412 protein-coding genes, 2 tRNA genes, 5 pseudogenes, 2 riboswitches and 7 other annotated features (2 of these 428 cut by a window edge) are annotated in these 461373 nt (G+C 33.1%); of the genes and pseudogenes, 318 read left to right on the forward strand and 101 right to left on the reverse strand.

The genetic code is table 11. The features are described from left to right. The 9 genes from MY490_RS04620 to rplT form a co-directional block, all read left to right on the forward strand. Positions 1 to 721 carry the 3' portion of a glyceraldehyde-3-phosphate dehydrogenase gene (locus tag MY490_RS04620; protein WP_248268188.1) on the forward strand. It extends 299 nt beyond the left edge of the window, so 721 of the gene's 1020 nt are visible here — the last part of the coding sequence; its start codon lies off the left edge, out of view; its stop codon occupies positions 719 to 721. A 464-nt stretch (positions 722 to 1185) separates the two neighbouring features. Next, entirely contained in the window at positions 1186 to 1572 is a 387-nt protein-coding gene (speD, locus tag MY490_RS04625) for an adenosylmethionine decarboxylase (protein WP_088013420.1), read from the forward strand. 851 nt (positions 1573 to 2423) lie between these two features. After that, positions 2424 to 2894 (forward strand): transcriptional regulator NrdR, encoded by a 471-nt coding sequence (gene nrdR / locus MY490_RS04630; RefSeq protein WP_025568424.1) that lies wholly within the window; start codon positions 2424 to 2426, stop codon positions 2892 to 2894. Positions 2895 to 2930: 36 nt separating this feature from the next. Then, positions 2931 to 4361 carry a replication initiation and membrane attachment family protein gene (locus MY490_RS04635; protein ID WP_248268189.1) on the forward strand — a complete coding sequence of 477 codons (1431 nt, stop codon included), beginning with the start codon at positions 2931 to 2933 and terminating at the stop codon, positions 4359 to 4361. 14 nt (positions 4362 to 4375) lie between these two features. Next, positions 4376 to 5311 (forward strand): primosomal protein DnaI, encoded by a 936-nt coding sequence (gene dnaI / locus MY490_RS04640; RefSeq protein ID WP_248268190.1) that lies wholly within the window; start codon positions 4376 to 4378, stop codon positions 5309 to 5311. 111 nt (positions 5312 to 5422) lie between these two features. Then, entirely contained in the window at positions 5423 to 6256 is an 834-nt protein-coding gene (ytxC, locus tag MY490_RS04645) for a sporulation protein YtxC (RefSeq protein WP_248268191.1), read from the forward strand. Between the two features lie 132 nt (positions 6257 to 6388). Further along, positions 6389 to 6515, forward strand: a sequence feature (ribosomal protein L20 leader region). Between the two features lie 74 nt (positions 6516 to 6589). Continuing rightward, positions 6590 to 7093 carry a translation initiation factor IF-3 gene (gene infC / locus MY490_RS04650; RefSeq protein WP_069034593.1) on the forward strand — a complete coding sequence of 168 codons (504 nt, stop codon included), beginning with the start codon at positions 6590 to 6592 and terminating at the stop codon, positions 7091 to 7093. 23 nt (positions 7094 to 7116) lie between these two features. Next, on the forward strand, positions 7117 to 7317 hold the full coding sequence (gene rpmI / locus MY490_RS04655; protein ID WP_025568429.1) for a 50S ribosomal protein L35: 201 nt from the start codon (positions 7117 to 7119) through the stop codon (positions 7315 to 7317). A 42-nt stretch (positions 7318 to 7359) separates the two neighbouring features. After that, the gene (gene rplT / locus MY490_RS04660) at positions 7360 to 7716 is read left to right on the forward strand and encodes a 50S ribosomal protein L20 (RefSeq protein ID WP_025568430.1); all 357 of its coding nucleotides are present in this window, start codon (positions 7360 to 7362) and stop codon (positions 7714 to 7716) included. A 181-nt stretch (positions 7717 to 7897) separates the two neighbouring features. On the opposite strand, the gene MY490_RS04665 is transcribed toward rplT, so the two are convergent. Continuing rightward, positions 7898 to 8719 (reverse strand): MBL fold metallo-hydrolase, encoded by an 822-nt coding sequence (locus MY490_RS04665; RefSeq protein WP_248268192.1) that lies wholly within the window; start codon positions 8717 to 8719, stop codon positions 7898 to 7900. A gap of 124 nt (positions 8720 to 8843) precedes the next feature. After that, the gene (locus MY490_RS04670; RefSeq protein ID WP_248268193.1) at positions 8844 to 9914 is read right to left on the reverse strand and encodes a nitric oxide synthase oxygenase; all 1071 of its coding nucleotides are present in this window, start codon (positions 9912 to 9914) and stop codon (positions 8844 to 8846) included. Positions 9915 to 10116: 202 nt separating this feature from the next. On the opposite strand from MY490_RS04670, the gene MY490_RS04675 reads away from it, so the two are divergent. From MY490_RS04675 to MY490_RS22060, 3 genes are all read left to right on the forward strand, one after another. After that, positions 10117 to 11208, forward strand: coding sequence for a M42 family metallopeptidase (locus MY490_RS04675; RefSeq protein ID WP_419179332.1), 1092 nt, complete (start codon positions 10117 to 10119; stop codon positions 11206 to 11208). Between the two features lie 585 nt (positions 11209 to 11793). Next, complete coding sequence (locus MY490_RS04680; protein ID WP_248268194.1) at positions 11794 to 12996, forward strand: quaternary amine ABC transporter ATP-binding protein; 1203 nt, start codon at positions 11794 to 11796, stop codon at positions 12994 to 12996. A gap of 4 nt (positions 12997 to 13000) precedes the next feature. After that, positions 13001 to 14740: a glycine betaine ABC transporter substrate-binding protein gene (locus MY490_RS22060; RefSeq protein ID WP_282439839.1), complete on the forward strand. Its 1740-nt coding sequence runs from the start codon at positions 13001 to 13003 to the stop codon at positions 14738 to 14740. 69 nt (positions 14741 to 14809) lie between these two features. Here MY490_RS22060 and sspI read toward each other — a convergent pair whose 3' ends face one another. Continuing rightward, positions 14810 to 15019 carry a small acid-soluble spore protein SspI gene (gene sspI / locus MY490_RS04695; RefSeq protein ID WP_025568436.1) on the reverse strand — a complete coding sequence of 70 codons (210 nt, stop codon included), beginning with the start codon at positions 15017 to 15019 and terminating at the stop codon, positions 14810 to 14812. 102 nt (positions 15020 to 15121) lie between these two features. Between sspI and MY490_RS04700 the strand changes: the two genes are divergently transcribed. From MY490_RS04700 to MY490_RS04725, 6 genes are all read left to right on the forward strand, one after another. Beyond that, positions 15122 to 15871, forward strand: coding sequence for a TrmH family RNA methyltransferase (locus MY490_RS04700; protein ID WP_248268195.1), 750 nt, complete (start codon positions 15122 to 15124; stop codon positions 15869 to 15871). Between the two features lie 125 nt (positions 15872 to 15996). Further along, positions 15997 to 16241, forward strand: a binding site (T-box leader). A 56-nt stretch (positions 16242 to 16297) separates the two neighbouring features. Next, complete coding sequence (gene pheS, locus MY490_RS04705) at positions 16298 to 17332, forward strand: phenylalanine--tRNA ligase subunit alpha (protein ID WP_248268196.1); 1035 nt, start codon at positions 16298 to 16300, stop codon at positions 17330 to 17332. A gap of 19 nt (positions 17333 to 17351) precedes the next feature. Next, positions 17352 to 19766: a phenylalanine--tRNA ligase subunit beta gene (pheT, locus tag MY490_RS04710; protein ID WP_248268197.1), complete on the forward strand. Its 2415-nt coding sequence runs from the start codon at positions 17352 to 17354 to the stop codon at positions 19764 to 19766. A 612-nt stretch (positions 19767 to 20378) separates the two neighbouring features. Beyond that, a complete protein-coding gene (locus MY490_RS04715; RefSeq protein WP_248268198.1) occupies positions 20379 to 21698 on the forward strand; it encodes an exosporium glycoprotein BclB-related protein in 1320 nt (439 codons plus the stop codon). Between the two features lie 203 nt (positions 21699 to 21901). Next, entirely contained in the window at positions 21902 to 23470 is a 1569-nt protein-coding gene (locus MY490_RS22065; protein WP_282439840.1) for a collagen-like domain-containing protein, read from the forward strand. A 330-nt stretch (positions 23471 to 23800) separates the two neighbouring features. After that, on the forward strand, positions 23801 to 25177 hold the full coding sequence (locus MY490_RS04725; RefSeq protein WP_248268199.1) for a glycosyltransferase: 1377 nt from the start codon (positions 23801 to 23803) through the stop codon (positions 25175 to 25177). A gap of 22 nt (positions 25178 to 25199) precedes the next feature. Here MY490_RS04725 and MY490_RS04730 read toward each other — a convergent pair whose 3' ends face one another. Further along, the gene (locus MY490_RS04730; RefSeq protein WP_248268200.1) at positions 25200 to 26258 is read right to left on the reverse strand and encodes a tetratricopeptide repeat-containing glycosyltransferase; all 1059 of its coding nucleotides are present in this window, start codon (positions 26256 to 26258) and stop codon (positions 25200 to 25202) included. 152 nt (positions 26259 to 26410) lie between these two features. Continuing rightward, positions 26411 to 27496 carry a tetratricopeptide repeat-containing glycosyltransferase family 2 protein gene (locus MY490_RS04735; RefSeq protein WP_248268201.1) on the reverse strand — a complete coding sequence of 362 codons (1086 nt, stop codon included), beginning with the start codon at positions 27494 to 27496 and terminating at the stop codon, positions 26411 to 26413. A gap of 122 nt (positions 27497 to 27618) precedes the next feature. Beyond that, positions 27619 to 27840: a binding site (T-box leader), on the forward strand. A gap of 42 nt (positions 27841 to 27882) precedes the next feature. On the opposite strand from MY490_RS04735, the gene argS reads away from it, so the two are divergent. The 3 genes from argS to MY490_RS04750 all read left to right on the forward strand — a co-directional run bounded on the left by argS (position 27883) and on the right by MY490_RS04750 (position 31326). Further along, positions 27883 to 29571, forward strand: coding sequence for an arginine--tRNA ligase (gene argS, locus MY490_RS04740; protein ID WP_248268202.1), 1689 nt, complete (start codon positions 27883 to 27885; stop codon positions 29569 to 29571). 258 nt (positions 29572 to 29829) lie between these two features. Then, positions 29830 to 30426, forward strand: coding sequence for a nitroreductase family protein (locus MY490_RS04745; RefSeq protein WP_248268203.1), 597 nt, complete (start codon positions 29830 to 29832; stop codon positions 30424 to 30426). 162 nt (positions 30427 to 30588) lie between these two features. Further along, positions 30589 to 31326, forward strand: a complete 738-nt coding sequence (locus MY490_RS04750; protein WP_248268204.1) for a GDSL-type esterase/lipase family protein — start codon at positions 30589 to 30591, stop codon at positions 31324 to 31326. Positions 31327 to 31386: 60 nt separating this feature from the next. Here MY490_RS04750 and MY490_RS04755 read toward each other — a convergent pair whose 3' ends face one another. Next, entirely contained in the window at positions 31387 to 32943 is a 1557-nt protein-coding gene (locus tag MY490_RS04755; RefSeq protein ID WP_248268205.1) for an ABC-F family ATP-binding cassette domain-containing protein, read from the reverse strand. A gap of 310 nt (positions 32944 to 33253) precedes the next feature. Here MY490_RS04755 and MY490_RS04760 point away from each other — a divergent pair, with 310 nt between their 5' ends. Continuing rightward, the gene (locus MY490_RS04760) at positions 33254 to 33868 is read left to right on the forward strand and encodes a PH domain-containing protein (RefSeq protein WP_097978353.1); all 615 of its coding nucleotides are present in this window, start codon (positions 33254 to 33256) and stop codon (positions 33866 to 33868) included. A gap of 254 nt (positions 33869 to 34122) precedes the next feature. On the opposite strand, the gene MY490_RS04765 is transcribed toward MY490_RS04760, so the two are convergent. Both MY490_RS04765 and MY490_RS04770 read right to left on the reverse strand, forming a co-directional pair. Continuing rightward, complete coding sequence (locus tag MY490_RS04765; RefSeq protein ID WP_248268206.1) at positions 34123 to 34581, reverse strand: PH domain-containing protein; 459 nt, start codon at positions 34579 to 34581, stop codon at positions 34123 to 34125. Positions 34582 to 34596: 15 nt separating this feature from the next. Next, positions 34597 to 35037: a DinB family protein gene (locus tag MY490_RS04770; protein WP_248268207.1), complete on the reverse strand. Its 441-nt coding sequence runs from the start codon at positions 35035 to 35037 to the stop codon at positions 34597 to 34599. Between the two features lie 119 nt (positions 35038 to 35156). Here MY490_RS04770 and MY490_RS04775 point away from each other — a divergent pair, with 119 nt between their 5' ends. Continuing rightward, a complete protein-coding gene (locus MY490_RS04775) occupies positions 35157 to 35429 on the forward strand; it encodes a hypothetical protein (RefSeq protein WP_248268208.1) in 273 nt (90 codons plus the stop codon). Positions 35430 to 35467: 38 nt separating this feature from the next. Here MY490_RS04775 and rnhC read toward each other — a convergent pair whose 3' ends face one another. After that, positions 35468 to 36400 (reverse strand): ribonuclease HIII, encoded by a 933-nt coding sequence (gene rnhC / locus MY490_RS04780; RefSeq protein ID WP_248268209.1) that lies wholly within the window; start codon positions 36398 to 36400, stop codon positions 35468 to 35470. 98 nt (positions 36401 to 36498) lie between these two features. Between rnhC and zapA the strand changes: the two genes are divergently transcribed. The 6 genes from zapA (at position 36499) to MY490_RS04810 (ending at position 43019) form a co-directional block, all read left to right on the forward strand. Next, the gene (gene zapA / locus MY490_RS04785; RefSeq protein ID WP_432707037.1) at positions 36499 to 36789 is read left to right on the forward strand and encodes a cell division protein ZapA; all 291 of its coding nucleotides are present in this window, start codon (positions 36499 to 36501) and stop codon (positions 36787 to 36789) included. Further along, positions 36782 to 37309, forward strand: coding sequence for a CvpA family protein (locus MY490_RS04790; protein WP_248268211.1), 528 nt, complete (start codon positions 36782 to 36784; stop codon positions 37307 to 37309). Before zapA ends, MY490_RS04790 begins: the two co-directional genes overlap by 8 nt. A gap of 51 nt (positions 37310 to 37360) precedes the next feature. Then, positions 37361 to 39085: a DNA polymerase/3'-5' exonuclease PolX gene (gene polX, locus MY490_RS04795; RefSeq protein WP_248268212.1), complete on the forward strand. Its 1725-nt coding sequence runs from the start codon at positions 37361 to 37363 to the stop codon at positions 39083 to 39085. Between the two features lie 17 nt (positions 39086 to 39102). Continuing rightward, positions 39103 to 41457, forward strand: a complete 2355-nt coding sequence (locus MY490_RS04800; protein ID WP_248268213.1) for an endonuclease MutS2 — start codon at positions 39103 to 39105, stop codon at positions 41455 to 41457. A gap of 227 nt (positions 41458 to 41684) precedes the next feature. Continuing rightward, a complete protein-coding gene (locus tag MY490_RS04805; RefSeq protein WP_248268214.1) occupies positions 41685 to 42554 on the forward strand; it encodes an alpha/beta hydrolase in 870 nt (289 codons plus the stop codon). A 9-nt stretch (positions 42555 to 42563) separates the two neighbouring features. Beyond that, positions 42564 to 43019, forward strand: a complete 456-nt coding sequence (locus MY490_RS04810) for a GNAT family N-acetyltransferase (RefSeq protein ID WP_248268215.1) — start codon at positions 42564 to 42566, stop codon at positions 43017 to 43019. Between the two features lie 36 nt (positions 43020 to 43055). Here MY490_RS04810 and MY490_RS04815 read toward each other — a convergent pair whose 3' ends face one another. Continuing rightward, positions 43056 to 43496, reverse strand: a complete 441-nt coding sequence (locus MY490_RS04815; protein ID WP_248268216.1) for a hypothetical protein — start codon at positions 43494 to 43496, stop codon at positions 43056 to 43058. Positions 43497 to 43591: 95 nt separating this feature from the next. Here MY490_RS04815 and MY490_RS04820 point away from each other — a divergent pair, with 95 nt between their 5' ends. From MY490_RS04820 to MY490_RS04845, 6 genes are all read left to right on the forward strand, one after another. Further along, positions 43592 to 44107 carry a hypothetical protein gene (locus tag MY490_RS04820; protein ID WP_248268217.1) on the forward strand — a complete coding sequence of 172 codons (516 nt, stop codon included), beginning with the start codon at positions 43592 to 43594 and terminating at the stop codon, positions 44105 to 44107. Positions 44108 to 44219: 112 nt separating this feature from the next. Further along, a complete protein-coding gene (locus MY490_RS04825) occupies positions 44220 to 44576 on the forward strand; it encodes a hypothetical protein (RefSeq protein ID WP_248268218.1) in 357 nt (118 codons plus the stop codon). A gap of 2 nt (positions 44577 to 44578) precedes the next feature. Continuing rightward, positions 44579 to 45826: a glutathionylspermidine synthase family protein gene (locus MY490_RS04830; RefSeq protein ID WP_248268219.1), complete on the forward strand. Its 1248-nt coding sequence runs from the start codon at positions 44579 to 44581 to the stop codon at positions 45824 to 45826. Between the two features lie 19 nt (positions 45827 to 45845). Further along, positions 45846 to 46247: a DUF350 domain-containing protein gene (locus tag MY490_RS04835; RefSeq protein WP_069034569.1), complete on the forward strand. Its 402-nt coding sequence runs from the start codon at positions 45846 to 45848 to the stop codon at positions 46245 to 46247. 171 nt (positions 46248 to 46418) lie between these two features. After that, the gene (locus MY490_RS04840) at positions 46419 to 47303 is read left to right on the forward strand and encodes an ABC transporter ATP-binding protein (RefSeq protein WP_248268220.1); all 885 of its coding nucleotides are present in this window, start codon (positions 46419 to 46421) and stop codon (positions 47301 to 47303) included. Continuing rightward, the gene (locus tag MY490_RS04845; RefSeq protein ID WP_248268221.1) at positions 47304 to 48533 is read left to right on the forward strand and encodes an ABC transporter permease; all 1230 of its coding nucleotides are present in this window, start codon (positions 47304 to 47306) and stop codon (positions 48531 to 48533) included. 71 nt (positions 48534 to 48604) lie between these two features. Here MY490_RS04845 and MY490_RS04850 read toward each other — a convergent pair whose 3' ends face one another. After that, the gene (locus tag MY490_RS04850) at positions 48605 to 49423 is read right to left on the reverse strand and encodes an SGNH/GDSL hydrolase family protein (RefSeq protein ID WP_248268222.1); all 819 of its coding nucleotides are present in this window, start codon (positions 49421 to 49423) and stop codon (positions 48605 to 48607) included. A gap of 573 nt (positions 49424 to 49996) precedes the next feature. Further along, positions 49997 to 50881 carry a D-amino-acid transaminase gene (dat, locus tag MY490_RS04855; RefSeq protein WP_248268223.1) on the reverse strand — a complete coding sequence of 295 codons (885 nt, stop codon included), beginning with the start codon at positions 50879 to 50881 and terminating at the stop codon, positions 49997 to 49999. A gap of 153 nt (positions 50882 to 51034) precedes the next feature. Here dat and MY490_RS04860 point away from each other — a divergent pair, with 153 nt between their 5' ends. The 6 genes from MY490_RS04860 (at position 51035) to MY490_RS04885 (ending at position 57215) form a co-directional block, all read left to right on the forward strand. Further along, the gene (locus MY490_RS04860; RefSeq protein WP_248268224.1) at positions 51035 to 51844 is read left to right on the forward strand and encodes a sugar nucleotide-binding protein; all 810 of its coding nucleotides are present in this window, start codon (positions 51035 to 51037) and stop codon (positions 51842 to 51844) included. Positions 51845 to 51970: 126 nt separating this feature from the next. Next, positions 51971 to 53677: an AMP-binding protein gene (locus tag MY490_RS04865; RefSeq protein ID WP_248268225.1), complete on the forward strand. Its 1707-nt coding sequence runs from the start codon at positions 51971 to 51973 to the stop codon at positions 53675 to 53677. Between the two features lie 268 nt (positions 53678 to 53945). Then, entirely contained in the window at positions 53946 to 54533 is a 588-nt protein-coding gene (locus tag MY490_RS04870; RefSeq protein ID WP_056472373.1) for a fatty acid metabolism transcriptional regulator FadR, read from the forward strand. 37 nt (positions 54534 to 54570) lie between these two features. Continuing rightward, positions 54571 to 55341, forward strand: coding sequence for an enoyl-CoA hydratase (locus MY490_RS04875; RefSeq protein WP_248268226.1), 771 nt, complete (start codon positions 54571 to 54573; stop codon positions 55339 to 55341). Between the two features lie 56 nt (positions 55342 to 55397). Next, positions 55398 to 56171, forward strand: a complete 774-nt coding sequence (locus MY490_RS04880; RefSeq protein ID WP_069034559.1) for an electron transfer flavoprotein subunit beta/FixA family protein — start codon at positions 55398 to 55400, stop codon at positions 56169 to 56171. A gap of 66 nt (positions 56172 to 56237) precedes the next feature. Further along, positions 56238 to 57215, forward strand: a complete 978-nt coding sequence (locus tag MY490_RS04885; protein WP_248268227.1) for an electron transfer flavoprotein subunit alpha/FixB family protein — start codon at positions 56238 to 56240, stop codon at positions 57213 to 57215. 218 nt (positions 57216 to 57433) lie between these two features. On the opposite strand, the gene MY490_RS04890 is transcribed toward MY490_RS04885, so the two are convergent. From MY490_RS04890 to MY490_RS04900, 3 genes are all read right to left on the reverse strand, one after another. Continuing rightward, a complete protein-coding gene (locus MY490_RS04890; RefSeq protein WP_248268228.1) occupies positions 57434 to 57673 on the reverse strand; it encodes a hypothetical protein in 240 nt (79 codons plus the stop codon). Between the two features lie 274 nt (positions 57674 to 57947). Beyond that, a complete protein-coding gene (locus MY490_RS04895; protein WP_248268229.1) occupies positions 57948 to 58106 on the reverse strand; it encodes an FbpB family small basic protein in 159 nt (52 codons plus the stop codon). Positions 58107 to 58312: 206 nt separating this feature from the next. Next, positions 58313 to 58783, reverse strand: coding sequence for a GNAT family N-acetyltransferase (locus MY490_RS04900; protein WP_248268230.1), 471 nt, complete (start codon positions 58781 to 58783; stop codon positions 58313 to 58315). 170 nt (positions 58784 to 58953) lie between these two features. Between MY490_RS04900 and trxA the strand changes: the two genes are divergently transcribed. From trxA to MY490_RS04920, 4 genes are all read left to right on the forward strand, one after another. Continuing rightward, complete coding sequence (gene trxA, locus MY490_RS04905) at positions 58954 to 59271, forward strand: thioredoxin (protein ID WP_056472391.1); 318 nt, start codon at positions 58954 to 58956, stop codon at positions 59269 to 59271. Positions 59272 to 59507: 236 nt separating this feature from the next. Then, positions 59508 to 59945 (forward strand): MarR family winged helix-turn-helix transcriptional regulator, encoded by a 438-nt coding sequence (locus MY490_RS04910; protein WP_248268231.1) that lies wholly within the window; start codon positions 59508 to 59510, stop codon positions 59943 to 59945. A 144-nt stretch (positions 59946 to 60089) separates the two neighbouring features. Then, positions 60090 to 61649: an MDR family MFS transporter gene (locus MY490_RS04915; protein WP_248269324.1), complete on the forward strand. Its 1560-nt coding sequence runs from the start codon at positions 60090 to 60092 to the stop codon at positions 61647 to 61649. A gap of 93 nt (positions 61650 to 61742) precedes the next feature. Next, a protein-coding gene (locus MY490_RS04920; protein WP_248268232.1) for an IS3 family transposase occupies positions 61743 to 63094 on the forward strand; the annotation gives its coding sequence in 2 pieces (ribosomal slippage) (positions 61743 to 62190 and positions 62190 to 63094; 1353 coding nt in all). Positions 63095 to 63278: 184 nt separating this feature from the next. On the opposite strand, the gene MY490_RS04925 is transcribed toward MY490_RS04920, so the two are convergent. After that, positions 63279 to 63710: a PepSY domain-containing protein gene (locus tag MY490_RS04925; RefSeq protein ID WP_248268233.1), complete on the reverse strand. Its 432-nt coding sequence runs from the start codon at positions 63708 to 63710 to the stop codon at positions 63279 to 63281. A 146-nt stretch (positions 63711 to 63856) separates the two neighbouring features. On the opposite strand from MY490_RS04925, the gene uvrC reads away from it, so the two are divergent. Beyond that, a complete protein-coding gene (uvrC, locus tag MY490_RS04930; RefSeq protein ID WP_248268234.1) occupies positions 63857 to 65632 on the forward strand; it encodes an excinuclease ABC subunit UvrC in 1776 nt (591 codons plus the stop codon). Positions 65633 to 65706: 74 nt separating this feature from the next. Further along, positions 65707 to 65882, forward strand: a riboswitch (Lysine riboswitch). Positions 65883 to 65988: 106 nt separating this feature from the next. Next, the gene (locus tag MY490_RS04935) at positions 65989 to 67230 is read left to right on the forward strand and encodes an aspartate kinase (protein WP_248268235.1); all 1242 of its coding nucleotides are present in this window, start codon (positions 65989 to 65991) and stop codon (positions 67228 to 67230) included. A gap of 532 nt (positions 67231 to 67762) precedes the next feature. Here the strand turns inward: MY490_RS04935 and MY490_RS04940 are convergent. Further along, on the reverse strand, positions 67763 to 68209 hold the full coding sequence (locus tag MY490_RS04940) for a YslB family protein (RefSeq protein WP_248268236.1): 447 nt from the start codon (positions 68207 to 68209) through the stop codon (positions 67763 to 67765). A gap of 302 nt (positions 68210 to 68511) precedes the next feature. Here MY490_RS04940 and MY490_RS04945 point away from each other — a divergent pair, with 302 nt between their 5' ends. From MY490_RS04945 to MY490_RS04980, 8 genes are all read left to right on the forward strand, one after another. Then, positions 68512 to 69147, forward strand: coding sequence for a succinate dehydrogenase cytochrome b558 subunit (locus tag MY490_RS04945; protein WP_097978387.1), 636 nt, complete (start codon positions 68512 to 68514; stop codon positions 69145 to 69147). 12 nt (positions 69148 to 69159) lie between these two features. Further along, entirely contained in the window at positions 69160 to 70926 is a 1767-nt protein-coding gene (gene sdhA / locus MY490_RS04950) for a succinate dehydrogenase flavoprotein subunit (protein ID WP_248268237.1), read from the forward strand. A gap of 7 nt (positions 70927 to 70933) precedes the next feature. Continuing rightward, positions 70934 to 71695 carry a succinate dehydrogenase iron-sulfur subunit gene (gene sdhB, locus MY490_RS04955; RefSeq protein WP_098848600.1) on the forward strand — a complete coding sequence of 254 codons (762 nt, stop codon included), beginning with the start codon at positions 70934 to 70936 and terminating at the stop codon, positions 71693 to 71695. A 152-nt stretch (positions 71696 to 71847) separates the two neighbouring features. Further along, entirely contained in the window at positions 71848 to 72555 is a 708-nt protein-coding gene (locus tag MY490_RS04960) for a hypothetical protein (RefSeq protein WP_248268238.1), read from the forward strand. Positions 72556 to 72770: 215 nt separating this feature from the next. After that, the gene (locus MY490_RS04965) at positions 72771 to 73244 is read left to right on the forward strand and encodes an acyl-CoA thioesterase (protein ID WP_248268239.1); all 474 of its coding nucleotides are present in this window, start codon (positions 72771 to 72773) and stop codon (positions 73242 to 73244) included. A gap of 409 nt (positions 73245 to 73653) precedes the next feature. Next, positions 73654 to 75570, forward strand: coding sequence for a threonine--tRNA ligase (thrS, locus tag MY490_RS04970; RefSeq protein WP_248268240.1), 1917 nt, complete (start codon positions 73654 to 73656; stop codon positions 75568 to 75570). Between the two features lie 245 nt (positions 75571 to 75815). Then, positions 75816 to 77495 carry a DUF2339 domain-containing protein gene (locus MY490_RS04975; protein ID WP_248268241.1) on the forward strand — a complete coding sequence of 560 codons (1680 nt, stop codon included), beginning with the start codon at positions 75816 to 75818 and terminating at the stop codon, positions 77493 to 77495. 17 nt (positions 77496 to 77512) lie between these two features. Further along, entirely contained in the window at positions 77513 to 78019 is a 507-nt protein-coding gene (locus tag MY490_RS04980; protein WP_248268242.1) for a GNAT family N-acetyltransferase, read from the forward strand. Positions 78020 to 78522: 503 nt separating this feature from the next. Here the strand turns inward: MY490_RS04980 and hmpA are convergent. Next, a complete protein-coding gene (gene hmpA, locus MY490_RS04985; RefSeq protein ID WP_248268243.1) occupies positions 78523 to 79767 on the reverse strand; it encodes an NO-inducible flavohemoprotein in 1245 nt (414 codons plus the stop codon). Positions 79768 to 79953: 186 nt separating this feature from the next. Between hmpA and MY490_RS04990 the strand changes: the two genes are divergently transcribed. Continuing rightward, positions 79954 to 80397 (forward strand): RrF2 family transcriptional regulator, encoded by a 444-nt coding sequence (locus MY490_RS04990; RefSeq protein WP_248268244.1) that lies wholly within the window; start codon positions 79954 to 79956, stop codon positions 80395 to 80397. 96 nt (positions 80398 to 80493) lie between these two features. Here MY490_RS04990 and racE read toward each other — a convergent pair whose 3' ends face one another. Next, complete coding sequence (gene racE, locus MY490_RS04995; protein ID WP_248268245.1) at positions 80494 to 81285, reverse strand: glutamate racemase; 792 nt, start codon at positions 81283 to 81285, stop codon at positions 80494 to 80496. Positions 81286 to 81515: 230 nt separating this feature from the next. Continuing rightward, positions 81516 to 81625, forward strand: a riboswitch (TPP riboswitch). 88 nt (positions 81626 to 81713) lie between these two features. Here racE and MY490_RS05000 point away from each other — a divergent pair. From MY490_RS05000 to MY490_RS05020, 5 genes are read left to right on the forward strand one after another with little or no spacing between them, the layout of a single operon-like run. Next, complete coding sequence (locus MY490_RS05000; RefSeq protein ID WP_248268246.1) at positions 81714 to 82706, forward strand: ABC transporter substrate-binding protein; 993 nt, start codon at positions 81714 to 81716, stop codon at positions 82704 to 82706. A gap of 12 nt (positions 82707 to 82718) precedes the next feature. Continuing rightward, the gene (locus MY490_RS05005; protein ID WP_069035213.1) at positions 82719 to 83009 is read left to right on the forward strand and encodes a thiamine-binding protein; all 291 of its coding nucleotides are present in this window, start codon (positions 82719 to 82721) and stop codon (positions 83007 to 83009) included. Then, complete coding sequence (locus tag MY490_RS05010; RefSeq protein WP_248268247.1) at positions 83009 to 83776, forward strand: ABC transporter permease; 768 nt, start codon at positions 83009 to 83011, stop codon at positions 83774 to 83776. Before MY490_RS05005 ends, MY490_RS05010 begins: the two co-directional genes overlap by 1 nt. Beyond that, the gene (locus MY490_RS05015; RefSeq protein WP_248268248.1) at positions 83773 to 84504 is read left to right on the forward strand and encodes an ABC transporter ATP-binding protein; all 732 of its coding nucleotides are present in this window, start codon (positions 83773 to 83775) and stop codon (positions 84502 to 84504) included. Before MY490_RS05010 ends, MY490_RS05015 begins: the two co-directional genes overlap by 4 nt. Position 84505: 1 nt before the next feature. After that, positions 84506 to 85276, forward strand: a complete 771-nt coding sequence (locus MY490_RS05020) for a TatD family hydrolase (protein WP_248268249.1) — start codon at positions 84506 to 84508, stop codon at positions 85274 to 85276. Between the two features lie 292 nt (positions 85277 to 85568). Here the strand turns inward: MY490_RS05020 and MY490_RS05025 are convergent, their stop codons facing one another. Further along, on the reverse strand, positions 85569 to 85793 hold the full coding sequence (locus MY490_RS05025; RefSeq protein WP_056472461.1) for a helix-turn-helix domain-containing protein: 225 nt from the start codon (positions 85791 to 85793) through the stop codon (positions 85569 to 85571). Positions 85794 to 85993: 200 nt separating this feature from the next. Here MY490_RS05025 and MY490_RS05030 point away from each other — a divergent pair, with 200 nt between their 5' ends. The 16 genes from MY490_RS05030 to MY490_RS05105 all read left to right on the forward strand — a co-directional run bounded on the left by MY490_RS05030 (position 85994) and on the right by MY490_RS05105 (position 102073). After that, complete coding sequence (locus MY490_RS05030) at positions 85994 to 87037, forward strand: GerMN domain-containing protein (protein WP_248268250.1); 1044 nt, start codon at positions 85994 to 85996, stop codon at positions 87035 to 87037. Between the two features lie 187 nt (positions 87038 to 87224). Further along, the gene (gene rph / locus MY490_RS05035; protein WP_069035208.1) at positions 87225 to 87965 is read left to right on the forward strand and encodes a ribonuclease PH; all 741 of its coding nucleotides are present in this window, start codon (positions 87225 to 87227) and stop codon (positions 87963 to 87965) included. 24 nt (positions 87966 to 87989) lie between these two features. Further along, on the forward strand, positions 87990 to 88610 hold the full coding sequence (locus MY490_RS05040; RefSeq protein WP_248268251.1) for an XTP/dITP diphosphatase: 621 nt from the start codon (positions 87990 to 87992) through the stop codon (positions 88608 to 88610). Continuing rightward, a complete protein-coding gene (locus MY490_RS05045) occupies positions 88610 to 89113 on the forward strand; it encodes a metallophosphoesterase family protein (protein WP_248268252.1) in 504 nt (167 codons plus the stop codon). Before MY490_RS05040 ends, MY490_RS05045 begins: the two co-directional genes overlap by 1 nt. 233 nt (positions 89114 to 89346) lie before the next feature. Continuing rightward, positions 89347 to 89420, forward strand: a tRNA-Gly gene (locus MY490_RS05050). Between the two features lie 3 nt (positions 89421 to 89423). Beyond that, a tRNA-Arg gene (locus MY490_RS05055) sits at positions 89424 to 89497 on the forward strand. Positions 89498 to 89708: 211 nt separating this feature from the next. After that, the gene (locus tag MY490_RS05060; protein ID WP_248268253.1) at positions 89709 to 90266 is read left to right on the forward strand and encodes a DUF4240 domain-containing protein; all 558 of its coding nucleotides are present in this window, start codon (positions 89709 to 89711) and stop codon (positions 90264 to 90266) included. Positions 90267 to 90383: 117 nt separating this feature from the next. After that, positions 90384 to 91367: a hypothetical protein gene (locus tag MY490_RS05065; protein WP_248268254.1), complete on the forward strand. Its 984-nt coding sequence runs from the start codon at positions 90384 to 90386 to the stop codon at positions 91365 to 91367. A gap of 473 nt (positions 91368 to 91840) precedes the next feature. Next, on the forward strand, positions 91841 to 93121 hold the full coding sequence (tig, locus tag MY490_RS05070) for a trigger factor (protein ID WP_248268255.1): 1281 nt from the start codon (positions 91841 to 91843) through the stop codon (positions 93119 to 93121). Between the two features lie 354 nt (positions 93122 to 93475). Next, a complete protein-coding gene (clpX, locus tag MY490_RS05075) occupies positions 93476 to 94747 on the forward strand; it encodes an ATP-dependent protease ATP-binding subunit ClpX (RefSeq protein WP_248268256.1) in 1272 nt (423 codons plus the stop codon). Between the two features lie 188 nt (positions 94748 to 94935). After that, complete coding sequence (gene lonB / locus MY490_RS05080; protein ID WP_248268257.1) at positions 94936 to 96633, forward strand: ATP-dependent protease LonB; 1698 nt, start codon at positions 94936 to 94938, stop codon at positions 96631 to 96633. A 365-nt stretch (positions 96634 to 96998) separates the two neighbouring features. Further along, on the forward strand, positions 96999 to 97763 hold the full coding sequence (locus MY490_RS05085) for an electron transfer flavoprotein subunit beta/FixA family protein (RefSeq protein ID WP_248268258.1): 765 nt from the start codon (positions 96999 to 97001) through the stop codon (positions 97761 to 97763). Positions 97764 to 97785: 22 nt separating this feature from the next. After that, entirely contained in the window at positions 97786 to 98754 is a 969-nt protein-coding gene (locus MY490_RS05090; RefSeq protein ID WP_248268259.1) for an electron transfer flavoprotein subunit alpha/FixB family protein, read from the forward strand. A gap of 110 nt (positions 98755 to 98864) precedes the next feature. Further along, on the forward strand, positions 98865 to 99044 hold the full coding sequence (locus tag MY490_RS05095; protein ID WP_248268260.1) for a hypothetical protein: 180 nt from the start codon (positions 98865 to 98867) through the stop codon (positions 99042 to 99044). 19 nt (positions 99045 to 99063) lie between these two features. Then, positions 99064 to 100686: an ATP-binding protein gene (locus tag MY490_RS05100; protein WP_248268261.1), complete on the forward strand. Its 1623-nt coding sequence runs from the start codon at positions 99064 to 99066 to the stop codon at positions 100684 to 100686. Positions 100687 to 100855: 169 nt separating this feature from the next. Continuing rightward, positions 100856 to 102073 carry an acyl-CoA dehydrogenase family protein gene (locus MY490_RS05105; protein WP_248268262.1) on the forward strand — a complete coding sequence of 406 codons (1218 nt, stop codon included), beginning with the start codon at positions 100856 to 100858 and terminating at the stop codon, positions 102071 to 102073. Positions 102074 to 102173: 100 nt separating this feature from the next. Here MY490_RS05105 and MY490_RS05110 read toward each other — a convergent pair whose 3' ends face one another. Then, complete coding sequence (locus tag MY490_RS05110) at positions 102174 to 103094, reverse strand: LysR family transcriptional regulator (protein WP_248268263.1); 921 nt, start codon at positions 103092 to 103094, stop codon at positions 102174 to 102176. 193 nt (positions 103095 to 103287) lie between these two features. Between MY490_RS05110 and MY490_RS05115 the strand changes: the two genes are divergently transcribed. The 15 genes from MY490_RS05115 (at position 103288) to MY490_RS05185 (ending at position 120235) form a co-directional block, all read left to right on the forward strand. Beyond that, the gene (locus MY490_RS05115) at positions 103288 to 104337 is read left to right on the forward strand and encodes a zinc-dependent alcohol dehydrogenase family protein (protein WP_248268264.1); all 1050 of its coding nucleotides are present in this window, start codon (positions 103288 to 103290) and stop codon (positions 104335 to 104337) included. Positions 104338 to 104414: 77 nt separating this feature from the next. Further along, positions 104415 to 105869, forward strand: coding sequence for an aldehyde dehydrogenase family protein (locus MY490_RS05120; RefSeq protein ID WP_248268265.1), 1455 nt, complete (start codon positions 104415 to 104417; stop codon positions 105867 to 105869). A gap of 275 nt (positions 105870 to 106144) precedes the next feature. Beyond that, the gene (locus MY490_RS05125) at positions 106145 to 107353 is read left to right on the forward strand and encodes a CaiB/BaiF CoA transferase family protein (protein WP_248268266.1); all 1209 of its coding nucleotides are present in this window, start codon (positions 106145 to 106147) and stop codon (positions 107351 to 107353) included. A gap of 64 nt (positions 107354 to 107417) precedes the next feature. After that, positions 107418 to 108215 (forward strand): enoyl-CoA hydratase/isomerase family protein, encoded by a 798-nt coding sequence (locus MY490_RS05130; RefSeq protein WP_248268267.1) that lies wholly within the window; start codon positions 107418 to 107420, stop codon positions 108213 to 108215. Positions 108216 to 108392: 177 nt separating this feature from the next. Beyond that, a complete protein-coding gene (locus tag MY490_RS05135) occupies positions 108393 to 109925 on the forward strand; it encodes a long-chain-fatty-acid--CoA ligase (protein WP_248268268.1) in 1533 nt (510 codons plus the stop codon). A gap of 234 nt (positions 109926 to 110159) precedes the next feature. Next, positions 110160 to 111338, forward strand: coding sequence for a lipid-transfer protein (locus tag MY490_RS05140; protein ID WP_248268269.1), 1179 nt, complete (start codon positions 110160 to 110162; stop codon positions 111336 to 111338). Between the two features lie 66 nt (positions 111339 to 111404). After that, entirely contained in the window at positions 111405 to 112220 is an 816-nt protein-coding gene (locus MY490_RS05145; protein ID WP_129688034.1) for an SDR family NAD(P)-dependent oxidoreductase, read from the forward strand. A 64-nt stretch (positions 112221 to 112284) separates the two neighbouring features. Next, entirely contained in the window at positions 112285 to 112737 is a 453-nt protein-coding gene (locus MY490_RS05150) for a MaoC family dehydratase N-terminal domain-containing protein (RefSeq protein ID WP_129688035.1), read from the forward strand. Positions 112738 to 112767: 30 nt separating this feature from the next. After that, the gene (locus MY490_RS05155) at positions 112768 to 113175 is read left to right on the forward strand and encodes a MaoC/PaaZ C-terminal domain-containing protein (protein WP_248268270.1); all 408 of its coding nucleotides are present in this window, start codon (positions 112768 to 112770) and stop codon (positions 113173 to 113175) included. Positions 113176 to 113519: 344 nt separating this feature from the next. Then, on the forward strand, positions 113520 to 114860 hold the full coding sequence (locus MY490_RS05160) for a flavin monoamine oxidase family protein (RefSeq protein WP_248268271.1): 1341 nt from the start codon (positions 113520 to 113522) through the stop codon (positions 114858 to 114860). A 134-nt stretch (positions 114861 to 114994) separates the two neighbouring features. Beyond that, positions 114995 to 115930: a DMT family transporter gene (locus tag MY490_RS05165; protein ID WP_248268272.1), complete on the forward strand. Its 936-nt coding sequence runs from the start codon at positions 114995 to 114997 to the stop codon at positions 115928 to 115930. Between the two features lie 180 nt (positions 115931 to 116110). After that, on the forward strand, positions 116111 to 116425 hold the full coding sequence (locus MY490_RS05170; protein WP_248268273.1) for a hypothetical protein: 315 nt from the start codon (positions 116111 to 116113) through the stop codon (positions 116423 to 116425). 322 nt (positions 116426 to 116747) lie between these two features. Beyond that, on the forward strand, positions 116748 to 117596 hold the full coding sequence (locus MY490_RS05175) for a 3-hydroxyacyl-CoA dehydrogenase (protein ID WP_248268274.1): 849 nt from the start codon (positions 116748 to 116750) through the stop codon (positions 117594 to 117596). Between the two features lie 281 nt (positions 117597 to 117877). Continuing rightward, on the forward strand, positions 117878 to 119026 hold the full coding sequence (locus tag MY490_RS05180) for an acyl-CoA dehydrogenase family protein (protein WP_248268275.1): 1149 nt from the start codon (positions 117878 to 117880) through the stop codon (positions 119024 to 119026). Between the two features lie 15 nt (positions 119027 to 119041). Then, positions 119042 to 120235 carry a thiolase family protein gene (locus tag MY490_RS05185; RefSeq protein WP_248268276.1) on the forward strand — a complete coding sequence of 398 codons (1194 nt, stop codon included), beginning with the start codon at positions 119042 to 119044 and terminating at the stop codon, positions 120233 to 120235. Positions 120236 to 120411: 176 nt separating this feature from the next. On the opposite strand, the gene MY490_RS05190 is transcribed toward MY490_RS05185, so the two are convergent. Then, the gene (locus MY490_RS05190) at positions 120412 to 121329 is read right to left on the reverse strand and encodes a LysR family transcriptional regulator (RefSeq protein WP_248268277.1); all 918 of its coding nucleotides are present in this window, start codon (positions 121327 to 121329) and stop codon (positions 120412 to 120414) included. A gap of 369 nt (positions 121330 to 121698) precedes the next feature. Here MY490_RS05190 and MY490_RS05195 point away from each other — a divergent pair, with 369 nt between their 5' ends. The 7 genes from MY490_RS05195 to yihA all read left to right on the forward strand — a co-directional run bounded on the left by MY490_RS05195 (position 121699) and on the right by yihA (position 130576). After that, positions 121699 to 122487, forward strand: coding sequence for a citryl-CoA lyase (locus MY490_RS05195; protein ID WP_248268278.1), 789 nt, complete (start codon positions 121699 to 121701; stop codon positions 122485 to 122487). 161 nt (positions 122488 to 122648) lie between these two features. After that, a complete protein-coding gene (locus MY490_RS05200; RefSeq protein WP_248268279.1) occupies positions 122649 to 123392 on the forward strand; it encodes an SDR family NAD(P)-dependent oxidoreductase in 744 nt (247 codons plus the stop codon). A 295-nt stretch (positions 123393 to 123687) separates the two neighbouring features. Next, positions 123688 to 124503 (forward strand): SDR family NAD(P)-dependent oxidoreductase, encoded by an 816-nt coding sequence (locus MY490_RS05205; RefSeq protein ID WP_248268280.1) that lies wholly within the window; start codon positions 123688 to 123690, stop codon positions 124501 to 124503. A gap of 153 nt (positions 124504 to 124656) precedes the next feature. Then, positions 124657 to 125850, forward strand: coding sequence for an acyl-CoA dehydrogenase family protein (locus tag MY490_RS05210; RefSeq protein WP_248268281.1), 1194 nt, complete (start codon positions 124657 to 124659; stop codon positions 125848 to 125850). A 271-nt stretch (positions 125851 to 126121) separates the two neighbouring features. Further along, positions 126122 to 127231: an acyl-CoA dehydrogenase family protein gene (locus MY490_RS05215; protein ID WP_432707065.1), complete on the forward strand. Its 1110-nt coding sequence runs from the start codon at positions 126122 to 126124 to the stop codon at positions 127229 to 127231. Between the two features lie 439 nt (positions 127232 to 127670). Beyond that, the gene (lon, locus tag MY490_RS05220; RefSeq protein ID WP_248268283.1) at positions 127671 to 129995 is read left to right on the forward strand and encodes an endopeptidase La; all 2325 of its coding nucleotides are present in this window, start codon (positions 127671 to 127673) and stop codon (positions 129993 to 129995) included. Further along, positions 129992 to 130576: a ribosome biogenesis GTP-binding protein YihA/YsxC gene (gene yihA / locus MY490_RS05225; RefSeq protein WP_248268284.1), complete on the forward strand. Its 585-nt coding sequence runs from the start codon at positions 129992 to 129994 to the stop codon at positions 130574 to 130576. The genes lon and yihA overlap by 4 nt, the downstream gene beginning before the upstream one ends. 83 nt (positions 130577 to 130659) lie before the next feature. Here the strand turns inward: yihA and MY490_RS05230 are convergent, their stop codons facing one another. Further along, positions 130660 to 131781 (reverse strand): ion channel, encoded by a 1122-nt coding sequence (locus MY490_RS05230; protein ID WP_348983784.1) that lies wholly within the window; start codon positions 131779 to 131781, stop codon positions 130660 to 130662. Further along, a complete protein-coding gene (locus MY490_RS05235) occupies positions 131741 to 132223 on the reverse strand; it encodes a hypothetical protein (protein ID WP_098231854.1) in 483 nt (160 codons plus the stop codon). The genes MY490_RS05230 and MY490_RS05235 overlap by 41 nt, the downstream gene beginning before the upstream one ends. Positions 132224 to 132444: 221 nt before the next feature. On the opposite strand from MY490_RS05235, the gene hemA reads away from it, so the two are divergent. The 8 genes from hemA to ysxE all read left to right on the forward strand — a co-directional run bounded on the left by hemA (position 132445) and on the right by ysxE (position 142081). Further along, a complete protein-coding gene (hemA, locus tag MY490_RS05240) occupies positions 132445 to 133797 on the forward strand; it encodes a glutamyl-tRNA reductase (protein ID WP_248268285.1) in 1353 nt (450 codons plus the stop codon). Between the two features lie 10 nt (positions 133798 to 133807). Then, positions 133808 to 134641 carry a cytochrome c biogenesis protein CcsA gene (gene ccsA / locus MY490_RS05245; protein ID WP_069035196.1) on the forward strand — a complete coding sequence of 278 codons (834 nt, stop codon included), beginning with the start codon at positions 133808 to 133810 and terminating at the stop codon, positions 134639 to 134641. 12 nt (positions 134642 to 134653) lie between these two features. Then, entirely contained in the window at positions 134654 to 135586 is a 933-nt protein-coding gene (hemC, locus tag MY490_RS05250; RefSeq protein WP_248268286.1) for a hydroxymethylbilane synthase, read from the forward strand. Continuing rightward, positions 135579 to 136343, forward strand: coding sequence for a uroporphyrinogen-III synthase (locus MY490_RS05255; protein WP_248268287.1), 765 nt, complete (start codon positions 135579 to 135581; stop codon positions 136341 to 136343). The genes hemC and MY490_RS05255 overlap by 8 nt, the downstream gene beginning before the upstream one ends. 31 nt (positions 136344 to 136374) lie before the next feature. Continuing rightward, positions 136375 to 137361 carry a porphobilinogen synthase gene (gene hemB, locus MY490_RS05260; protein ID WP_248268288.1) on the forward strand — a complete coding sequence of 329 codons (987 nt, stop codon included), beginning with the start codon at positions 136375 to 136377 and terminating at the stop codon, positions 137359 to 137361. Positions 137362 to 137367: 6 nt separating this feature from the next. Then, positions 137368 to 138654, forward strand: coding sequence for a glutamate-1-semialdehyde 2,1-aminomutase (hemL, locus tag MY490_RS05265; RefSeq protein WP_248268289.1), 1287 nt, complete (start codon positions 137368 to 137370; stop codon positions 138652 to 138654). A 530-nt stretch (positions 138655 to 139184) separates the two neighbouring features. After that, positions 139185 to 140966 (forward strand): LysM peptidoglycan-binding domain-containing protein, encoded by a 1782-nt coding sequence (locus MY490_RS05270; RefSeq protein WP_248268290.1) that lies wholly within the window; start codon positions 139185 to 139187, stop codon positions 140964 to 140966. Positions 140967 to 141052: 86 nt separating this feature from the next. Beyond that, positions 141053 to 142081, forward strand: a complete 1029-nt coding sequence (gene ysxE / locus MY490_RS05275; protein WP_248268291.1) for a spore coat protein YsxE — start codon at positions 141053 to 141055, stop codon at positions 142079 to 142081. Between the two features lie 103 nt (positions 142082 to 142184). Here the strand turns inward: ysxE and MY490_RS05280 are convergent, their stop codons facing one another. Next, the gene (locus MY490_RS05280) at positions 142185 to 142949 is read right to left on the reverse strand and encodes a sporulation protein (protein WP_248268292.1); all 765 of its coding nucleotides are present in this window, start codon (positions 142947 to 142949) and stop codon (positions 142185 to 142187) included. A gap of 228 nt (positions 142950 to 143177) precedes the next feature. Continuing rightward, positions 143178 to 143420 (forward strand) — a binding site (T-box leader). Between the two features lie 55 nt (positions 143421 to 143475). Between MY490_RS05280 and MY490_RS05285 the strand changes: the two genes are divergently transcribed. The 13 genes from MY490_RS05285 to MY490_RS05345 all read left to right on the forward strand — a co-directional run bounded on the left by MY490_RS05285 (position 143476) and on the right by MY490_RS05345 (position 158659). Next, a complete protein-coding gene (locus MY490_RS05285) occupies positions 143476 to 146118 on the forward strand; it encodes a valine--tRNA ligase (protein ID WP_248268293.1) in 2643 nt (880 codons plus the stop codon). A 106-nt stretch (positions 146119 to 146224) separates the two neighbouring features. Beyond that, on the forward strand, positions 146225 to 147526 hold the full coding sequence (locus MY490_RS05290; protein ID WP_248268294.1) for a bifunctional folylpolyglutamate synthase/dihydrofolate synthase: 1302 nt from the start codon (positions 146225 to 146227) through the stop codon (positions 147524 to 147526). 24 nt (positions 147527 to 147550) lie between these two features. After that, positions 147551 to 149266 (forward strand): sensor domain-containing diguanylate cyclase, encoded by a 1716-nt coding sequence (locus MY490_RS05295; RefSeq protein ID WP_248268295.1) that lies wholly within the window; start codon positions 147551 to 147553, stop codon positions 149264 to 149266. Positions 149267 to 149433: 167 nt separating this feature from the next. Further along, complete coding sequence (locus MY490_RS05300; protein WP_248268296.1) at positions 149434 to 150402, forward strand: hypothetical protein; 969 nt, start codon at positions 149434 to 149436, stop codon at positions 150400 to 150402. Between the two features lie 939 nt (positions 150403 to 151341). Continuing rightward, the gene (locus MY490_RS05305) at positions 151342 to 151902 is read left to right on the forward strand and encodes a Maf family protein (RefSeq protein ID WP_248268297.1); all 561 of its coding nucleotides are present in this window, start codon (positions 151342 to 151344) and stop codon (positions 151900 to 151902) included. Positions 151903 to 151923: 21 nt separating this feature from the next. Beyond that, positions 151924 to 152610, forward strand: a complete 687-nt coding sequence (gene radC, locus MY490_RS05310) for a RadC family protein (RefSeq protein WP_248268298.1) — start codon at positions 151924 to 151926, stop codon at positions 152608 to 152610. A gap of 135 nt (positions 152611 to 152745) precedes the next feature. Then, the gene (locus MY490_RS05315; RefSeq protein ID WP_248268299.1) at positions 152746 to 153786 is read left to right on the forward strand and encodes a rod shape-determining protein; all 1041 of its coding nucleotides are present in this window, start codon (positions 152746 to 152748) and stop codon (positions 153784 to 153786) included. Between the two features lie 171 nt (positions 153787 to 153957). After that, entirely contained in the window at positions 153958 to 154812 is an 855-nt protein-coding gene (mreC, locus tag MY490_RS05320) for a rod shape-determining protein MreC (RefSeq protein ID WP_248268300.1), read from the forward strand. Positions 154813 to 154819: 7 nt separating this feature from the next. Further along, positions 154820 to 155338, forward strand: coding sequence for a rod shape-determining protein MreD (gene mreD / locus MY490_RS05325; RefSeq protein WP_098426875.1), 519 nt, complete (start codon positions 154820 to 154822; stop codon positions 155336 to 155338). A 47-nt stretch (positions 155339 to 155385) separates the two neighbouring features. Further along, positions 155386 to 156072, forward strand: coding sequence for a septum site-determining protein MinC (gene minC / locus MY490_RS05330; protein ID WP_088014420.1), 687 nt, complete (start codon positions 155386 to 155388; stop codon positions 156070 to 156072). Positions 156073 to 156074: 2 nt separating this feature from the next. Next, positions 156075 to 156869, forward strand: a complete 795-nt coding sequence (gene minD / locus MY490_RS05335; protein WP_097978915.1) for a septum site-determining protein MinD — start codon at positions 156075 to 156077, stop codon at positions 156867 to 156869. A gap of 166 nt (positions 156870 to 157035) precedes the next feature. Next, a complete protein-coding gene (locus tag MY490_RS05340) occupies positions 157036 to 157806 on the forward strand; it encodes a M23 family metallopeptidase (protein WP_248268301.1) in 771 nt (256 codons plus the stop codon). Further along, positions 157799 to 158659 (forward strand): site-2 protease family protein, encoded by an 861-nt coding sequence (locus tag MY490_RS05345; RefSeq protein ID WP_248268302.1) that lies wholly within the window; start codon positions 157799 to 157801, stop codon positions 158657 to 158659. The genes MY490_RS05340 and MY490_RS05345 overlap by 8 nt, the downstream gene beginning before the upstream one ends. A gap of 641 nt (positions 158660 to 159300) precedes the next feature. Here the strand turns inward: MY490_RS05345 and MY490_RS05350 are convergent. Continuing rightward, a complete protein-coding gene (locus MY490_RS05350; RefSeq protein WP_248268303.1) occupies positions 159301 to 159867 on the reverse strand; it encodes a glycosyltransferase family A protein in 567 nt (188 codons plus the stop codon). A 206-nt stretch (positions 159868 to 160073) separates the two neighbouring features. On the opposite strand from MY490_RS05350, the gene MY490_RS05355 reads away from it, so the two are divergent. The 6 genes from MY490_RS05355 to obgE all read left to right on the forward strand — a co-directional run bounded on the left by MY490_RS05355 (position 160074) and on the right by obgE (position 164742). Further along, complete coding sequence (locus tag MY490_RS05355; protein WP_248268304.1) at positions 160074 to 161531, forward strand: Rne/Rng family ribonuclease; 1458 nt, start codon at positions 160074 to 160076, stop codon at positions 161529 to 161531. 61 nt (positions 161532 to 161592) lie between these two features. After that, positions 161593 to 161670: a sequence feature (ribosomal protein L21 leader region), on the forward strand. 13 nt (positions 161671 to 161683) lie between these two features. Then, positions 161684 to 161992, forward strand: coding sequence for a 50S ribosomal protein L21 (gene rplU, locus MY490_RS05360; protein WP_025672164.1), 309 nt, complete (start codon positions 161684 to 161686; stop codon positions 161990 to 161992). Between the two features lie 9 nt (positions 161993 to 162001). Beyond that, positions 162002 to 162337 carry a ribosomal-processing cysteine protease Prp gene (locus MY490_RS05365; protein WP_056472574.1) on the forward strand — a complete coding sequence of 112 codons (336 nt, stop codon included), beginning with the start codon at positions 162002 to 162004 and terminating at the stop codon, positions 162335 to 162337. Between the two features lie 16 nt (positions 162338 to 162353). Then, positions 162354 to 162644, forward strand: coding sequence for a 50S ribosomal protein L27 (rpmA, locus tag MY490_RS05370; protein WP_025672162.1), 291 nt, complete (start codon positions 162354 to 162356; stop codon positions 162642 to 162644). A gap of 253 nt (positions 162645 to 162897) precedes the next feature. Beyond that, a complete protein-coding gene (locus MY490_RS05375; protein ID WP_129688073.1) occupies positions 162898 to 163440 on the forward strand; it encodes a Spo0B C-terminal domain-containing protein in 543 nt (180 codons plus the stop codon). Positions 163441 to 163455: 15 nt separating this feature from the next. Further along, the gene (obgE, locus tag MY490_RS05380) at positions 163456 to 164742 is read left to right on the forward strand and encodes a GTPase ObgE (RefSeq protein WP_248268305.1); all 1287 of its coding nucleotides are present in this window, start codon (positions 163456 to 163458) and stop codon (positions 164740 to 164742) included. Positions 164743 to 165200: 458 nt separating this feature from the next. Here the strand turns inward: obgE and MY490_RS05385 are convergent, their stop codons facing one another. Both MY490_RS05385 and MY490_RS05390 read right to left on the reverse strand, forming a co-directional pair. Continuing rightward, complete coding sequence (locus tag MY490_RS05385; RefSeq protein WP_248268306.1) at positions 165201 to 165737, reverse strand: transcription repressor NadR; 537 nt, start codon at positions 165735 to 165737, stop codon at positions 165201 to 165203. A 14-nt stretch (positions 165738 to 165751) separates the two neighbouring features. Then, complete coding sequence (locus MY490_RS05390; protein ID WP_432707038.1) at positions 165752 to 166906, reverse strand: IscS subfamily cysteine desulfurase; 1155 nt, start codon at positions 166904 to 166906, stop codon at positions 165752 to 165754. A 114-nt stretch (positions 166907 to 167020) separates the two neighbouring features. Between MY490_RS05390 and nadB the strand changes: the two genes are divergently transcribed. The 8 genes from nadB to MY490_RS05430 all read left to right on the forward strand — a co-directional run bounded on the left by nadB (position 167021) and on the right by MY490_RS05430 (position 176673). Next, a complete protein-coding gene (nadB, locus tag MY490_RS05395) occupies positions 167021 to 168502 on the forward strand; it encodes an L-aspartate oxidase (protein ID WP_248268308.1) in 1482 nt (493 codons plus the stop codon). Between the two features lie 12 nt (positions 168503 to 168514). Beyond that, complete coding sequence (nadC, locus tag MY490_RS05400; protein ID WP_248268309.1) at positions 168515 to 169342, forward strand: carboxylating nicotinate-nucleotide diphosphorylase; 828 nt, start codon at positions 168515 to 168517, stop codon at positions 169340 to 169342. Positions 169343 to 169381: 39 nt separating this feature from the next. After that, positions 169382 to 170476, forward strand: a complete 1095-nt coding sequence (gene nadA / locus MY490_RS05405; RefSeq protein ID WP_432707066.1) for a quinolinate synthase NadA — start codon at positions 169382 to 169384, stop codon at positions 170474 to 170476. A 212-nt stretch (positions 170477 to 170688) separates the two neighbouring features. Next, positions 170689 to 173136 carry a LysM peptidoglycan-binding domain-containing protein gene (locus tag MY490_RS05410; protein ID WP_248268311.1) on the forward strand — a complete coding sequence of 816 codons (2448 nt, stop codon included), beginning with the start codon at positions 170689 to 170691 and terminating at the stop codon, positions 173134 to 173136. Between the two features lie 244 nt (positions 173137 to 173380). Continuing rightward, entirely contained in the window at positions 173381 to 174154 is a 774-nt protein-coding gene (locus MY490_RS05415) for a YhcN/YlaJ family sporulation lipoprotein (RefSeq protein ID WP_248268312.1), read from the forward strand. 748 nt (positions 174155 to 174902) lie between these two features. Continuing rightward, positions 174903 to 175484: a TetR/AcrR family transcriptional regulator gene (locus tag MY490_RS05420; RefSeq protein ID WP_248268313.1), complete on the forward strand. Its 582-nt coding sequence runs from the start codon at positions 174903 to 174905 to the stop codon at positions 175482 to 175484. A 24-nt stretch (positions 175485 to 175508) separates the two neighbouring features. Beyond that, positions 175509 to 175970: a GNAT family N-acetyltransferase gene (locus tag MY490_RS05425; protein WP_248268314.1), complete on the forward strand. Its 462-nt coding sequence runs from the start codon at positions 175509 to 175511 to the stop codon at positions 175968 to 175970. Between the two features lie 193 nt (positions 175971 to 176163). Then, positions 176164 to 176673: a BofC C-terminal domain-containing protein gene (locus MY490_RS05430; RefSeq protein ID WP_248268315.1), complete on the forward strand. Its 510-nt coding sequence runs from the start codon at positions 176164 to 176166 to the stop codon at positions 176671 to 176673. Between the two features lie 58 nt (positions 176674 to 176731). Here MY490_RS05430 and MY490_RS05435 read toward each other — a convergent pair whose 3' ends face one another. Then, on the reverse strand, positions 176732 to 177337 hold the full coding sequence (locus MY490_RS05435; protein WP_248269326.1) for a GNAT family N-acetyltransferase: 606 nt from the start codon (positions 177335 to 177337) through the stop codon (positions 176732 to 176734). A 194-nt stretch (positions 177338 to 177531) separates the two neighbouring features. Here MY490_RS05435 and ruvA point away from each other — a divergent pair, with 194 nt between their 5' ends. The 6 genes from ruvA (at position 177532) to yajC (ending at position 181926) form a co-directional block, all read left to right on the forward strand. After that, positions 177532 to 178149 carry a Holliday junction branch migration protein RuvA gene (gene ruvA, locus MY490_RS05440; protein ID WP_056472609.1) on the forward strand — a complete coding sequence of 206 codons (618 nt, stop codon included), beginning with the start codon at positions 177532 to 177534 and terminating at the stop codon, positions 178147 to 178149. Between the two features lie 5 nt (positions 178150 to 178154). Continuing rightward, positions 178155 to 179156, forward strand: coding sequence for a Holliday junction branch migration DNA helicase RuvB (gene ruvB, locus MY490_RS05445; RefSeq protein WP_248268316.1), 1002 nt, complete (start codon positions 178155 to 178157; stop codon positions 179154 to 179156). Beyond that, positions 179153 to 179350, forward strand: coding sequence for a DUF2905 domain-containing protein (locus MY490_RS05450; protein WP_248268317.1), 198 nt, complete (start codon positions 179153 to 179155; stop codon positions 179348 to 179350). Before ruvB ends, MY490_RS05450 begins: the two co-directional genes overlap by 4 nt. A gap of 87 nt (positions 179351 to 179437) precedes the next feature. Further along, positions 179438 to 180466, forward strand: a complete 1029-nt coding sequence (gene queA / locus MY490_RS05455; RefSeq protein ID WP_248268318.1) for a tRNA preQ1(34) S-adenosylmethionine ribosyltransferase-isomerase QueA — start codon at positions 179438 to 179440, stop codon at positions 180464 to 180466. A 20-nt stretch (positions 180467 to 180486) separates the two neighbouring features. Next, a complete protein-coding gene (tgt, locus tag MY490_RS05460) occupies positions 180487 to 181626 on the forward strand; it encodes a tRNA guanosine(34) transglycosylase Tgt (protein ID WP_248268319.1) in 1140 nt (379 codons plus the stop codon). A gap of 27 nt (positions 181627 to 181653) precedes the next feature. After that, positions 181654 to 181926, forward strand: coding sequence for a preprotein translocase subunit YajC (gene yajC, locus MY490_RS05465; RefSeq protein ID WP_248268320.1), 273 nt, complete (start codon positions 181654 to 181656; stop codon positions 181924 to 181926). A gap of 126 nt (positions 181927 to 182052) precedes the next feature. On the opposite strand, the gene MY490_RS05470 is transcribed toward yajC, so the two are convergent. Then, positions 182053 to 182436, reverse strand: coding sequence for a TIGR04086 family membrane protein (locus MY490_RS05470; RefSeq protein WP_069035161.1), 384 nt, complete (start codon positions 182434 to 182436; stop codon positions 182053 to 182055). A 223-nt stretch (positions 182437 to 182659) separates the two neighbouring features. On the opposite strand from MY490_RS05470, the gene MY490_RS05475 reads away from it, so the two are divergent. After that, positions 182660 to 183310: a DUF421 domain-containing protein gene (locus tag MY490_RS05475; protein ID WP_248268321.1), complete on the forward strand. Its 651-nt coding sequence runs from the start codon at positions 182660 to 182662 to the stop codon at positions 183308 to 183310. A gap of 126 nt (positions 183311 to 183436) precedes the next feature. Here the strand turns inward: MY490_RS05475 and spoVB are convergent, their stop codons facing one another. Continuing rightward, positions 183437 to 184993 carry a stage V sporulation protein B gene (gene spoVB, locus MY490_RS05480; RefSeq protein WP_248268322.1) on the reverse strand — a complete coding sequence of 519 codons (1557 nt, stop codon included), beginning with the start codon at positions 184991 to 184993 and terminating at the stop codon, positions 183437 to 183439. Between the two features lie 156 nt (positions 184994 to 185149). Between spoVB and MY490_RS05485 the strand changes: the two genes are divergently transcribed. The 13 genes from MY490_RS05485 (at position 185150) to MY490_RS05545 (ending at position 200060) form a co-directional block, all read left to right on the forward strand. After that, entirely contained in the window at positions 185150 to 185428 is a 279-nt protein-coding gene (locus tag MY490_RS05485; RefSeq protein WP_098232594.1) for a post-transcriptional regulator, read from the forward strand. A 102-nt stretch (positions 185429 to 185530) separates the two neighbouring features. Then, entirely contained in the window at positions 185531 to 187768 is a 2238-nt protein-coding gene (gene secDF, locus MY490_RS05490) for a protein translocase subunit SecDF (RefSeq protein ID WP_248268323.1), read from the forward strand. 137 nt (positions 187769 to 187905) lie between these two features. Then, a complete protein-coding gene (locus MY490_RS05495) occupies positions 187906 to 188817 on the forward strand; it encodes a cation diffusion facilitator family transporter (RefSeq protein WP_248268324.1) in 912 nt (303 codons plus the stop codon). 39 nt (positions 188818 to 188856) lie between these two features. Then, positions 188857 to 191208, forward strand: a complete 2352-nt coding sequence (recJ, locus tag MY490_RS05500) for a single-stranded-DNA-specific exonuclease RecJ (RefSeq protein ID WP_248268325.1) — start codon at positions 188857 to 188859, stop codon at positions 191206 to 191208. After that, the gene (locus MY490_RS05505; RefSeq protein WP_248268326.1) at positions 191208 to 191720 is read left to right on the forward strand and encodes an adenine phosphoribosyltransferase; all 513 of its coding nucleotides are present in this window, start codon (positions 191208 to 191210) and stop codon (positions 191718 to 191720) included. Before recJ ends, MY490_RS05505 begins: the two co-directional genes overlap by 1 nt. A 162-nt stretch (positions 191721 to 191882) precedes the next feature. Continuing rightward, a complete protein-coding gene (locus MY490_RS05510; protein WP_248268327.1) occupies positions 191883 to 194078 on the forward strand; it encodes a RelA/SpoT family protein in 2196 nt (731 codons plus the stop codon). Positions 194079 to 194093: 15 nt separating this feature from the next. Continuing rightward, a complete protein-coding gene (dtd, locus tag MY490_RS05515; protein WP_248268328.1) occupies positions 194094 to 194534 on the forward strand; it encodes a D-aminoacyl-tRNA deacylase in 441 nt (146 codons plus the stop codon). Positions 194535 to 194666: 132 nt separating this feature from the next. Beyond that, the gene (locus MY490_RS05520) at positions 194667 to 194846 is read left to right on the forward strand and encodes a hypothetical protein (RefSeq protein ID WP_097978435.1); all 180 of its coding nucleotides are present in this window, start codon (positions 194667 to 194669) and stop codon (positions 194844 to 194846) included. Between the two features lie 348 nt (positions 194847 to 195194). Next, complete coding sequence (locus MY490_RS05525; protein ID WP_088013656.1) at positions 195195 to 195368, forward strand: hypothetical protein; 174 nt, start codon at positions 195195 to 195197, stop codon at positions 195366 to 195368. Positions 195369 to 195439: 71 nt separating this feature from the next. Further along, positions 195440 to 195667, forward strand: a binding site (T-box leader). A gap of 66 nt (positions 195668 to 195733) precedes the next feature. Further along, entirely contained in the window at positions 195734 to 196999 is a 1266-nt protein-coding gene (hisS, locus tag MY490_RS05530; protein WP_248268329.1) for a histidine--tRNA ligase, read from the forward strand. 19 nt (positions 197000 to 197018) lie between these two features. Beyond that, positions 197019 to 198788 carry an aspartate--tRNA ligase gene (aspS, locus tag MY490_RS05535; RefSeq protein WP_248268330.1) on the forward strand — a complete coding sequence of 590 codons (1770 nt, stop codon included), beginning with the start codon at positions 197019 to 197021 and terminating at the stop codon, positions 198786 to 198788. A 164-nt stretch (positions 198789 to 198952) separates the two neighbouring features. Further along, complete coding sequence (locus MY490_RS05540) at positions 198953 to 199720, forward strand: tRNA threonylcarbamoyladenosine dehydratase (RefSeq protein WP_248268331.1); 768 nt, start codon at positions 198953 to 198955, stop codon at positions 199718 to 199720. A gap of 91 nt (positions 199721 to 199811) precedes the next feature. After that, positions 199812 to 200060 (forward strand): hypothetical protein, encoded by a 249-nt coding sequence (locus MY490_RS05545; RefSeq protein WP_248268332.1) that lies wholly within the window; start codon positions 199812 to 199814, stop codon positions 200058 to 200060. Between the two features lie 66 nt (positions 200061 to 200126). Here the strand turns inward: MY490_RS05545 and MY490_RS05550 are convergent, their stop codons facing one another. Both MY490_RS05550 and MY490_RS05555 read right to left on the reverse strand, forming a co-directional pair. Next, positions 200127 to 200345: a hypothetical protein gene (locus MY490_RS05550; RefSeq protein WP_248268333.1), complete on the reverse strand. Its 219-nt coding sequence runs from the start codon at positions 200343 to 200345 to the stop codon at positions 200127 to 200129. A 99-nt stretch (positions 200346 to 200444) separates the two neighbouring features. Next, positions 200445 to 200876: an SANT/Myb-like DNA-binding domain-containing protein gene (locus tag MY490_RS05555; RefSeq protein WP_248268334.1), complete on the reverse strand. Its 432-nt coding sequence runs from the start codon at positions 200874 to 200876 to the stop codon at positions 200445 to 200447. 137 nt (positions 200877 to 201013) lie between these two features. Here MY490_RS05555 and MY490_RS05560 point away from each other — a divergent pair, with 137 nt between their 5' ends. After that, positions 201014 to 202303, forward strand: a complete 1290-nt coding sequence (locus tag MY490_RS05560) for a replication-associated recombination protein A (RefSeq protein WP_248268335.1) — start codon at positions 201014 to 201016, stop codon at positions 202301 to 202303. 44 nt (positions 202304 to 202347) lie between these two features. Here the strand turns inward: MY490_RS05560 and MY490_RS05565 are convergent, their stop codons facing one another. Together MY490_RS05565 and MY490_RS05570 are read right to left on the reverse strand one after the other, a co-directional pair. After that, on the reverse strand, positions 202348 to 202980 hold the full coding sequence (locus MY490_RS05565) for a DUF2306 domain-containing protein (protein ID WP_248268336.1): 633 nt from the start codon (positions 202978 to 202980) through the stop codon (positions 202348 to 202350). Positions 202981 to 203667: 687 nt separating this feature from the next. Continuing rightward, positions 203668 to 205428: a hypothetical protein gene (locus MY490_RS05570; RefSeq protein ID WP_248268337.1), complete on the reverse strand. Its 1761-nt coding sequence runs from the start codon at positions 205426 to 205428 to the stop codon at positions 203668 to 203670. A 308-nt stretch (positions 205429 to 205736) separates the two neighbouring features. Here MY490_RS05570 and MY490_RS05575 point away from each other — a divergent pair, with 308 nt between their 5' ends. From MY490_RS05575 to MY490_RS05710, 28 genes and pseudogenes are all read left to right on the forward strand, one after another. Next, a complete protein-coding gene (locus MY490_RS05575) occupies positions 205737 to 206069 on the forward strand; it encodes a DUF4257 domain-containing protein (protein WP_056472677.1) in 333 nt (110 codons plus the stop codon). 43 nt (positions 206070 to 206112) lie between these two features. Next, positions 206113 to 206325 (forward strand): hypothetical protein, encoded by a 213-nt coding sequence (locus MY490_RS05580; protein ID WP_056472680.1) that lies wholly within the window; start codon positions 206113 to 206115, stop codon positions 206323 to 206325. A 187-nt stretch (positions 206326 to 206512) separates the two neighbouring features. Then, positions 206513 to 206593, forward strand: a pseudogene (locus MY490_RS05585) (IS200/IS605 family transposase); the annotation flags it as partial. Positions 206594 to 206935: 342 nt separating this feature from the next. Further along, on the forward strand, positions 206936 to 207352 hold the full coding sequence (gene cymR, locus MY490_RS05590; protein WP_056472685.1) for a cysteine metabolism transcriptional regulator CymR: 417 nt from the start codon (positions 206936 to 206938) through the stop codon (positions 207350 to 207352). A 54-nt stretch (positions 207353 to 207406) separates the two neighbouring features. Further along, a complete protein-coding gene (locus MY490_RS05595; protein WP_248268338.1) occupies positions 207407 to 208552 on the forward strand; it encodes a cysteine desulfurase family protein in 1146 nt (381 codons plus the stop codon). Positions 208553 to 208580: 28 nt separating this feature from the next. Then, complete coding sequence (gene mnmA / locus MY490_RS05600) at positions 208581 to 209699, forward strand: tRNA 2-thiouridine(34) synthase MnmA (RefSeq protein WP_248268339.1); 1119 nt, start codon at positions 208581 to 208583, stop codon at positions 209697 to 209699. Between the two features lie 173 nt (positions 209700 to 209872). Then, the gene (locus tag MY490_RS05605) at positions 209873 to 210532 is read left to right on the forward strand and encodes a tetratricopeptide repeat protein (RefSeq protein WP_248268340.1); all 660 of its coding nucleotides are present in this window, start codon (positions 209873 to 209875) and stop codon (positions 210530 to 210532) included. A 37-nt stretch (positions 210533 to 210569) separates the two neighbouring features. Continuing rightward, the gene (gene recD2, locus MY490_RS05610) at positions 210570 to 212927 is read left to right on the forward strand and encodes an SF1B family DNA helicase RecD2 (RefSeq protein WP_248268341.1); all 2358 of its coding nucleotides are present in this window, start codon (positions 210570 to 210572) and stop codon (positions 212925 to 212927) included. 112 nt (positions 212928 to 213039) lie between these two features. Further along, positions 213040 to 213228: a hypothetical protein gene (locus MY490_RS05615; protein WP_248268342.1), complete on the forward strand. Its 189-nt coding sequence runs from the start codon at positions 213040 to 213042 to the stop codon at positions 213226 to 213228. Positions 213229 to 213241: 13 nt separating this feature from the next. Next, on the forward strand, positions 213242 to 213376 hold the full coding sequence (locus MY490_RS05620) for a DUF3918 family protein (protein ID WP_248268343.1): 135 nt from the start codon (positions 213242 to 213244) through the stop codon (positions 213374 to 213376). A gap of 557 nt (positions 213377 to 213933) precedes the next feature. Next, positions 213934 to 215001 carry an AI-2E family transporter gene (locus MY490_RS05625; protein ID WP_248268344.1) on the forward strand — a complete coding sequence of 356 codons (1068 nt, stop codon included), beginning with the start codon at positions 213934 to 213936 and terminating at the stop codon, positions 214999 to 215001. A 356-nt stretch (positions 215002 to 215357) separates the two neighbouring features. Next, the gene (gene alaS / locus MY490_RS05630) at positions 215358 to 218009 is read left to right on the forward strand and encodes an alanine--tRNA ligase (protein WP_248268345.1); all 2652 of its coding nucleotides are present in this window, start codon (positions 215358 to 215360) and stop codon (positions 218007 to 218009) included. A 113-nt stretch (positions 218010 to 218122) separates the two neighbouring features. Then, positions 218123 to 218389: an IreB family regulatory phosphoprotein gene (locus tag MY490_RS05635; RefSeq protein ID WP_056472706.1), complete on the forward strand. Its 267-nt coding sequence runs from the start codon at positions 218123 to 218125 to the stop codon at positions 218387 to 218389. Between the two features lie 3 nt (positions 218390 to 218392). Further along, positions 218393 to 218809: a Holliday junction resolvase RuvX gene (ruvX, locus tag MY490_RS05640; protein WP_248268346.1), complete on the forward strand. Its 417-nt coding sequence runs from the start codon at positions 218393 to 218395 to the stop codon at positions 218807 to 218809. A 114-nt stretch (positions 218810 to 218923) separates the two neighbouring features. Beyond that, entirely contained in the window at positions 218924 to 219214 is a 291-nt protein-coding gene (locus MY490_RS05645) for a DUF1292 domain-containing protein (protein WP_248268347.1), read from the forward strand. A gap of 180 nt (positions 219215 to 219394) precedes the next feature. Further along, positions 219395 to 220429, forward strand: a complete 1035-nt coding sequence (gene mltG / locus MY490_RS05650) for an endolytic transglycosylase MltG (protein ID WP_348983793.1) — start codon at positions 219395 to 219397, stop codon at positions 220427 to 220429. A gap of 357 nt (positions 220430 to 220786) precedes the next feature. After that, positions 220787 to 221446 (forward strand): O-methyltransferase, encoded by a 660-nt coding sequence (locus MY490_RS05655; protein ID WP_248268349.1) that lies wholly within the window; start codon positions 220787 to 220789, stop codon positions 221444 to 221446. Next, complete coding sequence (locus MY490_RS05660; protein ID WP_248268350.1) at positions 221439 to 222371, forward strand: peptidase U32 family protein; 933 nt, start codon at positions 221439 to 221441, stop codon at positions 222369 to 222371. Before MY490_RS05655 ends, MY490_RS05660 begins: the two co-directional genes overlap by 8 nt. Before the next feature lie 86 nt (positions 222372 to 222457). Beyond that, positions 222458 to 223735, forward strand: a complete 1278-nt coding sequence (locus tag MY490_RS05665; RefSeq protein ID WP_248268351.1) for a peptidase U32 family protein — start codon at positions 222458 to 222460, stop codon at positions 223733 to 223735. A gap of 20 nt (positions 223736 to 223755) precedes the next feature. Beyond that, a complete protein-coding gene (udk, locus tag MY490_RS05670; RefSeq protein WP_056472723.1) occupies positions 223756 to 224391 on the forward strand; it encodes a uridine kinase in 636 nt (211 codons plus the stop codon). A 211-nt stretch (positions 224392 to 224602) separates the two neighbouring features. Then, positions 224603 to 225079, forward strand: coding sequence for a transcription elongation factor GreA (gene greA / locus MY490_RS05675; RefSeq protein ID WP_097979017.1), 477 nt, complete (start codon positions 224603 to 224605; stop codon positions 225077 to 225079). Between the two features lie 73 nt (positions 225080 to 225152). Next, a complete protein-coding gene (locus tag MY490_RS05680) occupies positions 225153 to 226913 on the forward strand; it encodes a peptidoglycan D,D-transpeptidase FtsI family protein (RefSeq protein WP_248268352.1) in 1761 nt (586 codons plus the stop codon). A 67-nt stretch (positions 226914 to 226980) separates the two neighbouring features. Continuing rightward, entirely contained in the window at positions 226981 to 227577 is a 597-nt protein-coding gene (locus MY490_RS05685) for a YrrS family protein (protein WP_248268353.1), read from the forward strand. Positions 227578 to 227732: 155 nt separating this feature from the next. Beyond that, a complete protein-coding gene (mtnN, locus tag MY490_RS05690) occupies positions 227733 to 228425 on the forward strand; it encodes a 5'-methylthioadenosine/S-adenosylhomocysteine nucleosidase (protein WP_248268354.1) in 693 nt (230 codons plus the stop codon). A 173-nt stretch (positions 228426 to 228598) separates the two neighbouring features. After that, positions 228599 to 229318 carry an ABC transporter ATP-binding protein gene (locus MY490_RS05695; RefSeq protein ID WP_248268355.1) on the forward strand — a complete coding sequence of 240 codons (720 nt, stop codon included), beginning with the start codon at positions 228599 to 228601 and terminating at the stop codon, positions 229316 to 229318. Beyond that, entirely contained in the window at positions 229315 to 230331 is a 1017-nt protein-coding gene (locus tag MY490_RS05700) for an ABC transporter permease (protein ID WP_248268356.1), read from the forward strand. The genes MY490_RS05695 and MY490_RS05700 overlap by 4 nt, the downstream gene beginning before the upstream one ends. A gap of 3 nt (positions 230332 to 230334) precedes the next feature. Next, the gene (locus MY490_RS05705; RefSeq protein ID WP_248268357.1) at positions 230335 to 230979 is read left to right on the forward strand and encodes a TetR/AcrR family transcriptional regulator; all 645 of its coding nucleotides are present in this window, start codon (positions 230335 to 230337) and stop codon (positions 230977 to 230979) included. A 258-nt stretch (positions 230980 to 231237) separates the two neighbouring features. Further along, positions 231238 to 231471: a YrhC family protein gene (locus MY490_RS05710; RefSeq protein ID WP_248268358.1), complete on the forward strand. Its 234-nt coding sequence runs from the start codon at positions 231238 to 231240 to the stop codon at positions 231469 to 231471. Positions 231472 to 231543: 72 nt separating this feature from the next. On the opposite strand, the gene sigK is transcribed toward MY490_RS05710, so the two are convergent. Beyond that, complete coding sequence (sigK, locus tag MY490_RS05715) at positions 231544 to 232263, reverse strand: RNA polymerase sporulation sigma factor SigK (RefSeq protein WP_069035122.1); 720 nt, start codon at positions 232261 to 232263, stop codon at positions 231544 to 231546. A 259-nt stretch (positions 232264 to 232522) separates the two neighbouring features. Beyond that, positions 232523 to 232749: a binding site (T-box leader), on the forward strand. Between the two features lie 103 nt (positions 232750 to 232852). On the opposite strand from sigK, the gene MY490_RS05720 reads away from it, so the two are divergent. The 3 genes from MY490_RS05720 to MY490_RS05730 all read left to right on the forward strand — a co-directional run bounded on the left by MY490_RS05720 (position 232853) and on the right by MY490_RS05730 (position 236528). Beyond that, positions 232853 to 233938 carry a bifunctional 3-deoxy-7-phosphoheptulonate synthase/chorismate mutase gene (locus MY490_RS05720; protein ID WP_248268359.1) on the forward strand — a complete coding sequence of 362 codons (1086 nt, stop codon included), beginning with the start codon at positions 232853 to 232855 and terminating at the stop codon, positions 233936 to 233938. Positions 233939 to 233974: 36 nt separating this feature from the next. After that, positions 233975 to 235075, forward strand: coding sequence for a prephenate dehydrogenase (locus MY490_RS05725; protein WP_248268360.1), 1101 nt, complete (start codon positions 233975 to 233977; stop codon positions 235073 to 235075). Positions 235076 to 235295: 220 nt separating this feature from the next. After that, positions 235296 to 236528 carry an aminopeptidase gene (locus MY490_RS05730; RefSeq protein WP_248268361.1) on the forward strand — a complete coding sequence of 411 codons (1233 nt, stop codon included), beginning with the start codon at positions 235296 to 235298 and terminating at the stop codon, positions 236526 to 236528. Positions 236529 to 236594: 66 nt separating this feature from the next. Here MY490_RS05730 and MY490_RS05735 read toward each other — a convergent pair whose 3' ends face one another. After that, positions 236595 to 237140 (reverse strand): GNAT family N-acetyltransferase, encoded by a 546-nt coding sequence (locus tag MY490_RS05735; RefSeq protein WP_248268362.1) that lies wholly within the window; start codon positions 237138 to 237140, stop codon positions 236595 to 236597. Positions 237141 to 237298: 158 nt separating this feature from the next. Between MY490_RS05735 and MY490_RS05740 the strand changes: the two genes are divergently transcribed. Further along, the gene (locus MY490_RS05740) at positions 237299 to 237751 is read left to right on the forward strand and encodes an SRPBCC family protein (protein ID WP_248268363.1); all 453 of its coding nucleotides are present in this window, start codon (positions 237299 to 237301) and stop codon (positions 237749 to 237751) included. 62 nt (positions 237752 to 237813) lie between these two features. On the opposite strand, the gene crcB (MY490_RS05745) is transcribed toward MY490_RS05740, so the two are convergent. The 4 genes from crcB (MY490_RS05745) to MY490_RS05760 form a co-directional block, all read right to left on the reverse strand. After that, positions 237814 to 238173 (reverse strand): fluoride efflux transporter CrcB, encoded by a 360-nt coding sequence (gene crcB, locus MY490_RS05745; protein WP_248268364.1) that lies wholly within the window; start codon positions 238171 to 238173, stop codon positions 237814 to 237816. Next, positions 238170 to 238559 carry a fluoride efflux transporter CrcB gene (gene crcB, locus MY490_RS05750; RefSeq protein ID WP_248268365.1) on the reverse strand — a complete coding sequence of 130 codons (390 nt, stop codon included), beginning with the start codon at positions 238557 to 238559 and terminating at the stop codon, positions 238170 to 238172. Before crcB (MY490_RS05750) ends, crcB (MY490_RS05745) begins: the two co-directional genes overlap by 4 nt. 51 nt (positions 238560 to 238610) lie before the next feature. Beyond that, entirely contained in the window at positions 238611 to 239372 is a 762-nt protein-coding gene (locus tag MY490_RS05755) for a CPBP family intramembrane glutamic endopeptidase (RefSeq protein WP_248268366.1), read from the reverse strand. A gap of 799 nt (positions 239373 to 240171) precedes the next feature. Continuing rightward, positions 240172 to 240789: a GTP pyrophosphokinase gene (locus tag MY490_RS05760; RefSeq protein WP_248268367.1), complete on the reverse strand. Its 618-nt coding sequence runs from the start codon at positions 240787 to 240789 to the stop codon at positions 240172 to 240174. Between the two features lie 301 nt (positions 240790 to 241090). Between MY490_RS05760 and MY490_RS05765 the strand changes: the two genes are divergently transcribed. Beyond that, positions 241091 to 241870, forward strand: a complete 780-nt coding sequence (locus MY490_RS05765) for a phosphatidylserine decarboxylase (protein ID WP_248268368.1) — start codon at positions 241091 to 241093, stop codon at positions 241868 to 241870. Positions 241871 to 241998: 128 nt separating this feature from the next. Here MY490_RS05765 and MY490_RS05770 read toward each other — a convergent pair whose 3' ends face one another. Then, positions 241999 to 242139 (reverse strand): sporulation histidine kinase inhibitor Sda, encoded by a 141-nt coding sequence (locus MY490_RS05770; RefSeq protein ID WP_069035227.1) that lies wholly within the window; start codon positions 242137 to 242139, stop codon positions 241999 to 242001. A gap of 260 nt (positions 242140 to 242399) precedes the next feature. Between MY490_RS05770 and MY490_RS05775 the strand changes: the two genes are divergently transcribed. The 7 genes from MY490_RS05775 to MY490_RS05805 are packed head-to-tail and all read left to right on the forward strand — an operon-like array spanning position 242400 to position 246885. Then, the gene (locus MY490_RS05775) at positions 242400 to 242921 is read left to right on the forward strand and encodes a YqeG family HAD IIIA-type phosphatase (protein WP_069035111.1); all 522 of its coding nucleotides are present in this window, start codon (positions 242400 to 242402) and stop codon (positions 242919 to 242921) included. Beyond that, positions 242918 to 244027: a ribosome biogenesis GTPase YqeH gene (yqeH, locus tag MY490_RS05780; protein ID WP_248268369.1), complete on the forward strand. Its 1110-nt coding sequence runs from the start codon at positions 242918 to 242920 to the stop codon at positions 244025 to 244027. The genes MY490_RS05775 and yqeH overlap by 4 nt, the downstream gene beginning before the upstream one ends. Positions 244028 to 244050: 23 nt before the next feature. Then, positions 244051 to 244887, forward strand: coding sequence for a shikimate dehydrogenase (gene aroE, locus MY490_RS05785; protein ID WP_248268370.1), 837 nt, complete (start codon positions 244051 to 244053; stop codon positions 244885 to 244887). Next, positions 244881 to 245171, forward strand: coding sequence for a ribosome assembly RNA-binding protein YhbY (yhbY, locus tag MY490_RS05790; RefSeq protein ID WP_098846366.1), 291 nt, complete (start codon positions 244881 to 244883; stop codon positions 245169 to 245171). The genes aroE and yhbY overlap by 7 nt, the downstream gene beginning before the upstream one ends. A gap of 37 nt (positions 245172 to 245208) precedes the next feature. Then, positions 245209 to 245796 carry a bis(5'-nucleosyl)-tetraphosphatase (symmetrical) YqeK gene (yqeK, locus tag MY490_RS05795; protein ID WP_248268371.1) on the forward strand — a complete coding sequence of 196 codons (588 nt, stop codon included), beginning with the start codon at positions 245209 to 245211 and terminating at the stop codon, positions 245794 to 245796. Continuing rightward, positions 245789 to 246145: a ribosome silencing factor gene (rsfS, locus tag MY490_RS05800; protein WP_248268372.1), complete on the forward strand. Its 357-nt coding sequence runs from the start codon at positions 245789 to 245791 to the stop codon at positions 246143 to 246145. The genes yqeK and rsfS overlap by 8 nt, the downstream gene beginning before the upstream one ends. Further along, positions 246142 to 246885: a class I SAM-dependent DNA methyltransferase gene (locus MY490_RS05805; protein ID WP_248268373.1), complete on the forward strand. Its 744-nt coding sequence runs from the start codon at positions 246142 to 246144 to the stop codon at positions 246883 to 246885. Before rsfS ends, MY490_RS05805 begins: the two co-directional genes overlap by 4 nt. Positions 246886 to 247155: 270 nt before the next feature. Here MY490_RS05805 and comER read toward each other — a convergent pair whose 3' ends face one another. Continuing rightward, on the reverse strand, positions 247156 to 247971 hold the full coding sequence (comER, locus tag MY490_RS05810; protein WP_248268374.1) for a late competence protein ComER: 816 nt from the start codon (positions 247969 to 247971) through the stop codon (positions 247156 to 247158). Between the two features lie 90 nt (positions 247972 to 248061). Here comER and MY490_RS05815 point away from each other — a divergent pair, with 90 nt between their 5' ends. Together MY490_RS05815 and MY490_RS05820 are read left to right on the forward strand one after the other, a co-directional pair. Next, complete coding sequence (locus MY490_RS05815) at positions 248062 to 248679, forward strand: helix-hairpin-helix domain-containing protein (RefSeq protein ID WP_248268375.1); 618 nt, start codon at positions 248062 to 248064, stop codon at positions 248677 to 248679. A gap of 23 nt (positions 248680 to 248702) precedes the next feature. Beyond that, positions 248703 to 251030: a DNA internalization-related competence protein ComEC/Rec2 gene (locus MY490_RS05820; RefSeq protein ID WP_248268376.1), complete on the forward strand. Its 2328-nt coding sequence runs from the start codon at positions 248703 to 248705 to the stop codon at positions 251028 to 251030. A 39-nt stretch (positions 251031 to 251069) separates the two neighbouring features. Here the strand turns inward: MY490_RS05820 and MY490_RS05825 are convergent, their stop codons facing one another. After that, on the reverse strand, positions 251070 to 251204 hold the full coding sequence (locus MY490_RS05825) for a YqzM family protein (RefSeq protein WP_069035101.1): 135 nt from the start codon (positions 251202 to 251204) through the stop codon (positions 251070 to 251072). Between the two features lie 209 nt (positions 251205 to 251413). Here MY490_RS05825 and holA point away from each other — a divergent pair, with 209 nt between their 5' ends. Beyond that, positions 251414 to 252418, forward strand: a complete 1005-nt coding sequence (holA, locus tag MY490_RS05830; RefSeq protein WP_248268377.1) for a DNA polymerase III subunit delta — start codon at positions 251414 to 251416, stop codon at positions 252416 to 252418. A gap of 278 nt (positions 252419 to 252696) precedes the next feature. Here holA and rpsT read toward each other — a convergent pair whose 3' ends face one another. Then, a complete protein-coding gene (gene rpsT, locus MY490_RS05835; RefSeq protein WP_056472820.1) occupies positions 252697 to 252963 on the reverse strand; it encodes a 30S ribosomal protein S20 in 267 nt (88 codons plus the stop codon). Positions 252964 to 253182: 219 nt separating this feature from the next. Here rpsT and gpr point away from each other — a divergent pair, with 219 nt between their 5' ends. The 3 genes from gpr (at position 253183) to lepA (ending at position 256588) form a co-directional block, all read left to right on the forward strand. Further along, complete coding sequence (gpr, locus tag MY490_RS05840) at positions 253183 to 254283, forward strand: GPR endopeptidase (RefSeq protein ID WP_129688143.1); 1101 nt, start codon at positions 253183 to 253185, stop codon at positions 254281 to 254283. Between the two features lie 24 nt (positions 254284 to 254307). Beyond that, positions 254308 to 254658, forward strand: a complete 351-nt coding sequence (locus MY490_RS05845; protein WP_248268378.1) for a DUF3679 domain-containing protein — start codon at positions 254308 to 254310, stop codon at positions 254656 to 254658. Positions 254659 to 254767: 109 nt separating this feature from the next. After that, complete coding sequence (gene lepA, locus MY490_RS05850; protein ID WP_248268379.1) at positions 254768 to 256588, forward strand: translation elongation factor 4; 1821 nt, start codon at positions 254768 to 254770, stop codon at positions 256586 to 256588. A 414-nt stretch (positions 256589 to 257002) separates the two neighbouring features. Here lepA and MY490_RS05855 read toward each other — a convergent pair whose 3' ends face one another. Next, on the reverse strand, positions 257003 to 257515 hold the full coding sequence (locus MY490_RS05855) for a hypothetical protein (RefSeq protein WP_248268380.1): 513 nt from the start codon (positions 257513 to 257515) through the stop codon (positions 257003 to 257005). A 432-nt stretch (positions 257516 to 257947) separates the two neighbouring features. On the opposite strand from MY490_RS05855, the gene hemW reads away from it, so the two are divergent. The 9 genes from hemW (at position 257948) to MY490_RS05900 (ending at position 267751) form a co-directional block, all read left to right on the forward strand. Then, the gene (gene hemW, locus MY490_RS05860) at positions 257948 to 259084 is read left to right on the forward strand and encodes a radical SAM family heme chaperone HemW (protein WP_248268381.1); all 1137 of its coding nucleotides are present in this window, start codon (positions 257948 to 257950) and stop codon (positions 259082 to 259084) included. Between the two features lie 199 nt (positions 259085 to 259283). Next, positions 259284 to 260312 (forward strand): heat-inducible transcriptional repressor HrcA, encoded by a 1029-nt coding sequence (gene hrcA, locus MY490_RS05865; protein ID WP_248268382.1) that lies wholly within the window; start codon positions 259284 to 259286, stop codon positions 260310 to 260312. Positions 260313 to 260369: 57 nt separating this feature from the next. Further along, positions 260370 to 260942: a nucleotide exchange factor GrpE gene (grpE, locus tag MY490_RS05870; protein ID WP_248268383.1), complete on the forward strand. Its 573-nt coding sequence runs from the start codon at positions 260370 to 260372 to the stop codon at positions 260940 to 260942. A 92-nt stretch (positions 260943 to 261034) separates the two neighbouring features. Next, complete coding sequence (gene dnaK, locus MY490_RS05875; RefSeq protein WP_248268384.1) at positions 261035 to 262858, forward strand: molecular chaperone DnaK; 1824 nt, start codon at positions 261035 to 261037, stop codon at positions 262856 to 262858. A gap of 136 nt (positions 262859 to 262994) precedes the next feature. Then, positions 262995 to 264128 (forward strand): molecular chaperone DnaJ, encoded by a 1134-nt coding sequence (gene dnaJ, locus MY490_RS05880; protein ID WP_248268385.1) that lies wholly within the window; start codon positions 262995 to 262997, stop codon positions 264126 to 264128. Positions 264129 to 264272: 144 nt separating this feature from the next. Further along, positions 264273 to 265223 carry a 50S ribosomal protein L11 methyltransferase gene (prmA, locus tag MY490_RS05885; RefSeq protein ID WP_248268386.1) on the forward strand — a complete coding sequence of 317 codons (951 nt, stop codon included), beginning with the start codon at positions 264273 to 264275 and terminating at the stop codon, positions 265221 to 265223. Position 265224: 1 nt separating this feature from the next. Beyond that, on the forward strand, positions 265225 to 265977 hold the full coding sequence (locus tag MY490_RS05890; RefSeq protein ID WP_248268387.1) for a 16S rRNA (uracil(1498)-N(3))-methyltransferase: 753 nt from the start codon (positions 265225 to 265227) through the stop codon (positions 265975 to 265977). A 4-nt stretch (positions 265978 to 265981) separates the two neighbouring features. After that, positions 265982 to 267316: a tRNA (N(6)-L-threonylcarbamoyladenosine(37)-C(2))-methylthiotransferase MtaB gene (gene mtaB, locus MY490_RS05895; RefSeq protein WP_248268388.1), complete on the forward strand. Its 1335-nt coding sequence runs from the start codon at positions 265982 to 265984 to the stop codon at positions 267314 to 267316. Positions 267317 to 267556: 240 nt separating this feature from the next. Further along, the gene (locus MY490_RS05900; protein ID WP_248268389.1) at positions 267557 to 267751 is read left to right on the forward strand and encodes a hypothetical protein; all 195 of its coding nucleotides are present in this window, start codon (positions 267557 to 267559) and stop codon (positions 267749 to 267751) included. A 53-nt stretch (positions 267752 to 267804) separates the two neighbouring features. Here the strand turns inward: MY490_RS05900 and MY490_RS05905 are convergent, their stop codons facing one another. From MY490_RS05905 to nikC, 8 genes are all read right to left on the reverse strand, one after another. Continuing rightward, entirely contained in the window at positions 267805 to 268476 is a 672-nt protein-coding gene (locus MY490_RS05905; RefSeq protein ID WP_248268390.1) for a Rossmann-fold NAD(P)-binding domain-containing protein, read from the reverse strand. Between the two features lie 543 nt (positions 268477 to 269019). After that, entirely contained in the window at positions 269020 to 270339 is a 1320-nt protein-coding gene (locus tag MY490_RS05910; protein WP_248268391.1) for an SLC5/6 family protein, read from the reverse strand. A gap of 3 nt (positions 270340 to 270342) precedes the next feature. After that, positions 270343 to 271041: a response regulator transcription factor gene (locus tag MY490_RS05915; RefSeq protein ID WP_248268392.1), complete on the reverse strand. Its 699-nt coding sequence runs from the start codon at positions 271039 to 271041 to the stop codon at positions 270343 to 270345. After that, positions 271038 to 271799, reverse strand: a complete 762-nt coding sequence (locus MY490_RS05920; protein WP_248268393.1) for a sensor histidine kinase — start codon at positions 271797 to 271799, stop codon at positions 271038 to 271040. Before MY490_RS05920 ends, MY490_RS05915 begins: the two co-directional genes overlap by 4 nt. 310 nt (positions 271800 to 272109) lie before the next feature. Further along, a complete protein-coding gene (locus tag MY490_RS05925) occupies positions 272110 to 273096 on the reverse strand; it encodes an ABC transporter ATP-binding protein (protein ID WP_248268394.1) in 987 nt (328 codons plus the stop codon). Next, on the reverse strand, positions 273096 to 274124 hold the full coding sequence (locus MY490_RS05930) for an ABC transporter ATP-binding protein (RefSeq protein ID WP_248268395.1): 1029 nt from the start codon (positions 274122 to 274124) through the stop codon (positions 273096 to 273098). The genes MY490_RS05925 and MY490_RS05930 overlap by 1 nt, the downstream gene beginning before the upstream one ends. A gap of 12 nt (positions 274125 to 274136) precedes the next feature. Beyond that, entirely contained in the window at positions 274137 to 275057 is a 921-nt protein-coding gene (locus tag MY490_RS05935; protein ID WP_248268396.1) for an ABC transporter permease, read from the reverse strand. A 12-nt stretch (positions 275058 to 275069) separates the two neighbouring features. Further along, positions 275070 to 275972 carry a nickel transporter permease gene (gene nikC, locus MY490_RS05940; protein WP_248268397.1) on the reverse strand — a complete coding sequence of 301 codons (903 nt, stop codon included), beginning with the start codon at positions 275970 to 275972 and terminating at the stop codon, positions 275070 to 275072. A gap of 209 nt (positions 275973 to 276181) precedes the next feature. Between nikC and MY490_RS05945 the strand changes: the two genes are divergently transcribed. The 9 genes from MY490_RS05945 (at position 276182) to MY490_RS05985 (ending at position 289221) form a co-directional block, all read left to right on the forward strand. Then, a complete protein-coding gene (locus tag MY490_RS05945) occupies positions 276182 to 277738 on the forward strand; it encodes a glutathione ABC transporter substrate-binding protein (RefSeq protein WP_248268398.1) in 1557 nt (518 codons plus the stop codon). 75 nt (positions 277739 to 277813) lie between these two features. Beyond that, positions 277814 to 279292 carry an amidohydrolase family protein gene (locus tag MY490_RS05950; protein WP_248268399.1) on the forward strand — a complete coding sequence of 493 codons (1479 nt, stop codon included), beginning with the start codon at positions 277814 to 277816 and terminating at the stop codon, positions 279290 to 279292. A 31-nt stretch (positions 279293 to 279323) separates the two neighbouring features. After that, positions 279324 to 280811 (forward strand): amidohydrolase family protein, encoded by a 1488-nt coding sequence (locus MY490_RS05955; RefSeq protein ID WP_248268400.1) that lies wholly within the window; start codon positions 279324 to 279326, stop codon positions 280809 to 280811. A gap of 122 nt (positions 280812 to 280933) precedes the next feature. Next, positions 280934 to 282499, forward strand: coding sequence for a glutathione ABC transporter substrate-binding protein (locus MY490_RS05960; protein ID WP_248268401.1), 1566 nt, complete (start codon positions 280934 to 280936; stop codon positions 282497 to 282499). A 290-nt stretch (positions 282500 to 282789) separates the two neighbouring features. Then, complete coding sequence (locus MY490_RS05965; RefSeq protein ID WP_248268402.1) at positions 282790 to 284061, forward strand: amidohydrolase family protein; 1272 nt, start codon at positions 282790 to 282792, stop codon at positions 284059 to 284061. 23 nt (positions 284062 to 284084) lie between these two features. After that, complete coding sequence (locus tag MY490_RS05970; RefSeq protein ID WP_248268403.1) at positions 284085 to 285326, forward strand: amidohydrolase; 1242 nt, start codon at positions 284085 to 284087, stop codon at positions 285324 to 285326. Between the two features lie 33 nt (positions 285327 to 285359). Then, positions 285360 to 286604: an amidohydrolase gene (locus MY490_RS05975; RefSeq protein WP_248268404.1), complete on the forward strand. Its 1245-nt coding sequence runs from the start codon at positions 285360 to 285362 to the stop codon at positions 286602 to 286604. A 393-nt stretch (positions 286605 to 286997) separates the two neighbouring features. After that, positions 286998 to 287903 carry a DMT family transporter gene (locus MY490_RS05980; protein WP_248268405.1) on the forward strand — a complete coding sequence of 302 codons (906 nt, stop codon included), beginning with the start codon at positions 286998 to 287000 and terminating at the stop codon, positions 287901 to 287903. A gap of 22 nt (positions 287904 to 287925) precedes the next feature. Then, positions 287926 to 289221 carry a uracil/xanthine transporter gene (locus MY490_RS05985; protein ID WP_248268406.1) on the forward strand — a complete coding sequence of 432 codons (1296 nt, stop codon included), beginning with the start codon at positions 287926 to 287928 and terminating at the stop codon, positions 289219 to 289221. A gap of 156 nt (positions 289222 to 289377) precedes the next feature. Here the strand turns inward: MY490_RS05985 and MY490_RS05990 are convergent, their stop codons facing one another. Both MY490_RS05990 and MY490_RS05995 read right to left on the reverse strand, forming a co-directional pair. After that, complete coding sequence (locus MY490_RS05990) at positions 289378 to 290118, reverse strand: alpha/beta hydrolase (protein ID WP_248268407.1); 741 nt, start codon at positions 290116 to 290118, stop codon at positions 289378 to 289380. 124 nt (positions 290119 to 290242) lie between these two features. Continuing rightward, complete coding sequence (locus MY490_RS05995; protein ID WP_248268408.1) at positions 290243 to 291268, reverse strand: UvrB/UvrC motif-containing protein; 1026 nt, start codon at positions 291266 to 291268, stop codon at positions 290243 to 290245. Positions 291269 to 291515: 247 nt separating this feature from the next. On the opposite strand from MY490_RS05995, the gene MY490_RS06000 reads away from it, so the two are divergent. Continuing rightward, positions 291516 to 291854: a hypothetical protein gene (locus tag MY490_RS06000; protein WP_248268409.1), complete on the forward strand. Its 339-nt coding sequence runs from the start codon at positions 291516 to 291518 to the stop codon at positions 291852 to 291854. Positions 291855 to 292743: 889 nt separating this feature from the next. On the opposite strand, the gene MY490_RS06005 is transcribed toward MY490_RS06000, so the two are convergent. Next, complete coding sequence (locus MY490_RS06005; protein ID WP_248268410.1) at positions 292744 to 293091, reverse strand: DUF952 domain-containing protein; 348 nt, start codon at positions 293089 to 293091, stop codon at positions 292744 to 292746. A gap of 19 nt (positions 293092 to 293110) precedes the next feature. Further along, a complete protein-coding gene (locus MY490_RS06010; protein WP_248268411.1) occupies positions 293111 to 293854 on the reverse strand; it encodes a hypothetical protein in 744 nt (247 codons plus the stop codon). A 158-nt stretch (positions 293855 to 294012) separates the two neighbouring features. On the opposite strand from MY490_RS06010, the gene MY490_RS06015 reads away from it, so the two are divergent. From MY490_RS06015 to MY490_RS06025, 3 genes are read left to right on the forward strand one after another with little or no spacing between them, the layout of a single operon-like run. Beyond that, entirely contained in the window at positions 294013 to 295473 is a 1461-nt protein-coding gene (locus MY490_RS06015) for a spore germination protein (RefSeq protein ID WP_248268412.1), read from the forward strand. A 21-nt stretch (positions 295474 to 295494) separates the two neighbouring features. Next, a complete protein-coding gene (locus MY490_RS06020) occupies positions 295495 to 296592 on the forward strand; it encodes a GerAB/ArcD/ProY family transporter (RefSeq protein WP_248268413.1) in 1098 nt (365 codons plus the stop codon). Further along, complete coding sequence (locus MY490_RS06025; RefSeq protein ID WP_248268414.1) at positions 296589 to 297710, forward strand: Ger(x)C family spore germination protein; 1122 nt, start codon at positions 296589 to 296591, stop codon at positions 297708 to 297710. Before MY490_RS06020 ends, MY490_RS06025 begins: the two co-directional genes overlap by 4 nt. Before the next feature lie 44 nt (positions 297711 to 297754). Here MY490_RS06025 and MY490_RS06030 read toward each other — a convergent pair whose 3' ends face one another. Together MY490_RS06030 and MY490_RS06035 are read right to left on the reverse strand one after the other, a co-directional pair. Then, positions 297755 to 298939, reverse strand: coding sequence for an MFS transporter (locus MY490_RS06030; protein WP_248268415.1), 1185 nt, complete (start codon positions 298937 to 298939; stop codon positions 297755 to 297757). A 2-nt stretch (positions 298940 to 298941) separates the two neighbouring features. Then, complete coding sequence (locus MY490_RS06035) at positions 298942 to 299385, reverse strand: MarR family winged helix-turn-helix transcriptional regulator (protein WP_248268416.1); 444 nt, start codon at positions 299383 to 299385, stop codon at positions 298942 to 298944. Between the two features lie 173 nt (positions 299386 to 299558). Here MY490_RS06035 and MY490_RS06040 point away from each other — a divergent pair, with 173 nt between their 5' ends. The 4 genes from MY490_RS06040 to MY490_RS06055 all read left to right on the forward strand — a co-directional run bounded on the left by MY490_RS06040 (position 299559) and on the right by MY490_RS06055 (position 305079). Next, positions 299559 to 300437 carry a YitT family protein gene (locus MY490_RS06040; RefSeq protein WP_248268417.1) on the forward strand — a complete coding sequence of 293 codons (879 nt, stop codon included), beginning with the start codon at positions 299559 to 299561 and terminating at the stop codon, positions 300435 to 300437. Between the two features lie 174 nt (positions 300438 to 300611). Beyond that, complete coding sequence (locus tag MY490_RS06045; protein ID WP_248268418.1) at positions 300612 to 302270, forward strand: FAD-binding dehydrogenase; 1659 nt, start codon at positions 300612 to 300614, stop codon at positions 302268 to 302270. Positions 302271 to 302422: 152 nt separating this feature from the next. Then, positions 302423 to 303184, forward strand: a complete 762-nt coding sequence (locus MY490_RS06050; protein WP_248268419.1) for an SDR family oxidoreductase — start codon at positions 302423 to 302425, stop codon at positions 303182 to 303184. A 176-nt stretch (positions 303185 to 303360) separates the two neighbouring features. Next, positions 303361 to 305079 carry an alpha-keto acid decarboxylase family protein gene (locus tag MY490_RS06055; protein WP_248268420.1) on the forward strand — a complete coding sequence of 573 codons (1719 nt, stop codon included), beginning with the start codon at positions 303361 to 303363 and terminating at the stop codon, positions 305077 to 305079. A 320-nt stretch (positions 305080 to 305399) separates the two neighbouring features. Here the strand turns inward: MY490_RS06055 and MY490_RS06060 are convergent, their stop codons facing one another. The 4 genes from MY490_RS06060 to MY490_RS06075 form a co-directional block, all read right to left on the reverse strand. Then, a complete protein-coding gene (locus tag MY490_RS06060; protein WP_248268421.1) occupies positions 305400 to 307076 on the reverse strand; it encodes a M4 family metallopeptidase in 1677 nt (558 codons plus the stop codon). A 417-nt stretch (positions 307077 to 307493) separates the two neighbouring features. After that, positions 307494 to 308624, reverse strand: a complete 1131-nt coding sequence (locus MY490_RS06065) for a Ger(x)C family spore germination protein (protein ID WP_248268422.1) — start codon at positions 308622 to 308624, stop codon at positions 307494 to 307496. Further along, entirely contained in the window at positions 308621 to 309703 is a 1083-nt protein-coding gene (locus MY490_RS06070; protein WP_248268423.1) for a GerAB/ArcD/ProY family transporter, read from the reverse strand. The genes MY490_RS06065 and MY490_RS06070 overlap by 4 nt, the downstream gene beginning before the upstream one ends. Before the next feature lies 1 nt (position 309704). After that, on the reverse strand, positions 309705 to 311138 hold the full coding sequence (locus MY490_RS06075) for a spore germination protein (RefSeq protein WP_248268424.1): 1434 nt from the start codon (positions 311136 to 311138) through the stop codon (positions 309705 to 309707). Between the two features lie 305 nt (positions 311139 to 311443). On the opposite strand from MY490_RS06075, the gene MY490_RS06080 reads away from it, so the two are divergent. From MY490_RS06080 to MY490_RS06110, 7 genes are all read left to right on the forward strand, one after another. Next, on the forward strand, positions 311444 to 311626 hold the full coding sequence (locus MY490_RS06080) for a hypothetical protein (RefSeq protein ID WP_098426652.1): 183 nt from the start codon (positions 311444 to 311446) through the stop codon (positions 311624 to 311626). 267 nt (positions 311627 to 311893) lie between these two features. After that, positions 311894 to 316003 (forward strand): S8 family serine peptidase, encoded by a 4110-nt coding sequence (locus tag MY490_RS06085; protein ID WP_248268425.1) that lies wholly within the window; start codon positions 311894 to 311896, stop codon positions 316001 to 316003. Positions 316004 to 316282: 279 nt separating this feature from the next. Then, positions 316283 to 316513, forward strand: a complete 231-nt coding sequence (locus MY490_RS06090) for a hypothetical protein (protein WP_056472965.1) — start codon at positions 316283 to 316285, stop codon at positions 316511 to 316513. Between the two features lie 127 nt (positions 316514 to 316640). Continuing rightward, positions 316641 to 317147, forward strand: a complete 507-nt coding sequence (locus MY490_RS06095) for a protease inhibitor I9 family protein (protein ID WP_248268426.1) — start codon at positions 316641 to 316643, stop codon at positions 317145 to 317147. A gap of 200 nt (positions 317148 to 317347) precedes the next feature. Next, the gene (locus MY490_RS06100; RefSeq protein WP_248268427.1) at positions 317348 to 318814 is read left to right on the forward strand and encodes a helix-turn-helix transcriptional regulator; all 1467 of its coding nucleotides are present in this window, start codon (positions 317348 to 317350) and stop codon (positions 318812 to 318814) included. A 181-nt stretch (positions 318815 to 318995) separates the two neighbouring features. Further along, positions 318996 to 320459, forward strand: coding sequence for a flavin monoamine oxidase family protein (locus MY490_RS06105; protein ID WP_248268428.1), 1464 nt, complete (start codon positions 318996 to 318998; stop codon positions 320457 to 320459). A 288-nt stretch (positions 320460 to 320747) separates the two neighbouring features. Further along, positions 320748 to 321275: a DinB family protein gene (locus tag MY490_RS06110; protein ID WP_248268429.1), complete on the forward strand. Its 528-nt coding sequence runs from the start codon at positions 320748 to 320750 to the stop codon at positions 321273 to 321275. A 78-nt stretch (positions 321276 to 321353) separates the two neighbouring features. On the opposite strand, the gene MY490_RS06115 is transcribed toward MY490_RS06110, so the two are convergent. Beyond that, positions 321354 to 321737 carry a VOC family protein gene (locus tag MY490_RS06115; protein ID WP_248268430.1) on the reverse strand — a complete coding sequence of 128 codons (384 nt, stop codon included), beginning with the start codon at positions 321735 to 321737 and terminating at the stop codon, positions 321354 to 321356. Positions 321738 to 321979: 242 nt separating this feature from the next. On the opposite strand from MY490_RS06115, the gene hutU reads away from it, so the two are divergent. The 17 genes and pseudogenes from hutU to ftsZ form a co-directional block, all read left to right on the forward strand. Beyond that, complete coding sequence (gene hutU / locus MY490_RS06120; RefSeq protein ID WP_248268431.1) at positions 321980 to 323656, forward strand: urocanate hydratase; 1677 nt, start codon at positions 321980 to 321982, stop codon at positions 323654 to 323656. Next, positions 323656 to 324912, forward strand: a complete 1257-nt coding sequence (gene hutI / locus MY490_RS06125) for an imidazolonepropionase (protein ID WP_248268432.1) — start codon at positions 323656 to 323658, stop codon at positions 324910 to 324912. Before hutU ends, hutI begins: the two co-directional genes overlap by 1 nt. A 67-nt stretch (positions 324913 to 324979) precedes the next feature. Continuing rightward, positions 324980 to 326287, forward strand: a complete 1308-nt coding sequence (locus MY490_RS06130; RefSeq protein ID WP_248268433.1) for an MFS transporter — start codon at positions 324980 to 324982, stop codon at positions 326285 to 326287. Between the two features lie 389 nt (positions 326288 to 326676). Beyond that, positions 326677 to 330855 (forward strand): S8 family serine peptidase, encoded by a 4179-nt coding sequence (locus MY490_RS06135; RefSeq protein ID WP_248268434.1) that lies wholly within the window; start codon positions 326677 to 326679, stop codon positions 330853 to 330855. 192 nt (positions 330856 to 331047) lie between these two features. Further along, complete coding sequence (locus MY490_RS06140) at positions 331048 to 331374, forward strand: ArsR/SmtB family transcription factor (RefSeq protein ID WP_248268435.1); 327 nt, start codon at positions 331048 to 331050, stop codon at positions 331372 to 331374. Beyond that, positions 331367 to 331822 (forward strand): SRPBCC family protein, encoded by a 456-nt coding sequence (locus MY490_RS06145; RefSeq protein WP_248268436.1) that lies wholly within the window; start codon positions 331367 to 331369, stop codon positions 331820 to 331822. The genes MY490_RS06140 and MY490_RS06145 overlap by 8 nt, the downstream gene beginning before the upstream one ends. Positions 331823 to 332216: 394 nt before the next feature. Next, entirely contained in the window at positions 332217 to 332642 is a 426-nt protein-coding gene (locus MY490_RS06150) for a MarR family winged helix-turn-helix transcriptional regulator (protein WP_248268437.1), read from the forward strand. Then, the gene (locus MY490_RS06155) at positions 332626 to 332964 is read left to right on the forward strand and encodes a DUF3147 family protein (RefSeq protein WP_248268438.1); all 339 of its coding nucleotides are present in this window, start codon (positions 332626 to 332628) and stop codon (positions 332962 to 332964) included. The genes MY490_RS06150 and MY490_RS06155 overlap by 17 nt, the downstream gene beginning before the upstream one ends. A gap of 80 nt (positions 332965 to 333044) precedes the next feature. Beyond that, positions 333045 to 333428 (forward strand): YkvA family protein, encoded by a 384-nt coding sequence (locus tag MY490_RS06160; protein ID WP_248268439.1) that lies wholly within the window; start codon positions 333045 to 333047, stop codon positions 333426 to 333428. A 316-nt stretch (positions 333429 to 333744) separates the two neighbouring features. Then, positions 333745 to 334959: a hypothetical protein gene (locus MY490_RS06165; protein WP_248268440.1), complete on the forward strand. Its 1215-nt coding sequence runs from the start codon at positions 333745 to 333747 to the stop codon at positions 334957 to 334959. Positions 334960 to 335093: 134 nt separating this feature from the next. Continuing rightward, a complete protein-coding gene (locus tag MY490_RS06170) occupies positions 335094 to 339188 on the forward strand; it encodes a S8 family serine peptidase (RefSeq protein WP_248268441.1) in 4095 nt (1364 codons plus the stop codon). A 69-nt stretch (positions 339189 to 339257) separates the two neighbouring features. Further along, the gene (locus tag MY490_RS22070) at positions 339258 to 343376 is read left to right on the forward strand and encodes a S8 family serine peptidase (RefSeq protein ID WP_282439841.1); all 4119 of its coding nucleotides are present in this window, start codon (positions 339258 to 339260) and stop codon (positions 343374 to 343376) included. A gap of 172 nt (positions 343377 to 343548) precedes the next feature. Then, complete coding sequence (locus MY490_RS06190) at positions 343549 to 344016, forward strand: DUF3291 domain-containing protein (protein ID WP_248268442.1); 468 nt, start codon at positions 343549 to 343551, stop codon at positions 344014 to 344016. 141 nt (positions 344017 to 344157) lie between these two features. Next, positions 344158 to 345549, forward strand: coding sequence for an L-cystine transporter (locus MY490_RS06195; RefSeq protein WP_248268443.1), 1392 nt, complete (start codon positions 344158 to 344160; stop codon positions 345547 to 345549). Between the two features lie 456 nt (positions 345550 to 346005). Next, positions 346006 to 347241, forward strand: a complete 1236-nt coding sequence (pbp4b, locus tag MY490_RS06200) for a penicillin binding protein PBP4B (protein WP_248269328.1) — start codon at positions 346006 to 346008, stop codon at positions 347239 to 347241. Between the two features lie 631 nt (positions 347242 to 347872). Next, a complete protein-coding gene (locus MY490_RS06205) occupies positions 347873 to 348853 on the forward strand; it encodes a cation diffusion facilitator family transporter (RefSeq protein ID WP_248268444.1) in 981 nt (326 codons plus the stop codon). A gap of 934 nt (positions 348854 to 349787) precedes the next feature. Further along, a pseudogene (ftsZ, locus tag MY490_RS06210) lies at positions 349788 to 350852 on the forward strand (cell division protein FtsZ); the annotation flags it as partial. Positions 350853 to 351339: 487 nt separating this feature from the next. On the opposite strand, the gene MY490_RS06215 reads toward ftsZ, so the two are convergent. After that, positions 351340 to 351528 carry a hypothetical protein gene (locus tag MY490_RS06215; protein WP_248268445.1) on the reverse strand — a complete coding sequence of 63 codons (189 nt, stop codon included), beginning with the start codon at positions 351526 to 351528 and terminating at the stop codon, positions 351340 to 351342. A 361-nt stretch (positions 351529 to 351889) separates the two neighbouring features. On the opposite strand from MY490_RS06215, the gene MY490_RS06220 reads away from it, so the two are divergent. Next, positions 351890 to 352411: a sigma-70 family RNA polymerase sigma factor gene (locus MY490_RS06220; protein WP_248268446.1), complete on the forward strand. Its 522-nt coding sequence runs from the start codon at positions 351890 to 351892 to the stop codon at positions 352409 to 352411. Beyond that, positions 352404 to 353726, forward strand: coding sequence for a DUF4179 domain-containing protein (locus MY490_RS06225; protein WP_248268447.1), 1323 nt, complete (start codon positions 352404 to 352406; stop codon positions 353724 to 353726). The genes MY490_RS06220 and MY490_RS06225 overlap by 8 nt, the downstream gene beginning before the upstream one ends. Positions 353727 to 353812: 86 nt before the next feature. Here MY490_RS06225 and MY490_RS06230 read toward each other — a convergent pair whose 3' ends face one another. Continuing rightward, positions 353813 to 354751, reverse strand: coding sequence for a patatin-like phospholipase family protein (locus MY490_RS06230; protein ID WP_248268448.1), 939 nt, complete (start codon positions 354749 to 354751; stop codon positions 353813 to 353815). A gap of 293 nt (positions 354752 to 355044) precedes the next feature. Between MY490_RS06230 and MY490_RS06235 the strand changes: the two genes are divergently transcribed. The 4 genes from MY490_RS06235 (at position 355045) to MY490_RS06250 (ending at position 358505) form a co-directional block, all read left to right on the forward strand. Next, positions 355045 to 355245: an alpha/beta-type small acid-soluble spore protein gene (locus MY490_RS06235; protein WP_248268449.1), complete on the forward strand. Its 201-nt coding sequence runs from the start codon at positions 355045 to 355047 to the stop codon at positions 355243 to 355245. A 298-nt stretch (positions 355246 to 355543) separates the two neighbouring features. Next, complete coding sequence (locus MY490_RS06240) at positions 355544 to 355975, forward strand: AbrB/MazE/SpoVT family DNA-binding domain-containing protein (RefSeq protein WP_248268450.1); 432 nt, start codon at positions 355544 to 355546, stop codon at positions 355973 to 355975. A gap of 626 nt (positions 355976 to 356601) precedes the next feature. Beyond that, positions 356602 to 357558, forward strand: a complete 957-nt coding sequence (locus tag MY490_RS06245) for a hypothetical protein (RefSeq protein WP_248268451.1) — start codon at positions 356602 to 356604, stop codon at positions 357556 to 357558. A gap of 203 nt (positions 357559 to 357761) precedes the next feature. Continuing rightward, positions 357762 to 358505 carry an AlbA family DNA-binding domain-containing protein gene (locus MY490_RS06250; protein WP_248268452.1) on the forward strand — a complete coding sequence of 248 codons (744 nt, stop codon included), beginning with the start codon at positions 357762 to 357764 and terminating at the stop codon, positions 358503 to 358505. 105 nt (positions 358506 to 358610) lie between these two features. On the opposite strand, the gene MY490_RS06255 is transcribed toward MY490_RS06250, so the two are convergent. Next, positions 358611 to 358982, reverse strand: a complete 372-nt coding sequence (locus MY490_RS06255; protein ID WP_248268453.1) for a hypothetical protein — start codon at positions 358980 to 358982, stop codon at positions 358611 to 358613. 191 nt (positions 358983 to 359173) lie between these two features. On the opposite strand from MY490_RS06255, the gene MY490_RS06260 reads away from it, so the two are divergent. After that, positions 359174 to 359641 carry a matrixin family metalloprotease gene (locus tag MY490_RS06260; RefSeq protein WP_248268454.1) on the forward strand — a complete coding sequence of 156 codons (468 nt, stop codon included), beginning with the start codon at positions 359174 to 359176 and terminating at the stop codon, positions 359639 to 359641. 602 nt (positions 359642 to 360243) lie between these two features. Next, positions 360244 to 364005 (forward strand): S8 family serine peptidase, encoded by a 3762-nt coding sequence (locus MY490_RS06265; RefSeq protein ID WP_248268455.1) that lies wholly within the window; start codon positions 360244 to 360246, stop codon positions 364003 to 364005. Between the two features lie 132 nt (positions 364006 to 364137). Here the strand turns inward: MY490_RS06265 and MY490_RS06270 are convergent, their stop codons facing one another. Then, a complete protein-coding gene (locus MY490_RS06270) occupies positions 364138 to 364317 on the reverse strand; it encodes a hypothetical protein (protein WP_248268456.1) in 180 nt (59 codons plus the stop codon). Between the two features lie 300 nt (positions 364318 to 364617). Here MY490_RS06270 and MY490_RS06275 point away from each other — a divergent pair, with 300 nt between their 5' ends. Further along, a complete protein-coding gene (locus MY490_RS06275) occupies positions 364618 to 364797 on the forward strand; it encodes a hypothetical protein (protein WP_248268457.1) in 180 nt (59 codons plus the stop codon). A gap of 206 nt (positions 364798 to 365003) precedes the next feature. Here MY490_RS06275 and MY490_RS06280 read toward each other — a convergent pair whose 3' ends face one another. Continuing rightward, positions 365004 to 365912, reverse strand: a complete 909-nt coding sequence (locus tag MY490_RS06280) for a LysR family transcriptional regulator (protein WP_248268458.1) — start codon at positions 365910 to 365912, stop codon at positions 365004 to 365006. Positions 365913 to 366025: 113 nt separating this feature from the next. Between MY490_RS06280 and MY490_RS06285 the strand changes: the two genes are divergently transcribed. Both MY490_RS06285 and MY490_RS06290 read left to right on the forward strand, forming a co-directional pair. Continuing rightward, entirely contained in the window at positions 366026 to 366775 is a 750-nt protein-coding gene (locus MY490_RS06285; protein WP_248268459.1) for an SDR family NAD(P)-dependent oxidoreductase, read from the forward strand. 46 nt (positions 366776 to 366821) lie between these two features. After that, on the forward strand, positions 366822 to 367586 hold the full coding sequence (locus MY490_RS06290) for an SDR family NAD(P)-dependent oxidoreductase (protein WP_248268460.1): 765 nt from the start codon (positions 366822 to 366824) through the stop codon (positions 367584 to 367586). Positions 367587 to 367845: 259 nt separating this feature from the next. On the opposite strand, the gene MY490_RS06295 is transcribed toward MY490_RS06290, so the two are convergent. After that, a complete protein-coding gene (locus MY490_RS06295) occupies positions 367846 to 368388 on the reverse strand; it encodes a DUF1003 domain-containing protein (RefSeq protein ID WP_248268461.1) in 543 nt (180 codons plus the stop codon). A 340-nt stretch (positions 368389 to 368728) separates the two neighbouring features. Next, entirely contained in the window at positions 368729 to 369835 is a 1107-nt protein-coding gene (locus tag MY490_RS06300) for a zinc dependent phospholipase C family protein (RefSeq protein WP_248268462.1), read from the reverse strand. 270 nt (positions 369836 to 370105) lie between these two features. On the opposite strand from MY490_RS06300, the gene MY490_RS06305 reads away from it, so the two are divergent. Next, entirely contained in the window at positions 370106 to 370912 is an 807-nt protein-coding gene (locus MY490_RS06305; protein ID WP_248268463.1) for a protein phosphatase 2C domain-containing protein, read from the forward strand. A gap of 310 nt (positions 370913 to 371222) precedes the next feature. Here the strand turns inward: MY490_RS06305 and MY490_RS06310 are convergent, their stop codons facing one another. The 6 genes and pseudogenes from MY490_RS06310 to MY490_RS06335 form a co-directional block, all read right to left on the reverse strand. Then, a complete protein-coding gene (locus tag MY490_RS06310; RefSeq protein WP_248268464.1) occupies positions 371223 to 371657 on the reverse strand; it encodes a hypothetical protein in 435 nt (144 codons plus the stop codon). A gap of 605 nt (positions 371658 to 372262) precedes the next feature. Next, positions 372263 to 372673, reverse strand: coding sequence for a DUF4304 domain-containing protein (locus MY490_RS06315; protein WP_248268465.1), 411 nt, complete (start codon positions 372671 to 372673; stop codon positions 372263 to 372265). Between the two features lie 71 nt (positions 372674 to 372744). Further along, positions 372745 to 373203: a hypothetical protein gene (locus MY490_RS06320; RefSeq protein WP_248268466.1), complete on the reverse strand. Its 459-nt coding sequence runs from the start codon at positions 373201 to 373203 to the stop codon at positions 372745 to 372747. 458 nt (positions 373204 to 373661) lie between these two features. Then, positions 373662 to 374351 (reverse strand): annotated as a pseudogene (locus MY490_RS06325) (DUF2711 family protein). Between the two features lie 202 nt (positions 374352 to 374553). After that, positions 374554 to 374850: a hypothetical protein gene (locus tag MY490_RS06330; RefSeq protein ID WP_248268467.1), complete on the reverse strand. Its 297-nt coding sequence runs from the start codon at positions 374848 to 374850 to the stop codon at positions 374554 to 374556. 24 nt (positions 374851 to 374874) lie between these two features. Beyond that, entirely contained in the window at positions 374875 to 375258 is a 384-nt protein-coding gene (locus tag MY490_RS06335) for a DUF5655 domain-containing protein (protein WP_248268468.1), read from the reverse strand. Between the two features lie 540 nt (positions 375259 to 375798). On the opposite strand from MY490_RS06335, the gene MY490_RS06340 reads away from it, so the two are divergent. The 3 genes from MY490_RS06340 to MY490_RS06350 all read left to right on the forward strand — a co-directional run bounded on the left by MY490_RS06340 (position 375799) and on the right by MY490_RS06350 (position 378259). Continuing rightward, positions 375799 to 376284, forward strand: a complete 486-nt coding sequence (locus tag MY490_RS06340) for a hypothetical protein (RefSeq protein WP_248268469.1) — start codon at positions 375799 to 375801, stop codon at positions 376282 to 376284. Between the two features lie 155 nt (positions 376285 to 376439). Then, a complete protein-coding gene (locus tag MY490_RS06345) occupies positions 376440 to 376898 on the forward strand; it encodes a hypothetical protein (RefSeq protein ID WP_248268470.1) in 459 nt (152 codons plus the stop codon). Positions 376899 to 377362: 464 nt separating this feature from the next. Beyond that, a complete protein-coding gene (locus MY490_RS06350; RefSeq protein WP_248268471.1) occupies positions 377363 to 378259 on the forward strand; it encodes a LysR family transcriptional regulator in 897 nt (298 codons plus the stop codon). A 102-nt stretch (positions 378260 to 378361) separates the two neighbouring features. Here the strand turns inward: MY490_RS06350 and MY490_RS06355 are convergent, their stop codons facing one another. From MY490_RS06355 to MY490_RS06365, 3 genes are all read right to left on the reverse strand, one after another. Next, the gene (locus tag MY490_RS06355; RefSeq protein ID WP_088011347.1) at positions 378362 to 378580 is read right to left on the reverse strand and encodes a helix-turn-helix domain-containing protein; all 219 of its coding nucleotides are present in this window, start codon (positions 378578 to 378580) and stop codon (positions 378362 to 378364) included. Between the two features lie 10 nt (positions 378581 to 378590). Continuing rightward, entirely contained in the window at positions 378591 to 379076 is a 486-nt protein-coding gene (locus MY490_RS06360) for a DUF2975 domain-containing protein (RefSeq protein WP_248268472.1), read from the reverse strand. Positions 379077 to 379805: 729 nt separating this feature from the next. Then, entirely contained in the window at positions 379806 to 380990 is a 1185-nt protein-coding gene (locus MY490_RS06365) for a COG4705 family protein (RefSeq protein WP_248268473.1), read from the reverse strand. 393 nt (positions 380991 to 381383) lie between these two features. Here MY490_RS06365 and MY490_RS06370 point away from each other — a divergent pair, with 393 nt between their 5' ends. Next, complete coding sequence (locus MY490_RS06370; RefSeq protein WP_248268474.1) at positions 381384 to 382283, forward strand: LysR family transcriptional regulator; 900 nt, start codon at positions 381384 to 381386, stop codon at positions 382281 to 382283. Between the two features lie 82 nt (positions 382284 to 382365). Here MY490_RS06370 and MY490_RS06375 read toward each other — a convergent pair. Then, a pseudogene (locus MY490_RS06375) lies at positions 382366 to 383125 on the reverse strand (transposase); the annotation flags it as partial. A gap of 361 nt (positions 383126 to 383486) precedes the next feature. On the opposite strand from MY490_RS06375, the gene MY490_RS06380 reads away from it, so the two are divergent. From MY490_RS06380 to MY490_RS06405, 6 genes are all read left to right on the forward strand, one after another. Then, positions 383487 to 384152 carry an HAD family hydrolase gene (locus MY490_RS06380; RefSeq protein ID WP_248268475.1) on the forward strand — a complete coding sequence of 222 codons (666 nt, stop codon included), beginning with the start codon at positions 383487 to 383489 and terminating at the stop codon, positions 384150 to 384152. Between the two features lie 492 nt (positions 384153 to 384644). Continuing rightward, on the forward strand, positions 384645 to 384863 hold the full coding sequence (locus MY490_RS06385) for a hypothetical protein (protein WP_248268476.1): 219 nt from the start codon (positions 384645 to 384647) through the stop codon (positions 384861 to 384863). A gap of 160 nt (positions 384864 to 385023) precedes the next feature. Then, positions 385024 to 385341 carry a hypothetical protein gene (locus MY490_RS06390; protein WP_248268477.1) on the forward strand — a complete coding sequence of 106 codons (318 nt, stop codon included), beginning with the start codon at positions 385024 to 385026 and terminating at the stop codon, positions 385339 to 385341. Positions 385342 to 385708: 367 nt separating this feature from the next. Continuing rightward, entirely contained in the window at positions 385709 to 386062 is a 354-nt protein-coding gene (locus MY490_RS06395; RefSeq protein ID WP_248268478.1) for a 5-bromo-4-chloroindolyl phosphate hydrolysis family protein, read from the forward strand. Between the two features lie 139 nt (positions 386063 to 386201). Continuing rightward, the gene (locus MY490_RS06400; RefSeq protein ID WP_248268479.1) at positions 386202 to 386453 is read left to right on the forward strand and encodes a hypothetical protein; all 252 of its coding nucleotides are present in this window, start codon (positions 386202 to 386204) and stop codon (positions 386451 to 386453) included. Positions 386454 to 387134: 681 nt separating this feature from the next. After that, on the forward strand, positions 387135 to 388079 hold the full coding sequence (locus MY490_RS06405; protein WP_248268480.1) for a class I SAM-dependent methyltransferase: 945 nt from the start codon (positions 387135 to 387137) through the stop codon (positions 388077 to 388079). An 813-nt stretch (positions 388080 to 388892) separates the two neighbouring features. Here the strand turns inward: MY490_RS06405 and MY490_RS06410 are convergent. Next, a complete protein-coding gene (locus MY490_RS06410; RefSeq protein ID WP_248268481.1) occupies positions 388893 to 389423 on the reverse strand; it encodes a hypothetical protein in 531 nt (176 codons plus the stop codon). A 477-nt stretch (positions 389424 to 389900) separates the two neighbouring features. On the opposite strand from MY490_RS06410, the gene MY490_RS06415 reads away from it, so the two are divergent. The 3 genes from MY490_RS06415 to MY490_RS06425 all read left to right on the forward strand — a co-directional run bounded on the left by MY490_RS06415 (position 389901) and on the right by MY490_RS06425 (position 391861). Next, on the forward strand, positions 389901 to 390404 hold the full coding sequence (locus tag MY490_RS06415) for a hypothetical protein (protein ID WP_248268482.1): 504 nt from the start codon (positions 389901 to 389903) through the stop codon (positions 390402 to 390404). A gap of 182 nt (positions 390405 to 390586) precedes the next feature. Continuing rightward, entirely contained in the window at positions 390587 to 391024 is a 438-nt protein-coding gene (locus MY490_RS06420; protein ID WP_248268483.1) for a VOC family protein, read from the forward strand. Positions 391025 to 391282: 258 nt separating this feature from the next. Next, positions 391283 to 391861 carry a dihydrofolate reductase family protein gene (locus MY490_RS06425; protein ID WP_248268484.1) on the forward strand — a complete coding sequence of 193 codons (579 nt, stop codon included), beginning with the start codon at positions 391283 to 391285 and terminating at the stop codon, positions 391859 to 391861. Positions 391862 to 392050: 189 nt separating this feature from the next. Here MY490_RS06425 and MY490_RS06430 read toward each other — a convergent pair whose 3' ends face one another. Continuing rightward, positions 392051 to 392776, reverse strand: a complete 726-nt coding sequence (locus tag MY490_RS06430; RefSeq protein ID WP_248268485.1) for a YwaF family protein — start codon at positions 392774 to 392776, stop codon at positions 392051 to 392053. Positions 392777 to 393257: 481 nt separating this feature from the next. Here MY490_RS06430 and MY490_RS06435 point away from each other — a divergent pair, with 481 nt between their 5' ends. From MY490_RS06435 to MY490_RS06445, 3 genes are all read left to right on the forward strand, one after another. Continuing rightward, on the forward strand, positions 393258 to 393707 hold the full coding sequence (locus tag MY490_RS06435) for a hypothetical protein (protein ID WP_248268486.1): 450 nt from the start codon (positions 393258 to 393260) through the stop codon (positions 393705 to 393707). Between the two features lie 164 nt (positions 393708 to 393871). Next, positions 393872 to 394348, forward strand: coding sequence for a GNAT family N-acetyltransferase (locus tag MY490_RS06440; RefSeq protein WP_248268487.1), 477 nt, complete (start codon positions 393872 to 393874; stop codon positions 394346 to 394348). A gap of 630 nt (positions 394349 to 394978) precedes the next feature. Next, a complete protein-coding gene (locus MY490_RS06445; protein WP_248268488.1) occupies positions 394979 to 395143 on the forward strand; it encodes a hypothetical protein in 165 nt (54 codons plus the stop codon). A gap of 64 nt (positions 395144 to 395207) precedes the next feature. Here the strand turns inward: MY490_RS06445 and MY490_RS06450 are convergent, their stop codons facing one another. Beyond that, a complete protein-coding gene (locus MY490_RS06450; protein WP_248268489.1) occupies positions 395208 to 395567 on the reverse strand; it encodes a hypothetical protein in 360 nt (119 codons plus the stop codon). A 54-nt stretch (positions 395568 to 395621) separates the two neighbouring features. Further along, complete coding sequence (locus MY490_RS06455) at positions 395622 to 396914, reverse strand: hypothetical protein (protein WP_248268490.1); 1293 nt, start codon at positions 396912 to 396914, stop codon at positions 395622 to 395624. A 338-nt stretch (positions 396915 to 397252) separates the two neighbouring features. Here MY490_RS06455 and MY490_RS06460 point away from each other — a divergent pair, with 338 nt between their 5' ends. After that, positions 397253 to 397459 (forward strand): hypothetical protein, encoded by a 207-nt coding sequence (locus tag MY490_RS06460; RefSeq protein WP_248268491.1) that lies wholly within the window; start codon positions 397253 to 397255, stop codon positions 397457 to 397459. Between the two features lie 53 nt (positions 397460 to 397512). On the opposite strand, the gene MY490_RS06465 is transcribed toward MY490_RS06460, so the two are convergent. Next, entirely contained in the window at positions 397513 to 398520 is a 1008-nt protein-coding gene (locus MY490_RS06465; protein ID WP_248268492.1) for an LCP family protein, read from the reverse strand. A gap of 669 nt (positions 398521 to 399189) precedes the next feature. On the opposite strand from MY490_RS06465, the gene MY490_RS06470 reads away from it, so the two are divergent. Continuing rightward, a complete protein-coding gene (locus MY490_RS06470) occupies positions 399190 to 400011 on the forward strand; it encodes a hypothetical protein (RefSeq protein ID WP_248268493.1) in 822 nt (273 codons plus the stop codon). Positions 400012 to 400103: 92 nt separating this feature from the next. Continuing rightward, a complete protein-coding gene (locus MY490_RS06475) occupies positions 400104 to 400724 on the forward strand; it encodes a hypothetical protein (protein ID WP_248268494.1) in 621 nt (206 codons plus the stop codon). A gap of 148 nt (positions 400725 to 400872) precedes the next feature. Here the strand turns inward: MY490_RS06475 and MY490_RS06480 are convergent, their stop codons facing one another. After that, positions 400873 to 401136: a hypothetical protein gene (locus MY490_RS06480; protein ID WP_248268495.1), complete on the reverse strand. Its 264-nt coding sequence runs from the start codon at positions 401134 to 401136 to the stop codon at positions 400873 to 400875. Between the two features lie 424 nt (positions 401137 to 401560). Here MY490_RS06480 and MY490_RS06485 point away from each other — a divergent pair, with 424 nt between their 5' ends. The 5 genes from MY490_RS06485 (at position 401561) to MY490_RS06520 (ending at position 417653) form a co-directional block, all read left to right on the forward strand. Beyond that, positions 401561 to 402067 carry a hypothetical protein gene (locus MY490_RS06485; RefSeq protein WP_248268496.1) on the forward strand — a complete coding sequence of 169 codons (507 nt, stop codon included), beginning with the start codon at positions 401561 to 401563 and terminating at the stop codon, positions 402065 to 402067. 6 nt (positions 402068 to 402073) lie between these two features. Beyond that, complete coding sequence (locus MY490_RS06490; RefSeq protein WP_248268497.1) at positions 402074 to 402919, forward strand: hypothetical protein; 846 nt, start codon at positions 402074 to 402076, stop codon at positions 402917 to 402919. Between the two features lie 1288 nt (positions 402920 to 404207). Beyond that, entirely contained in the window at positions 404208 to 408311 is a 4104-nt protein-coding gene (locus MY490_RS22075; RefSeq protein WP_282439842.1) for a S8 family serine peptidase, read from the forward strand. A gap of 588 nt (positions 408312 to 408899) precedes the next feature. After that, a complete protein-coding gene (locus tag MY490_RS22080) occupies positions 408900 to 412940 on the forward strand; it encodes a S8 family serine peptidase (RefSeq protein WP_282439843.1) in 4041 nt (1346 codons plus the stop codon). A 615-nt stretch (positions 412941 to 413555) separates the two neighbouring features. Then, a complete protein-coding gene (locus MY490_RS06520) occupies positions 413556 to 417653 on the forward strand; it encodes a S8 family serine peptidase (RefSeq protein ID WP_248268498.1) in 4098 nt (1365 codons plus the stop codon). Positions 417654 to 417788: 135 nt separating this feature from the next. Here MY490_RS06520 and MY490_RS22290 read toward each other — a convergent pair whose 3' ends face one another. Then, entirely contained in the window at positions 417789 to 417962 is a 174-nt protein-coding gene (locus MY490_RS22290) for a hypothetical protein (protein WP_432707039.1), read from the reverse strand. A 578-nt stretch (positions 417963 to 418540) separates the two neighbouring features. On the opposite strand from MY490_RS22290, the gene MY490_RS22085 reads away from it, so the two are divergent. From MY490_RS22085 to MY490_RS22090, 3 genes are all read left to right on the forward strand, one after another. After that, a complete protein-coding gene (locus tag MY490_RS22085; protein ID WP_282439844.1) occupies positions 418541 to 418669 on the forward strand; it encodes a hypothetical protein in 129 nt (42 codons plus the stop codon). Positions 418670 to 418805: 136 nt separating this feature from the next. After that, positions 418806 to 419129 (forward strand): hypothetical protein, encoded by a 324-nt coding sequence (locus MY490_RS06525; RefSeq protein ID WP_248268499.1) that lies wholly within the window; start codon positions 418806 to 418808, stop codon positions 419127 to 419129. 464 nt (positions 419130 to 419593) lie between these two features. Beyond that, a complete protein-coding gene (locus MY490_RS22090) occupies positions 419594 to 419719 on the forward strand; it encodes a hypothetical protein (RefSeq protein ID WP_282439845.1) in 126 nt (41 codons plus the stop codon). 124 nt (positions 419720 to 419843) lie between these two features. On the opposite strand, the gene MY490_RS06530 is transcribed toward MY490_RS22090, so the two are convergent. Together MY490_RS06530 and MY490_RS06535 are read right to left on the reverse strand one after the other, a co-directional pair. Further along, entirely contained in the window at positions 419844 to 420110 is a 267-nt protein-coding gene (locus MY490_RS06530; protein ID WP_248268500.1) for a recombinase family protein, read from the reverse strand. Positions 420111 to 420244: 134 nt separating this feature from the next. Continuing rightward, positions 420245 to 420739 (reverse strand): annotated as a pseudogene (locus tag MY490_RS06535) (hypothetical protein); the annotation flags it as partial. Between the two features lie 254 nt (positions 420740 to 420993). Here MY490_RS06535 and MY490_RS06540 point away from each other — a divergent pair. The 14 genes from MY490_RS06540 to mreC (MY490_RS06600) all read left to right on the forward strand — a co-directional run bounded on the left by MY490_RS06540 (position 420994) and on the right by mreC (MY490_RS06600) (position 434173). Then, positions 420994 to 422271 (forward strand): S-adenosylmethionine decarboxylase related protein, encoded by a 1278-nt coding sequence (locus MY490_RS06540; RefSeq protein ID WP_248268501.1) that lies wholly within the window; start codon positions 420994 to 420996, stop codon positions 422269 to 422271. A gap of 44 nt (positions 422272 to 422315) precedes the next feature. Next, a complete protein-coding gene (locus MY490_RS06545) occupies positions 422316 to 422933 on the forward strand; it encodes an SET domain-containing protein (RefSeq protein WP_248268502.1) in 618 nt (205 codons plus the stop codon). A 660-nt stretch (positions 422934 to 423593) separates the two neighbouring features. After that, positions 423594 to 424316, forward strand: a complete 723-nt coding sequence (locus tag MY490_RS06550; protein ID WP_248269330.1) for an amino acid ABC transporter ATP-binding protein — start codon at positions 423594 to 423596, stop codon at positions 424314 to 424316. 78 nt (positions 424317 to 424394) lie between these two features. Further along, a complete protein-coding gene (locus MY490_RS06555) occupies positions 424395 to 425126 on the forward strand; it encodes an ABC transporter substrate-binding protein (RefSeq protein ID WP_248269331.1) in 732 nt (243 codons plus the stop codon). Between the two features lie 67 nt (positions 425127 to 425193). After that, positions 425194 to 425895 (forward strand): amino acid ABC transporter permease, encoded by a 702-nt coding sequence (locus MY490_RS06560; protein WP_248268503.1) that lies wholly within the window; start codon positions 425194 to 425196, stop codon positions 425893 to 425895. Between the two features lie 255 nt (positions 425896 to 426150). Next, positions 426151 to 426888, forward strand: coding sequence for an IclR family transcriptional regulator (locus MY490_RS06565; RefSeq protein WP_248268504.1), 738 nt, complete (start codon positions 426151 to 426153; stop codon positions 426886 to 426888). Between the two features lie 492 nt (positions 426889 to 427380). Continuing rightward, positions 427381 to 428751 (forward strand): PTS transporter subunit EIIC, encoded by a 1371-nt coding sequence (locus tag MY490_RS06570; RefSeq protein WP_248268505.1) that lies wholly within the window; start codon positions 427381 to 427383, stop codon positions 428749 to 428751. Positions 428752 to 428967: 216 nt separating this feature from the next. Beyond that, entirely contained in the window at positions 428968 to 429945 is a 978-nt protein-coding gene (locus MY490_RS06575; RefSeq protein WP_248268506.1) for an ABC transporter ATP-binding protein, read from the forward strand. Then, on the forward strand, positions 429942 to 430745 hold the full coding sequence (locus MY490_RS06580; RefSeq protein ID WP_248268507.1) for an ABC transporter permease: 804 nt from the start codon (positions 429942 to 429944) through the stop codon (positions 430743 to 430745). Before MY490_RS06575 ends, MY490_RS06580 begins: the two co-directional genes overlap by 4 nt. Before the next feature lie 6 nt (positions 430746 to 430751). Further along, positions 430752 to 431534, forward strand: coding sequence for an ABC transporter permease (locus tag MY490_RS06585; RefSeq protein ID WP_248268508.1), 783 nt, complete (start codon positions 430752 to 430754; stop codon positions 431532 to 431534). Positions 431535 to 432198: 664 nt separating this feature from the next. Then, on the forward strand, positions 432199 to 432321 hold the full coding sequence (locus MY490_RS22095) for a hypothetical protein (RefSeq protein WP_282439846.1): 123 nt from the start codon (positions 432199 to 432201) through the stop codon (positions 432319 to 432321). A 79-nt stretch (positions 432322 to 432400) separates the two neighbouring features. Beyond that, positions 432401 to 432790 (forward strand): 8-oxo-dGTP diphosphatase MutT, encoded by a 390-nt coding sequence (gene mutT / locus MY490_RS06590; RefSeq protein ID WP_248268509.1) that lies wholly within the window; start codon positions 432401 to 432403, stop codon positions 432788 to 432790. Between the two features lie 179 nt (positions 432791 to 432969). Further along, the gene (locus MY490_RS06595; protein ID WP_248268510.1) at positions 432970 to 433365 is read left to right on the forward strand and encodes a VOC family protein; all 396 of its coding nucleotides are present in this window, start codon (positions 432970 to 432972) and stop codon (positions 433363 to 433365) included. Positions 433366 to 433702: 337 nt separating this feature from the next. Next, the gene (gene mreC, locus MY490_RS06600; protein WP_248268511.1) at positions 433703 to 434173 is read left to right on the forward strand and encodes a rod shape-determining protein MreC; all 471 of its coding nucleotides are present in this window, start codon (positions 433703 to 433705) and stop codon (positions 434171 to 434173) included. 120 nt (positions 434174 to 434293) lie between these two features. Here the strand turns inward: mreC (MY490_RS06600) and MY490_RS06605 are convergent, their stop codons facing one another. Then, a complete protein-coding gene (locus tag MY490_RS06605) occupies positions 434294 to 435790 on the reverse strand; it encodes a sensor histidine kinase (protein WP_248268512.1) in 1497 nt (498 codons plus the stop codon). Continuing rightward, positions 435780 to 436463: a response regulator transcription factor gene (locus MY490_RS06610; RefSeq protein ID WP_248268513.1), complete on the reverse strand. Its 684-nt coding sequence runs from the start codon at positions 436461 to 436463 to the stop codon at positions 435780 to 435782. Before MY490_RS06610 ends, MY490_RS06605 begins: the two co-directional genes overlap by 11 nt. A gap of 231 nt (positions 436464 to 436694) precedes the next feature. Here MY490_RS06610 and MY490_RS06615 point away from each other — a divergent pair, with 231 nt between their 5' ends. The 6 genes from MY490_RS06615 to MY490_RS06640 all read left to right on the forward strand — a co-directional run bounded on the left by MY490_RS06615 (position 436695) and on the right by MY490_RS06640 (position 448013). Then, positions 436695 to 437333, forward strand: a complete 639-nt coding sequence (locus MY490_RS06615) for a DUF4352 domain-containing protein (protein WP_129688286.1) — start codon at positions 436695 to 436697, stop codon at positions 437331 to 437333. A 96-nt stretch (positions 437334 to 437429) separates the two neighbouring features. After that, positions 437430 to 439319 (forward strand): hypothetical protein, encoded by a 1890-nt coding sequence (locus MY490_RS06620; protein ID WP_248268514.1) that lies wholly within the window; start codon positions 437430 to 437432, stop codon positions 439317 to 439319. 12 nt (positions 439320 to 439331) lie between these two features. Continuing rightward, positions 439332 to 439694, forward strand: coding sequence for a hypothetical protein (locus MY490_RS06625; RefSeq protein WP_248268515.1), 363 nt, complete (start codon positions 439332 to 439334; stop codon positions 439692 to 439694). After that, on the forward strand, positions 439676 to 442243 hold the full coding sequence (locus tag MY490_RS06630; protein ID WP_248268516.1) for an Hsp70 family protein: 2568 nt from the start codon (positions 439676 to 439678) through the stop codon (positions 442241 to 442243). Before MY490_RS06625 ends, MY490_RS06630 begins: the two co-directional genes overlap by 19 nt. Positions 442244 to 442746: 503 nt before the next feature. Next, on the forward strand, positions 442747 to 443667 hold the full coding sequence (locus MY490_RS06635) for an HNH endonuclease (RefSeq protein ID WP_248268517.1): 921 nt from the start codon (positions 442747 to 442749) through the stop codon (positions 443665 to 443667). Between the two features lie 593 nt (positions 443668 to 444260). Continuing rightward, positions 444261 to 448013 carry an AAA domain-containing protein gene (locus tag MY490_RS06640; protein WP_248268518.1) on the forward strand — a complete coding sequence of 1251 codons (3753 nt, stop codon included), beginning with the start codon at positions 444261 to 444263 and terminating at the stop codon, positions 448011 to 448013. Between the two features lie 161 nt (positions 448014 to 448174). Here MY490_RS06640 and MY490_RS06645 read toward each other — a convergent pair whose 3' ends face one another. Beyond that, complete coding sequence (locus MY490_RS06645; protein WP_248268519.1) at positions 448175 to 449212, reverse strand: HNH endonuclease domain-containing protein; 1038 nt, start codon at positions 449210 to 449212, stop codon at positions 448175 to 448177. An 88-nt stretch (positions 449213 to 449300) separates the two neighbouring features. Between MY490_RS06645 and MY490_RS06650 the strand changes: the two genes are divergently transcribed. Then, positions 449301 to 449633 (forward strand): pyrophosphohydrolase domain-containing protein, encoded by a 333-nt coding sequence (locus MY490_RS06650; RefSeq protein WP_432707040.1) that lies wholly within the window; start codon positions 449301 to 449303, stop codon positions 449631 to 449633. Between the two features lie 40 nt (positions 449634 to 449673). Next, positions 449674 to 450657 (forward strand): restriction endonuclease, encoded by a 984-nt coding sequence (locus tag MY490_RS06655; RefSeq protein WP_248268520.1) that lies wholly within the window; start codon positions 449674 to 449676, stop codon positions 450655 to 450657. A gap of 607 nt (positions 450658 to 451264) precedes the next feature. Here the strand turns inward: MY490_RS06655 and MY490_RS06660 are convergent. Both MY490_RS06660 and MY490_RS06665 read right to left on the reverse strand, forming a co-directional pair. Continuing rightward, a complete protein-coding gene (locus MY490_RS06660; protein ID WP_248268521.1) occupies positions 451265 to 452011 on the reverse strand; it encodes a hypothetical protein in 747 nt (248 codons plus the stop codon). 54 nt (positions 452012 to 452065) lie between these two features. Next, positions 452066 to 452884 carry a hypothetical protein gene (locus MY490_RS06665; protein ID WP_248268522.1) on the reverse strand — a complete coding sequence of 273 codons (819 nt, stop codon included), beginning with the start codon at positions 452882 to 452884 and terminating at the stop codon, positions 452066 to 452068. A gap of 432 nt (positions 452885 to 453316) precedes the next feature. Here MY490_RS06665 and MY490_RS06670 point away from each other — a divergent pair, with 432 nt between their 5' ends. The 3 genes from MY490_RS06670 to MY490_RS06680 all read left to right on the forward strand — a co-directional run bounded on the left by MY490_RS06670 (position 453317) and on the right by MY490_RS06680 (position 454889). After that, complete coding sequence (locus tag MY490_RS06670; RefSeq protein ID WP_248268523.1) at positions 453317 to 453580, forward strand: excalibur calcium-binding domain-containing protein; 264 nt, start codon at positions 453317 to 453319, stop codon at positions 453578 to 453580. A 289-nt stretch (positions 453581 to 453869) separates the two neighbouring features. Then, positions 453870 to 454244, forward strand: coding sequence for a hypothetical protein (locus MY490_RS06675; protein WP_248268524.1), 375 nt, complete (start codon positions 453870 to 453872; stop codon positions 454242 to 454244). Positions 454245 to 454304: 60 nt separating this feature from the next. Continuing rightward, on the forward strand, positions 454305 to 454889 hold the full coding sequence (locus MY490_RS06680) for a hypothetical protein (RefSeq protein WP_248268525.1): 585 nt from the start codon (positions 454305 to 454307) through the stop codon (positions 454887 to 454889). 295 nt (positions 454890 to 455184) lie between these two features. Here the strand turns inward: MY490_RS06680 and MY490_RS06685 are convergent, their stop codons facing one another. The 4 genes from MY490_RS06685 to MY490_RS06700 all read right to left on the reverse strand — a co-directional run bounded on the left by MY490_RS06685 (position 455185) and on the right by MY490_RS06700 (position 458111). After that, positions 455185 to 455847: an amino acid ABC transporter permease gene (locus tag MY490_RS06685; RefSeq protein ID WP_248268526.1), complete on the reverse strand. Its 663-nt coding sequence runs from the start codon at positions 455845 to 455847 to the stop codon at positions 455185 to 455187. A 12-nt stretch (positions 455848 to 455859) separates the two neighbouring features. Further along, the gene (locus MY490_RS06690) at positions 455860 to 456498 is read right to left on the reverse strand and encodes an amino acid ABC transporter permease (RefSeq protein ID WP_248268527.1); all 639 of its coding nucleotides are present in this window, start codon (positions 456496 to 456498) and stop codon (positions 455860 to 455862) included. 72 nt (positions 456499 to 456570) lie between these two features. Then, positions 456571 to 457368 carry a transporter substrate-binding domain-containing protein gene (locus MY490_RS06695; RefSeq protein WP_248268528.1) on the reverse strand — a complete coding sequence of 266 codons (798 nt, stop codon included), beginning with the start codon at positions 457366 to 457368 and terminating at the stop codon, positions 456571 to 456573. 14 nt (positions 457369 to 457382) lie between these two features. Continuing rightward, entirely contained in the window at positions 457383 to 458111 is a 729-nt protein-coding gene (locus tag MY490_RS06700; RefSeq protein WP_248268529.1) for an amino acid ABC transporter ATP-binding protein, read from the reverse strand. Between the two features lie 532 nt (positions 458112 to 458643). On the opposite strand from MY490_RS06700, the gene MY490_RS06705 reads away from it, so the two are divergent. Next, positions 458644 to 459105: a hypothetical protein gene (locus tag MY490_RS06705; RefSeq protein ID WP_248268530.1), complete on the forward strand. Its 462-nt coding sequence runs from the start codon at positions 458644 to 458646 to the stop codon at positions 459103 to 459105. A gap of 174 nt (positions 459106 to 459279) precedes the next feature. Continuing rightward, a complete protein-coding gene (locus MY490_RS06710) occupies positions 459280 to 460269 on the forward strand; it encodes a helix-turn-helix transcriptional regulator (protein ID WP_248268531.1) in 990 nt (329 codons plus the stop codon). Between the two features lie 156 nt (positions 460270 to 460425). On the opposite strand, the gene MY490_RS06715 is transcribed toward MY490_RS06710, so the two are convergent. Continuing rightward, positions 460426 to 460947, reverse strand: a complete 522-nt coding sequence (locus MY490_RS06715; RefSeq protein ID WP_248268532.1) for a YcxB family protein — start codon at positions 460945 to 460947, stop codon at positions 460426 to 460428. 329 nt (positions 460948 to 461276) lie between these two features. Between MY490_RS06715 and MY490_RS06720 the strand changes: the two genes are divergently transcribed. Next, positions 461277 to 461373: the 5' end (the start) of a hypothetical protein gene (locus MY490_RS06720; protein WP_248268533.1), read on the forward strand. Its footprint extends 362 nt past the window's final position; the window shows 97 of its 459 coding nt (coding positions 1-97); it begins with the start codon at positions 461277 to 461279; the stop codon falls past the right edge of the window.

Below are 461373 nucleotides of genomic sequence, written 5' to 3' on the forward strand. Positions count from 1 at the left end.
TGATGCTGAAAAAGCAAAAATGCACATTACTGCTGGAGCTCAAAAAGTAATTTTAACAGCACCTGGTAAAAATGAAGATATCACAGTAGTAATTGGCGTAAATGATGACAAATTAGACCTAGAAAATCATCATATTATTTCAAACGCATCTTGTACAACTAACTGTTTAGCGCCAGTTGTAAAAGTATTAGATGAGCAATTTGGTATTGTTAATGGATTAATGACAACTGTTCATTCATTTACAAATGATCAAAAAAATATTGATAATCCACATAAAGATTTACGTCGTGCTCGTGCTTGCAGTCAATCAATTATTCCAACAACTACAGGTGCAGCAAAAGCATTATCTAAAGTACTTCCACATTTAAATGGCAAGTTACATGGTATGGCTTTACGTGTTCCAACTCCAAACGTATCACTTGTTGACCTAGTTGTTGACTTAAAGAGAGAAGTAACTGTAGAAGAAATTAATGAAGTATTTGAAACGGCTTCTAAAGGTTCAATGCATGGAATTATCGAATATTGTAACGAACCATTAGTATCCATCGATTTTAATACAAATACACACTCTGCAATTATTGATTCTCTTTCTACAATGGTAATCGACGGTACAAAAGTTAAAGTATTAGCTTGGTATGATAATGAGTGGGGCTACTCAAGACGTGTAGTTGACTTAGTGTCAATCGTTGCATCTAAAATAAAAAAGCTTGAAACTGTTTAATCATTAAAATATTGTACTTATAAAAAATTGTAAACGAATACAAAAGACTAACTAGTTTATCTGGTTAGTCTTTTTGAAGTTGTATAACACATTAAGGAGAAATGTGATTTTATGACTATACTGAGGTCTAATATGTGACTTAATATCCAATAAAGAAGTCGCACTTTACAATACATATATAACCATATATTCCCTAAAAAACCTGTACCTTTGTTTCCTTGTTAAACATGCATTTATCGCACTTCCAGACATATTTTCTTCACAATTAATTGGGTAAATAACAAAAAAATAAAATTTATCTTGCAATTCAAATTTAAAAAAAGTATACTAACTTTCGTGAACTTCTAAAAGTATAACTAATTACTTAAAGGGTTAGGACCTCTTTGGACTAACTTTCCCCCGTGGTAGTTGATCATACTTTCGCAATAGAAGTCATGACAAATTATTTTAAGGGGGAAATGAATATGGATACTATGGGTCGTCACGTCATTTCAGAATTATGGGGATGCAATACAGAAAAATTAAATGATATGAAATTTATTGAGGAGACTTTTGTTGATGCTGCGTTACGCTCTGGTGCAGAAGTTCGTGAAGTTGCTTTTCACAAGTTCGCTCCTCATGGCGTTAGTGGTGTCGTAATCATTTCAGAATCACACTTAACTATTCACAGTTTTCCTGAGCATGGTTATGCAAGCATCGATGTTTACACTTGCGGTGATAGAATTGATCCGAATGTAGCTGCAAACTTTATCGCTGAAGCTTTAGAAGCTGATACTCGCGAAAACGTTGAGTTACCAAGAGGAATGGGTCCCATTCAAGTTGATAATGTAAAAGTTGTAAATGGTAACTAAAAAGAATTGAGAGAGGTGATTTTTCATCTCTCTTTTTTGTTTTGGCTAAATTATCATACCTGAAAAATAGATTAGTTTAATACTTCTTCAAGGTTAGCGGATTAGATTATCTAAACAATCTAGCTTTTAATAGCCTTCTGGAGAATGAACTAGCATTACATAGTGAAAAATATTTCCATTAACATAAATTAATGAAATTTCGTTGAGCATGAAAAATAGGCTTTGTGACTTTTAAGAAATAAACTTTAGTTTATTTCAGAGTGTTGAAATATAAAGACGTCAATAGGGAAAACGGACTTTAAATGAACATTTAATAATGATGAATTTAGCATTTTTTGAATGATTTTTTAATGATTTTAAATGTAAATGTGTTTGAGCGATTTTATTTCCTATAATACTAGTAGTGATTTTTTTAGAAGTTAAAAATATTATGGGCTATTTTTAGGAAAACAAATTCGATTGTTTAGTTTAATAACTGTTCTATATTAATTGATCTACAATCTGATTAAAGTTAGATTAATCTAAGTAAAGGCTATTTGATTAGGGTTTATCTCAGACATTTTTTGATGAATAAGTTGATTGGAATGGAGGGATGCTCGACTCCTATGGGATTAGCGGGAAGGCTGAGACCCCGCAGGCTTGCCGAGGAGGCTCAGGTCTCGCCCCATGGAAAGCGAGCATCCTGTAATGGAAATCAACATCACTCTACTCCTTTTACGAAAATTTGATAATTAATTGACAAGGTAGTTTTTCAACAGCGTGAAATAAACTTTAGTTTATTTTGAATTTGTTATAGTATAGAGTTATAATAATACGTTTAAACAATTAAGTGTTTGGAGTGAACTATAACGATGAGATGTCCAACGTGTAACTTCAATGGGACAAGAGTACTTGATAGTAGGCCAGTAGATGAAGGTCGTTCAATTAGAAGAAGACGTGAATGTGAAGAATGTCAGCATCGTTTTACAACTTTTGAGCGAGTTGAAGATAATCCAATTTTAGTTGTAAAAAAAGAGGGAGCTCGTGAAGAATTTAGTAAAGATAAGATGTTAAGGGGACTGATTAAAGCGTGTGAAAAACGCCCTGTCTCTTTATCTCAGCTAGAAGATATTATTCATAGCATTGAAAAAGAACTGAAAAATAGTGGCACATCAGAAGTTCCGAGTGAAGTTCTAGGTGAAATGGTCATGGAGCATTTATCTAAAGTGGATGAAGTTGCATACGTACGATTTGCGTCAGTTTATCGTCAATTTAAAGATATCAATGTATTCATTGATGAATTAAAAGATTTAATTAACAAAGAGCGAGGTAAAGACGAATAATACTTCGCTCTTTTGATACAAGAAAGGAATGTTTGAATGTCTATTGATAAGCAACACTGGATGGATGTTCTACCTGCGGATCCTTATACTGTAATGGCAGCTGGGTATTTACATAATTTTCACAGGCAAGTATTGACGATGTTGTATCAACCTATAATTGGTAGTCAAGCTTTAAGTTTATATATGACGCTTTGGAGTGAATGTGAACAAACGGACCTTAATCCTAATACGTTAACACATCATTCTTTAATGCTTGGAATGAAAAGTAATTTAAAATCAATTTATGAACAAAGATTAATCCTTGAAGGAATCGGCTTACTTAAAGTTTATGAAGGATTTGAAAATAGTACAAAAAAGCTTCTATATGAGCTTCAATCTCCGCTAGATCCTCATTCTTTTTTCGAAGACCCTATCCTAAATATCTTTCTGTTTAAAACAATTGGAAAAACACAATATCAACGAACTAAAACCTTTTTTAGTAGACAGGCATTTTCGAAAGAAGGGTTTCGTGAGATTTCACGTTCATTTGATTCGGTATTCCAAGCAATTACAGTTGAGCAATTAAATGAAATTCAACAAAGTAATGATCTTTCTACGTCAAATGATCGTAGAATTTTACAAGACAATCAGCCAATTAAACTATCTGTCAAAATGGAAGAGTTTGACTATGCTTTATTTTTAGATGGATTGTCAGATTCGTTTGTTCCAAAAAGAGCATTTACTACAGAAGTAAAAGAAACAATTTTAAAACTTGCATTTTTATATGGAATAAATCCAATTCAAATGAAAACGATTGTTATGCGCTCATTAAATGAAGATAATAAAATCAATATTGAGACGCTTCGACTTGAAGCAAGAGACTGGTATCAATTCCAACATCATGAAGCTCTGCCTACGATTGTGGAAAAGGTTCAACCCATTCAGCATAGACAAATGATCAATGAGCAGCCATCAACTCAAGAAGAAAAATTAATTCATTGCTTCGAAACAATTTCTCCTCGCAGGTACCTTAAGGAGATATCGGGTGGTGCTGAACCAAGTGAAGCTGATTTGAAAATTATCGAAGAGATTATGATTGATCAAAAGCTTCTACCTGGAGTCGCAAATGTGTTAATTGACTATGTAATGATTCGTTTAGATAAAAAACTTTCTAGAAATTACGTAATTAAGATAGCAAGTCATTGGGCGAGAAAAGGTGTAACAACAGTTAAACAGGCTATGGACCTTGCCCGTAAAGAGTTTGAAGAAACTAAACAGAGTGCAACTGCTGCAAAAACTCGCACAAGTAATAGACGAAATAAAACAATTCGAACTGAGATTGTACCTGACTGGCTTCAATCGAGTGAGTCAAAAGATTCACAGACTGCACCGGCAACAATCAATAATCAAAATAATTCTTCGATAGATGAAGAACGAAAACGATTAGAAAAAGAACTAGAAATGTTTAAAAATAAAAAGAAACGTTAAATGGGAGGACGCTAATGGAACCTATTCAAAACGCATTTAGTGCATTAATGAAAAATAAACAATTCCAGGACACATTTCAAAAAATGCGACAAGAAGTCCGTAGTCACCCAAAAATTATTTCATTTTTAGCTGAGCATAAAAATGAAATTACGGATCAAATGATTGATAGTAGCTTAGTTAAGCTATATGAGTATATTGGACAAAGTGTAAATTGTGAAGATTGCCCATCTTTTAATGAGTGTAAAAATATGGTGCATGGTTATCATCCTCATTTGATTATTCAAGGAAAACGAATTGATGTTCAATATGATCGTTGTCCAAATGGTGTCAAAAATGATAAACGCAAAAAACATGAGTCATTGATAAAATGCATGTACTTACCAAAGGATGTTCTTCAAGCTTCTATGTCAAATTTGTCTTTAGAAGACCCTGGCCGTTTTGAAGCAATTTCTGCTGCTAGACAGTTTATTATGAATTATGAAAAAGGAAAAATGGCTCAAGGTTTATATTTACATGGTCCATTTGGGGTTGGAAAAACGTTTATACTTGGGGCTATAGCAAATGAACTAGCAGAGGAAGAAATAACTTCAATGCTCGTTTATTTACCAGAATTTTTACGCGAACTAAAAAGCTCTATTAGTGATGGTACATTAGAGGAGAAAATTGAAGTTGTAAAAAAAGTGGAAGTTCTTATGTTAGATGATATTGGTGCAGAGCAAATGTCTAGTTGGGCAAGAGATGAAATATTAGGTACAATTCTGCAATACCGCATGCTAGAAAAATTGCCTACCTTCTTTACATCTAATGCTGATTTAAGTCAATTAGAGCATCACTTGACATATTCCCAACGTGGAGAAGAAGAAAGGGTTAAAGCAGCACGTATTGTAGATCGTGTTAAGTTTTTAGCCAAACCAGTTAAAATTTCTGGTTCAAATTTAAGACATTCATAAAAAAATCAAAAAATGGCGTGAAATCACAAATTACTAAGTGATTTTGCGTCATTTTTTAATTATTTCTTTAATATATATAGGACTAGGTGGTGCTAGAAAGGGGGGAACAGGGTGATTGAAATTTTTTTCAATGAACCCATTGACGCAGCTTATGTCTACGAACGATTACAAAAACGCTTAAAAAAGCAATCGAGACCATACATTTTAAGAAGACACAAAATCAATACAATTTTAATCACATTTCCTCAAAACACTGAAGATTTAATAAAAAGTATTTTAGTTCCGACACTAGTACAATTTATTTTACTTCAAAAAGAAGATAAGTGGATTCAATCCATTTTACATACATCTTTTTTCTATGAGGAAGACGAGCAAAGTCAAATCATACCGATCGCACAATCATTATTAAGAGGAACTAGAAGAAGCATACCAAACCAGAAAAAAATTCGTAGAAGTAAGAATTTAGTTTCATATGCAATTTCTGAGTATTTAAAAGATGGAGTAAATTTTAGCTTCGATTCATTTATTACATTTCGTTTGAAGGAATATTATAAGCAGTTAGCCTATGTTTGTGAAATTGCAATAGATGAATACAAATTAGAAAACGAATACCAGAATCTTATTGAGAGTCTTAGACAGCAGGTACTTAAAACGGATGCGGTTATTCCACATGTGCATATTGTATTTGATGGGAAATTTAGCGTATATGATCATCTTTTTTTACCACTTACTAAAGATGTATTAAAAGAATATGGCAAACAAGTGGAAAATAGAGAGTATATTGATAACGAATTAATTTTGCCATTAACGGCAATTGCACCTAAAAGAATTCATTTATACACTTCATCAGTCGATATTTCATTAATCATTACACTTCAAAATATCTTTCAAGAACGAGTCCTATTACATACATTACAAGAGTTTTCACAGGAAAAATTGAAATGAAAATTTATAATTTAAAAAAGCATTGTCATAAATAAGTTTCTTTGATATAATAAATTTCGTTGCGAACAAAGCATACGAATATTGACAACATCATGTCGCTATGTTATAGTAACGAAAGAAAAGAATACTTATTTGTTGAAGAAGAAGCACCCGCTTCTCACCTGGATGACGCTTGAAGCTGTTATCAGGTAACAGAATCATTAATTACTTTGATACTGTCAGTGTGGGTGTATTTATATACCCACACTTTTTTGTTGGGTTATGATTGCTTCAACGATACAAATTAAGGTCATTCTTACAATACCTTGGAGGTGTTTTACTATTAGCAAAGACATGATGGTAAACGATGGAATTCGTGCTCGTGAAGTTCGATTAATTGGTCCTAACGGAGATCAACTTGGAATCAAGACAAAACAAGAGGCTCTAGAGTTAGCTTCGAATGTTAATCTTGATTTAGTGATGGTAGCACCAACGGCAAAACCACCTGTATGTCGAATTATGGACTACGGAAAATTCCGTTTCGAGCAACAAAAGAAAGACAAAGAGAGCCGTAAAAACCAAAAAATTATTAGCATGAAAGAAGTTCGTTTAAGTCCTACAATTGATGAACATGACTTTAACACAAAGCTTCGTAATGCAATTAAGTTCTTAGAAAAAGGCGATAAAGTTAAAGCGTCTATTCGCTTCAAAGGACGCGCTATTACGCATAAGGAAATTGGACAACGAGTACTTGATCGTTTCTCAACTGCTTGTGCAGAAGTTGCAACTGTTGAGTCACATCCAAAAATGGACGGTCGTAGTATGTTCTTAGTCTTAGCACCTAAAAACGAAAAGTAATTTATTTGAGGAGGAAACACGATATGCCTAAAATGAAAACTCACCGTGGTTCAGCAAAACGTTTTAAAAAGACTGGATCTGGTAAATTAAAACGTGGTCGTGCATACACAAGCCACTTATTCGCTAACAAATCTACAAAAGCAAAACGTAAATTACGTAAAGCTTCATTAGTAAGCAAAGGCGATTTCAAACGTATCCGCTTTATGCTTACAAACATGAAATAAGAACGATAAACGTATTAGATAGATATCTAGGAGGGAAACAATATGCCAAGAGTTAAAGGCGGTACAGTTACACGCGCTCGTCGTAAAAAGGTTATTAAATTAGCAAAAGGTTATTACGGTTCTAAACATACATTATTCAAAGTTGCAAACCAACAAGTTATGAAATCATTAATGTATGCTTACCGTGACCGTCGTCAAAAGAAACGTGATTTCCGTAAATTATGGATCACTCGTATCAACGCGGCTGCTCGTATGAACGGACTTTCTTACAGCCGATTAATGCACGGATTAAAATTAGCAGGTATCGAAGTTAACCGTAAAATGTTAGCTGACCTAGCTGTTGCTGACGAAAAAGCATTTGCTGAATTAGCAAACGCTGCAAAAGCTAACTTAAAATAATTCGTTTAAAAAATCCTTAACATTTGTTAAGGATTTTTTTTCACTTTAAAGTATAAATTGGCAACGAGGAAGTTAATTCGACGTGGTATCCAATTTTAGGAATAAAGTATAAGTGCAACTAAACCTCTGTCTTCGCCTTAAGGCTTGCCAATCGGCAAGTTTTCTTTATTTGAATAGATTCTTAAACGAAACTAAATTCTTTTTTCATGTTATTAACGTTTGATTCATGACAATATTTTGTGAAACTAGAAGGAAATGAAAACTCTTTTTCTAATGAATTTATTTCTGCCTCATTTTTATTCTTTACAGCTTTTTGAAGTCTTTTTAAGTAACTTCTTCCTAGCTCAATTCGAGTAATAATCTCTTCTTTATTTGATGAAACTTGACCGTGACCTGGAACTAACAAGGATAATTCAAACTTATTAATTAGTTCTTCTGCCTTATCTAAAGTATTGTAATAGCTTTTTACACTATCAAATACAATCGGAAGTTCAAAATCAGATAAATAATCCCCTGTAACCCATATTCCTAAATTTTCAATATAAAGGAATAAACCATCTTTCGTATGCCCAGGAGAATGATAAAATCTTAATGTTGTCTGTCCAATTTTAATTTCTTGGCCATCTTCACTAATCATTAAATCAATTTTTGGAAATTGTATTGGTCTGGCATGATTAATATAATTGTCATTGTAAAATTGACGGATTTTTGATAGTTTAATATCTTTTTCAGGATGGTTATGTAAATTTTCGCTTCCAATAGTCTTAGCGTTAGGAAATGCATAATAACCTATAATGTGATCAAAATCTCCATGTGTAAAGTATAAATAAATTGGTCGTTCATTTTTAATTGATTCAACAAATTCCTTTATCTCATTTATTTCATGAGGTAACCAAGTTGGATCCACAATAATGATACAATCGTCGGTCGCTACAACGGTTGAGTTAGTTTGAAATAATGCACTTTGAAATACTGTAATATTGTCATTTTGAAATAAAATCATTGAATTACTCCTTTACTAATTTTTAGAACATTATGTTGATACTTAATATTGTATCAAATAATAGAAAAAACCTTAATGAATTAACTACAAATGTGTCAGTTCATTAAGGTTATACCTAGAATGATTAGCTTGGAAAGAAATTTGGCTTAACGATTGTATCATCGTATCGTTTATGAAATACATGAGTTGTAGCAGGCGACATAGGCGGAATTAACCACTTCCAATTACCTGTTAACTCACGGCCACATGATTCTTCTTGTTTTTCAAATTGAAGAAATTGCTGTGCGGCAGAATGATGATCAACAATACTAACACCATTTTTTTTATATGAATATAAAACGGCAATATTTAATTCAACTAGTGCACGATCTTTCCAAAGTGTACTGTTTCTTTTCGTATCTTGGCCGATAATTTTGGCTACTTTAGGCAAAAGATTAAAACGAAATTCATCAGCTAAATTTCGAGCACCAATTTCAGTTCCCATATACCATCCATTAAATGGGGCAGCACGATAAGATATACCACCAATCTCTAGAGTCATATCTGATATCATCGGAACAGCGTACCATTTAGTATTTAGAGGGGAAAAATCGTATTCCGGATGTTCAATAGGTACTTCGAGTACGATTTCAGTTGGGATCGTAAAATAGTTTGGTTCATGACTGTCTAATGAATAAACAATGGGCAAAATGTCGAAGTTAGTACCATTTCCTTTCCAACCAAGACTCTCACATTCTTTTGTAAACTCGATCGACTTTGGGTCTCCAATTATTCCATTTTCTGTTTCGTAGCCAGCATATCGAATCAGCTGGTGATTATGGATTTTAAGAGTATTATTTGCTCCTAGATTTGGTTTGAAAATTGTAATTGTAGGTAGAATCTTACCTGAATTTGTAGCATAGCTTATATGATGCAATAGTTCGTGCTCTATACTTTTATCATCGTTAATATGGCGAGCATCTAAAACATGAAGCTTATCCCAAAATAGTCTACCGATACAGCGGTTACTATTGCGCCACGCCATTTTCGCACCGTGCTCTAATTCCTCATACGTATGAGTGTAAAAACCAGTATCTCGAATCTCGGCTTCGATACTTTTTAATCGTTTTTCTATTTGATCTGATTTATCGAGTTCCTTATAGCATTGTGATATAAAGGAAAATGCTTCTTTATATAAAGCGGAAGTTGTTATCATATTAATCTCCAGTTGGTTAATTTAAAAAACTAGTAATAATTTATAAGCCTCATTATTATACCCCACAAATAATTTGGAGAAAATTAATATAATATTTATATGTTTTAATACGAGGGCTGAAGAACTATCTAAAAATTTTGTCAAAAGGAATCCCAAATTGTATAATGTTATATGTACATAATCTTAATTTAAAAAAGGATGGATGAGTTTGTCTACTTTAGATGCAAAGTTACAAATGTTAAAAGAACTAACGGATGCAAACGGCGTAGCTGGATTTGAACATGAACCACGTGAAGTAATGAGAAAATATATTACACCACTTGCTGATGAGGTTGTAACTGATAATTTAGGAAGCTTAATAGCAGTTAAAACCGGAGACCCAAATGGTCCAAGAATTGAAGTTGCTGGACATCTTGATGAAGTTGGATTTATGGTTACACAAATTGATGACAAAGGATTTTTACGTTTTCAAACAATTGGTGGCTGGTGGTCCCAAGTAATGCTTGCTCAGCGTGTTACCATTTCAACAAAAGAAGGTAATATTACAGGTATTATTGGTTCGAAACCGCCTCATATTATGAGTGCAGAAGCAAGAAGAAAAGTAGTAGACATTAAGGATATGTTTATTGATATCGGTGCTTCAAGTAAAGAAGAGGCATTAGAATTTGGGGTTCGTCCTGGAGACCAGGTTGTTCCATATTTTGAATTCCAAACGATGAAAAATGAAAAATTATTATTAGCAAAGGCATGGGATAATCGTATCGGTTGTGCTATTGCAATTGACGTTTTAGAACAATTACAAGGCCAAGCACATCCAAATATTGTATTTGGAGTTGGTACAGTTCAAGAAGAAGTAGGACTTCGTGGTGCAAAAACATCTACATATAAAATCGAACCAGATATCGGTTTTGCATTAGATGTTGGTGTTGCAGGTGACATGCCAGGTGTATCTGAAAGAGAAGCACAAGGTAAATTAGGCAAAGGCCCGCAAATCGTTTTATATGATGCATCAATGGTGTCTCATAAAGATTTACGAGAATTTGTAGTAAATGTAGCAGATGAAATTGGAATTCCATATCAATATGAGTCCATGCCTGGCGGAGGAACTGACGCTGGTTCAATGCATATTACTATGAAAGGTGTTCCAGCATTAGCAATCACAATTCCAACGAGATATATTCATTCTCACTCTGGTATCCTTCATCGTGATGATTATGAAAATACAGTTAAATTAATCGTAGAAGTAATCAAACGATTAGATCGCGATACAGTAGAGCGTTTAACATATAACTAACAAGAATCAATCCCTCATTTATTGAGGGATTTTTTTTAATAGTCAACCAAGCCTATATGAATTGCAACATCTACTATTTATAGATACCATTCTAAATTATAAGATTTAGCAGTCATAGTAACTCATGAAGCCCTTATGAGTAACTAAATAAGAGTAACTAAATTTCACCAACTTGCTTTTTTACATGATCATGATTCCATATCTCCGAAAAAACCTCATTTATTAAGGCGTTTTTGCTAATTCTACTTACCTACCAAACCTAATTTTCCCATTTTTTCCGTCTTCAACGTTATCGAACTGAAACAAATTGTATTATTCCTATAACTAGTTTGAAATAGTTTTGTCACATCTTATTGTTATCATAAATGCACGCTTTTCGAATAAGGATACTCGGAAATAGAGTTTGAAAAATGGTTTCTTACGTAATTTTTTAAAGCTAATAAATAAAATTTAGACTCCAATTTTGTAAATGGAGTTTCCTAAGGAGCCAAGACTTAATTAGTACTTGGCTGATTTTTTTTATAGGGAGACACCTTATTTAAAATATGGAAAAGCAAAATAAATATTAAGTTTTGAGGTGAGTTAATGAAAGCAAAAGTTAAAGTCAACAACGTAACAAAGGTTTTCGGTAAGTCTCCAAAGAACGCCATAAAGTTACTAGAAAAGGGATATTCAAAAAAGCAAATATTAGAGCAGACAAACTCAACAATCGGGGTAAATAATGCAAGCTTTGAAATATTCCCGGGTGAAATTTTTGTTGTAATGGGACTGTCAGGTAGTGGTAAATCTACTTTGATTCGAATGCTCAATCGATTAATTGAACCAACTACTGGTCAAATCTTGATCGACGATGAGGATATTGTAAAAATGAATCCACAGCAGTTAAGAGATGTTCGTCGAAAAAAAATTAGTATGGTTTTTCAAAATTTTGCTCTGTTCCCACACAAGACAATTCTTGAAAATACGGAATATGGTTTAGAAATACAAAATATTTCTCAGGAAGAAAGAACAGAAAAAGCTTTGAAGGCATTAAAAATAGTTGGCTTAAAAGGATATGAGCATCAATTCCCATCACAATTAAGTGGTGGTATGCAACAACGTGTTGGCCTTGCAAGGGCACTTACAAGTGACACGGATATTTTATTAATGGATGAAGCATTTAGCGCGCTCGATCCATTAATTCGTAAAGATATGCAGGACGAATTATTAGAACTGCAAGAGACGATGAAAAAAACGATTATATTTATAACACATGACCTGGATGAGGCCCTGCGAATAGGAGACAGAATTGCTCTTATGAAAGATGGTAACATAATGCAAATTGGTTCACCTGAGGAGATCATGGTAAATCCAGCCAATGAATATGTTGAACGATTTGTAGAAGATGTAGACCTATCAAAAGTATTAACGGCGGCTCATGTACAGAAGCGTGCTGAAAGAATTACGCCTGACCGTGGACCACGTGTAGCTTTACAAGTTATGAGAGACCAAGGATATTCAAGCATTTTTGTGGTTGATCGCAGACAAAAGCTACTTGGAGCAATTACTGCTGATGATGCTTCAAATGCTCTTATTAAAAATAAATCGGTAGAAGAAGCTATGCAGAAAGAAATTGTGTCTGTTTATGAAGAAACTTTATTAACTGATGTAATTGGAGCACTGGCAACTTCTGTACTACCATTAGCAGTTATAGATAAAAATGAACGATTAAAAGGTGTCATTATCCGTGGAGCAGTAATTGGTGCATTAGCGGGTAAAACGGACGATTTAAATATAAAGGGAGGTTAAATATATGGGTATTCCAAAAATTCCGTTAGCAGAATGGATTGATAAAATTGTCGATATAATTATTAAAACTTTCCATCCTCTATTTGGCGCAATAACCAACATCACAGAAACCCTTTTAAATAACCTTGTTAAAGTTTTAGGACTTGGCCCATCTATTATTCTAATCATATTAATTTCATTACTTGCTTTTTATACAAGTAGGTGGACAGTTGGTCTGTTTACGTTACTTGGCTTGTTATTAATCGATAATCTTGGACTTTGGGGTGCTACAGTTGATTCGTTAGCATTGATCTTATCATCAATTGTTATTACGGTTGTAATTGGAATTCCTTTAGGGATTTGGACGTCGCAAAACGATCGAGTAAAACAAGTAATTACACCAATACTAGACTTTATGCAAACAATGCCAGCATTTGTTTATTTAATTCCAGCAATTCTCTTTTTCGGAATTGGTGTAGTTCCTGGTATTTTAGCTTCTGTCATTTTTGCAATTCCACCAACAATCCGATTAACGAATTTAGGTATACGAGAGGTTCCAAGTGATTTAATAGAGGCATCTAATGCTTTTGGATCAACAACGTGGCAAAGACTATTTAAAGTACAGCTACCTTTAGCAGCACCTACAATTTTAGCTGGTATAAATCAAAGTATTATGCTTGCATTATCGATGGTAGTTATTTCATCACTAGTTGGTGCTCCAGGATTAGGTGCAGAGGTTTATCGTGCTGTAACGCAGATTAAGGTAGGGGAAGGATTCGAGGCAGGAATATCAATAGTTATCGTTGCAATTATTCTTGATCGAATTTCTCAAAACCTTCGTCAACCTGCATATGGGAAAAGAGTTGCTAAGAAATATGTTTATGGATTTACTGTATTAATCTTCTGTATTTCGGCCATTTCAGTTGCCTTTGCAGGTGGCAAGGATCAAAAAACAGTTACAAATAAAATAGGTGCCGGGGTTAATTATGAGATTACCGGAATTGATCCAGGAGCTGGGTTAATGAAAGCTACTGAAAAAGCAATGAAGGATTACGACTTAAAGGATTGGACATTAAAAGAGGGTTCTTCTGCTGCTATGACAGCCGAATTGAAAAAAGTATATGAAAATAAAGAACCCATTATCGTTACAGGATGGACGCCACACTGGATGTTTTCGAAATATAAGTTAAAGTATTTAGAAGATCCAAAAGGGTCATTTGGTAAGGATGAATCAATTCATACAGTAGTGAGAAAAGGATTAAAAGAAGACATTCCTGGTGCGTATAGTATATTAGATAACTTTACTTGGAAACCATCTGATATGGAAGAAGTGATGAGTGATATTCAAGATGGTATGAAACCAGATAAAGCAGCAGAGAAATGGATCAAAAAGCATCAAGATCAAGTAAATAATTGGACGAAAGAAGCTTCAAAAGGAAATGGTGAAAAAATTAGTCTTGTTTATGTTTCATGGGAATCTGAAGTTGCCAGCACAAATGTCATTGGAAAAGTACTTGAAAACCAAGGCTATGACGTAACATTAAAACAAATTGAGGCAGGACCGATGTTTGCAGGTATTGCAGATGGAAGTGCAGATGCAATGGTCGCAGCTTGGCTTCCGACAACTCACAAAGATTATATGAATGAATACAAAAAACAATTGGTGGATCTTGGACCAAATTTAAAAGGGACAAAATTAGGCTTAGTCGTACCAGAATATATGAAAATCAATTCAATCGATGATTTAAAAGATAAAACGAAATAACCAAAATAAAAGGACTAACGAAAAGCTAATAACTTTAGTTAGTCCTTTTTATGTTTTTAACAGATTAGTTTACTGACTTACTCCATTTTCTAAAACTGTAAGTAGTTCATGCTTTTGATTTTCTGAAGCGTGATTCCAAAAAACTTCGAGAAGTACACCTAAACCTGGTAATACTTTTTCTTCGCCACTTTGAATAGCATCTACAATTGTTGCTTCTAATTGATCACTTTTATTACCTGAAATATTGTGAAGAACTGCTCCGCGAATATTAAAATTCATTTGGATTCTCCTTTCATATTAAGCTTTATGTAGTATTTGTAAACGGAAACGATTTTATGTATGATAAACGATATGAGATACGATGAAAGGTAAAGGAAACTTATGAAACAAATTGATTCCATACAAAATAATTCTGTTAAGGCTTGGAAAAAGCTACATACAAAAAAAGGAAGAGATAAAGCTAAACAATATATCGTAGAAGGTTTTCATTTAGTCGAGGAGGCAATTAAGCATGATGCACCGATTCTTCATTTATTAATTAGTGAAGATATTGACTTACCTTCTAATTTTTCAACAGGGTCATTCGAAATTACGTATATATCTAAAGAGGTTAGCAAGGAATTAAGCGAAACAGAAACATCTCAAGGTGTTTTTGCAATTATTGAATTTTCTTTTGTAAGAATTGATTTTGAGAAAGTGTCAAAATTATTACTAATTGATGAAGTTCAAGATCCAGGGAATGTTGGAACAATGATTCGAACAGCGGATGCTGCTGGTTTTGATGGGGTTATTTTAGGTTCAGGAACAAGTGATCTATATAATGCTAAAACAATTCGATCGACCCAAGGATCATTATATCATTTACCAATATTACGTGGTGATTTAGTTGAAGCAGTTTCTAATTTAAAAGATAAAGGAATAACTGTTTACGGAACGTCTCTTCAAAATGCAAAACCGTTTAATGAAGTAAATGTTACAAATCGTTTTGCCATTATTGTAGGAAATGAAGGTAAAGGTGTGAATTCAACATTACTTTCATTAACTGATGAAAATCTATATATACCTATTTATGGTAAAGCTGAATCATTAAACGTTGGTATTGCAGCAGGGATTCTAATGTATAGCCTTTGAGGTATGGAAAATAATTGATCTTTCGAGGTCAGTAAAAATGATTCAAATCATTTAGTAAATAATTATGTTGAGCAGTTGCATTAATTGAAAAAAATCAATATAATTAATTAAGAAAATTTAATACATAAAAAGCTTTGACAGAGAATAGTAAATTTGAATCTCTATTTAGGGAGAAAGTGCCGTAGACTGTAAGCACTTTTATAGTAGACCAAATTGAATTCACCTCTTGAGCTAGCGCCGGGACCATTTTTGAATGTAAAGGCGACTCGGTCTATCTAAGTAGATCGTTATATGAATGAAGTGAGCAGTTGTTTCTGTAATATAATAACTGTTAATTAGGGTGGTACCGCGATCAATCCTCGTCCCTTTTTTGGGAGCGAGGTTTTTTTATGTTTAAATTTATGAATTTGAATAGGAGGATTATTCATGCAAGAGCGTTTAGTTTCTTTACAAGCAGAAGCGATTAAGCAAATAGAAGAAGCAACAGATTTAAAAGCATTAAATGACATTAGAATTGCCTATCTAGGAAAAAAAGGTCCGATTACTGAGGCAATGAAAGCAATGAAGGATTTAACTCCTGAAGAACGCCCAAAAATGGGAGCTGTTGCTAATGAAGTACGTGCGGCAATCCAAGAAAAACTTGAAGCAAAGCAAGTTGTATTAGAACAAAATGCGATAAATGAAAAATTAGAAAGTGAATCAATTGACGTAACACTTCCAGGAAGACCAGTTCATGCAGGTGGAGCTCATCCATTAAGAGCGGTTATTCAAGAAATTGAAGATTTATTTATTGGAATGGGATATGAAATCGCAGAAGGTCCAGAAGTAGAAAAGGACTATTATAATTTCGAAGCATTAAATTTACCAAAAGGTCATCCAGCTCGTGATATGCAGGATTCATTCTATATTTCTGAAGAAACATTAATGAGAACTCATACTTCACCTGTTCAAGCTAGAACAATGGAAGCAAATGTGGAAAAAGGACCAATTAAAATAATTTGCCCAGGTAAAGTTTATCGCCGTGATGACGATGATGCTACACATTCTCATCAATTTATGCAAATCGAAGGTCTAGTAATTGGTAAAAACATTTCAATGAGTGACTTAAAAGGTACTTTACAACTTTTTGCGAAAAAAATGTTTGGTGAAGAGCGTGAAATTCGCTTACGTCCAAGCTTCTTCCCATTTACTGAGCCTTCAGTAGAAATGGATATTTCTTGTATGAAATGTGGAGGAAAAGGCTGTAACATGTGTAAACACACTGGATGGATTGAAATTTTAGGTGCGGGTATGGTTCATCCTAACGTACTTGAGATGGCTGGGTATAATCCAAAAGAAGTTCAAGGATTTGCTTTCGGTATGGGTCCAGAACGTATTGCATTATTAAAATATGGTATTGATGATATTCGTCATTTCTATACGAACGATATAAGATTCTTAAAACAATTCCAACAAATGTAAGGTAGGAGGGGACTAAAACATGTTTGTATCAACAAAATGGTTACAAGAATACGTTGATTTAAGTGGTGTTACACCAGACGAGCTTGCAAAATTAATAACAAAAGCAGGTATTGAAGTTGAAGGTGTTAATCATCTTTCAGAAGGAATTAAAAATGTTGTTGTTGGTTATGTAATGGAACGTGAACAACATCCAGAGGCAGATAAATTATCAAAATGTACTGTCGATGTTGGAGAAGAACAACCAGTACAAATTATTTGTGGCGCACCGAATGTTGCTAAGGGCCAAAAAGTGATCGTGGCAAAGGTAGGCGCAGTTTTACCGGGGAATTTCAAAATTAAAAAAGCGAAATTACGTGGAGAAGTTTCTGAAGGAATGATTTGCTCACTACAAGAACTAGGAATTGAAGGCAAAGTAGTTGCAAAAGAATTCTCAAATGGCATTTTTGTTTTACCAAGTGATGCTGAAGTAGGAGCAGATGCATTAGACGTACTATATCGTGATGATGCAGTATTAGAACTTGGATTAACACCAAACCGTGCTGATTGCTTAAATATGATTGGTGTTGCCTATGAAGTAGCTGCAATTTTAGATCGTGACGTTAAACTTCCAGCGATTAACGCTCAATCAGCTACAACTGCTGATTATGTTTCAGTTTCTATTGAATCAAAAGAAGATGCACCATATTATAGTGCTAAATTAGTCAAAGGTGTAAAAATTGGTCCTTCACCATTATGGATGCAAGCTCGTTTGATGAGTGCTGGTATTCGTCCGATTAATAATGTGGTTGATATTACGAACTATATTTTAATTGAATATGGTCAACCATTACACGCGTTCGATTTTAATAAATTAAATAGTAATCAAATGATCATTCGTCATGCGAAAGAAAACGAAAAGATCGTTACGCTTGATGGTGAAGAGCGCACATTACAGCCACATAATTTAGTAATTGCAACAGAGAAAGAAGCAGTAGCAGTTGCAGGTGTAATGGGTGGTCAAAGTACTGAGGTTGATGTTGAAACTGTAGACGTTTTAATTGAATCAGCTGTTTTCAGAGGTCAAAGTGTTCGCCAGACTTCAAAAGACTTAGGATTACGTAGCGATTCAAGTGCTCGTTTTGAAAAGGGTATTGATGCTTCTCGTACGTTGCCTGCTTCTGAACGTGCTGCTCAGTTAATGGCTGAACTAGCTGGTGGAACAATTGTAGAAGGTACTGTAATTGTCGACAATTTAGTTGAAGATGCTAAAAAAGTATCAGTTTCTGTAAGTAAGATTAATGGCGTACTTGGTACATCAATTGATGCTGAGACAGTAAAAGATATTTTCCGTCGCTTAAGATTAGAAGCTACGGCGGATGGTGAAGTATTTACAGTTACTGTTCCAAGTCGTCGTGGTGATCTTTCAATAGAAGAAGATTTAGTTGAAGAAGTAGGAAGACTATATGGCTATGATCATATTCCTGCTACTTTACCAACGGGTGTTGCTAGTCGTGGACAATTAACACCTTATCAAGCAAAGCGTAGAAAAATTCGTCAATATTTACAGCATGCAGGTCTTTATGAAGCTGTAACTTACTCTCTAACAAGCAATAATAAAGTTAAACGTTTTGCACTAGAAACAGTAGATGCAGAACCTGTACGTTTAGCGCTACCTATGAGTGAAGAACGCAGTGAGTTACGTTTCAGTTTAGTACCACATTTATTAGATGCTATCGCCTATAATGTTGCACGTAAAGAAGAAAATGTTCAACTATTCGAAACTGGTTCTGTCTTCTTAACAAAGGAAAAGAACGAGCTTCCTCATGAAGAAGAATATTTAGCAGGAGCGTTAACTGGTTTATGGTTGCAACATGCATGGCAAGGCGAGAAAAAAGCTGTGGATTTCTATGTTGTAAAAGGTATTTTAGACGGTTTATTTACTGAATTAGGTTTATCAAATAAAATAACATATCTTGCTGCTAAGAAAGAAGAATTACACCCAGGACGTACAGCAAGTTTATTATTAAACGGTGAAGAAATTGGTTTTATCGGTCAAGTTCATCCTGTTACTCAAAAAGAGTGGGATCTTAAAGAAACATATGTATTCCAATTATCTCTTGAAAAGCTATTAAATACTGAATTTGATGATATTTTGTACAATGCAATTCCTCGTTTCCCATCAATGAACCGAGATATGGCATTAGTAGTTGATTCGAAAGTATTTGCTGGTGATATTCTATCTACAATTCGTTCAACTGGAGGAAGACTTCTAAAGGATGCTACAATCTTTGATTTATACGAAGGTGATAAGATGGAAGCTGGTAAAAAATCAGTTGCCTTCTCTTTAACATATTTCGATCCAGAACGCACATTAACGGATGAAGAAGTAACTAAAGCTCATTCAAAAGTTTTAAAAGCAGTAGAAGAAACACATAATGCTCAATTACGTGGGTAAATATTTATAAATAATCGATAGTATAATTGTATTGAAAAAACCAAGTTCTTTTTTAGAGAATTTGGTTTTTTTGTTTGTTTCGCTACTGGTGCAGCAATACCTGGATTTGCCAATTTGTATAAATTTAGATTCGGGTGAAGAGTAAGATTATTTTCAAATAATACAAAATAAAAACCCCTTCAAAGTTGACTGGTATCGCTTTTTACTGTCTACGATTGAAGGGCTTTTAATTAGATAATTAATTTAATAATCAATAATATCTCTCTTATTGAGTCACTAAATATCTAGTATTCTTATTATTTTATGAGACAAGCTTTTAAGACGTTTGGGCAAATATAAATGATGTTTGAAAAATATTGCATAAATTTCATTTACACTGACTTGATATTAGAGTAGTGGTAGATGCTCATTGTTTTGTTTAATTAGCTATTTATTCTTTTTATTAGTAAACCAATACGAATAAAAAAGTATTAAACGTTAGATATATTATATTAAAATAATGATTAATTTGTACATGTTTTTTGACTCATTTTTTTGATAATAATGAACCAATTTGTCCTTTTTTTATACAATAAATTGTACGATTAAAATTTTTTTGAGAGGTGTATTTTTTTGCCACTACCACCAATTCCACCACTACCACAACAACCATCAGAAGAACCAAATCAACCAGATACTACACAAAGCACAGATCAATCAGAATTATTACAACAAATTTCTTCATTCCTTCCAAAACCAGTAATGGGTCCAACAGGAGCAACAGGAGCAACAGGTCCATGCGGTCCTGAAGGTAAACAAGGTCCTCGTGGAGAAAGAGGTAAACGAGGAAAAGAAGGGGAAGATGGAGACAGAGGTCCAAGGGGGCCAATGGGTCCGATGGGTCCAATGGGACCAGCAGGAATACCGGGTACTGCAGGAGCAACAGGAGCAACAGGACCAGCGGGAGCAACAGGTCCAGCAGGAGGCCCAGCAGGCCCAGCAGGAGCAACAGGGGCACCAGGAGCGACAGGCCCAGCAGGAGCAACAGGTCCAGCGGGAACACCAGGGGCACCAGGAGCGACAGGCCCAGCAGGAGCAACAGGTCCAGCGGGAACACCGGGGGCACCAGGAGCGACAGGCCCAGCAGGAGCAACAGGGGCACCAGGAGCGACAGGCCCAGCAGGAGCAACAGGTCCAGCGGGAACACCAGGGGCACCAGGAGCGACAGGCCCAGCAGGAGCAACAGGTCCAGCAGGAGCAACAGGCCCAGCAGGAACACCAGGCCCAGCGGGAGCAACAGGCCCAGCGGGAGCAACAGGCCCAGCAGGAACACCAGGCCCAGCAGGAGCAACAGGTCCAGCAGGTCCAGCAGGAACACCGGGCGCAGCAGGAGCAACAGGCCCAGCAGGAGCGACTGGTATAGCAGGTACAGGTGCAATCATTCCGTTTGCATCAGGTGCACCAGTAGTAATGTCAACAGTTGCAGGTGGATTAGCAGGAACAGTAGGTCTTGTAGGATTTGGAAGTTCATTACCGAATGTTGCATTACTTCCTGGACCAGCGATTGATTTAACTGGAACTGGTTTACCAACTGAAATTCTTGATTTTGCATTCTCAATGCCTAGAGCTGGTACAATTACAGCTATTTCAGCATCCTATAGTAATGTAGTTGCTTTGTCTCTTTTAGGAACAAATATAGTGGTCACTGCACAATTATATAGTGCACCAATAAATAGTAATAACTTTACTCCAGTTGTAGGTGCAAGTGTTACTTTACCGGCTCTAGCAGGTCCGCTTACATTAGGCCAAATCACTAGCGGTATTTCTACACCTTTAGCAGTACCGATTGCAGCACAAACTCGTTTAATGATGGTATTTACTGCAACTGCAAACGGTGTTAGCCTTCTCAATACTGTTACTGGATATGCTAGCGCAGGAGTAGTTATAAACTAATTAATAAATAGAAGTAAGAAAAATATATTTTAACAATGACTCTACTAAACTAGATCGCTTTTGACTATCAATGATAGTTTTGAATCTAGTAAGTAGAGTTTTTTTGCGGATTTTTAATAGAAATGGTAAAAATATCCAAACCAAACTTGTCCATCAAAAATAGTATAAGGTGTACGTCAAAATATTTTTGGAGGTGTATCTATTTGCCAATACCACCAGGCCCAACAAGTTCACCATTATTTCCATTTCCGCCTAGTCCAACAGGTCCAACTGGAGCAGCATTACCACCAGGACCAGCAGTACCTCCAGGTCCATCAGGCCCAGTAGTTCCAACAGGTCCAACAGGTCCAGTAGGTCCAACAGGTCCAGTAGGTCCGACAGGTCCACAAGGCCCAGCAGGAGCAACAGGTCCAGCAGGAGCAACAGGTCCAGCGGGAGCAACAGGTCCAGCGGGAGCAACAGGTCCAGCGGGAGCAACAGGTCCAGCAGGAGCAACAGGTCCAGCGGGAGCAACAGGTCCAGCGGGAGCAACAGGTCCAGCGGGAGCAACAGGTCCAGCAGGAGCAACAGGTCCAACAGGAGCAACAGGTCCAGCGGGAGCAACAGGAGCAGACGGAGCAACAGGCCCAACAGGAGCAACAGGTCCAGCGGGAGCAACAGGAGCAGACGGAGCAACAGGCCCAGCAGGAGCAACAGGTCCAGCGGGAGCAACAGGAGCAGATGGAGCGACAGGTCCAGCGGGAGCAACAGGTCCAGCGGGAGCAACAGGAGCAGACGGAGCGACAGGCCCAGCGGGAGCAACAGGCCCACAAGGTCCAACAGGAGCAACAGGCCCAGCAGGAGCAACAGGTCCAGCGGGAGCAACAGGAGCAGACGGAGCGACAGGTCCAGCAGGAGCAACAGGCCCAGCGGGAGCAACAGGTCCAGCGGGAGCAACAGGAGCAGATGGAGCGACAGGCCCAGCAGGAGCAACAGGAGCAGACGGAGCGACAGGCCCAGCGGGAGCAACAGGTCCAGCGGGAGCAACAGGAGCAGACGGAGCGACAGGTCCAGCAGGAGCAACAGGCCCAGCGGGAGCAACAGGTCCAGCGGGAGCAACAGGAGCAGACGGAGCGACAGGTCCAGCAGGAGCAACAGGCCCAGCGGGAGCAACAGGTCCAGCGGGAGCAACAGGAGCAGATGGAGCGACAGGCCCAGCAGGAGCAACAGGAGCAGACGGAGCGACAGGCCCAGCGGGAGCGACAGGCCCAGCGGGAGCAACAGGTCCAGCGGGAGCAACAGGAGCAGACGGAGCGACAGGCCCAGCAGGAGCAACAGGTCCAGCGGGAACAACAGGCACAATTGCAGCATTTGCTCATATCTTTAATGTAGGCGCTCAAACAATAGCAACAGGTAATCCAGTTTCTTTTGATACGAATGGAACTATTTCAGGAACGGACATTGCTCATGTAGCAGGTTCACCAGATATTTCACTCGCTCAAAATCACAATTATCAGGTTCTTTATACTTTTGTTGGTGATGCATCTGTTTCAGATGTTTCAGTTCATTTTACTTTAGCAGGTACAGATATTCCTGGAAGTGGATTTACTGATCCAAGTTCCGCAGGCTTAGTCACTGCTTCTCAAGGTTCAGGTGAATTTATTATTAGTACTGTTGGACAAATTGCGCCAACTGATTTAAATATGGTTGTCGACAGTACTACAGACATCACTTTCCCAGCTCAGGATGCTAATCATCCAAATATTAGTATCGTTATAATTGAGCTGAGCTAATTTAAGACTTGGAATCCGTTGTAAATACAACGGATTTTTTTTTTAGAAAGATTAGGAGGAAATATTTATTACAAAACATTTAGTAATAACAAAATATTCCAAGTTTGAATATGTTAATTAAGGTGATTGACAAAAATAAAATAATTTTTATGGATATGTTCTTTGTAATAAGAATATTAAAATTGCTGTTTGAAAATGAAACAGACTTTATTATTTTAGAAAACACATAATAGATAGACTATATTACTCTCTATAAAAGTTATAATGAAATTTTTATAAAGAAAAGGATGTCTACTTTTAAAGCGATTCTAAGAAGGTGTTTAATGAAGAATGAAAACTAGTATTATTATTTTGACTTATAATCAGCTCGAGGTATCGAAAAAATGCTTTGAAAGTCTTGCGAAATATACAAAGGAAGATGAAGTAGAAATTATTGTTATTGATAATGGCTCGACTGATGGAACTCGAGAATATTTAAAAAGTAATCCTTCCTTTATTACAATCTTTAATGAAATAAATATGGGGTTTGCTAAAGGTTGTAATCAAGGAATTGAAGTCGCTACAGGTGATAATTTGTTATTTTTAAATAATGATACAATTGTTACAGAAAATTGGTTAGATGCAATGCTGACTCTTTTATATAGTAATGATAAAATTGGCATGGTTGGGCCAGTAAGTAATTATGTGAGTGGATTGCAGCGAATTAATGTTGATTATCAAAATGATCAAGAAATTAATGAATTTTCATTAAGGTATTGTGCAAGTGTAAAAGGAATGTCTAAGCAAGTATTAAGATTAGTAGGATTTTGTTTATTAGTTAGACGTGAATTAATTGATCGATTAGTAGGATTTGATGAAAGATTTAAACTAGGTTCATTTGAAGATGATGATATTTGTTTAAGAGCTATTTTAGAAGGATATGAATTGCATATTGCATTAGATTCATTTGTTCATCATTATGGGCACATGACGTTCAACGGAAATAGTGATATTAATATAAATCACTTATATATTGAAAATAGAATGAAGTATATTGAAAAGTGGGGAAATAATTTAATCGATATTGGGTATCCGAAGACGGAAATTATTGAAATTGTACCACGTAACATAAATAATGTTTTAGAAGTTGGTTGTTTAGCTGGCGCAACAGGTCTAGAAATTAAAAATCTATACAAATGTGAATTATATGGAACAGAAAGTGATTCAGAATTATCCTCAATTGCATCACAATTTTATAAGAGGGTTGAGACAATCAGTATTGACGAAGTATCCCGCAGTTATCCTGAGGCGTTTTTTGATTTAATCATAATTGATAATATTGTTAACCATCTTATAGATCCTTGGAGTTTCGTAAAAGAAATCACTCATCTATTAAAACCATCTGGCTCAATTATTTGTAGAGTTCCAAATGTTTCCCATGGTGAAGTTCTCTTTCAATTATTACAAGGTCAATGGAATTATATTCACGCAGGAATATTGAAAAAAGAAAATATTAGATTTTTCACGCCTCAAACAATTGATACACTATTTCCAACTGATCAATTTGAAGTGACAACAAAAAAGAATGAAAATATAAATGTAGGTTTAAATATTAAGTTGTTTTTTGAAGAAGTAGTTCATTTAGCTCATAGTTTTGGAATTAATCTTGATCAACTATCTTCAAATCTTGAAATTTATAATATGCTCTTATTAATAAGGAAAAAATGATTAAAAGGCAGTTGAGGGGTCCTCATCTGCCTTCGTTATTTAATCTATTTGAAAAATATTCTCTATTTGAGAGAATACTAGGATGTGTTGGGTAAAAATAATAAGCTAATTCATTGTGCTCATTTGCAAGGCGAAATTCACCTATTCTGTCATAGCAAACCGCCAGCTGTAAATGTGGTAGCCAAGTAGTACATGATGGGTTATGAAGAATCAAACGATTGTTAACCTTATTTAAGGTTGCTTCTTTATACCAATAAATAGCTGAATCAAAATTATTTTTCTCAAAAAATGTATAAGCCAATCTACAACATGTTTCTGGATGAGTATTACCATATTTAAGAGCTCTTAATAACCAAGTAGTTTCTAAGTCTGTTAGATTAAGCTCATGATAGCTATTAGCAATATAATGACAAGCAAGGATATTATGTTCTTCAAATGGCTGATTTAATCGCAAAAATTTTAAAAAATACTTTATTGATTGGTCATGTTGATAATCTGAACTTAACTCTTTTGCATAATAAAAAAAATCCATTGTTGAAAGATTTAGGTTGTTACTTAACATTTCTTCATATATTCGAATATTTTCTTTTGTATTTTGTGTGAGAGGAAGATCTGTTATAACAAGATTAGTAGAAAATGATTTAGAGGTTTGTTCATTTTTCATATTCAGTGAATGACTATTTGAACTTAATTTTTTAAATAATCGTCTGATTTTTTGTTTACTTTTTACATTCCAACCGATTTGATAATCGAAAGCTACATTATAAACTTCGTTGTTTATTGACTGTTTTAGCTTAGAAAATTTTAAACTGTCATTTTCTAGTAAAACTTCACTGTGGTTTAGTAAAAGTATAAAGTCTTTTGTTGCCAATGATTTTGAAAAATTTAATGCAGCTATTTCATCGACACCATCAAAAACATGGATTTGCTCTGTAAACTGTCTTGCTAGCTCAATCGTTCGATCGTGGGAATTCATATCAACGATGATAATTTCATCAACTAGGCTACTCACTGAACTAAGACATCGTTCAATTGTGGCTTCATTATTTTGTACAACCATGCATAAACTGACTGTGATCAAGCTATCACCCTTTTCTATAATTTTGATTTAGTATTAAATGATTGATGATATCTTAATGTTGATTTACTTAATTAGTAGTTTCAAAATCATCTTTTGTGCCTACTAAACAGATAGGATCCAGGAAATACATCGTTAGAAGGTAGTAAGGGTAGTTATTGTTCTTTAAAATAAGAGCGGAAATACTCTTGGTTGTGTAGAACAGATGGATTATTGGGAACATAACTTGCAGCTATCTCATTATATTTTCTAGCAGTTAGTTGATCACCTAATCGACTATAGCAAAGACATAACTGTAGATTAGGTAACCAAGTGTAACAAGCTTGATTTATAAAAGGACTACTTTTAGGAACATCAACAAGAGTAGCGAGTTTATACCACGAAATTGCACGTGTGTAATCACCTTGTTGAAGATAAACAAATCCTAATCGACAGCAGTTTTCTCCACGTGGTCCATCATAATAAAATGATCTTAGGCAACTACTAATTGCTTTTTCCCATTCGTTTATATTTAAATAGCAGTCTGCCATTTTTCCGCAAGCTTGAATATTATCCTCGTACCAGCCTTTTCCTTCATCAAGAAACAATTCATACCATTCAATTGCCTTTTCAAATAGCTGATGATCTACGCATTCATTTGCATAATAGTATTTGTCACGTGGACTTAATTCGTTTCCTGAAGAAATCGCATTTTCATAAATTTTTAAATTGCGATCAGAATACTCTTTGTCTTTTTGATGAATAATTGCGGCATCCGATTGAATAATTTCGCCATAAACCTCTAAATATTCATGAACGAAACCAATCCATTTAAAGTTTCTTTCTCGCTTAACGATTCGATTCCGTACAGAACTAAAGCTCGGATTACCATTTTCATCGAAAGCTAGATGATATTTCATTCCGACAGCGTCGACGTTTTTAGTTAATGTCTTTTTTAATTTAAGTAATTTTTTCGCATTTTCATCAGTGATAATATCATCAGCATCTAGCCACATAATATAATCCTTCGTTGCCTTAGAAAAGGAAAAATTTCTTGCCGCTGAAAAATCATTGATCCAAGTAAAATCATATATTGAATTTGTAAACTTTTTAGCTATTTCCTTTGTTTTGTCTGTTGAACCAGTATCAATAATGACAATTTCGTCTACTATATTAGATACAGATGATAAACATCTGGAAAGTACAGCTTCTTCATTTTTTACAATCATACAAAGGCTTAAAGTTATTGGTTTTTTTTTCATGAATTCCACCTCAATTTCTATGTTATTAAGGTTGTCAACAAATGGTGCAATTCATAAAGTTCAAAAAAAGATTAATGTTGAATTTCTACAGTAGATATGATTAAATGGAAAAAATGAATATTGAAAATTTTTAGATGAAGAGAGTAATCTTATTTTGATTCTAGTAGAGAGTTGGGGATGGTGGAAGCCTAACAGAACGAATAAGATGAAGCGCACTTCGGAGAAGCAGTCTGAATTAATAGTAGGACTTTGCCGGGGAAGACCTCGTTAACAAATTTTAAAGTTGGTTCAATATATTTGAACAATTAGAGTGGTACCGCGGATTAGTTAAACCCGTCTCTTATGATAGAGACGGGTTTTTTATATTTTGGAGAGGATTGATCATAATGAATTATGTAAACATGTATAGCGAACAAATTGAAAAAGCTTTAAATGGATCACTAACTTTAACTGAAATTAACTCACTTATCGAAAAACCGAATTATGCAGATCAAGGTGATTTAGCATTTCCTTGTTTCCAATTAGCAAAAGCATTAAAAAAATCGCCAATCATGATTGCAATGGAAATTGCACCACAGATTAATCATGATTTAATTGAAAAAGTAGAAGCGAACGGCCCGTACGTAAACTGCTTTTTGAATAAAAAGCTAGTAAGTAAGCAAGTAATTGAATTAGTTCTTGGTCAAGGGAAGGAATATGGAAATCAAGTAATTGGTGAAGACAAAACAGTTGCGATTGATTGTTCCTCTCCAAATATTGCAAAGCCATTTTCGATGGGGCACTTGCGTTCTACAATGATTGGAAATTCAATTGCTAAAATAGCTGAAAAAAATGGGTATAAAGCAATAAAAATTAATCACCTGGGAGACTGGGGAACTCAGTTTGGTAAATTAATTGTTGCTTATAAACTTTGGGGTAATCAAGACGCAGTAAAAGAAAATCCAATCAAAGAACTTTTAAAATTATATGTTAAATTTCATGAAGAAGTTGAAAAAGAGCCTCAACTAGAGGAAGAAGCTAGAAGCTGGTTTAAGCAATTAGAGGAAAAAAATGAAGAAGCCCTGCACTTATGGAAGTGGTTCCGTGACGAGTCTCTTAAAGAATTCATGTTAGTTTATGATTTATTAGGTGTTAATTTTGATAGTTTTAATGGAGAAGCGTTTTACAATGATAAAATGGAACGAATTATTGAACTTCTTGAGCAAAAAAATCTTTTAGTAGAATCTGAAGGTGCTGATGTAGTTGAATTAACTGAAAAGGAATTACCACCATGCTTAATTAGAAAATCTGATGGAGCTACACTGTATGCAACAAGAGATTTAGCAGCTGCACTTTATCGTAAAGAAACTTATGATTTTGATAAAGCAGTGTATGTTGTAGGTGGAGAACAAGCATTGCATTTTGAGCAAGTATTTACAGTTTTGAAGAAAATGGGTTACGAATGGGCGAATGAAATGGTACATGTTCCATTCGGCTTAATCTTACAAAATGGTAAAAAAATGTCTACGCGAAAAGGGAAAATTGTTCTTTTAGAAGAGGTAATTGAGGAAGCGATTAGTTTAGCTAGTCAAAATATTGCAGAAAAAAATCCAACATTAAAAAATAAAGAAGAAGTTGCTAATATGGTTGGAGTCGGTGCGATCATTTTCCAAGATTTAAAAAATGACCGTATGAATAACATCGAATTTTCACTTGAGCAGATGCTTAAATTTGAAGGTGAAACCGGACCATATGTACAATACTCAATTGCGAGAACAAATTCAATTTTAGATAAAGCTACATCATCGGATTTAAATAATCAAGATGGACTGGATGATTCATATAGTTGGGACATCATAAAACATATACTCGAGTTCCCTAACAAAGTAGCGCGTAGTTTTGAACAATTTGAACCATCTGTCATTGCTAAATATACAATAGACTTGGCACAAAGCTTCAATAAATATTATGGAAATACTCATATTCTAACAAATGATGATCAATTAGAGAGTAGATTAGCATTAATTAAAGTTGTTTCCATTGTTTTAGAAGAAGGACTAAGATTATTGGGAATTCGTGCACCAAAAGAAATGTAAAATAACAGGTATTGAAGAAATTTTTATCTTCAATACCTGTTTTCTTTTTTGATTTGATCGTAGAACGCAGGAAGACAGTCTTTCTAATTTTTATTACATATAAATAGTTATGTAAGGGTTTTGATTAACAATGTATCCAAATGAAAAAGGTTTAACGTAGTCTAAGAAAACAATTAAAATTTAAAAGTTTTATTGAAAATGATTATCATTTACATTTATAATGAATTTAAAATATTTAGAGAATAAGGGGAATGTTCAATGTCGATATTAAATTTTATTAAAGCTAGAAGAACGATTAGAGATACAAAAAAGGATCCAATTAATATGAAAGATTTAATGGAGCTACTTGAAGCAGCATCTTATGCTCCTTTCCACAGTAAAGAAGAGCCTTGGCACTTCATTATGGTTTCAGAAGAAAAAGAAAAAGAATATTATGCTTCAAAAATTGTAGATAGCTACGAAAGAATGGAATTAACTGAAACATATACAGTTGAGAAAATTAAAAAATCAACGGAATTCTTTAAAACATATATCATCGACACACCAATGCATTTAATTATAACGACAGACCACTCTGAACATGAAAAGAAAAATTTAGAAGCGATTGGCGCAACCTGTGCATTTGTTCAAAATTTACAATTAGCAGCTTGGGAAAAAAATATTGGAATGGTATGGCGAACAAATCCTTATATTTTTGATAAACAATTTTACAAAGAGATGGGTATTCCTGAAACGCGAAAAATTTTAGGAGCTCTTCATATCGGTTATATTAATTCAATGCCAAAAGGAACAAAGAAGAGAAAACATCCAAGTGAATGGACTTCGAAGTTAAGTCAAAATATTACACTTTCTTAAACAAATAATATGACATTTAGAGTGATGTATAAAATAGATGCATTACTCTTTTTTTAATTACCTAATATTTACCAAAAATTAAGTAGCTTAATTCGACACATTTTTTAAAATTTTTTAATTATAATCCATTTTGAAAGGCATTATTTTAGGGAGGAATTAATAATGAAAAAATTATTAACTACAATTTCTGCTTTAACTTTAACAAGTACTATGTTTTCAACCGCTGCTATGGCACAGAGTGAAAATGCAAAGAAATCACTTGTAGCTTTAGGAGATTCGATTACGTTTGGTTACAATTTAGGTGTAAATAATGATCATCCTTCTAAGGTTGCTTTTCCATATATTATTGGACAAGATGCTAATCTAAGAGTTCGTGACTTAGGTGTCCCAGGCTGGAGAACTGATCAATTATTGTTCTCAATCAAGAATGAAGATACATATCGAGATGCAGTTAGACATGCTGATTATATAACATTAGATATTGGAAACAACGACCTTCTTCAAGCTCTCAAAGCGAGTAATGGAGATTCTACTAAACTACAGCAATCAGTTGGTGCGATGCTACCAGTGCTGTTAAAAAATTTATCCGATACTATTTTGGAAATTAGATCTCTTACTGATGCACCGATTGTAGTATATAACATATATAATCCATTCCAAACTACAGATTCTATGTATGGACAAGGCAATTTCCTATTGAGTAACATTATTAACAAAAATATTAACAATTCAGTGAATGCTCTCAAAGCAAATGGGGTCTCTAATATAGTAATAGCAGACGCTTTTTCAACTTTCTATAATCGTCAAAGTACATATGTTAGACAGAATGATATTCATCCCACAATAGAAGGGCAAAAAAAGTTAGCTGAAATTGGTGAAGCAGCATTAAATTTAAATTGATATTGTAAAAAAGAGAGTGTCAAAAAGGATTTCTTTTGACACTCTCTTTTAAATATCATTTTAAAACACCTTAGTAGTCCAGTTTTCGCCATTCCATACATCTGTAACTAACCCTTCGTAGAATTCAGGTTCGTGACAGATAATTAAAAGACTTCCTTTGTACTCTTTTAGTGCGCGTTTTAGTTCTTCTTTAGCATCTACATCTAAATGGTTTGTAGGCTCATCGAGAACAAGTAAGTTTGTTTCTTGATTAATTAACTTACATAAACGAACTTTCGCCTTTTCTCCACCACTTAAAACTGCAACTTTACTCTCAATATGCTTAGTCGTTAAACCACATTTTGCAAGTGCAGAACGAACTTCATATTGTGTAAACGATGGGAATTCATCCCAAACTTCATCGATACATGTTTTATTATTGTCACTTTTTACTTCTTGTTCGAAGTAACCAATTTGAAGGAATTCACCGCGCTCAACTTCACCAGAAATTGGTTTAATATCACCAAGTAAACTACGCATTAACGTCGTTTTACCGATACCGTTCGCACCAACCAAAGCAATTTTCTGTCCACGTTCCATACGTAGATTTAAAGGTTTTGATAGAGGCTCATCGTAACCAATCACTAAATCTTTTGCTTCAAATATTAATTTACCTGAAGTACGCGCTGGTTTGAAGTTAAATTCTGGTTTTGGCTTTTCACGTGCAAGCTCGATTACATCCATTTTATCAAGTTTCTTTTGGCGAGACATAGCCATATTACGAGTAGAAACACGAGCTTTATTACGAGCAACGAAATCTTTTAGTTCAGAGATTTCTTGTTGTTGACGTTTATATGCTGATTCTAATTGTGATTTTTTCATTTCATAAATTCCTTTGAAATTATCATAATCTCCAACATAACGATTTAATTCTTGGTTTTCCATATGATAAATCAAGTTAATAACACTATTTAAAAACGGAATATCATGTGAAATTAAAATAAATGCATTTTCATACTCCTGTAAATAGCGCTTTAACCATTCAATATGTTGCTCATCTAAATAGTTAGTAGGCTCATCGAGTAATAAGATATCTGGTTTTTCTAAAAGAAGTTTTGATAGAAGAACCTTTGAACGTTGACCACCAGAAAGTTCTGTTACATCACGATCAAGTCCGATATCTTCTAAGCCTAAACCACGGCCAATTTCTTCAACTTTAGCATCAATAATATAGAAATCATTATTTGTTAAAGTATCTTGAAGAACACCTACATCTTCAAGCATTTTCTCCATTTCTTCCGGAGTTGCTTCAGCCATTTTTACATATAAATCATTAATTTCATTTTCCATATCAAACATATATTGGAAAGCACTTTTTAGTACGTCACGAATTGTCATACCTGGTTGTAATACAGCATGCTGATCTAAATAACCTACACGTACTTTTTTTGACCATTCAACTTTACCTTCATCAGGCTGTAATTTTCCAGTAACGATATTCATGAAAGTTGATTTACCTTCACCATTTGCACCAATAAGACCGATATGTTCACCTTTTAATAGACGGAATGATACATCATTAAAAATTGCACGATCACCGAATCCATGGCTTAAGTTTTTTACAGTTAAAATACTCATAGCTCGACACCTTTTCTTTATTTTTCATATAATAATGTTCTTTTGTGAAAGAACGTAATTTAAACAGTCACCATCTAATTATAGTCTGCAACAGGGTATGTGTTCAACAGTAAATTAAGCTATAACTTAAGGGGGGCGTGTTAGAACCGAGGGGACTTTTTAAAAAAGGAAAAAAAATCCATATACCCCTACTATTCCTATCCCTATATTTTTGTATTTAATGTATAATTCAGAAGTGTAGTCAAAAAGTGGGTTTTGAAGGCGTATAATATAAAATTAGCCATACCTACTATTCGGAGGAGGAAGTTTAATGTTTGGTAAAGTTGCTGCAGATATGCTTGGTTTAAGTGATGTAGGTAGTGTTATTGAACCGAAAAATTATGACAAAGTTGATTCTGACGATTATGTAATGCATGAAGATAATGAAAAAATTTATTTCTTAATCAAATCAAAATCAGATGAGTATTGCTTTACGAATAAGGCTTTAATTCATTTAGACGGTACAAGTGCAATAAGTAAAAAGCGTACACTTCATCGTTATAATTATCACACTCATAAAATCACACATGTTTTACTTGAAACAGCTGGTACAATTGATTTAGATGTTGAAATTAAGTTCAACATTGGTGGTAGAGAGTTTTCGATTGATGTTCATAAAAAACATATTGAACAAGTTAAGGATCTATATAAAGCTTTACTAATGATTGCTGAAATTAGTCATGAAAACGAAAAAGCATTAGGGTATGCGAAAGAAAGCATTGAAATTGCTTCTACAACATTAGGCCGCGTAACTTCAAATGAAAATAATTTAGTGAACAGTTTTAAAGAAATTAATGAAGCTGCTTTTGAATGGTTAATGAAATCTAGAGAGCAATACAAAGTTAAAGATTTCGGATCGGTATTTGAGAAATATATTAATAATTAATTATGTAGAGTAAGGTCTCGTAAGTCAAAGTGCTTATGAGACTTTTTTTGTGCCGGTGAACCTCTCAGATTAGAGAAATAAGAATATAAGGGTTGATGAGTAAGTAAATATAGTAGAAAGATGGAATATAGTGACTCATAAAGGGTAAATGAATGAAATCTCCTATTATTTTTGGGGAAATCAAACTAAAAATCAATAAAAAAAACACGCAAGGAACATAATACCTTGCGTGTTTTTTGTAGGAACTTTATAAACTAATTAATTAAAACTTCTGCTTTTTGACGATTTAAAATTGTAGCATTTGGACAGCGTTTTTTTATTTCTTGTAAAAAAAATTCTTCGTCTTTAGGAAGTGAAAGTAAGGCAAATCCGTACTTTTTGTATTCGATTTTTAAACGTTTGAAGGTCCATGCAGGTGATGAAACTGGATTATTGGAGAAATTAACTGCTCTGATTTCACTATATGGAATTAAAATTGTTATGAATCCAAATTTTGATTTGAATTCAGTTTCGGTTAATTCATGGTATGTGTGAAATATTGCCCAAACAAGAACTATCAATATTGGTAATAAGAAGACTAAGAATACTAAAGTTATGATGATTCCTGAGCTATTAACCTCAATAAAGCTGATGATGGGTATTGAAATAATGATGGGAGTTAAGCTCAGAATTAGGAAGACTAGTAGAGGATTTTTCTTCACTTTAAATTTCATGACGACACCTTGAACCTATCCTAAAATTTGATTTAAATGATGCTTCATATGGTCAATGTAGTCAGTAAATAACCAGCTTAGTGTAACAGATTCTTCATTTTGACTACTATATTGGAGTTTCCATTGGTCTTCTGAAATGTTAGCAAGCACATTCATGAAACGTGAATTTAGAGCAGACCATACCGCAAGAATTTCTTCTATTGAATAGCAATTTTGGTAATCATTTAATTCCACCCATGAATTTTGTTTATAAAGCTCCAAAACTAGTTCATCATTAGAGGATAATCTATCTATAAATCTTTTATGATTCATAGTTGCAGAATCGCAAAGATGTCCAAGGATTTCTTTTTTAGACCATTTTGTAGGACTTGGTTTATAATCTGTATTCGATAAGGCTCTGATGATTTTTGGAACGGATTGGATTAGACTACTAAATTCGTTTATTAAATTATTCATCTAAATATTCCTCCTTCGTTTCTACATGTTATGAATATGTTTAAACATTTTTCTTTATGAGTCTTTAGACAAGCCATAGGTGAATAGGTTATTAGTAGGACAATCTTGGAGGTGGCTTGATGTTAATCTTTTTGCTTTATGTCGGATTGTTAATTGGAGTGTTAGCAGTTTATAAAGATGCCATTAAGCGGGATGTTAGTAATCTTGGGTTTCAAATGATCGGTTATTATGTACTAGCTTCTTTACCATTTAGGTTATTTTGGTTACCAATCCCTTTTGGATTTTTGATTTGTTTATTTTTATTATCTAAACCGATGCTTCGTTATAAAAAGCAAAAACAAGTTGCTAGCCTATTAGGTTTCATATTATTTATAGTAGATGCTGTATTCTAAATGAATGTTTAGAATACAGCTTTTTTATGTGTTGAATATCATTTTTTAGCAATCTTTAATGCCTTTTCGGTATTAGCAAAATGTAATTTCGTTAAACTTCGTAAAGCTTCAAAACCTACTGATTTAATTAGTTTTGCAGCGGCTTGATCAACTTTTGCTCCAGCACCTTTTGGTAAGGTCATGCCCGCTTTTTCACTTAATTGATCCATTTGTTGTAGGAAAGCATAGCGGGCTAAGATAGAAGAAACTGCAACTGAGAGATGCAAACCTTCTGCTTTTGTAGCAAATTGAACTTTATCGCGAATAACTTCTTTTGTTCCTTTTAAATATCCGTAGTACAGATTAGGAGGAGTAAATTGATCAATTAAAATGGCATCATATTTTTTATCTTCCAATTTTGAAATAGTATTTCGAATTGCTTGGTTATGTAAAAGAGCCTTTAGTTTATTCATGTTATAGCCTTTTTCTTGCATAGCATTGTATTTCTCATTGTTTAGTACTAAGAGGCTGTAGGTTACGACATGAACAATTTTTTTTGCTATGCTGCATATGGCATCGTCTGTTAGTTCTTTGGAATCTTTTACGCCTAATTCTTTTAATAATTCGAATTGACTTGGTTCTACAAAGGAAGCTACTACTGTCATTGGGCCAAAGTAGTCGCCTGTACCAACTTCATCACTACCTATTACTGCAAGACTTGAAAAGTTTTTTGGTAAAGTTGAATTCGTATTTGTAGGGTTGACCTTTTTAGTCGTTTGGCTAGCTGATTTACCTTGCCACTTACTTACTTCAGCATCACAATTTGATCCTTGAAACATTACTTTACCAGATTTATATGCAGTGATTGTACAGCCACTTGGTTTGGCCATAAATACCCCACCTTGTGGTACTTTTGACTGAAGAGTACTTTGGTAGTGTGCTTTCATCTTTAAGAGAGTATCCTCAGAAACTGTTAATACAGTGTTTGACATAAATTTCTCCTTTATAAATGGATATTTTCCAATACTTTTGATTGTATTGAATTTCATGTTATAGTTAAGGTTAGAATGTTTAAGAGCTGAATGGAGGTATGAAGTTGTCCAATTCTTCATCGAAACAAAAACTAAATGTAACTATTTATGGGCAACATTATGCAATTACTGGTGACGAGTCAACAGATCACATTCGCCATGTTGCCTCAATTGTAGATGATAAAATGAAAGAAATAAATAAAAAGAATCCATTATTAGATACTAATAAATTAGCTGTATTGACAGCAATAAATATTGTAAGTGATTATGTAAAATTAAAAGAAAGAGCTGAAATGCTCGAAAAATTATTAGAAAAACATACGAAAAGCGAGCAGAAAAACAATGATTGATTTAATTATACTGATTATTTTTATTTTAGGAATTTTAACAGGATGGAAAAGAGGATTTATTAGCAGCCTTGTACGATTACTAGGTTTTTTACTTTCCTTATACCTAGCTTATCATTATTATGAGCAGACCGCTACTTCACTTAAAAAAATATTTCCAATTCATATAAGTGGTGGCCAGGTCGTAAATGCAGAGCAGTTTGTATATGAAATTATAGCTTTTGCTTTACTATTTATTGGGACAAGGTTAGTTATTTCATTTATTGGTTCATTATTAAATGGAGTTTTCCAGTTACCTGTTTTAAAGCAGATGAACTCCTTCTTAGGTGGTATTTTTGGTTTTATAGAGGTTTATTTATTTTCGGTTTTGGCGCTTTTTATAGCTTTAATCATACCAATCGATCCGCTTCATGTATTATTACATAAATCAAATATTGCGTATTTTATGGTTCAACATACACCATTTATATCAAATCAATTAATGGAATTATGGAACGGAATTTCTAGTTCTGAAATACTTTAATCGAGTTTTTAGTGAAAAAAAACAATTTCTATGTTAAGTAGGTGACTTAAAATGCACAAAAAAGAGTTAATAAAACTGTTAGAACAAATTGCTACTTATTTAGAACTAAAAGGTGAGAATGCTTTTAAAATATCAGCATTTCGTAAAGCGGCAAATGCATTAGAAACGGATGAAAGAAGTCTTGAGCAAATCGACGACTTTACTGCAATAAAAGGGATCGGAAAAGGGACTTCTGCAGTAATTTTAGAATATATCGAAACTGGTAAAAGTACGGTATTGGAAGAACTACAAGATTCATTGCCTAGAACTTTACTTCCTTTACTTAGACTACCAGGATTAGGTGGCAAAAAAGTAGCTAAGCTTTATCAGGCATTACAAATTGAGAGTATGGAGCAGTTAAAAGAAGCATGCTTAAATGGTAAATTACAAGGGTTAGCTGGATTCGGTAAAAAGACAGAAAAAAATATTTTAGAATCAATCGAGGAATTTGGTAAGCAGCCTGAACGCTTGCCACTAGCAGATGTATTACCGATTGCAGATAAAATTGAAGCTTATTTAGCAGGAATGAAGGATGTTGAAAAGTATTCAAGAGCAGGAAGCCTGCGAAGAGTACGTGAAACAGTTAAAGATTTAGACTTCATTGTTGCGTCAAATAAACCGGAAAGCATTAAAGAACAATTACTTTCGATGCCGGAAATCGTTCGAATAATAGCACAAGGGGATACAAAAGTTTCTCTTGTTTTAAAAGGTGTTGAATATGAGATTTCAGTTGACTTCCGAATTATTCAACCTAAGGAGTTTGCTACAACGCTACATCATTTTACTGGTTCTAAAGATCATAATGTAGCTATGCGTCAATTGGCTAAAGAACGTGATGAAAAAATTAGTGAGTACGGTGTTGAAAACGTTAATACTGGTGAAGTTTTAACATTTGAAAATGAAGAAGATTTTTATGCTCACTTTAATTTACCTTGTTTTCCACCTGAAATTCGAGAGGATGGAAAGGAAGTTTCAACTTTTACAAACGACTACCCATTAATTCGTTTAGAAGATATGATATCTGATTTACATATGCACTCTACGTGGAGTGATGGTGGCCATTCTATCGAAGAAATGGCAGATGCATGTCGTGCTAAGGGGTATAAATATATTGTCATCACAGACCATTCACAATATTTAAAGGTTGCGAACGGTTTAACTCCAGAGCGTTTATGGAAACAAAAAGAAGAAATTCAGCGAGTTAATGAAAAATACACTGATTTTACAATTCTACATGGGGTAGAAATGGATATTTTACCTGATGGATCGTTAGATTATGAAGATGATGTTTTACGTTCACTTGATTTTGTTATTGCATCAATTCATTCTAGTTTTAGTCAAGATGAAGAGACAATCATGATGCGTTTAAAAAATGCAATGAGAAATCCTTATGTTAGCATGATTGGGCATCCAACAGGGCGCAAAATTGGCAGAAGAGCTGGGTACAAAGTAAATGCTGAAGAATTAATTTCTGTAGCAAAAGAAACAGGTACAATTTTAGAATTAAATGCAAATCCAAATCGATTAGATTTAAATAAAGAAATGTTAATGATGGCTGCGGAAGCTGGTGTGATGCTATCAATTAATACTGATGCACATAATATTGATATGCTAGAGCATATGACTGTTGGGGTTAGTGCGGCCAAGAAGGCTTGGTTAAAAAGAGAAAATATTGTAAATACATTTGAATTACACGAACTTTTAAGTTTGATTGAAAGGAAACGTAATCGAGTGTAAGGAGGGTACGACGGGGCATGCAACGTACGTTAAGAGTTTTAGAGTACGATAAAATAAAAGAACAATTACTTAAACACGCTTCATCTTCACTAGGTAAGGAACGTATAAAAAACCTTTTACCAAGTACTAGCTATGATGAAGTTGTAGAATTACATGAATCAACCGACGAAGCTGTGAAAGTTATTCGTCTACGAGGAAATGTACCTCTTGGCGGATTATCAGATATAAGAATGCAAGTAAAAAGGGCAGATATTGGCGGAATGCTATCTCCTTCTGAGCTAATTGCGATTTCAGGTGTTACATATGCCGGACGTCAAATGATTCGATTTATTGAGGGCTTAATTGAGAGTGAAGTAGAAATTCCTTACTTAGAATCATTAAGTGAGCAAATCATTCCTTTATTAGAGCTAGATAAAAATATAAAGGCTGCTATTGGTGATAACGGAGAAGTTTTAGACGATGCTAGTGTGACACTTCGAACGATTCGTGGACAAGTTCGAACAGCTGAAGCTCGAATTCGTGAAAAATTGGAGAGTCTAACTAGAGGAACAAATGCACAAAAAATGTTATCAGATTCAATCGTAACGATTCGTAATGATCGTTTCGTTATCCCAGTAAAACAAGAATATCGACATGTTTATGGTGGTATTGTTCATGATCAATCTTCTTCTGGTCAAACATTATTTATTGAGCCACAAGCTGTCGTTACATTAAACAATAGTTTACAAGAAGCTAAAGTTAAAGAAGAGCAAGAAATTGAGAAAATTTTAATCGCACTAACAGGTCAAGTAGCTGAGGCTTCAGCGGATTTATTGCAAAATGTTGAAATTTTAGCTGAAATGGATTTCTTATTTGCAAAAGCTAACTACTCGCATGCTATTAAGGCGAGTAAACCAATTTTAAATAACGATCGATATTTTAAATTAAAAAAAGCACGTCACCCACTAATTCCAAGGGATATAGTAGTAGCTAATGATATTGAATTAGGTAAAGATTTTACTACGATTGTCATTACTGGTCCAAATACAGGTGGTAAGACTGTTACTTTAAAAACGATTGGTATTTGTGTTTTAATGGCACAATCTGGTCTACAAATTCCTGCACTAGACGGCTCAGAAATCTGTGTGTTTGAGCAAATTTTCGCCGATATTGGTGATGAACAATCAATCGAACAGAGCTTAAGTACATTCTCTTCTCATATGGTGAATATTGTCGATATTTTAAAACATGTTAATCATAGTAGTCTTGTATTATTTGATGAATTAGGAGCTGGAACTGACCCTCAGGAAGGTGCGGCTTTAGCAATCTCAATTTTAGATGAGGTCAGTGAATACGGTGCAAGAGTAGTAGCGACTACGCATTATCCTGAATTAAAAGCATATAGTTACAATCGAGAGCACGTTATGAATGCCAGTGTTGAATTTGATGTAGAAACATTAAGTCCGACTTATCGACTATTAATTGGTGTTCCAGGTAGAAGTAATGCATTTGAGATTTCTAGAAGACTTGGACTTTCAACTCGTGTAATTGAAAAAGCAAGAAATCATGTAAGTGAAGAAAGTAATGAAGTTGAAAATATGATTGCATCTTTAGAAACGAGTAGAAAAGGTGCAGAAACAGAATGGAAAGAAGCAGAAGATTTCCGTAAAGAATCAGAGCGTGTATTCAAAGACTTACAAAAGCAAATGATGGAATTTTATGAGCACCGTGATGAATTATATCGTGGAGCACAGGAAGAAGCGAAAAAGCGTGTCAGAGTAGCACAACAAGAAGCTGAGGAAATTATTAAAGAGCTAAGAGCGTTAAAGAATAGCCAATTAGCTTCGATTAAAGATCATGAATTAATTGAGGCAAGAACTCGTTTGGAAGGGGCAATTCCTTATGCTCCAAAGAAAACAATTCCTCAGGCCACTCCGAAGAAACAAAGAAAGCTTCGTGAAGGTGACGAAGTAAAAGTGATTAGCTTTAACCAAAAAGGGACACTACTTGATCAAGTTAGTGAAGGAGAATGGCAAGTTCAGCTCGGTATTATTAAGATGAAAGTTAAAGAAAAAGATATCGAATATATTAGTTCACCTAAAGAAGTAAAAGAACGAACTGTTACTTCTGTAAAAGGTAAGGATTTTCATGTTAATCTTGAGCTAGATCTTCGAGGTGAAAGATATGAAGATGCGCTTATTCGTGTTGAAAAATATATCGATGATGCATTATTAGCTGGATATCCAAGAATTAATATCATTCATGGAAAAGGAACTGGCGCACTGAGACAAGGGGTACAGGAATACTTAAAAAAACACAGATCAGTTAAATCATATCGATATGGAGCAGCCTCCGAGGGCGGAATAGGTGTTACTGTTGTCGATTTAAAATAAGGTAATAGGGGTTCTAAGATGGAAAAGTTGGCAAAAATATTATTTGCGGTTTGTGCAGTATTTTTAATTTGGGGAATTTTGTATGTAACAGTTATTAAATAAAGTAATTGAGACTAGCATCATTAGTGTATTTCTATTAATTTATGTAGACGTTCAATCTTACATAAAAATGAACTTAGAAGACATAACCTGGGTTAGTCTCTTTTTTATTAGAAAGGTGAATTGGCTTGAAGAAAATCATTTTAGCATTAGTCATCTTTGTTATTGTCTTTGTTGGATTTAATGGTTTTCAACATAAACACCAAAAGAAGATAAATGATGTAAGTAAAGATATTATTGTGCAAAGAGATGTACGTTACACAAATCCTGCCCAAGTTCCACAAACCTTTGATGTATACCGATCTAAAAATTCTCATGGTCCATCACCAACATTGATATTTGTTCATGGTGGTTCTTGGAGATATGGAAGTAAAGCGTTAAATAAACGTTGGAGTACGATTTTTAATGAAATAGTAAAAGATGGATATACAGCAATTAGTATAGACTACACACTTTATTCAAAAGAAAATTATTCTTATAACTTTCCAGTTCGAGACGTGAAAACAGCAATTGACTTTATTTACACAAATTCAACTGAATTAGGAATTGATCGCAATCGAATTGGGATAGCTGGAGCTTCTGCTGGTGGACATTTAGCCTTATTAACTGGTCTTCAGCCCGATATACAAAATAAAATAAAATATATTATTGCTTGGTATCCAATTTCAGACTTAACGACCATGAATCAATCTCCTTCATCAAGAAGTTCAGAAATCGTAGATAAATATATGAATAGTACTGTAGATCAAATGACAGATGAGTATAATCGGATGAGTCCTATTCAATATGTAGAAAAAACAAAAGTCCCAATCTTTATCGTACATGGCACAGGGGATAAACTTGTACCGTTCAGTCAATCTAAGCGATTTGCTAAAAAAAATCCAAAAATGGTTACGTTGATTGCACTTAAAAATGGAAACCATGGATTTACAAATATTTCGGTACAAAAATCCACCAATGATACGATAAATTATTTAAAGGCAAGATTAAAAAAGTAAGGAGTATCAATGAATCATATTAATAAAATTCAATTTCTAACGAAAGAGCATTGGAATCTATTGTTACTAGCTGACCCCTCAAAAGAAATGATAGATAAATATATTCAAAAGAGTAATATTTATGAAGTACTAGACCAAAATTTACTCGTCGGTGTATTAGTATTAATGGAGAATTCAAGTGAAGAGGTTGAAATTAAAAATATTGCAATTGATCCACCCTTCCAAGGACAAGGATTTGGAAAGAATTTAATCCACTTTGGAATTATTGAATCTAAAAAACTTGGTTATTCTAAAATTTCAATCTGTACAGGAAACTCAAGTATATACCAATTAGCATTATATAAAAATAGCGGATTTCAAATCAGTACTGTTTTTCACAATTTCTTTATTGATAATTATGATGAAGAAATTTGGGAAAATGGCATACAGTGTAAGGATTTAATCAAGCTAGAACAATATTTATAAAATAAGCTACCTAAGAGCCCTTAGGTAGCTTATTGTTTATTCAATATACCGTTTGACATACATCACGTAAGTATTACGGTCTTGATCAACTTCATTAGAAGTTTGCTCGTAAATTTGATGATTTATTGTTAAATAAGTTGATTGAAGCCAAGAAAGTAGATCCAATTCATCTCCGCTTTCATAAAAATGAATTTCATCAAAAGAATCCACATCTCTAATTTCAATGCCTAACGGTCTGTTTAAATGGTAAAAAGGAGTATTTTCCATATCTGATTCAATTACTTCAATTACATATCGATCTTCTTCGATATAAGAACCTCTATTCTCGTAAACGAAACCATTTAAAATAAAGTAATCGCAATATCTTCTTGTATAGATTTGGACCTTTGATAAAAATGGAAAATGGTAAATTGGTCGTGTAAATTCTCCATCAAGTAATCGATATTCAAGAACAAAGATGTTGTCAGTATTAAACATTGTTCAAACTCCTTTAATAATTGTATATACATTAGTATATAACACAGTTTAGGATAGAAATGTATGTATTTATATATTGAATTAGGGAGAATACAATGTCAAAAACATCAAAATTAATGAAAAAAGTGAGTATTGCCTTAACAAGTGGTATTGTAGTTAGTTCATTAACCGGGTGTGGATCTGAACCAGAGTCGATTGAGACAACTGATAATTCTCAAGAATATTATGAATCAAGTCAACCAGTCTATGAAAATACAAAGCAAGGAAATGAGGTTGATGAGGGGACGACGGCTGAAGATCGTTTAGATGAGTCTGATTATATCGATAGTGACGAAACAGAGTTTGCGTATACAGATACGGAAATGCCTGATGAAGAAAATTGTAGTGATTGGGAATTTGACTATGAAGATAATATTTGGATTTGTGATGATAGTTCAAGCTCATTTTACAGAAATTACTTCTTTTTAGGTTCATTCTTTGCAACAAAAAATATGTTATATAGCAACAATGATTTTAATCAATACAAATCCTCAGGCATGATGAAAAGTAAAAATTCCTCAGCTAAAAAAAGTGGTTTTGGTAGTGGAGTTTCTGGAGGATTTGGAGGTTAGTTTAAAAGATAACGAGAGTAAGAGGGATAGATAATACTAATTTCTATATACTTTAATAGAAGGATTAGTTTAGTATAGATTAGAATAATTTAATACTCGAAAGGAGATCCCAATGTCAAAAACATCAAAATTAATGAAAAAAGTTAGTATCGCATTAACGAGCGGATTAGCAGTAAGTACATTAGCTGGCTGTGGTTCTCAAAATGCTGATAGACCAGACAAACCGAAAAATGACGATTGCCGTGATTGGGAGTTTGATGATGACGAAGGTGTTTGGGTTTGTGATGATAGCAGTAGTCATTACTACCATAGTTATTATCATGGCGGAATATTTTATCCTACAAGAACGGCACTTCATGCAAGTAGTTCTTATAAAAGTTATAAATCTTCTAGTAAATATGCAGGGCATACTTCGTCTTCAAGTAAAAGTGGTTTTGGAAAAGGTTCATCTGGAGGATTTGGTGGTTAATAATGGATAATGCAAATTTACAGAATCACAGACGAAAACGTAAAGAAGTATATCAAAAGCTTCCAGATTTTTGGGCGGATTTACAAGATTCTTATTATGCTTTATTAGACTATTATCCATTGACTGAAATTGAAGTTGGTGAAATTCATTCAATTACGGAACTAATTGGAACAATCTATGATAAGACTGCTCGGTTAATGAGACAGTTACCAGATGATATTTTTTATATGCTCGGTTATTCAAAGGAAATCGTCCCATTTTTACGTCATAAAACGATTGAAAGTGAAGGAATCATTAGAAGAATTGACCTTGTTCGTACAGTAGATGGTTGGAAACATTATGAATGCAATAGTGACACCCCAACTTTTATTATGGAGACCCATCATGTCAATGGTTACATTACGGATTATTTTAACTTGAAGAATCCTAATGCTGATAGTGAAATGAAACTTTCGAATGTCATAAATCATGTTGTCAACAAAAGCACAAAAGGGTTAGATAAACCAATTATTGTTTTTACAGCACATGGTGATCATGAAGAAGATTGGAAGACAGCTAAATATATCCAATCCTTATACAATGGTAAGAGTCAATTAATATCGCTAGAAGATTTACATATTATTGAAAACGATGGACTTTATACATCTAAAGGGGAAAGAATACACATTCTTTACCGACAAACCTATCCAATTGAACATCTAGAGCTTGATCAATCTTCAGATGGAACAAAAATTGGCCTGGCACTATTAGAACTTGTAAAAGACGGTAAATTGATTATTTTCAATCCATTATCTTCATTCTTACTACAGTCCAAGGCTATTCAAGCATTAATTTGGAATTTACATATAGAGCAATCAGATGTTTTTACTGTAGAAGAACATGGTGTAATTCGAAAACATTTTCTACCAACATTTCTAGAGCCGGATTTCTTTATAGAAAACAATCTCCCATATGTTGAGAAACCTGCATTTGGCCGTGAAGGAGATTCCATTAAGATTATTAACGGAGAAAACGGTCAACAAAGTAAACAAAATAACTATCATGATCAAGTTATGGTGTTTCAACAATATTCACCTTTACCTATGAGAAAGGTTATGACACCAGATGGAATGCTAGATTTACATGTATTAATAGGTAGTTTTTTAATTAAAGAAGAATACGGTGCAATTGGAGTACGTGCCGGGAATATTATTACCGGAAACGAAAGTTGTTTTTTACCAGTAGGAATCGTTGAAGAAAACATAAATTAATGAGGGGATGAGAAGATAAATGGATAGTATTGTTAGTACTTTAATGTATTTAGGATCAGGACTTATTCTGTTATTTATTGGATTTTTAGCATTTACTTTTACCACTAAGATGAGTGAACAAAAATTAATTTTAGAGGACGGTAATATTGCCGTTGCACTGAAATTAGCGGGAAAATTAGTAGGTTTAGCCATTGTTATTATGTCAGCAGCAAAGTATTCAGTTAACTATGGTGATTTCATTATTTGGAGCTTAGTTGGTATTATAGCTCAAATGGTAACTTATTGGATTGCAGAATTTGTATTATTTCCAAAAATTTCATTTGCTAAAAAGGTTGAAGAAGGAAATATAGCAGTAGCTGCTTTATTGTTTACTTTAAGTGTAACAGTAGGTTTATTAATTTCAGGTAGTATTTCATATTAAAGTATAAATGAGAATGCTAGAATGGTATTCTCATTTTTTCATTTCTGTCTTTAGTCTAATCAAGTTAGATAAACTGACAAACTAATTATGATTTTTACCTTTTATTAAAATTCTTTTAAATGTATGCTTAATGTAATTCATTTATTTAAACTTCAAGAAGGGGGAAGAGCGTTGACTTTAAACATAAAACAGCTTTCTAAAAATTTTGGAGAAACTATTGCCGTTAACGAATTGTCATTGACTTTGCCTACAGGAAGAGTATTAGGTTTATTAGGTAGAAATGGAGCAGGTAAAACGACCACTATTAAAATGTTATTAGGTCTTCTTACACCTACAAAAGGAGAAATAACTTGGAAAGGGAGTCCATTTAAATCCGATAAAGTTAAGATAGGGTATTTACCAGAAGAAAGAGGATTATTTACCAAAAGCAAGGTTGTTGATCAGCTTAAATATTTCGGGAAATTAGAAGGTATGTCTAATAAAGAGGTTGATGTAGCAATAACATATTGGCTAGACCGTCTAGAAATACCGCATTATCGAAATAAAAAGGCTGGGGAGCTTTCAAAAGGTAACCAGCAAAAAATTCAACTAATTGTAACTTTATTACATAACCCTGAGTTAATTATTTTAGATGAGCCATTTAGTGGACTAGATCCAGTTAATGCAGAGTTAATGGCTTCAATTATTATCGAACAAATTCAGAAAGGGAAAACGGTCATATTATCAAGCCACCGTATGGATCAAGTGGAGGCTTTTTGTGAGCATGTTTGTATACTTAAGAACGGTAATGTAGTCGCTGAAGGCAGTTTAAATAGCTTAAAAGAAGACTATGGGTATAGAAATTTAATTTTAGAAGATCTAACATCGATTAAACAAATACTAGATTCCAATAATGTAAGTTATGAACAAAAGCAATTAGGAATTTACGTAAAGGTAAAAAGTGATGAGGAGGCTTTTACGATTTTAAATCGTATTAAGTCAAACTTGGGTTCTATAAAGAAGTTCCAATTATTAGAACCTACACTAAATGATATCTTTATAGAGAGGGCGAAATAAATGAAGAAGTTTAGTACGGTCTTTTTATTTCATTTACGTGAAGGTCTTCTGGCAAGAGCAACGATGATAATGAGTGTTATTTTATTTGTATTAGTCGTTGGAATATTTGGAGTACAAAAATATTTTGCTGGTACAGAAAAGAGTAATAAGGATAAAGATAAAATTGTATTAATCGATAACTCGAAAAATTATTCAGTAGATATTGCTAGTTTAAACAAAACGATTAAATCTGCAAAAATCGAGCAAAGCGATGCATCGAAAGAAAAAGATTTAAAAAATCAAATTGAAGATGGTTCAAAAGATGGACTGCTTATTCTTACCGAAACGAACAATATCCCGTCAATTCAATATACGTATAAAAAGTTTTCAAATAGTGAAGTGCTTTCAGTCGTAAATATGACTTTGCAGCAAAATTACATAAATAAAACTGCCCAAGATTTGAAGCTGTCGCCTGAATCTGCAACAAAGTTATTGCAAAAAGTCGAAGTAAATGAAATTGTTCTAAAAAATCCAATGGCTACATTCGGAATTGCTTACTTTTTCGGTTTCTTATTATATATGTTTCTTTTAATCTATGGAAACTCAATTGCAACAGGAATTGTTGCTGAGAAGTCTTCTAGGGTAATGGAAGTACTATTACCAAAAGTAAGTCCTGTTGTGACTTTATACGGAAGAGTCATTGCGGTATTTTTTGTAGCTTGTGCACAATTAATTGTATTAGGAATAGGATTTCTGTTTGCCAATTTATTAGGCTGGGTTAATACGAATGCGATCTCTTTTTTCGGAATGAAAATAGATTTAGAGGCATTAGATACTACAACCATCATTGCATTTGTAGTTTATTTCTTATTAGGCTATTTACTTTATGGACTACTTTACGCAGCAATTGGATCAGTTGTTTCAAGAACAGAAGAGCTGCAAATGGTTCTGATGCCAATTACTATTTTAGTTGTAGCGGCTTTCTTTATTAGTATTAATGCATTAGTAAATCCAGGTGGTACATTTGTTCAAATTAGCTCATATATTCCATTTTTTGCTCCACTTGTAGCATTTTCTAGATTTGTAAGTGGAGAAATGAATTTTATAGAAATAAGTGCTAGTATATTAATTTTAATCGTTTCTATAATGATTTTAACTCGTGTTGCTAGCCGTATATATGTTAATGGGGTAATGTATTACAGTGAAAAAGTAAAGTGGAAAGATGTAGCTAGATTATTAAAAAGACAATAAAAAAAGATCTCATAGGTCAAATTGCTGACTCTTGAGATCTATTTTTTTATTGTCTAATTTTCTGTTGTATGCTAATTATCCTCTTCTTCTACACTACTTTTATCATCCTGCTGTAGAACTTCTAACACTCCAATTACAATCTCCGAAACACGTTTATATCCTCTTGTTTTATTTGGATGCATACTATCAATTAAATAATATGCACCGTTCATTCTATTCCACCCAACATTAGAGTATAGGTCGATGCATGGCAATGCGTAAAATGTAGCTACTTCTTTTACAGCTCTAGCATAATCAGATGTTAAATAACCTGCTTTATTTTTATCTTCATATTTTCCGTTGTGATATCTAGGTACAGGCGTCATAAGAATAATCCTACAATTTGGTAACCTTGTTTGTATTTTTTCAATCATTGAACACAAAGCTCCGATAAATGTAGATTCGTCTAAATTTGGTCGTTCATTTGTTGGGAACCCTTTTCCTAAAGGAATACCTCTACCAAAGTCATTTGTTCCACCCATTATTGTTAAAAGTTGAGTATTAAGTGGAATCGTAGCATTGATCCTTTGACTGTTACACATACTTGATAAAATTTCTGTCGTTCCATTTGGCTGTTGTTTAGGTGGTTGACCTTTGTAATTTCCGTTCTTATCAATCCAAGCAATCGAACCGTTTTCAGCTATAGTTGTTCCACCAATCCCTCTATTCACATGAGTCAAGCCTAACTTTTCCGCAACAGCAGGCTGCCATCCGTTAGACGAAGTGATACTATCTCCGTAACTAATCCATATTTTTGATTTGTAACCGGTTATTTTTTTTCCTTTTGCCTCGGCTATATTTGTAAATAATGAATTAAAAATACGTTTTACATACGATGTTAATCTTGCCATAGCAATCACCCTTTTTACATAGACATGTTAAGCCTATTTTCCAAAATGAAATTATAGGATTTTTTAACATGTAACATTTTATATATATAAATTATTCTATATTACATTTATTCAAATAAAATCAACTTAACAAAACTTTAATCGATTTTTAAAACTGCACTTCCAAAACAACAAAAAGCCTGTATCTTATAATTCTAGTCTAAGATACAGGCTATTCTTGGCTATACTTTTAGGTATCTAATTTGTAAATGTTTTTATTAGAGCTTTTTTTCATGAAGAGCCCTTTAATTAACTAAATGAGACCAATAGCAAATGTGATTGGATACAATACCCACATCAACATCCCTGCCTAGCCATTTCCTTTGATAATAACGTACGTAATTCCAATGGCTACCATATTCGCGATCAAATGATGTATTTTCGTTTTATAGGTTGCCATTTAGTAAAAATGTGAGCAAGAACTGCGCCAATGAAGGTGATCAAAATTGCTATAACAATAGCCAAATCAAGTTACTCCTCACAAAGGTAAACCAATATATTTTAATGCGGTTTTATAATGCTATTAAGTGTAGTTTAATTAGTTGACTGATCCTGCGGAATTTTATCAATTAAATTAGTATATGAATCTTGAATTCTCTTTGTTATGTCTCCACGCTTTCCTAAACCGATAGAATAGGATTTTTCATCAATTAAAACTGAAGTAACAGGTAGGATGTCAGAAACGGATGCTGTTGTAAAAGCTTCATCTGCATTTAAAAGTTCATCAATTGAAAATGGAATTTCTTTTACTTCGAGTCTTTCCTTTTTTGCAATTTCAAGTACCACTTTTCGAGTAATGCCATTTAGAATTAAGTGATTGGCAGGATGAGTGTATAGAGTAGAGTTTTTTACGATAAAAACGTTTGTTGCTGATCCTTCTGTAATGATCCCATCCCTATGCAAAATTGCTTCTTTTGCTCCTTTAGCGTAAGCCTCATTTTTTACTAAAACACTACCTAATAAGTTTAAACTTTTTATATCACAGCGAAGCCATCGAATATCATTCGTTATATAAGCAGTTATTCCTTTTTCCATAAGCTGTAATGGTCTATGATCTTCTCTTACTGTATATGCAATCAGTTGTGGCTTTAAATTAGCTTCGTCCTGGTAAATATGATTGCGATTCATTACACCTCTACTAATTTGGATATAAACATATCCGTTATCATAATCGCAAGTATTCATTAAATAAACTAAATCACTTTCAAGCTTTTTTAGATGCATTTTAAAAGGTATTAATATTTTTTCACAGCTTTCCTTCAAGCGAATTAAATGTGCATCGAGTTCAAAATATGACTTATTGAAAAAACGAATAACCTCATAAACACCATCTCCAAATTGATAACCTCGATCTAAAATATTTACATTAGCAGATTTTAAATCGACTATACGGTTGTTTAAAAGAACCTTTGTTTTCATACAAACCCCACTCCCTATTATCATTTAAGTTTGTTTGATTAAAAGCTTTCAAATAGTCTGGACTCAAATTTATAACCTTTGTTAACACTGTTTATTATGGTACATTCAATATATCACAAGTTTATTAAATATTTTGTAAAAAGGAGAGAGACAATGAAATTATTAATTTTAGGTGCTAGTGGGCTAGTTGGGAAGGCTTTAATAAAAGAATTTTCTCCTGATTGTGACGTTTTTGGAACGTTTAATCAAACAAAATTAGATTTGAAAAATGATCATCAATTACAATGGGATATTAATGATTCAGGGAAAATATTGACTTGGATTGACCGTATTTGCCCAGATGTAATTGTTTCTTGTTTACGTGGTGATTTTAATGTTCAATTTGAGGCGCATGCTAGAATAGTAGAAAAAGTAAAATCAACTTCAACGAAATTTTTATTTTGTTCTACAACAAATGTTTTTGATGGAGAAGTTTCAAAGCATCACGCTGAAAACGATCTTCCTGTTGCCGAATCAGATTATGGACAATTTAAAATAAGATGTGAGAAATTAATTCAGAATGAGATTGGCGATAATGGGATCGTATTAAGACTGCCAATGGTTTGGGGAAAACAATCACCAAGATTAAATGAAATAAAAGCTAAAATAGAAATGGATCAAGAAATTGATGCATATGATAATATTTTTTTAAATCATGCAATTGATACAGGAATTGCTAAGCAAGTAAGACAAATTATTGAAAATGATTTAAAAGGTATATTTCACCTAGCAACAACTACTATTGACTCGCAATACTCATTTATTATTAAACTTGTAAAAAGATTATCCAATGAGGGGAAAGTCAAATCTCTCACTTTAGAAAACTTTGATGAATACAATTTTGGATTATTGACTAATCGCACCGATCTGTCACCCAATTTTTACTATGATAGCGATGAAGTAATTGATCAATTAGTCCATTAAATTCCAAAACAAATTCAAAATCCACTAGTGATTAAATATTCTTAATATTTTGATTGTATAGCTGAAATTTGTAACATATACTAATTTTAGTATGAACATACTTTTAAAATACTGGTGGTGAATGGTATGGAGGAACCAAGATCAAGGCCTTGGGTGAGTCAGTATCCAGAGCAAATACCAGCTACATTAGACGAACAGTTCGATTTATTACCAACATATTTAAAGCAAACAGCTTCAAAATATCCAACTAAGAAAGCGCTTAATTTCCTTGGAAAATCGATGACCTTTAATGAAATTTATATTCAATCTTTAAGATTCGCCAATTTCTTAAGGAATTTAGGAATTAAAAAAGGCGATCGAGTTGCTATTATGCTTCCTAATTGCCCTCAAGCAGTGATTGCTTATTATGGGATTCTTTTTGCAGAAGCAATTATCGTCCAAACAAATCCGCTATATACAGAGCGTGAACTTGAATATCAAATGAATGATAGTGGTGCAACAGCTATTATTTGTTTAGATTTATTAATTAATAGAGTGTACGAAGTAAAAAAATCTACTAATCTACAACATATTTTTGTTACTGGGATTAAAGACTATTTACCATTTTTTAAAAAGCTGTTATATCCTTATTCAAAGCAGCCAAAGGCACCAGAGATTCCTAATGATCACTCGATCCATCAATTTAGTTTTATAATGCAAATATCTGCACCGATTGAACAGGATCTATCAAGCAGTAGTGTAGAAGATGTAGCAATCCTTCAATATACTGGAGGAACTACTGGATTTCCAAAAGGTGTCATGCTTACACATAAAAATTTAACATCAAATACGTTAATGGCAGAGAAATGGTTATATAAAAGTAAGAAGGGCCAAGAAAAGATTTTGACTGTCTTACCATTTTTTCATGTTTATGGGATGACGACATGTATGAATTTATCAATTATGTGTGCGTATGAAATGATTATTGTACCCAGATTTGATGCAACCCAAATGCTTGAGGCGATCAATAAATATCGACCTACATTGTTTCCAGGTGCACCAACAATGTATATTGCATTATTAAATCATCCGGATTTAAAGAATAACGATATATCATGTATTCATGCTTGTTTAAGTGGATCTGCAGCATTACCTGTTGAAGTTCAAGATCAATTTGAAAAGGTGACAGGTGGAAAATTAGTAGAGGGCTATGGTTTATCAGAAGCTTCTCCAGTTACACATAGTAATTTCCTGTGGGATAAGCGAGTAACGGGTAGCATTGGAGTTCCTTGGCCAAGTACAGATGCTAAAATAGTATCTCTAGAAACTGACGAAGAGTTACCTTATCGTGAAATTGGGGAATTAATCGTTTCAGGACCACAAGTAATGAAGGGATATTGGAATCGACCAGAGGAAACCGCTACGACGTTAAAAAATGGCTGGTTATATACAGGTGATTTAGGCTATATGGATGAAGAAGGCTTCTTTTATATCGTTGACCGTAAGAAAGATATGATTAATGCAGGAGGATTTAACGTTTATCCTAGAGATATTGAGGAAGTATTATATGAACACGAGGCTATTAAAGAAGCAGTTATAGTTGGTATTCCTGATGCATATCGTGGAGAAACAGTTAAAGCTTACATTGTATTAAAAGAAGGAAAATCGGTGACTGAGGCTGAATTAGATGATTTTTGTCGGAAATATTTAGCAGCCTATAAAGTTCCGAGAGTTTATGAATTTAGGAATGAATTACCAAAAACAATGATTGGTAAAATCCTAAGAAGAACATTACTAGAAGAAGAAAAACAAAAAAATACGAAACCTGAGGATTCAGATGAAAATTTAATATAATAATATATGGGGGATGATCACATAAGCATCCCTCTTTATTTTACGCACTGTTATAAAAATACTATGCTAAAATAAAATTTAAAGACTGATTAGAAAAGAAGCCTGATAAAATTAAATGAAAGTACAAAGATTAAATAGAAGATAAAAAACTTATGTAAAGAAACTTTATACAAGAAAATATTACAGGACAATTGACAATTTTCTGATAAATTTGTATTATGAGAATATGAATGATTATTCATTCACTGTAAGAAGGGGTTAATAAAAAATGAAAAGAGATAAGCCAAAATATAAACAAATAATTGATGCTGCAGTTGTTGTAATTGCTGAAAATGGCTACCATCAGGCGCAGGTTTCTAAAATTGCAAAACAGGCTGGTGTAGCTGACGGAACAATCTATTTGTATTTTAAAAATAAAGAATCTATCTTAATTTCACTGTTTGAAGAGAAGATGGGAAATTTTACTGAAAAAATTCGTGAAAAAATTGAAGGTAAACCGGATGCGATATCGAAATTATTAATGTTGGTAAAAACTCACTTTTATGAAATGTCTAAAGATTCGCATTTAGCAATCGTTATGCAATTGGAAGTGAGACAAACTAATATTGACCTGAGATTAAGAATAAATGAGGTACTAAAAGAGTATCTACATATCATTGATTCAATTTTAAATGAAGGAATCAATAGTGGTTTGTTCGACAAACAATTGGATATTCGTACAGCTAGACAAATGATCTTCGGCACGATTGATGAAGTGATGACCCATTGGGTAATGACCGGTCAAAAACAAGATTTAGAGTCCAAAGCCGATAAAGTTCACCAACTATTAATAAGAGGATGCGGGTACCAAAATTAACGTTCTAGTACATTTTGAAAAATAGGGAGGAATAGTTGTGAGTTTAATTCAATGTAACATATCCGATGGTATTGCATTATTAACAATTCAAAATCCACCAGCAAATGCAATGTCTTCGGTTGTATTTGCTGATTTAGTTAAGCGTTTAGATGAATTAGAAAATAACAATGATGTAAGCGTTTTAGTTGTTCATGGAGAAGGTAGATTTTTCTCTGCAGGTGCAGATATTAAAGAATTTACTTCTTTCAAAAATGCTGAAGATGCAGCAGCTGTTGCAAGAAGAGGTCAACTAGTTTTTGATCGTGTTGAAAATTATTCTAAGCCGATCATCGCAGCAATTCACGGTGCTGCATTAGGTGGGGGACTAGAATTTGCAATGAGCTGTCATATTCGAGTTGTTGCAGAAAACGCAAAACTTGGTTTACCTGAATTAAACTTAGGAATTATTCCTGGGTTTGCTGGGACACAACGATTACCACGTTATGTAGGTAAAGATAAAGCGTTAGTTATGCTTGCAACTTCTGAACCAATTTCTGGTGTTGAAGCTGGGAAAATTGGATTAGCTACAATTGTAGTCCCTGAAGAAACTTTATTAGATGAAGCAAATGCATTAGCAGCTAAAATTGCTAATAAAAGTATGCAATCAATTCAATATATTCTACAACTACTATCTTCTACAAGAACTACTTCATATCATGAAGCGGTGGAAGAAGAGTCTAAATTATTTGGAGAAATTTTTACAACTGAAAATGCAAAAGAGGGTATTTCGGCATTTTTAGAAAAAAGAAAACCAGTGTTTAATAAATAAGTAGTTTAATATTTTAAAAAAATAGATGTAGTTACATTTCCTGGGAGGGTATAACAATGAACATTTATGTACTATTAAAAAGAACATTTGACACTGAAGAGAAAATTACAATTTCAAATGGTGCAATCCAAGAGGATGGCGCTGAATTTATTATAAATCCATACGATGAGTATGCAGTTGAAGAAGCGATTCAAATTCGTGACGCTCATGGTGGCGAAGTAACTGTCATAACAATTGGTAACGAGGATAGTGAAAAAGAACTTCGTACAGCACTAGCTATGGGTGCTGATAAAGCGGTGTTAATTAACGTTGAAGATGACGTTACAAATGCTGACCAATATACAACTTCTAAACTTATTGCTAAATACTTAGAAGATAAAGATCCTTCAATTATTTTAGCAGGTAATGTTGCAATTGATGGAGGTACTGGTCAAGTAGGTCCACGAGTTGCTGAATTATTAAATATTCCTTACGTGACAACAATTACTAAAATTGACATTAATGGTACGACAGCTACAATCGAACGTGATGTAGAGGGTGATACAGAAATCATCGAAACATCTTTACCATTATTAATCACTGCTCAACAAGGCTTAAATGAACCAAGATATCCATCTTTACCTGGTATTATGAAAGCTAAGAAAAAACCTTTAGATGAATTAGAATTAGATGATCTAGATTTAGAAGAAGATGAAGTTCAAGCAAAAACGAAAACAATTGAAATTTACCTACCTGCGAAGAAAGAAGCAGGCAAAGTTTTAACTGGTGAATTAAAGGATCAAGTAAAAGAATTAGTTTCGTTACTACGTTCTGAAGCAAAAGTAATCTAATTTTATTGAATAGTAGAACAGAATAATAGATTAATATTGTAATAGAAAATTTTGGAGGGAAATAACATGTCACGTAAAGTATTAGTATTAGGCGAAGTTCGTGAAGGATTACTACGAAATGTTTCATTTGAGGCAGTAAGTACGGCTAAAACAGTTGCTGAGGGCGGAGAAGTAGTTGCTGTATTAGTAGGTAAATCAGTTAGTGCATTAGCTACTGAAATGATTCAATACGGTGCAGATCGTGCAATCGTTGTTGAAGATGAAAAATTAGCATCATATACTTCTGATGGATATTCTCAAGCACTTTTAGCAGTTATTGACCAAGAAAAACCAGAAGGTCTAGTAATCGGTCACACAGCTTTAGGTAAGGATTTATCTCCTAAACTTGCTGCTCGTATGCAAAGTGGTCTTATTTCGGATGTTACAGCAATCGAAGTAGCTGGTGGAAATATTGTTTTCACTCGTCCGATTTACTCAGGAAAAGCATTCGAGAAAAAAGTTATGGTGGATCCATTTATTTTTGCGACAATCCGTCCAAATAACATTTCAGCATTAGAAAAAGATGCTACTCGCACTGGTGATGTAGCAACTCTTTCAGTTGAAATTAAAGACTTGCGTTCAATCGTTAAAGATGTGGTGCGTAAAGCGAGTGAAGGTGTAGACCTTTCTGAAGCGAAAGTTGTCGTTGCTGGAGGACGTGGAGTTAAGAGTGAAGAAGGCTTTAATCCATTAAAAGAATTAGCTTCAGTACTTGGTGCTGCTGTAGGTGCATCTCGTGGTGCATGTGATGCTAACTATTGTGACTACTCTTTACAAATTGGTCAAACTGGTAAAGTTGTAACACCTGATTTATATATTGCATGTGGTATTTCAGGAGCTATTCAACATTTAGCTGGTATGTCAAACTCTAAAGTAATCGTTGCAATTAACAAAGATCCAGAAGCTAATATCTTCAAAGTAGCTGACTATGGAATCGTTGGTGACTTATTCGAAGTATTACCTTTATTAACAGAAGAATTTAAAGCTGTATTAGTTAACTCTTAATATAGAAGCTATTAATGATAGCCCACAAGAGCTTATGTAGTGACCTATAAAGTTAGTCTGTGTCTAACATTTGGGGTGCACTTCACTTAATATCTTGTGGGTTTTTTGTGTTTTTCAAGTGTACGTTATGAAAAAAATAAAAAAGAAGGGTTCAAAAGTACTTTAACTTTTGTGACACCTCCTTTATAGTTTTTCTATTCGTTTATAAGCCATTGTCCTTACATCCTAACAATGACTGATCCACCGCCACTTGTTACGACTTGATTTTGTTTTTGTTCAAGTTGTCTAAGTAATTCATTATTTGCTTCGATTGCTTTTACAAGGTTTGTAATTTGATTTTCAAGATTCATGAACATTTGCATGATTGATTGATGATCAGTTTGCACATGACCTTGAACACCGTTTCTCATAGGATGTTGGGGATGATGCGGATGGGAATACCAAAATGGATGATGCATACCTTTACCTCCAATTTCTAGACTAATGTACTATATAGTACGTCTTATTATTATAAGAGTTCGCCTATTTTAGTTGAATCAATCATTATTGCCACTTATATATATAGAATTTTTGTGAAGACCGTTGCCCTGTATAGATAAGAAAGAAGTGATTTTTTACACCTGATGTTTGCCTATATGGAGGAACTAAAAAATAAGGTAGTTTCAAGGGAAAGGATTAAATCTTTTTAGAATAACACAAAAAAAGTAATCCCTCTATAGGATTACTTAAAACTTAAGATATAGCTTTGTTTAGTTTGTTTTTTTCAGATAATAAATCGTGGCGCTTTTCAATTTTTCTTTCAATTTTTTCGATTTCTTCTTTGTTTCGTAATAAAGATTGTTTATTCTCATGAACTAATTGATTAAACGATTTACGTAAAGATTTTCTCATAAATGCCACTCCTATCGTGTTAAATTTTTTGAATATTATTATTATATTCAAAAATATATTAACATAAAAATCTGACAATAATTCGAGTAAGATTTTACGAATTTGTGACAAAAGTAGCGGATTGAATCGGTACTCATGACCTAGACCGATAATCTTGACGTCTCATGAAGCAGACAACAATAAAGTAAATTTAAATATGAAATATATTATGAATAAATCTTTTCATAAACCTCTACTTCCATACCATCTGCATTCGTTTTATTTTCTCTATATTTAAAACCCTGAGATTTCCAAAAAGATTTTGCTTTTTGGTTATTAATTAACACACCTAATCGTAAACCGTGAATATTTCTTTTTATAAGTAGTTCTTCAAATAATATAAATGCGTTTGTTCCAAATCCATAACCATGGTAATCATGATGGATCATTAAAAGACCTAGCCATGGGAAACCATCATTAGGATTTAGCGCTAAAAAATCAATTAATCCTATATAAGTATCATCTAATTTAATAAAATAAGTTTCCGTTTGATGTGAGGAAAAAAAATATTCCTTCATTAGTTCTTCTTTTGTTCGTGTTAAACGACCATTCTCCATTAAATTGTAATTTTGATTTGAATTTGTGATTTCTTCAATTACTTCAATTAATTCTGTTGTAATTCTTTCAAATGTTATCACTTTTTTAGTCCTTTCATTAGTATATCAACTATTTGTTTGGAAATAGTAAGTTTGAGCAAATAAATAGAAAATGCTAATTCTCATATGGTATACTTTCTTTAAAATTATAACAAATTATGTCAATCTACATAATTTACTTATGTAGCTTGCGCAGGTAGGAGGAAAAATAAATGGCAATTGTTAATGCAACAAACGCAACGTTTGCAGAAGAAACAAAAGAAGGTGTAGTATTAGTTGATTTTTGGGCAACTTGGTGTGGTCCTTGTAAAATGATTGCTCCTGTATTAGAAGAATTAGCTTCTGAATACGGAGAAAAAGTTAAAATTGTTAAAGTTGATGTTGATGAAAACCAAGAAACAGCAGCTAAATTTGAAGTTATGAGCATTCCATCATTATTCGTTCTTAAAGACGGTGAAGTAGTTGAAAAAACTTTAGGTTTCAAACCTAAAGAAGCTTTAGAAGAATTAATTACTCCACATATTGGTTAATTATAATTTGTAAGAAATGCACTCATAATATGAGTGCATTTCTTTTTTTTGGTATTTTTAACTATAAAAACAATTTTTCATTAGAATTAGCAATTTTATTAATTAGAGTAATGTTAAAAATTTCTAATGTAAATAAGATTGACTATTTTTTTGTCACGTTTTATATTTAATAAGCATTAATATTTAACAGACATTAAATATTTATTTGGATTAATTTTTAAAGGAGGTTAAATTTCTTGGGTAACAAAAATGAGTACATTGAACGGATTCAGATTGCACTTCAAAGCACTATTCATAAAATGCAACCAAAAGTGACAGAAAGTATGAATAGTCATGGTGTAACAGCTACTCAATTTTTTGTTTTAATGTACTTACGAAAAAAAGAAAGCTGTAAAATATCTGAAATAGCAGAGATGATGGGTGTAAAACCAAGTGCTGTATCATTTATGATTGATCGACTTGAACATAATGACTTTGTATATAGAGAACATGATAAAAAGGACCGAAGAGTTGTAAATATTATGTTAACTGAGGAAGGTATTAAAAAATTAGAATCAGTGATAAAAGATCGAAAAGAAATTTTTGAAAGTTTCTTGTTTAACCTTTCTGATGATGAGTTATTACAATTTGCAAAGATTACAGAAAAGCTTGCAAATGCTGCAGCAGATAGATAGAAATTTTTACAAAATACTTTTTTGTATTAGTAATTATAAAAAGAAAAAAGATATGAGCGAAGGGAGAAATATATTTTGACTACAAATACAGTTGTTCAAAAAGATGGCAGTCGTAAACTATTGCTAATTGGTCTAATAATTGCAATGTTTTTCTCTGCACTAGATGGCACAATAGTTGGTACTGCAATGCCTAAAATAGTTGGGGACCTTGGCGGTTTGAGTATGATGACGTGGCTTACAACAGCATACTTATTAACTTCAACTACTGTAGTACCGATCGCAGGAAAATTAGCTGACTTATTAGGTCGTAGAAGTGTTTATATTGCTGGTTTAGTTATATTTATGGCAGCTTCAGCATTATGTGGTATTGCCCATAATATGACTGAATTAATTATTTACCGTGGTATTCAAGGTATCGGTGGCGGTGTAATGATGCCGATGGCGATGATTGTAATTGGGGATTTATTTACAGGTAAAGAACGTGCGAAATTCCAAGGGGTTTTCGGTGGTATTTACGGTTTAGCTTCAGTAATCGGACCACAAATTGGTGGATGGATTGTTGACTCATTGAACTGGAAATGGGTATTCTACATTAACCTTCCAGTAGGGATTATCGCAACTATTTTTATTGCATTAGGTTTAAAAGGAAGAAAAAATACTGGACCAATCAATTTCGATATTGCTGGTATGGTAACTATGATTGTCGGTGTAGTAAGCTTACTCCTTGCTTTAAGTTTAGGTGGAGTTGAATATGATTGGAATTCTTGGCAAATTATTGGTCTTTTTGTTCTGGCAGTAGTGGGAATTGTTAGCTTCGTTATCGTAGAAAATAAAGCTAAAGAGCCAATCCTACCAATGCATTTATTCAAAAATAGAACTTTCGTTACATTAAACTTAATTGGATTCTTTATGACAATTGCGATGTTTGGTGCAATTATGTTCGTACCATTTTTCATGCAAGGTATTGTTGGTGTAAGTGCAACAGAATCAGGTACAATCATGACTCCAATGATGGTTACAATGATTATTGCAAGTATTATTGGTGGGCAAATTGTATTTAAAATTGGTATTAAACCACAAATCATTACTGGAATGTTCGTAATCGCATTAGGTTTATATCTATTAACAACTTTAGATATGGATTCAACTAAAACTATTGCAACAATCTTTATGGGAGTTATGGGGCTAGGTATTGGTTTAGTAATGCCGACCATTACACTAGCTCTTCAAGAAGTATTTGATAAGAAGGAATTAGGGATTGTAACATCTTCTAGCCAATTCTTCCGCTCAATCGGTGGTACTTTTGGAGCAACTGTTTTAGGTGCTGTAATGAATAGTAAATCAGGAACACTTCTAAACAATGATTTAGTTCCATTTTTAAATAAATTACCAGCTCAAGCTGCACCATTAGTAGACAAATTTAAAGACATGATTAATACAACTCCTCAATCTGTATTTACAATGTTATTTAATGCGGATGCTAAGAAGCTAATTCCTAAGCCAATTTTAGAAGGAATGTTACCGATCATTAAAACATCATTAATGGATTCATTACACCAAGTATTCTTTGTTGGTTTAGGATTCATCATAATTGGTGCAATCGTAACATTTTTCCTAACACCAATTAAATTAACGAATAGAAAAGCTGGGAATAAAGAAGGTAATGAGCAAGAACAAGTAGAAGTAGAAACTGCGACTTCTTAATTTCTCAAGCTGTAATACTAAAAGTAAAAACCATCCAGAAATGAAGTGCACCCCAAATGTTAGACACGACTAACATTTGGAGGTGCATTTTTTATGACTAAATTTACTACTGAACATAAATTAGCGGTAGTTATGCGTTATTTAGAAGGTAAGGAAAGTTTTCGTTCTATTGGTAAGTTATTTGGAACGTCCCATGCTGAAGTGAGAAACTGGGTAGCTCAATATAAGGAAAATGGGATTAATGGCTTGCTTAAAAAGTCATATACAAGTTATTCGGTACAGTTTAAACTAAACGTATTAAAGTATATGAATGACCACGGGACGTCACCGAATGAAGCAGCTGCAATTTTCAATATTCCTTCCCCTAGAACGATTCGAAAGTGGAGGACTCAATTTGAAACACAAGGACAAGACGCCCTAGAATCAAAGAAAAAGGGGCGACTTTCCATGAAAAAAGAAACAAAGAAAACTACACCCGTTGAAGGATCAATTGAAGAACTTCAAGCTGAAATAGAACGTTTACGCATGGAAAATGCATATCTAAAAAAGTTGAACGCCTTAGTTCAAAACAAGGAAAAATCACGAAACAAGACAAAGTAAAAGTTGTCTATGAATTAAGGCATGAGTTTTCGTTAAAAGAACTTTTACTGTTAGCCAGTTTTCCGCGTAGTACGTTTTATTATTGGATGAAAAATCTAGAACGTCCTGATCCAGATGCAGAGTTAAAAGTGCTGATAAAAGAAATTTATGAGGAACACGAATGTCGTTATGGCTATCGTAAAATTCGAGACGAGCTTACGAATCGTGGTTATAAAGTAAATCATAAAAAAGTTCAACGACCTATGAAAGAACTAGGGATAAAATCACTTGTGAAGGTAAAGAAATATCGCTTTTACAAAGGTGAAGTAGGTAAGATTGCCCCCAATATTTTAAATCGAAATTTTCAAGCTGAAAAACCAAATGAGAAATGGGTTACAGATATAACTGAATTTAAATTATTTGGAGAAAAGCTATACTTTTCACCTATGTTGGACTTATATAATGGTGAAATAATTGCTTATACAATTGGTTCACGTCCAACTTTTTCACTTGTATCAAATATGTTAGAACAATCTCTTGAACGATTAACAGATTCCGATACACTACTAATTCATTCAGACCAAGGGTGGCACTATCAAATGAAAAAATATCGTAGTGCTCTTATTAAACGTGGAATCACTCAGAGTATGTCACGAAAAGGAAACTGTTACGATAACGCAGTAATTGAAAGTTTCTTTAGTATCATGAAATCTGAACTACTCTATCTTAAAGAATTTAACAGTGTCGAACACTTTAAACAAGAACTAGCTAAATATATAGATTACTACAATAACAAACGAATTAAGGCAAAATTAAAAGGCATGAGCCCAGTAAAATACCGAGTTCATGCCCAACAGGCTGCCTAATTGAAGTAACCAGTCTAACTTTATGGGGTCACTACAAATTTTGGATGGTTTTTATTTTAAGCATTTTGAGAACGGTACCTATGAATTGTTCTCTAATTTGTGAATCAATGTGGTGGCCTATTTACAATCTGAAGAAAAAAGAGAGGTCCCATAAAAGATTTACTTTTCAGAGACACCCTCTTTGTTAAATAGCCATGGATACTTTTTCTTTTCTTTTTTCCATTTTTCGTTTATTATTCCACAAGATCCAAGATAAAGCTAATCCTGTGCCAGTAAGTATAAAAAGACCAATACCACTAATTAAACCAATTATGCCGGTATGTAAGCTTTTTACTGAAAATGCAGACTGCTCAGGTCTTTTTCCAAAATTTTGAAATGGGGTTTGAGCACTATCACCACTTTGTCCATTTTTGGGAGCTGTATTTTGATCGCTATTTTGAGATTGTTGGTTTCCATTAAACTGTCCACCCGATGGAAGCTGACCTTGCATAGAAAATCTTCCTTTTGCTTCGCCACCTTTATTGAAATACAGGATAATTCCTGTAGTAGATTCGATTAGTAGGAAAACCGAAACAATTACACCTATCCAAAAATGAACTACTCTGACTTTTTTCATCTTAACATTTCTCCTTTTCTTCTCTTGATGGATTAAAGTTACAATAGAAAACTTAATTTTTACTTAATATCATTAAAGTATTTTCAGTTTTTAAATATGGAGATTATAATATTAAGTGTACAGTTGCACGAAAGAGGTGAGAGGAAATGGACAATCACTTAAAAGAAAAATTAGCGCTACTACCAGATCAGCCTGGTTGCTATTTGATGAAAGATATTCAAGGCACGATCATTTACGTGGGAAAAGCTAAAGTTTTAAAAAATAGAGTTAGATCTTATTTTACGGGATCCCATGATGGTAAGACATATCGATTAGTTCAAGAGATAACTGATTTTGAATATATTGTTACTTCTTCAAATATGGAAGCTTTAATTCTTGAGATGAATTTAATTAAGAAATATGATCCGAAATATAACATCATGTTGAAGGATGATAAATCATACCCCTTTATTAAAATAACTGCTGAAAAACATCCTCGCTTATTAATTACGCGAAATGTAAAAAAAGATAAAGGAAAATATTTTGGACCATTCCCTAATGCTACAGCCGCGAATGAAACAAAAAAATTATTAGATCGTCTATATCCACTACGAAAATGTTCTTCATTACCAGATAAAGTTTGTTTATATTATCATATTGGTCAGTGTCTTGCGCCTTGTGTAAAAGAAGTAACTGATCAACAAAATCAAGAAATAGTTAATGAAATTGCCCGTTTTCTAAACGGTGGGGAAGACCAAATACGAAAAGAATTAGAGGCAAAAATGCTTGCTGCATCTGAACAATTAGATTTCGAGCGAGCGAAAGAGTATCGAGACCAAATTGTATCGATTAAAGCGACTATGGAAAAGCAGAAAATGATGAGTAGTGATTTAGTTGATCGAGATGTATTTGGATATGCGGTTGATAAGGGATGGATGTGTGTTCAAGTTTTCTTTGTTCGAAGAGGAAAATTAATTGAAAGAGATGTTTCATATTTTCCAATTTACGATGAACCAGAAGAAGAATTCCTATCATTTATTGGGCAATTTTATGAAAAACCACACAATATAAAACCAAAAGAAATTTTTGTACCAGATAAAGTTGATACTGAAATTTTAAAAAATTTACTAAAAATTCCTGTATTCCAACCAAAAAGAGGCCAAAAAAAGGAACTTGTAGTATTAGCAAATAAAAATGCTAAAATTGGACTCGGTGAGAAATTTAAATTAATTGAGCGAGATGAAGAAAGAACAGTTAAAGCAATAGAAAAACTAGGGGATAGTTTAAATATTGAAACTCCTTATCGAATTGAAGCATTCGATAATTCAAATATTCAAGGAACAAATCCTGTTTCAGCTATGGTTGTCTTTATAGACGGAAAACCTTCAAAAAAAGATTACCGCAAATATAAAATCAAAACTGTAGTAGGACCTGATGATTACGATTCAATGCGTGAGGTAGTACGTAGAAGATATTCGAGAGCACTAAAAGAGAATTTACCTTTACCAAATTTAATAATTGTGGATGGTGGGAAAGGCCATCTAGCTGTAGTTGAAGATGTACTCCAAAATGAGTTAGGCCTATTCATTCCAACAGCTGGACTTGTTAAAGATGAAAAGCACCGTACTTCAGAGTTATTAATAGGACAACCACCTCAAATTGTCCAACTTGGAAGACAAAGCCAAGAATTCTTTTTATTACAAAGAATTCAAGACGAGGTACACAGATTTGCGATTGAATTCTATCGTCAGCTTCATAGTAAATCAATGGTTCAATCTGCTTTAGATGGCATAGCGGGTGTTGGTGGAACAAGAAAGAAAGCTCTTCTTAAACATTTTGGATCAGTCAAAAAAATAAAAGAGGCATCAATCGATGAGTTAATAGCAGCTAAAATGCCAAAAAATGTTGCAGAAGAAATTTATCAGCATTTCCATAAAGAATAACATAGTTACCAAAATTTATATCTTGACACTATTTTCAAAATAATTTATATTTTAGTTAAAATTAAATGATTTTCTCTCGTAATAGAGGTGCAAAACTTAAAAGTATACTGTCATAGACGTGTGGCGTTGTGATGGACAGTTGAAAGGAAGTTTTGCCGAAATGAAATGAATCCACTATTCATTTTGTTGGGACTGCATTTAAGAAATGTAGTACTGTCGCATAATAGTTATGCGGGGAGCTATTGAAGAGATGTTGATGATTGGTCTATTTTATTTTATTTGTAAATTAGGCGCGTGAACATTGCTTCACGCGCTTTTTTGTATTCTTTTTTAAGTAAAAAGTGAGGATGAGAAAAATGGGAATTATTGTTCAGAAATTCGGTGGTACTTCAGTAGGCTCAATTGAACGAATTCAGCATGTTGCTGAAACAGTAACCAAGTCATATAAAGAAGGAAACCAAGTAGTTACAGTTGTCTCTGCGATGGGACATCATACAGACGAACTAGTTAGTTTAGCAGCTCAAATTAGTCCGCAAAACAGTAAACGTGAATTAGATATGTTACTTACTACAGGGGAACAAGTATCAATTTCGTTACTAGCCATGGCAATCCAAGCAAAAGGTTTTAAAGCTATTTCACTAACTGGTTGGCAAGCTGGAATTCAAACTGAATCTGTCCATGGAAATGCGCGTATAGAAACCATTCAAACTGATCGAATTCAACAATTACTTAATGAAGGATATATCGTAATTGTTGCTGGTTTCCAAGGGTTAAGTGAAAACAATGAAATTACGACTTTAGGCCGTGGTGGTTCAGATACAACAGCCGTTGCATTGGCAGCAGCTTTAAAGGCAGAACGTTGTGATATTTATACGGACGTATTAGGTGTTTATACTACGGATCCAAGAGTTGAACCAAATGCATCTAAATTAAGCCATGTCTCTTATGATGAAATGCTAGAGCTAGCAGCTTTAGGCGCAGCGGTTTTACATCCAAGAGCAGTAGAATTCGCAAAAAATTATAATTTAATTATTCAAGTTCGTTCAAGTCAACATGATGAAATCGGTACATTTATTGGGGAGGAAACACAAATGGAACAACAATCAGTCGTAAGAGGAATCGCATTCGAATCTAATGTAACAAGGATGACGTTAAATGGTTTAAATAACCATGTAGATTTATTACCTAAAATCTTTACTTTATTAGCAAGTGAGGGGATTGATGTTGATATTATTATCCAAAGCGTAACTTCAGATAACTTAGTAAATCTTTCATTCTCGATCAAATCTGAAAATATGTTGGAAGCAATAACGGTTCTAGAATCAAAGAAAGAATTTTTAGGTTACCGCTCATTTGATTTTGAAAGTGAACTTGCTAAAGTTTCAATTGTAGGCAGTGGAATGGTTTCAAACCCAGGTGTTGCTGCAAAAATGTTTAAATTTTTAGCTGAAAGTGAAATCCCTGTAAAAATGGTAAGTACTTCTGAAATTAAAGTATCAACTGTTGTACCAAAATCAAAATTACAAGAAGCAGTTCATGCTCTACATAAAGGGTATGAATTAGATCGTATTAATGAAGAAGTAGTAGTAGAAAACTAAATAGTAAAATAAACCCTTTTAGGCGTTCAAATTCTTATATAGGCTTTGAATTATTGATTTTATCAATATTCATCACGTTCAGGTATACCGAGCCGTATAGTATAGAAATAGCGCTTAAAAGGGTTTTTTATTCGTTAAGCGAATAAATTATATAAAGATTCTGTAAATTTAAAATAAGTAAGGCGAACGGCTAAATGGTAAATAAAAGAAGGAGGTATTAATAATGAGGCATAGTATACTTGCCTACGGATATGGAGAAATTGTACTACAGTTCGTTCTATTAATACTCGCCATTTTGTTTTTTGTTTCTATTTGTTTATTCTTGTTAAATTCGATTATTAAGGGAGTTAAAAGAAACAAGAATCTTGAGGGAATTAGAAGGCAGGATCAAAGTAAGGAAAGGAAAGAGAAAGGGTAAGGAAGTTAAATAATCATAAATTGAATTTGAACTTATATTTCAATTTTCAAAAAAAAAATCATTAAAAAAAGAAAACACCACAATGGAACTTAATTCCATGTGGTGTTTTTCATGTTATCTTCTAGTAATTGGATCCTTTAAATCCCATTTTACTTGGAACTTTACTTTGTCGCCTCTTTTGCTAAGCTCTTCATACGTTTCAGCTATAACATCGATTTGCTGTTGAATTTGCATCGCTAGAAATCCAGCTTCTAATTGGTATGATACGTTCTTTTTTTGTTGATTTCTGTATGTAATTAATTCAGAAGATAGTGTTAAATGAACTTCTTGCTTCTTTTCTTCTTCAACAGTAAGAGTACCCCAACCAGCTTGTTCAAAAAATTCTATAATTTCTTCAAAAGTTGCTAAAGGATATTTTCTGGCAATCATTTTACCCGCCCAATATAAAATATCATTTTGCTCTTTTCCTAATAAATCATTCAATAGATCGTTACGTATTAGCTCATAACCAAAACCAGAAATATTTCCCGGAATATTTAAATTTTCAATGCCGTTCGTCATGGTCGGATAACTCTCCCTTTCCTAAAAAAACATGTTTTTATTATATACAATATTTAATAGTAAAAACAATAATTCGACACATGTAGATTACAAGGATTACCAATCTAAATGAGAAGTTTTTTCAGTAAAGAAAAATGTACGCGTTTTCTTGACCTCCTATATTATCAGGAGTAAAATGAGTTGTAGATAAATGTCATAAAAATTTCGACTTTTTATGCGTATTGCTTATTTATTCTATTTTTTTAGAATAATAGAGTAATTAAATTTTTCATGTGCACAAACTAAAGGGGGCAGGGGTTTACATGAGCAACAAGAATGGAAGGGAGTTTTTCTTTAGAAAACTTCATTCATTGCTAGGAGTTATTCCGGTTGGGATCTTTTTAACACAGCACTTAGTTGTCAATCATTTTGCGACAAATGGAGCAACATCGTTCAACAAAGCTGCTGAATTTATGGCGAATTTACCATTCCGCTATTTTTTAGAAGTTTTTGTCATTTTCTTACCAATTTTATACCATGCAATTTACGGACTATACATTGCGTTCACTGGAACTAGCAATGTTAAAAATTATGGATACTTACGTAACTGGTTATATTTATTCCAACGTATTTCTGGTGTAGTTACTTTAATTTTTATTACTTGGCACGTATGGCAAACACGTATCGCTGCTCAACTAGGAGCAACGGTTGATTATAATATGATGGCTGATATTTTCACTTCAAAATTTATGTTAGTTTTCTATATAGTAGGTGTAATTTCAACAATTTTCCACTTTGCTAATGGATTATGGTCATTCTTCGTATCTTGGGGAATTACTGTAACACCTAGATCACAACGTATTTCAACATATGTTACATTAGGTATATTCGTAGTATTATCATTCGTTGGATTAACTGCTATCTTTGCATTCATTGATCCACAACTAGCGAATTTGTAAGGAGAGAGAGTCATGAGTGGGAAAATAATTATCGTCGGTGGCGGTTTAGCTGGTCTTATGGCAACAATTAAAGCCGCTGAAGCTGGCACAAAAGTAGATTTATTTTCATTAGTTCCCGTAAAACGATCACATTCAGTATGTGCTCAAGGTGGAATTAATGGTGCGGTTAATACAAAAGGTGAAGGTGACTCTCCTTGGGAGCACTTTGATGATACAATTTATGGTGGGGATTTCTTAGCAAACCAACCACCTGTAAAGGCAATGGCAGAAGCAGCACCTGGCATCATTCATATGATGGACCGTATGGGTGTAATGTTCAACCGTACGCCTGAAGGACTATTAGACTTCCGTCGTTTCGGTGGAACGCAACATCACCGTACAGCATTTGCGGGTGCTACGACTGGGCAACAATTATTATATGCATTAGATGAGCAAGTTCGTCGTTACGAATCTGAAGGTCTTGTTCAAAAGTATGAAGGTTGGGAATTTTTAAGAGTTATTGTTGATGATGAAGGAGTATGTCGTGGGATCGTTGGACAAAACTTAACATCAATGGAAATCGTAAGTTTCCCTGCGGATGCTGTAATTATGGCATCTGGTGGCCCTGGTATTATCTTTGGTAAAACTACAAATTCAATTATCAACACTGGTTCAGCTGCTGCAGCTGTATATCGTCAAGGTGCTGTTTATTCAAATGGTGAATTTATTCAAATCCATCCAACTGCAATTCCTGGAGATGATAAAAACCGTTTAATGAGTGAAAGTGCTCGTGGTGAAGGTGGACGAGTTTGGACTTATAAAGATGGAAAACCATGGTATTTCTTAGAAGAGAAATATCCTGCATATGGAAACCTTGTACCAAGGGATATTGCTACACGTGAGATTTTCTCTGTATGTGTTGACCACAAGCTTGGTATCAATGGTGAAAACATGGTTTATTTAGATCTGTCACATAAAGATCCACATGAACTTGATGTAAAACTTGGTGGAATCATCGAGATTTATGAGAAATTCACAGGTGATGATCCGAAAAAAGTTCCTATGAAGATTTTCCCAGCAGTTCACTACTCAATGGGTGGATTATGGGTTGACTATGACCAAATGACTACAATTCCTGGTTTATTTGCTGCTGGTGAGTGTGATTACTCAATGCACGGAGCTAACCGTTTAGGAGCTAACTCATTACTTTCTGCTATTTATGGTGGAATGGTTGCTGGACCAAATGCTGTAAGATACGTAAATGGTTTAGCTAAATCTTCAGATGATGTTTCAACTTCTGTATTTGAATCAAGTGCTAATGAAGAAAAAGAAAAATTGAATCGTATTTATAAAATGGACGGTAAAGAAAATGCATACCTTCTTCATAAAGAGCTTGGAGAGTGGATGACAGACAACGTTACAGTAGTTCGATTCAATGATCGTTTATTAAAAACTGATGAAAAAATTCAAGAGCTTTATGAGCGCTATCAAAACATTAATATTAATGATACAGCTAAATGGAGTAACCAAGGTGCTTCATTTACTCGTCAGCTTGAAAACATGCTTCACTTATCACGTGTTATCACATTAGGTGCATATAACCGTAATGAAAGCCGTGGAGCTCACTATAAACCTGAATTCCCAGACCGTAATGATGAGGAATTCTTAAAAACTACAATGGCTAAATTTGATGAGAAATCAAATTCACCATTATTCTATTACGAAGATGTTGATACATCATTAATCCAACCAAGAAAACGAGATTATTCTAAGAAGAAGGAGGACAAAGCAAATGCATAATGGAACAATGACTGCTGAAAAGACAATTACTGTAATTGTTAAACGTCAAGATTCACCAAATACTGCGCCATATGAAGAAACATTTACTGTCCCTTATCGTCCGAATATGAACGTAATCTCGGCGTTAATGGAAATTCGTAAAAATCCAGTAAATTCAAATGGAAAAGAAACGACTGCAATTTCTTGGGACATGAACTGTCTTGAAGAAGTTTGTGGAGCATGTTCTATGATTATCAATGGTAAACCAAGACAATCATGTTCTGCTCTTATTGACAAATTGGAACAACCAATTCGTCTTGAGCCAATGAGCACATTCCCAGTAGTACGTGACTTACAAGTTGATCGTAGCCGTATGTTCGATTCTTTAAAACGCGTTAAAGCATGGATTCCAATTGATGGAACACATGACTTAGGTCCTGGACCAAGAATGCCTGAAAGAAAACGTCAATGGGCTTATGAATTATCAAAATGTATGACTTGTGGTGTATGTTTAGAAGCTTGTCCAAACGTTAATAGTAAATCTAACTTTATTGGGCCTGCACCGCTTTCACAAGTACGTTTATTTAATGCTCATCCAACTGGAGAAATGAATAAGGAAGAACGTCTACATGCAATTATGGGAGACGGTGGACTATCAAACTGTGGTAACTCACAAAACTGTGTACAATCTTGTCCAAAAGGTATTCCTTTAACAACTTCAATTGCAGCGTTAAACCGTGCAACTACAATCCAATCTTTCAAAGACTTCTTTGGAAGCGACGAAATTTAATTAAACAAAAAAGCATGTTCTTTCGGAACATGCTTTTTTTTGCGTTTTTAAATATATATGTTCTAATAAACTCCATTTTTAAATCATATCAATAGTAAAGGCAGCAAAGGGATATGCGGTGTCTTACCCCTTTCGAACGGAGGTTAACTTAAATGCAACAGTTTGAAGTGACATTTGAGACGAAATGCTATGAAAAAGATTGGGAAATACTTTTAAAGACAGAGCGGATCGAAAAAATGATTGAGTTTAATCAATTTCAATTTAAAGAAAGAATTTTATATATTAATAACGTACAAGATGTAAGGGAAGTCAGTCGTCATGCAGATAAACTAATCGCAAGGGATGTTTTATCGTCATATGTCATAGTTGAAGAATATTCAAAGGAAGCCCTTAATTATTTTGAAGTTACTAAGGAAAGCTTCAAAGGTGGTTATTACTATTCAATCTCAGAACTTGTTAGTATTTATCTTTGCACTACAGAGTACTTACTTCATTTTTCAAGTGATTCCATTTTAGAAAAGCCTTTTAGTTGGATTGATTTATCAATATTAAAACTTCAAGATGATGAAAGAATTAAAGTAGCAAACCCAGTATGGAATGGAAATAATTTTGAGGCAAAACAAGAATCAATAGATGAAGATGAAAACTTTTATATTGGTTATGGATTTTCAGATCAATGTTACTTAATTAGGACAAATGATTTTAAAAATAAGATATATAATGAAAAAAATCCTATATCTGAAAGGTACCCAATATATGGGGGAGAGCTTTTTGAAAAACGTGTAGATGCTTGGATGCGAAATAATCATTTCAAAAGAATCACATTTAAACATGGAAATTATATTCATCAAAATTATTGAATGTTAAAGATGATTTTTAATCACTAAACAGGGTTAGGTTAAAGAAATGGAGAGCAGTAGATAAAAAGCTAATAGAGAAGATATTAAACAATTCTCTAATGACGCCTTTTACTATAAGTACCTTATTTCCTTACCCTGTCCCCTTTGAAACTGAATGAATATTCATTCTTTAATGAAATTAATGATATAATATAGATAATAAGGGGGCAATTTCGATGGGGAAAATGAATTATGTATCTAATATACAGGAGTGGCAATCTGAGTTTTCATTTAAGATTACGATTAAAGTTCGATTTAGTGAAACGGATATGTTTGGACATATGAATAATACAGTTCCATTCGTTTATTTTGAAGAAGCTCGAATTGAGTATTTAAAATCTATAGGACTTATGCAAGAATGGACGACAAATCATAGTGAATTTATTCCAGTTGTTGCCGATTTACAATGTGATTACTTACGACAAGTATTTTTTAATGAAATAATCGATGTGTACGTAAAAATTGCAAAAGTAGGAAATTCATCAATCGACATACACTATATGGGGATTAATCCTCAATGTGAAATTTGCTTTACCGGACGAAATTCCTTAGTAAATATAAATCGTCATACAGGGCGAAGTGAACAATGGAAAAAAGGATGGAAAGAAAAATTATTAAATGAAATAAAGAATTCAGTAGTTAGTGTTTAAAACAAGTAATGTTGTAACATACTGAATAAAGATTGAATAGAATGATAAAACAATTAAATTTATCTTAAGATGAGTACTTGAAGAATTCAATGACATTCTATATAATACTTTTATACGAATAAGGAAAAGCAAAGATCAAGGACACGAGCGTTCAAGACGATAGTAAGAGAGGAATTCATTTGGTGTGAGAATTCTCTATACGTTGAATGACTTACCACCTTGTAGCTATAGTGGGGAACGTAAATTTTTTTACAAGTAACTACTATCGGTGTAGACCGTTAAAACGTTGAGATTTTGTATACTTATTTTTTGTGTACATTAAATTAGGGTGGAACCACGAGCACATTCGTCCCTACGAGTGTGCTCTTTTTTTATTGTCAAAATTAATTTGAAAAAGGAGTGAACTTAAATGATTTCAATTAAATTACCAGATGGATCAATTCGCGAGGTGGAACAAAATACAACAGTTGAAGATTTCGCGGGTTCAATCTCCATTAGCTTAAAGAAAAAAGCGCTTGGTGGAAAAATTAATGGTAAATTAGTGGATTTAAATACACCTATTACTGAAGATTGTGAAGTTCAAATAATTACGCAAGATGATCAAGATGGATTAGAAATGATGCGACATAGTTCAGCGCATATTTTAGCTCAAGCAGTAAAACGTCTTTATAAAGGCGAAAAAGCTGCATTTGGGGTTGGACCAGTAACTGCTGACGGTTTCTATTATGATATTGATCTTCCAGTTTCAATTAAAGTAGAAGACCTACCTAAAATTGAAAAAGAAATGGAAAAAATTATTAAAGAAAACTTACCGATTACTCGTTCAGAAGTTAGTCGTGAAGAGGCAATTAAATTCTTCACTGAATTAGACGATGAGTTTAAACTAGAATTAATCCGTGATTTACCAGAAGATGCAGTTATTTCAATGTATACTCAAGGTGAATTCGTTGACCTTTGCCGTGGACCACATGTTCCTACAACTGGCCGTGTAAAAGCGATTAAATTATTATCAGTTGCTGGAGCTTATTGGAGAGGCGATGCGAATAATAAAATGCTTCAACGTGTTTATGGTACGGCTTTCCCAAGTAAGAAGGAATTAGAAGAGCATTTATTCTTATTAGAAGAAGCTAAAAAACGTGATCACCGTAAATTAGGTAAAGAACTTGAATTATTCATGTTCTCTGAAGAAGCACCTGGTATGCCATTCTTCTTACCAAAAGGTACAATTATCCGTAATGAATTAGAACAATATGAGCGCGGATTACAAACTTCAAAAGATTACAAAGAAGTTCGTACACCATTCATTATGAATCAAAGATTATGGGAGCAATCAGGTCACTGGCATCACTACCATGAAAACATGTACTTTACTGAGGTTGATGAAACAAAATTCGCATTAAAACCGATGAACTGCCCAGGTCATATGTTAGTTTATAAAAATAAATTACATTCATACCGTGATCTACCGGTTCGTATGTGTGAAAATGGTCAAGTTCACCGTCATGAATATTCTGGTGCCTTAAATGGTATGATGCGTGTTCGTACTTTTACTCAAGATGATGCACATATCTTCTGTCGTCCAGACCAAATTGAAGGCGAAATTATTGAAGTAATTAACTTAATTAAAGAAATTTACGGCGTATTCGGATTCACTTATAAAGTAGAATTATCAACTCGTCCAGAAGATTCAATGGGTTCAGAAGAGTTATGGAACTCAGCAGAGCAGGCTTTAGAGAATGTTCTAAAATCTGAGAACTTAGACTTTAAATTAAACCCAGGCGATGGCGCATTCTATGGTCCGAAAATCGATTTCCATATTCAAGATGCATTAAAACGTAGCTGGCAATGTGCTACAATTCAATTAGATTTCCAAATGCCTGAGAAATTTGATTTAACTTATGTTAATGAAGATAACCAAAAAGAACGTCCAGTTGTTATCCACCGTGCAATTTATGGTTCAATTGATCGTTTCTTAGGAATCTTAACTGAACATTTTGCTGGAGCATTCCCATTATGGTTAGCACCAGTTCAAGTAGCTGTATTACCAATTTCAAGTGTTCACAATGATTATGCTCAAAAACTTGCTGATCAATTAAAAGCTGCAGGAATCCGTGTTGAAGCTGATTTACGTGGCGAAAAAATTGGATATAAGATCCGTGAAGCACAACTTCAAAAATTACCTTATATGTTAGTAGTTGGTGATCAAGAGGTTGAAAATAATACTGTAGCTATTCGTAAACGTGGCGAAGGTGACATTGGTACTCAACCATTCGATAGCTTCTTAGAAATGATTAAACAACAAAAATTAGAAAAAGTTCTATTTTAATTTTAAAAATCCTCTATTTTTTATTATAGAGGATTTTTTTATTTAACCGATATAATTAAAAATGATTGTTTTCTAGTAGAACTGATTGACTTTATTTTCTGGGAAATATGACGAAATTTGCAAAAACATACTTCATAAACATTTTTTTATAGGATAAATCCAGGAAATAGCGAACTTATATGAAGGATGTCTTTTCAGTTATTTAGTCTTAATAAATTACATAGTTATGATAAGAGGTGATGCAGTTGGATAATCAGAATCAAGATCTTCAAATAAAGGTAGAAAAGCTTGAAGAAGAAGTCAGAGAAATGAAGAAACAAATTGAATTTCTCTTAATCACGAAAGAAACTTCAAACGAGATTAAACAAATGACTCAAACGAAAGTAAATAATCCTAAACCACAAAAAACAGTTAGTCGACAGGTTAAAGTAACAGTTGAAAACGAAAAGGTTGACTATGAAGCGCTTATTTTCCAAAAGTGGTTACCTAGATTTTTTATATTTATTTTCATTCTTGGCGTAATGTGGGGATTTAAAGCGGCATCAGATTATGGGGTATTAAACAAGTATGCAAAAGTAGGAATTGGATTTGTTATAGCATTTGCCTTATTCTGGTACGGTAATCGTCAAATGAAAGCTAAACGATCAACACTTGGCCAATCATTAATTGGTGGCGTGTTACCTGTATTATTTTTAACTACCTTTGCCATGCATCATTTATATCACATGGCTGGGTCAACGATTGCATTTTCGCTTTTAATTATTTGGGTAAGTATTGGTTTTTATTCGATGAATAGATATAAATCAGAAGTAATTGGATTAATAAGTATAATAGGAGCTGTTTTTGTACCATTCCTAGTTAAAAGTGATTCGCCAAACTATTTATTTTTCTCTATCTATGAAACAGTAATTTACTTATGCTTTATGTTTTATGCAACATTTAAGAAATATAAATTCATCTATCTTTCGTCTGTAATATTATTGCATTTATCTTATTTAATTGTTGCTTTAGTTAATTTTAATACAAATGGAATTGAATATTTCGCATTAAGTATTCTCGTTCAACATATTAGTTTGCTAGTTATATTGATAAAATCTAAGTTTGCTATTAAAAAGCTAGTAATAATTCTTCACACCAGTTTTATTTTAACAATTGGTTGGATCTTTAGTGCATTTGAAGATCAGACTAGAACAATGATTTTAATCTTTTTATGTGTAGGATATTTATTCCTGACTTTTTATTATAAAAAGAAATCCGATTTTTTCTTTGGATTTTCAACTAATTTTATATTAGCCATTTCATTCCTATGTTTGGACAGTGTTTCTGAAAACTTACTATGTACTGTATTAATAATTCAAGCAGTATCAACTTATTTATTTTATTTAAGATATCGGGATCTACTGAAATTAATTATAGCGACACTTACATTCATTCCTGTAGGGATATCCATTTTATCTGTTGGAATAGATTCCTTTTGGTCTTTTGAAACGATGAATTGGCTTGTGTTAATTCTAGCTCTAATTACGATTGCAATTTTGGCTTATAAAAATGAAGATGAAAAGCAATTTATCTTATTAAGTAGTTCTTTATTAATTACGGTTATATTAATTGCTTTTATAACACAAATTGTTCAAATACTCGCAGTAGATCAATCCGACAATATAATTCGATTATTAATTAATATCAGTTGGATCTTGCTTTCCATATTAGCCATGATACTTGGTAACATTAAGAAGTTCAAAGTTTGGACATATACTGGGATAGGTTTATTATTATTGACGCTAGGAAAACTTGTATTAATCGATTTACCAAATATTACATTGATGGTTAGAGCCGGTTTATTTATACTGCTTGGACTGATTGGATTAGTCATTTCTAGAATATTTTTTAAGGGAAGCAGTAGTCAAAAAAACTATAAAATTTAGTATACAGGAGTCAGGTAATGATAATCACTGAAACTAAAAATTTACTATTAATGACTTTTACAGCAGAAGCGATGCTTTCTGTTTTAAGTGGAAATAAAGAGTTAGAATTTGAAAATCAATTTTATAGTTTCGCTCAAGGGTGGCCAATTCTCGTATATAAAAATCTTTTCCCTTATAAAATCTCTCGTTTTCAAACGCATCCTACTGAAGAAAAATATGAAGGAATTATTATTCATAAAAAAGATCGAGTAATTATTGGGGACATGGGATTTAAAGGTGGTCCTGATGAAACTGGGATAATGGAGATAGGGTATAGTATTGCACCTAGTTATCAAGGTAAAGGATATGCAACTGAAATGGGTAGCGCTTTTTGTGAGTGGGGATTAAAGCAAAATCATGTTACAAGAATATCCGCTATTTGTTCTATTTATAATCATGCCTCTATTAGAGTTTTAGAGAAAATTGGCATGATAAAAGTAAAAGAAGAAATTGAAAAGTATTATTGGATGTTAGACAAAAAATAAATTTGTGATTTGCATTGATTAGAATGATTAATTTTTCTAGAAGAAGGTGGGCTTATTCTTACAACAAGAAATGCATCTATCATCTTTATGGTCATAACTAAACGTGATTTTGGTCGATTCTTTTTGTACGATCTTATGATAAGTGGCTTAGTATATGGCACTCTAAAAAAATACTACTCAAGTGACCTAATCGCAATTTTTGGTAGCTTTACAATACCGACAGTTTTAAAAAGAGTGGCTGTATTATTAGAACAGAAATAAGAAGAGATGTGTACTTAATGGGGCAACCCATTAAGTGGAACATTATAGATGTTAAAATTCATATTTTAATAATGATTTTAAATGTTTAAGTGTTTCAACAATTTTAATATACCAATAAACTCTAGTAAATTTTTTTTAATAAACATCACTAAACTCCTTTTACGAAAATATGGAAATTTATTGGCAAGAGTTTTTTTCAACAATGTGAAAAGGATGCTCTAAATTGAGCATCCTTTTTAATATTAATCATGATGTACAGGGCTTTTAGGTTCAGTGTCTAAATTCATTGCTGGTCCGAAGAATTCGTAGTGAATTTGTGTATCTTTAATGCCTAATTCTTTTAAGCTAGTTATAATTGCTTTTAAAAACGGTACTGGTCCACATACGTAATAATCTGCATTATCTGATTTAACATTGCTATTTAACCATTCTGCATCAATATAACCTTGCTTTTTAAAGTTGTTATTTTGAAGATCTTCCTCAGAAGGATTTTCATAAACAAATGATAAATTGTAATTTGTTAAGAGCTCTTTTAATTGGTTTAGTTCGTTTTCAAATGCTTGTAATTTACCGTTTCTTGAAGCGCTTATGAAGCTGACTTGACGAGTTGGTTGATTACTTGCAATTGACTTAGCCATACTGATTAATGGTGTAATTCCAACACCACCACTTAAGAAAACAACATCTGAATCAATTTCAGTATTTATAGTAAATTCACCTGCTGGAGCAGTAATTTCCAATGTATCACCAACATTTACTTGATTGTGTAGGTAGTTTGAGAATTTACCAAGTGGTTTATTTTCTTCAGCTTCTCTTTTTACTGAAATTCTAAAATAATTTTTACCTGGTGCATCAGATAAACTATATTGTCTGTTTGATAAATATTCTTCACCAGGAATTTGTGAGCGAACAGTAATATATTGACCAGGTAAGAAAGTAGGAACTGAAGAACCATCTTTAGGAACTAAGTAGAATGAAGTAATTACATCGCTTTCATTAACTTTTTCAATGACTTTAAACTCTTTAAATTCAGACCATCCACCTTCTTGTGAAGATGCTTCCTCATACATTTCTTTTTCGATATCGATAAATACTTGTGCAATAACTCCATATGCTTCCGCCCAAGCACCTAGTATTTCATCAGTTGCAGCATCACCAAGTACTTCTTTAATTGCCCCTAGTAAATGTTGCCCTACGATTGGATAGTGCTCTGGTTTTACTTGAAGACTGCGGTGTTTTTGCGCAATTTGTTTTACAACAGGAATAATTGTTGCTAGTTTATCAATGTTCTGTGCAGCAGCTAAAACAGTATTTGCAAGAGCAGTTTGTTGTCTACCTTGTTGTTGATTTGTGTGATTAAATACATTTAATAGTTCAGGATGATTAGTAAATAAATTTTTATAGAATACTTTAGTGATTTCTGTACCCTTTACTTCTAAGACTGGAACTGTTGACTTAATAATATCAATTGTTTTTTGAGATAGCATGATAAATCCCCCTAATCATGTTTTAAAGTAGTATTTTAAATACATCTTTATCTTAGACCTAGAATTTATTTAAAGCAATATGTAGAATACATCTTTTGTGGATTTTTTCGTAAAAATACATTAAAGTTTAAAAAAAGTTCACAATTATGCTATGATTAATCTTAAATAAAACAGTGAGGACAAGTTATGCGTTTAACAACTTATTCGGATTACTCTCTTCGTGTACTAATATTTCTTAGCTCTGAGCCTAGTGAAAAATTAGTTAATATTAAAGACATCGCTGAAGCTTATGATATTTCTAAAAATCATTTAATGAAAATAATTTATAATTTAGGAAAGATGGGTTACATCGAAACAATCCGTGGCAGAAACGGTGGAATCCGATTAGCTAAATTGCCATCAGAAATAAATATCGGTGAAATAATTCGCAAAACTGAAGAAGACTTTAATATTGTGGAATGTTTTGAACACGGTAATACTTGTGTTATTACACCTGTTTGTTCTTTAAAACATATATTTAATAATGCATTGGAACAATTTTTACAAGTTTTAGATCAATATACATTAGATGATATTGTAAAGAACAATGCGATGCTTAAAGATTATTTTTCAAATAATACAAAAGAATAAATAGTATGAAATAGAAGAGCGTTCGTAATTTAAAATGACAAAAACCAACAAAGGTTTACTTTGTTGGTTTCTTCATTTAATGCGGTCTATTGACCTTTATAGTTTAATATACTTTACGTTTTCCATTGGTTCTTGGAATAAGGATGAAGCTATTTTACTAAAAATGGTTGGATCCCCAGTTGTAAAAAATTCATGTGAAGTGATATCAGAGTTAGATAATAAATTTTGTTGATCTAGAATTGCACTTACTTCTAAAGCTGTTTCATCACCAGAGCTAATAAGATGAATTGATGGTCCCATCACTTTTTGGATGATTGGACCGAGTAATGGGTAATGCGTGCACCCTAGTATGAGTGTATCAATATTTGAATTAATAAGAGGTGCAAGAGTGTGTTTAACAATCTCAAATATTTCAGGTTTATTGTAGTCCCCATTTTCAACAATTCCAGCAAACTCTGGGCATGCCAAACCTTCAATGATAACTTTGTCATTAATCCGCTTTAGTGCAGAATGATATGCTTTACTATTAATAGTAGCATTCGTTCCTATGACACCGATTTGGTCATTTTGTGTTAATTTTATTGCTGCTCTAGCACCTGGGCGGACAACTCCAATGACTGGAATTTGAAGTTTTTCTCGCATTTCATTTAAGACTACTGAGGTTGCTGTATTACAGGCGATGACTAACATTTTTATATCTTTTTCCAATAGAAAATTAGTCATTTCCCAAGTGAATTCCCTGATTTCGGTATATGGTCTTGATCCGTATGGACATCTTGCAGTATCGCCTAAGTATAAAATGTCCTCTTTAGGTAATTGTCTTATAATTTGTTTGGCAACTGTTAAGCCCCCAACACCTGAGTCAATGACTCCGATTGGCTTATTCAAAAAATCCCCTCATTTTACTTAATAATTTGTTGATGTAGTATATTCTTTATTCATTTAAGATTTTACTATAATAAATGATATTTTTGTTTATTATTCTCTTTTTAAAACTGTTGAAATTTCATAGTTCAGTGCGCCTATTAACAGAGTATTAAAACATTTAAACATAAGTTGAAAATAATTCGTAAATTTAATCATTATCTGTTATATTAATGAGGAAAAGTTTATATATGAGAAAAATGTGGAGGAGCCAGTGTTGCTGGCTGAGATAGCGTCCTTAAGATGTTGACTCTTAGAACCTGATCTGGGTGATGCCAGCGTAGGGAACAGTATCTCTTTTTAGATATGTTTTTTACAGCGCATTTACGTCCGGGTTAGTATCCGGACGTTTTCTTTTTGTATAAACCAAAAACAAAAAGGAGTTATAGATAATGAAAAAACTAGTAGTATTTTTAGTAGCTATTTGTTTAATGTTAACCGGGTGTGGTCAAAACAAAACTGCTACTACTAAAAAGACAAAGCAATTAAAAAAGGTGACTGTCGTACTAGACTGGACGCCAAATACAAATCATACTGGGCTATTTGTTGCTAAGGAAAAAGGTTACTTTAAGGAACAAGGACTTGATGTAGATATAATCAGCCCGGGAGAAACAGGTGCAGACCAATTGGTGGCATCAGGTAAAGCAGACTTTGGTGTTTCTTATCAAGAGTCAATTACACAGGCAAGAGTTCAAAATGTACCGATTGTATCAATTGCAGCAATTATTCAACATAATACTTCTGGGTTTGCATCACCGGTGAATAAAGAAATTAAGTCTCCAAAAGATTTCGTTGGAAAAACATATGGTGGATGGGGTTCGCCAGTTGAAAAGGCTATTTTAAAATCACTTATGTCAGAAGAAAATGCTAATGTTAATAAGTTAAATATCGTTAATATGGGTGATGCTGATTTCTTTACAGCAGTTAAAAGAGATATCGATTTTGCATGGATTTATCAAGGATGGACAGGGATTGAAGCAGAGCTACGTGGAGAAAAATTAAACATGATTTATTTAACTGATTATAGTAAAAAGCTAGATTACTATACTCCAGTTTTAGCTACGAATGAAAAAATGATTAGTAAAAACCCTAAAATAGTAAAAGCGTTTGTGGCTGCTGCATCAAAAGGATATAATTTTGCGATTGATAACCCAAAAGAAGCTGCATCGATTTTAATAAAGGATAATCCAGATTTAGATAAAAAATTAGTGGAAAAAAGCCAAGAATGGTTAGCATCTAAATATAAAGATGATGCAGACCGTTGGGGTGAGCAAAAGTTATCGGTTTGGAAAAACTATGCTGATTTCTTAGCTGAAAATAAATTATTAGAAGGAAACTTTAAGCCAAAAGAAGCATTTACGAATGATTTCTTACCAGCGAAATAAGGAGGGGCAAAAATGCAAACTACTTTAATGAGTGTCCAAATTATACCGAAAACAAATAATATTGAGGATGTTATTCCAGCAGTTGATGAAGCAATTAAAATTATTGATGAATCAGGTGTAAAATATCAAGTTCAACCATTGGAAACAACTATGGAAGGTGACTTGAATCAATTATTAATGGTTGTTCAAAAAATGAATGAAAGAATGATTGAAATAGGTTGCCACAATGTAATTACTCAAATGAAAATACTTTATCAACCACAAGGTATTACGATGGATGTGTTAACGGAGAAGTACCGTTAATGAAATTTAAAAATATAAAAGGATGGCAACCAACCGTTGTCATCCTGCTTTTTTTAATTTGCTGGCAGCTAAGTATTAAAATTTGGAAAATTGAATCTTGGTTATTACCAGGACCAATCGCAATCTTTAAAGAAGGAATGAAATCAACTAATTCACTACTTCCTCATATTTCTTCTACAATTCAATTAACGATTATTGGTTTGTTAATTGGTAGTTTATTAGGATTTTTAATCGCATTTTTATTGCATTTAATTCCAGGTGTTAGGGAAGCTTTTTACCCATTATTAATTCTTTCGCAAAATGTACCAATTATCGTATTGGCACCGCTTTTAATTATTTGGTTTGGATTTGGTGTCTTACCTAAATTAATCATTATTTCTCTTGTTTGTTTTTTCCCTGTTACAGTTTCAGCGTTGGATGGTTTCCGACAAACACCAAGTGAACTATTAAATTATATGAAAATGGCGGGAGCATCCAAATCACAAATTTTTTGGAAAGTTGAATTACCTTTTTCTCTACCTTCCATTTTTTCTGGCTTAAAGATTTCAGCGACTTATAGTGTTATGGGAGCAGTTATTTCTGAATGGCTAGGAGCGAAATCTGGAATTGGAGTCTATATGACTTTAGCTTCATCTTCATTTAGAACAGATCGAGTATTTGTTTCAATCTTTATCATTATGTTTTTAAGTATGCTTTTCTTCTTCCTAATAGTTGTAATTGAACGTTTTACTGTTAAATGGAAAGTTAAAGGGGGGAAACGGAAATGACATTACAAGTGGAACAATTATCAAAGAGTTATAGCGGTCATCAAATATTAGAAAATATATCCCTTTATGTAAACGAGGGTGAATTTGTATCGATTCTAGGTCCATCTGGTAGTGGGAAAAGTACGTTGTTCCATCTTATTGGTGGTTTAGTAAAACCAGATTCTGGAGAAGTAAAGTTAAATGGTTCGATTATAAATGGAGAACTTGGTCATGTTAGTTTTATGCCTCAGGATCATTCATTACTTCCTTGGAGAACCATATTAAAAAATATTGTTTTATCACAAGAATTAAAACATAAACCTGATGAAAAATTGGCAAGAGACTGGCTTAAAAGAACAGGTTTAGAAAACTATGAGAATGCTTACCCTAATGAATTATCTGGTGGTATGAAACAAAGAGTTTCATTTTTAAGGTCTCTACTAGCACCGCAGTCGTTCATGTGTATGGATGAGCCTTTTTCAGCTTTAGATGAATTCACTAGACTTGAAATGCAGCAATGGCTTTTATCAATTTGGGAGGAGCAACGACGATCCATTTTATTAGTAACGCATAATATTGATGAAGCGTTGTTACTGTCTGATCGAATATATATTTTTTCTGACAAACCCGCCAAAATCAAAGAAGAAATCATTGTGCCATTTCCAAGACCACGTAAAAAAGAATTATTATTAAGTGATGAATTTACGGAATATAAAAGAAAAATCTACTTGGCTTTAGAGAAGGAGTAATATGATGAAAATGATAGATGCTCATATTCATTTAGATTCTTATGATACTAGTCAAAGAGAAGAAATATTAATTAATTTAGAAAGTTACGAAATCGAGGCGCTCATTTCGGTCTCGATGGATTTAAAATCTAGTAAGAAAAATTTAGAGTTAAAAAATAAAAATAATAGTGTATATCCAGCATTCGGATTTCATCCTGAACAACAAATCCCTTCTGATGAAGAGGCTGATAAATTAATTGAATGGATTAAGAAGCATCAGGATGAAATGATCGCAATCGGAGAAGTTGGATTACCATATTATAAGAATTTAGAAGAACAGATTGATTACGTACCTTATATTCAATTACTAGAAAAATTTATCTCGCTTGCAAAAGAGTTAAATAAACCGATCATATTACATGCAGTTTATGAGGACGCCGAAACCGTATGTAATCTATTAGAAAAGTATTTTATTAAAAAAGCCCATTTTCATTGGTTTAAAGGGGACGAACTTACAATAAATCGGATGATGAAAAATGAGTATTTTATCTCGATTACACCAGATGTATTATATGAATATGAGATTCAAGACTTAGTAAAAAAGTATCCTTTAGAATTAATGATGATAGAAACAGATGGTCCTTGGCCATTTGAAGGGCCTTTTGAGAATGAGTGGACACAACCTAAATTTATGCATCAAACAGTTGCAAAGATAGCTGAGTTAAAAGACATGGATCTATCAAGTGTATATAAAACTTTATATGAAAATACTAAGAAGTTTTATAGCATATAAATAAGAAAATCGTTTTCCAACAGGAAACGATTTTTTTATTTTAATTTTAGATAGGTAAAAAGAGCTAAAATAAAATCCCCCTATAGCAGAGCATCTATCCTAATTTAAAGATAGGCTATTTATCTACTATAAGTAGGATATAAAGTAAAAATTTCAATTTAGATAATCAGATTCTTTACAAGCAAGAAAATAGAGAAGTCTAAAACTTAAGTTTAAATGTAAATACCAAAACCGGCATGTCAATTAGAATGCCGGCAGTATGTTGGTTTGTAGAAGTGTTTCTACAAATGAACTACAGTTCAAGCTCTCCCATACGAAGAAGCTCAATAACTGCTTGTGATCGCCCCTTAACCCCAAGCTTCTGCATTGCATTTGAAATATGATTTCTCACAGTTTTTTCACTTATAAAAAGTTCTTCAGCAATTTCTCTTGTAGTCTTATCTTGAACAAGAAGCTCGAAGACTTCTTTTTCACGCTTTGTGAGTGTGTGCTTTGTTTGATAGTCTCTATCCTTCAACTGTGCTAACCCTCCTTGCTTGACCGAGCTGTTCTTCGGATGGGTATTCATTTAGTCTTTTTATCATATGAACGATAAGTCTTTTAGGTGAATATTTCCAGTAAATTTAGAGCTAGATTTAAATTATTTATTTTTTTCTATTTAGCTTGTTCTAAAAATTGTACAGGCTCGTATAAATAGTAAAAAAGCGTGGGGGGAGTATGGTGATGAAAAAAAGATTGTTAGTAACAGCGGCAGCGGTATGTGGAATTGCAACAATGAGTGGATGTAGTTTACTTCCAACGAAATCTTCAACTGACATTGATCCACCTAAAACTGTAGTTTATAAAAGTGATCAACCTTCAAAAGAAGTGGCAAAGAAAGAGGAAACTGTAAAAAGGGAATTATATTTAATTGACCGTAACGGGTATGTTGTACCGCAAACATTCCAATTACCTAAGTCTACTAGTTTGGCTAAACAAGCGTTAGAGTACTTAGTAAAAGATGGTCCTGTTACAGATGAATTACCGAATGGTTTCCAAGCAGTTTTACCTCCGAATACTGAAGTTTTAGGTGTTCAAACTCAAAAGGATGGTACGATTATTGCTGATTTTTCTCCAGAATTTAAGCAATACCGCGCTGAAGATGAATTAAAAGTGTTTCAAGCTGTAACTTGGACGTTAACTCAATTTGATAATGTTACAAAGGTAAAAATTCGAGTAAACGGAAAAGAGCTTGCATCGATGCCAGTAAATAAAGCGCAGATTGGTGATGGGTTAACAAGAGATGATGGAATTAACTTTGATAAAGGTGACATTGTAGATATCATGAACTCCAGACCTGTTACGCTATATTATGTTTCTCAAGGGGAAATGGGAGACACTTATTATGTACCTGTAACGACTAGGATTTCGAATGCAGAGAAAGATTCATATTCAGCAATCGTAAAGGAACTTGTAAAAGGTCCATCTGAATATTCAAATTTAGTATCCGATTTTGGGACTGATACGAAACTAGTTAGTCAACCTGTTTTCAAAGGCGGTAAGCTAGTACTTAATTTTAACGATGGTATCTATGGGAATATTGCAAAAAATATGATCAATAATGATGTATTACAGCCACTTGTACTTTCTTTAACTGAGCAAAAAGGTGTCAAGTCCATTGAAATTCAAATCAATGGTAAATTAACTGCGCTAGACCAACAAGGCAAGCCTTTAAGCCAACCTGTTTCAAGACCTAAGGATGTTAATACGAAAAAATTGTAAGCCGCTAGTTAGGAAAAAACAATAAATGCCTTTTAATAAAATGGTTTAATTAGTAACCTTGTACAAAAATTGTAATGATTTTTGTACAAGGTTTTTAATTTTATCTTTAAATTACACTTAATAAGTAGAAATGAAATCACATTTTTGTCTATACTAGTATTTGGAAGATTTTGTAGGAGGAACAATCATGACAAGAACAGATGGAAGATTAAATAATGAACTTAGACCTATTGAGATTATTACTCACTATACAAAGCATGCAGAAGGTTCAGTGCTGATCAGTATTGGTGATACGAAGGTAATTTGTAATGCAACAGTTGAGGACCGTGTACCACCATTTTTGAGAAATAGTGGAAAAGGTTGGATTTCAGCTGAATATTCAATGTTACCTAGGGCTACACAAGAGCGTACAATACGTGAATCATCTAAAGGTAAAGTTACTGGTCGAACAATGGAAATTCAACGATTAATAGGAAGAGCGTTAAGAGCAGTAGTTGATTTAGAAGCACTTGGTGAAAAGACAATTTGGATCGATTGTGATGTAATTCAAGCAGATGGAGGAACACGAACTACTTCAATTACTGGTGCATTTGTTGCAATGATGCTTGCTTTTGATAAATTAATTAAAATGGATAAATTGAAATCGTATCCTGTAAAAGATTATTTAGCAGCTACTTCGGTTGGTATTTTAGAAGACCTTGGACCAGTACTAGATTTATATTATGTAGAAGATTCGGCTGCAAGTGTTGATATGAATATTATTATGACTGGAAAAGGACAGTTTGTTGAACTTCAAGGAACTGGTGAAGAAGCAACATTTTCAAGAGAAGAATTAAATGAGTTACTATCTTTAGGTGAATTAGGAATTAAATCTCTAATTGAAAAACAAAAAGAAGTGTTATTACAAGAGGGTATTAAATTTCAATAATCATTTCGAGGAGAGGCTTTAAGGATGGAAACAATCATTATTGCGACAAATAATCAAGGCAAAGTGAAGGATTTTGAAGCACTTTTTAACCCGATGGGATTTCAAGTTAAGTCTTTAAAAGACTTTCCTGAAATTAAAGAAATTGAAGAAACAGGAACTACATTTGAAGAAAATGCGGTTTTAAAAGCTGAGTATTTAGCAAGTGAGTTAAATACGCCAGTCATTGCAGATGACTCTGGTTTAATAGTGGATGCACTTGAAGGTAGACCAGGCGTTTATTCTGCTCGATATGCTGGATTACATAAAAGTGACGAAGATAATTTACAGAAAGTATTAAGTGAACTAGAAGGTGTTTTTCCTGGTAAAAGAACAGCACGATTTTATTGTGCTTTAGCTTTAGCGGTTCCAGGTAAAGAAACAATCACTGTTTATGGTACAGTTGAAGGGTATATTGCCAATGAAAAAAGGGGAACAAACGGTTTTGGCTATGATCCAATATTCTTTTTGCCAGAATTAGATAAAACAATGGCTGAATTAACAACAGATGAAAAAGGTGGCTTAAGTCATCGCGCAAATGCCATTAAATCATTAATGACTGTTATAAAAAAAGAAGATAAAGATTTTTTATTTAGAGGATCAAATTAATGAAAGTACTAATTGTAAGTGATAGCCATGGATTGACAAAACCATTGCAAGAAATCGCCGACCGATATCGTGACAGTGTAGATTTAATGATACACTGTGGAGATTCGGAATTAGAAGTAAATGCTAAGGAACTAAGGGGTTTTAATGTTGTAAGAGGAAATTGTGATTTTAGGGGAGAATTCCCTGAAGAATTTATTCACCGAGGGAATGAATTCACAATCTATGCAACACATGGTCATTTACATGGAATAAAACAGTCATTACAAAAGCTGTATTATCGTTGTAAAGAAGTTGGAGCAACAATTGCTTGCTTCGGTCACTCGCATGTATTAGGAGCCGAAGTAATTGATGGTTTGCTTTTTATTAACCCTGGCAGCATTTTATTACCGAGAATGCGAAAAGAAAAGACTTATGCTATTCTTGAAACAAATGATATGAAAGCTAATGTTACTTTTTATAATACAGATGGAACGGTGCTTACTACTACTTCATTTGAATTATAATGATTTAATGGAGGTTAGTAGCATATACGTTACTAACCTTATCTAAAACAAAATTCGGAGTACTAAAAGCTGGAAACCCCTAATAAACTAAGGTAATTATACAGCTTTAAACTTTTTTCCTTTATTTTGGAAAAAAGTTTTAAAAAAGTGTTGACTTTAATTTGTATAACGACTATACTAAATTATGTCGACAGGGTGATGTCGCGAAGAAATAAAAAAGAAATAAAAAATATGCGGGTGTAGTTTAATGGTAAAATAGAAGCCTTCCAAGCTTCGGTCGTGGGTTCGATTCCCATCACCCGCTCCATATGTCCTGGTAGCTCAGCAGGATAGAGCAACGGCCTTCTAAGCCGTCGGTCGGGGGTTCGAATCCCTCTCAGGACGTCCAAAAGACACTTGTTTTACGAAATGTAAAATAAGTGTCTTTTTTTGTGTTTCAACTACTTTTAATTGAAGAACTTTAGAAATAAAATGATGAATTAAGTTTACTATATAAATTAGAGTAAATTCATATCAATTAATAGAAGTCTAGATCATCATGAAATTTATACTAGATATGTTATTCTAGTATAAATATAAGAGTGGAGTGATATAAATGAATGAAAAAGAATTTTGGAGCTTAATATCCAAAATGCATATTGTTGAAGAACCGTATGAATGGGTAATAAATCATTTAGCTAAACAATCAGAGGAAGAGATAGCTAGTTTTGAAATTCATTTTGAAACTTATTTTTCCAAAGCGTATACCGCAAATCTTTTAGGAGCCGCATGGCTCATCATGGATGGCTGTTCTGAGGATTCATTTACACATTTTAGAGCTTGGTTAATCGGACAAGGAGAACAAGTTTACAAGAAAACGTTAATTGACCCAGATTATTTAGCTGAATACATCTTTCCTATTTATGAAGAAGAAGGACTTACGCCAGAATTAGAAGATATGTTAGATCTAGCTTTACAAGCATATACAATCAAGCGTAAAGGCGATAATGATTGGAATGATCAATTGTGGAATGAGTTCAACTCCCTAATTGAAAGTAAAGGCTATGATTATCCTGAACAACAATTGACGATTGATTGGAAATCAAAAGACGAACTAAAAACTAAGTTTCCAAAGCTATGGAAAAGATTTGGTAATAAACCGTTAGGGTATTAAAGCTAAAAACAGATTCATCCATACACGTATCTTTAATATTTTAAATAATTATAATTCATGATACACTTTTTCATAACTAGTTTGTGCAGGAAATAACAAATGTTAGGGGAGAGTAACATGGAAGACAATATTGTCTTTTTTCCTAAACTGAAGGATCGGATAATAAATTTAGGTAAAAAAGCATTAGAGGAAAAAAATTTTAGTAAAGCTTTAATGTTATGTGATCAATTAAAAGATATGAATGAGCATAATTCACAAACAGAGCTTGCTGCAGTCGCTTGTTTATTAGAAGGAAATCGGGCTAGGGAAGCTAAGGAAAGATGTGAGGATTTAGTTTTCGGCCCATTTGAGAGTGATGAAGCAATTGAAGTATACATAAGCATTTTATTTCAGTTAAAAGAATATGAAGAATTACAAAAAAATATAAAAAAATTACTCACTCAAAAACGAATTGATGAAAATCAGATGGATAAGTTTCAAGCGATGCTCTCATTATCAAAGAAAGTAGTTTCAGATCGTGAAGGCATTAAGGGTGAAGTTCTTAATTTACATATGATCGTTGAAAATTCTGAGTCGATTGATAAGCAACTTGAATTAATTAATGAATTAAGAAGTTTAGATTGTAATCTTGTTATTGATCAAATTAGCGAAATATTAAAAAGCACCAAAGCAAATCCGTTAATTCAAAGTTTTATTTTGTTTATTTTACAAGAACAATCAATCGATAAAGATTTTGAACTTAACAAAGTAAACCAAAGGATGATTTGGAATACATCGGTTTCAGTCGATGAACATAAAATCTTTGTAGATGCTATATTAAAAAAATTAAGTGACGTATTAGAAAGTGAAGACCCTTCTGCTTTCGAAATCGTAAAAACACACTTCCAACACTTTATAACAATTTACTTCCCGTTTATTCCAATACCAGCGGATATAAATATATGGGCAGCTTGTTTTTATTGCATCGGGCAACAATTTTTTGATCGTAGTGTAGATGAAGAGGAATTGAAAGACTTATTTAATGTAGAATATTTTCCTGTAAAAAGTGCAATTGCTTTAGTAAAACGTTTTGAAGATGAAGGATACTTTAATATAAAATGAAAGCAATCAGTATAAAATCATGTTTGCAGAACTTTTCTATACAATAATTTAATTTAAAATGAAATAGTTGAAAAAACATAGATGTTCCATTTGGGCTTCTATGTTTTTTTATGTAAATAAAAGGAATTTGAAAATGTTGGAAGTGGAGAGAAAACCGATTTCCAATTCGAGCGAATGCGATGAGGGTCTTAGGTCATGCCTTGCGGAAAGCGAGCAATAGGGAATGGAAGTCGTCGTTCTACTTTTCAAAGGAACTAAACTGATTTAAAATTCAAAATTAAAAAACCTTAATATTTTCTTCTTATAAAAATAGGAAATATTGAAACAAAAAAGGAATGTGTTATAATAGAATGGTTGTAACGACTATTTACTTAATTATACATGCATTTTCTTTATTAAAATGGACAGGCATGTATAGTACGAAAATACGTAAACACATATATTTTTTTAGATAATTTTGGAGGGAACTAACAATGACTGCTAAATGGGAAAAATTAGAAGCTAACGTTGGTCTATTAACTGTAGAAGTCGAAGCTTCTGAAGTAGATAAAGGTTTAGATGCAGCTTTCAAAAAAGTTGTTAAAACTATCAATGTACCGGGATTCCGTAAAGGTAAATTACCTCGCCCAATTTTCGAACAAAAATTTGGTATTGAAGCACTTTACAATGATGCTTTAGATGTAATTTTACCAGAAGCTTACAGCAAAGCTGTTGTAGAGGTTGGTATTGAGCCAGTTGATCGTCCAGAAGTTGACGTTGAGCAAATGGAAAAAGGTAAAACTTTAATCTTCAAAGCAAAAGTTACTGTAAAACCTGAAGTAAAATTAGGCGAATACAAAGGCTTAGAAGTTGAAGAAATGGATGCAACTGTAACTGACGAAGACGTACAAGCTGAATTAACTACATTACAAGAGCGTCAAGCTGAGTTAGTAGTTAAAGAAGATGGTACTGTTGAAAACGGTGATACAGCTGTAATTGATTTCGAAGGTTTCGTTGATGGCGTAGCTTTCGAAGGTGGAAAAGGTGAAAACTACCCATTAGAAATCGGTTCAGGTTCTTTCATTCCTGGATTTGAAGAAGCTTTAATCGGAGCTAAATCTGGTGTAGAAACGGATGTTAATGTAACATTCCCAGAAGAATACCACAGTGCTGAATTAGCAGGAAAAGCTGCTACTTTCAAAGTAACTGTTCATGAAATTAAAGCGAAAGAACTTCCTGAGTTAAACGACGAGTTTGCTAAAGATGTAAACGACGAAGTAGAAACTTTAGAAGAACTTAAAGCTAAAATCAAAAATGACTTAGTTGAATCTAAAAAATCTCAAGCTGAAGGTAGCTTACGTGATGCTTTAGTTCAAAAAGCAGCTGAAAATGCTGAAATCGAAATCCCAGATGTAATGTTCGAAAGCCAAGTTGACCGTATGGTTAAAGACTTTGAACAACGTATTGCACAACAAGGATTAAACTTAGAGCTTTACTACCAATTCACTGGTACTAAAGAAGAAGATCTTCGTGCTCAAATGCGTCAAGATGCTGAAGCTCGTGTAAGAATCGACTTAACAATCGATGCGATCATCGAAGCTGAAAAAATCGATGCAACTGAAGAAGAAATGAACGAAGAATTAGCTCGTTTATCTTCAATGTACAACGTTCCTTCTGAGCAATTAGTAACTATGCTAGGTGGAACTGACGCTGTACGTGATGATATTCAAATCCGTAAAGCTGTTGAATTATTAGTAGATAGCAGAAAAAAATAAGCGTTAAATAAACATATATTGACTTAAACAAGGCGCGAGATTTTTCGTGCCTTGTTTTTAAATAATGAAATATTTGGTAAAGTGAACTGTTTCCTTTAAAATATGCATATACATATGTTAGAATCTGTTATACAGATTTTAAAAAATAATTGTGGCTATACTAAAAATAATTCTTCAAAAGAAGGATTATTAGCTTTAGATTAGAATATATATATTCTAAAAATTTAAACAATTTTAGAGTAGTAATTAATTGCTTTGTTTATTTTGTATGCTATTATATAGCTACAAGATACATATTTTTTTCGATTACATACATATTGAGTGTTTTTAGAAATTTTAAGAGGGAGTGAACATATGTTCAAATTTAACGAAGAAAAAGGACAGCTAAAATGTTCGTTCTGTGGGAAGTCACAGTCTCAGGTTAGAAAATTAGTTGCAGGACCTGGTGTATATATTTGTGACGAGTGTATTGAGCTTTGTACTGAAATTGTTCAAGAAGAGCTAGCAAAAGAAGAGGAAGTAGAGTTTAAAGACGTTCCGAAACCGAAAGAAATTTGCGAAATTCTTGATGAATACGTTATTGGACAGGACAATGCGAAAAAAGCGTTATCTGTTGCTGTATATAATCACTACAAACGTATTAATTCAAATAGCAAAATTGATGAGGTTGAATTATCAAAAAGTAATATTGCAATGATTGGGCCAACTGGTAGTGGTAAAACATTATTAGCTCAAACTTTAGCACGTATTTTAAATGTACCATTTGCGATTGCAGATGCAACTTCATTAACTGAAGCTGGATATGTTGGGGAAGATGTTGAAAACATTCTTTTAAAATTAATCCAAGCAGCTGATTATGATGTCGAACGCGCTGAAAAAGGTATTATTTATATCGATGAAATTGATAAAGTTGCACGTAAGTCTGAGAACCCTTCAATTACACGTGATGTGTCAGGTGAAGGTGTTCAGCAAGCACTTTTAAAAATTCTTGAAGGAACAGTCGCAAGCGTACCTCCTCAAGGTGGTCGTAAGCATCCACATCAAGAATTCATTCAAATTGATACGACAAATATTTTATTTATTTGTGGTGGAGCATTTGATGGGATCGAACAAATTATCAAACGCCGTTTAGGTAAAAAGGTAATTGGTTTCAGTGGTGATTCTGAAAAGAGTGATTTAAACTCAAAAGAAATCTTAAACCATGTATTACCAGAAGACTTATTACGATTTGGTTTAATTCCGGAGTTCATCGGTCGTTTACCAGTTTTAGCTAATTTAGAGCAACTTGATGAAGCATCGTTAGTTGAAATTTTAACTAAACCAAAAAATGCTTTAATTAAGCAATATCAAAAATTACTAGAGCTTGACCAAGTTGAACTTGAGTTTGAGGATAACGCATTAATTGAAATTGCTAAAAAAGCAATTGAGCGTAAAACTGGAGCTCGTGGACTACGTTCGATCATTGAAGGGATTATGTTAGATATTATGTTTGAATTACCTTCACGTGAGGATATCCAAAAATGTATTATCTCAGCAGAAACTGTTAAAACTGGCGCAGCTCCTAAGCTTGTACTAGAAGATGGAACTGAATTAGAGTTAAAGAAAAAAGCAAATAAATTAGCTTAATTAAGGAACCAAATGCATTTTGCATTTGGTTTTTTATTTTGACTTTTTTAAGTGATTTTTTTAAATCTTTCTTAAATGCATAGAAACTTTACGTAGTAAACCTTATCTTTAATTTTTTAAATTTGGTTTATCCTTCCATTTAGAGGGCGATACTAAAATTAATTTCTACTTCAGTGGAGGGGTAAAGAATGAGTTTAACAACTATTATATTATTAGCTCAATTAGCATTAGGTACAATCGTTGCATTGTATTTTATTCATTTATTAAAGGGTCAACGAACAACTAAAGTTTCGATTGACAGGGAATCTAAAAAAGAAATGGAGCAGTTACGTAAATTAAAGTCAATCTCTTTAACTGTTCCGTTAGCAGAGAGAGTTAGACCAACTACTTTTGATGATATAGTTGGCCAAGAGGATGGAATCAAAGCGTTAAAAGCCTCACTGTGCAGTGCTAATCCTCAACATGTAATCATTTATGGGCCGCCTGGTGTCGGAAAAACGGCAGCGGCTAGACTTGTATTAGAAGAAGCGAAAAAGAGCCCGAATACACCTTTTAAACAAGATGCAGTATTTATAGAATTAGACGCTACAACTGCTCGATTTGATGAAAGAGGAATTGCAGATCCTTTAATTGGTTCTGTACACGATCCTATCTATCAAGGTGCAGGTGCGATGGGGCAAGCAGGTGTTCCTCAACCTAAAAAAGGGGCAGTAACCGATGCACATGGAGGGATTTTATTTATTGATGAAATTGGCGAGCTTCATCCAATTCAAATGAATAAAATGCTGAAGGTACTTGAAGACCGTAAAGTAAAATTTGAGAGTGCTTATTACCAAGAAGAAAATCCTTCTATACCAGCACATATTCATGAAATTTTTAAACACGGTTTACCAGCAGATTTTAGATTAGTTGGTGCAACAACAAGATCTCCAGAAGATATCCCACCGGCAATTCGTTCACGTTGTTTAGAAATATTTTTCAGAGAATTAGAACAGGATGAAATTCAGGCAGTAGCTAAACGATCTGCTGAAAAAATTGAAATAAGCCTCTCAGAAAAAGCCTTAGAATTAGTAGGTACATATGCAAAAAATGGTCGTGAAGCGATTAACTTAATTCAGTTAGCGGGCGGGATGGTTTTAACTTCTGGACGAAAAGAATTAATAGAAGATGATATTGGGTGGGTTGTTTCTGTAAGTCGTTTATCACCAAGACTTGTTAACAAAATTCCAGAAGCGCCAACAGTTGGATTGGTGAACGGTTTAGCTGTTTATGGAGCAAATATTGGTGCGTTACTACCGATTGAAGTAATTGCAATGAAGGCAAAAGAAATCGGTAAAGGTTCAATTACGATTACTGGCATTGTTGAGGAAGAAAGCTTAGGTAATCAGGCTAAATCCATTCGTAGAAAAAGTATGGCAAAAGGCTCTTTAGAAAATGTTACGACAATCTTACGAAAAATTGGTGTACCAATCGATGACTTTACGATTCACATTAATTTTCCAAGTGGCGCATTAATTGACGGCCCATCTGCAGGGATTGCAATGGTAGTTGGTATTTTTTCAGCTGTTAACAATGTACCAGTTTTAAATACAATTGCTCTGACTGGTGAAATGAGCATTCAAGGTGATGTAAAACCAGTTGGCGGTGTTCCAGAAAAAGTAAAGGCAGCCGTTAAAGCAGGAGCAACAAAAATTATTGTTCCGAAAGAGAACGATCAAGCTACATTACATCAATATAAAGGTGTAGAAATATTAGCAGTAGATCGCATAGAAAAAGTTCTCCATGAAGTCTTTAAAGATAATTGGAAATTTGAACTACCAGCTGAAACAAAAACTGATTTCCAGCAATTAACATTGTTTGAAGAGAATCAATCGCAATCTATGTAGATAAAAATAAGTGTTTGTTAGTAAAGTTGCAAAAGGCATCAATATTAATATTTAGTTTAGTAAACAACAAAGGAGCAACGACTATAGTCGTTGCTCCTTTGTTGTTTACTAAAGTCCAAAATAGATTAAATTTTATTTAACGTACCTTTTAGATTATGAACTTTGAAAAACAATTATTTAAATTTATTATCTAATTAGTAGCCTATTATTCAGAATATTCCATCTAATTTTTTTTCAGCAAGTGGTAATAAAAAGAATTTAGGAATATAGAGCATTTAGTATTTACCTTTTGGGAGAGTATTGATTGTGGGGACGTGTAAATAAAAAATTTACGTTTGGAATTAAAAAGAATAGGGGATGGGAATATGAACATTTTAGTTTTAGTGAAGCAGACTTTTGATACGGAAGAGAAAATTGTGATTCAGAACAATGTTGTTAGTGAAGAGGGAGTAAACTTCATTATCAATCCTTATGATGAATATGCAATTGAAGAAGCGATTAAACTGCGGGATGAACATGGTGGAATTGTAACCGTTATCACAGTAGGAACAGAACGCTCAGAAAGTGCACTGCGTACAGCACTAGCTATGGGAGCGGATAATGCAGTAATTGTGGAGAGCGAAGATTTTGAACTTGATGAATACATTACTGCAAAAATTCTTGCTGCAGTTATTAAAGAACGTGAATTTGATATTATTTTAGGTGGAAATGTAGCAGTAGACTATGGTTCTGGACAAATAGGGCCACGTCTGGCAGAAGAACTTAATATTGCACAAGTTACGACGATTACTAAGCTCGAGATCAGCAATAATGAAGCTATAATCGAGCGGGATGTAGAAGGGGATAAAGAGATCATCCAAGTTTCTCTCCCTGTATTAATTACTGCCCAACAAGGATTAAATGAACCACGTTACCCATCGCTGCCTGGAATTATGAAAGCGAAGAAAAAGCCAATAGAGCGTATAGAATTAGATGATTTAGATATTGAAGTTGAAGCTGAAGTAAAAACGGCGGTAATGGAAACCTTTTATCCAACGAAAAAGGGAGCAGGTCGTATTCTAACTGGTGATATCAATAATCAGGTAATGGAACTAGCATCATTACTTCGTAGGGAAGCAAAAGTAATTTAATAATCTAGGGGGAAGAAAGAATATGAGAAAAGTACTTGTACTAACAGAAGCTAAGGCTGGTAATTTAAGAAGTGTTTCACTTGAAGTATTGACGTCAGCAAGGCGTATTGCAGAAGGCGGAGAAATTATTGCTGTTGCGATTGGTAGTAACTCTACTCATTATGCCAATATTTTAGGTAAACACGGAGCAAATAAAGTTTATATCATTAGCAACGAAAAATTGGATGTGTATACAACTGATGCATACGCTCAAGCGATGCGTCAAGTCATTGAAGATGTCGAGCCAGATGCAATTTTATTTCCTCATACGGCTATTGGGAAAGATCTTGCACCACGCATTGCTGCACGTTTTGGCCTTGGTCTTGTGTCAGATGTCATTGACGTACAGATTGAAGATGATGATGTAATTTTTACGCGTCCAATTTATTCAGGGAAAGCGTTTGAGAAAAAGAAAGCAGTTTCTAGTATTCCTTTTGCAACAGTCCGGCCGAATAATATTGCAGTAGAGAAAGCTGGAGGTACTATTGAGGTTGTGTGGTTTAATGTTGAAATTAATGACGTACGTACAGTCGTCAAAGATGTTGTACGAAAGGCTACTGGAGGTGTAGATCTATCAGAAGCGAAAATTGTTATCTCTGGAGGACGTGGAGTCAAATCTGAAGAAGGATTTCAGCCTCTCCTAGAGCTTGCGGAGGTTCTTGGTGGTGCAGTAGGTGCATCTCGTGGTGCATGTGATGCAGATTACTGTGATTACTCTTTACAGATTGGTCAAACAGGTAAGGTCGTTACACCTGACTTGTATATTGCCTGTGGTATTTCAGGCGCGATACAGCATTTGGCTGGCATGTCGAACTCAAAGGTTGTTGTAGCGATAAATAAAGATCCTGAAGCTCCAATTTTTCAGGTTGCTGATTATGGCATCGTCGGTGATTTATTCGAAGTAGTTCCAATGCTTACGGAAGAATTCAAAAAAGTACTAGTAAACGCATAAATAAAAAAAATCATTCGTCAGGCATTCCTCCGAGTAATAAGGGGAGTGCCGTTTGAAATCGTTTACGAGCTTTTTTTTTAAAACGAATCTGAATAGGAGATGGAAACTTTATGATGTTGAAAAAAATAGTGGAAGAATATGAAACGATAAAAGGAAATTTGAAAAAAGCCCAAAAGCTATATGGAGAACATTCTGATCATGTAAGCGAGTATCAAAATCAACTAGATAATCTTTGTATTCGATATTTCGGAAGTAAGCCGACCAATAAACATATGAATAGTAATCGTTAATGTTTAGGCGGGATGTTGGTTGATCATTTTAAAATACATCGTTAATCTATCGGTTTTTTCAACATTTGTTATCATTCCATTAGTTATCCATTCTTTTTTCAATTATATACCAGTTAAAAAGGTTCGACGTTGGGCCGGTTTATATGCTGTTCTTTTTATAGTTATACTCGTATTGTTATCCATTAACCAACTTGGTTATTCTTTTGATTTGCGAATTGCAATAGTCATTGTTGCTTTTTCTTATCTTGGACCAGTAACTGGATTAGTTACTGGATACGTTGCTTTAGTTGCGAGACTTTATGAAAATGATATTTGGTTTGGTTCTATTTATGCTTGGACACTTCTAATGGTTGGATTTTTAGCTATTAATTTTTATTTTTCAAAACTCACAACGATAAAAAGAGTCCTAATTTTATTTTGTACTTATGCGTGTAGCTATTTGGTTATTGAATCTATTTTTTACAACATAAAAGAGCATCCTTTCATTCATTTTGAATATCTATTATTTGTTTGTTTAGGAGTTATAATTGCTATATTAATAATTGAGTCATATCTTAGACTGTATGAATTAAATAGTAAACTTGAATATATGTATAAGAAAGTTGGAAAAAGTGAATTAAAGTACCGATTAATAGTAGAGAATACGGTGGACATGACGGTGGTGCTCAATAAAAGTATGTCTTTACTTTATTATTCGCCTTCTCATTTGGTGATATTAGGGTATGAAGAATCAGAACTGGAAGGTATTAAATTTCAATCTCTTATTCATCCTGACGATTATAGTAATTTTCGAGATATGTTAAATGTCATGTTTCAAAATAAAAAAGCTCAATCGGTCATTTTTCGAATCCAAAATAAAAAAGGGGAATGGATTGAATTAGAGTCCAGTTTAATGCCCGTCAAGAGGGAAGACGAATCAATTGAACATATTGTCGTAAATAGCAGAGATATCTCGGAACGAAGAAAAGTTGAAGAGAGTCTGTTGCAATCTGAAAAATTATCAATTGTCAGTGAATTAGCAGCCGGAGTAGCACATGAAATACGAAATCCTCTCACGACAATAAAGGGGTTTGTTCAACTTTATAAGAAAGAAAATAAATCTGTTGTATATAGTGACTTGCTACTAAATGAACTAGACCGAATTGAAGAAATCACCAGCGAGCTTCTTACTTTAGGAAAACCCCAATCATTTAAACGTCACATTATTAATGTACAAGAATTAATGGAAAATACACTTGAATTATTAACCTTACAGCTTGGCAATAATGCTATACAATTTAAACTGAATGTGGAACACTCTTCCATTATGATTGCCTGTGAAAAGAACCAATTAAAACAAGTATTTCTTAATGTCCTTAAAAATGCGGTAGAATCGATGGAAGCTGGTGGTGAAATTAATATTAATATAAGTCAAACTTCATGTAGCGAGTGTATCATTTCAATTCGAGATCAGGGGTGTGGCATTCCGGAAGACCTACTTCCACGTTTAGGCGAGCCCTTTTACTCTTTAAAGGACAAAGGCACCGGACTAGGATTGATGGTCTGCCATAAAATTATAGAGCAACACAATGGTAAAATCACCTACTCTAGTAAAGTAAACGAGGGAACACTTATTGAGATTATCCTACCATTAGTAAGTTGATAAAAAAGAATAATATAGGTAGAGATAAATCAAATCTAAAAAATGGAAAGTAAACAATAAAGGAATTACATTTAAATGTGAATACTGAAAAAGTAATGAGTAAACTAGGTAATTCCGAATCAGAAATAGTTGAAGTGAAAAAAATAATATAAATGAGGAGGTTATATTGATGGATTTTTCATTAACAGCAGAACAAAAAAGTGTAAAAAAGGTAGTAAGATCTTTTGTAGACCGTGAAATTATTCCATTTATTAAGGAGTGGGATGAAAAGGGACACTTTGAATCAAATATTCTAACACGCCTTGCTGAATTAGAATTAATGGGAGTATGTATTCCAGAACAATATGGAGGAGTTGGAATGGACTATAATACTTTAGCAATTGTCTGTGAGGAGTTAGAACGAGGAGACACAGCTTTCCGTACTGCTGTTTCTGTACATACCGGTTTAAATAGTATGACCTTATTACAGTGGGGAAATGAAGGACAAAAACAAAAATATCTAGTACCTCAAGCGCAAGGTAAGAAAATTGGCGCATTTGGATTAACAGAACCAAATGCAGGATCTGATGTAGTAGCAATGACGACCACAGCTGTTAAAGATGGCGATAGCTATATTTTAAATGGATCTAAAACATGGATTTCTTTATGTGATGTGGCTGACCATTTCTTAATTTTTGCTAAAACAAACCATGACTTAAAGCATCAAGGTATATCCTGCTTTATTGTAGAACGTACATTTGAAGGCGTTTCCACTAAAGCAATCAAAGGAAAGATGGGTATTAGAGCAGGGAATACTGGTGAAGTGTTTTTAGATGATGTAAGAGTACCTGCTGAAAACTTATTAGGTATTGAAGGAGAAGGCTTTAAAATTGCCATGTCTGCACTAGATAACGGACGATTTACAGTTGCCGCTGGTGCTTGTGGATTAATCCAGGCATCACTTGAAGCAAGTATAAAATATTGTCATGAGAGAAAGACCTTTGGTAAGGAAATTGGTAAGCATCAGCTTGTTCAACAAATGATTGCTAATATGTCTTCTAACCTTGAAATCTCACGTCTATTAGTCTATAAAGCTGGCTGGTTAAAAAATAACGGTAAGAGAAATACAAGAGAAACTTCACTAGCAAAATGGATTTCTTGTAATGCCGCAAATGAAGCTGCAAACGACGCTGTTCAAATTCATGGTGCATATGGATTCTCTAATGAATTCCCCGTAGAGCGTTATTTAAGAAACTCAAAAGCGCCGGTAATTTATGAAGGAACAAGAGAGATTCATACAATTATGCAAGCTGAGTATGAGCTTGGCTATAGAGAAGACAAAATTTTAAGAGAAATGCTTCCTTCATGGCCATTTGATGATGTTAAAGTAAAAACAGTTAACTCTTAATTTATATAATTTTAGAATTCTAAAAAAGACGACTTTAAGTTTGAATTTTGACTTTAAAGTCGTCTTTTTTAATAGGTGCTGTGTGGATCTTATTAAAATTTTATTGTTCCTTTTTTAAACTATTGACTTGAAGATTGAGTTCTTTCATAAACGCCTGGGAAGCAGCAGAATAATGTTGATTTTTTAAGCGAATGCAGTAATAGGACATTTTAGAATCTAATCCTAGAACAGGCTTTACAATAATATCTTCGCGTCTGTAAAATGGATCGAATTTAGCTGTTAATTCAGGCTCAAATGAGACAGCTAATCCCTCTGCAATAAAATACTTCCTTGTATCAGAATTTTGCGATTGAATTTGTATATTGAAATTATCATGTTCTCCAAATAATTGAGAAAAATATTTATCTTTACCGTTACTGTTTTTAAAAGATAGTGCAAGTGGTTGTTTTAAAATATCTTCAATGTTAATCTGATTTAATTTAGCCAAATTAGAATCTTTTCTAAAACAGATCATCATTCGGCTATCTAATAGATGTGTTGAAATAAGCATCTGATTTTCTTTCCCAGATGGAAATGGGTTAAAGGTTAAACCTATATCAGCTTTGCCGTTTAAAACGTCCTTACGAACTTGACTAGGGCCTGTTTCTTTAATCTCAAGAGTTATTCCTGGGAATTTTGATTTTAGTTTTGCGGAAGCTTTTGGAATAATACCTTTACATAAACTAGTAACCGCTGAAATTGATATAAGTCCCTCTATATCCGAAGAGTCACTTTTAGCCTCTAGTTTAAATTCTTCTATACTATTTAAAATCCGTTGCGCCTTTATTATTAGTCTTTTTCCAATTTCGGTCGGCTCTAAGCCAGTTCTATAACGTTCAAATATCTTCACACCAAGTTCTTCCTCAAGACCACTAATTGCTAGACTTATACCAGGAGAAGATACATAAAGCCGTTCAGACGTATTTGCAATAGAGCCGGTTTTTGCTATCTCAGTGATATATAATAGTTGCTCGATACGCATAGATTCCTCCATAGAATATAAATATCATATTTAATAATTTAATCTACTTTTATTTTAACCTTAAAAAATAGTTAATGAATTAAAGATTCTTAAAGGTACCATTTATTTTTTAAAATTTAAAAAAATAAGAAATGAAAATATGATAGATAAAATGAATAGTTTGAATATTTAAAATTTATTAGGGGTGATTTTAATGAAAGCAGCTGTCTTAGAAGAATTTAATAAACCGTTAGTAATAAAAAACGTTGCAGATCCGGTTCTTTCTGCAGATGGGGTTATTTTAAGACTAGAAGCTACAGGTGTTTGTCGTTCTGACTGGCATGCTTGGCAAGGACATTTAACTGCACCTACATCCGAGAAGCTTCCTCATATTTTAGGGCATGAAATGAGCGGTGTGATTGAAGAAACGGGAAAAAACATTAAAAAATTTAAAAAAGGTGACCGTGTTATTGTTCCGTTTAATCAAGGAGATGGAGTCTGCCCTTATTGTGTAGCCGGACGTCACAATATTTGTGATAATCGAAAATTAGTAGGGTTTGACTTTTATGGAGGATTTGCATCACATATCCATATTCCTAATGCTGACTTAAATTTATTTCATCTACCAGAAAATGTTAGTTTCATAGACGCAAGTGCGATGGGTTGTCGTTTTATGACTGCTTATCATGGTGTTATGTCACAAGGGAAAATTAAAGCGGGCGATTGGGTTTCCATTTATGGTGCAGGAGGAGTTGGATTGTCTGCCATCCAAATTGCTGTGTCAGCAGGTGCGAATGTAATTGCTGTAGATATAGGGGACGATAAATTAGATCTGGCAAAAAAATTTGGTGCAGTCGCTTCAATTAATAGCAAACGTGACGATGCGCCCCAAGCAATAAAGGAAATCACAAAAGGAGGTAGTAACCTCTCGATTGACGCATTAGGCATCCAAGACACTGTAATCGGATCCATTATGAGTCTGAAAAAAGGTGGTAGGCATGTTCAACTTGGTCTAAGTCCAAATCCAGGAGGAGGGATGACTCCTCTACCTTTAAATTTAATATTGGGATATGAACTTGAAATCATTGGTTCTGCTGGTATGCCTATGCCTGAATATTCTACTTTAATACGCATGGTCGAGATGGGCCAATTACAACCTGGTAAATTAGTCACAAAGGAAATCTCTTTAGAGGAAGTTAATCAAGCTTTTGAAGACATGAATAGTTTTTCTGGAACGGGAATGACGGTGATCACTAAATTCTAAACTTTTAAGGATTAAGGAATGGTCACACATAGATTTTGATTGTTTTTAGCTTTATCTAAAAAAGAGGAGTGTAAAGAATGGAAAATAAGTTCACAAAACAATATATAAATGGAGTTTGGCGTGAAGGTTCTAGTGCGTCTTATTATAATAATACGAATCCTTATAATGATGAAGTAATCGTTCGTTTCAAATTAGGTAATAAAGATGATATAGATGAAGCGTATGAAGCTGCAAAAAAAGCTCAATTAGAATGGGCAAAAACATCTCCGGAAACGCGCAAACAAGTTCTTTTAAATGTGGCACAAATTATTCAAGAGAGAAAAGATGAAATTATTACATTATTAATTCAAGAAACAGGATGTTCATATACTAAAGCTATGGCTGAAGTGTTAGGAAGTGTTCCATTCCTTTCAAGTATCCTTTCCTGTGCTGATCAAGTGAATGTCCCGATTGATTTGCCAGTTAATTCGGGTGGAAAAGTTAATCGAGTAATCCATCAACCTGCAGGAGTCGTAGGAATTATTTGCCCATTCAATTTTCCTATCATTTTAGCGCTACGAGCAATATCCCCTGCAATTGCAGTTGGAAATGCAGTTGTTTTGAAAGCTGATTTGCAAACACAAATCACGGGAGGAACACTTATTGCGGAAGTGTTTGAACAAGCAGGACTTCCAAAAGGTGTATTAAATATGGTGAATTTTGATGTTGCCGAGGTGGGTGACTATTTCGTTGAACATCCCATTCCAAATATTATTTCATTCACGGGTTCTACAAATGTTGGGCGTCATATTGGATCATTATGCACAAAAAATATGAAGAGAGCCTGTCTTGAATTGGGTGGTAATAATCCTGTCATTATTTTAGAAGATGCCGATTTGGATTGTGCTGTAAATGCGATGGTATTTGGTAAATTCAATCACCAAGGTCAAATTTGTGTGATTGCGAACCGTATCTTGGTGCATCGCAAGTTATATTCAACTTTTATCGAAAAGTATGTTGAACGTGTTAAGGAAGTAAAATACGGTGACCCAACCGACCCAACAGTCTTTTTAGGACCTCTTGTCAATGAAAGACAGATCCAAAAAGTATTACAGCTAGCAGAAACGGCTAAAAGAGAAGGTGCAACGTGTCTGTTAGAAGGAAAACGAATAGGAAATATTGTTACTCCTTATATTTTTGGAGATGTAAAAAATGATTCTACATTAGCACAAACTGAGGTTTTCGGTCCAATTGCATCAATTATTCCTTTTGATACTGAGGAAGAAGCACTTACATATGCAAATAATACTGAATATGGGTTATCGAGTGCGGTATTCACGAAAGATGAAGAAAGAGGTCTTAGATTTGCTGAAAAAATAGAAAGCGGAATGTGCCATATAAATGACATTTCAGCTAATATGGATCCGACAATGCCTTTTGGCGGAGTTAAATTATCTGGTATGGGCCGTTATGGTGGTCGATATAATCTGGAAGAGTTTACAAATGTCAAATGGATTTCAATCCAAAAGGGACAACGGAAATATCCAATTTAAAAAAGAAAAAAGAAGATCAAACAATTTGTGTTTGATCTTCTTTTTTGAATTCTAATCCATTACAAGTATCTGCTATTTAAATTCTATTAAGCATTATGGATATCCTTTTAGTTTAACTTTACTTAACATACCTTTTAAATCTCAAACTTTTAAATATGAATAAATGAAACTATCATTAATGTAATGATTCTTATTATTGTGAATTTTTAAAAAATTAATTTATAAAGACTCTGTCATGGCATGTCTTTAAAAATCATATGGAAAGGAAGATTCCGATGTCATTAGCTTTAGAATCTTTACGTGTTTTAGATCTCACAAGATTATTACCAGGACCTTTTTGTACTATGCTACTCGCGGATTATGGTGCGGAAGTTATTAAAGTAGAAGATACAGGATTAGGTGATTACATAAGAAATAGAGAGCCGAAAATTGGAGAAAATAGTGCAGTATTTCATTCAGTAAATCGAAACAAAAAAAGTATTTGCCTAAATTTAAAAACAGTACAGGGGAAAGAAATCCTTAAGAAGCTCGTCGAGCATGCGGATGTCCTTGTTGAATCATTTAGACCAGGAGTAATGGACCGTCTTGGTGTTGGATACGACGAGCTAAAAACAATTAATCCAAGACTTATTTACTGCGCAATTTCTGGATATGGACAAACTGGCCCTTATGCCAATAAGCCAGGACATGATTTAAATTATATAAGCTATGCCGGAATACTTGAATATATGGGAGAACGTGGTAGTAAACCGGTTATTCCTTCTATACAGGTCGCAGATCTTGGCGGTGGAGCTCTTATGGGAACGATAGGTATATTAATGGCGATTGTTGAAAGAGAGCGCTCTGGCAATGGCCAGTTCATTGATGTTTCGATGCTGGATGGGGCACTGTCATGGCTGCAACTTACCTTACCAGATTTTCTAGCTTCCAACATACAACCAAAACGAGGCGAGCATAAATTATTCGGTAGGAACGCTAATTACGCAGTATATGAGACAAAGGATAATCGATATTTATCAGTTGGATCAACTGAACAAAAATTTTGGAATGAATTTTGCAAAACGATAGGTAGGGAAGATTTTTGCCAAAAAATTAACTCATCTATAGAGGAACAAGATCAAATGAAAGCTGTCATTCAATCTATTATTATACAAAAAACTCTTCAAGAGTGGATGGAGATATTCGATTACGTAGATACGTGTGTGACTCCATTAAATAGATTTGAGGATCTAGAGAAAGATCCACATTTAATCGAAAGAGAAATGATTCAAACTCATCATGACCCTGAGGTTGGCGATGTTAAACTTATTGCTCCTCCAATTAAAATGTCTAAAACTCCTGGAACTATAAGAACATTAGCCCCTAAATCAGGGGAACATACTGCAAAAATCTTGAATGAAATGGGCTTTACCAATGAACAAATCGAGATTTTAGAAAACGAAGGAGTAATTTCCGGAACCTTTAGTAATTCATCTGTTCAATAAGGTGATAGTTACCCTAAATACCTAAAATTCAATAAATAGTTTTTACTTAAAATGGGGTGGAAATATGAGTATTAATAATTCAAAAGTTGAAGACAACACGATAACGATCATTAAGAACAATGTGTGCTTAATAAAAATGAATAGACCAGATATCCGCAATCCAATACATGACATGTTCGATGGTTTAATGGATACTTTAGAAAAGATTCGAGATGATGACCAAGTAAAAGCAGTCATTTTAACTGGAGCAGAACGTGTATTTAGTGCGGGCGGAAATTTAAAAGCAAAAAGAGATGTATCTAACTTCTTTGCTACTCAAAAAAGAGTGAAAACGTTTCATAAACTTCTATTCGTGATGAGAAATTTAACTAAACCTATTATAGCTGCAGTGAATGGAGTTGCTGCAGGGGCGGGTTCCAGTTTAGCTTTAGCATGCGATATGGTTATTGCTTCACGTTCTGCTTCCTTTATTCAAAGCTTTGTTAAAGTTGGTGCACTTCCTGACATGGGCGAAATTTATTTTTTGACAAAATTGCTTGGACCTCATCGTGCTAAAGAACTAATGATGTTGGGGGATCGTATTTCAGCTGAAAAAGCTCACCAAATTGGATTGATAAATGAAGTAGTAAATGACGATGATTTATTAGCTGTGGCATATTCGATTGCGAATCAAATCGTAGCTGGTCCTAGTTTGGCAATTGGAATGATTAAACAATTAGTCAATCAAAGCGAAAATTTAAGTTTAGAAGACTTATTGGAATTAGAAGCTTTTGGACAAGGTGCCTGTTTCCAAACAGAAGATTTTAAAGAAGGGGTTTCTGCATTCATTGAAAAACGCACGCCTATTTTTAAAGGGAAATAACTTATTCTATAAAAATAGTTATTTATTAAATAGCACGATGATAATGAATTGCTATAAAAGACTATATTTAAGATAAAATTTTGGTCATATCTATTGTTCTACTCATTACTGAAAATTAGATAAGCTGGATTAGACATACTCAATTAATAGACAACTTTTTGATTTGGAGGTTTTACTATGAATATTGGAAGTTCTATTGGTAGGAACGCAAGAATAATACCAGATAAAGTTGCAATTTATTCTCAAGATAAAACATACACATTCGATCAATTGAATCGTATTGTTAATCGGCTAGCGCATGGATTAATATCACTAGGAATTAAAAAAGGTGACAAAATCTGTTTGATGATGAAAAACACCGAGTACTTTCCAATTGCTATGTTTGCCGCATCAAAAATTGGAGCAGTAACTGTACCGATAAACATTCGATTAACAAAAGCAGAAGTTGCATACATTGTTGATCATTCGGATGCAAGATTAATCATCTATGATATTGAATTTGGTGATCTAGTTGAAATTGCACGTTCCAGTAAAGTGGTACATTGTATTTCTGTTCAGCAAGCAATAGTTAATGGACATTTGTCTTTTGATTTTGTATTAACGGAAAATGAAAAGGATCCTGATGTTGTAGTAGAACAACATGATGATTCTCACATACTTTACACTTCCGGGACAACTGGGAAACCAAAAGGAGCTTTATTTGATCATTATGGTGCCGTCATGCTCGCTTTTAATAGTTTAGGTATAAAAGGTGAAAATATAGAACATTGCGTTATACAATTTATGCCATTTTATCATGGTGGAGGATTTAGCTCGCTATATAAAAGCCTTTTCTTAGGTCAAACAATTGTTATTCAACAAATTTTTAATCCAGTTGAGGTTTTAAAGGCTATTGAAAAATATAAAGTAAGTTATATGCTTGCAGTACCTACAATGTATAACATGATTCTTCAGGTTCCTAATATTGAACAATATGATATTTCTTCTCTTAAAACTCTAGTCTATGGTGGAGCATCCATGCCTTCTGAGCTGCTTAGGTTATGTATGGAGCGTTTTAACTCAGCTCAGTTTGTTAACAGATGTGGATTAACTGAAGGTGGACCTAATGGAATCGTTTTATTTCCGGAGGATCATAAGGAGAAATTTGGTACTAGTGGAAAAGCAAGATTTTTAATGGAAGCTAGGGTGGTGGACCTAGAAGGTAATGATATTGAACCAGGAGAAATCGGAGAATTAATTCTTCGGGGTGATATGGTTATGAAGGGCTATTATAGAAATCCAGAAGCAACTGCAGAAGCACTTCGTAATGGCTGGTTATATACAGGAGATATGTGTACGATTGATGAAGACAAATTTATTACTCTAGTTGATCGCAAAAAGGATATGATTATTTCCGGTGGAGCCAATGTTTATTCTATAGAAGTAGAAAACGTGTTGTATTCATTTGAGGGGGTACATGAAGCAGCTGTTATTGGACTTCCAGATGAAAACTGGGGTGAAACAGTATCAGCTATTATTGTCCCAAAGCCTGGGTATGTAATTGAAACAGAAAAATTAATTGAATTTTGTCGCAAGCATCTTGCTGGGTACAAGCTTCCACGGAAAATTTTTTTCATGGATGAATTGCCGAGAAACGCAACAGGAAAAATCCTTAAGTATAAATTAAGAGAGGATCATTTGAAAAAAACTTCTTCTCACCTAATAAATTAATTTTATTGAATTGTAAAAGTTTGATATAGAAAAATCATCACCTATACCGAACTAAAAATACAGACAAGAAAATAATAACTGCCTTATAAAGTTTTGCTAATATATTACTTTTTATTTAACATACCTTTTAATTTGTAAACTTTAAAATACTAAAGTAGAAAACTATTATTAATATAAAGGATCTAAAAAATTCTGAATGTTCAAAATAAATTGTTTATAAAGGAGTGGAGAAAGTTGAGTAAAAAAGCAAAAGTAATTGGCGTAAATATGGTACCGTTCACAAAACCTGGTATGAATGAACCTTATGAAATAATGGCTTCAAAAGCTGTAATTGGGGCTTTGGAAGATGCGGGAATTGATTTTTTCGACATTCAACAGGCTTATGCAGGTTATGTTTACGGTGATAGTACTTGTGGTCAGAGAGCTTTATATAATGTTGGGATGATAGGTATTCCAGTAATTAATGTCAATAACAACTGTGCTTCTGGTTCAACTGCTCTTTACATGGCAAGACAAGCTGTAGAGTCAGGGGCAGTCGAATGTGCATTAGCTTTTGGTTTTGAAGAAATGAAACCTGGAGCTTTGAAATCTCACTGGAATGACCGAACTCCAGCACTTGGATGGGTAGATAATCGATTGACAGAGCTATGGCCCGAGGCCCCAGAAGCACCTAGAGCAATCAGGTTATTTGGAGCAGCGTGTAATGAGTACATTGAAAAGTATAATGCCAATCCAGATATTTTTGCTAAGGTAGCAGTTAAAACAAGGAATCATGCGACACAGAATCCCTATTCACTTTTCAATAAGCCACTAACAGTTGAAGAAGTGCTAAGTTCTCCGACGCTAATACCTAATATGACACGACTGATGGCATGTCCTCCTACCTGCGGAGCTGCAGCTGCTATAGTGTGTAGTGAATCTTTTGCAAAAAAACATGGGATTACAACTGCGGTGGAAATCGTTGGACAAGCTCTTACGACAGATACGAACGATACGAATGACAATCTCATCAACTTAGTTGGTGCAGATATGACCCGTCGCGCTGCCAATCAGGTTTATGAGGCAGCTGGTATTGGTCCGGACGAGATCGATGTAATCGAATTGCATGACTGTTTCACTCCAAGTGAAGTCATTACATATGAAGGGCTAGGACTTTGTGAATTAGGTGGCGCCGAGAAATTTATTAATGAGGGAAATAACACATATGGTGGGAAAGTAGTTGTAAATCCTTCTGGTGGGCTCATGTCAAAAGGTCACCCAATCGGAGCAACTGGACTTGCCCAATGTACCGAACTAGTGTGGCAGCTTCGTGGTCAAGCTCAAAAACGACAAGTTGAAAATGCTAGAGTTGCCCTACAACATAACTTAGGTCTTGGTGGTGCTTGTGTTGTCACAATGTATCGCTTGGGCTAATAGATGATCTTGTTTAGTAAGCTATTTATTTTATATAAATATAAATTTATAGAGAGGAAGATTTGAATGGTTAAATTATTAGAAAATCAAGTTGCAATCGTTACTGGTTCTGGAGCCGGAATTGGGAAGGCAACTGCCTTATTGTTTGCGGAACATGGTGCTCGTGTTATGGTTGCAGACCTTGATGAAAAGCTAGCAGCTGAAACGGTTGCTGAAATCAAAAAATTAGGAAGCGATGCTGCCTCGATTTGTGGAAATCTTTTAGATCCAGAATTTCCAAAGCAAATTGTGGAGGCTACTATAGCGACATTTGGTAAACTTGACATCCTAGTAAATAACGCTGGTTATTGCCTGGACGGTTTACTTCATAAAATGACTGACGAACAGTTTTTAGAAATTGTGAACATTCATTTAGTTGCTCCATTTCGCCTTATTCGTGCTGCATCCCCTTATATGCGAGACGTAGCGAAGCAGGAGATTGAGCAGGGAATCGTTCATCACAGAAAAATTATTAACGTTTCTTCCGGTTCAGGAACAAGGGGAAATATGGGACAAGCCAACTATTCTTCTGCCAAAGCAGGGGTCATTGGACTTTCGAAGGTTGTTGCACAGGAGTGGGGCCAATTTAATATTAACAGCAACGCAGTAGCATTCGGTTTCATTGATACGCGTCTGACACGTCCAAAAGAGGAAGGAACTGTCATTAATGGAGAGGTTGTAGGAATTCCTGACAAAGTGCGTAATTTGTTGATTAACAAAATTCCACAAAAACGAATTGGCACTGCAGAAGAGGCTGCTGCAAGTATTCTATTCCTAGCATCACCACTATCTAATTATGTTAATGGTCAGGTGCTTGGTGTAAATGGTGGTTCAATTACTTAATTTTTAACAAGTAAAATTAAGTGATTTTTAAAAGTTATTCATTATTTAAAAGAGGTGAATGAAATTGTCTAAAGTAGAAGAATTAGTTGGGCTAAAATTTGAACCATATACATTGGCGGTAGAACAAGGAAAAATACGTGAATTAGCACGTGCTATTGGGGATGATAACCCTATTTACTATGATTTAGAAGTAGCAAAAAAAGAAGGGTATGAAGGAATTCCGATTCCACCTACATTTTTTCAAGTAATTGATTTGTGGGGCGGATTAGGCTCAACAGAAAAAATGGAGAAGATGAAATTAAACCTCGTTCGTGTGTTACATGGAAAGCAGGAATATGAATATCTTGGGGATATTGTAGCTGGAGATGTACTTTCAGTTACGAGTGAAGTTGTAGATGTAGAAACAAAAACAGGCAGAACTGGAGTAATGGAGTTCATCACTTCGGAAAATCAATATAGAAACCAAAGAGGCGAACTGGTAGCCAAAGCAAGAAGCACAATCGTGCATCGTTTATAAGATCGCCATTACAGAAAGGAGAAATGAAGGATGTTTTATGAAGATATTCAAGAAGGGTATGAATTCCCGGTATTGATCAAGGAGCCTGTCACTCGCGTTCAACTTGTACGATTTGCAGGTGCTTCTGGAGATTTCCATCCACTTCATTTAGTTGAGGAGGTCGCAGAGAAAGCCGGCATGAAGATTATTGCGCACGGTATGTTAGTTATGGGGATGCTATCGCAAGGAGTTACCTCATGGGTTTCTAGAAAAAACATAAAAAAATTATCAGTCCGATTTAGCAAAATGACGTTTCCAGGAGAAACTATTCATATAGTAGGGAAAGTGTTGGAGAAAAAGGATGATAATACTGTACTAGCTGAAGTGCTTGCAACGAATGAGGATGGGGAAGTGAAAGTGGCAGGAACTTTTGAAGCTACTTTACCTTCCAAGAATTAAAATTTTGTCACTTCACTATCATTTTATTGCTTGCTCGAAATTTTTATTTAAAGTTACTACATTATTAGTTATTTAATCTAACTCCTTCTTCAGCTTACTCACCAGACTGTTGAAGGGGCAGAAGCAGTCAAGTAGATTTCTAGACTGTCCCTGTTCCTTCAAAAATTGGAAATATAGTTGGAGAAGGAGTTGTTTATTTAAATTGAATTATTTCAGACTGAAAAATTCAATCTCTAGAAGCTAATTACAATGATTTTGTAAAAAATTAAAACTAGTTTGTGAAGAAAGAAAAAGATTTAAAAAATTAAATCCAATACATTTCTTACACAGAGAGGATAATGAGCATGGTGAAAATCATAAACAATCCTAATGGAGACTATGATGTAATTATTGTCGGTGCAGGTTTTGCAGGTATCACAGCTTCACGTGAATTAAGTTATCGCGGCTTTAAAACGTTGATACTAGAAGGAAGAGATCGTATTGGCGGTCGGACTTGGACAGATAATCGTCTAGGGGTAGATCTTGAATTAGGTGGAACATGGGTTCACTGGGGACAGCCTCATGTATGGACAGAGATTACACGTTATGGATTAAAGCTTACACCTTCTCCAGATAAAGAGGCTGCCTATTGGTTTGAAGAAGGAAAGTTGAAAAAAGGAACTAGAGAAGAATTTTTTGCCATTCTAGGACCAGCTCTTGCTAAATTTTTAGAGGAAAGTGAGTTACACATCCCTTTTCCTTACGACCCACTAAATTCTCCCACTATTGAAGAAATTGATAAAAAATCGGCGATGGATCGATTAAATGAACTAAATTTAGATCCTATTTCAAGCGACCTTTTAAAGGTTTTCTTAGAAACAGCATATCAAGGTTCACCAGAATTAGGCGGTTATGCAACACTTCTTCATTGGCATTCTCTCGCTTTTCATGATATTAAACTAATGCTTGAAATACTGGGGAAATACAAATTAAAACATGGTACTAAGTCCCTTATCGAAGAAATAGCTAAAGATTCCAATGCTGACCTTCAAATTTCTACAATTGTTTCTCTTGTTGAAAAAGTGGATGACTTGTATATGGTGAAAACTAAAGATGGGGGACAATTCACTGCAAAAGCAGTTATTATTACAGCCCCACAAAATGTATTGAAAAATATTAAATTTAATCCTGCTCTATCAGAACTTAAGCATATGGCATCAATTGAAGGACAAACTAGTCGAGGAGTTAAATATTTTGCAAGATTACGTGGCAAGTATGAGAAATTTGCTTGCTATGCTCCTTCAGGCAGTATTTTAAGTAGTTGCTACAATGAATATGAAGTTGATGGTGACACTATTGTTGTCGGATTTGGTCCTGACGCTTCTAAAATCGATGTTAATGACTTGCCAGGTATTCAAAGAGAAATTCGCAAATGGCACCCAAAAGCTGAAGTCGTAGCATGTACAGGTCATAACTGGACAGCAGACGAATTATCTGGTCAAACCTGGAATATGCAAAAAAAGAATCAACTAGTTCGATATCTCGATGAATTCCAACGTCAAGAACAAGGTGTGTTCCTATCAGGTTGTGACTATGCAAGTGGATGGCCAGGTATGATTGATGGAGCTATTGAAAGTGCACTAGTTGTAAGTAAAAAAGTTGAGAGATACTTAAATGTAGAAGCTGCTACCTTACAAAGTAAATGAAATAATAGTTAGAAACTAACACAATAAAATAGAAGTGTTTAAACAAACCCCTCTATTTTTATGGAAATGTTCAACAAGGAGAGAATGACTCAAATTAACTTAAAACTTATGTATGATTCTAAGAGGTGATTTGAATGACATTAGCTTATTTATTTCTTTTATTTGTACAATTTTTATATGCAATTCCGTTGGTAATAAGTCAGGTTGCACTTGAACAAATTCCAATATTTTTATTTTTAGAAATAAGCTTTATCGCCGCTTTTGTTTTCTTACTTCCACTTGCTTTGATGAAAGAAAAAGTAAATTGGACAAATCTAGGTAAAAAAAATATCGGGAAATTATTATTACAGGGGCTATTATTTAATGTTGTTTTTAATATCTTTTTGTTATTAGGAATAAGTCATACAAGTGCAACTGATACAGGAATCATTACAGGTACATCACCTGCACTTATACTAATCCTTTCATATTTTTTACTTCGTGAACGTATAAAGTTGCTTTCCATCCTTGCTATTTTTTTAGCAATAACAGGTGTTGTTCTCCAATCTTTTATAAGTTTAGGAGAAAGTCCAAAGACTTCTTTATTAGGGGATTTCTTTGTCATTTTAGCCATACTTACTCAATCCTTTTTTGTTATTTTTTCAAAAAAATTTGCAGCAGATGTACCTCCGATTACAACTGCTACTTTTATAATGCTTGTAGGAGTAATATTTTTTATACCTTTAGGTATTATGGATGCACATAATTTTAAATGGGATTCAGTTTCAGCATCTAACTGGTGGATTGATATCATATATGGAATACCAGGAACTGCACTCCCTCTAATCCTTTATTTCTATGCTATTAGAAGAGTACCCGCAAGTACGGTTGGTATTTTTTCAGCGCTTCTTCCAATTTTAACGACGGTAACTGCCGTTCTAGCACTAGGAGAACCCATAACAGTAGCTCTGTTCGTTTCTCTTTGCTGTGTTGTGCTATCCATTGTTCTAGCTGTATTAGTAGGGAGAAACAATAAATCTGATGTTTATTTAAATCAAACTAATAATGATCTAAATGAAGTTAAATATTAAGTGCCCAAATGCATAATTAAAAGTAATAGCAAGAGATGATTTTTTATTTGGAGGGTTGTATGTTTTAAGTTGTTTTTACATTCGCTAATTCTAAATTCTGAGTGATACTCAATTTAATACTTAAGTTACTTTTTCTCTTTTTTTATTTTTAATAATGATTTTGTAAAGTGTGGTGTCAATATGAACATAGAGGATTATGTTAAAGAAAAACATCCAAACGTATTTGAAGAGCATAATCGATTTATACGAAATTTTGTACCTTCAATTGGGTCTGAATTAGTTTCTTTAGTAGATAGTTTTGGAGGGCTTTCAGGTCAGCCTTTGGAGGTAACTGGGTATAGTGCTTTAGGATGTGGTATGGATGTATTCATAGAGTTGAAAAATGTTGCAACCGGGGAGCGCTATATGTGCCCAGTTAAAAAGTGGGATAATAAGGTCAAATTGATTAAGGGAGATTATATAGATGTAAGTTTTGTGAAATTCTATGACGAATAATTGTTTTAAAGTCATTAAAAGATAAAAAATTTACAAAAAGAAGCAACTTCAAATGGAATAATTGAGTTGCTTTTTTTTGTTGATGCAGGCATTAAATGTACTTTAAATTTACTTAACGTACGTTATAAATTCTAAACTTTATTATTGGTATTTAGGAATTTATGATAAATTTAAATATTCAATTTATTATGTGAACTAGAGTAATAGTTTTGAAGGATACAAAAGGTATAGGTATCAGATCTACTCTAAGATTTAATCTGAAAAGTAAAAATGCAAATATATCATTAAAAGCAAGGAGAATGGAAAAGAAAGGAGCGTAAATATGGAGAAAATGGCAGTAATAGGATCTGGTGTTATGGGGAGAGGTATATCTTATGCATCTGCACTTGGGGGCTTTCGAGTAAGCTTAAATGATGTCAGCCAAGAAAATTTGAATAAAGCCAAATTATATATTGAGACTGAAATGAAGAAGAGTGTAGAAAAAGGGATTCTGAGTAGAGAACAGGTTGCTAGAGCATTACAAAGAATTGAATATACTACAGATTTAGAAGTTGCTGCCGGAGATGCTGATATTGTAATTGAAGCCGTCTTTGAATTAATGGAGTTGAAAGTAGAAATCTTTAAAAAATTAGACAAGATATGTCCGGAGTATACGATTCTTGCGACTAATACATCAACAATGAGCCCGACAGAAATAGCGGCACAAACTTTAAGACCTGAAAAATGCATTGCAATGCATTTTTTTAATCCAGTTCATAAAATGAAGTTGATTGAAATTATCAGAGGGCTTGAGACCTCTGATGAGACGATGGCAAAAGTAAAGGAAATAAGTCAAAAATTAGGCAAGGAAATAGTTGAAGTGAATGAATTCCCGGGATTTGTTACAAGTCGGATGAACTGTTTAATAGGAAATGAGGCTATGAATCTACTAATGGAGGGGGTAGCCTCTGCCTGTGACATTGATCGTGCCATGAAGCTTGGACTTAATCATCCAATGGGTCCGTTAGAACTTGCTGACTTGGTTGGACTCGATACCAGACTTCGAAATATGGAATACCTTTACAAAAATTTAGGAGAAAAATACCGACCATGTCCATTGTTAATCAAATACGTGAAAGCGGGACGTTTAGGCCGAAAGTCTGGACAGGGATTTTATAAATATAATAGTTAACTTTTTTAACTTTTTTATTCCCTGCTAGTTTACTCAGAGTGGCCTAGGAGGCAAGTGAAAGAATATGCACAGAAACTGAGCCAAAAAAGCCTTAAAGATTTCTGCTTAACGAGGATGCGAGGATGTAGCTATCACTGCGAAGATATTAAAATGGAAACCGAACTTTATTTAGTAAAGATTTCATAGTTCATTTTAATAGCCTCTGAGGAAAGCTCGAAGGAACTCAAGCCTTTTTTGGAAAAAAGCAGCCACAATTTCAGGAGAAATAAGGAGGAGCGACAATGGATTTTACATTACCTGAAGATATTCAACTTTTAAAGAAAGCAGTACATAATTTTGTTCAAGGTGAAGTTGAAAAGGTTGCAATGGAAATAGAGGAAAAAGATAAAATTCCTGGCCATATTTTAGCTTCATCAAAAGAAATGGGTTTATTCGGTTTAAGTATTCCTGAAGAGTATGGCGGCCTTGGTCTTAATATGGTAGGGAAATGTGCGATTTATGAAGAACTTGGGAAAACCCATAATGGCTATACAACTTTAATTGGTGCACATACAGGAATTGGATCGGTTGGAATTGTGGAGCTTGGAACAGAGGAACAAAAAAAGAAATATTTACCAAATATGGCAAGTGGTGAATGGATTGGCGCCTTTGCTTTAACAGAACCAAGCGCGGGGTCCAATGCTGCTAATTTAAAAACAAAGGCCGAAAAAAAGGGAGACAAATATATTTTAAATGGTTCAAAGCACTATATAACCAATGCGGTTGAAGGTCATATTTTTACGGTTATGGCGGTTACTGATCCAAGTAAAGGGGCAAAAGGAATAACTTCGTTTATTGTGGAAAAAGATTTTCCTGGATTTTATGTCGGTTCTGTTGAGAAAAAAATGGGTCTACGTGGCTCGCATTCAGCTGAACTTTTCTTCGAAAATTGTGAGGTCCCTGCAGAAAATGTCCTTGGAGAGGAAGGACAAGGGTATATTAATGCATTGAAAATCTTGGCGAACGGGCGTGCAGGACTAGCGGCTAGAAACTTGGGGTCTTGTGAGAAACTACTCGAGTTAAGTATGGATTATGCAACTCAGAGGATCCAGTTTAAAAAGTCCATCTTTGAACAACAAGCTATTCAGCATATGTTAGCAGATATGGCAATGGAAATAGAGCTTCTAAGGTCGATGACTTATCGAGTTGCATGGATGACAGACCAAGGCATGCGTGTCGTAAAAGAGGCGGCTATGGCTAAGCTTTACGGGTCAGAAGTATATAATCGGGTGGCAGATTTGGCTGTCCAAATTCATGCGGGAATTGGTTATATGAAAGACTATCCAATTGAAAGATTCTATCGGGATGCACGTATTACAAAAATATATGAAGGAACAAGCCAAATACAGAAAAACATCATTGCGGGTGAACTAAAGCGTGAGTATTTATAAAGAAGGGGTGTAAGGATGAGGAATGCGGTTATTATAGACGGTGCCCGCACAGCAATCGGCAAAATGGGTGGGACACTTAAAGATATTGATGTAGATTTCCTATCAGAAAAAGTAATGCGGGAAGCAATTAAGAGAAGTAAAATCCAAGGAGCAGATGTTGAAGAGGTAGTTTGGGGGCACTCTAAACAAACTTCTGATGTCCCTAATCTTGCTCGACTAGCCGCACTTAGAGCGGAACTTCCTATTGAAGTTCCTGGATATACGGTTCACCGTCAATGCGGATCAGGTCTCCAAGCAATCAATAACGCAGCCCAGCAAATAATCTGCGGACTTTCAGACATCGTTTTGGCGGGCGGAGCAGAGAGTATGAGTAATGCTCCGTTTTATTTAAGAAAAGCCCGTTATGGATACGAGGCTGGTAATGCGGAACTTGTGGATTCCAATACGGAAAGCCAGCCTAGGTCACAGCCAATTGAAGTTTATGGGCATTTGACGATGGGATTAACTGCTGAAAATCTTGCAGACAAATATAGTATTAGTCGGCAGGAGCAGGATCACTTTTCAATGGAGAGTCAGCAAAAGGCTTTTGATGCGATTGAGGCTGGGAAATTTAAAAATGAGATTGTTCCATATGAAATTAAAATGAGAAAAGGGAATATTCTTTTTGATTCAGACGAACATCCTCGATTAACTAGTTTTGAAAAACTTTCTGGATTAAAGCCCATTTTCAAAAAGGGAGGCACGGTTACAGCAGGTAACTCGAGCGGGAGAAATGATGGTGCAGCCGCACTAGTCATGATGTCGGAAGAAGAAGCAAAAAAGCGAGAGCTAGCACCGCGTCTCCGCATCTTATCTCAAGCAGCAGTGGGTGTGTCACCAGAGATTATGGGAATTGGTCCTGTTCCAGCAACAATTAAAGCACTTAAGCTTGCAGGATTGACCATGGATGATATCGACTTAATTGAATTGAACGAGGCTTTTGCCGCGCAAACAATAGCAGTTGTAAAAGAGTTGAAAATCGATGCTAAAAAATTAAATGTGAATGGTGGAGCGATTGCATTAGGACACCCAATTGGTGGTACGGGAGCTATTTTAACAATAAAAATAATGAACGAACTTGAGCGACGAGGTGGACGCTACGGATTAATTACTGCTTGTATTGGTGGTGGTCAAGGAATTGCCACAATTGTTGAAAATTTAAGGGTGTAAGTTTTAGGGGTATTAATTTATAAGTGATATTTTAAGAACTACAATACAAAAAGTTAAGCCACTATTATAGAGTGGCTTAACTAAATTTTTAACAAAAATAAAAGAAGAAAATTCACCTTTAGTGATTTACCTTCTTTTGGGTTTTATAAGTAAATTGTTTATTAAATTTTTTTAAATTAGTCTTTGAAATTTTCAGCCTGAAGTTTAAGTTCTTTCAAAAATTCTTTAGCTGCAGCAGAAAAAAATTTACTTTTTAATCGAATACAATAATAAGAAAAGTTATTATTTATTCCTAATACAGGCTTTACGATAATATCTTCACTTTGATAAAAGGGATCGGATTTAATTGATAGTGAACTTTCGAATCCAATTGCCAATCCCTGTGAAATAAAATGCTTTTTTGTTTCAGTTTGTTGTGATTGAACCAAAACATTAAAGTTAAGATTGCTATTTTCTCTGAATACCATAGAGTGAAACTTTCTTCTATCAAAATCACTTAAATTTGCCGCTAATGGGTATTGCTGTATATCCTCTATTGTAAGATTGTCTTTACTTGCTAATTCAGAATCTTTTCTAAAACAAAGCAACCATGGATTATCAATAATATGTGTTGTAATTAAGAGTTGATTTTCTTCTCGTAGACCGGAAGGATAACAGATTAAACCTATATCCGCATCACCATTCAAAACGTCTTTTCGTACTTGTGAGGAAGATGCATCTTTAATTTCGGGATTTATTCCTGGAAATTTTGCTTTAACTTCAGCAAATGTTTTAGGGATCAGGCTCCTGCTAATGGCAGGGTCAGCAGAGATAGTTAGAGAACCTGTAATTTGAGAAGCATTAACCTGTGATTCTTGTCTTAATTCCTCTATATTATTTAAAATCTTCTGTGCTTTAATTATTAGTTTTTTTCCAGTTTCAGTGGGCTCTAATCCTGTTCTGGAACGTTCAAATATTTTCACGCCAAGTTCTTCCTCTAAGCTGCTGATTGCAAGGCTTATACTTGGTGAAGATACGTAAAGTCTTTGAGCAGTTGTCGCTATAGAGCCAGTTTTCGCTATTTCAGTAATGTATAAAAATTGTTCGATTCGCAAAGTGCCACCCCTGTCAACTGACTTTAATAAAGTAAATTTTTAGATTCTCAATCATTCTAATAATCTCTTATTACAAATTTATTAACATACCTTTTAATTTCAAAACATTAAAAAAAGTATATTATAAGAATATTCAAAATGTAAAGGGTTTCATCACTCTATTTGAGGGGCTTAAAAATAAAAGGAGTATCGAAAATTTATTCGGTATTCCTTTTTTATGTCGAGAATGATTGTTTAACTAACAGACTATTACTTTTTATTTAACTTACCTTTAAATATCTAAAATTTTAAAAGCTAACCAATAAAATTATGATGAGAATAAAGATTCATACTATTTTGAAATTTTAAATTTAAAAGAGGAGACTGAGAATGAAATTTCAAACAAAAGTCGGGATGTCTAAACCTGAAGCAATCTATGTACATGGTTATAATTTGACGGAAGATTTAATAGGAAATATCACATTGGTTGATATGGCGTTTATAGGTGCAACGCATCGACTGCCTACCTTTGAGGAATCTAAAATGCTCAATGCATGCATGGTTGCAGTTTGTGAACATGGTTTTACTCCTAGTTCCATTTCTGCTCGTCTTACCTATTTAGGAGCCCCTGAAGCTGTACAAGCCGCAGTTGCAGCAGGTCTTTTGGGAGCAGGTTCCGTTTACCTTGGAGCAATGGAAAATACGGCGCAAATGCTCCAAGAAGGGTGGGAAAAGTACGGAGATAATCAAGATGTTGAAAGCATTGCTGCAAGTATTATCGAAGAACGGAAAGTAAGAAAATTACAAGTGGCGGGATTTGGACATCCCATCCATAAGCCAGTAGATCCACGTACAAAAAAGTTATTTGCACTAGCAAAAGAGTTAGGTTTAACCGGAAAACATATCGCATTAATGAAAGAAGTTCATCGACAAATGAGTAAAGAAAAAGGAAGACAAATGACTTTAAATGCAGCGGGAGCAATCGGTGCAATTCTATCGGATATGAATTTACACTTTAGCGTTGTAAAATCTTTTGCAGTAGCATCTCGAGCAGTCGGATTAATTGCCCATATTGTAGAAGAAATAGAAGTAGGCCGAAAAGATAGTATGGCTCAAAAACTTTATGATTATATTGAAGAAAACACGCTATATACAAATAACACCGATGCTATGAAATAAGAGATTAAACTTGTTTGAACAATAATGCAACTTTAGGAAATTAACAGTTTTTGATAATTTAATAGATTTATTGAAAAAGTACTGAAAGCTATAAAGAGTAAATGAGTCCAAGAAATTGAAGAATGCTTTAGTGTATCGGTCAAAGTATAGGAGGATAAAATATGAAATTACAAGGTAAGGTTGCTATTGTAACTGGTTCCGGCAAAGGGATTGGCAAGGAAATTGTACAAAAATTTGTAAAAGAAGGAGCATTCATAACTGTAACTGATTTGAATAAGCAAACATGTGAGGAGACAGCTAATGAGATCATTCAAAGTGGTGGGAAGGCTATCTCAGTGGCAGGAGATGTATCTAAAGCAGAGGATGCTAGAAATATAGTTGAAAAGACAATGGAAGCTTATGGTAAGGTTGATATCCTTGTGAACAATGCAGGAATTCTTAAAGATGTATTAATTAAAGACATGGAAGAAGATGACTGGGATAAAGTGATCGATGTTTGCCTAAAAGGTGCTTTTCTGTGCTCAAAATATGTTTCAAAATATATGATGGAACAAAATTACGGCAAAATTATTAATATTTCATCGAGAGCTTATCTAGGAAATCCGGGTCAATCTAACTACTCCTCTGCAAAAGCAGGAATTGTCGGCTTGACACGCTCTTTAGCGAAAGAACTAGGAAAATTCAATATAAATGTAAATGCAGTTGCACCTGGTTTAATTGAGACAGATGCGCTAAGAAGTCATCCAAAATATGAAAAAATTAAAGAACTTCAAAAGAAAGATACACCAATTAAGAGAATTGGATTACCTGAGGATGTAGCGAACGCTGTTTTGTTTTTCTCCTCCGAGGATTCAGCATATATTACTGGAGATATTCTACACGTTTCTGGAGGGAGGTTTGGATAAGTAACGTTTGAAAGAAGTTATGATTAATTACGCTCAAATTAAGAGAGTCCAAGGGCTCTCTTTTTCTCTAGAAAATACTTGTCTTTAATTTTGCTTAACGTGTCTTTTAAATTGTTAACTTTTAAATCACTATAATAGAAATTTATTATTAATATAAAGAGTTTAAAAATTTAGAATATTCTTTATAAAGGAATGGATAATCCTCGTAAAAAAATTCGATATTTGAGTTATCTAGTATTGATTCGAAAGAAAAATAATATCAAAAAAATATAAACTGATAGAAAGGAAGAGTTGAATGGTTCAATTATTAGAAAATCAAGTAGCAATCGTTACAGGATCTGGGGCTGGAATTGGAAAAGAAACTGCACTATTGTTTGCAAAACATGGTGCACGCGTAATGGTTGCTGATTTAGATGAAAAGCTTGCGGCCGAAACGGTAGATGAAATCAAAAAAATAGGAAGCGATGCTGCAACGATATGTGGAAATCTTTTAGACCCTGATTTTCCAAAGCAAATTGTGGAAGCTACTATATCGACATTCGGTAAGTTAGATATCCTAGTGAATAATGCTGGATATTGTCTAGATGGTTTACTTCATAAGATGACAGACAAACAGTTTCAAGAAATTTTGGAGATTCATCTAGTCGCTCCATTCCGTCTTATTCGCGCGGCATCTCCATATATGCGTGAGGTTGCAAAGCAAGAGATTGAACAAGGAATCGTTCAACACCGAAAAATTATTAATGTTTCCTCTGTATCAGGACAAAGAGGGAATATGGGGCAAGCCAACTATTCCTCTGCTAAAGCAGGTGTCATTGGACTTTCAAAGGTTGTTGCGCAGGAATGGGGACAATTTAATATTAACAGTAACGCTGTAGCATTTGGTTTCATCGATACACGTCTAACACGCCCAAAAGAAGAAGGAACTGTCATCAATGGTGAAGTTGTAGGTATTCCTGAAAAAGTTCGTAATTTGAAGATTAGCAAAATTCCACAAAAACGAATCGGAGATGCAAGTGAAGCTGCTTCAGGAATTTTATTCTTAGCATCGCCGCTATCAAACTATGTAAATGGACAAGTACTAAGTGTAAATGGTGGTTCCTATACTTGATCCATAATTTGTAAGTATCACTACTAATGATTTTCATCGCAATATCTCGTATTAGAGGCTGTTGAAAAAGCTGTGAGCTATATACTTTACACACAGTAGAATTTTTTAGTCTAAAGAATTCGTATTATCAAACTACAATCAGGAGGTTAGTAAATGTCAAATTCAACTACTTCATCTAAACAATTACCATTCGATTTATTTAAAAGAAAAAGACCTTTTTTTACTCATGAACATGAGATGTTTAGAATATCATTGCAAAAATTTCTTGAAAAAGAAGCAGTTCCTTATATTGAGAAATGGGAAGAAAATCAATGTACGCCTAAGGAATTTTATGAAAAACTAGGTGCTCAAGGATTTCTTTGTCCACAAATTAAATCCGAATATGGGGGGCTCGAACTCGATTTTGGCTTTAATGTGATATTGGCTGAAGAGTTATTCCGTGTAGGAGCTGGAACTTTAGCAAGTACAAGTAGTTCTATTATTGTACCTTATTTAGAAACATACGGTACGGAAGAACAAAAGCAAAAATACTTACCGAAATTTGTAAGTGGAGAAATTACAACAGCCATTGCCATGACTGAACCAGGGATTGGCTCTGACTTAGCCAACTTGAGTACAACAGCGGTTAAAAATGGTGATCATTATATAGTAAATGGACAAAAAACCTTTATATCTAATGGGCTTAATGCAGGATTATTCTTTGTTGCAGTTAAAACTGATTTGAAAGCGAATCCAGCAAGAAAAGGAATTAGTATCCTCTTGGTAGATGAGGAAACACCAGGATTTTCACGTGGACGTCAGTTAAAGAAATTAGGTCAAAAAACTGCAGATGTAGTTGAACTAATATTTGAGGATGCGCGGGTTCCTGTTGCAAACTTACTTGGTGAGGAAGGTCAAGGCTTCTATTATCTAATGGATAGATTGCAACAAGAACGACTCATAATTGCTTGCAGTGCATTAGCAGTAGCGGAGGAAATGCTTAAATCAACCATTAGCTATGTAAAAGAGAGACAAGCATTTGGAAAAACGATTAGTTCCTTTCAGAATACACAGTTCCAAATTGCAGAGATGGCAACTGAATTGACAATGGCTCAAACTTTCCTTGACGATTTAATAAGTAAGCACATACAAGGGGAAAATATCGTTACACAAATCTCTATGGCGAAGTGGTACATTACCGATATGGCAAGGAGAATGTCTTCTCGATGTTTACAACTTTACGGTGGTTACGGTTATATGGAAGAATATCCAATTGCCCGTCGTTATCGAGATGTGGCGGTTTTACCGATTTATGGTGGAACAACGGAAATTATGAAAAATATCATTGCTAAAAATCTTGGATTATAATGCTAGTTTTAAAACATAGTTTAATTACAAAACGTTTTCATTCGATGTACGAGTACATGTTTTTTTCAAATGAAAGCTTTTTAGTAGAACGGTTGTTTCAGATTTTTAAAATTTAATTAAAGAGCATCTTAAACGAGTAGATCGTCATGAGCTACATTGATTTAACCATAAATTGGAGGGATAGATTTTGTCAGATACAGTTACTTCAACTAAACCAGGAACATTTGACCTATTTAAAAGAAAAAGATCTTATTTGACTCAAGAGCATGAGATGTTTAGAATTTCTTTGCAAAAATTCCTTGAGAAAGAGGCAGTTCCATATATAGAGAAATGGGATGAAGAAAGTTATACTCCAAGAGAATTTTACGAAAAGTTAGGAGCACAAGGATTTCTTTGTCCGCAAGTTGCTCCTGAATATGGTGGTTTAGGACTTGATTTTGGATTTAATATGGTTCTAGCTGAAGAGCTAAATCGCATTGGTGTCGGTACAATTGCGAGTTTAAGTAGTTCAATAGTTGTCCCTTATTTAGAACGATATGGAACAGAATATCAAAAGAAAAAATATTTACCAAAATGTGTAAGTGGGGAAATCACAGCAGCAATTGCTATGACTGAACCAGGAATTGGTTCTGACTTGGCAAAATTGAGCACAACTGCGGTAAGAGTTGGTGATCATTATATTGTGAATGGAGAGAAAACCTTCATTTCGAATGGCCAAAATGCAGGATTGTACTTTGTAGCAGTGAAAACAGATACAAAGGCGAACCCTGCTAGAAAAGGTATTAGTATCCTATTGGTTGATGAAAATACTCCTGGATTTTCACGTGGGAAAAAGTTGAAAAAACTAGGTCAACATTCTGCAGATACGAGTGAACTAATTTTCGAAGACGCTCGAGTACCTATAGCTAATTTACTTGGGGAAGAAGGACAAGGCTTCTATTATATGATGGATAAATTGCAGCAGGAACGCCTTATCGTATCAATTGGTGCAATAGCTGTAGCTGAAGAAATGCTTAAGTCAACAATGGCTTATGTAAAAGAAAGGCAGGCCTTTGGAAAGCCAATCAGTTCATTTCAAAACACACAGTTTGAGATTGCAGAAATGGCAACAGAATTAACAATGGCGCAAACCTTCATTGATAATTTAACTACCAAACATTTAAAAGGTGAAAATATCGTCACGGAGACTTCGATGGCTAAATGGTTTATAACCGAAATGGCAAGAAACATGTCTGTACGTTGTCTACAGCTTTATGGTGGGTACGGTTATATGGAAGAATACCCAATTGCCCGTCGTTATCGAGATGTTGCGGTCATGCCGGTTTATGCAGGTACAACGGAAATAATGAAAAATATTATTGCTAAAAATCTTGGATTATGATCATTTAAACTTCCCGTTCTAGAATTGTCTTTATAATAGACAGTCTGGAATGGGATTCTTTTGTATTAAAGGGATATCAAATATACATAAAGGCAATTAGATTTTAGTTAATCAAAAATAGATCATGTTGTGGTGTTATTATCCTCAAATTAATAAACAATCAGATCAGAATGATAATTTGCTTTTTCGTATGGATATATTTATAGAAAATAATTTACTACATAATAATTGAACGGTATTTTTCGCATTAATAAAAGAATAGACTAATACAACCGCATCAAATGTTTCTTCATATCAAGTTCAATTTATAAGTTATCTATTTTTTTATTTGTTGTTCAAGAAATCGCTTCTACATTTCTTTTAAAGCATAACATTGTAAATAATATATATGTTAAGGTAAAATAACTAGATAGAATGAAAAACATGGAGGTGTAACGTAATGAATGTTACAAAAGAAAAAGTTGTACCCCTCCTACCTTTAAGAGGAATTAGTGTATTTCCTGCCACTATTGCACATCTAGATGTAGGAAGAACGAAATCGATAAAAGCTATACAAGAAGCTGATGAGTTAGATCATTTAATTTTTGTTGTTACTCAAATAGATGCAGATACTGAAAACCCAAAGATAGACGAATTGTACCAATTTGGAACTTTAGCTAAATTAACACAAAAAATTACACTTCCAAACGGCACTGTTCGTATTACTGTTGAAGGATTACACAGAGGAAAAATCAAATCAATTATTGATCAAAATGATTTCTTAACTGCAAAGATAGAAGAATATCCAGATGTAGAAGACGAATCTAAAGAGCTTCGTGCTTTAATGAGAACTTTATTGCAGCATTTTAAACAATACAGTAAATTATCAAAGCGAATTTTGCCAGAGACAATTGCTTCCATTGTTAAGCAAGACCGCCCAGGTAAACTTGCAGATGCAATGATCGATTCAATTCCATTAAGGGAAGAAGAAAAACAAAAAATATTAGCAACAATTGACGTTACTGAACGAATACATATTATCTTAAATTTCCTTCAAGATGAAAAAGAATTACTAAAGCTTGAGGAAAAGATTGGCCTACAAGTTAAGAAAAATATTGATAAAACTCAAAAAGAATATTTCTTGAGAGAGCAATTAAAAGTTATTCAACGCGAACTAGGTGATCGTGAAGGTAAAACTGAAGAAGTTGATAAGTTTTTAACCAAAATTGAAGAGGCAAATATGCCTGAAGAAACAAAGGAAGTAGTACTAAAAGAGTTAGCTAGATATGAAAAACTACCTCCTAATGCTGCAGAAGCAGGTGTAGTTCGTACATATTTAGATTGGATGGTAGCTCTACCGTGGTCTAAGCAAACCGAAGACACATTGGATATACATCGTTCCGAAAAGATACTGAATAATGAACATGAAGGTCTTGAAAAAGTAAAAGAGAGAATATTAGAATATCTAGCTGTTCAACAACTTACGAATTCACTACGTGGTCCAATTTTATGTTTAGCTGGTCCTCCTGGAGTTGGTAAAACATCTTTAGCGAAATCAATCGCAAACGCTTTGTCTAGAAACTTTGTACGCGTTTCTCTAGGTGGCGTAAGAGATGAATCAGAAATAAGAGGACATAGAAGAACATACATCGGAGCTATGCCAGGTCGAATTATCCAAGGTATGAAGAAAGCAGGAACTAATAACCCTGTATTCTTACTTGATGAAATTGATAAAATGTCTAGCGATTTTAGAGGTGATCCCTCATCAGCAATGTTAGAAGTTTTGGACCCAGAACAAAATCATACATTTAGTGATCATTACATCGAAGAGCCATTTGATTTATCTCAAGTTTTATTTGTAGCAACAGCAAATGATTTATCTACTATTCCAGGTCCATTACGTGATCGAATGGAGATTATTACTTTATCTGGATATACCGAACTTGAAAAAGTTAATATAGCTAAAAAACATTTATTCCCTAAAAAATTAGCAGAGCATGGCTTAAATAAATCTACTGTACAAATTCGTGAAAGTGCACTTTCTGCAATTATTCGTCATTATACACGAGAAGCAGGAGTAAGGTCATTAGAGCGAGTTTTAGCGACACTATGTAGAAAAGCTGCAAAGTTAATTGTTTCAAACGAAAGACAAAAAATAATATTTACCGATAAAAACCTTGAAGAATTTTTAGGTAAGAAAACATTCTCTTATGGTCAAATGGAAAATGAAGACCAAATTGGTGTAGCTACAGGTTTAGCGTATACTGCATTTGGTGGAGACACACTTTCGATTGAAGTATCACTATATCCTGGAAAGGGTAAGCTAACATTAACTGGTAAGCTAGGGGATGTAATGAAGGAGTCAGCACAGGCTGCATTTAGCTATATTCGCTCAAAAGCAGAAGAGCTGAATATTGACCAAAATTTCCATGAGAAATATGATATTCATATTCATGTTCCAGAAGGTGCAGTTCCAAAAGATGGCCCTTCAGCAGGTATAACGATGGCAACAGCATTGATTTCGGCATTAACAAATAAACCAATCCGTAAAGAGGTTGGAATGACTGGTGAAATCACGTTACGTGGTCGCGTATTACCAATTGGTGGATTAAAAGAAAAAATGCTTAGTGCGCATCGTGCAGGTTTAACGACTATTATCATACCAAAAGAAAACGAAAAAGATTTAGAAGATGTACCACCAATGGTGAAAGAAGGTTTAACTGTTATACCTGTTTCCCATTTAGATGAAGTGCTTGCGCATGCAATAGTAGGAGTGAAAAAATGAAAGTAACAACAGCGGATATTGTCATTAGTGCAGTCCGACCAAATCAATATCCAGATACACAATTTCCTGAAATCGCTTTGGCAGGTCGTTCAAATGTTGGGAAATCCTCATTTATAAATAAAATGTTAAATCGTAAAGCATTAGCCCGAACATCATCAAAACCAGGAAAAACGCAAACATTAAATTTCTTTTTAATTAATGAACAGCTTTTCTACGTTGACGTACCAGGTTATGGTTATGCTAAAGTTTCCAAAAAGGAACGAGAAGCATGGGGTAAAATGATCGAAACATATATTACAACACGTGAGCAATTAAGAGCTGTTATTTTATTAGTGGATCTACGTCATTCACCAACAGAAGATGATGTAATGATGTATGATTTCTTAAAGCATTACCAAATCCCAGTCATTATAGTAGCAACAAAAGCAGATAAAATCCCTAAAGGAAAATGGGATAAACATGCAAAAGTAGTTCGTGAAACGTTACAGATTGAAGAAGGGGACGAATTAATTTTATTCTCATCTGAAACTGGTATGGGTAAAGAAAAAGCATGGTCAGTAATTGATCGTATGTGTAAATAAAAAATGCTGGTGGCTAAAAGCCACCAGCATTTTTTTGTTCAGGTCTCGTCACACGAAAAGCGAACATTCCTGTTTTATTATATTTATAAAGCTTTTTTAGTTATCTTTTTTAATAAACTTTCTTCGCAATAAATATACAAACGATCAGTAGAATTCAATTTACATTCTCTTAGTTTTGGAATATTTAATTGTTCATTGATCGCTAACAAAGTTGCTCCTTTTTCAAATAATTGTAGAAAGGCATCTTCATAAGTTTTCCATTCTTTATTAGGCTCTATCACATGTATATTGCTTCCATCAAACTTTGTATTTAAAAAATGTCTAAAAATTGTTGAAGTTCCAGGATGCAAAGTTGTCTTAGCGATTAGACGGGAAACAGATTCATATGATAATACAAAATCATCGACATTTACATGCTTAAAATTAACGATATGGCTTTCTTTGGATATTTCGACAATTGTATGGATCGGCATTTTTTTCATAGATGACAGTGATTCGACTGCAGAGGCGATTAATAGCGTTTTTCCATCCTTTAGAACACTATCTTCTATTGTAGAATCAGCAAATATACATACCCGTTTTGCCCCAAATATATTTGCATTTAGTAAGGTGTTTTCGATTGAAGGGTCTCCTTGAATAAAATGAACTTGAGGATGCTCGTAAGGTGATGTTTCTAGATTTTCAATTAATACAATTTTTGCATTCGGTGAAGAATCGAATAGTTCCTCTATAGCATCTCTTGTTTTTTTAGACCAACCAATATAAATAAAGTGATCATGTTCCTTATACACAATTCTTCCCTCCAACTTTAAACGATGATATTTTGAAAAGGAATCAACAGTTTTAGATACTAGTAAGCCTATAATACCGACCCCAAATATAAATAAAAACATTCCTAAGCATTTCCCTGCAACAGTTTTTGGAAAGAAATCACCGTAGCCTACTGTTGTCAAGGTAGTCATTGTCCACCACAAACCATCAAATAAAGTTGGAAAGGTTTGTGGTTCTAATATATGTATAGTTATTGAACCGAAAGAAACAATTAGAATAGATAGAATTAAAATTGAAACATAATTGAATGATACAAATTTTTTCCATAGTGCAAGGAAGTTAACAAAGATGTTCCTCCTTTTAAAACTGCTAGTTATGTATAAAAAAATATGTTTATTTTTTAGAAAATAGAAGATATAAACCGATAACAGCAATTAATATTGGCCAATAGTTCTGGAAATAAGAGACTTGTGATTGGAGTGAACTAAGCATTGTCGCAAGCTTTTCATTAAAAAGGAAAAATAAAGACATAATAAATAATAGTAAACCAGGTAATAGCTCACCTTTTCCTTTTCGAGATTGTAGTAACATTCCGATTGATATGATGAGTGTTAGAACGGACCAATGGTTTGGCCAATTTTGAAAATGTTCGATGGCATAAAAATGAATCCCAAATCCAAGAACGACAATTCCCGGGAATACATAATGAATTTCTCTTCCTTTAAAAGCTTGAACGAGAAGTGCAATACCAGTTATCAAGATCGGAGTCGTCCAAAATGTGAAAATATGTAAAGCTGGGACTTGCCATTTTGAAATAAGATAATAAATGCCAAAGCCAATTAATAAGATTCCAATAAATAATCGATTTTTTTTCATAGCAACTCCTGTTTAACATTATTTGTAATCACTTTTATTTTAAAATTATTGTATAATAAAATTTGTGTACATTTAATAGTATAAATCGGATTAAAAAAAATTCTACAAAATATTACATTTATGATAGCATATTGATGTAGAACATAGATATGATATTTTGCTAAGCAATGATAGATATAAAACACAAGTTTGTATAAAGTTTTTTAGGGGGGCTTTAGGGCATGCACATCATTACAATAGGGATTAATTATAAAACTGCCCCAGTTGAAGTGCGAGAAAGGGTAGCGTTTGCTCCAAATGAACTACAGGACGCAATGAACTTATTAAAAAAAGAAAAAAGCATTTTAGAAAACATTATTGTTTCTACTTGTAATCGTACGGAGATTTATGCAGTTGTCGATCAAGTTCATACTGGTCAATATTATATGAAACGCTTTTTATTACAACGTTTTGGCTTAAAAGACGAGGAATTATCACCATATTTAATCATTAAAACTGGAAATGATGCAATCAACCATTTATTCACTGTAGCAAGTGGTTTAGATTCAATGGTAATTGGTGAGACTCAGATTCTTGGACAAGTAAAAGATAGTTATTTACTTGCTCAAGAGAATAATGTGATTGGTACGATTTTTAATCAATTATTTAAGCAAGCAATTACATTTGCAAAAAAAGTTCACTCAGAAACTGGAATCGGTGAAAATGCTGTATCTGTAAGTTATGCTGCTGTAGAGTTATCAAAAAAGATTTTTAGCAATTTAAAAGGCTGCAATGTACTAATTGTTGGAGCAGGAAAAATGAGTAACTTAGCTTTACAAAACCTGTATTCACAAGGAGTAGGAAAAGTTACAGTTATTAACCGAACTGTTGAAAATGCTGTTAGACTTGCAGACCAATTTAATGGAATCGGAAAAGGGTTAGAATCACTTGAAAATGCTTTAAAAGAAGCAGATATCGTAATTAGTTCAACTGGATCAAAAGAATACGTGATTACGGAAAAAATGATTCGTCGAATTGAAAAATCAAGAAAAGGTAATCCATTATTCTTAGTTGATATCGCTGTTCCAAGAGATATTGAACCATCAATTCATCATATTGATAGTGCATTCTTGTATGATATTGATGATCTTCAAGGAATTGTTGCAGAGAATTTAGCAGAACGTGAACGTGAGGCAGTAAAAATAAAGAAGGCAATAACTGAAGAAATTGATCTATTTCAATCTTGGTTATCAATGCTAGGTGTTGTTCCAGTAATCTCTGCATTACGTGAAAAAGCTTTAGATATTCAAGCAGATACAATGAGTAGTTTAGAGAGAAAACTTCCTCATTTATCTGAAAGAGATTTAAAAATTATCCAAAAGCACACAAAAAGTATCGTAAATCAACTTTTACGAGATCCAATTATGAAAGCAAAAGAAATGGGTACATCAAAACACTCAGAAGCACAAATTGCCCTTTTTAAAGAAATATTTAGTCTAGATGAAATTTTACAAGAATCTAAAGATGAAAAACACATGCAAACGAATCAAGAAAAAGAGACTATTTCTTTAAAACAAAACTTAGGTTTTTTATGAGGTTTAGTTAGTGGCGCTTTTGGAAAGTAGTTTTATCTATCACTTATTAATCTTATTGTTTGCATGGAGTATCGTTTTTTCTTTTATAGATTTTATAGATACAAATAGGATGGCAAGTCGAGTAGCATTTTATTTGCTAGCGATTGTTTGGGTGTTTTCTTCTGTTTTAATGATTTACACCATTAGCCAATACAGTTTATATTCCTTTATTACTTCTAGAGAAGGGCTATATATTTATGTATGGATTATCATATCACTATCATTGTTTATTAATTGGGTAGTTAAACTAGAGTACTTAGTTTTCTTTACAAATGTTGTATCATTTTTAGTATTTTCATTATCAATTTTAATTCCGAAAGCGGGTAAAACAGCTACATTAGTTGATCAGTTAAAATCGGAGTTATTATATATCCATATTGGACTTGCTTTCTTAGCATACGGTGCATTTACCCTGTCCTTTATTTTTTCGGTTATGTACATTTTTCAATATGTTTTACTAAAAAAGAAGAAATGGTCTACACATTTAAAGAAGTTGGGGAGTTTAGGTAAGTTGGAAAAAATGTTTATTACATTTAACTTATTTGGAGTTCCACTAATGCTAACTTCCCTTATTTTAGGTGTTATTTGGGCAAGTATTCGATTACACACATTTGTTTGGTATGACATGAAAGTAATAGGCTCTTTTTTCGTTTTAATCATGTATAGTACATTTATGTATTTAAAGGTAAGCAACCGTTTCTATGGCAAATCTCTTTGCATATTTAACATCTGTTGCTTCTTAGTTTTGTTCGGAAATTATGTTGTTTCAAATCTATATTCAAAGTTTCATTTATGGAGTACGTAAGGAGATGTAACAATGCGTAAAATTATAGTTGGCACAAGAAGAAGTAAACTAGCATTAACACAAACGAAATGGTTTGTAGAGAAACTAAAAGAAGTAGCACCCGATTATGAATTTGAGTTAAAGGAAATCGTTACAAAAGGTGATGTTATACTTGATGTAACACTTTCAAAGGTTGGAGGAAAAGGTTTATTCGTTAAAGAAATTGAACATGCAATGCTAACGAGTGAAATTGATTTAGCTGTACATAGTATGAAGGATATGCCAGCTATATTACCTGAAGGTTTAATGATTGGCTGTACTCCAAAACGCGTTGATCCTAGAGATGCCCTACTTTCAAATAGTGGAAAAGGATTAATGGAACTTGAAGAAGGTTCAGTTGTCGGTACAAGTAGTTTAAGAAGAAGTGCTCAAATTAAAGCAGTTCGTCCAGATCTACAAATTAAATGGATTCGTGGAAATATCGATACACGTATTCAAAAGCTAAAGGATAATGAATACGATGCGATTATTCTAGCAGCTGCTGGTTTAACAAGAATGGGTTGGGCTGAAGAAAGCATAACTGAATATATTGACGAAACAATCTGTGTACCAGCAGTAGGTCAAGGTTCACTTGCAATCGAATGTCGTGAAAATGATACGGAAATCCGTGAATTACTAAATAAACTAAATGATGAAACAACATATACAACTGTAGAAGCTGAACGTGTATTTCTTCATAAAATGGAAGGTGGTTGCCAAGTTCCTATTGCTGGATTTGCAACGATCGATGATAAAGATGAAATCTCGTTAACTGCATTAGTAGCTAAACCAGATGGAACAATCATCTTAAAAGAAACTGTTAAAGGTACTGATCCAACTGAAATTGGCGAAAAAGCTGCAAATCTATTAATTGAACGTGGAGCAAAGGATATTATTGATTCTGTAAAAGAGGCAGCGGATGAATAATTCCTTAAATGGAATGAAAATATTAGTGACAAGGGCAGAGCAACAAGCTGATGAATTCAATCAATTAATTCATCAGTTTGGTGGATGTCCTATTAATCTTCCACTTCAAAAAATAGTAAAAAGTGATATTTCAATTAATGAATTGGAAAAATTAGTTATTGATTCAGAATGGATTTTATTCACAAGTGTTAATTCAGTAAATTACTTTGTACAAAACATTACAAAGGATCTTAAACAAAAAATTCTTCAAAAAAAAATTGGTGCTGTCGGAGAAAAAACAAAGAACCGATTAGTTGAAGAAGGATTTGAAGTAGCTTTCCTTCCAAGTCAATTTACTGGTAAAACATTTGCTTCTGAGTTAAGTTACATAGTAGAAAAAGGAACAAAATTTTTATTTTTGCGGGGCTCTTTAGCGAGTGATAACGTACCAAAAATACTAGGAGAACATGGCCATATAGTTAATTTATTAACTGTTTATGAGACCATTGCAAATCTTGGTATTAAAAATGAACTGTTAAATTTATTAATTAATAAAAAACTAGATGTGATTACATTTTTGAATCCATTTAGTGTAGAACAGTTTTGTTTTTTGATTGGAAATGCAATTAGTATGGAAGATTTAAAAAATATTCAAATTGCTTGCATCGGTGAAGTAACCGCACAAAAAGCTAGAGAAAAAGGTTTGAATAATATTATTGTTCCTAGTAAATTTACAACAGAGGCTTTAATTAAAAAAATAGTAGATGATATTGATTAATCAGATCGTCTTTAAGAAGAAGGAGAAAAAAATGACTTATTCTATTCCGTTTGATCGTCACCGTCGTTTAAGAAGTACACAAGCATTACGTTCTATGGTTAGAGAGACTCATTTACATAAAGAAGATTTTATTTATCCTCTTTTTGTTGTTGAAGGACAAGGAGTAAAAAATCCTATTAGTTCAATGCCGGGTGTATTTCAATTTTCGTTAGATGAATTAAAAAAAGAAATGGATGAAATTGTATCATTAGGTATAAAATCTGTCATATTCTTTGGTATTCCTGATGTAAAAGACTCAGTAGGTTCTGAAGCGTACTGTGCAACTGGAATCGTTCAACGTGCGATTTCACAGACGAAACAACAATATCCTGAAATGATTGTTATTGCAGATACATGTTTATGTGAGTATACAGATCATGGACATTGTGGGGTTTTAGAAGATGGGTATGTTAATAATGATGAATCGTTAATACTATTAGCAAAAACAGCAGTAAGTCAAGCACAAGCCGGCGCAGATATTATTGCTCCTTCAAATATGATGGATGGTTTCGTAGCAACAATTCGCCATGCTTTAGATGAAGCTGGATTTGATAATATTCCAATTATGTCTTATGCAGTAAAATATGCTTCAGCATTTTATGGACCATTCCGTGAGGCAGCTCAAAGTGCTCCAGGACAAGGTGATCGTAAGGCATATCAAATGGACCCTGCAAATCGTTTAGAAGCGTTCCGTGAAGCAGAATCAGATACAGTTGAAGGTGCAGATTTCTTAATCATTAAACCAGCTCTTTCATATTTAGATATCATTCGTGATATTAGAAATAACTATCACCAACCAATCGTTGCTTATAATGTTAGTGGAGAATATGCAATGGTTAAAGCTGCTGCTTTGAATGGTTGGATTGAAGAAGAAAAGGTTGTAATGGAAAAGTTAATTAGTATGAAACGTGCTGGTGCAGATATGATTATGACTTATCATGCTAAAGATGCTTGCAGATGGTTATCAGAAGGGAAGTAATAATAAATGAGATCATATAACAAGTCAATTGAAGCTTTTGAAGAGGCAAAACAAGTACTTCCTGGTGGAGTAAATAGTCCGGTACGTGCATTTAAAAGTGTTAATATGTCACCAATTTTTATGAGTCATGGAAAAGGTTCTAAAATATATGATATAGACGGAAATGAGTATATAGATTATGTATTATCATGGGGACCTCTAATTTTAGGTCACTCAAATGATCGTGTAGTTGAAGGTTTAAAGAAAACAGCAGAAACTGGAACTAGCTTTGGGGCACCAACATTAAAAGAAACAGAATTAGCTAAACTTGTAATCGAAAGAGTGCCTTCAATTGAAGTTGTTCGAATGGTTAACTCAGGAACAGAAGCGACAATGAGTGCTTTACGTCTTGCTCGCGGATATACTGGTCGAAACAAAATCTTGAAATTTGAAGGATGCTACCACGGACATGGTGATTCCTTATTAATTAAAGCAGGTTCTGGTGTAGCTACACTTGGATTACCAGATAGTCCTGGTGTACCTGAAGGTGTTGCATCTAATACAATCACTGTTCCTTATAATGATTTAGAAAGTATAAAATATGCTTTTGAACAATTTGGAGATGACCTAGCAGCGGTAATTGTTGAGCCAGTTGCAGGTAATATGGGTGTTGTTCCACCAGTTGAAGGTTTCTTAGAAGGCTTAAGAGAAATTACGACTCAATATGGTACATTATTGATTTTTGATGAAGTTATGACGGGCTTCCGTGTAGGATATAATTGTGCACAAGGTCATTTTGGTGTAACACCCGATATCACTTGCTTAGGAAAAGTGATCGGTGGAGGTTTACCAGTAGGTGCATATGGTGGTAAAGCTGAAATCATGAATCAAATTGCTCCAAGTGGTCCAATTTATCAAGCTGGAACTCTTTCAGGAAATCCTTTAGCGATGACGGCTGGTTACGAAACATTAAGTCAGCTATCTAAAGAAGATTATGTAGAATTTAACCGAAAAGCTGATTTACTAGAAGCTGGTTATAAAGCTGCTGCTGAAAAATACAATATTCCACATTGTATTAATCGTGCAGGTTCAATGGTTGGATTCTTTTTCACAAACGAAAAAGTTGAAAATTACGAAACAGCAAAAACTTCTAATTTAGAAATGTTTGCTAAATACTATCAACTAATGGCTGAACAAGGTGTCTTCTTACCACCATCACAATTTGAAGGTCTATTCCTATCAACTTCACATACAGACGAAGATATTCAAAAAACGATTGCAGCTGCTGAATACGCATTTTCGCAATTAGTTTAAATTAAAGTGGTGTCCTATTTTTAGGGCACCATTTTTTGTTATAGAAAATAGAGTTGGTAAAGCTTCAGTAGAACGACTGTAGAGAAAAATAGAGAAGTTCAAGCTACAAATAGATAGAGAGGGGAACCTGCAAATAAGATGCTAGTCTATGTAAAAATAGATGAAATTAACTTGTAAATTTTACCCATACCAGTTAAGGGATATTGACCTAAAAACCGAAGAAAAATCTATAAATCTGATCGAGCGAATGAAAAACACCCTTTAGTTCCCCATCTCCTAATTATAAAAAATTTCAAGGACATAGTTGCCCATTTTTTTCTTCAGCTTTTTCTGATACTATTCGTCCAGTGCTTCATAAATGCCGCTTTTAATTTTTTTTTTCCTATTCCCTTATCATGTTTTTCTTTATTCCAGCAATTATTAAACCTTTCTTAATATAAAATAACAATCTTTTCTTCATAAATTTTTCGTTTCTTTCATAAAAATGTAATGTCATAGACCAAATTGGACGATGAGAGGAGGACATTAACGTGTCTTCAGAAAATCAAACAAATATTCGCTTTTCATTGAAAGAAACTGTCTGGTTCCAAAAAGGACAGGAAGTTAAAGAGGTAAGGTCACTCTCGTTAAATCCAGACATTACTATACAGCAATTTGAAGAATATGTTCAAGTGAAGGGTGTCTTAACCCTAGGAGGTAATTACACACCTGATTTGACGAATCAAGGTGAATATTACTCATTAAGGGAATTAGCACCTTCAAGAATGATCGAAAATGTAGTCGTTCTTGAAGATGGAAGTTGTGAAATGAATCATCAGTTCCCTGTAGATATTTCAATACCATTAACTAGGATTACTGATCTTGAAAATCTATGTGTTTCTGTAGAGACATTTGATTATCAAATAGCTGAAAAAGGTAGTATTCAAATTGCTGCTGATTTATGTATTTCTGGTTTACATGACCATAATAGAGCAGTAGAAACTTATCAAGAACAAAGAGGGTATGAGCAGTATAATAGCTATGCATACGAAAATGAATATCGCTCAAGTAATGAAGGAAATGAAGGATATAAGTATCAAGAAGAAAGAGAGCAAGAGGAACAATTCCAATTCTTTCATCAACCAACTTCAGAACAGGAAACAAGTGAACAAGATAATCTTTACGGAAGTGATTGGATTCAATCCCTTGAAGAGAATGATGAGCAAGAAGAACAAGACACATATCCTGGGCAACCTACTTACTTAGAGGTATTTCAGCCTGAAGAAGTAGTTGAAGATCGAGTTGAAGCAGTTGAAAATGAAGTGGAACATTATTATGAGTTAGAAGAAAGCGATGAACAAAGTTATGAAGAGGAACAACAAGTAGGAGAACAATTTAATGTTGAAATTATGGCCCAGTCAGAGCAGACAGAACAGTTAGAAGAACAATTAGAGTCTCAAGAGGAAGAAGAATATGAAGAAGTATTTAGAGGCTTTAATATATCAGCTGAAGCAATAGAGCCACAAGCAATGGAACCACAAGCAGTGGATACAACCCCGAGCTTCTTAATGAATAATAATAATGCAGAAGCTAGTCAAAGTGAAAATGATGAACAGGAATCTAACAATGTAAATAATACGTATAATGAGCGACCTAGTTTCTTGAATAATGATTTTAATGTACACAGTTATTTAAACAATTCATTAAATAGTAGACCTAGCTTCTTAGATAATGATTTTAGCACTTTGCAAAATGTTAATAATGAAAATAATGCTCAAAAAGAAATAGAAAAATATGAAGAACTATATAATCGAACTTTAGAGCAAAACTATCAACCATATGTTAACCAACAATATCAGCAAGCACCATTTGCTTATAATCAAAATCAGGAACAACAATTCTATCAAAATCCATTCCCGCAAGTAAATCAAGAAAATAATTTCGCCAATCCAAATGATGTTCGTCAAACACCACCATATTATGCGGATTATTATCAAGCTCAAGTGGAGCAGCAAGAAGCACCACCACCTGAATTACCAAAAGTAGAAATAAAAGCTGATCCAGTTAGTAAAAAGGAAGTAAAAGAAGAAGTAAGCGAAGCAAGAAGTGTTAAAAGTGACAATCTACTATCAAGTTTGTTTACTGGCGAAGGAAGAGAAGATTCTTATACTAAATTAAAATTATATTTAGCTCAAAATGGAGATACAATTGAATCTGTAGCTAAGAAATATAACTTACAAACTCAGCAGTTGAATCGAGTTAATAACTTGACTGATGAATTTTTATCGGAAGGCCAGATCATTTATATTCCTGTAACTGCTATAAAACAATAACAATATGGTGAGAGCTTTGTATTATTTAAGACACTTGTCTACTAATACAAGGCTTTTACGCATTTAGAAAGTGAGAGTGACGCATCTTGTATAGAAAACCTAAAGATGAAATAAGCGTCATTTTAGCACAGTATCATATTGTACCAAATTATTTTGAAACTGTTGGTAAGGTAGTTAAGATTTATACAAATCAAGGTGTATTCGCACTAAAAGAGGCGAATGTGAATCGTGTATATAGAAATAATTTGATTGAAAATGTGCGTTCTTTACAAGATAAAGGCTTTCGAAATGTTGTACCAATATATCATACCCAGAGTGGAGATTATATTGTTGAATTTAATACGAAGCATTACTATTTAATGCCGTGGATTGAAAGTGTTGATGAAAAGGCAGATGAGAATTTACATTTTCAACGAATGTTTACTTCACTAGGTAAGATGCACAACAGTACACAAAAAGAGAAAAAGGTAGATAAAGATCAATTACAAACCCATTATGATACGTTAACAAAAAGGTGGAGTAAAGATAAAGAAGTATTGGAAAATTTCATTGAAGTTGCAGAAGGAAATTGGTATATGTCACCTTATGAATTAAGCTATTGTACGTATTTCCATAAAATATTAAGTGCACATCAATTTGCTAAGGGACAGTTAGATGAATGGTTTAAAAAAATGAAAGAAACTGAAAATACTAGAGTTGTCATGAACCATGGAAATTTATCAATTTCTCACTTTCTTGTAAATAAAAGAGGTGAAGGTGTCTTTATCAATCTAGAAAATGCACAAGAAACTACACCAATTCAAGATTTAACGAACTATTATAAGAATTCTTTTAAAACATATCCTATTCAGCAACCCGATCGTAATAATTGGCTTAAAATGTATGAAAAGAATTTTTCATTAAGAGAAGAGGAAAGAATGTTATTTTTAAGCTATATGGCATATCCAACACAGTTTTCTTCCAAAATTTCTAAATATTTAAAGCGATCCGGGGTTAATAATGAAAAAGACAATGTAAGAGATTTATTAAATGCATACTGGCATATGATTAATATTGAATATTTTGTTTCTAAAATACAAGAGGATATTGAAGCAGAGAAATCGATAGATAGTTAACGCGTTTCTGACTGCATCATTAAGAGAGAAAATAAAAACATCTATCCAAAAAATGTATCACCGCATTAATGATAGCAACATGGATAGATGTTTTTTATGTTTATTATTTTACATGACGTTTAATAGCATTTACTACACTTTTACGTACAAAATCCTTGTCCGTAATATGATCCTTTGAAAAAGAGATTCGAACATTATTTTCATCAGTTCCAAATAACTTAGAAAACTTACTATTTGTTTCTTTTTGTTTTTGATTTAGTTGAAGGATTAAGTCGACTGTTTTGTCAAAGCTTAAATAGTTAACTTCAACCTCCTCTAATTTTCCACGGAATTCGCCATTCATTGGGTAAAATTCAAATTCTTGAATAATTTTCCCATATTTCTTTTTATTTTCACTATCTCTTAAGACAAATCCTTCTTCTTGAAGTGCCTGAATTACCGTTTTTAAGCCGACTGAAGGAACTACCTGAACTCCATCAGCATCATATTGGTCAACAGCTTTTTCTATTTCTAAATGAGTTTTAATCCAAATATGGGATTTGTGAAGTGATACTGGTGTATTTTCAGATAAAGTGAAAAAGAAAGGAATAATAACTTCTTCATTTGCATTTATAATACGATCAACTGATACGATAAATTTTTGTAAAGTACCATTCTTATTAATAATCTTATCATTTGATTCAACTTGATATTCAGTCATTACATGTAAAAAGACGGAATCTAGTTCTTGTTTAACTCGACCACCTTTTATATATAATTCACCTTTTACTCGTTCTCCAGCTTGATATTCTTTTTTTTCAAGCTTTGTATCGATTCTCGTTCCACCGATTCCGAGAACACGAGCTAATGTATTTTTAAATAAACCCATGAATATCCCCCTAAAAAATTATATCTACATATTATATAATTATCGCATAATTAAATAAGTACTAGTATACCAGAATGTTAAATAATCATTACAATTATTTGTCGTATTTTTTTTATGTATTAAAAAATGTGGTACTATATTGACACATATTGAATAATCTAGAAAGAAATTAGAAATAATGTTGACTAAGCTTAAGTAAATTTTGTAGACTATTACATATATTCATAATGAAATGCAATGATAGGGAAGAGTACAACGAACTAGTTCTTCAGAGAGGAAACCATTTGGTGGGAGGTTTCTAGAAAATAGAGTTGGAATGTCGCCCTTGAGCAGTGACTTTGAAAGCAAAGCTTTTGGTGATTAGAAGTTACCGGATGATCCGTTATCTTTTTTAAGTGTGTCAGGATAAAACACAAGTTTTTTCTGACAAAAAAAGGTGGTACCGCGAATTCAACTCCATTCGTCCTTTTCAAGGATGAGTGGAGTTTTTTTATTTTTCAATAATTATTTGAGGAGATGAATCCGAATGGAAACTACAAAAAAATCATTACCAACAAAATATGATCCGAATTTAGTTGAAAAAGATCGTTACCAATTTTGGTTAGATGGGAAATTCTTTGAAGCACAAGTGGAATCAGAAAAGCCGAAATATACAATTGTAATTCCTCCACCAAACGTAACTGGAAAATTACACTTAGGTCATGCTTGGGATACAACATTACAAGATATCTTAACTCGTACTAAACGAATGCAAGGTTATGATGTACTTTATTTACCTGGTATGGACCATGCTGGTATTGCTACACAAGCAAAAGTTGAAGCGAAATTAAGAGAAGAAGGCTTATCAAGATATGATTTAGGACGAGAAAAATTCCTAGAAAAAGCTTGGGAGTGGAAAGAAGAATATGCTTCTCACATCCGTTCCCAATGGGAAAAAATCGGTTTAGGTTTAGATTACACTCGTGAACGATTCACTTTAGATGAGGGTCTATCTGATGCAGTAAAAGAAGTATTCGTAAAGCTCTACAAAAAAGGGTTAATCTATCGTGGTGAATATATCATCAACTGGGATCCGGCAACGAAAACAGCTTTATCAGATATCGAAGTTATTTATAAGGATGTTCAAGGTGCCTTCTACCATATGCAATATCCATTAACAGACGGAACAGGAAAAATTCAAATTGCAACTACTCGTCCTGAAACAATGCTTGGTGATACTGCAATTGCGGTTCACCCAGAAGACGAAAGATATAAATCAATGGTTGGTAAAACAGTTACACTTCCTATCGTTAATCGTGAAATTCCAATTATTGCAGACGATTATGTTGATATGGAATTTGGTACTGGAGTTGTAAAAATTACTCCTGCCCATGACCCTAATGATTTTGAAGTTGGAAACCGTCATGACTTACCTCGCATTCTTGTAATGAATGAAGATGGTACGATGAATGAAAAAGCAGGAAAATACAATGGTATGGATCGCTTTGAATGCCGTAAACAAATCGTTAAAGATTTACAAGAGATGGGTGTTTTAGTTGAAATCGAAGAACATATGCATTCTGTAGGCCATAGTGAACGTAGCGGAGCGGTTGTTGAGCCATATTTATCAACTCAATGGTTTGTTAAAATGCAACCACTAGCTGATGCTGCTGTAGCATTACAAAATTCTGATGATAGCGTAAAATTTGTACCGGATCGTTTTGAAAAAACATATCTACGTTGGATGGAAAATATTCGTGACTGGTGTATTTCACGCCAATTATGGTGGGGACATCGAATTCCGGCTTGGTACCATAAAGAAACTGGTGAGATTTATGTAAATCAAGAGCCACCAGCTGATATTGAAAATTGGAATCAAGATAACGATGTATTAGATACATGGTTCAGTTCAGCATTATGGCCATTCTCAACTTTAGGTTGGCCAAATGAAGAAAGTAAGGATTTCCAAGCTTACTTCCCAACAAATGTATTAGTAACTGGTTATGATATTATTTTCTTCTGGGTATCACGAATGATTTTCCAAGGAATTGAATTTACTGGTAAACGTCCATTTAACGATGTTTTAATTCATGGCTTAGTACGTGACGAGCAAGGACGTAAAATGAGTAAATCACTTGGTAATGGTGTTGACCCAATGGATGTTATTGAGAAATATGGAGCAGATTCATTACGTTACTTCTTAACAACAGGAAGTTCACCAGGCCAAGATTTACGTTTCAGTATTGAGAAAGTTGAAGCTACTTGGAACTTTGTAAACAAAATTTGGAATGCTTCTCGTTTTGCGTTAATGAATATGGAAGGCTTCACATATGAAAATATCGATTTAACGAAAGAAAAATCTGTTGCTGATGAATGGATTTTAACTCGCTTAAATGAAACAATTGAAAGTGTAACAGCTTTAATTGATCGTTATGAATTTGGTGAAGTTGGCCGTGTACTTTATAACTTCATTTGGGACGATGTTTGTGACTGGTATATTGAAATGGCAAAGATTCCTTTATACGGTGACAATGAAGATGCAAAAAATATGACTCGTTCTGTTCTTGCACACGTATTAGAAAGTACAATGAAGCTTTTACATCCATTTATGCCTTTCGTTACTGAAGAAATTTGGCAATCTCTACCACACCAAGGGCAGTCTATTACAGTTTCTGCTTGGCCGACAGTTAGAGAGGAATTAACAAATAAAGAAGCTTCTGAAACGATGAAAATATTAGTTGAGTTAATTCGTTCAGTTCGTAATATTCGTGCAGAAGTAAATACACCTATGAGCAAAAAAGTTCAACTAATGATCTCTGCAAAGGATGAAACGATTGCAGCTGCATTAGAAGAAAATCGTTCATATATTGAGCGCTTCTGTAATCCAGAAGAATTGACAATTTCTACTAACTTAACTGCACCGGAAAAATCGATGTCAGCAGTAATTAGTGGGGCTGAGCTTTATCTTCCTCTAGAAGGTTTAATTAATCTTGAAGAAGAGAAAAAACGTTTAGAGAAAGAATTAGAAAAATGGACTAGTGAAGTTGAACGAGTTCAAAAGAAATTAAGTAACCAAGGATTTGTAGCGAAAGCTCCTGCAGCAGTTATTGAAGAAGAGCGTCGTAAAGAAAAAGATTATCTTGAAAAACAAGAATCTGTAAGAGCTCGAATTGCAGAACTAAGTAAATAAGTTAGTTTAAGCAGCAAATCTAATTGACTGCAATAAAAGTTTGTAAAATAAAAACGACGAATTGAGTTAATGATTCGTCGTTTTTTACTATAAAGGTAGGGTTAAGATGGTTAATACATATGAGGAAGCACTGAAATGGATGTATAACAGAACAAAATTTGGCATTGTACCTGGACTACAAAGAATGGAAGAAATGCTAGTTAGACTAGGAAATCCTCAGCTAAGTGTCAATGCAATTCATGTCGCAGGAACGAATGGAAAAGGCTCTACAATTACTTTCCTTCAAAGTATTTTATTAGATGCAGGGTATACTGTAGGAACTTTTACATCACCATATATATTAGATTATCGTGAACAAATCATGTTCTGCGGTGAAATGATTAGTGAACAAGAATTTATTCAACTAGTAAACTGTATGATTCCAGTTGTCGAAGAAGTTGAACAGTTACCATGTGGTGCTCCAACTGAATTTGAAATCATTACATCAATGGCTTTTTACTTTTTCGGTAAAATAAAAGAACATGACATATTTTTAGTAGAAGCTGGTTTAGGTGGGTTAGAGGATTGCACAAATGTAATGACACCTTTAATTAGTATTATTACGAGTATTGGCCATGATCATCAACAAATTCTTGGTGAAACAATAGAAGAAATCACTAACCATAAGGCAGGAATTATTAAAAAGGGAATTCCAATTGTTACAGCAGAATTGAAAGAAAAAGCTTTATCCATTATTCAAAATGCCGCAATCAAAAATGAAGCTGATTATTTTGAATATGGAAAGCATTTTTTTGCTTCTCTTTTGAAAGATTCACTTTTTGAAAAGTTTAATTACAAAGGCAATGACAGGTTAATTGAAAATATTGAGCTATCCATGCTTGGGCACCATCAAATTAGGAATGCTTCTTGCGCAATCTGTGTTGTTCAATTATTACAAAATAAATATGGAATGAAGTTTAATGAAGATCATATCAAAAGAGGATTAAAAATTGCTCAAAAAGCAGGTAGATTAGAACGAATAGCTTCTAATCCTGTCATTTATATTGATGGCGCACATAATGTTGAAGGGATTAAAAGTTTAGTGGAGACGATGAATAACCGTTTTCTTGATAAGGAAATTAAGATTTTGTTTTCTGCCTTGAAAGATAAAAATGCCCGAGAGATGTTAAAAGAATTACGAGAAATAACAAATAATATTGTAATGACAACTTTTGATTTTCCTAGAGCGATGACTAAAGACGAATTAATTTCGAATGCTAATACACTTAATATAAAATATGAAAGTGATTTTTCTATTGCAATAGATAAGAATATAAAGGATATACAGGAAAACGAGATATTGTTGATAACCGGGTCTTTATATTTTATCTCAGTAGTGAGAAGATATTTGCTAAAAAAATTTGCTTAGAAATGTAAAGGAGGGCCCATAATTTTGATTAGTAAAAATAGTAATAGGTTGATTTGGATCGCATGGATTGTTTTAATGCCTATCATTTTTTATTATGCTAATATGGTTAGCCCTCTTAGACATATAGATCGTTCAAATTTTTTGATTATAATCGCGTTATTTCTAATTGTAGCGAATATGCCTATTAAAATTAATGATGCTACATTTTCTTTTATTTTCGGAATCTCGATATTGGTTTTTTTATCGTATGGTTTAGTTGCAGAACTTTTAATAAGTCAATTAGCCTATTCAATTCTGTTTATAAGGTTGAGTATTACAAAAAAAACTCTCTACCGAATGCCGCTTAATTCGCTAATGTTTGCATTATGTTCGATTGGTAGTGCGCTACTGTATTATTTAGTCGGGGGAAAGATTGAACCTATTGGGACTAAAGCAATATTGAACAGCTTACTTCCGATTCTCATTTACACACTTGCATCTTTTTGGATTAATCAAATCGTTATTTATTTTATTACGATTTACTTGTATAAAAAAGAAATAAAATTGATTAATAGGGAATTTAAGTGGGATTTGTTTATTTATTTATTAATGTATCCAATCGGAATAAGTCTTTATTTAATGTTAGAGACAAATGGATATATTACGATTATTTACATAACTATATACTATATTATTTTAATGATTATTTTAAACTCTTTATCCTCTGCTTTAAATATGAACAAATATTTGAAAAAAACGATGGAAATAAGTCAAAAACTGTCTCAAAGAATGGAAGAAGAGAAAGTAATCGATGAGTTTTTTGAACAATTATCTACTTTGATTCCAGTTTCATATGGAAATTTATTTATAGTTGAAGATAAATCGCTTAAATTAAAAAGATATTTTCAAAATAAATGTGATGAACAGATATTTAGTTGTCCTCACCTTGATACGCTTGAAGGCTCAATTTCTAAAAAAGTATTTTTTGAAAAAAGAAGATATAATTTTAACAGACGTTCACAATGGTACACAAATGATCATTTAAATTTTTCAGTAGCAGAAAGCTTATTATCAATCCCAATTATAAAAAATCACGAAGTAGTTGGTGTACTCACAATTGCATCAGAACAAAAAAATGCTTTTAAAAAATACCAAATAGTTCTGATTGAAATCCTTGCATTATATCTAGCAATTGCAGTAGAAAATGCAAGGTTTTACTTACAAACAAAAATCAGAAGTGAAACGGATTCTTTAACCGGCTTATATAATTTTGAATATCTCGAATCCAAAATTAAAGATGAATTTGAACAATTGAAAACATTCAAGATAAAGACAATTTCATTACTTCTAATTGATTTAGATTATTTTAAAAGAGTGAATGACCAATACGGTCATCAAGCAGGTAATGAAGTATTATTTGAAGTTGCTAGACGGATTAAAATGGTAGTGAAGCAAAGTGGTTTAGTTGCTCGCTTTGGTGGAGAAGAATTTTCAGTACTTCTTGTAAATCATAGTGAAAGAGAAACATATGATTTAGCAGAAGAAATTAGAAAATCGCTTGAAATTATTCCATTTTACATTACAAATCATATGACTAACGAAGATCAACAGATTAACTTAACAGTAACAGCAAGTATAGGAGCAGCAGTTGCACCATTTGTGGCGAGAGAACCGTCAGACTTAATTCGATGTGCAGACAGAGCTATGTATTCAAAGGCAAAAAATGCTGGAAGAAATAAAGTGGCAATGTACAGCAAATAACCACCGGGATTCCTACAGTGGTTATTTATGTAGATAAAAAATGGGCAAGTTTTTGTAATTTTTTGTTGCACGATACCTGATTGCCATCGACAAATGTCGGCGTGTTTTTCTGGAATTATATGTTAGTATTTTTTTACGTTTTAAAATAAAGTAGTAGGAGGATTCATATGGACAAGTCCTCAAAGATATCAATTAAAATTAATGGCGAGGAAAAAGCGTTTGAAGAAGGTGCCGTGACTTCTCAAAATCAAGTAGAGGAGAAGGACGGGGAATTTGGATGGGTTTTACCGACTCCTGATGGATTAGGGAAAAAAGTAATCGTTTTAGATGATGTTAAAAAGAAGAAGAAGATTAAGCCGGAGCAAAAGGTGAAGGAGAAAAAGAAGATTTCTTTTTTCGCAAAGAAGTCACCTTCGAAAAGTATTATTATTTCGATTATAGGTGCAAGTTTAATAGGACTATGTTTTGGGTTTGTATTTTTAGGGATATTTAAACAATCAAAGCCAGATGCACTTAACCCAACTAAAAATAGTGTATCGGTTTCTGGTACAGCATCGAATCTAGTACAAATGCAGATTCCAGCAGTGAAGTTTGATCTGGCACAAGTTGGAATGTATAAAAGTATGGAATCAGCTAAGAAAAATGTAAAAGAAGTATCTACAAACGGCTTTACCCCTGTCATTTATGAAAAAAATAATAATTTTTTCGTCGTTATTGCTTTGAGTGGGAAAGATAGCACATTTCTAGCAGATGAAGTTAAGAAAAAATTTAAAAGTACTTATTTAAAAGAAGAAACAGTTGGTGGGCAAGTATACAAAGGCCCAAAACAATCAGTAGATATGTATAAAGCTGAAGTTGAAATATTTAATTTTATGTTATCGTATTTAACTGATGAAAACTTTAATAATGAAAAACAACTTGAACAAATAAGCTCAACGATGTTAATTCTGAGTAAACAAAAAGATTATATTAAAAATAAGCAATTACTAAGCGGACTTAAGCATTTACAAAATATCGAAAAAGTAATGTCCTCAAGCAGTAAGCAAAGTCTAAATAAAGTAACCCAATCAGTCCAATATGACATGTTATCCTTATTTAAAATATTAAAAGAACAAAAAAATACACTAACAAATTAAACTTTGTTGGTGTATTTACGTTGTTGAAAAACAACCTTGTCAATTAATTATCAAATTTTCGTAAAAGGAGTAGAGTGATGTTGATTTCCATTACAGGATGCTCGCTTTCCATGGGGCGAGATTCTTTAGCCTCCTCAGCAAGCCTGCGGGGTCTCAGCCTTCCCGCTAATCCCATAGGAGTCGAGCATCCCTCCATTCCAATCAACTTATTCATCAAAAAATGTCTGCGATAAACCCTAATCAAATAGCCTTTACTTAGATTAATCTAACTTTAATCAGATTGTAGATCAATTAATATAGAACCAGTTATTAAACTAAACAATCGAATTTGTTTTCCTAAAAATAGCTCATAATATTTTTAACTTCTAAAAAAATCAATTCTATTGTTATTGAAATAATAAAATTGCTCAAACATATTAACATTTAAAATCATTCAAAGAATGCTAATTTTATCATTATAAATGTTCATTTAAAGTCCGTTTTCCCTATTGACGTCTTTATATTTCAACAACGTAAATACACTAACAAACTAAACTATGTTGGTGTATTTACGTTGTTGAAAAACAACCTCATAATAAATTGACGAAATTATTTTTTTACTACGTGAATTCATTGGTAAATTATTTTTATTAGTGTATTTTTTATTACAAATTGAATGAAAGAAATTAATATTTATCATTAAAAACTTCTTATTGAAATTTATATCTATTCAAATTTTAAGCAAATTTTACTCCGAAAAGACTGGGTTTAGACATAAAATATTTAAAAATGAAATTTTATTATTAGGGTATTTTAATACTTAACAAAACTTTCATTTTTATTACATTTTAATAACGAATAGGCAACGAAAAGTGTTTTTTACTAATTTGTGTTATAGTGATTACTTGGGTAGGATAGTCATGTATCCTTCCTTTTAAATAAAAATAATAGGTGAATGAAATGAAAAAACTTATATTAGCCTCAGCATCTCCTCGAAGAAAAGAACTTCTTAGCATGTTAAATATCCCTTTTATCATTGAAACTAGTGATGTTGAAGAAGTAATGGAGCAGAACTTGCAGTCTTCTGAGATTGTAATGAAATTGGCGGAAGAAAAGGCTATTGATGTATCTAATAAATTTCCAAATGCAGTAGTAATCGGTGCTGATACGATCGTTACTTATAATGATAAAAAACTAGGTAAGCCTACCTCAAAAGAAGATGCATTTACAATGTTAAAAATGCTATCTGGAAAAACACACGAGGTTTTTACTGGAGTTTCTATTATTAATGAAGGTAAAAGTAGTAGCTTTTATCAATGTACAAAAATTACCTTTAGTGAACTAAGTGATCAAGAAATAATTGATTATATCAATACTAATGAACCGATGGATAAAGCAGGTTCTTACGGCATACAAGGATATGGCGGAACATTTGTAGAGAAAATTGACGGCGACTATTATTCTGTTGTTGGACTTCCGATCAATAAAGTTAAGAAAAAACTAAGAGAACTAAATTTTTAACTTTTGATTTGAGGTGATACTTTGTCAAATTCGCTTCTCATTAAAGATTTTCCGAAAGATGAAAGGCCGAGAGAGCGATTGTTAAAATTTGGTCCCGGTAGTTTGTCTAATCAGGATTTACTTGCGATCTTATTACGGACTGGGACAAAAAATGAATCGGTTTTAAAAGTTTCAAACGAACTTTTATCGAAATTTGATGGACTAAGATTATTAATGAGTGCGTCTGTTGAAGAAATATCAAATATTAAAGGGATCGGTGAAGCGAAAGCTGTACAGTTAATTGCTGCCTTTGAATTAGGAAAAAGGATTAACCGTCTTCAATATGACGAAAGATTTATTATTAAAAGTCCAGATGATTGTGCTAAATTTATGATGGATGAAATGCGATTTCTTGAACAAGAGCATTTTGTATGTTTATACTTAAATACGAAAAATCAAGTTATTGTCCGTGAAACTATTTTTAAAGGTAGTTTAAATGCTTCAATCGTCCATCCTCGTGAAGTTTTTAAAGAAGCTTTTCGTAGATCTGCAAGCTCGATTATTTGTTTACACAATCATCCAAGTGGGGATCCAACTCCAAGTAGAGAAGATATCGAAGTAACAAAACGATTAGTTGAATGTGGAAAAATAATTGGAATTGAATTACTAGACCATATTATTATTGGTGAACATAAGTATGTCAGTTTAAAAGAAAAAGGTTACGTTTAAGGGTGTTCATTAGTAGCTAATTGTTTTATAATGTAAGTTATGGATAAAAACCTGTTATTTACTAACGATAAGAGAATATAGTATAGATACTTTAAATATGAATTTAAGTTGTACGTTTTAGAAAGGAAGATACATATGTTTGGATTAGGTGGATTTACTCGTGATTTAGGAATAGACTTAGGTACTGCTAATACTTTAGTCTTTGTAAAAGGAAAAGGAATAGTAGTTAGAGAACCTTCTGTTGTCGCTTTAAAAACGGATACGAAACAAATTGTTGCTGTAGGGAATTCAGCAAAACTTATGATTGGACGTACTCCGGGGAATGTTGTTGCAACTAGACCAATGAAGGATGGGGTTATTGCTGACTTCGAAACAACAGCAACAATGATGAAACATTATATTGATCAAGCTCAAAAGAGTAACGGATTTTTCTCACGTAAACCTTATGTAATGGTTTGTGTGCCATCAGGCATTACTGCTGTTGAAAAAAGAGCTGTTATTGATGCTACAAGACAAGCGGGTGCACGTGATGCATTCTTAATTGAAGAACCATTTGCCGCAGCAATTGGTGCTAATTTACCGGTTATGGAACCAACTGGAAGTATGGTTGTTGATATTGGTGGAGGAACAACTGAAGTTGCAATTATCTCATTAGGTGGAATCGTTACTAGCCAATCTATTCGTACTGCTGGTGATGATATGGACGAAGCGATTATTCAATATATTAAAAAGAACTATAACTTATCAATTGGTGAACGTACTGCCGAACAGTTAAAGCTTGAAATTGGTTCAGCTATTAAAACTGAATCAGATGAACAAATGGATATTCGCGGTCGTGATTTAATTTCAGGTTTACCTAAAACAATTACAATCCATGGAGAAGAAATTGCAACAGCATTAAGTGATACAGTTGCGGCAATTGTTGAATCTGTAAAAAATACCTTAGAGAAAACACCACCTGAATTAGCAGCGGACATTATTGATCGTGGAATCGTTCTTACTGGTGGTGGAGCACTTCTTCGTAATATTGACAAAGTTATTGCTCAAGAAACAAATATGCCTGTAATAGTTGCGGAAGACCCTCTTGACTGTGTTGCAATGGGTACAGGTAAAGCATTAGATAATATCGATATTTTCAAAAAGAATTATTCTTCTTCAAGTTCTTCATATCGATAAAAGTTGATTGGTAATTAAAAATTTGGCTAGTTTTCTAAAAGGATGAACTACTAAATAAGTTCTTTAATAAGAAGATTAGTTAAAATTTGTAATCCTCACTACAATTAGTGAGGATTACATTCATGAAATCGTTAGAACAAAAAAGTTGAATTGTTATAAGAGGGTGTAAGAATGCCACAATTTTTTCAAAATAAACGTTTAATGATTGTCTTAGCTGCTATTATCTTACTAGTGGCACTTCTAGGTTATTCTTTAAGAAGTAATAGAAACCTTTCAATTCCTGAGCAGTTTATTAAAGATACAGTAAGTTTGACTGAAAAAGTATTTAATAAGCCCGCACAACTTATTGCGGGTTTATTTAATAATATAGCGGACTTAAAAGATACATATGATGAAAATCAGGTTTTGAAAAGTAAGCTAGATAAATATGTTGAGTTATCAGTACGTGAGAAAGCATTAGAAAAAGAAAATAAAGAATTAAAGGACATGATTGGAATCAAAAAAAGCTTAAGTGATTATGATACATTTCAAGCTACCGTAACAATAAGAGATCCGGATAAATGGCAACAAATCATTACCATAGATAAGGGATCAATAAGTGGAATCGAAAAAGAAATGGCAGTTATCACTTCTAAAGGCTTAATTGGTAAAGTTAAAAATGTTTCTAAATTTTCATCAACTGTACAATTATTAAGTTCTTCAGATCGTACAAATCGAATTTCTGCTAAAATTCAGCAAAAAGATACGGTTTTTGGCTTGATAGAAGGTTATGATGTTGAAAAACAAGCTTTATTATTCAAACGAATTCCTTCAAATGCAAAAGTAAAAAAAGGACAAACAGTCGTGACTTCAGGTCTTGGTGGTGTTTTTCCAGCTAATCTAGTGATAGGAAAAGTTGAGGAAGTTGTTCCAGACGACCACGGGCTAACTCAAACAGCTTATATTAAACCGCAAGCAGATTTTAATGACATAAATCACGTACTAGCTGTTAAGCGTTCAATTGATCAGCCACAGAAAGGAGAGTAATTAGTAAATGAGTAAGTATGGTTTACCTCTCCTTTTAACATTTCTGTTTATTTTAGAAAATATTTATGTTTCAACTGTATCGCCAAACATTCTTGGTCACAATGCGATAATTGTTCCACATTTTTTATTTTTTGGTTTATTATTTATTACATTATATTACAATCCGAAGAAGGCACTTATTTATGGTGTTATCTTTGGATTCATTTATGATATTGTTTATACAGAGATTATAGGTATATATTTAGCTGCGTTTCCGTTATTTATCTTTTTAATAAGTCAAGCAATTAAAATACTTTACGCGAATTTATTCGTTCGAAGTATTCTTGTTTTAATTTGGACAGCAGCCTTAGAATATTTAGTATACGGATTAAATGCGTTGTTCGGATTTACTAATATGAATAATACATACTTTTTGAATCATCGATTATTTCCGACATTATTACTGAATGCACTATTTATATTAATTTTTGCATATCCTTTCTCATCATTATTAAGAACGATTAGTGAAAATAATGAGGAAAAATAAAGGATTTTTCGGGTGCATGTCGAATTATACAATCGGGGTGAACACTTATCATGGAACAGAGGCAACAATATGTTACAATAAAAGGAACGAAAGATGGTCTAACACTGCACCTCGATGATACATGTTCTTTTCAAATTTTAGTAGATGAAATTGAAGAAAGACTGTCTACCCACTTGTTTGAGAGCAATGATCGTCCTTTACTTGCAGTTCGTTTAAAAATAGGAAATCGTTTTTTATCTCCCGAACAAGATGAAATTATTCGTTCAATTGTTCGCAAAAAGAATAATCTTGTGGTTGAAACAATCGAAAGTAATGTGATTTCGAAGCAAGAAGCTATTGAATGGATGAAAAGGGAGGAAATTGTACCTATTTGTAGAATGGTAAGATCCGGTCAGATTCTCCAAGTGAAAGGTGATTTACTGTTAATCGGTGATGTTAACCCAGGTGGAACTGTTATTGCGGGTGGAAATATCTTTATTATGGGTGCACTAAGAGGTACTGCTCATGCCGGTTTTAATGGTAATAAGGAGGCAGTTATTGCGGCATCAATAATGAGACCAATGCAGTTGAGAATTTGCAGCATAATGAACAGAGCACCGGATCATTATGGTGATGAAGGCAATGAGATGGAATGCGCGTATATAAACGAAGACAGCCAAATCATTGTCGATCGCATACAATTTCTGACTCATCTTAGACCTAGTTTGACAAGGTTAGAAAGGGGCATGATGTAACTGTGGGAGAGGCTATAGTAATTACATCTGGTAAAGGTGGAGTTGGTAAAACAACTACATCAGCAAATTTAGGAACAGCATTAGCGATGTTTGGAAAAAAAGTGTGCTTAATTGACACTGATATCGGCCTACGTAACTTAGACGTTGTCATGGGATTAGAAAACCGCATCGTCTATGATTTAGTGGACGTTGTTGAAGGTCGCTGTAAAACGCATCAGGCATTAATAAAGGATAAGCGTTTTGAATGCTTATATTTATTACCTGCTGCACAAACAAGCGATAAAACTGCTGTTTCTCCTGAACAAATGAGAGAGCTTGTTGATGAATTAAAAAAAGACTATGATTATATATTAATAGACTGCCCTGCTGGTATTGAGCAAGGATATAAAAATGCAGTAGCAGGTGCAGATAAAGCGATCGTTGTCACAACTCCTGAAGTTTCTTCAATTCGTGATGCAGATCGTATTATTGGATTATTGGATCAAGAGGATATTGAGCCTCCTAAACTAGTAATCAATCGTATTAGAAGTCATATGATGGAAAATAGAGATAGCTTAGATGTTGATGAAATTACTTCAATGTTAGCTGTAGATTTAATTGGTATTGTCCAAGATGATGAAAGCGTTATTAAGGCAACCAATAGTGGTGAACCTGTAGCAATGAATCCAAATTCAAAAGCTTCTATTGCATATAGAAATATTGCTAGAAGAGTGCTCGGGGAATCTGTACCATTACAATCATTAGAAACTGAAAAGAGTATTTTCTTTAAAGTGAAAAAATTATTTGGTATCCGATAACACTTCGTAAAATACGAAGTGTTTTTCTTTTTTTCGATCTTTCGAATGTCCTCTTTAATCACTTCCAAAATCCTAATCCTTTGTCCACTTTTCAAATTATCTACACATAAGTTGTCCTACCCATTCATATAAATTAATTAACTAGTTTGCGAGGAGAGGTGACACTTTGAGTAAGCGCGTAGATGATATTAGAAAGCGGATCGCTAAACGGCGTGAACAAGAAGAAAAATGGGGAAATCCGAATCAATTGATGAGCAAATTTCCGGTAAAAGAAGTGCAAAATACTGAGGGCGGATACACTTATACTTATGATGATTTAGTCGAAGAGCAAGGTAAGAAAATAATGAATAACTCTAACTTTATGTTTAGAAGTTTATTATGCGCAATTATTGTACTAGCTTTAGCTATCATCTTAAAAAGTAACTCACCTATGGCATCTCAAGTTCGGCATGGTCTATCACAAGTTTATGAAAGTGAATTTCAATTTGCTTCATTACAAAAATGGTATGAAGATCGGTTTGGAAGTCCAATTGCTTTTTTACCGCAATTAAATGATCAAAAACAGAATGTTGGAAATGATAATTATGCTGTTCCTGCAAGTGGTAAAGTACTGCAAAGTTTTAAAACGGACGGCCAAGGGATATTGATTCAAACTGAAGCTAACCAAAAAGTAGAGTCAATCAAAAAAGGGCGAGTACTTTTTGTAGGAAAGAAAGATAATTTAGGAAATACAGTCATTATTCAACACGCCGATGGTTCAGAATCTTGGTACGGAAAATTAGGAACAACTAACGTAAAAATTTATGACGAAGTGGATAGTAAAAAGGTTATCGGAACGGTATCATCCAATGATGAAGGGAATCTAGGTACGTATTATTTTGCAATTAAAATGGGGGAAAAATTTATTGATCCGAAACAGGTGATTTCATTTGAATAAATGGCTAATTCTTCCTTCCAAAATTTCTGTTCATCCACTATATTTATTAATCGCTTGTATAGGTATTATGACAGCTAATTTTTGGTCAGTATTGTTTGTATCAATTATTATTTTCTGCCACGAATTAGGTCACGCCATTGCTGCTACTTCGTTTAATTGGAGAATAAATAAAATTACACTACTTCCATTTGGGGGAGTTGTGGATCTTGATGAACATGGAAATCGACCAACTTACGAGGAGTTTATTGTTACAATCTCTGGCCCCATTCAACATTTAACTTTATATATAATCGCTAACTTCCTATTACAAATGAATTTAATGCCTGAAAACCTTTATACACTTTTTATCAATTACAATCTTAGTATTCTTTGTTTTAATTTATTACCAATATGGCCATTAGACGGTGGGAAATTAATCTATCAGTTATTTTCATTGATTTTTCCGTTTGTTAGAGCTCATATATATAGCCTGTACTCATCATTTGTATTTTTATTATTATCCTCATTACTTACGATCATAATACAGCCTATGAATATTACAATTTGGGTTTGTCTATTATTTTTAATCGTTTCATTATGGGGAGAATGGAAAAATAGGCATTTTGTTGTTATACGATTTTTAATGGAACGGTTTTATGGAAACAAACAATATATCCAAAAAATCAAATCGATCTCCTTGAATAAAGAAACAAAATTATTTCAAGTTTTTTCTAACTTTCAAAAAGGATATAAATACAACGTCGTTTTTTCTCTTGATAAAAAAAACCAACAAATGTTAGATGAAAATGAATTATTACATGCGTACTTTACTGAGAAGAAAGCAACCTATTCGCTTGAAGAACTAATTAGTTAGTTAAATGCTTGCTTTCAAAATTTTATCGCTTATGGGGAACTTAACCCCTTGAAAAATGATATAGTTTGCACAAAAAAATGGTCTCAACGTGAGGCCATTTTTTACATGCTGTTGAAAAATTACCTTGTCAATTAATTATCAAATTTTCGTAAAAGGAGTAGAGTGATGTTGATTTCCATTACAGGATGCTCGCTTTCCATGGGGCGAGATTCTTTAGCCTCCTCGGCAAGCCTGCGGGGTCTCAGCCTTCCCGCTTATCCCATAGGAGTCGAGCATCCCTCCATTCCAATCAACTTATTCATCAAAAAATGTCTGAGATAAACCCTAATCAAAAAGCCTTTACTTAGAGTAATATAAGTTTAATCAGATTGTAGATCAATTAATATTGAACATTTATTAAATTAAACAATCGAATTTGTTTTCTAAAAAAAGCTCATAATATTTTTAACTTCTAAAAAAATCATTTCTATTGAAATAATGAAATTGGTCAAACATACTAACAGTTAAAACCATTAAAAGGATTATAAAAAAATGCTAATTTTATCATTATCTAATGTTCAATTAAAGTCCGTTATCCCTAGACGATTTTATATTTTAACACTCTGTGAGGCCATTTTTTAATTAATTTTATTCAATTCTTACTATACATACCACGAGGAGTCTTTTGGAATATAGTCATAATAATACAATATAGAAGGGATCCTCTTTTGAATTTTTATATCGTTTGAAACTCGTCTGCCCCATTCATCGTCTTCTCCAAAACTGATGTTAAGAAATTTATGTGTCGAGGCAATCTTTTTTGAATAGCACATCAAATGATTTGGTTTTCGATAATAATAATTTTCATCTTCCCCATGTGCAAACTCTTTCCCATATTTACAAACCTTAGAATATTGGTTATTAAAATTTACTAAAACGTCAAATACAATACAGTCAACATTTGGTGTTTCATTGATAGCTGAGCACAATAATTCGATATAATTTGGTTCTATCCGATCATCGTCATCTATAAATACTACATAATCTCCTTTTGCTTGCTCAATTAGAACATTTCTTTTTTCACCAATGCTTCTTTTTTTATTTTCCAAAAGTACTAATATTTCAACAGGATATGTTTGACTCTGTTTATCTAATTCATTAATAATACGATTTAAATACCCCATTCTTTCGGGGACACTTGGAATAAGAATTGATAGAATTATATCCATATAATCGCTCCTATCTAAATCAGAATTAAGTAAAAGAAAGGGTAAAAAAACGTTTCAGTAAAGAAGAACGTAAGAGAAATCTTAATATAATATTCAATTTCTAATATTCATGTGAGTAGACAAACTAATTAGTTTGTATTAACTAGCTTTTTTCTATTTAAATGAATAAAATGTGATAGATACTATACATAGTTAGGAAGATGAATTTGAAGAAAGTTATTATGAATGTAAAACATTCAGAGAAAAGAATTGCTGTAACTGAAAATGACCAGCTAGTTGAATGGTTTTCTTCTGCAGACCAAAATACATATGTAGGGAATATATACGTAGGACAAATCCAAGAAGTAATGCCAAAATTAAATGCAATTTTTGTAAATATTGGTTTAAATAAAAATGGCTTCATGAGATTCGAAGATACAATCGAGGGTAAAGAATCTGATATCAATAAAGACGAATTAATAAGAAAAAAGTTCCAAAAGGGACAATATATTTTAGTTCAAGTCATAAAGGATGCGTTTGATGAGAAAGGTCCTAAGCTTACAAATAATCTTGAGTTCTCTGGTGATTACGTTGTATATTTCCCTCTTACAAAACAAGTTGCTGTTTCAAATAAAATAAAAAAAGAATCGAAACGAAATAAATTATACTCATTAGGCCGAGATTACACTAGTGAGAATGAGGGGTTAATTTTCAGATCTTCATGTGAAAATGCTGAATCAGATGTGATTTTAAATGAGTTAAAAGGCTTTCAAACATTTTATGAGTCATTAAAAAATGAAAGTTTTAAAAAAATTACTTGTGTATGGGAAGCAAATTCCTTGTTTAATAAGTTTTTTAAATTACATCCTAGAGATACAATCAGTGAATTAATCATTGACGATTTAGCTGCTTATAAAAATTATTTACCTGAAGATCTTCAAATAAGTAGTTATAGAGGAAATGAAAATATTTTTGTGGCATTTAATATTGAAGAACAAATAGAGAAATCCTTTAAACAAATTGTATGGTTAAAAAATGGTTCATTTCTATTAATCGAGCAAACTGAAGCTATGACAGTGATCGATGTAAATACGGGTAAATTTAGCGGGAAAAATAATCGTGAAGAAACTGTTTATTTTACAAATCAATTAGCTGCAATTGAGATTGTTCGCCAATTAAGGCTTCGTGATATTGGTGGAATGATTATTATAGATTTTATAAATATGAAGTCTGTTGAACAGCAAAAAAGTATAGGCGATCAATTAAAGGAAGCCTTTAAAAATGACCGAGCATATACAAAGCTATTTGGATTTTCAGACCTTGGTTTATTTGAACTTACACGCAAAAGAACAGCTCATTCACATATTGAAGCAACACATCAAAAGTGCCCTGTGTGTAATGGTAGTGGGCTTGTAAAAAACACAGTTCAGACAGTTTTTGAGCTAGAAAGAGCGCTTTGGGAGCTCTCTACAAGTCGTGATATTGAAGCTTTACTTGTTGAATGTAGTGAGGATGTCGCAAAAGCGTTAAATGGTGAGCAAAATAATCATGTACAAAGACTAGAAAAAGCAATGTTTATAAAAATCGGTTTAAAAAGTATATCTTCAAAAACACCATTTTATAATATAGTTAGAACTGGTACGATCAAGGAAATAACAAGCTATTTAGAAACAATCATTAACTGAAGTAGTTGTTGACATTCGACATGCGTCATGGTAACATCATAATGTTATTGTTTGTAGCGCACCCGTGCTACAACCGCGCATAATAGGTATTAAATTGCTATTTTTAGCATGCCTATTGGTGGCGAGTCTTAGACTATTGAGGAGGTGCAATTATGTACGCAATTATTGAAACTGGTGGTAAACAAATCAAAGTTGAAGAAGGTCAAGCAATCTACATCGAAAAACTTGATACTAACGCAGGTGAAACTGTAACATTCGACAAAGTTTTATTCGTAGGTGGCGAAAACATCAAAGTTGGTAGCCCAACTGTTGAAGGAGCTACTGTAACTGCAAAAGTTGAAAAGAACGGTAAAGCTAAAAAGATTCTTGTATTCAAATACAAATCTAAAAAGAACTACCGTCGTAAGCAAGGTCATCGTCAACCTTACACTAAAGTTGTTATCGAAAAAATCAACGCTTAATTTTAAGTAATGACTAAAATAACAATTGAACGTTTAAAAGATGGACGTATAGGTTCCTTTAAAATAAGTGGACATGCATTTTTTTCTGATGCTGGGACTGACATTGTTTGTGCCGGTATATCAGCAGTTTCAGTAGGAACTGTAAATGCTTTGGAAGCAATTTGCCGTATAGATTCGGAATTAAATACAGTGATTGATGAAAAGAAAGGTTTCTTGAAGTATCAATTACCGATTGATTTAAATGAAGATAATATGCAAAAAGCGCAACTTATCCTTGAAGCGATGATCGTATCTTTACAAACTATCGCTGCAAGTTACGGTGACTATGTCACTATAAACGAGTAAAACAGGAGGTGTAACCATGTTAAAATTAAATCTTCAGTTATTTGCTTCTAAAAAGGGAGTAGGTTCTACAAAAAACGGTCGTGACTCAATGTCAAAACGTCTTGGCGCTAAACGTGCTGATGGACAATTCGTAACTGGTGGTTCAATTCTTTACCGTCAACGCGGCACTAAGATTTATCCAGGTGTAAACGTTGGTCGTGGTGGAGATGATACATTATTTGCGAAGGTTGATGGCGTAGTTAAATTCGAACGTTTAGGCCGTGACCGCAAACAAGTAAGTGTATACCCTGTAGCTCAAGAAGCTTAAGAAACTAACTTAGAAACTCTAACCTTTTAGGTTAGAGTTTTTCTGTACTTAAGACATTTTTATTTAATAATAATTGCTTTTCAACATAGAAAAAGGTGTTGTAAGAGCAACCTCTCAAACAATATGCTCCAAAGACTCGGCATTTTACAAGCTACACACTAGTTTGAGACTATCAAAATGATCAATCAAAATGCCGAGTCTAACTTTTTTATTACCTTCATAAATAATACCAAAAAACCTATAGGAGAATACAATGCAGGAGAAATGGGACGTTCTAGAGGTATTAAGACATTCACGTCATGATTGGTTAAATCGAATTCAATTAATAAAAGGATACATGGCCACAGGTCAATCCGACCAACTAGAAGAAACGATTACGAAAATTGTAGCTGATTCTTTAAATGAAGCTAAAATTTGTTCGTTACAAATTCCAGAGTTTGCAGAATTTATCATTACCTATAACTGGAAGCCTCGTACAATTGTACTAGATTATGAAATTTTAGGGGAACCTTGTTCGCTTAAAAATTTAGACGAAGTGATGACAGGATGGATTCAAAATTTTTTAGAAAAACTAGAATCTTGGGTACATATTTATGAGGAGAATTTTGTTAGTTTAACAATTGAAATAAATGATAAAACAGTTAGTTTCTTTTTTGACTTCAGAGGTAAACTAACAAAGAAAGAAGATATGTTGAAGTGGATTGTTTCATCATCAAATGACAGCTCAAAAATTAGAATGATGTCATATTTTTGTGAGACAGAAGAGTGCAGTATCGAATTTAAAATGGAAAAATAAAAGAGTGGTGGATATATGTTTATTGATCAAGTCAAGATATATGTAAAAGGTGGAGACGGTGGAAATGGTATGGTAGCCTTCCGTCGTGAAAAATATGTTCCAAAAGGTGGCCCTGCTGGTGGAGACGGTGGTAGGGGAGCTAATGTTGTATTTATAGTAGATGAAGGTTTAAGAACATTAATGGATTTCCGTTATAAACGTCATTTTAAAGCAGATCGTGGTCAACATGGTATGTCTAAAAATCAACATGGTAAAAATGCAGAAGATATGATTGTAAAAGTACCTCCTGGGACGATTGTAACAGATGCAGATTCAGGTGAATTAATAGCTGACCTTACAATGGATGGTCAAACAGCTATTATTGCAAGAGGAGGCCGTGGAGGCCGTGGAAATAGTCGATTTGCATCGCCTGCAAATCCGGCTCCAGAAATAGCTGAAAATGGTGAGCCAGGTAAGGAAAGAAACATTAAACTAGAACTTAAAGTTTTAGCTGATGTTGGACTAGTTGGTTTCCCAAGTGTTGGTAAATCAACATTATTATCTGTTGTAAGTTCTGCCAGACCAAAAATCGCTGAATATCATTTTACAACAATTGTTCCTAATTTAGGAGTTGTAGAAACTGAAGATAATCGTAGTTTTGTAATGGCCGATTTACCAGGGTTAATTGAAGGGGCACATCAAGGTGTTGGACTTGGGCATCAATTCCTACGTCATATTGAAAGAACACGTGTAATTGTTCATGTAATTGATATGTCAGGTCTTGAAGGTAGAGACCCATATGATGATTACTTAACAATTAATCAAGAGCTAAAAGAATATAATTTACGTTTAACTGAACGACCTCAAGTAGTCGTTGCGAATAAAATGGATATCCCAGAATCTGAAGAAAACTTAATTAAGTTTAAAGAACAAGTTGGAGATGAAGTTCAAATTTTCCCAATTTCTGCAGTAACACGTCAAGGTTTACGTGATTTATTATTTACAGTTGCAGATTTAGTTGAAACAACTCCAGAATTCCCACTTCATGATGAAGAGGAAGACAAACCATTACGAGTTCTTTATAAATATCAAAAAGAAGAACCTACTTTTGAGATTACTCGTGAAAGTGATGGAACGTTCGTCGTTAAAGGTGAAGAGCTTGAAAAACTATTCAAAATGACTAATTTTGAACGTGAAGAGTCAATTCGTCGATTTGCACGTCAAATGCGTGGAATGGGGATTGATGAAGCGCTTCGTCAACGTGGCGCGAAAAACGGTGATATCGTTAAAATTTCTGAATATGAATTCGAATTTATTGATTAATAATTTCTGTATAAAAAGAGGGTCCTGGGCACCCTCTTTTTTATTTATTCGGAAAATCACAATTGAAATTGTCAAAATTGCAATTAAAATTCGAGAATGGCAATTAAACTTAACAAAACTACAAATAAATTTCCAAGAATCGCAAATGAGATAAAGTTTTACCCATACTAGTAAAGGTATTATGACTTCACATTGTACAAAAATAAGATCCTTTAAATGGGAAAGGAGCAATTTTATTCCTAATTCGACTTGAGAATTGATGAAAGCTTGCTGAAATGATCATAACAAGATTGAAAACATCAACTACAATTTAAAGTCTGACTGAGATACCCCTGTTCTAGATACCCCTGTTCTACATAAAAAAAGGATGCCCATATGTCCCTTACCACATGAGACAACCCCTTATTGGTTAATCAAAGAAATCTACTATCACCTTTTTCAATCTTTTAAACCTTCACTTATGGCATGTCTACCAAAAAACCTTCTTTTTTTAATTGTAAGATTGCACTTTCTAGCTGCTGTTCACGATCTGCCTCTATCGTATGAAGATGTGTTCCATTTGTTAAATTAGACAGAGGGACAGAGCTCGTTTCTCCCATTTTTTGGAGGAATAAGGTTATATCATAACGGTTCGCAATTTGTAATTGGGCTGTGATATATCCATAGACGGGATGTTCAACCATTACATCTCTAACTGTAACACCGTGATCGACTAATATTTCTAGTTCTTTTTGAGTTTCTTCAGCTGTATGGTGACAAATGATTACTTTTCTAATTTTGTCCGTTTTCTTATTAGGATGTATATAAATATAACCTTGTGCAGTTGCTAGAATAGGCTCATTTTTCGCTTTTAAAAGTGTTATATCACCTACAACAACTTGTCGACTAACATTTGCTCTTTTAGCTAAGGAATTGCCTGATAAGGGCGATTCAGACTCCTTTAACCATTGTAAAACTTTCTTTCTTCTTTCTTCCCCTAAAAGTTTTTTATTCATATAAATTTCCTCGATTAAAAATTTTGATTAATGATTAATTTTAACACAGACGAAAATTTGATTAAGTCTTCTTCTGTTGTATGCTTCCCAATTGAGACTCTGAAGAATTGTTTTGCCTCATGAGGATCTCTTCCGATTGCTAACATTGTTTCTGAAGGTTTTTGCATGCCAATTGCACAAGCACTTCCCGTTGAAATGGCAAATTGATGTCGATTACATTCAAGCATGACAAACTGACCTTCAAGTCCAATGATCCTTATACCAATTATATTTGGAATACATTCTTCATCAGAACCTTCAAATTTTACAAGTTGTTGAACATCTTGTAATTGTGATATTAAAACATTTTTTAAATAGTGATATCTCTTTTGCTCTTCGTCTTGATTTTTTATTATATGCCCAGCTGCCGTAACGAATGATGCAATTGCTGGCACATTTACAGTACCGGGACGAATCCCACTTTCATGAGATGTACCGGGATAGATTGGTTGACAAGTTAATTTAGGATTTAAATAGAGGGCACCAATACCTTTTGGTCCATATAATTTATGACCTGAAATACTAAGACTTGAAATTTCATATTTTGAAACATCTATTGCTATTTTTCCAAATGATTGTACACAATCGCAGTGAAGTAAAATATTTGAAGAATAAAATAAATTTGCAATCTCGTTAATCGGTTGAATAGCTCCAATTTCAGAATTTACATGTTGAAAAATTCCTAATACAGTATCTTCACGAATTGCATTTTTAATCACTTCTAATGAGATAATCCCGCTTTTTGTAACTGGTAAATAAGATACTTCATATCCTTGTTCTTCCAATACCTTTAAATAATTACTTATTGAAGAATGCTCTAATGTTGTGGTTAATATGTGTTTTCCGACTTTTTTTGTACTCTTCAAGAGGGTTTTAATAGCAACTAAATTTGATTCAGTTCCTCCACTTGTAAAGTAAATTGAAGCGGGGCTAGCATTTATAAATCCTGCTAATTGCTTGCGGCATGCTTCAAGTAACAGTGATGCCTTTGAGCCAATATCATGTAAACTTCGCTCATTTCCAAAGTAATTTTTAGAGGCAGTGACAAATGTCTCAATGGCTTCTTCACTCATTGGAGTTGTTGCAGCATAGTCTAAATAAATCAAATTAAAGTCTCCTTTTTTACGCATTAAAAAAAAATTTCTTGTCATTAGTTTAAATATATGTAAATATAGGTGTCAAGACAGCTTTTTTATCTATAAGATAAAATTTAAATAGATGTACTGTAAATGGAGGGGGCAACTATGCGAACTGCAGACGTTGTCATTATTGGCAGTGGGATTGCTGCTTTAATGGCTGCTGAGGAAATTTGTCAGTCTAAAAATGTGATTCTATTCACAAAGAAGAAAGTTTGGGACAGCAATTCGATGCTTGCACAAGGTGGAATTGCAGCTGTAATGTCTGATGATGATTCTTGGGAACTTCATAAACAAGATACGCTCGAAGCGGGTTGTAATGTAAATAATATAGAAGCAGTAGAAGAACTAGTAAAGAACGGAACAAAGTCTATGAAAGATCTAGTTTCTATAGGCATGGAGTTTGATAAAAATGAATTAGGTCAGTTTCATCTTGGTAGAGAAGGGGCGCATCAGAAAAATAGAATTTTACATTCTGGCGGAGATGCCACTGGAAAGCATTTAGTTGAAACCGTTTATGCACGGATAAAAGATAAAATAACCATAATTGAAAATGAAATGGTAATTGATTTAATCATACAAGATGGAATATGTAAGGGTGTTTATATACTTAATGAAAATGGGGAATTAGAATCCTGTTTTGCAAACACAACACTTCTGGCAACGGGCGGTATTGGGGCAATGTATCAATTTAGTTCGAATAATAAGGCCATAACCGGAGATGGAATTGCTATGGCATATCGAGCGGGTTGTGAGATGGCTGATTTGGAATTTATTCAATTTCATCCTACCATGCTTTATATTAATGGGGCATGTAAAGGTCTGATATCTGAAGCTGTTAGAGGTGAAGGAGCTTTTTTAGTAACGAAAACTGGACGTCGGATTATGAAAGGAATTCATCCTTTTGAAGATTTAGCACCAAGAGATGTTGTTAGTAGGGCGATTTTTAATGAAATGCTAAACGGGGAAGAAATCTATTTATCGATCGAAATGATTGATGGATTTGAACGACGTTTTCCAACAATTACAGCCAATCTTATTAATAATGGAATAGATCTACAAAAAGGATTGATTCCTGTTGTTCCAGGCGCACATTTCCACATGGGTGGAGTAAAAACATCTGCAAACGGAGAAACGACAATTCCAGGATTGTATGCAGTAGGAGAGGTTGCTTGTACAGGTGTACATGGTGCAAATCGACTTGCTAGTAATTCTTTATTGGAAGGGATTGTGTTTGGAAAAAAGGTTGCGAAATTTATTGCTGACCTTCCTTTAGGTAAAATAAATGACAATCCACCTAAATACATGATACCAAGATATAGATCGTTACCTACAAAAGATGAAATTAAAGAAATAATGATGAAGTATATCGGTATTGTAAGAAATGAAGACGATTTAAATAAAGCAATTACCTATTTTTCTTACTTCTTAGAGTCTAAAACAGATGATTTACGCCCAATGAACAAAGAGGAAATAGAAAGATACAATATGTTAATTACTGGGAAACTAATTGCAGAAGCTGCAATAAGAAGAAAAGAAAGCATCGGCTCACATTTTCTAGAATATATAGATCATCCAGCTAATATTTGAGGAGAGAAATTCATGAATACATTAAAAGCTAAAAAAATGATTGAGCAATTTTTACTAGAAGATATTGGGGAAGGGGATCTATCCTCAATTCATATTTTTCCAATGCATGAAAGAACAACTGGAAAAGTACTTGCAAAAGCAGATGGAGTAATTGCGGGTACTGATTTAATCGAAATAACTTATAAATTACTTCATGAAGATATAAAAGTAACACTATATGTCAAAGATGGTGAATCTGTTCAGGCAGGGCAGCTACTTGCAGAAGTAGAAGGACCAGTTCAAGTATTATTATCAGGTGAAAGAGTGATGCTTAATCTTTTACAACGAATGAGTGGGATTGCAACGCTTACATCAAAAGCAGTTGAAACATTAAATGACGAGAAAATCAAACTTGTCGATACAAGAAAAACGATACCAGGTTTACGTTTGTTTGATAAGTATGCAGTTACTTGTGGCGGAGGAGCGAACCATCGTTTCGGTTTATATGATGCAGTGATGCTGAAAGATAATCATATTGCTTACGCAGGTTCAATTAAAAATGCAGTTGATTCATTACGAAATAAATTAGGACATATGGTCAAAATTGAGGTCGAGACTGAAAACAAAGATCAAGTTCTTCAAGCTATTGAAGCTGGTGCGGATGTCATTATGTTTGATAATCGTACTCCAGATGAAATAAAAGAATTCGTTAAGCTTGTTCCAGAAACAATTGTAACGGAAGCTTCTGGTGGAATTACTTTAGATAATTTAGCAAATTTTCAAAACTGTGGTGTAAATGTTATTTCTTTAGGCTGTTTAACACATTCAGCAAAAGCATTAGATATAAGCTTCTATTTGTAATAAAGTGGGATTGGAGTGGGGACAATGAACGTTTTAGATATGATACAAAAAAATGAAGGATATCAAATTCCTGATGAGTACTATACATTATCAACTGAGGAAATGGAAAAAAGAGTAAAAGATATAAAAGAGAGATTAGGTGATGCTCTTTTCATTCCAGGTCATCATTATCAAAAGGAAGAAGTTGTAGTTTTTTCAGATTCGACTGGAGATTCTCTACAACTTGCTCAAGTTGCTGCTAATAATAAAAAAGCAAAATATATTGTATTCTGTGGTGTGCATTTTATGGCAGAGACAGCAGATATTTTAACGGAAGAAGAGCAGATTGTTATTTTACCTGATATGAGAGCGGGCTGTTCAATGGCTGATATGGCAGATCACCATCAAACTGATCGTGCGTGGGTAGAGTTACAGAAGCTTTTCGGAGACACAATTTTACCGTTAACATATGTTAATTCAACTGCTGCTATTAAAGCGTTTGTCGGTAGAAATGATGGTGCAACCGTAACATCATCTAATGCTAAAAAAGTTGTTTCGTGGGCTTTCACACAAAAAGAACGTATATTGTTCCTACCTGATCAACATTTAGGTAGAAACACAGCATTTGAATTAGGGATACCGTTAGAGCATATGGCGATTTGGAACCCAATAACGGACACCTTAGAATATGAGGGCGAGCTAAATAACATCAAAGTAATACTTTGGAAAGGTCACTGCTCTGTTCATGAGAATTTTACAGTGAAAAATATCGAGAATGTACGAAAAAATCATCCAGATATGAGAATTATTGTGCATCCAGAATGTTCTAGAGAAGTTGTCGCTGCAAGTGATGACAATGGATCTACTAAATATATTATTGACCAAATTGAAGCTGCTCCTGCAGGAAGTAAGTGGGCAATTGGAACTGAGATGAATTTAGTTCAAAGAATTATTAAAAATCATCCAGATAAGGAGATCATTTCATTAAATCCATTTATGTGTCCTTGCTTAACGATGAATCGTATCGATTTACCACATTTATTATGGTCTTTAGAAAATATAGAAAAAGGTAACATCCAAAATATTATTTCAGTTGATAAACAAACTGCAAAAGATGCAGTTAAGGCATTAGATAAAATGCTTGAGCTTGCTTAAAAATTAAATAGCAAAAAATTAAAATCATTTAGTTGGAATCTGAGCTAAATGATTTTTTTATAGAAAAAACAAGAAAAAAGTAAATACTTATACAAGCTTACTCGTCATAAATTAAAATACCTTCTATCATAAATACAAATATTCAGACATACATTGTTGTGAGGTACTAATGTACAATCCAACGTAGAGGCAATTGGTCAGGAGGGGAAAAGGTGAGAATTCACATAGTAATAAAGGGCGATACCCTTAAGAGCATTGCTCAAAAATATAACATCGACTATGAAGAGATAGTTAAATTAAATGCCCAACTAAGTAATCCAGATATGATCTATCCTGGCATGAAAATAAAAGTGCCAGAAAGGGGAGAAAAACCAGCCCCATTAGGTTCTAAAAAGGAGGTACAGCTACCTAAAGAACCTAAGCCAAGTGTTGCTTTGGAGGTAGAAGAAGGAAATGTTCAACCTGTAGCTCAGACACAACCTACTGTCTTACCGAATACAAAGCCAGTTGATAATAATTTGAATATTAATGTAGAGGTTACACCGACAGTAAAACCTGTAATTCAGGTACCTATTCCACCTGCGAAACCGACTGTATCACCTGCGACAAATAATGCGAATCAACAAGTATCTCCTGTTCAAACTGGAAAACCAAATGCGAACATACCGCAAGTTGTTTCGCCAGTGGCAGTTAAAAATCCGATAAATGATAATAAATCAAATGTGAACACCAAGGGAGGACAAAGCATGTCAGAGAAAAAGAACTACTTCCCAGGATCATTAGTTTCTCCGTCAACACCAAATCCGCAAGTATCTCCAGCGGAAACAGGAAAACCAAATCAACAAGTATCGCCAGTATCAACAGGAAAACCAAATCAACAAGTATCACCGATATCAACAGGAAAACCAAATATGCAAGTATCACCAGTATCAACTGGAAAACCAAATGTGCAAGTATCCCCAGTTTCAACTGGAAAAGGGAAAGAGCAAGTCTTACCAGTAGCAACAGGAAAACCAAATATGCAAGTATCACCGATATCAACAGGAAAACCAAATATGCAAGTATCACCAGTATCAACAGGAAAGCCGAATATGCAAGTATCACCAATATCAACAGGGAAACCAAATATGCAAGTGTCACCAGTATCAACAGGAAAACCAAATATGCAAGTGTCACCGGTATCAACAGGAAAACCAAATATGCAAGTATCGCCAGCGGAAACAGGAAAACCAAATGCACAAGTATCACCAGTAGCTACAAATAAAGCTCAAACATTACCAGCATATATGGGACCAAATGCACCACAAACATTGCCAGCATATATGGGACCAAATGCACCACAAACACTTCCAGCATACTCAGGACCGAATGTACCGCAAACATTACCAGCGTATATGGGACCAAATCCAAACGCAGCCCAAACATTACCAGCATATATGGGACCAAATGAAAACTACCCACAAACGCTACCAGCATATATGGGACCAAATCCAAACGCAGCCCAAACGCTACCAGCATATATGGGACCAAATCCAAATGCAGCCCAAACATTACCAGCATATATGGGACCAAATGAAAACTACCCACAAACAATGCCGGCATATATGGGACCAAACGCAAACTTCCCACAAACAATGCCAGCATATATGGGACCAAACGCAAACTTCCCACAAACATTACCAGCATATATGGGACCAAATGCTGGTTACCCATACTATCCACGAGGAGAAGGAGGAGCATTACCAACATTACCGAGTTTTGGAGCTATGCCGATGTTGCCAGGATTAACTGGAGAAGCACCAGGAGCGACTGGAGGAGCACCAGTTCCGCCAACTGCGATGCCAACTCCATTACCAGCACCAATGCCAGGAAATACTGGGCAAACAATGCCATCGTATATGGGACCGAATCCAAATACAGGCCAAACATTACCGTCATATATGGGACCGAATCCAAATACAGGCCAAACATTACCGTCATATATGGGACCGAATCCAAATGTAGCTCAAACATTACCGGCATACATGGGACCGAACGGAAACTTCCCACAAACATTACCAGCATATATGGGACCAAATGAAAACTTCCCAGCAACAATGCCGGCATATATGGGACCAAATGAAAACTTCCCAGCAACATTACCAGCATATATGGGACCAAATGAAAACTTCCCAGCAACATTACCAGCATATATGGGACCAAACGCAAACTTCCCAGCAACATTACCAGCATATATGGGGCCAAATGAAAACTTCCCAGCAACACTACCAGCATATATGGGGCCAAACGCAAACTTCCCAGCAACATTACCAGCATATATGGGACCAAACGCAAACTTCCCACAAACATTGCCAGCATATATGGGACCAAACGCAAACTTCCCAGCAACAATGCCAGCATATATGGGACCAAACGCAAACTTCCCACAAACATTGCCGGCGTATATGGGACCAAATGAAAATTTCCCACAGACATTGCCAGCTATGGATTATCCAAAGTTCCAAGGCGGACCAGTTGTTTCACCGTATGCTACTGGACCGACACCGATGTATCGTGATGCATCAGAACCTTATTTTGATCCAAATTCGCAATTATTTACTCCTTATGCACAAAATCAGTCTTCATATGGAGTGCCATATTTCGAGGAAGATGAACAATAAAGAATCTTATTTAAAAAGGCGATTATTTTCTAATCGTCTTTTTTTTATTTTAACTTTTTCATACAGGAAATAATTGGTGTAGAAATTTATTTCACATGTAACAGCCTTTAAAGGCTAGTTTTTTACTTAAAATTGAGTTTCAAACCATCAATTAACAATTTAAAATCCACCTAAAAAGGCCAACCTAACTTTGTAATACATCTTTAGTATTACAATTCGCAGTAATTAAAGGGAGGGTTTTATATTGAATAAAAAAGGTCTTATCGTTGCTACAGGTACGGTGCTAACAGTTTTAACATTATCTGCTTGTGGAACAAACAATAATGCTATGAATGACCATAAAAGAAATGTTGGTTATGAAAAAGTAAACTTCAATAGACCGACAAACCCTTATGCTGTTAATGATCGTTATGAAAACGTAAACTATCCTAATAACCAAGATTATTTCGCAAAGAAAAATAATCACTACGGAAATGATCGTATAAATGAAGGTTTGAGTAGTGAGTATTCTAATGATGGCGTTATCCATGACGGAACATATGGAAGAAATGTCAACAATATGAATAGAAACTACACGATGGATCAAGTTCGTTATAATAATGATTTAAATACAGCTCCTCTTGTACCATATACAAATATTAGTACAAATACTAATATGAATGCTGGTGAACGAAAGTTTGCTGACCAAATTTCTAAACGAGTAGAACAAATGTCAAATGTAGCCAAGGCAAACACGGTAGCTGTTGGTGATCAGGTTCTTGTTGCAGTAGATTTAGTAAATAAAAATGTTGATGAAAGCGCATTTAGATCTAAAATCAAAGACGCTTTATCACCATACACGAGTGGTAAAAAAGTATATGTAACATTTGATGGAACGATTAGAAATAATTTAAATAACATTACAAATAATGTTCCAAATGCCACTAAAAATGTATTATACGATACAAAAGAAAATGTTAAACATATGTATCGAAATGTAAAAAATGATGTTAAGGATGCAACTAATCCAAACCGATAAATATCAATTTTTACATTAAAAAGGAAGAAGCTCTTGCTTCTTCCTTTTCATGCTGTTGAAAAACTACCTTGTCAATTAATTATCAAATTTTCGTGAAAGGAGTAGAGTGATGTTGATTTCCATTACAGGATGCTCGCTTTCCATGGGGCGAGATTCTTTAGCCTCCTCGGCAAGCCTGTGGGGTCTCAGCCTTCCCGCTTATCCCATAGGAGTCGAGCATCCCTCCATTCCAATCAACTTATTCATCTAAAAATGTCTGCAATAAACCCTAATCAAATAGCCTTTCCTTAGAGTAATCTAACTTTAATCAGATTGTAGATCAATTAATATTGAACATTTATTAAACTAAACAATCGAATTTGTTTTCTAAAAAAAGCTTATAATATTTTTAACGTCTAAAAAAATCATTTCTATTGTTATTGAAATAATGAAATTGCTCAAACATATTAACATTTAAAATCATTAAAAAATCATTCAAAAAATGCTAATTTTATCATTATTAAATGTTCATTTAAAGTCCGTTTTCCCTATTGACGTCTTTATATTTCAACACTCTGAAAAGGAAGAAGCTCTTGCTTCTTCCTTTTCAGAGTGTTCAGTTTTAGGGACGGATTTCTACAAATTTAGGTACTTTTAGTTCTTAGAATAGTTAAATAATTCGTTTGATGAGGCTTATACAATATGGTAAAGTGATTTTTATATTGACCAAAAGTTCGAAGTGGTCAATTGGTTAATAATAGAATTTGAGGTGAGTTCTTTGAAAAAGCAAAAAATTTTACAAGCTGCCACAAAGTCATTTACTATTTTTGGCTATAAAGCAACTACAATGAGTCAAATCGCAAAACAGGCAAATGTTGGAAAGGGAACAATCTATACTTTCTTCAAAAATAAAGAAGAGTTGTTTGATGAAATCATCAATAATTTGATTAATGAAATGAAATTTTTAGCAGAACAATCTATTCGTGATGAAGATTCATTCATCGAAAAAGCACATAAAGGAATTGAAGTTTTTATTGACTTTCATAATGAACATGAATTAACAATAAAGTTGCTTCAGGAACAAAAAGAAATTGGAACGACTATAGTACACGATGCTTTAAAACGATTGAATCATTCAATCATTCTATACATACAGAAAAAAATTGAAGAGGCAATCGTAAAGAAAGAAATTGTTGAATGTGATCCCGAAATAACTGCTTTGGTAATGTTTCGACTTTATACAACACTTAAAATCGATTGGGAGAAAGAGCATGAAGCACTAAGTCCTAAAAAAATTACAGAGTTATTTAACTTTTATATCCTAAATGGTTTATCAAAAGGGCAGGATTAAGGGTCAAGGGATTAGGAGGGAGAAATGTTGATTTTTAAATTAGACAATAAAGACAAAAAAATGGCAAATTCAATTTTAAATGTACAGTTACCAGCATATAAGGTAGAGGCAAAGTTAATCAACTTTGAAGGAATACCACAATTAAAGGACAATGTTGAAAGTATTAGAGATTCCAAAGAAATTTTTATTGGTTATGTGATTAATAATGATTTAAAAGGATTTTTGGCCTATTCAGAAGACGATAACGAATATCAAATATGTAGATTGGTAGTACATCCTAGTTGCTTTAAGCGGGGGATAGGAAGAAAATTAGTAAATTATTTTTTAAATGAAATTGCCAAAAAGAAAAAGGTAATTGTTTCAACAGGTTCAAATAACCTACCAGCCATTAACTTATATAAAACTTCTGGTTTTAAATTTTATAGGAAAATTGAAGTGGCACCTAATTTTTTTATATCTCTATTTGAAAATACATCTGACCATTAAAGATAAAATAAAAATGTAAAAAAATGAGGATCAAAAGCTTTCTTCCCCCTTTCCTAAAGACAACTCTTTAGGTTTTTTTGTTTAAAAGATTAATGCCCATTTACATATAAAAATTTTAAACAGCTGGATAAAGATAAAAGGAATGGTCAAACTAAAAAAGCTTGTATAATTGTGTCTAAAGGAGTGGATGTTTGTGAAAAAGTTCATTTTAATATTTGTTTGTTTACTAGCTTTATTAATACCGGCACAAACTGAAACATTGGCAGCTCATAATGATATTCATCATAGTTCGAACAAAAAGGGGATTACAATCATTTTACATAAAGTATATATAAACGGTGAAGTGATTGAGGAAATTTATATTAATCAACATAAAACCCTAGGTCAAGTCAAAAAAGAATTTAAGGGTTGGAAAGTCATAGAAGAAAATGATGATCAAATCGTATTAATGAAAAAAATAAATGATCTTTCACCTACTTTAAAGTCGAAAGGATATTTAGGAATAAATTCAAATGGAGTTTTGAATTTATATATTGGAGCGCCAAGTGGTAATAATATTATTGAATCTTTTTTTCAAATAGATACGAATAAACTAGAAGTAAATAAACAAAAGCAACTTGAGAAAGGGATTAAAATTTCCACTAAATATCATTACGATTATCTATTACATTACTTAAAAGAGTATGAAAGAATTGTAAATTGAATTTAAATTGGTAACGACTATCTAAAATTTTAAAAAAATCCACAATGGTGATTTATTTTCATTGTGGATTTTTTGTATTGTTATGGTTCAAGTTATTTTTTCTATTTAGAATCTCCTTTTCCGGGGCCCTTTCCCATTCACTTCGCAAAATTGAATAAACATAAGTATCATGGGCAGTACTTCCTTGTATTAAATACTGGCGTAGTAGACCTTCATTTGTAAATCCTATTTTTTCAAGAAGTTTTTGAGAAGGGAGATTTTCTGGATAAACGATTGCTCCAATTCGATTTAGTTGAAGAATATCAAATCCATATGATAATAATGCTTTTAAAGCCTCTGACGCAAAACCTTTTCTCCAATAGTCTGGGTGTAGCTCATAGCCAACTTCGGCTCTTTTGTTTCGTTGTTGGTAGGCATTAAATCCACATGTTCCGATTAATTTGTTTGTTTCATTATCAATCATTCCCCAACGGATGCCGTTGTGCGTCTCATACATTTCTCTAAAATAATGAATTAAGTCCAATACTTCACTACTATTTTTTAGTGCATCGAGTCCATAATATTTGGTGACATCTTCTCTTGATAAAATATTGAACATTCGATTAAGATCAGTGACTTTAATTTCTCTTAAATAAAGTCTTTCTGTAGTTAGAATTGGAAACATGTCCAAATTGAATAGCCTCCCTTTGGATTTTCTTATGTATCGAGCTTTTTAAATTTTGCTAAATTATTTAGCCATTTTTATATGAACTTTTTAATTAAATTGTATGTATAAAATTTTTATTTTCGACAGCCGACTATTTTTTTCCTTCTTCTTTCTATGGTACAATGGAATACATGTAAAAAGGGGAGAAAACCATGTACGAATACATAATTGGAAAGATAGAATGGGTTGGACCAGAATATATTGTAATTGATCATAACGGAATGGGCTATCAATTATTTACACCTAATCCGTATGTTTTTAGACCTTCAAATGAAATCTTAAAAGTTTATACTCATCATTATGTAAGAGAAGATGTTATGATGTTATATGGTTTTAAAACACTAGATGAACGTACTTTATTTCAAAAATTGTTAAGTGTGTCAGGAATCGGTCCTAAAGGTGCCTTGGCAATTGTTGCGACTGGAGAGCCAAATCAAATTGTTCATGCGATAGAAGAAGAGGACGAAGTATTTTTAACAAAATTTCCTGGTGTTGGTAAAAAGACAGCAAGACAGATGATCCTTGATTTGAAAGGTAAACTTGAAAAAGTCTTTGGAGCAGTTCAAGTCGATTTATTTACTGACCTAGATGCTATTGAAGAGAAAGAAAGTGCAGCATCTTCATTAGATGATGCAATTGAAGCTTTAAAAGCATTAGGCTATGCAGAAAAAGAAGTTAAAAAGATCGTACCGTTATTGAAGAATGAAAAACTTTCAACTGATGAATATATTAAAAAAGCACTTCAATTACTATTGCAAGCTAAGAGGTGATGAAAATGGATGACCGAATTTTATCAAGTGAAAGTAGTGGCGAGGAATTTGATCAAGAGCTTTCACTAAGGCCTCAATCATTAAGGGAATATATAGGGCAAGATAAAGTTAAAAAGAATTTGCAAGTTTTTATTGAAGCTGCAAAAATGCGAAATGAGTCTTTAGATCATGTTCTATTATACGGTCCTCCTGGTTTAGGTAAAACCACTTTAGCAGCGATTATTGCGAATGAACTAGGTGTTGGATTCAAAACAACTTCAGGACCAGCGATTGAACGCCCTGGAGATTTAGCAGCTATTTTGACTTCACTTCAACCAGGTGATGTATTATTTATTGATGAAATTCACCGGCTGCCTCGAACAGTGGAGGAAGTACTTTACCCAGCAATGGAAGACTTTTTCTTTGATATCGTAATTGGCAAGGATGCAACTGCTAGGTCGGTAAGAATAGATTTACCACCATTTACATTAATAGGTGCAACAACTAGAGCAGGTCTCCTTTCTTCACCACTTAGAGATCGTTTTGGAGTATTAAATCGCTTAGAATTTTATACAGTTGAACAGCTGGCATTGATCGTTAAAAGAACAGCAGAGTTATTTGGAATGGAAATCGAAAATGACGCTGCTTTAGAAGTAGCTAGAAGGTCTCGAGGTACACCTCGAATTGCAAACCGATTATTACGAAGAGTTAGAGATTTTGCACAAGTTCAAGGAAGTGAAATCATTACTTTTGCCATTGCTAAAGACTCTTTAATTCAAATGCAGGTAGATGAAGCAGGTCTAGACCATATCGACCATAAATTGTTACTAGCTATTATTGAGCGATTTAAAGGCGGACCTGTTGGGGTTGATACAATTGCAGCTTCGATCGGTGAAGAGTCACAAACAATTGAAGATGTATATGAGCCATACTTACTTCAAATTGGATTTCTTCAGCGGACTCCAAGGGGACGAATTGTTACTGATTTAACATACAAACATTTCGGGTTGCAGGTGCCGGAGCAATGATTGATTTGTCAAAAATTTTAATAACGGTAGGAATTATCTTATTAGTTGTTGGGTTGTTTATTCGATTTGTAGGGAAACTTCCAGGCGATATTTTTATAAAAAAAGGAAATGTATCGTTTTACTTTCCGATTGTAACATGTATTATCATAAGTATTTTACTTTCACTTATTTTTTCACTATTTGGGAGAAAATAAATGAGTAGGAATAAATAGAGTTTGGAAAAGGGAATATTGGATAACCTCCCTTTGTCCTTACTCCTGAAATTTATGAGGTGTAAAGAGATGGATGTAAATTTATTTGATTTTGATTTACCTGAAGAATTGATTGCTCAGACTCCTTTGTTGGACCGAGAAGCATCGAGACTTATGGTATTACATAAAGAGTCTGGCAATGTAGAGCATAAACAGTTTCCAGATGTGTTAGATTATTTACAAGAGGGCGATTGTTTAGTTTTAAATGAAACAAAAGTTATGCCTGCTAGATTATTTGGTGTGAAAGAAGATACAGGTGCCCAAATTGAAGTATTATTACTTCAACAAGAAGAGCAGGATGTATGGGAAACATTAGTTAAGCCTGCTAAAAGAGTAAAAGAAGGTACAATCATTTTATTTGGAGATGGCAGACTAAAGGCAGAATGTGTAGGTTCTAGTGATCAAGGTGGAAGAAAATTAAAATTCCAATACGATGGGATTTTTTATGAGATCTTAGACCAACTAGGCGAAATGCCACTTCCTCCATATATTAAAGAAAAATTAGAAGATAAAGATCGTTATCAGACTGTATTCGCAAAAGAAATTGGTTCAGCGGCGGCTCCTACGGCAGGTTTACATTTTACAAAAGAACTCTTAGCTAAAGTTCAAGAAAAAGGTGTAAAGTTGGCATTTATTACTTTGCATGTAGGTTTAGGTACTTTTAGACCGGTAAGTGTTGAGTCTATTGAAGAACATGATATGCACTCGGAATACTACTATATGTCTGATGAAACGGCTAAACTGTTAAATGAAACGAAAGCAAACGGTGGTAGAATCATTACTGTTGGAACAACTTCTACACGAACAGTTGAAACGATTGCTACAGCTAATAACGGTAAGTTTGAAGGGGCTAGTGGTTGGACGTCTATCTTCATTTTCCCAGGATATAAATTTATGGGAATTGACGGGATGATTACGAATTTCCATTTACCTAAATCAACACTAATTATGCTAATTAGTGCTTTAGCTGGAAGAGAACCAGTTTTATCTGCTTATAAAGAAGCAGTAAATCAAAAATATCGCTTCTTTAGCTTTGGCGATGCAATGTTAATACTTTAAGAATTGAAAGGAATCGAAAAATGACAGCAATTCGTTATGAACATATTAAAACTTGTAAACAAACAGGTGCGAGATTAGGGATTGTCCATACTCCACATGGTTCATTTGAAACTCCAGCATTTATGCCTGTCGGAACTTTGGCTACTGTTAAAACAATGGCTCCAGAAGATTTAAAAGCAATGGGATCTGGGATTATTTTAAGTAATACTTACCATTTATGGTTAAGACCTGGTCATGAGATTATTAAAAAAGCTGGTGGCTTACATAAATTTATGAACTGGGATCGTGCAATCTTAACAGATTCAGGAGGATTCCAAGTATTTAGCTTAAGTCAATTCCGAAAAATTGAAGAAGAAGGCGTACATTTCAGAAATCACTTAAATGGCGATAAATTATTCCTTTCACCAGAAAAGGCGATGGAAATTCAAAATGCATTAGGTTCTGATATCATGATGGCGTTTGATGAGTGTCCACCATATCCTGCTGAGTATGAATATATGAAACGTTCAGTTGAGAGAACTAGCAGATGGGCAGAGCGTTGTTTAAATTCACACCAAAGACCAGAGGATCAAGGATTATTTGGCATTGTACAAGGTGGAGAATACGAAGAACTTCGTAAACAATCCGCAAGAGATTTAGTTTCTTTAGATTTCCCAGGCTATGCAATTGGCGGATTATCAGTTGGTGAACCTAAGGATGTAATGAATAGAGTTTTAGAATTTACGACACCTTTACTACCAACGGATAAACCAAGATATTTAATGGGTGTAGGTTCTCCTGATTCATTAATTGATGGCGCTATTCGAGGAGTGGATATGTTTGACTGCGTACTTCCAACTCGTATCGCTCGAAATGGTACATGTATGACTAGTGAAGGGCGATTAGTAATTAAGAATGCAAAATATGCAGAGGACTATTCTCCACTTGATCCTAATTGTGACTGTTATGCATGTAAAAACTATACACGAGCATATATCCGTCATTTAATCCGATGCGAAGAGACGTTTGGAATGCGTTTGACTACTTACCATAACTTACATTTTCTGTTACAATTAATGGAACAAGTTCGCCAAGCAATCCGCGAAGACCGTTTAGGTGATTTCCGAGAAGAGTTTTTTGAACAATACGGTTTTAATAAGCCGAACGCTAGGAACTTCTAAAATTTACATATTGAAAGGAAGATTAAGATGGGTAATGGTTTAATGGGGATTTTACCTCTAATATTAATGTTCATAGTTTTCTACTTCTTACTAATCCGTCCACAACAAAAGCGTCAAAAGCAAACAGCTACTATGCAAGCTGGAATTAGCAAAGGCGATATGGTTGTAACAATCGGTGGATTACACGGTATAGTTGATGCTGTTAACGAAGAAAATAATACAATTACATTAAAAACTACTGATGGATCACGTATGGTATTTGAAAAAAGCGCAATTCGTGAAACAAGAACACAAGCTTAATTTTTAATTTATTGTATCTTAAGAAACGCTAGTTCCAATTTGGAAACTAGCGTTTTGTTTATTTTGCAAGAAATTTAAATTAAGTCTTAAGTGGAAAAACTCAAAATAAGTTGATGATCAGACTAATTATTTATTATAAGATTTATTACTTGCAGCATTCACTCCAAAAATTGACCCTAACATACAAACACCTAAGAAAATACCATGATACATTATTTGTTCCTGTGAAAAAGTTCTGTCATAACCAAGAAACTGTACAAAAAATACAAAAATAGAATACGCTCCACTCGTTAATAATCCAAGAATCCAACCCTTTTCTTTCCCTTTCGCTCCTGTTACAAAACCGCCAATTAACATAACGATAAATGATAGGATCAGAGTTGTAGTTGTGACACTTGCTTCTGTAAGTGAAGTTAGTTTAAGTAATAATGATAAAATCAAACTAATTGACAATACTAATAATAGAATAGTTAAAAAGCCAAAAGAGACAGCTACAGCTGTTTTTTTCATTCATATTCCCCCTTGTACACTCTTTTAATACAAGCATATTCATGAGATGAATTTTTAGAATACTTATAGGGCAATTACAAATAGTAAAATTATGAACAAAATTCTACCATTATTTTCTTTATGGATAATTAGTTGGATTTGGACTTATATTTACAGGTATTAAGTGCTAGCTTAAGAACATGTTTTTTATAATCAACAAGTTTTGGATGTGAGGGTAAGTAAAATGGAATTAGGTTCTATGACGATTCGTACCATTTTAATCTATTTAATTATTGCATTTTTCTTTCGTTTAATGGGTAAGAGAGAAATAGGAGAGTTAAGTTTATTAGATTTAGTCGTTTACATATTATTAACTGAGATTGCAGCCATCGGTATCGAAAACCATGATGATCCGATCATAAAAGTGATTTATCCAATGTTTTTAATTGTAGTTATCCAAATAATTTTTTCTCTAATTTCGCTAAAAAGTGTTAAATTTAGAAAAATATTAGATGGACATCCTGTATTAATCATTAGTAAAGGTAAAGTCTTAGAGAAAGAGATGAAAAAACAGAGATATACGTTTGACGACCTATTACTCCAACTAAGAGAGAAGGATATTGGGGATGTAAGGGATGTTGATTATGCACTACTAGAGCCTACAGGAAAATTATCAATATTTAAAAAGGAAATAAACGGTGATATAAATTATAGTTCGCTCACATTTCCATTAATATTAGATGGTATCGTACAAGAAGATAATTTAAATCAGTATCATAAAGATAAAAAATGGTTATTAGAACAGTTAAAAAAACATGGTTATGATGAATTTAAACAAGTATCTTATTGTAGCTTACGAGGCGAAGAAATATTTTTCGATAAGAAAGACGAGTAATTGCAGTATCTAGAGAAATCAGTACCCTGCAGTGGAAATAAACTAACATAGATAGAGAAGCAAATAATTAAACCACAGAGTACATTAATTACTTTGTGGTTTTGTTATGGTCTATTCTATTGTCAATTATCTTGTAATTAGCTTTTTAAAGAATGGGATTCGGATGATCTCATCTTTCTTAACTAGGTTAAATAATAGAATTAATAAAATATACATTAATGTAACAACAGAAATACTTGCTAGGGTTTGTACTAATAATGAAGATGAAAAAACTACATATTCTTTGATGAATTTTCCGACATAAATACAAATTCCTAAAATGATTAGACAATAAACATAATCCTTAACAAAAATTGAAAAGTTGATAGCCTTTAATACAGTGAAATAGTGAAGGACTGTTATTGTTACAATACTAATATTCATAGCTAAAGCAACACCGTTAATACCGAACTTTGGATTTGTAGCTAGTAATAAAATACTAGCGATTTTAACGACTGAACCGACAAAGCTATTAATCATAGCTGAATTTGCAAGATTAAGTGCCTGCAATACAGCTTGTAGTGGTCCTTGGAAATAGTAAAAAATAAAGCAAGGTGCTAAAAGTAATATAAAATTTGTAGCTTGGTCACTTTTGTACATTAGTGTTAAAATCGGTGAGGCAAAGACGTATAAAATGACAACAGACCAACCACCAGCAATCATTGAGTACCGAAGTGCTTGCTGCAATCTTCTTTCAACAGTTATACGATCTTTTTTGGCCATTGCTTCACTAATCGCTGGCACAAGTGAAGTAGATAGTGCATAAGTAATAAACGCTGGTAAAAGTAATAGAGGTAAAGCGTATCCTGCAAGTAAACCATATTGCTTAGTTGCAACTGCTGCTGTTACCCCTGCAATCGCTAAACTTTGTGAAACAACGATTGGTTCTAAAAACATTGAAATTGAACCAATTAAGCGACTTCCAGTTGTTGGTAATGCGATACTTAATAGATCACTAAGCGTCTTTCTTCCATCTTTAATATTGTTCTTAAATCCAGAAATGAACTTTGCATTTTTTTCTTTCTTAAAAACATAAAGCATATAAATTAATGAAGCTAATTCTCCTAATACAGAAGAGATAATGGCGCCACTAGCGGCAAATTCAACTCCATATGGTAAAAAAGTTTTAGTACAAACTGCAACTAGTACTATACGAACAACTTGTTCAATAACTTGGGAAAAGGATGAAGGGCGCATATTCTGTACGCCTTGAAAATATCCTCGTAAAACTGATGAGATTGCGATAATTGGAACAACTGGAGCGATGGCAATTAATGGGTACATAGTCCTTGCATCCGTCAATAAGTTTTTAGCGATGAAAGGGGATAAAAAGATCATTGCTGTTGTAAAAATAATACTTAATATGCCAGTTATTGACATCGAAACAGCTAAAATCTTTTTTATCCGATCTTGTCTATTTTGTGCAACTGCTTCTGCAATTAATTTTGAGATGGCAATCGGAAGGCCGAGCTGTGTAAGCGTCATGACCAAAAATAGTGTCGGGACTGCCATCATAAATAATCCTACGCCTTCTTCACCCATTATTCTTGCAACAACAATACGATTAAAAAATCCTAATATTCTTGTGATGAGCCCTGCAATAAGTAAAAAAAACGTTCCTCTTAAAAACGTTTGCTTTGTCATTACTTTTACCACCTTCTCAAACAGCCTAGAATGATTTACAATTATATATATGCTAGAAATGTAGGCAAGCATGACAAGTTAGTTCAACATCTAGGAAATGAATGTGAAGATCTAAAATCATTTTTCTAAAAATACAGAAAATTAGGGGGGAAGAGTATGTCGACTTTTCATCAACAAGCTGCAGAATTTAAACCACAGCTACAGGTAGTAATTGAAAGTAAACTGGATGAATTTAGAATGCTTGGATTCGATACTGTCAGTGAGGATGACTTATGGGAATGCCTCGAAAGAACTTTATGGCGAAAGAAAGAGGACGAACCAAAGCTTTTTCAACTGGTAGAAGACATACTCTCTTTAACTGTAAACGATTATATGAATTATATTCGAATCGAAGCATTTAAATCACCTACTTGGCAGTTTGGGGAGTCAGTTTAACCATTAATTGACAATAAAAAAATTGCATTTGTATAATATAAGAATGAAAACATACCAATTTCGTACTAGAACTTGAACTAGTTAGAGGAGGAAAACCACAACATGGTGAAGCGTAATAGAATTGTTGCCTTCTTCTTAATTATTGCTGTATTAGCAGCAGTAATCGGCACAACTGTATTTGGTACCGCGAAAAATATTAAGCTTGGTCTGGATTTACAGGGCGGGTTTGAGGTGCTTTACAAAGTTAAGCCGATTAAGAAGGGCGACAAAATTAACAAAAATGTTTTAGTAAGTACAGCAAAAGCTCTTGAAAAACGTGTAAACGTTTTAGGAGTAAGTGAACCAAACATTCAGATCGAAGGGAAAGATCGTATTCGTGTACAATTAGCTGGTGTAAAAGATCAAGCTAAAGCACGTGATATTCTTTCTACTGAAGCGAACTTAACCATTCGTGACGTAAATGATAAGGTTCTAATGACTGGAGCGGATTTAAAAGAAGGCGCTTCAAAGCAAACATTTGACCAAATGGGTAAACCTAGTGTATCAATCACATTTAAGGATGCTAATAAGGTTAAAGATGTTACAAGTAAAGTATTAAAAATGGGTGCTCCAAATAATATGATGGTTATTTGGTTAGATTTCAAAGAAGGAGAAGACTCTTTCAAAAAGGAATCTGCAAAAGCAAAGCCTAAATTCTTATCTGCAGCTAGTGTAAATCAAGTATTTACCGACGATTCACTTTCTATTGTTGGTTCTACATTTACAGTTGAAAGTGCAAAAGAACTTTCAGATTTATTAAATGCAGGGGCTCTTCCAGTACACCTTGAAGAAATGTATTCAACATCAATCGGTGCAAAATTTGGTACAGATGCTCTGCATGAAACAATCTTCGCTGGAATTATTGGTGTATCAGTTATTTTCTTATTTATGCTTTATTTCTACCGCTTACCAGGTTTAATCGCAAGCATCATGTTAATGGCTTATACTTACGTAACGTTACTTGTATTTGACGGCATGAATGCGGTATTAACACTTCCAGGTATTGCGGCATTAATACTTGGTGTTGGTATTGCGGTTGATAACAACATTATTACTTTTGAGAGATTGAAGGACGAGCTTAAACTAGGAAAATCAGTTGCATCTGCATATCGTGCAGGTAATCAGCGTTCATTTGGAACGATTTTTGATGCTAATATTACAACTTTACTTGCTGCAGTGGTATTGTTCTCATTCGGTACAAGCTCAGTAAAAGGATTTGCAACAAGTTTAATTGTTAGTATTTTAGTAAGCTTTTTAACTGCAGTATTCGGTACTCGTTTATTACTTTCTTTATTAGTTCAAAGTCGTTATTTAAATAATAAGAAAACATGGTTTGGTGTTAAACAAAGTGAAATTCTTGGTTTAAATCATAACTTAGCACATCCTCCTACAAAATATGATAAAGTCGATTTTGTAAGCGTTGGTCGAAAATTTGTTTATTTTTCAATCGCTACAGTAGTTGTCGGGGTAATTATACTTTCTATTTTCCGATTAAATTTAGGAATTGATTTTGCAAGTGGTACACGTGTAACATTTGAATCAAAATCAGCAGTTACCAAACAAGTTGTTAATGATGAAATTTCAAAAATGAACTTGAAGCCGGAAAGTATTACTATTTCTACAAATGATGCAAAAACAGGTTCAATCGTATTTAAAGGTGTATTAACAAAAGATCAGATTAATGATTTGAAAAAGGATTTTACAACTAAATTTGGGGTAGAACCAAATGTAAGTACTGTTGATCCAGTTGTTGGTAGAGAATTAGCAGCTAATGCTATTAAAGCATTAATTATCGCATCAGCTGGTATTATTCTATACGTATCATTACGTTTCCAATTCTCATATGCCATTGCTTCAGTAATTGCACTACTACATGATGCATTCTTCATTGTTGTAGTATTTAGTATTTTTAGATTAGAAGTAGATATCACTTTCATCGCAGCGGTTCTAACGATTGTTGGTTATTCGATAAATGACTCGATCGTTACATTTGACCGAGTTCGTGAAAATATGAAGCTTAAGAAGAAAATTCGTTCTAGAGAAGAATTGAAACAAGTTGTAAATGAATCAATTCGTCAAACTTTAGGACGATCTGTTAAAACAGTTCTTACTGTACTACTAGCAGTACTTGCATTGCTTTTATTCGGAAGTCATGCAATTCTTAACTTCTCACTTGCTTTATTAATAGGTTTAGTTGTTGGAACATATTCTTCAATCTTTATTGCTTCACAAATTTGGTTATTTATTAAAGGTCGCCAACTTGATAAAAACCAAGTAATTGATGTTGAAGAAGCTAAATAAATTAAAAAGAGTATAGGCTCATGCTTATACTCTTTTTTTGTATTAAATTCATTATGATTTGAAGATACTAATATAATGTGTTAATAATGATAAGTGTTTTTTTAGAGGAGTTAGAAAAAGGGAAGTAGGTAAAGTATATGGAACAAGAAGAGCGTTATAAGGAAGCCAAGAAAGGGGCTTATATCGGAATATATGGAAATTTACTTCTAGCAATTGTTAAGGCAATTATCGGATATATTGGAAATAGTAAAGCGTTAATGGCTGATGCAGTACATTCAGCGTCAGATGTGGTCGGTTCGATAGCGGTTTTATTTGGTTTAAGAGCTGCGAAAATGCCACCGGACGAGGATCATCCTTATGGCCATGGTAAAGCTGAATCAATTGCTGCAATTATTGTTGCCGTACTTTTATTTATTGTTGGAATTGAAATAACGAAATCATCTATAACTGCGTTTTTTAAACCAGTTCATCCACCAGAGTTAATCGCTTTATTAGCAGCTTTTATATCTATATTTTTAAAAGAATGGATGTTTCGCTATAAATATGCTTTAGGGAAAAGGTTAAATAGTGACGCAATCATCGCTAATGCATATGAACATCGCTCTGATGTATACTCATCTGCTGCAGCTATGATTGGTATTGGTATTGCAATTTTAGGTACTAAATTTAATATGCCAGTACTTTTATACGCAGACCCAGCTGCTGGGCTTATCGTAGCAATTATGATTTTAAAAATGGCATGGGATATAGGAGCGGAATCAATACATACAACAATGGATCATGTCCTTCATGAAGAAGAGATTGAACCATATAAAGAAGTCGTTAGGAACGTAGAAGGAGTTAAAGAAATAAATTCGCTCTATGCAAGGGAACACGGCTATTATGTCATAATTGATATAAAAGTCTCAGTAGATCCATATATAACGGTTGAAGAAGGACATAAGATCGGTAAAAATGTTAAAGCAAAGTTGATGGAACAAAAAGATGTGGAAAATGTTTTTGTCCATATTAATCCATATAATGATAAAAATAACTCTTTCATCCAATAAGTTTACTTTAGTATAATAGTACAGTTAGGGGTGAGAGTAATGTTAAAATCAAAAGCACGTTGGAAACCGAAACTATCAAATCACCAAGAAGAGCAATTATTAAGTAAAGAATTACAGATTTCCCCTCTATTAGCTAAGCTACTTGTTACTCGTGGATTTAATACAGTAGATGCAGCAAGTAAGTTTTTATATGAAGATCAAATGAGCTTTCATGACCCGTTTTTATTAGAGGGTATGGATATTGCAATTGACAGAGTATTTCAAGCGATTGAAGAAAATGAAAAAATATTAATTTTTGGCGATTATGATGCAGATGGAGTTAGCAGTACTTCAGTATTGTATTTAACATTAATCGAACTAGAAGCAAAAGTAGATTATTATATACCAAATCGTTTTACTGAAGGGTATGGTCCAAATAAGAATGCATTTAAATGGGCGAACGAACAAGGTTATTCTTTAATCATTACTGTAGATACAGGTATTTCAGCAGCTGAGGAAGTTAATTTTGCAAATGAACTAGGCATGGATGTAATTATTACCGATCATCATGAACCACCAGAAGAACTACCAAACGCTATTGCAATTATTCATCCAAAGCTAAGTCCTAGCTATCCTTTTAAAGAATTAGCAGGTGTAGGAGTTGTGTTTAAATTCGCTTCCGCATTATTAGGTAGGGAGCCTGAGGAATATTTGGAACTAGTTTCGATTGGGACGGTTGCTGATCTAGTACCTTTAGTTGATGAAAATCGTTTAATTGTAAAAAAAGGTGTAAGGCAACTGAAGCAAACTCAGCGTGAAGGACTAAGAGCTCTTTTAGAAATTAGTGGAACTACAACAGATTCAATTACGGAAGAAACAATTGGATTTGCAATTGGTCCTAGAATTAACGCAGTTGGTAGACTGGGTGATGCTAAGCCTGCAGTAGACTTAGTTTTGGAAAATGATAGAGCACTTGCTAAAAAAAGAGCAGAGCAAATTGAAATCCTAAATAAGGAACGACAAGAATTAGTTTCACGCATGACCGAAGAGGCAATTAAGCAAGTTAACGAACTTGATTCATCTTGTTCAAATAAAGTAATTATTGTCGCAAAAGAAGGCTGGAATGCAGGAGTAGTTGGAATCGTTGCTTCGAAATTAGTTGATCGCTTTTACAAACCAGTAATTGTTCTAAGTATTGATCATGAAAAGGGAATAGCAAAAGGTTCAGCAAGAAGCATTGAAGGTTTTTCTTTATTTGAAAACTTAACAAAATGTAAAGATATTTTACCTCATTTTGGAGGCCATACACTTGCTGCTGGTATGACGTTGGCAATTGAAGATGTCGAGCTATTAAGACATCGTTTAAATGAATATGCAGATCAAATTATGACAGATGAAGATTTTATCCCATTAAAAGAAGTCGATTTAAAATGTCAGGCTAGTGAAGTTTCAATCTCATTCATTAATGAATTAAATATGCTGGCACCATTTGGTATGCATAATCCAAAACCTGTTTTAGAAATAAACGAGGTTGATGCTCTAAATATTAAACAAATCGGTAATGAAGGTGCACATCTTAAAGTACAACTTAAAGATGACGTTACATTCCTTGATGCTGTAGGGTTTGGATTTGGACATGTTGCGAATGAAATTGCAACTGGATCAAAAATATCCTGCTTAGGGATGGCTTCCATTAACGAATGGAATGGGAAACGAAAGCCACAGTTAATGATTCATGATATTAAAGTAAATCATTGGCAGTTATTTGATTTAAGAGGTCAAGAGCCACATCGATTAACTTTACCTCATACCGAAGAAAAATTCATATTTTTACATCAATCATCAAATGAATATGAAAATTTAAAGACTAAATATCCTATTTCTACGTTTGTTGCATATGAAGATATCCTAAACTTAGATCTTAATATACAAAATAACTATGTGATCTTACTTGATTTACCTAGTTCTGAAAATGTTTTAAAAGAAGTTTTTCGAAAAGGATTATCAGAACGAATCTACTTAATTTTTAATCAAGAAGAATTACATTTCTTCTCACCAATCCCGAGTAGAGAAAGTTTTAAAAAATTTTATTCAATCTTAGCAAATACCAATCCATTTGACATGAACATGTATGAAGTGGCATTATGTCGTAAGATGGGATGGAAAAAAGAACAAGTCGATTTTATGACAAAGGTGTTTTTTGATTTAGAATTTGTTACAATAGAGGATGGAAAAATTCGTTTGTTGCCACAAACTGAGAAGAAAGATCTCTCTTTATCTAATACGTATGCAAGAAAATTAGCTAGTATTGAACTAGAACGTTTGTTTCTGTACTCAAAATGTGATGAATTAACTACATTTTTTCAAAATATGAAAAGTCATTTTTCCGAAAATGGGGAGGCACTTATTTAATGAATTTAAAAGATTATATAACGATTGTACCGGACTGGCCAAAAGAAGGTGTTCAGTTTAAAGATATTTCATCACTAATGAATGATGGAAAAGCTTATAAAGAAGCAACTGATCAAATCGTAGCTTATGCGAAACAAAAAGATGTTGATTTAGTAGTTGGACCAGAAGCTCGTGGATTCATCGTTGGTTGTCCAATTTCTTATGCTTTAGAAATAGGTTTTGCACCTGTTCGTAAGCCAGGTAAATTACCTCGTGAAGTTATTAGCTACAACTACGATTTAGAATATGGTACAAATACGTTAACAATGCATAAAGATGCTATTAAACCAGGTCAACGTGTTCTGATCACTGATGATTTATTAGCTACTGGTGGTACGATTGAAGCTACAATTAAACTAGTTGAAGAATTAGGTGGAATTGTAGTAGGTATTGCTTTCTTAATTGAGCTATCTTACTTAGAAGGTCGTAAAAAATTAGAAGGCTATGATATATTTACACTAATGACTTATTAATTTTTAACATATGATAATGTTATCCAAACAGGGTACTCTGATTAGTCAGAGTGCTCTTTTTCTATCAAAGATCTGCAAAAAAAAATGAATTTTGACGACTCCTGCTTTACAAAAAACGAAATTTTCATGATAATAGAAGAAATAATGATTTAAGGTGATTAGATGGCTACTGAGCAAGTTTTGACAGCAGAACAGGTTTTAGAGCAAGCGACCCATTATTTAAAAGAAGATGATGTGGCGTTTATTAAACGTGCTTATGAATATGCTCGTGACGCACATAGTGAGCAATTTCGTAAGTCAGGTGAACCATATATTATACACCCGGTTCAAGTAGCAGGTATCCTTGTTGGTTTAGAGATGGATGCGACAACCATTAGTGCTGGGTTTCTTCATGATGTAGTAGAGGATACTGAAGTATCTAAAGAGGACTTAGAGAACCATTTTGGCAAAGAAGTATCTATGCTTGTAGATGGTGTAACAAAGTTAGGTAAAATCAAGTTTAAATCGAAGGAAGAACAGCAAGCTGAAAATCATCGCAAAATGTTTGTAGCGATGGCACAGGACTTGAGAGTAATATTAATTAAATTAGCCGATCGCCTTCACAATATGAGAACGTTAAAACACTTACCTCAAGAAAAACGTATGCGAATTGCGAATGAAACGTTAGAAATATTTGCACCGCTAGCTCATCGACTAGGGATTAGTAAAGTAAAGTGGGAGCTTGAAGATACAGCATTGCGCTATTTAAATCCACAACAATACTATCGAATTGTTAACTTAATGAAGCGAAAAAGAGCAGAGCGTGAGCAATATTTAGAAGAGGTTATAAACGAAATCTCAACTCAGCTTGAAGATGTAGAAATTAAAACAGAAATTTCTGGACGTCCTAAGCATATTTATAGCATTTATCATAAAATGGCTAAGCAGAATAAACAATTTAACGAGATCTACGACTTATTAGCCGTACGTGTCATTGTTAATAGTATTAAAGATTGCTACGCTGTTTTAGGCGTTATTCATACTTGCTGGAAACCAATGCCAGGTCGTTTTAAAGATTATATTGCTATGCCTAAGGCAAATCTGTATCAATCTCTTCATACGACTGTTATCGGTCCAAAAGGTGAACCACTAGAAGTACAAATTCGTACACAAGAAATGCATCAAATTGCTGAATATGGTGTTGCAGCACACTGGGCATATAAAGAAGATAATGCAAATCTTACTTCACAAAAAACATTAGAAAATAAATTAAGTTGGTTCCGTGAAATTATCGAATGGCAAGATAATTCTACAAATGCAGAAGAGTTTATGGAATCAGTAAAAATGGACTTATTCTCTGATATGGTTTTTGTATTTACTCCAAAAGGTGATGTTTTTGAATTACCACTAGGGTCTGTTCCAATCGATTTTGCTTACCGAATTCACTCTGAAATCGGAAATAAGACAATTGGTTCAAAAGTAAATGGAAAAATGGTACCACTAGATTATAAACTTAAAACCGGTGATATCGTTGAGATTATGACATCTAAGCATTCGTATGGACCTAGCCAAGATTGGTTAAAGGTCGCTCAGTCTTCACATGCTAAAAATAAAATACGTCAATATTTTAAAAAGCAAAGAAGAGAAGAGAATGTTGAAAAAGGCAAGGAATTAGTTGAAAAAGAAATTAAAGCGCTAGAATGTGATTTGAAAGAAGTATTAACGTCTGAAAATTTAAAACGCGTCGCAGAGAAATTTAATTTTTCAAATGCAGAAGATATGTATGCAGCCGTCGGATACAATGGAATTACTGCAACACAGATTGCTCACCGTTTAACAGATAAATTCCGTAAACGTACTGAAATTGAGCTAGAAGACCGATTAAAAGAACTTTCTTCGGATCTTAAAAAAGCTCCATCACGTCGTAAAGATGCTGGTATTTCTGTAAAAGGTGTAGATAATTTATTAATCCGTTTATCTAAATGCTGTAATCCTGTACCTGGTGATGATATTGTTGGCTATATCACAAAAGGCAGAGGAATCTCAGTTCATAGAAGCGATTGTGTAAACATGTTAAATGATAGTGAAGAAGATCGCTTTATTGAAGTTGATTGGGAAGAAAGCCCTACGTTTGAACGTGATTATAACGTTGATATAGAAATTTTCGGTTACGATCGTCGCGGTCTTTTAAATGAAGTTCTTTCAGTAGTAAATGAAACAAAAACGAATATCTCTTCAGTAACAGGAAAAAATGATCGAAATAAGATGGCAACTATTACAATGAGCTTGTCTATTCGTAATATAAACCACCTGCAAAAAGTAGTGGATAAAGTTAAACAAATTCCAGACATTTACTCTGTGAGACGTATTTTCCACTAATAGGAGGTGCCACTTATGAAAGTATTATTACAGCGCACAAAAGAAGCAAAAGTCGTAGTTGACGGACAAGTAGTAGGTCAAATACCTAAAGGGTTATTATTATTAGTCGGAATAACGCATGAAGATACTTTAGAGGATGTTAAATATTGTGCGGACAAAGCAGTTAACCTAAGAATTTTTGAAGATGAACTCGGAAAAATGAATTTATCATTAAATGATGTTGGAGGCCAGATTCTATCCGTTTCTCAATTCACTTTATATGGCGATACGAGAAAAGGTAGACGTCCAAGCTTCACAGATGCAGCTAGGCCAGAAATCGCAAATGAATTATACGAATATTTTAATTCATATCTACGTGAACAAGGTTACGAAGTACAAACAGGCATTTTTGGTGCAGATATGGATGTAACCTTTACAAACTGGGGACCAATTACGATTATGATTGAAAGTAAATAAGCTAATCTTTTACCTCCTTTTCCATAAAGGAGGCATTTTTTTTGATAGAATTAATTATTAAAATAATAACTTCATTTAGCGAATATACTTAAGTACACGGGTTCTTACAAAGAATTTAGAGGAGGTCGCTATATGGACATAATTACAATTGTGTTAATCCTTATCGCTGGTGTAATTTTGTTTACAATCCTCAAAAGTTTCTTTAAAGCACTTTTATTTGTTATTTTAATCATCCTAGTTTATTACGGATTAATGTATTTCATTGACGGATCAGTTGAAAGCATTCAGTCTAGTTTAAGAATATTTCATTAGACCATGGTGTGTACCATGGTTTTTTTTGAGGAAATGAGAATGTCAGGATGTAGTAAATAATAACTTGGGAATGGCAAATTATAAAATGTGGAATCGCAATTAAAAATCAGAAATGGAAAATAAAAACTGATATTCACCATTAAACTACGAATTAAAATCTACTTTCAATAAAGATCACACAAAAACTACTTAAATTTAATCAATTTCCACCTTTTGACTGAATCCATAGAACTAGACTAAATGACTTAATTCCCCAAAAAACATTCCTAAGTTCACAACAGTATTTTGTTTAATCCATTAATTATTTGGACATCCTATATAACAACATACTTGGAAGGAGACTGCAGCATGAGAATAAATAATCGTAATAGTCTAGGATCAGGTAGAAAAGGTGTCTTGAATATGGATTTTCATGAGTTTCAAAATAGGGGACAAGAATCCAATTCATTAGAGATGGCAAGTGAGTTTGGTTTAACTTTAAGAGAAGTGCGTGATTTAAAAAGACAGTTGGAGCGTTCGTAAAAAATTTTTAACTGTTCTTGACATTTGTTGTATCCGAACGTAAGATATTAAATAACATATTGATACATAGTAACATTCCATAGACGGAGAAAAGTAAGATAGAATCTCTTGTAGAGAGAGGAAATGCCGTGGCTGAGAGCATTTCCACAAGTAGACTATTTGAAAGACACTCCTGAGGCTTTATCCTGAACGATTTCTAGTAAGGATAAACGTAATCGGCGTTAACGATGAAAGTGGGAGAACAGTTTATTGTTCTTCAATTAGGGTGGCACCACGGGCTTATAACTCTCGTCCCTACTGTTTTTATTTCAGTAGGCACGAGGGTTTTTTGTATTTATAAAGGTTTATTATTAGGAGGATTTACAATGTCGATTAATATCCCAAGAGGTACTCAGGATCTTTTACCTGGTACGATTGAAAAATGGCAGTATATTGAAAAGTTTGCACGAGACTTATGCAAACGATATAACTATAACGAAATTCGTACACCAATCTTTGAACATACAGAATTATTCCAACGTGGTGTTGGAGATACAACGGATATTGTTCAAAAAGAAATGTACACATTTACTGATCGTGGAGATCGTCAATTAACATTACGTCCAGAAGGTACTGCTTCAATTGCTCGTTCTTATGTTGAAAATAAAATGTACGGCAATAGCAATCAACCTAATAAATTGTATTATATCGGTCCTATGTTCCGTTATGAACGTCCACAGGCTGGTCGCTATCGTCAGTTCGTACAATTCGGTATCGAAGCTTTAGGTAGTAATGATCCATCTATCGATGCAGAAGTATTAGCTCTATCAATGGATTTATATCGTGGTCTTGGATTGAAAAATGTTAAGTTAGTTCTTAATAGTTTAGGTGACTTAGAAAGCCGTAAAGCACACCGTGAAGCGCTTGTGAATCATTTTAAACCGGTAGCACATGAGTTGTGTAGTGATTGTAATAATCGTTTAGAAACTAATCCATTACGTGTTTTAGATTGTAAAAAGGATCACGATCACCCTTCAATGAAGACAGCACCGTCGATTTTAGAATATTTAAATGAAGAATCTATGAACTATTTCAAAGCTGTTCAATCTTACTTAACAGCTATGAAAATTCCGTTTGAGATTGATGCAAATTTAGTACGTGGTTTAGATTATTATAATCACACTGTTTTTGAAATCATGTTAGAAGGTAAAGGATTTGGAACAATTTCAACTTTAAGTGGCGGCGGTCGCTATAACGGATTAGTTGAAGAAATCGGTGGCCCTAATACACCTGGTATTGGTTTCGCATTAAGTATCGAGCGTTTAATACTAGCTCTTGAAACAGAAGGAATTGAACTTCCTATTCAACAAGAAATGGATGTATTCCTAATTGGACTTGGAGAAGAAGTGAAAAAAGAAGCGACTGCTATTTTATATCAATTGCGTAAAGCTGGTCTTGTTTGTGAAAAAGATTACCAAGATCGTAAAATAAAAGCGCAATTTAAAGCAGCGGAACGTTATAAAGCAAAATATGTAGCGGTTCTAGGTGAAGAAGAATTATCTCGAGGTGTCATTAATTTAAAAGACCAAGAGACAGGTGTACAAGAAGAAGTTGCATTAGACATCTTTGTAAAATACGTAAGCTCTAAATAAACAAATGGGGGAATTGAAAATGGAACAACGAACGCATTTATGTGGAGAACTAAGGGAATCACATATTGGTCAAAGTGTAACACTTAAAGGATGGGTACAAAAAAGACGTGATTTAGGTGGATTAATTTTTATTGATTTACGTGACCGTTCTGGACTTGTACAAATCGTTTTTAATCCTGAAACTTCAGGTGAAGCTTTAGCTCTAGCTGAAACTGTACGTAATGAGTTTATTCTTCACGTTCACGGGAAAGTAGTATCTCGTGGTGAAGGTACTGCTAATACAAATCTTGAAACGGGAGCAATTGAAGTTTCTGTTGAAAAGCTTGAGATTATTAATAAAGCTAAGAATCCTCCATTTGCAATTGAAAATAAAACGGAGGTAGCAGAAGACCTTCGTTTAAAATATCGTTATTTAGATCTACGTCGTCCAGTTATGTATGACACATTTAAATTACGTTCAAAAATTACAAAATCAATTCGTGATTTCTTAGATGGTGAAGACTTCTTAGAAGTTGAAACGCCAATTTTAACGAAGAGTACACCAGAAGGAGCTCGTGACTATTTAGTACCTAGCCGTGTACACCCTGGTGAGTTTTATGCATTACCACAATCACCTCAAATTTTTAAACAATTATTAATGGTTTCAGGATTTGAACGCTATTTCCAAATTGCACGATGCTTCCGTGACGAAGATTTACGTGCTGATCGTCAACCAGAATTTACTCAAATAGACATTGAAACTAGCTTCCTTTCTCAAGAGGAAATAATGGAAATGTCTGAAAGAATGATGGTTAAAATGATGAAGGAAACAAAAGGTGTTGAACTAGTTACACCGCTTCCTCGTATGAGCTATGATGAAGCGATGAATCGTTACGGTTCAGATAAGCCTGATACACGTTTCGGATTAGAGTTAATTGATGTTTCTTCTTTCGCTAAAGAAAGTGGATTTAAAGTATTTACTTCAGCTGTTGAAAACGGTGGCCAAGTGAAATGTTTAAATGTAAAAGGTCAAGCAGCAAATTATTCTCGAAAAGACATCGATGGTCTTCAAGAATATGCCGGTCGTTATGGAGCAAAAGGTCTTGCCTGGTTAAAACTTGAAGAAGATGGTTTCAAAGGTCCAATCGCTAAATTCTTTAGTGAAGAAGAATTTGCTACATTAAAATTAGCTGTAGAAGCCCAAGCAGGAGACTTAATATTATTCGTAGCTTCAGATGCTTCAGTAGTTGCAAATAGCTTAGGCGCACTTCGATTAAAACTAGGTAAAGACTTAGATTTAATTGATCAATCTAAATTCAATTTCTTATGGGTTACTGACTGGCCATTACTTGAGTATGATGCAGATTTAAATCGTTATTTTGCTGCTCATCATCCATTCACTTCACCTGTTCGTGAAGATATTGATAAATTAGATACTGATCCAGGTAGCGTAAAAGCTCAAGCTTATGACTTAGTACTAAATGGTTACGAGCTTGGTGGAGGATCAGTTCGAATTTACGAAAGAGATATACAAGAAAAAATGTTCAAATGCTTAGGTTTTTCTGAAGAAGAAGCACAAGCACAGTTTGGTTTCTTAATGGAAGCATTTGAATACGGAACTCCACCACACGGCGGAATTGCGCTAGGTTTAGACCGTATTGTTATGTTACTTGCAGGTCGCACAAATTTACGTGACACAATTGCATTCCCTAAAACAGCATCAGCAAGTTGCTTATTAACAAATGCACCAAGTCCAGTTTCTTCTGCACAATTAGAAGAATTAGCGTTAAAAACAACTGTAGAAGAGTAAAATAAAAAGGAAGGGTGAAGGAATTAATTTTCTTAATCCTTTCCTTTTTATTGTTGAAGGATTAAGTAAAATTCTGTTTTTTTTAATTCAAGCTTGATGTAATTAGCTTGTATCATGTATATTTAAATCATTGTAATCTGATTAAGATAGTGGGAGTTGAATAAATGTTACACCAATTTTCTCGTAATGAACTTGCTTTTGGTAAAGCAGGTTTAGAGCGATTACAAAACAGTACGGTAGCTATTTTAGGTATTGGAGGCGTTGGCTCATTTTCTGCAGAAGCTTTAGCGCGTTCTGGAGTTGGACGTTTAATACTAGTGGATAAAGATGTAATTGATATTACAAACGTGAATAGACAAATTCATGCTTTATTATCAACAGTTGGAGAGCCTAAAGTAGAAATGATGAAGCAACGTATTCTTGAGATTAATCCTGAATGCGAAGTAATTACACATAGAATGTTTTATACAGAAGAAACATTCGAAAAGTTTTTCGAAATTCCATTAGATTATGTAATTGATGCTTCTGATACAATTACATATAAAATTCACTTAATTAAAGAATGTCGTCGCCGTGGAATTCCACTTATTTCAAGTATGGGTGCTGCTAATAAGATGGATCCGACTCGATTTAAAATTGCTGATATATCAAAAACAACTCACGATCCTATTGCAAAGGTTATTCGAACTAAACTTCGCAAAGAAGGTATTCAAAAAGGAGTAACAGTTGTCTATTCAGATGAAAGTCCTATTGTTATTCGTGAAGATGTACGTAAAGAAATCGTACCAGATGAAAATACAAAGATTCGAAAAGCGAAAATGCCACCATCTTCAAACGCTTTTGTACCTTCGGTTGCTGGCTTAATAGCAGCTAGTCATGCAGTACGTGAATTAATTAAAGATATTGAAATTATGCGTGTAGGTAAAGAATAACCAATGATTAAATATTGCTCACTGTAGGAATTAATTTCCTACAGTTTTTTTATTTATTAATGTAAAAACTACCTTCAATAGGAGGTGTTTGATGTTGAATAGAGCTTTCAAAGTATTTTGTACTTTCGGATTATCATTATCAATATTAACTGCTTGTAATAGTACAAGTGACGTGGAAAAAGATTCAAAACAGCATCATGTAGATAATTTATCCAATCGGATTAATGTTAAGTATAAAAAGAAAAATAATGTTGTCGAGAAAAATGGTAAGGTTGGGAAAGATGGCGTCGTTAACGATATGGAATCGATTGAAATGAATAAACGTAAGCCTAATAAATAAAAAAGACCCCCAAATTATTGGGGGTTTCAGTCTGCTTAAATACATTACGGTATAGGTAAAAGGATATTACATATTTAAATCCTTCTCATTTTTAGCACTATTCTTACGTCTTCTCCCAAATTGACGTCCAATTAGAGAAATAACTAATAGTCCAACTACAAGAAGTAGAATTTGAAGATATGATAAGTTAAAGTATTTAGCACCTGTAACAATTAAAAGTGTAGATAACGTACCTTTAATAATAAAAAATATAATAATCCATAAACCGCCTTTTTTCCAATTCATTTTATTATACTCCTTACTATTGCTTGCATTTTGATACTTCATTATACAATAGTACAAGTGATAATATACTGTGAATGTTTTACATTATTTTGTCCAAATTTATTCTGTTAGATTGATCAATACATTTTGTTTCTTCTGGATTAATGTTTTTAGATTAACAATTTGTCTGTTTAAATTTTCATTATCAATTTTTAATTTAGCTACTCTTTCTTTTAACTTCATAATTTCCTCCATTGCTGGATGCTTTTGTTCAAAGTTCATTAAGAATTGGATGACTAGTTCAATATTTAGTGAAGGAGGATTTATAGGTTTATTTAATTTTGTAACATCTTTAGGTTTGTTCATTTCTCTAAATTGATCTTTTGATAGTTTTCTGTATCTAGAAGCACATGCTGTCTTTGTCCGATTAATAATATTTGCTACCATTTCAAATGCTTCTTGCTTCGATTTACCTTTACTTTCATATTTTTCAACTAGTTCAATTAATGTGTTTTCATCTTCAAGTGACCATTTTGTTTTAGGAGCATTCATTTTTTCACCTCTTTATTTCAACTATTATTATCTTCACCAAATAAATTGTTAGTAAAAAGAAATATTTGCTTGGTGCAGATGAAAAATGTTTCCAATTCAATTACAATAGTAAAAAGAGTTATAAAGGAGGGAGAAAAATGAGTCATGAACCTCTAGCATACCGTATGAGACCAAGAACGATTGATGAATTAATTGGTCAGGAAAAAATTATCGGAAAAGAATCAGCGTTATATCGATTAATACATAACGGACGAGTTCCTTCAATGTTAATACACGGGGAACCTGGAATAGGTAAGACATCGTTTGCCCATGCAATTGCTGGTACGGTTGATAAACGGTTTGTAACTGTAAATGCGACTACTTCTGGTAAAAAAGAACTTGAGGATATCGTTCATGAGGCGAAAATGTTCGGTGAGATCATTCTTTTTGCAGATGAAATCCATCGTTGGTCAAAGCTGCAACAGGATTATTTATTATCATATGTAGAAAGCGGATTTATCACGTTAATTGGGGCAACAACTGAGAATCCATACCACGATGTTAACAGTGCAATACGCTCTCGCTGTAACCACATTTTAAAATTAGAACCGCTATTACCAAAACATATTTATAAATTATTAGATAAAGCCTTGAGAGATGAGGAAAGAGGATTAGGAAACTTGCAAATCCAAATTTCAGAGGAACAAATTTTAAAAATTGCTCATGGAGTAAACGGGGATGCAAGATCATCATTAAATATTTTGGAATCAATCGTATACGGTTCAACAAAAGAGTCAGACGGAACGATTGTAGTCCAAGATGAAATTATTGATGAATTTCTTCGTTCAAAAGGTTTTAATCATGATAAAAATGGAGACTTTCATTATGACACATTGTCTGGTTTCCAAAAGAGTATTCGTGGAAGTGATGTAAATGCAGCACTTTATTATTTAGCGAGGCTCATTGAGGCGGGTGATTTAACTAGCATTATTCGAAGATTATTAGTGATTGCTTATGAGGATATCGGATTAGCTGGCGATCCATGGAAGGTTGTCCTGGCTTGTGAAGCCGCAAAGCAAGTTGGATTTCCTGAAGCAAGAATTATTCTTTCAAATGTAGTAATCGAGCTCTGCTTGTCATCCAAATCTAATTCTAGTGTCACATCAATTGATCGAGCATTAAATGATGTAAGAAGTGGGCTACATGATGATATCCCAGCACATTTAAAAGATGCTCATTATGCTGGAGCAAAGGATATGGGGCATGGGATTGGTTATATTTATCCGCATGATCATCCTTTAGGTAATTTTGGCGGTTGGGTAAATCAACAATATCTTCCAGATCGGCTAGTAAATCAAGTTTACTATAAACCAAAAGAAGCAGGTAATGAAAAACGTTACGGGGCTATTTTTGAAAAACTACAGCAGTTTAAGCAAAATCATAAGTAAGTCATGAATAAAAGAGAAGGTAGATTTAAAGCGATATTGTTCGCTTAATCTACCTTCCTTTTTAATATGATCCATTCAGTTATGATTAAGTTTATTAATAAACCTACCCATATATTAACATTTAGGGCTTCCTCAACCATTCGTTCTCTTCCACCAGGTATATCCAATCCATTCAGCAAAAAGTAAGCTAATAATATAAATGGCACTAAAACTCGACCACTTACTGCTACTAAAGTGATTCCAAAACTTCGAGTCATCCAGATTTGGTGAGCTATATAATTTTTCTTCTTAGCGCTATGAATACCTTTAATGGTAGTGAAAATCCAAAGTATAGCTAAAACAAGAAAAGACATTACTTTTGAAAAATTTTCAATATAAAATATTACGATCAATGACAAAATTCCGCTTATAAAAACGCTAGTATAGTAAATAGTTCCGATCATTCGATGGATTCTCGTGTTACGAGATCTAACCTTTTTTTTAAACTGTAAAAATCCAACAATTAAAGCAATAAATGCAAAAAAGATATGGGTAATTAAAGCAGGATATTGAATTGAAGTTGAACTAATTTGGATACGACTTTTCTCAGGATCTATCAGAAAATATGGAGCCATAAATGGAACAATGACACAAAGCGAAATAATAAATAAAATCCACCAACTTTTTCTAGAATTCATAAATAAACCTGTCCCCCGATAGTTAGATTGATAATATTAATATGAAGTGTAAAAATCTTTAAGTACTATCATAACAACCTAATATGAACGGAACATGAATAAAAAAGTCGAGATTTTAGTCTCGACTTTTACATGCTGTTGAAAAATTACCTTGTCAATTAATTATCAAATTTTCGTGAAAGGAGTAGAGTGATGTTGATTTCCATTACAGGATGCTCGCTTTCCATGGGGCGAGACCTGAGCCTCCTCGGCAAGCCTGTGGGGTCTCAGCCTTCCCGCTTATCCCATAGGAGTCGAGCATCCCTCCATTCCAATCAACTTATTCATCTAAAAATGTCTGCAATAAACCCTAATCAAATAGCCTTTCCTTAGAGTAATCTAACTTTAATCAGATTGTAGATCAATTAATTTGAACATTTATTAATTGAACATTTATTAAACTAAACAATCGAATTTGTTTTCTAAAAAAAGCTTATAATATTTTTAACGTCTAAAAAAATCATTTCTATTGTTATTGAAATAATGAAATTGCTCAAACATATTAACATTTAAAATCATTAAAAAATCATTCAAAAAATGCTAATTTTTTATCATTATTAAATGTTCATTTAAAGTCCGTTTTCCCTATTGACGTCTTTATATTTCAACACTCTGAAAAAGTCGAGATTTTAGTCTCGACTTTTAAATTTAAGCACTAATATCATTTTCAAAAACTTCAATAGTTGGAGAATCAACTAAATGACTAGTTAATAATTTAATCTCGAGGAAAAGTAGATCCGGTTTAATAAAAGTTGAAGGGATTGATAAAATCTCTTTGTCATTTTTATCGTAGAAAACAATATAATTTACTTTTCGTTGATATGCTGCCATTTTACCTTCGTTTTTACCCCATTTTCGGAGTTCAATTGTCATCCGATTTATCTTATGAAGCTCGATCGACTTCAATTCATTACCTTTTTTTAAGGTTAGTTGTCTACTTGTTAAAATTAATTTTGATTCTTTTCGAAGTTGAATTGTTGCATACACTTTATATAAGAAAATAATCCATAGTAAAGCTAGTAATAAAAAATAAATTGGATCGTGATTTCCAAAAGCAGTACCTGTTCTAACAGCAGTTAGAAAACCGAGAAAATAAGTACCAAAATGCCAGCTTGGCTTTGATTCCAAAATGACTTCTTGACCTAATTTATCGTTTTCTTCTTTATTTAATAATTCAAGTTGGGCTTTATGCTCATCCTCAGTATATTTATCCCATTTTGTAAATGCCGTAATTGTTTCATCATAAAATCGTGGACTAGGAATTTGGTCAGAAATATAAGCCCCTACATATGCGGCCATCCAATCATTTTCTTCCCAATTTTCTTGATGACTACGAAATTTAGTTAAATAATAAGTTACTTCTTGTTCATAATAGTTTGAAGTATCATAACGCTTTATAATTTCAATCTCGTCTGGAATCACACCAAAATCTTCATGAGTAATTAAATAAAGAAACAGTCTGTTTTTCACAAAACTATGTTGATGCTCTTCCGTAAAGGTGTAGTTATCTTTCTTTGAAAATTCATTTAATTTTGTATAAAACCATACCGCAGATTCAATATTATGAGCACAGTAATCAAGTATTTCTTTTTCAATTTGTACGCCATGTTCCATCAGTGATATAACAGCATCCACCTTTAGGTAAGGATCTTTATACTCAAGTGCTTCTTTTAAATATTCATGCATGCGATCGTCAAAATAATATTGCATTAATTGAAGGCAAATACCCATTTCAGTTCGAACGGTTAGGTAAGATTCCTTCCAAGCCTGGTATACATATTTTAAGTTGTAATCTTGATCATAATTTAAATATGATTCTCGTTTAATCTTATATAGAACTTTAATTTGTTCGATTATATAATCGTTCTCAGCGGATGAAAAAGGTAAAGGAATTGAATTTCTTTTACACAATAGAATCAGATGGAAAATAGAAACTGCAGTTTCTTCATTTTCGATTAAATGTAATAGTTTTTTTACAAGTTCTGGAGCCCAATTTGTCTCTTCGAAAATGAATTGAACATCGATATCGAGCGAGTATCGTTTACTATTTTTTTCAATGATTCGTATATAAGCATCCCTAGCTAACTCTGATTTCAAACTTATTAATAAATAAAGAGCTTGAAGTTTTGCTCGTTCACTATAGGCTTCAAAATTCTTTTCGATTGGAGTTATTAATTCTTGGAGTGCAAACTCTGAACAAAATCCAACTAAGTGATAGCTTCCATCATCCCAATCTTCTATTGATTTCGGGAAATTACTTCCCGCTTCTTCTAATAAATAAATTAATGATTCAATAGAAGCACCTGATTGAAGAGACTTTCTAAGTTGGTCTATGCCTTTTGCGCGCTGATATAAATCTTGGTGGCGTAATTGATTTACTATTTTTTTGAATTTTCTTTGTACAGCCAACTTAAAACCTCCTCTAGCTTCTTTTTAATTCCAATATATCATAATAAGGGTAATGAGAAATAGTTAAATAGTCTTGTAGTGTATTTGTTTAAATAAAAATACAGGTCTTTTACCTTATTTTTTGTCACAATTGGATAAATTTTACAAATTGTTTTGATAATTTACTTTTAAGCTTTTATAATAATAAGAACAAGCTGTTCATATTTTATATAGAACTTGTCCAATCCTAGCGATCATTTCGATTAACTTATTCTCGAAACGAAAGTAGGAATTTTTTTTGTACCTAAATATAAGAACGGAGGATGAACATGGTTAAGCTCTATGTCCTGGCGGTTGTCATTGGTGGAGTGACCGGATTTATTTTTCACATCCTGTTTAACAAAGGTACGATTATGCTCCCGGTGAGACGAAAGAAAGGTTTTTATTTAGGTTTTCTTGCAGATATTTTATTTGGAGCAACAGCCGCGACATTATTTGTTTCTTTATTTATACCAGAAAACATGTTAAAAGATATGCGTATGGTAATCGGGTACTGTATATTAGCTGGACTCTCATCTCAAAGCTTTCTTTTAAGCAGGGCACTTAACACTGAACGGGAAAGGGTAAGTTCACTGCATAATATTTCTAAGCAAATTGTGTAGTATTTTCAATAATTTACTTGGCAAAAGATGAAGGAGGCTTGTAATGAGGCTAGTGCTAACACCCGAAGAGAAAGCTATTTATTTAGATTTATTAGAGGATTTATTAAATGCTGATACTGAATACGAAATTAAAAGTATCGAATTCCAAGTCATAAGCTTTTTAAACAACATAAAAGAATCTAGAAAAAATGTTGAAGATTTCGATGAAAAAGCAGCAGCTGCTCAATTTGTACGTGCTGGTAAATTGAAAAGTTAAGCAAGCATTTAATGGTCTATATTCAGTAACTAAAAACTGGAACTCAAAATGGAGTTCCAGTTCTTTATTGTGATACGAAAAGCCTAGGCTTCTAAAAAGCGTATAGCGTGGTATTAAAAAAAATCCCCCGAGGTGCTAAACTAGTTTTGGTTCGCCAACCAAAATAGCTGCATTCGGAGGGATTTTTATGTTAAAAGAAAGTAATGGTTTAGCACATACAACATGGAATTTTAAGTATCACGTCGTATTCGCCACGAAATACAGAAGGTAAGTCATTTACGGGAAAAAAATATAGTAACAAAATATTTATTTAAGTAATTTAGCGAAAAGCTCATTTCTTTACCGTTCTTTAATCCGTGGCTAAACATGGAGGAGTAAGACTAAAGGCGTTCAAACTATGGTTGGTTAAAAAGTTAGACTAGTATAACTAAAAAATCTTAGTTACTGTTTTTTAGATGGATAATGCACTTTTCCAATTGGTTTAGTGCATTTTTTTCCTGGTATGTGAATTTATAGGATAAATAGTGTACAATAATTGTATTACTACAGTTTAAAAATAGGATAAATCTGATAAAAATAAGAGATACAGTTTATTGAACGGAGTGAATTAATGAAGATTTCAACTAAGGGAAGATACGGACTGACAGTTATGATTGAATTAGCTAAAAGATATTGTGATAAACCAATTTCACTCAAGAGTATTGCGAAAGCACAAAATCTTTCTGAGCATTATTTAGAACAAATTATTTCATTATTACGTAATGCAGGATTAGTTAAGAGTATTCGAGGAGCATATGGTGGGTATATTTTAACAAAGGAACCGAATGAAATTTCTGCAGGTGAAGTGATAACTGCACTTGAAGGATCACTATCCCCAATCGAAAATCTTGAAGATGAAAACCCTGCACAAAGAGAGTTGTGGACTCGTGTTCAAAAAGCGATTAATGAAGTGTTAGACCATACAAGTCTTGAGGATTTAGCAAAATTAGAATCTGATGATTTAAATGGATATATGTTTTATATTTAATTTTACTGCGTTCAAAGATAGTTGAATGCTTTATAAAGAAAGGGTTTAATAAAAATGGAACGTATTTATGTAGATCATGCTGCGACTTCTCCAATGCATCCAGAAGTAATTGAAAAGATGGTTGTTGAAATGCAAGAGACTTTTGGAAATCCATCTAGTATTCATTCATTTGGCCGACAAGCTCGTCAAAAGATTGATACAGCACGCATGATTTGTGCTAATAGTATAGGATCAAAAGTTAATGAAATTATTTTTACTAGCGGTGGAACGGAAAGTGATAATCTTGCTGTTTTAGGCGCTGCTTATGCGAATCAAAAATATGGTAAGCACATTATTACCTCTAGCATCGAGCATCATGCTATATTACATACATGCCAGGCTCTTGAAAAGGAAGGCTTTGAGGTTACGTATTTACCTGTTGATCATACAGGTCGTGTGAATGTAAAGGATGTAAAGGCTGCACTGCGTGATGATACAATTTTAGTGTCAATTATGATGGTTAACAATGAAATCGGAACAGTCCAACCAATTAAAGAAATTGGTGAACTTCTTAGTGACCATAAAGCTCATTTCCATACAGATGCAGTACAAGCTTACGGCTTAATTCCAATTGATGTTGAAGAACTTGGAGTCGACTTTTTATCCATTTCCTCACATAAAATTAATGGACCTAAAGGTGTAGGTTTTCTTTATGTAAGTGAAAATGCAATTTTTACACAATTACAATATGGCGGACAGCAAGAGCGTAAACGTCGTGCAGGTACAGAAAATGTTCCTGGTATTGTTGGATTAGCTAAAGCGGTAGAAGTAGTTCACATCGAAAGAGATGATCGTGTAAAAAGCTACTTGCGTTTCCATGAAATTTTACTGAGCGTCCTAAAAGAAAATGGAATTCGTTTTGAAAAAAATGGAAACGACTCGTTTTTTGCACCACATGTGTTAAACTTATCATTTGAGGATATTTCAATTGAATCATTTTTAGTAAACCTTGATTTATCAGGCATAGCAGCTTCAAGTGGGTCTGCTTGTACAGCTGGAAGTATAGATCCATCACATGTGTTAGTTGAGATGTTTGGAATAGATTCACCAAAAATACGCTCTTCGGTGCGATTCAGTTTTGGTTATGGAAATACAGACGAACAAATCCGGATACTTGGAGAACGTGTATCTTCAATTGTAAAACGATTAGTTAAAATATAAATTTTAAAAGTGCGAGGGGATATTATTTATGAATAAAAAAGATCCAAAAGACACTCGCGTAGTAGTTGGAATGTCAGGTGGTGTAGATTCATCTGTTACAGCATATTTATTGAAACAACAAGGATATGATGTCATCGGTATTTTTATGAAAAACTGGGATGACACAGATGAATTTGGAGTATGTACAGCAACTGAGGATTATGAAGATGTAATTGCAGTTTGTAATCAAATAGGAATTCCGTATTATGCAGTGAATTTTGAAAAGCAATATTGGGATAAAGTGTTTACCTATTTCTTAGATGAATATAAAAAAGGTAGAACACCAAACCCAGACGTAATGTGTAATAAAGAAATTAAGTTTAAAGCATTTCTTGAACATGCAATGGAGCTTGGAGCAGATTATGTAGCGACAGGTCATTATGCTGGAGTTGAGTTCCGTGACGGAGAATTTAAAATGTTACGAGGAATTGATAGCAATAAAGACCAAACTTATTTCTTAAATCAACTTGGTCAAGAACAACTATCGAAAGTTATGTTTCCACTTGGAGGCTATTTAAAGCCAGAAATCCGTAAAATTGCTGAAGAGGCAGATTTAGCGACAGCTAAGAAAAAAGACAGTACTGGAATTTGCTTCATAGGTGAACGTAACTTTAAAGAATTTTTAAGTAATTATTTACCTGCACAACCTGGTGAAATGAGAACAATGAACGGGGAAGTAAAAGGTAAACATGATGGACTTATGTATTATACAATTGGTCAACGTCATGGACTTGGAATCGGTGGAAATGGAGACCCTTGGTTCGTTGTAGGAAAAGACTTGAAAAATAATATATTATTAGTTGAACAAGGTTTTCATAATGAGTTACTTTATAGTAATGAAGTACTTGCTTCTGATATTAGTTGGACATCAAATAAACCAAAAGAAGGTTCATTTACATGTACTGCTAAATTCCGTTATCGTTCTGAAGATAATGAAGTAACAGTTCATATATTAGATGATAACTCAGTAAGAATTCTTTGCCATGAAAAAATTCGTGCAATCACTCCAGGACAAGCCGTTGTATTTTATGACGGGACAGACTGTCTAGGTGGAGGAACAATTGATCGTGCATTTATCGATGGTAATGAATTAACTTATTTAAGATAAATCTATTTACCCCAATCATAATGGTTGGGGTTGTTTTTTTGAATGGAAATACTTAATTTATCATAGAAATTTTGAAGAAACGTTCCTTTGAAATGTATACTATGGTGTGATAGTGTTATAGAAAATGGAGTCTATCCAAACTAATTGAAAGAAAATACATAGAGGTGTCATACATGAATAATTTTGAACGTGGAGTAGCAGCCCTGCAAGAGGGTAACTTAGAGGATGCAGCTAATTTTTTGACAAAGGAAATTGAAGAAAATCCTACTAATTCATTAGCGTATGTTAATTTTGGTCAGCTTTTACTATCAATGGGAGATGTCGAACGAGCTTGTCGTTTTTTTGAAAAAGCTTTAGAAATTGATCCGGAATTGGCAGCAGCGCATTATGCAGTTGGAACAGTGTATTTTGAAGATGGAAAATTTGAATTAGCAAAAAAACATTTTCAACATTGTGTGAAACTTGGCATGAATGATAGTGATGTCTATTTTATGATTGGTCTATGCTGTGTTAATAGTGGAGAAGATCGTTTTGCACTTCCATTTTTTCAACGAGCGATTGAGCTAGATGATAAAGATGTAGACGCATTATTCCAATATGGCCTTACTTTAGCTAAATTAGAAATGTTAGATGAAGCAAAAATTAATTTAGAAAAAGTTTTACAATTAGATGAACTTCATGCTGATGCACATTATAATCTAGGCATAATTGCGATGTTTAATGATCAAGTTACAACTGCGAAAGACCATTTTAATAAAGCGATTGAAAGTCAAGATGATCATATGCTTGCTATGCATGCTATAAAAGTAATTGAAAATAAAGAAGTAGAATGAAGCCAGTTTAGTTGTGTAAGATCGGGGAGGTGGAGAAATGCAAACCCAAAGTGAAATGGAATTGTTTGTTGATGAGACGCCCTATATTAAAGGGCATATCACAACAATCATCTTTTATAATGCAGAAAATTTTTATACTGTTGCGAAGGTAAAAGTGGTTGATACAAATTTATCAAATTGTGAACAGGAAATGACCATTACTGGGAATATTCCAAGGATGAATGAAGATGAAACATATACATTTAAGGGGATTGTAAAAGACCATCCGAGGTATGGTAAACAATTTCAAATTTCTTCATTTGAAAAAGAGCTTCCATCTACCAAAAAAGGTGTTATTCAATATTTATCCTCAGATTTGTTTAAAGGAATAGGAAAGAAAACAGCTGAAAAAATCGTTGATCATTTAGGTGAAGGTGCAATTAATAAAATTTTAGATAATGCTGATAGCTTAGAAGGTGTTCCCGGGCTGGCAAAATCAAAAGCTAAAGAAATTTATGAAACAATTCTATCTCATCAAGGTCTTGAAAAAGTAATCAGCTTTTTAAGTAGCTACGGCATTGGAACAGGTTTATCCATTAAAATTTATAAGACTTATAATGAATCAACTCTAGATGTTATCAGAACAAATCCATTTAAGTTAATTGAAGATGTAGATGGGATTGGGTTTGGAAGAGCAGATGAAATTGGTCGAGCAATCGGTATTACGGGAAATCATCCGGATCGTATACGTGCGGGTTGTATTTATATTTTAGAACATTTATCGATGCAAGAAGGCCATGTGTATATAACGCAAGATCAGTTTATTGATGAAACTAGACAATTATTAATGAAACAGGATAAAGAGCTTGTCGAAGCAGTCGACATTTCTCGGGAAATGAAACGATTGGTAGCAGACGGAAAGCTAGTAATGGAAGATGAGAGAATCTATTTAGCTGCGCTTTATTATGCTGAGAAAGGCATTGTAAATGCAATCCAAAAATTATTAAGCAGTGCTCCAGATTTAGGAGAAATGACTGAAACTAGATTTTCAAAAGAGCTAGAAGATCTCGAATCAAAAATGAATGTAAAATATGCCCCTTCACAAGCCCAAGCAATCAAAAAGGCAATGGAGTCAGCTATGATGGTCCTTACAGGTGGACCAGGGACAGGTAAAACGACAGTTATTAAAGGAATTGTTAATCTGTTTTCAACTATCCATGATTTATCATTAGATCAGCATTCTTACCCAAAAGATGATCCATTCCCTTATTTGCTTGCAGCACCTACAGGTAGAGCGGCAAAAAGAATGAGTGAAGCAACTGGCTTACCGGCAGTGACAATCCATCGCTTACTCGGTTGGACAAGAGAAGGGGAGTTTAGCCATCACGAGGAAAATCCTTTAAATGGAAAGTTGCTAATCATTGATGAGTTTTCAATGGTTGATGTTTGGTTAGGGAATCAATTACTCAAAAGCATTCCAGAAGGCTGCCAAGTCATTTTTGTAGGGGATGAGGATCAATTACCTTCTGTTGGCCCAGGTCAGGTCTTAAAGGATTTATTAAACTCTGGTACAGTTCCAACAGTACGATTAAAAGACATTTACCGTCAATCAGAAGATTCATCGATCATCACGCTTGCACATTATATAAAAGATGGAACAATATCCGAGGATTTATTTGAACAAAGAAAAGATCGTTCATTCATCGGTTGTTCAAGTCAACAAGTTGTTGAAGTCGTCAAAAAAGTGTGTGAAAACGCCAATAAAAAAGGTTTTCCTGTAAGAGATATTCAAGTTTTAGCTCCGATGTATCGTGGTCCAGCAGGAATTGATGCCCTAAATGAAGGGCTACAAGAGGTGTTTAACCCTAAAAAAGAAAAGCAACGTGAAATGAATTTTGGTGATACAACTTTTCGTACAGGTGATAAAGTTCTCCAACTCGTAAACGTTCCTGAGAATAATGTTTTTAATGGAGATATGGGTGAAATTGTCAATATTTTTTTCGCCAAAGAAAATGTAGAGCAACAAGATATTATGATCGTTTCATTTGATGGAAATGAAGTGACGTATACTAGACCAGATTTTTCTCAATTAACTCTTGCTTACTGTTGTTCAATACATAAGTCTCAAGGTAGTGAATTTGATATTATTGTGCTTCCGATTGTCAAAAGTTATTATCGGATGCTTCGAAGAAATTTAATTTACACTGCAGTGACAAGAAGTAAGAAGTTCTTAATCATGTGCGGAGAACAAGATGCATTTATTCAAGGCATTGGAAGAACAGATGATGGTCAAAGACAAACTACTCTATGTATGAAACTAAAAGGGATTGAAAATGGTGAAGTACAACTAAACGAAGATTTACCATTTCAGCTTTCAGACGAATTACCAAATCTTTCACCTTATGATTTCATGTAAATGACTAAGAATATATAGTGCAAGACGATTCCTGTAATAACGTATATAATTATGAAAATTTGGTCACAATGCTTAGAAACATTGCCTTTTTTAGGCTAAGGGAGCGAGCGTTGTGAATTGTCCAAATTGTCACAGTAAAGACTTAGGGAAAATAGGTGTAAATCAATATTATTGTTGGGGATGTTATATTGAACTTACAATCAATAAAGGTATGATTTATACCCACCAAGTTGAAGAAGATGGTACGTTAAGTTCGTTAGATGATTTATTTGACGAAGAGGATCGAAAACTTAGTATGTAGGAGTGGGTAATTGATGGCTAGAAAAAGCTCTTTATTAGGTTTAGGTTTAGGTGCAGGTGCACTTGCGATGAAGTTAATGTACGATAACAAATGGCTTACTTCAAAGAATATGAAACGGATGAAAAAGTCATTGAAAAAAATGCTTTAATTTTTTTAGCACATGTCTATAGAGACATGTGCTTTTTTACTACCGAAAAAGGGTAATATTCAGTTTTTTGTAAAAGGAGTCGAGTGAGGTCATTTTCACTACAGAGTGCTCGCTTTCCATCAAGCACTACGGGGTCTCAAGACTTCCCCATATCCTTTGGAGTCGAGCAACATTCGCTCCAACTTTCAACAGTTGATGTAAATATATATAAATTCGTAAAAACGTCATAATATTTTAAACATACCTTATTTGCTATTGTGGTTTTATAATTATGAAGTGATGTTTGTGAAAATGTATTCATTTGGAAGTAGTTACACTTCTAAAGTTGAAATTTTAAAAATTGCTTTTTATGAGTTGAAAAAGGACTTTGTTTTTGCTGGAGCAAAAGTGTCAAATACAGGTTAAGGCGTGCACAAGAGAAATTAGCTTACATGAAAATTGGTGTAGAGACCAAATGTGTATTGAATGTTGTTAAGAGAGAAGACTTCGCAAAATTTTTAACGAGTCACATAATTTATTTGAAATTCTCCATACTATTATCAGTATGGAGGTTTTTTATGGACGGTTTAAAGTTAAAATGGATATATCGATTATGTTTAATTTTGCTAATTGGTTTAGTTGGAATCGTTTTTTATTATTTAAAACCGGTTTATTTACATATTGTAATTGGTGTTTTAAAATCGATGGTTCCATTTTTGATTGGTTTAATCATTGCCTATTTGTTACATCCAGCAATTGAATATATTCATAATAAAGGGATAAAACGAGTAATTGCGATTTTATTGATTTATTTATTATTTTTTGGAGGGTGTGTACTAGGGCTTTATTTATTACTCCCTATCTTTAAACAACAGTGGCAAGATATTTTAAGAGCTTTTCCTAAAGTAATGGCTTTATATGATAATTTTTTATCAAAAATCGAACGAAAGACTTCGAGAATGCCAATTTTTCTTCATAATCGTATTGATTTAATGATTAATGGTGCTGAAAAATCGGGATTATCATTATTAAATAAATCTGGTGAATGGATGAAGCAATTAGTAAATAATATTATTTCACTCTTTATCATTCCATTTATCGTTTTTTACTTTTTAAAAGATTATAAGGTCTTATCGAATATGTTTTGGAAAATTATCCCTTACAAATGGCGATATGAAGCAAAAGGATTAGCAAAAGAACTTAATAATACATTTGGAAAATATATTCGTGGTCAAATTTTAGTTTGTTTATTACTGTTTGGATTAGCAACAATATTTCTATGGATTGTTCGGATGAAATATGCTCTAGTATTAGGAGTGATCATAGGAATAACAGATATCATTCCGTATTTCGGACCGGTTATTGGAGCTATACCAACCTTGTTTCTAGCGGCTTCGGAAGGGACAAGTTTATTAATTAGAGTAGGTATTACTTTAATTATTTTACAATTAATTGAAGGTAACGTCCTTTCTCCGCTCATAATTGGAAAATCAATTCATACTCATCCAGTTATTATTATGTTTTCATTATTAGTTGCAGGTGAAATAGCTGGTTTTATTGGTTTGTTAATTGCGGTTCCATTATTAGTTGTCATTATTTCTGTTATTCACTATTACAGTAATAGAAAAGAACGTCTCTCAACTTGACTTTCATTTTTGTCAATGATACTATTTTTTCATACAATTTATATTTGCAAAATTTTGAAGGAACAAGTATGTCACTAAACCATTTAAGCTTATGCAAAAGAGAGAAGTTTCCTAGGCTGAAAGAAACTTTAATGAAGGGTGACAGAAAAGCTACTCCTGAATGCAGCTAATCACTGACGCGTCAGACCACGTTACGGTCTCTTGAGGTGATGAATAGACTTCGAGGCATCTTGCCTAAGCAACTAGCTTTCTATTCATAATCAGGGTGGTATCGCGAGTACATCTCGTCCCTGTTTTAGGGACGGGATTTTTTTGTTTTTAAAACATTATAAAATTACTAAATGGAGGTTAATATAATGAAAAAGCTAACTGCTGCTCAAATTCGCCAAATGTACTTAGATTTCTTTAAAGAAAAAGGTCACTCTATTGAGCCAAGCGCATCTTTAGTACCAGTAGAAGATCCAACTTTATTATGGATTAATAGTGGTGTGGCAACATTAAAAAAATATTTTGATGGTCGAGTAATTCCAGAGAATCCAAGGATAACAAATTCACAAAAATCAATTCGAACAAATGATATTGAGAATGTTGGGAAAACAGCTCGTCACCATACATTTTTTGAAATGCTAGGTAATTTCTCAATCGGAGATTATTTCCGTGAAGAAGCTGTAACATGGGGTTGGGAGCTTTTAACTTCATCTGAATGGTTTGGTTTTGAAAAAGAAAAATTATACGTTACTGTTTATCCTGAAGATAAAGAAACGTATGATTTATGGATTAAATTAGGATTAGATCCTGAGCATATTATCCTTTTAGAAGGTAACTTCTGGGAAATTGGTGAAGGACCATGTGGACCATGTACAGAGATTTTCTATGATCGTGGATTGAAATATGATCCAGAAAACATTGGAATTAAATTATTAAAAGAGGATTTAGAAAATGATCGATATTTAGAAATTTGGAATATTGTATTCTCTCAATTTAATTCAAAAGATGGTTTAGACCGCAAAGAATACCCTGAATTACCAAATAAAAACATTGATACTGGTATGGGCTTAGAACGTATGGCAAGTGTCCTACAAGAAGTAGACACAAACTTTGACACTGATTTATTTATGCCAATTATCAATGTTGTTGAAACAATTTCTGGTCAAAAATATCGAAATGGACAATTAGATCAAGATACTGCTTTTAAAGTAATTGCTGACCATATACGTACAGTATCTTTTGCTGTTGCAGATGGGGCTCTTCCTTCAAATGAAGGTCGCGGATATGTATTACGTCGATTAATCCGTCGTGCAGTTCGTTTTGCTAAAAAACTAGGTATTGAACGTCCATTTATGTTTGAACTTGTTCCAGTGGTTGCAGAAATCATGGAAAGCTACTATCCAAATGTAAAAGAAAAAGTACCGTTCATTCAAAAAGTAATTAAAAATGAGGAAGAGCGTTTCCATGAAACATTACATGAAGGATTATCACTTCTTACAAATGTAATGAAGGATGCAAAAGCTAAAGGAAGTACTGTAATTAAAGGTGAAGATGTTTTCCGTCTTTATGACACTTATGGATTCCCGATTGAATTAACAGAAGAATACGCAGAAGAAGAAGGATTAACAGTTGATCATGACGGTTTCGAAGTTGAAATGGAAAAACAACGTGAGCGTGCTCGTTCTGCAAGACAAGATGTTGACTCAATGCAGGTACAAAGTGAAGCACTTCGTGAAATCAAGGAAACTTCAGCTTTTGTAGGTTATAGCCAAGGTTCGGTTGAATCTACAATTCTTGTTCTTGTACAAGACGGAGAAAAAGTTGAAGATGTAGCAAATGGAGAAGAAGCTCATTTAATTCTTGATGTAACTCCTTTCTACGCTGAAAGTGGAGGTCAAATTGCAGACCGTGGAACGTTAACTGCTCCTGGTTTAAAGGTAGAAGTGCTTGATGTTCAAAAAGCTCCAAACGGACAAAATTTACATCGAGTGAAAGTTGTTGAAGGTGCGTTATCAGTAGGTGCTAAGGTTGAATCAACAATTAATAAAGCTAACCGTTCAAGTATTGTAAAGAACCACACAGCTACTCACTTATTACACCAAGCATTAAAGGATGTACTTGGAACTCATGTAAATCAAGCTGGTTCATTAGTAAATCAAGAACGCTTACGTTTTGACTTCTCACATTTCGGTCAAGTAACGTCTGAAGAACTTGAAATAATTGAAAAAATTGTGAATGAAAAAATTTGGGAAAGTATTCCAGTTCAAATTTCTGAAAAAGCAATTGCTGAAGCAAAAGCAATGGGAGCAATGGCATTATTCGGTGAAAAATATGGTGATGTAGTACGAGTAGTACAAGTTGGAGATTATAGTCTTGAGCTATGTGGTGGATGTCATGTTGATAACACAGCATCAATCGGTACATTTAAAATAATTTCTGAGTCAGGAATTGGAGCTGGTACGCGCCGTATTGAAGCAGTAACTGGCAAAGCAGCTTACGAATATATGCAAGAACAAATTGGTCAATTAAAAGAGGCAGCTAGCCTATTAAAATCAAATACGAAAGACGTTGTTGCTCGTATTGAAACTTTACAATCAGATTTAAAACAGGTACAAAAAGAGAATGAATCACTTTCTTCAAAATTAAGTAATATTGAAGCAGGAAATATTAGTAATAACGTAAAAGAAGTAAATGGAGTAAAATTCGTTGCTGCTAAAGTAAATGGAGCAGATATGAATAGTCTTCGCACAATGGTTGATGACCTTAAAAATAAAATTGGTTCTGTTGTTGTATTACTTGGTTCTGCTAATGAAGGTAAAGTAAACTTAATTGCTGGTGTTACAAAAGATTTAGTCGGTCAAGGATATCATGCAGGTAATCTAATAAAAGAAGCTGCTACAATTTGTGGCGGAGGAGGCGGAGGCCGTCCTGATATGGCTCAAGCTGGCGGTAAAGATCCTTCGAAATTAGACGAGGCTGTTGCTTTTGTTGAAAAATGGATGAATACGATTTCAAAATAATACCAAAATCGTGTACAATAACAGAAATAAAATTTTTAGCTGATTCGTAACTGTGTAATAAAAATGGTACAATGTAATTAGCTAAAAATATACGGATAAGTGGGGTGCTTTGTATGGATTCATTTGATAAAACGATGAAGTTTAGTTTGCAAGATGAAGGTCAAGATATACGAGTTAATGAAGTTTTGTTAAAGGTTCATGACGCGTTACAAGAAAAAGGCTATAATCCAATCAATCAAATAGTAGGATACTTATTATCAGGTGATCCTGCATACATTCCTCGTCACAATGACGCAAGAAGTATGATGAAAAAATTAGAACGTGATGAAATCATTGAGGAATTAGTTAAATCTTACTTACAACAACATCGTGGAGAATAATTAATGAGAGCACTTGGGCTAGATGTAGGTACTAAAACAATTGGTGTAGCTGTAAGTGATGCTCTTGGTTGGACAGCTCAAGGTCTTGAGACAGTCAAAATTGATGAAGAACGTCAGAAATTTGGACTAGACCGACTAAAAGAAATCATCGACAGCTACGAAATCGAAAAAATAGTTGTAGGCTTACCTAAAAATATGAACGGAAGTATTGGAGAACGCGGAGAAGCTTGTACGCGTTTTGGAAAAATGCTTGAAGAAGAATTCAAACTTCCGGTTATACTATGGGATGAAAGACTTTCAACAATGGCTGCCGAACGTTTTCTAATCTCTGCTGACGTAAGTCGTAAGAAAAGAAAACAAGTAATCGATAAAATGGCAGCAGTAGTTATTTTACAAAACTACTTAGATAGTATAAAGTGATAAAGAAGATTGGAGATTGGTCGACAATAAGAGTATTTACAGTAGATCTTATTAGGCGGCCCCTCCAACTATTCACTTATACATATAAGGATTAAAATAATTGAGGTGATATAAATGGAACACGGTGAAGACAGACAAATTACAATCATCGATGAGGAAGGTAATGAGATTCTTTGTAATATTATCATGACTTTCGAATCAGATGATTACGGTAAATCATATGTAATTTATAGTCCAGTTGGACAAGAGTTTGATGAAGATGGAGACCCAATCTACCATGCATCTAGCTTCATTCCTGCAGAAGATGGTGAAGATGGAGAGTTATATCCAATCGAATCAGACGAAGAGTGGGAAATGGTTGAAGAAGTATTAAACACTTTCTTTGACGAAGAAGAAGCAGAATAATATCTCTGTATTAAAAATGCTAAGCACTTATAAAAGTGTTTAGCATTTTTTTATGTTGAAAATTGCCGATTTAGCACATATTTGTAGTATACTATAACGTGGAAAAGGAGGTAGATAAGTTTGTCATTTAATGATTTTGATAAAAATGGATACAAGAATACAAATAAAAAAAGCAAAGGTATGCTTATTTTTACATATTTTATGATTGCTTGTATTGTCGTAGTTGGAGCGGGGTTTGCAACTTATCAATATATGTTAAAACCTGTTAATTCAGCAAATAAACAAATTAAATTAGTAACAATTCCTGAAGGAAGCTCTGTTGATAATATTGCAGCAATTTTTAAAAAGAAAAACTTAATAAAAAATACATCAATTTTTAAACTATATGTGAAGTTGCATAACAAAGCTAGTCTAAAATCAGGGAATTATCATTTTAGCGAAAACCAAGGGGTTGCTACAATTGTAAACCACTTACAAGTAGGTGGTAAATATCAGGTTGCTGTAAAGGATTTAATGATTCCTGAAGGTTCTCAAATTAACGAAATCGCAGCGACTATTGCAAAAGAATTTAAATTAGATCAAGCAGCTGTACTAAAACAGTTGAATGATAAAGCATTTATTCAGGGGCTACAAAAAAAGTTTCCTCAATTAATAACGAATGATGTTTTTAAACCTGGAATACGCTATCCGTTAGAAGGGTACTTATATCCATCAACTTATATGTATGGGGATTTTACTCCGAGCTTAGAGGAAATTATTACACCGATGCTAAATGAAACAGTGAAAATTTTAGATCAATATAAAGCAGAAATGAGTAACAAAAAACTTACGCCTCATCAGACATTAACAATGGCCTCGTTAATTGAGGAAGAAGCAACCGGTACAACCGATCGAAAGTTAATTTCAAGTGTATTTTATAATCGACTAAAAATAGGAATGCCATTACAAACGGATCCAACAGTTTTGTATGCACTGGGTAAACATAAAGAACGTGTTTTATATAAAGATTTAGAAGTTAAATCTCCTTATAATACTTATTATGTTAAAGGGTTACCGGTAGGACCAATCGCAAGTGCTGGCGTTGATAGTATAGTAGCTGCTCTTGAGCCTGCTAAATCAGATTATTTATATTTCCTTGCTGATAAAACAGGTAAAGTAATCTTTACAAAATCGTTAGCTGAGCACAATACAGAAAAAGAAAAGCATATAAAATAAAAAGTTGGAAATACTTGTATATTATAGAAAACTCGTCAAGTGAAATCCTTTAAGGCGAAGACGTAGTTGCACTTATACTTTATTCCTAAAATAAGCAACCACGTCGAGTAATCTACTTGCTGACAATTTATAATTTTTAAAGTGCAAATATTAAATTCCTCAGTAGAATAAAGAGTCTACTGAGGAATTTTGTAAATTAAAAAATAGTGAAAGCGTTGCAACTATTCTTGGTACTAGCCAAGGGTCTTTTTTTTATGTTAGAATATTACGGGTCTAAAAAAATTAAAGATACACAGAAATTTTACTTACACCTTGTTTTTTGACAAGGTTGTATTTCTATTGGAGGCTTTATAAGCAATGAATGACGTTTTAGTTCGTCAATACTTGGCGAATTTTTATAAACATAGAGAACCTTTTATAGAAGAAATGGAATCATATGCATTTGAGCATCACGTGCCGATCATGGATAAAGCAGGCATGGAATTTATGCTTGGTTTACTTTATTTAATACAGCCAACTTCCATTCTTGAAATTGGTAGTGCGATAGGTTATTCAAGTATTCGAATGGCAAAAGAGTTTCCAAATGTGAAGATTGTTACAATGGAGCGAAACGCAGAGAGAATTCGAAAAGCAAAAGAATTTATTGAGCGAAGTGATTACAGTAATCGAATTCTACTTTTAGAAGGTGATGCTTTACTTTTAAAAGAAAAGTTGCCTGAGAACAGACGATTTGATGTTATTTTTATCGACGCAGCTAAAGCTCAGTATAAACGATTTTTTGAATTATATGAGCCTTTACTATCGGACAGAGGTGTTATCATTTCAGATAATGTTTTATTTAAAGGCCAAGTTGCTGAAAGTGCGGATTTAGTTGATGATCGACGAAAGAAAGCTTTAATAAAAAAGATTCAAAATTACAATGAATGGCTAATGAATCACCCTAAGTATGATTCGACAATTATACCAATTGGTGATGGAGTTGCTATTAGTAAGAAAAGGGGAGTTAATAATGATTAAGCCTGAATTATTAGTTACGCCAACAAACCTAAATGATATAGATAAATTAGCTGATGCTGGAGCAGACGCAGTAATTATTGGTGAACAACGTTTTGGATTACGCTTAGCGGGTGAATTTAATCGTGAAGCTGTAAAAGAAGCAGTAGAAATTGCACATAAAAAAAATGTAAAAGTATATGTAGCGATGAATGGCGTTTACCATAATGAAATTCTTGATGAAATTGAAGATTATATTGCTTTTTTAAGAGACGCAAATGTGGATGCTATTGTATTCGGAGATCCTGCAGTTCTTATGTCAGTACGTGCGATTGCACCTAAAATGCAATTACATTGGAATACAGAAACAACGGCTACAAACTGGTTTACTTGTAATTACTGGGGTAAACGTGGGTCAAAACGTGCGGTATTAGCTAGGGAATTAAGCTTTGAGGCTGTCGCTGAAATTAAAGAAAATGCTAAAGTAGAAATCGAAGTACAAGTACATGGAATGACGGCTATGTTCCAATCAAAACGTTCACTTGTTGGGAACTACTTTGAATACCAAGGAAAAAATTTAGAAATCGTTGAGCAAAAGAAATATGAAGAAAATATGTTCTTAGTTGACCACGAGCGTAATAATAAATATCCAATTTTTGAAGACCAAAATGGAACTCATATTATGAGTCCAAATGATATTTGTCTTGTTAATGAGTTAGAAGAATTAGTTGATGCAGGTATTGATTCATTCAAAATTGACGGTGTCTTAAAATCTTCAGAATATATCATTGAAGTAACAAAACTATACAGACAAGCTATAGACCTATGTGTAGAAGACCGTAAAGCTTACGAAGAAATCAAAGACGAACTTTTCGACAAAATCGAAGCAATCCAACCTGTAAACAGACCACTGGACACAGGATTCTTCTTTAAAGAAACAGTGTATTAATAGAGTTATGATGGAAAAGCAGGAAAGCCAGGGAATTCTAGAACTAGAACCTTGTACCTTAACTGTATTAAAGAGGAGGACTAATAATGGCAATTGGACAATTAGATAAAATAGTTGATGGCAAACGTGTAATCGTGAAGAAACCTGAGCTATTAGCACCGGCTGGTAATTTAGAAAAATTAAAAATTGCAGTAAGATATGGCGCAGATGCCGTATTTATTGGTGGTAGAGAGTTTGGTTTACGTTCGAATGCAGATAACTTCTCTATTGAAGAAATGGCTGAAGGGGTAGAATTTGCAAACAAATTTAATGCGAAAATATATGTAACAACAAATATATTTGCTCATAACGAAAACATGGACGGATTAGTTGAGTATTTACAAGGAATTGAAGCTGCAGGTGTTACGGGAATTATTGTAGCTGACCCATATATCATTGAAACATGTAAAGAAGCAGCACCTAAATTAGAGGTTCATTTAAGTACACAACAATCTTTAACAAATTATCGTGCTGCACAGTACTGGAAAGAAGAAGGATTACATCGATTAGTATTAGCACGTGAGACGAGCTATGAAGAAATCAAAGAAATCAAAGAAAAAGTAGACGTTGAAATTGAAACTTTTATTCATGGTGCAATGTGTATTGCTTATTCTGGCCGTTGTACGTTGAGTAATCATATGACTGCACGTGATTCGAACCGTGGTGGATGCTGTCAATCATGTCGTTGGGATTACGATTTAGTTCAAACTGAGTCACAAAATCCGGATGCAACAGAAAATGCTTTATTTGCTGAAGAAGATGCACCGTTTGCAATGAGCCCGAAAGATTTAAATTTATTACGTTCAATTCCTAAATTTATTGAAATGGGTGTAGATAGTTTAAAAATTGAAGGACGTATGAAATCAATTCATTACGTAGCAACAGTTGTATCTGTTTATCGTAAAATAATTGATGCATATTGTGCTGACCCAGAAAACTTTGAATTTAAAGAAGAATGGGTTGAAGAACTAGATAAATGTGCGAATCGTGACACTGCTTCTTCTTTCTTTGAAGGATTCCCAGGAATGAAAGAGCAAATGTATGGAAATCATAGCAAAAAAACAACGTATGATTTTGCAGGTCTTGTACTAGACTATGATGATGAAACTGGTATCGCAACAATCCAACAACGTAACTACTTCAAACCAGGTGACCAAATTGAATTTTTTGGACCTGAAATTGAAAACTTCAAACAAACAGTTGGTGTAATTGTTAATGAAGATGGAACAGAAGTAGACGCTGCAAGACATCCATTAGAAATTGTAAAAATTAAAGTGAATCAAAAAGTTTATCCTTACAACATGATGAGAAAAAAGTTAGTTTGATAAGAAAGAGGGATTGAAGTATGGGGAATAAGCCCATTGTAATTGGAATTGCTGGAGGGACTGGCTCTGGTAAAACTTCTGTAACAAAAGCAATCTATGATCAATTTAAAGGTCATTCAATTTTAATGATTCAGCAAGATTCTTATTATAGAGATCAAACGCATTTGCCAATGGAAGAAAGATTGAAAACAAATTATGACCATCCATTAGCATTTGATAATGATTTGTTTATTGAGCATATAAAAGATTTATTGCAATACAAAGCAATTGAAAAACCTGTATATGACTATACAATTCATACAAGATCTTCAGAAACAATCCCTGTAGAGCCAAAAGAAGTTATTATTTTAGAAGGTATTCTAGTATTAGAAGACGAGCGTTTACGTGACTTAATGGACATAAAGATATTTGTAGATACGGATGCTGATTTACGAATACTTCGTCGAATACAAAGAGATATAAAAGAACGTGGAAGAACAGTCGATTCTGTGGTTGATCAATATGTAAATGTTGTACGCCCTATGCATAATCAATTCTGTGAACCATCTAAGAAATTCGCAGATATTATCATACCAGAAGGCGGTCAGAACTTTGTGGCTATTGATTTAATGGCTACAAAAATTCAGACTATACTTGAAAGAGTAAGTGTATTATAATACGTTCATATGAGAGAATAATTCCTAAATATAATTTTGGAAAGATGGAGAAGCACCCACTTCTTCATCTTTCTATATAAAAGAATGCGTTTTCATAAGTTGAATGTTTCATTTATTATTCTCATACACTGTTTGTACAAGTACATTGTATAAACAGATATTTAGAAGTTCTACATAAAAGAAACGGTGGATACTAAAAGGAGTGTACAAAATGGCTAACGAAAAAAAATTCCCTATGACTTTAGCTGGGAAACAAAAATTAGAACAAGAATTAGAAAACTTAAAAACAGTAAAGCGTGCTGAAGTAGTAGAGCGTATTAAAATAGCTCGTAGCTTTGGTGACCTTTCAGAGAACTCTGAATACGATGCTGCAAAAGATGAACAAGCATTTGTTGAAGGTCGTATTACAACTTTAGAAAATATGATTCGTAATGCTGAAATTATTACTGAAAATAATGATGCATCAGATACAGTAACTTTAGGTAAATCTGTAACTTTCTTAGAATTACCAGCTGGTGACGAAGAAACTTACACAATTGTAGGTAGTGCTGAGGCTGATCCATTTGAGGGTAAAATTTCAAATGATTCTCCAATCGCAAAAAGCTTATTAGGCAAAACTGTTGGTGAAGAAGTGACTGTTAATACGCCAGGTGGAGATATGCAAGTAAGAATTATTGCTGTTAAATAATTTGATTTGTTTAACAATTTAATTGTTTGAAAAAAGAACACCCCGTCTACACTGTAGATGAGGTGTTTTTTATATGCATAGACGGATAAAAGCCATATTAATTATTATTTCGTTACTATTTTCTTTAATCGTATACAGATGTTTTGATATTAGTGTACTTCATCAAAAGAATTTTGGTCCACAAAAGGTAAATTTAATCGAACGAAGTGTTGCTCAAAGAACATTTCAGTTTCGGATTGATAATGGACGTGGAAAAATACTTGACCGAAATGGAAAATTATTAAGTGCAGCTTACACTCCAAAAGTTATTTTATTTCCATTTTTAAAAACAATTGATTGGCCAATTGATAAATTATCGGCGATTACAGGAGTACCGGTTGCAAATATTAAAAATCAGTTTATTGGTAAAAAAGAACCATTTACATTAGAAGGAATGACAAAAACATTAACATCGGAAAAAATTGATGAAATAAATAATTTACATGTTTCTGGATTAATTTCGATGTTGTCTCAAGACAATGACGATAAACAATTGGCAGAACACCTAATTGGAATAGCTAGAGAAAATAAAGAACAATATGAAAAACAGTATGAAAGTGATCGAGATTATAAGCCTAAAGAATTTGGAGTTATTGGATTAGAAGCTCAGTTTGAAGATTTCTTAAAATCTGATGGAACCTCTAATTTAATGCTTCACGTAGACAATTTAGGTAAACCGATGTTTGGAAATGAAGTAAAATATGCGAAACCTAGTAATCCATTTTATCCAGTTTCCCTTTCAACTACATTAGATAAAGATTTACAACAAATATTAGAACAAGCTGTTGACCAAGCTAAACTTCAAAAAGGTGCAGCAGTGCTAATTGACGTAAAGACTAACAATTTATTAGCAATGGTTAGCCGACCAAAAATGAATTTCCAAAATTTATTTTCTTCGAATGATAATACAGCGACTAATTATGCACTATTAGCTAGTACACCTGGTTCAGTCTTTAAAACAGTTGTAGCGGCTGCCTCAATAGATCAAGGAATTGTGAAAGAAAATCAAATGTATAATTGTAATAATAATCTAGTCGGTAAATACGAAGATGAAGAGAAAAAGCGAAAAGGTAATTTAACTTTTCAACAAAGTTTCTATGAAAGTTGTAATTACACATTTGGCCAATTGGGTAAGCAATTAACTCTAAAAAATAAAGATATGTTTCAAACATATGCTAAAAAGCTAGGATTAGATGGTCCAGTAGGATGGACAGGATCCGTCTATCATGAGTCTAATTTTAGTCAATTTCAAAATGAAGGGAAACCAACTTATTTTGTAGGAAACTATTTAAGTGATAAGCTCTTAAATACTTCTATTGGGCAACAGGATGTAAAAGTATCCCCTTTAGCTGTAGCTAATATGATGGCTACTATTGCACGAGGTGGTAGCCCAAAACAAGTAAAAGTAGTAGATTCTGTATTATATAAAAATGGGACAGAAATGTTTAAATTCCCAGAACAGACATTAGTAGATGATTATCTAGCTCCGGATTCAATGCAACAATTAAGAGAATTACTTCGAGGTGTAGTTACGGATCCGAAAGGTACGGGAAATCGATATACTAGTTTGCCCTATACTTTAGCAGGTAAAAGTGGTACAGCGGAAACAAAAGTAGTAGATGGTAAAATTGTTGAACAAAACAAATGGTTTGCGGGTTATTTTCCATATGATAAGCCAAGATATGCATTCGCAGTAGTTAGTTTAAATGTTCCAAACGAAGTTACTTCTACCTCTGATACGGTTACAAGTTTAATAAAATCGATATATAACTTTGATAAAAACCACACAAAATAGCTATTTTTAATTAATTAACTCTATGTTAAAATAGGGAAAAATTAGTTGTTTTTGGAGGATTTTGTCAATGTCTTCGATTGAACCAAACAAAAGGGTCCAAAAATTAAGACGAGTACGAAGAGGAAATTATTTTTACAGAATACTACTTATTCCACTTCTAGTTGGAATCATCTATTTAGGGATAAAAATAACTTTACCAATCGTCAATCAACAAAAGATAGAGCCTAATACTGCAAAAGCTAAGATTACTAGGATTACTCAAGAACCAAAGCAAATGACTGATATACCGAATCCATATCAAGCGAAATATCGTCAAAAAGTAAATGAGATTATTAAAGATTCAATAAATGATGAAAATATTATAGAATCGACTGTAAAAGAATGGACACCTAACAAAACAAGACAAATTGAGCCTCATACAGTTCACTATAGTCATATGTCTCAAGACTTTTATGAAATGGAAGAAGCAGTATCAAATGCGATTTCTTTAACAAAAGAAGATTATTCAGTTTGGCATATTGGTCAAGGATACGATCAACAAAGTATAAAAGTATACGTTGCCACAAACGACTTAAGCTATAAATATGTCGTATACTTACACTGGGTTGTAAAAGAAGGCTGGCTCCCTATTTTGGTACAAGAAGTAAAAGAGCTAAAGTATTAAAACGACAGGGAATTGCTAAAAAGTTCTTAGTCTCTATAGGAGCAAATTTTTAAGCATTAAAGTGTTTCTTGGTGTAGGCATTCTTAAAGATGAATGATATGTCGCTATATGGTAAAATGATTAAAGTTTGAAAGAGAAAGTAGGGAATTGATAGAATGAAAATAGCTATTATTGGAGCAATGGAAGAAGAAGTACATGTATTACGTGATAAATTAGACAATCTTAGAAAAGAAGAAGTTGCAGGCTCAGAATATAACATAGGTACATACGAAGGAAAAGAAGTAATTTTATTAAAGTCTGGCATTGGTAAAGTTAATGCAGCAATGGCAACAGCAATTCTTTTAGAAAAATATCAACCAGATTTTGTTATTAACACAGGATCTGCAGGCGGACTTCATACTGACTTAAATGTTGGCGACGTGGTTATCTCAACTGAAGTGCGTCATCATGATGTAGACGTTACCGCATTCAATTATGAATACGGACAAGTTCCAGGTATGCCAGCTGCATTCCCTTCTGATGATAAATTAAAGTCTATCGCTAAAAAATGCGCTGAAAAAATTAATGGTATCCAAGTTGTTGAAGGGTTAATTGTAACTGGAGATTCATTTATGAACGATCCAGTAAGAGTTGACTTCGTAAAAGAGAAATTTGGTGATCTGTATGCTGTAGAGATGGAAGCAGCTGCAATTGCTCAAGTTTGTTATGCTTTTAAAGTGCCATTTGTTGTAACACGAGCATTGTCAGATATTGCAGGTAAAGAATCAAATATTTCATTTGATCAATTCCTTCATACTGCAGCTGTTAATTCAACATTAATGGTTGAGGAAATGATTAAAGCGTTATAATTTATTTAAAGAAAGATGTCGTATAGGCATCTTTCTTTTTTTATTAAAATACAATTGAGTGAGTACTCACTTTTTGTTGACTAGCAAAAAAAAGTGAATTAAGATAAAGGTAAGAAGTGAGTACTCACTCATTATGAGGTCTTAAAAGAATTAGACTTGAACGGAGGAATAAGATGAGCAATGTTGTTCAAATCCAAAATGTTGACCGATTATTTGGAAAAAGAGCTGTACTAAAAAATATTTCTATGAACATTCAAGAAGGAGAGATTTTTGGGATTTTAGGTCCATCAGGTTCTGGTAAAACAACTTTAATAAAATTGATTGCTGGGATCGATAAAAGTTCAAAGGGAGAAGTATTAGTTTACAATAATGAAATGCCTAATTTCACAGTCCTTCCATCAATTGGCTATATGGGACAATCTGACGCTTTATATAGCGATTTAACGGGTGCTGATAATTTAAGTTTCTTTGGTGCCCTATATAATAAAAAAGGTAAAGTACTTAAGACGAGAATTCAAGAAGTAGCTCAAATCGTTGGGTTAGAGGACTCATTAAACAAACAAGTTAATCAATATTCAGGGGGAATGAAAAAACGACTTTCTCTTGCAATTTCAATCCTTCATAACCCTACATTACTAATCCTTGATGAACCAACAGTTGGAATTGATCCAGTATTAAGAAAACAAATTTGGAATCAATTTTTTGAAATGAAAAAACAAGGTACTACGATAATCATTACAACCCATATCATGGAAGAAGCTGAAAAATGTGAACGGATCGGATTAATTAGAGAAGGAGAATTAATCGCTTTAGATACTACTGAAAATTTAATCTCGCAATCAAAAACAGGCAAAATCGAGGACCTATATTTTAATACTGAGGTGAGTTCATGAGAGTCTTTGCTATTTCTAAACGGATAATAAAACAATTTTTAAAAGATAGAAGATCCCTTGCAATGATTTTTATTGCTCCTATCGTATTATTGTTTTTATTTTCTTTTATCTTAAAACAAGATGACACAAAACCAACTTTAGCGCTAGTAGATGCTCCTCCAGCATTTGAGCAAATTGTAAAAGATTATGCGAAAGTAAAAAATGTAAATCCTTCAGATATTGAAGATAAATTGAAAAAGATGGATCTTGATGGTGCTGTTATATTTAAATCAGGAGAAATAGTAGTACAGTTTGAAGGGACAGACAAAGCAAGAACAACTGCAGTAATGGATGCAATTCAATCAGCAGTTAAGGAAAATACACCTTCTAATTTTAAAATTGTAATGGACCCAATTTATGGTAGTAAAAATATGGAATCATTTGATTCAATTGGACCGATTTTTATTGGATTTTTCTCGTTCTTATTTGTATTTATCTTGTCAGGCATTTCATTTGTAAGAGAAAGATTAACGACAACACTTGAGAGATTACTTGTCACGCCAGTCAAAAGATGGGAAATAGTAGTTGGTTATATTTTAGGCTTTGGATTTTTTGCTTTAATCCAATCGATCATTATAACAGTCTTTTCAATCAGTGTATTAGATATGTATAATGTAGGAAGTGCATGGGAAGTCTGCGTAGTTAATATATTATTATCTCTTACTGCTCTTACACTTGGTATGCTGTTATCTGCATATGCAAATAATGAATTTCAAGTTGTACAATTTATTCCAGTTATTGCTGTTCCGCAAATACTTTTTTCAGGTATTTTCTCAACGGCATTTTTACCAAATTGGTTCAAATTTATCGGTGGTATTTTACCACTGACATATGGGGCAGAAGCTCTTAGAGGTATTATGATAAAAGGGCAGTCGCTTTCTGATGTTGTATATCAATTATTGATCCTACTTGGATTTTCAATAGTATTTATTTCTTTAAATATAGTTGCATTAAAGAAACAGCGTTCAATTTAAGGAGTGTTACCAATTAAATTAGAAGAGTTTTTTCCAAAAGAAAAATTACAAGAAATGAATGAAAAAGAAATAAAAATACTTGAAGCTGCAATTGAAATTTTTGCAGAAAAAGGTTTCGTTAGTACATCGACCAATGAAATTGCAAAAAAAGCAAATGTTGCTGAAGGTACTATTTTTCGTTACTTTAAAACAAAAAAGGATCTATTAAAAAGTATTATCAAACCGACATTAGTAAAAACAATAGCTCCTTTTGAAATGGATCGTTTTTCTAAAGCAGTGTTCCATTTAGAGTACGAAACATTTGAAGATTTTCTTAATGCGCTTATTAAAAATCGCATGGAATTTGCAAAGAAAAATAAAGCAGCTGTAAAAATAATCATACAAGAAATGCCATTCCAAGACGATATGCAAGAAGAGCTAAAAAAACTCTTTAAAGATAAAATGTACCCTAAAGCAGCCACTGTATTACAATCGTTTATCGATAAAGGACAAATAAAAGAACGACCGATACCGACAATATTACGACTAATTATCTCAACAGTAGTTGGTCTAGTTATCTCTTCAATCGTCCTAGAAAATACACCTTTTTGGAACGAAGAACAGGAAACTGAACGTACAATTGAGTTTATTAAGAATGGTCTAAAATAACTTATAGCTTACATTGTGAAAAAATTGAAAGGGATTTTAAATAATTCCTTTCTTCTTTGTGTGGAAATAAGTACTCGTAATATTTTAGCGATATAGTTTTAGTAAGAAAGCATAACGCGAAAATCAATAAGACCATACTTAATTCATTGACAATAATACTTACTAATCTCTACATGTACTACCTATTATTACCTTTACTTTTTTAGTATAAAGTATGTTAAAGTTATTAAGTCAACAAGAAGGGAAGGTGTAGTATTCGTGAATTTAAAAAAGCTACAGGCAAAAGTTAACGATTTTAAAACATTTGGAGCAATAACAACAGCATTGGCTACTTTTTTCTATATCGGGACTCTCCTTCCAAAGGACGGATTAACCCAACATAAAATATTAATAGTCGAGAGTATGGTTTTTACAATGCTGATTATTGCATTAGGTTTCTTTCTGACATCCAATTATTTTAAACGAAAAATACAAAAAGAAGAGCAAGCATAAAACCACTAAAAATGAATCACTCCAATTGTTAGATCTGACTAACAATTGGAGGTCATATTCATCTTTAGTGGTTTATTTTTTATCTTTTTTCTTTTCTTTTTCAGCTCTTAAAAACTCGTGGTACATTTTCATTAAAGCGCGTTTTTCAATTCTCGAAACATAACTTCTTGAGATTCCTAATTTCTTTGCAATTTCACGTTGAGTTAGTTCCTTATCCATATCAATACCAAAGCGCTGAATAATTACATCCTTTTCACGGTCGTCTAGAATCTTAATATATTGCTTGATTTTTTCTAATTCCATATTAAGTTGAATTTGATCAACTACATCTTCTGTCTCAGTTTTTAATATGTCTAAAAGTGAAATTTCATTGCCTTCTTTATCTTGACCTATTGGATCATGAAGGGAAACATCTTTTTTTGTTTTCTTTAAAGCACGTAAATGCATAAGTATTTCGTTCTCAATACATCTAGCTGCATATGTCGCTAATTTTGTTCCTTTACCTTGAACAAAGCTCTCAATTGCCTTTATTAAACCTATTGTGCCAATCGAAATTAAATCTTCAGCATCTTCTCCGGTATTTTCAAATTTTTTAACAATGTGAGCAACAAGTCTTAAATTATGTTCAATTAATAAATTTCGTGCTTCTCCATCTCCATTTGCCATACGATTTAAATAGAGCGTTTCTTCGGCTTGTGAAAGCGGTTGAGGGAAGGCATTATTTTTAACATAGGAAACAAACACAAACACTTCTTTTAAGAAAAGACTTAAGGCGGTAAATAAACCAGGCATATAATCACTCCTAAGGAAGGTAAGGTTAGTTGTTATTTATATATTTATGTAATGTACAAATTCTGTGTGTCTGTACCATAAAAAAAATGTAAGCAGTGTAAAAAAAATGTTGAAAATAGTAAGCGCTACCATTTCAATAACGATGTATCTTTTTTAAAATCGTTACATATTCTAGAAAAAAATGCATTGACAGCCTATTTAAAAGTGCTTTATAATCCATTTTAATAACTTTTTTAAAGAATCTTTCGACAATTAAATATTTATTGCGTTGATAAGGGCACAGTAGGCATAACTTCCCTGTTTAAGAGAGCTGACGGAAGCTGCGAGTCAGTACATAAGGTATGCTGAATTACATTCTTGGAGCAATTTCTATTTCATTTAATGAAAATAGAAACGGTCATTTTGATCGTTAACAAAATGAAGGTGGTGAACAGAGTTTTTGTTCACAACTAGGGTGGTACCGCGATTAAATAATTCGTCCCTACTGTTTATTCAGTAGGGACTTTTTGTTTTCATTTTTTACATACTTACTTCTTGATAAAAGAAGTGGTATTTGAATAGACATTTAAAATTTGAGGAGGAAAAAGAAATGAGTACAAATAATGAGTTAGTGCAATTACGTGATAAGGTTGATGAGATTAATTTAAAAATCGTTGAATTATTAAACGAGCGTGGAAAAGTTGTTCAAGAAATTGGTCAGCAAAAGATTAAACATGGTATTAAGCGTTTCGATCCAGTTCGTGAGCGTGAAGTTTTAGATATGATTGCAAATGTAAATGAAGGCCCATTTGAAACTTCAACTTTACAACATATTTTCAAGACAATCTTCCAAGCAAGCTTAGAATTACAAGAGGATGATCACAGAAAAGCTCTTTTAGTTTCAAGAAAGAAAAAGCCAGACAATACAATTGTTAAAGTGAAAAATGATATTGTCCTTGGTGATGGTTCTCAATCATTTATTATGGGGCCATGTGCAGTTGAGAGCTACGAACAAGTACGTGCAGTAGCACAAGCTATGAAACAACAAGGTTTAACAATGATGCGAGGCGGTGCATTTAAACCTAGAACTTCTCCATATGATTTCCAAGGACTTGGATACGAAGGACTACAAATTTTAAGAGAAGTGGCAAATGAATTCGATTTAGCAGTAATTAGTGAAATACTAAATCCAAATGATGTTGAAAGATCTTTAGAATACGTTGATGTAATTCAAATTGGTGCACGAAATATGCAAAACTTTGATTTACTGAAAACAGTAGGTCAAGTAAATAAACCAGTTTTATTAAAACGTGGACTGTCAGCAACAATTGAAGAATTTATTAATGCAGCAGAATACATTATTTCACAAGGAAATGACCAAATTATTCTTTGTGAAAGAGGAATTCGTACTTACGAGAAAGCTACAAGAAATACATTAGATATCTCAGCAGTACCTATTCTGAAGAAAGAAACACATTTACCAGTTGTTGTAGATGTAACACATTCAACAGGTCGTAAGGACTTACTATTACCAACAGCAAAAGCAGCATTAGCAATTGGAGCAGATGCAATAATGGCTGAAGTACATCCTGATCCAGCAGTTGCATTATCAGATTCAGCTCAACAAATGAATATCCCACAATTTGAAGAATTTATGTTTGAGTTAAAAGACTTCCGTGCAAAACTTCAATCATAAATAAAATTACTTAATGAAGGATAGGCGGTGAATGCCTTGAAAAAGAACGTCCTTTTAATTGGCACAGGATTAATCGGAGGCTCAATTGCCTTGGCAATAAAAAAAGTTCATGATGTAAATATAATTGGATATGATATAAACGAAAAACAACTTGAAATTGGTAAAAGAATTCAAGTTTTAGATGAAATCTCGGTACAGCTGAAAGACTGTGCCGAGAAGGCTCATCTAATCATTTTTTCTTGTCCTGTAGAGGAGTCAATAAAATATATACATATGTTAAGTGAATATGAACTTAAGAATGATGTCATATTAACTGATGTAGGTAGTACGAAAAGTGAAATTATGAGGCATTCGAAAACTCTTACAGATAAAGGTTATTGCTTTATTGGAGGTCATCCAATGGCAGGATCGCATAAAACGGGTATAGAGAGTGCAAAAGTTCATTTATTTGAAAATGCATATTTTATTTTGACACCAAGTGAAAATACTAAAAATGAACAAATTGATGAATTAAAAGAATGGCTTAAAGGAACAGGTTCACATTTTGTAGTAATTGATGAAGTAACACATGATCAAATCACCGGAGTGGTAAGCCATTTTCCACATCTCATTGCTTCTAATCTTGTTAAGCAAGTTAAATCTTATTCGAAGGACGAGCCTTTAGTAACAGCCTTAGCTGCCGGCGGGTTTAGAGATATTACTAGGATTGCATCAAGTAGTCCAAAAATGTGGACTGATATTGTGATTCAAAATAAAGATACATTGCTTTCATTAATTTCGAATTGGATTGATGATATGAAACAAATGTATCAGCTAGTTGAAAGTCAGGATAAAGAAGATATCTTTCATTATTTCAAGGAATCAAAAGATTTTAGAGACAACATGCCAGCAAAAGCAAATGGCGCCATCCCAAGTTATTTTGATTTGTATGTAGATGTTTTAGATCGTGTTGGTGAGCTTGCTAACATTACGACAATCTTATCGATTCACCAAGTTAGCATTACGAATCTGAGGATCATAGAATCACGTGAAGGGTTACCAGGTGTACTAAGAATAAGCCTTCAAACAGAAAATGACAGAGTTAAAGCTGAAAAATTCCTAAATGTTAATGGTTATGAGACCTACATTGTTTCATAAAAATTTTCAGGCTTATTTACGCATTAAAAGCACTTCTGAAAGGTGCTTTTTTTGGGTTAAAAAGCGACAACGAGATTAAGTATTTCACTAGTTTGCCAAAGTCACTCTGACATTTCAAATAAAAATGAATAGTCAGTCTCTTTTATGTATTAATTTTCTGAACTTTATATTATAATTTAGTAGGTTAGGTTTTTAAATCGTTAAACATGGAGGGATATCAATGTCTCAGTTTGAAAAATCATTAGAAAAATATGCTGAACTTGCGGTAAAAAGTGGTGTTAATATCGTACCAGGACAAACATTACAAATAAATGCGCCAATCGGAGCTGCAGAATTCGTACGTAAAGTTGTAAGATTTGCTTACGAAGCTGGAGCTAAAAATGTAAACATCGATTGGAATGATGATGTAATTACACGTACTAAATATGAACTAGCTCCTGAAGAAGTTTTTGGAGAATTCCCAGGCTGGAAAGTAACAGCTATGGAAGAATTAGCTGAAAATGGAGGTGCTGTTTTATCAGTAATTTCACCAAATCCAGAATTATTAAAAGGGATCGATCCTAAACGTATTGCAACTTTTAATAAAACAGCTAGCAAAGCACTACATAATTATCGTGAATACATGATGGCTGATAGAATTCGTTGGTCAATCGTAGCTATTCCATGTGTTGAATGGGCTGAAAAAGTTTATCCAAATGAACCAATTGATAAAGCGATGGAATTACTTTGGGACTCAGTATTCAAAATTTGCCGAGTAGACAATGAAAATCCAGTTGAAGCTTGGGTTAAACACAACGATTTCTTACAAGAAAAAGTTGTTCAATTAAATGACAAACGATACAAAACACTACATTACACAGCACCTGGTACTGATTTGAAACTTGATTTAGTAGATAATCATGTATGGAAAGGTGGCGGAGCGAACAGTGAAGATGGAAAATGGTTTAATCCTAATATTCCAACTGAAGAAGTTTTCTCTATGCCACATAGCCATGGTGTAAATGGTACTGTTCAAGCGACTTTGCCATTAAATTACGGTGGGAATTTAATTGAGAATTTCTCTTTAACTTTTAAAGACGGTAAAGTTGTTGATTTCACAGCTGAAAAAGGCTATGATACTTTACAACATTTATTAGATACTGATGAAGGTGCTCGCCGTCTAGGTGAAGTAGCATTAGTACCACATGATTCACCAATTTCAAATACAGGTTTAATTTTCTTCAACACATTATATGATGAAAATGCTTCTTGCCACTTAGCATTAGGCAAAGCATATCCAAACAATATGAAGGATGGAGAAAAATTACCTTCAGAAGAGCAAGAAAAATTAGGAATTAACCAAAGTTTAACGCACGTTGATTTTATGATCGGATCAGCGGAATTAAACATCGATGGAATTAAAGAAGATGGTACAGTTGAACCAATCATGAGAAATGGTAACTGGGCATTTTAATAGTAAATAAAAAGAAAAGGGGTGTCTCGAAAGATTTTTTGAGACTCCCCTTTATTTTTACTTTTCTTAAATTGTTTGAAATTGATCGTTACTTCTTAAAACAGTTATAAAACCATCTAATATTGTATGACTAACAGAGAATCCTTTACGTTTATAAAATTCTAGAGCGTCTTCATTTCCATTTGAAACATAGATAAAATAATCCTCTACATCATCAAATTGTTTTAGCCAGTTCATTGACAGTTTGAATAATACAGAGCCTACTCCATATTTTCTATATTCTTCTTTAATGTAAAATTGTGATAAACATCCAACATTCTTTTTATGGACTGAAGAAAGGTCAAAAAAAGTTGCAAATTCGCTTGAGTATACTTCTTTTGGAGAAATATTTGAATAAACGTAACCAACGATTTGATCTTCATCTTTTACGATAACAATATAATTATGTATAGCTTTTTTTACTGAAGGAACCATACGTGTATCGAAATTCATACTATCAAACAACTCTGGTTTTATCTTCGCTTTTGCCTTCTGAAAAGTCATTAATTCATTACATAAATCTCTACATAATTCAATGTGATCCTCGTCAATCACTTCATAAGTTAAATTCATATTTTCACCTCTCATTGAAATTGATTTTTTATTAATTTTAATATATATAATCTTGAAATCAAATGAAATAATAAGTTGACCATTTTTCGGTATATAATGGAAGTGTCATCTAGAATCAATTCATCATTCTACACATAAAACAAATGGAGGATGAGAAAATGGAAGATCTTAAGTATGAGATTTATATTGGAGCAAAACCAGAAGAGGTGTGGAACATATTTGTTTCGCCAGAAGGAACGAAAGTTATCTTTTTTGGTTGTATTTTAAAATCAACATTTGAAGTCGGAGCACAGTATGAATATATCGGACCAGGAGAAGCTGGAGATCATACAGTGCATGTTTATGGGGAAATTCTAGCATTTGAGCCTCATAAAATGATGAGCTATACAGAACATCCTGGCCCCGTTTACCGTGAAAATCATGCTGAATTAGAAACTAGAATTACACTTACACTTGAAGAGGTGGGCAAATGCACAAAATTAACACTAGTAAACGACCAATGGCCAGAAAATCACCCTTCATATGAAAATACGAAATCTACCTGGCCAATGATTTTAAGTAATGTAAAAACATATGCAGAGACCGGAAAAACATTGGATTTTGGTTGGTAAAATTGAAAAAATAAAAAAACCTCTGGGAACAGAGGTTTTTGTTTTAGATTTAATTTTATGTTTCATCTAATGATATGAAAACCGACATATGCACTACAAATACTAATAATAGTAGATAAAATGATATAAGATAAAGCAGTTTTATACTTTTTTGCAAGCAATAATTGAATCGATTCGTAACTGAAAGTAGAAAAAGTTGTAAATCCACCTAAAATTCCTACCCCAATAAACAGCCACATTGTAGTAGAAATGGATTTATCAAGATATAAATGGTTTATTATACCTAAAATAAACGATCCCAGTATGTTTATAACGAAAGTTCCAAAAGGAAAATTAGTTTTAAGATTTTTATTAACATAGTTTCCAAGGGCATAGCGAAAAATTGCTCCGATTCCCCCACCTATTCCAACAATAACAATCATGATGAGGTATCTCCTTTTACTTTATTGAATTTCTCAGCCGCTTTAAAACCAAGATACGCCAAACTTATTCCGATCACTATACTTGAGATGATATAGACTAAACTTACTAGCAATTTTTTCTCATCTATCAGAATTACATTTTCAAGTGAAAAAGTAGAGAATGTAGTGAATGCTCCAGTAAATCCAGTTCCGATTAGTAAAGTATATTCAGGTTTTAATTTAACTTTAGCCATCGGTAAAAAGAAACCTAAAAAGAAGCATCCAATGATATTAATTAAAAATGTTTGAATTGGAAATCCATTTGAAAGTGGATGGATTGATAGACTTATCATGTAACGAAGAATTGCGCCAAAAAATCCTCCGATTAGTATAAATATATAATTCATAATACACCTCATAAATACAATATAAAAACGCCCCTAGGAGCGTTTTATTTGTTAGTTTACAATAAAAAAAGCAATAATTGAAACTAAGTTATTTAAAAAATGGGCAAAAATCGTAACTTCGATTTTTTTTGTTTTGATATAGATAATACCAAAAATCAAACCAGCTAAAGAATAAGATAGTAATGCATAGATTGAAAAACCAGCAAGCATATGCAATAAACCAAACCCAAATGAACTTACAATTAAACCAATAATCGGCGAGTTTTTAAAAATCGATCCAATAATTAACTTACGTGTAATCCATTCTTCTTTAATTGGTGCAAGAATAACCGCAGATATAATCATAAGGACTGGATTAGTCCGCAATAAGCCTTCTACTGCTTTTTGGTTATCTGGCGTAGCAATTGAATAATTGAAATGTTGAAAAATAACATCAAGAAGATGTGAAGAAGCCATAAGAACAACGTATGCTCCTAAAACGATCACAACATCAATCACATTTATATTTATTCGTCTTAAAGTTAGAAGTCCTTTTTTCTTCGTATAATAATAGAGCCATAATAAGCTGAGGACACCAAAAATAGAATCCGAATAAATTGATACGGTATTTACAATATTATCAAATTTTTTTTCTGTAAGGTTTATATCCGCAACACTAACAAAAATCATACCCCATATTGAAGCAATCAAGATTAGTAAGTTCAAGCCAACAATAAATATTAAAAAATAGTAGCCAAGTGTTTTTAAGGCGGACTTACGTTCATTCGGAATATTTTCTGGAATGATTGTTTTATAGTTTAATTCATTATCCAAATCGGCTCCTCCAATTTTTTGATCTATGTTCATAAACTTTCTAATTTATATTTATACTAACATATCCTATTTTATCTTAAATTTAAAGCTGAAAGAACTAGAAATAGAATATATGAGTCTAATTATTTTAAAACCTAGGTTATTTAATATATGAAAGATTGAGTGCATTATATGAGTTGAGAATGTACCAAAACATAATTAAAAAACAAGGTATGTCAATATACCTTGTTTTTCATGCTGTTGAAAAACTACCTTGTCAATTAATTATCAAATTTTCGTGAAAGGAGTAGAGTGATGTTGATTTCCATTACAGGATGCTCGCTTTCCATGGGGCGAGATTCTCTAGCCTCCTCGGCAAGCCTGCGGGGTCTCAGCCTTCCCGCTTATCCCATAGGAGTCGAGCATCCCTCCATTCCAATCAACTTATTCATCAAGAAATGTCTGCGATAAACCCTAATCAAATAGCCTTTCCTTAGAGTAATCTAACTGTTGTATCTTAATCAGATTGTAGATATTATCTAAAAAAGCTCATAATATTTTTAACAACTAAAAAATTCAATTCTATTGAAATAATGAAATTGCTCAAACATATTAACATTTAAAACCATTAAAAAGATTATTCAAAAAATGCTAATTTTATCATTATCTAATGTTCGCTTAAATTCCGTTTTCCCTATTGACGATTTTATATTTCAACACTCTGAAAAACAAGGTATGTCAATATACCTTGTTTTTGTACTAATTTAATTATAGGAATACTAGGAAAGAAAAGAGAGTCTAGCCTTAGTTTTTGCTGCATTCAGTTCAACTGTTCTACTTGATCTCTAATCATTTCCATTTTATAGTCTAATGAATTTACAGTTGCGGAAGCTTCGTTCAGACTTTCGATAATTGCTTTTGGTACCTTTTTATTGTATTTATAAAAAATCTTGTGTTCGAGGCTTGCCCAGAAGTCCATCGCAACTGTTCTAATTTGGATTTCCACTTTTACTCTTTTCGTTTCTGAAGCAAGGAAAATTGGAATTTCAATAATCATGTGAAAGCTTTTATAGCCATTTGGTTTTGGTTTTTTTATATAATCTTTTAATTCTATTATATGGATATCGTCCTGTTGTTTTAATAGTTCATAGATCATATAAATATCACTAATAAATGAACAACTAATACGAACTCCAGCTATATCATTTATATAATTTTCCAAATTATATTGTGTTAGTTCTAAACCTTTTCGCTCAAGCTTTTCTATTATACTGTCAGGTTTTTTTAAGCGCGATTTTACGTGTTCTATTGGATTATGACTATGAGTTAAAGTAAATTCTTCATTTAAAATTCTAATTTTAGTATTGATTTCATCTAACGCAAATTTATATATTAAAAGTGTGTTAGTCCATTCACCTAAGCTTTGATCTTTCAACATAGGCAACCTCCTAATGTATATTACATCAGTAATTGTACCAGTTTAATGTGAACTCAGTGTGAAATCTTGGTGAACAGTTAGTGACAAGTAAAATACAGGGATTTTAAGTGTTCTAAGTAAAGGGAATAGTAAAGGGTAGTAATGACAGGATTATTAGACAAGTTTTAAAGAAGTAGTTAGTGCAAATTATATTAGAAGAATAAACAATTTATAGCAGCGACAGTAAGACATTTAGGGTTTTGTTAGTTTTGGAATAATATGTTATAAATTTATATATATAATTTTAGTTAGGAGTATATTGATGAAACAGAGTTTTTATCGTTTGTTTATAGAATTGACGAATAATCGTTTTACTTCGGGCCTTTTGCGTAGGCTTGCTACCTCTAAATTTAGTAGGGTTTTTATTAATCCATATATTAAAGCGTTTAATTTAAATATGGAAGAAAGTAAAGAGACTGTTTTTCCTACTTTACACGCTTTGTTTACTAGAGAATTAAAGCAAAATGCTAGACCGATTCATGCTGGTGAAAGTGAATTAGCTTGTCCGGTAGATGGTGTGTTAGAGTCTTGTGGGAAAATTGAAATGGATATTAAATTTGTCGTTAAAGGAAAGACATATAGCATTATTGAGATGTTAGGTTCAAAGGAAATGGCAGATAAATATGATGAGGGTTATTATATGGTATTGTATTTAAGTCCTAGCCATTACCATCGTATACATAGCCCGATCGAAGGCGAAATTGTATCACAATTCGAGTTAGGTGCTAAATCTTATCCCGTGAATAAAGCAGGATTAACGTATGGTAAAGATCCACTTTCAAAAAATTTTCGAGTTATTTCAGAAGTATTATGCTCTGAAAACAATAAACATGTTGCAATGATTAAAGTTGGTGCTATGTTTGTTAACACAATCGTAGTAACGAAAAAAGAAAAGCGTTTGAAAAAAGGTGAAGAAGTAGGGTATTTTTCTTTCGGTTCTACAGTTGTTTTACTTTTTGAAGCTAATAGTTTTTCACCAAATCTGCAACTTCAATCTGGCCAAGCGATCAGAGTTGGACAAAATCTTGGTAAATTACACTAAGTATGCACTTTTTTTCACGAATTGAGGGCCATCGTATAGAAAGATGGTTCTTTTTCTGTTATTGTAAAGAGTGCTTGTATTTTAATTTCACTTGTATTATTTGCATATATTGAAAATAATAAAAATGTTTAAGATGTTTTTTTTATATAGTAATCTAGACCTCTTCGTTTAATTTCTTTTTCAATTAAATAAATGAAGGCAGGATCAAGCTGTAGACCTAGAGCTTTTTTGTATGACTCAAGTAACAACTCATCATTTAATTTGTACATATTATTTGCCCGGTTGGGCATTCACCTCCGAGTGAGAAAAGTTTTTTGAATTTCTTCGTAAACTTAATGTATCAAATTTTTAAAAATAGAACAATCGTTCGTTTATCCACAGTAATAGGTGGATAAGTTGTGGGTAAATTGTTTATATATTCTGAAAAGGTAGGTTCTTGGACTTAGGATAATGTGTATAAGATTTATCCACAGTTAGAATGATTGTAGTTATTTGTCGAACGATTTTAAGAATATATTGAGGTGTAATAATGTTTAATAAATTTTTACCGAGTGAAACTGTTAATAATGTTTATGCAATTACGCCTGAGCATTTAAAAGGCTTAGGAATAAAAGGAATCATTACTGATTTAGATAACACGTTAGTAGAATGGGACCGTCCATTAGCTACTCCAGAGCTAACCAAATGGTTCAAAAGCATGGATGATGCAGGGATTAAAATTACAGTTGTATCGAATAACAATGCTGAACGTGTTGGAAAGTTTTGTGATCCTTTAGGAATTCCATTCATTCATCGTGCGCGTAAGCCACTGGCTACATCATATAAAAAAGCATATAAACAAATGAATTTAAAACCAAATGAAGTCGTGATGATTGGAGATCAATTACTTACAGACGTATTTGGTGGCAATCGTCAAGGCATTCATACTATTTTAGTTGTTCCGGTTGCTAGTACAGATGGAATTTGGACAAGATTTAATCGAATGGTAGAACGTAGAATCCTTTCATCCTTAAGGAAGCAAGGATTGCTACAATGGGAGGATAAAAAGTGAGTAACACAGAAGTTAGATGTATTGGTTGTGGAGTTGAAATTCAAACAGAGAATAAGAACAAGCTTGGATATGCACCTCCATCTTCATTAGAAAAAGAAGAGATTATTTGCCAACGATGTTTCCGTTTAAAAAACTATAATGAGATTCAAGATGTAGAGTTGACTGATTCTGACTTTATTCGTATCTTAAATGGAATAGGTTCTAAGGATTGTCTTGTTATTAAAGTAGTTGATGTTTTTGATTTTTCTGGTAGCTGGTTAAATGGAATTAATCGATTCGTTGGAAACAACAAAATATTATTAGTTGGAAATAAGGCAGATTTAATTCCGAAGTCAGTTAAGAAAAATAAGCTTACGCAATGGATGAGCGGAACTGCAAAACGTTGGGGACTTAAACCTGAAGGCGTTCATTTAATTAGTGCAGTAAAAGGCACTGGTATAGATGAATTAGCTGAAAGTATTGAGAAGCATCGTGCAGGTAAGGATGTATACGTAGTAGGTTGTACAAATGTTGGGAAATCAACATTTATCAATACGATGATTAAACGTTATAGCGAAGAAAATAGTAATATCATTACAACATCGCATTTTCCAGGTACAACACTTGATATGATTCAAATCCCACTTGATGATCAGAGTGATCTAATTGATACACCAGGGATTATTAATCATCATCAAATGGCTCATTACGTTGATAAAAAAGGTTTAAAAATTATCACACCGAAAAAAGAAATTAAGCCTATGGTTTATCAATTAAATGAAGGACAAACATTATTCTTTGGTGGATTAGCTCGTTTTGATTATTTAGAGGGTGGAAGACGCTCTTTTACTTGTCACTTCTCAAACGAATTATCAATTCATCGTACTAAGCAAGAAAATGCTGATGAATTATATGAAAGACATGCTGGGGAATTATTAGTCCCACCATATGGTGAACAAATTAATGAGCTTCCTAAATTAGTGAAACATGAATTTATGATAAAAGATGCTAAAACTGATATAGTTTATTCGGGGTTAGGATGGATCACAGTGAATGAACCAGGTGCTAAAATTGTTGCATATGTACCAAAAGGTGTAGCTGTAACTCTTCGTAATTCTATTATATAAGAATAATTTGGGGGCTAAGAGAAATGAAAGACCAATATTATGTAATCGGTCAACCGATTGGTCATTCAATGTCACCAACTATGCATAATGAATGGTTTGGCTCTAATCATATTTCGGGTCACTATTCTGCAAAAGAAGTTGGGATAACAGAATTAGAATCAGTTATGACAGAATTTCGTTCAACTGTAAAAGGATTTAATGTTACAGCACCACTAAAAGTAGAAATTATGAAGTATTTAGATGAAATAGATCCATTGGCTAAAGCAATTGGAGCTGTTAATACAGTTATCAATAAAAAGGGAAAACTATATGGTAAAAATACTGATGGTATGGGGTATTGTAGAGGTTTATCCTATGTTTTGAAAAATCCGATTGAAGATGAAAAAATTTTAATTATCGGTGCAGGCGGTGCTGCTAGAGCAATCCTTTATAGTTTACTGCACTTAGGTGTCAAGCATATTACAGTCACCAACCGAACGTTAGAAAAAGCAGGAGATCTACTAGATGGTAAGCTGATGCATGAAGTTAAGATTATGTCTATTTCAGATGCTGAAGAACATTTAGGTCACTTTTCTCTTATCATTCAAACAACTTCTGTTGGAATGAAGCCAAATGAAAATAGCACGCCGTTAGCACTAACTAATTTATCACCAGATGCAATTGTATCTGACCTAATATATAGCCCATTTAAAACAGTATTCTTAAAAGAAGCTGAAGAAAGAAATGCGACTATACAAAACGGATTACCGATGTTTATTTATCAAGGAGCATTAGCATTTCAAGAGTGGACGGGAATTTTTCCAAATACGATAGATGCTTACTCATTATTAGAAAGAAAACTTGGAGGAACAAAATGTTAACAGGTAAACAAAAAAGATTTTTACGTTCGAAAGCTCATCACTTAAACCCTATTTTTCAAGTAGGTAAAGGTGGAGTTAATGAAAATATGGTTAAACAAATTTCAGAAGCGCTTGAAGTAAGAGAACTTTTAAAAGTAAGTATTCTTCAAAATTGCGATGATGATCGTTATGATGTAGCGGATCAACTAGTTGAAGGTACAAACGCTGAACTAGTACAAGTAATTGGACATACAATTGTTTTATATAAAGAGTCTGAAGAAAATAAAACAATCGTACTACCTTAATATGTAAAATACCGTTAATTAGAGGAGAAGCGGATTAATGGATAAACAAAAAGCACTTTCACTTGTAAAAGAAAAACTAACAAACGGGCGTTTTACACATACTATTGGTGTGATGGAAACTGCAGTTAGACTAGCCGAAAAGTACGGTGCGGATGTAAAAAAAGCAGAGCTAGCTGCAATTTTCCATGATGTCGCAAAATGCATGCCGATTAAAGACTTAAAATCAATTATGGAAGAAAATAAACTTTCATTAAAGCTTTTAAAGTACAATAAAGAATTATGGCATGCTCCTGTTGGTGCATATCTTACTGAACATGAATATGGAATTGATGATCAAGAAATATTACAAGCAATCACATATCATACAAGTGGTCATAAAGAGATGAATTTATTAGATAAAGTAATATATGTAGCAGATTATATTGAACCTAATCGTAGTTTTCCTGGTGTAGAGAAAGCTCGTGAATTAGCGGATCAAGATTTAGATCGAGCTTTATTATTTGCATTAAAAAATACAATTACATTTTTGATTGATAGAGAGCAAACAGTCTACCCATTAACGGTTAAAACATATAACTCAATATTAAACAAAGTTAAAAGCCAGGGGGAATATAAGAATGAATGAAAAAGAATTAATGACGCTAGCTGTAAATGCTGCTGACGATAAAAAAGCTGAGGATTTAGTCGTATTAGATATGAAAGGAATCTCTGCAATTGCAGATTATTTCATTATTTGTCATGGTAATTCAGATAAGCAAGTTCAGGCTATTGCAAGAGAAGTGAAAGATCAAGCTCAACAAAATGGTAAAGATGTTAAACGCTTAGAAGGATTTGACGAAGCTCGTTGGGTATTAGTAGACATCGGTGACGTTGTCGTTCATATTTTCCATCGTGACGAAAGAAACTATTACAACTTAGAAAAACTTTGGGGAGATGCACCTTCTCTTGATGTTTACGGAGATCTTCTTTCATGACATACAATCGCTTCGCGTATTTGTATGATCAATTAATGAATGATGTCCCATATGAAAGATGGGTTCAATTCCTAGAAGATGTATTTCAAAAATATGAAATGCTTCAGCCTTTAATTCTAGATATAGGTTGTGGAACAGGTACATTGCCCATCTCATTGGCAAAATTGAATTATTCAATTAGCGGGGTTGATTTATCTGAGGAAATGTTAAGTGTTGCAATGGCTAAAGCAGAAATTGAAAAAGTTAATATTCCTTTTTTTCAACAAAATATGGTGGAATTAGAAGGGTTTGATCAATTAGATTGTGTAACCATTTTCTGTGATTCACTTAATTATTTAGAAACAGAAGAGCAAGTAAAACAAACTTTTATAAGAGTAAATGAAAGCTTAAAAGATAATGGTTTATTTTTATTTGATGTACATTCTACTTATAAAATTGAAGAAATCTTTGGTGAAGAGACATTTTTTATTGATGATTCAGAGTTAAGCTTAGTCTGGTCTTGTACGCAAGGGGAACATCCATTAAGTGTTGAACATGATTTAGTTTTCTTTATGAAAGAAGAAAATCGTGATTTATATGAACGCTTCGAAGAGTATCACAATCAAAGAACATTTCCAATAGATACTTATAAATCATTGCTAAATCAAACTGGATTTGAAGTGAAAGAAGTTATAGCAGATTTCGATGAAGCTGTAGATGATACTTCTGAACGAATCTTTTTTATAGCAATGAAAAAATAAAAAAACCCTTTAAGAAAATTCCTTTTCTTAAAGGGTTTTTTACTTTGTTAGACGTACAAAATTGAAATTTATATGTTTGTTACGGATGGAGTAAAGCAGTATAATCATTTTTAAGTTAATCAGGCAAGAAATCTCCTTCCTCAAAGCGTGTGAAGGACTTTAGTCCAAAAACGGTAGGTGGGAGATGAATTGTCTTTTTTCGTTAGAAAGACATTGGTTCTTTGATAAGTAGTTATATAAGGTTGGGGTGGTGGGAGCGGTTCACGTTAATCAAAATTGTTCCTTTACTCGCTCAATTTCCTTATCAAATTTATCATGTGTTTTTTCAAAAATTTCTTCGAATAAATCTCCTACCCGTGCTTCTAATACTTTAATACCTTCTCCAGTTATTCCACCTTTTACACATACCTTTTCTTGAAGTGTTTCAAGCGTAAAATGTTTTTGCTCAATTAGTTTTCCAAAACCAATAATCATTTCTTCTGCTAAGATCGTTGCTTGCTCTTTTGAAATTGAAGTTTGACAAACAGCCGCATCGATAAATTTTTGAAGCAAGTAACTAAAAAATGCTGGTCCACAGCTTGCGATATCCGATGAAACTCTTGTGATATCTTCTGAAATCATGACTGGCTTAGATATGTTCGAAAAAAGCTCGATTATTTGTTCCTTAATTTTGGCCGTACACCTATTCCCAAAATTAACTAACGTTACCCCACTCAAAGCTTGATTCGTAATACTTGGAATAACGCGTGCAACTTGACATGGTAAGATCGCCTCTAATTGTTCAACATTAATCGGACTAGTGATGGATATAACGCAATGTTTTTTAGTGAAATGTTTTTGTAAAGATGATAATAGTGGCTGGATTTCTAAAGGTTTTACACATACTAATACAATTTCTGAAGCCGTAATTACTTCTTTGGCTGTCTCAACAACATTTAAATCAGGATATATATTTTTTAGCTCATAAGCTTTATACATTGAACGGTTTGTAACAGTTAATTCGGAGGGCTTCACGGCATTTGATTTAATAAATCCATTGAGCAAAATAGTGCCCATATTTCCTGTACCTATGATTCCTACGTTCATGAGTACATCCCTTCCTTTGCATACATTCTCTCCTACACTATATGAAGCAAGGTCGAAAATAATGATATAAGTTAAAATGGAGGACTAATAATGAAAAAGTTAATTCATAATAAACTAGTTTGGATTTGTCTCGTAATTGTCGGTATTTTAGTCGTAAATTTTTATCAAACTGAGCGTAAAAATGAAGTAGTTTTTGCGAAGCAATCACTTGAAGAAGAAATAGTAAAGAAGAACAATGATCAGAAAAAAGAGGTTAGTAAACCAGTGAATTCGAAAGTATTTATGGTTGATGTAAAAGGAGCAATACAAAAACCAGGTGTAATCCAATGTAACGAAGGAGAACGTGTTTTTGACGTGATTAGATTGGCGGGAGGATTTAAAGAAAAAGCTGATGTTAATAAGGTTAATTTAGCTGAAAAAATATTTGACGAGATGGTCATTTATGTACCATTTCTTGGAGAAGAAACTGATCAAACTATAATTACTAATAGGAAAGAGGAAACCAAACAAGATGAGACGATTGATATAAACCATGCATCACAGTCAGAATTGGAAAAAATTCCGGGTGTTGGTCCAGCAAAAGCAAAAAATATTTTAGATTATATTGATAAAAACGGACCATTTACTTCAGTAGAACAATTAGAATCTGTAAATGGAATTGGCAAAAAATCCCTTGAAAAAATGACTCCTTATATTGTCATTCGCTAAATTAAATTATTATGAGTATTAATTTGGCTTATATTGTTTTTGTACAAATAATAACAATCGTCTTTTTTAAAAGCTTTAATTTATTCTTTGTATTAATATTACTCATTTTAATGATTTTTTTAGTCGGAAAGAAAAAATGGCTACTTTTATTAGTTTGTTTTATTTCGCTATTAATTACATCTAGTATATGTTACCTACAAAACAATAAAATGAATTCCCCTAAACCAAAGCCCTCGCAAAATCTTCGTGGTGAAATTACTTCTACTTCAATAATAGATGGTAATAAGGTTTCGTTTACATTTAAACTCCATAATCAAGAGATCTTACTTAATAGTTTTGCTAATACAAAGGAACAATTAAATGTTTTTCAAAAAAGAAAAATAGGTGAAATATGTAAAGTGGATGGTAAGGTGACAGCGCCTATAGAAAGCTCGAACCCATACTTGTTTAATTATAAGAAATACTTATTAAATCAAGGGATTCACTGGATTATTACTGCTAATCCAAATAGTTTAGGGGATTGTGAAAATGGAAAACGAACCATCATTCAATCAATAAATTATAGCCGACATGCCTTAACTAAATATGTAGAATCAAATTTTAATTCCAATACAGAAGGGTATATTAATGCTCTACTATTTGGGGACCGTTCAAAAATGAATGCAATTACAGAATCTCAATATCAAATAGTTGGAATTGTGCATTTACTTGCGATTAGTGGTTCTCATATTAGTTTATTGAGTCTTGGCATCTATTTTCTATTAATTAGAATTGGAGTAACGAAGGAAACCAGCTTATTTATAACGATTTTGTGTATTATGTCGTATGGATTTCTAGCAGGTGCTTCAGCATCAGTTGTGAGAGCAGTTATAATTGGAGTACTAGTTTGCTTTTACAAGTTAGCAAAAATGAAAGTTGACATTACTTCACTATTATTCACATCTTGTATAATCATGTTATTTGCAAAACCAAATTATATTGAAGATATTGGATTTCAATTTTCATTTGTAACAAGTTTTGTACTGGTTTTATCTTCTGAACAAATTTTAAATTACAAATCTTGGTATGCAAGGGCTCTTTATACATCGAGTATTACTCAATTAGCATCAATCCCTATATTACTTTTTAATTTTCACGAATTATCACCATACAGTATAATAATTAACTTACTTTTCATTCCTTTTATAAGTTTTATTATAATGCCACTATGTATTTTTTGCTTTGGTTTAAGTTTTATTAATTTAGAAATCAGCCAAATGGTAACATTAATGTTATCATTCTTTATTGACATGTCAGATAAATTATTGAGTATTTTCATGCAATTACCGTTCATTAAGTTGATATTTATACATCCTTCAAAAGGAATTCTGTTTATATATATAGTGTTAATATTTTTAATTTTATACTTTATGGAAAGTCAGAAAGAGAAGAAATTATTGATTAATTGCCTGATTGGATTTTTTATTCTTATTTTAGGGCATTTATTATATCCCTCTATTAATCCTGTTGGCAAGATTATGTTTATAGATGTAGGTCAAGGTGACTGTATACTGATAAAACTGCCATTTAATAAGGGGAATTATGTAATTGATACTGGGGGTAAGTTAACTGGAAAAGAAGAAACATGGATGAAGCGTAAAAAACCATTTTCAACTGGGAATGATTTATTGATTCCAATATTAAAAGGAGAAGGAATTAGTAAAATAGATAAATTAATATTTACACATGGTGACATGGATCATATTGGGGGTGGAAAGGAGGTACTACAATCATTTAATGTAAAACAATTAATCGTAGGTGACAAGACGGAATTTTCTTCAGCAGAAAAACAAAGAATTAATATAGCCATAAAAAAGGGAATCGAGATTAAAAAAATAAGCGAAGGTATGAGTTGGAAAATAGGTGCAAATTATTTTCAAGTGATTTCGCCAATTAAAGACTATGTTGGTGAGGAAAACCAAGGGTCAATTGTATTAAAGGCACATATAGGCGGAAAGAATTGGTTGTTTTCTGGTGATTTAGATGAAAATGGAGAAAATCGACTGATCTCTAAATATCCTGATTTAAAGTCAGATATATTGAAAATAGGGCATCATGGGAGCAAAACATCTACTTCCGAAAAATTTATTAAAGCAGTTATGCCTAAAATTGGCATTATTTCAGTTGGAGGAAATAATCGATATGGTCATCCAACAAAAGAAGTACTTGATCGATTAAAAAAGTACAATGTTAAAATCTTACGTACTGATGAACTTGGTGCAATAACTTATGAATTTAAAAAAGGACAAGGTACCATATTTACATTTAAAGCATATCGTAAAACAAATAACAGAAACCAAGAAGGAAATTAAAAAGACTGCCGAGGCAGTCCAGTCATTTGATTCTATGTATTATCGCGTAACATACTCCACAATTGTTGCGATGATAAATAGAGTAGCGAAGAAACCAAATGAAACAGCAAAGCCAACGCCAGAATCTGTTGAATCATTACGTTTGCTTTGAACATTTTTTTCAAAAGTATTCACAAATAACCCCTCCTAATTCAATTTTAGTATAAATCAATATAACTAAAAAATCCATAGTATGTTTGTTTTAGTTATACCGTTTTAAATGAAGAAACCGGGTCTTTATTTAAAACGTTAATATAAATTAGAGATTAGTATTTACTAATCTCTTCCTTCTCATGTAGGACATGTTATACTATACTAAGAAAATTAGTGTAGAGGAGCAAAACATGATTAATGATTTACATAAAAAATTGAAAAAGAATGTGTCGCCAATGTATTTATTGGTAGGTACTGAAGATTTTTTACTTCAAGAAGCAGAAAACTTAATCGTGAAAGCAGCTTTACAAGGAGATATTGATGATTTTAACTATCAAACATATGATTTAAAAGAGTCTTATTTAAGTGAGGCTCTTGAGGATGCTCAAACACCGTCCTTTTTCGGTGGAAACAAAGTCATCATCATAAAATCATGTTTGTTTTTAACAGCCCAAAAAGAAAAAATTGTACAAGACATAGAACCACTTTTTGATTATATTGAAAATCCTGCGCCTTTTACTACAGTTGTTTTTGTTGCTCCTTTTGAAAAATTGGACGAGCGGAAAAAAGTAACAAAAGCGATAAAAAAACTAGTAGAGCTAGTTGAATGTCATCCTGTTGAAACGAGTAATTTAGACGGTTGGATTAATGAGCGGTTCACTGGGAATGTAACGATTACTAAAGAAGCAATTGATAAATTAAAATTACTCGTTGGAAATAATTTATCAATCTTAAAACTTGAATGTGAGAAGCTACAATTGTTTATTGGGAATGAAGGCGAAGTTGATGCAGACCTAGTAGAAATGATGGTAGCAAAAACCATTGAACAAAACGTTTTTTCTCTTATTGAAAAAACAGCAGTAAGACAGACCACTGAGGCACTTAAAATTCTTCATGAATTATTATTTATAGGTGAAGAACCGATAAAAATAGTTGCATTGTTAGCTAGTCAGTTTAGGTTATTGTACGGAATAAAACAATTATCAAGTAGTGGATATTCAAATAATCAAATTGCCTCTTCTGTTGGTGTATCACCAGGAAGAGTGTTTTATGGACAAAAGCAAGCGAATAACTTTCAAGCAAGTGAATTGAAAGAAGCAATACGATTAATTGCTGAAGTTGATTACAAAATGAAGACTGGTCAAGGAGATAAGGTAATGATCCTTGAAATGTTGATTCTACAATTAAATAAATAATAGTAAGAAATTCAGTCTTAAATGAGTATTATTTTAAAAATTTCAAATGGCAGTCCAATAGTATTAAGTTGGACTGCCATTTTTGTGTTATAAAGAGGCTATGATTTTCAGTGAATATATGGAGTTTATTATTGGAGAATGTGATAAACTTATTCGATAAGCGTTCTCATCTTTTTAAACTAACATTTTGGTTCGATTACAATTATGCATAAAAACCGCTATTGAAAAACTTAATTGCACGAAAAAATGGTGTCTCAACTGAGACACCATTTAATTCATTACGCGTTCATAGCGTTAACTTTTTTAGCTAAACGAGACTTTTGACGTGAAGCAGCGTTTTTGTGGATTAGATTGCTGTTAACAGCTTTATCTAATTTTTTAGAAGCAGTTAATAAAGCTTCTTGCGCTTTTTCAGTTTCGTTATTAGTAACTAAAGCTTCAACAGTTTTCACTGCAGTACGCATTTCTGATTTTAGAGATGCGTTGTGAGCACGATGAGCTTCAGCTGTTTTTACACGTTTAATAGCTGATTTAATATTTGGCATACCTTTCACCTCCCGAATGCAGTCGAGAAATTTGCCTCGAATACAAATAGAACAAAACTTATTTTATCAAAACAAGTCCCATTTGGCAATAGAATTCATAAAGCTATTTTCGCCTTTTCAAAAGAAAAATAAACAACTCGTTTAGAAATGGTAACATCTAGCTAAACTAGTTAAGAAGAGAATTGTTAAATTTCGATGAGTATTGTGGAGGCTAGATAAATGAGTGAGTTAGATTTAAGTCAATATAGTGTTCGAACAGATTTAGCAGTAGAGGCAAAAGAGATGCTCGAGGAGCGTGAACAAACAAAGGAAGAAATTACCGGCGTAATCGTTAAAGAACGTGAAGCAGATGGTGTAAGTATTTCACATGTTCATATTAAAGAATCGGCATCTGAAAGAATCGGTAAAAAGCCAGGAAATTACTTAACACTTCAAGTTCAAGGTATTCGTGAACAAGATACTGAACTTCAAGAAAAGGTTGAAAAAGTTTTTGCAAACGAGTTTTCGGCATTCCTAAAAAATTTAGGGATTACAGAAGATCAAACTTGTTTAGTAGTCGGATTAGGAAATTGGAATGTGACGCCTGATGCACTTGGTCCAATGGTTGTTGAAAATTTAGTTGTTACGAAGCATCTTTTTGAATTACAGCCTGAGAGTGTACAAGATGGTTACCGTCCAGTTTGTGCTTTATCCCCTGGTGTAATGGGGATAACTGGTATTGAAACAAGCGATATTATTTCAGGTGTCATAGATAAAGTAAAACCAGATTTTGTCATTGCAATTGATGCACTTGCAGCTAGGTCCATTGAGCGAGTTAATACAACAATCCAAATTACAGATAATGGGATTCACCCAGGTTCTGGAATAGGGAATAAAAGGAAGGAATTAAGTAAGGAAACACTAGGTATTCCAGTAATTGCTATAGGTGTTCCAACTGTTGTTGATGCTGTTGCTATTACAAGTGATACAATTGACTTCATTTTAAAACATTTTGGACGAGAAATAAAAGAGGGAGACAAGCCTGCTAAAGCGCTAATCCCTTCAGGAATGGCATTTGGAGAAAAGAAAAAGTATACCGACGAAGATATGCCTAGTGAAAAGGAACGAATGGCATTTATGGGGATCGTAGGAACACTTGAAGAGAATGAAAAACGGAAATTAATTCACGAGGTACTATCTCCACTAGGTCATAACTTAATGGTTACGCCAAAAGAAGTGGATACATTTATTGAAGATATGGCAAATATTATTGCTGGCGGTATGAACGCTGCTCTGCATTCTAAAATTAATCAAGACAATATTGGCTCATATACTCATTAATATTTCGTAAGTGAGGAGAAACAAATGAAATATATGGTTCGGTATTTTACGCTAATCATTATTTTTTCGATAACAATCATTACGTGTATGCAAGTTGCGAAAGACGGAATAAGTAAAGTTACTTCGACTGATTACTATCATGTAGAAGATGTAGTAAAAATCTCAAAAGAAGATGGGAAAGCTGGTCCAGTACTTTTTGGAAAAGATTACACAAAAGAAGGATTAGCAATTAGAGAAGATCATTTAGAAAGATTAGGGGCATTTAATTATTTTACAGTTGTTGGTAAAGGACTATCCCATTTTGTTACGTATGTAACTGAAAAAGGGGTTAAGATTGTTGAAAAAATTCCTTCTATTATTGATAGCATTAATTAGACCTTCTAAACTTCATTCGACATATACTGCTAATAGAGATTGAATATTTACCTATTTTTTTGATATAATCAAAACTATCTATGCTGTCGAGAAATTTAGGAGTGATGAAATGAATAAAGAGTCAAGATCAGAAAGACAAAAGAGAATTAGAAACTTTTCAATCATCGCACACATTGACCATGGAAAATCTACTTTAGCAGATAGAATTCTTGAGAAAACAAATGCATTAACTCAGCGTGAGATGAAGTCTCAGCTATTAGACTCAATGGATTTAGAGCGTGAACGTGGAATTACCATTAAATTAAATGCTGTGCAGTTACAATATAAAGCTAAAAATGGAGAAGAATATATTCTTCATTTAATTGATACGCCTGGACATGTCGACTTCACTTATGAAGTTTCACGTAGTTTAGCAGCTTGTGAAGGCGCAATTCTTGTCGTTGATGCTGCACAAGGTATCGAAGCACAAACATTGGCGAACGTATATTTAGCTTTAGACAATGATTTAGAAATCTTACCAGTTATTAATAAGATTGACTTACCGAGTGCAGAGCCTGAACGTGTAAGACAAGAAGTTGAAGATGTAATTGGATTAGATGCATCAGAAGCGGTATTAGCATCTGCTAAAGCAGGAATCGGAATAGAAGAAATTTTAGAACAAATCGTTGAAAAAGTACCAGCTCCAACAGGTGATCCAGATGCACCTTTAAAAGCACTTATTTTTGATTCATTATTCGATCCATATCGTGGTGTTGTAGCATATATTCGTATCGTGGAAGGTACTGTAAAAGTAGGTCAAAAAATTAAAATGATGGCTACAGGAAAAGAATTCGAAGTAGTTGAAGCTGGAGTATTTACTCCTCGTACTACGCAACGAAATGAATTAACTGTAGGTGACGTAGGTTTCTTAACTGCTTCTATTAAAAATGTTGGAGATACTCGTGTTGGGGATACAATTACCCTTGCTGAGAATCCTGCAACTGAGCCACTTCCAGGTTATCGTAAATTAAATCCTATGGTATTCTGTGGATTATATCCAATTGATACTTCTAAATATAATGATTTACGTGATGCACTTGAAAAGCTTCAATTAAATGATGCGGCTTTACAATTTGAAGCAGAAACTTCGCAAGCTTTAGGGTTTGGTTTCCGTTGTGGATTTTTAGGATTATTACACATGGAAATCATTCAAGAGCGTATTGAACGTGAATTCAAAATTGATTTAATAACAACAGCACCAAGTGTTATCTATAATGTTTACACAACTAAAGGCGATATGATTATCGTTGATAACCCTGCTCATATGCCAGACCCTCAATCAATTGATCGAGTGGAAGAGCCTTACGTTAAAGCAAAAATCATGGTTCCAAATGAATTTGTTGGAGCAATCATGGAGCTTTGCCAAAAGAAACGCGGAAACTTTATCGATATGCAATATTTAGATGCAAACCGCGTTACGTTAACTTACGAAATTCCATTATCTGAAATTGTTTATGATTTCTTTGACCAATTAAAATCAAGTACAAAAGGTTATGCATCATTTGACTATGAACTAATTGGCTACAAAGTTTCTAAACTTGTGAAAATGGATATTTTATTAAACGGTGAACAAGTAGATGCTCTATCATTTATCGTTCATAGAGACGCTGCTTATGATCGTGGAAAAGTTATCGTTGAAAAATTAAAAGAACTTATTCCAAGACAACAGTTCGAAGTACCAGTTCAAGCGGCGATCGGACAAAAAATCGTTGCTCGTTCAACAATTAAGTCAATGGGTAAAAACGTATTAGCAAAATGTTACGGTGGGGATATCTCTCGTAAACGTAAGCTATTAGATAAGCAAAAAGAAGGTAAAAAGCGAATGAAAGCTGTTGGATCTGTAGAAGTTCCACAAGAGGCATTCATGGCTGTTTTACGTATGGATGACTAATAATTAAAAGAAATCATCAATTATAGAATTGATGATTATCCAAAGATGCCACCGTAATTTAATTGCGGTGGCATTTTTAACATCGTTTTTGGAGTCATATAATCTATCCCAACTTAATTGTTTTGAATTTTGTAACATTTAATTAATAACAAATAAGAAAATAATGATAATATACAAATGGATAAGCTAATTAATAGGAGTTGATTGTTCTTGAATGTAGATGTTAAAAGGAAAAAAAGATTGACAAATTATATTGGAATATTGTTGCTTGCTATTATATTTTTATCATTAATTTATATATTGGACTTACCTAAATATACTACATTTACTACTTTATTTTTTGTTTCATTATTAGGTGTGATTGCAACAGAATATAAATTTAAAAATAGCCCTTAAAGGGCTATTTCTTTTGGTTTAGATAATTGTAATTTTACTTATGAAGTAATACCCGTCACTTGGTCCTACTTGTCTATACTGATAAATTAACGTTACGTTGTAAAAGCTTTTAGTAGAATTTTTTAAGGTAGACGATACAATTTTGCCTTGAGTATTTTTATAAGTCGTTAAAAGACCGACCCCAAGTCCTGCACCAACGCCAATTAAGGGTTTTAATGGAAGCACTACAATTGATGTAGCGATGGCTAATTGAATGGATCTTCCAGATTCTTGATTATCAATATAATTACTAATTTGTAAAAGTTCTGTCCGAGTAATTTTTTTTGTTGTTTTTATTGTATAACCTATTTTTTTTGCAGTAACAGGATTTGCCCAAAGTGTTGCACCGCTTATGGAACTATGGGTACCATTACCTTCAAGAGCTATAACAGCGTTGCTTTTTGGTATACAAACAGAAAAGCTCATAATAGTAGAGATCAGAATAATTAATAACTTTGCTTTGATGTTTACGACATTAAATATTTTTTGCACGACCAAATTTTCCTTTCTGATTTTTTTAGTTAAAATTTAATCGAGCGCTCATTTATAGAATAATATAATTCCATTGATAATTGTTTTAAAAATATGAATAATAAGTGAATACATGGAATTTTTAGTAAAATATGTAATTTGTGTGAAGTTATCACAAGAATTGCAAAAAAATATTAAATACAAAATTTTCAACTTATTTAAATGGTAATTTATGATCTTCTGAGGATATTAAGCTTTATTACTTTATAATTTAAGAAATGAATAAAAATCAAAAAAATAATAATAATGATAAATAAGAATAGTAAAGCGATTAAATAGACAAATTTCTTAAGAAAATATACAATCATAAAGTTAAAATCAACAAAAGTCCCTGAATCTGCACCTTAGATGGTATTGAATCAGGGGCTTTTCACATAGAAAAGAGGAGAAGGTATGGCATCTTCCGTTTATATTCATATACCATTTTGTCAGCAGATTTGTTACTACTGCGATTTTAATAAATTTATGATGGACCGTCAGCCGGTAGATCAATATTTAGACTATCTTGAGAAAGAGATTGTTGAAAGTTTAAAAAGAAATCCGATTTCAGATTTGAAAACAGTTTTTGTTGGTGGCGGTACGCCAACTGCATTAACATTACCTCAAACTGAACGCTTAATCGAAATAATTAATAAACATATTATTAATGGGAAAAAAGAAATTGAAATGACTTTTGAAAGTAATCCAAATGAAATTTCAAAAGAGAAGCTACAGATTTTAAAAGATGGTGGAGTGAATCGAATTAGTTTTGGCGCCCAAACATTTGATGAAGGTTTACTAAAAAAGATTGGAAGAACACATTCACCAAATGAAATAGAAGAAGCAATTCAAACCGCCAAAGAAGTTGGAATTGATAATATTAATCTTGATTTAATGTATGCATTACCTGGTCAAACAATGGAACAATTCGTTGATTCTTTAGACAAAGCAATGAAGTTACCGATTCAGCATATCTCAGCATATTCATTAATTATTGAACCAAAAACGGTTTTTTACATAGAAATGAATAGGGGCAAGCTTAAACCAGCCCCAGAAGAAGATGAAGCGGCTATGTATGACTTTTTAATGAACTATTTAGAGGAAAAGGGATTTCATCAATATGAAATTAGCAATTTTGAAAAAAATGGTTTAGAAAGTAAGCATAATCTTGTTTATTGGAATAATGAAGAGTATTTTGGATTTGGTGCTGGAGCACATGGCTATATTAATGGAATTCGATATTCAAACGCAGGACCATTAAAGAAATATTTTCAGTTGATAGATGATACTGGTGTCCCTATTGTTCATGAACATACGGTAACGAAGCAAGAAAAAATGGAAGAAGAAATGTTTTTAGGACTACGTAAAATGCAGGGAGTTTCGGAAAGAAAGTTCCAAGAAAAATTTGGTTCAAACTTTAATGAAGTATTTCCGAACGTAATTGAAAAACTAATAAAAGATGGATTAGTCGAGATGGATGGAATATTTCTTCGATTAACCCATAAAGGGAAGTTACTAGGCAACGAAGTATTTCAAGCATTTTTACTTTAAAAGCAGTAAATGTGAACAACAGGAGAAGGGGATTAAATTAGGGACAATAGTTAGATCTGATGTATTTAATAGTTCCTAATCCATTAATCCAGCACTTCTTTATTCCTGCCCTTAACTTCTTGACATCGTATAAAGGATTTGTTAAGTTAATAATATATTTAGCACTCACTAGTTTAGAGTGCTAATAGAGGTGATAAACATGTTGACTGAAAGACAGTTATTGATACTCCAAATTATTATCGATGACTTTATTCGCATGGCACAACCTGTTGGTTCAAGGAGTTTATCTAAAAAGGAAGGTATTTCATTTAGTTCAGCAACGATACGAAATGAGATGGCTGATTTAGAGGAACTTGGTTTTATTGAAAAGCCTCATAGCTCTGCAGGTCGAATCCCTTCTGAAAAAGGGTATCGTTTTTATGTAGACCATCTGTTATCACCACAAATTGTTAATGAAGATGATGTTCGTTCGATAAAAGGTATTTTTGCCGAGCGAATTTTTGAAATAGAAAAGCTTGTGAAAAATTCAGCTGATATACTATCTGATTTAACAAATTACACAACAATTGCTCTAGGACCAAAAGTTACTGAAAATAAGCTTAAAAATATTCAGCTTATTCCAATAGGACCTAATACAGCAGTATCAATTATTGTGACAGACACAGGTATTGTTAAAAATCGAACAGTTACCATACCACCTGGTGTGTCTATGAGTGATATTGAGAAAATGGTAAATATTTTAAATGAGCGACTAGTAAATGTTCCAATTCATCAAATAAATGACAAGCTTTATAAAGAAATTGCAATGATTTTACGTACGCATATTTCGAATTATGAAAGTGTTATTAAGATGATTGGTGGCACTATTGACGTACCGATTGAACAAAAGCTGATTTTAAGTGGAAAAACGAATATTTTAGCTCAACCAGAATTTCATAATGTTGAGACAATGAAAGTATTGTTAAACATGATTGAAAAGCAAGATGAACTAAAAAGTATTATTCCTTTTGAACAGGTGGGTTTAAGTGTCAAAATTGGTAAGGAAAATGAAAAGTCTGGATTAGAAAATGTAAGTATCATTAGCGCAACCTATTCACTAGGTGAAGATCAAATTGGTACAATCGCAGTATTAGGACCAACTCGAATGGAATACTCCCGAGTAATCTCATTAATGCATTTAATAACAGGGCAATTGAATTTATTATTTTCATCTAAGGATGTTGAATAAATCCATTGTGAATAGAAACAATGGATTACATATAAAAAAATAGGAGGTGAAGGTGACATGACAGAACGTCAGGAAGAACTTTTAAATGAAGAAGTAGTGAATGAAGAAACTACTGTTGAAGAACCTTCAATCTTTACAGAAGAGAATACAGAAGAGAAAACTGACAATGTGAATTCTTCTGAAGAAGAGCTTCAAAAACTTCGTGCTGAAGTGGATGAGAAGGAAAATAAGTACTTACGTCTACATGCTGATTTCGAAAATTATAAACGTCGTGCACTTTTAGACCAACAATCTTTAATGACTTATCGTGCACAAAGTTTAGTAACTGATTTATTACCAGTACTAGATAATTTCGAACGTGCACTACAAGTTGAAGCTACAGACGAACAAACTGCTTCTTTCAAACAAGGTATGGAAATGGTTTACCGTTTACTTGTTGAAGCTGTAAAAAAAGAAGGTGTAGAAGAAATCCCAGCACTTGGTGAACAATTCGATCCGAATGTCCATCAAGCTGTAATGCAAGAAAGTGATGATTCTAAACCATCTAATGAAGTTTTACAAGAATTCCAAAAAGGCTATAAGCTAAAGGACAGAGTAATTCGTCCATCAATGGTAAAAGTAAACGAGTAATGTTAAGCGTCTATTTAAATCGCTAACATAAATATAAAATTTATAAAAAACTAAAATATAACTACTTATGTAAATTTTAGGAGGAACATGCAATGAGTAAAATTATTGGTATTGACTTAGGTACAACTAACTCTTGTGTCGCAGTATTAGAAGGCGGAGAGCCAAAAGTAATTCCGAACCCAGAGGGTGGACGTACAACTCCGTCAGTTGTTGCGTTCAAAAATGGTGAGCGTCAAGTTGGGGAAGTAGCAAAGCGTCAAGCAATTACAAATCCTAACACAATCATGTCAATTAAACGTCATATGGGTACTACACATAAAGAAAACATTGAAGGTAAAGATTATTCTCCACAAGAGATTTCTGCAATCATTCTTCAAAACTTAAAAGCATCGGCTGAAGCTTATTTAGGTGAAGCAGTAACAAAAGCAGTTATTACAGTACCTGCATACTTCAATGATGCTGAGCGTCAAGCAACTAAAGATGCTGGTAAAATTGCAGGTTTAGAAGTAGAACGTATCATCAATGAGCCAACAGCAGCAGCATTAGCATACGGTTTAGATAAAATGGATGAAGACCAAACAATTTTAGTTTACGACTTAGGTGGCGGTACATTCGACGTTTCAATCCTTGAATTAGGAGATGGAATTTTTGAAGTTAAAGCTACTGCTGGTGACAACCGTTTAGGTGGAGATGACTTCGACCAAGTGATCATTGATTACTTAGTGGCTGAATTCAAAAAAGAAAACGGTGTTGATTTAAGCCAAGATAAAATGGCATTACAACGTTTAAAAGATGCTGCTGAAAAAGCGAAAAAAGATTTATCAGGTATTACTTCAACTCAAATTTCATTACCATTCATTAGCATGGGTGCAGCTGGTCCATTACACTTAGAATTAAATTTAACTCGTGCAAAATTCGAAGAGCTTTCTCATAACTTAGTTGAAAGAACTTTAGGCCCAACTCGTCAAGCATTGAAGGATTCTGGCTTAACAGCTAGTCAAATTGATAAAGTAATTTTAGTAGGTGGATCAACTCGTATTCCTGCTGTTCAAGAAGCAATCAAAAAAGAAACAGGAAAAGAACCACATAAAGGTGTAAACCCTGATGAAGTAGTAGCATTAGGTGCTGCAATTCAAGGTGGAGTATTAACTGGTGATGTAAAAGACGTAGTATTACTAGACGTAACTCCATTATCATTAGGTATCGAAACAATGGGTGGAGTATTTACAAAGTTAATCGAACGTAATACAACGATCCCAACAAGTAAATCTCAAGTTTTCTCAACAGCTGCTGACAATCAACCTGCTGTAGACATTCACGTACTACAAGGTGAGCGTCCAATGGCTAATGACAATAAAACATTAGGTCGCTTCCAATTATCGGATATCCCACCAGCACCACGTGGAGTTCCTCAAATTGAAGTATCTTTTGATATCGACAAAAATGGTATCGTAACAGTACGTGCGAAAGACCTAGGTACTCAAAAAGAACAAAACATCGTAATTCAATCTTCTTCAGGTTTAAGTGATGAAGAAGTAGAACGCATGGTAAAAGAAGCAGAATTAAATGCTGATGCTGATGCAAAACGTAAAGAAGAAGTAGATCTTAAAAACGAAGCTGATCAATTAGTATTCCAAGTAGAGAAAACTTTAAAAGATCTTGAAGGAAAAGTTGAAGAAGCAGAGGTTACAAAAGCTAACGAAGCTAAAGATGCATTAAAAGCTGCTTTAGAAGCTGGTAACTTAGATGACATCCGTACGAAGAAAGATGCTCTATCTGAAATCGTTCAAGCTTTATCTATGAAGCTTTATGAGCAAGCTGCTGCTGCACAACAAGCTGCAGGTGGAGCTGAAGGCGGAGCGAAACAAGACGATGTAGTAGACGCTGAGTTTACTGAAGTTAAGGACGAAAAATAATCTAGAAAATATATATCTACAACATTGAGGGAAGTCAAAGTCAGGGAAGCCTTGACTTTGACTTCTTCTTTTTCTTTTAGAAAAGGACAGGATATGTTAAAATATTCTTTATGTGAAAGGAGCGGATTGTAACACTATGAGTAAACGTGATTACTATGATGTGCTTGGTGTGAGTAAAAGTGCATCACAAGATGAAATAAAAAAATCGTTTCGTAAATTAGCAAAAACATATCATCCGGACGTTAATAAGGATCCTGATGCAGCTGAAAAGTTTAAAGAGGTGCAAGAAGCATACGAAAATTTATCAGATGATCAAAAACGTGCTCATTATGATCAGTTTGGTCATACAGATCCAAACCAAGGTTTCGGCGGTGGCGGATTTGGCGGCGGCGGATTCGGTGGATTTGAAGATATTTTCAGTCAGTTTTTTGGTGGTGGCGGTGGACGTCGTCGTGACCCGAACGCACCAAGGGCTGGAGCTGATTTACAATATACAATGACGATCCAGTTTGAAGAAGCAGCATTCGGAATGGAAAAAGAAATCGAAATTCCAACCGAAGAAACATGTCATACATGTAGTGGTTCAGGTGCAAAACCTGGTACATCAAAAGAAACATGTAATCATTGTCATGGCTCAGGACAAATGAGTGTTGAACAAAATACACCATTTGGGCGTATTGTGAACCGTACGACATGTTCACACTGTCAAGGTACTGGTCAAATTATTAAAGATAAATGTAATACATGTCATGGTGCTGGCCGAGTGAAAACTCGTAAGAAAATCATGGTTAAAGTACCAGCTGGTATTGATGATGGACAACAAATTCGACTTTCAGGCCAAGGAGAACCAGGTAAAAATGGTGGTCCTGCTGGAGATTTATATATTGCATTCCATGTTCGTGAGCATGAATTCTTTGAACGTGACGGAAATGATGTTTACTGCGAGCTTCCATTAACATTTGCACAAGCTGCATTAGGTGATGAAGTTGAAGTTCCTACATTGCATGGTAAAGTAAAAACGAAAATTCCTGCTGGAACGCAAACTGGTACTAGAATGCGTTTAAAAGGTAAAGGAATCAAAGATGTGCGTGGATATGGTCAAGGTGACCAGCACGTAATCGTAAAAGTGATCACACCAACAAAACTAACAAGCCGTCAAAAAGAATTGCTTGAAGAGTTTTACAAAATTGGCAAAGGTCAAAAAGACGACAAACACGATTCTTTCTTTACAAAGTTAAAGCGTGCAGTTAAGAATTTTGGCGAACAATAAGGAAGTTATTAATTCAGTACGTTAGTTAAGGTAAAAAGTGGAAACACTAAATAGAAGAAGTAATTTAATGGCACCCTCTAATTCTGACTATGATTAGAGGGTATTGCCAAGTAAAGAAGAGAGTATGAATGGAGTTGGTAGTTAATGAAATGGTCAGAATTAAGTATTCACACTACACAGGATGCGGTTGAACCGATTTCTAATATTTTACACGAAGCTGGTGCAAGTGGTGTTGTCATAGAAGATGTGTTTGATTTGACGAAGGAGCGAGCACAGGTTTACGGTGAAATCTACCAACTTAACCCAAAAGATTATCCAGAGGAAGGTGTAATCGTTAAAGCATACCTTCCTGTGAATAGTTTTTTAAACGATACGATCGACGGTATAAAAGAAGCAATTAATAATTTAATTTCATATGATATTGATTTAGGAAAAAATACATTTGCTGTTCATGAAGTAAACGAAGAAGATTGGGCTACTGCATGGAAAAAATACTATCATCCAATTTCAATCTCAGATCGATTTACAATTGTACCTTCTTGGGAAGAGTATGAAGTCAAATCATCAGACGAATTAATTATCGAATTAGATCCAGGAATGGCGTTTGGTACTGGTACTCATCCTACAACTGTTATGTGTATTCGTGCACTTGAGAAAGTTGTTAAACCAACTGACCGTGTAATCGATGTAGGTACTGGTTCAGGTGTATTAAGTATTGCAGCTGCTAAACTTGGCTCTACAAATATTGAAGCTTATGACTTAGACGATGTAGCTGTTCGAAGTGCAAGGGAAAACGTTGTATTAAACAAAGTTGACGATGTTATAAAAGTTGGACAAGGTAACTTACTACAAGGTATTGAAGGTCCGTTCCAAGTAGTTGTTGCAAACTTACTTGCTGAAATTATTCTTCGTTTCGTAGATGATGTGTTTAATGTTTTAGAACCAGGTGGAACATTTATTTCTTCAGGAATTATTGGTGCTAAACAACAAGACATCGAAAATGAGCTTAAACGAGTTGGTTTTGAAGTGAAGGAAGTATTACATTTAGAGGACTGGGTTGCAATTATTGCAAAAAAGCCAGAACAAGGGATGTAATATGCAAAGATATTTTATAGAAGATCCGCAGCTTCAAAATGATCTTGTTACAATAACTGGTGATGATGCTCATCATATAGCAAATGTTATGCGAATGAAGCTAGATCAAGAAATCATTTGTACAGTACCAGGTTCTTCAACTGTTCGTTGTACACTTACAAATATTTCTAGTGAACAAATAACAGCAGCTGTTGTAGAATATGTTGAGAATACAAATGAACTGCCAATATCAATTACGATTGCTAGTGGACTACCAAAAGGTGATAAACTTGAATTAATCATACAAAAAGGTACGGAACTTGGTGCTTCTGTTTTTTTACCTTTTGCAGCAGCTAGATCAATTGTTAAATTAGATGATAAAAAAGCTGGTAAAAAGGTTGACAGATGGCAAAAAATTGCAAAAGAAGCGGCAGAACAATCATATCGGTTTATTGTACCAACCGTGGAACAGCCAGCATCTTTTCAACAATTACTTAACTCAATACAGTATTATGATGCGTGTATTGTTGCATATGAAGAAAGTGCAAAAACAGGAGAATCAGCAGGACTTGTTCAGACATTCCAATCATTAAAGGAAGGTTCACGTTTACTAGTAGTTTTCGGACCAGAAGGTGGTTTGTCAGAGAAAGAAGTTAATCAGCTAGAAGAAAAAGGTGCTAAGCTATGTGGACTTGGACCAAGAATTCTACGAACAGAAACAGCACCATTTTATGTTTTAGCTGCTGCCTCCTTTCATTTTGAATTAATGGGGTGAAGAAATGCCACAAGTAGCTTTTCATACATTAGGCTGTAAAGTTAACCATTACGAAACAGAAGCAATTTGGCAACTGTTTAAAGCAGCAGGCTATGAACGTACTGAATATGAGACAAAAGCAGATGTTTATGTAATTAATACTTGTACAGTTACAAATACAGGTGACAAAAAAAGTAGACAAGTAATCCGTCGTGCCGTGCGCAAAAATCCAGATGCAGTAATTTGTGTAACTGGATGTTATGCACAAACATCTCCAGCCGAAATCATGGCAATTCCTGGGGTGGATATCGTTGTTGGTACACAGGACCGTACTAAAATGCTAGATTATATCGAGCAATACCGTGTAGAACGCCAACCAATAAATGGCGTAGGAAATATTATGAAAGCACGAGTTTATGAAGAGTTAGATGTACCTGCTTTTACTGACCGTACACGTGCTTCATTAAAAATTCAAGAAGGTTGTAACAACTTCTGTACGTTTTGTATTATTCCATGGGCACGTGGTTTAATGCGTTCTCGTGATCCAAAAGAAGTTGTAAAACAAGCTACCCAATTGGTTGAATCAGGCTATAAGGAAATTGTTTTAACTGGCATTCACACTGGTGGATACGGTCAAGACATGAAAGATTACAACTTAGCAATGTTATTAAAAGATTTAGAAACAGTTGAAGGATTAAAACGTGTTCGTATTTCTTCAATTGAAGCTAGTCAAATTACTGATGAAGTAATTGAAGTTCTTCGTCATTCAAATATTGTAGTTCGTCACTTACACGTACCATTACAATCGGGATCAGATTCTGTCCTAAAACGTATGCGTCGTAAATATACAATGGCTGAATTTGCTGAAAGAATTGAAAAATTACGCGAAGTATTACCAAACTGTTCAATTACATCTGATGTAATCGTAGGTTTCCCAGGTGAAACTGAAGAAGAGTTCCTGCAAACGTACAATTTCATTCGTGACAATAAATTCTCTGAATTACACGTATTCCCATACTCTAAACGCACTGGTACTCCAGCTGCACGAATGGAAGATCAAGTTGACGAAGAAATTAAAAATGAACGTGTACACCGTTTAATTGAATTATCAAATCAACTTGCAAAAGAATACGCATCAATGTTTGATGGAGATGTTCTAGAAGTTATTCCGGAAGAAAAGTATACTGAAGAAGGCGCAGAAGGATTATTAATAGGTTACACAGATAACTATCTTAAAGTCGTGTTTGAAGGAACAGATGACATGATCGGTAAAATTGTAAAAGTTAAAATCGCTGAAGCTGGTTATCCAGTTAATAAAGGTGAATTTGTCCGAGTATTAGAAGATGTAGCTGTTAACTAAGGATAATATAAATAAAAGGATAGATAATCTTGAGTTCATCTGGATTATCTATCCTTTTTTGCTATAATTTGTCTTTTGATTAGATATGAATGATTGCTTCACCAGAATTTATAAACTAAGAGCTCTTTGTCATATAGTTGAAATGGTTAAACCTTTGAAATAGGCCTAAATAATTCCCTCAAACTACCTGTAATTTAAAGTTTAATTTATACACAATATAAATACAGAGGTGAAATAATCATGTCAAAAGATAATCAACCAAGAAAAACGGATGACAATCATATCCACGTTGCTACCAACTCATACTTGGACACGAGCGAAAACGATTCTAATAAAATTAATTATGACGAAGGTGGCAGTCCATACTTAGATACAAGTGAAGACGCATCTTCAGCAGCCAACACAAGAAGAGGAGCTCCATATTTAAATACTTAATGTGAGAGGAATGGGGGAAAGTTGAATAAATCTTTTCCCTATCCCTTTTTTACTTATCTTTTTTCTGCAGTTCTATTAATATCATCAACCTCAATTAATGGCTTATGATAACCAGCTTTTGCAATATTGATCATTGAACGACCAATTTGTTCAGAAGTTGTTATTGAGTTTGGAAAGACTTTTTTTAATATTGGATAAATAGGTTTCGTTATGTTATAGCCGAATTGATATAGTTTAGTTTTTGATTTTATATCTTTATGTGGAATAATTGCACCTGGTCGAAACATGTATGCAGCTTTAAACGGTAACTTTAACAAGTCATTTTCTGTTTTTCCCTTCACTCTAGCCCACATAATACGACCTTTCTCAGTACGATCGGTACCTGATCCAGTGACATATATGAAAGTCATTTGTGGATTCAATATGGATAATGTACGTGCAATGGATAATGTAAGGTCATATGTAATCTTACGATAATCTTCCTCTGTCATTCTAAATGATGAAACACCTAAACAAAAAAAACATGCATCAAATCCAGATAACTGACTTTCAATTGGGGATAAATCAAGCAGATTAGAATGCTTAATTTCATAGAACTTTTCATGTTGAATCCCTGTAATACTACGACCAATTGAGTAAATCGAGCTAACAGAAGGATCTTGTAAACATTCTCTTAATACACTTTGCCCAACCATTCCAGTTGCTCCAAAAAGTAAAACCTTCATAATGTAACCTCCATAATTTATTTTCAACGCTAGTCTCATGGGCAAATAATAAATGATAAATCATTTTTAAGCAATTTAAAACTCAAAAATAATCGTTCAGAAATATGAAGTGAATAGTAAATAAAACCTAATAAAAAAATCGTTTCTTGAAGCGGTGAAATTTAGAACTATTCTTACGTTTCAACTGATAAATACTTCGAAATAGAAAAGTGTTGATCAAGAAATTGATTATACCTTCAGAGTGTTGAAATATAAAACGGTCATTAAGGAAAACGTACTAGTGATGATTTTTTCAGAGATTAAAAATAGTATGAGCTAATTTTTACAAACACCAATTCAATTGTTTCGTTTATAAATTGATGTTTGATAGTAATTGACCTAAAAATTGATGAATAAACAATTGTTAATTTACTCTAAGTATAGGATATTTGATTAGGTTTTTATTGCAGACTTTTTTTGATGAATAAGTTGATTGGAACGAAAGGGGGGCTTGACTCTATGGGATAAGTGAAGAGCTAATCAAGTCAACTGATTAGCTCTTCTTTATGACATATTTACAGACTCTCTCTTACTAAAAAATTGGATTGTAAACCCTAAAATAATCATCATAATAGAAAATAGTAAACTCAACCAAATGCTTTGAAATTCACCTACATACGGCTGAACAATATAGGAAAGTATGATACTGATTACAATACTAATTGGAATGTAGTTACCTACTCTATCCTTACTAAACACAATAACTAAAATTGGAAATAATAATGCAGAATATACATTTCCTGAGTAAAATAATAGTTCAATGATTTTTTTTGATTGAATAATAGTAGCAAAAAAGATGATCGTACCAATTATCACGGATAGAAGATAAGCAAGCTTTATTTTTTTTTGATCATTTTTTATCGTGTGAAAGGGCTCTATTATATTGATAATGATTAAGCTAGTAAGCGAATGTAAAATAGCACCAAATGTTGATGTAATCGCGTTAAAAGCACATAAAACAAAAAGTATGAAAAAGAATGGTGTTGTAATTTTATTTGCTAAACCTACTAAAATTGATTGAATATCTGTAAATCCACCCGTGAATATAACAATAATAAAAAGACATGAAAATGAAAGTGGGAAAATACACCATATTAATCCGGAAATTGAGAATGTTAAAGGAAGTTTTTTCGATTCAATCATAAATAATCGGTGCCATGAAGTTATGTCAAAGAAAAACTGACCTAAACCTACTAGTAAGCCTGAAAATAAAAAACCCCATAAATCATAGTGGTCAATGACTAGCATGTATGGATGGTATAGTTTAATCCCATCATATACAGGTTGAACGCCTTCTTTTACGAAAAAATACAACGGAATTAAAATTGCCGCTGCAAACATGGTAATGACTTGAAACCCAGCTAATCCATGTATCATCTTTAATCCACCAAAACCTGCAAAAAGTACACAAAAGCTTATAAAAATGATTATTTCTATGTACAACGGTAAAGTAAAAAGAAAATGAAATAACGTAGATGCAGTCATCGACTGTATATATAATATGTGTAAACTAGTTAATATTAAAATACAAATCATAATCCAATAACCAAGTGGGTGTAGTTTCTTCTTCAAATAATCTCCAATTGTTAAACCATCAGGGTACTCTTGTCGAACTTTTTTCCCGATAAAACTAAATACAAATAATGCAATCGCACCTAAAAATGCATAGCCGATTCCACCAAATACGCCATATTTAATCATTGATTCTGGCGAAGATAATATCGTAGTTCCTGTTACCCAACGTGTCAAGAGAGAAATAATTCCCATACCCATTCCAATTTGAATAGGACCTTGTACGTATTCTCTAAATGAACGTGAATTCACTGTTTATTTTCCTTTCTCACGATACTCTTTTGGAGTAATGCCTTCAATTTTGCGGAATAAAGTACTGAAGTAATGCTGACTATTAAACCCTGAGTTTTCTGCTACATCGGATATGTTCCAATTTGGATTATTTGTTAAATATCGCTTGGCTGCTTGTATTCTATAGTCTATTAAATATTCTGAAAACGATACACCTACTTCTTCGTGAAATTTTCTACTTAAATAAGTATGATTTGTGTGAACTTCACGAGCAACGTCAGAAAGAGAAAGTTTTTCAGTGAAATGATCATGAATATATAAAATAGTTTGATGGATTAAACTAGAATATTGGTTCGATGTGTCGGTGTCACTATATTGAGATAAAACTTTATATAATTCACTTTCTATAATTGGCTTAGTTAAATAGTCTAGAACGCCGATTCGGATTGACTGTTGGGCATAATCAAAACTTTGATAGGCTGTAACCATAATAATATCTACTTCTTTATTTAGTGCTCTAAGCTCTTCACCAAACTCTAGTCCTGAACGTCCAGGTAGATTGATATCTAAAAACGCAATATTAATTTTATGATTTTGATTAATTGTGATTGCTTGGCATGCATCAGCAGCTTTAAAAAATTTCCATAATGGAAACATATTTTTTATCAAATATTCCATCTGTTCAAGCTCTAATGGTTCATCATCTACTAATAATACATTCAATTTACTTTCCCTCCTTTACTCTCATAGATAAGTGGCCAAACGACCTTAACATTTGTTCCTGATTCATTTGAAGTAATCAGTACATGTCCACTATTACCAAAATATAGTTGTAATCTCTTTTTTATATTGTCTAATCCATGGCCTTCTTGATTAGAAAAAGAATTCGTCATTCCCATTAAACCATTATCAATAACTTCTAAACAGACTAACTCGGAATCTTGATAAAATCGAATATGCAGTAAAGCCTCTCCAACCTTTTTTTCTAAACCGTGTTTAAATGAATTTTCTACTAAGGTTTGCAAAATAAAAGGGGGAACTAGCGCATCATATAAATCTTTTTGACAATCTAACTGTGTTTTAAGACGATCTCCAAACCGTAGATTTTGAATGTCTAAATAATATTGGGTATATTGTATTTCTTGATTTAACGGAATTAAAGGTTCTGATGATTTATATTTAAATTTTAAAAATTGAGAGAACGTTTCTAGGGCTCGGATTAATTCCGAAGTTCGATTTAAACGCGCTAAGCTTAATATGACATTAAGTGTATTAAATAAAAAGTGCGGTTGAATTTGCTGATTTAATTTATTGTATTGAGCTTCTTGTAATGCTTGTTCTAACCGAATTTCTCTATTTTTATTTTCAAGTAAATCAATTCTTTTTTCAAAGATAAACAAAAATAATAAAGCAATAGCTCCCATAATAGGAGCTAAAATAAATAGCATAATTAGTAAAGTAAAACCCTCGTAACTAAGCATGAAGAACCTCAAATAGTTTTTTTGATAATATTTTTAATTTTTTTGAAATCTATATTTATAAATGGGTGAATTGCAACTAAAGTTGCTCCAATAGAATGGTACATAATCTGATCATCCCATTGGAGCTTCTTAGAGAAGTCTCTGGCTTTCGCACCTTTTTCCATAGGAGCCTTTGAACATCTTGAGCCAAACAACTTTCGATTTATAATCCAAGTTTATAAGCATTTAATATTTTTAATAGAAGTAGAATTTCTACATGGCAGGATCAATTCTCTTCTTTTCCTTCACTTCATGCCTATAAGAATACTATTTAATTAATTATGTGACAAGCAACTTGATGATTTTGCTCAGATATTTTTAATTCAGGTGTTTGTGTTTTGCAAATATCAATCGCGAAAGGGCATCTTGTGTGAAAACGACAGCCGCTTGGAGGATTGATTGGAGAAGGTACATCTCCTGTTAATATGATTCTTTCTCTTTTTTGTACCGGGTTCGGTACTGGAATAGCAGATAATAGGGCACGTGTATAAGGATGCTGCGGTTTTTCGAATATAGATTTTTTATCGGCAATCTCAACAATTTTTCCTAAATACATTACCATTACTCGGTCAGAAATATGTCTTACTACACCTAAATCATGTGAGATAAATAGAAAGGTAAGTGAGAATTTTTTCTGTAACGATTTTAATAAGTTTAATACTTGAGCTTGGATTGAAACATCTAGAGCAGAAACTGCTTCATCACAAATGATTAGTTTTGGATCAACTGCAAGTGCACGTGCAATTCCGACGCGCTGACGTTGACCACCACTAAATTCATGAGGATAACGCTCCATTGCTTCTGGTCTTAACCCAACATGTCCTAATAATTCCTCAATTCTAGCTTTACGTTCTTCTTTTGGAACGACATTTTGAATGGCTAATGCTTCACCTAAAATTTGTCCAATTGTTTGTCTAGGGTTAAGTGAGGCAAACGGATCTTGGAAGATTACTTGTAAATCCTTTCTTATTTTACGCATTTCTTTTTTTCCTAAGCTTAATAAATCTTTTTCCTTAAAATGAATGCTTCCACTTGTAGGCTCGTCCAATCTTAGAATGGCTCTACCAGTAGTAGACTTACCACAACCGGATTCTCCAACGATACTTAAAGTTTCACCCTCATAAATGTGGAAGCTAATATCATCTACAGCTTTTACGTGATTAACGGTTCTTCCTAAAACGCCACCTTTAATTGGAAAGTATTGTTTTAAATGATCTACATTAAGTAGTATTTTTTTATCCACTAGTTGTAATGCCATTATTCAATCCCTACTTTCTCTTTGATGGTATGATCTGATTCCCATTGTGATGTGTACATCCAACAACTGACTTCAGTATTTTTGTCGAGTGTTTGTAAATCTGGTACTGATTCATGACACATTGGCTTTGCATGTGCACAGCGTGGGGCAAAACTACAGCCCTTAGGCATATTGTATGGACTAGGTACAGTACCAGGAATTGTTGTTAATTCATCTTGATCCATATCAAGACGAGGAAGAGAGTTTAATAACCCGATTGTGTATGGGTGCTTAGGGTTATTATAAAGTTCTTTTGCTGATGTATATTCAACAATTCTTCCAGCATACATGACAGCCACTCGATCACAAGTCTCATAAACGACACCTAAATCATGCGTGATTAAGATTACGGCTGTACCTAAATCTTTTTGGAGTGATTTAATTAATTCCAGAATTTGAGCTTGAATTGTCACATCAAGAGCGGTAGTCGGTTCATCTGCGATTAGCACTTCAGGATGACAAGCAAGTGCCATTGCGATCATAACCCTTTGTCTCATTCCACCACTAAGTTCATGTGGTTCTTGCTTTGCACGTTTTTCAGGAGAAGGAATCCCTACCAGTCGCAGCATTTCAACTGCTTTATCCCAGGCTTCCTTTTTGCTTAATTTTTGGTGAAGACGAATCGCTTCTGCAATTTGTTCTCCAGCTGAATAAACAGGATTTAAAGATGTCATTGGTTCTTGAAAAATCATTGAAATTTCATTACCACGAATGGAACGCATTTGCTTTTCAGTTTTTGCTAGTAAGTCTTCACCTTTAAAAAGAATACTACCACCAGTTATTTTTCCTGGAGGAGAGGGGATTAATCGTAAAAGGGATAATGATGTAATACTTTTACCACTTCCAGATTCTCCAACTATTCCAAGTGTTTCACCTTTTTTTAATTTAAAGCTAATTCCATTAACCGCCTTACTTATTCCTTCATCTGTATAAAAGTAGGTTTGTAGATTTTTAACCTCAAGAATTGTTTCATCAAATTGTTTTTTCATAGTAGTACCTCCTTAATTCAAGTCAACTCGTTTATTAAAGTAACGGTAGAGAATATCAACAGCTAGATTCATAAATACAAAGATAACCGAAGCGATTAATACGCCACCTTGAACCATAGGTAAATCCCTTGTCCTAATTGCATCAACAATTAATCTACCAAGTCCATTAATTGCAAAAACTGACTCTGTTAAAACGGTACCACCAAGTAATGCACCAAACTGTAGACCAACAACAGTAATAACTGGTATTAATGCATTTTTTAAACCATGTTTGTAAATAATGATATGTTCCTTTAAACCTTTTGCTCTTGCTGTACGCATATAATCTTGACGAACAACTTCTAACATACTTGATCTAGTCATTCTAGCTACAATTGCAGCACCACCTGCACCTAATGTTAATGCTGGTAGTACCATATGTTTAAACGTTCCCCAACCAGCAACTGGAAATATATGAAGATTAACTGAAAAGAAGTAGATTAACATTAAACCAAACCAGAAACTTGGTAAAGAGATTCCTAGTAAAGCGACAATCATAATTGAAATATCAGCTGCTGAGTATTGTTTAGTTGCTGAAATAATTCCTGCAAGCATACCAAGTACGACTGTAATGAAAATACTAGCTAGTGCAAGTTCAATTGTAATTGGCAAACGAATCATAATCTCATCTAATACCGGACGATTATTTCGAAGCGATTCGCCAAAATCACCTTGTAGTACATGGTATACATAATCGAAATACTGAATCACGACAGGACGATCAAGTCCAAGTTGATGACGAATCATTTCAATCGTTTGTTTCGTAGCACCTTCCCCAGCAAGTAGAGTTGCAGGATCACCAGGAACCATTTGCATAATTAAAAAAACGACTAAACTTACACCAAGTAAAACTGGAATAGTTTGTATAATTCTTCTGACAATAAATAGAAACATTTACTTTCCTCCTTATTTTTTCATCCTTGGATCAAGAGCATCTCTTAGACCATCACCGAAAATATTAAATCCTAAAACTAATGTTGAAATGGCAATACCCGGAAATAAGGCAAGATGGGGTGCACTAAATAAATAATCACGCCCACTACTTAACATTGCTCCCCATTCTGGAGATGGAGGTTGAGCACCTAATCCGAGATATGACAAGCCTGCTGCTGAAAGGATAGCTGTAGCAAGTTTTAATGTAGCTTGGACAATTATTGGTGAAAGAATATTCGGGAGTATATGTTTAAAAATGATTGTTGCATCAGTTGCACCTAAAGCGCGAATGGCATCAATATATTCAAGTTTTCTGACGGATAACGTAGATCCTCTAACGATACGTGCAAACATTGGGACTGAAAAGATACCAACAGCAACCATAACATTAATTAGACTAGGACCTAGTGCACTAATAATTGCAAGCGCTAATAAAATACCTGGGAATGCAAGTAAAACATCAACAACCCTCATAATGATGGTGTCCATCCATTTTCCGTAATAACCTGCTATTAACCCGAGTGTGATTCCGAAAATTGCTCCAAATAAAACAGATACGAAACCGACAGAAATTGAAAGACGACTGCCATAAATGATTCTACTTAAAATATCTCTTCCTTTATCATCTGTACCCATCCAATGCTCTAGTGATGGAGGTTGCAGCTTATGCATTAAATCAATTGCAAAAGGATCCTTGGGCGAAATGAGTGGTGCAAAAATAGCTACTAAAATATAAAAAAGTACAATATAGGCTCCAACTAGTGCCAATTTATTTTTTTTAAACTTCTTATAAAATACTTTCCATCTTCTTAGTTTTTGAGATTCTTTTTTTTCTAATTTGATTTCATGGTTATTTAATACAATCTCTGTTTTCATGTTTTTCCCCCTTTTCTTTGTTTAAATTTATTCAAAATTAGAATTGAAGTAAATATAATGCGGAAAAGCAGTAAAGATAATTTAAAAACGAGTAAAGATTCTGAAAATATAAAATTTTATTTTTTTTTATAATTTGAATAAGCCTACGAACTCAAGAAAAATGGTGAACATGAGATTATAGGGAAAGTATTAAGAGGAGGAAGAAAACAATGAAGAGAAAGACAGCTGGAGTATTATTTGCATCATTATTAACAATTTCGACTGCGCTTGCAGGATGTACATCTAACCAAACAAGCAGTAGTGCAACAGGAACAAAAGCAAAAGCAGGAGGAACTTTGGTTGTAGCTAGATTATCTGATGCGACTACATTAGATCCACATTTTATTACTGATATACCATCAGCAAACGTTGTATATGAAAAGGTATATGAAACATTAGTTGAACCAGATAAAAATATGGAGCCAAAACCTCTTTTAGCAACAGAATGGAAGCAAGTAGATAATGTGACTTGGGAGTTCAAATTACGACAAGGCGTTAAGTTCCAAGATGGATCCCCATTTAATGCAGATGCAGTTAAAACAAATTTTGATCGAGTACTTGACCCAAAAACTGCATCACCTCAGGCTGGTAAATTTGAAATGATAAAAGAAGTTAAAGTGGTAGACGATTCAACTGTTCAATTTATTTTGAAATACCCATATGCTCCACTTTTATCAATTTTAATGAGTAATGAAGGAAGTATTATTAGTCCAAAATCGATTAAAGAAAACAGTGATAAAATTGGGCGAAATCCAATTGGAACTGGTCCTTATGTATTTAAATCTTGGAAATCAGGAGAAGAAATTAAAATTGAAAAAAATAAAGATTACTGGGGTAATAAACCTAAAATTGATGGTGTAGTCTTTAAAGTTGTTCCTGAAGATGCTACAAGACTAGCAATGATTGAAACTGGTGAAGCGCATGTTACTGATCAAGTGCCTGTAACAGAAATCGATCGTATTGAAGCTTCTGACACAATGGATTTATACCGAACAGATGGACTAGCTGTTGAATATTTAAGTTTCAATGTTAAGAAAAAACCATTTAATGATGTTCGTGTCCGTAAAGCGATTGCACATGCAATTGAAGTAGATTCAATTATTAAAGGTGTGTATAACGATGTTGGAACAAAAGCGAATTCAACAATGAGTCCGAAAGTATTTGGATATGATCCGAATCTTAAAGGCTATAATTACGATATTAATGAATCTAAAAAGCTATTAAAAGAAGCAGGAATTAAAGATGGTCTTTCATTTACTCTTACAACTAGTGACCGTAAAGAAAGAATTAATATGGCTGAAGTTATTCAATCTCAATTAAAAGGTATTGGTATTAATGTGAAAATCCAAGTTCTTGAATACGGAGCTTATATTGATGCAATCGCAAAAGGCGAACATCAAGTTGCAATTGGTGGATGGGGTAATGCTACTGGTGATGGCGATTATAATCAATTTAACTTATTTGATAGTAAATCCCAAGGTGCAGCAGGAAATAGTTCATTCTATAGTAACCCTAAAGTTGATAAATTAATTGAATCAGCTCGACAAGAAGCAGATAGCGAAAAACGTAAAGATTTATATGCTCAAGCACAAGAAATTGAAAATGAAGAAGTACCTTATGTTCCTATTCGTAACTATGAACATTTAGCAGTTACTGGCTCATCAGTTAAAGGACTTTGGTTAAACCCAGCAAGCTATTTAATGCTTGAAGATGTAACAGTGAAATAAGTAATTCAATGAAACAGCATAATTAAATTATGCTGTTTCAGTTTTTAAGGAGAAATTTGTATTAGGAGGATAAAAATGATTGATTTGCTATTAGTAAATGGAACTGTTATCACAATGGACACAGAAAGAAGAATTATCGAAAATGGCTCCGTTGCTATTCACAATGGGAGAATACTAGACATTGATTTCACCGAAAACTTGAAAACTAAGTATGAGGCGAAAAAAGTAATTGATTGTAGTCATCAATGTATTTTACCTGGATTAATAGATGTTCATGGTCATGGTGGTCATTCAATGTTTAAAACAATCGCGATGGAGAATATCGATTTTTGGATGCCGATTATGACAAATACGTATAAGCATTACGTGACGGATGATTTTTGGTATTACGAAGGAAAGCTGTCAGCACTTGAACGACTGAAAGCAGGCATAACAACAGGGGTTAGTGTTTTAGGCTCAGTACCGAGATCGGATGATCCAATATTTGCGATAAACCATGCAAAAGCTTACAACGAAGTAGGAGTTCGTGAAGTAGTATGTACTGGTCCTTGTAACCCACCATGGCCACATTCATTTAGTAGATGGGTTGATGGGAAAAGAATTGAGAAAGAAGTTACTTATGAAGAAGTGCTTAAAGGAGCAGAAGCTGTTATTGAGGCATTAAATCACGCAAATGATGATCGAACAAGAGCCTTTATTACGCCATTTGTTATTGTAACGTCTGTTGATCCATCATATCCAACTTCTCCTGATCGACTATACGGGTTAACAAAACATGATCTTTATCAAGCTAAAATAATAAGAGAGATTGCTAGGAAATATAATACAAGAATTCATTCAGATGCATTTGGTGGAATGATTCATTTAGCAATTCAAGATAAAGAAAATGCGCTATTAGGTCCTGATGTTCATCTTCAGCATTGTCGAGGAATTTCATTCGATGAAGCCAAAATATTAGCTGAAACTGGTACAAATATTAGTGCTTCTCCTGGTTTTGGGCAAGTAAATGCACGTACACCAATCACAGAATTAATTGAAATGGGAGCAACTGTTGCGATTTCTACAGATGGTACTTCACCATCTACGAGCTTTGATTTATTCCAAGCGATGAGGAAAACACAATTTGTACATCAAGCAGCTCTTAGAGACTATTACTATTTACCACCAGGTAAGCTTTTAGAAATGGTAACAATTGATGCAGCAAAATGTATAGGTTGGGATGATGAAATAGGTTCACTTGAAATGGGGAAAAAAGCAGATGTCATCACAGTTAATCTTCATCAACCACATTTGACTCCAGAGTATATGCATGTTCATCGGTTAGTATTTCAAGCTGTGGCAAATGATGTAGACCACGTTATTGTTGATGGAAAATTAATTATGGAAGGCAGAAATGTAAATACAGTTCATGAAAGCACAGTTTTAAATGAAGCAAATGAAGAAGCTTTTGCAACGATAAAACGCGCTGGATTAGGAAAATATATGCAACCTACAAAGTATTTCTGGGGACATGCTCGTGCCTATATTGACGAGATGAGATATGCTGAAAAATAAAATGAAATATTCAAATTCGAAGGGAGAAAAAATGAAAACGAAGCTAAAGGGAAGATATGTAATTGGTTTTGACGGAACTGAACATATCATATTGGAAAATGCAGAGATTGTATATGAAAAAGATACAATTTTGTTTGTTGGCAAAAACTATACGGAAGAAGTAGATCAAGTAATTGACGTTGGAAATGCAATCCTTAGTCCTGGTTTTATAGATTTAAATGCATTAGGAGACATTGACCATGATATTTTGCATTTAGAAGCGAAATCAATTAGACAAAAAAATCTCCTTTGGTCTGAGGAGTTTGTAAAAAATGGGCATCATGAGCTAATGAGTGAGGAGGAAGAAGCATTTAAATCTTTATATGCATATTCGCAGCTTATTTTAAATGGAATTACTACTGCAATGCCGATTACATCCGTTTTTTACAAAAATTGGGCTGAAACTTATGAAGAATTAGAAGCTGCAGCGAATCATGCTGGAAAACTAGGGTTGAGAATTTACCTTGGACCAAGCTATCAAGCTGGAATTAGAGTGGTCGAACCAAATGGAAACATCAAAATTCATTGGGATGAAAAAGCGGGCGAGGTAGGTTTAGAAAGAGCAGTAAAGTTTGTTGAAACCTTCGAAGGTGCATTTGATGGATTAGTCAGAGGGATGTTAGCTCCAGAAAGAATCGAATCACAGACTGAAGAAATTTTGATAAAAACAAAATATTATAGTGACAAATTAAATGTTCCAATCAAGCTCCATGCCGCGCAAGGAAGTTTTGAATTTAATACAATTTTAAAAGAACACGGAGTTACACCAATTAACTATTTATATAATCTTGGATTCTTAGGTCCAAATACAGGAATACCACACGCTCATTTTGTATCGGGCTATAGTGGAGCGAATTACAATATTGATAATGATATATCACTTCTGAAAGAAACAAATACTACTGTTATCCATTGTCCACTTATTTTAGGAAGACACGGAGAAGGGCTTGAATCGTATGCAAAATATAGGAAGGAGGGAATCAATATTGCATTAGGGACTGATACTTTCCCTCCAGACATTTTTCAAAATGTACGCACTGGTAGTATGCTTTCAAGACTTGTAGAAAAAGATGTTGAAGGATCTACATACGCTGATTTCTTCAATTCGATCACTCTAGGAGCAGCGGCATTTCTTAATCGCGAAGATATAGGCCGAATAGCAGTCGGAGCAAAAGCGGATATTATTGCGATTGATTTAGATGGATTCCATATGGGCGTTATTGATGATCCAATTCGCACAATGTTCGTAAGTGGTTCAGGTAGAGATGTAAAACTATCAATTATAAATGGAAGAATTGTGATGCAAGATCAAGTAATTCCTAATCTTGATATGGAGGTATTAAAACAAAAGGGCCAAGTGTATTTTAATAAGATGAAAAGAGGATATATGGAAAGAGATTACGAACAACTTCCTGAAAATGATCTATTTCCACCATCTTTTAAAAGGCTTGAATCAATTAAAGAACTAGAAGCAAAGTAAGATAATTAAAAAATAAGTAAAGAAACTGAAAAAACAGGTAAAGATATTCAAAAATAATTATCAGAATATTTTATATAATTAGATAAATATTTGTAAGACAATTTAACAGGGAGGCAGTGCCATTGAAACGAAAATCGGGGATAGGTAAATTTTTTCTAGTACTATTTTCTGCTGTCACAATTACAGGATGTTCATCTAATCAAGACGTAGGTACGAAAGCAAATGGACAAATAAATGATTCAAAAGGGGGAAGCACGCTAGTAATTGCTCGGTTATCAGATGCTGAAAATTTAGATCAGCAATTTATGTCTACAATCAATGCAGCAAGCGTTACCCATCATAAAATTTACGAAGGTCTAGTCCAACGAGATAGTAATAACGAAATTCAACCAATGCTAGCAGAGTCATGGAATCAAATCAATGATAAAACTTGGGAATTTAAACTACGACATGATGTAAAGTTTCACGATGGTACACCATTTAATGCAGAGGCTGTAAAGAAAACATTTGATCGTTTATTAGATCCTAAAGTTGCTTCACCAAGAGCTGTTGTTTTCAAAATGGTAAAAGAAGTTAAAGTAGTCGACGAATATACAGTTCAATTTATTTTAAGCGAGCCATTCTCACCACTTCTTTCAGTTTTAGCGAATCATGAAGGTGGAATAATAAGTCCTAAAACAATTGATAAATATGGTAAGAATATTATTCAAGAACCAAACGGAACAGGTCCATTTAAATTTAAATCATGGTCCCCAGGACAGGATATTATACTAGTTAAAAATGAAGAATACTGGGGTAAAAAACCAAACATTGATAAGGTTGATTTCAAGGTTGTTCCAGAAGACTCAACAAGAATTTCAATGATTGAAACAGGAGAAGCTCAAATTGCAGAACCACTTCCAATTGCAGTTATGAATCAAGTTGAATCATCATCGGCTATGGAAGTATACCGAAGTGAAGGTTACGGAACAGAGTATATCGGATTCAATGTAACAAAAAAACCGTTTAATGACGTACGTGTACGTAAAGCTATCGCTCATGCTGTTGAGATGGATTCGATTATAAAAGGTGTATATAACAATGTTGGTAAAAAAGCGAATTCAGCAATGGGCTCAAAAGTATTCGGATACGATGAGCAATTAAAAGCATACAATTACAATTTAAAAGAAGCGAAGAAACTATTAACAGAAGCTGGATATCCAAATGGATTTGATGCAACGATCCTAACGATGGATAGTAAAGAAAGAGTAAATTTAGCAGAAGTTATTCAATCACAATTAAAAGGAATTGGCATTAATTTAAAAGTACAAGTGATGGAATACGGTTCGTTCGTTGAAAAAGTAAATAAAGGACAATCAGAAATGTTTATTATAAGCTGGAGAAACGCAACAGGAGATGCTGATTACAATCAGTACAACCTATTCCACTCAGACTCACGAGGCGCTGCCGGAAACACATTCTTTTATAGCAATCCAAAAGTTGATGACTTAATTAATGCTGGAAGAAAAGAAAAAGACGAAACAAAACGTAAAGAATTTTATGCTAAAGCACAAGAAATTGAAATGGATGATTCACCGTATATTCCCGTAAGAGTAATAGAAAATGTCGCAGCAATCTCGAAAAATGTAAAAGGCTTCTCAATTAGCCCTTCAGGCTATTTAGAGATTAACGATGTAACAATTAAATAATCTGATTTTCTGCAAGTGAAAGTTCATCCTGAATTAGGGGGTGAACTTTCTTGCTTGTGGACAAACATACTAAAGAACAGGTTCATGAGGAAGTCCCAGAGGATCACAGAGTAGGCTAAAAGAATCATGCCCATGAAAAGCGAGCATCCCGTAGTGGAATTAAGCTACACCTACTTATTTACAACACTAAAAATGAAATAGTAATTAGTAAAAATACTTTAAAAATATGTAAAAATACTAAAATCAAAATATTTCAAACAGATTTATAATTAAAAAAGAATCAAAATTTAATGTGGGATGGAAGGGTGAGGATATTGTCAAAATCTTATTGGTTAACAAATGTGAGTCTGGAAAATGGTTTTACTTATAATGACAATGATGTAATCAACGGAACTGCAACTGGAAAGTACAATGTTAAAATTGAAAATGGAAAAATTGCCTCTATTCAATTAGTTAGTGATTTAATTACAGATCAATTGCCTCAATATGATGTGCAAGGCCTTCTAATGATTCCTTCATTTAAAGAAATGCATATTCATATTGATAAAACTTATTATGGTGGACCATGGAAAGCATGTATGCCAGCAACAAATGGTGTAAAAACACGTATTGAAGAAGAGCAAATTTTATTACCAAAATTATTACCAACTGCTAAAGAAAGAGCAGAAAAGATGCTAGATTTATTATTAAGTTATGGTACGACTCACATTCGTACACATTGTAATATTGATCCAGTTATTGGATTAAAAAACTTAGAAGCAACGCTGCAAGCTTTAGAAGGATATAAAGATAAATTAACACATGAAATTGTTGCATTTCCACAACACGGACTATTAAGAAGTCACTCTGTTGAACTAGTAAAAGAAGCGATGAAATATGGAGCAAATCTAGTAGGTGGTGTTGATCCAGCTTCAATCGATGAAAACATCGAACGTTCTCTTGAGACGATTATGGAAATAGCAGTTGAATCAAATTCTGATATCGATGTTCATTTACATGATCCAGATCATCTTGGATTATTTACAATGCAAAGATTAGCAACATTAACTGAAAAAGCAGGTTGGCAAGGAAGAGTTACCGTAAGTCATGCAAGTGGATTAGCGGATCTTTCTGTTCCAGATGCTACTGCGATTGCTGAGAGATTTGCTGATTTAGGCATTTCAATTACTTCTACGGTTCCAATTTTTAGAACAATTCCTATTCCTTTATTAAGTGAAAAAGGTGTAAAAGTTGAACTAGGTAATGACAGCATTACAGATCATTGGACACCATTTGGAATTGGAGATAATCTTGAAAAAGTTGGACGACTTGCTGAAAGATTTAGATATATTGAAGAAAAAACACTTGCTAATAGTCTTGGATTTATTACAGGCGGAGTAACTCCTTTAAATAATGAAGGTGAAAGAGCATGGCCAAATGTAGGAGATGAAGCAAACATCGTACTTGTAGAAGCTACTTGCTCAGCTGAAGCAGTTGCGAGACGAGCAAAGCGAACTGCAGTTATTTTTAAAGGTAATGTTGTAAGTGGTTCAATTTCAAGTCTTGAATCAACAACAGTTTAAGTTTTATTAAAGAGAGTGATGAGATGAATCAATCATATTGGCTTAAGAATGTAAAACTTGATAGCGGATTTGTATTTGAAGATGGAAAAATTGATCGTACTGAGACGACACTATACAATGCACTAATTAAAGATGGGAAAATTGAACAATTACAATTGGCTACTTTGCCATTACAAACAGATTTACCAGTTCAGGACGCAAAAAATTTACTGGCTTTACCGGCTTTTAAAGAAATGCATAATCATTTAGATAAGACTTATCTTGGACTTCCATGGAAGGCTTGTATTCCTGCTGCAAATTTAGTAGAGAGATTAAATTTAGAAGCGGGTGAACTTGTTGAACTAGCCGAAACAGGTCAACATCGTGCTGAACAAATGCTTCATCTACTATTAAAAGGTGGCGCAACCCATGTTCGAACACATGTTAATATTGATCCGTATATTGGCTTGAAAAATTTAGAAGAAATTAAAAAAGCACTTTATACGTATAAAGATAAAATGACCCACGAAATTGTTGCCTTTCCTCAGCATGGATTACTTCGCACAAATAGCAAATCATTTATGAAAACAGCGATGAGAGAGGGAGCAACGATTGTCGGAGGATTAGATCCTGGTGGTATTGATCAAAATATTGAACTTTCATTATTTGAAATGGTTGATCTAGCAGTACAGTTTGATGCTGATATCGATATTCATATTCATGACCCAGGCCATCTTGGTTTTTATACAATAGAAAAATTAGTTTCATTTATTGAACAAGCTGGTTGGTATAATCGCGTAGCAGTAAGTCATGCATTTGCGTTAGGTGACGTACCGCAAAATGAATCAGTTGAAATGGCTAGCAAACTAGCAAGCTTAGGTGTATCAATTATGTCGACTGTTCCGATTAACAGAGTAATGCCTCCTGTTGATTTACTACATTCAAAAGGTGTACAAGTTGCTTTAGGGTGTGATGGATTCTATGATTCTTGGTCTCCACACGGAACAGGAGATATGTTAGAAAAAGCAGGTAGATTAGCTGAGAGATACAATTGGAAAGATGAATACGGACTATCTCAAACATTGCAATTTATTACGGGTGGGTTAAGGACTCTTGATGAAAAGGGTAACCAGTTATGGCCAAATGTAGGAGATGAAGCAAGCATGGTTTTAGTAGATGCATCATGCTCTGCTGAGGCTGTAGCAAGACGTGCAAAACGTGCTGCTGTAATTGCTAATGGAAAGATTGTTTATGGTGGACTGAATTACGAATCAGTTTTGAAATAATGTAACATTTTATGACAAGAAGGGGTGAAATACATGAAATCTAGCTATTGGATAAAAAACGCTCGATTAGAAATTGGATTTGAAAAAGAAGACGGAAAAGTGGTCGGTACTGCTACTGATTTATTTCATCTTTTTATTGAAAATGGAAAGATTACTCGAATAACAAAAGAAGAAACGGATATTACTAGTGAATTTTTTGTTAATGATGCAAACGGTTTACTAGTTTTACCTTCATTTATTGAAAAGCATGTACATCTTGATAAAACATTAATGGGCGATGTATGGAGAGCATGTACTCCAACTTCTAGTGTGATAGAACGATTTGAATATGAAAAAATGGCCTTACCGACGATTGCATCAAGTACGAAGGAACGTGCAGAAGCTTTACTTGAAATCCTTTTAGCTTCAGGATCTACACATGTGAGAACGCATGTTGATATTTACCCAGAGGTTGGAATAAGAAATTTAGAGCAAGTCGAACAAGCACTAACTACTTATTCGAACCGACTTAGTTCCGAAGTTGTTGCATTTGCTCAGCATGGTTTGTTAAGATCAAATGCGTTCAATTATGTGAGAGAAGCATTAAGAAATGGAGCAGGAATTGTTGGATCAGTTGACCCTGCTGTTGTAGACCAAAATATTGAAGAGTCATTATATCAATTATACAATTTAGCGGTTGAAGCCGATGTAGATATCGATATACATTTACACGATCCAGGTCATTTAGGTACATTTACGATGAAGCGTATAGTAGAATTTACTAAGCAAGCAGGGTGGGAAGGCAGAGTAGCAATCAGCCATGCTTTTGGGATAGGTGATGTTCCAAGAGAAGAAGCATACGAACTAGCAAACAACTTTAGAGACGCAGGAATTTCAATTGTCACAAGTGTACCTATTAATAGACAAATGCCTCCAGTTGATTTACTAAATGAACGCGGAGTCGAGGTAGCTGTAGGTAATGATAATATTTTTGATGTTTGGTCTCCACTCGGCACAGGAGATATTCTTGAAAGAGCGGGAAGACTAGCTGAGCGCTTTAGATGGATTGATGAAGTATCACTAGCACAAACATTAAAATATATTACAGGTGGCAAAACTCCATTAGATACTGATGGTAACCAAGTATGGCCAAAAATAGGAGATGTGGCTAATCTAGTATTAGTAGATGCAAGCTGTTCGGCAGAGGCAGTTGCTAGACGCGCAAATCGTAAAGCAGTAATTTATAATGGGAAAGTCGTTAGTGGTTCCTTAAGTGAAGAAAGATTGATTCGTAAATAAAGAGAGAAATTAGATAGAATAGGATAGGAAAAAATTAAGTGGGCTTCCGCTAAACCTACTTATCTAAGATTAAAAAAGGATGCCAAAAAAGCCTCCCCAAGGAAAATAAACATCCAAATATAGACTTTAAACTACCTATCCTGTCCGGAAAAATATGAAACAAAGCTTTATAAAAAGCCTAAAATATAAGAGAAAAAGGAACTCTAGAATTATCTAGATTTCCTTTTTCATTTTTTCACATTAAGAAAGAATAAATTGGGAACTAGGAAGATTATTCGACGTTGTAGCCAACAATAGGAAATAAGTATAGGTGCAACTACTCCTCTGTCTTCGGCTAAAGGATCGACAGCCGACTGGTTTTCTTTAAAATAATTCGAGAAAGCAGGCTGTAAAATGGTTCGTTCTTACCTATTATTACTTTTTTGTGTAATCTGTTGGGGAAGTAATTTTATTTTTGGTTCAATACTAGTAAAAGAGTTTTCACCTATATTATTGTCAGCGATAAGATTGTGCTTTATATTACTATTTATGGCTTTCTTTGCCTTAATGAAGAAAAAGTGGAAAAAGATTAAGAAAAAAGATTGGTTTATGATTATTTTATTAGGATTAATTGGTACTTGTATTAATCAATGGTCATTTTATTCCGCTTTAGAAACAACCCATCCAACAACTTCTGCATTAATACTTGCGCTTGCTCCTCTTACTACATCTTTTTTAGCTTTAATATTTTTAAAGGAAAGACTAACAAAAGGTTTTGTATTAGGTTCAATTATAGCTTTTATAGGTGTATTTTTTGTCATTACAAACGGACAAAAGCTTCAAATTACAATTGGCTTGATTTGGATATTTCTAACTATGCTCACGTTTTCAATTTCAATTATTATGATTAAAAAGCTAACGGAAAACTATGAATCCACCACGATTACGCTTTACTCGAATTTTATTGGTTTTGGAGGTTTATTACCGATTGCGCTTTTTTCAGAAACATCTGCGGTGTTGAGTAAGGAAGTGATGCCTTGGATACTATTAATTGTAACAGCGATTGTTATGCATGGGATTTGTACTTTAATTTGGAATCACCAAATTCAAATTGTCGGAGCATCAAAAGCGGCTATGTTTCTTAACTTAGAACCATTTATTACAATGCTAGTTGGATTGATTGTTTTAAAAAATAATATTACTTCATCTCAACTTTTCGGTGGGGCACTCATTATTATTGGTGTTTTTCTTTCAACTTCATTAAAATGGAGAAAGGCGATTAATGACCCAGTCTATATAAAAGATACAAAGAATTTTTAAGCAAGAGGAGGAGGAGGAAACTATGAAAAACGTGAGAGTTTCTACTACTCTTTTTTCATCGATTCAATGGCTATTTTTTATTTTTGCAAATACGATTGTAGTCCCCATATCAATAGGAGCTGCATTTCATTTGCCTTCAGATGTTATTGAAAGTACAATCAGAAGTTCACTAATCTTTACTGGTATTGCATCCGTTTTACAAGGATGGATTGGTCATAAATATCCAGTCATGGAGGGGCATTCTGGTTTATTATGGGGAGTTATGCTTAATCTAGGATTATCAGCCTCTGCTTTTGGGTTAAGTTATACAGAAATTGGAGGAGGAATGGCAACAGGATTTATTGCAGCAGGTATTGTTACAATACTTTTATCTGCATTGAATTTAATTTCATTTCTTCAAAAAATCTTTACCCCAATGGTTATGACAGTTTATTTATTTTTACTTTCATTTCAGCTCATATTTGTATTCTTTAAAGGAATGCTTGGAATTACGAGTAAAGGTGAAATCAGTATATCGGTTAGTATACTTTCTTTATGCATCGTATTATTTGTTAGTATTTTAAAATTAAAAGGATCTCGTATTATCAGCAACTTTTCAATATTAATTGGCATTATCGTAGGGTGGTTATTCTACTCGATTTTATTTGGATCAGATGCAAAAGAAGTAGGAGCAGCAAGTGCGCATTTTTCTTTATTCCCTTTAGGAGCACCGAATTTAGAAATAGGTATCATTGCGATTTCATTTTTTGCAGGAATTATGAATTTAAGCAATACATTTGCATCAATTAAAGCTGCGTCTGATTTATTAAAGGAAGAAGCGAGTACAAAACAATATCGCTTTTCACTATTTTTCACAGGCAGCTTCACAATAATTGCTGCATTATTTGGAATTGTTCCATACACTCCATTTACATCATCACTTGGATTTTTACAAAGTACTCAAATATATGAAAGAAAACCATTCATCTATGGGGGAGCACTGCTAGCAATAATTGGTGTACTCCCACCATTAATTTCATTTTTAGCAACTATGCCTGTAACAGTTGGAAATGCGGTATTATTTGTTGCATATCTTCAATTGTTTGGAACAGCATTTAGTAGTACAAATGGAAAAGTATTTACATCAGATACAATTTTTAGACTGGCAGCCCCAGTTTTAGTAGGGGTAAGCTTAATGAATATCGCTCCTGGTACATTTGGAAATCTACCAATGATTGTTCAACCATTTTTAACAAATGGACTGATTATGGGCGTAATTCTTTCAATTTTATTAGAGAAATCAATTAACTGGAATCAGTTTGAGAAGGTAAAAGGATAAAAAATGGCTCGAGGAAAATATCCTCGGGCCTATTTTAATTTTAAACCTGAGAAACGACAACCAAAGAAATCTGATTTTTTCAAGTAAAGAAAAAAGAACCTTCTTATATTGAAGATTCTTTAACTTATTATCAAATATAAGCATGACCACAAATAGTCAGTTTATTTTCCCTTTTTCATCGAGCCATTTGGTTGTGACTTCAATTATTTGATCTTGTTGTTGCTTAGCTGTTATTGTAGCCTTTTTATCTCCCTTTTGATTTCCGTACATCCCAAATTGTGCATGGTTGCCACCTAACACCTCATACATAGTAGCGTCTTTTGACAATAAATGTTTAGTTTCATTAATTTTGGACAAGGTAGATAATCCATCACGTTCTGCATATAACGATAACATGGGTATATTAAAATTTGAAAAGTCATTCGAATTACTTGGAAACGATCCTAGAAAGATTATACCTTCAATCTTGTTCATATTCTTATAGGCATAAGAAGCAGCCGCAGCTCCTCCAAGGGAATGCCCACCAATATACCATTTCTTAATAGAAGGATAACTTTCCATTATTTGTTCAGCTTTATTGACATCAAAAATAGCAAAATTAAACTTAACTCTTGGAATAATAACCGTATAGCCATCATTTGCTAGTCCTTTTGCATAATAACTGTAAGCTTCAGGTTCAACCTTAGCTCCAGGATATAAAATGATTCCAGTTTCTTTATTTTCCTGAGGTTTAAAAATATCCCAATGGTGTTTATTATCAATATCCACGTTACCGACTAAAGAGTACATCTCCTTTGAAGGTTTATACAACTGTTGAGACCAAATATAAAATCCCCCAAATGCGAGTATTACTAATAGAACAAAACTAATTATGCTGTACTTTATAATCGTTTTCATCAATGACTCCAATTTTATTAGTTGTAGAATTGATAATATAATATCCTATCCACCATATTATATACTTGGTCACATGATCCTAACATTCGTTTTTCATGCGACACTATCGTACTTTAACAGAGACTCATATAAATAAGTTAACTAATTTTTGAAGCTCTTTTGTTAGTTTAGTACTTGTATGACTAAGCCACCTTTTTGGAACAATTAGATGCTTGCAATTCTTACTATTTAAATAACTGTAAATAATTTGAGCTTCGTCGATTTCATCGCGAGTTACATCTTTAGAAGATTGGTTATTATTAAATTTGAAGTAATCAAGTGAATTTGAATACATTTGTTCAATCAATTGATCAAATGAATCGTCTTTAATTTCTACCAATTCACAATGCAATATTTGTGTCCGATGGATCAGGAAGTACTTAAATTTATTGTTTTCTAATTGTTCAATTGTAATAATATTATGATTTTGTTCGGTAAATTCGATTAGTTTTTCTTTATTAGTTAAAGACTTAACCATTTCAATCCAATCCCTGTATTTTGCCGCAACCTCAAAATCAAATTGTTTAGATGCTGATAACATAAGCTCTTCCATTTCTTCAATCAGACTCAAGTCAGTACGATTAAGAAATCGAATAACTTTATCAATTATTATATTGTACTCTTCAAGTGCTGATCCACCTAGACAAACTCCATTACATGTCCCTAATGAATAATTTAAACATGCGCTATTTTTAACTGCCAGATGGCCACAATTTATTTTAAAGCATTCCTTAATGCCGGTAACTGCTCTTTCAACTGTACTTCTACTTGTAAAAGGCCCAAATAGTAATACATTTTCACTTTCAATAGGCTCGTAGCTAATTTCAAATGAAGGAACTTTTTTATTTAAGTTGATGACTAAGTAAATAAATGATTGCGGACTTTTCATCATCCGATTATACATTGGTTTAATTTCTTTAATTAAATGACATTCAAGCATGAAAGCATCGAATTCAGTATCAGTTACTAAATAATCAAAATCCTTTAAATGGGTTACCAGTTTTTTCACTTTTGGTGAATGTCCCTTTGAATTTTGAAAATAAGATTGAACTCGTTTTTTTAAGCTTTTTGCTTTTCCGACATAAAGGATTTGACCCTTTGAATCTTTCATTAGATAAACGCCAGGGGATAAAGGCAGATATTTTACTTTTTCTTGTAGATTAATAGTAGTTCATCCCTTTTCTTGTAAGTATATTCTCATTTTAACATGAGAAATGAATAAAAAGTCAGAACAATTATGTGGAATAACTTTAACAAAACTTTATATAAAAAACATAATTTAAAGTCTTTAATACACGCATAAAAGAACAACTAAACGCGTAAAAATTGACTACAGATGATTTAAAGGAGAAGTGATCTTGATGAAAACGATCTATACGACATCCTCTTTCTCCAATTGGATTCTAGCTTGTATTGTTAATGTATTAATAATTTGGTTATGCAGTTTATTTGCTCATTTAGTCAATTGGAAGTATGCTGACATGGGATTCTTCCTATACTTTGTCATTCTAGTATTCTATTTTATTTGTTTAAAACTGAATGAAGGATTCCCAGCACTTTTTCGGAAATTTGTACTCCGCAAAAAATTCGATCTAGTTAAAGTATCTGCTTATGAAGTAACTATTATTCTAGTAGCTATTTTTCATGTAGTAAGAGCGATTGTGATTTATAAGGATGCTCTTAGTGCCGTATTTTGATTCACTCTAATTGTCTAAAGGAGGCAATCCTAACAGTCTAACTAGTTAGGAGAACCCTCTTTTTTTATTATGTTGGAAAAAAGGTTATAAAACAAAAAATAATATTAGTGACAATCAAAAAAAAAAGTGGTGTCAAAAAAGCTTAAGCTGCAAATAAGTCTTTGAGTACCGCAAATAAAAAGCCAATCTGTGCAAATAAACAGCAGACTGCAAATAAAATCTGATAATCGCAATTAAAAATAGCAAAACTGCCATTAAATTTTAGAGAAAAAAGTTTTTAAGGATTTGTTACGAGATGATGAGTGAAACTAAAAAACTCAGCTCACCTATGTGAAACTGAGTTTTCAGAGTGTTGAAATATAAAGACGTCAATAGGGAAAACGGACTTTAAATGAACATTTAATAATGATAAAATTTGCATTTTTTGAATGATTTTTTAATGATTTTAAATGTTAATATGTTTGAGCAATTTCATTATTTCAATAACAATAGAAATGATTTTTTTAGACGTTAAAAATATTATAAGTTATTTTTAGAAAACAAATTCGATTGTTTAGTTTAATAAATGTTCAATATTAATTGATCTACAATCTGATTAAAGTTAGATTACTCTAAGGAAAGGCTATTTTGATTAGGGTTTATCGTAGACATTTTTAGATGAATAAGTTGATTGGAATGGAGGGATGCTCGACTCCTATGGGATAAGCGGGAAGGCTGAGACCCCACAGGCTTGCCGAGGAGGCTCAGGTCTCGCCCCATGGAAAGCGAGCATCCTGTAATGGAAATCAACATCACTCTACTCCTTTCACGAAAATTTGATAATTAATTGACAAGGTAGTTTTTCAACAACATGAAAACTCAGTTCACCTATGTGAAACTGAGTTTTTTGTTATTCTTGCACAATTAATTCATTAGGTAATAGAAATTGTCCATTTTCATCTGCGTGAAGATCAACAACTTTAAAAACAGCATCTAAATTTAATGGTCCATAAATATGAGGAAATAATTGACCAAAGTTTTCAGTATCTTCATATACGATTTTTGATTTTGTTTTTTCTTCATTAATACAAAGTATTTTTAAATCAGTTGCACCTTTAAAGAATAAGTTGGCGATTTCAACTGTTTGTTTAAGGGTCGAACAATGGATAAAGCCCTCGGTGTTTAAACTATCAGGTGAATATTCACCTGAATTATTTGCATTTTGCCAGTCTTTGTTTCCAATAATATGTAATATCATTTTACTTCTCCTTTCATAATTACTCAAAGTATAATTTTATTTTTCTTTTCATCTCTTCTTTATTTTCCGCAAATTGTTTATGTCGATGTCCATTCCCGCCAGATGTATGGGGAAATCCGTATAAAATGGAGTCCGAGTTTAAATAATCATTTGTTGTTAGATAGGTTAATACTTTAGAGACATTCACTCCTAATGGGATAATAAGGGGACGTTCTAGTCTTATAATTTCCGCTGCAAAAGTATTAACAATGTACTTTCTAAGTAGATCAGTTCTTAAAATATTCGGGGTTGAACCATTATAGTTTTTCCCTTTATAAAAAACTGGGTATTTAATGACAGAAGTCGTTTGTACTAAATGACTTGCTGTACTAAAAAGTTCGCTAGTTGAATTTAATCCAAGATAACGATGTAATTCTAATTCATCTAACATAGCAATTAAATTTTTTCGCATCGGTCCTTCGAAGCTAGAATTCTTTTTAACTTCATGTAATATTTCTTCGTCATTCATCTCCTTATCCTTAAGCCTGATCACAGTAGAATAAGATTGTTTCATTTGATGTAAGCCGGGTGTAATCCCTACTATGATGACTTTAGCACGATCATTAATGTACTCAAAAGGAGCATAATAAATTTCTAAATTTTTCTTTTCATCTTTATCTACTAGAAATTTTTCATTTTTTAATGTACTAGTTTCAAGTGAAGGAGATAAAGAAGATATTAACTTTTTATATTTGGTAAATTTTGAATTGGCTAATATCGCCATATTTTTTCCTCCATCACAACTATTTATTGTTCATTGTATCGAATGTCTGCCATTAAATCCAACTATCTAGGAACTTGCTTTTTAAGTATAAAATAAGTCATTTATGATAAAACTGGATAGCTGATAGTAAGGGAATTTATGAAAGGCTGGAAGATTAAGTGGATTATTCTAATGAACAAAAGAAGCGTTTAAGAAAATTTAATTTACGTTCTTCCGTTATTCATACTGAAGGAAATTTAATAGAAAACTTTAATATCATTCAAAAAATTTTTCCTACTTCTGATCTCGTAAAGAAAAAATTAATAATAAATGATAAATTAGCTATGTTATTTTATTTGTCAGGTTTAGTTGATGAGAAAAAAATAGCTCATTTTATCAATACAATTAGTATAAATTCAAATTTAAATGAAACTAATTTATTTATTACAAATAATACTGAACGGACAAATCAAATACTAGAAATTGAAAAATTCATTCTAGAAGGTAAGAGTATTCTTTTTATTGAAGGCGATCCAATTTCATTTGTTTATTCGACTGAAAATTGGCCACAAAGATCTTATATGCCTCCAAGTATTGATAATTCTTTAAAAGGTTCTAAAATATCCTTTGTGGAAACATATCAATCAAATATTGCATTACTTCGTAGACTTATTCAAAGTCGAGATTTTCAAATTAAGCAAACCGAAGTAGGTAAAGAAAATAAAACTCTCGTAGCAATTTCATATATCGATGGTTTAATTGATGAAGATTTACTTTCAGGTATTAATCAAAAAATAGCTTCATTAAAAATTGATAACTTACTAAGTGCAAATCATTTAGCACAATTAATGGAAGGAAATCCATTTTCACCATTTCCTCAGTTTTTAACAACTGAACGACCAGATGTAGCTGCATTATCATTGCTTGAAGGAAAAGTTGTCATAGTAGTTGATTGTTCATCTGAGGTTATTATTTTACCAATAAATTTTGCAATATTTTTTAAAACGATTGATGATTATACATCAAGAGCGATCGTTACTTCCTTTAATCGCATACTTAGAATTTTTGCATTTTTTATAACGATTTTTTTGCCAGGTGTTTATATTGCAATTATCTCTTTTAATTATGAAATTGTTCCTTTGAAATTACTTCTATCGATCGGTGAATCTAGAGCAAAGGTTCCATTTGACCCTTTATTTGAAGCAATTGTGATGGAGCTTACATTAGAAATGCTAAGAGAAGCGGCCATTAGGTTACCATCCCCAATTAGTACAACAGTTGGAGTTGTGGGAGGAATTGTAATTGGGCAAGCGGCAGTACAAGCAGGTATTGTAAGTAATATTATGGTAATTGTTGTGGCTATAACAGCTATCTCATCATTTATTATTCCGAACTATGAAATGGCATCTAGTTTACGAGTTATTCGATTTCCAGTTATGATTATGGCTTCACTATTTGGCTTAATTGGTTTGATTGTTAGTACAATGGTTCTTATGATTCATGGGTTAAGCTTATCAAGTTTTGATAAACCGTATACATTGCCTTTCTCTCCAATTAATCGTGAGGCATTTATGGACACATTTATAAGAGTACCTTTAAGATATCTTTGGAAAAAACATAGTAAACGTAATGAAGAATAGGATGTTAGAAGGGATTCCTACATGATAATTACGAAATCAAAGATTACACAATTTCAATTCATTTTAATGATTTTTGGTATTCAAGTTGGAATTGGAATGTTATCACTGCCAAGAGAACTAGCTCAAAAAGCGGGTACTAGTAGTTGGATTTCAATTCTTTTTGGGGGATTAATTTCAACTTTTATTAGCATTTTATTTATTAAATTAAGAGAAAAAGCTCCTACTTTAAATTACGTAAGTTTTTTTACTTTTTACTTAGGGAAAGTAATTGGCTCAATTGTGGTTTTTATACAGGCAATCTATTTCCTTTATGCAGGATATCTCGTGCTAGCTAGAGCGATTTTGTATATACAATCATATATACTTCAAGAAGCAAAAGTTGATGTTTTATTAGTTTTATTTCTTTTTCCAACATATCAACTGATCAGAGGGGGGATTCATCTAATTGCAAAGTATATCGAAGCGATTTTTCCTATTGCCATTTTTACTTTATTCATGCTCCTATTCACGCTTAAAGATGCCGATCTTAATTTTATTTTACCAATTATTAAGAATGGCTGGATGCCAATTTTTAAAACAATCCCTTTAACAACGACCTCATTTCTAGGTGTAGAATTAATTTTATTATTCTATCCATATTTACAGTCTAAGGAGAAAGCGATAAAAGGAGTTATTATTGGAAATGTTTTGACAACCTTTACTTATATATTTGTAACACTCATTTGCTTTGTTTTATATAGTCCTTATGAAATCAAAATGACATTTGAGCCGGTAATCGATCTTTTAAGTGTAATAGAATTCCAATATGTTGAGAGACTAGATTTCATTTTATTCTCTTTATTTTTAATGATTATATCGAAAACATGGGTCACGTATATTTGGGCAGGGATGAATGGGTTATCAGAGCTATTTAAATTTAAACTATTTCCAAGTGTAATTCTGATTCTTTTTATCTTAATTATCATACTTACATTTATACAAGTCCCAACATTTACAAATACGAATAATCATTTGCATTATATTATGATTTCTGGTCTATACATCACAATAGGTATTCCTATACTTTTATCGATTAGCGGTCTAATAAAAAATAGATTAAGTAAGGTGAAAATCAATTGAAATATTTTCTAGTATGTTTACTTAGCATTTTTTTAGTAATAGGCGTTTCTGGTTGTAGAGGAAAAGTTAATATAGAAGACGTCACTTTATCGATGATTTTAGGAATTGATGTAAATGATCAAAATAAGGTCGAAGTATATATGGCGAGTCCAGTCTTTAGTGGAGAAACGAAAGAGAAAACAGAACATTTTAATGTACAAACGCTATCAATTAAAGAATCTAGAAATTATTTTGATTCTAAATCTAGTGGAGTAACTGCAGGTGGCAAAATTCAAGCAATCTTAATCGGATCAAAAGTACTAAAACATAAAAATTGGTTTTCGATTATGGATATGTTTTTTCGAGATCCAAAATTTAGATTAAATGCAGATATTATTTTTGTAGATGGTCCTCTTTCGGAAGTTTATAATTTAAAAGCAAAGGATAAACCAGAGTTACCAATCTATATTCCACAATTACTACAAACGGCTGATTTTCGAAATGTGGCCTTTAGGACGTCTGCACGAAAAATTCATCAGATGTATTATGAAAAGGGAATAACTCCTTTTGCACCTGAGTTAGCAGTAGAAGATGAGCATTTAGTAGTTAATGGAACGACATTATTAACGAAAAATAATTTGTATAATCGAACCTTATCATTACAAGAAACTCAGTTGTTAAAAATATTAAAAGATCATTTAGAAGGGCAATTAGTTGTTGCATTAGATTTAAAGAAATATAAAAAAGAAGTAGATGATGTTTTTACTGATGAAGAAGCTAGTTTTTATATTAAAGATGTTAAGCGAAAAATTGATAAAAAATATTCAAATGGTCGATATAGCTTTAATGTAAACTTGACAATTCCGATCATGATTACTGAATCACCAATTGGTTTAACTAACAAAACGGAGAAAGGTTTAAAAAATGAAATAGAAAAAAAATTACAAAAACAATTGAATAATTTAATCCAATCTTTTCAAAAAGATAAAGTTGATCCAGTTGGATTTGGCATACTTGCTCATTCATTTCAATATGCTGATTGGGAAAAAAATGAGAATCATTGGCTTGATACATATCAAAAATCAAATATAAAAGTAAAAGTTAAAATTATTGTTATTGATAAAGGAATCACGATGTAAAATAGAAAACCCACCAAATATTTTTTATTGGTGGGTTTTCTATTTTATGCAGCAGCATTTTCAAAATCTATAGCCTTTCTTTGTTTACGGTCATGCAATAAATAGTAAATGACAGTCGTTGACAATACAGCAATTGCAGTTATTACGTACATAATATGGAAAGATGTTTTTGCTGATACAATTCCAAGTACGTAAGAGCCAATTCCCATGCCGACATCAAATAACATAAAAAATGTCGCTGTCGCCATTCCCTTTTTAGCAGGGGCAGCAGTGTTAATCGCTAATGTTTGAAAACTAGGTACGATTGAACCATAGCCTAGTCCGATTAATGCAGCGGAAAACAAAAAGATTGGTGGTACAGTTGAAAAACTCAAGACAACTAGACCAATCGTAAATAAGATGATCCCAGGATAAACAATTATGTTTGCTCCTTTACGATCAAATAGTTTACCAGTGAAAGGTCTGGATCCTAAAATGAAAACTGCATAAACAATAAAAAAGAAACTAGCAACATCTACAAAACCTAAATTCTTTGCGTATAATGTGATAAATGAAATGATACCACTGTAACCAAAAGAGATAATTGCTGAAGTAATTGAGATTGGTAATGCTGAACGCTCAATTAATTGTGATGGTTTAATTCGAGTTTTCGCTTTTAATGTTTGTTTAGGAATCGCAATGAATAGACCGAAAATAAGTGAAATAATTGCGAAGAATCCACAAACAAAAAACAAAATATGGAAGGTGAAATGATTCATTAAATTTATACCAAGATAAGGACCAAAAACCATTGCAAGGATCATGGATGAGCTATAATAACTCATACCTTCGCCTCTACGTGATACAGGAACTATTTCAGCTACTATTGTACCTGTCGCGGTTGTTCCTAGACCAAAAGCAATCCCTTGTGCAAAACGCAATAATAGTAATAATGCAAAATTATTTATAAAAGGATATAAAAATGTTGTTAATGTAAAGAAAACTAATGAAATGATTAGGATTTTTCTGCGACCAATCGTATCAAGCCAGATACCTGCAAATGGACGAATTGCAACTGAGGCGATAAGAAAGGATGTTACTACAAGACCAACTTTACTATCTTCTTGGCCTAAATTATCAATCACAAAAATCGGCAATGTCGCCATCAACGTATAAAATACTAAAAATACAAAAAATCCACTTAAGCTTACACTTAGAAAATCCTTTGTCCATAAACGCTCGTTTTTCAAACTTATTCCCCCTGTTTAGTAACCTCCGACGCTTTCATATTGTTCATCATTTTTTGAAAAACTTGAAGTGCAATATCAAGCTCTTCATCGGGTATATCTTTCATAACATCATTCTCAAATGAGATGATTTGCTCTTTCCAACTATCAAATTGATTTATAGCTTTATCAGTTAGATGAATCATTTTTTCTCTTTTGTCTATTCCTTCTTTACGAACAATTAAGTCTAAAACTTCCATTCTACGTAGTGTTCGTGTCAGTGTAGGTGGTTCAATATTTAGATTAGAACAAATTGTTCGTTGAGTACAAGGTCCATGTAAATGGATATAGTGAATAACGGACCATTGTGCCAAATACAGCCCAGTAGGAACGAGATGCTCATTAAATGATTTCGAAAACTGACGTGTAGTTTGATTTAATAAAAAAAAGAAAGGCTGCTTTTTGCGCATAAAAAAGTCTCCTTGGAAAATTAGTTAGCTAGCTAATTAAAATAGTTGTCTAGCTAATTATATTTGAACAAATTGTGAATGTCCAGTGAATGAACTTAATTAGTATAAATTGAGCATAAGAGCAAATATTAAATGTAGGAAAATTTTACAAAACAGTTAGGACGGTATATGAGATGGCAGAAGCAATACAGTCAACAAATGGAAAATCTCATAAAATGAAGATTTTACAAAGAACAATCGCTATGTTAGTCGGTGCATTACTTGTAGCGACTGGTCTTGAAATATTTTTAGTACCAAATGATGTAATCGATGGTGGAATAACAGGTATTTCAATTATGTTTTCCCATCTTACAGGGCTTCCACTTGGCGTATTTCTTTTTGTATTAAACCTTCCATTTTTTTATTTAGGCTATAAGCAAATAGGGAAAACGTTCGCAATTTCGACGATACTTGGCATCACTGTTCTTTCCTATTTAACAAGTATGTTTCATCATATCCCTGCATTTACGGAAGATATATTACTTGCAACGATTTTTGGAGGTATGGTTCTAGGTGTTGGAGTAGGATTAGCAATTCGATTTGGTGGAGCACTAGACGGGATTGAGATTTTAGCGATCATTATTAATAGTAAGATTCCATTTTCCGTTGGTGAAATCATTATGGTTTTCAACTTATTTATTTTAGGAGCTGCTGGATTCATTTTTTCTTGGGATCGAGCAATGTACTCAATTATTGCATATTTAGTCGCATTTAAAACAATTGATATCGTAGTGGAAGGATTAGAACAATCAAAATCAGCATGGATTATTAGTGACAAAAGTGAAGATATTGGAGAATCAATTCTTTTTAGAATGGGCCGTGGTGTTACATATATAAATGGTACAGGAGCATACTCAGGTGAAACTACAAAGGTTATCTATTGTGTTATCACTCGATTAGAAGAAGCAGAATTAAAAACAATTGTCGATGACATTGACCCATCTGCCTTTCTAGCAATTTCAGATATTGCAGAAGTACGTGGTGGAAGATTTAAAAAGAAAAATGTACATTAGGATTTAAGTCAACAAAAGCATTGTAATATGGAGGGAGGTTCAGGAATGTTGGACCTTCTTTCTTTTATTCTCTAGCTATTTGCTGTATTATTTATTTGATAACTGAAAATTTAGAAAACTATTTTTTGTAGATGATTTGATAGATTAGAAGACTTAAAAGGAGGGAGAAGTTAGATGGAGAAGTTCGATGTGATTGTTGTTGGAGCAGGATTAGCTGGTTTAGTCGCAACTGCTGAAATAGCTGATGCTGGGAAAAGTGTATTGTTATTAGACCAGGAACCGAAAGCATCAATAGGTGGTCAGGCTTGGTGGTCATTTGGTGGGTTATTTTTAGTAGATTCTCCTGAGCAACGAAGGTTAGGTATTAAAGATTCGAGGGAATTAGCATGGCAGGATTGGCTTGGAACAGCAGGATTTGATCGAGAAGATGATGAGGATTATTGGGGAAAGAAATGGGCAGAAGCATATGTCGAGTTTGCATCAGGTGAGAAGAGGCAATGGCTTTATGACATGGGGGTGAGATTTTTTCCAATCGTCGGTTGGGCTGAACGTGGAGGATATCTTGCAGAAGGGCATGGAAATTCAGTGCCCCGATTTCACGTAGTATGGGGTACAGGTCCTGGTATTGTTGCTCCTTTTGAACGAAGAGTTCGAGAGCATATGAAAAAAGGTTTAGTAGAATTCAGATCCCGACATCGGGTTGATCAACTACTTACACGAGATGGAGCGGTAGTAGGTGTAAGTGGTTCTTTATTAGAACCAAGTAAGTCAGAAAGAGGAGAAGATAGCTCTCGCGAAATAATTGGTGACTTTCAATATGGTGCAAAGGCAGTTTTAGTATCAAGTGGCGGTATTGGAGCGAACTTTGATTTAATACGCCAAAATTGGCCAAGTCGATTAGGTACCCCGCCGAAAAGGATGATATCTGGTGTACCGGCACATGTTGATGGTCGAATGCTTGCCATTACTGAAAATGCTGGTGGTCGAATTGTTAATCGTGATCGAATGTGGCACTATACTGAAGGCATAAAAAATTGGAATCCGGTATGGAGCAATCATGGAATCCGTATTCTTCCAGGACCATCATCAATTTGGTTAGATGCACGTGGACAACGTTTTCCTGCACCTAATTTTCCTGGTTTTGATACTTTAGGTACATTACAAGCCATTCAACAAACTGGTTATGATTACTCCTGGTTTATTTTAACGAAAAAAATTATTCAAAAAGAATTTGCACTTTCAGGTTCGGAACAAAATCCTGATTTAACTGGAAAAAGCATAAAACAGGTGATGAAAAGAGCAACTTCAGGGATACCGGCACCGGTAAAAGCTTTTATGGAAAAAGGAGAGGATTTTGTCGTTGCAGAAACATTAGAAGAGCTTGTTGAAGGCATGAATAAGATAACCGGAGAAACTTTACTAAACTATGATGAAATCCAACGTCAACTGATCGCACGTGATCGTGAAATGGATAATAAATTTACAAAAGACTTACAAATCACAGCCTTAAGGGGCGCTCGAAATTATATTGGTGATAAATTAATTCGGGTTGCATCTCCTCATAAAATTTTAGACCCAAAAAACGGTCCGTTAATTGCTGTTCGTTTAAACATTGTAAGTCGTAAAACACTTGGTGGACTTCAAACAAATTTAGATGGAAATGTATTAAATTCTTTGGGCGATGCAATTCCTGGACTATATGCAGCAGGTGAAGTTTCTGGATTCGGCGGCGGTGGTGTACATGGTTATCGCGCGATGGAGGGAACATTTTTAGGCGGTTGTTTATTTTCAGGTAGACAAGCAGGAAGAGCGATTAGTAGAGATTTAGAATAAAATCATCATAAGCTGGCAGTATTAGAAGAAATTTCTTTCATGACAAACTCGATAGAGCGGATTGATTTCAAAATTAATCGTTATACAAATCAAACGGATTTATAAAAGTATAAATAGATCAAATGAAAAATAAATAGAAATGAGGAATTAAAATGAAACTTACAGGAAATACAATCCTTATTACAGGTGGAAGTACAGGGATCGGATTAGCTTTTGCAGAACGCTTTATTAAATCTGGAAATAAAGTCATAGTTACTGGACGACGTGAAAATGTACTTGAAAATGCGAAAGAAAAATTCCCAAATCTTATTACACATGTGAGTGATTTGAGCTATGAATCAGAACGTGTATCATTGTTTGAGTGGGTAACAAAGAACTATCCAGAAGTAAATGTACTAGTAAACAATGCAGGGATACAACAACGTTTTAATATCTTAAAATCAGATGCGAAGAACGATTGGAAAAATTTTAATAAAGAAATCATAACTAATATTGAAGCACCAATCCATTTGTCAATGCTGTTTGCACCATATTTTGCTGCAAAAGAAGCGGCAACAATCATTAATGTTTCATCGGGATTAGCTTTTACTCCGTTGGTCATTGCGCCAATCTACTCAGCAACAAAAGCTGCAATCCATTCTTTTACAATAAGTTTACGTCACCAGCTTTCCGAATCATCTGTGGAAGTAATTGAAGTTGCTCCTCCTGCAGTTAATACTGATTTAGGTGGAGCAGGATTGCATATCCAAGGAGAACCTTTAGATGAATTCGCAGATGGGATTTTCATGGGATTAAGAGAAGGGAAACAAGAAATCGGATATGGAACTTCAGTTGAACGACTTCGTATGTCGCGAGATGAAGTCGATGAACATGTTACAAAAATGTATAATATGTTGAAAAATACAATTCAATAACCATCTATTTTAAAAAAAGGACAAGTTCGTTAATTCGAATTTGTCCTTTTGTTGCTTTTGTCTTGTTCATACATTATTCCATATTCCAAACAACCGTATAGCCTGTTCTATGATAGGGTACGAATAAAAAGGGTACTAAAAAAAGCTATAGATATTGGAAAAGGAGTGGGTGTGTAATGGATAAAATGAAGAATACAGTCAGTCCCGACACACATGCTGATATGGCACAAAAAACAGTTGGGCAGTTTTTGTTTGATTGCTTGAAGCAAGAAGGCATTACAGAAATTTTCGGCGTCGCAGGGGACTATAATTTTTCACTACTTGATACGTTAGAGCGATATAACGGAATCCAGTTTATAGAAGGACGGAACGAACTAAACGCAGGTTACGCTTCAGATGGCTATGCAAGAATCAAGGGGATATCTGCTCTTATTACAACGTTTGGTGTTGGGGAATTGAATGCGTGTAATGCGATAGCTGGAGCCTATAGTGAACACGTTCCGATCATCCACATTGTTGGTTCGCCAAAAGAAAAAGATCAAAAAGAGCACAAGCTGATGCACCACACTCTAATGGATGGGGATTTTAATGTATTTCGCAATATGTATAAACAGATAACGGCCTATAGTGCGATACTCACACCTGAAAACGCCATGATTGAAATTCCTGCTGCTATTCGCATTGCAAAAGAAAAGAAACAACCTGTTTACCTCGTTGTGGCCGATGATTTAGTGGATCAGCCGATTCTGAACCGGATAGAGCCGACACCACAACTCAAAACGTCAAACTTAAAATCTCTTCAGGCTGCGACTAATCATGTCCGACAACTACTCGAATGTGCAAAGCGGCCGGTTATTCTAGTGGATGTAAAAACAATGCGTTTTGGCCTTCAGGCTGCAGTTCTACAACTAGCAGACGCGATGAATATACCTGTTGCGTCCATGATGTTCGGTAAAGGGGCATTTGATGAAACCCATCCAAATTATATTGGAATGTACTTAGGTTCGTTTGGAAGTTCTGAAGTTCAAAGTACAGTAGAAAACGCAGACTGTATCATTGCGATTGGCTTGGTACCCGCGGACACCAATACAGCGAATTTTACTGCAAAATTAAATTCAATGGTGACCATTAATATCCAATCGGACCAAGTCAAGATTGCTGAGGCGGTATATCCGAACGTTCTTGATACGGACATGCTTAAAGCAGTACAAAATGTGGGTTATAAAGGTCAAGGATTGTTTAGAAAAGTGTCATTTCCATATGATCATATTAATGTAAGTACTGAAGAACCACTTAAGGCAGCCGGCTATTATCCGCTTTTCCAACGTATGCTGAAAAAGGACGACATTATGATCGTTGAGATTGGTACATTCTACAATGGTATGGCAGAGGTTAGACTGCCAAGTAACATTACATATATTGGGCAAGGAGGCTGGGGATCAATCGGATACGCAACCCCCTCGACATTTGGTGCCTGTATTGCTGCCCCAGAACGTCGGGTGTTGCTGTTTACAGGTGATGGTTCACTACAGCTAACTGCACAAGAAATCAGCTCCATGCTCTATTACGGCTGTAAACCGATTATTTTTGTCTTAAACAATAACGGTTATACCATCGAAAAATATTTAAATGTAAAAACTAAAAATCAAACATACAACAATATCCCTAGGTGGTCTTACACTAAGTTAGCTGAGGCCTTTGGAGGAAATGCGTTTACTGCTATTGTTCGTACATATGGAGAGCTTGAACAGGCTATAAACCAAGTTGAAATTGAATGTTCCGAAAGACTCTGTATTATTGAAATGATTGTAAAAGACCCATTGGACGCACCAGAAAATATGAAAAAGATGTACAAGTACTTGGAGAAGCAGGCAATGCAACGCAACCAAAAATAGTCAGTATAAACAAAAAAGTTGGAATCAATAAAAAGATGATCCCAACTTTTTTTGATGCTCATTGTTCTATTTATCTTATAGCTATACATTCAACAAAATGAGTGATGAAAACTTTGATCTACTTCCTTATAGCTGGTATAAATTTAATTTGATTTTTCTCTTGATTTGAAATCCATGAACTACTCAACATCTTGAATGCTACGAAAGTTTCTCAATAAAAAGGTGATGAGATTTAATCGATTGGCTACTTCCGTTCATAAAAAAAGAGTCTCATAAGTTCGTTCACTTATGAGACTTCTTTTACTTTATCAATTTAAAATTTATTTTACACCAACTGCATCAAATGCATTATTAACAGTTGTTACTTCAGCAGAACTTGCACCATATAGGTCAGCAGCAGATTGTACAAGTGCTGCACGAGCTTGACTAAATGTTGCTGAAGAAGTTAAGTAAACTGTATTTGCTCGATAGAAAATTTTAGCTAATTTATCATTACCGATGCCTGTTACAGATACACCATAATGAGTTCCACCTACTGCAATTAAGTAAGCAGCTTTATTGATAATACTACTATTAGTATGAACTCCTCCATTGTCAGAAGTTCCAGTGTAACGTTTTGAGTAGTGATCTGGATCACCATATTTAGTTGGGTCACTCATTGAACGAAGTGAGTCACCAGCAATACCTGGTGTGTAGATATCCTCACCAATCTCGTAATCTGGATTGTTATTATTATAGAACTCAATAACAGTTCCAAAAATATCCGAAATAGCTTCGTTTAATGCACCAGATTCATTTTGATAGATTAAGTTTGAACTTCTTTCTGTAACAGCGTGAGTTAACTCATGCGCTACTACGTCAAGTCCACCTGATAAGTAAGTAAATGTTGTTCCATCACCATCACCATAAACCATTTGAGAACCATTCCAAAATGCATTGTTATAACTACGGCTATAATGGACAGTTGATTTTAAAGCAGCACCATTACCATCAAATGAATTACGTCCAAAAACAGTTTTATAATAGTCATATGTTTTTCCAGCATAATAATGTGCATCAACTGCTGCAGCTTCACTTGTGCTATTTAGCAGTGTGTCAGCGCTTGTCCAAAGAGTACCAGGAAGAGTAGTACGATTAGATCCATTATATGTGAAAATACCGTTTCCTCTGGTATTGTCTTGTAAATAATAAGTTGAACCAGATTGAGTCATATTGATTGTTTTTGTATCACCAAGTACACCTTTTCCTGTTGCAGTTACATTTGTACCAGTAACTGATGGTTTAGCAACTGATGCTCCAGTAAATTTACTAGCAGCATGGATGCTGTCCATTGTATCAATACTATTGTAGCTATTTAAAATTTTACCAGTTGAAGCTTCGATGAAATAATTATAGTTTCCAGGTTTTGGAGAAAGGAAGTTTAAGTTTACTAGATAAGCATACGTTGCATCATTACCATTTGTATAAACTACTAGTTGAGCTGAAGGGTCTTTTTCATAGACAGGGGTATATCCAAGATCTGCTTCTGCGATTTTGATCGATTTATTAGCGTTAACTTTTTTAGTAGATTTTAACCCTTTTTTAGTATCTAAGTTCGGAATAACTGTACCAGAGAAAACATTTAGAACACCATTATCTCCAACTACTGCAGTTTGAGTTGATCCCCATACAGGAACTCCGTTATAAACTTGTTGTAGGTGAAGAGCAGTACCGTAAGTGTCTTTTTTACTAGACTGAACAATGAATGAATCTTCTGCAGACTTCGTTCCTAATTTGAACTTATCTTTGTTAGCATTTACATAAGCTTTTACAACGCTTTCAGCATTTTTAGCTGATGGTTTAGTCAGCTGGCCCGAAACGAATTCAGGAGATCCTACTGATTTGTTGTACTTGTAATTTGATAATACATTTTTTGGTGCAGCATATGTATTAGTTACTGATAAACTACTTGCCGCCAATCCTACAGATAATCCAACCGCTAAAACTTTTTTGTTCATTAAAAATTCCTCCCCTTGGTTAACAATGTGGTATTGAGGAATTCATCGTAACATCTGAAAAACTGGTTTATCAAACGACAAAAATCGTCATTTTTTGCATTTTGTGAGGGAAAAATAAGCGGATATATCGAAGAAAAAATAATTCAGAATCTTTAAAATAGTTAAAAAGTATCAATTTTAGTTAAAAAATGGTAAATAAAAAATCGAATTTTATTAAGAATATGTATGATTTTGGTTAAAATTAACTCAAGTAAACGGAGTCTAAAGATGGAAAAAGCATTGAAATTATTATATTAGTAAATAAATATTTTCTATTTTAATTAAAAGGTAAAATGACATAATAAAAAAAGCAGAAAATATAAAGAATAATTCCTGCTTTCTCGCTTTTGATATTCAATGACCTTTTTTTTATCTTTGCTACATCGATATTCCTTTATCAACAATGATAATCTTTGCTTTCACATGAATCTTTGAGTCTTTTAATGCCTCTGGCCATTTTGGTTTAACTTTTTTCCACTGTTTATGTTCGTAAGAACTTGCTAAGATTCCTAAGCCAATCGGATCAACTTCATCACCCTGTAAATTCTGGACAAATTTGTTTAAATCCTTTTCCAATGAAAGTCTAATTTCATTACTTAACTTATTAACCACTTTGTCACTTAACGGAAAAGGTGATTGTGTAATCATGATGGGGATTGTTAATGCTATTTTAAAATCAAAGTGATTATGTTCGAATTTGCAGTCTACTTTTCTTTTAATATCCTTTACATTAAAGCTTGCTTGTCTTAAGTTAATTAACTGGTTGTTTTCCTTTCCTTTCTTTTCACCTGCTATAGTAATCAACGGGATCAACTGACCAGTTTTTTTTCCTTGAAGCATGCGTAATAGTTGCGTTTCTTGTATGGAAAGAGTTCTTTTTACTAAAAAATGTCGATCTAGAAGTGCTACACCGCTAACTTCAAGTTCCCCGTCTTTAATTGACATTCTTGGTAAATAGGGTGTTATTCCTTTTTCGAACTCCATCAAATGAAACATTCGAATCGATGTTCGAATTGTAACATTTCGAAAATCAGCAGTTTCGATTAACTGTGGGATAAAAATTGATAATCTTGGTTTATCTTTTTGTTTTATACCTTCAAGTTCCGAAACAGATCCATCGAAATAGACAAGGTCGGCATTTTGTCTAAATTTTGCATCACGATAGAATAAATCTAATAAAGATGTCCAAGTTTTGTTTTTAATCAATTTTTTGCTAACCAAAAGAGCTTGTAGCTTTCCAGCTGTAGATACACCAGTTACCCTTGTATCAATTAAATTACGAGCTTCCCTTATGGATGTAGCATCTACCACAATCTGTTCATTTTTTTCTTCAGCTTCTTCACTAAAAACGGGACTAGACATGAAAACTTTGAGTTGTTCGTTTTGTTCATCGGTGTCGATTCCTAATATTAGTCCCATTGTAATATCTTCAATATTTACAGTTTTTTTGCATCCTGTTAAAAGCACAAACAATAACAAGCTGACCACTGCGATTTTTATACGTTTCATCCAATCACCTTATTCCCTAATGAACGAATCCAAATGAAAACTAGAATGATTAACATTCCGATCGAACCATACGAAGATAATAGCTGCATGTAAAGATTATTTTGTTTATATGTTGGAATGAAGAAACTTGTAAGAAATAAAAAAACACAAGATAGGCCGATAAATAAATAATCAATCCGTTTCTGTTGAAACATTTCCGCCAAATTAGTAACACCAATCCACATATACATAATCCAAGTTTTAGATATTACCATTAAAAAAAGTGAAAATAGAATAAAGTCTAATCTTTCAACGTATTGAAATTCAATCACACTTAAAATATCTAAAACTGGCTCAAAAATCCTGCCAATCTCATCAGGGCTGTATACAACAAAACAAATGATCGTAACGTATAAATAGAGAAAAGTTATCATCCCATTTGCAATCATTACACCTTTAAATGCTTTTTCTTTTTCTTCTAAATAAGGATAGAGTATGAAAATAATTTCAATTCCTAAAAAGGCTGTAACTGTAGAAGGGACAGCTTTAAAAATCGGACCCCATCCATCTTTAATTATGGGAAATATGAAATGTATATTGCTTTGCTTTAAAGTGAAGAGTAGCATAATTAAAAAAAAGATAACGATTGGAAAAATAATCTCCACATATTTTCCAATAATTTGAATACCACCAGTCACGAATTGATAAGTTGGAACTAAAAACAATACGATCAGAATAAATAACGAAGAATCTTGTAAAATATATGATTGAATAAATAGCAGGGATCGTAAAAAGACGACAAATCCGATTCCAAAAAAGAAAAGTGTAAAGAAAATCGAAAATATCGTACCAATCACTTTCCCAAAGCAATGAATTAAGTAAGTATAAAATGAGCAGTTTGGATCTTTTTCTCGTAGTTTTACAATCACAATACTAATAATTAAAGAGAGTAAACCACCTATTAATAAAGAAATCCATCCGCTTGTTCCAGCCTTTTCTTCTAATATCCGAGGTAAAGAAATCATCCCAATTCCAACTTGTACACCAAATATTAATAAAACAAATTGAACAAATGTAATTCTAGGTACAATCTGACTCATATTATTTCCTCTTTTTTTGGTTCGTAATTTGTTGATTGAAAAGAATTGATAAAGCACTGTTTTGATATTTTTTCTTTAATTGTTTAAAGTTCAATGGAGAAAAAGGTTGACTAAAGGATTCATGATAGCTAGATAATTTCAACGCGTGACCTAAAATAATCATAGTGCTTGCAATGATCCCGATAATTCCAAATAATGAAGCCATAATCATTATAGGGAAACGTAAAATGCGTAAGCTTGAAGCCATGTCATAATTAGGAATGATAAATGATGATATAGCAGTTAATGCTACAACAATTACCATAATGTTACTCACAATTCCAGCTTGAACTGCGGCTTGACCAATAACAATTCCCCCAACAACCCCTACAGTAGTACTAATTGGAGTAGGTAAACGAATGGCTGCTTCTCTTAGCATTTCAAGAGTTATTTCCATAATGATTGCTTCAACGAGCGGATCAAAGGGTACATTCGCACGAGACTGACCAATCGATATAATTAATTTTAATGGAACTACATCATAGTTGAATGAAATGATTGAAATGTAGATTCCAGGTAAATAAAGAGTAATGAAAAGAGCAACTATTCGTAGGAAAAAATTAAAAAACGTTATAACTGGCCTAGTTGATGAGTCATCGATACTTTTAAAAAATGAAATAAATGATCCAGGCAAAATTATTACTTCAGAAGATCGATCTAATACAATCACAACTTTTCCTTTTAGGATTGCTTCTGTTGCAATATCAGGTCTTTCTGTTGTGACAAGCTGTGGAAAAAACGAAATCGGATACTTTTCCATCAATTGAGCCAGTTGACTTGCATTTAGAATCGAGTCAAATTTAATTGTAGAAAGCTTTGATTCAATCTCAGTAACTAGTTCTGGCTTAACTACACCATCTAAATATGCGAGTGTAACAAGTGTTTTATTATCCGTACCAACTTTAGTTTCCTTGAATAGTAAATCGCGACTTTGAATAAAACGTCGAAGCAACCCTAAATTAAGTTCAATTGTCTCCACAAATGAAATCTTTGAACCTTTTATAGAATTATCGATACTTGGTGGAGAAAAAGTACGTTTAGGAAAATCTTCAACAGAATAGAGAAATGCTTTCACTTCTCCATCAATTAAAATAACATTTTTACCTGCCAGTAATGAATGTTCTATGTCTTCTATTTTTTTTGTGGGTGTTGTATGACTATAAAAAAATTGAAATAGATCTTCTTTATATTCAAGAATATCAGTCGCAAACTGGTCTATTTTTTCTTCATTTACTAGGCTATTAAAATAGATAAATACACCTTTTTTCTCTTTTAGCATTACATTTTTTACTTCTAAATCTGAGGTAGGAAACAATGACCGAAGAAGTTCAATGTTTGAATTTAAATTACCCTCTTGGTTAATAAAATTAGAGCGACGTTCTGTAGTTTCCTTCAATGTACCTCACCCCATTCAAAGTTACATTTGTTACCAGACTTAATTTGCACAATGTAGGTGAATACTATTCTGATTTAAATGGACCTAGCAGCATTTAAAAGGCTTCCTCTACCAAAACAATTAAGAACAATTGGTGATATTTTAATCAGTATCATTAATGGAAGACATTTAAAATACGTTTTTATCAAAGAATAACTATCTGTTAGTTTATTAGCCTTGCTGATTGTTAAACAATCCTTACCAAGTATAAAATCACCCTAAAATTACCAAAATAAATAATAAAAACTACTAAAAGGGTGAGTTAATTGAGTATCGAATTCCAGGTTGGAAAAGATTACGAAAATGGTTCAATTAAAGATGTTTTACACGATTTAGGTTTTCAAGAAGATGGTAGAGAGTTTAAAAAAGACGGAAAGAGATATAGTTATGAAGGCTGTGATAAGTATCAAAGCTATATCTTTTCTGTGACAATGAATCAATTAAATTAAAGTATTATAAATAGACCTAATGTGGCTTTTGTTTTAAATCTAGTTATGTAATTCCTATTGATGTTTAAATTTCAATAGGATTTTTTTTATTTCAATGATTTTGTCTCCAAACTTACACAAATTTTTGCACATTTCTCTATCGAAAATAGTCGAAAGTGGTCTATTTTTTTAAAAAGTGTTGATGTTACTACACTAAAATAACCCGTTTGACCTCCGAATGAATTTTCAGAATAATTGATAACGTAGTCGGAAAATAGGAGGAAGAAGATGGGGAGTAACTTATACAAAGGAAATATTCTAAAAGGTATGACTGCCGTGGCGCTATCGTCAAGCTTAATTTTGACCTCTTTTGGAAATGTAAATCATGTTTCAAAAGCTGATAGTTATTCAAAAGCAGAAGATATTCTTGCAAAATTAACACCAACGCAAAGGGCAGCTTTAAATGAGCTATCAACAAATGAGTCGAAAGGTCTGCAAATATCGAAATTGGATTTAAATTCGAATGAACAAACAAATGTAATCGTTGAGTTTTCCAATAAACCGGCAAAGGTTGCACAAATTGAGGGAAGTTCAGAAGGTAAGCAGCTTTCTAAGACGGAAGCTTCTAAACTAGTAGATCAAGATCATGAGGATTTCCAGGCAGATGTAAATAAGGTTTTAATTGACGGGAAAAAATCAAAAGTAAATTTTAGAATTAATCGCTCATATAAGCATGCGTTCAATGGTGTAGCGATGAGCTTACCAGCAAATCAAATTAAAAACCTTTTAAAATCAAAAGCGGTTAAAGCAGTTTGGAAGAATGAAATGTTTTCAATTGATCCACCTAAACAAGCAGAAAATAATGACCAGTTAAAGGCTGATGAGTTTAATATCACTAATTATACACCGTATGATGGATTGGATCGTTTACACGAAGAGGGTTTTACAGGAAAAGGAATCAAAATCGGAATACTTGATACAGGAATTGATTATAACCATCCTGACTTAAAAGACGCTTATAAAGGTGGATATGATTTTGTTAACAATGATAATGATCCGATGGAAACAACGTATGCGGATTGGAAAAAATCTGGGCAACCAGAGCTTTCAGGCTCAAATACATATTATACAGAACACGGTACACATGTTGCTGGAATCATCGGTGGGCGTGGAGTAGCAAATAATGAATATAAAACTCTTGGAGCAGCACCCGAAGCTGATCTTTATTCTTACCGAGTATTAGGACCATATGGTAGTGGGACAACTGCTAATATTATTGCTGCATTAGATAAAGCTGTTGCAGATGGAATGGATATTATAAACATGTCGTTAGGAGCATCAATTAATGATCCTCTTTATGCTACATCAGTTGCTGTTAACAATGCAGTTTTAAGTGGTGTAACGACTGTAGTTGCTGCGGGCAATAGTGGAGATCAAATGTATACTCTTGGCTCTCCAGGTGCATCAGCTTTAGCATTAACTGTTGGAGCCTCCTCAACTGCGATCAATATGTTTCAGTTTACTGGGTTACAAAATGGCAAAAATTATGCTGTAAGAGAAATGGCAAGAAATTATACAGATGATTTGACATCTTTAAAAGGAAAAACAATTAAATTAGTAGACGTTGGGCTAGGTAAAGCAACAGATTATAACGGTAAAGACGTAAATGGAAAAATAGCTTTTATCTCTCGTGGAGACACTGCATTTGTAGATAAAATTAAAGTAGCGAAAAGTAAAGGCGCAGCTGGAGTAATTATTTATAACAATGAAGTGAATAAAGCAGAAGGACTAATCCAAGCGTATTTAGGTGAATCGGTCAATTCAATTCCTAGTTTTTCAGTTTCATATGAAGACGGATTGGCAATTTTAACAGCGATGAAAGCTGGAGATACTGATTTTACATACGGTGATTTTACAAAAGTAAAAACTGCAGATGATGAATTAGCTGTTTTTAGCTCAAGAGGTCCTTCGAGGGTAAATTATGATATTAAACCAGAGATTACTGGACCTGGTGTTGCTGTACTTTCAACTGTTCCATTTTATGTTAATAATAAAACAGCTGATGGAACGAAACCGGAAGATTATAAAATAGCTTACGAACGCTTATCTGGTACATCGATGGCAACTCCTTTTGTTGCAGGGGTTTCAGCATTATTACTCCAATCTAATAAAGATCTTCAACCAGCAAACGTAAAATCAATCTTAATGAATACGGCTGATTCATTATCGAAAGATTACAGTGTTTATGAGATTGGGAGCGGAAGAGTAGACGCGTATGAGGCTATTCATTCAAATGTTGAAATTAGTGTTGTTGATAAAACACAAATGATTATTGATGGAAAAGAAAAATCTATTAGCGAGTTAACGGGTGCAATGAGCTTTGGATCAATTAGTTTTAATGATTTAGATCAATCTTCAACACGAAATATTACTTTGAAAAATAGAAGTGAAAAAGCGAAAATCTTTAGTATTGAAGCCAAATTTCAAACTGGACTTAGAGGTTCAAAAGATGCTGCAAAAAATAATGTAACAATTTCAGGTCCAACATCCGTTAAGTTAAATGGCATTAGTTCAAAAACAATAAAAATGAATTTAAACATTCCTAAATCTGCTGAAAAAGGAATTTACGAAGGCTATATTGTTTTTACAAATAATGCCGATCAAACTGAAAAATATCAGATTCCCTTTGGCGTACATTATGTAGAAGAAGGCTTTAATTCAATGGCAACTTACAATAAGATGCAGACTTCAGACTACAATAATTACTATCCCTTATTAAATTACGCGACAGGTGTCGTTTTTAATGCTAGATCGAGTATGAATACAATTGATTTTGTTTTATTGGACAGTGAAACTGAAAAAGAAATTGGCTATTTAGGAAAACTAAATACGTCTCAATACAATGAAAATATAGATTATTATATTGATGGTGCTTTTACAGGATACTATTTACCGTTCACTGGAAATCCAAAGCAACCAATTTCAACTACAAAGGTTAAGGTACCGTATGGTCCAGGGCATTATAAAATAAAAATAATTGGGACAAATCGAGAAGGTAAAACATTTACGATGATAGATCATACAATGATTGATATTACAGGTCCCAAATTTACTACAGATGTAGAAGAAGGTGTTATTGAGTACAAAGCAGGAGCGACATCATATCCAATTTCAGGTAGAGTGTTTGATAAAACGCAAGATGACTATAGAAAACAAGGGATTTCTATTGATCAATCTGGTAACTTCGTAATGGAGAAGAATAATAGTTCAATGTTTACAAACGGATTTTATGTCGATGCAAACGGAAGCTTTACATACAATATTCCAATAAACGCGAGAAGCTTTAATGTAGAACTTGCAGGATATAACTCAGCAGCGATCGGTGACCGTTACAAATACTATACTTTTATTCCAGAAGGCACTCCAAATGTATATGGTAGTGTAAATAAAAAAATTGTGAATCAAGGTGAAACTGTTAAAGTTACTTTAAAAGCTAGTAATCTAACAGATGCGAAAAAACTAATAACGAGCTTTGGATTTACTACTAGCCAACTAGAGTTAGTAGATGTAAAACTGAATCCAGCTATTGAAAAATTCGGAACCGCTAAACTTACAACAACTTCAGTTCCAGCGGGTGCTCTAAAAGTAAATGTGGAAATGACAGAAGGTAAAATGACTGGTGATGTACCTTTTGCAGAAGTCACATTAAAAGTAAAAAATGACTCATTTAATATGCTATCAACTTTCAAATCTCCAACAGCTTCTTATGAAAATGATACGAATCAAACTATCTCGATGTTTTCAGCGATTACTCCAATTTGGAGCAAACCTACCTATTCCAAAATTACTGGCGGTATTGGAATTCCAGAATCATTAAAAAGAGAAGGTAGAGAAGGTTGGAGGGTAGATCCATCTAAAATCGGTGCAGTGCTAACAGTAAAAGACCAAAGTGGAAATATATATCCAGGAGTAATCTCTTCATACGGCTCGCCAACTGTAGAAAAACTACCAGTTACTATTGAGGAATTGGAAGCGTCACTTGATCTACCGGGTCATTTTACAATGTATGTACCATTCCATGTTGGCTTTTTAAATGACGAAGGGATGCCAACTGCACATTGGAACCCCGAAATCAGCTTTAAAGCACCAATTGCGGGAGATGTAAATAAAGATAATGTAATCGACATAAAGGATGCATTATCTATTCAAACATATTGGGGTACGAATAAACGAAGCGCAGATATTAATTTTGATAATACCGTTGATGCAAAAGATTTTGTTTTCTTTGAGAAAAATTACTTAATGCAAAATCCTACGGTTGTGGATGCACCAAAACCGGTTAAAAAATATAAGGGCAACACGATTGATGATATTAAAGTAGAGTTAGGGATTAATTAAATGTTTAAGACAATCTCTACTGTTAGAGGCTAAAGTAGTCTATTTGAGAATCTAGGTAATAGATAACTAATCGGGGGAGTGAGTTTTTCTCTCCTTTTTTTACTATATTTACTCATAGTACCAATGAATGGTGAGGTTTCAAACAAATAAAACTTTAGAGGTATAATTAGTAGACATGCTAAATAGAATGATACAAAGAACTAGTCCTAAGTAAGTTTTAATTATAGGACTAGTTCTTTTTACGAAAATCGTTGTTCTATACAAGTAGGAGGGGCAATTATGAACTTTACAGATTATCTAATAAATGTAAAAAAACTAAATGAAGTAAAAGCGAGTCAATATAATTATAGACTTTCAACTTTAAAAAAATATAGAATTTATAATAATGAAAAAGTATTAAGTGTTCATATGCTAAAGAGGATTAAAAGTCTTTCCAAAGATACAACAAAACAATATTTAAGGACAATTAATTATCATATTGAATTTTTAAATGACAACTATAGGATGTAACAAATGTTTATTACTTCTAAAATTAGTTTATCTGCTCAAAATAATGTTTGAAAGGGCACTCTAAAGGATAAAATCCTGATAGATTGTCTTTTTTTATGAAACAGTTTTTAAAGGGGATGTAGTAAACATGAAGAATTTGTATAGAGGAAGTATTTTATTTATTTTAATGCTTTTTATCATGAGCGGATGTAATGGGAATACACTGAATACAACTAAAATTTCAGATGAGACAAAGGTGGCGAATGGTACAATGAATCCTTCTTTTTTTGTAGATCCATCAATCGATTTTTCAACTAATCAAATGACTTCGATTATTATTGAATTCAAAACAAAGCCTGCTGTGGTAGCTGTAAAGGAAGCAGAGGCAGCTGGAAAACAACTTACTTTGGAAGAAGCAACTAAGGAAGTAGAAGAAAGTCATGCAAAATTTCAAGAAGAATTAAAAACTCTGCTAGAGGATCAACATGTACCGTATAAGATTAGGCATGTTTATAAGACTGCATTGAATGGTGTATCAATGGAGATACCTGGTAAGGATATTAAACGTTTATCTCAATCAACAGTGATTGCAAGAATCTATCCGAATAAAAAAGTACATATTATGCCTCCAGTTACACCGTTTAATCAGAAATAATAATTCACTTATGAGTGCCTCAAAAGTTTACATACTTTTGAGGCGTTTTTTTTTAGAAGCAAAATTTGAAATTTAAAAATCACTTCAAATTTATCAATTACTATTTCATTAAAAACGATTAATTAAGTGTTTTTAATCTACAAAAACAAAATAAATTTGCTATTATGATATAAAAAAGCTAGAAGTGATGGTGAAACACGATGGATATTCATTTAGTTGCAAAAGATGAGTTAGAAGCTTCAGGGATTAGGTGGGTCGTGGAATCGCACTTTACTGGTATTAACCTTGTTTCTTGGAAAACGATGGGAGAATTCGAAAAGGCTATTCAAAAGCAGCAACCCGACCTTGTCATATTTGATATGGATCATTGGAAAAATGAGAATGAAAGATTTGGTGATTTAATCCATAAATTTTCAATTCGTTGGTTAGGTATTTCATCCGAGCGAATTTTTCAAACTGCCTATCTTGCATTACAATATCGAGCGGAGGATGTATTGTTTAGACCGTTTTCTCCTACGGATTTAATTAAGCATATTCAACAATTACGCTATCAAATTCGTAATAAAGAACGATACTTTACTAGAAACATTAATGAAGAAATAAACCCTTTTAATATAGATTATCCTGACCTTTTTTTGAATGAACGAATGTATGATGGTCCCATTACGATGGTTGCACTTTTGACACCGAATTCAGGGACACTTCCTCTTGTCTATAAAGCATTAGAACGAAATCCCTTTACCGGGAAAAATCGTTTATTCGTAGGATCTGACTTTATTTTAAGTGTACATGAAGTTGATGAAGTATTATTGCAGGACGAATATAATGCATTTCTTGCTCGCTGGAAGGAAATGATGGATGAGCCTCTTGCAATCGTCATGAAGGTTGGAGCTCAGGAAGAAACATTAAAAGATATTTTCGAGCAAACACTTCAGTTAACACGGAGAATCTTCTTTGAAGGTTATGATATTATTTTGGCCGAAAACGAACCCATGCCATTTCAAGAGAAGGATCCATTCCTTACACCTCTAGAGCAACGCCACTGGATTGAAATGCTAGAAAAAAGAGATGCAAAAGCAATTCGAGACTGGATGGAACGAGAATTTTTAACCTTCCAGCAGCCTTACCCAGATCCTGAAATTGTTCGAATTCGATTAACTAGTGTACTTGCACAAATAAGAAGATATATGAAATCAAATAATCTTCAAAATGCATCATGGGAAGGAACTTATTATGACATTTTCCAAAAAATTGTACATGGACCAATCATCTACCAAATTGTTCAAGAATTGCTTGATTTTACAACAAGGCTATTGCTACAAGGACATGATTCTTCCCAAGAAGGCCACCGTACTTTAGTTGAGAAAACAAGGGAGTTAATTGAATCGAATTATTGGGATGCCGGATGGAGTTTAACAGATTGCGCTGAGGCGCTTCGGATTAATAAAAGTACACTAAGCCGTCGCTTTGCCGCCGAATCAAATCAATCGTTTAGAGAGACGCTCCATGAAGTGCGAATTCGAGAAGCAAAACGATTATTAGATGAAACTGACTTACCATTAGATGAAATTTCAAGATTAATTGGCTATTCTCACCAATCATATTTTAATGCAAAGTTCAAACAACTTGAGGGGTGTACTCCTTTAGTTTATCGATCAGGATTGTAAAAGAAACGGTTCAGTTTAGCTGAACTGTTTTTTTATGAATCTATTTAACTAAGAATCATTGAAAAATTTAGTAGAGTAATAAAACAAATGACCTAGAAGTAACGTGACAAAAGGATAATTCTAAATAAATGATTTTATGAATAAATTTTAAGAATGAAAACTTTAGAAAGAGTTGATTTTTATGAACTCAAGAATAAAGCTTCCAACGAATCAAATGATATCAATTATTAGAAATGGACTAAAAAAAACAAATAATCCAAAACGAATCACCATCGTTGGCGCAGGAATGTCTGGATTAGTTGCCGCATCCTTATTGAAAAATGCGGGTCATAATATAACTATTTTAGAAGCGACTCAACGATTAGGAGGAAGGGTATACACAAAAAGAAAGCCATTTATTTCGGGCCAATATCTTGAAATGGGGGCAATGCGAATTGCATCGACTCATTCACTAGTTTTTGAGTATATTAAAAAATTTAATTTACCTGTAAATGAATTTATTAATAGTACTCCGAATGATTTAATTTACGTAAATGATATTAAATTAACTCAAAAAGAATATGAAACGAATCCTGATTTATTGGGATTTCCTGTAAATCCATCAGAAAAAGGATTAAATGCTGATCAATTAATAGAAAAAGCCATTCAACCTTTATTGGAATTTATAAGTCAAAATCCAGATGAAAATTGGGAAACTGTTGTTAAATATTATGATAAGTATTCAATGGATTCTTTTTTAAGATATAATCCTGTAGGACAGCCGTTGTCAAAAGATGCTATCGAGCTTATTAAAGTTATTCAAGGTTCAAGAGGATTTCCAGAGCTAGGTTTTACTTCAATTTTAAGAGAATTTACAGTCCTATTTTCTAAAGATATAAAGCTTTACGAAATTACTGGTGGAAATGATCAATTACCAAATTCTTTCTTACCTGAATTAAAGGAAAATCTTTTCTTTGGACAGAGATTGATAGGGATTATACAAGAAAGTAATCAAGTTACATTACAAACGGAAAATGTAAATAGTTTTGAAAAGTTTCAACTACCTAGTGATCTTGCAATCATTACGATTCCATTTTCTGTTTTAAACTTTGTTCAAGTTGTTCCACAGAATTCTTTTTCCTACAATAAGTGGAAAGCCATACGAACTCTTCATTACTTGTCATCCACTAAAATAGGTCTACAATTTAAATCGAGATTTTGGGAAAAGTCTGGACAGTTCGGCGGTAAGACAACTACAGATTTACCAATCCGATTTTCTTATTTTCCAAGTAACCAATTAGGTTCTGATGGTCCAGGAGTATTATTGGCAAGTTATACATGGGAGGATGATGCCTTATATTGGGATAGTTTGTCTGAAGAAGATCGGATAAGATATGCATTAAGAGACTTAGCGATTATTTATGGAAATCAAGTTTATACAGAGTTTATTATTGGCACTTCGCACAGCTGGACGCAAGATCCTTTTGCGGCAGGAGCTTTGGCAATGGGTAAGCCTGAACAGGAAATTGATTTAGGACCATATATTCCTACACCAGAAGGAAGAGTACACTTTGCTGGCGAACATACTTCATCAAGTCCTGGTTGGATAGAAGGTGCCATTGAATCTGGAGTTAGGGTTGCTCTGGAAGTTAATAATGTTGAATGATTTTTTTGAAAAATAGAAAGTTAATCTATTTCTCTTTTGGAAATAGAAAGAAGCAGTTCAGTTTATGCTGAGCTGTTCTTTTTATACCCGTTTTTAAATTAAATGGTTTATTAATTAAGGAGTGTAAAGATGCTTTAAAAATGAGGGTAATTTACAAGGTTATTTATTTCAGAGTAATTGCTTAAAAAACATCGGCTTCATACTAATGCATCATCATTAACTTTTTTCTATTGATTAATTATTATAAAATTAAATTTTGTGTAGAAAAAAGTGAAAGAGGTTGCAACTATGTACGAATGGAACAAATTACTATTAGTTGGAGAGCAAGATGGCGTAAAAGGAGATTTCAACACATTAACTTCTATGATGAATTATGTAAGATATACAACATGGGAAGCTATTAAAGATATTACAGTGGAGGAGTTAGATTATTTGCACACCCCAACAGGTAATACCATTGGGATGTTATTAACTCATATGGCCGGAGTTGAATATTGGTATCAGCTTAATACATTTGAAAATCGAGATTTAAATTCCGAAGAAGAAGAGAGATGGTTACCTGGTTTAGATTTAGATGATTTTGCTAGAAAAACGATTAAAGGCAATGATGCAGACTATTATATTAATCTTTTAAACTCGGTTCGAGATGAAACTTATGCAAAATTTAATACCCTTTCAGATGAGTGGTTATATGAGCAGACAGAGTTTGGTAGAGCAAAAGCTACAAACTATTTTAAATGGTTTCATGTATTTGAGGACGAAATCAATCACCGAGGCCAAATCAGAATGATCCGTAAATTATTTAAAATAGCTTAAAAATAGCCTGTGTCATCGAATGATATCTATCGATGATACAGGCTTGAATATTACATTTTACTCGACTTCTCTCTCATATTAACTAGCACAGATCATTAATACATTCCCATCCAAATCTTCAAAGTTGAAATAGGCAAATTCTCCAATGCGTTCAATTTCTTTTACGATTGTAATATTATTTTTTTTCATAAAGTTATAAGCAGCGTCTATATCTTCAGTGTGGAAATTAAATAACACATTACTTGAAGGTTCAAACTTAAAATTAGGATCAAACGTATGATCATCTAATGTAAGTCCAGTAGTACCTGTTACTGGTATGTTGAAAACTGGGGATTTAATCTGGCTATCATCGAGCGTAATACCAAGGAGTTTACAATACCAATTAACTGATTTTTTTAGATCCTTAACATGGATAAAAACATAGTTAACTTTACTAGCAATTGGGGAAACAGTTGATTTCATGACAATACCACCTTTCGATTTATTCAATTAAGAATTTCAACAACATTGATTTTAAACCTCTTTTATATTCATAGTTTTCTTTTAAGATAGTCTAATTAATTAAAAGAAAATGAGATAGTTTATAAAAATAAAAATTAAAGTTAAGGAATGTGGAATAAATTATAAAATAATCATTATTTTATAATAAAATATCGGAAAATTCGTGTTAGACTGAAAATATCACAACAAGGGGGTATTAAATTATGAATACGGTTACAGTTGATAAAGTAGTTAGATATAGAGGTACGGAATTAAATACAAAAGGCTGGCAACAAGAAGCAGTTCTTCGTATGTTAATGAATAATTTAGATCCAGATGTAGCGGAGCGTCCAGAGGATCTTGTTGTATATGGTGGAATTGGTAAAGCAGCTCGTAATTGGGAGTGCTTCGATGCGATTGTTGATTCTTTAAAGAATTTAGAAAATGATGAAACATTATTAGTTCAATCTGGTAAACCAGTAGCGATTTTTAAATCTCATGCTGATGCGCCACGTGTTTTAATTGCTAACTCAAATCTAGTACCTGCTTTTGCTAATTGGGATACTTTCCATGAATTAGATAAAAAGGGTTTAATGATGTACGGTCAAATGACAGCAGGTAGCTGGATTTATATCGGTTCTCAAGGTATTGTTCAAGGGACTTACGAAACATTTGCTGAATTAGCAAAACAACATTTCAATGGCTCACTTGCAGGTACAATTACTGTTACTGCTGGTCTAGGTGGAATGGGTGGAGCTCAACCACTTGCTGTTACAATGAATGGCGGAGTTTGTATCGGAATCGATGTAGATGAAACGAGAATCGATCGTCGTATTGAAACTAGATATACAGATGTAAAAACAGATTCATTAGATGAGGCAATTCGTCTTGCTGAAGAAGCGAAAAAAGAAGGAAAAGCATTATCAATCGGTCTTGTAGGAAATGCTGCCGATATTTTACCAGAAATGATTGCTAGAAACTTTATTCCAGAAGTTTTAACTGACCAAACTTCAGCACATGATCCATTAAATGGGTATACACCATCTGGAATGTCATTAGAAGAAGCTGCAGAATTAAGAGCTTCAAACCCAGAACATTATGTTGTTCGCTCAAAAGCTTCAATGGCAAATCATGTAAAAGCAATGCTTGAAATGATGGAAAAAGGGTCTGTGACATTTGATTACGGTAATAACATCCGTCAAGTTGCGAAGGATGAAGGAGTAGAAAATGCATTTGATTTCCCAGGATTCGTTCCAGCTTATATTCGTCCACAATTCTGTGAAGGTAAAGGACCTTTCCGTTGGGTAGCGTTATCAGGTGATCCTGAAGATATTTACAAAACTGACCAAGCTATTTTACGTGAATTTGCTGATAATGAGCATTTATGTAATTGGATTCGTATGGCTCAGGAAAAAGTTCAATTCCAAGGCTTACCTTCTCGCATTTGCTGGTTAGGTTATGGAGAGCGCGCTCGTTTCGGTAAAATCTTAAATGACATGGTTGCAAGTGGCGAATTAAAAGCTCCAATCGTAATTGGACGTGACCACTTAGATTCAGGTTCAGTTGCATCTCCAAATCGTGAAACTGAAAGCATGATGGATGGATCTGATGCAGTAGCAGACTGGCCAATCTTAAATGCAATGATTAATGCAGTTGGTGGAGCTACTTGGGTATCAGTTCACCACGGTGGTGGAGTAGGAATGGGTTACTCTTTACACGCTGGTGTTGTAATTGTTGCAGATGGTACGAAAGAAGCAGAAGCACGCATTGAGCGAGTATTAACAACAGATCCTGGAATGGGTGTAGTTCGTCACGCTGATGCGGGTTATGAGTTAGCTAAACAAACTGCTCGTGAAAGAGGAGTAAATATTCCAATGCTAGATAAAGGGACTGATAAGTAATGACAAAACCAATTTGGATTAAAAATGCAGCTCAATTAGCAACGCTTGCTTCTGAAGTGAATGGACCTCGCTCAAAGGAAGCAATGTCAGAGCTTGGTTTAATTGAAGATGGTAGCTTATGGATTGAAGATGGAGTAATCCAAGCTGTTGGTACAACAAAAGAAATTCAAGATCGCTATGCAGAAAAAATTCATGAAGCAGAAGTAGTTGATGCATCAAACCAACTGGTTACTCCTGGTCTAGTGGATCCACATACACATGTTGTGTATGGTGGAAGCCGTGAGCGTGAATTTGAAATGCGTCTTGAAGGTGCAACATATATGGATATTATGAATGCGGGTGGCGGAATTCATGCGACTGCCCGCATGACTCGTGAAGCGACTGAAGAAGAATTGATGGCACAAACGATGCGTCGTCTAGATTCATTCATTGCACATGGCGTTACTACTGTAGAAAGTAAGAGCGGTTATGGTATGGATTTAGAAACCGAGCTAAAGCAGTTGAGAGTTATGAAAAAATTAAAATATATGCATGCAGTTGAATTAGTTCCTACTTTTATGGGTGCACATGCAGTGCCGAAAGAGTTTAAAGGACGAGAAGATGAATTTGTTGATCACTTAATTAACGACATGCTACCAATCATTGCAGAAGAAAAACTAGCTGAATTTAATGATGTTTTCTGCGAAAAAGGTGTATTTACGCCAGAACAATCAGAGCGAATTTTAGAAGCAGGTAAGAAATATGATCTAATTCCAAAAATTCATGCTGATGAAATTGAACCGTATGGCGGAGCGGAATTAGCAGCAAAGGTTGGTGCTATTTCAGCCGAGCATTTATTAAAAGCTTCTGATGAAGGTATTGCTGCAATGGCTAAATCAGGAACAATTGCTTGTCTTCTTCCTGCAACAGCACTTTATTTACGTGAAGATGCTGCAAAAGGTAGAAAAATGGTTGATGCAGGGGTAGCTGTAGCCATTTCAACTGACTGCAATCCAGGTTCTTCACCAACTACTTCCATGCCACTTGTAATGAACTTAGCTTGTATTTCAATGAGACTTACTCCAGCTGAAAGCTTAACAGCAGCAACATACAACGCTGCATGTGCTATTAATCGCCAAGATCAAATCGGCTCACTTGAAGTTGGAAAACAAGCAGACATTGTATTATGGAATGTGAAAAACTATCAAGAACTACAATATTTATTCGGCGTTAACCATGTGAAATCTGTTTGGAAAAAAGGTAAAAAGATTGTGTAAGTAGTAGAAAATGATAAATAAATGGGGGTTCTTCTGATAAAAAATTAATAGGAGGAACTATCTTTTAATGAAAAAAAATTATAGATTCTTTATCATTTTTATGATCATTATGATCACGATCGTTAATTATATCGACCGAGGTGCAATTGCATATGCACAGGCAGAAATCATTAAAGAGTTTGGATTAAGTCCGATCAGTTGGGGTGAGATCCTAGGTTACTTTGGGTATGGTTATATATTTGGAGCATTATTTGGAGGAGCTTTCGCCGACAAAAAAGGACCTAAATTTATGTGGTTACTTGCCGCAACTGCCTGGTCAATTTTTGAATTAGGCACAGTATTTGCTGGTAATTTAGGTGCAACTTTATTTGGTGGATCAGCTTTAGCTGGATTTGCAGTTTTCCGAGTATTATTTGGATTTGCAGAAGGGCCTACCCTCTCAACAATGAATAAAACAATGGCTAACTGGGTTTCTCCTAAAGAAAGAGGGTTTGCAGTTGCGCTTGGTTTAGTAGGTACACCAGTAGGAGCACTGATTACTGCACCAATCGTAGTTGCTTTATTATCAGTTGCAAGTTGGAAAGTGACTTTTATTATTCTTGGGGTAGTTGGTTTAATTTGGGCATTTATTTGGTCTAAAGTATTTACAAACCTGCCAGAAGAAAATCCAAACGTCACAAAACAAGAACTGGAGTTAATCCGTTTGAATAATCCGGTTAGTGGAAAAAGTGAAAAAGAATCCACACCATGGTACTATTTTTTCAAAAATCCTACTCTAGTAATGAATGCAATTGGTTATTTTGCCTTTTTATACGTAAATATACTATTACTTACTTGGACGCCTAAATATTTACAAGATGAATTCGGTTTTTCATTAGCATCATTAGGATTTGTTGGAATGATACCATGGATTGGGGCTATTTTTACAGGTTTACTAGGCGGTAAAATATCAGATTCACTTCTTAGAAAAACAGGGAATTTACGAATTGCTAGATCATGGTTCACAGTTATTTCGTTATTCTTTACAGCAATTTGTTTCATGCTGATTCCGACAGTTCACAGTGCTACAGCAGTCTTAATCCTAATGTGTATAGGTAATGCTTTTAACTATTTACCAAACTCCATTTATTGGACAGTAGTATTAGATACGGAACCAAAAAAAGCTGGAACATTTGGTGGTGTAACACATTTCATCGCAAACCTAGCTACAATTATTGCACCAACCTTAACAGGTAGCCTAGTAGCAAAACACGGATATAGTGCAATGTTTATTGCAGCATCAATCGCAGTAACATTAGGAATGGTAGCCATGATTTTTGTTAAACCAGGGAAACGAGAACAAACTGCTAGGCCTTTGAATGATCTTGCTGGTTAATAACATTTAAAAAGAGGAATTGTTTCGGCAATTTCTCTTTTTTCTATATTAAAAATCATTGAAAAAAATCGTTGATATATTTAATGGATTAAATAATTACATTTTCTAGATGCTACAAAACTATCCTCACTGAAAAACCCCTTCTTCTTGATGAAGGGGTTTCTTTGTGTGAACAAAGTCCTATAAAACTGAGTTGAAAATCTTACTTTAACAAATTATTTTATAAAAAGACAATAGTTGACGTAATTTTCAAAACATTAAAAATACATAAAGTTTAAATATAATGAAAAATGTAGTATTAAATGACAGGATGTGATCAATGGCGAGCTTATAGCAAGACCAACAAAACAAAAAGTAGTGTGTTTTAAGTCGAGAAAGGGAGAGGAAAATTGAAAAAACATATTGTAAAGAAAGTCTCTACACTTACGCTCGGAGCAGGATTGCTAACTAGTAGTCTGTATATCCCAAATAGTACAATACCAGCAAAAGCTGTTGGAACTACTTCCGCAGAGTCCATTTTAGCCAAGATGACTCTTGAACAAAAACAAGCAATCAACAAACTGCAAACAATGGAAGAAAGTGGGCTCATGTTGTCACAAGACACAAATTTAGACAGTGATGCAGAGCTATCCGTCATCGTCCAATTCAAGTCTGAGCCTGCTAAAACTGCGATTGTAATGGAAGAACTGAAAGGGAAAACCCTCTCATCTTCTCAAGCACAAACGAATGTGGAAAATGAGCATAAACAATTTCAAACAGATTTACAAAATATGTTTAAAAAAGAACTGGCTCAAAAGAAATCCCCATTCAAAATCACGAAATCGTACAAACGAGTATTTAATGGGGTTGCGATGACACTTCCCGCTAATAAGGTAAAGGAATTACTTCAATCCGGCACGGTAAAAGCAGTTTGGAGCAATGCGCAAATGCAAGCAGAACCGCCGATTGAAGACCAAGAAACTAACGGTACATATACAACAAACGTATCCGAAAGCAGCGCTGTTATGGGCGTGGACAAGCTTCATCAAGAAGGATATACCGGTAAAGGAATAAAAGTAGGTGTGATAGATACAGGAATCGACTATAATCACCCTGATTTAAAGGGTGCCTATAAAGGCGGATATGATTTTGTGGATAATGATAATGATCCAATGGAAACTACATATAATGACTGGAGGAAATCGGGGGAACCAGAAGTTTCTAACGGCAGTACCTATTACACAGTGCATGGTACTCATGTAGCAGGTATCATCGCTGGACAAGGGAAAAATAAATCTGACTACGCTGTAACCGGAATTGCGCCTGAGGCAGATCTCTATTCATACCGGGTGCTAGGTGCCTATGGAAGAGGGACGACAGATAACATCATCGCCGCAATTGATAAGGCAGTAACTGACGGAATGGATGTCATTAATTTATCTCTAGGTAGCTCAATTAACGATTCATTAGATCCCGCGAGTATCGCTATTAACAACTCTGTAATGGCTGGGGTCGTGGCCGTAGTTGCAGCTGGCAATACCGGAAACGCTATGTATTCTCTTGGAACTCCTGGTTCGGCAGCACTAGCTTTAACCGTAGGGGCAAGTAGCGCACCTATTACATTCCCTACCTTTAAAGGTTCGTTGCAAGTAGGAAATGAGTCTACGCCAGCTGATTTACGTTTTATGGGAAAAGGATTCGCAGATCACATCGAAAGTTTGAAAGGGAAATCCCTTCCAATTATGGACGTAAACTATGGATTTGAGCAAGATTATATTAATCAAGATGTAACGGGGAAAATCGTTCTGATGCGTCGTAATGATGGGACTCTTACCCAAAACATTAAAATTGCGATTGCAAAAGGAGCTGCGGCAGTTTTCATTTGGAACGATGATCCAACAGAAGGACAAATTCCTATCCTTTTACCAGATAGCTACGATCTTGTTCCTGTCTTTTCAGTGAACAATGAACAAGGTCTGAAACTTAAAGAAAAAGCAGCAAGCAACAATGCGGTATTTTCCTTTAATGAAATGGGAAGCGTTAAGTCTATAGGTGATCTTCTTGCTGATTTCAGTTCTCGTGGGCCAGCCCGTCCATCATTCGATATAAAACCGGAAGTCACTGCTCCAGGTGTAGCAATCATGTCAACAGTCCCATCATATAACAATGGTCCGTCCCATTTTGGCGATTACCAATATTCCTATGCAAGACTCTCTGGAACATCAATGGCAGCGCCTAATGTAACCGGGGTTGCCGCGCTCATGTTGCAAGCGAATCCCAACTTACAGCCAGAAGATGTAAAAACAACACTTATGAATACTGCAGACCCATTAGCACAGTCATATAGTGTATATGAAGAGGGTGCAGGCCGAGTAGATGCTTACGAAGCGGTACACACTGATACACAAATCAAGGTGGAAGATAAAACCACAACATTGATCGATGGAAAATATAAGAAAATCAAAGAAGAAACAGGCGAGATCAGTTTTGGGCTACTTACATACAATGGAGAGGACATACTAGATTCTCGTTCCGTGACTTTGCAAAATAATGGAAAACAGCAAAAAACTTTTAATGTAGATGTGCATTTCCAAACTAATGAAAGAGGATCAAAGGATGCTGTGAAGAATGGTGTGAAAATCTTGACAGATTCTACTGTTAAAGTGAAAGGAAATAGCCAAAAGAAAGCGACGTTATCACTCTTCATTCCTAAATCAGCTGAAAAAGGTCCATATGAAGGATATATTGTGTATACTAACCAAGACAACCGAGCTGAAACATACCAAGTTCCTTTTGCAGTTCGTTATGTGGAAGAAGGTATCGAAATTGATAATAGTGACCCAATCAATCCAATGTTTAGAACCCTTGATGGCATAACGGAGTCTTTTGCACCAATAACCTTTAATGGAACTGGAGCATCGGTAATACTTAAATCACCTATGAAAACAATTGATTTGGTACTTGTTGATGCCAAAACAAATAAAGAGATTGGATATGTAGGTACTTTGGATGGCACAAAGATTGAGGAGAATGTAGTCCATGGAATAGGTCCTTTCATGGGTACTGTTCCAGGGCAGTATGGTAAAGGGTACTATTTTCCATTTACAAATAATCCAGATGAACCAATTTTATCGGAACCAACATTGGCAGATTCAGGACAGTATTACCTGAAATTCATCGCAACTAGTGAAAGTGGCAAAACGTACACTGCTAACAGAAATTTTTTAATTGATAATACACCTGTTCAATACAATCTAAATCAAAAACCTGGCATCATTGAAGTAGATCCGGAACAAACCAGTTATACATTCTCTGGCAAGGTATTTGACAAAGAGACTGAAGAGATGTTCAAAGATGGCTTATTAGGAACAAAAAGGCAGTATTTGTATAATATACAAGAAAATACAATAGCTTCAAACGATGTTTATCCTTGGATACCGGGTGCATTTATTTATGCAGATGATAATGGATATTTTCAATACGAAACGCCGATTGATGGAAAAACTATTAAACGAGTTACCTTATATTTAGGTGATTATGTAGGGACTGGGGACTATTGGTTCAATTCTTTCACCTTTATTCCAAAAGGTACTTCTTATATCAAAGCATCTACTGACAAGCAAGCTGTTAATACAAATGATTCTACAATAGTCACGCTTACTTCAAAACATATGAAAAATTTTACTGGTAGTGTGTTTACAGTTCGTGTTCCAAAACAATTGAACGTGGAAGACATAAAAGTAAATACTGCTTTTGCCGATAAGGGACAAATGAACGTAACATCACAAACAAGTGACAGTATCTATAACTATATAACAATTACGGTCAAGCGTGATGGAAGTCAAATGATGTCTGATAATGAGGTTCCTTTAGTGGACTTAAAGGTGAAGGTTCCTACTGACATACCTATGAGTAATCTTTCTAGACCATTCGTAGTCAATGTGACAGACGCGTACGGATTAGATAGCGATGGGAAGAAAGTGCCGGTAACAAGAGATTTAGGCGCAGCGGGTGCTGCACAATTTCTTGTACACTTAGGTTATTCCAAACAGACTTTTTATAACCTAGTTCCAGAAGGGTTAGTTCCAGGTGTAGAAAACTACAATACGATAGGAGCAAACGTTAAATTAATTGATGCTTCTGGTAAAGTGTATCAAGGTTCATTCGATGCGAATGGAGCTCAAAAAAATGTTACATTCAATTATCTGCCATTAACTGATAAACCATTCACCTTTATAGAAGACATTCCAGGGCACTTTACAGTAATCAAACAAATCAAAGCAGGAAGATCTATCGACGACAAGTACGTGGGTACCAACCGTCCTGGTTTTGTTAGACCTATTGTTGCAGGGGATGTAAACAAGGACAACGTGATAGATATACTAGATGCAATCTATATACAAACTTATTGGGGAACAAATAAACGTAGTGCAGATATTAACTTTGACGGAACTGTAGATGCAAAAGACCTAGCATTTGTGCAAAAAAATTTCTTACGTCAAAATGTAAGTGTGAATAATCCACCGACACCTAAGAAAAAGTACAAGGGCATTACATTAGAAATGATTTTAAAAGAGTTACATCCTTAAAATCTGAAACTAGAAAACTAGGACAAATAGTCTTAACAAAAAGGGTAAATTCAAAATATATGAATTTACCCTTTTTACTATTTAATTAGGATTTTTAAAAAGCTAAAACCTTTACTTATAAAAATCGAGTTAATATCCTTCTATACTTGACATGCAACTTATTTGTTGCATAATATATAAATAATGAGGAGGTTGAATGCAATCGATCAGGTTTTTAAAGCACTTGCCGATTCAAGTCGTAGAAAACTCCTTGACGAGCTTTTTATGAATGACGGCCAAACATTAAGTGAATTATGTCAACATCTTGAAATGAGTAGACAAGCAGTAACTAAACACCTAGTAATACTAGAAGAAGCAAATCTTGTTGTAGTAGTCTGGCATGGTCGAAATAAACTTCATTATCTTAATCCTGTACCGATTAGCGAAATTTCAAAGCGATGGATCAACAAATACGAACATAATCGCTTAGATGCATTAAGTGAATTAAAAAAACTTGAGGAGGATCATAACAATGAATAAACCACAATTTGTTTATGTTACATACATCGCAACTACACCCGAAAAACTATGGGAAGCATTAACAAGTACTCAATTTACTGAAAAATACTTTTTCGGAACTGCGATTGAATCTGATTGGCAAGTAGGGTCAACTGTTTCTTATTTACGAAATGGAGAGGTTACAGACTACGGTACGATTTTAAAATGTGATCCAAATCGTTTACTTTCTTTCACATGGAATCATACAAATGATCCAACGAACCGTAAAGAACCATCAATCGTTACATTTGTGTTGAAAGAATTAGAGTCCACAGTTAGATTAACGCTAAAACATGAAAATCTAGAACCGACTGATTTAGTAGATCGTGATGACACATTTGAAGGATTAAACAATGGCTGGCCAGCAATTTTAAGTAACTTAAAAAGCTTGCTTGAAACAGGGAATACATTGCCACCTATTTCGATTTAATTAAATATTAGTGACTCATAAGCTCTCAGTACCACAAGGAATAAATAGCCTTGTGGTTTTTCGTTTTTATTTAATGAGTTCTCTTTCTGTTATTAATTTTAAGAATTGTGGGCAAATACAATTGTTTTAACAGTATATATCCGAGTTTTATCGATATATCAACGGGTTTTATCATATATCAACCAAAAGTGTTATTTTATCAACGTGTTTAAGCAATATATCAACGAAGTTCAAAACATTATCAATATTGTTCACAAAGTGTTCGTTTTAATGGGAGTACCACCACCCAAGACAGCGAGAAAATTTTTAATCAAATCAATTTACATATATCGTAATATAAGATATATTCTATCTATAAGATATAATCGTATTATACGATATAAGGAGAATCAACTTGGATAAAGAAATTAAAAAAATAAATCAATTATGGACCGATATTTACTATCTTTTACGATATAAACATAAAGAAAATATTACGCACCAAAGTGTTAGGATTTTACAAATTATTGATAAAGAAGATGAAGTTGGAATAAAGGACATTGCTGAAGGGATTCAAGTCTCACACAATACAGCATCAGAACATGTTAAACGTTTACTAGAAAAAGACTATGTTTATAAAACTCGAGGCGAGATGGATCAACGAAAAGTAATATTAAAGCTTACCGATTTAGGTAAAGATGTTTTACTACAAAATTCAAGTTTAAATGAAGAGAAACTTCAACAGCTTCTTTTTGAACAGATGACAGAACAAGAAAGAGAAACGATTTTAATAGCCTTTAATTTAATGAAAGAGAGGGCTCAAAATGTACGCGATTATTAAAATATTAATTTCAGCAATTATAATCGGAGTTATTACCGAAATTGCACGTCGATTCCCTACACAGGGTGGATTAATTGCGGCATTACCTATTGTTAGTCTATTAAGTCTAATATGGCTTAATGTTCAAGGTGAACAAGTGCAAACATTAAGTAAATTTGCATATGGAGTTGTAATAGGCATTCCGGGAACGATAGTTATGTTATTAATTATAGGAGTAGCGCTTCAGCACTCATTGCATTTAGTTGTTTCAATCGGACTTGGTATTATAGGATGGCTTGTTTATATTTTTGCCCAAGACTTAGTCGTAAAACATTTGTTTTAATTAAAAGACACTTTTGCGACTTAAATCAAAACTTCATAAATAAGTTTTAATTAAAATAATTAGTAATTAAAGGAGAAAAAATGCTTAAAAAACTAAAATTATGGGCGAAGAAATTAAAGCGACAAGTCTTCACACTTTATTATGCATGCAAGGATGAACGTGTTCCGTGGTATGCAAAAGTTTTCATTGCTTGTGTAGTTGCTTATGCTTTTAGTCCCATTGATTTAATCCCTGATTTTATTCCAATTTTAGGATATTTAGATGATGTTATACTTATTCCTTTAGGTATTATTATTTCTTTAAAGCTGATTCCAGAAAATGTAAAAATAGAATGTGAAATGAAAGCAGAAGAGATGTTGAATAAGGGGAAACCAGTAAACTGGATAGTAGGTTCATTCATATTATTGGTTTGGGGAGTGATTTTTATTTGGCTCATATTAAAGGTTTATCAATTATTTAGTTAAAGTTGAAATGAGAAATTGATTGGTAAAAAAATTATGTTACAAAAACGACTGTCCTGTTTAGTAGGCAGTCGTTTTAGTTTTTATTAAGGTATGTTTCAAAAAAAATAATTGACTTTGGGCTTCTGTGATTAATGTCACTCGTATAAATCACATTAGTCCATAAGCCACCTTGACAGTTTTTCATTAGAGCTTTCTAATTAATATAGAAGAAATTTAATAATATTAAAGATACGGACATTTAAATAGATTTATATTAAATGATAGAAGGAAGGTAAGTAAGTTGAATTTAAAATTGTTCCACAGGATTATGGATCATATGCATGAAAAAGAATGGAATATAACTCAACTCGCTAAAAATTCTAATATTCATTTGACTGAAATAAGCCGAATTCTAAATCATAAACAATCTCTTTCATTACGTAATTTGGATGCAATTACTGCCGGTCTCATTCTAGAGGAAGGTACTTTTTATTCAGATTATATTGAAGAATGTTTTAATGAAAATAAGTATATGGATAAACGAAGAAGTATGGAATTTTTATATAAATGCGCATCACTTGGATACGAAGACTTGCTTCAAAATTTTTTTAATAGAGTTATAGATGAAAGGTCGAAACAAATTCTTAAGAAAAATTTACATTATATTTTTTTAGTTGCAGAAAGTCTTTTTGAGGAGAAAAAAGAGTTGCTTGCATTACCTCTATATGAGTGCGTAATTGAGAGTATGCCCGATTATCATTCCAGTCAATTAGCAAAAAGTATCTATAGGAAATATTTCATAGTTAGGTTGACTGAGCAGGGACTTGATACTGAAGTACATCTTTTAAGGCACTTACATAATTTGCCACGGGAAATGCAATTATCTACATATTTGTGGATTATGGCTACTTGTTATATTCGTCAGGATTGGCAAAAGGTAATGGATTATGCAAAGATTTTAGAGAAATTAGCTAAAGAGGGAGACTATTATGGTAGAGCACTTCTTTATCAAGGTTTCGCATTGCTTCGATTAGGTGGTTCATTGGAAGAAGTTTTATGTATAATAGACCGTTACTCAAAAGTCAACGATTACTATAGTGACTTAGCTGTTGGGAACAGATTTGTTGCGTACTTAGAATTCGGACATTTTGAATATGTAGATGCATACTTAAATTGGCTGGAAGATAGAGATGACATGTTAGTTGGTTTACCCAGAATTTTAGAAGTATATATAAAACTTGGTCGTGTAAATGATGTTGAAATATTGTTAAATCGAAATTTTCATCTTTTTGAGGAAATGGCTCTTAGTAAAGAGCCATTCAAGCAACAAATGTATTTACAATTCCGTTATTCACATGCTTTATACCAGTGTACTAGAAATAAAATTACTGAGGGCATACATGAAATTTTAGATGTTGCAATTACAGCAATAGAACTTGGTATTGCTAAAGGATATAAAAAATGTCTCTTGATGTACTGGAATTATAGACATAAAATTGATTCGGAGCATGAGCGAAAATATTTAAAAATTCTAGGTAGTTCAATGAAATGAGGACGATGACAATTTTTGTTATCGTTCTTTTTTTATAAAAAAATAAATTTGACAGAATTTTCGAAATAGTAAAATTCCATAAAGTCTTTTTATAATAAAACGCGTAGGACTATTTAATTGAAGGGAAGAGAAGGATGAGAAAGATTAAAAATCGTATCACTCCATTGACGCTAAGCATGGGGCTAATTTGCAGTACATTTGCACCAATATCCGCTGTATCAAATGTTCATGCTCAAACTACTTCATCAGTTGAGCAAGTACTATCAAAGCTTACTCCAGCTCAGAGACAAGCATTAAAGCAACTTCAAACAAGCGATCAAACTGGATTGCAAATTTCATCGGATGTCAATCTAGAAACTGATAAACCAATCTCAGTCATCGTTGAATTTGAGACAAAACCATCCAAGATTGCGATGCTTGAATCTCAGTTGCAAGGAGAAAGTCTTACTTCTTCAAGTGCTAATCAACTAGTTGAGGAGTCACATGAAAACTTTAAAAATGATGCAAGTAAGATCTTAAAACAAAAGCAATATAAAATTAAGCGTACATACAAAACATCCTTTAACGGTGTTTCGATGACTCTTCCAGCTAATCAAGTTAAATCATTGTTGAAATCAACTACTGTAAAAGCAGTTTGGAGCGATAGCGAAGTACATATAGATCCACCTGTAGACATGAAAGATAATGCTACTAATGTTTCTAATGATTCTTCAAATATGCCAAGTAGTATGCCATTTTTAGGAATTGATAAGCTTCATGAAGAAGGCTATACAGGTAAAGGAGTTAAAGTAGGGATAATTGATACAGGTATCGATTATAATCATCCTGACTTAAAAGACGCTTATAAGGGCGGTTATGATTTTGTCGATAACGATTCAGATCCAATGGAAACTACATACGATGATTGGGTTAAAGCAGGGAAACCGTTTGGCGGTAGCGGTACATATTACACTGAACATGGTACGCATGTTTCTGGGACAATTGCGGCAAGAGGGAAAAACAACTCACCTAATGCTCTCGTGGGAGTAGCACCAGATGCAGACTTATATATGTATCGTGCTTTAGGTCCATATGGTTCAGGAACATTAGATGCCATTATGGCAGGGATTGATAAAGCAGTTCAAGATGGTATGGATGTTATTAACCTATCGTTAGGAACAAATTACAACGATCCTCTTTTTGTGACAAGTGTTGCAATTAATAATGCAGTTCTTCAAGGTGTGACAGCAGTAGTTGCTGCAGGAAATGCAGGTCCAAATTCATATACAGTCGGTTCTCCAGGAGCAGCAGCTCTTGCTTTAACAGTTGGAGCAAGTGATGTTCGTACAACAGTATTGCAACCTAAAGGAACACTTCATACTAGTATAGGTGATTTGCCTGCATCCCAGATGGAAATAAACGCAGAGAACTTTGACAATCCTATATCTGGTTTTAAAGGACAATCACTACCAATTGTGGATGTTGGTAAAGGCCTTGAAACAGATTTTGCTAACAAAAATGTTGCAGGAAAGATTGTCTTGACGAATATTTATTATGCAAATGTAAGTACAAAAATCGCTACCGCAAAAAAATACGGTGCAAAAGCTGTTATTCTTTATGATCCTGATCAAACTTATACTTCTTTAGGTTCTTTAGGGAAAAGTCCTAATTATCTACCTACATTTTTCATACCAAAACAGGAAGGGAATGCAATTTATAATCAATTAAAACAAAGTGGAGAGGCATCATTTACTTTTGACGATGTAAAGGAAGTGGTTTCTTCAGAAGGAGATCATTTAGCATCTTTCAGCTCAAAAGGCCCAACAAAAGTAACATATGATATTAAGCCAGAAATTACTGCACCAGGAGTACAAATCCTTTCCACAGTACCATCGTATATTAATGGCCCAAATTATATTGGAAACTATAATTACGCATACCAACAACTATCAGGAACATCAATGGCAACACCGCATGTCTCAGGTATTGCTGCTTTATTACTTCAAAAAAATCCTGACTATACACCAGCTGATATCAAAACAATTTTAATGAATACAGCAGATCCATTAAAAGATTCATACAGCGTTTATGAAGTGGGAGCTGGTCGAGTTGATCCTTATGAGGCGATTCACTCTGATGCTGAAGTCCAAGTTTCAGATGAAACACCAATGATTCGAAATGGTAAGGAAAAGCAAATTAAAGAAAAGACTGGGGCAATTAGCTTTGGAACAGTGGCACCTAGTGGACAAAATGTAGGAGATAAGCGAACACTTACAATCTATAACAATAGCAAGCAAGCTAAAACATTTGATGTAAAAGTAGCGTTTCAAAAGGATCGATTAGGTTCAAAGGATGCAGATGCAAATGGAGTTGGAATTGTAACAGATAAAACGATTAAAGTAAATGCAGCTTCGAAAAAGCAATCTGTCGTTTCTATTTTTATTCCAAAAACCGCTGCACTGGGAACATATGAAGGGTATATTACTTACACGAATCAATCGAATCCAGATGAAGTCTATCAAGTACCTTTCGCAGTGCGTCTTGTTGAAAAAGGAGTATATGGGATGATTGTATCACCTAATGTCTTTACAACAGAAACTGATAGCTTCCACTTAGCACAAATTAATAATGCTAGTGTAATGTTTGAATTTAAATCTCATATGAGATATGTCGATTTAGTTTTAGAGGATTCTAAAACAAATAAAGAAATAGGATATATTGGTCAAATTGACGGTATCCCTTTAATGGATAATGTAACTTATTATTTACAAAAAGCATTTGATGGATCGTACTACCCGCTTACTAGTGACGAGAAAAATCCAATTGCAGATGAAAAAGTAATGGCACCTCAAGGAGCATATAAAATTAAGTTAATCGCAACTGAAGATGATGGAACAACGTACGAAACTGAAAGCCCAGTCTATATCGATAATGAAAAGCCAACACTCAAATTGGATAAGACAGATGGAGTTTACGAATACGAATCTGGCCAGCAAACAGTTCAGTTAAAAGGATCAATCATTGATGGAGAATATGCTGATATGAATGCAAATGGTATTAATCTTACGCAATCTTCTAACAAGCTGATGTACAGCTACAATGGAGGAACTAATCAGTCTAAGCCAGTAGCAGAAGATGGAACTTTCTCTGTTGATGTTCCTATGATTGAATCGAATCCTCTTTTAGCGGTGCAATTGTACGGACTAGATGCAGCTACAAACAAGGATTTCCGTAGTGCTAAACAATTTTTCTTTGCGAAAAAAGGTACTTCATATGCAATATCTAAACCGGATAAACAAGATGTCAAAATGGGTGAAACATTTAAATACACCTTATCTTTAAATAATGTAAAAGATCTTCGCAAGGCTGACTTTGCTTTTAAATATTTAAAAACTTATTTTGATTTAATTGATGTTAAACCAAACCCAGAAGCAAGTAAGTACGGGGAAGTTAACATTAATCAAGAAATAGCAGATAGTGGTACATTGAGAAATATGAAAATCACAGCAACTATACCTGAACAAGCAAACGTATCGGGTAATATTCCATTAGTGGATATCACTTTAAAAGTTCGTGATGACAAATTCATGAAAGAACCTACTGCGCTTGTTAGTACAAGTACATCTTATACAAATACTGCAAATAATGTAGTACAAGTAAAGTCTGCAGATTTTTATGTATCGATGATTCCAACTTATTCTGAAACGTTTGGGGATGTAAAGGCAGAAGGGTTAATGAAAAATGGTGCTGTAAACTTTGGAGTTGACCATACAACGGTTGGTGGAACAATTAAAGCAGTTGATGTGAATGGAATCGCTTATAATGGGGTTATTTTAAAAACGCCATCATTTACTTTATCGAAATTACCGATTACGAATAAGCCGTTGACATTTGTTATGGACATTCCTGGACATTTTACAGTAAGAAAGCCTTTTTTAATTAGTGATAACGACAATGGTAGTTTAATAGGGCAACGTATGTTGCTTAACTATAATCCTGCTATTGCTGGAGATGTAAATAAAGATGATGTGATCGATGTTCTTGATGCACTTTACATCCAAACTTATTGGGGTACAAGTAAGCGTGAAGCAGACATTAACTTTGATGGAAAAGTGGATGCTGCGGACATGGGATTTGTAAAGAAAAATTATTTAATGCAAAATCCGACAGCCACGAATGCTCCTAAACCTAAAAAGACTTATAAAGGTCAAACATTAGAGAGTGTACTAGAATCGCTTAATATTCAGTAATAAATTAGCAATCTATAGAAGGTAATTCGTAGCAAATTTACTTACTTAAATGGAAAAGGGAGAAAGAGAATGAGAAAAAACATTACGAAATCAGTTACTGCACTTGCTATAGGAACAAGTTTACTTGCTGGGGGCTTTGTATCATCATCTGGAATTAAGCCGGTTAATGTACAAGCTGCTGTGAATACGGAATCGATTTTAGCAAAGCTTACACCGGAGCAAAGAAAAGCTTTAACCCAATTACAAATGAGCGATCAATCTGGTCTGCAGATTAGTCCTGAAGTGAATTTGAACAGTGATGAAAAAATCACGGTAATCGTCCAGTTTAAAACATTACCATCAAAAACAGCGGTCCTATCTGCAAAGGCTGAAGGAAAGACTTTAAGTGTGTCACAGGCTGATCAACAAGTTGAAGATTCTCATACAAATTTTCAAAAGGATTTAACATCAATTTTTAAAAATGATAAAAATAAAACGCCTTACACAATTAAGCGAAAGTACAAGCATGCTTTTAATGGCGTATCAATGCAAATTCCAGCTAATAAAGTTGAAGCTTTAATGCAATCAAAAGCTGTTAAAGCTGTGTGGGAAAGTAAAGAAATAAAAGTTGATCCTCCGGTTGAACAAGAAAGTACTGAAACTGGAACTGATTTACCTGAAGGAGATGTGAATTCCTTTTTAGGAGTGGACAAGCTTCATAAAGAAGGTTACACAGGTAAAGGAATTAAAGTAGGGGTAATTGATACAGGTGTTGACTACAATCATCCAGATATTAAGGCTGCATATAAAGGTGGTTATGATTTCGTCGATAATGATAATGATCCGATGGAAGCAACGTATGATGATTGGAAAAAATCCAAACAATTAGAGTTTATTTCAGGCGCATCATATTATACTGTACACGGAACTCACGTTTCTGGAACAATCGTTGGACAAGGCACAGCTGACTCTGAATACTCGGTGACAGGTATAGCTCCAGATGCTGATTTATATGTGTATCGTGTACTTGGTCCATACGGTAAAGGTTCATCAGATGCAATCATCGCTGGAATTGACAAGGCTGTAAGTGACGGAATGGACGTTATTAATCTATCACTTGGTTCGGATTACAATGACCCGATGAATCCACTTGCTTTTGCAATTAACAATGCTGTCCTATCAGGCGTAACAGCGGTCTTAGCTGCAGGAAATGCTGGGAATGGTATGTATACGGTTGGAACTCCGGGAAATGCACCATTAGGACTAGCAGTTGGGGCAAGTAGTGTACCGGCTACAATTGAAGAAATAAAAGGTTCGGTTCAAACTAGCGCAGGAAAAACTGCGGCCGATGTTCGCTTAATGGCAAAGAACTTTACAGATGATATTCAAAGCTTTGTTGGTAAAAATTTACCAGTCGTGGATGCGGGTTACGGTGCTTTTGCTGACTATAATGGTAAGGATGTTAAAGGGAAAATCGCTTTAGTTCAACGTGGTAGCATTACTTTAAACGATAAAATTAAGTTTGCTAAACTAAAGGGAGCAGCGGCTTTATTCATCTACAATTCTGATCCGAAAGAAGGGTATGTTCCAAATTATTTTGGAGAAGGAGTTGCCAATATTCCAACCTTCTCTTTAACAAATGCTCAAGGATTGGAATTATTACAAAAAGTTAATGCAGGCGTTACATCCTACTCATTTGAAAAATTAGGAGAAGTAAAAACAGAAGGTGACAAGCTTGCTCCGTTTAGTTCACGTGGTCCTGCACGTGTAACATATGATATTAAACCTGAAGTTACAGCGCCTGGTGTAGATATTCTTTCTACTGTGCCAACGGACTTCGCTGGTAGTGCATCACTTGGTGACTATAAACATGCATATGCACGCTTGTCTGGTACATCAATGGCAAGTCCGCATGTAGCTGGTATTGCGGCATTATTATTACAGGCTCATCCCGATTACACACCATTAGATGTGAAGGCTACCTTAATGAATACTGCAGACCAACTAAGTGATAAATATAGTGTTTATGAAGTAGGAGCAGGGCGTGTTGATGCATATGAAGCAGTACATGCAGGAGCAAATTTAGAGGTGCTTGATACTACTGACACAATGATTGGCAATAAAATGAAAACGATTAAAGAAACTACAGGCGCAATCAGCTTCGGTACATTTACTTCAACAGGAGTAAATAGAGAAGATTATCGCAATGTAGTATTAAGAAATGATAGTAAAGAAACGAAAACTTTTGATGTAAAAGCAGTTTACCAAACTTCTAGAATCTCAAAAGATGCCGTTGCGAATAATGTAAAGATAACAGTCGATTCAGAGTTAAAGGTAAAACCAGGTCAACAAAAGAAACATGCAGTATTTATTGATATTCCAGCAAATGCTGAAAAAGGGACATATGAGGGGTATATTGTTTACACAAATAAACAAAATCCAGATGAAACATATCAAATTCCGTTTGCAGCACGTTTTGTAGAAGAAGGTATTGAAGAAGTAGGTGCATTTCCATATGCAATGACAAGTAATAATTACGACAATCATCCTTTTACGAGATTAAATACGGATTTATATTTCCAGTTAAAATCTCATATGCGTTATATCGACGTAGTACTTACGGATGCGAAAACGAATGAAGATCTTGGGATTATTGGAACATTAGATGGAATTCAAGCAGATGAAAATATATTGTACCGTGTGGCGAATGGATTTGGAGGAACTTATATTCCATTTTCTGCTGATCCAAATAGTCCACTAGTTTACAAGTATGTAAAAGCAAAACCAGGGTTATATAAAATTAAATTTATCGGACGAAACGATCAAGGTAAAACTTTCAGTTCTGAAACAAAAGTCTATATTGAAGACAATAATCCTACTGTTCAGCATAGTTTACCGTTCGGCGTTTACGAATATGAAGAAGGCCAGCAATCAATTCCGTTTTCAGGAACAGTATTCGATAAAGATATCGAGGATATGAAAACAATGGGATTTGATATTGATCAATCATTTAACTCAGTTGTAGGTTATTATGATACATTTATGGGTCCTTATGGATGGGTTGCATCACCTTCAGAAGAGCTAACTGTTGATCAAAATGGACAGTATAAAGGTGAAGTTAAGCTAAATCCAGATGCTAATTTTACTCGTTACTACTCATTTGCAATGGATTCGGCGTCGAATGGTGATTTCGGTAGAATGAATGAAACACTTTTTGTTAAAAAGGGAAGTCCTTATGTAACAGGAAGCTTAAATAAAGAACAAATTAAGATGGGAGAAACTGTTTCAGCTACTCTATCTGGTCACAACTTAAACAAAACAAATAAAGTCTTATTCGAATTTGACTATGCACCATATAATTTTGAAATCGTGGATATATTGAAAAATTCACAAACGAAAAGTCAAATTAGCGCGGTAACAACTGAAGAATCAAATTCAACGAGTGGAAAACATATGAAAGTGACAGTAGAGTTAACAAAGCCTGTATCTGGTGAAGTTCCACTTCTTGATATTCAAGTAAAAGCTAAAAGTGATAATTTTAATAAAGGCTGGTATGAACTACAGGACTTAAAGGCTAGTGTTACAAATAAATCTGGTACAACAGAAAGTGCGCCTGGATTTATGAAGTCATTCAACGTCATACCGACTTATTCACAAATGGCTGCCAAAATGAATCCAGAAGCATACTTTACACCACAAGGAGTGCAGATTGCCCCTTACGATTACTCGAAAATCGGTGCTAAAATTAAAGTAATGGATGATCAAAACAATGTTTATACGAATGTAACAGTTCATCCTGAGGGTTTCTTTGAAGTATTCAATCTTCCATTAACTGATAAACCATTTACATTTGAAGTAGCTGTACCAGGTCACTTCACAACGAAAGGAACATTCACAATTGGAAAGTCAACTGGGAATGGTGTACTTGGAGAAGCAAAATTAATTGGTGGAATTAGTATCATCGCAGGAGATGTCAATAATGATGACGTTATTGATGTAAAAGATGCAATTGCGATGAAAGAAAACTGGGGTACAATTAATCGAGCAACTGATATTAACTTCGACGGTAAGACGGATGCAAAAGATTTTGCCTTCATTGAGCAAAACTATATGATGAAAAATCCAACCGTAACGGATGCTCCAAAACCAGTTAAAAAGTATCAAGGAATAACAATTGATCTTGTCAAAACTCAATTAGGAATAAACTAGAATCATATTTTTAGAAGTCAATCAGTTGGGAGAAATCCTAGTTGATTGTCTTTTTTTTGCGAGTTAATCCAATTCTCTACAAAATATAAAAATATTGAAAAAAAGAATTAGTTATGAAATAAAAGCTTACTTGAATATAAATTTAATAAAACCTGTCTATGGAGGACTATTTATGGCTTTGGTTGCAATTTATACAGTTGGTAGGCTAAAACACCCATATGACCACTCTGCCTCTCGTCAATTTTTTTCTGTAGGAAATGATGTCTTTCGTCAAGCGACAAAATCAGGATACATGATTGATGCGTTTTCATCTGATGGAATCGCTCTCCCAAAAGAAGCTAGTAAGGGGGACGGTTATCCTATACTTACACTAACGATATGGAAGAATCTAGAATCCTTATATCGCTTTACGTACTCAGGACAACATAAGCAAGCGTTGAAAGATCGAAGTAAATGGATGGAATCTTATAAAGAGAAACATCTTTCATATGTTGTTTGGTGGACCGAGAAACAAAGCGATGTATCGTGGGAAGAGGCATTTAAAAGATATGACTACTACATTCAAAATGGACCAACTCCTACTGCTTTTGATTTTAAGCATGCATTTGATCAGCATGGTGAAACGCTATTCATTAAGTAGTAATAGATTTCTAGATAAATTGTGTCTATATGATAAAAAAGTAGGAATTTTACAAAAAATTAATAATTCCTACTTGATTTATAGGAATACTTGTATTAATATTTTCGTAAATTAAATTATTAAAAGAAAAGGGGGAGAAAAATGAATACATTTCTTATCTGTGTAAATGTTGTTATCTTATTAGTACTTATGTATGGCTTGTATTTTATGCAAAAAAAGCATGTATCTTTTTCAAAACGTGTATTCACGGGTTTAGGTTTAGGTCTTATTTTTGGTTATATTATTCATTTAATCTATGGAACTGAACATGACGTTACAGTCGGAACAATCGACTGGTTTAGCATTGTTGGTAGTGGTTATGTAAAACTATTACAAATGATTGTCATGCCTCTAGTATTCGTTTCAATTGTCGGAGCGTTTACAAAATTAAAATTAACAAAGAATATCGGTAAAATTAGTGTGCTTGTTATTGGGATTCTTCTTGGTACAACAGCTATTTCAGCAGCTATTGGAATAGGATCCGCTTTAGGATTTGGACTTGATGGAATCAAAATATCAGAAGGTGCTGCAGAGACTGCTAGAATTACAGAATTACAAGGTCGTGTGCCAACTGTAGAAGCGATGACAATTCCAAAACAAATCCTGGAATTATTTCCAAGTAATCCATTTTTAGATTTAACTGGTGCACGTGCAACATCTACAATTGCAGTTGTAATTTTTGCAGCAATTGTTGGGATTGCCTACTTAGGAGTAAAACGTAAAGAGCCTGAAACAGCAGAGTTTTTTGCTAAAATAATTGATACACTTTATTCAGTAACGATGAGAGTTGTATCGTTAATTCTTCGTTTAACACCTTATGGAATCTTAGCAATCATTACAAAAGTAGCAGCAACAAGTGATTATGATGCAATCGTAAAATTAGGTAAGTTTGTAATAGCGTCTTATGTGGCTTTAATTGTAATGTTTATTGTGCATTTATTATTAATATCATTTGCAAAACTAAGTCCAGTAAGATATGTGAAAAAAGCTTTACCAACTTTATCATTTGCATTTACATCACGTACAAGTGCTGGAACACTACCAATGACAATCAAAACACAAACAAAAGATTTTGGAGTTTCAGAAGGAATTGCAAACTTTGCTGGTTCGTTTGGACTTTCAATCGGTCAGAATGGATGTGCTGGAATTTATCCAGCAATGTTAGCTGTAATGGTAGCACCATCAGCTGGTGTTGATCCAACAAGTGCATCATTTATTATCTCTCTAATTTTAATCGTAGCAATTAGTTCATTCGGTGTTGCTGGTGTCGGTGGAGGAGCAACTTTTGCAGCTCTTATCGTACTATCAGTTATGAATCTTCCAATCGCAATCGTTGGATTACTAATTTCAGTTGAACCTCTAATTGACATGGGCCGTACAGCTCTAAACGTTAGTGGGGCAATGACATCAGGTATCCTAACAAGTAAGGCTACAGGAGAATTCGAAAAAGAAGTTTATCAGCAAGCTAATGTTGTAGATGTTGTAGAAGTATAAATTTAGTTAAAATGGATAGCCTGAATTGGCTATCCATTTTTTTATAACCATAGTAATAAAAAAATCCAAGATAGAAATTTGGGACCAATTTAAGAAAATAAAAGAAGATTGATGAAGAAACCAATCCCATGGTAAAAATATCAAACTTTACAAACTACGAATCTCACCTATATACTAAAAGTAATTGGAATTTTCTTTCAATAATTATTGATGTAATTTTGAAATTATTTTTTAAAAATCACAGCGATTATGCCTATGAAAGTTTGGACATTTTATCTTAATGGGAGGAGATTTAAATTGGCTCGAATGACTCGTAGTATTGTAGCATCAACGTTATCGATTGCTTTGGTTACTACAATAGGTTCTGTCAGCTATGCTCAAACAAATGCAGAGAAAACCTCAATCCAGGCAGAGGTGAATGGAATGAAACAAATCAAACCTAGTGATAACTTTCCTATGTTGAGCAAAGTAAAACGTCCTGAGGAGGTTGGATTTTCATCTGAGAAATTAAAACAAGTAGATGAATTGATTCAGCAGGATGTAAACAATGGTTTTCCTGGGGCAGTTCTATTGATTATTAAAGATGGGAAAATTGTAAAAAACACTGCTTATGGGTACTCGAAAAAATACGATGGGTTGTCATCACTCAAACATCCTCAGAAAATGAAGACTAATACAATGTTTGATTTGGCATCAAACACTAAAATGTATGCAGTTAACTTCGCTTTGCAACATCTTGTTAGTATCGGAAAAATAGACTTGAATTCAACTGTACAATCATACTTTCCAAATTTTAAAGACAAATCAACTGATATGATTAAAGGGAAGGATACCCTACGCTTAATCGATATTTTACACCACACTGCTGGTTTTCCAGCTGATCCGCAATACCACAATCCTACTGTAGCAGGTTCCTTGTATACACAAGACCGTAATCAAACATTTGAAAAAATCGCTGAAACACCGTTAGAATATGTACCTGGTACGAAAAACATCTATAGTGACGTGGACTATATGATCCTTGGCTTTATTATAGAGAAAGTAACTGGAAAGCGACTAGACGACTATGTAGAAAATACAATTTATAAGCCGTTAGGTCTAAAACACACAATGTTCAACCCTTTGCAAAAAGGATTCAAACCGAAAGATTTCGCGGCAACCGAGTTAATGGGGAATTCACGTGACGGTATCATTTCTTTCCCAAATATTCGTACATACACAATACAGGGAGAAGTGCATGATGAGAAGGCATATTATTCTATGGGTGGCGTATCAGGTCATGCGGGGCTCTTCTCTACGACAAGTGATTTAGCGGTTCTATTGCAAGTCATGTTAAACGGAGGTGGATATGGCAAAGTAAAACTATTTGATCAAAAGACGATTGATCAGTTTTCAGCACCTTCCGATATAAATCCAACATATGGCTTAGGGTGGAGAAGAAATGGTTCTCCAAGTATGTCGTCCACTTTTGGGTTGTATGCAAGTCCAAATGCGATTGGACATACCGGCTGGGTAGGCACTCTGACCATTATAGATCCAGATAATAATTTAGGGATTGTCTTATTGACCAATAAAAAACATTCACCTGTAATTGATCCATTAATAAATCCGAACAAATTTAAAGGTGATGACTTTGCTACAGGACAATATAAAGCCGTGGCGACTGCTGTGTATGAAGCATTGATTAAGTAATTGTTGAAATGCTTTGTTGATTTATTCTTGAACTAGGAAAGAGATTAGAGCATTTATCATTAAAGGAAAGCAAGAAGCAATAAAATATGGTTTTAAAAAATGAAATTGAACTAGTACATTTCATTAACTGCATATAAATTATTAAAAGCTGTCTTTTTAGATAGCTTTTTTTGCTTCAAAAAACAATTAGGTATGACATTGAAATATCATATAAGGGATGTGAATGTAGATGTTGATTTTGGTATTTACGATACCAATCATTTTATTAGGCTTATTTTGTTTATGGGTTTCCATTTTCAATAAAAAAAAGCTTTTAAAAAGGATAATTTATTTCTTATTAGGAATAACTCTGGTAATTATCGCGATTTATCTATTAGATTTCTATTTGTTTTTTCGTCTTTAGTGGAATCTTCGTTTTGTTAAAGTCATCAAATTATTTTAGACGAACAGAAATATTTATGTTGAAGAGACAAAAGAATAATCAGAACCCATGGTAATATTAAATTACATATCTTTCCAAATAAGTGAAAAATGAACTGTTTTTACTTCGAATTTAATGAACTTTCTTAAGTTAGCTAATAAAAAATATAAAAATACATAATATAAAAATACTAGTGAAGAGGAGTATAGAATGAAAGAATTTTTACAGCTTTTAAAAAAGGGTAATAAATCTGCATTATTAGCAGCAATCGTTAATGCTGTGATAGCGATAATAAAAGGGATCGGGTTTAGTATGACAGGAAGTGTTGCACTTTTTGCTGAGATGATGCATAGTGCTGCGGATACTGCAAACCAACTATTTGTTTTTTGCGGTTCAGCTTTAAGTAAAAAAGCGCCTACTGATCGGTTTCCAAATGGATTTGGAAGACTTGTTAATTTAGTTTTACTTGGTGCAGTATTAATTGTAGGAATTATGGCGTTTGAAACGATTGTCGAAGGAATCCAGCACATTATACATCCAACCCACTCTTCAGGGCTTACTATTACTCTTGCTATTTTAGGTGCTTCAGTTGTACTTGAAGCATATGTACTTTACAAAGCAATGAAAGAAATTAGTCATGAATTAGGAATAACAACAAGTGGTTTTGGAGTAGTTACTGAGGCAATTTCTAATTTAGGAAAAGCAAAACCAGCTACAAAATTAGTTTTCTTAGAAGATACAGTAGCAACTTTAGGTGGATTATTAGCGATGATTGCTGTAATCATTGCTTACTTTACACCATTCCATCAAGCAGAAGGTATTGCTTCTGTCATCATCGGTATTTTGATGTTCCTTGTTGTTGGAAAAGTATTTCTTGATAATGCTGCAGGTGTAATTGGTGAATCTGATGAAGAAATGGAAGACAAGATTGGTGAAATCGTAATGGAAGACCCAGATGTAAAAGATATTCAAGCTCTTACGGTTGTCAAAGAGGGTGAAGAATTACATGTTGAATTAGAAATTGAACTAGATCCTAATTTAACAATAGCTCAAGCTGATGACATAAAAGACCGATTAGAAGAAAAAATTATGAAAGAAAAAGGTGTAACTGACGTAATTATTGAATTAGACGAAGATGACGGAATTCAGAATTGGACTGAAGATAATAAAACAGAATTAATCGAAAAATAATAAACAAAAGAAACGACAAATATCTTTTTGTCGTTTCTTTTGTTTATTGGAGATGCTTGTTTAAATCTATTGAAAAATTGTCTAAGAGTGGAAAATATAATGAATTTAGAAGAATTCAAAAAGCGTTCATTAGAAGAAGATGATTGGGCACTGGGATGAGAAGCAATCGATGAAGTTTATATGAGGAAGGAATCCTAATTTGGTTACAAATATACATAAGATAAAATCATATTTGTAGATCCCTTTGAAGTGAGATTTATATAGAATGAAATGAACTTGTAATTTCAAAGTCCTTTTCATTCTAGAATAACTAGACTCTAAAGTTACCCTTCTAGATCATCACTTAAATCAGGAACATCGTTATTTATTTCTAATTCTTTTTCTCTCTCCTGATTTGTTACCTGGTAAGGTTCGCCTCTTTTGTATTTTTTGGTTCTTTGATCATAAGTAAATCGACCTTTATACTCTCCTCTAAATGAATAAAACTTGAAACCTGTGTATATTACCAAATTACACTTGTAGCATCGTGCGAATAAATGAATTGATTGTGAATATTTTAACAAAAAATATTGTGTAGTGTTTGTTTTCCCATAAATCAATAGATTCTTAAAGGATTCAATCAAAAAGGAAAGAATTATATTAATTGTACAAACTTTTTGATGAAAGTTTGTTACGAAGTTGATAGAGATATTACATTAAGATGTTAAAATACATGTTTTAGTTAAAGGTATATTAAGGAAAAATTATCAAAAAGATAATAAGTAGTTTTCTTGTATAGTAGTGTTAGGGGAATTAGGACAATTCTATGTCTTGAAGTGAATTGGATAATTCTAATCTAAAATAACGTACATAAAAAAATAACTCTTAGAATGAAAATGAATGGTTCTTTGAAAAACGTGAAATTATGTAATCGGTATGACGAGGAGGAATGATCATGTTTGAATTTGAAAATATAGAACAGTTTGCAAGAATAAAAGTTATTGGTGTTGGTGGTGGCGGAAATAACGCCGTTAACCGAATGATTGAAGATGGAGTAGAGGGTGTTGAGTTCATTGCTTTTAATACAGATGCGCAAGCACTAAAACAATCAAAAGCTGAAATTACTATGCAAATTGGTGCAACGTTGACGCGTGGTTTAGGAGCAGGAGCAAATCCTGAAATTGGAAAAAGAGCTGTAGAAGAAAGTAAGTCGCAAATTGAGGAAGTACTAAAAGGAGCAGACATGGTTTTCGTTACAGCTGGAATGGGCGGTGGAACAGGTACAGGTGCTGCGCCTGAAGTTGCGAAAATTGCTCGAAAGCTTGGTGCTTTAACAATTGGAGTAGTAACTCGACCTTTCAAATTTGAAGGTAAAAAGCGTGCAACAAACGCTGAAGGTGGAATTAAAGAACTTAGAGAAGCGGTTGATACATTAATTATCATTCCAAACGATCGATTATTAGAGCTAGTTGACAAAAAAACACCGATGCTCGAAGCTTTCCGTGAAGCGGATAATGTACTTCGACAAGGGGTTCAAGGGATTTCTGACCTAATCGCAGTACCAGGATTAATCAATCTTGACTTTGCTGATGTTAAAACGGTTATGTCTCATAAAGGGACAGCCCTTATGGGAATCGGTATAGCAAAAGGTAAAGATCGAGCTACAATCGCTGCTCAGAAGGCATTAAATTCTCCGTTACTAGAAACTTCTATTAATGGAGCTCATGGTGTAATTATGAATATTACAGGTGGACGTAACTTAAGTCTATTTGAAGTACAAGAAGCTGCTGATATCGTTGCTTCTGCATCTCATGAAGAATTAAATATGATTTTCGGTTCGGTAATCGACGAAAACTTAAAAGATGAAATTATTGTAACGGTAATTGCTACAGGATTTGCAGATAAAGAAGAGAAAATGGCAAGAACTCCTTCTAGACCAATAGAAGAAGCACCTAGCTTATACAATAGAGAGCAACGCTTCCAACAAGATCAGAGATATCGAGTAGACCAACAGCAAGATTACGGCCGCTATCAAGATCAACAAGACTCTGGTCGATACACAGAACAGCAAAATTATGGACGTTACAATGAACCAAAAGATTATAATCGCTATAATGAGCAACAAGATTATGGGCGTTATAATGAACAAAATGATTATGGACGATATAATGAACCGCAAGATTATAACCGTTACTCAGAACGACAAGATCATAATCGATACACAGAACAACAAGATTACGGACGCCATAATGAGCAACAAGAATATGGCCGATATAACGAAAAGGAAGATACAACTTCATATATTCCGGCTTTCTTACGTAATCGAAAAAACAGAAATAGATAGATTTATAGATGTAGAGGAGGACATGAGTGTTGATGCTCATGTCTTTTTATTTTGATTCTTTTAAGACTTTATGTTTTTTAAATAAGTTGCAAAAATTCGAATTCAACTCAATGGATCTACGTAAAACCATTCCACTCCATTTCACTCAGATTTACGCTTGACTTCAGCCTTTATCTTTATATCTTTTTTTCTTCCAGTCTATAAATATTAATAAAAATGGACCTGTACAAAAAAATAATAGCTGTAACAAAAGAACATACAATTTATACTTAGGAAACTCCGGACCAACAACAATCAATACCGTAAACATTATGTAGGAAAATATAATTAATCTATTTTTTGCTAATTTCATAATAACCTCCTGTTTCAAATTGGTTGTTTATACCGTCAAAAAATAGACCATAGAAGTTAAAATTGAAATAATCTTTTTCAAAACTGTCTCTAATTTTTTTAATGAATGTTTACGAAATTATGTTAACATTTATTAAGGTAAAATTAACCAATATTTATTGTCATTATTGTTAATTTTTTCACATTTTTTAATAGCACAGTACTCCTTTTGGAATTTATGAAAAATCTTTTAAACTATTATTGTAAATAGAAGCTTACTAAAAAATGCATTATTAAATTGATTCAAAAAAAATAAAAATTATTAAAACTTTTTTAGCTCTCAGGAGTCTAATGTATAGAACATCGAGAAGGAGGGATTAAGATTGCAGGATCGTAGTCTAGTGAAAAGGGCCATCAAAGGAGATGAGCAAGCATTTTTGATAATTATGAATGAGCATAAAATATCATTATATAAAACTGCATTAGCCTACTTGAAGAATAAAGATGAGGCAATTGAAGCAATTCAAGAAGTAACCTTTAGAGCCTATCAAAATATAAAAACATTGAGAGAACCAAATTATGTAAAGACATGGCTTATTCGGATTATGATTAATTACTGTCAGGATTATATTAAGAGGAATAATAGAGTAACTTTAGACAATGAATATATTTCACAACTAGGTACAAAAGAAGACTATAACTATATTGAAATAGAAGAAGCAATGTCACAGCTTGATGATACACAACGACAGCTATTACATTTAAAATATTTTCACGATGTCAAAATCAAAGATATTGCAATTATGTGGAATCGTCCGGAAGGTACAGTAAAGACTTGGTTGAATAAAGCGTTGAGATCATTACGAGGAATTCTTGAAGAGAAAGGAGAAAAAGGCCGTGTTTGAAAATGAAGAAAATGAACTAAAAAAGTTGAAAGAAAAATACGAAAACGTCGAGTTACCTACTGATGAAATTGATGAAGCTATACAAATTGGACTTCAAAAAGCTAAAGAAACTAAGTTGGTAACTAAACCGAAACGGAAATCTCAAATCTGGTCTATTGTTGCAGCTGCTATTCTTCTATTGGGATTTCTTACAAGTATTCGTGTATCGCCAACGTTTGCTGATTATTTAACAAAAGTACCGGGAATGGAGAAAATTGTTGAAATGGTTCGTATGCGTCATGATAAGGGGCTACTTTCAGCGGTAGAAAATAAATATGCACAAAAGATTGGTACATCACAAGAAAAGAATGGTATTAAAGTAACAATCGATTCTGTTATTGCTGATGAACAAAACATCGTACTATTTTATACGCTTGATAGTAACTCAAAACAGAAAAATTTCGAAATCGATGAAGCATATCTTAAACCGAGAAATGGGGGGGAATTACCAGAACACTCTTTATCTTTTGGAGGTACTGTCGATAAAGTTAGAGGTCAATATACAAGCACAGTAGAATACGATTTTGATAAACCATATGAACAGCAAGATTTTAATTTAGTTTTAAAAATTAAAAATGAAAAGCAATCAGCACAATTTTCGATTCCACTTTCAATAAAAAAGCATGAAAAAACGAATCAAATATATGAACTTGATAAGACGGTTATGATTGAAGATCAAAAGATTAAAATTAAAAAGGTTACAATCTATCCACTCCGTGTGGCAGTACAAGTTGAAATGGATCCAAGTAATTCAAAGAAAATACTAGATTTCTCTGATATAAAACTTGTTGATCAAAACGGTGAGGTATGGTCAAAAATCATTAATGGAACTGCTGCAAAAATTATTAGCGATAATGAAAGAATTATCTTTTTACAGAGTAATTATTTTAAAGATCCAAAAGAATTATATTTTGTCATAAATAAACTTCAAGCAATTGATAAGGAAGATGAGTACCTTATAATTGATACTGAGAAACAAAAAATTCTGAAACAGCCAAACGGCAATTATTTATCTGACCTAAAAAAAGAAGGAGATACTCTATTTTTTACTTTGAATACAAAAAAGGAATTTAATTACGACATGATTGGATCTATCTTTGATGCTAACGGAAAAGAAATTGAAATGAATGAATCCTATATGGAAGGTAATGTTAATAATAAGCAAATAATAGGTTTTAAGATTTCACCCCGACAAAAGTATACGAATCCGATAAAAATTGATCTTGTATCTTTTCCTTCATATATCGAAGGAGATGCGAAAGTAAGGGTTAAATGAATTAACCTAACGGACCTGAAGTAGAAAAAACAAAAAAACGTAATCTTTTCTATGAATATCAAGAAAAGATTGCGTTTATTAAGTTACTACACACTATTCACCTTGTGACAGTAAGGTTCAGGTGGATAGTTATGCTTAAACTTTTCAAAATCCCAAGTTCCAAGGAATTTTTTTGCGGCTTGGTATCCATTTGTGAAAAGTGCTTCCTTTTCCTTTTTATTTAAATTGAAATCTGTGCTTGATATATCACCGGTTGGGATTTTTATTGTTCGTTCATTTACTTCCGCTGTTAAATGTCGAATGTCGTGTGCTTGTCTCATCGTTATAAATATTGATTTGTAAAATGAAATTGGGCTAAAACCATCCAGCGGTTTCGCAATAATTTCTTCATCTATTAAGCGAAAACCAAAAGTCGGCCATTCTTGATGATCATCGAATATCCAAATTGGAAAATTACTTAGGATTCCACCATCAACAATTAATATTGGATAATCATAATTAGGAGTTTTTAGTTTAATTGGTTGAAAGAAAAAAGGGATTGTACCACTCATTCTAACTGCTTGAGAAATTGTTATATCTTTTGATGATAAGCCGTAATCAGGTAAATCATCAGGTAAAACGACCATTTTACCATTACTAATATCTGAAATAATGATTTTTAGTTTCCCTTCTTCTAAATCATCGAAATAACGAATTCCTTTTTTGGTTAATAAAGATTCTAACCATTCTTCTTCAAAGTCATTTCTATATAACCCATTTTTAAATAAGATATTTAATCCTAGTCCCATTAAAGGAATAAAGTGCAACCATGTTTTTGTAATAAATTTCTTATAATCTAGATGATCCATAATTTCCTTTAATTCTTTCCCTGTATAGCCACATGCTAGAAGAGTAGCAACAATAGCACCAGCAGAAGTGCCGGCCAAACGTGCCCACTCATAACCTTCTTCTTCTAAAGCACAAATAGCACCAACATGTCCGATTCCTCGAACTCCTCCTCCTTCAAAGATACCATCTACTTTCAATTTGTTACACCTACCTTTCAGAAAATGGAATTATATCAATATAATATATGGGAGTTCTGTTTAAGTGTGATTAACTACTGGTTCAATCCTATCTATCAATTAATTTATTTTTTGGGAAATAATTCGACAATCTTTGCAGTTAATTATAACTGGGAATTTACTATAAAATTTCACAGTAATAATCAAAAAGTTGCAGAATTATTTATTTGATGAATAGTTTAAATTCAATATGAAATACTAACAGCAATCTGATAGTTAATATCAGAAAATATTATTAAAAGGGGCTACATATCATGGCAAACAGATCTTCAAATCAATATGTTTCACCAAATGCTGAATCTGCAATCGAACAGATGAAGTATGAAATTGCAACAGAGTTTGGAGTACATTTAGGTCCAGATTCAACGTCTCGTGCAAATGGTTCAGTAGGTGGAGAGATTACAAAACGTTTAGTTCAAATGGCTGAACAAAGTCTCGGTGGCTTTTCAAGATAAAAGATTTAATTTGAGAGATGAGTTAATTAAAGGTAATTCGTTACCAAATGATTAACTCATCTCTTTTTGAATTTTTTAAGAAACTTTACATAATTTTACCAAATCATAAAACAAAAGAAAGTTGACTATAACATATCAAGAAAATTATTTTAATTTGTATTAATATTTGTAAAAATGAGTCGATATAAGTAGAGAGAAAATTAAAATAATTTGGTATTATTAAACTAAACTCAATGTAAAAATAGAGAGAATTATATTGAGTATAGAAAGAGATAGAAATAAATGGGGAGTTGCAAGTATGAAATCAACTGGAATTATTAGAAAACTAGACGATCTTGGAAGAATTGTTCTACCGAAGGAATTAAGAAACACAATGAATTTAGAGAACAATGCTCCTTTTGAAATTCATTTTGAAGAAGGTATGATTATTCTTACAAAATATGATGAAAATTCCGGTCAAAGTGGAATTGTCAGAAGGCTAGATGACTTAGGAAGAATTGTTTTACCAAAGGAATTAAGAAAAATGTTAAATCTTAATAAATATGAACCATTTGAAGTATTTATTGAGGACCAAAAGATTATCCTTAAACAATTTGTTTCGAGTAATGCTTGTATGATAACAGGAGTTATTGATGAAAATAATTTCTCTTTTGATAGTGGAAAACTTGTAGTAAGTAAATACGGCGCAGAAATTCTTATTAAGGAATTGCAGGAATACATAGCTAAATAAAAAATCTAAAAGTGCTCTTTTTCTTTAATAGAAGAGCACTTTTTTGTTTAAAAATAGTTTTAAGGAATAAGAGAGTTGATCCTTTCTAAAGTAATATCTCTTTCAGTGCTTTCAACGATTTACTACAAATTTGTTAAAACCTTCTAAAATACACCAAGATAATATGACACTACATAGAATGATAATTTCCATTTTTCACATCTCCTTTTTTTGTTCTATTTTTAAGTTCACTTAGGATTTAATTGTCTTGATTATTAAGATTGTATGTTCTGTTTTGTTTGGATATTTTCATTATACACGAACATCTATTCTAATGTAAGTAGTTTTTTTAGAAAATAGATAGATTTTTTACGAACGTATATTCAAAGTAGGTCATTTGTTCGATTCTCTAATAGTAAGATTGGTAAAAAAATAGAACAACCACTAATCATAACTGTTCTATTTAAATGACACTATTTATCTTTGATTTAAAAAACTAAAACTTAAGCTTAGGATTTAGCAAAAACAAATACTCCTTTAATACAAAAACAAATGTTTTTTTGTATTCTATTTCGGTACTGTAAAAGTATGTTTCTTCCGGAAATATGGTAGGATATGGTTATGGAATTGTTAGAAGGAGATAACGTATGGGCCTAATAGAGAATCAAAAGTATTTCTTTGAAAAATATAAAATCGATGAACAGGATTTTGAGAAGTACTGTTTAGACTGGTCAAAATATATTGAAATTTATAATGAATACGTATCAGAAATACCGAATCTTGAAACAGTAGCTACCTTTATTTCAGAAATACTCCGTAAAAATCCTGAAATTCATACTGTGAAATCAAGAATTAAATATCCTGACCATTTAATTGAAAAGATTATTCGAAAGACAATAAAAGGTAAAAAATCAGACACAGAATATGAAATCAATGTTTCAAATTATAAATCCGAAATCACAGATCTAATTGGTATAAGAGCATTACATTTATATAAATACCAGGCTGCAGATATAGACAAGACAATTAGACAAAATTGGAATTTACATGAAAAAGCGACTATTTACCATCGCTTAGGAGATATGACAAGCGAACAGCATATTGAAGAGGAGAAGTTCCAGTTTTTAGTTCATGATGCCGGATATCGTTCATGGCATTATGTGATTAAGTCGCAAATGACAAAAGTAAATTATTTAGCTGAAATTCAAGTAAGAACGATATTTGAAGAAGGCTGGAGCGAAATAGATCATCAACTAAGATATCCTTATGATTTAGATAATGAGATATTAAATGAACAGCTTTTAATCTTAAATAGACTTTCGGGTGGGGCCGACGAATTGGTCAATTCAATCCTTCATACGAAGATGACTATTTATCAACAAAACGAAGAAAAAGAATTTCGTGATGAAAAGATTCAGGAATTATTAGATGAAATTATTAATTTGTCAGAGGATGGAAAATTAACTGATGAGGATAAGAAGTCATTAGAAGAGAAAATTAAGCAATTAGAAGCTAAAAAGATTAAAGTAAATTATAGTAATCTGTTTAATAATCGCTCAGTTGAATATCACTTTAAACGAAGAATTTTTCCTAGCGATTTTTAGATATTTGTATAAAAGGCCAAGGCAATATGCTTTGGCTTTTTTTCACATTAGTCTTCGCCAAAAGGCTCACCAATCAACGAGTTTTCTTTGAATTTTTTACCAGAAAAATTCTACAATATTTAGGTGCCATTTCTTTTCTCCTAACATTAAATGTAATAACAGATCTAGTTTAGATTTTAAAAAATATGAAACTAGGTGGAATTATGGTTAAAAGGCCGATTTATAAACAGGAGTTTCTAAATACATTTAATTATGCAGACAAGAATTTTGATATTGCTTCCCTTAAAAATCTGATTGAACAATCTTTTGGAGAAAATAATGCATTGGATTTTAAGGAAACATTCGTTAGAGAGGACCAAATTGCAAAATTAATAATTGCAATGGCGAATTCTGGTGGAGGATCAATTATTTTTGGCGTAAATGATGATAATCATCCAGTAGGAATCCTCAAAGAAGAGCTAAAGGATCCAACTGATTTTCAAAGAAAATTAAATGGCTATTTACCTTCCATGTTAATTTATCATCTTCAACAGATTGATTACGACGAGAATGAAATGTACGGATATTTCAGTGGTAAAACCTTCTTCATCATTTATATCCCCGAGCAAAATCGATATATCCCTTTTATTGCTAAAAGAGGCTCCGATAAATTATTTACTGATAAAATTTATATTCGAAAAAATACTTCAAACGAAACTGCCACAAACGATGACTTAGAAATTATTTTTAGAAAAAGGCTCATTGAACAATACGAGGACTTATCAAATATGAGTCTAAATGAGCATATGGAACAATTAAAGATCCTTTATCGAATAGCTGCAATTAGTGGTGATACAAATAAAAACCAAAAGAGTTATAAAGATGATTTTAGTGAATTTATTGCCAAAATGATTGAGAAGAAGAAGCGGAAGATTGAGATCGTTTTGGAGGTTAGTAATATTGAGTGATTGGTAGTAAGGATAGAATAAAATGCAGAAATTATAGGAATGAAGATAGAACCGAAAGTATTGGTTTATCTTGCATTCCTTTTTTTATTTAATATTTTTAAAAAATTACTTGTTATAAGTATTTTCTATATAATCAGCATTTCTTAAATCTTTCTCTACTTTCTCAATTTCTTTATCTGAATTTGAGTATCTTATATATTTTGATTTCTTCGTTTTTTTATAAAAGCAATCTATTTTAATAGTATTATTTACTTCATAAATTAGATTGATATATTTACCTTTTTTATAGACCGCAATTACAATGTCAGAGCGTTTTATTTTTTCAGTACTTTTTATTTTTATTTCATTTTGTAAATAATCTTTTTCAAGTTCTATTACCTGATTTATCTCGTGATCATACTTATTTTTATCATTACAAGCAGAAAGAGAAACTATAAAAAGTATTGTAGCAAATAAAACTAAAATTCTCATCTTCATATAAACCACTCCTTGTTATTGTAATAAATCTTTAAAAAAGATATGACATTTATTTGAATTAACTAATAACTCAACTGATTATATATTAATATACTAAAATGTTAAATATGCACAATATTTACATTTAATTGAAATGGAGGAAGTTAAATGAAAAAAAATAAGTAGTTTGTATTTACTTATATTGGGAGTCTTTGTATTATTTTTTCCTATTAAGCAAGGCATATGTACTAAAGAGTAACAAAGTCTCACACCCGAAAGATGCATATTATTGGATTGAAAGTGAATTTAGTACTTACGGGCTGAAATCAGAAATTAAAAGAGGATTGACTGCATGGAACTCGCTTCCAGAAATTCAAATTACTAAGGAAGTGACTCAGTTAGGGGGAGCTGATGTGAAAATGGAATATGTAAATAGTTTATATGGAGATGTTTATGCAGTTCATAGAACTCAGGGGAATATTACATTTTATAAAAATTGGCGTACAGACCTAAATTCTACAAAAAGAAAAGAAACAGCAGTACATGAAGTAGGGCATGCGCTTGGTCTAGATCATACACAGAGTAAAAATAATTCAATTTCAGTAATGAGGAAACTAGATTTTAATAATAAGGATTATCCTTTATCAGATGATATTGCCGGTTTTAAAGCAAAATACTAATCTTAAATTGAAAGAGGTGATGTTATTTGAAAATTAGTAACACTAAATTTTTTAAGTATCTTAGTGATAAGGTTATAAAAAGAGTAAAAATGATAAAGAAATTAAAAACGGTAATATTATTTAAGTACTGACTATGTTTATATTAAAATATTGGGTGACGAATTGATAGGAAAACAAGGATTGGCACTTAACAAAACAAATTGTTAAGTGTCTTATTTATCTGCTTTTAGAAGCATAGGAGCAATTTATAATAGCTAATTAGTAATGGGTATATGTTTTCTCTTTTGATACTGTTTTGTGACTTATTAATAGGTTTATTTAACTGGATAAAAATTTGAAAAGTAAATAAATAGTCATTTTTTTTGTGAAAATTAGTGGGTTAATTTCATTCGAAAATGATTAGAAAAATTAGGGTATTTTAATAAAAAGCTAATAAATCAAGGCCAGAATAACCCAATTGACCGATAATTGAATATTCTTTATATTTTGATATTGTAGAGTGCTTTTTAAGAAGTGGTTTGGATATGAACGATTAAAATCGATTTTAATAGATTCATATGAGAAGTCGCTTTTTTTATTTTATTAGAATAGGAGAGTGTAAGATGACAGGAAAGCCTAGGTTAAATAAGTATGTTACTGCGATGATGACGACAGCTCTTATTGCTGTTCCGACTTTTCAAGCGTTAGCTGCCGGGACAAGCAATAATGTTTCCAATTTAACAAATAGTAGTGCTGTAGAAACGAAACTTCAAGGGATTAACGCAAAAGCAAGTACAGGGAAGCATGTGATTACTCTTATTACAGGTGATGTAGTAACTGTAACAGAGTTTGCAGATGGACAAAGTGTGACCAGTGTTGAGCCAGCGGATAAAACTGAAGGTGGTTCACATATCATGACGGTTAATAAGGATACATATGTTATTCCAAAACAAGCGATGCCTTACTTAGCTTCTGGTGCATTAGATCGAAATCTATTCAATATCACAGCACTTATAGCAGATGGATATGATGATGCGTCTCAAAAGACATTACCTGTTATCGTACAATATTCAGAGGCTAAAACTCGCTCAAGCGTGAAGCCTACCTTAAAAGCTTCAAAGAAAACACATGAACTTGAAAGTATAAATGGGGCAGCGCTTTCTACAGATAAGAAGGATTCGAAAGAGTTTTGGCAAGATGTTAAGAAAAATATAAAATCTGCGGATTCTACCAAATCTACAAAGTCATTAGTTACACCTGGAATTGAAAAAATTTGGTTAGATGGACGTGTGAAGGCAACGCTTGAGCAAAGTGTTCCACAAGTTGGGGCACCTACTGCTTGGAATGCCGGTTACAACGGAAGTGGTGTGAAAGTAGCGGTTCTTGACACAGGGATTGATGCCCAGCATCCAGATGTAGCTGGTCAAATAAAAGAAACAAAAAGCTTTGTTCCAGATCAAGATGTACGCGATTTCCATGCACATGGTACTCATGTTGCATCAACTGTACTAGGAACAGGGGCAGCTTCAGGTGGAAAATATAAAGGTGTTGCACCAGGAGCAAGTCTATTAGTAGGAAAAGTGTTAAACAATGAAGGATATGGACTTGATTCTTGGATTATTGATGGTATGGAGTGGGCTGCACATAATGCCAAAATTGTCAGCATGAGCATAGGAAGCGATGAGTCAAGTGATGGCACAGACCCGATGGCACAAGCGGTTAATAATTTAAGTGCTGAAACAGGCTCTCTGTTTGTTATAGCGGCTGGTAATACAGGTCGTGAAGGAATCGGTTCTCCTGGATCAGCAGATGCGGCACTTACAGTTGGTGCAGTTGATAAATCAGATAATCTTGCTTACTTTTCATCAAGAGGTCCACGTTTTGGTAGTGAAGGATTAAAGCCTGATCTGACAGCACCAGGTGTAAATATTACTGCTGCACGATCTCAATATTCAACTCAAGGAAGTGGATCTTATCTTTCGATGAGTGGTACGTCGATGGCTACGCCACACGTGGCAGGAGCAGCTGCGATTCTTTCCCAACGCCATCCTGATTGGACAGGCGCACAGCTGAAAGATGCATTAATGAGTACAACTAAAAAATTAGATGAAATTAAGCCTTTAGAAGGTGGAACTGGTCGTCTTGATGTTGCAGCAGCGACTCTTGGTGATTTACGTGCGACAGGTTCACTTGATTTTGGTTTCTATGCTTGGCCTCATGAAAATGATGGATTGAAAGAGAAAACAATTACTTACAATAACGACAGTGATAAGGCTGTGACGTTAGATCTATCAGCGAAAATTACTAATAATAGCGATGCAGATGCACCTGCTGGTTTATTTAAACTTTCGACGAACAAAGTAACTGTACCGGCAAAAGGTAGTGCAAAAGTTACTGTTACGCTTGATCCGAACGTAGGTGCTAATGGACAACGTTATCAAGGTCAGATTTCTGCAAATATTGATGGTAAAACAGTTGTGCATACTTCACTAGCTATGATTAAAGAAGAGGAAAGATATCCATTAACGTTAAAAGCAATTGGACGTGACGGTAACCCTACTTTGGCGTATATTAATTTACTTGGCCCAGATGGTGTTCCGAATTTTATTGCAGTTAACGGTACAACAGAATTACGTCTAAAACCAGGAACTTATTCTGCAATGTCAATGATGGATGTTGATACTGACACTGATCACGCTGGCGTTGCACTTTTAGGAAATCCTGAAATTAATTTAGATGGTCCTCAAACTGTTACATTAGATGCACGTAAAGCAAATGAAGTTACAGCAAACGTACCAAACAAAACAGAAGCAAGTTTTAGAAAAATGGAATATTACCGTGAAATTGATGGCAGCAATGTTGGTGACATCTATGTGATGCCGGTGACAGTAGATAAGATGTATGCTGAGCCAATTAAGAAAGTTAAAAATGGAAAATTTACATTTAACACGCGCTGGAGATTGATTGAACCATACATGACAATTAATTTCAAAGGCAATGAGTTAGATGATATTCCACAAGCTGGAAGTACATTATTAGATGGAAAATATAATTTAGATGCTGTTTATGTAGGTAAAGGGGCGCAAGCAGATTATAAGGGATTAAATGTTAAAGGTAAGGCTGTTATCGTTGATCGAAGTGATGAAGTAACTGGTATGGAGCGCTCTGCAGCAGCATATGCAGCAGGTGCAAAACTAGTTATTACTGTAAACGATGGACCAGAAGAGATTAGTGAATATGTTGGAGTCGTAAATGAAGATTGGTCACTTTCAGATTCTCCAATTTCAGTTGTTGCAATCAGTCAAACAGAAGGTAAACAACTGATTGAGGCTACGAAGTCCAAAAAGGTAACACTGGATGTAAAAGGTACTCCTAATACGAAATACGTTTATGATCTTGTTGATAACCATGACAATGCAATTCCAAAAGACGTAACTTACTCACCTAAAGCAAGTGACCTTGTAAAAATTAATGCTGAATACAAATCAGATCAACCTACAGCGGGTGGTGAATTCCGTTGGGATATTCCATCATACCGACCAAATGGAGTAGGTTTCCAATTTAAATTAAATCTACCATCAGTTCGAACTGAATGGGTTTCAGCTCAAAAAGGAACTTCTTGGTATCATGAAGCTAGTATGCTAGATGCAGCTTGGGAAGTACGTCAACCAGTAGCAACATACAAACCAGGACAAACATTAGATGAAGAGTGGTTCTCACCAGTTGCTCGTCCTCGTTTAGGTGATGGCTTCTGGAAACCTTATCGCACAGGAAACAACTTAGTTATAAATATTCCAGCATGGGCTGATTCTGGAGTAGGAAACACTGGCTCAGAAACTAATTATCCGGGTGCACAAACATTAAAACTATACCAAGGATCAAAACTAGTAAAAGAAGCGAAAGGACAAGCAATCTACTCATTTAACGAATACCCAACTGCAAATACGCAGTATAAAGTAGTTAGTGATGCTTGGCGCGACCCACAACGCTTCGATAACTCTGTAAAAACACATACCGAGTGGACATTCTGGTCTAAAGAACAAGAAGAATATCAAACAGAACTTCCATTAATCTCGCTTGATTACAATGTTGAAACTGACATGAAAGGTAATGCAAAACCAGGCCGTTGGATCGATTTAGGAATGAAAGCAATCCAAGTAGATGGTGCACCAGGAAACGGTAAATTGAAAGGTGCAACATTAGAAGTTTCATATGATGAAGGCAAGTCTTGGGAACTAGTCGATTTAAATCGTGAAAAAGATGGATGGAAAGCTAGAATCGAAAACCGTAAGAATGCATCTTCTGTATCATTAAGAGCAAGTGCATGGGATGATGCAGGTAATAGTGTTAATCAAGACATTATTAAGGCTTTTGGATTGAAGTAAATAAAAATTAAGAGGGCACCTTCCTTTTGGGAGGTGCCTCTTAATGTGACAATGTTAGTGCCCTTTGGATTAAAAAGGAATATTTGAAATTTAGAGCAAAAAAGGCATCTTCATTTAGAAGATGCCTCATAATTATTTTTGATCAGCTTTTTCAGCATCCAATAATTCTTGCATGAATTTAAGATTATATGTATGGCTTTCTTTCAGTCTGCTATGTCTTGTTAGTTTGATTAAGTTTTGGTAGTGAGCGATTTCTTCCTCTAGTGATGAAATGACATTTGTACGATATTCTTTTAATTCTTGTTCGTTCATTTTTCATTCCTCCTATAATGGGATTTAATAATTTAAGTATATCACTAATATGGAAAAATAAATCAAATTTCATTGGGAAAGAAGCTAGATTACACAAAATTTACAAAAAATAGGTCTATCAATCAACTCATGGGTAGGCGGTGGTGGTAGTATTCTACTTCCTGAAGATTTAAAAAGAGCTTCAGAAGTCATTTGTCATCAACATTCAGGTGTAGCGAATGCAATCGGTGCAGCTAATTCTGAAGTAGTGGTCAAGTAGAGCGAATTTATAAATTAGTAGAAATAACTCGTGATCACACATTGAAAATGGCAAAGGATGAAGCAAAACAAGAAGCAAATAAAGCAGGTGCTGATCCGAATAATCTAGTAATTGAGGATATTGAGGATGGGCCATTGGCTTATTTGCCTGGTAATGCGACTCGTGTAGGCGTAAAGGCTGCTGGTGATTTGGCGCAGGATGAGGTTAATGAATTAGTTTAAAGAATAAGGCACTATCCTTATTGGAGGTGCCTTTTTACCATCTTGAAGAATGTACGACTTATGGTTCTGTAAATATGAAGCCCATCTGTGCAAATAAGAGGTGAACTGCAAAATTGCCCTAACTTTTATAAGTAGATTTCAGAATTGATGCAGAACGGCCAAACTCTTCAAATGAGAAGTGCCTCCGAGATACCTACCTATATGTTTCAAGAATACCTTTCACTAAATTCGTTCAAATATCGCTTAATAAATTCCTTAGTAATTAAGGAATTGCTCTTATTTTCAGTTTGAATCCAACCAACCGTTTTGGACTCTTGAACAAAATCTTCTATTTCAAGAATGGCTAGATCGTGATTTTCATCGTTAGTTAAGCCAAGGAAAGAAAGGTCATATCCTGCTGAGATTGCTAAATCATTTTTCAATGCTCTTACTAAAGCTCTAGTATTATTCGTTTTAAACCAAACATCAATTTTACCGATTGAATGATTAAAATGATTAACGAATTCATGAACATAATCTTCGTTATATAGCACAAATGGATACTTTAACAACTCCTTTGCAGAAACCTTTTTAAATGATGATAAAGGAGAGTTTTTTCCAACAAATACTACAATTCGGCCTTCAAATATTTTAGTAAAAATAAGGCCTGAATTTTTTTTCAACAGATCATTATTTAATCCAATTAATCCTATATCTACTTTTTTGGCACTTATATCATTTAAAATATCTCCTGAACCTTTTTCAGAAATTTGAAATTGAACATTTGGATAATCTTTTTTAAACTTTGAGACTGTATTGATTAAAATATCCATTCCAATGGGGATTGAAGCAATACTTAGTTCACCGACAATTACATCAATTTGACTATTGGCTTCTTCTTTAATTTCATCTAGTTTTGAAACTACGTCCAACATCTTTAATATGATATTTTGCCCTTCCGATGTTGGAATTGCACCGTGCCTTGATCTTGTAAATAGTTTTATCTTTAATTCAGATTCTAAATTAGAAATCGCTTGGCTAATAGCAGACTGGGTTACATGAAGATTATTTGAAGCTGTAGTAATTGATTTCGTTTTTGCAACTTCTACTACATATTGGATTTGTTCAATATTCATATTGTCTCCTTTCCATTAGTATCCCTAATGGATACATAAGAATGTTTAAATATATCTTAACAAAAAATATTGATAAAATAAAAACGAAATAAGAATGAAGGGGGATGCATTAAATGAGGTTAATAAATAAAACAGCAATTGTAACAGGTGGAGCGAACGGTATTGGTAAAGCTACAGTTCAAAAATTCTTAGAACAAGGTGCTAAAGTCGTATTTACTGATATTAATCATGAAGCTGGCCAAAAAACATTAGATGAAATGAAAATGATTTCCGATACTGTAGTCTTCATTCAGCATAATGTTCAGCTGGAAGCAGATTGGATTAAAGTAGTTAACGAAACAAAGAAGCAATTCGGCACAATTGATATTTTATTCAATAATGCTGGTATTTTTAGTTCAAAGCCGGTAACTGAATATGAAACAGAAGAATGGAATCGCTTACTAAGTATAAATGTAACTGGTGTTTTTCTAGGAATGAAGCACACAGTGCCTTTTATGCGTGAACAAAAAGGTGGTTCAATTATTAATACTTCTTCAGTAGCAGGATTAAAAGGTTCTCCAAATGCAACTCTTTACGGTGCAAGTAAAGGTGCTGTTCGTATTATGACAAAGGATTTAGCAAAAGAAGTTGCTGCTGATCAAATACGTGTAAATTCAATTCATCCAGGAATCATTGAAACAGCTATGGGAGCTGATTTAGCTTCAAGCTATAAGGCATCAAACGAACAATTAGCATTGACGATTCCATTAAAAAGATTAGGCAAACCAGAAGAAATCGCGAACCTTGTTGTATTCTTAGCATCTGATGAATCTAGTTTTATAACTGGAACTGAAATGGTCGCAGATGGCGGAATGACTGCATAAAAATAGGATGCTTCTATTTTAGTAAAAATATTAGGAGGTATTTACCATGTTATTAAAAGATAAAGTTGCAATTATTACAGGTGGAGCTTCAGGTATTGGTAGAGCCACTGCATTGAAATATGCAAAAGAAGGAGCAAAAGTAGTAGTAGCGGATTTTAACGAGGCTGGAGCTACTGAAACAGTTGAACAAATTAAAGCATTTGGTGGAGAAAGCGTAGTTTTTAAAGTAGATGCTTCAAAGTTTGCAGAAGTTGAATCATTAGTAGAATTTGCAGTACAAACTTACGGAACAATTGACGTAATGTTTAATAATGCAGGTATCGGCGGAACGAATCGAATTAATGAATTTAATGAAGAAATTTACCAAAAAGTAATTGCCGTCAATCAACATGGAGTTGCTTACGGAATTGCTAGTGCAAGCAAAAAAATGATTGAGCTTGGAGTAAAAGGCGTAATTATCAACACTGCTTCTGTATATGGTTACTTAGCAAACGTTGGTACATTTGCTTATAATGCTTCAAAAGGTGCAGTTGTTATGATGACGAAAACTGCAGCTCTTGATCTTGCTCCTTATGGAATTCGTGTTGTCGGAGTAGCACCCGGTTTTGTAAGAACACCAATAATTGATGGACTAAAAGATCGAGGACTAGAAGAGCTATATCGTAATTTCCAAATGAGAAAAGAATTTATTGAACCAGATGAAATTGCAGGAATGGTTTGCTTATTAGCGATGGAAGAAGCCAATGTTGTCAATGGTAGTACTGTCATGTTGGATGACGGGCTTGCTGGTTTTAAAGCGCATACTGTATAAAATAATAGGTTTTCACTCTTAATAATAAACAACATTTTCTAACAATGCCCAAAATATCATGAAAATATATATAAGTTAGCTAGTTTATTGAACAAGCAACCAATTCTTTGTGGTTGCTTGTTCTTTTTGTTTTTTAGCTGAATTTTTGAACTGTTGCATAATGAAACCAATTTTTCACATAAAAAAATCCCCACCTTAGGCCGGAACAATCTTTTTTTCGACTGTCTACCATAAGGGGAGGATTACACTCTATAGATCTTTATTTTCTTTGCTTAAGTAAATCTCTAATCTCAGCTAATTGATTTTCTATATTGGTTAGACGACTTTGCATGTCACCAATCTCTTGTTCGGCTTTATAATTTATTGCGAAATCGATAACGGATTCATGCTTATCGCGTGCTGCTTGACGGTTTTGACTCATCATAATGATTGGTGCTTGAAATGCTGCAATAAATGATAGACATAAGTTCAACAAGATAAAAGGAGCAGAGTCAAAATGAAAAGCTTTTGTGAATGATAAGCTATTCCAAATCATCCAGGCAGCAAGTGTACAACTAAACCAAATAATAAATTTCCAGCTACCACCAAATTGCGCAATTTTATCTGCGATTCTATCAGATAATTTTGTTTTTTGAGTATAATCACTATCTAAATGATTTAGAATTTCTGACTCATAACGATCCACAAGTCGGTCAATTCGTGATAAATTTTCTTGGTTTAAATCAATATCAAACCCTTGGATTTTTTTTGGTTTCTCAGCTTGTTTTTTAAAGTTAATTTGCTTCCAAATGTTGTGTACCATATTTCCAACCTCCTCTTTTCTAGAGGAAGCCTTCAAAAGCTTATAAAAGTTGGACTACATTTTTATGATGTAATCCTCCTAGGATATTCAATTGTATGACTTCCTCTGATATAGTCGGTAAATTATCCGACTCACCTATACTGGGACTACCCATAAAAATGTTCCACCTCACTTTTTTCGTATAAATAATACCTTTACTATTATATGATGACTTATCCGATAGGACTATACTATTTTCAAATAATTTATTATTTTTCTTATGTATAATTCATATTAAGTCGCGTCTGCGATTAGAGAATTTGTTGAGCTATTTCGTTGAGTAGTCTCATGAGATTTTAGTCTATTTTGCCGAAATCTTCACAATTTTTAAGCTTGATACTTGATGATTAAAATTGCCTAAATCATTTACATCATCTGTAAGAAGAATCGTGGCTCCTTTATAATTTGCATCGGAAAATAAAGTGACTTGATAGCCCGGTGCAATATGTATAGAAGAAATGGTATCATTGCCAATACCTTTTACAAGCTGATCGTAATCATAATTACCTGATCCTAATTTTTCTGATGCACCGCTAAAAGCATTTTCCTTATATACCGTCACAGGCGTTTCTACACCGTTTACGCGAAAAAACAGATCTATGAATCCAGCAGTCTCTCGTTCTGCTTGATTTAACTGAACAAGAGTCGGAGTTTTTACCTCGTTCTTCCACATGGTAGAATAATAATTACTGTAAGCTGCTTGCCAGAAGTAATTAATGATCGTATCATTCCAAACTTGAGGTAAAACGGATTTTGCTTGTACCGCAGCTTGATGAATCCATGCTTCCGGATCAGTTGAAGCGATCCAATTATATAAACCTGAATCTGGCACCGTCATTTGACTTTGAATACTTTCCGCATAATTTTCAAACTTCGAATGATAGCCCGGTGCGTTATGATCTAGATTGGAAATATTTGAAGCATGTAGAGGCTGTGTTACATCTGTAAAATAGTGCAAAGATACTCCTAAGTAGTAGAATGCATTGTTAAAATCGCCTTTTTTATAGTAATCCGATGCTAGATTAAAATACTTCGCTCCTGATTGACGAGCTGTTGGATAAGAAGCCCCCGTATAATTTGTTTGTGTGCCTGGATCATAAAAGTGAGACATAAATGTACCCGTATCATAAAAAGGATTAATATGATCCGCATCGTATAAGCCCTGTTCCCAACGATCGCGAAACTGATTAAGCAATGTGGTAGGCTTGTTGATTGCAGGATTCGTATTATCGGCTATAAGCTTGACACTGCCATTTACGATAAAATGATGTGTACTATGATCTTGATTGTGAACATCCTCGTCAGACCATGCGAATGCTTTCTGATCATTGCTGAATAAGGAAGTGATTGCAAGTGCACTTCCAGCAACTAATGTTAATAGCTTTTTTGATTGAATACGTTTTTTCATGAGACACCTTCTTTTTTTGTATTTTGTTGTATTACAAGCAACAATGTTTAAGTATAATCAGTTTTTGTTAACGAGATGTTTCTGTTATGTGAAAATTTGTTAAATTTTGGAAACTATTTACCGATTATAGAAGTACTTACTTCTACACAGTTTTTTAACAGAGCCAAATTTTTAAGATTTAAAATAGAAAAAGTACATAATCCTTTTTGTGTTCCATATTAATTTAAAGACCTGCAAATTCATTCGTGAATCTTTTCGGGGGTGAAAAATATGGAGATTAGTACTAGTTCTAGAGTATCTCTATCAAAAAAAGTGTCCGAGGATGCAATGGTAGTAAACAACGAAATAAATGTATATGGGGTTTTTGATGGAGCTACACCAATTACTCCATTTAAGAATGCTGATGGCATGAATGGTGCATATATTGCTTCAAATTTATTTAGTAAGTATTTTAAAAAACATTTTAGGGCTGAAATGACTTTATCAGAAGGAATTATGCTAGCAAATAGAAGACTGATGGATGAAATGAAGTTAAATAATATAGATATAAATCGTCCAGAAGAACTGTGGTGTACATGTGTTGGTATTGTAAAAATCGATAAACTTAAAGTGTCATTTGCTCAACTTGGGGATTGTATGATTTTAGCAGAATACCATAATGGGGAAATTAAAATCCTGACTAAAGATACTGTGAAGGATATTAGTATAAGGGCAAAAATGCGACGGGAAAAGGAGCGAAAGCAAGGGCTGATTTTACCAGATGAATCATACTACCAGTCTATTAAAAATCAACTAATATATAATCGAAGCATGGCTAATACAGTTGATGGTTATTCGGTTGCAAACGGAACCGAAGTAGTCGGAAACTACATTCAATTGGGATCTATTGATACAAAAAAATTAAAGTCACTTTTACTAATCAGTGATGGTTTATTTCATCCGAAATTTGATTTGATCCATTCTTTTAAGTTAATTAAGGAGATTGGTTTGGAAGAATATTCAAAACGATTAGAAAAGGAAGAGATGAAAAGTAAGATTCATTCAGATGATAAGACTGGGATAATGATTCGGTTTTAGACTTTATTTTTAATTTTTTAGTCAAATGTATCAAAGTAGCTCATTAAGGTGTCCAAGTCGGCATCTTTTTTTGTTTTATTGTTATTTATTTTAAGGCTCTGTTAAAGTGGATTGCTGTTTTTTGGACAAAAGAATAAGACCACTATTAAATTAAATATATATAACTACAAATAAACGTTGAAATTAAAAGCCTGTATCGTCAATTACCAAGTAATTTTCGATACAGGTTCTTTTTATCTATTAACTTTGTTATGTTAAGACTTACATTTTTAATCCTTATGTAACAAAGCATGCGTTAGTTCAATAACGGTCAAACGTACCAAGCAGTTTCTGTGAATTCATTCCATTCCACTTTAAAACTTTTCGCATTAATTTTAATACTACAAAAATTATTTGTTTTCCAATCTGTACCAAACATTTCATATATGTAATCTTCATTAACAGGATGTTGCTTTACTTCTAAAAATTCCATTTCATCCAGGTCAGTAAGATGGACCTCTTTTTCTTTATCATCATCTAAAAAGATTATTGCTTTACTATCTTCAACTTTATTGAAAGTAAGTCTACATTTATCTGTTGTTTTTGCTACTTTAAAAGGATTAAGAGGATGCTCATTAGATATATAAATAAACTCAAAATCAATAGTGACTATATCTTTTTCAATCTTTATTTCTTCGACGATACAATCGTGAAAATCCAAGAATTCAAAGTAATCGTTTGTTGTTTCGTATTTCCATGTGTTCATAATTAGCCTACCTTTCTTACCAAACTAACGCACTGCGTTAGTTGCATAAGGTATTCTATTAATTCACGTTTTTTCCAATTTTTGTAGAAAGTTCCTTTATATATTCTTTTTGTGAGTCAAACTTTGAATTTTATATATACAACTTTCATTCTTTTTTGAGCTTATTCAGGATAATCATAAAATGATAAAGAAGCGTTAAATGATGTCGTGGTTCAAACCGCCCCAGTGTCAATGGCGATTGTTAACGGCATCAGTAGGAATAGTATAGTTTTTCATAATTATTGTTTCTTTTTTTTAATAAATATATTAATCGCTAAATCAATAGTTAAAAAAAACATACCGATAATTAGTGAATATTTAAAAATACTAACTGTTGATATTTTAGTAACATACACTCCGTATAAAAGTAAAAAAAAGAAACCAATTATTGAAAATTTTTTTTGATTTTTTAGCAAAACTATATCTCCTTAAAATTATTTAATTATAAACCTCCTCTAATTTTACCATAAAATACCATAATTCTTTATTCAACTAATCTGCCATTTAGTGCAATAAAAAACGACCGCCGAAGCAGTCGTCTTGTTAAACATAAGCATGCGTTAGTTTCATAAGCTGGTAATCCAATTACGATCTGATAAATTTAATAGAATTAACATATTAGAAGCAACGTTCTCAAATTCTACTTCTGATTTTGCATTCTCAAATTCAAACCAAATACCTTCTCCATCTTTTGAGTTGGCTCCTAATCTAAATCGATCATTAATATCATGAGCAGTAACTTTGTTAGGTGGAATATGTTCTCCCCAGTAAGTTGTTACGCCTTCTAATGAACAGCTCGTCAATTCAACCACAAATGAGCCACCCCATCTGTTAAATTGAAAAGTAATTAAATCTATATTCATTTCGTTCATTCTTCTAAAGTGGGGTAAAGACCCTTTAAAACCATGTTCCCTTAAAAAAGGAATTACAATTTTTTTTAAAGCGTTATCCATCTTTTTCCTTTCAATAGATGCCATCTTGCTTCTCCTTTTAAAGTTTAGACTCTTATTCTTGTTCAACTATCGCATTGCGTTAGTTGAATAGCATTTCAATAATTCTTTATATATTCTCCGTCAGATCTTATAGTTATTAAAGGGCATTCACTGTCATTTTCAATTGATATAGATACATCTTTATTTAGTAACCTTGCTAATTTATCCATAAACTCAAGGACTGCATTTACTTCTTTTATTGTAGTTATCTCTCTTGGACTTACATCAAGTTCAATCTCATCCTCACAACTGAAATGACAATTTATAATAATAGATTTGTAATTAATAGATAGTAATACTGCTTTTTCATTTTTTAACATAAATAATTCAGATATCGATGATGGGATCTGGTTTGTTTTTTCTCCATCAAAGCTTAGAGTTAAATTAGGCAAACTTTTAAAAAAGTTCATAAGAATATTCCAATCAGATAAGTTGGTTTCTTTAATGAATAAATCTCTTAAACTCCCGTCATCATAAAAAACATTGATTAAAACCTCTTCAATATTATTAATCACTTAGCCCTGTCCTTATGATTCTTTGAAATTACCATATAAATTCTAATTCTACAAACGCATTGCATTAATTGCATTAGTTAATTCAATTGATTCTAGGAAAAATGGAAAAACATTCTAGAATTAAAAACCATTGAAAATAAAATATAAGAACACCAAAATCAACGGTATAACAGGATGCATCCATTTTGAAATTTTCACATTAAACCTACCCAAAATCCTCGTAATTAAGTTATCAAATAATATATAAAAATTTATTATCAAAAAATAGATTAATAACGTAAACCATACAGAATACTTTTGATGAAGCAATTCAATACCAACAATAATAGAAGGTACAAAAATTATCCCTAACAGTAATTCAGCTAGGTCATACCGTCTAGGATTTTTTTTAGAAATCCACTTGCCATACTTCTTTAATAAAGACATTTTCCCAACACCTCAAATGTTCAACTACAACTCTAATAGATATTTGACCAATACCAATCGATATATGTTTTGTCGTCACATACTATAGCTTCCCAGCCTATCTTTTTAACAATATCTTCAATTTTTTCATCACGGGCCATAAATACCGTAATAAAAGTATCAAACACACTCATAAATGCAAAATCCATATTTTCATCTAATATTATTACCTCTTTTAAAGATAATTTACTGTTATCTAAAGACATAAGTTTTTCAATCTCTAAAGTACCACTTTCGTCCAATATCGGATTAGAGAAGCTATAATATTTAGCTCCTTTAGATTCTAAAACTTTTTTTATGTCTTTAATTAATAATAGTGAAATTTAATCCTCATCCGGATAAAAACAATTTTGTTTTAAATTTGAGTTTAATTTCTGGGCTAAATATTCTCTTGCATATTGTTCCTTTAATGCACTAATTGATGTTTGTAATGCAATCGCTAATTCACTAAAATTGGTTAAATCACATTCTTGCATTATACTCATCCAACTAACTTGTTTACCAAGTTTTAAGATTTCTTCATCACTTGGATATATATGTTCAAACTCTTTATTTCTTTTATTCTTCTCCCAACCCAAAGGCATTTGGATAAAAGGGGGAAATAATATGGCTGCGGATTTAAAGCTATTTGGCAGTTGGTTTAATATAGGAGATTTGTCATCTAACCATATGTAATTTAACATCTACAAACTCCTTTTCACTAATTTTTCACTACAAAATAGTGTACCTTAATTTTAAAGTTATATTTTGGATTGTAACCGAGATTATGCAACTAACGCATGCGTTAGCCATCCATGAATCCTCAGATTCACAACAGTGAATGGAAGTTTATATCGTACTCCCATGGTAGTTAAATAAGAATACCGATAAAACCTTCCAACCAACTCAACCAATGAAGCCTCCAATAATAGCTCCTCCGATTACTCCTAAGCCAATGATTGGTAAATAGGCTTTTGTAATAAGTGCGTCTGGGATGCTAATTAACAACCCTATTAAAATTCCTTTTGTCCAACCATACATAGGAAGAACAGTTACTGATATTAAGAAACCGATTGTAAAACGATTAATAAATGAACCAATTATAGCAATGCGTTTATCTTCAAATTTCATTGGGATCATTATTAGTACAGAAAATAAACCAAATAAAAGACCAGAAATAATTCCTAAGAAAATACTGTTCATTGGTAATAAGTATCCTTTCTCTACCTAACCCATCAATAGATATGATTCTTTTAAAAGAACTAAAAACCCTTGATTTAGGTCATCTACATTATGGAATCTAAAGTTATTGTGATATCTGTTTTTGGAAACTTGTTCGATTTTAGTAATCTTCTCGTGTTCAATTTGATGATTTGTAACTAAATTAAAATCTAGCCATTTCTTTTTTGGATGAACTCCTCCAAAGGAAGATTTATTCAAAAGATGAATAGAAGTCTTTTTAAACTCAATTTCAAATGGTCCTATTTCTTTCAATAAATCCAGTATTTTTGAATATATTTCATAAACATTAGATGCTTTATTTGAGAACAATTCATCTTTTGACATATTGTGATCGCCTTCTTTCTCCCTAACAAAAGATTGTATTACCATTATTTTGCCTCTTATTAAATCATTTTACAATTAGCCTTATGCAAATAAACTGCCATTTAGCTGCATAAGAAAAACGATCCTTCGTTATTGAAGAATCGCACTGCGTTAGTTACATAAGTGGCTAATTGTTTTTTAATAATAGTTCGTAATAAAAACGTAGCCAATAAACGTTAAATTAAAATATATTATAGAGTTTTTTTTCATTTGCTTTTTTTGTAAAATTATATAATTTAAATAAACTAATAGAATTACTTGAAATATATAAGATTCAAAGTTCATTAGTGATATTGAAAATAACAAAATAAGGAATAGTGCATGTATTAATGTTTTATTTTTTAAAATTTGTTTCATTCCAAACCCCTTAATTAATAAAATATATTTCAATTTTAACAAAATTACTTCAAGAATATGATAAACAAATACTATTTTAATGAAGTAAAATTCTAGTCCAAAAAGAATTAAAAAAGGTAAATTAGAATATAATTGTTAGTTGAAGATAAAATTGATCAGGAGTAATTAAATTTAAGGTGGTTTAGTATTTTGAGTGAATTAATAAAAGAGAAAATTGATAAATTGTATGAACTTATTAATAAAGAAGGAGGGATTATTGATTTTCCATGGTGCACCTCCTTATATTACCATTACTTTTTACATTTTAATGATGGAAACGAATATTATAGAGCAGGATCATTAATTGCATTTTGGGGTCTTTTATGTGAATGGGAGGATGGGAGTGGCTTCCCTTTTAATTCAGGTAAAGTTGATTATCAGAGTCACCTTTTTGATCAGTACATTGATAAATTCATAATATATTCTACTAATATTCAAAAAAAATATCCCAACTTATATTTTGTCATAATTGAGTCTCTGAAAACCTTAGATAAAGAGAAAGATTTTGTTCGGGTTTTCCCAAATATAGAAGTCAAAGTCTTTAATAACTTAAGGGGATTTTTAGAACTCTATAATACCCAATCACCTAAAAATGTGTATAAAAGAGCTTTTAGAGATGTTGGTATCAAACTTTAATTAAAAAAATTTTTTTATTAATTATCTTATTCGACTAACGTATGAATTAGTTGTAGGTCAAGGCAGGCATTGGTTGGTTTTATTTATGTATTTAGCATTTTAATTGAATTAGAAATGGATTTTACTTGTTAAAATTTTAATCATAGGGGGAAATAATGGGTTTAGAACACGAATTTTATCTTGTACCTGACACAGTTGATGTTCAAGAGTTTTGGAGACTGAGAGATTATAACAATGTAATTGATGGAGTTATAATACATGATGACATGATCCAATACATAATGGACTCATTAGACTGGATTCCAAGTATTAATCCTTCAACAAGTCATAATAAAAACAGAAGAGGGATTAACTACTATGGAATAACCCTTTTTGAACAGCAATCTTCAGAGTTAATAATAGCGATTTTTACTTCATGGAGAAACTTATTTATTAATGGACCTAAAGTACTTAAACTTAGAGGTAATTTTGTATTTGGAGAAAATGATGAGGGTGGAGAATACGAAAAGCTCATCATTAATAGGTACGAACTATTAATAAAGATAGAAAAAATGATTTCAATGGCGGAAAAATTATCTAAAGGTAATTTATATTTATATCATTTGGGTATTTAATTAGAAAATCAATTAATCGCTTATTGAACGAACGCATGCTTGTGCGGCCGAGCATAGGTCGTATCATATAACGGAGGGGATTCTTTATTGCTAACGATGGTAGTTGGTTTAAACAAAGGTAGAAATGGTGCTTTTATATTCAGCAATTCTTTTACTAGGAGGACAGTTAATTATTAGACTTCTCTCAAAGCCAATTTCAAAAGAAATAAAGAAGTATGTATTGAATTGAGTAAAGTTTTGATTTAAAACTCCTAATGTAAAAATAAAAAAAGGAATTTTTTCATTCTAAAGTAAATGAAGTAAATGGCAGGATTGTTCAAACATTTTTGTAGTCTAAATTCCGCCTACTTTAGGTGCACACAGGTGATTCGTTTTTTGAATTGTACTACTATTCCATGCTAGAATGAATACAAATTCAATTGAAAGAAAATATAAGTGTGTATACTCTTATTCGAGGGGAATTTATGAATTTCGAACAAATGGAATACATCGTGAAAGTTGCAAGCGAGAAATCAATCATTAAAGCTGCAGAAAAATTGCATATTACAAGTTCAGGACTAAGTCAATCGATCTCCCAATTAGAGCATGAAATGGGAATAAGTATTTTTACCCGTTCAAGGAAAGGAACATTCCCAACAGAAGAAGGAAAGATTTTAATAAAAAGAGCTAGTGAAGTCTTAGAAATTATCAGTAAGTTAAATGAAGAGCTGTCTGATTATAAAAATAATAAAAAGATTCATTTGAAAATAGTAGCTTCTCCTACTTTTGCAGCTGTACTCCTACGAGCTTTGAACAGAATTAAAGATGAACATCCGAATGTAACGATTGAAATTGAGGAAAAAGATCCACCACTAATAATGGAAACAATTAAACACACTGAATATGATTTTTGCTTTTTCCCACAAGATTTAGAGATACTAAAGGGTGAAAAAAATATTAATTATGAATTAATTCGGACTGATCGTGTTCACGTTATTGTAGGAAAAAACTCCCCACTCTATCATCTTGACTATGTAACAAAAGCTGATGTATTAGAAATGGATACAGCGTGCTATTCAATCTATTCTGATTATTATTATTCTAAGTTAATTAAAGAAAATAAAAATAAAATTAGAGTAACTACCAATAGTATGAATATTCTTACAGAGGCAGTTAGAGAACATAATGTGTTTGTGTATTCTCATGAGTCGGGGGCTAAATTTCATCCGTACATACTAAGTGGAAACTTAAGATCTATTCCTTACAAAGAAAATAATGAATACGTTGTAAAGGATTTATGGGTAATCTATCCAAAAAACAAAAAGCTTTCTAATATAGGTAAAAAATTTATCGAAATCGTTAAAGAAATAGCCACTCAATGATGAGCGGTTATTTTTTTGCCACTAATATCCGTAAATCTCTTTAATAAACGTAGTAAAGAAGGGATAGCAATTAAGCTATCCCTTGAATTATGTTGTCTGTTTTTATTGAGTATCTTCGTCGATTTTGTACTCCAAAATATCACCTGGCTGACAATCCAATGTCTTACAGATTGCTTCTAATGTTGAAAAACGAACCGCTTTTGCTTTACCGTTTTTCAGAATGGAAAGATTCGCCATCGTAATTCCAACTCTTTCTGAAAGCTCCGTTACGCTCATTTTTCGTTTTGCTAACATCACATCAATATTAATAATTATTGCCATACCATCCACCTCATACCGTTAAATCATTTTCTGATTTTATGTTAATCGCTTCTTGTAGAAGCTGTTGGAGGATAGCAGCAAAAACGGCGATAACTAACGAAGTAAATATGATAATCAGTCCCAAAATTCCAATTGGAGGGTCAACTTTCTTCGCTATAAAATGAAAGAGGGGCATACCTAATACATATATACTACTGATTGTAATCGCACAGTACTTTATATTCTTTAATGCCTTTACAGATAATTCCGAGAACGCTGTGTTGTCATCAATATACCGTAAAAGATTGAAAGCCTGATAGAGAGCAAAATAAAAAGGCACAGCCGCACCATACATCACGATGAAAACGAGATATTTCATTGCGGCAATATTTGGATACAATTTTGATGCGAAATTCCCGATATTTGGTACCAAAAATATACATAAAGCAAGTACTGCAATTCCAACGAGAAAAATTATTAGCTTCAAGAAAGTGGTTGAACCTCTTTTAACATTCATATTAAGTACCTCACTTATTTAATGACAATATGAATTTAACATATAATTTATCGTTTTACAATAAAATTATGTTGTTTTTTATTGTATTATGATTGAATCGGTTTTAATTTTAACAAAAAGAAAAAGCATTTCTCATACTAAGAAATGCTTTTTCTCAGAGTGTTGAAATATAAAGTCGTCAATAGGGAAAACGGACTTTAAATGAATATTTAATAATGATAAAATTAGCATTTTTTGAATGATTTTTTAATGGTTTTAAATGTAAAAGTGTTTGAACAATTTCATTAATCAATAACAGTAGTAATGATTTTTTTAGAAGTTAAAAATATTATGGGCTATTTTTAGGAAAACAAATTCGATTGTTTAGTTTAATAATTTTTCGATATTAATTGATCTATAAGCTGATTAAATACAACAGTTAGATTACTCTAAGTAAAGGATATTTGACTAGTATTTATAACAGACTTTTTTTGATTGAATAAGTTGATTGGAACGGAGGGGTGATCGACTCCTATGGGATTAGCGGGAAGGCTGAGACCCCACAGGCTTGCCGAGGAGGCTAAAGAATCTCGCCCCATGGAAAGCGAGCACCCTGTAGTGGAAATCAACATCACTCTACTCCTTTTACGAAAATTTGATAATTAATTGACAAGGTAGTTTTTCAACAGCATGAGAAAAAGCATTTCTCATACTAAGAAATGCTTTTTCTTTAATAATGTTAAATGTATTTTATTTATTTGCAGCGTTTATTACAGCAAGAGAATGATTAATTGCCGATTTACATTTATTCGCATCTGGAGTTGAAGTACGAGCTGCTGCTAATACAACGTCAATCGTACCATCAATTTTAGTCCATGAAGTACTATCTATCTTTCTAAGTTTAGCCTCTGAAGTATCCCATTGATGTTCCAAACTGTCAGCATCTTTTTTAGCTAAATTAAAGTTCTTTGAGTTCACATCTGACAACATTTTATTTTCTATTGTTGCAAATTCTGTTAATTGACCAGATAATGTTGTTTCAGTCGATGCTACATTTGATGATAATTTAATATAACCGCCAATACCAACTGCTAAGAAAATACACAGTGCTAAAATAGTTTGTGTCATTATATTATTCTTACTTCTATTTTCATCTATTCTTTCAATATATAATGAAATATCTATTTTCGTAACAGCAAGGAAAACAATGATTGCTAAAATTGCGACTAGAAAAATGATACTTGTACTTGTTGTTCCTAAACCTAAACCACCATTCACTTTTGGTTGTGATAAATAATCTCCTAGTGATGCCCCAAGTGGACGTGTAAGAATGTACGCAATCCAGAACCCTAACATTCCATCTAGTTTTAATAACTTCCACGCTAAAAATACACAAAGTATAATCACAATAACTGTTACACCCGTTTTAAAATACCCTAATCCAAGTTGTTCAGAATATAAATCCCCAACAGCAGTACCTAATGCAAAAGTGAAAAGAATCGCTAACCAATAGAATAGTTCTCTTTTTCTTGTGAAAATTGAATGAATAGAAAGTGTTTTTTCACTAAGAAACCAAAAAAGAAACGTTAATGCTAGAAGCGCTGAGAAAACGATCGTACTGGTTTCAAGAGGTACGCCCATAGCGTCAGTCAAATTATCAGTTACCAATGTTCCGAATACACTTATTAGAACAACAGTGATCCAATAAATACTTGGAACATATTTCTTTGCCTTGAATTGAAAAAATAAAGAGATAAAAAATGCAACACCCATAAGGACCGTTGTAAGTCCTAAACCCAAACCAACGTTAAAATTCAAGAAATCAGCAAATGTTTCACCAACAGTTGTACATAACACTTTAATAATCCAAAAATAGATTGTAACTTCCGGTACTTTGTTAAGCAGATTATTTATTGTCTTTTGTTTTGTCTCCATAATTAAATTCCTTTCATTGTTATTGAAGTACATTTGTATATTCACACATAATAATGAAAGGAAAATGAAAAACAGGAGAATTGGACAATTTATTTTTATAGATTGATACTTACTTAGATTATTAATTGTGGATTATTTAATAAAAAATACAAAAAAACAATAAAGGAGTAGGTCAAATTCATACTCTTTTTTAATTGACAGATTAGTTGAGGAAGAAAAGTTTTTAATCCTTTTTTACACATAAAAAAGGACAATTTTTGAGAAAATAAACATAAAAACTACTCAAAATAGTGAATAGAAGAATGTACTTAAGTAAGGGTGAGATTAACTCAATTTTAAAAATTGAGTAATAATGAGCTTTTTTTATTTTTAAAAAAAATGAGGTTTTTAAATATGAATTTTGAACAAATGGAGCATATTGTCACTGTCGCAAATGAAAAGTCGATTACAAAAGCTTCAGAAAAGCTCGACATATCTACTTCAGGATTAAGTCAATCTATTTCTCAGCTAGAAAATGAACTAGGAATTAAAATTTTTAATCGAACAAAAAGAAGTATTACTCCTACTATTGATGGTAAAATAGTTGTTTCAACAGCAACTTCTATCATAAAATTAATAAATAAAATGAATAATGAGATTAACAAAAATAAGAATGAAAAGCATTTAAAAATTGCTACAACTGTTGGATTAAATTATCACCTTCAGGACACAGTCTTGAAATATAAATTAGCGCATAATGATATTACTTTTGAATTAGCAGAGGTAGATAGCGAAGATATTGTAGAAGTTATTATAAAAGAAGAATATGACTTTGCAATTACTCCAGATCCTTTAAAAAGATTAAAAAAGTTAAAGAATATATCTAATATACAAATTTGTAAGAGTCATTTTTGCCTTGGAGCTGGAAGAAGTTCACCACTGTATTCATTGGAATACATAACTCCAAATGATCTAAAGGGTGTAAAACTTTTAACTTATAGACGCTCACATTTAAATTTATTATGCAAATTGTTTAACTTATCTCCAAATCAAGTGTTCTTAAATTCAAATAGATCAAGATCAATTATAGAAATAGCAAAAGAAAGTGATGCAATTTTTATTGCACCAAAAATTTTCTTTGTAAATAATGATTTAGTAATTAATGGAGATGTAAAAATGATTCCAGTTAAAGAAAATAATCAATTTTTCGAGATTGATTATTGGCTTATTTATTCTGAAGCAAAAGGTTTGTCTAATTTAGCTTCAGATTTTATTAAAGATTTTTTAGAGTATATAGATGAATTTTGTAAGTAGGAAACTAAGTGTAAAATTGTTCAAGGGAGTTATGTAACTAAACCAGCTAATAGTTTGTCAATAATAGAGGTTTGTTCAGATTTTAAGCTAGATCTTGGATGGTTGTTTTGCTTTTTAACAGGGCATAAATCCAATGTAATAGTTTGTTTACACAAGCAATAACTGTTACTCTAAATGGTTTTCCTTCTTCGCGATTTTCTTTTTATCATAAAATTGTCGCATTCGTTTATTTCGGGGCATAATTTCGTCTGTTATCTTATTCTTACGATTATCACGAATTGCACACCGAACTGCCATGAATAAAGCATGTCTCAATTATCTAGAACCGCGTTTTGTAATTCGGTTTCTACTGGCTCTGAATTTACCGGATTCAAAGACACTCGGATCAACTCCAGTGAAAGCCACAAGTTTTTTAGGATTATCAAACCAATCAATTTCACTAATGTAAGAAATAATCGTTGTCGCGATTTTTTTTTCGATACCAGGAATTGATTGGATGATAGTATATTCTTCAATTTCTTTTACGAGGACATCTATCTCTGCTTTTAAATTGGATAGATGTTCTTTGTATTGAAGAACCATTTTGATATGTATTTCAAGCGATATCCGCCAAAAACACTTCGATATTCAAGAAACACTTGATCTAGAATCGCTAAAAAATGTAGTTTTGCCTGTGAACTAATACCTGTTAGTTGACCGTGTTGTCTGGTTAAATTTCGCAGGTTTAGTAACTGTGCACCACGTTTTTTATATGGCTCTAACTCTTCTTTGATGACATCAGTCTTTACCTTTCTTAAACTCGAGCTTTTAGCTCGGTAAGAGACTAATGGATTAATAACGATTTATCGGTTCCCCTAATACTCCCTTATAGTGTCATAAGTTCGCTTGTTATTCGGGATCTTTGTCCCAACCAGCCCAAAGCATGTTTCTATAAGTAGGGGGTGAACTGTTTAGTTGACGGGGGCTAAATCCCACGAGTGCTTCGTTCTACTGCGACTACTTTAATCATAAGACCATATAAAAAATGGTCAACCAGCAATATTAACTGGTTGACCTTATAATACGAACGCAGTGCTTTAGTTGCACATCACGAGTTGTTTTTTTATTGAAGTAAATGGCAGTTTAGTTGTATAAGAAATTAGATTTTTCCCAAAATTCTTATGATAAAATTAATAAGGTTAATATTGGGAAGGAGAGTTTTATATGAAGAAATATAAAATTATTTTATTTGATTTAGATGGCACACTTTCAGATCCAAAAGTAGGTATTACTAAATCGGTTCAATATGCATTACAGAAAATGGAAATTATTGAGCCAGATGTTGATAAACTCGAATGTTTCATTGGACCTCCATTGCAAGTATCGTTCGCTGAGCATTACAATTTTGATGAAACGAATATTCAAAAAGCAGTCGAGTTTTATAGAGAGAGATTTAAGGAGAAGGGAATGTTTGAGAACGAATTATATCCTAATATCGCATCTCTTTTAAAATCATTAAAAAAACTACAATTTATTTTAGTAGTGGCAACTTCTAAACCGACTGTATTCGCTGAAAAAATACTAAATTATTTTAATATTGATGAGTATTTTGATATTGTTGTTGGGAGTAATCTTGATGGAACTAGAGCTTCAAAAACTGAAATTATCCAATACATAATGGAAAAGTACAATGAGTACAGCTTTGATAATTTTATTATGATCGGTGATAGAAAACACGATATTATTGGTGCGAATAATATTGGCATAGACTCCATAGGAGTAACTTATGGATACGGTTCAGTTGAGGAATTAGATAATTCTAACCCTACATATATTGTTAACGATGTTAACGAGTTAATGGAAACTTTAATAGGTAGTTTAATTAAATAATTATATTGTTGTTCAACTAACGAAGTGCGTTAGTTTTATAATAATTTATTGTGCATTAATTGAGTTGACATAACCAGTATTCGTTTTTAATACTGATCGCATTAATATAAAAGGTGGAGATAACACATTTTGAAATTAACACCGAAGATACTTATTCTGTACACTTTACCTTTTTTAGTTACGGTGCTCTTGATTCTGTTCGATGTGGTAAAAGCGATTGAATTTACATTTTCTGTCATTTTTTTCTCGGTTTTTTCTTTTGGTATGCCAATGTTATTACTTAGCTTACGGTATTTTTTATATTTTTATTTGGTTCAGAAATCATAAAGTTCTATTTTATGTCAACTTTTGTGTCTGTTTTAATGACATTAATTTGTTTAGCAGTTTTTATTTTTGGAATGAATCATTACTACAAATCGTTTGAAAAGCGATTTTATTTCTCAGAAGAAACAACACATGCATTAGAGAAAAAATCATTAATAGCGTACAAACATGAAACAAATTTGGAAGGAAAAATACATAGGGTTAAAAGAATTAGTTAGTGGAATGAAAAGTGATATGAATGAAGGAGATATGGAACTAACTCAAAAAAGTTTGTACATGATCGAAGTTGTTAATAAAGAGAAACCTGCTGGAAAACCCAGTTATTACTATACAAAAAGTTATTATTACGAACGTAGTTTCGGAAAGTGGATTCCTTCATATAAATAAAGCTTATAGAACTAACGCAATGCTTTAGTTAAATAATATAATTGCTGATTTGTAAGCTTTTTTATTGAATGTAATTTAATCAAAAAAAGTTAGTTGAAAGGTATATTATAGAATTGTACATAGGCAATTGATTAATTTATTAGTGTATTGAGGTGGTAAAATGATACCAGATTACTTAAGAATTAGAGCAACTACAAGAGAGAATCGATACCTTATTATTGATTATGTGGTTAGTTGTATTAATAATTGTTCGGGATATGTTACAAACCACACCATGTATTCTGATGCAATTATAGTTATCAATTTCGAAATTGAATTAATAGGTGTAAGTAAACTATTAAATTTAATGAGTAGCAATGGGATTAACTTGTTAAAAGAAAGTATTGAAATTAAAGAAAGGTTTCCAGAAAATCTTGGAAAAGAGTTAAAGTATAAAGAAATAATGGGTTCGATACAAATATCTTTTTTTCATGAATGATTTAAATTAATTATATAAAGTAAATTAGCCTGTATTTTATTTGCTGTTAGAGCGTTTCTGAATAAACTAAAGAATGACATAAGTTTAAAAAATTATAAGTAACAAGTGTAGCTTTTCTTAGGCAACTAACGCAATGCTTTAGTTCAATGAAAAGTTAAGAAGCTGATTATCAGCTTTTTTTTTGTGTTTAAAAATCATACATTAAAAGAGGGACTAATTCAAGATAATGGTAATTTTGTCCTTTAAAAGTGATTTCCTTTTATACAAAATAGATTACCTTAGTACCCTAAAAATAACCCAATTGACGATTAGGAACACAAAATAGATAATTTACTTATTAACATTTAATGAATAAGAGGGAGTTTTTATGAATCGGTATGAAAGGATTGAATCATTAATTATCGGAATTGTTTTTATGATTTTTTATGTATTTATAAAAATGGATTTTTCGATTGCCATCTCGTTGATTTTATTAGTTCTGTTTTTTGTTTTCTTATACTACACACAACATTTATTTAAAAAGAAGATGAGAGATCATGGATTGAGTCGTGGTTTTACTTCAAAATGGTATTTTATTGTCATCTGCTTCTTATTTATTTTTCTTTATAATGGAATATTAAATATCGCATTTTTCGAACGTTCATTTTTAAAAGGCTCATCAACACTACTGTTTGGAGGATTAGGTTCTTTAATTGGTTCGTTTGTGAACATTAAAAATTAATATAAATGAACCTTGAACGAGTGTTTTTTTGATGGTCTATTATAAAAGATTTTTGATTCTTTATTAAATAAAGGCAGGATAGTTTAATAAGAATATAGAAACTTTCATTAAACATTTTATAAAATAGGGGATTAACTAAATGAAAAATTTTGGGATAATATTTGTATTTATGGGAGTTATTATGATGGTATTAGGTGGGTTCGAAAAGATACTTATTTCCTTATCTTTTAATGGTAATGGTAACGGTATTGATATGACTGCTATTAAAAATTTAACACCTTCATATTTATGGAATATTACAAACTTTACCTTCTGGTTTGGATTATTATTTTTCATTATTGGTTTAAGTGTATTTTTCGAAATCTCAAAATATTTTAAGATGGAAAATTGATTTTATTAGTAAAATGATCGGCTGTTTAGTCGATTTTTTTATTGAACAAAATGGCAGTTTAGTTACATAAGAATAGTTAAATTTAGGTAAAAAAGTGGAAATTCCCCCAAGTTACAAATACACGTTATGAAAGTATAATTTTCTAAAGTAATTAATATATAATAGAAAGATTTTATTTAGGAGGGAGAGGCTTTACCCTTCTTGCCTTAACGAAAGGTAAAATGTTGCTTTCTGCTATGCGTAAGGCATCAGCCCTCTCGATTTACTAACATTTCGAAGCTCAATCCCTTCAAACATTTGGCTTTCAGCCCGCAACCTAGTTGTCTACGCTTAAAGATTAAAGTTACCTTTAATCCTTCAAGACTCGCTACGAGTGAATGGCTAGTTCTTTCTCGACGAATCCCACCCGCTATATGATACGACCTAGGTTCGGCCGCACACGCATGCGTTAGCTCAATAGGGACCGAGTTTGCCTCCGAGCCAAAATTTACTATGAAAAGCATATATGAGCCAATCATTCTAGAACTTTAAAACACAAAATACTGTTCTGTTCATTTTTAAGAACAAACAGGAATATACATTTAATTCAGAATATATTTTAAATATTAGTATTTACCCAATTATTTATTTTGTACCTGAATGAAATCAATGAAAATAAAGTCAATTAAGAGGAGGCTTTAAATGGAAATTATCAAAAGTGAAATGACTGAATTATTGGACCATGTGGAATCTGAATTATTAGTGAAAGAAAAAATTGGTGAAGCGTTAGATTTGCTTGGCAAGAGTTTAAACGAAATGCGCGGAAAAGCATCGTTCGATTCCTGGAAGCAAATGATTTCCAATTGCTATCCTCAACATTCTATCAGTAGAATTCTCTTTCAAGATCCGCTAACACGGAGAGCGTTCCAAAAACCTAGAGGATATGCTGGAGATGCGATAATGATGGATCTCGTTTATGCTACTGAAAGTCAGTTGGGTTTATCAACCGATGAGAGCTTAACGGAATTTGGAAGAAATTTACACTCTCATGTTTTACAATTTTCTGCTTGTAAAGCAGTACGATCAAGAAAACAACTTATTGCAAAAACCATTGATGAGGTAGCATCCAAAATTAATAAACCACGGATTTTATCAGTTGCATGCGGTCATCTTCGTGAGGCAGAGAACTCAAAAACTGTTTTGGAAGGAAGGATTGGAAGATTTATCGCGCTCGATCAGGATATTGAATCACTTCAATGTGTTAAAAGTAAATTCACATCCTATGGAGTAGAACCAATACATGCATCCGTGAAGGATATTTTGCTAGGAAAGTTTGACTTTTCAGATTTTGATTTAATTTATTCAGCTGGTCTATATGACTATTTAAAAGATCCCGTTGCTATTAGCCTTACTAGAATTTTATTTGAAAAACTCAGTCCTGGTGGACGAATGTTGATTGCTAATTTCCTTCCTAATCACCAAACCGTAGGATATATGGAAGCGTGCATGGACTGGTGGCTTATTTATCGAGATAAAGTTCAAATGAAGGAACTGCTATCTTCTATACATGAAGAACGAGTTAAGAATACTATAGTTTATGAGGATGTAGATCAAAGTGTAGTATACCTAGATGTGTTAAAAGCATAAATTATATAGATCAGACAGTACCCATATTTGTGACTAACAAAGCTTTTGATAAAAGTTTTCGAATATTTAGGATTCTTAGTTAAGATTGAGCCCCCATCATGGAGACTTTTCATATTTAACTATCGCATGTTTTAGTTGAACAACAAGTTCAGCTGTTTAGTCGATTTTTTTATTCAACATAATGGCAGTTTAGTCATATATACAAAGGAATATTCTATCTTTCATTAGCAACTTTATTATTATTAAATAGTCTTGTACATAAAATTTTAAAAAAGAAAGAAACAAATGATTTTGATTCTTGGATGTTGAGCGGAATTATGTTTCTATTCATTGGAGTAATGGAATTATTTAATATTTAGCGAATGAAAAATAATACTATAACTCTTCTTCAACAAACGCATGCGTTTGTTGAAGAAAGTCTAAAAATGTGTTGTAGTAAATGAGGTCATATGTAGTACAAAAAGGATTGAAATAGCAGATAACATTCCTGCTTTCCTATCCTTCTTTTTTTACTATATAATGTGTGACATTTAATAATGTTACCTTATTATATAGTATCATTGAAAAATTCACTTGAATTTAAATAAAAGTTTGATCCTCCTTCTTTTTTTATTGTTATCAGTTAAATGGGTAAAATAGGATTCAGGTAAGATTAACTGAAACATGATTTGTATTTATTTCCATACCAGTAAGGTTTAGTTTGTCAGTCAGTACAGTCTAACTAACTGGAACAAATTTTGTCTGAAATGCTGATCATTCGATTGGCATTTTCATTTTGGGGAGGACACATAACGTTGACCTATCATCCGTTTATTATCTTGTTAAGTCCAACCAATTTGTATTCTTTTGACCATAACTGTCTTCATACCAACCTCTAGTAATCTGACTATCATTTACTTTTAATTCTTTTTTTACAATTTGAATTACTTTATCCATGTCTTCGTCAGTAAATTGATTAAGTTCTGTATGTATGATTACTCTTTCTATCAAGCCATTCCCATTCTCTAGGAAATCGACATTATACCATCTGTCTTGAAATATTGGTTCAATTTCTTTATCTAAAACTGACTGCATGCTTATCGATTGTGTTTCGTTGTATTTAACATCTTGACATATTTTTTTAGTAATTGGAATTTTCTTACTTGTTGTGACATTAACCCATACATATTTCTTCCCTTTTTTGACCTTTACTTTCTTTGTCGTTTTGACTACTTTTGTAGTCTTTACATTTTTACAAACATTCGTAGTCTTCACTACTACAATTTCTTTGTATTCAGCATTTGCTGTAATTGAACTACCTAACAAGATTCCTCCTGTTACCAATGCTACTAACGTTTTTTTCATTTTATTATCAAACCTTTCTACTTATGTAATGAAAAAATAATTTATATACCTTCTAAATCACTTATGTATAATAGTTATTTTCATTTAAGATCTTATCATATGCACTATTATAGTAGACTTCACTTTTCGTTTTTTTCGAATGGTAATTATTGTTACATTAATGCAAAATAAATCCTAGTTATCTTGCCTAAAAACGGAAATGAAAAAAACGACCAATCACCCGTTTGCAAATTGAAATAAATAATAAATTGGTGAATATTTACATTTTTTTGTTATCTATAATTTATGATTCTTATTTAACTAACTCATGCAATAGTTGAACAAGTAAATGGAAGGTTAGTGCAACAAGGAAAGTTTGAATTTTTATGAAAAAACAAAATTACGCCAATTACAAAATTTGATATGAACTATATAATTAACTTATTAAGTCTATTAAGATAAAAAAGTAATTCTAACAGGAGTTGAAAAACAACTAGAATGAAAGTTTATAAGGCTAAAATCCAATTGATGTTTTTTTTCTTAGTAATTGCCTTAATTTCACTATTTTTAACAATTATGTTCACAGTTAGTTTAAGTCGTTTTACTGTTTCAAATTTGTTCTATTGGATAGGGTTGGTAGCATTTACTTTTTTACTATTTTGGTCTTCATTCTCTATATTCCTTTCAAGAAAAAGAGGAAAGGGAGTATATTGGGATGATGAAGGTGTGGTAGTTGATTTTAAAGGTAACAAAATTTTTTGGAACGAAATTGAGAATATTGAAATGCATAAAAATGAGAATGAATGGTTTACAAAATCAACTTTTATTCGAGTTTTCATTTTTAAAGAAGAACAAGTTAGACTACGACATAAACTTCCTTTTAAAAATATTTTTTGGAGATATAGTGGTAGCATAAATTGGATTGAGATTGAAAAACCAAAAGAAATGCACGAAGCACTTATTCAAAATTGGCAAGCAAAAAACAAACTTAATTCTCTTTAACGTATCCAACTAAAGCATGCTTAGTTAAATAACACGATCGGCTGAAAAGTCGGTTCTTTTATTGAGTTAAACGACAGGTTAGGTGAAGAAGGATATTTTCTGTTTTAAGCGAATTGTAATTCCAAACAAACCTTACACTAATTCATGTATTGAACATAACAGGAACAAAGGAGGTATGAGATATGAAAATCAATAGAATAGATCATGTGAGTATAAACGTAAATGATCTTTCAGAGGCTAAAGCGTTTTTTCTTGATCTTGGACTTGAAGTGAAAGCGGAATGGGAATTGGAAGGAGAACAGTTGGACAGAATAGTTGGGCTAAATGGTGTTAAAACGGCATGTGTAGGATTGGGGATGCCAGATGGTCGGGCATGGATCGAGCTAGTTAAATTTTATACGCCGTCAGATGAAAGAGATATTCAACAACCTTTTGCGAATACGCTGGGTATCCGACATATTTGTTTTGCAGTTGAAGATATTGAAGGTATTATTGCAAAACTGAAAAAGAAAGGCACTGAAATCTTTAGTGAAATACAGCAATATGAAGATAGTTATAAGTTATGCTACGTTCGTGGCCCAGAAGGAATTATTTTAGAGTTGGCCGAGAAAATCAATTAAATATTAATAAACTATCGGGTGCGTAAGTGAACATTTGTCGGTATTTTTTACTATTTAATTGACAGTATTGATTAATTTAGAAATGGGGAAATTATCAAAGATTTGATATTAAAAATCAGAGATTAGTTTTTTTCCAAGTAAAGAATTGAAGAAAAGGATTTAAGAAGAAAAATAACTTCTAACAATATAAACAGTTAGTAATTCCTTGTTTAGATAAATATAAGAAAACAACTATAAATTAGTACATAGGAGGATTTTATGAGAAATTTGATTTTATTTTTACATTCTTCTTTAGATGGCTTTGTAGAAGGACCAAAAGGTGAAATGGATATTGGATGGGTATCTTATAATGAAGAATTAGAAAAGCATGCTAGAGAAGTTTTAAGTACAGTAGACACCGTGTTATGGGGAAGAGGAACATATCAAATGATGGAAAATTATTGGACATCAGTACCTTCTAGCCCTGAAGCATCAGAATATGAAATTGAACATGCTAAATGGATAGAAGAGACATCAAAAGTGGTATTTTCTACGACACTTGAAAAAGCTGAATGGAATAATACAAAATTAGTAAAAGAAAATATTGAAGAAGAAATTAAAAACATAAAAAAACAGCCAGGTAAAGATATTATTATTTTAGGTAGTCCAAGGTTTGCACATGCTCTTATGGAACTTGATTTAATTGATGTAATTAAAATTACGATTTCTCCAGTTATTATAGGAAGTGGTCTACCTTTATTTAAGGCCTCAGAATATAAACGCAACCTCTCACTTGTCGAAAACAAAACATTTAATTCTGGTGTAATTGGCCTTACATATAATATTTTAAAATCGTAACTTAAATCGGCTGAGAAGTCCAATACTTAATATTTTTTCTTTAATTGCAGCAATCATATGTTATGAAAATTTATTAAAGTAAGTGAGATATTAAGCATAAAGAAAGCCAATTCCTGGACTATGGATTGGCTTTCTTTATGCAAAAAACTTTTTTACTCTTAATTTTAAGATAAATGTAAAGAACTTTGATTACCTTCTTTCTTTTTTCCTTTTTAACCAAAATGGACTATACAAAATGTAAAAGCTTAAAATCATCACCAATTCTGCTGATAGAAGATACCATGGCCAAGGCCCTAGATAATCTAATAGAGAAGTATTTTTGGGCTTTTTCATGAGATACATGAAATTAGTTTTCAACGACTTATTAATGAAAAATACGCAAGCTGCATAAAGGTTAACAATGAGAACGGTCACCCACAAGGATGTTATGGTCGGGCGATATTTGCTAGCTATTACCATTATCAAACAGGCAAGCACTACTCCTCCATGAGAAATAAAAAACTCAAAATATCGAAAGTGCGGAAACGAATAATGGCCAAGATCAGGTGTTATGATGGCTTGAATAGAGCTGGCCAAACCAGCAAAATACATGAATTGAAACAGTCTATAGCTATTAGTCAGAAGCATTACAATTGCCAGAATGACAGTAATATCACTAAGTTCAAGTGGCAAACCCGTTTTAAGCGACCAAGCATTCTCATACACAAGCCATATATGATAAAAAATCTCAGAGGCCAATAAGAGAATTGCTAAAGAGAAACGAAAAAGCCTTTTTTTCCCCGAGTCCTGAATCTGCTTTCTAAAGACAAATAGAAGAACACCGAGAATCAATATGATTCCGATTGTTAAAAGATGTACTTTTGAAAAAAGGCGAAATGGTCCCAGTTTTGAATGAAATTGAAAAATTCTTTCCAACATAATACCCCATTATCTGATTTAAATTTATGATTGAGTATTGTTAGTTTAGGGCAAATTCTGGCAGTTCTATACAGGAGTTAACGATTCAATCTTAACTTTGCTGATTACTTAGCAATTAGGATAAAATTTAAGCAGTATATTGAAGAATTATAAATCGAAGAAACTAAAAACACTAAAAGAAAGGGAATATCGAGTAAAGTGTTTCTTCTTTCTACCAAATATGGAGTGTATAATAGTATCCATTTTTTATACTAAAGCAGGATTAGATGATTTCTATAGAGGTTCTATCATAGTGGTAGATTCGAAAAAGAAATGATTCCAATTGTTGACCCTAATTACTTACAAAGAAAATGGCAAATAAATGTTCCATCTTATTTAGAAGTAAAAGGCTATCATTGCAATGTTGGAGCAAGAGGGCTTAAAGTATACAAATGATAATTTATAATAGTAAGGCTGTATGACAGGATGGAGATTAATTATGCTGCAAAAGATTAGAATAGGGAAATGGTTAATTGAAGTTGATATGGATAGAACACGAGAATTTTATAATAAAGATATAGAAGTCTGCAACTGCTTATATTGTAAAAATTACCTTGATGCAACAAAGTTTTTTAAGCCAACTGTAATCGATCTTTTTAAGAAATTAGGAATTAATCCAGTAAAACCAGCGCATCTTTCCCAATTCCCTATTGAGATAAAATCGAGACATTTATACTTAGGTAATTATTATTTTGTTGGAAGAGTGTTAGAAGGCGAATTATGTTCTAATTCAAACTTTAATAAAATGAATACAATTGGGATTGAGAATTTTATATTTGTTTTCTCAGAGGAATTAGATTTTTTGCCCGAAGGTTTTCTAGATCCAGTCTTGCAAATAAGTTTTGAAGTTAATATTCCTTGGATTCTTAAAGAAAATCCTGAAGATTAAATAAAAATCATAATAGACTATAGAAAAGATCGTTAAACTTTAGACGGATTTTACTGTGATGAACATATAGAAATAGTTTGGAGTATATTCAACTGATCTATCTTTAAAAGATCGCAAGTTAATAAATTACTACAAAGTTAAAACAACCAAAGAGGTGAAAACGCATGGAAATTTCAATCCGAAATGCCAATCAAAAAGACTACGAATCATTATTACCATTATTTAGACAAGTTCACGATTTACACGTTTCTGAAAGACCAGACCTATACAAAGAAAACTCAACTCCAGTTGGAGAAGAGGAATTCAATAACCAACTAAAAGATGATAAACAACATATCCTTGTGGCTACTTTTAGTACTGAAATAGTAGGCGTGGCAGTTTTGAAGGAAGAAGAGTTACCCGAAAACTCTTTTATAAATGCAAGGAAGATTTTACTTGTGAATAGTTTATGTGTTGATGACGTGAGTAGGAAAAAAGGGATTGGAAGAAAACTCATGCAATCTGTGATTGATTTCGCGAAAGAATTGAACGTTGATAGCATTGAATTGGGAGTTTCGGAGAGTAATCAAAATGCATTCCATTTTTATGAGTCAATTGGAATGGCAACAAAAAATAGAAAAATGGAGTTTCGATTAAGTTAAGCAAAAGTAATCGACTAATGATATTATCCCCTACAGGAGGACAGTAAAAAAAGAGAACATGATATGATGTTCTTAACTGTTTATCTGAGAGGGAATATATTAACCAATAGTCGAGCAGGTTCACATCCTAATACGATGAGAGTTGGGTTTTAAATTAGTGATTTTAGGGGAGTCTCAATAGAGACTTCCCTGTTTTATTTTTGGCAATGAATAAGTCCAGAAATGTGATAGTAGAAAAACACAAGAGCCAAATATTTTTATTAACTGTAGTAATCGCTATTTTCGTTGGTATACCTCAAACTAAATCATTTGTTGGTCGATGGTTATTTATTTCAATATTTGATTTTGCACTTTCAATTTTAGTAATTGTTTCAACGTATTTTCTTTATTTTTTATTGATAGGAAAATACTTTAAAAAAACAGTCAGGTATTCTTTTCAAGCTGCTCTTAAAACAATCTGGTTGCTATGGATTTTTTTAATAGTTTCGGTTAGTATTTATAAGCCAATCGAAAATATGGTTTATTTTACAAAATGAAACAAAAACAGAATTAACAAAGCGATCATTAACTTTATTCAAAGAAAGAATGAAAACAAAGGGAAAAGTTGATAGCGTTTTTCAGATTAGTAGAATGAAAGGCTGGGCTGATGTTGAAGTAAGTGTCTTTGAGAAAGATAGGGTACTTGAAATCGATATCATGCCAACTAATAAAAATGATAAACGAGCGGAAGATTTTTATTATGTCTATAAGGATGGTAAATGGGTACTAGACAGAACAATATCACAAATATACTAAGTTATAAAATAAAGAGCCTGTATCATCGATTACTTGGTAATCGTGGTACAGGCTTTTTATCTAATCATTGTTGCTGAATATGTGGTTGTTCTTTTAAATGATCCGTCAGGTCTTCTACAACAAATGCGAATTCATCGTAAGATACACATTCTAATGGGAATTCTAGTGCAACTTTGTTTTGTTTGTTGTAAATTGCAACAACTTTGGAACGTCGGTCAAGCAGTCTTGTTTGCATGTTAGACTTTTGAATTGTTATTTTTTTTATGTCTTCTAGTCTAATCTGAGAGTGAGCATCTTTTTCGGTATATTTGACAACATTGCCGACGATTTCGATTTTGTTTTTTAATAGTTTAGTTTTATATATTTGATATGAAACGATTAAAACGGCAAATAAAGTTGTTAAAGTGATGTATACTGGGTCCATTGTGGTAAAAGCTCGATATCCTCGTACAGCTAGTAAGAGGTACCAAGTGTAGAATCATTTACTTAATTTAGGCTTACTTTCGTAGTATAAAATAGAAGCATCTTCTTCTTTTTCATTTACTCTTTTGTCCATAAATACTTGCACATGTTCTTCAACTGATTTTTCATTGAACTGTCCATCTTCTAAATAAGTACCTTCCCACATATGGACAGAGTCATCTTCTTCCTCAAGAGCGTAAGCACCTACCCATGCTGGAATGACTTGATCATCATGTGAAACGGATGCTAAATAATAACGGATCGGTTGGTTATATGAATTTTCAATATCAAGTTTTTTGATTAACTCGATTGTTTCAGGTACAAAATCATGTTCTTGTACGATATAAAGAAACAAGTGACTTTTAGCGAAATATTCTTGTTTTTTCTCTTTAATAGGGAATAAGTGCTCTTTACGAATTCTGAGTATTTCCCAATAAAAATATTCCGTTGACTCTATATTTGTTGCACAGTCCAACAGTAGTTCTTCAGGTACGTCAATGTCTCGTTGTAGAGCGGCAATAATTGCGTTAGTTCGAATAAACGGGTCAGTAAATGTCATTGCTTCTTTTATAAAAGGTGTCATCTCATCATTAAAGTAATACTCCATTAAAGAAAGATAGATTGACATAATTGAACGGATTTGTAAATAGGTTTCTTTCCATGAGCCATACACAAACTTAATATCATAATCATTTTGATAAGGCAGAAATTCCTCTACTTGCTTTTGATAATCCACTAATAACAATGGTGCGATGTACTTTGTTTTGAAACGGTCCAGATAATTTTTATCTAAACAGTATGACAACAATCGATAAAAAGTAGTTTTATATTCTTCCACTTCAAATAATTCAGTATGTTTTTCTAATAGTTTAATAATGATACCAGGATTCTCGTATAGCACATCTAATGGTAAGACAACTTGTTTGTTTTGAATATCTCGTTCGATTAATTCCAAGATTGCTAGTTCATGCTCTTCTCCGTCAAAAGAGGTTATGTATCGAAATACTTCTTCTTTAGCAGCCTTACTATATTCAGGGTAATATTTTATTAATCCCTCTGTTAATTCAGGTATTTCAAAATCAGAGATGAATTTGATTAGATGGTAACTAGGATCATCCCATACTTTAAATGATGTTGGATATGGATAAGCGGCTTCTTTCGCTAACCATTCTAAAGTTAATAAATTAAATTGTAGGTCATCTACTTCTGATAGTTTGTTTAATTCAAAAATTGCATCATGACGAATTGTTGGATCTGTATGTTTTAATCCTTCGACGATGTGTTTCAGTTGTGATTTAGAATTTGACACAATACTCCTCCGATATCTGGTTGTAAGTTATACTTTCTAACAATATTTTAATTTTATTGGAAAAACTTATCGATCGCCACTATTAAATAGTAGTAAGTAGGAGATTATTAATAGTTTAGTTGAGATTAAGGTTGTCTAATTGGACTATCTTTTTTTATTTTTCTAGCCTACACTAACTACTTGAATTTTTACCTAAAAATCAACATTTTAAAGTTGGCACGGAAATTGCTTTTTTAAAATAATAGAAAAACAAGAAGGGGGGCAGATATTGGAAATTATCACTCAGTAGTTTATAGATTCGATTATTGGCTTGAATGCGGAAATAGTAACGAAAGATATTGAGTGTCCATTATGGGCATGGTAAGGATAATCTTTTATACCCTGTTGATGAGTCGGTTCAGTTTTTTGAGACAGCAGCGGAGCCTAAAGAGTTGTATTTAATTGATGGTAAGCATAATGATTTTATGTATCATGGGCATCCTGTGTTCCAGGAATTGGTTGGGGGAGCTTATGAGATTTTTTGGGAAGAATTTGAGTTATACTAAATTGGAGAAAGTAAGATAACAGTTTTTAAAGAAAGGACGCATTTTGCGTCCTTTTAGTAATTTAAAAACAGCTCCAAAACCTCTTTATTTTTTTCTATATCAATTTCCAATACTTCACCGGCTTTTTCAAATCTTTTTGGAGTGAAAGCGTTGTTTACAGGAATTCTTAATGTCTCTACATCCTTGTCTTTACCCTTAACGATGTAATCTGAACTTATTTTTAATAAGTCCATTGTAGACATGTTGGTTTGAATATAAGGCTGAATCACCCCTAACGTTTTAGGCAAACTTTCAATTCCTTTAAAAGTAAGTACTTGGGATTTAATAGCTTCCAGCACTTTTTGTTGTCTAACAACTCGATCAAAATCACCTTTAGCATCATGCCTAAATCTTGCATAACCTAAGAGCTCTTTGCCATTTAAATGTTGAACCCCAGGTTGAAGACTAACTTCGATATGACTTACCATCGGTTTCTCTACATTAATTGTTATTCCTTTTGGAGCAATCTCATCAATAACTTTCTCAAAGCCTTTGAAATCAATTATTGCATAATATTCAATTTCAATTCCAAAATTTTGTTCAATTGTTTGTCGTAGAAGCTCAACCCCTCCGAAAGAATAGGCTGCGTTAATCTTATGTTTTCCATACCCCCGAATTGAAACATAACTATCCCTCATAATTGAAACTAACTTTGTTTCGTGTTTTTTATTGTATTGTAAGATCATAATTGAATCCGTTCGAGAGCTTTCACCTTTTTTACGAGCATCTTCTCCCAACAATAGGATGTTAGTTTTATTAGGTAGTTTAGTAGAGTTGAATTTTATAGTTTTTTTATTAGTGTTATGTTGAACTAACTGAATTCCTTTTTTATATTGATAGAATCCATAACATAATGTACCTGATAATAGAATTACTAGGATTATACTTAATTTTAATAAAAGACTTTTCTTTTTCTTGTTCCTATTAAGCTGTCTATACATAGTCTCCTTTACCAAACTAGAAGTATTTTTAATTGAATTGGCATACGTTACCCCCATTGAGGCACTTACCAATTTACTCAATTTAGGGCAACCACGCCAAACTATTTATAAATTACAAGGAATAACTTTTTTATATTTTTATAAATTTTGTGTAAAAATCCAATTATTACCCCTAAATATATAGATAGAGTAATAAATAACGACATATTTTCATCAAAATGAAGTAAAAAGAGTGTTAATGATAAAATAAAAAATACAATAAGTGAAGGGATTGCAAAAATAAAAATAATTTTCATTTAAGTGACCTCTTTATTATATTTTGAATTGATTAGAAAACCTTATCTATCAAATTGATCACCTCTTTATGTAATATATAATGTTTTTAATTATAGTAATCTTGCGAATAAATTTAGTGGAATTTTTGTGAATGTTTTTAGTAAAACGTTACATATTTTTACTTTTAAAAGTACCTTTGTGAAAATTAAATAAAAATATAGGAATAATGCTGTTATTAGAATCATAGGTGTTAAATTTTCATGTTTTTTCAATAGGAGTAGTTGCAGCTGTAGATAGAAATGTGAATTCGTTCACAAAAATGACAATGGGTTTTAGTAAAATTTACCTTTTAAAATGTTAAGCTAATTTCGTAAACGTTTACTAAAAAATTAGCAGGTACGATTTGAAAAAGATTACTTTATTTAAAAAAATTTCTAACTGATTTAGTAAGGACACAGAGAAAGGGGAGGTAACATGAAAAAATACATAGGATTTAAGAAGTTAGGAGTAGCTGTTCTGACAGCAGGGATTTTATGTGGAGCAACACCGACATTTGCAGCAAGTCCAGTTCAGTATAAAATGGATTCGGCTAAAAAAGAAAATGCACAATTGAATTACATTAAAAAAGAGGGGTACAAACTGGAAAAACCAGTACAGTCGGTCGTGTATTATGACACTTCTCATGTACAAGAATCAAAGGCGAAATTAAAAGCATCTTCAGCAACTACAGCTACAACAATTACTACAAATGCAGTTGTTACACCAAAAGCTATAGCGGTTGAACCGGGAACAACAAGGGTTACTACTTACCAATATCCTGTTAGCGGAAGTCTTTATTTTGTTGAGAAAAAGAATGGAGCTACTGCGAATTCAATATGGAACGTGAGTATGTATATCGGAGGAAAACTAGTTGGTACTGTTGGCGGTTTTATTCTAGATGGATTATCACTTGCGCTAGATTCAGTTGATAAAACTTCTGGGGCGTCTGTACAAACATTTAAATCATACCGTTACACAGAAAAAAATGGCCAAGTCTACAAAACTAGTAAGAGCTGGGGAACTTACTATACAGCAGAACAAGAAGAAACATTTAAACATGCTTTAAATGCTTATCGTTCTAAAAAGTACAATGAAACTAGAACTGTACAAGTTGATTATGTGCCATCTAGAGGATACTCTGCGTTTAAAATTGCTTATTCAACTTACTACAAAAATAATAAAGCTATTTCTGATCGAGCTTGGACAAACTGGTATAAAGGATATAACTATTATATAACACCTGAATTTGCAGGCTAAATTTCACTTTTAATTTATAATGGAGTTCTTTATAAAGGACAAAAACTAAAAAAGAAGGAGAGGAAAAGGGGGCCATATTCCGTTCTCATAAAATGAAAAAACTAATTATACTAATTACTACAATTTTAACTATGTCGATTTTCACAGCTTGTGAAAAAATAGAAGCTCTAGAATCGAAACCTGCTTCTACATCAACCACTACAGAACAAACTTCTCCAACCAGAGAAAATGGTGACGATTCAATGAAAGTTGAATCGGCAGATATTTTGAAGAAGAAGCCATCTGAGTTCTTATTAAATAGTAAAAACTTCCATGTTGGGGCTGAAACTTATCAGTCTGCTGAGGGAAGAATAGAGATCGATATTAGAGTTTCAAAAGCAAAAACATACATGAAAAATGTCATCGTCTCAGGTCAATTACCAATTAATGCTTATGAAGTTTTGTACACTCCCGATTTGTTGATTACGAACATTTTAATGAAAAAATCTTTTTCAGATAAAGCAGTTTCTAGGGAGTACACAATCTCTCCGTCTATTAAATCTCCAGGAGGTATTTCTGCAGGTAGAAGTTTTAACTTATTCCCTAAAGAGACATTCGAAGACGCAATAGCGAAATTAAATGAGATTTCTATAAAAGTAAATTGGATTGATCAGAAAGATAAATCTCATACTGAATATTTAAAGACAAAGATCCAGATTAAACGGCCTGAATAGAAAGCATTACAACTTTTTTTGATTAAAAATTGCCCCGAAATCGCTGGGGCTTTTCATGTTATATCACGTTTTAGGATAGATACAACTAAACACATTTCTTCCTATTAATTGGACATATAATCTAATTTCAATGCTGACCTCCGCTATTTTACTTATTAACAAATATTGATACACCTACAAATAATAAAAAACTTAAAATAATATATTGATAATTTCGTTTAGTTCGAGGCATTATTATAAAAATAATTAAGTAACTTAATAAAAATAAACATGATACAACTACATTCACGATATTTTCTATCATAAAACGTGCATTTAACATAATAAATAAAGACTGCATCCCAGATGAAATAGATAGAATTCTATATAAAGGAAAAGCTTTCTCATCGTTTAGAAAAACATTCTCATCCATATCTTCCAATACTCCTTTTTTAGTTTAATCTATCAAAAATATAAAATTTTCATTACTTTATTTTGAATTGATTAGAAAACCTTATCCATCAAATCAATCACCTCTTTATGTAATATATAATGTTTTTAATTATAGTAATCTTGGGAATGAATTTAGTGGAATTTTTGTGAATGTTTTAGTAAAACGTTACAAAATTTTACTTTTAAAAATACCTTTGGGAAGATTAAATAAAAATATAGGAATAATACATGTTTTAGAATCATAGTTGTTAAATTTTCATGTGGTTTCTATATGAGTAAACGCAGCCGTAGATAAAAATGTGAAATTGTTCACAAAAATGACACTGTATTTTAGTAAAATTTACCTTTTAAGGTGTTAAGCTAATTCCGTAAACGTTTACTAAAAAAAAATTAGGAGATATGATATGAAAAAGATTACTTCATTTTTAACTTCTGCGGTAATAATAAGTACGATTTTAATAAATGGAAGTGGAGTTGCATCTGCTTCCGGAGGTTTTGTGAAAAGAACCAGTAATATAACTGGTGTAGGAAGTGTTACCAATCCTATTAAATTTGATAAATATTTAACATCTGCTTTGGCACCAGCTAAAGAATACACTGTTTCTCAAACAGTTACCCGTGGCTCGACTATAACTGGGAATATTACATCAGAAGGAATAAAAAATTTAAAACTGCAATTTTCTTATGGAAAAACAACTTCAACATCAGACATGATCGGTACAGTAATATCAGCCAACCCAAAAAAGAATTCAAAATTGGGCTTGAAAATTAAATATAAAGAACAAAATTATAAAGAAAATGTAACTGATGAATATTGGTATAGTAACTCGGGTACATCATATATAAAGTATTCAAATAGTGGTAAATATAGTATACCGGTAGATAAATATATATTTGTTCAATATCAGTAAAAAAATATGAATATCAGAAAAAAATTATTTATTTTTTTATTAATCTCTGTATCAATCTTTTTACTAGTTGTATTGACAGGTCAATTAATGTTCAATAAGAAAAGTAAATCATACCTAACTAATGAAGCTATAAGTGAGACCATATCAAACACATTTTTTCCGATTAATGGTTCGTATAGTCTTAGAGTAGGAGAAGTTACACCACTAAATTTTACTTACATTTATTCAAGTGATAAGAAAGACTTGTTTCATAAAATTGATTCGATCTATCTAAATAGTGAGGATGCAATTAGTATTGAAAGTTTTCGAGTAAATGGAAATGCCAAGATTGGAAAGTATCATGTGAAAACTTTAGGGCTTAATATTGTCGGTAATTCTGAAGGTAAAACAGAAATAAGGGAATTAAACATACTAACTAAAAGTGGATTGAAAAAATACGATGTTGGAGCTTTAGGGATAAATGTTGTTCAAGGGACTACTGATAATCCTCTAGTAGAAGGAAATAGTTATCCCATTATTAGAGGAGAAATAAATAATTACTTGTATAGTTTACAAAATATCAGTAGCAATAAAATAGTTGTAAACAAATTTGACGCGGAATTGAATGGTGAACAAGTATTCAATGTTGAACCAATTGTTATAGCTCCAAATGAACAAAAAGAAGATGAAGTCCCAATTAAAGTAGATTTTCAAAAATCACCTTATGCTGTTACAGTGTTGAGACCATCGATCCATTATTCAGTTAGAAAAGAACAAAGAGTTTTAATTCCGCCACCAACATGGTATGGCTTAATGGAAATTACAGAAGAACAAATAGAAAAGACTATTGAGTATCATAATTTACCATTTTAGGCCAGGCTATGACGTCATTCTACATCAAAGAAAATTTACAACTGATTTTGTAAGTAAACTATAGTATGGATCAAATATAGCATACACCCGCAAAGACTAACTCCACTGCACTCTCTTTGATTAAGCAAGGGAAAATGTATTAAGTAGTATATCTAACATTGAGAGGTTATTATTTTGAATTCAAAACCAATGTTTGTGATGAACTTTTCTCAATTATTCGGGATCATTTTTCTATTATTTATAGAAATTAAGGATTTTTATAATATTAAATGGTCACAATCAAATATAATAATAGCTATATTTGCTATATTTTTTGTCATACTAATATTAATTCTTTTTATTAATATTTTGTTCAACTTTATTTTAGACAGATTTACATCATATAAATTAGATTATAAAAAAAATCAAGAAAAGGTTTTAATCACTATTTTCTTAGTTAATGAAATATTATTTTTAATAACATATGTTTTATTACTATTTAATAATCAATTATTCTTTACCTTACAAGATTATAAATATATTACACCTATTATTTTTTCATTATTATTTTCTATTCTATTGGGATTAAAAATTAAAGACATAATATATTTCAATGTCGGGATAATCTCGGCAAATATTTTTCTTTTGATATCCCAGAAACTTTTCCTATTAATAATCAAATCTTTTTAATTAAATCATTAATATGTTTAATAATATGTCAAACGAGGATAATAACAATCATATTGCGAAATTAATAAAAGAGAAAATTTATTTGGTTGATCAAACAAGTAGCTTAAAAGAGCTACTTTTTTCTTTTTACTCTAGACTACTATTACCGACTTACCTCAGCCATTCTATTAGAATAGTTCCGGAACATTTTTATATATTGAAAAAAAGTGTTCAATATATAAAGACAATATTAATTTTAAAATCGAATTTATAAAATCTCAAACCTCTTGAACGATGCTCTTTCATTCAAAAACTTTTTTAAAATTCAAGACTGTTTGAAATTAATTTTAGGTATACGAAGACCCCCTTCAAAACTAAATTCCCCCAAGAGATTTATCGAAATTTAGTAGAAATGTACTCTTGACTAACTGAATTTTTTCTTTTTCCTATTTTAATTGTTTAAAAAGGGGACTTAAATTTAATTGTTTGAACCTTTAAGAATGAATAGAAGGTCAACTCCTTTTTTCAATTCCCCCAATATACTTTAAGTATATCTCTATCTATAATATTAATTAAATGATTATTCTGAATATTAGTCAGGATATTCTTTTTTTATTAAGAAATTTTGGAGGTTAGTAAGATGAAAAAAATGAGAGCGAAGGTTTTTCAAGCTACAGCTGTGTTTGCTCTAGCTAGCAGTAGTATTCTAGGGTACTCAGTTGTTAAAGAGAGGCCAGCGTATGCAAGTTCAAATGAAGCTGAGAGTATACTTCGAACGCTTTCAGATGAACAACGAGCGGCTTTGCAGCGATTAGATTCTTCAGAGATAAAGACTGGCTTACGATTAGACGAGGATATTGACTTATCTAGTGATGAAGAGGTAACGGTAATTGTTGAGTTTAAAGAACTTCCAGCAAAAGTAGCACAATTAGAAAAAGCTGTAAAAGGAGAATCGATCTCTCTTGAGAAAGCAAAGGATAATGTAGAAAAGTCACATACTCAGTTTAAAAAGGAGCTACAAGAAAAACTAGGAGCAAAAGAGAAATCTACTAATGAGAACTTTCATATTAAATATACATACCAAAATGCATTTAATGGTGTGACAATGTCTCTTCCTGCAAATCAAATTAAGAAATTAATGGATTTTGATATGGTCAAGGCTGTTTATAGTGATACAACCATCCAAATTAAACCTCCAAAAGTAGGAGTAGAAGAACAAGAGCAAACAAAAGTAGATAGTATACCATTTTTAAAAATTGATCAATTACATAAGGAAGGTTATACCGGAAAAAATATAAAAATTGGTGTAATTGATACGGGTATTGATTATAATCACCCTGATTTAAAAGATGCATATAAAGGTGGTTACGATTTTGTAGATAATGATAATGACCCAATGGAAACTACATATGCCCAGTGGAAAGCATCTAAAAAAGCAGAATTTGTAAATGGCAGTTCGTATTATACGGAACATGGTACACATGTTTCTGGTACAATTGCGGGTCAAGCTAAAAATAACTCTGAATATAAAGTAACCGGCGTGGCACCTGATGCGGATCTATATGTATACCGTGTTCTAGGGCCATATGGTTCAGGTTCGAATTCAGCCGTTATTGCTGGGATTGATCGATCCGTGGCAGATGGAATGAATGTCATTAACCTTTCGTTAGGTGCTACATTAAACAATCCGTTAGAAGCGACAAGCTTAGCAGTCGATAATGCCGTTTTAAGCGGAGTTACGGCTGTCGTTGCAGCTGGAAATGCTGGGGATAGTGGGATGTACACATTAGGTTCACCAGGTGCAGCAGCACTTGCATTAACGGTTGGAGCGAGTTCTACAGCAACTAAGGTAACTACATTTACGAGTGAATTTGCGGCAAATGGTAATAACAGTGAAAGCACATTACAATTGATGACAAAAAAATGGACAGATGATTTTAGTAGTTTGTCTGGAAAAACATTCGAGATTGTTAATGTAGGTGAAGGTGGAGCAACAGATTACACTGGAAAGAACGTTAAAAATAAAATTGCATTTGTCGCTCGTGGTACGTATGCATTGGTTGATAAAATGAATTATGCAAAACAAAATGGAGCAGTTGGGGTAATTATTTACAACAACAATGCTACTGAAGGACAAATTCCTTATTATTTAGGAGAAAGTAATAATAATATTCCTGTGTTTTCAATGACAAATAAAGACGGATTAGCTGTCAATAACTTATTTGCTAATGGAACACCGACGGTTACGTTAGGTTCAATTGGACAGGCTGAAATTCCTGGAGATGAACTAGCGAGCTTTAGTTCAAGAGGGCCATCTGGAACATTGTATGATATCAAACCAGAAATAACGGCACCAGGTGTAGATGTATTATCAACAGTGCCTTCTTATATTAGTAACAAAAACGACGTAACCGATTATTCCTCTGCCTACTTAAGAATGTCTGGGACATCAATGGCAACTCCTCATGTTGCTGGTATTGCAGCATTACTTTTACAGGCACACCCAGATTATACTCCAGCAGATGTTAAAACAGTTTTAATGAATACAGCGGATCCTTTAAGAGGTCAAAATAGTGTGTTTGAAGTGGGGGCAGGAAGGGTAGATCCTTACGAAGCAATTTATTCACGTACCGAGTTAGCAGTGCAAGATGAAACACCATATATAAAAAATAACCAAATGGAGATCATCAACGAACAAACAGGTGGCCTTAGCTATGGTTTTATTCCAATCAATCAAAACGACATCACAAAATCTACGAATATATTAATCACAAATCATACTGACAAAATGCAAAAATATACAATTTCGGTAGAGTATAATGTTGGGGCACGTGGATCGTTAGATGCCGTGGAGAATGGTGTGAAAGTCTCATTGCCTGAAGAACTTAAAATGAAAAAAAATAGTCAGGAAACAATTCCTGCGTCACTTTTCATTCCATCTACTGCTAAAAAGGGAACTTATGAAGGCTATATTCATGTAGTGAATGATAAGGACCCAGAAGATAACTATCAAATTCCGTTTGGGTTCCGTCTAGTAGAAGAAGGATTGGAATATTTCAGGGCTCATTCACCAAGCATTTCGACTAATCGTGCGATTAACCCTTATAGTGTAAAAGGAACGGATTTAGATTTTAAACTAAATTCACCAATGAAAACATTAGATTTTATTTTAGTCGATCCGAAAACAAATAGAGATTTAGGCGTAATCACGTCAATTGATAGTTCCAGTGCAGGAATCGATGCTGATTATTACATTCAAAAAGGGTTTGTTGGTAGGTATTTTCCATTTACAGGAAATGCTAAAAAGCCAATTGGCTATACGTCTGTATTAGCAACGGATGGATTATACAAAATGAAAGTGATTGGGACTAATTTGGATGGTAAACAGTTTACAAAGACTGATCAAATATATATTGATAATAGACGTCCATCTTTTACGTTAGATGATACAAATGCTCTACCAAAAGGCGATTTACCAATTGTTGAATTAGCACCTGGCCAAAAAACAGTTACATTATCAGGAACTGTTGTCGATCAAGAGGCAAAGGAAATGGAAGCTAGTGGTATGACTGTAACGCAAGCCGACAATAAGGTTTGGTATGGACCGAACACTCCTGCTTATAGTATTGCAGTTGATAGTAATGGTAGGTTTTCGAAAGAAATATCAGTGGACTCTCCTAACGCAGTTAACATGCTTCAATTCACTGGAGCGGACAGAGCTGGAAACTCAATGAACGCAAAAGTGATCTATTATATGAAATCAGGAACACAATATATTTACGCGAAACCAAATAAAGAATCCTTTACAATGGGAGATCAATTAACGTATACATTTTATGCCCATGGTTTACAAAATGCAAAAGATCTAACGATTAAATTTGACTATACTTCAAGATTCTTTAATTCGGTCGTTTTTAATAAAAATAATGCTTTATCCGATGATACAGTGTTCACAGCTACATCAACTGGGACTTCAAGCAAGTCGAACACAATTAATATTAAAGCACCAGGAGACGGCCTAACGGGCGATCTACCATTATTTGATATGAAAGTAGAAACGAACGCAAATGAATTTGTAAATGTAAATACAATCTTTTTCTATGTGACTTCATCTACTTATAAAGATAATAACGGGAAAACAGTAAGCCCATATACTCAATTCGGATTATTACCAAGTTATCCAGCTTATTCAAACGCTACAGCAAAAATCAATCCTGTAGGCTTATTAAATGCAAATGGAAGTTTTAATTTTGCCATCGACTACACTACCATTGGTGCACAAGCTAAAGCAAAAGACTCCAAAGGTCAACTATACAATGGTGAAATTCAAAAAAATGGAAACATCGTATTTAGTAAACTACCAATTACTGAACAATTATATAACGTCATCATCGATGTTCCGGGTCATTTTACGACTTACACACCGATGGAAGTTGGAAGAAAAGATTGGAATATTAATATAGGAGAAAGTATTTCCTATCCTACAGTAAGGGAGAATGCAGGGGATCTAAATAAAGATAATGTAATCGATATTTATGATGTAATTTTACTAGAACAATATTGGGGTACGAATAACCGAAATACTGATATCAACTTTGATGGTAAAGTTGATGCATTGGACTTCAAATTGCTTGAAGCAAATTATTTAAAAGAAAACGATTATGTATTGGATACTCCTACTGCTGTAAAGGAGTCTAATGGAAAAACGATTGAGTCTGTGAAGAAGAGTCTTGGGATAAATTAGAGTTGGGGTTTAATTATAGGATAGTAGATTAATAATATGAATGAAGCCAGGGGAGATCCCTTGGCTTTATTTGTTTTTATGATTATCGGTTTACATGGGTGGAGGGCTTTTTCGAACTTTATCGTTTTAAGTTCATGAAACCACCACTAAGTTTTACAAGTAATCGATCTTTTCCTATGTTTGCCAAGAATCACCCCCCTAGAACTAATTTCCTGTTTTTCTTACAAAATTTTAATGTGAATTTTAAAAATAGTTAATAATTTACCAAATTCCCCCAATAAATTATTTGCTAATTTGTCTATTTAATTTAAGCAAACATAATCTAGCAACTTTAATTTTAAGGGATTACTAAATTCAGAAGAAAGTTTAGTAAAAATGTCATATTTAAATGGTTTATAAACACATGAAAATCCCCCAATTTACTAATCGATACGTTGTTAGTAAAATCTGAATTGTGTTAATTTTCATTTTATTCAAAGTAGCAACAGCGTAAGGATTAGAATTTTCGGTAGAACTACGAGCTAGCAAAAAATTCACTTGTACAAATGTACAAAGTGGAATATTCCATTTTTTAGAGGAGGAAGTAAATTGAAAAAGCAAGTTACAACAGCGGTTTTAGCTACAGCTTTGGTCGCGGAATTAATTGCTCCAACAGCGAAAAACACTCCAGTAGTGCATGCAAGTAGCCAATCCAAAATCGACCAAGTGTTACAATCATTAACAGAAGAACAACGAAAAGCCATTCAAGATTTGTCACAAACATCAACAGAAGGTCTACAGTTATCGCCTGAAACGGATTTAACAAGTGAAAAAGAGATTTCTGTTATCGTAGAGTTTAAAAACAAACCTGCTAAAACAGCTAGTTTAATCGAAAAATCGAATGGTAGAGAACTGGCTTTAGAGGACGCAGAGAAATTGGTTGAAGATGACCATGCAGTCTTTAAGCAAGATGTAGATCGACTAGGGATTAAAGGGAAAATTTCGAGATCTTATAAGCAGGTGTATAATGGGGTTGCGATGACTCTACCTGCAAATGAAGTAAAGAGTTTATTGAAATCGAAAGCGGTAAAAAATGTTTGGGAAAACCAAGTCGTTCAATTAGATGATCCTACAACATCTGAAGCACAAGGAACAGCAGAAACTTCTGCTTATACAGGAAGTGACCCTCAAAAAACGATGGGAGTGGACAAACTTCAGAAAGAAGGCATTACAGGAAAAGGAATTAAAATCGGAGTAATAGATTCGGGAATGGACTATAATCACCCTGATTTAAAGGATGCATTCAAAGGTGGATACGATTTTGTAGATAATGATAACGATCCAATGGAAACGACGTATGATGATTGGGTAAAGTCAGGTATGCCTGCAAACAATGGCCGCACTTATTGGACGGACCATGGAACGCATGTATCAGGGATTATAGGTGGTCGACAGAAAAATAACTCGGTATATGCTATGAAAGGAGTAGCGCCAGATGCCGATTTATATGCGTATCGTGTGCTAGGCCCTTATGGAAGTGGAACGGAAGAAAATATCATCGCGGGAATCGAACAATCTGTAAAAGATAAAATGGATGTCATTAATCTCTCGCTTGGAAATAGTATTAACAGTCCTTTTGAGCCATCGGCAGTTGCTGTTAGTAATGCGGTTTTAGATGGTGTCACCGCCGTGTTAGCTGCTGGGAATAATGGATCAGCTATGTATACAGTCGGTTCGCCTGCTGCTTCTCCATTGGCGATCACTGTAGGATCGACTAATACAGAGGTATCACTTCCTGGTTTTATGGGAACATACAATTCAGGTACGAAACAAGGAACAGTTGAAACTCACTATTGCACATCGGGATTTGGCATTGAATCAAGATTGCTTAAAGGTCAAACGATTGAAGTGGTAGATGTTAATTCAGGAAAAGAGTCTGATTACGATAATATTAATGTCAAAGACAAAATTGCTCTTATTTCAACAGGGGATTTAACAATTACTCAAAAAGTGACCATTGCAAAGGCGAAAGGTGCTAAGGCTGTACTCATCTATGATAAATGGGGACCAGGTTATATATCGGACACTCTACAAGAGCTTCCAGGATTTATTCCGACTCAAGTTATCACGACAGCACAAGGGAAAGCAATGAAAGAATTATTAAAAACAGGACCGGTTACATTTACATTCAATGAAATAAAAGAAAAGGTAACGGCGTTAGATGATACTTTATCCTTCTTCAGTTCACGCGGACCTGCGCGAAGTACATATGATATTAAGCCGGAGATTGTTGCACCAGGTGCTTCAATTATGTCAACTGTATCTGGTCATTATCGAACGGATTATCCAGGGAATTATAACTATGCATACGACAAGTTTTCTGGAACATCTATGGCATCGCCACAAGTGGCTGGTGTAGCAGCATTATTACTTCAAGCTGATCCAAAGCTTTCACCAGGAGAAATAAAAAGCACCCTAATGAATACGGCAGATGCAATCCAGACGAAAGATAGCGTTTATGAAGTTGGAGCAGGACGAGTAGATGCTTATGAAGCAGTTCACGCTGTAACCTCCTTCAAAGTTCCAGATGAAACACTGACATTATTTAAAAATGAAAAAGAGAAAACAATTAAGGAAATCACAGGCTCACTCAGCTTTGGAACTGTTTATGCGTCAGATAACGACGTTGAGGAATCAAAAGATATCGACATTCAAAATAGAAGTAGTGAAGAACAACAGTATGATGTCAAAGTGAACTATCAAGCTTTTAAAGGTTCTCTTAATGCTGTTGACAATGGTGTTGTCTTAGAAACAGCTCCTTCCGTAATTGTGAAAGCTGGAGGAAAAGAAACACTATCTACTAAGATTAAAATACCTACAACTGCTAAAAACGGCACATATGAAGGTTATGTCACATTTGTAAATAAAGCAAATTCGGAAGATATATACCAAATTCCGTTTGCGATTCGAAAAGTGAAGTATGGTGTTAGCTCAATCAATATGACAACTTCATTAACCACAATCCAAGAAAACGGGATAACTAGAGCTGCTAATTCTATACAAGGTTCATTTACATTGAGCTCTCATATGAAAACGGTTGATTTATTCTTAAAAAATGCTGTAACCGGAGAAGATATGGGATTTGTCGGCAATTTTGATGGTACATGGATCAATGAAAATCAATCTGTCACAGTTGGTTTTAGTGGAAGCTATTATCCATTTACAAACGATAAAGAAAATCCGGTTTCGTATGAATCAAAAATGGCTGAGCCAGGTTCTTATCAGTTAAAATTTGTTTTTACAGATGATCAAGGAAACGAAACAACGATTGAGAAACCTTTCATCATAGATAATGAAACGCCAACAATCGAAACAGAAATTGAGCCTGGAATTGTCGAAATGGACCCAGCTTCTACTGTCATTTCAGTCAAGGGCAAGATTCATGATAAACAAATTGATGATCTGGTTGCATTAGGATTACAGGCGAAGCAAGGAAATAACATTTTAAACTATCGCTATAACAATAATCCTTTTGGACAACAGTACGCAGTTGATGAACTTGGCAACTTCAATTACAGTACAAACTTCTCAAGCGGTCAAAAGGTTCTGCCAATTAGTCTTTATAGTACTGACAAAGCTGGTCTTCCATCTGTGCAAAAAGAATTCTTTTTTGTTAGAAAAGGGACGAACTACATCTCTACAGTTGCTGATCAAAAAGAAGTTAAAACAGGTGATGTCATCAACTTTATCTCAAAAGCAAACAATAGCACTAGCTGGAAGGAAGCAAAATGGAACTATCAGTTCAATAAAGATTATTTAGCACTAGAGTCAATTCAAGTATCTGATGAACTGAAAGATAAGGTTTCATTAGAAACGACAGAAACAAGTAACGGAATATCTGTCACATTAAAGGCTCTACAAGGATCCATCTCTGCAAGTGAAATGCTTCCATTGCTAAATGTGAAAGCGAAAGTAAAAGATGATAAATTCATTGATACTTATGTAGCATTGGCAGTGACAAGCCCAACTTATACAGATGCGAATGGTATAAAAACACAACCGGCTGTTGCACATCCGTCTGTAAGAGTATGGCCGAAATATTCAAAACTACAAGGTGATATGAATGGTGAAGCAATTTATTACAGAGATGGCTATGGCCAGTTGAAAACTACTTATGTCAACTATTTTGCAGTAGGTGCGACAATTAAAGTGAAGGATCAAAACGGCAACACATATGAGGGAAAAGTAATAAATGACGCTAAATTCATTGTTGAAGGATTACCTACAGACCGTAAACCTTTAACATTTGTGTTCGATGTACCAGGTCACTTTACAGTTCAAAAAACGTTTACAATCGGCCGTGAAGGCGCTATTGGGGAACTACAAAAACTGAACTTCAAAGCTGCATTAGCCGGTGACGTAAATAAAGACAACTTGATTGATATTGATGACGCAGTCTACCTGAAAAGTCATTGGAAATCATCTGATCGCAAAGCTGATCTCAACTTCGACGGAATCGTAGATATGAAAGATATGGATTTTATCAAGAAGAATTATTTACAAGAAAATCCAACGGTGAAGGCAGACAAAACCCAAAAACAAAATTCTCATGGTCAAACGCTTGAGGAAATTATTGGTGGGTTAAACTGATTTTAGAGTAGCTCGAATAATTAATCGAACTTAATCGCAAAATAAAAAACTTTCACCAAAATAAAAAATCCCCTATTTAGTCGACACTTGAAGTAGGTCTACTATAGGGGATTTTTTAATATAATGAGAATTTGAAAAATGCGGTTTATCAAATAGTAGAAATCACTTTTTTTGTAAAGAAATAAAACAAAAAGATAAATTTATTTCTATTGTAGAAGAAAGCAAGAATAGAGTTACCAGCATGATCACATTTTCACAAGTCTAAAGACCTATTAATGTATAGTATATTTTTACTGTTTGTCTATCTTTTAATATGACTAAAAATAAATAACTTATGAAATTGGTCAAAATTCCCCCTATGTAAAAATCTAGTAAATAATGGTAATTTCAGCAGCATTTGCTACATTTCCCGTATTTTTTACATTTTTCTCAATTCCGCAAGAATGAAAATTCAATATTAATAGAATGTTAATAAACTTTAAGCTATTTAGTTTTTAATAATAAGTGTAACGTTTCATGAAAATTCCCCAATTTACTATTTTCAAAGATATATGTAATTTAGTAGAAGGTGGTAATTTTCAAAATATTTTTAAAATAGGGGAGAGATAAAAGACAATGAAGAAGAAGCTTGTTAAAAAAGCGACAACCCTTGCTTTTGGGGTAGGGTTAGTTTCTAGCAGTCTATCAAATCCATACATAAGTTTCCCAGCCAAAGCACATGCTGAAACGATTTCAAATTCTGAAAAAATCTTGGCTTCTCTGACTAAAGAGCAGCGAGACGCATTTGCAAACATTCAATTTACAGACAAACATGGGCTTCAAGGATTTAATGATGAAGATTTAAAGAGCGATGAAGAAATCCCTGTAATTGTTGAGTTTAAGACCATGCCTGAGAAAGTTGCTATTCTGGATGCTGCTATTAAAGGAAAGAACCTGACAGCCGAACAAGCGAAAAATAAAATTGACCATGAGCATGCTACTTTTCGTGATGATTTAACAAGAATGATGCCATCAACTGTAGAAAAAAACGGCAAATGGTCATATGAAATAACACGATCATTTAAATCAGCTTACAATGGTGTTACGATGACACTACCAGCAAATGAAGTAGAGACACTTCTTCAATCAGACTCGGTTAAAGCTGTTTATAAAAATACTATATTTAGTATCGAACCGCCAATCAACCCAGATGCTAGTGTTGAAGAATCTACTAAACGGATAGAAAGTATTCCATTTCTAGGGGTAGACAAGTTACATAAGGAAGGAATTACAGGAAAAGGTGTGAAGGTTGGTGTCATTGATACAGGTATTGATTATCATCATCCTGATTTAAAAGATGCCTTTAAAGGTGGATATGATTTTGTGGATAACGATTCTGATCCAATGGAAACGTCATATGATGATTGGAAAAAGTCTGGGAAACCAGAGACTAACGAAGGTGGATCATCCTATTATACCGATCATGGTACCCATGTATCTGGTACGATTGCAGGTCGAGCAAAAAATACGAGCGGTGTAGCTGTAGAGGGAATTGCCCCTGATGCTGATCTTTATGGATATCGTGTTATGGGACCATATGGACAAGGCCAAATGCAAGATATCTTGGCAGGAATTGATCGAGCAGTTAAGGACGGAATGGATGTGATCAATCTATCGTTAGGGATTGATGTAAATGATCCTAATTATCCTTCGAGTATGGCTGTCAATTATGCTGTACTTAATGGTATAACTACCGTTGTTTCAGCAGGTAACAGTGGCTCTAATTCCTATACACTTGGTTCGCCTGGTGCTGCTGCATTGGCATTGACAGTTGGGGCAAGCAGTACACCGATCCCTGTAGCAAAATATACTGGCACACTAGATGGTGTTTCAAACAAAACGTTTGATTTAAGCGAACTCTATTCAAACTTTACTTCAAATCTTAAAACATTTGAAAAGCAATCTTTAGAAATTGTTGATTTAGGTGTAGGGACTGCATCAGATTTCACGAATAAAGATGTTAATGGGAAAATTGTCTTAGTTAACACGGGTGGTATTGGAACGCAAACAAAAATTATTTATGCAAAAGAACATGGAGCGGTTGCAGTATTAACCTACAGCAATACACCAGGTGCAGCTCCTACAAACTTTGTAAGAGAAGATCAAAATTTTATTCCTACTTTTACAATGACCTATGAACAAGGAATTGATTTAAAAACACAATTGGCTGCAGGAAATAAAAAAATGACGTTCAAAGATTTTAAAGAAGTTCCCACAGGAGGAGACGAACTAGCGTGGTTCAGTTCCCGTGGACCTTCACGTACTAATTATGATATAAAACCGGAAATCACTGCACCAGGAGTAAGTGTCTTATCAAGCGTTCCAGCTTACAGCATTTATAAAAATAATCCATCAAATTATCAATTTGCTTATAATCGTATGTCCGGTACATCAATGGCTGCTCCTCATGTAACAGGAATTTCCGCTTTGTTACTACAGGTAAAGCCTAATCTTCAACCAAGTGATATTAAGACGATTTTGATGAATACAGCTAAACCATTATCAGGCAAGAATAGTGTATTTGACGTAGGAGCAGGTCGAGTCGATCCATATCGTGCTGTCCATACAGGAATGGAACTTCAAGTTCAAGATGAAACGCCAGTTAACGTCAATAATGAAAACTATGTAATAAAAGATGATACAGGTGGACTTAGTTTCGGTAATCATTATGCAAACGAAGAAACTTATATTAAAAAGACTGTAAATATGACAAATCTCGAAGATAAAATGAAAAAATTTGATGTAGATGTTCAATTTCAAACTGACGTCAATGGATCATTAGATGCTAAATCTAATGGGGTAACATTAGATATACCAAAAGTTATCCCTGTTCAATCCTTAAAAACAAAAAAGGTGCCAGTTACCATATTAGTTCCTGCAACTGCCAAAGCAGGCATTTATGAAGGCTATGTAACCTTAACAAACCAAGCTGACAAAAACGAACAATATCGAATTCCGTTTAGCGTTAGAACAATGGAAGAAGGAATTGAATCTACTTCCCTTTCTACAACTGCAATTGCACCTTACCATTTACAAGTGCTCCCATTTAGTGCTTCAACTTGGAATCAAAGATTGACGTTTAGATTAAAATCACCAATGAAATGGCTTGATGTAGTATTGCAAGATGGACAAACTGGGAAAGATCTTGGGTTAATCGAGACGATTTATACAGATGGATTATATGATAGTACGAATTATTATGTTGAAAGGATATTTGAAGGTAAATACAATGCGTTTACTGGAAATCCAGAAAACCCAATCTCCTCTCAACAAAGTTATGTAAAACCTGGATATTACAAAATTAAAGTGATTGGTACAAGTGAACGTGATCATACTTTTACAACGTATAATGATGTGTATGTTGATGCCAACTTACCGACGATGACAACATCTTTAGATGGAAATGAATCACCAGTGTATGAGTTTCAGCCAGGACAAAAAACGTTTCCTCTTCAAGTAAAGGTTACAGATGAAGAAGTAGCAAAGATGGTAGCATCCGGAATCGATGCAAAACAGTCGATCAACTCAGTCAATTATGCTATTAACGGAAGTACAAAACCTGTCCTTCCTGTTGGAGAAGATGGCACAATCAATTTAGATGTACCAATAACTGAAACGATCGCATTGAATAAATTTACAGTTAGTGGATTTGACGGAGCGAAAAATCAGACTCCTAAGAAAAATTTCTACTTTGTTAAAGCAGGTACTCCATACGGATATATGAAGTCGGATAAAACAAACGTAAAAATGGGAGATACAGTAAATGCCACTCTCGTACTAAATAACGTAGATAAATTAAAATCAGCAGAATGGACTCTAACTAACATCGGCAATAATTTTGAGATTGTCGATGCAAAAGCGAATAATGCTCTTGCTAATTACGGTACATCCGTTGTGAGTGTTGAAACGACTGGCAACACTTCCAAAGTGAAGCTGACGATGGATGGCACGAAAACAGTGAGTGGAAATACTCCCGCAATCAATCTGACATTAAAAGTGAAGGATACAGCATTTATAGTAAGTGCAGCAGTAAATCCAACGATAACTTACACGAATGATTTAGGTAATAAAACAACCCTCTCTTCTGCGGGAATGGAATGGCAAGTTCAGTCAACTTTCTCAGAATTATCTGGCTCAATAAGAGGATATGCTGTATTACTTAAAGATTACACAAAACTTGGTGGATCTCTTCGATTAATCGATGGGAATGGTACTGTATATGATAGCACATCAACCATTGGTAGAAACGGAGATTACCGTATTTCCAAACTGCCAATTACAGATAAACCATTCACTTGGGAAATGAAATTGCCAGGGCATTTTATGATGAAACGCCAAGTTCAAATTGGGGTCGAGAAGAATGGAACCATTTTGGGACAATCTCGTTCATACTATACTGGTATGGCTGGAACTTTTTTTGAGTTTGCAGTTCCTGGCGATGTGAATCAAGATAATGTAATCGATGTTCAGGATGCACTAGCAATCCAAAAAGCTTGGAATACTAATAACAGAGACGCTGATATTAACTTCGACGGAATTGTGGATGCAAAGGATATGAAATTTGTTATCGATAACTATTTAAAACAAAACCGTGATGTGGACAATCCACCGACAGCTATCCAACAAGTTGATGGAAAAACACTGCAGGTTATTTTGAAAGATTTGCAAATCTAAGCATAGATCTTTATCCGAATAATAGAGTTTTAGTTCAACAAAAAAGTAGCTTAAAAGAGCTACTTTTTTCAACAGCGTGAAAGTCCTACTATTTTTATTAGTAGGACTTTATTTTATACAATAGGGGGGAATTGATTATTTTTTAAAAAGTTTTAAATAATTTACATCGTTATTTTGAGTTGATTTTAATGATTTCAAATCATTAATAATTTTGTCATTATCAAATCTAATGTTATTTTTTATATAGTAATCTCTTAGAAGTGCAATATATCCACTTGCCAATGCGGTAGCATACGAAGTTCCATTCATTTTAATTGTGCAATACTACCAGTTCCAGGGGATAATTTTATTATATTAGATTTAATAGGGGAAATTATTTACTATATTTATACTTTTTGTAAAAAAATGGAAATAAAAAAAGCTACATTCAAACTATTTGATAGTTTATGTGTAGCTTTTTTTATTTTTGTTTCTATTAAATATAAAGAATCTCGTTAATTAAATACTCTTCATTAGAGTTAAATCAAAAATATCGCAACAACAGTAGTAACAACCAACCCAATCAAAAAATGCAGGGGAAGTTGTTTAAGGGTTGTAGGATTAAGTTCCTTTTCCTTCCCACTCATTTCAAAAGTTTATTTACAACTAAAAGGGGGTGGTGCTTAACTGCACCACTTCTTTTTTTTGTCCATTAATACCGAACCAATACAGACAAGTTTATACGCTAATTAAACCATGTATGCTAGAAAGTACTTATTCAATGCTTGTATTGGTCCAATAGCAACGTCATTTTTAAAAATTTTTTCACAAAAGAATGTCTGAACTTCAAACAAACGTTGTTGAAGGGTTGTAAAAATACAACTCAAATAACAAGGTGGAACTTAAAGATGTCTGCAACTAGAAAAAATAGGATTAATAAAAAAATAAAAATTACTGTAATTTCTACAAATAAACCATCAGCAGAGGCGATACTTAATACTGCAACTTATCTTAAAACCTTATGCAAAAAAGCTTAGGTTTTTTTATAACTAATTGTAGTCCTTAAGTACCAGACCAACTTGATTGGAAAAAAATACTAAATAATAGGTAGGAAAGTATGGCTTTTTGTTTTTATTTCCATGATAATATGAAAGTGAAAGGTGGTGATATATTGTGAATATTGTGGCATGGTTAATTGTAATTGTAATAATTGGTATAATTTTTAAAATGATTAGCACTTCTAACCATAACGAAGATAAACATTCTCCTGAAGAAATCATAGAAATTGCAGAATTCGAACTTAAATTCAGGTCAGAATTTGCAAAAAATAAAATGTTACTAAAGAGTGGTAAGATAACAGATAGACAATCAATGGAATGGTCAAAAAAATTATTGGAAGAACACAGTGAAATTCAAAGAAAATACAATATAACAGAAGAAGAAATGTCTGCATACTATGAATTTGTATATTCTAAATCAAGCGTTTATCATAATTAAAATTATTTCAAATCCTTAGTAAAACTAGGGGTTTTTTTATAGTGCTTAAGTACCAGATCAACTTGATGTGGAAAAACTACTAGACTTTACATATAAATTCCGTAAAACTATGTCTGATAATGTACAGAAAGTTTTTTTAAGGTTGTAAGATTAAATTCTTACTTCCTTCTCACTATTACACCTAAAAGGGGTGGTGCTATAAGCATCACATCTTTTTTTGTATATAAGAGTATCTAATGTAATGAGTTGATACAGTACCCACTAATAAAAAACTCATTTCCGGAAACGGCTTATCTCTGCATTGATTATTTTTAGAAATAACTTAAATTAATGTGTCTGAAAGTTCATCACTTCTTGTTTAAGGGTTGTAAATCAACCTAAACAACAAGGGGAACGAATTTAGAGGGTACATACACAAATTAAATCAAATCTGAATATTATGGCTTACATGGGGTGATGCGATTATGAAAACTAAACGTATACCTAAAATAACCATAATCAAAGCAGAAAATCCGAACTACAAACAAGTAGCTGGAGCAATTGTAAAATTATCTCAATCTAATATAGATACAAAAAAAGACGCATCCTAAATGGAAACGTCTTTTTCTTTTAGTCTTATTTCGAATTCATCTACTGTATTAACTAGTTCAAGATGTTCAAATAATTGTCTATATATTCTATTTTGATTTTCAATATCTTCATTATGGATGTTGTTCAATAATGTAATTGCATTCTGAATGATTTCCCTCTATATAACCTAGATTCTTCTACCACTTTAATTAGATCATGTTTACCTTCTAAACATGCAGACAACATTTTTCGATATTCAAGTCTGTTTACGTTAGTAGACTTTGCAACATAATCATTATAAATTACATAATCATTCCAACCTTGTTCATTACAGAAATCAGTTAATCTTTTTAGATGTGATTCAATAGTTTCTTGTTCTGTTTTACCTTTGCTTTTCTTTGACTTTCTCAAATACAAAGCTTTTGGTTTACTGGATGGCTTGTAATAGCTTGTGTAAACGGCTTGTACAATTTAATTCCCCCACGGTTAAAATAAATAAAAGTATCTGTAATAAGTATATACCATAGTACTTTATTTTAGTACCCGTAATCACTTGAAAGAGCAATGCCATGTCCTAACAAGTTCATTGCCATCGACACACCTAGCGCTGGTAACCCAACTCTTAAAGCAACTGGAAGTAAAACTGCACCAATTAAAGCTACTGCAGGAGATGGCCAGAAAAACCAAGATACAACCATCATTACAATACCAATCGTCCAATAAGCAAGTGTGGCGTTTCGTATCACCTTTGTAAATGGACTGATGAGTGCCTGATGCACTCCGCTATCAGTTAATGCTTTACTCATAGAAACAATAATCGAGATAACTAAAATAGTAGAAAGTAATTCAGTTATGGCGTATATGAAACTTGAAAAAAGGATACTAACGGAACTTGAAAGTGACTCAGTTGCTACCAGGCAAAGAAGGAAAATCCCTGCGAGACAAACTAGGCTGGTGTCACGTCTAAGAATTAAAAATAAAATAATTAAACCTATAAATGCTACATAAAGCCAATGTATGGCAGTTAAATCGACATGCATGAGAATAGCCCCCTTTCGTTACATATATTGGATAACAATATATGCATTCGCCTAGATGAGGGTGAATTGGTGTTGTAAATAAAAAGCTGTTCAAAAAGGAAAATTAGTACAATATTAGACTGGTAACATATTCTCCATTGAATAAAAAAATCAAAGAAATAGTGTTTTTTATCTAGATTCTTGTCCAAACACTTTGTCTATTCATTCATAAATTGAGTAATGTATAAACTTTACAGATTGATGGAGTTGAGTATATGAATGCAGAAGACACCGTAATTACACTTTTAGGTAGCTCAGGAGGGGTAGCAAAGGCGGTAATTTCGATTTTTAATAAAGCCTACATGAACGAAAACGATCCAATACATTATTTTATAAAAAATTCAAAGATACATTTAATTGATATTAAACAAAAAGATAAAAATTATTATGAAAATATTGCTCCTAATTTAAAAAATAATATGATTCTTCATGAAATAGATTTAAATCATATTCCTTTATTTAAAAAACATCTTCAAGAAACACAAACATCAATTGTTGTTGACGTTTCTTGGGCTGATACCGCGGAAATCTTGGGTTGCTGTAATGAACTTGGAGTTAAGTATATAGACACAGCTTTAGAAAATACATTTATAGATGAAAATGAAGAGCTTTTTTCTGGATTTCAATTAATGGAACGTTTCAGAGTATTTGATGAAAAAAAACCTTCTTTTAAAAATACATCAGCGATTATTGGTTCGGGCATGAATCCAGGTGTCGTACAATGGATGGCAATCGATTTAATGAATCAATACCCTGACGAAAAACCTCTTGCATGTTATATTGTAGAGCACGATACCTCATTTTATGAAAACCCTAATTTGGCAAAAAAAAATACTGTTTATACAACATGGTCACCAGAGTGTTTTCTTGAAGAAGCGATCTCAAGCTATCCGATGTTTATGGCACAACATACTCCCATTTTTCTTGATCATGATGTGTATTCTGTTGAATTTAAAGTGACTTTAGGAGAAAAAGTATTTTACGGATCTTTAATGCCTCATGAAGAAGTTTATACATTAGGAAGTTTATTCAACGTTGAAAGTGGATTTCTTTATCGTGTTAACGAAAACACTACTAATTTGATTCGTGATAATTTAGAGGATGTAGATGTAATTTGGGATTTTGATCAAATATTACTAGATCCGTCATATGCACCTTTAATAGGTGAGGATTTAGTTGGTGTCCTTCTTGTTTATGAAGATAAAGAAAGATTTGTTTATAATGTAATGAATAATAAAGATGCATATGCAAACTATGGTATAAATGCAACTTATCTTCAAGTTGCTTGTGGAATATATGCTGGCGTTGCTAGTTTATTATTAGATTCGCTTAAAAAAGGTACCTATTATGTAGATGAGTTATTGTTAAATACGGATAGTATGTATGGATCGTACTTGAAATTTCATATGCCACATTTTGTATATGGACAGAATGAAAAAAGTGATGGGTTGCTACTACAAAGAATGAAACCTTATGAAGACAGTGATATTTAAAAAAGAGATTTTATAATTAATATATCGTAAGGAGGATTTCGAAAATGATGCACCCTGATACAGAAATTCGATATGTAAGTGACCAAGTAGGCGTTGGAGTGTTTGCAACAAAATTAATCCCTAAAGGAACCATTGTCTGGATTAAAGATGATTTGGATTTGGTTCTTACAGTGGAATATATTGAAAGTCTCGATGATGTGCGAAAAGAGTATATAGATAAATATTCCTATTTAGATACTGACGACATACATGTACTTAATTGGGATCACGCAAAATATATGAATCATAGCTTCAATCCAAATTGTGTAGATACAGCTTATGATTTTCTTTTGGCTGCGAGAGACATTAAACCTGGAGAACAATTAACAAGTGATTATGGAACGTTTGGTCAGAATGAAAAGTTTGAATGTGTCCCTGAAGAAGGAACAACAAGAACAAAAGTGACTGAAAATGACTATTTAATCTGTTATGTTGAGTGGGATCGGATTGCAATAGAAGCGTTTAAGTTTTTCAATATGGTAGAACAACCGTTAAAACATTTAATTAGTGAGGAATATCTTAATAAAGTAAATGCGGTTGCTAATGGAACAGAACCACTAGATTCTATCCTCACTTTATTTATTGATGAGGAAGAGGAAGAGGAAGAGGAAGACTCTGAATAAGATTCTTTAATTCTTGTTTTAAGGGGAATATTCTACTTCATAAAACATACTGCTACCCTTGTGTTACTATGTTAAACAAACAAAATTCAAAATCACTAATTTCATTTTATTTCTATTTAAAAAGAACAGCATTGAAATTATCTTCTTATAGTAGACAAGGGAAAAGCCTATCCTTTAAAAATTGATTGGTAGTATACAATGGTAAAAACGCACTCCGTTTATCTCTGAATACAGATGAATGAGTGTTTTTTTTTTTTTTGTCCTAAAAACTTGATTTCGATCCATCTAAATCTTTTTGAAATTCCAATATTAATCCATTTATCAATCCATTTTTATAAACCTCAAATTGCTACATTAATTTCAGATATTCCTATAGTAATGAGGACATGACTCCAAATGGGCCAAGTTCCAGGGAATTTTAATAGGGTGGTTCAATATTAACAATATATGCATTCGCCTAGTTTAAGGTGATTTGAAAGATTTGTAATATTGGCTTCTAAAAATTGTACTAAATTAGCTATATTGTTAACTCCAATAATAGAAAGAAAATTACTTAATGACGGAATAGTCAGAATTGTGTATAATGTTAATGAAATAGAAATGGTTTCCGCATTGTGGAAAAAGTTGTTATTATTTACTCGATGGGAGGGTTGAATGAATATGATTAAGATCAAAAGTGTAAGTAAATCATTTGGGCCTTTACAAGTATTAAAAGGAATTGATTTAACGATTAAAGAAAAAGAAGTGGTTGTTTTATTAGGAGCAAGTGGATCGGGAAAGAGTACCCTTTTGAGATGTTTAAACTTCTTAGAGATTAATGATAAGGGAGAAATTTATTTTGAAGGTGAATTGGTTCAACCCGGCAAAACAGATTTGAATAAAATTCGGTCGGAGGTTGGTATGGTTTTCCAACACTTCAATCTCTTTCCGCATAAAACTGTTTTAGAAAATATAATTGAAGCACCTATTCATGTTAAAGGAATGAAAAAGAGTGAAGCAAAAGAGATTGCTTATGTTTTGTTAGAGAAGGTTGGACTGACAGATAAGGCTGATGAATATCCAGAAATGTTATCAGGAGGGCAAAAACAAAGGGTTGCCATTGCACGTGCACTTGCGATGAACCCGAGGGTAATGCTGTTTGATGAGCCTACTTCAGCCTTGGATCCCGAACTTGTTGGAGAGGTTCTTCAAGTTATGAAACAGTTAGCAAGTGAAGGCATGACAATGGTTGTAGTCACTCACGAAATGGGTTTTGCTCGCGGTGTAGCAGACAGAGTTTTATTCATGGAGGAAGGTCTAATTTTAGAGGAGGGTACACCTCAACAGTTTTTTGAAAATCCACAAAATGAAAGAACAAAACAATTTCTTAATAGTATTTTATAATCTTAAAAAATGATGGAGGTAAGTGTAATGAAAAAGAATTGGCATGGTATTTTATTATCTTCAATGATAGCAGGAGTAATGTTTCTAAGTGGCTGTGGAGCAGAAAAAACCGGAAATCAAGCGAGTTCAAAAGAATTTCATTACGCGATGAGTGGATTATATAAACCATTTAACTTTAAGGAAAATGGCAAGCTTGCTGGATTTGATGTTGAAATCGGTAAAGCACTTTCAGAAAAAATGGGAATGAAAGCTGTACCAATAACAAACCCATGGGAAACAATTGTACAAGGATTATTATCCAATAAGTATGATGCGATTTTAGGGAGTATGACGATCACTGATGAACGATTAAAGGTGGTTGATTTCAGTAATCCATATTATATTTCAGGTTCTCAGATTTTTGTCGCTGATAATAATAAGGAAATCAAATCTGCTGAGGATTTAAAAGGGAAGAAAATTGGCGTTGTAAAAGCAAGCCCTTATAAAGATTTAGCGATTAAATATACTGGAAAAGAAAATGTAGTAGATTATGATAGTGATCTGACAGCTATAATGGATCTTCCAACTGGTAGACTAGATGCGGTCATTACGGATCAAATGGTTGGCTTTAGAGTTATTAAAGAAGGAAAGGCTAAGATTAAAGATGTAGGTACACCACTAACTCATGATAATCAAGCAATTGCTGTAAGGAAAGATGATAAAGAACTTGAGAAGAAAATTAATAAGGCTTTAGATGAAATTATTAAAGATGGAACTTATGAAAAAATTAGTGAAAAGTGGTTTGGTCGCAATATTCTTGAAGAAAAATAATAATAGAATGCTAGCGTAAAATAAGAGCCTAAGATTTTTTAGGACAAGATGAGGGGTGAGGTTCATCATGCATATATTGTTAAATACGTTTCATGTATTTTTAGTAGCAACTTTATTAACATTAAAATTGACAATCGTATCTACTATTTTAGGAAGTGGAATAGGACTTATTTTTGCATTTTTCAGACTCTCCCGTATTAAGGTGCTTAATTATATTGCTAATCTCTATATCACGGTCATTCGTGGGACACCGCTTATTGTTCAAATCGCAATTTTATACTTCGGACTTTCTAGTATTATTACATTTTCGCAGTTTTGGGCTGGTGCAATAGCGTTAGGTGTACATAGTGGAGCATATATTGCTGAAATCTTTCGTGGTTCAATTCAGTCAATTGACAAAGGACAATTGGAAGCTGCCCGTTCTCTTGGGATGTCCCAACCTTTAGCAATGAGAAGAATCGTGCTACCTCAAGCATTTAAAATTGCGATTCCTTCTCTTGGTAATCAGTTTATCATCGGATTAAAAGATTCTTCACTTGTAGCATATGTAGGGATGCAAGATTTATGGGGAGCTGGCCTAAGTGAGGCTGCCTCTAACTTTGAACAAATGAATACGTATATTGTAGTAGGTTTATATTATCTTGCGCTTGTACTAATTATTACGTTTGGTGTTAAAAAGCTTGAAGATTCTTTAGATGTGAGTCGTAATAAAAAACGAAAATTAAGAAAAAATAAGTCTAATGCATCATTAGAATCAATAAAGCTGTAAATTAATCTAAAAGACCTTGGAAAAACAGACGATAAACTTGTAAGATATATGTAAAAAATTACTCTCACAATTATTCATTTGCAAGTTCGAAATGAAAACAAAAAGTGCTGAGATACTCAAGTCAACGCATCTTTAAAGAATCGTACGTATATTACCAGTACGTAATGAAAGGGAATTCACCTAACCAAGCAATATTCCCAGATTTTTGAACAGACTCCCCAAGATAAGAAGTGAAGAGTCATAGGAGTTATGATCATGGTCCAATCAATTGACCGAGCTATGCTTATTATCGATATTCTAAATTCGGATGAATCCAAAAGTAATTGGCAAATCACCGAATTAGCGGAAAAAACATCTCTATCTCTTGGTACGCTTCACCGATTACTAAATGCTTTAATCCAACATGGACTTGTTGTACAAATACCTGAAACCAAGCATTACAAGTTAGGGTATAAATGGATGGAACTTGGCCTCCGTCAATTAGATCAAATGGATTTCAGATTAGTTGCAAGACCAGTAATGGAGCGTTTGGCGAAACATGTAGAGGAAAGCATCTATTTAAATATTGAAAGTGGGATAGATGGAATTGTGATTGATAAAATTGATAGTCCTTTAAAAATTAGAATTGCCGAAAATTTGGGTATCAGAATTCCACTACATATTGGTGCTCCAAATAAAACCATTCTTGCTTATATGAAAGAAAATGAAATTCAACAAGTGTTAGATCAGCTAAATCTTTCACCTAATTCAATCTCAATTTTAAAACAGCAACTAGTTGAAATCAGGCAAAATGGGTATGCAATCAGTCAAAGTGAAAAAACAGAGGATACGGCGGCTATTGCAGCACCAATAACTGGATACAACAACAAAGTACTTGCTGCTCTAAGCGTGAATGTACCAGTATTTCGTTTTACTCAGGAACGTATTCCGTTCTTGATTGAAGAAGTAAAAAAAGCAGCGGAAGAGATTTCAAAGAAAATAGGGAAGATATAGGTGATTGAATTCCCTTATAGACGCATTCCACTAACATGGGATGCGTCTATTTTTATTAAACCATACTTGATTTAGTCTATCGGAAATTACCATAAGAATCTAAATATGATTCATCTTCATCCTAATTTTCAATTCTCCCACTTAATATTTTTTCCTATTAATACCTTGTCATAAAAGCGATATCAATAGCGTAAAATTTAAAATAAAATTTCAAAATCTTTAATGTAATATTAGAAATTTTGTTTATAGTAAACAACCTATGAATGTTACTCCTTTTAGGATGTATTAATTGGTCAAATTGCTGAACTGCAGACACTTTCTGAAAAATAAGGCAGTTGATGAATGTTCATTTAAATTGATAAGAAAGGGAGAGGATAAACCATTTGAAAAACTATCAATCTAGCAATTGTCATAAATAATTCATATCTATTTCAGGAGTTAGATTATATCTTTTAAACTAATTAACTTGTTAATTTAAAAGGAGATGTAAAGATGGCAAAGGGGATTAGCAAATATTTATTAATTGCCGAGCAATTATTAGAGCATTTGGGTGGAGTGGAGAATGTTTCATCGTCCACTCATTGTATGACAAGACTACGTGTAGCATCGAAAGATCATTCAAAGGTAGACATAGAGGCGATCAAAAAGACAGAAGGGGTTCTAGGAGTTGTAGAAGAAGAAACGATTCAAATCATACTTGGACCTGGTGTTGTAAATAAAGTTGCAGCAGAGTTTGATAAACTGCTTGCAGCTGCAGATGATTTTGATCTGAATGATGCAGCTTCAAAAAACAAATCAGAGATTGATAGAAAGAATGCAAAACCTTTTAAGCTGTTTTTACGTAGAATCGCAAGTATTTTTATTCCGTTAATTCCTGCCCTTGTAGCTTCAGGATTAATAACTGGTATAACAAAAGCAATTGTTCAGGCAGAATGGCTTGCAGCAGACTCAAAATTAGCTATTATTTTAACTGTTATCGGATCGGGTCTGTTTGCTTATCTTGGAATCCTAGTCGGAATAAACGCAGCAAAGGAATTTGGTGGATCCCCCGCGCTTGGAGCATTGGCCGGTATTCTTGTCATCAACCCTGGAGTTGCAGATATCTCTTTGTTTGGGCACAATCTGGTTCCTGGGCGTGGAGGGTTAATTGGTGTTCTTTTTGCAGCAATCTTCATCGCTTTAGTTGAAAGGCAAGTAAGAAAATTTGTACCGCAATCTCTAGATATTATTCTCACACCTACTATAGCGTTATTAATTACAGGTATCTTAACATATCTTGTGTTTATGCCTGTTGGCGGTTTTGTATCGGATGCGATTACAAAAGGATTGTTAAATGTTCTTGATTTTGGAGGAGTTGTAGCTGGATTTGTACTTGGTGCAACATTCCTTCCACTAGTCGTTACCGGTCTTCATCAAGGTTTGACCCCAGTTCATCTTGAATTAATTAACTCCATTGGAGATGACCCATTACTACCAATCCTTGCGATGGGTGGAGCGGGTCAAGTAGGAGCAGCGTTTGCAATTTACTTTAAAACGAAGAAAAAAAGCTTAAAACGTGCAATCGGTGGGGGACTCCCATCAGGAATGCTTGGAATTGGTGAACCATTAATTTTTGGTGTTACGCTTCCGCTAGGACGTCCATTCTTAACGGCATGTTTAGGTGCCGGAGTTGGCGGAGCATTTCAAGCTCATTTCCATATCGCGACGATTGCAGTCGGTGTTTCAGGTCTTCCATTATCATTCTTAGTTCATACGAATCAGATTTTATTATACTTAACCGGAGTTATTATTTCTTATGTAGCTGGATTTATTTTTACTTACTTATTTGGTTTTAAAGATGAAATGGCGGGTGAATTCAAGTAAACTAAATTATCATGTCAGCAGGAGAACTAACTCACGTTGAATAAGTGATTTACTAAAAAGGATGAAATTAATTGATTTCATCCTCTTTTTATTGCCATCTACTTGTAAAAATTTATTTTTCTAAAATTACCGAATAAACTGAAAAAGATATTGACGTGACGATATTATGGTGATAGTATTTTTCTTCCAGTCAAAAAATGTTAGGAGGCGAAAAAATTGATTACCGTAGATGGTTTAAGTAAATCCTTCAAGGTTGCGAAACGTTCTTCAGGAATTAGGCAGGCAGTGAAGGGGCTTTTTTATCGTGAGCATACGATTGTTGAAGCGTTAAATGATATTTCTTTCTCTATTGAACCGGGGGAAATCGTCGGTTATATTGGTCCGAATGGCGCAGGTAAATCTACAACAATAAAAATCATGAGCGGAATATTGGTTCCAGATCAAGGGACGTGTAGCATATTGGGATACACTCCATGGAGGGAAAGAGCTTCCTATGTTAAACATATCGGTGTTGTTTTCGGGCAACGGTCTCAATTGTGGTGGGATGTACCCGTAATAGACTCGTTTGAGCTTCTTGGTGATATTTATAAAATTCCTCAAAATGAATATCAAGATAATCTTGATCTACTGATTGAAACTCTCGATTTACAAAGTCTTATTCATTCACCTGTACGACAATTAAGCTTAGGACAAAGGATGCGTTGTGAAATCGCAGCATCATTGCTACATAGTCCTAAAATTTTATTTTTAGATGAACCCACAATTGGGCTAGATGCTGTTTCAAAAATTGCGGTACGCGAGTTCATTAAAAGGATTAATAAAGAAAAAGGCGTTACCGTTATCCTTACAACACATGATATGAATGATATTGAAGCTTTAGCTGATCGGGTTATTTTAATTGGTAAAGGAAGTTTATTATTCGATGGTAACTTAAATGAATTACGAAAACATTTTGGGACTCATAAAACGATTACGGTAGATTATCGGGAGGACCACAATCCATTTAAAATTCCTGGAACTACAATGATTTCATGGTCTCCTGAACGGGCAATTTTAAGTTTAGACACGGAACAAGTTAAAATATCTGACGTGATTTCCAATTTATCCAGTAAGGTTGATCTACTTGATGTCACGATTGAAGCACAAGCAATTGAAGAAATTATCGTTGGCCTCTACAAGGAGTTCCAAATATGAAACCATATGTATCTGTACTAAAGCTAAGATTATTAAACGGGATGCAATATCGTTCAGCAGCATTGGCGGGGGTAGCAACACAGTTTTTCTGGGGATTTATGTACATCATGATTTTTGAAGCTTTTTATAATCAAACAGTACAATCTCAACCACTTTCTTTAAAAGAAATCATTACATACTTATGGTTACAACAATCCTTTTTAGCTTTCATCATGCTGTGGTTCCGCGATAATGAGCTTTTCGATCTGATTACAACTGGAAATATCGCATATGAGCTCTGTAGACCATGCGAAATCTATGGATTTTGGTATGCAAAACTTTTAGCTCAACGCTTGTCGAGTGCAATACTAAGGTGTTTCCCGATTCTACTCGTTGCATTCATATTACCTCAACCTTATAAAATGACGTTACCACCAAGTGTCTTAACCTTTGTGTTATTTTTGTTTGCCCTTATTTTTGGCTTACTTCTTCTTGTTTCAGTTTCCATGTTCATTTATATTTCAGTATTTGTGACAATGTCTCCTATAGGCTCCTTGTTACTGTTTGGAGTATTTGGTGAATTTTTCTCTGGATTAACAATTCCAATTCCATTAATGCCAGCGTGGCTTCAGACTTTTGCTTATTTCCTTCCGTTTAGGTGGACTGCTGATTTTCCGTTTCGAGTGTACTCTGGTAATATTCCTCAAAATGAAGCTTTAATCGGGATTGTCATACAAATTTTATGGTTAGTTTTACTAGTTTGGCTAGGAAGAATAGCTTTTACTAAAGCCTTACGAAGAGTCGTGGTCCAGGGAGGTTGACCTAATATGAGACTATATTTTAAATATCTACTTATTCTCTTTAAATCACAAATGGAATACCGCACATCCTTTTGGCTTTTATCAGCCGGCCAGTTTTTAATCCCTTTCTCGATGTTTGCAGGTCTTTACTTTTTATTTGAACGGTTTGGACAAATAAAAGGGTGGACTTTTTATGAGGTTGCGCTTTGTTTTGCGATTATCCATATGGCCTTTGCTTTAAGTGAATGTTTTGCCCGTGGATTTGACAATTTCTCTAGTCTAGTAGCTAGCGGTAGCTTTGATCGAGTGCTTGTTCGTCCAAGAAGTACAATTGTTCAGGTTATGGGTTCTAAATTCGAGTTTACTAGAATTGGTAGATTACTTCAGAGTTTAATTGTTTTGATATGGGCGATCAGGAGTCTTTCGATTGACTGGAACAGTATGAAAGTGATTACTATAATTTTGATGATCATCAGTGGGGTCTTTATTTTTACAGGAATCTTTATCCTTGCTGCTACGATGTGTTTTTGGACAATTCAAGGTCTCGAAGTGGTCAATATTTTTACAGATGGCGGAAGAGAGATGGCGCAATATCCATTAAATATTTATCAGAAATGGATAACAAAATTTTTTACATTTGTTATTCCTTTTGGGTGTGTGAATTACTTACCGTTAATGTATCTACTAGATAAAACGGAGGGAAATGCATATTTATATATGTTAGCTCCTATAGCAGGAATTATTTTTATCATACCATGTTTAGTAGTATGGGAAATTGGTGTGAGACATTATCGGTCGACAGGTTCGTAAAACTTTAAAGACGCAATCCAGTTAAGGGGAATGCGTTTTTTATATTGATTAGATAATAGAAATTTAATATCGATCTATATGTAATAAATCAATATTGAAGTTGAAATAGTTAAACATACGCTAACACTTATTAAAAATCTTGCGAGATTTTTATCTTTCCAATTAACATAACTGAATATCAAAGTAGATAGCGCGAGGATAATCTGATACCAAATAGAAATAGTAAAGCCATCTTCTTTAATCAAAAAAATGTTTCCAATTATTAGGCAAGGGATCCAAATTAAAAAGAATAATTTTTGAAATCTTGAAAGTTTTTTCATTGGCATCTTCCTTTATTTAATATGGTCTTTATGCAATTAACAGATATACTATATTCACGAAAGAGTTATAACTTAAATTTAGTTATAATTTAATGTTAGCAGATATACATACGATTTTATTAAGTCAAAAATGAACTATAAGTGAATTTTTTAGCAGTTTTCTTATTGTGTCTTAACTTAGTTAGAGAAAAAAGAGAGTGAAAATAAGTCTCACTCTGATGATAAGACTGGCATTTTAATTCGTTTATAGAGGTTACTAGAAAGTTCTTATTATCTTCTTATTTTTGAATTAGTCTCTATATTTTCTTTGATAAAATATAAAGAGATAAAAAAGGAGGGGCATTATGGGATTAAAACGAAAAAATAAAAGAAAATCTAATCAGCCACACACAAAAGTAATAGATTTTGGAATGGGAAAGAAGTTAGCTAAAATTGAAAAAGCAATTCGAATTTTAGATAAGAAATAGAATTATGATTAAATAGATAGGCTGTCTAATGCACAGTGAAAATAATAAATATTTAAAATAAAAAGGATTTTAGAAAACAATGAAAAAACAAATTAAAGTAGTCGGAGCTGTTATACGAAACGATCAAAACCAAATACTATGTGCCTTACGTTCACATGAAATGAGCATGCCAAATAGCTGGGAATTTCCAGGAGGAAAAATTGAAAAGAACGAGAAACCTGAAGAGGCGTTGGTTCGTGAAATACAAGAAGAATTAGGCTGCGAAATATCTATAGCTGATTTAGTTGAAGACGTCATTCATGAGTATCCAAATATAATAGTAAATTTGATAACATTCGAAGCCAAGATTATAAGCGGTGCGCCAGTAGCTAATGAGCATGCGAAGATCGAATGGAAAGATATTTCTGATTTAAAAGAACTTGAGTGGGCACAAGCTGACCTTCCTACGGTTGAGAAATTGATTAGATAAAAAGTATTTAAGTTTAACGATAAAACTAAGTAATTTAGAATGATGTTGAACGAATGATAAAAGAAATATTTCTTTGTGAATTTGAATTTTTTTCCATATCCCATATAATAATAAATAAGCAACTAAAGTGTACATACTAGATGAGTTAAGGAAAATTCTTGTAAAACAAGGAGGAAAATATGGGAAGATTAATTCATTTCGAAATTCATGTTGATAACATGGAACGTGCAAAGAAGTTTTATGGAGAGGTATTTGGTTGGACGTTTCAAGATTGGAGTGAATATGCAGGAATGGCATACTTTGGTGCAGTGACAGGCAATGAGGACGAAATGGGAATTAATGGTGCCTTAATGCAGCGTCAAAGTGCACCTCCTGAAGCAAACCAACCATTAAATGGATATGCATGTACCATGGGAGTAGAAAATTACGACGTCACGGAAGCTAAAATTGTTGAAAATGGTGGCAAAGTAGCAATGCCTAAATATGCACTGCCTGGAATGGCATGGCAAGGATACTTCATTGACACTGAAGGTAATATTTTTGGAATTCATCAACCTGATGCTAATGCAAAGTAATTTATGGGTTTGATTTGTCATTGATAGATGAGGGAACCTCTTATTTGTTGTGTGAATTTGTTAAGAAACAAACCTGTGAATATAAATTTATGGAAAAAGAGAACAATTTAAAGTTGTTCTCTTTTTAGAGGAACAAAAGTCAACTGTCGGCAGTTGGCTTTTTATTTTTCAATTCTTAATTTTGGTTACAAATGGGAAGGATAAAATAACAGATCTATTAAGTTTGTTCAAACACAAAATTGACATATTACCCTTCTTATTTAGGATATTTTTCATGGTATTCTTAAATTGAAATTGCATTAATTCAAATAATAACAAGTAAGAAAAGGATAAACCGATGAAAAAAATAATGATTATTTCGGTGTTAATCATCATTCTTATCACAAGTGGGTATCTATTCTCAAAAAGCAACATATTCGAAAATTACACAAACAATATCAGTGATGTACTCAAATTAAAAAAAGAAAATGACTATTTAAATGAAAAGATGAGCAATGAAACATCTTTAAAAGCAAATATAACTGAATTTAATATCGAAAATAAAGAATTAAAAATGCTAAAAGAAAGGCTAAATAAAGAAAATCAAAAATACAAAACTGATGTAGCGATCGTTACAAAAAGTGACTTTGATACATGGAACAGCTTTGTTGAAATTGATAAAGGTTCTAAGGATGGAGTAAAGATAAATACAAATGTTTTGTCCCCAAAAGGCTTAGTAGGTAAAATAATCGAAGTCTCAAAGTATAGTTCAAAGGTAGGTGATTTAAACGACTTGGAGTACGTTATTTTATTGTTAAGTAAAAAATAAAGGAAGAACAATAAAAGAACAATTTTATAGTTATTCTCTCAGACTGTAGACAAATTCAATCAAAGTCGAGTTTGTTCTACAGTCTTTTTTGTTTTATTTTCGAAACAGTAAAATATTCTTCTATTCTTTTCCTATTAGCTGGTTCGGTAAGGTAATGACAAAATTAGTTATATTCTTTTCACTGGTTACATAAATCTCACCATGATGAATTTCGACAAATCTTTTTACTACAGCTAAGCCTAAACCAGTGCCAACATAATTTTTTTGAACAGCTTTTGCTCGGTATGAATGTTCAAAAATCTTATCGATTTCATCCTTTGGTATTTCTACTCCCCGATTTCTAACGCATATATGAATTTTTGAATCAACAGTCGACAATTCAATATAAATTTTTTTAGGTTCATACGAATATTTCACAGCATTCTCGATAAGTGAATCCATTATTTGAAGTATATTTTCGAAAGGTATAAAAGTATAGATTTCTTCTTGAATTGATTGTTCGAAAGTAATATTTTCGTAAACCGTTTTATTTCTAAATAAGTATTGTTTGATATGAACTGATAAATCATAGCTTTCTGTATTTTCTGTTTGGATTTCTTCTAATTTAGATAATGTAATAATTTTATTGATCATTGATGCAATTCGTTCTACTTGTAATTCAATAATATTAAGTCTTTCCTCTCTTTTTGTTGCGTTATGAAAACCAAACATACGAAAATAATCTACTGATTGCTGAATTGACGTTAGTGGAGTTCGGATTTGGTGTGTAATTTCACGTGCGCTTTGTTGTTGAGATAGAATTGCTCGTTCCGCCCTATGTAAAATTATGTTAATTTGTTCACTCAAATCATCAACATAGTTATTTTTATGTTTTTCAAAAGAAATTCGTTCGTTAAACATGCCTTTATTTACAACCACAAGTTTCTTTAAAGCGCGGTCTAAAGGAACAAATACATCTCTCATCGCAAAAAAAGCGGCAATAAATGAAATAATTGAAAGAATAACTAAAGAAACAACAAATGTAGTTAATGTAATTCTAAATATTGATTGAAATTCTAGTGGGATATTCGTATTAAAGCTGGCTATCCCATTAAAATTATAGGATTTAGCACTAATATATTGAAATGCTTCGACATAATAGGTTGGACCGAATTTCTTAACCCGTACATAGTCTCGATCTGTAAAAAATCCTTTCTTCACCAAATATGTATTTACCTCGACGGCTTTATTAATTACGGCTAGATAAATCCTTCTCATCTTTTTTTCGTTTACTTTTTTGAAAGCTAATTCAGAATGATATTGCTCACTTATCTTTAGGTTTGGATTAAATGCACGTACCTTTTTTGTTTTGTAATTGTTAAGAACAAGCACTGAGTTAGGTACAGTTAACGTGGAAAGATAAAGTTCTTTCCCGATTGTTGTATCTGGTGCTTGTAGTATCCAATTAACTCTTTCCACACGTTGTAAGTTTTTTTCACCTTCAGTAAGAACGTATTGGTGGATCCTATATACTAATGTAATAGGGGCCATAATACAAACTACAAAAGCGAGTAGAATTGAAATACGAGTAGCGACACGGAAGGTAGCTTTTAATGTTGAATTTGTTTTAATCTTCAATGATATATCCTATCCCGCGTATGGTTCGTATATATTTAGAAGGTATAATTTCACGTAATCGTTTTATCGCTACATCGATTTTGTTTTTGTCAGAATCAGAAACATCTTCATGTTGCCAAACTTCTTTTGCTAATTCTTCACGTGAAATAGGATGGTTTTTATTTTTCAGTAAATAGACAAGAATATTGTAAAGAATAGGACTTGGAGAAACGATCTCCTGCCCAACAGTTACCTTACGATTTGTTAAGGATATTGTTAATTCCCTATATGACAACGATTCAGATAATGAAGACTTGTCTAATCTTCTTAGCACCGTTTGAATTTTAGCGATTAAAATGGGTAAAGAGTAAGGCTTGGTGATGTAATCTTCCGCACCTGAATACAATCCTTGAGTAACATCAGTTGGATCAGCCCTAGCAGTTAAGTACATATACGGAGTGTTCTTTTTTTCAGTTATCATTCTCGCAACATCAAAACCAGAACACATTAAACCATATTGAGCAAACGAATCCAGCGTTATATCTAAAAGCATTAAATCATAATCGTTATTTAATGCAGCATAGTATGTATCTTTCGCATTATCAAAATAATCCACTTCAAATGAAGCCTCTTGCAGCATCTCCTGTAAAAAAGAGCCAATCTCCCGATCATCATCCATAATTAACAATCGCATCTTCTCCACCTCTAATTTAATTTTTACAAATTGATGAAAAATATTAGATTGTTTTTTGTTTAAAAAAGATATTTTAAAATAATTTTTTTCTTACAATCTTGTCAGAAATAATTCAGCGAATAGTAAGTGGTTAAATGCTTGGTTACATGTTTTAATTAACTTGTAACAAGTTGATGTGATTTGAAATTCGTGGAACAAAATATAGAACAATAATAATTTGGGGGTATTCAAATGGCAGGATTAGTAGCCTGTAAAACTTGTGGTAAGGAAATTGCGAAAGGCGTTAAGAAATGTGTGCATTGTGGTAAAGATCAACGTAATTGGTTTAGAAGACACAAAATCATGTCGGCTTTAGGTGCCATAATTGTTGTTTCGATAATTGGTAGTGCTCTAAGCGGTGGCGGAGATGGAGCTACAACTACAAATGGAAGTTCAAAAGTGGAGGTTGAAAAGAAAGAAAAAATCTTCAAAGTTGGAGATATTGTTAAAGATGATCAATTAGAAATCAAAGTATCAAAAGTCGAAGAGAAACATTCAGTTGGAGATCAGTATTATGGCAAAAAGGCATCTGAAGGTGGAGTTCTTGTGGCAATTCAATACACAATGAAGAATGTATCTGATGAGCCAGTTGGAGTCTTCGATTATCCTACTCTTAACCTGGTAGATGAAAAGGGTACTAAGTATGATTCTGATATTGATGCTAGTAGCTCATATGCAGTAGAAACAAAAATTGATGATTCAAAAATATTGTCAGATTTAAACCCAGGGATTACTGTAACTGGTACTGAAGTTTATGAGATTTCTAAAGACGCATTTGCTAAAGGTAAATGGTATATCCAAATAGGAAGTCAAAAAGTTCAAGTTAAATAATTTGATTAAAATATCACCTTATTTTTGTACAAACAAAGATAAGGTGACTTTATTACCTTTTAATAAATTAAATTGTTTAATAAAGAGGTGAGTTAATTGAATAATCGAGTGCATGATTATTTGAAAAATGCGATGTTTGATAATCCTTTTTTCCTCTTAAAATTAGATCCAAGGGTTTCTCAAGATGAATTAAAGGGAATTTTAACCAAGTACCAAAAACGAGCCTCATTGGGTATACTAAAAGATCCCTATGGGAATGTTATTGATCTTCCTAGATTAAATCACTTAAAAAACATGTTGATTCAAAATAATAATAGAACTAGACATCGTTTTTTTTGTTTGTTTAATTACTTAGAAATATCTAAATGTAACTTAGAGGAAGTTGTAGTATTTATTCAATCTTCCAATAGTAGTACTTCTTTTGAATCTTTTCATGACTATGTATTGTATGGTCTATATCTATTAAGTGAAGAAGGTATTTCACCTAAAAATGAGAAAAAGTGGATATATTTTTTGAATAGTTATCACAAGGTATTAACCGAAAAAATTCCAGAAATTTTTAGCACATATGGTAGTGAAATGAAAGAGACTGTTAATAGCTCGAAGAATTACTTTCTCAAACTAAAGCAAGAACTTGAATCATCATTTACGGTTTCTATGTCTTTAGAAGACAATAAGATAAATCAAGATAGTTTAGTTTCAATTCTTAAGGTATTAGTATCATTAAAGTTTGACGTGGAGGATATTATTAAGGAGTTTGTTGAACATTGTGTTAATTATATTGAGGAGACAGCGGAAGAAATATATAAGATAATTAGTAATGTAGATAAAAGAGAAGACGTCGAAATTGATGTTAAAAGTAATTTATGTTTATGTCAAAACGCTTTTTCAATATATAAAAGTAATTTGAAACCAATATATATAATACTAAAACAAAATCTAAAAGGTATTAAATTAAATTATTTTCAAGAGTGTTGTAATGAAACTATTGGAAACGTTTTAAATAGTATAGCTATACACTTTACTTGGGCAAATGAACACTTAATATATAAAGAATTATTAGAACATATAGTTGAAGAGGAATATTTCAACGAAAATTCTCTAGAATTAAATAATATTGTGGGGAAATTAAATAAAATACAGGAAGAACTGTATGAACTTGAAAGTGAAAACCTATTAAATAGTCTTTATTCGATATTTGAATGTGCAAAAAGTATATATGACAATTCATCTGAATCAAATTATATGTCATTAAATAAAAAAGAAAAAGAACAATTATTTCGTAAAATTGAACAGATGTATAAACAAGAGTTTCTAATTCATTATGAATCATGCATGAAAAAATATAAAAGTGATCAAGAAAAAAGAAAAAAAATAGAAAATTACAGAGCACGATGTCTATATGAAATTGCTTGTGGAGCTATTGAATTAAATAAATTAGGTATAGCCGAAAATTACCTAATACAGTCAGTCAAATATGTACAAAATCATGAATTATTGGATAGTATTGAATATTTATTAAGTTTAGTTAAGCATAAAAATAAAAATATGTTTGTTAAATTGTACGATAAATTAGGCATTCGTGGCATTATATTTCTAATTATCCTATCATTAATTATTTGCTCTTCCATATTTTCGGATAATGGAAGTAACGATCCAACCTCAAATGATGAGAATTCTACAATAATCCAAGATTCTACAACTCAAAAGGATTTGAAAAAAAAATTAAAAGAAACTAAAGAGCAATTAGACGATATAGATCAACAAATAGATGATTTAGATTATTTAATGGAACAGAAAAATAATGAAATTGATAGTATAGAAACAGATATAAATAATGGAATTGAAGTTGATAGGAATGATTATGAAAATAAAATTAATTCATATAATGCAGATGTGGAAAAATATAAATCTTTAGTTAAAGATTACAATGATACAAAAGATTTATATAATGAATACGTACATCATTATAATTCTTTAAATTGAGGTGATGTAGCTATGGAAAATGAATTTGAAGAAATTACGATTTCTGAGTTAATTGAATTAGGAACTGAGATATGGCGATTAAATAAACATGTTTCAAACACTGAAAGTAGTGCAATGAGCATCAGATTTATTAGAAAATTGGAAGAGTTCTTAAAAATAAAGAATATAGTTGTTGAAGATCTCACAGGTGAAATATTCGATACGGGATTAGCTGTTAATGTTATTCACACTGAAAATGTCGAAGAAAGTGAAAGGTTTTATATTAGTGATACAGTATATCCTGCTATCTTTTATAAGAAGCAATTAATAAAACAAGCAGTTGTAACCATTTCCAATAAAAGAATCGAGGGGCAAACATGCAAACCAAATATTTAAAATATGGAATTGACTTGGGAACTACGAATTCTTGTATTGTAACATGGGAAAACGAAGAGTTGAAAGTTTTTTTAAACAAGGAACAAATGGCTGTTACAAAGTCTGCAGTTTATTACGGTAAAAGAAAACGAACTATCGTAGGATATAAAGCTTATAATGTTTTAGTGACTGAACCTGAAAATGTAGCAATAGAGTTTAAACGACTAATGGGATTACACGAAAAAAAATATTTTCCGTTAGCGGATTATTCTGCTACCCCTGAAGAGCTATCCGCAGAAGTGTTGAAATCTCTTGCAAATAATGTAACTACACTTACAGGTGAAAATGTTACTTCAGCAGTAATTACTGTTCCTGCAGCTTTTAATACCATCCAGTGTGAGGCGACTATTGAAGCAGCAAAATCTGCAGGTATTGAACATGTACATTTGCTACAAGAACCAATTGCCGCAGCAATTGCGTATGGAACAGATCAGTCACTACATGATAAGACGTGGCTAATTTTTGATTTAGGTGGAGGTACATTTGATGTAGCTATTGTTTCATCAATGGATGGTCAACTACAAGTATTAAACCATGAAGGTGATAATTTCTTAGGCGGAAAAGATATTGATAGAGCACTTGTAGAAACAATTTTGTTCCCAGCTTTAATAGAATCTGGTTACAAAATTGAAGAAGGATCTCCATTGCATGATCGTATTTTAGGTAGATTAATTTACGAAGCAGAAGAAATAAAAATACAATTAACTACAAATTCTAAAGTGGAATTTGATATTCAAATTGACGATGATGAATATGAAGAAGAATATGGAGAACCAATTCTGCTTCAAGGGACTATTAAGAACGAGAAATTACATGGTATTTTAGATGAAGTTATTCTTCCTAAATGCATAAGATTATGTAATAAGGCTATTGATGATATAGGCTTACAATGGAGTGGTATTGATAGGATTTTATTAGTCGGTGGACCTACTCAAATTCCTTATATTCGAGAAGTATTAAAACAAACATTTAATACAGAAATTGATTATTCTCAAAATCCGTTGACTGTAGTTGCTGCAGGGGCTGCAATGTATGCATCTGTAACAAAAATATCAAATGTATCAGATAATAAACCTGTTTATTCAAATAATGACGCAATAAATGTAAATTTTGAATATGAAAATGTTATGTCTACATTGAATGGAACTGTTTACGGTACTTTCAAAAACACCTCAAACATAAAAGAAGTAATGTTATCAATGACCGATGGATCGTGGAATTCAGGTTGGATACCGTTAATTGATATAGAAACGGGATATTTTGAGATTGATGTGATTGTAAAAGAAAACAAGAATAATATATTTACTCTTCAAGTTAGGGATAATAGAGGTACATTGGCCAAAGTTAACAATCCTTTAATAGAAATAAGACATAGTTATAATTATTTACAGCCTGCCAATCCGCCTTTACCTCATACGATTTCTATTGAAATTGAGACAGATGAAGGGGGAATGAAAACGAAATTAGAACCTATATTTAAAAAGAATTCAGTCCTTCCTTTAAGTGTAACTCGAAAGTTTTTTGTAACGAATACTTTACTTCCGAATGACGAAAATACTTTTTTTAGTATACGAGTTTATGAAGGTGAAACTTTAGACAACCCTTCAGTCAATACTCTAATTTTTACAATGAAAATTACTGGTGGAAGTTTTTCTTCATTGCTCCCAAAAAATGAGGAAGTTGAAGTGACTATAAGCATTTCAGAATCAAGAGAGATAGGATTGGAATTGTTTATACCGAGGCTTAATGAAGTATTCTCGAAAACACATATCTATTTCCCAGAAAAAAATCGAGCTAATACTATTACAGATTCGATAGAAGCTTCTATAAAAAGTGCTTATGAAGATATTTTCAATCTGCAAGAAGATTTTCTGTTAAGTAATCTAAAAAATGAATCATTACAATTATCAAAAATCGATGAAACCCTTGAACAGTTTGCTAATCAATTTTTCAAAAATATAGAAAGAATGAGAAATAGTGCTGATTTGGCAATGGCAGAGTTAACACGTTTTAAAGATTGCATTGTTATTCCACTTCATAAATTAAAAATGGACAATAATAATCGAATCAGTTCTTCTTCTGGAGGAATTAAAGATGAAGAAATAGAAAATTTAATAGAAGAAACAGAACGTTTAGTATTCGAATTCGATGATACTTCCATATCAAATAATTTTCTTTTTTTAAAACAAAACCTAATAAAAGCTACAGAATTTAAAAATGATCGATTAATTGAAAAATATTCTAATCAATTAAAAGATTTACAGTCTCATGTTGTACGAGAAGATCCTGCTTATTGGATGGACCTTTTTATTTACATTAGTAATTTTGGTACCTATACAGATCAAAATGCAGCAGAAAATTTTATTCAAATGGGAAGAGAAGCATTATACAATGATGATTTAGAAAAATTAAAAAGAGTAGTATATAGTTTGTATGGGCTGGTGCCAAAAGAAGTAGTAGAAACGATCGAAGAAGATAAACAGTTACCTGGAATACGTTTGTTACCTTGAAAATTGAAAAAGTAAGATAAAAAGGAAAATCAATATGTTGGTTTTCCTTTTTTGAATTTTATTAAGCATATTTTTGAGAGCTTCTAACTCATTCTAAGAAAAAAATCAAAAAAATAAATTCAATTCAAATGAACAGTAAAGAAATGGATAAACAATTAGATTAAAAACGAGAATAGATTGATGATAGTGTGATACTAAAAAAGTATGGAGTGTTATTATATAAGATTTGAGTATTTTATTATTATTATTTATTTATTACAAATAACATATTTTTATTATTAATATGAATAATTCTGTGTATTGAAAAACGGATGTGAATAAAACACTGTAATCTACCTTAGTTCACTATTTTTAAAGGTTTTATAATTTTAATATTTAGTATATTTTATAAATTATATCTTGACTGATTATTATGAAATTAATTAGAATTAATACTCGTCAATAAGGATAAAATAAACATAACTAGAAATCTTTAAATTAAAGAGCTAAGAATGGAGATATTTGTGAATTATTTTTTTGTGTTTCAAAATAAAAGTTATTTAGAAGAAAGAAAAGGTGCCTTCTTATGGGCTCCTCAAAAAAATAGAAAAGGTCAAACTTTTCATCATTGGGAAGATATGAAGCTTATTAAAAAAGGTGATATTATCTTTAATAGTTATAATGGTGAAATGAAATCGATAATTGTAGCAAATGAAAATTGTAAAGAAATGCAAAAACCTAAAGAGCTGAATCAAGTTGATTTATGGGAGAAAGATGGTTGGTATGTTAATTGTACATATCACGATTTAAAGTATCCTATTGTGTATAAAGAGTTTATGGAAGAAATATTAAATAAACAAGACGATAAATATGCCCCATTTAATAAAGTGGGGCGTGGTAATACGGGGTATTTGTTTAGAGTCTCAAACCAACTTGCTGAATTTCTCTTAAACGTTATTGAACAAAGAAACAGCTCTTTTAATATTAATTCTATTAATACGAAGGACTTTATCATTGAGGTCGAAAGTAATTTACCATATAATATTCAAAAAACAGAACGTGAACAGATCATTAAACAAAGAGTAGGTCAATCCATATTCAAAAAATTACTATTAAAAATAGAAAGAAAATGTAAATTGTGTGGAGTTTCAAATGAAAAATTCTTAATCGCTAGTCACATAAAACCATGGAGTAAATCGAATGATATAGAAAAGTTAGATCCAAATAATGGATTTTTATTTTGTCCAAACCACGATAAACTTTTTGATCGAGGGTTTATAAGTTTTAACCTAAATGGGGAGATAATAATTTCACGAGAGTTAGACGAGAATTCTAAAATATTTTTAAATGTAAACGAAAATCATATGATTCAAATGAATGAAGAACAATCAAATTATATGAATTTTCATCGAGAAAATATTTTTGAAATAGAAAAAATAAAATAATAAGGAATTGTTAAAAGCGAAAAAATTCTAAAAGTTATAGAATCGTTAATGGAATAACCAGAAAACATCTACTATTATTTAGGATAAGCAAAAATGAACAGCTATTGTATTTGAATAGGTCGGAAAATAGAAAAAATATAGAATTAAGGAAGCTTTAGTACAGGAATTTATAAGCACCTGGCTAATAATTATTCAAACTTCTTTACAAATCAATGAAAGCCAACTGAAACAGATTCGACTTATTAAAAGGCACTTTTGCCGCAAATTCATCTACTTCTTTAGGATTGTCAAGAAAGACAATAGTTTCCCACTTTAATTCTCTTTTATACGTTTTGGGCTTGTTGTAATTTCTGTTCATTTTGAAATTTGATAATTAAAAACGAGAATTAATATTTAAGTGTAATATTTTATTATCATTTTTGTTAGAATTAAAAGCATGGGCTCGATAATGAATCGTACTCATGCTTTTAAGTTTGTATTTGTATTTAAATCGAAGGTTAATATAGTAGATAGAACATTTAATTTATAGTAAAGACATAAGTAAAATTGTTGAAAAATAAAATGTATGAAAAAGCTTTGAAAGGTTGACAGCAATGATACAAAAACTGGACTATTTGAAGGATCGCTTGAGTGATTTAAGTAAACGTAACCGCTCAATTCGCCTTATGAAGTTAGCAGATAAATGGGCGGTTGATTTAACAGAATTAGAATCTGTTTATCAAGATAAGAATCAAAATTCTTCTCTTCTTGATGATATTTTAAAGAATAAGAAAAATGAGATTTTATTATTTAAAAGAGATATAAATGATGAAAAGAAAATGCTTCTTTCACATAAATTAACTACCTTACACCGTAATTTAAAAGGGATTGAAGAAGAAACTGGAATGTATGATTTATATTTAGGCTATCCATTCTTAACTGGAAAAATGATGGATGGTACTTTTTTTAGAGCACCTGTTTTCTTATACCCGATCAAGTTAGAAAAAAACGGTTTAACTTGGAATCTAGTTAAAGGTGAAGGAGAAAAATTAATTAATAGGACTCTGTTCTTAGCCTTAAAAAAACTAAATGAATTTAATATAGAAGAGAAAATGTTAGATGAAGAGTATTTTTCTAATGTTACTTCAATTCAAGAACTTCATGAATGGTTTAAAGAATTCGATTATAATTTTCCAATTAAAAACACATTAATTCAAAAATTTCAAAACTATACATTAAAAGACATTCCCAAATTAAATGATGGAGAAATTGCACTTGAGAGTTTAGCAGTACTAGGTTGTTTTCCTCAAGGGAATTCTGCAGTAATAAAAGACTATGATTTATTAAAATCTATTCTGGAAGAGAATGGTGATCTAGGGTTTATTTCTGAATTATTATTTGAAGACGAAAATATTATAAATGATTCATTATTATCACCGATTATAGAAGAAGTAGAAAAAAATATTGATGAACGAGATAAAGTTTTTTTATTACCTACAGATGGTTCCCAAGAAGAAATTCTTCAATTAGCTAGAAACCAAAAGGGTTTAGTAGTTCATGGTCCTCCAGGGACGGGAAAATCTCAAGTTATTGTTAATTTAATTACAGATGCAATTAATCAGAAGAAAAAGGTATTAGTTGTTTGTCAAAAAAGAGCAGCATTGGATGTAGTAAATCAAAGACTTGATGGATTGGGTTTATCCAAGTTTGCAGCTCTAGTACATGATGAGAAGAACGACCGTCAAAAACTATATTCAAAGATTCAACAGTTGATAAATATACCTATTCAAATAAACGATTCAAACCAAAAAGAATTTGAGTTTGTAAGTTCCCAATTAAGAATGAGTGAAGGCCAGTTAAATGATATTTCAAAGGCTTTATTTGAAGTGCAGGATTTTGGTTATAGAGCGTATGATTTATATAGTATCTCTAAACCAAAGGATGAAATGAAGCGCCTTGTTAATGTTAAACCTTATTTAAATAAATTGAGTAGATACAATTTAGAGGATATTCTTGCGGAGGTTTATACTTACGGGGAATATTATGCAAGATTTGGAAATGAAAGTTATCCATGGAAACAAAGAAAGAGTTTTAAGGATTTAGAGTTAAAAGATCAATCGATAATGACAGATACTTTAAATGATTTAATTGAAAGCGCAAAAATTACTGTTTCTAAATTAGACGAGTTTGAACAAAATTTTGTTACTCCTGAATATGCAAAATTAGTTCAAGAAAAAATTGAGAAGATTTATGAGGATCTAGATGATAGTAAGAAACGCTCTTTTAAGAACATTAGATTATGGATTTGGACTTCTTTTACTGGAAAAAATATTATTGAAGAGCTATTAGAGGGGAATAAGTTTAAAGGAACAAGTTCAAAAGAATGGATTAGATTAAAGCAATGGTTAAAAACGCTTTATGACCTTTCTAAAGAAACAGAAAAATTTATGTCGAAGTTAAAAAATTTAATTCCATATGTAGCTGAAGATTGGATTACAAGTATGGAAAAGCTAGTTAATGATGGAAAGATACCATTAATTGAGCTTGAAAAAATGCATGAATATATTTTCTCAGACTTTGAAGAGTTAAGAAGAATGGACCGTTTTTATCATGATAAGGATGAAACAGTAATTTCATTAATAGAACTAGCCATTAAAGAAGTACCTTTCGTAGAAAATAATCTAGCAAAAGAATGGATTGATTCTCTACAAGATTCGATTTATTTACATTGGATTGATGAAATTGAAAGAAAACATCCGATAATTGAAGCGATTAGTACAGAGCAGTTTAATAGAATTCGTGAGAAATTGAAAAATTTAATCGAACAAAAACGAAATATTGGTAAACTTATGCTTCAAAATAAATTATTAAGTTCAATCGAAGAAACTAAATTAAACTTTGGTAAAGCGATTAAAGAGCTTAGCCATCAAACATCTAAAAAGCGACAGTTATGGCCATTAAGAAAATTGGTAAGAGAGTTTTCAGATAAAGGACTAACGGAATTACTACCAGTTTGGTTATTGTCACCTGAGGTTGTATCATCAATTTTACCTCTAACTGAAGGTTTATTTGATCGTGTTATTTTTGATGAAGCGTCTCAATGTACAGTTGAAAATGGACTTCCTTCTATCTATAGAGGGAAAACAGTAGTTGTTGCTGGAGATGAAATGCAATTACCACCATCTAATTTATTCCAAGGAAGCATGGAGGTAGATGAAGATGATGAAACAATGGGTGAGATTGAGGAATCAAAGAGCTTACTAAACTTGTCTAAGCGTCATTTTCAAGAAAGCATTTTACAATGGCATTATCGATCTAAGTCTGAGGAATTAATTAATTTTTCAAATTATGCTTTTTATAATTCTAATATTCAAATTGCACCAAACGTTGAACCTTTAAAACAACCTGCTGCAATAACTTGGAAAAAAATCGATGGATTATGGATAAACCAATCGAATCTTATAGAGGCACAATTTGTTGTATCAGAACTTAAAAAACAAATAATTACCTATCCAAATTTATCGGTTGGAATCATTACTTTTAATGCTAAACAGCAAGAAAAAATACTAGATGAGATTGAAAAACTTGCTGAAACAGATAAAGAATTTGAAGTGATCTATAATCAAATACAATCACGTGATTTGGATGAAAGAATATTTGTAAAAAATATCGAAAACGTACAAGGTGATGAGCGTGACGTAATTATCTTCTCAATTGGGTATGCTAAAGGAGAGAATGGTAGAGTTTATAATCGTTTTGGTACTTTAAGTCAATCTGGCGGAGAAAATAGATTAAATGTAGCAGTAAGTCGTGCAAAAGAAAAAATCCTAGTAGTTTCAAGTATTGAGCCAAGTGAACTTGATGTATCAAATTCTAAAAATAGAGGTCCGAAATTATTAAAAGCATATCTTGAATATGCTAAGGCTACTTCTGAAAACAATCGAGATCTAGTTACAAGTACGCTAAAAGATATTCAAGAAGGAAGCAACACTATGGTTAGCTCACCAGCATTACATTTTGATTCAGGGTTTGAAGTTCAAGTTTATGATATGTTAGTTGAACTAGGATACGAAGTCCATACTCAAGTAGGTTTATCAGGATATCGTATTGATTTAGCAATTGTTGATCCAAATGATCCTTCTAAATACCTTCTTGGTATTGAATGTGATGGAGCTATGTACCATAGCTCACCAAGTGCTAAAGAAAGAGATGTTTATCGCCAAAAATTCCTTGAAGATAGAGGATGGAAAATTGAACGTATTTGGAGTAGGAATTGGTGGAAAAACCGTTCCGGTGAAATTGAAAGAATCGAACATGTTATTAAAGATTTGATTAAGAAACAAAAAGTAGCTGAGTTAATACTTTAGTACATTACAGATGTGTAAATCAATAAAAACATATTTTTTATAAATTATGAAGGCATAACAAAAAACACTTTAAATTTTTTATTTAGAGTGTTTTTTACTTTTAGAATATTAAGTTGTTTACGAACGATTAAAGATTAATCATCCCTATTAAATTGATAGTTCTAAAAAGCAGGTTCATGTTCATTTAATGGTTTCCACTTAATATTTCCAGATAAACTTGAACATTCATTATAAATACTTTGTAAAAATGCAATTCTTGTAGGAGTAGTTTTGCCCGTTTGGTTCTTCAAAGTTTCATTTAATGGATGATGACTTTCGATGAAAAACTCATTTCTTTTATGCAATCTTTCAAGAAATCTAATTTCAGGTATTCTTGCAAATTTTCCTTCTTTTCCTCGATTACATTCTTTACACGCTAGTACTAGATTCCATACACCATTTAAATTTATAGGTAGTTCGCGTTGTAATGTATATGGTAAGAAGTGATCAACGTCCGCCAAACTCTCAGATCCTTCATCAATTGTAATATCATTAAAACAATAGAAGCACTTCCCTTTTTGATAACCATTTAAGGCATCTCTTGATGAAGTTACATCTATTCGTTTAAGTGTATTATCTTCATCGATAAAAAACATTTTGGATTGATCATCAAAATGAACATTTAATAATGAAGGACTTAAATTTAATGACCAAGCTGTTTCAACAAGTCTCCATCTTGCTTCAACTTCATGACCAAAATTTTGGTGCTGTGCTGATTCATTTAAGTGAAACAAATCGTCAGTTAGGATAATACCTTTATTTTTACCCTCTTTTTTTACTTCAAAAAATGAGACCGGAATGTTTTGTTGATTCACATTATGGAACGCATCCAAAACATTTTCGAAACCTAATTTTTTTGTTAAAAGGATTAAATCATCTTTTGTTATTGATCCACTATTATACTCCCTACATGCATTTAAAAAGCGACTTGAAGAAGATGTAGTTTGTTTATCATTAATTTTTAAATGTTCACAAATGTATTTAGAAAAAGGGATTGATAATTCTTCTAATGGAATGAAAGTATTTTGATTATGGTTCTCTGAAATTTCTATTAAAGATTTAGCTAATGCAAATTTATAACTTGCTGAATTCTTTCCAAAAAGAATAACAGATCTGAAGTAAGATTCCAATGATGGAAACTCTTCTGTAAAAATATTCAAAAAATTAACCCCTTTACTATTTAAATTAATATATTCTACAATTAAGTGTGTACTATAAATACTTATTTTTGGAAATGGAGAGTACTTTATGACTATAAAATATTATAACAAATTAGTAAGAGATAAAATTCCAGCAGTTATTACCAAATCCGGAAGTACATATGAGACAGAAGTCCTGGGTGAAAAAGAATACATAGAAAAATTAAATGAAAAGTTAAATGAAGAACTTGAAGAGTTCTATAATGCAACACCTGAAGAAACTGTAGGGGAAATTGCTGATATTTTGGAAGTGATTTATGCTTTAGCTGAAACGAAAGGTATTACTATTGAGGAAATTGAGAGAGTTCGACTTCAAAAGAAGGAAGATCGTGGTGGATTTAAAGAAAGAATTTTACTGAAACATGTTGTAGAAGGTAAATGATTTTATTTTTGTATTTCTGTTTTAATTAGGGGGAGATATTTTGACTAAATGGTGGATGGTACGTGCAGGGGATAATAACGAGTTAATACCAATTTGGAAGCAGAAAAATGTAGTATCAATTGGTTGGGCAGATTTGGGTAATCCAAAACTATTTTCATCTAGAGATGTATTAATACAAAAAGCACATAAAGTATACGAGGAAGATAAACCTGCTGCTCGTATAAACTGGGCAAGTCAGGTTTGGCGTTTTAGTAAGGAAATTGAAGAAGGAGACCGTGTAATTACATATGCAAGAGATAAAAGAGAATATTTGATTGGTACGGTTAAAAAAGCACATAGATTTGATGTAAACGTAGTAGGTGACTATTATCCAAATATTATTGAAGTTATATGGGAGGATAAACAAATTCCTAGGGATAATTTATCACAAGGTGCTAGAAATACTCTGGGATCTGTCCTTACGGTATTTCGAGTTGACGATTGGGGAATTGAGTTGGAAGCGATAGTAAAGGGGAATCAACCAACTACTGATTCTGATGACAACAAAGAGGAAGAAGAGATTATTAAAGAAGATTTTGTACAAAAGGCATTAACAATGGTACAAGACAAGGTAGATAAACTAGATCCGTGGGCTATGCAAGATTTGTTAGCGGGGTTACTACAAGCCATGGGTTACAATGTTCGAGTTAGCCCCAAAGGTCCTGATGGTGGTGTAGATATATTAGCCCATAAGGATGCTTTTGGGTTTGAGAAACCAATTATTAAAGTGCAAGTAAAACATCGCAAGTCAACCTCTGGTTCACCAGAAATTCAGCAATTGCTTGGTGCTCACCCGATTGATGCTAATGCTTTATTCTTGTCCACTGGTGGATTTACATCACAAGCAAAAGAGGTAGCGAGACAAAACAACGTTAAGTTACTCGATTTAGAAGAATTAGTAAATTTAATAGTTTATTGGTATGAAAAAATGCCTAATGAAACACGTTCATTATTGCCATTACAAAAGATATATGTACCTGAGTAAAAATACGTTATTATATATTAAAAAGACTCCCTTTTAAGGGAGTTTTGTTATGTTGATTAAGGTAGAAGAGACTTAGGGAATTGAACGATGACAGAGATCTTATCCACTGACCATCCAATCAGTTAAGATTAATAGATTTAATCAACCTAATCTAAAAAGAAAATGTAGGAGGATTTCCTATGATTAAATTCACTTAACTATTATTAAATCGTGGGGATGGGGAAGTGCAAGTGCGAAAATAAGTGGTCGTGTGAAAAAACTTTGAAATTAATAAAAATTGTAAAAAGACAAGTAGGTAGTTCTTATTACACTAAAAAGAGAATAACCACTCGTGGTTATTCTCTTCTGAAAATCGATTACTTTTAACATACCCACTTAGATCTACATCGTTGATATTATCATATATTTTATATTATTTATTGAAATTAAATCTAAGGATGTGCTTTTTAGATTTTTTTCACTATTACACCCCATAAAATCAAAATATACTTAGGGATATAAATATAAAAAACTTTTTCATTTTTTACCTCGACACATTATGTCTTACATACACGGTATATCTATTTATTGTCAATACTGTGAGATTACTCAAGAGTGAATGATTATTTTATTTGATTACTATGTCATATTTGGAACTTAGTTTATTAATTAAATTAGATTTAATAGTTTGGTAGTTATTAGCAAAATACATGTCTCTAAATAATTTTGGTTTTTGAGCGTAATCCACAATTTTGGATACATATATAATTGTCATTCCATCATCATTCATTTGATGTACCACTTTGCCAATATTTGAATCATCAACTATAATATTTGACTTATCATTTGAGGAACTTGGTTGAAGAAAATCTAAATGGACAGTATAAGTTTTTTCAAAATTAATTTTGTGTTCTTTTTCAATAATTATTGCGTTTTTTCCAGATTCTAAATCATTTTGCAATTTTGTGGCTAAATTATGATTAATTGTTTGATAAGAAAGTACTTGATACATCTTTGGAGCCTCTAATTGGTAATTATCTTTAAAATATTTTTTTATTATAGAATCATTATTTTTTAGATTAAATAAATGATACACATAATATGGTTGTTTATTCGATTTATTTATGTTCATTTCAGGGAATTTTTTATTTAGCTTTATTAATTCTATTTTACTTGGCGATGATAAGTTATATTTATTTGCTTCTTTTTCAATGATATATGAATTTGCTTGATTATTTAATTCGTGAATTTTATATTTTTTTTCTAACGATTTTAACAATTCTTGTTCATTAATGATTGGTTTATTATCTATCGATAAGACTGTTTTTGGAGTTATTATTTTTATAAACTCAATATTGAATACTAAACTTATCAAAAGTAAAACAGATAGTATTAGTTTTAAATGCTTTTTAATAACAATTTCTCCTTTTTAATGTTTATGGAATCTATTGTAATGACCGATAAAAGTCGAACATTTTCCTTGTTTTGAACTTGGGCTGGCAGCACAATATTTATTCGATGTATAATCAGCTAAACATCTTGTACTTCGACCTAGAGAATAATCACAGTCACTCATAATAAAATTAATTGCTGCTACTGGATAATGATTTGGATAGTATTTTCCATTTCCTAAAGGTCCATTAAAACGATTGCAATGTAATCGATCACCGTAGTGTCCTTGTTCTCCTATTTCCCAATGGGGATCTGTTGAAGTAGCTCTTGAACTCAATTTTGTGGTAGGCTCTTCAGTATATTTGTCTTTTTCTGAATCCTTTAATATTTGAGAAATATCCATTTCTTTAATAATGCTTACTTCATTTTGAGAAAAATCAACAATTTGGCTTAAATCATCATCTATTCCTTCTACTGAAATGTTTACTAATTTTTTACCATCACCATTTAAAACTACTTCTCCATTGTTATTTGCAGTTTTCGACTCTTCGCTATTTTCTAGTGAAACTTCAACATTTTCCTGTGTAACAAAACGCTCAAAAATATCTTCATCTGGATTGTAGCTCCAACCAGTATCGCCATTAGAAATTAAATTAATTGTATTATTTTTTTCTTTTTCAGAAACCTCGTTCCAATCAACTTTATAAGTTTGTCTAAATAACACTTTAATTAAAGTGTTTTTCGAATCTACATTTTCAGCATTAGATTTAATGGGGATAGATGTTATCACCAACGCTAATAATGTGATTACCAAAAAATACCATTCTTTCTTTCTTGAAATAAATTTTTTCTGCATACAGAAACCACCTTAACCTTTCAACTGAAATTTTATATAGAGATAAGACCACTTGAGGATTACTTTTCAATTAATCAATAAAAATATTTCTCAATTAGTATCTCTATATAATAATGTTAACAGAGTGTAATCTTTATTTTTTACTAAAATATTACAAAAATATGAAAGTTTTACCATTGTTATAAAATGAGAATAAATGAAAGACCTACTCGATTCTTGAGTAGGTTTATTAAAGTTAGTAAATAATCCTTAAAAAAATCTGGTTCATTTTTACTAAAATAATAAGATATTCTATGTTAAAATGATAAATAGATTTAGATAAATGTGAAATACATCTTTGTTTCTTAGCAAACTATTAAACATATTTATTTAATGTAAATTTTATAAATTATGTAGCATTTGTTACAAAAAAATAGATAGGAGTTATTAAAGATGAAAAAACTTGCTATTGGTATTCTTACAATTGGACTTATTCAAAGTTATTCAATTATTTCAACTGACAATGCTAGTGCAGCTGTGAAATATTTTAAAAACTGTACTGAAATGCACGAAACTTACAAGGGTGGAGTTGCCCGTAGTTCAACCGTTAAAAATAAAGGAGGTAAAACTAAATATAAACCTTATGTATCAAAAGCTCTATATGACGCTAACCAAAAAATGGATCGAGATAATGATAAAATAGCGTGTGAAAGATAGTATCACCATACATATTAAAGTACTAATGCAGTCTTCAAATTTTGAAGACTGTATTTTTTATTTTCGAATTCTTCAAATTTTTATCACATTTACAATGAGTTTAACAAAACTTAGTATGTTAATATTTTCACAAGTTAGTAAATTTTACTTATTATTTAATTTCTTACTAAAAAGGAGTGAGACTTTTGGAGAAAAATTGTTATTTTCTTCAATTAGAGCTAAATTGTAAAAATCATATGATTCTCGCTATAAATAAGATACAAAAGGGGCTAGAAGTTTAATTGGTTATATGGTAATAGAAGATGTTAATCGTCCAGGTACACCTAATGATTTTAGAGATTTACATCCTGTATTTTTAAAAGACTGGGATGATGATCGAAATCTTAATTTTGCGAGAATTTATACTTTTGATAGTATAACTGAGGAAAAAATAGATGCATTAATAGAACTTGCAGAAACGTTTATTGAGTTTAAACCAAGTGTAAATCTTAAAGTAGATTTTTTTTTTGCAAATGAGGTTTTTAAACTCTATGAGAAGAGTTGGGAAAATGATATGAATAGGATTCCTGTTTATCAATGGTTGATTGATGCTAATAGTGAAAATCCAATTAATTTAGAAAAACTAAAAATTGATTCATTAAATCATCTATCACAAGATGAATAGATATTATTAAAACTTTAAAAGAAACAACCCTACATTTCATAAAAGTGAAGAGGAATAATAATGATATTAAAAGTCTTAGTTTTAATTTTATTACTTATTCTGGGGAATTTCTTTTTTAAAATTCTTCCCTGGCAGTATATTACTGCACTATTAGGAATTATTGTATTGCTATTAATAGGTTTTTTCATTGTTGAGCGTACTACTATTTTAGTAAAAAATAGACTTCTAGAAAGTACTTCAATAAAAAATGAAGGAATGAATGAAATTATGATTGATAAACAAGTTACACCTGAACTACTGGAAGAGCTAAAAAGTAAATATGGTAGAACAGTTAAACACACAGATATAGTAGTAATACTTTCAGTTGAAAATGATAGAAACTATCAATTTAAGAAATTATATATAGGGACTAAAAACAATAGATTTAATAGTATTTTTTCTGAAGATTCTAAACTAAAAACTAATAAAGGTATCGGAAAAGGAGATGATATATCTACTATTATAGATAAGTACCGTAATAACTACATTCACTTGTTTGAAGAAATAGGAGAAACCATAACGTATCCTGATAAAGAGAGAAATGTAAAATTGACTTTCATAATGTATAAAGAGAGAGTATTTCAAATTATTCTAACTAAAAATTAAATTAAGGAGAGATATTATGCCCATTTCGATTTTTATAATTTTTTTATTTCTTTTTTCATTATTTTCTTTAGTTATTGGTTTAATGAGAAAACAAAAATATATTATAATTATTTCAAGTATACTATTACTTATATCTTTAGGATTAGGAGCATTTATAATCGTATTAATTGGAAGAATGTAATTGATAAAATCTTGAAGATAAAATCCTCCTTGTAAGATTCATTAATAAGGGGGTATTTTTCATTTCTTTTATTTTTACAATAAGAAATCCGGCCCAATAAATGAACCAGATTTCTCAAGACTGCTTTATTTCCAATCTACGCGCAACCAACGACAAAACATAATTAACAACAAAATACATCAACGAAACCATCACCATAACAGGGATCACATAAGACTCCTTCTGCGCATAAATAATCTGTCCATTATGCAATAAATCAGGCAATGCAATAACAACAGCTAACGATGTATCTTTCAGTAATGAAATAAACTGACTAACAAGCGGCGGAACCATTCGTCTCAATGCTTGAGGCAAGACAATATAAAGTAATGTCTGAGTGTAATTGAGGCCGGACGCACGAGCTGCTTCAATCTGTCCTTTTTCGATCGAGTTTAATCCACTTCGAATAATCTCCGAAATCATAGCTGATTCAAATACTGTCAGTGCTACAATGGCAGCTGTCGTTATTTTCATTTCAATCCCGATTTCTGGTAGGGCAAAATACGTAAAGAAAATAATAAGCAACAAAGGCAGGTTTCGAATCGTCTCAACAATCGCGGTAAGTAATTGAGTAACAACAGGAATTTTCGTATATCTAAGCGTACCAATAAGTCCTCCAATAATGAAACTTAGTACAATTGAAATGGCAGCTACTTTAAGAGTGACCCAAAATCCTTCTAACAAAAACTTGATATGATCTAGTGTGTATACATCAGCGAACGGCTGCAGAAAATCCATTCATCCACCTCCTTAATTACTTCTAGCCAAGCGTTTTTCTAAATAGCCTACACCAATACTTAAAGGAATCGTTAAGACTAAGTAAAATAAGGCTACGAAAATATAAGTATCAAAAGTTACGTAAGTCATTGCAGATATTAGATCACCTTGATACATTAAATCTCCACCAGCTACGACTGCTAACAATGATGAATTTTTTACTAAATTTAGAAATTGATTACCAAGAGGAGGGATGACGATTTTGATCGCTTGGGGGAGAATAATTAATCTCATTGCCTGTCCGTAACTCAATCCTGTCGAACGAGCGGCTTCCATTTGTCCTTTTGGAACAGAGAGGATACCGGCACGGATTGCTTCGGAAATGAAAGCTGCTGTATAGATGGTCAATCCGATTGTTCCTGCAACTATTCCACTAAAACTTCCAGCTAAGTAAGTAAAAAATACGACCACTAGTACTGGGATATTACGGATAAATTCCACATAAATTGAACCTAACCAGTTAAGTGGTTTAATTGGAGAAATTCGCATAACTGCAATGATTGTTCCTAGAATAAAGCTACATAATAAAGCGATTAAACTAGTTAAAATGGTAACTCTTAATCCTTCTAAAAAATACTCCATATGTTCTGTTAGAATCGAGAAATCAATCAAAGGATTTCCTCCTAATGATTAGGAAAAGCAGGCCCGTAAAATGACGGACTCTGCAGCTCCCAACATCAATAATTATTTTTTAATCCATTTATTCTTAATTTCATCGTATTTACCTGAAGCTTTCAGGTTTTTTAATGCTTTATTTAATGCTTCAACAAGATCTTTATTGCCTTTTTTAACAGCAATTCCATAAGGCTCTTTGGTAAAAGTTCCACCTACTAATTCGAATGAAGGATCTTCTTCTTTCATCCCATAAAGGATTGAATCATCAGTCGTTAAGGCATCACCTTTACCAGCTTTTAAGGCTGTAAAAGCTTCTGCATAGTTTTCGAATTCAAGTACTGTTGTATCAGGAGCTTTCTGGCGAATATTTACAGCAGAAGTAGACCCTTTAACAGCAAGCACTTTTGTCCCTTTTTTTAAGTCAGCAAGTCCATGAACTTTACTGCCTTTTTTAACAAGCAATGATTGTCCTGCATTAAAGTAAACATCCGTAAAATCTACTTCTTTTTTACGTTCTTCATTAATGGTCATTGTAGCGACTACCGCATCAACTTTCCCATTATTTAAGAGACCAACCCTAGTTTTTGACGTAACCTCTATGTACTCAGGTTTAACATCATCGCCAAATATTTCTTTAGCAAGTGCTTTTGAAAGGTCAATATCAAATCCTTCTACTTTACCTGTTGATGGGTTCTTCAATCCAAATAAACGAGTGTCATATTTCACGCCAAATACGATTTTCTTATCATCCTTAATGCGTGAAAGAGCATCTTTGCTTTGAGAATCATCCTTACCACCACAACCTGCAAGAACTAAGGCGGCCGTAGTTGAAACTAATGCCATTTTCATGAATTTTTTTAGAAACATTCCATTACCTCCTATTAATGATTTAATATACGACTTAAGAATAATCGAGCCCGTTCTTCACGCGGGTTCTCATAAAACTCAGCCGGAGTTGCTTCTTCTAAAATGCGACCCTCATCCATAAAGACGATTCGGTCGGCAACCTCTCTGGCAAAGCCCATTTCATGAGTCACGACAACCATCGTCATGCCTTCTCTAGCAAGGGCCTTCATAACATCAAGCACTTCACCAATCATTTCAGGATCAAGTGCCGAAGTAGGTTCATCAAAAAGCATAATATCCGGTTTCATCGCAAGCCCGCGAGCAATTGCTACACGCTGTTGCTGACCACCAGAAAGCTGGGAAGGATAAGATTTCGCTTTCTCTAAAATGCCTACCTTTTCAAGAAAATGTTTGGCTGTTTCATCAGCCTTTTCCCTAGATTGACCCAGCGCTTTCATAGGAGCTAGAGTGATATTTTCAAGCACAGTTTTGTGCGGATATAAATAAAAATGCTGAAAAACCATTCCAATATTGCGTCTTAGCTTATTGAGATCTGTTTTTTTATCCCCAACAGAAATCCCACTGACTGTAAGTGTCCCGTCATTAATTGCTTCCAGGTGATTGATACAACGCAACAAAGTACTTTTACCAGAACCAGATGGCCCAATCACTACAACAACTTCACCTTTATTGATTGTGAGATTAATATCTTTCAAGACTTGAAAATCACCATAAAACTTATTTACATGTTTAAATTCAATCATTGCTGACCTCCTGTCCAATATTTTTCAATATGTAATTTGGAGAAATTTGGGAATCAATATTTTATGTGTATGCTTGTTTACATTTTCATATCACGTTTATTTCGTTTTTAGTCTTTTTGGACGAGTCCTTTTGCACTAGAAACATAAAAGAAAAAAACAGTATTGTTCGATGTAAATCAATGGAATTGCTGTTAATTTAAAGAAAAAGGAAGAAGAGAAATATTTCGTAAAATTTCATTAAAAAAATTCAATAATTTACCATATATACCATAAATTTCAATAAATTATTATGTTAAAATTTTCACATACAGGCACTTACAACTACAGTGAAATGGGTGGAGGCGTATATATTAATAAGGGGCAAATCTGTATCGATGTTAAAACCTAAAAAAGACTCGTAGTATTTCTCTAAAAATCAGGCTAAGAGTGTGAAGCTTTAGCTGATTTTATTATCACTATCATCAGCAAAGCGTATTCAAAATGCGCACGCTTTCTATGGAGGACCGGTTAATTAGAAAAGGGAGGCCTATTTATGACACAGTATCATTTTATTTCTTCACCAATACCATTGAAAGATGGTAAATTTGGTGATAATCCTATTTCTCCTAATGTTTATGCCAATGAACTAGATTTTACACATCTATATATGGAGAGAAATTATGACTCAGAAGAAAAAAAGATTTTTAGTTTCTCCAAACACTTCAAATATAAGCATCAAGTATGTATGATGTCTCAACAAGTTCCACTTAAAGGAGAAAAACAGATCACTCCAGAAGGTGAAAAATGTTTAAAAATTTTATACGAATACATTAAAGAGGCTGTAAATGAGAGTGGCGTAATAGAGTTTTTTGCTTCATGGAATTCTGAAGAAGACCACCCAATTAGCCAAATACGCCAAATTTCACTAACAGATTTAAAATCTCCAAGAGACTTAATAATAGCCGAAAGGGAATTTATTATAATTTATAAGGACGAAAAAGCATCTCCATCTTAAAAAGTACCCTATTGAGTAAGCACCTAAAAAAGCTAACGTAGGGTACTTTTCTAGTAAAAATAGACTAGTATTTTTTAACCATAATATTTACCAATTAAATATGTTAATATTAAAATTAGATTAAGTTACATATAAAATACATCTTATGAATTTTACTAATAAACGGAGGATTACATGGAAAACCGAGAACGTTTCTATAAACTAATGAAACTACTAGAAAGTAAAACAGATATTGATCGTGAATTTACTTTTGAAGAAATAAAAAAGAGATTAGCAGCAGGAGAAGAGGACTTTTCGTATAGTAAAAATACATTTTTAAAAGATATATCGGTATTAGTGGATGTTGGTTTTGACGTAATTGAAAACGCTTCAGATGGTAAGGCAACTACATATAGTCACCAAGAAAGACTGTTTGAATTACATGAACTCCGCTTATTAGTAGATGCTGTTACAGCTTCAAGATTTTTAAACAAACAAGAAACAAAAAAGATCATTGATAAATTAAAAAACCTTACAAGTGAAAACGAAGCCAAAAAGCTCCACAATGGCATTATCCCAGACACAGCCATTAAAAGTGAAAGCAATCGAATTCACTTCTCAATCGATCAAATTCATCAAGCCATTGCTGAGAAAAAACTACTTACATTTCAATATGGTCGATACAATTTTAAGAAAAAATTTGAATTAAGCCATGATGGAAAAGTATACGCAGTAAAGCCACTCGCAGTAATTTGGTCAAATGACTACTATTATTTAATTACAAGAAGTTTACCTGATGATCAACTAAGACATTTCCGCGTAGATCGAATGAGAAAAGTTAAGAGAACAGAAGAGAAATTTCAAGATGAACGCTTTAACGTTGATGAATATTTAAGTACGGTTTTCAATATGTTCGCTGGTGAACCTGATTACGTAAAAATCAAGTTCAAAAAAGGATTATTAAATGTCGTACTTGACCGATTTGGATTAAAGGCTGATATTCAGCAAGTGGATGAGGAGCATTTCATTTTAACTACAAAAGCTGCGATTAGTGATGGGTTGATTACTTGGATTTTAACATGGGGTAGAGATGCTCAGGTGTTAAGTCCGACATCAGTAATTGAGAAAGTGCAGGAGCAAATATTAGAGATGAGTAAGTTGTATAGTATGAATTTACAACAATAAATTTTTATCAAAAGAGTATCTTTCAGGGGATACTCTTTTTTCATAACGTAAAAAAACATACTGTTTAATTTCGGCAGTATGTTTTCTCAAGGCTTAATAAACAAAATTTTAAATAGGCTATGGAAAGAAAAATTTTCAATCGTTTATGGATTCGGTTCAAAGTTTGTGGTGCGGCACGCTTTTTTCGGTGAGCAAAGCGAAAATCTCGTCTTTGTCGTTTACCGCTCGTTTCGGCAAGCTGATGCAACGGTTGCTTAAGTAATAGAAATAGAAATGTTCGGCTCCTTCACGTACCTCATTGACGTTCTCCCATTTAATCTTAGTTTCTTCCACAGGTGTGATTTCATAGATTCCGTTCTCATCGAGCGAAACAGTAGTTTCCCCGAACGATCGCTCATTAAGTGGGTTATTAACGAAGCTTTTTACACTTTGTTTTAGTCCATACCTATGATTGAATGGTAGGTAACAAAAATATACCAAGGTGAAAAGACCGATCCAAACGAGGTTTTCTTTGATATTTTCACCGAATACATACGCATACAAAAATAGCAAAGCAACATAATTTATGACTGATGCGATCAGATTCTCCCAGTACTGGCTTGTTTTGCGATTGGTCGCGTACAAATCGAGATTAAACGTCATCACGTCTTGTTGGTCATAGTTGTAGGTGTATTTCATGTTGTATCTCCTTGTTTTCAGAAAATTCTATCTGACTTATTTCAGTTTACTGTAGTTACATCTTGGATACAATACATCTTTTAAAAGTTTAGGGGATTGTCATTCTTGTGACGTTGTAATTCTTGGAACAATGCTGTTTCAAAATCGCGAATCCGTACAAACTAGAGACCATCTCCTGTTTGTTTGATGCTTTCCACGTGGAAAAGGGATTGCTTCCTAATAAAACCTTCATATTAACTTCAAAATTACTTTAATTAAAATGTATTTAAATATGTTACTATTTTCACAAGAGAAGTTATCTTTTACTAAAAATGAATTGAGGTTTGAGAATGATGCTAAGGGTAATTTTCTTTTCTTTTATTTCAATTGTGGGGATCGGTTTAATAATTTTATATATACTGTTTTTCCTACCAACCCCAGATACAA

It is taken from the genome of Gottfriedia acidiceleris (assembly GCF_023115465.1).
Taxonomy (GTDB): Bacteria; Bacillota; Bacilli; order Bacillales; family Bacillaceae_G; genus Gottfriedia; species Gottfriedia acidiceleris_B.

What these genes read in the sequence shown, in the direction of transcription:
- speD (WP_088013420.1), top strand. Translation starts at nt 1,186, where the DNA reads ATGGATACTATGGGTCGTCACGTCATTTCAGAATTATGGGGATGCAAT.
- nrdR (WP_025568424.1), top strand. Translation starts at nt 2,424, where the DNA reads ATGAGATGTCCAACGTGTAACTTCAATGGGACAAGAGTACTTGATAGT.
- MY490_RS04635 (WP_248268189.1), top strand. Translation starts at nt 2,931, where the DNA reads ATGTCTATTGATAAGCAACACTGGATGGATGTTCTACCTGCGGATCCT.
- dnaI (WP_248268190.1), top strand. Translation starts at nt 4,376, where the DNA reads ATGGAACCTATTCAAAACGCATTTAGTGCATTAATGAAAAATAAACAA.
- infC (WP_069034593.1), top strand. Translation starts at nt 6,590, where the DNA reads ATGATGGTAAACGATGGAATTCGTGCTCGTGAAGTTCGATTAATTGGT.
- rpmI (WP_025568429.1), top strand. Translation starts at nt 7,117, where the DNA reads ATGCCTAAAATGAAAACTCACCGTGGTTCAGCAAAACGTTTTAAAAAG.
- rplT (WP_025568430.1), top strand. Translation starts at nt 7,360, where the DNA reads ATGCCAAGAGTTAAAGGCGGTACAGTTACACGCGCTCGTCGTAAAAAG.
- MY490_RS04665 (WP_248268192.1), bottom strand. Translation starts at nt 8,719, where the DNA reads ATGATTTTATTTCAAAATGACAATATTACAGTATTTCAAAGTGCATTA.
- MY490_RS04670 (WP_248268193.1), bottom strand. Translation starts at nt 9,914, where the DNA reads ATGATAACAACTTCCGCTTTATATAAAGAAGCATTTTCCTTTATATCA.
- MY490_RS04675 (WP_419179332.1), top strand. Translation starts at nt 10,117, where the DNA reads ATGAGTTTGTCTACTTTAGATGCAAAGTTACAAATGTTAAAAGAACTA.
- MY490_RS04680 (WP_248268194.1), top strand. Translation starts at nt 11,794, where the DNA reads ATGAAAGCAAAAGTTAAAGTCAACAACGTAACAAAGGTTTTCGGTAAG.
- MY490_RS22060 (WP_282439839.1), top strand. Translation starts at nt 13,001, where the DNA reads ATGGGTATTCCAAAAATTCCGTTAGCAGAATGGATTGATAAAATTGTC.
- sspI (WP_025568436.1), bottom strand. Translation starts at nt 15,019, where the DNA reads ATGAATTTTAATATTCGCGGAGCAGTTCTTCACAATATTTCAGGTAAT.
- MY490_RS04700 (WP_248268195.1), top strand. Translation starts at nt 15,122, where the DNA reads ATGAAACAAATTGATTCCATACAAAATAATTCTGTTAAGGCTTGGAAA.
- pheS (WP_248268196.1), top strand. Translation starts at nt 16,298, where the DNA reads ATGCAAGAGCGTTTAGTTTCTTTACAAGCAGAAGCGATTAAGCAAATA.
- pheT (WP_248268197.1), top strand. Translation starts at nt 17,352, where the DNA reads ATGTTTGTATCAACAAAATGGTTACAAGAATACGTTGATTTAAGTGGT.
- MY490_RS04725 (WP_248268199.1), top strand. Translation starts at nt 23,801, where the DNA reads ATGAAAACTAGTATTATTATTTTGACTTATAATCAGCTCGAGGTATCG.
- MY490_RS04735 (WP_248268201.1), bottom strand. Translation starts at nt 27,496, where the DNA reads ATGAAAAAAAAACCAATAACTTTAAGCCTTTGTATGATTGTAAAAAAT.
- argS (WP_248268202.1), top strand. Translation starts at nt 27,883, where the DNA reads ATGAATTATGTAAACATGTATAGCGAACAAATTGAAAAAGCTTTAAAT.
- MY490_RS04745 (WP_248268203.1), top strand. Translation starts at nt 29,830, where the DNA reads ATGTCGATATTAAATTTTATTAAAGCTAGAAGAACGATTAGAGATACA.
- MY490_RS04750 (WP_248268204.1), top strand. Translation starts at nt 30,589, where the DNA reads ATGAAAAAATTATTAACTACAATTTCTGCTTTAACTTTAACAAGTACT.
- MY490_RS04755 (WP_248268205.1), bottom strand. Translation starts at nt 32,943, where the DNA reads ATGAGTATTTTAACTGTAAAAAACTTAAGCCATGGATTCGGTGATCGT.
- MY490_RS04760 (WP_097978353.1), top strand. Translation starts at nt 33,254, where the DNA reads ATGTTTGGTAAAGTTGCTGCAGATATGCTTGGTTTAAGTGATGTAGGT.
- MY490_RS04765 (WP_248268206.1), bottom strand. Translation starts at nt 34,581, where the DNA reads ATGAAATTTAAAGTGAAGAAAAATCCTCTACTAGTCTTCCTAATTCTG.
- MY490_RS04770 (WP_248268207.1), bottom strand. Translation starts at nt 35,037, where the DNA reads ATGAATAATTTAATAAACGAATTTAGTAGTCTAATCCAATCCGTTCCA.
- MY490_RS04775 (WP_248268208.1), top strand. Translation starts at nt 35,157, where the DNA reads ATGTTAATCTTTTTGCTTTATGTCGGATTGTTAATTGGAGTGTTAGCA.
- rnhC (WP_248268209.1), bottom strand. Translation starts at nt 36,400, where the DNA reads ATGTCAAACACTGTATTAACAGTTTCTGAGGATACTCTCTTAAAGATG.
- zapA (WP_432707037.1), top strand. Translation starts at nt 36,499, where the DNA reads ATGAAGTTGTCCAATTCTTCATCGAAACAAAAACTAAATGTAACTATT.
- MY490_RS04790 (WP_248268211.1), top strand. Translation starts at nt 36,782, where the DNA reads ATGATTGATTTAATTATACTGATTATTTTTATTTTAGGAATTTTAACA.
- polX (WP_248268212.1), top strand. Translation starts at nt 37,361, where the DNA reads ATGCACAAAAAAGAGTTAATAAAACTGTTAGAACAAATTGCTACTTAT.
- MY490_RS04800 (WP_248268213.1), top strand. Translation starts at nt 39,103, where the DNA reads ATGCAACGTACGTTAAGAGTTTTAGAGTACGATAAAATAAAAGAACAA.
- MY490_RS04810 (WP_248268215.1), top strand. Translation starts at nt 42,564, where the DNA reads ATGAATCATATTAATAAAATTCAATTTCTAACGAAAGAGCATTGGAAT.
- MY490_RS04815 (WP_248268216.1), bottom strand. Translation starts at nt 43,496, where the DNA reads ATGTTTAATACTGACAACATCTTTGTTCTTGAATATCGATTACTTGAT.
- MY490_RS04820 (WP_248268217.1), top strand. Translation starts at nt 43,592, where the DNA reads ATGTCAAAAACATCAAAATTAATGAAAAAAGTGAGTATTGCCTTAACA.
- MY490_RS04825 (WP_248268218.1), top strand. Translation starts at nt 44,220, where the DNA reads ATGTCAAAAACATCAAAATTAATGAAAAAAGTTAGTATCGCATTAACG.
- MY490_RS04830 (WP_248268219.1), top strand. Translation starts at nt 44,579, where the DNA reads ATGGATAATGCAAATTTACAGAATCACAGACGAAAACGTAAAGAAGTA.
- MY490_RS04835 (WP_069034569.1), top strand. Translation starts at nt 45,846, where the DNA reads ATGGATAGTATTGTTAGTACTTTAATGTATTTAGGATCAGGACTTATT.
- MY490_RS04845 (WP_248268221.1), top strand. Translation starts at nt 47,304, where the DNA reads ATGAAGAAGTTTAGTACGGTCTTTTTATTTCATTTACGTGAAGGTCTT.
- MY490_RS04850 (WP_248268222.1), bottom strand. Translation starts at nt 49,423, where the DNA reads ATGGCAAGATTAACATCGTATGTAAAACGTATTTTTAATTCATTATTT.
- dat (WP_248268223.1), bottom strand. Translation starts at nt 50,881, where the DNA reads ATGAAAACAAAGGTTCTTTTAAACAACCGTATAGTCGATTTAAAATCT.
- MY490_RS04860 (WP_248268224.1), top strand. Translation starts at nt 51,035, where the DNA reads ATGAAATTATTAATTTTAGGTGCTAGTGGGCTAGTTGGGAAGGCTTTA.
- MY490_RS04865 (WP_248268225.1), top strand. Translation starts at nt 51,971, where the DNA reads ATGGAGGAACCAAGATCAAGGCCTTGGGTGAGTCAGTATCCAGAGCAA.
- MY490_RS04870 (WP_056472373.1), top strand. Translation starts at nt 53,946, where the DNA reads ATGAAAAGAGATAAGCCAAAATATAAACAAATAATTGATGCTGCAGTT.
- MY490_RS04880 (WP_069034559.1), top strand. Translation starts at nt 55,398, where the DNA reads ATGAACATTTATGTACTATTAAAAAGAACATTTGACACTGAAGAGAAA.
- MY490_RS04885 (WP_248268227.1), top strand. Translation starts at nt 56,238, where the DNA reads ATGTCACGTAAAGTATTAGTATTAGGCGAAGTTCGTGAAGGATTACTA.
- MY490_RS04890 (WP_248268228.1), bottom strand. Translation starts at nt 57,673, where the DNA reads ATGCATCATCCATTTTGGTATTCCCATCCGCATCATCCCCAACATCCT.
- MY490_RS04895 (WP_248268229.1), bottom strand. Translation starts at nt 58,106, where the DNA reads ATGAGAAAATCTTTACGTAAATCGTTTAATCAATTAGTTCATGAGAAT.
- trxA (WP_056472391.1), top strand. Translation starts at nt 58,954, where the DNA reads ATGGCAATTGTTAATGCAACAAACGCAACGTTTGCAGAAGAAACAAAA.
- MY490_RS04915 (WP_248269324.1), top strand. Translation starts at nt 60,090, where the DNA reads ATGTTTTTCTCTGCACTAGATGGCACAATAGTTGGTACTGCAATGCCT.
- MY490_RS04925 (WP_248268233.1), bottom strand. Translation starts at nt 63,710, where the DNA reads ATGAAAAAAGTCAGAGTAGTTCATTTTTGGATAGGTGTAATTGTTTCG.
- uvrC (WP_248268234.1), top strand. Translation starts at nt 63,857, where the DNA reads ATGGACAATCACTTAAAAGAAAAATTAGCGCTACTACCAGATCAGCCT.
- MY490_RS04935 (WP_248268235.1), top strand. Translation starts at nt 65,989, where the DNA reads ATGGGAATTATTGTTCAGAAATTCGGTGGTACTTCAGTAGGCTCAATT.
- MY490_RS04940 (WP_248268236.1), bottom strand. Translation starts at nt 68,209, where the DNA reads ATGACGAACGGCATTGAAAATTTAAATATTCCGGGAAATATTTCTGGT.
- MY490_RS04945 (WP_097978387.1), top strand. Translation starts at nt 68,512, where the DNA reads ATGAGCAACAAGAATGGAAGGGAGTTTTTCTTTAGAAAACTTCATTCA.
- sdhA (WP_248268237.1), top strand. Translation starts at nt 69,160, where the DNA reads ATGAGTGGGAAAATAATTATCGTCGGTGGCGGTTTAGCTGGTCTTATG.
- sdhB (WP_098848600.1), top strand. Translation starts at nt 70,934, where the DNA reads ATGACTGCTGAAAAGACAATTACTGTAATTGTTAAACGTCAAGATTCA.
- MY490_RS04960 (WP_248268238.1), top strand. Translation starts at nt 71,848, where the DNA reads ATGCAACAGTTTGAAGTGACATTTGAGACGAAATGCTATGAAAAAGAT.
- MY490_RS04965 (WP_248268239.1), top strand. Translation starts at nt 72,771, where the DNA reads ATGGGGAAAATGAATTATGTATCTAATATACAGGAGTGGCAATCTGAG.
- thrS (WP_248268240.1), top strand. Translation starts at nt 73,654, where the DNA reads ATGATTTCAATTAAATTACCAGATGGATCAATTCGCGAGGTGGAACAA.
- MY490_RS04980 (WP_248268242.1), top strand. Translation starts at nt 77,513, where the DNA reads ATGATAATCACTGAAACTAAAAATTTACTATTAATGACTTTTACAGCA.
- hmpA (WP_248268243.1), bottom strand. Translation starts at nt 79,767, where the DNA reads ATGCTATCTCAAAAAACAATTGATATTATTAAGTCAACAGTTCCAGTC.
- MY490_RS04990 (WP_248268244.1), top strand. Translation starts at nt 79,954, where the DNA reads ATGCGTTTAACAACTTATTCGGATTACTCTCTTCGTGTACTAATATTT.
- MY490_RS05000 (WP_248268246.1), top strand. Translation starts at nt 81,714, where the DNA reads ATGAAAAAACTAGTAGTATTTTTAGTAGCTATTTGTTTAATGTTAACC.
- MY490_RS05005 (WP_069035213.1), top strand. Translation starts at nt 82,719, where the DNA reads ATGCAAACTACTTTAATGAGTGTCCAAATTATACCGAAAACAAATAAT.
- MY490_RS05010 (WP_248268247.1), top strand. Translation starts at nt 83,009, where the DNA reads ATGAAATTTAAAAATATAAAAGGATGGCAACCAACCGTTGTCATCCTG.
- MY490_RS05015 (WP_248268248.1), top strand. Translation starts at nt 83,773, where the DNA reads ATGACATTACAAGTGGAACAATTATCAAAGAGTTATAGCGGTCATCAA.
- MY490_RS05020 (WP_248268249.1), top strand. Translation starts at nt 84,506, where the DNA reads ATGATGAAAATGATAGATGCTCATATTCATTTAGATTCTTATGATACT.
- MY490_RS05030 (WP_248268250.1), top strand. Translation starts at nt 85,994, where the DNA reads ATGGTGATGAAAAAAAGATTGTTAGTAACAGCGGCAGCGGTATGTGGA.
- rph (WP_069035208.1), top strand. Translation starts at nt 87,225, where the DNA reads ATGACAAGAACAGATGGAAGATTAAATAATGAACTTAGACCTATTGAG.
- MY490_RS05040 (WP_248268251.1), top strand. Translation starts at nt 87,990, where the DNA reads ATGGAAACAATCATTATTGCGACAAATAATCAAGGCAAAGTGAAGGAT.
- MY490_RS05045 (WP_248268252.1), top strand. Translation starts at nt 88,610, where the DNA reads ATGAAAGTACTAATTGTAAGTGATAGCCATGGATTGACAAAACCATTG.
- MY490_RS05060 (WP_248268253.1), top strand. Translation starts at nt 89,709, where the DNA reads ATGAATGAAAAAGAATTTTGGAGCTTAATATCCAAAATGCATATTGTT.
- MY490_RS05065 (WP_248268254.1), top strand. Translation starts at nt 90,384, where the DNA reads ATGGAAGACAATATTGTCTTTTTTCCTAAACTGAAGGATCGGATAATA.
- tig (WP_248268255.1), top strand. Translation starts at nt 91,841, where the DNA reads ATGACTGCTAAATGGGAAAAATTAGAAGCTAACGTTGGTCTATTAACT.
- clpX (WP_248268256.1), top strand. Translation starts at nt 93,476, where the DNA reads ATGTTCAAATTTAACGAAGAAAAAGGACAGCTAAAATGTTCGTTCTGT.
- lonB (WP_248268257.1), top strand. Translation starts at nt 94,936, where the DNA reads ATGAGTTTAACAACTATTATATTATTAGCTCAATTAGCATTAGGTACA.
- MY490_RS05085 (WP_248268258.1), top strand. Translation starts at nt 96,999, where the DNA reads ATGAACATTTTAGTTTTAGTGAAGCAGACTTTTGATACGGAAGAGAAA.
- MY490_RS05090 (WP_248268259.1), top strand. Translation starts at nt 97,786, where the DNA reads ATGAGAAAAGTACTTGTACTAACAGAAGCTAAGGCTGGTAATTTAAGA.
- MY490_RS05095 (WP_248268260.1), top strand. Translation starts at nt 98,865, where the DNA reads ATGATGTTGAAAAAAATAGTGGAAGAATATGAAACGATAAAAGGAAAT.
- MY490_RS05105 (WP_248268262.1), top strand. Translation starts at nt 100,856, where the DNA reads ATGGATTTTTCATTAACAGCAGAACAAAAAAGTGTAAAAAAGGTAGTA.
- MY490_RS05110 (WP_248268263.1), bottom strand. Translation starts at nt 103,094, where the DNA reads ATGCGTATCGAGCAACTATTATATATCACTGAGATAGCAAAAACCGGC.
- MY490_RS05115 (WP_248268264.1), top strand. Translation starts at nt 103,288, where the DNA reads ATGAAAGCAGCTGTCTTAGAAGAATTTAATAAACCGTTAGTAATAAAA.
- MY490_RS05120 (WP_248268265.1), top strand. Translation starts at nt 104,415, where the DNA reads ATGGAAAATAAGTTCACAAAACAATATATAAATGGAGTTTGGCGTGAA.
- MY490_RS05125 (WP_248268266.1), top strand. Translation starts at nt 106,145, where the DNA reads ATGTCATTAGCTTTAGAATCTTTACGTGTTTTAGATCTCACAAGATTA.
- MY490_RS05130 (WP_248268267.1), top strand. Translation starts at nt 107,418, where the DNA reads ATGAGTATTAATAATTCAAAAGTTGAAGACAACACGATAACGATCATT.
- MY490_RS05135 (WP_248268268.1), top strand. Translation starts at nt 108,393, where the DNA reads ATGAATATTGGAAGTTCTATTGGTAGGAACGCAAGAATAATACCAGAT.
- MY490_RS05145 (WP_129688034.1), top strand. Translation starts at nt 111,405, where the DNA reads ATGGTTAAATTATTAGAAAATCAAGTTGCAATCGTTACTGGTTCTGGA.
- MY490_RS05155 (WP_248268270.1), top strand. Translation starts at nt 112,768, where the DNA reads ATGTTTTATGAAGATATTCAAGAAGGGTATGAATTCCCGGTATTGATC.
- MY490_RS05160 (WP_248268271.1), top strand. Translation starts at nt 113,520, where the DNA reads ATGGTGAAAATCATAAACAATCCTAATGGAGACTATGATGTAATTATT.
- MY490_RS05165 (WP_248268272.1), top strand. Translation starts at nt 114,995, where the DNA reads ATGACATTAGCTTATTTATTTCTTTTATTTGTACAATTTTTATATGCA.
- MY490_RS05170 (WP_248268273.1), top strand. Translation starts at nt 116,111, where the DNA reads ATGAACATAGAGGATTATGTTAAAGAAAAACATCCAAACGTATTTGAA.
- MY490_RS05175 (WP_248268274.1), top strand. Translation starts at nt 116,748, where the DNA reads ATGGAGAAAATGGCAGTAATAGGATCTGGTGTTATGGGGAGAGGTATA.
- MY490_RS05180 (WP_248268275.1), top strand. Translation starts at nt 117,878, where the DNA reads ATGGATTTTACATTACCTGAAGATATTCAACTTTTAAAGAAAGCAGTA.
- MY490_RS05185 (WP_248268276.1), top strand. Translation starts at nt 119,042, where the DNA reads ATGAGGAATGCGGTTATTATAGACGGTGCCCGCACAGCAATCGGCAAA.
- MY490_RS05195 (WP_248268278.1), top strand. Translation starts at nt 121,699, where the DNA reads ATGAAATTTCAAACAAAAGTCGGGATGTCTAAACCTGAAGCAATCTAT.
- MY490_RS05200 (WP_248268279.1), top strand. Translation starts at nt 122,649, where the DNA reads ATGAAATTACAAGGTAAGGTTGCTATTGTAACTGGTTCCGGCAAAGGG.
- MY490_RS05205 (WP_248268280.1), top strand. Translation starts at nt 123,688, where the DNA reads ATGGTTCAATTATTAGAAAATCAAGTAGCAATCGTTACAGGATCTGGG.
- MY490_RS05210 (WP_248268281.1), top strand. Translation starts at nt 124,657, where the DNA reads ATGTCAAATTCAACTACTTCATCTAAACAATTACCATTCGATTTATTT.
- MY490_RS05215 (WP_432707065.1), top strand. Translation starts at nt 126,122, where the DNA reads ATGTTTAGAATTTCTTTGCAAAAATTCCTTGAGAAAGAGGCAGTTCCA.
- lon (WP_248268283.1), top strand. Translation starts at nt 127,671, where the DNA reads ATGAATGTTACAAAAGAAAAAGTTGTACCCCTCCTACCTTTAAGAGGA.
- yihA (WP_248268284.1), top strand. Translation starts at nt 129,992, where the DNA reads ATGAAAGTAACAACAGCGGATATTGTCATTAGTGCAGTCCGACCAAAT.
- MY490_RS05235 (WP_098231854.1), bottom strand. Translation starts at nt 132,223, where the DNA reads ATGAAAAAAAATCGATTATTTATTGGAATCTTATTAATTGGCTTTGGC.
- hemA (WP_248268285.1), top strand. Translation starts at nt 132,445, where the DNA reads ATGCACATCATTACAATAGGGATTAATTATAAAACTGCCCCAGTTGAA.
- hemC (WP_248268286.1), top strand. Translation starts at nt 134,654, where the DNA reads ATGCGTAAAATTATAGTTGGCACAAGAAGAAGTAAACTAGCATTAACA.
- MY490_RS05255 (WP_248268287.1), top strand. Translation starts at nt 135,579, where the DNA reads ATGAATAATTCCTTAAATGGAATGAAAATATTAGTGACAAGGGCAGAG.
- hemB (WP_248268288.1), top strand. Translation starts at nt 136,375, where the DNA reads ATGACTTATTCTATTCCGTTTGATCGTCACCGTCGTTTAAGAAGTACA.
- hemL (WP_248268289.1), top strand. Translation starts at nt 137,368, where the DNA reads ATGAGATCATATAACAAGTCAATTGAAGCTTTTGAAGAGGCAAAACAA.
- MY490_RS05280 (WP_248268292.1), bottom strand. Translation starts at nt 142,949, where the DNA reads ATGGGTTTATTTAAAAATACATTAGCTCGTGTTCTCGGAATCGGTGGA.
- MY490_RS05285 (WP_248268293.1), top strand. Translation starts at nt 143,476, where the DNA reads ATGGAAACTACAAAAAAATCATTACCAACAAAATATGATCCGAATTTA.
- MY490_RS05290 (WP_248268294.1), top strand. Translation starts at nt 146,225, where the DNA reads ATGGTTAATACATATGAGGAAGCACTGAAATGGATGTATAACAGAACA.
- MY490_RS05300 (WP_248268296.1), top strand. Translation starts at nt 149,434, where the DNA reads ATGGACAAGTCCTCAAAGATATCAATTAAAATTAATGGCGAGGAAAAA.
- MY490_RS05305 (WP_248268297.1), top strand. Translation starts at nt 151,342, where the DNA reads ATGAAAAAACTTATATTAGCCTCAGCATCTCCTCGAAGAAAAGAACTT.
- MY490_RS05315 (WP_248268299.1), top strand. Translation starts at nt 152,746, where the DNA reads ATGTTTGGATTAGGTGGATTTACTCGTGATTTAGGAATAGACTTAGGT.
- mreC (WP_248268300.1), top strand. Translation starts at nt 153,958, where the DNA reads ATGCCACAATTTTTTCAAAATAAACGTTTAATGATTGTCTTAGCTGCT.
- mreD (WP_098426875.1), top strand. Translation starts at nt 154,820, where the DNA reads ATGAGTAAGTATGGTTTACCTCTCCTTTTAACATTTCTGTTTATTTTA.
- MY490_RS05350 (WP_248268303.1), bottom strand. Translation starts at nt 159,867, where the DNA reads ATGGATATAATTCTATCAATTCTTATTCCAAGTGTCCCCGAAAGAATG.
- rplU (WP_025672164.1), top strand. Translation starts at nt 161,684, where the DNA reads ATGTACGCAATTATTGAAACTGGTGGTAAACAAATCAAAGTTGAAGAA.
- MY490_RS05365 (WP_056472574.1), top strand. Translation starts at nt 162,002, where the DNA reads ATGACTAAAATAACAATTGAACGTTTAAAAGATGGACGTATAGGTTCC.
- rpmA (WP_025672162.1), top strand. Translation starts at nt 162,354, where the DNA reads ATGTTAAAATTAAATCTTCAGTTATTTGCTTCTAAAAAGGGAGTAGGT.
- MY490_RS05375 (WP_129688073.1), top strand. Translation starts at nt 162,898, where the DNA reads ATGCAGGAGAAATGGGACGTTCTAGAGGTATTAAGACATTCACGTCAT.
- obgE (WP_248268305.1), top strand. Translation starts at nt 163,456, where the DNA reads ATGTTTATTGATCAAGTCAAGATATATGTAAAAGGTGGAGACGGTGGA.
- MY490_RS05385 (WP_248268306.1), bottom strand. Translation starts at nt 165,737, where the DNA reads ATGAATAAAAAACTTTTAGGGGAAGAAAGAAGAAAGAAAGTTTTACAA.
- MY490_RS05390 (WP_432707038.1), bottom strand. Translation starts at nt 166,906, where the DNA reads ATGCGTAAAAAAGGAGACTTTAATTTGATTTATTTAGACTATGCTGCA.
- nadB (WP_248268308.1), top strand. Translation starts at nt 167,021, where the DNA reads ATGCGAACTGCAGACGTTGTCATTATTGGCAGTGGGATTGCTGCTTTA.
- nadC (WP_248268309.1), top strand. Translation starts at nt 168,515, where the DNA reads ATGAATACATTAAAAGCTAAAAAAATGATTGAGCAATTTTTACTAGAA.
- nadA (WP_432707066.1), top strand. Translation starts at nt 169,382, where the DNA reads ATGATACAAAAAAATGAAGGATATCAAATTCCTGATGAGTACTATACA.
- MY490_RS05425 (WP_248268314.1), top strand. Translation starts at nt 175,509, where the DNA reads ATGTTGATTTTTAAATTAGACAATAAAGACAAAAAAATGGCAAATTCA.
- MY490_RS05435 (WP_248269326.1), bottom strand. Translation starts at nt 177,337, where the DNA reads ATGTTTCCAATTCTAACTACAGAAAGACTTTATTTAAGAGAAATTAAA.
- ruvA (WP_056472609.1), top strand. Translation starts at nt 177,532, where the DNA reads ATGTACGAATACATAATTGGAAAGATAGAATGGGTTGGACCAGAATAT.
- ruvB (WP_248268316.1), top strand. Translation starts at nt 178,155, where the DNA reads ATGGATGACCGAATTTTATCAAGTGAAAGTAGTGGCGAGGAATTTGAT.
- MY490_RS05450 (WP_248268317.1), top strand. Translation starts at nt 179,153, where the DNA reads ATGATTGATTTGTCAAAAATTTTAATAACGGTAGGAATTATCTTATTA.
- queA (WP_248268318.1), top strand. Translation starts at nt 179,438, where the DNA reads ATGGATGTAAATTTATTTGATTTTGATTTACCTGAAGAATTGATTGCT.
- tgt (WP_248268319.1), top strand. Translation starts at nt 180,487, where the DNA reads ATGACAGCAATTCGTTATGAACATATTAAAACTTGTAAACAAACAGGT.
- yajC (WP_248268320.1), top strand. Translation starts at nt 181,654, where the DNA reads ATGGGTAATGGTTTAATGGGGATTTTACCTCTAATATTAATGTTCATA.
- MY490_RS05470 (WP_069035161.1), bottom strand. Translation starts at nt 182,436, where the DNA reads ATGAAAAAAACAGCTGTAGCTGTCTCTTTTGGCTTTTTAACTATTCTA.
- MY490_RS05475 (WP_248268321.1), top strand. Translation starts at nt 182,660, where the DNA reads ATGGAATTAGGTTCTATGACGATTCGTACCATTTTAATCTATTTAATT.
- spoVB (WP_248268322.1), bottom strand. Translation starts at nt 184,993, where the DNA reads ATGACAAAGCAAACGTTTTTAAGAGGAACGTTTTTTTTACTTATTGCA.
- MY490_RS05485 (WP_098232594.1), top strand. Translation starts at nt 185,150, where the DNA reads ATGTCGACTTTTCATCAACAAGCTGCAGAATTTAAACCACAGCTACAG.
- secDF (WP_248268323.1), top strand. Translation starts at nt 185,531, where the DNA reads ATGGTGAAGCGTAATAGAATTGTTGCCTTCTTCTTAATTATTGCTGTA.
- MY490_RS05495 (WP_248268324.1), top strand. Translation starts at nt 187,906, where the DNA reads ATGGAACAAGAAGAGCGTTATAAGGAAGCCAAGAAAGGGGCTTATATC.
- recJ (WP_248268325.1), top strand. Translation starts at nt 188,857, where the DNA reads ATGTTAAAATCAAAAGCACGTTGGAAACCGAAACTATCAAATCACCAA.
- MY490_RS05505 (WP_248268326.1), top strand. Translation starts at nt 191,208, where the DNA reads ATGAATTTAAAAGATTATATAACGATTGTACCGGACTGGCCAAAAGAA.
- MY490_RS05510 (WP_248268327.1), top strand. Translation starts at nt 191,883, where the DNA reads ATGGCTACTGAGCAAGTTTTGACAGCAGAACAGGTTTTAGAGCAAGCG.
- dtd (WP_248268328.1), top strand. Translation starts at nt 194,094, where the DNA reads ATGAAAGTATTATTACAGCGCACAAAAGAAGCAAAAGTCGTAGTTGAC.
- MY490_RS05520 (WP_097978435.1), top strand. Translation starts at nt 194,667, where the DNA reads ATGGACATAATTACAATTGTGTTAATCCTTATCGCTGGTGTAATTTTG.
- MY490_RS05525 (WP_088013656.1), top strand. Translation starts at nt 195,195, where the DNA reads ATGAGAATAAATAATCGTAATAGTCTAGGATCAGGTAGAAAAGGTGTC.
- hisS (WP_248268329.1), top strand. Translation starts at nt 195,734, where the DNA reads ATGTCGATTAATATCCCAAGAGGTACTCAGGATCTTTTACCTGGTACG.
- aspS (WP_248268330.1), top strand. Translation starts at nt 197,019, where the DNA reads ATGGAACAACGAACGCATTTATGTGGAGAACTAAGGGAATCACATATT.
- MY490_RS05540 (WP_248268331.1), top strand. Translation starts at nt 198,953, where the DNA reads ATGTTACACCAATTTTCTCGTAATGAACTTGCTTTTGGTAAAGCAGGT.
- MY490_RS05545 (WP_248268332.1), top strand. Translation starts at nt 199,812, where the DNA reads ATGTTGAATAGAGCTTTCAAAGTATTTTGTACTTTCGGATTATCATTA.
- MY490_RS05550 (WP_248268333.1), bottom strand. Translation starts at nt 200,345, where the DNA reads ATGAATTGGAAAAAAGGCGGTTTATGGATTATTATATTTTTTATTATT.
- MY490_RS05555 (WP_248268334.1), bottom strand. Translation starts at nt 200,876, where the DNA reads ATGAATGCTCCTAAAACAAAATGGTCACTTGAAGATGAAAACACATTA.
- MY490_RS05560 (WP_248268335.1), top strand. Translation starts at nt 201,014, where the DNA reads ATGAGTCATGAACCTCTAGCATACCGTATGAGACCAAGAACGATTGAT.
- MY490_RS05565 (WP_248268336.1), bottom strand. Translation starts at nt 202,980, where the DNA reads ATGAATTCTAGAAAAAGTTGGTGGATTTTATTTATTATTTCGCTTTGT.
- MY490_RS05575 (WP_056472677.1), top strand. Translation starts at nt 205,737, where the DNA reads ATGGTTAAGCTCTATGTCCTGGCGGTTGTCATTGGTGGAGTGACCGGA.
- MY490_RS05580 (WP_056472680.1), top strand. Translation starts at nt 206,113, where the DNA reads ATGAGGCTAGTGCTAACACCCGAAGAGAAAGCTATTTATTTAGATTTA.
- cymR (WP_056472685.1), top strand. Translation starts at nt 206,936, where the DNA reads ATGAAGATTTCAACTAAGGGAAGATACGGACTGACAGTTATGATTGAA.
- MY490_RS05595 (WP_248268338.1), top strand. Translation starts at nt 207,407, where the DNA reads ATGGAACGTATTTATGTAGATCATGCTGCGACTTCTCCAATGCATCCA.
- mnmA (WP_248268339.1), top strand. Translation starts at nt 208,581, where the DNA reads ATGAATAAAAAAGATCCAAAAGACACTCGCGTAGTAGTTGGAATGTCA.
- MY490_RS05605 (WP_248268340.1), top strand. Translation starts at nt 209,873, where the DNA reads ATGAATAATTTTGAACGTGGAGTAGCAGCCCTGCAAGAGGGTAACTTA.
- recD2 (WP_248268341.1), top strand. Translation starts at nt 210,570, where the DNA reads ATGCAAACCCAAAGTGAAATGGAATTGTTTGTTGATGAGACGCCCTAT.
- MY490_RS05620 (WP_248268343.1), top strand. Translation starts at nt 213,242, where the DNA reads ATGGCTAGAAAAAGCTCTTTATTAGGTTTAGGTTTAGGTGCAGGTGCA.
- MY490_RS05625 (WP_248268344.1), top strand. Translation starts at nt 213,934, where the DNA reads ATGGACGGTTTAAAGTTAAAATGGATATATCGATTATGTTTAATTTTG.
- alaS (WP_248268345.1), top strand. Translation starts at nt 215,358, where the DNA reads ATGAAAAAGCTAACTGCTGCTCAAATTCGCCAAATGTACTTAGATTTC.
- MY490_RS05635 (WP_056472706.1), top strand. Translation starts at nt 218,123, where the DNA reads ATGGATTCATTTGATAAAACGATGAAGTTTAGTTTGCAAGATGAAGGT.
- ruvX (WP_248268346.1), top strand. Translation starts at nt 218,393, where the DNA reads ATGAGAGCACTTGGGCTAGATGTAGGTACTAAAACAATTGGTGTAGCT.
- MY490_RS05645 (WP_248268347.1), top strand. Translation starts at nt 218,924, where the DNA reads ATGGAACACGGTGAAGACAGACAAATTACAATCATCGATGAGGAAGGT.
- mltG (WP_348983793.1), top strand. Translation starts at nt 219,395, where the DNA reads ATGCTTATTTTTACATATTTTATGATTGCTTGTATTGTCGTAGTTGGA.
- MY490_RS05655 (WP_248268349.1), top strand. Translation starts at nt 220,787, where the DNA reads ATGAATGACGTTTTAGTTCGTCAATACTTGGCGAATTTTTATAAACAT.
- MY490_RS05660 (WP_248268350.1), top strand. Translation starts at nt 221,439, where the DNA reads ATGATTAAGCCTGAATTATTAGTTACGCCAACAAACCTAAATGATATA.
- MY490_RS05665 (WP_248268351.1), top strand. Translation starts at nt 222,458, where the DNA reads ATGGCAATTGGACAATTAGATAAAATAGTTGATGGCAAACGTGTAATC.
- udk (WP_056472723.1), top strand. Translation starts at nt 223,756, where the DNA reads ATGGGGAATAAGCCCATTGTAATTGGAATTGCTGGAGGGACTGGCTCT.
- greA (WP_097979017.1), top strand. Translation starts at nt 224,603, where the DNA reads ATGGCTAACGAAAAAAAATTCCCTATGACTTTAGCTGGGAAACAAAAA.
- MY490_RS05680 (WP_248268352.1), top strand. Translation starts at nt 225,153, where the DNA reads ATGCATAGACGGATAAAAGCCATATTAATTATTATTTCGTTACTATTT.
- MY490_RS05685 (WP_248268353.1), top strand. Translation starts at nt 226,981, where the DNA reads ATGTCTTCGATTGAACCAAACAAAAGGGTCCAAAAATTAAGACGAGTA.
- mtnN (WP_248268354.1), top strand. Translation starts at nt 227,733, where the DNA reads ATGAAAATAGCTATTATTGGAGCAATGGAAGAAGAAGTACATGTATTA.
- MY490_RS05695 (WP_248268355.1), top strand. Translation starts at nt 228,599, where the DNA reads ATGAGCAATGTTGTTCAAATCCAAAATGTTGACCGATTATTTGGAAAA.
- MY490_RS05700 (WP_248268356.1), top strand. Translation starts at nt 229,315, where the DNA reads ATGAGAGTCTTTGCTATTTCTAAACGGATAATAAAACAATTTTTAAAA.
- sigK (WP_069035122.1), bottom strand. Translation starts at nt 232,263, where the DNA reads ATGCCTGGTTTATTTACCGCCTTAAGTCTTTTCTTAAAAGAAGTGTTT.
- MY490_RS05720 (WP_248268359.1), top strand. Translation starts at nt 232,853, where the DNA reads ATGAGTACAAATAATGAGTTAGTGCAATTACGTGATAAGGTTGATGAG.
- MY490_RS05730 (WP_248268361.1), top strand. Translation starts at nt 235,296, where the DNA reads ATGTCTCAGTTTGAAAAATCATTAGAAAAATATGCTGAACTTGCGGTA.
- MY490_RS05735 (WP_248268362.1), bottom strand. Translation starts at nt 237,140, where the DNA reads ATGAATTTAACTTATGAAGTGATTGACGAGGATCACATTGAATTATGT.
- MY490_RS05740 (WP_248268363.1), top strand. Translation starts at nt 237,299, where the DNA reads ATGGAAGATCTTAAGTATGAGATTTATATTGGAGCAAAACCAGAAGAG.
- crcB (WP_248268364.1), bottom strand. Translation starts at nt 238,173, where the DNA reads ATGATTGTTATTGTTGGAATAGGTGGGGGAATCGGAGCAATTTTTCGC.
- crcB (WP_248268365.1), bottom strand. Translation starts at nt 238,559, where the DNA reads ATGAATTATATATTTATACTAATCGGAGGATTTTTTGGCGCAATTCTT.
- MY490_RS05760 (WP_248268367.1), bottom strand. Translation starts at nt 240,789, where the DNA reads ATGTTGAAAGATCAAAGCTTAGGTGAATGGACTAACACACTTTTAATA.
- MY490_RS05765 (WP_248268368.1), top strand. Translation starts at nt 241,091, where the DNA reads ATGAAACAGAGTTTTTATCGTTTGTTTATAGAATTGACGAATAATCGT.
- MY490_RS05770 (WP_069035227.1), bottom strand. Translation starts at nt 242,139, where the DNA reads ATGTACAAATTAAATGATGAGTTGTTACTTGAGTCATACAAAAAAGCT.
- MY490_RS05775 (WP_069035111.1), top strand. Translation starts at nt 242,400, where the DNA reads ATGTTTAATAAATTTTTACCGAGTGAAACTGTTAATAATGTTTATGCA.
- aroE (WP_248268370.1), top strand. Translation starts at nt 244,051, where the DNA reads ATGAAAGACCAATATTATGTAATCGGTCAACCGATTGGTCATTCAATG.
- yhbY (WP_098846366.1), top strand. Translation starts at nt 244,881, where the DNA reads ATGTTAACAGGTAAACAAAAAAGATTTTTACGTTCGAAAGCTCATCAC.
- yqeK (WP_248268371.1), top strand. Translation starts at nt 245,209, where the DNA reads ATGGATAAACAAAAAGCACTTTCACTTGTAAAAGAAAAACTAACAAAC.
- rsfS (WP_248268372.1), top strand. Translation starts at nt 245,789, where the DNA reads ATGAATGAAAAAGAATTAATGACGCTAGCTGTAAATGCTGCTGACGAT.
- MY490_RS05805 (WP_248268373.1), top strand. Translation starts at nt 246,142, where the DNA reads ATGACATACAATCGCTTCGCGTATTTGTATGATCAATTAATGAATGAT.
- comER (WP_248268374.1), bottom strand. Translation starts at nt 247,971, where the DNA reads ATGAACGTAGGAATCATAGGTACAGGAAATATGGGCACTATTTTGCTC.
- MY490_RS05815 (WP_248268375.1), top strand. Translation starts at nt 248,062, where the DNA reads ATGAAAAAGTTAATTCATAATAAACTAGTTTGGATTTGTCTCGTAATT.
- holA (WP_248268377.1), top strand. Translation starts at nt 251,414, where the DNA reads ATGATTAATGATTTACATAAAAAATTGAAAAAGAATGTGTCGCCAATG.
- rpsT (WP_056472820.1), bottom strand. Translation starts at nt 252,963, where the DNA reads ATGCCAAATATTAAATCAGCTATTAAACGTGTAAAAACAGCTGAAGCT.
- gpr (WP_129688143.1), top strand. Translation starts at nt 253,183, where the DNA reads ATGAGTGAGTTAGATTTAAGTCAATATAGTGTTCGAACAGATTTAGCA.
- MY490_RS05845 (WP_248268378.1), top strand. Translation starts at nt 254,308, where the DNA reads ATGAAATATATGGTTCGGTATTTTACGCTAATCATTATTTTTTCGATA.
- lepA (WP_248268379.1), top strand. Translation starts at nt 254,768, where the DNA reads ATGAATAAAGAGTCAAGATCAGAAAGACAAAAGAGAATTAGAAACTTT.
- hemW (WP_248268381.1), top strand. Translation starts at nt 257,948, where the DNA reads ATGGCATCTTCCGTTTATATTCATATACCATTTTGTCAGCAGATTTGT.
- hrcA (WP_248268382.1), top strand. Translation starts at nt 259,284, where the DNA reads ATGTTGACTGAAAGACAGTTATTGATACTCCAAATTATTATCGATGAC.
- grpE (WP_248268383.1), top strand. Translation starts at nt 260,370, where the DNA reads ATGACAGAACGTCAGGAAGAACTTTTAAATGAAGAAGTAGTGAATGAA.
- dnaK (WP_248268384.1), top strand. Translation starts at nt 261,035, where the DNA reads ATGAGTAAAATTATTGGTATTGACTTAGGTACAACTAACTCTTGTGTC.
- dnaJ (WP_248268385.1), top strand. Translation starts at nt 262,995, where the DNA reads ATGAGTAAACGTGATTACTATGATGTGCTTGGTGTGAGTAAAAGTGCA.
- prmA (WP_248268386.1), top strand. Translation starts at nt 264,273, where the DNA reads ATGAAATGGTCAGAATTAAGTATTCACACTACACAGGATGCGGTTGAA.
- MY490_RS05890 (WP_248268387.1), top strand. Translation starts at nt 265,225, where the DNA reads ATGCAAAGATATTTTATAGAAGATCCGCAGCTTCAAAATGATCTTGTT.
- mtaB (WP_248268388.1), top strand. Translation starts at nt 265,982, where the DNA reads ATGCCACAAGTAGCTTTTCATACATTAGGCTGTAAAGTTAACCATTAC.
- MY490_RS05900 (WP_248268389.1), top strand. Translation starts at nt 267,557, where the DNA reads ATGTCAAAAGATAATCAACCAAGAAAAACGGATGACAATCATATCCAC.
- MY490_RS05905 (WP_248268390.1), bottom strand. Translation starts at nt 268,476, where the DNA reads ATGAAGGTTTTACTTTTTGGAGCAACTGGAATGGTTGGGCAAAGTGTA.
- MY490_RS05920 (WP_248268393.1), bottom strand. Translation starts at nt 271,799, where the DNA reads ATGCTTAGTTACGAGGGTTTTACTTTACTAATTATGCTATTTATTTTA.
- MY490_RS05925 (WP_248268394.1), bottom strand. Translation starts at nt 273,096, where the DNA reads ATGGCATTACAACTAGTGGATAAAAAAATACTACTTAATGTAGATCAT.
- MY490_RS05930 (WP_248268395.1), bottom strand. Translation starts at nt 274,124, where the DNA reads ATGAAAAAACAATTTGATGAAACAATTCTTGAGGTTAAAAATCTACAA.
- MY490_RS05935 (WP_248268396.1), bottom strand. Translation starts at nt 275,057, where the DNA reads ATGTTTCTATTTATTGTCAGAAGAATTATACAAACTATTCCAGTTTTA.
- nikC (WP_248268397.1), bottom strand. Translation starts at nt 275,972, where the DNA reads ATGAAAACAGAGATTGTATTAAATAACCATGAAATCAAATTAGAAAAA.
- MY490_RS05945 (WP_248268398.1), top strand. Translation starts at nt 276,182, where the DNA reads ATGAAGAGAAAGACAGCTGGAGTATTATTTGCATCATTATTAACAATT.
- MY490_RS05950 (WP_248268399.1), top strand. Translation starts at nt 277,814, where the DNA reads ATGATTGATTTGCTATTAGTAAATGGAACTGTTATCACAATGGACACA.
- MY490_RS05955 (WP_248268400.1), top strand. Translation starts at nt 279,324, where the DNA reads ATGAAAACGAAGCTAAAGGGAAGATATGTAATTGGTTTTGACGGAACT.
- MY490_RS05965 (WP_248268402.1), top strand. Translation starts at nt 282,790, where the DNA reads ATGTGGGATGGAAGGGTGAGGATATTGTCAAAATCTTATTGGTTAACA.
- MY490_RS05970 (WP_248268403.1), top strand. Translation starts at nt 284,085, where the DNA reads ATGAATCAATCATATTGGCTTAAGAATGTAAAACTTGATAGCGGATTT.
- MY490_RS05975 (WP_248268404.1), top strand. Translation starts at nt 285,360, where the DNA reads ATGAAATCTAGCTATTGGATAAAAAACGCTCGATTAGAAATTGGATTT.
- MY490_RS05980 (WP_248268405.1), top strand. Translation starts at nt 286,998, where the DNA reads ATGGTTCGTTCTTACCTATTATTACTTTTTTGTGTAATCTGTTGGGGA.
- MY490_RS05985 (WP_248268406.1), top strand. Translation starts at nt 287,926, where the DNA reads ATGAAAAACGTGAGAGTTTCTACTACTCTTTTTTCATCGATTCAATGG.
- MY490_RS05990 (WP_248268407.1), bottom strand. Translation starts at nt 290,118, where the DNA reads ATGAAAACGATTATAAAGTACAGCATAATTAGTTTTGTTCTATTAGTA.
- MY490_RS05995 (WP_248268408.1), bottom strand. Translation starts at nt 291,268, where the DNA reads ATGAAAGATTCAAAGGGTCAAATCCTTTATGTCGGAAAAGCAAAAAGC.
- MY490_RS06005 (WP_248268410.1), bottom strand. Translation starts at nt 293,091, where the DNA reads ATGATATTACATATTATTGGAAACAAAGACTGGCAAAATGCAAATAAT.
- MY490_RS06010 (WP_248268411.1), bottom strand. Translation starts at nt 293,854, where the DNA reads ATGGCGATATTAGCCAATTCAAAATTTACCAAATATAAAAAGTTAATA.
- MY490_RS06020 (WP_248268413.1), top strand. Translation starts at nt 295,495, where the DNA reads ATGATAATTACGAAATCAAAGATTACACAATTTCAATTCATTTTAATG.
- MY490_RS06035 (WP_248268416.1), bottom strand. Translation starts at nt 299,385, where the DNA reads ATGCGCAAAAAGCAGCCTTTCTTTTTTTTATTAAATCAAACTACACGT.
- MY490_RS06040 (WP_248268417.1), top strand. Translation starts at nt 299,559, where the DNA reads ATGGCAGAAGCAATACAGTCAACAAATGGAAAATCTCATAAAATGAAG.
- MY490_RS06045 (WP_248268418.1), top strand. Translation starts at nt 300,612, where the DNA reads ATGGAGAAGTTCGATGTGATTGTTGTTGGAGCAGGATTAGCTGGTTTA.
- MY490_RS06050 (WP_248268419.1), top strand. Translation starts at nt 302,423, where the DNA reads ATGAAACTTACAGGAAATACAATCCTTATTACAGGTGGAAGTACAGGG.
- MY490_RS06055 (WP_248268420.1), top strand. Translation starts at nt 303,361, where the DNA reads ATGGATAAAATGAAGAATACAGTCAGTCCCGACACACATGCTGATATG.
- MY490_RS06060 (WP_248268421.1), bottom strand. Translation starts at nt 307,076, where the DNA reads ATGAACAAAAAAGTTTTAGCGGTTGGATTATCTGTAGGATTGGCGGCA.
- MY490_RS06065 (WP_248268422.1), bottom strand. Translation starts at nt 308,624, where the DNA reads ATGAAACGTATAAAAATCGCAGTGGTCAGCTTGTTATTGTTTGTGCTT.
- MY490_RS06070 (WP_248268423.1), bottom strand. Translation starts at nt 309,703, where the DNA reads ATGAGTCAGATTGTACCTAGAATTACATTTGTTCAATTTGTTTTATTA.
- MY490_RS06085 (WP_248268425.1), top strand. Translation starts at nt 311,894, where the DNA reads ATGGGGAGTAACTTATACAAAGGAAATATTCTAAAAGGTATGACTGCC.
- MY490_RS06090 (WP_056472965.1), top strand. Translation starts at nt 316,283, where the DNA reads ATGAACTTTACAGATTATCTAATAAATGTAAAAAAACTAAATGAAGTA.
- MY490_RS06095 (WP_248268426.1), top strand. Translation starts at nt 316,641, where the DNA reads ATGAAGAATTTGTATAGAGGAAGTATTTTATTTATTTTAATGCTTTTT.
- MY490_RS06100 (WP_248268427.1), top strand. Translation starts at nt 317,348, where the DNA reads ATGGATATTCATTTAGTTGCAAAAGATGAGTTAGAAGCTTCAGGGATT.
- MY490_RS06105 (WP_248268428.1), top strand. Translation starts at nt 318,996, where the DNA reads ATGAACTCAAGAATAAAGCTTCCAACGAATCAAATGATATCAATTATT.
- MY490_RS06110 (WP_248268429.1), top strand. Translation starts at nt 320,748, where the DNA reads ATGTACGAATGGAACAAATTACTATTAGTTGGAGAGCAAGATGGCGTA.
- MY490_RS06115 (WP_248268430.1), bottom strand. Translation starts at nt 321,737, where the DNA reads ATGAAATCAACTGTTTCCCCAATTGCTAGTAAAGTTAACTATGTTTTT.
- hutU (WP_248268431.1), top strand. Translation starts at nt 321,980, where the DNA reads ATGAATACGGTTACAGTTGATAAAGTAGTTAGATATAGAGGTACGGAA.
- hutI (WP_248268432.1), top strand. Translation starts at nt 323,656, where the DNA reads ATGACAAAACCAATTTGGATTAAAAATGCAGCTCAATTAGCAACGCTT.
- MY490_RS06130 (WP_248268433.1), top strand. Translation starts at nt 324,980, where the DNA reads ATGAAAAAAAATTATAGATTCTTTATCATTTTTATGATCATTATGATC.
- MY490_RS06145 (WP_248268436.1), top strand. Translation starts at nt 331,367, where the DNA reads ATGAATAAACCACAATTTGTTTATGTTACATACATCGCAACTACACCC.
- MY490_RS06155 (WP_248268438.1), top strand. Translation starts at nt 332,626, where the DNA reads ATGTACGCGATTATTAAAATATTAATTTCAGCAATTATAATCGGAGTT.
- MY490_RS06160 (WP_248268439.1), top strand. Translation starts at nt 333,045, where the DNA reads ATGCTTAAAAAACTAAAATTATGGGCGAAGAAATTAAAGCGACAAGTC.
- MY490_RS06165 (WP_248268440.1), top strand. Translation starts at nt 333,745, where the DNA reads ATGCATGAAAAAGAATGGAATATAACTCAACTCGCTAAAAATTCTAAT.
- MY490_RS06170 (WP_248268441.1), top strand. Translation starts at nt 335,094, where the DNA reads ATGAGAAAGATTAAAAATCGTATCACTCCATTGACGCTAAGCATGGGG.
- MY490_RS22070 (WP_282439841.1), top strand. Translation starts at nt 339,258, where the DNA reads ATGAGAAAAAACATTACGAAATCAGTTACTGCACTTGCTATAGGAACA.
- MY490_RS06190 (WP_248268442.1), top strand. Translation starts at nt 343,549, where the DNA reads ATGGCTTTGGTTGCAATTTATACAGTTGGTAGGCTAAAACACCCATAT.
- MY490_RS06195 (WP_248268443.1), top strand. Translation starts at nt 344,158, where the DNA reads ATGAATACATTTCTTATCTGTGTAAATGTTGTTATCTTATTAGTACTT.
- pbp4b (WP_248269328.1), top strand. Translation starts at nt 346,006, where the DNA reads ATGTTGAGCAAAGTAAAACGTCCTGAGGAGGTTGGATTTTCATCTGAG.
- MY490_RS06205 (WP_248268444.1), top strand. Translation starts at nt 347,873, where the DNA reads ATGAAAGAATTTTTACAGCTTTTAAAAAAGGGTAATAAATCTGCATTA.
- MY490_RS06215 (WP_248268445.1), bottom strand. Translation starts at nt 351,528, where the DNA reads ATGAAATTAGCAAAAAATAGATTAATTATATTTTCCTACATAATGTTT.
- MY490_RS06235 (WP_248268449.1), top strand. Translation starts at nt 355,045, where the DNA reads ATGGCAAACAGATCTTCAAATCAATATGTTTCACCAAATGCTGAATCT.
- MY490_RS06240 (WP_248268450.1), top strand. Translation starts at nt 355,544, where the DNA reads ATGAAATCAACTGGAATTATTAGAAAACTAGACGATCTTGGAAGAATT.
- MY490_RS06245 (WP_248268451.1), top strand. Translation starts at nt 356,602, where the DNA reads ATGGGCCTAATAGAGAATCAAAAGTATTTCTTTGAAAAATATAAAATC.
- MY490_RS06250 (WP_248268452.1), top strand. Translation starts at nt 357,762, where the DNA reads ATGGTTAAAAGGCCGATTTATAAACAGGAGTTTCTAAATACATTTAAT.
- MY490_RS06255 (WP_248268453.1), bottom strand. Translation starts at nt 358,982, where the DNA reads ATGAAGATGAGAATTTTAGTTTTATTTGCTACAATACTTTTTATAGTT.
- MY490_RS06265 (WP_248268455.1), top strand. Translation starts at nt 360,244, where the DNA reads ATGACAGGAAAGCCTAGGTTAAATAAGTATGTTACTGCGATGATGACG.
- MY490_RS06270 (WP_248268456.1), bottom strand. Translation starts at nt 364,317, where the DNA reads ATGAACGAACAAGAATTAAAAGAATATCGTACAAATGTCATTTCATCA.
- MY490_RS06280 (WP_248268458.1), bottom strand. Translation starts at nt 365,912, where the DNA reads ATGAATATTGAACAAATCCAATATGTAGTAGAAGTTGCAAAAACGAAA.
- MY490_RS06285 (WP_248268459.1), top strand. Translation starts at nt 366,026, where the DNA reads ATGAGGTTAATAAATAAAACAGCAATTGTAACAGGTGGAGCGAACGGT.
- MY490_RS06290 (WP_248268460.1), top strand. Translation starts at nt 366,822, where the DNA reads ATGTTATTAAAAGATAAAGTTGCAATTATTACAGGTGGAGCTTCAGGT.
- MY490_RS06295 (WP_248268461.1), bottom strand. Translation starts at nt 368,388, where the DNA reads ATGGTACACAACATTTGGAAGCAAATTAACTTTAAAAAACAAGCTGAG.
- MY490_RS06300 (WP_248268462.1), bottom strand. Translation starts at nt 369,835, where the DNA reads ATGAAAAAACGTATTCAATCAAAAAAGCTATTAACATTAGTTGCTGGA.
- MY490_RS06305 (WP_248268463.1), top strand. Translation starts at nt 370,106, where the DNA reads ATGGAGATTAGTACTAGTTCTAGAGTATCTCTATCAAAAAAAGTGTCC.
- MY490_RS06310 (WP_248268464.1), bottom strand. Translation starts at nt 371,657, where the DNA reads ATGAACACATGGAAATACGAAACAACAAACGATTACTTTGAATTCTTG.
- MY490_RS06315 (WP_248268465.1), bottom strand. Translation starts at nt 372,673, where the DNA reads ATGGCATCTATTGAAAGGAAAAAGATGGATAACGCTTTAAAAAAAATT.
- MY490_RS06330 (WP_248268467.1), bottom strand. Translation starts at nt 374,850, where the DNA reads ATGAACAGTATTTTCTTAGGAATTATTTCTGGTCTTTTATTTGGTTTA.
- MY490_RS06335 (WP_248268468.1), bottom strand. Translation starts at nt 375,258, where the DNA reads ATGGTAATACAATCTTTTGTTAGGGAGAAAGAAGGCGATCACAATATG.
- MY490_RS06345 (WP_248268470.1), top strand. Translation starts at nt 376,440, where the DNA reads ATGGGTTTAGAACACGAATTTTATCTTGTACCTGACACAGTTGATGTT.
- MY490_RS06350 (WP_248268471.1), top strand. Translation starts at nt 377,363, where the DNA reads ATGAATTTCGAACAAATGGAATACATCGTGAAAGTTGCAAGCGAGAAA.
- MY490_RS06355 (WP_088011347.1), bottom strand. Translation starts at nt 378,580, where the DNA reads ATGGCAATAATTATTAATATTGATGTGATGTTAGCAAAACGAAAAATG.
- MY490_RS06360 (WP_248268472.1), bottom strand. Translation starts at nt 379,076, where the DNA reads ATGAATGTTAAAAGAGGTTCAACCACTTTCTTGAAGCTAATAATTTTT.
- MY490_RS06365 (WP_248268473.1), bottom strand. Translation starts at nt 380,990, where the DNA reads ATGGAGACAAAACAAAAGACAATAAATAATCTGCTTAACAAAGTACCG.
- MY490_RS06370 (WP_248268474.1), top strand. Translation starts at nt 381,384, where the DNA reads ATGAATTTTGAACAAATGGAGCATATTGTCACTGTCGCAAATGAAAAG.
- MY490_RS06380 (WP_248268475.1), top strand. Translation starts at nt 383,487, where the DNA reads ATGAAGAAATATAAAATTATTTTATTTGATTTAGATGGCACACTTTCA.
- MY490_RS06385 (WP_248268476.1), top strand. Translation starts at nt 384,645, where the DNA reads ATGAAACAAATTTGGAAGGAAAAATACATAGGGTTAAAAGAATTAGTT.
- MY490_RS06390 (WP_248268477.1), top strand. Translation starts at nt 385,024, where the DNA reads ATGATACCAGATTACTTAAGAATTAGAGCAACTACAAGAGAGAATCGA.
- MY490_RS06395 (WP_248268478.1), top strand. Translation starts at nt 385,709, where the DNA reads ATGAATCGGTATGAAAGGATTGAATCATTAATTATCGGAATTGTTTTT.
- MY490_RS06400 (WP_248268479.1), top strand. Translation starts at nt 386,202, where the DNA reads ATGAAAAATTTTGGGATAATATTTGTATTTATGGGAGTTATTATGATG.
- MY490_RS06405 (WP_248268480.1), top strand. Translation starts at nt 387,135, where the DNA reads ATGGAAATTATCAAAAGTGAAATGACTGAATTATTGGACCATGTGGAA.
- MY490_RS06410 (WP_248268481.1), bottom strand. Translation starts at nt 389,423, where the DNA reads ATGAAAAAAACGTTAGTAGCATTGGTAACAGGAGGAATCTTGTTAGGT.
- MY490_RS06415 (WP_248268482.1), top strand. Translation starts at nt 389,901, where the DNA reads ATGAAAGTTTATAAGGCTAAAATCCAATTGATGTTTTTTTTCTTAGTA.
- MY490_RS06420 (WP_248268483.1), top strand. Translation starts at nt 390,587, where the DNA reads ATGAAAATCAATAGAATAGATCATGTGAGTATAAACGTAAATGATCTT.
- MY490_RS06425 (WP_248268484.1), top strand. Translation starts at nt 391,283, where the DNA reads ATGAGAAATTTGATTTTATTTTTACATTCTTCTTTAGATGGCTTTGTA.
- MY490_RS06435 (WP_248268486.1), top strand. Translation starts at nt 393,258, where the DNA reads ATGCTGCAAAAGATTAGAATAGGGAAATGGTTAATTGAAGTTGATATG.
- MY490_RS06440 (WP_248268487.1), top strand. Translation starts at nt 393,872, where the DNA reads ATGGAAATTTCAATCCGAAATGCCAATCAAAAAGACTACGAATCATTA.
- MY490_RS06445 (WP_248268488.1), top strand. Translation starts at nt 394,979, where the DNA reads ATGAAAGGCTGGGCTGATGTTGAAGTAAGTGTCTTTGAGAAAGATAGG.
- MY490_RS06450 (WP_248268489.1), bottom strand. Translation starts at nt 395,567, where the DNA reads ATGGACCCAGTATACATCACTTTAACAACTTTATTTGCCGTTTTAATC.
- MY490_RS06470 (WP_248268493.1), top strand. Translation starts at nt 399,190, where the DNA reads ATGAAAAAATACATAGGATTTAAGAAGTTAGGAGTAGCTGTTCTGACA.
- MY490_RS06475 (WP_248268494.1), top strand. Translation starts at nt 400,104, where the DNA reads ATGAAAAAACTAATTATACTAATTACTACAATTTTAACTATGTCGATT.
- MY490_RS06480 (WP_248268495.1), bottom strand. Translation starts at nt 401,136, where the DNA reads ATGGATGAGAATGTTTTTCTAAACGATGAGAAAGCTTTTCCTTTATAT.
- MY490_RS06485 (WP_248268496.1), top strand. Translation starts at nt 401,561, where the DNA reads ATGAAAAAGATTACTTCATTTTTAACTTCTGCGGTAATAATAAGTACG.
- MY490_RS06490 (WP_248268497.1), top strand. Translation starts at nt 402,074, where the DNA reads ATGAATATCAGAAAAAAATTATTTATTTTTTTATTAATCTCTGTATCA.
- MY490_RS22075 (WP_282439842.1), top strand. Translation starts at nt 404,208, where the DNA reads ATGAAAAAAATGAGAGCGAAGGTTTTTCAAGCTACAGCTGTGTTTGCT.
- MY490_RS06520 (WP_248268498.1), top strand. Translation starts at nt 413,556, where the DNA reads ATGAAGAAGAAGCTTGTTAAAAAAGCGACAACCCTTGCTTTTGGGGTA.
- MY490_RS22290 (WP_432707039.1), bottom strand. Translation starts at nt 417,962, where the DNA reads ATGAATGGAACTTCGTATGCTACCGCATTGGCAAGTGGATATATTGCA.
- MY490_RS22085 (WP_282439844.1), top strand. Translation starts at nt 418,541, where the DNA reads ATGTCTGCAACTAGAAAAAATAGGATTAATAAAAAAATAAAAATTACT.
- MY490_RS22090 (WP_282439845.1), top strand. Translation starts at nt 419,594, where the DNA reads ATGAAAACTAAACGTATACCTAAAATAACCATAATCAAAGCAGAAAAT.
- MY490_RS06540 (WP_248268501.1), top strand. Translation starts at nt 420,994, where the DNA reads ATGAATGCAGAAGACACCGTAATTACACTTTTAGGTAGCTCAGGAGGG.
- MY490_RS06545 (WP_248268502.1), top strand. Translation starts at nt 422,316, where the DNA reads ATGATGCACCCTGATACAGAAATTCGATATGTAAGTGACCAAGTAGGC.
- MY490_RS06550 (WP_248269330.1), top strand. Translation starts at nt 423,594, where the DNA reads ATGATTAAGATCAAAAGTGTAAGTAAATCATTTGGGCCTTTACAAGTA.
- MY490_RS06555 (WP_248269331.1), top strand. Translation starts at nt 424,395, where the DNA reads ATGTTTCTAAGTGGCTGTGGAGCAGAAAAAACCGGAAATCAAGCGAGT.
- MY490_RS06560 (WP_248268503.1), top strand. Translation starts at nt 425,194, where the DNA reads ATGCATATATTGTTAAATACGTTTCATGTATTTTTAGTAGCAACTTTA.
- MY490_RS06565 (WP_248268504.1), top strand. Translation starts at nt 426,151, where the DNA reads ATGGTCCAATCAATTGACCGAGCTATGCTTATTATCGATATTCTAAAT.
- MY490_RS06570 (WP_248268505.1), top strand. Translation starts at nt 427,381, where the DNA reads ATGGCAAAGGGGATTAGCAAATATTTATTAATTGCCGAGCAATTATTA.
- MY490_RS06580 (WP_248268507.1), top strand. Translation starts at nt 429,942, where the DNA reads ATGAAACCATATGTATCTGTACTAAAGCTAAGATTATTAAACGGGATG.
- MY490_RS06585 (WP_248268508.1), top strand. Translation starts at nt 430,752, where the DNA reads ATGAGACTATATTTTAAATATCTACTTATTCTCTTTAAATCACAAATG.
- MY490_RS22095 (WP_282439846.1), top strand. Translation starts at nt 432,199, where the DNA reads ATGGGATTAAAACGAAAAAATAAAAGAAAATCTAATCAGCCACACACA.
- mutT (WP_248268509.1), top strand. Translation starts at nt 432,401, where the DNA reads ATGAAAAAACAAATTAAAGTAGTCGGAGCTGTTATACGAAACGATCAA.
- MY490_RS06595 (WP_248268510.1), top strand. Translation starts at nt 432,970, where the DNA reads ATGGGAAGATTAATTCATTTCGAAATTCATGTTGATAACATGGAACGT.
- mreC (WP_248268511.1), top strand. Translation starts at nt 433,703, where the DNA reads ATGAAAAAAATAATGATTATTTCGGTGTTAATCATCATTCTTATCACA.
- MY490_RS06610 (WP_248268513.1), bottom strand. Translation starts at nt 436,463, where the DNA reads ATGCGATTGTTAATTATGGATGATGATCGGGAGATTGGCTCTTTTTTA.
- MY490_RS06615 (WP_129688286.1), top strand. Translation starts at nt 436,695, where the DNA reads ATGGCAGGATTAGTAGCCTGTAAAACTTGTGGTAAGGAAATTGCGAAA.
- MY490_RS06625 (WP_248268515.1), top strand. Translation starts at nt 439,332, where the DNA reads ATGGAAAATGAATTTGAAGAAATTACGATTTCTGAGTTAATTGAATTA.
- MY490_RS06630 (WP_248268516.1), top strand. Translation starts at nt 439,676, where the DNA reads ATGCAAACCAAATATTTAAAATATGGAATTGACTTGGGAACTACGAAT.
- MY490_RS06640 (WP_248268518.1), top strand. Translation starts at nt 444,261, where the DNA reads ATGATACAAAAACTGGACTATTTGAAGGATCGCTTGAGTGATTTAAGT.
- MY490_RS06650 (WP_432707040.1), top strand. Translation starts at nt 449,301, where the DNA reads ATGACTATAAAATATTATAACAAATTAGTAAGAGATAAAATTCCAGCA.
- MY490_RS06665 (WP_248268522.1), bottom strand. Translation starts at nt 452,884, where the DNA reads ATGCAGAAAAAATTTATTTCAAGAAAGAAAGAATGGTATTTTTTGGTA.
- MY490_RS06670 (WP_248268523.1), top strand. Translation starts at nt 453,317, where the DNA reads ATGAAAAAACTTGCTATTGGTATTCTTACAATTGGACTTATTCAAAGT.
- MY490_RS06675 (WP_248268524.1), top strand. Translation starts at nt 453,870, where the DNA reads ATGGTAATAGAAGATGTTAATCGTCCAGGTACACCTAATGATTTTAGA.
- MY490_RS06680 (WP_248268525.1), top strand. Translation starts at nt 454,305, where the DNA reads ATGATATTAAAAGTCTTAGTTTTAATTTTATTACTTATTCTGGGGAAT.
- MY490_RS06685 (WP_248268526.1), bottom strand. Translation starts at nt 455,847, where the DNA reads ATGGATTTTCTGCAGCCGTTCGCTGATGTATACACACTAGATCATATC.
- MY490_RS06695 (WP_248268528.1), bottom strand. Translation starts at nt 457,368, where the DNA reads ATGTTTCTAAAAAAATTCATGAAAATGGCATTAGTTTCAACTACGGCC.
- MY490_RS06700 (WP_248268529.1), bottom strand. Translation starts at nt 458,111, where the DNA reads ATGATTGAATTTAAACATGTAAATAAGTTTTATGGTGATTTTCAAGTC.
- MY490_RS06705 (WP_248268530.1), top strand. Translation starts at nt 458,644, where the DNA reads ATGACACAGTATCATTTTATTTCTTCACCAATACCATTGAAAGATGGT.
- MY490_RS06710 (WP_248268531.1), top strand. Translation starts at nt 459,280, where the DNA reads ATGGAAAACCGAGAACGTTTCTATAAACTAATGAAACTACTAGAAAGT.
- MY490_RS06715 (WP_248268532.1), bottom strand. Translation starts at nt 460,947, where the DNA reads ATGAAATACACCTACAACTATGACCAACAAGACGTGATGACGTTTAAT.